Here is a 461,373-nt window from a genome sequence, read left to right as displayed (position 1 = left end):
TCGATGTATACCTGACGATCATTTTTCACCATATATTCAAACCTGCGTTTGATGCCTTTGAAAGAGGCCACCGCTGCGCGGATCTTATCAGCGCTGATACCCAGCAAATGTGCTACGGTGATGGCTGCCACTGCATTCTCCACATTGTGCATACCACCGATGTGCAGTTCCAGGTTGTCAATCATCCAATCTTGCTGCATCACATCAAATTCATATCCACCGTGCTTCATGCGAATGTTGGTAGCGTATGCATTTGCTGCATTGTTCTGTAAACTGTACAGCATTTTTTTCGTTGCATTCAGTTCTCTATCGCGATGAAGGCCGAACCGAGCAATCAGCGTGCCATTCGGTTTAATATTGTGTGTATACTGAATAAAAGCTTCTTCCATTGCTTCCGGAGTGCCATAAATGTCCAGATGGTCTGGGTCCATAGACGTCAGAACGGCAATGTCAGGACTTAATTTCAGGAAAGAGCGATCATATTCATCTGCTTCAATGACTGCCACTTGTTTATCGCTGCTCCAGAAATTCTTATTGTAATTCACACTAATGCCGCCGAGGAAAGCATTGCAGCCATAGCCGCTATCTGTGAGCAGATGGGCAATCATGGTGGAAACAGTTGTTTTACCATGTGTACCGGCTACTGTAATTGCAAACAGGGTGCGGGTGATTTCTTGTAATACATCACTGCGTTTCACGACTTCATATCCATGTTCCCGATACCATCCTAGTTCTGTATGATTAGCAGGAATGGCTGGCGTATATACGACGAGGTTAGCATCTTTGTCCAGGAGATTAATGTCGTCTGTGTAATGGATTTGCATACCTTCCTCTTCCAGTTGCTTGGTCAGCACTGTTGACGTACGATCGTATCCGCTCACTTTTACGCCTTTTTCATTGAAATAGCGTGCAATGGCACTCATACCGATACCGCCGATGCCAATGAAATAAACCCTATGTATGTTATTCAAATCCATATTCTCACTATAAAGACAGATATCTATGATAGCTGTTTAAAATTTTTCTGAAGAACTGTTATCAGATTTTTCTTCAGATTGCGTTTCTGTATGTGGAAGCAGACCTTTTTGTCCTGCTTTTTAATTTTTATTGGGCGATGGCCAGTACTTGTTTTGCAATGTCCATATCTGCGTTTGGATGGGCCAGTGTCCCGATGTTCTGTTCCATTTGTTCCATCAGCGCCTTGTTTTGCAGGAGACTGAAGAGTACACTTTCCAGTTCGGATTGCACTGCATCGTTCTTAATAATCAAACCAGCCTTCTTATTTACGAGATTCATCGCATTTGAGGTTTGATGATCTTCTGCAGCAAATGGATATGGTACGAAGATGACTGGTTTTTTAACCACGCAGAGTTCAGCGATGGCGAGTGCTCCAGCCCTTGATAGTACTACATCCGCAGCTTTGTAGGCGAAATCCATCACGTTGATGAATTCGTATACTTTCACATGTGAAGTATAAGGAGCCGCTGCTGCTTTAGCCGTTTCATAAAACGGTTTACCTGTTTGCCAGATCAACTGTATGTCTTTCTTCACCAATGTTTCCAGCAATGGTTGCAGCGCTTCATTGATGGATTTAGCACCCAGACTACCACCTACTGCGAATACCGTCTGCTTAGTGTCCGACAAACCAAAATGCTGCAACGCATCCTGTTTGGTAACGGCCGATTGCGTGATATTATTTCGTACAGGGTTACCCGTTAGTATGATTCGATCGGCAGGAAAGAATTTATCCATGCCGTCATATCCTACGCATATTTTTTTGGCTTTTTTCCCCAGGATCTTATTGGATTTGCCGGCAAATGAATTCTGTTCCTGTATTAGGGACGGGATATTCATTTTTTGGGCAGCCCTCAGGATCGGGAAGCTCGCATATCCACCAACACCCACTACTGCATTAGGTTGGAAGTTTTGGATGATGGACTTCGCGTCTCTCAAACTTTTCCAGATTTTAAAAGGCAGCAGTATATTTTTAAAGATATTGCTGCGATTGAATCCTGCAATTTCGAGTCCGACGATTTTGTAGCCGGCCTGTGGCACTTTCTCCATTTCCATCTTTCCCTTGGCGCCTACAAAAAGAATCTCCGTATCTGGCTGAATCTTCTTCAACGCATTGGCAATGGCAATGGCAGGGAAGATATGTCCTCCGGTACCGCCGCCTGCTATGATAATTTTGCGTTGCATTTGCTATTGTTCTTTAGTTTTTTCTGAATATTATTAAGCTATTGCTTGGTCTTCTCTTGCTGCCATTACTCTTTCGAGTCTTTCTTTTTCGGCTTGTTTACCCTCCATTTCTTCCACATTTCTAGCCACACTGAGAATAATACCGATGGCCAAACTGGTGAATATTACGGAGGAACCACCCATACTTACCATGGGGAGCGTAACCCCTGTAACTGGGAATAGGTGCACATTTACCGCCATATTGGTGAGTGCCTGTATGACCAGGGTGACACTAAGACCTACTGCGAGGAATGCACCGAAGGCGTAAGGACACTTGCGATATATACGAATACACCGTAGTAGTAGTAACATATACGCCGCCAGGATCAAGAAAGCGCCTACCATTCCATATTCTTCAATAATCGTTGCATAGATATAATCCGAATAGGCATGTGGCAAGAAGTTACGCTGGGTACTATTGCCAGGGCCTTTCCCCAGAAATCCGCCACCAGCAATCGCAATATTTGCCTGTTGTACCTGGTAGGGTGTTTCTGTGTGATCATCATACAGGAAGCTGTCGATACGTTTTTGCCATGTTTTGGTACGCATTTCCTTTCCTGTCAGTTTGGCTAGCATGAACATCAGCACTACCAGTACCATTCCAGCGGCTATCATAGCTGCTAGGAAGCGGATAGGTACTCTGCCAATGAAGCAGAGCAGCATACAACTAGCACCCAGCAATAGCGCCGTACTCATATTGGCAGGCATGATGAGCAAGCAGATAACGCCTACTGGTATGATGATGGGAAGGAAACCCTTCCGGAAATCTTCAATAATGTGTTGTTTTCGCGATAATTGCCTGCTTACATACATGAATATGGCCAGTTTTGCCACGTCCGATGTTTGGAATGTCAGGTTAATGATCGGGAGTCTGATCCATCTACTGGCGTCGTTGATATGTGAACCGAAAGCCAGTGTATACACTAGTAGCGGGATCGATATCAGGAAGCCCACTTGTGCCACGCGAGAATAAATGGTATAATTTACCCGGTGCGCAAAGTAGATGATCAGCAGCCCCATGACCAGTACGGAAAGTTGTTTAAGGAGATAATACTCTGTATGTCCACCTCTTTCCCTGTAGGCCAGTGAGCCGGTTGCACTATATACCGCCAGCAAGCTAACCAGCGATAGGAAAATCACTATCGTCCAGATAACTTTATCGCCTTTGGTTCTATAGAGCAGATTATTCATATTCGTTTATTCTTGACCGTTACAATACCTCTTTACCCAATTATTATAATTCCCTCACCGCATCTTTGAATTGTCGGCCTCTATCTTCATAATTTTTAAACAGATCGAAGCTCGCACAGGCAGGAGAGAGGAGTACTACATCTCCTTTATCTGCCAGTTTCAGCGCAGTGGTAACTGCTTCTTTCATACTGGTAGTGCTCACCATCACTGGTGTATCTTTAGACAGCGCTTCTTCGATAGGTTTATTATCCACGCCCAGACAAACAATCGCTTTCACCTTTTCCTGTACCAGCGGACGGATAGCACTGTAGTCGTTTCCCTTATCCACACCTCCCATTATCAGCACGACTTTTTTCTCAATGCTTTCCAGTGCAAACCATACGGAATTGACATTGGTGGCTTTGCTGTCGTTGATAAAATCCACACCTTTTACCGTGGCTACATATTCCATGCGATGTTCCAGGCTTTTGAAGCTGGTAAGACTTTCGCGGATTTTTTCCTTACGAATGCCCATGGTTTTGGCAGCGATGCCTGCGGCCATGGAATTGTAGAGATTATGTTTCCCTTTCAGTGCCAGGTCATAGATGGAAACTATCACTGGGTCCTCGTCTACCTTTATGTGCAACTGGTCGTTGTCGACAAAGCCGCCTGCTTTCAATCGTTTCATGATGGTAAAAGGTATTGATGTTGAATAAATGGGTTGCTGCGTAAGGTGCTGCGTGATCTCATTATCATCCATGCAATAGACAAATTTATCGTCATTGGTTTGGTTCATGGTGATTCTGAATTTGGATTTGACATAATTTACCATTTGGTAATTATATCTATCCAGGTGATCAGGCGTAATGTTCAGGAGGATGGCTACATCGGGTTTGAATTCCTTAATGTCATCCAACTGAAAGCTGCTAACTTCAATCACATAATACTCCGCTGGAGCGGTGGCCACCTGGCGGGCATAGCTGATACCGATATTTCCTACCATGGCCACATCATAACCTGCGGTTTTGAAGATGTGGTAGGTGAGGGCAGTGGTAGTGCTTTTGCCGTTGCTGCCGGTGATGGCAATAATCTTTTTACCTGTCGAAAAACGGTATGCCAGTTCAATTTCGGAAATGACAGGAACGCCTTTTTCGCGTACCTTTTTCATCAGATCTGATTTCTCAGGGATGCCTGGGCTTTTCACGATTTCATCCGCATTCAGGATAATATCCCAGGAGTGATGTTCTTCCTCAAATGGTATCTGGTTTACCGCCAGTTCCTGCTTATAAATGTCTAATATTCGACCTCCGTCTGACACAAAAACCTCATATCCCTGCTGTTTACCCAGCAAAGCTGCGCCGATTCCACTCTCTCCCGCTCCCAATATGATTAGTTGATGTGCCATTTCGTTTAATCTTCTACGTTAGTTTTAATGAATTGATTCTCTTTTTACTATCTCATTTTCAGTGTTGCAATGGCGGAAACCACACACATGATGGTTACGATCCAGAAGCGCACTGAAATTTTACTTTCATGATAACCCAGTTTCTGATAATGGTGGTGTAGTGGCGACATCTTCAGCAGTCGTCTACCTTCACCATATTTCTTCTTGGTATATTTAAAGTAGGACACCTGTATCATTACAGATAGTGACTCTACCAGGAATACGCCGCAGAAGATGGGGATCAGCAGTTCTTTACGAACGATAAATGCCAGGGAAGCGATGATACCACCGATGGCCAGCGAGCCCGTGTCTCCCATAAATACCTGTGCTGGAAAAGCATTATACCAAAGGAAACCAACGCAGGCGCCTACGAATGCCGCAATGAAAATGGACAATTCACCGAGGTTCGGGATGTACATCACATTGAGGTATTCTGCGAATTGTATATTACCGGAGACATAGGCAAAAATACCCAAGCCTATCCCTATAATCGCCGAAACGCCCGTTGCCAGGCCGTCTAGTCCATCCGTTAAATTCGCACCATTAGATACAGCCGTAATTACAAAGATTACAATCAGTATATAGATCGCCCAGGTATACTTTTCAGCGCCGGGAATCCAGGAGATGAGTTTAGCGTAATTGAACTCATGATTTTTTACAAATGGGATCGTGGTGATAGGCGTTTTCACATCCGCAAAGCGGTGACCATCGCGGGTTACTCTTTCCGGGTGATTTTTCGCTACGTGTTCATAAGGCGCCATTTTCTTTGCCCCCATGATTTCACGGGACACCACTACATCATTATTAAAATAGAGTGTACATCCCACGATCAATCCGAGTCCTACTTGACCCATGATTTTGAATCGTCCGGCGAGGCCTTCTTTATTCTTTTTAAATACTTTGATATAATCATCCAGGAAGCCGATTAATCCCAGCCAGATGGTGCTGAGCAACATCAGCCAGATGTATACATTGGCCACCTGTGCGAATAATAATGTTGGAATGACAATGGCAGACAGAATAATAAGACCACCCATAGTAGGTGTTCCTTTCTTGGTATTTTCACCGGTGAGTCCTAGTTCGCGGATAGTTTCCCCGATCTGACGACGTTGGAGCAATCTGATAATTCTTTTACCCAACAGCAGGGATATCACCAATGACAGCAATAGGGCCATGGTTACGCGGAAGGTGATAAACTGGAACATTCCACCACCCACGATGCTGAAGTTGAATTGAGTTTTCAGATAATTTAAAAAATAATATAACATATAGTTTTAGTAGTACCTGCCTGGCCTGCCATTGATGGCGAAGCAGGTGTTTAAGTCATTGAGTTATTAAGATTATTACATCAACTGCACGTACCGGTTTCACGGATTTATTTTTCCAGCATTGTCAGCATTTCATGTAGTACCAGTTTATCATCGAACGGATGTTTCACGCCGTGAATTTCCTGGTATTTTTCATGACCTTTTCCGGCAACGAGGATGATATCATCTTTACCGGCGAGGGAGATAGCCGTTTTAATGGCTTCTTTTCTGTCAACGATGGAGATACATTTTTTCTTCAGATGCACAGGAACACCTTTTTCCATTTCAGCGATGATAGCCGCCGGGTCTTCAGAGCGAGGGTTGTCCGAGGTGAGGATCACACGGTCGCTGTTTTCCACGGCTACATCCGCCATAATAGGGCGTTTTGCGGTATCTCTGTCGCCCCCGCATCCTACCACCGTAATCAGTTGTTCATTTCCTTTACGGAGGTTTTGAATGGTAGCCAGTACATTTTTCAATGCATCAGGCGTGTGGGCGTAATCCACAATAGCGATGATCTGGTCTTTATCTGAGATAAAGTAATCGAATCTGCCTTCCGCGCCCTGGATATTGCTGAGGGCTTGGAGTACAGTGGCTTTATCTTCACCTAGCAATCTGGCGGCGCCATATACGGCTAGCAGATTATAGGCATTGAACTCACCTATCAGACGGAAATGTACTTCTGTATCATCTATCATCATGATGAGTCCTGTCAGGTTATTTTCCAGGATTTTTCCTTTGAAATCCGCCAGGGTATGGAGACTGTAAGTCGCCTTACGGGCTTTGGTATTTTGCAGCATCACATTACCTCTTTTATCGTCGAGGTTGGTGAGTGCGAAAGCCGTTTGTGGCAGGTTATCAAAGAAGGATTTTTTCACGCGGATATACTCATCAAAAGTTTTGTGGTAATCCAGGTGATCGTGGGTGATATTGCTGAACAGTCCACCAGCAAAGCGGAGGCCTGCGATGCGTTGTTGATGGATAGCATGGGAGCTAACTTCCATAAACGCATAGAGACAACCATCTTCCACCATTTTAGCCAATAGGGCATTCAGACTAATAGGGTCTGGGGTGGTATGGGTAGACGGGATAACGGTATCGCCTATTTGATTTTGTACGGTAGACAGGAGTCCGCAATGATAGCCCATTGTAGAGAACAGTCGGAACAGGAGAGTAGCGATGGTTGTTTTACCATTGGTACCTGTTACGCCCACCAGTTTGAGTTGGTGGGAGGGGTTATCAAAGAAGTTTCCTGCCATGATGCCGCTGGCGGCAGCACTGTCTTTCACCTGAATATAGGTGACATTTTCATGCATTATCTCTGGCAGGGATTCGCAGATGATAGCGGCTGCACCGAGGGATACAGCTTTCTCGATATATTGGTGACCGTCCGCATGTACGCCTTTTACAGCGATGAATGCATCTTGTTTACCAATATTCCTGGAATCGATGGCCAGTGCATTCACGGAGATGCTGGCATCTCCATGGACGGCGATGATGCTTACATTGTATAATATGTCGCGCAGCGTCTTCATCTAGCTCAGTTCAATTACGATAGTTTGTTCGTTTCCAATTTTAGTTCCGCCGGGGAGTGATTGTGTTTTCACTTTACCAGCGCCTTTGATGACAACGCGGAGGCCTGCATTTTCCAGCAGGTACAGCGCATCTTTCAGTCCCATTCCGGTAACATCTGGCACAGCGCCTCTAGGTTGGCTGACCTGTTGGAAGGTTACCTTCTGGTTATCTACTTTGGCACTTACCCAGTTAGAAGCCGTAGCATTACTAGCGGGGAGGTGAAGGGTTTGAAGGATTTCGTTCCATTCAGCGCCTTTACCATTTTTCATGGCCAGTGTAGAATCAATTTTTAAAGTCGCCTGCATAGGCGCTTGTTTTTCCACTGCCAGGGCGAAGAGGCGATCTGCCACTTCTCTAAACACCGGACCCGCAACACTCGCGCCATAGAAGCGCAGTGCATGCGGTTTGTTTTTGATTACTACCACGCAGGTATACTGCGGATCATTGGCAGGGAAATATCCTGCAAATGAGGCTTGGTATATTTTATCGGCATACCCTCTGCTGCCATTGGCAACGAGGGCGGTACCTGTTTTCCCAGCGAAAGAGTAGTATTGGTTTTGCAATTTCTTAGCTGTACCGTTGGTGACAACGCCAGCCAGCATTTGCTGCACCTGCCTGAGTGTACTTTGAGAGCAGATGCTGTCCATTACTACCGTTGGTTCAAAATGTTTTACTACCTGGCCATATTCCATAATAGAGTTGACGAGGTAGGGTTTCATCATTTTACCGTTGTTGGCCACTGCGTTGTACAGCATGGCTGTTTGCAGTGGGCTGATCAATACTTCATAACCGAAGGCCATCCAAGGGAGGGAGGTATTGGACCAGGTGCGGGAGCTAGTGGATTTAATCACCGGGCGTCCTTCGCCTAAGAGGTCAATACCGGTAATTTGGTCGAGTTTGAGTTTCCTCAGATGTGCGACAAAATTATTCGGTTGTTTGCTGTAATACTGAACAGCGAGTTTGGCCATACCCACATTAGAGCTGAGCTCGAATGCATGTTTGATAGTTACGTTCTGTGGGCCCGGATGGGGTTCAGAATCATATACTGTTCTACGGCCAACTTTCCATTTACCGCCATCCATGTTTACCATTGTATTCATGGTAGCATATTTATCTTCCAGCACAGAGATCACGGTGGCCAGTTTAAAAGTGGAACCTGGTTCACCTACCTGCAGTGCGTAGTTCATATTTTCCCAATAGCTGCCATCTGGTTGACGTCCGATATTGGCGAGTGCTTTGATTTTCCCTGTTTTCACCTCCATGAGGATACAGGTACCGTGATCTGCTTCATTTTGCACCATCATATTCATGAGGGCTGTTTCCACGATATCTTGCATATTCACATCGATGGTAGTTACAATATCGCGGCCATTCTCTGGTTCGATATCGTATCCTTCCACGGGAACGTAGGTACCGCCGGCGATGCGACGCATCAGGCGTTTACCGGTAACACCGTGGAGGTAATCATCGTAGGTTCTTTCCAGACCAACGCTCTGAGAGTTCTCGCGGGCGAGGCCGATTGTTCTGTTGGCCAGTAATTTAAAGGGGTTGATGCGTTTACTTTTTGTTTCCGCGATCATGCCACCTTTATTTTTACCGAGTCGGAACATCGGAAGTGTTCTCAGGGTTTGGTATTGATTGAATGGTACGTCTCTTTTGAGGAGGAAGTACCGGTCTCTCGATTTATAACCTTCCTGCAGCATTTTTTTATATTCTGCCTGGGAGCGGTCGTTGAACAACTGTGACAGGCAGAGGCTGAGGGAGTCCAGATTTGTTCTGAACACCAGTCCTTTTTTATCCGTGAGGCCATCAGCGGCGAAGTCTATTCTGATATCGAAATAGGGAATAGAAGTGGAGAGCATTCTCCCTTCTTCAGAATAGATGGTACCTCTGTCGGCATCGAGGGCAACGTAGCGGGTATGGAGACTATCAGCCATACTGCGCCAGTAGGAGCCCTGGATATTCTGGATATAGAAGACTTTGGCGAGGATAGCGACGCCGAAGAGCGCCATGCCGATCAGGCACAGATACACACGCCACAATATGTCTTTTTTTACATCCACTGCTAAGTTATTAGGTTCTCCAATGGAGGAGAGCTATAAGGTATGATACCTGACACTGGCGGTTTTATTGAGATGCTTGCCATATAGTATTTACCAGCATCCCCGCCGGTATGGTAATACAGGCGGGCAGAATCAGGTATCAATGTGTTATTCATTTTTTATCTGTTTCGTTATTCAGCAGAATTTTTCGAGGAGGGGAGCTGAGTTGTTTAAGTCCCAGTTGCTCTACGGATTTGCTGACTTCGCTCATTTTGCTTCTGAACATGAGCTCACTCTTCACATTGATATATTCCCACTTGAGCTCTTTAATTTCTTTGCTAAGCTGATTGATACGGCGTATTTTCTTTTCAGCGAGGTGGCTGTTGGCGATATAGATTAGTGCCAGGGCAGCAAGAAACAGGATACGGGGCATGTTCTGTACCAACATGGAATAGTTGATACGGAGCCGCCACTCTTTTTTAGGTTCCAGCGTTTCAGGGTTACCTTCGACGGCTGGATTTTCCTGTTTTTTTTCGATTATTTCTTCCTCTAACACGCGCTATGCTTTTTTAAGAATTACGAAATGGATATTGCATTAGCCATCATCAGATAAGCAATCACAGTGAATAGGAATGATAGGATTGAAGCCAGGTTTTTTTTAGGACCGGGCTACAAGGTTTTTTCGGCTACGCGCAGTTTTGCGCTTCTAGATCTGCTATTGCTTTTCAGCTCTGCTTCGCTGGCGGTAACCGGTTTTTTCGTGATAAGTTTGAACAATTTAGGGGGTGTTTCCAAGCCAAACGGATCGTCCTGTGCTTCCTCGAAACTGCCAGATTTCATAAAGTTTTTCACCATTCTATCTTCCAGCGAGTGAAAGGTGATAATGGCGAGTCTGCCTCCTGGTTTCAACACTTCTGCTGATTGAGAGAGCAGGTCTTTTAGTGCGCCGAGTTCATCGTTAACGGCTATACGCAGTGCCTGGAATACTTGGGCCAGGTATTTCTGCGGATTCCCTTTTACGATTGGCTGAATAACAGCTTTGAAGGCTGCAATCGTGCGCATGGGGTGTGTTTTTCTGTTCTTCACGATGGTTTGTGCCAGTGTTTTGGCATTGGTTACTTCTCCATATTCTTGGAACAGGAGGTGTAGCCTTGCTTCGGACCATGTGGCCAGCAATTGTGCTGCGGTGAAGTCGGTTCTGGTATCCATCCTCATATCGAGATCAGCGTCGAATCGGATACTGAAACCTCTTTCTGCCGTATCGAACTGATGGGATGAAACGCCGAGATCGGCCAGAATGCCGTCTACTGGTTCCGCTTTATGTAATTTCAGAAATCGTTGCAGGTGTCTGAAATTCTGTTGTACAAAAGTGACGCGATCGTCTATAATCCTGTTTTTGTAGGCATCTTCATCCTGATCAAATACAATCAGTTTACCGTTTTCGCCCAGTTTTTCCAGTATGGCTCTTGAATGTCCTCCGCCTCCAAACGTAGCATCCACATATGTTCCAGAAGGATTGATATGTAAAAGCTCCGTTGTTTCCTGCAGCAGAACGGGTAAATGATATTGCTGTTCGCCCATATGCTACAGATTTAAATTGTGATGTTATTATCTCCTCCTCCCATTACCTGTTGTGCCAGATCACTGAAGGCTCCCGGTGAGAAATTTTCAAAGAACTCCTGGTATTTTGCACTGTCCCAGATCTCGATTTTATTGGTGGCCGCAGCCAGAATAATATCCTTGTCAAGATTTGCGTAAGAAAGCAGGTTTTTTGGAACCAGCAATCTTCCTGCACTATCCAGCTCCAGTATGGTAGCTCCGTTTAGAAAGTAGCGCCTGAATTCCCTTACCTTCGGGTCAAAGTCATTCAGCTTGCTAATGCGTTCGAAAATGGGCTGCCATTCATTCATCGGATACAGGGACAAACATTTCTCAAACCCTCGGTTAATTACAAACTGCCCCCCGGCACCTTCATGTAACTGCTTCTTGAATCCGGCAGGTAACAGAAAGCGCCCTTTTGCGTCCAGCGTTGCTTCGTATTCACCGAGAAATCCAGTCATACCATGGGGTAAAGTCCTTGAAATCCATTTTCTAACACAAAATAACACTTTTTCCCACTTTTTAACGAAAAAATACTTAGTAAATTTTTTCCACAGAAAAGAATGCCCTCTTAGATTGAGTTTCACCCCTGTTATGTGCGGTGTTGTGTGTATTACTTGTGGATATATGTGGATAATGTGTTAATAATATCTGAGAGGATGTTTACAAGGAGTGAATAGCCCTCCAGTCCTCAGCTTTCGCTCTTCTCCATCAGTGGGAATTTTTCACCCAAACCAAATTTATATGTGGATTTTAATTCTAATCTGTGGGCCGTCAATCCCCCAATTTTTATCATCAAAAAAAAATATTTGAATATTTCATTTCTTTTTCTATCCCATCTCCTCGAACTCCCATTTCGTCGATTTAATCGCCTCTTTTGCAAAATTTTAACAGCATTGAAAATCTCCCTACCTTACATTTACATTTAATTCTTAATTTTGCCACTCTTTTATGCGGAAATTTTTATTGTACTTTAGTCTCCTTACCATTAGTGTAATTGCTTTCTCTTCCTGTAACAATGAGTTACGCAGGATAGAAAAAAGTAATAACTTTGAAAAGAAGCTGGCATACGCCGATAAGATGTACCAGAAGAAAAAGTATAACACTGCACTCACTATCTATAGTGAACTCCTGCAGGTATACAAGGGTACCGATAAATTCGAAGGACTTTACTACAATATGGCTTACTGCTCCTACAATCTGAAGGACTATGTACAGGCAGGTTTTAACTTTAAAAACTATCTGGACCTCTTCCCGAACAGCCCAAGAGCAGTAGAAGTAGATTATATGCAGGCATATTGCTATTATAAGCAGTCGCCAAAGGTATCCCTGGATCAAACCAATACCGGTAAAGCGATCGCCGCCATGCAAACCTTCATCAATAACTACCCTTCCGCGCCTAAAGTGGCAGAAGCCAACCTCGTGATTGAACTCTGCCGCCGTAAACTGGAAAAGAAAGAATTCAATGCCGCTGAACTATATTATAACCTCGGTTATTTTAAAGCAGCCGGTATCGCCTTCAAAGGACTCATGCGCAACTATCCCGATTCCGATAAATCGGACAGCTATAAGATAATGGCTATCAGGGCTTATTATCAATACGCTAAAAACAGTGTGGTGGATAAACAAAAAGAACGCTACGAAACCGTGGTTACCGAATACCTGGATTTCGCCGATCACTATCCAAACAGCAAACTGAAGGGAGATGCCGAAAAATTTTATACCTTAGCACAATCAAACATTAAAACTCTGGAAAATGAGCAAAATAAAGCGAAGTCTAACCAGTAGTCTTAATCCATGGGTAGAAACCAGAAATACTACCGATATTAAGAACAGAACTGGAAATTTATATGAATCTATTGCCGTGATTGCAAAACGCGCCAATCAGATCAATATTTCCGTGAAAGAGGAGCTCCATTCCAAACTGGAAGAGTTTGCCAGCCATACAGATAATCTGGAGGAAGTTCACGAAAATAAAGAGCAGATCGAGATCAGCCGCTTCTACGAAAGAATGGCTAATCCTGCTATCCAGGCTACTCAGGAATTCCTGGATAACAAGATCTATTTCCGTAAAAATGATGATGACCTGTTCAGCTAATGTTGGACATGCTTTCATTTAAAAATACTATTTTCATAGCGGCAGATATTTCTCTGCCGCTTTTTTATTCTCTATGATGTCCATGGACAATACCAAAATGCTGCAAGGCAAGAAAATATTGCTGGGGGTAACCGGCAGTATCGCCGCCTATAAGGCTGCTACTATCGTGCGTCTCCTCGTAAAAGAAGGCGCTCACGTGAGAGTAGTGATGACCCCAGCCGCTGCTGATTTTATCACACCTCTCACGCTGGCCACCCTATCTAAAAATGAAGTCCCTCTTCACATTAGTGACCATAACAGTTGGAATAACCACGTGGAAATGGGCCGATGGGCAGATGTAATGCTGATTGCTCCTGCTTCTGCCAATACCATTTCTAAAATGGCCCAAGGCGCCTGCGATAATCTCCTGATGGCGGTATACCTCTCCGCTACCTGCCCCGTGATCTTCGCGCCAGCCATGGATGAGGATATGTGGCATCATCCCGCTACCCGCAGAAATGTGCAACACCTGATCTCATATGGTAATATCCAAATACCAGTGGATTCCGGCGAACTGGCGAGTGGACTGGTAGGCGAAGGTCGCATGGCGGAACCTGAAAGCATTGTGGCTTTCCTCCGTCGTCACTTCAGTACTGCGATAGGAACTAAGCCCCTGGCCGGAAAACTGGCCGTGGTGACCGCCGGCCCTACTATTGAACATATTGACCCTGTAAGATATATCAGCAATCACTCTAGTGGTAAAATGGGGATCGCTATCGCGGAAGCCCTCGCGGATGCAGGCGCCCAAGTGAAACTCGTACTCGGCCCCACTTCTCTCAGTACCCATCATGCAGGTATTGAAACAACGCGTATCCAAACAGCGGAGGAGATGTTCCATGCTGTGATTGCAGCTTATCCGCTGTCTGATATTGTGGTGGCAGCAGCTGCTGTGGCAGATTATCGCCCGGTACATACGGCAGATAGAAAAATTAAGAAAGGAGAAGAACAACTCAACATTGCGCTGGAGAAAACCCATGATATCCTTCGCACTTTAGGGAACAATAAAGGCCCTCAGCAAATGCTGGTAGGCTTTTCCCTGGAAACCAACAACGAAAAGGAATACGCGCTGAAAAAACTGCGAGAAAAACATCTGGATATGATCGTGATGAATTCCCTCGCAGATGCGGGCGCCGGTTTCAACTATGATACCAACAAAGTTACCCTGTTTGATCGCAAAGGCCGTGAACGCAGTCTCCCCCTGAAATCCAAACAGGAAGTAGCTAAGGATATTGTTTCTGCTATAATCGAACTGCAACATGCTTAAATGCTTATCAGTATTGGTGCTCCTGTGTTCATTGCTGTACACTGGCGCCAGCGCACAGGAACTGCGTGCCAACGTAACAGTGGTAGCCAACCAGCTCCAGGGTGTGGACAAAAAGATTTTTACTACCCTACAGAATTCCCTGAAGGAATTTATCAACAATCGCCGATGGGCAGATGATTCCTATACACCGTCGGAAAGGATTGAATGTAACGTGATGCTGAACCTGACAGGAATGCCCAGCTCAGATGTTTATCGCGGCACACTAACCATTCAGGCTACACGACCTGTTTATAACAGCAGCTATGTTACCAGCATATTCAATCTCCAAGATAATAATGTGTTGTTCCGCTACACGGAATTCCAACCCTTGGAGTTCAATGATAACCGTGTAGGCGGTAGCGATCCACTGGCGGCCAACCTGACAGCCATCGTGGCCTATTACGTGTATGTGGTGCTGGGTATGGATGCTGATTCCTTCTCTCCCCGTGGTGGCGATGGTTTCTTCAAAAAAGCCCAGAATATCGTGATTAATGCCCCAGATGGGAAAGATGTGTCAGGATGGAAAGCTTTTGAAAGTCAACGTAACCGCTACTGGCTGACGGATAATCTGCTGAATGTGAAGTTTAATAACTTCCATGATGTGATGTATCAATACCATCGGATGGGACTTGATCAAATGTATGAAGATGTGAACGCGGGCCGTAGCGCTATCATGAATTGTATTAACCTGTTATATGCTATTTACCAGGATGTTCCGAACTCAATGCTGATGCAGACTTTCTATTCTGCGAAAGGCGATGAACTGCTGAAGATTTTCTCCAAGGCGATGCCACAAGAAAAATCGCGCGCAGCGGAAATGCTGGCCAAAATGGATATTCCCAATGCGGGTAGATACCAGCAGATGCGTTAGTCCCGTATTATTTTATCAGCAAATGTTGATAGCTTTACGCTTTGGCAAAAAGCTACAATTGACAAGCTAACATGAACTATTTCAAGAAACTCAGTGCAGCGGCCTGTATGATATTTTTATTCGCCTGCGGCGATGCAGAACGAACTCCAAAGGGTATTATGCCGCCAGATAAAATGAGTGCTGTGCTGAGAGATCTGACCATTGCGGAAGCATATGGTAATAATGTGTCCAGCGATCAGCCAATCCTATTTGATTCGCTGCGCCAGGAAAAAATTAAGGTGTATTCTAAACAAGTACTGGATTTGAATCATGTCACAGTGAAAGAATTCACCACCAGCTATGCCTGGTATGAAGCGCATCCAGACAGACTTCGGGAAGTATTGAACACCGTACAGGCCGATATTATGGCCCGTAAGAATAAAGCGCCGGATATGGGCGAGATGTCTGCTCCTGCGGCATATCGACTACGTACCATTTTCCCATATGCTGAAAGGGCTATCCTGCTGAAGGCCAATAGCGATACCATCAGACCATTTATCAAACGCCAGAAGATATAAGCTGCTATAAATAAAAACACCAAAACATGAACAAAGTATTCGCAAATGCAGATGAGGCCATCCAGGATATCACGGATGGTACTACATTAATGCTGGGAGGGTTTGGTTTATGTGGTATTCCTGAAAACAGTATTGCTGCGTTGGTAAGAAAAGGCGTTAAAAATTTGACCTGTATCTCCAACAATGCCGGTGTGGACGATTTCGGGCTGGGATTGCTGCTGAAGACAAGACAAATCCGCAAAATGATGTCTTCTTACGTAGGAGAAAACGCAGAGTTTGAAAGACAATTACTGGCAGGAGAGTTGGAGGTCGACCTAATCCCCCAAGGCACACTCGCTACCCGTATCCAGATGGCTGGCATGGGTATTCCTGCATTCTTTACCCCTGCTGGCTACGGAACTGAAGTAGCAGAAGGAAAAGAAATACGCGTATTCGACGGTAAACATTATCTGATGGAAATGGCGCTGCATGCAGATTTTGCCATTGTAAAAGCCTGGAAAGGCGATACCATGGGTAATCTGGTATTCCGCAAAACTACCCGCAATTACAGCGTGCCAATGGCGAAAGCCGGCAACGTCACCATTGTAGAGGTAGAACACTTGGTTCAACCAGGTGAGCTGGACCCAGACCAGATCCATGTTCCCGGAATTTATGTACACCGCATTTTCCAGGGTAGTAATTATGAAAAACGGATTGAACGCAAAACGGTAAAAATCTAAACTATGGCCCTCGATAAATATGGCATCGCCAAAAGAATCGCACAGGAATTGCAAGACGGTATGTATGTAAACCTTGGCATAGGTATACCAACACTGGTATCCAACTATGTTCCCGCAGGTATCAGTATTATGCTCCAGTCTGAAAATGGAATGTTGGGCATGGGACCGTATCCTACGGAAGAAGAAATAGATGCGGATCTGATCAATGCAGGAAAAGAAACAGTAACCATCATCCCTGGCGGTAGCTTCTTTGATTCAGCAGAAAGTTTCGGTATGATCAGGGCTGGAAAAGTAGATCTGACGGTATTAGGCGCGATGGAAGTTTCTGATACGGGAGACATCGCCAATTGGAAAATCCCAGGTAAAATGGTGAAAGGAATGGGTGGGGCTATGGACTTGGTGGCCGCTGCACGCAATATTATTGTTGCGATGATGCATACCAATCCTAAAGGCGAGAGCAAACTCCTGCCTGCATGTACTTTACCTCTCACCGGTGTAAACTGCGTTCGCAAAGTAGTTACTGAACTGGCAGTACTGGAAATCACACCAAGCGGATTCCTGCTGCTGGAAAGGGCTCCAGGCGTTTCTGTAGAAGAAATCAAAGCTAAAACTGCTGGCCGACTCACTATCAATGGTGATGTTCCAGAAATGAAAATATAACAGTATCGGCTATACGCCGAAATGCAAATATCTAATTGTAAAGCCTTCTGTTACCGCGGAAGGCTTTACTTTTCTAGTGAAATTAATTCGTTACATATGCTTGAATAATTGAATATTTATTAGATCTTGTGCCCCAAATTTATCCTAAACCTATACCCAACCTATGAAAAGAATTTCTACACTTCTTTTCCTGGTATGCAGTGCTGTTGCTGTTAAATCCCAGGATCTCCCCGGTTTCCATTCTAGTAATTATGCAGGCATTTACAGCGTATATGGCAACCCTGCCAATATCGCAAACAGCCGCTATAACTGGGATGTGAATATCATTGGTGTCAACGCGTCTGTTGGCAATAACCAGGTGAAATACAAACTGAGTAACATCGGTACTGCCTTCGGCAGCGATACGCTCAAAAGCCAGCTCTTTGGCCAGAATAGCGGCACTGTCAAAGCCTTGGTGAATGCACAAGTATATGTGCCTTCTTTCATGTTTAAAGTGAAAAAATTCACCTTCGCTTTTACCAGCAGAGTAAGAGTAATGGCGAATGTTTCCAACCTCGATGGTAAGCTTGCAGATAAGGTTTCCCGCGATTTTACGAACAATGACCCTGATCTACCTTACACCATTGCTTCTAACGACAAAATGCGGGTAAGTGTGAATGGTTGGGCAGAATACAATGTATCTGTAGCGAGAGAAATTATTCAGGTCGGACCACATTACCTGAAAGGTGGCGTGACCCTGAAATACCTGAGTGGCGTAGGTAATGGCAGTCTGCAAATCGATAACCTGAAAGGCACTATCATCGCGGATCAAGCGAAACAAGATGCAGCGTTGACAAATGCAACGGGTACTATCGGCACCAACTTTGCGGGTATCAACTTCTCCGGAGATAATAATGATAATATCCAATTTATAGGCCGTGGCGTTGGCTTTGAGCTGGGTGCGGTATATGAATATCGTCCGGGTGGAGGCAACGATTACAAATTCCGTTTAGGTCTGTCCCTCACGGATATCGGTAGTATCAAATATGATCGTGATATTACTAGAAGCGGTACTTTCGCGATCAATATTCCTGCCGGCCAAAACTTCTACCTCAGCAATCTCGACGGTGTGGGTATCGATAACTACAAATCAACATTGAATAAATACCCGCAATATTTTACGGCTGACAGACAAAATGATAAATCTACTTACAATGTAAGTCTGCCAGGCAGAATGCAGTTGGATGGTGATTATCACATCAAGGATAAATTCTTTGTGAATGGTAACGTACAGTTTTCGTTGACTAGCCTTAAAAGCAAAGCCTTTAACAGTCAGTATTTCGGCGGATTCTCTGTAACGCCGCGTTATGATGGTCGTATCTTCGGATTCTTCTTGCCATTAAGTTACAATACACTGACGAAGTTTAATGCAGGCGCAAGTTTGCGCATAGGCCCACTCTTCTTGGGTAGTGGTAGTTTACTCACCGCAATGGGTGGTGCGCACCAGGCAGACTTCTTTGTGGGCGTGCGTTTCGGACGACTCTCGCACAAATAATTTTCAACCTTGATGCAGCTTTTTTGTTACAATGGAAGACATTGGATATTAACAAAAAAGCTGCATCCTGGCTTATTTAAATCGGAAAAAATAGGGTAACTTACAACTTGCTAAAAGTGTTAGAAGTGCAAGTTGGATACCTTAGTTATAACGGCAAATTTATTCCAGCCGGAGAGCCTGTTTTTACAGCTGATAACCGATCTTTCCGTTATGGAGATGGATGCTTTGAAACGCTGAAAGTCTACCAGGGAAATGTGCTATTGGCCGATCTGCACTATGAAAGATTAATGGCCACTCTTCACCTACTTCATTTTGACATTCCCGCTGCTTTAACAAGGTCTTATTTCGTCAAGTCAATCACAGATTTATGTGAGAAAAATAAACTAACAGATTTGGCGAGAGTAAGACTGGCTGTATTCCGCTCTGATGGCGGTTTATACGATCCTATCAATAATTTACCCAATTTCGTTATACAGGCATGGCCGCTCAGTAGATCTGTTTTAGAACTGAATGAGAGTGGCTTGATAACGGATATTTACCCGGATGTCAAAAAGGGTTGTGATAAACTTTCTTCCATAAAATCGAATAACTGTCTGCCTTATGTAATGGCTGCTATGTATGCCCGTCAGCATCAGTTGAATGAGGCGATTCTTCAAAATCCATATGGCCGCATTGCAGACAGTACCATTGCGAATGTATTTATTGTTCGAAATAAGGAAGTTTTTACGCCACCGTTGTCTGAAGGCCCTGTCTGTGGCGTGATTCGCAAGTATTTATTGCAGGCTGAACTGCCATTCAAAGTGAAAGAGAGACCCCTGGAAATAGAGGATCTGGAAAATGCGGATGAAATATTTCTCACCAATGCCATTTATGGTATCCGATGGGTAGGTACCTTCCGCGATAATAGTTATGGGAATGCAACAGCCGCGGTGCTCCATGAATTGCTGCATGAAAACATCCTCTGAATATGGCCGCTCCTATTGTTAATATCTGCTGGTTCCGCCGTGATTTACGGCTGAAAGACCAAGCTGCGCTCTATCATGCGCTCCGCTCTGGAAAGCCCGTGCTGCCTGTATTTATCTTCGATACAAATATTCTAAATGACCTCGAAGATAAAGCAGATAAAAGGGTATTGTTTATCCACAATACGCTGGAACAAATCAATAAGCAACTGAAAAATTTCGGTTCCACCATCGAGATATATCATGGTACCCCTGTGGAGGCCTTCCGCCACTGGACCCAAAAATACCAGGTAGGCACAGTATATGCCAATCACGATTATGAACCTTATGCACGTCAGCGGGATGCCGCTGTGGCAAAGGAGTTGGAAGTGCAAGGAATTGGTTTCCTAACTTTCAAAGACCAAGTGATACTGGATAAAAAAGAAGTCTTAAAAGATAACGGTGAACCATATACGATTTTTACTCCCTATAGTAAAAAATGGCGGTCTGTGCTGACGCCATTTCATCTAAAATCTTATCCGGTAGATAAATATCTTTCGTATCTGTTTAAGGCGCGGAGTGAAACCCTTCCTTCGCTGACTAAGTTAGGGTTTGAAAAGCCTGATAATACGGAGTTTCCTGCTGCTGAACTGGATGAGGATATTATCAGTGATTATCGGGAGACACGTGATTATCCGTACCTAACAGGCACTACGAGGATTGGTCTGCATCTTCGATTTGGTACGATCAGTATTAGAGAGGTTATGCAATTGGCGCTCGACTTGAATGATACTTTTGTCAATGAACTCATTTGGCGGGAATTCTATCAGATGATACTCTGGCATTTTCCACATGTGGTAGGGCATTCCTTCAAGCGGGAATATGATCGTATTGTATGGCGAAATAATGAGGAGGAATTTAGTCGTTGGTGTGAAGGGAAAACAGGCTATCCCATTGTAGACGCTGGCATGCGAGAGCTGAACAGCACCGGTTTTATGCATAACCGGGTGCGCATGATCACCGCCAGTTTTCTGGCCAAACATTTACTCATTGATTGGAGATGGGGAGAAGCCTATTTTGCTGCTAAGTTGTTGGATTATGATCTCGCTAGTAATAATGGAAACTGGCAATGGGCGGCTAGGTCGGGATGTGATGCGGCCCCTTATTTCAGGGTATTTAATCCCAGTCTGCAAACGGAGCGATTCGACAAAGAAAATATTTACATCCGAAAGTGGGTACCAGAGCTGGGTACAGCGGATTATCCACCACAAATAATTGCCCATGACACGGCACGAAAGCGCGCGTTGGAAGTCTACGGTGCTGCGTTGAAAAATAAATGAAAAAGGTCCGGAACTTCCGGACCTTTTATCTTAGTTAGTTTCTTGCTTTTCCTGCTGCCATCATCAGCGCATCTACGGCTGCATGTCCCTCTTTGCCAAGATCTAAGCTGAAGTTATTCACATACAGATCAATATGTTGGCGCATCACTTGTTCATCCATTTCCTGTGCATGTGATTTCACATAATCAGACAATACAGGATATTCACCGTATGCATGCTGGAGGCTCTGATGGATCAGTTGATCCAAGGCAGCGCGTTTTTCGGCGTCGATATTCTTTTTGATGAAGATGCCGCCCAATGGAATAGGATTACCAGTAGTTTGTTCCCAGTATTCGCCCATATCCATCAACTTTTTGAGTCCTTTCAACTGATAAGTGAAACGGTTTTCGTGGATGATCACGCCGGCATCGGCTTCTCCGTTAAGTACTGCATTTTCGATTTCTGAAAACACCATGATCTTTTTCAGCTTTGCTTCTGGGAAAGCAATGGAGAAGAGGAGGTTAGCCGTGGTATTTTCACCAGGGATGGCGATGGTTTTGTTTTTAATATCATCCAGGGAGATATTGTCTCTCGCGATGAGCAGTGGCCCACAGCCGCGACCAAGTGCGCTACCACTGTTCAGGAGTTCGTATTGATCCCTTACTTTCAGGTATACGGCAAATGAGAGTTTAGTAACATCGAGTTTGCCTTGAATAGCCCAATTGTTGAGGGTTTCTACATCTTCCAGGTTCGTGTCGAAAGTAAATCCGTTCGTATCAATCTTATTATTCACCATGGCATCGAAGATGAAAGTATCATTCGGGCATGGAGAAAAGCCAAGCGTTAAATGCATATATCAAAAGTTTTTAATTGCAACAGCATAATGTTCTGTCAATTGCTGAATGGTATTGGTCAGCGTTTCATTGAGACTTTTCACGGCCTGTGGTATCTGCCATTTGCTTTTGTCCCTGACTTCCACGTAGTTGGAAAGGCTACGTAGTTGAAGGAAAGGAATATTTTGTTCTAGGCAGGCAAAATGAAATGCGGCACCTTCCATGCTTTCCACTTCCGGCTGGTATTTGGCTTCCAAACGAGCGATGGTAGGGGCACTGCCGCTTACCAGGTTCACAGAAACGCCTGTGGCAGCGGGTAGTTCGATGGGCAAAGGCCATGAACTGAAATTGTTTACCAAGCTGATCCCTGTAAAGGGCCGTTGGTCTGGCTGCCAGAGGTTTATATCAAATAAATCTTTAAACTGATCATTATCTTCCGCACCTAGATCTGCGAGGTATTCCTTTTCAATGGCTACAACGCTGCCCAGTGGCCAATCTTTCCGAAAAGTTCCTCCAATACCCGCCTGAATGGCGACATGGGGTGTATGGAGCGACAGGTATCTCCCTAAACTATAGGCGGTATGCATCATACCTATACCCGCAATGAGGATATCTATTTCGCAAACAGATAATCGGTATTTATGATTTGAAACCTGTTGGCTATTATGCTCCAGGAACTGCAGGAATGGCTGGATTTCCAGTGTGGTAGCTGCTGTGACCAGTATTTTCATGGGATAAATGTACGTCAAAAAAGAATGGCTGAAGTGTAAAACAATTGACAAGAATCGTGGTTATTTGGATACACTCATGGAATAGTGGTAAATTTGCGCAAAATTTATTTGCAATAATGATTTATTTAACGCGAGTAGAGAACTTTAATGCAGCGCATAAGTTGTCTAACCCGAACTGGAGTGCAGAAAAGAACGAAGAAGTTTTTGGAAAATGCGCCAATGTAAACTGGCACGGGCATAATTACGAACTGCATGTCACTATAAAAGGCAATCCTGATCCTGAAACAGGATTTGTTTTCAATGCTAAAACATTGGGAGTAATCATCAGGGATGTAATTATCGAAAAGATCGATCACAGAAATCTGAATATGGATGTGGATTTTATGGCGGGTAAATTTACTTCTGCCGAAAATCTTGCTATTGCCATCTGGGACCAGTTAGCCATGCATCTGCCATCCGAAATACAGCTACATTGCATCAAATTGTATGAAACTCCACGTATATATGTGGAATACTTTGGTGGTAAGTAAAAAGTACCATCAGACAGGCCAAGCATTTTCGAACTAAAACATATAAGGATGGCGTATCATAAGAATGACAGCTATGACGAGCAGACAACCACAGGTCTGATGGCAAACTACAAACAGTGCCTGGAATTGTTGGGAGAAGACTCGGAAAGGGAAGGTCTGGTGAAAACTCCTGAGCGTATGGCGAAAGCTATGCAATATCTTACGCAGGGCTACCAGCAAGACGCAAGGGCTATCCTCCATGGTGCTAAGTTCACGGAAGCATATAGTGAAATGGTGATTGTGAAAGATATTGAGTTATATTCCATGTGTGAGCATCATATGTTGCCTTTCTTCGGGAAAGCGCATGTAGCCTATATTCCGAATGGTTATATCACTGGTCTGAGCAAAGTGGCCCGCGTAGTAGACGTGTTTGCACGTCGTTTGCAGGTACAAGAGCGCCTGACACACCAGATCCTGGATGCTATCCAGGAAGCCCTGGAACCACAAGGAGTAGGCGTAGTTATCGAAGCACAACACCTCTGCATGATGATGCGTGGTGTACAAAAACAAAATTCGGTAACCACCACTTCTGCTTTCAGCGGTCAATTCCTACAGGAACCTACCCGTTCGGAATTCCTTAAACTGATCGGTAGATAGGAATGATCCCTTCCCTCATCACCTTTTTTAGGGGCTGACCAAAAAGTCAGGTAATCAGCGAGGCGTTACCGCTATCTGGCAATATAAGTTGACACCTTCGGTGTCAACGTGCGGAGTTCCGCGCTGCGCGCGGGTTGCTGCCGCAGATATTGTAAAGATGCTGCATTGACTTTGTGGTCAGCCCCTAATTTGTATATTTGAAATAATTTTTATTTGATATTCATCTTAATAAGATAACCAAAATGAAGCATGCTTTCGTATTTCCCGGACAAGGTTCACAGTTCCCGGGAATGGGCAAAAACCTGTATGACACCAATGCCAAGGCTAAAGAGCTGTTCGAGCGCGCCAATGAAATCCTGGGTTTCCGTATTTCCGATATTATGTTCTCCGGAACAGAAGAAGATCTGAAGCAAACTAAAGTTACGCAGCCTGCCGTATTCCTGCATGCCGTAATTGGTTTCCTTTGCACAGAGCATGGCCAGCCAGACATGGTTGCAGGTCACTCTCTGGGAGAATTCTCTGCCCTGGTAGCTAATGCCACTCTGTCTTTCGAGGAGGCCCTGAAACTGGTAGCCATCCGTGCCAATGCTATGCAAAAGGCATGTGAGCTGCAACCTTCCACTATGGCCGCTATCCTCGGTCTGGAAGATGCAAAAGTTGAAGAAATCTGTGCTGCCGTTACCGCTGAAACCGGCGAAGTAGTAGTAGCTGCAAACTATAACTGTCCTGGTCAGTTGGTAATTTCCGGTTCTATTAAAGGAATTGAAATTGCTTGCGAAAGAATGAAAGCTGCTGGTGCAAAACGTGCGCTGGTACTGCCTGTAGGTGGTGCTTTCCACTCTCCGCTGATGGCTCCTGCCAAAGAAGAACTGAAAGCAGCTATCGAAACAGCTACTTTCAACACACCTAACTGCCCTGTATACCAGAACGTAGTGGCTAAAGCCGTTACCGAACCTGCTGAAATCAAACAAAACCTGATTGATCAGCTAACCGGCGCTGTAAGATGGACACAATCCGTACAAGCAATGGTAGCCGATGGTGCAGGCGAATTCACCGAAGTAGGCCCTGGTAAAGTATTACAGGGACTGGTGCAGAAAATTCACAAAGAAACCGTGGTAAACGGCATCGAGAATAAATAATCTGGCGCCAGCGCCACCTAATCCAAAAAGGGGAATCGATATCACTGATATCAATTCCCCTTTTTTTCGTCGTCCATACCCAGTGGGCAAGGAGCCTTATTTTTTGATTTAAATCGACATAATCATTTCATACTGGCTCAGGTAATTCGTCATGCCGGCTTTTTCCAAGAAAGCGGCCATGCCATCTACCTTTTCCTCGATATTAATGATGGTGAATGTTCCTTGGAGGGTGGTGGCCACATGTTGTAACAAGGCACTACCAATTCCTTGGCGTCTGTATTTCGGAGCTACCGCCATATTACGTATACGCTTTGTGGGGGTATTGACACTAATGAAACCTGCTACTTCCCCGTTTACATGGGCTTCCCAGGTAACAGTGGTGACTTCCCGAATAATACTTCCTGGAAGATTGCTCCAGGACGGCTCCATGTCCATAAACAGGGAATATAAAGCCCAGTTGGGCTCCGGCTGTTGTACTATTTCGATGATGGGATTCATTGGCCCGGATAAGTTGATGTCTCCCTTAAAACATTGAAAAAAACGTTTTTTCTCAAAGCCGGTCTTTTCGTAGGTCTTGACAGCAGGTGTATTGGACGTGATCACTTCCAGCTTCAACGAGCGGATACCCTGCTCTTTGTAGCTAGGGATAAAGGTATCATACATTTTCCGGACGAGTTGCTGTCCGCGGAAATTGGGAATAACGCCTGTTCCGCCATTGTACAGCATTAACGGATTCGTGTCATCGTCTGGGCCTTGTAAGATAAAACCGGCCAGCTCATTACCATTGAAAGCGCCTATAGAGAAATGCCGCTGGAGGTTTTCCAGTTTCATTTTCTCTTCCAGTACAGCGTTGGTTAGGTGAAACGGAACGACGTAGTCACTGAAAGCCAGGTTGAACGTATTACAGATCTTGTCAGTAGCTTCGTTGTTCAGGTTTCTGAAATCGTTGAGAATGTTCATAACAATATGGATATACTCAATATTAAAGAGGAAATATATACGAAAAGCAGGGATTGTTATGAACGGAATTAGTGCTGCATTTCAATGCTGACATTAATCCACTCTGGATCGAATTTCGCTTGGAATTTTTTATAGAAATTGATAGCAGGTTCATTCCATTCCAATACCTGGAAAGTGATGCCACAGAACTGTTTTTCCTTTGCTTCCTGAAAGAGTTGATGGAACAACATCTCCCCAATTTTCTTCCCTCTCCATTTCTCTGTAACAATGAGATCTTCCAGGTATAAACGGCTACCTTTCCAGGTAGAATAGCGAACGTAATAGAGGGCAAAACCTGCGATAAATTCTTTCCCATCCACTTCTGTAACCGCCACAAATGCCTTCCATACTGGGTTCGGACCGAAACCTTTTTCTTCAAAGTGTTCCAAGGTTACCGTCACTTCTTGCGGCGCGTTTTCATATTCCGCCAGTTCCCGAATAAGTTCCAGCAAGCGCGGACAATCTTCTTTTCGTGCAACCCTTACCGTGATATTTTCCATATAGGTCTAATTTTCTAATGTATCTGCGATTTGTTTGAAGAGATCGGGCCACCAGTCTATCTTTCCCCATTGTTTTCCCAGTCGTACAATAACGGCCTGTTTGCGGGGACAAACATAAATAAACTGTCCTTTGACGCCCAACGCAAAGTAATCAAAATTGTGCGGATCTACCTGGTATCCCCACCAGAGATAGCCATAGTAGCCATGTGGCGCCGCGCTCCACTTGCATAAAGGGGGCGACATCCGGTTCATAAACCGCTTGGTATCTGCTTTTTCAGCCGGAGGCTGTACGGAAGCTTGTATCCAGTTGGCCGGAATAATTTGTTTTCCGTTCATGTGGCCGTTTTGGAGATATAGTTGCCCGAATTGTGCAAATGCCCGCGCCGTAGTGTTGAAGCCACTTTCCATTTTTGCGAAGCCCGACTGCTGGCTGTCTGTACTCCAGGTGGCGGGCGCCTCCGCGCCCATTGGTTGCCAGATGCGTTCACTGAGGTATTGTGCTGCCGGCATGCCAGTGGTTCTTTCCAGGATCAACCCCAATAGCAACAGGTTATAATTGCAGTAGTGATAGGCTGTTCCAGGGGTATATTCTAACTTGGCTTTGAGGGCGCTTTTTCGAAGGTCTAAGCCGTAATAAACAAGACCATCGTCCGACCAGGGAGTGACGCCTTCCCGGTATTGGAGGCCGGATCTCATCTCTAGCAAATGTGCGATCGTAATATCCCGGTATCCCTGGCGGTCAAATTCCGGCAGATATACTGCAATGCTATCTTGTATACTTGCTATAGCTCCTTCTTGGATGGCAATACCTATCAGCGCTGATGTGATCGATTTGGCAATGGAAAAGGAGGTATTGATGGAATCGGCATGATAGCCATTGAAATATTGTTCCGTAATGATCTTTCCATGTTGCAATATTAGGAAGGCAGTAGTGCCGGAATGGGTGAGTAAAGTAGTAGGATTGCCGGAAACTGCCGCCCCTCGAAATTTCCAATGCCATTGCGGTGGGAGGGGATACCTTGGGCCGTACTCCAGCAAGGTTTTATTCGGGCCGTTATGGACCGGGAAATGGGGAAACCGCTGGTAGTCGGTAATACGGGGGATATTCCAGCATATACATCTGTACAGATAAGTAAAGGAGTAGGGCATAGTGATGATTGTTTTGTAAATTGTTTCCATTTTCTGGCATTTGAAATCATGCAAAAAAAATGAAGGAACTCCTGCAAAAATATACAGCCTATAATCATTGGGCAAACAACGAAATAGTGACAGCTTTATTAAAATTGCCCCCTGAGCAGTCGGAACAGGAGCTGGGAGGTAGTTTCGGCACATTGAGAGACACGGTACTGCATATATGGAATGCAGAAAGTGTTTGGTATCAGCGTTTGATACTGGTGGAAAAGCCAGTAAGACCGGGAGATAACTACACTGGGGCCTTCGCAGATGCTTGCTCCGCCTGGGTTCGGCAATCCAAGCAGTTGGCCGACTGGGTGGCTGCTGCCACTCCGGCCAGATTGGGCCACGTGGTGGCTTTTACCCGCCAGAAGAATGAACATTATAAGATGCAAGTAGAAGATATTTTGATGCACGCCTGCAACCATAGCACCTTTCACCGGGGGCAGATTGTCCATATGTTGCGCCAGTTGGGAATAAAAAAAGTACCATCTACTGATTTCAATCGTTATACTAATAAGATTTAGTTCATTTTAATATTCATTATATTATTTTTGAACACATATTTTCAGGACAATCGTATAGTATATGAATGCGGCTTCTTTTTATAGTAAGGTACCCAGGCATCTGGTAGCAGTAGACTGTATCATTTTCGGCTTTGATGAAGGTAAGCTGAAGTTACTGGTAATAAAGCGTAAAGTGGCGCCAATGGCGGGAGAATGGTCGCTGGTAGGTGGATTTGTGCAGACAGATGAAAGTACTGATGATGCCGCGGCCAGGGTATTGAAACTGACCACAGGGCTGGATGATATTTATATGGATCAGTTGCATTGTTATGGAGAGGTGGCCCGGGATACTGGCGCCAGGGTAATTTCTGTAGCATATTACGCGCTGATACGCATCAAGGATCATGATAAGCCGCTGGCCCAGGAACATGGCGCACACTGGCTGGAACTGGAGAATATGCCTGAACTCATTTTCGACCATAAGAAAATGATCGAGGATGCATTGGTAAAACTCCGCGATAATGCACAATTCCATCCAATTGGATTTGAACTGCTGCCGGAAAAATTCACCTTGTCTCAACTACGCTGTCTGTATGAAGAGATCTATGGTCGTACATTGGATAAGCGTAACTTCCGTAAAAAGATATTATCCCTCGATGTAATGGAGAAGCTGGAAGAGAAGGATAAAACTTCCAGTAAGAAAGGAGCGCATCTCTACCGCTTTGATGCCGATAAGTACGATCAGTTAAAACGAAAAGGTCTCGTTTTCGAAATTTAAATTTCGTTCTCCATATAATCTGTTCATTGTCTTTCTCAGTTGTTCATTTTGTTCATTTTTGTTTACATGGAAATGAACAGTTGTTCTACTGCGATTTTCGCGATTTTTTGACTATTTTGGGTCATGCAATATGCATGCATGACTGAGTTGTATCCATATCTGAAAAAATTTCCGATTATACTTTTGCTACTGATGATGGCCCTACGATCGAAGGCACAGACTGCCGACATTGTTAGGCTACGTAAGGCATTAGAGCAAACCAAAGATAGCATCGCTTATGTAGACGGACTGAACAGACTGGCAACATTATACCAGGCTTGTCAGTTGGATAGCTGTGGCGCATATGCCAATAAGGCCGTGAAACTGGCTAGTAGTGTGAATTACGACGCCGGTCTTGTCACTGCGTTGAGAAATATGGGTAGCTATTATGCCTTTAAACCCAACCGTTACCTTTCCTACATATTTTATAATGAAAGTCTGACTGCCGCTAGAGCAGCAGGAGATTCAGCCAGTGTGGCCATGAATCAAATGAATATTGCCATATACCATCAATTTCTTGGTCAGCGTCAGGAGGCAGTGCATCTGATGGATACAGCCTTGAAGCGGGTGAAAGAAGTACACAACGATTCCCTCCGGGCATTGGTGCTGGCTAATTATTACATCATGCATGCCGCAGATACTGGCGTCAGCACACATCTAGCTGCTGTTGCCGCTCTAGACGAAGCCGCTGATGTCGCTAATAGATATCACGATTTCCGAGAGGTATTGTATACACGACTGTTGCACGCCAATGAAGAGGCGCAAGCAGGCCATCTGAAAGAGGCTTTTCATAGTATAGACAATGTGATAGATACCGCTGCAGTAGCAGGACTCAACTATATGGCGCTATATGGTAGTTTGCAAATGGCAGGATATAAATCGGCATTGAAACAGCCTGATAGCTTGGTGTATTACAACAAGGCATTGGATTATGCATTGAAAGGTGGCTATGGTGGGCTGATGCGACAAACACTCATCAAGTTGTACGAACACAGTATGCACCAGGGAGATACAGTACATGCTGATTATTATGCTGGCTTGCTAAAACAAGTACTACTGCAAGAAGAGGATACCCGTAAATCAGGAGCTGCTATTTTTATGGATTTTGCGGCTACAGATCGCCGGCTCGATTCACTAAAAATGCAACATTTATATCAACGAAAAGTATTAGCTACAAAAAGTACGGAGAACATCTTCTGGCGATACTTTTTGATATTCTTGTTAGTGATGTTGATTCTTCTAACATCATTATTGATCCATCTTTTTCAAGCGTATCGTGTCTCCCGTAATAATTCTCGTAAACTCGCTTTTATGCAACGGGAGCTGAATGAAAGAACAGAACAGTTGAAGATCAATGATGATTTTAAAAATAAATTGATTTCGTTGATTGCGCATGATTTTCGTAGTCCGTTAAATAATATTATCAGCATCAGCAATTTTGTAGAGGAAGACACGATTTCCTTGGACGATGCCAAGGATATGATTTTACAGGTGGATGTGCGGGCCAAAACAACGCTGCAAGTCTTCGATGGTATACTGCGATGGATGCATACACAGCTCAGTGGATTTGTATATCAGCCAATACCCTGTGTGGTAAAGAATCTTATCGGTGCTACAATTTCCACTGTGCATCTGTTAGCTGAAAAGAAGTTACAAATAGAGCTCAATATCGATGAAGATCTTAAGGTAATGGCGGATTATGAAATGTTACAGTTTGTGCACCGTAATTTTTTACATAATGCAGCTAAATTCACTCCAGATGGAATGACTATAACGGTAACGGCTATACGTGAAAATGATATGATAAAAGTGGCTGTTATAGATGAAGGTAGTGGAATAGATGCGACCGTGTTGCCCAACCTGTTTTCAGTAGAACAAACTACGGCGGCTAAAGGCCGTAAGCATAAAGGAGCGGGTGTTGCGCTCATTATTTGTAAAGATTTTATTGAGAAGATGAATGGCCATATCGGAGCAGAAAATAACAGTGAGAAAGGAGCGACCTTTTTTTATAGTCTGCCTGCTGCGCCTACAACCTGATAATTATGGTATTGCCTGTAAAATATAGCTATGTTTTGTGGATAGGATGCCTCCTGTTTGGATGCATACAGGTATCCTATGCCGGAACGCCTCGTCTGTCCAATAAAATGACAAGGGAGGAAATCTATCAACTGGCGAAAACCACTGATACCGCGAAAGATAGTATCAACTACCTGGAGTACCTGTTGAAACAACGCGCAGGAGCATCACTTGCGATGAAAAACAAATTGCAACAGGAGGCGATTCAGCAGAAAATACAGGAGAAAAAAAATACACAATTATTAACAGCAGGTGTGATAACTGTCACCCTATTAATGGTGATGCTTATCCTTAGTAGGTATTTTCATTTCCGTAGATCCAAGCGCCAGGAGGAAGAATTGACAAAAGGATATGCGGATATTTCTGAAAAAAATACAGCACTTAAGTCGCTGGATGAATTTAAGAATAAGCTGATTACTATTATTGCCAATGATTTTAGAGAACCGTTACAACAGATCACCACAGTAGCAGATGAGTTGAGCAGTGGACATATGAGTCGAGAAGAAATGCTAACTGCGATGAGGCGCATCGGAGAATCATCTCATAGAACATTAGAGGTATTTGAGAATGTGTTGCGCTGGATAAAGTTGCAACTCGCAGGGTATGTTTATACGCCAGGAGTTTGTAAAGTCGGAGAGGTGATGGAACAGGTGATCCCTGGCGTGTTTACACCGGAAACTAGTTCTTCATTATCTGTAGTGGATCGTATCCCGGATGACACAGAAGTATATGCCGATTATGAAATGTTGCAATTTGTTAGTCGACATATCCTGATAGCGGCGCATCGCAATGCCGTAGCAGATAGTTTGATTATCATGGATGCATGGCCAGATGAACACTTGATTTATATTTCTGTAGCCATCGATGTAGGCAAGAACGGGACGGATATTGCCGAAGGAATGTTTGCATGGCAGCGGGATATACGTGCATTGGGAATGGCTGTGAGTCGCGACTTTGCCATTCGCATGCGTGGCGATATCCAAGTAGAGGCAGGGGGAGATCGATATATTACTATTACATTGGCTTTACCAGTAGCATTGTAGCCCTATATCACAGTTCAGCCAACCTATATTTGTTATCAAATGGTAATGGTTGTTATTTCAAATAATTGTATTTTTATTGGATAGTTATCGTCGTACCATCCCCGTAAATGCCATATCAACTGAGTAGAATTCCGTATTCACGTAATCACTCATTTTTATGCGTAAATCACTGTCCCTTTTTCTGTTATCACTAGCATTAATCTTTTTGTTGCTGGTATCTCTGTTTTTCTTTGGGTACAAGGTACACCAGACCAGTGCTCATCGTTTGCTGAATGCAACAGATACCTTGATGTTGGAGAATCCTGGTATTCGTTTAATGGACTCGGCATTGTTTGTATTAAACGATGCTGAGAGTAATTTCCGTTTATATACGGTCATGTATAAACGTAAAAATCTGGAAGTTTTTTCAGCGGAACTAGGTACTGTTTTATCCCTCGTAGATTCTATTAGTCATGGTTTTGCGATCGCTGGACCCGATGCACATTTTGATTCCCTGATCAGGCAGAAGGAAGATATATCCGGTAGGATAGGTACCCTGAAAAAGAATACAGATGCCGCGCTGGCCGGCACTTTAAAAAATGACCTGTTAGAGCGGCTGCTTAGTGGTATTAAGCAGTATAACATGAGTCAGATTAAAAAGGAAAAAGTAACGATAGACACGGTCAATGTAGCCCAAGCGCCTGCACAAGTGGCAAAGAAAGGGTTATTTAAAAGACTGGGAAATGCGCTCTCCAACAAGAAAGGCAGCGATACCGTTAAATCACAGATTAAAATCCTAGTGAAAACAAAGGATGGCCGTGTGATTGATAAAGAAAAGTATGATGCAGAGCAATTGAAAAATGTAGTAACTGGTGTCAATGATTACTATAAAACGATGCTGCGCAAGCAGTTGGCAGACCGGTTGAAAATTAACCAAGAGGAATCGGCCTTGGTAACTACCAATGTTGCCATGATGAATGAAATGAAGGAACTCCTGATAGCGTTGCGCTCATTTGCAGAAATGCAGGGACGAGAAAAGAAGAAAGTAGCCCATGGCATTGTTACAGGTAGTACACAGGAAATGATATCGATTGTAGGGATAGGATTGATTGCATTACTGATGTGTCTTGTGGGGATAGCCGGTGCTGCATGGATTATCCGAAAAAACAACCATCTGTTGAAACAGGGGAAGTTATGGGCAGAAGAACAAACCCGCATCAGAACGGACTTCCTGAATAATATGAGCCACGAAATGCGTACACCATTGAACTCTGTGGCTGGGTTTACAGAGCAATTATCTTTTACACAATTAACAGGTGAACAACAACGCATTGTACACTCCATTGAAACCTCCACCAATATGCTCATACAGGTGGTGAACGATGTACTGGACTTCTCCAAATTGGAGCAGGATTATATTCCATTGACCCTACAGGATTTTGTTCCTTACCAGGTATTCAATGATGTAGCGGATATGATGCGGATACAGGCCATGAAGAAGCATTTGGAATTTAGTGTCAGCTTTGAAGGCGATAAGAATGGACAAGCAAATGGCGACATCTTTCGATTGAAACAGATTATGCTCAATCTGATAAGCAATGCAGTGAAATATACAGATAAAGGATCGATCACTGTATCCGCCACCTTAGCCCCTCATGAAGATAAAAACTGGCTATTTGAAATGCGGGTGACTGATACCGGAGAAGGCATTAGCCCAGAAGCGCAAATGCACCTCTTTGAACGTTTTTATCAAACAGATAGCGCCCGGAGAAAAGGGAAAGGAACTGGCCTAGGACTCGCTATTACCAAACGATTGGTAACTATGCAAGGAGGAGATATTACCGTGACGAGCGAGGTGAATAAGGGCACTGAATTCGTTTTTCGGATTCCTTATGAGCGGGTGAATGTTCCCCTGATGGTGCCGAATAATATCAAAGATGTAAGCGAAGCCACAGGCGCCACTATGGAAGGCCGTTATATATTGGCAGCAGACGATCAGGAAATGAACCTGTTGTTATTGAAAATGATATTGACCCGCTGGAAATGTCGGTTTGATATGGCTACTAACGGCGCGAGTGCTTTGGAGTTGTTTCGGCAGTACCGTTATGACTATGTGTTATTGGATTTGCAGATGCCAGAGATGAGTGGGTTAGAGGTGATAGAAGCTATTCGTAAGGATAGTGATCCGGAAAAGGCGTCGGTGAAAGTATTTGCGCTAACGGGTAATATCAATCCAGAAGAGGAACTAAGGTTCAAAAAAGCCGGATTTAATGGTTGGTTATTGAAGCCATTCCGGGAAAAAGATATTTACAAGGTAATTACGGAGTCGTCTATGAGCGCTGAATGACCCCATTGAGGGAGGCATAAAGAAAATAAGAAGGGATGCGGTATGCATCCCTTCTGTATAATGAAATCAAACATTTTTTCTGAACGTCGGTTAGATTTTATCCCCGTCGTAGGCCCATTTGATGTAGCTGGAGCCCCAGGTAAAGCCACCACCGAAAGCAGCTAAAATCAGGTTGTCACCTTTTTTCAGTTGTTTTTCGTAATCCCAGAGGCAGAGTGGAATAGTACCGGCGGTAGTATTACCATATCTGTGGATGTTCATCATTACTTTCGCATCTGGCAGTTCAATGTACTGAGAGGTAGCGTTGATAATGCGTTTGTTGGCTTGGTGAGGAACGAGCCATGCGATATCGTTTGCAGTAAGGTTATTACGTTGCATGATATCTTTGGCTGCTTCGGCCATGTTGGAAACGGCATATTTGAATACCATTTTACCTTCTTGGTATACGTAGTGTTCGCGGTTTGTAACGGTTTCAATGGAAGCTGGTTTCACAGAGCCACCGGCTTTCATGTGCAGGTATTCTCTACCATGACCGTCGCTTTTCAGGATACTGTCTACCAGACCATATCCTTCTGTATTTGGTTCGAGCAAAACACCGGCAGCGCCATCACCGAAGATGATGCAGGTAGTTCTGTCAGTATAGTCGATAATGGAACTCATTTTATCTGCACCGATCACCATTACTTTCTTGTAGCGGCCGCTTTCGATGAAGCGTGCGCCTGTATCCAGTGCATAGAGGAATCCAGAGCAGGCAGCGCTGATATCGAAACCAAATGCATTTTTAGCACCGATTTTATCAGTAACTACGTTGGCTGTAGCGGGGAATGTCATGTCGGGAGTAACTGTAGCTACAATGAGCAGCTCAATATCTTCCGGAGTAATACCTCTTTTCTTGCAGATTTCCAGTGCCACAGGTACGCACAGATCGGAGGTACCTTTACCTTCACCCTTCAGGATTCTTCTTTCAGAGATACCAGTACGGGTAAGTATCCAATCATCTGTTGTGTCGACTAATTTCTCCAGCTCCTTATTGGTAAGAACGTAATCAGGAACATAGCCACCCACCGCTGTAATAGCGGCCGTAATTTTATTCATATGAATTAAATATGTGTTTAAATCGAGGCGTAAAAATACGACATCTGGCAATATTTCCTAAAAAAGTCGAATATGATGCAATCTAAGGGATTGACAATCCGTTAAAAGTTAGCATCTTTGCCGGTATCCGGGAAATGTGAATATTAAACATTTTCCATAAGTTTCATTAAATTACTGAACCTTTACCTTCTATGATTGCTTATTTGTCTGGAAAATTGGCTTACAAATCCCCTGCTCTGGTGTATATTGATGTAAATGGGGTCGGTTATGAAGTCCAGATAAGTTTGAATACATATTCCCGTATTCAGGACCTGGAATCCTGTAAATTGCTAACCTGGCTGCATATTAAGGAAGATGGTCATACCCTGTATGGTTTTTTTGAAGAATCTGAGAAAAGCCTGTTCCTGCTGCTAATAAGCGTTTCTGGAATCGGCGCCAACACGGCCCGTATGATGTTATCTTCTCTTCAACCGGAAGATATTACCAGGGCTATTTTGATGGAAAATGAGAAAATGCTCGAAAGCGTTAAAGGCATTGGCGCCAAAACTGCTAAACGCGTGATCCTCGAGCTGAAAGACAAAGTGAAGAAAGGAAAAGAAAATCCTATACATTTATCTCTGCCGGTAGACAATACTATCCAGGAAGATGCGTTAAATGCACTGGTTACTTTGGGTATTGCTCGAAACATGGCGGAATCGGCAATTACAAAAGTGATGAAAAATGAACCACTATTGCAAAACTTGGAAGAGCTGATAAAGAAAGCCCTGAAAAGTTTATAATTAATGTTAATACCTCTATAAAAACCTATTTTTCTTGGCAAGTAAGAAACCTTTTGGTGTTTTTGCGGTACTAGGAATTGTATCTTTTATCATTGTTGACACTGCCGCCAGGGACCGATCAGGAGGAATGCATTTGAATGCAGCTGTAAACGAAACCCGGGCGCCGGAAAGGGATTCACCCCCACCGGCTGTAACAATCCCGGATTCAACCAAAACGAAAAAAGATACCTTGAAATATCCCTTGCAGGACAGACGTGGCCCCAGTATTACTGATCCTACGTCCAAAAATGCATTGGATCTGAAGGACCCTGCTAACATCAACAAAACTGTCGAATACGACCCTGTTACCAAACAATACACGGTTACCGAAAAAATCGGTAATCAGTATTATCGTAACCCCACTTATATGAGTTTTGACGAATTCTATAAGATGCAGGCTGCGCAAAGTGAACAGAACTACTGGCAAAAAAGAGCCAGCACCCTGGGCAATCTTAACCAGAAAGGTAACGGGCCAACCATGTACAACGGAAATAACCTGTTCGACAGGATTTTCGGCGGCAGCAAAGTGGATATCATCCCACAAGGTAGCCTCGACCTCACCTTCGGCTACCAAGGCCAAAATATTAAGAACCCCGTTCTCGTAGAACAAGCCCGCAAAAATGGCGGGTTTAACTTCGATATGGGTATCAATATGAACGTGACAGGTAAAATTGGAGATAAACTCAAAATTATCACCAACTATAACACCCAGTCCGCATTCGATTACGAAAACCAAATCAAACTCGAATATACCGGCTACCAAGACGAGATTATCAAGAAAATCGAAGCTGGTAACGTTAGCTTCCCGCTCCGTAGCTCCCTGATTTCCGGGGTGCAATCGCTGTTTGGGGTGAAAACACAATTACAGTTTGGCCGACTGACAGTGACCTCTGTATTGTCCAACCAGAAATCCCAGAAACAAAACCTTCAACTGAAAGGAGGGACCATGGTGCAGGACTTTAATATCAGAGCCGATGAGTATGAAGACAACCGACATTTCCTCCTGTCACAGTTCTTCAGGGATACGTTTAATTACGCGATGGCTAAACTCCCTATCATCCAATCATTAGCCACTATCACTCGCTTAGAGGTTTGGGTAACCAATAAAACCGGCGTCACCACACAAACCCGCGATATCGTGGGTCTCATGGATATCGGTGAATACAAACCTTATAACTCAGGGATCTCCGTCCTCACCAGTTCCCATCTGCCGGATAATGGGGTCAATGATCTCTACCCGCGACTGATCAATGATCCAAGCAGTAGAGCCACGGGAACAGCCGTATCGCGATTACTCGCCCTAGGATTGCAACCCGTCTCGGAATTTGAAAAAACATTCGCCCGCAAACTCGATTCTACGGAGTACACGGTGAATAAACAATTAGGTTTCATCTCCCTAAACCAACAATTACAGCCAGACGAAGTACTGGCTGTCGCCTTTCAATATACCTACAACGGAAAGGTATACAAGGTAGGGGAGTTCTCCCAGGACGTACCGCCAGATCAGAACAATTCTGCCAATCAACCGGTACTCTTCCTGAAACTCCTGAAAGCTACTTCCGCCAGACCAGCACTCCCTATCTGGGACCTGATGATGAAAAACATCTATAACACCGGCGGTTATGCACTGAATAAAGAAGATTTTAAACTGGATGTCTACTATAAAGACCCTGGTGCGGAAGGCAGACCTCCAAGCGATAAACGTTATATCCCAGATGCACAAGGCTCTTATGCCGGCGCACCGATCATCACCATCCTGAACCTCGACCGTCTCAACAACCAAGGGGACCCTCAGCCAGATGGGGTATTCGACTACGTGGAAGGATATACGATCAACTCCATGAACGGCCGCATGATGTTCCCAATGCTGGAACCTTTCGGCGCTGGCCTCAAAAAAGCATTCAACGGAGATATAAACCTGGAAAAACAATACCTGTACAATGTGCTGTACGACTCCATTAAAGTGGTGGCGCAACAGTTCCCACAACTGAACCGGTATGTGCTCCGTGGTTCCTATAAATCCGCCTCTTCATCGGAAATCAGCCTGGCACCAAATATTCCGCCAGGATCTGTAACCGTAACTGCTGGCGGACAACTACTCCGCGAAAACGTGGATTATATCATCGACTACAACCTGGGCCGACTGAAAATCATCAATGGTGGCGTATTGAATGCAGGTGTTCCCATCAATGTTCAATATGAGAACAATTCCCTCTTCGGACAACAGGTCCGAAACTACTTCGGAACACGCTTCGACTACCTGGTGAATGATAAACTCAGTTTAGGCGGTACCGTGGTTCGAATGAGCGAACGACCTTACTACCAGAAAGTCAACTACGGCGACGACCCTATCAAAAACACCATGTTGGGCTTTGATGTGAACTATAACTCAGAATGGAAAGGACTCACCAAGTTCCTGAACAAACTGCCGAACTTCGAATCCAAAGCGCCGTCCAATATCATGTTTACAGGGGAGGTAGCCCGCTTATTCCCTGGTCACAGTAAACTGATTAACCAGCCCGGAAGTAAACAGGGTGTCAGCTACATCGACGACTTCGAAGGGGTGAAAAGTGGCTACGACCTGAAATTCCCTGCCACCAACTGGGCACTGGCATCTACGCCAAAAGGCGCGACAGATGCTACCGGACAAATCCTCTTCCCAGAGGCAGAATATAATAATATACTGGACTACGGTAAAAACAGGGCGAAACTGGCTTGGTATATTATCGAGCCTACCCTCCAATTGCCACAGTCGCCTAACCTGCCTGCCGGTATCGATAAAGATCAGCAGTCAGATCCCCGCGTACGCCTGGTGTACCAAAGTGAAGTGTTCAAAAATAAATCTACCGACTTCGGTCAGAGCCAGCTCAGTACCTTAGACTTGGCTTATTATCCTAAAGACCGCGGTCCGTACAACTTCACCAATAGCCCGATGTCGATGGACAGAAACGGTAAACTGCTTCGTCCACAAACCCGTTGGGCGGGTATCATGCGCGCTATCGACAATAGTGACTTCGAAACAGCCAATATTGAATACATTGAATTCTGGATTCAGGATCCATTCAACGTAATGACCAATCCTGCCGGCGGTCAACTGTATTTCAACTTGGGTAACGTTTCCGAGGATATCCTGAAAGATTCCAAGAAGTTCTTCGAGAACGGTTTGCCTAATCCGAAGGAAACCAATAAACTGGATTCTTCCAACTGGGGCCGCATTCCTAAATTCCAACAACAGATCACGCAGGCATTTGATAATGATCCCGCTATCCGCGCCTTCCAGGACGTAGGGTATGATGGTCTGCAAACAGCCGATGAACAAGTATTCTTCAAAAATTACCTGGATAGTATTGATATGAACTTCGGAGCCGGTTCCCCAATTGGACAACTGGCACACTCCGATCCTTCTAACGATAACTACAAACATTATCGTGATTATAGCAATACATCTATCCTCGGTAGGTATAAGAATTACAACAACCCTGAAGGAAACTCTCCGGCTTCCACAGGTAATTCCACTTATTCTACTGCCGCTACCAATATCCCTGAGTCGGAAGATCTGAATCATGATAACACGCTGAACGAAACAGAAGAATATTTCCAATACCGCGTTGATTTGAAACCGAACATGGAAGTAGGTAAAAACTTCCTGGTAGACAAGATCGCAGCCAACGTGAAACTGGCCAACGGTAAGGATACTATTGAAAACTGGTATCAGTTCAAAGTTCCGATCAATCAGTATAATGCGAGAGTAGGAAACATCCCCGACTTCAAGTCGATCCGCTTTATGCGTATGTTCCTGACCAACTTCCAAGACTCTATCGTACTGCGTTTTGGTAAACTAGAACTGGTACGTAGCCAATGGCGTAAATACGATTATGAACTGAAACCAGGCGATCCTATTCCATTAGATAATAACACTACCTTCAATCAGGCAGCGGTAAACATCGAAGAAAACTCTTCCCGCGAACCGATTAACTATGTGCTGCCAAATGGGGTAGTTCGTCAGAATACCATTAGTACTAACAATACCACCTTGCAGTTGAATGAGCAATCACTCTCCTTGCAGGTCTGCAATCTGAAAGATGGCGATATCCGTGCAGTATACAAAACGCTGAATATGGATATGCGTCAGTATAAGCGGATGCAGATGTATATCCACGCGGAAGCCATGCAAGGCTCCGGCGCACTTCACGATGGAGATGTGCAAGCAGTCATCCGTTTCGGTAGTGACTTTGTAAGCAACTATTACGAATATCGCATTCCATTGAAAGTGACCAATCCGCTGGTATCTGGAGGTAAAACAAATCCAAGTCTTATCTGGCCTGATTCCAATAGCTTGGATCTGCTATTGAATAATCTTACCCGACTGAAACAGCAGCGTAATATGTGCGACTCCTGTTCGCCGTTGCTGCCTTATCCGCTCACGCCTGTGAAAGACGAGCATGGTAACTATATGTCGGTGGTAGGTAACCCAAGCCTCGGTGATGCTAGAACCATGATGATCGGTATCCTCAACCCGAAAGATGACGGTATGCCGAAATGTGCGGAAATCTGGTTGGATGAATTACGTTTGGCCGATTTTGATGAGAAAGGTGGATATGCAGCCCTCGGTAGGGTAGACATTCAATTGTCGGATCTGGGTACTATCTCCGTCTCGGGTAACATGCATACCGCTGGTTTCGGAAACATAGATCAGCGCGTGAATGAGCGATTCCGAGATAACTTCCTGCAATATGACGCCGCTGCCAATCTGGACTTAGGAAAACTGCTGCCTAAAAAAGCGGCTATCTCCGTACCTGTTTATGCTGGCTATTCACAATCTGCCAGCAATCCAGAATACGATCCATATGACTTGGATATTAAGCTGAAAGATAAACTGGACCTGGCGAGAAACAGACATGAAAGGGATTCTATCCGTAAGAATGCGCAGGACTTTACCTCTATCACCAGTCTGAACTTTACGAATGTGAGGAAGTTGAAGGTTGGTAAAGGAAAGCGTCATCTCTGGGATATTGAAAACTTTGATGTGAGTTACTCCTTCTCACAGATCAACCGACATAACCCACTCATTCAAAACGATGTGCTGACCAAGCACAGAGGCGGACTGGGATATAGTTACGCAGGTGAACATCGCTATGTGGAACCATTCAAACGCTTGATCAAAACGAAGACGCATTGGTTGGATCTGGTGAAAGATTTCAACTTCAACTATGTGCCAACTATCCTCAGTTTCAGGGCCGATGTATCCCGTCAGTTCGGCGCTACGAGGGTGCGTAACGTAGGTGGAGATGTGAAGTATCAACTGCCAGAAACCTATAATAAGTATTTCACTTTCGACAGATATTATACCTTCAAATGGGATCTGACCCGCAGTATCAACGTTGAATTCAACGCGGTAAACAGAGCCCGTATCGATGAACCAGACGGACGTATCAATACTTCTGCTAAGAAAGATACTGTATGGGGCAACTTCTGGAAAGGGGGACGTACCACTACGTATATGCATAATGCAAACTTTACGTATACGTTACCAACCTCCAAGTTCCCAGCATTGAGTTGGACGAACGTGGCCGTTTCATATGGTACAGAATATCACTGGAATGGTGCTTCTCAGTTAGCGCTTTACTTGGGTAATGCGATTGAAAACTCCAATCAGAAAACCCTCACCGCTGAGCTGAAGTTCAGTGAGTTGTATAACAAGTCGAAGTTTCTGCGTGCCATCAATATGCGCAGACCTCCTTCCAACAGCAACCAGAATAATAATAATAAAGCTGGCGCCAACAATAATGCAAAAGATCCGAAGGCAACAGCGGCCAATAATCAGAACAATAACAATGCGGAAGAAGTATCCCCGTTTGTTCGTGGGGCCTTCAAAGCCTTGATGATGCTGAAGCGTGTGAGCTTCAACTTCAATGAAAATGCTGGTACGCGCATGCCTGGTTACCTGGACAGCACCAAGGTATTGGGTATGAACTGGGCTAGCATGTCGCCGGGGCTGAACTTCGTGTTGGGTTATCAGCCAGACAGGGCCTGGATGGACCGTTTTGCGAAGAAAGGTATTATCACACCGGATCCATTACTGAACCTTCAGTTCCAGCAGCAGTTTACTCAGCGCTGGGATGTACAGGCACAGTTAGAGCCGTTCAATGATCTGCGTATCGATCTGAATATGACCAAGTCATTCACGAAAACGCATGCAGAGTTGTTTAAGAAAGTGGATGATACAACCGGATTCCAACACCTGAGTCCATATGATGCGGGTGGTTTTGAGATTACTTATATCGCGGTTAAAACGTTGTTTGGCAATATTGCTACAGCGGATGGCGTGTCTGAAACCTTCAGAAGATTTGAAAGCTATCGTAATATTATCTCTCAAAGGTTAGGTGCGGCGAACCCGTATAATAAGGACCCAAGCGTTCCTTTCTACGATCCTAAAGATCCGACCTATCGTTATGGTTATACCCGATATGCGCAGGATGTGCTAATTCCAGCCTTCATGGCGGCTTATACGGGTAAGAGTCCGGAAAATATCGGCTTGTTGAAACAGGGTAATGATAATGTGAAGAGCAATCCATTCAGCAATTACATTCCGAAACCCAACTGGTCTCTCACCTATAATGGTTTATCGAAGCTGGAGCCGTTCAAGAACTTCCTGACCAATCTGACTTTGACGCATAAGTACACTGGTACGCTGAGTATGAGTTCCTTCAATACTTCCATGTATTTCGAAGATCCGCGACTGGCAGGTTATCCGGCGTTCCGAGATACCATCTCCGGTAACTATTACCCTTACTTTATGGTGCCGAACCTCACCATGACAGAGGCCTTTGTGCCATTGCTTGGTATAGATATGACCTTCAAAAGCACGCTCAACGCCAGGATTGAATTCAAGAAGTCCCGTAGCTTGAGTCTCAGTTTGGTCGACTTCCAGTTGACAGAGCTGCGTTCTACTGAGATTGCGATTGGTGGCGGTTATCGTATTCGCGGAGTGACCTTGCCTTTTGTGATTAATAAAAACGGTGGCAAACGCCTGCAGAATGACCTGAACCTCCGACTGGATCTGAGTTTCCGTGACGATAAAACCGTGAATAACCGACTGGATGCCGACCTGGTGATTCCTACCAGTGGTCAGAAAGTGATCAGGATTGCGCCTTCCATCGATTATGTAGTGAATAACCGTTTGAACCTGCGCTTCTTCTACGACCGTTCGCAGACCATTCCGGCGATATCCTCTGCATACCCGATCACCAATACTAGAGGAGGTATTACCTTCCGCTTCGTATTGTCGCAATAGTATTTATAAAGACAAAATTCTCCTGTCTGTTGTCCCTGACCTTCGGGCAGGGACAACGAAAAAGATAAAAAACGGGGCCGACGTCGTAGACATCGGCCCCGTTTTTTGATAAAATCGCGAAGCGCGGAACGCAGAAAAAAGGTATCAGAAGTCCATCATCTCTCCAGCTTGTTGTTCCCGCCCAGCGGGCAGGAACAACAAAAGAAAATTGTTTTTTTAAGGGAGACAGCCAGCCCTCATATGGCCAATACTTAAATATGATCAATGACATTTCTCATGTCTATATTTCGATTTAGGTCATATCTTTGCTCGGATTTGAAATACTTAGTAATCATATTAGTGTTTGCCGGTCTGTTACTGGAGAATTGCAGTAAGGGGCTGATTGTGCTACAATACTGGGCTAATGAGTCTTGGGTGGCACAGAACCTTTGTGAGAACAAGGATAAGCCTCAAATGCATTGTAATGGTCGTTGTCATCTTCGTAAGGAATTGGAGAAAGAGACCCAGCAAGAAAAAAACGGTAACAGTGGGAAAGAGCGTTTCGAAGTAATGTTTGTCAATGAATTACAGAACTTCCTGGAACTGCCAGAACCTAGTGTTGTAGCGCATATCGGTTACTATAACAATCCTCATCTTCCTACACCCATATTTGCGATATTCCATCCTCCTCAGTGGCTCCTCAGCTAACAACTATCTACATTCTTATTTTACCTGATTCACCATCGGGACTGCACGAAATCTTCATTTAAAATCAGCATTGCCATGCTTCACAGGGTGATGTGATGGCGCTGTATTGATATTTCTCAGTACCGACTACCTTATTGTACCCATATGAAACAATGTTGTTTACTCATCATTGCGTGTGTGGCTGCCTTATACAGTCATGCCCAGCAATTAAATGGAAGGATTGCTGATAAATCAACCAAAGAAGCATTACCTGGCGCGGTTATCAGTGTATTGCGCAATAGTAAAGGATGCGTTTGTGATGAAAAAGGCGCATTTTGCTTAACTACAGGAACGGCCGATTCCGTGCGAGTTTCTTGTGTAGGATACATCCCTCGTCAATTGCCAGTGGCGGCTGTACAAGGAGTGACTGTCATCTACCTGGAACCGATGACGGCCAACTTAAATGAAATCATCGTTTCTTCTTCCCGCGATAAGCAGTATCGTACCGATGCGCCAGTGGCCATCAGCACTATATCTCCGCAAACCTTACAGGAAACCAAGGCCACCACATTAGATCGTGTACTGAATAAAGTCAGTGGCGTTTATATGGTGGATTTGGGAAATGAACAGCATACGATGGCTATTCGTCAACCTATTGGGTATAAAAGTTTGTTTTTATACCTGGAAGACGGCATTCCCATCCGCACAGTGGGCGATTTTAACCACAACGCCCTCATCGAAATAAATATGGCGGCCCTCAGAAATATAGAGGTCATCCGTGGTCCGGCTTCTTCTCTCTATGGTAGTGAAGCTGTTGGTGGTGCGGTGAATTTCATCACATTGTCTCCTACACTCGTACCTACCGCCAAAGTACAGGCCGAAATGAGCAACTGGGGCTATAAACGCACCGATTTCAGCGCCAGTGGAACCGCTGGTAAATGGGGGGCTGTTGTCTCCGGATATTATGCTAACCAATCCAATGGCTACATGGACCACAGTGATTTTCATAAACTGGGTTTAAGCCTGAAAACAGTGTACCAAGCTAGTCCTAAAACAAAATGGACCAACGCCGCTACTTTAATCAACTATCATACAGACCAGACCGGCGGATTAGATAGCGCCCATTTTTATAGCAAAGATTATCGCAATTTCCAGACGTTCACCTATCGTGATGTACAGAGTCTGCGCATCCGCAGTACTTTGGAACAAGACTGGAATGCTACTAACAACACTTCTTTCACAGCCTTCTATCGCCATAGCGATATCGGACAAAATCCTTTCTATTCCATTAAATCCACTAGGGACCCACTGAAGGCCAGCGGCCAAATCAATAGTGATGCTTTCCATAGCTATGGTTTAATTGTACAACACAAAAAACGCTTCTCTTGGAAGGATGCGGCCTTTATTGGCGGTGCTAGCGTGGATTACAGTCCTGCTACCTATCATGCAGGCTATATCACCATCGATAAAAATGCTGCGGGATATTATACCAGTTATCAGAAAACAGATTCTGTATTGACGGATTATAAGGTAGGACTCCTGAATACTGCGGCGTATGCACAATTTGAATTATCACCAATCAATAATATGAGAGTGGTAGCAGCGGTGCGTTACGACCGTATGGATTATAATTTTGTGAATCACCTGACGCCATCCGCCTACACGGGTGCGCCTAGTGAACGCAATAACTTCAATGCCCTGACTCCTAAAATAGGGTTTACTTATAACCTGGGTAGTAATCACGGGCTGTATGCTAACTACAGCAGAGGTTTTGCTCCTCCAAATATCTCTGAGCTCTATCAAGGTGTGAAAGTGCCCGTGCTACAACAGGCTATCTATAACAACTATGAAGTTGGCGGCTGGTTGGGATTTGGACATAATAAAGGTTATGCAGATATCAGTCTCTATAACATGAGAGGTACTAATGAAATTATTAGTGTACGACAGGCAGATGGTAGCTACATGAACCAGAATACAGGCGCTACTACGCATAGGGGTATTGAATGGAATGTCAAGTACAATGTGCTGAAAAGTCTCTTTGTGCGCACTAGCGGTACTTATGCGCTGCATACCTTCGACGCCTATTTTGATGGTAATAAAACCTTTGATAACAACCGGATGAATGGCGCGCCTAATTGGATCACCAATAGTGAAATTACCTGGAGACCCGCTCTGCTGAGAGGTTTCAGATTGGGTGGCGAATGGCAGCATATCGGCAGTTACTATATGGACCCTGCTAATACCGCTAAGTACGGCGGATATGATCTCTTCAATCTGCGCGCTGGATATGGTTTCAAAGGCTTTGAATGCTGGATTAACTGTATGAATGTAGGCGACAAACTATATGCCACTACAGCAGAGAAATCTGCATATGGCGTTACTTACCGTGTAGGGCCACGACAAACATTCAACTTTGGTATTGCATATACGTTCACTGGAAAAAAATAGAAAAATGAGTTCGCAGTTATTCAGGTATATTATGGCAGTTTGTCTCATCGCACTGCTGGGGGCTTGCAGCCAGCGGAGCAAAGAGGATAAATCGGGCATCCGGTTTTTATCCCATGGGACCAATGCATCTTGTCCTTACGTTACCCGCGATACCGCTGGCAATACCGTAGTGAGCTGGGTAGAAACCGACAGTGCTAGCAATACTGGCGTTATGTATTATGCAGTAACTAACGATGATGGTTATACGTTTTCTGAGCCTAAGAAAATCAGCAGTACTACTGGGGTTTATCCACATGATGAAAATCTGCCTAAGTTGCTGTTTAAGCCGAACGGTACTGTGATTGCTTTGTTTGGTACGGAGCAGCATGATCCAAGGAATAAGTATGCCGGTAAAGTGATGTATTCACAGTCATTCGACGGTGGCCATCATTGGGAAGCGGCGGTACCTTTAGTAACGGATACCGCCGGCTATGATCAGCGTTATTTTGATATAGCGCTGTTGCCGGATGGAGAGGCCGCTGCTATATGGTTGGATAACCGTAAGGAAACGGCTGCGGAAGGATCTACATTATATTTTGCCCGTACCAGTGGCCGGGAGGGATTCCAATCTGCGAAGCCCGTTGTCGAAACTGTTTGCCAATGTTGCAGAACCAAGCTGCTGGTAGATAAAAAAGGAGTTATCCACATTGTGTATAGAGATATTATCAACGATTCTATTCGGGATATGGTGCATCAGGTATCGGCAGATGGAGGTAAAAGCTTTTCAGCGCCTGTTCGTATCAGCGCAGACAATTGGGTGGTGAATGGTTGTCCGCATACAGGTCCTACCCTTGTTGCAAACGACCACGGACTCCACTTTGCCTGGTTTACAATGGGCCATGGGAAAGGTGTTTTTTACTGCCAGTCGCTCGATAACGGGAACACCTACACGCAAAAGGAATCCCTGAGCACTGCGCCAATGGCCAAGCATCCGCAAATGACCATCGATAAGAAAGGGGAGGTTTACATCACCTGGGATGAGCCTGTGAAAGTGGGAAATGATTATAATAGCCGGGTGGCGTTTCTACATAAATCAGCGGATGGCCGTACACTCGATAGCCAGGCGATCACTTCAGATACTACGTGGTGTAGTTTCCCTGTGCTAGGGGCTTTGCAGGAAGGAGTGTTGGTGGTATTCAAGCAGCGTGTGGGTAGTGGCACTGCTATTGCCTATGGCATCATGGAACATTAGTCTCTCTAAAAATAACAACGCGGGGCCTACTACTGCTCCGCGTTGTTCAATTCACTTAAGCTTTACAACAAAACATCAACTGTAACCGAAAGAGAAACCTTTCTGTCCAGCCCAATCTTTTCCAGTAACCCAGCGGCCATAATTACCTTTCCTGGAATTACCAAAATAAAAGCGCCATTGCTCTTTCCACCTGGGATAGTACAGGCGCATCAAGTACATTGTTAGAAATGTAAGCATAGGGATATGGTTTTCATTAAATTAACGGATAGTCAAGTTAGTCTTGCATTGGGCTCGGCCTTACATTTTTCCGGTGCAATGTACACCCAGAAGATATAAGATTTTTCAAATATAAAAATCTAAACTAAATCGTTGTATCACATGTATGTGTTAATTTTTATCTATGTAGTAAGCATTGGCTTGTTGTAAAGGTGTGAGTACCAGGTCATTGATACAAACATGTGCGGGTAGGGTGGTTACATAATATACCACGTCAGCTACATCTTGGGCGCTCAGTGGAATGAACCCTTGATAAACAGCCTTGGCTTTATCTTCGTCCCCTTTGAATCGTACGAGGGAGAATTCTGTTTCTGCGGCTCCTGGATGAATAGCAGTTACTTTAACGCGATAAGGCAACAAATCGATACGCATACCCTGTGAAATAGCATCCACAGCGGCTTTGGTAGCACAGTAAACATTTCCTTTTGCATATACATGTTTAGCAGCGGTAGAACCCACGTTGATAATATGTCCAGAAGTACGGGAACGCATCCACGGCATTACGATCCTAGACACATACAGTAAGCCTTTTACATTGGTATCAATCATGGCATTCCAATCGTCTACATTGCCATCTTCAATGCTGCTCAGTCCTGCTGCCAGTCCGGCGTTGTTCACCAGTACATCTATAGCGCGCCATTCTTCGGGGATATTTCCCAGCACTTCCGTTACTTGTTTCTCATCTCTCACATCGAAGTGAAGCGGTAATACATTGGTACCGTATTCCTGTGTCAGTTGTGTCTGTAATGCTTCCAGTCTTTCTTTGCGGCGACCGGTAATGATAACGTCATATCCTTTTGAAGCGAATGTAATGGCGCAAGCCTCACCAAATCCTGCTGTAGCGCCTGTTACGAGAACAATACCCATGAGATGTAGTTTTTAGATAAGCAGAGAATGCAAAAGTAACAGATTTTACAAAGCTTTCACCTGACAAGGGTAACAGTTCCTTTCCGCTGAATCTGGTTGCCATTCAGATCTGTGGCATCCAAGATCCAGATGTAAGTGTCTACAGGTGCGGGTTTCCCTTTGATAGTGCCATCCCAGCCATTACGAAAATCAGTAGAGGCATATAATTGTTCTCCCCAACGATTATAAATTCTGAAATATTTATAACTCATCATACCTACAGGAATAAAGCGGAAACGATCATTTACGCCATCTCCATTTGGAGAAAATGCATTGGGAACATACATTTCTGGGCCTGCATAAAATTTCACATGTATTGTATCATATCCGCTACAACCCTGTAAATTGGATACTTTCAGGATATACGCAGTATCACGGTCCGATATTAATATCGGGTTGGCGATATTCGGATTACTCAGCCCATATGCGGGCGACCAACTGTAAATATCGCCACCACTGCCATTCATAGTAAATGGTAATCCTTTTACGAGGATGGTATCGTTGCCTGCGAAAGGATTCACCGAATAGACCTGTATTTTTTTCGTGACCGTTTTCACGCATTGTGTATTGGTACTAACTGTCAGCGAAACGGTATAAGTCGCAGCCGCAGGGAAGCTATAATTCAGCGTGGTGGTACTCATGGGAGGAATGGTACTATCGATATTAATGTCCCATTTGCGCGAAGTAATCTTTCCATACTGATAAGTGGAAAGATCATCAAATTGTATGGGTGTGCCTTTACAAAGTCCTACATTATTGAAATCGGCTTTTAAGCCGGGATAATTGGCTACCAATCCCGTCATGCTGTCTGTACATGAAAGCCCACGATTGACAACCAATTTGACCTTATAAATGCCCGTATCGGGGTAGTTATGTTGGAATACGGTGCGGTCTTTTGTAATGGTATCAGTGCCATCTCCGAAGTTCCAGTAGTAGGTAGATGTATAACCCGCATTGCTGTAATTGGCCATCGGCACGGAGAGCGAAGGCTCGTCAATGCAATTGCGCAGGAGAGAGGCTATGCTCGCCGTAATTTTCGTGCTGCAATCAAAAACAGTCAGCAATATATCCTTGCTATGTGTACCCAGCAAGACTTTAGTGGTTTTATCATATTCATTCACACAAACGGTGACTACATATTTTCCGGGTCTGTTGGGCGTACAGGAGATCATTCCCTTATTGTCGATAGCGATGGCAGGATTGCCTCCCATTGGATTGCTACCGTTATAAGGCGCGATGTATCGTACAATGCTGTTGTAGGGAGGCGGCGTATTGGAACTGCGATCGCTACTGGCAGTACCATCCGTTAATGCGCTGCAAAGGCTATAGGTAAGACTATCGCCATCTTCATCATAGGCAGCATAGTTAATGGTAAAAGGCATGGCATTGCAAATAACGATAGCGGTATCTTTATCGAAATAGGCGCTATTGTTATTGGGCTTGGATTCTATGCCAGGAATGACGGTATAAAAGGTAGAACCTTCATGTTCTGAATCGTAGATGTTCGTCAATTTTTCGCCTCTGCAACAACGTTGGGAAGAAACATAATATCCACCGGAAATCGGCGGCAGTTCTATAATAGCTTCGTAAAAGGCTACTTCCAAGTGTTGTGCCTGTGGAGCAAGACAAGGATTTTTAAGCGTATCGATCAAAGGCTTGACCGTTTTGATGTATAGATATACGGAAGACAACACTCTACTACCATTCGCGGTGTACACATTAGCAACAGAAGGGTTTTCAAACCGGTCTATACAACCCTGCCTGTCGCCACAGGTGAAATCCGCGTCGCGATAGAGTTTGAGTGTAATGAGATAACGGTAGCGGAGGTTATCTGCACTCATACCAATGGTCTTGTAATAAATCTCGCCACCAATAATATGATAGCCAGCTGCATCTAGGAATAACAAACAGCAGCCAAGTACCATGTAAATGACTCTCTTCATAATTGGGGTACTGCAAAGTTAATTTAAACAATTAACCAGCAGTTCCGGTTCACTGAAGCGTCATTATCGTACTAGCGTTACCGTACCTTTTAAAGTAATAGTTTTTTGATAGATGTCTACCCCTTCTACCATCCAAACGTAGGTGCCTATAGGGGCTTGTTCTCCCCGGACGGTGCCATCCCAACCTTGCATATATGTTGTAGATGAATACATTAGCTTTCCCCATCGGTCGTAGACGCGGAAATAATTCATCTTCACGATGCCAACAGGCAGCGGTCGGAATATATCATTTAATCCGTCTCCATTGGGAGAAAATGCGTTAGGTATATAGATTTCTGGTCCTTTGATGAATCTTACGAAAATATTACTAGTGCCGGTGCAGCCTTCTTTCGTATAGGCTGTAACGGTATAGGTAATGTCTTTATCGTATAGTGCAAATGGTTCGGCACTACGGGTATTACTTAGTCCGTTTGGTGGAGTCCAGGTATAACGGATTCCTCCTGTGGCATGGAGCTGGAACGGGGTTCCCAACATCACGATGGTATCATTTCCGGCAAAAGCATGTACAGGCGGCACTACGGCCACGAAAGCAGTATCCATGACCTTCTTAGGACATCCCAGTGTATCCGTTACTGTTACAATGAATAAGGTGGTGTCTTTTGGCGTTGCCCAGGTGATAGAATCCTTTGGGGATTTTACATAATAACTTGGAGACCAGGTATAAAATGCACCTCCTGAAGCCCGCAGCAATACCGGACTACCACTACAAATACTGGTATCAGGCGCAGCCTTTACATTCGGAGGATTTACCACTTTCAATGTCAGGGTATCAGATGTATGACATTTACCTAATTCCGCCAGGATAGCATATTTATTCACTGGTGGCGCTGGTTGCACAGTGGTATTCAAAGTGGTGCCAACCACCGTATTTGTTTTTAGGTCTGTCCAGGTGTATGCATAATTCCCATCTGTGGTAGCCATGAGCTGTATAGGATCTCCGGTACATACAGTACTGTCGCTCATCGTGTGTACAATCAGGGAGTCTCTAACGTTAATGAATACACTTTGTGTACTGACACATTGTTGCTGATCTGTAAATGTAACGGTGTAAGTAGTATCCTTCAGTGGAAAGACGATTGGATCGGCGGTATTGGGTAATAATATTTTATAGTCATTCGGCGCCCAACTGTAAGTGCCCGTAGAGGTACTGGTAGCACGTAATTGCAGGGAATCCTTGATGCAAAGTAAGGTGTCAGAAGTAGTGGAAAGCGGTGGTTTATCGTAGACCGTCACAGTACTGGTATCGTATTGCTCGCAACCATTACTAGTGATACCATACATGATTACCCGGTAATTGCCAGGTGTTTTATAAAGGAAGGATGGATTCGGATTATTGGAACTATCTGCGGCTATACCCGTGCCGAAATCCCACTTGAGATATAACATGCTTCCCATATCCATGGTGCTGGTATTGGTAAACTGCACTGGCTTCTGCACGCAACTGCCTTTAGAAATGAAATTGGCTTTATAAACCGGGAATACGTAGACTTTCGCAAAGGCACTGTCGCCGCAATTACTCTCTTTATCTACATACAGTTTGGCAGTATATAATCCAGGGGTGGTATAAGTATGCTTTAAAGGACTAGGGTCGTTGGTATCCACCGTAGTGCCGTCTCCAAAATCCCAATGATAAGGCTTTCCAAGCGTACTGTTATTCATGAATGTAATCGTCATGCTTTTACAATCCGCATATTTAGTTGGCTGGGAAGCCACTACCTGTTTTACGCAGGTGGTCACATTGATGTGGAAATCCTTGCGAAGCGTACCAATCAATACATTGTTACGGTATTCATTTACACAAACCGTAACCACATATTTGCCTGGATTAGGGGCAATACCGGAAATGATACCAGTATTAGGATCTATGGTAACATTGGGTCCTAACGGCGAAGAGCCAGTATAAGGTGGCGTATAAGTAACCGTTTGGTAAGGTGGTGGATCTGATTTCGCTGGAATGCCTGATTGGTCGGTGGTTTTACCGCCTTTATAGGCATCACAGAAAGAGTAAGTGAGTTGATCGCCATCAGGATCTGTGGCGGAAAAATCGTAGGTAAACTTTTTATTGGCACATACCAGGGTTGCTTCTTCTTTATTGAAGGTAGGGCTGGAATTGCCTTGTATGCCTACTTCCGTGCCAGGTAATTCTGTAAAATAAGTGGCACCGGTACCGAAATTGTTGCCGGGGCCTGGGAGTGGGTCTGCTTCTATGTTGACCATGAAGTTATCGCGGCAGCAGCTTTGAAAGGATACGATATATCCCTTTTTATTAGAGGGAATAGCAATATCTGTTTCAAATGAGGCTACCTGGAAACATACTGGTGGCGGATTCACAATGCAAGGATCTACCTGTGCCAGGTTTTTTTCCTGGAAGGTGGAACGATTGACAGTATAGGAATTAAACTCTTGATTATTGTCTTTGTTAAAGGCCGTAAGGTAAACGGTGGTGGGCATGTCAGCGATATTGGGACCATGTTCGCAGATGCGGTATAGTCGCATCGTTACATGATAAACATAGTTCCCATTGGCATCTATATTAACAAACTTGTAATACACTTGTCCACCTATGATATGTTTGGCTGAAACAGTTAACGTGCCGAACATGCATAGGAGGATGAACAGTAGTTTTTTCACAACCGAAAATGTTTGTCTGCACAATCTTACACTTGGCAGAATGAAATAAATTGTTTCAGTAAGTGATTACTTTCTTCAATTTTTTCCCACATTCCCACGTGTCCCACTTCTTCAAAAATGTAAACGCTGCTGGTTTTAGGTAACATCACCTGGTCTAGCACGGCGACAGGTGAAACAGCGATATCATCTTTCCCGATCACAAATAACACGGGTGATGCAACTGAAGGGAGCATCCCTGTAAGATCTGGTCTTTGCATGATTGCATTGATTTGGGCAATCACAGCTTCTTGGGGGCATTGGATACACATTTCAACACCCGCTTCTACTAATTTTGGTTTATGCAATCTGGTTGCCGGGCTAAACAGGTTAGGGATTGTTTGCCTTACATATAATTCGCTGCCGTATTGCTGAATGAATTCTAAGGATTTTCTACGCGTTTCCTTCTTTTCCTCGGAATCTGCTGCGGCAGTTGAATGAAAAAGTCCCAATCCTTTCATCACTTCGGGATGGCGATGCTGCAATGCAAGTGCAACGTATCCTCCCATAGAGTGACCAATGACTACTGCCTCCTTAATGTCTTCTGCTAACAGTATCGCATATACGTAGTCTGCCATGGCAGCAATGGTAAGCCCCTCCGTCAATTTAGTTTTACCAGCACCTGGTAAATCGGGTATAATCAGTCGATAATCATGCTTTAGAAATTCCTGCTGGTGGACCCACATGGAACTATTCTCTGTAAGACCGTGTATGAGTACTACCGCGGGACCTTGTCCTATATCCTGGTAGCTGCCATTTCCATTATTGATTGTTTTCTGCATTTTTTATGCCTGGGATAAACCGTGAAAAGATAGCATGTACCAGCAACAAGATACAAAATAATATTGCTCCGCGAGAAATAAGATCTCCATATTTTACGTAAAACGTGTAGTCTTCTCTGGATGTTACAGTAGCCTTGAATACTGCTTCTTTCCAATAGGGTTGTGGTTGATCTATATTACCCGCAGGATCGATTACTGCTGAAACACCGGTGTTGGCACTACGTGCAATCCATCTACGTGTTTCTATTGCTCTGATGCTGGCATATCGCATATGCTGACGATGTCCTTCTGTATCTCCCCACCAACCGTCATTGGTAATGATTACCAAGAAATTGGCGCCCGCTCTGGTATGAGCAGCTACGTAGTTACTGAAAACAGATTCGTAACAAATAGTGGGGAAGATGTTGATATTATCAACAGGGTTAGTTAATAATTCCCGCGCCGGCGCACGGCCATAACTGCCTGTAATACCGCCCATATCAAGGGCGAGCGATTGCATAAACGACAGGTATCGCACATACGGAATCAACTCTACACCTGGTACCAACTCATATTTATGATATACCTGAATGGCGGTAGAGGTATCTATCTGTAATGCGCTGTTAAAGGCATCCCAACGAGTACCATCGTTCATTACCCTTGCTGTAACTGCCTCTGGATCATCTGCTGCATACTGTCGCATAGTCAGTGCACCGGAGATGATTTTAGCTTTAGGGAATTTGTGCAAAAACTCCCGTATGGCTTGAATTTCAGGGGTATAGTTTAACTGTGTTTCCCATGCAGCCTGCGGAAATAAAGCAGTTTCAGGCCAAACAATATAACGGGTATTACTATCCGTTTTTGCTGCAGTTAGGCGTAATAGTTTGTTTACCTGGTCCATAGAATTACCACCAGCAAACTTTTCATCATATGGGTCCACATTAGGCTGCACTACTACTACTTCAAATTTCTTCGCTGGATCATCTGGTGCTGGATGTATAAACTGAGAAAGGAGTAACGGCGCTACCGCCATCAGTAAAGGCTTCCAGGCCGTTTTGACTATCGTCTCCCTAAGACTATAATCAAACATCCGGGCCTGTTTCCAGGCTGCATAAAAGAATATATTAGTGAGTAATACCCAAACTGTTCCTCCACTAGCGCCAGTAAATTCATACCACTGTATCCATCCTGGACGCATGGCAAAGGCATTTCCCAATACCAACCATGGCCAACTCAGTTCCCAGGTTTGGTGAATATATTCGAAGGTGAGCCAGTAAACAATCAATGCCAAAAAGCTACCAGTGGCCGGCAGGCGTTTCCGACTGTTCTTATACATCAGCCAAGGAATCGTCATCAGGAAGGCATTGAAACTGTTGGCAAATACGCCACTGGCGGGTACGGGCGTATTGCCTACCCACCATGTACTGCCCACATTCCAAATGAGGAATGAAAGAAATATCAGTCCGAAGTAAGCGCCCCGGTGCCTGATTTTTTCCGTCAGGTAAAATAACGGTGTTAGTGCAATGAATATCAGTGGCGTAAAGGGCATAGTTGGCCATGAAAGCCAAAGTAATAAACCACTTATGATACTTAGAATGATGGAGCGCAGCTTCATTTTGTAACCTGAAAAATTGACGGCAACGAAGATAAGTTTGCTTTGCCGTAAAACAAAAAGGGATACGCCTGCATCCCTTTATAAATATATTATTTTTGATGATGTGACGCCATTACTTTTATCACGACAACTTGGTGCTAAAACGAGAAACCGCAGCAGATAACTAGTATCCGCTGCGGTTCAATTATATTTAACTGTATTCGTTTATCTGCTATAGTTAGGCGCTTCTTTCGTGATTACCACATCATGCGGGTGGTTTTCTTTCACGGTTGCGGCAGTGATTTTTACGAATTGAGCATTCTGTAAAGTTTTAACATCTTTAGAACCGCTCAGACCCATACCTGCACGAAGACCACCAACAAACTGCTGAATTACTTCAGACAGGTAACCTTTGTAAGGTACACGACCTACGATACCTTCTGGAACCAGTTTCTTGATATCGTCTTCATCTTGGAAGTAACGATCTTTACTACCTTCTTGCATGGCTTCGATAGAACCCATACCACGGTAAGATTTGAATTTACGTCCTTCGTAGATGATAGTTTCTCCAGGGCTTTCTTCCACCCCAGCGAAGATAGAACCAGCCATGATGCAAGAAGCACCAGCAGCGATGGCTTTCACCATATCACCAGTATAACGAATACCACCATCAGCGATAACTGGAATACCTTGTTTTTTCAAGGCTTCTGCTGCATCCATTACTGCGCTCAGTTGAGGGAAACCAGCACCAGTAACGATACGGGTAGTACAGATAGATCCAGGACCTACACCTACTTTCACCGCGTCGGCACCAGCAGCAGCCAGGGCGAGTGCACCTTCTGCAGTAGCAACGTTACCTGCGATTACTTGTAATTTAGGGAAAGTCTTTTTCAGTTTTTTCAGCGTGTTGATAACTGCAATGGAGTGACCATGTGAGCTATCCAAGCAAACTACATCCACACCTACATTGATGAGGGCCTGTGCACGATCCAGTACATCTGGCGTAATACCCAGTGCAGCACCTACCAGCAATCGACCGAATTCATCTTTTACTGCATTAGGATAGCTGGTCAACTGGAGGATGTCACGGTAAGTGATCAAACCAACCAGTTTGCCCTGCTTATTCACTACAGGCAGTTTTTCAATCTTGTATTGTTGGAGAATTTTTTCTGCTTTTTTCAAGTCTGTACCTTCAGGAGCAGTCACCAGGTTTTCGCTGGTCATCACTTCTTTTACCAGACGCTTTTTATTCTTTTCGAAACGCAGGTCTCTGTTGGTTAAGATACCAACCAGTTTATTGGAATCATCTATGATTGGAATACCACCAATGCCGTTCTCTTTCATGAGTCTCAAAGCCTCTCCAATAGTAGCATCGGGCTTTAAGGTAACAGGGTCCATAATCAGACCGCTTTCGCTACGCTTAACACGACGCACCATTTCAGCTTGTCTTTCAATACTCATGTTTTTGTGGAGAATACCAATTCCACCCTCTCTCGCCAGGGCGATAGCCAAATTGGCTTCGGTAACAGTATCCATAGCAGCAGAAACCATTGGTAAGTTGAGCCGTATAGTTTTTGTTAATTGCGTAGAGATATTTACATCTTTTGGATGTGTTTCTGAGTAGGCCGGAACGAGGAGTACATCATCAAATGTCAGTCCGTCAGCTACAAATTTGGGTTTAGATTTTCCCGCAGGCATGATGCAACTATTTGTCAGTTAAAAAATAATTGCACGCAAATATACACCTATTCCCCCAATAAATAAAATTTACACGTTAAGCAGATCTGAATCTTCTGAATCATGACACCGGGCTGACAGGTTCATATTGCTGCCCTGGTAAGCATTTTAATAACTGCTGCATTTCCAGATTGAACACGGCCGCCGCTACTTGACTCCCGCTTAGTCGGCTCAGTATATAGATCTCCTCCAAATGTAACCGCGACTTATTATTAAAAAGTTGCATGATTGTTTGCTCCTCCGGAGCCAACGTATGAAACAGGGATGACTGAACCACCCTTCCTGTCCGGGCCGCAGTTTCCTCCCATCTCATCGCTTGAAGGATATCGGCGGCCCCTGTTACTAATACAGCCTTGTGCTGGCGAATTAGCTCATGACATCCGGATGCATGCCAATCGTCCACATGACCTGGAATGCAGAATACATCCCGGTTATAGCCTCCTGCTAGCTCTGCCGTAATGAGGGAACCTCCCTTTAGCCCACTTTCTATGACGATAGTAGCATCTGTCAATCCCGCTACGATCCTGTTCCTCCTGGGAAAATTCTGCTTATCCGGCTGCGTTTTGCTGCGATAATCCGTCAGTAAACCGCCACAGTGCATCATTTCCCTAGCGATTTCCATATGCGCAGGAGGATATATCCTATCCAGTCCATGTGCCAACACGCCAATAGTAGGACATCCTTTCTCCACCGCAGTCCGATGTGCGAGGATATCTATTCCATATGCTAATCCACTCACAATAGTAATACCTGCCTTACAAAGCTCCTGCACCAATTGTACACACACTTTACTGCCATATGGAGAAGGTTGCCGCGTACCTACTATACTCACCATCCTAGAGGCATGCAATGGTGAGTTACCTTTGAAATAAAGGAGTGAAGGCGCATCTGCACAGTGTTTTAGCCGGATAGGATAATTGTCGTCTCCATAAAAAATAACTTGTACACCATATTTTTCTATGAACTTCATTTCCTGGACTGCACTGTCGAAATCCCGGAAACGCTTGATAGCCGTAGCTTTGATACTACCTACCTGTTCAATTCTTTCCAATTCCCGCTGCCTGGCCTGAAAGATGGCCGTGGCACTTTGAAAATGGTCCAATAAATTTCTGATGGTAACATCCCCGATCATAGGGACTTGGGTTAATGCAATCTGATACAGTAATTCGGAGGGCATAACAAACAATTTAGCCTTTTAAATTACAATTTATCAACGGTAGTTTTTTCTTCTCCAGGTGATTTATTTTTGCAGCAACTAACAGCCAATAAAATGATGATGAAAAGGATTTGGAGTGTTGTACTGCTCGCCGGAATGATGGCCTGTAAATCTACACAAACAACTACCAGCCACACTGCTGCCGGTAATACCACACTGACTCCACAAGGCGCGGCATGGGCTGCACTGTGGCAACAACAGTCAGGAGAATATAAGGCGCTCTGCCTGCAAGCATATCAGTTGGCAGCATGGCGACTGGATCAATATCTCGCTACAAAAGGAGATAAACCACTTGCCGTAGTGACGGATATCGATGAAACAGTGCTGGATAACAGCCCGTATTCTGTTCATCAGGCGCTGAACCACAAAGGATATGACGAGAAGACCTGGTTGGAATGGACCGCGAAAGCCGCTGCTGATACCGTTCCTGGCGCACCTACATTCTTTAAATACGCTGCCTCTAAAGGGGTGCAAGTATTTTATATCACTAACCGACTGGAATCGGAAAGAGCCGTTACACTAGCTAATCTGCGTAAACATAATTTCCCATATGCGGATGATCAGCACCTGCTGCTGAAAACCACTACTTCCGGTAAGGAACCTCGCCGCCAGCAAGTGTTACAGCAGTATGATATCGTACTGCTCTTCGGAGATAACCTGAGCGACTTCTCCAACATCTTCGATAAAAAACCTTACGAAGAGAGAAACGCCGCTGCCCTGAAAGCCGCTCCTAACTTCGGTTCCAAATATATTGTATTACCTAATCCCATGTACGGCGATTGGGAAGGAGCACTTTACAATTTTCAATACAAACTGACGGAACAACAGAAAGATTCCATCATGAAATCGAAACTAAGAAACTACTAATACCATAAAAGTGAAATCCCCGCAAATCCATGATTTGTGGGGATTTTTTATTTAGAGCAGTTGTCGTCTTACAAACTAATAACTTTGAAAACTGTTCTTCTGTTGGTAGCTCTGCCTTCCTCTGTATCATTGGTAGCAACGGGCTGCGATTTTCCATAACCCTTACTGCTTAAGCGTTTGGCATCGATGCCATGTTGTACAAGATACTGTACAACTGCTTTGGCCCTGTTTTCAGAGAGCAACTGATTATCTTTCTCCGAACCTACATTATCCGTATGACCGGCAATCTCAATTTTCAATGTCGGGTTTTCATTTAAGAGTCGTACTAGTTTATCCATTTCCAATACGGATGCGGGTTTTAGCACATATTGCTTGGTGTCGAAGAAGATGTTATGTAACACGATACTGGCATTTGCGGCAAGTGGTTGCAATGGTATATTCTTCTCAAACGGATGATCTGGATTATGTTCTTTCAAGGAGAAATTATCAGAATAAAACAGGTATCCTTTCTTGCTCACATGAAATGCATAATCTTTGCCAACCGGTAATGGCGCTAGGAATTCGCCGTTTTCTAAGGTGGTAAATCGCGCTACTTGTGTGCCGCCTTGTAATTCAATCACATCCACATTGGCGGGCAGTCTTGCCTGGGTTACGCTATCGTACACAAATCCTTTTACATACAAGGTTTGCAATGGTCTTGCTTCTGGATACAATTCAAAACTATAGATGTCCAGGGAGCCTTTTCCCTCGGCCCTGTCGGATGCGAAATAAGCCGTTTTCCCGCTGGCATCTACAATCAGCGTTCCTTCTTCGTCGATGGTATTAATGGGATAGCCGAGGTTCACAGCGGGGCCCCAGCTACCATCGGGCTGTTTGCGGGAATAGTAGATGTCAAGTCCGCCATAGCCGGGAAGTCCGTTCGATGCGAAATACAGCGTTTGTCCGTCGGCGTGAATAAAAGGTGTGGTTTCTCTGCCTTTGGTATTGATATTAGGACCAACACTCTCCGGTTCGCTCCAGCGGCCGTTTGGCAGCAGATGTGAAACGAAAATATCGGAACCATTTGTAGGTGTTTCGCGGGCAAAATAAAGCGTTTGATTATCGGCAGTCAGCGAGGGCTGCGACTCCCAGTCGCGAGTATTTATAGGCGCGCCGAGGTTTTGCGGTTTTGTCCAGCCGTTGCTTGTTTTATGGGAAATATAAAGGTCACAGCTTCCTTTGCCTTCCGGAAAATCGCAACCAGTGTATAAAAGAATGGTGCCATCTTGTGAAATATGTTGTGCGCCTTCATTAAACGAGGTATTTATAGGCTCTCCCATGTCTTTGGCTGGGCTCCATCCGCCGGTGCTATCGCGGTGACTGATATAGAAATCCTCATTGCGGCCATTCACTCTTCTGGTGAATACCAATGTTTTACCGTCGATAGTGAGAGACGGAAAGTACTCGGGATCGCTGCTGTTGATATGATCACCGAGGTTTTGTGGATGAAATGGGATTTCTTTCTGATGGCTCACCGCGAATTCATAGTTCGCTTTCAGCTTTTCCGCGTTTTTATTACTCACTTTAGATCCTGCGATATACCGATTAACCAGTTGCAGCGCGCCCTGGAAATCGCCGGTACCAGCGAGGGCACGGGAATAGGGCAGCATTACTTGGCGTAAACTGGCGCTATCCAGTTGTTTATAGCGATTAAAAGTAGTTACCGCGTCTTTATAGTCTTTGGTTTCCAGGTAGCACATACCTAGTTGGCCGTATGCATCGAGGTAATTAGGGGCAATGGTAATGGCCTCTTTCAGGAAGGGAATCGCCTCTTTGGTGTTGTAGGTACTGATGGCAGCTTGTGCTTTGTCGAACGCCGCTTTTGCCTTTTTAGGGGCATTCTCAGACGTTACGAACTGAGCATGCAACTGCATGACCGATAGGAAAGCTGTGAGTAACAGCAGAAAGGATTTTTTCATAGCAATAATACAACGTGAAAATAGGATGTTTATTTAAAAGAAAAATCCCCGGTGGGTAACCGGGGACTAAACTTTTAAGGAACGTTGATATACTTGTGTACCTGCAACGACAGTTGCCATTGCGGGTTGTCCTTGATGTAATCGATGATGAGCGGGAGCATTTCCGCGCTCTTGCTCCATTCGGGCTGCAAGTAAAGGCGACAGTTTTTGCCGACCATAGCAGCATGTTTTTCTGCCCAGGCGAAATCTGATTTGTTGAAGATCACTACTTTCAGTTCGCTAGCAGCATTACATACTTCCGGAAGGGGCGCTTTGAATTTTTTTGGCGACAGCGTAATCCAGTCCCAGTTGCCACTGAGAGGGGAGGAGCCGGAGGTTTCCATATGTGTACGGAAACCTTGTTTGTGTAAGGCCTTGGTAAGGCCATCCAACTGGTGGAGCAGCGGTTCTCCACCGGTAATAACGGCTATACGGCCAGGATAGGAAGCCGCTTCACTGACGATATTATCTATGGTCAGTTGCGGGTGTTTATCCGCATCCCAGCTATCTTTTACGTCGCACCAATGGCAGCCTACATCGCATCCGCCAAGACGGATGAAATAGGCAGCTCTGCCCTGATAGAGACCTTCCCCTTGAATGGTGTAGAAGCGCTCCATCACAGGCAGGGTGTTGGCGATATTTGAAGTAATTACTGACATTGTTATAACCCTGCAAAGGTCCGTCTTTTTTGCGGAACCTGTTAATTCATACCACCTTTCTGACCAATACAGGCCAGGTAGGTGTTTTTCAGCAATGCTGCAATGGTCATAGGTCCTACGCCACCTGGAACGGGAGTGATATAGCTGCATTTAGGAGCAACTTCATCATATTTCACGTCACCGATGAGGCGGAAACCACTTTTCTTGCTAGCATCTGCTACGCGGTTGATACCAACGTCTACGATTACGGCACCTTCTTTTACCATATCAGCGGTAACGAAGTTAGGCTTACCAATAGCGGCTACGATGATATCTGCCTGGCGGCAAATTTCAGGCAGGTTATGTGTCTGGGAGTGCGTGAGCGTTACGGTGCAGTTACCAGGATTGGTATTGCGGCTCAGCAGGATGCTGATCGGCGTACCAACAATATGGCTGCGACCTATCACTACCGCATGTTTACCTTTGGTAGGCACGTTGTAGTGTTCCAGCATCAGCATGATACCATAAGGGGTAGCAGGAATGAATGCAGGCAGGCCACTTACCATTTTACCCACGTTCATGGGATGGAAGCCGTCCACATCTTTACTAGGATCAATGGTGTTGATCACCAGTTCTTCGCTGATATGCTTAGGTAAAGGCAATTGTACCAGGATACCATCGATATCTGGATTTTCGTTGAGCAGGATGATCTGGTCCAGCAGGTGCTTTTCAGAAATTTGCTCATCAAAACGCAGGAGGGTGGAGTTATAACCGCATTCTGCACATGACTTTACTTTGGAAGCAACGTAGGTCTCGCTGGCAGGATTGTTTCCTACCAGGATCGCTGCCAGGTGAGGAACTTTTTTGCCAGCAGCCTTTAATTCAGCCACTGAAGCAGCTAATTGGGCTTTGATAGCCTCAGAAACATGTTTACCGTCTAAAATTTGCATGCGCAAAGGTAGGTTTTTTTCTCGCAAAGACGCAAGGGAATGCGCAAAGACGCAAATGGCGCCTTGGCGCGATTAGAAAGAATGTATCAGCTCGCAAAGCAGCATAAACTACAAAGCAACAAAGCAGCAGAAATTATTATGTAATATTTTATTATATAATGCTTTATATATGTAGATATATATCCTTGAGTAGGAAAGTTGTATTATAATCAAACATAATACAATAAAACATCAAAATTTCCTTTGCGACGCTGCGCATTCCTTTGCGACTTTGCGAGAAATGATATCTGGGCTGGTTCTGCAAACCAGGCTTCTGATGAAACCTGGTTTGCGAAGACAGAATGTCTTATTCGAACCGTTGATTGTTGTGGAAATTATAAGGCAAACAAAGACGGTAATCAGTTAGCAAAAAACAGGAAAACAGTATTGTTGGTAACCTGAATGGCTTGTATCTGATTTATTGATCACAATATATTTAAATTTTTGGAGCTGAAGCAAGTATTTCTTGATCAGCGGCAGCAGCATATTTCTGGAAGTTACGAATAAACTGGCCTGCCAGGTCCGCAGCTTTTGCATCGTAGGCAGCTTTATCTGTCCAGGTATTGCGGGGATCCAGGATATCCGCTGGTACGCCAGGAACGGTTTCTGGGATCGCCAGACCGAATACTGGAGTGCTGCGATATCTTACATGTTCGAGTTTACCGTCGATGGCAGCAGCAATCATGGAGCGGGTATAAGCCAGTTTGATACGGCTACCTACACCATAAGGACCGCCGGTCCAGCCGGTATTGATCAACCACACGTTCACATCATTTTTACGCATTTTTTCGCCCAGCATCTGTGCATATTTTGCAGGGTGCAGTGGGAGGAAAGGTGCGCCAAAACATGCGCTGAAAGTAGATTTAGGCTCGGTTACACCTGCTTCTGTTCCGGCAACTTTTGCAGTATATCCAGAAATAAACTGGTACATAGCCTGGCCTGGCGTCAGACGGCTGATAGGAGGCAATACGCCATAAGCATCTGCTGTCAGGAAGAAGATATTTTTAGGAACCGCACCTACAGAAGGTTCCAGAGCATTTGGAATAAATGTCAGCGGATAAGATACACGGGTATTTTCCGTGATGCTTTTATCTGCATAATTCACTTGATTCGTGCCAGGGAAGAAGGTAATGTTTTCCAGCAATGCGCCTGGGCGTACAGCTTGGAAGATTTCCGGTTCTTTCTCTGCACTGAGGTCAATACATTTTGCATAGCAACCACCTTCGAAGTTGAATACGCCGGTGTTGGTCCAGCCATGTTCATCGTCGCCGATCAGCTTACGCTTAGGATCCGCACTCAGTGTGGTTTTACCAGTACCGCTAAGTCCAAAGAAAATAGCAGTATCACCCTCTGCGCCTTGGTTGGCGGAGCAGTGCATGCTAAGTACTTGTTTATCTTGTGGCAAGATGTAATTGAGAATAGTGAAAATGCCTTTTTTGATTTCACCGGTATAAGCGGTACCGCCAATCAGGATAACCTTACGGGTGAAGCTCACTACAGCAAAGTTGTGCTGACGGGTAGCATCCACCGCAGGATCAGCCAGGAATCCAGGCGCCTGGATCACTGTCCAATCGGTCTGCATGTATTCCAGTTCCTCTTCATTAGGACGCAGGAACATATTGTAGGCAAACAGACTAGACCAAGGCAATTCTGTGATTACTTTCACACCAATGCGATAGCTAGTATCTGCACAGGCAAAGCAATCGCGCACCCATACATCTTTACCTGCGAAGTAAGCAGTTACTTTGTCGTATAAACGATCAAAATTTTCTGTAGTAAAGGGAATGTTAAAGTCATTCCAGTTAACCGTGTCGGCAGTGATGGGGTCTTTAACGATGAATTTATCTTTAGGTGAGCGACCGGTAAATTCTCCGGTGTTAACTGCAAGCGCACCAGTGTCTGATAAAACGCCTTGATTGCGTTCTAGTGATTGTTTTACCAGTTGGGCTGGTTCAAGCTGGTAGTATACGTTTGACGCGTTCTCTATGCCCAGTTCCCGTAAGTCAGCAACAGGATTCCTTACGCTACTCATTTGCATAAAAGCAAGATTGTTTTGGTGTAAAAGCAAAACTAGGCATTTTTTGATATCGTCTAATTTCTTTGGTGTTGAACCATCGAAATTTAGAAAATTGATGCCTCTTTGCTGAATTTGTTGACAGATCTTCAAAATGTTCTGGAATCCTTGCAGGTTATCAAAGGTAAATTGTGTGAATAAAACATTAAGTAATAACACATAAGTATCATTGCTGGAGATATAATGTGGTATTGTATTTTTTACGTTTCTTGTAACACTGCGATTACCTTTCCTATATTCTGCTGGCTTCAAATAGGGAAATTATCCTTAGGTTTGAAGCCTCATTTGAAAATTACAGATATGAAGAATCTGCCTTTGGATCCGCAGCTGTTTGTAAAAAACCGCCAGCGTTTTTTGGCTAAGATGAAGCCTAACTCAATAGCTATTATCAATTCCAACGATGAACTTCCCACGAACGGCGACGCACTGTTCAAGTTTAAACAGAACTCAGACCTGTATTGGCTTACAGGAATAGACCAGGAAGATACAATGGTAGTTTTGTACCCGGATAATCCGGACCCTAAATACCGTGAAGTACTGGTACTCGTACGCCCGAATGAGCTGAAAGAGAAATGGGATGGTAAACGTCTGAGGAAAGCAGAAGCCACTGCGATTTCTGGTATGACTACCATCGTATGGCTGGATACACTGGATGCCATGTTGCAACAGTGGGTGCACGAAGCGGAAAATATCTACCTGAATTCCAACGAAAATAACCGTAAATCTAATTATGTTCCTGTTCGTGATTACCGCTATGCGGAAGCCATGAAAGAACGTTTTCCACTGCATAACTACCAACGTGCCGCTGTGATTTTCAAGCAAGTGCGCGCGGTGAAAACAGCAGAAGAAATCAAAGTATTAGACGTGGCAATGGATATTACGGATAAAGCTTTCCGTCGTGTGCTGAAATTCATCAAACCTGGCGTTTATGAACATGAAATCCAGGCGGAAATTGTACACGAATTCCTGCGCAACCGTTCTGCTGGCGAGGCTTATGGCTCTATCATCGCCTCCGGCGACCGTGCCCGTACCCTCCACTATGTATTCAATAACCAGGAGTGTAAAGATGGCGAATTGATTTTGATGGACTTCGGTGCAGAATATGGCGGTTACAATGCTGACCTGACCCGTACCGTGCCTGTAAATGGTAAATTTACTGCCCGTCAGCGCCAAGTATATGATGCTTGTTTACACCTGCATAAATATGCGGTTTCTATCCTGCGCCCAGGTATTACCCTGGCTAAATACCATGAAATGATGGGAGAAGAAGCAGGAAGAGAATTCATAAAACTGGGCCTGCTCACAGAAGCAGATATCAAAAACCAGGACCCAGAAGCTCCAGCTTACCGCAAATACCTGTATCATGGTATCTCTCACCACTTGGGTGTAGATGTGCATGATCTGGCGCCTTCTATGGTACAGCCAATTCCTGAAGGTAGTGTACTGACCATCGAACCAGGCATCTACATTGAGGAAGAGAATATGGGCGTACGTATCGAGAATAACTACTGGATTACCGCTTCCGGCAATGTTGATCTGATGAAAAACATCCCGATCACTGCTGACGAAATTGAAGCTTTAATGAAATAACTTTCCGGCCCCTCACCCTTTCAGTGGGGGGCTATTTTCGTCAACATAAATATTCGAATGCGACAGATTCCCAATATCATTACCCTATGTAACCTTTTTTGCGGCGCCCTGGCCATTATCTGTATACTCCATGCGCCCGAATTCAGGACTGAATTTAACGGTACAGAATACACGATTATCACACCAGAACCTATATACTGGGCTTCTGGGCTGGTCGTACTGGCCGCTATTTTCGACTTTTTTGACGGTTTGGCAGCACGCCTGCTCCGTGTACAATCTCCAATGGGCAAGGAGTTGGACTCCCTCGCCGATGTAGTAACATTCGGGGTAGTACCCGGTATGATGCTGTATCGCCTGCTGCGCAGCGCCTATTTCCAACAACCGGATGTATTCGACGTATCCTTGTTCAACCTGGCTCCGGCCCTGCTGGTGCCTTGTTTTGCGGCTTATCGCCTGGCAAAGTTCAACATCGATACCCGTCAGTCCGAAAACTTTATCGGAGTGCCTACCCCGGCTGTAGGACTGCTGGTGGCCTCTTTCCCGCTGATCGTACTGTATAATCCTTATAACCTGGGCCATTGGTTCCAGAATATTTGGGTACTGTATGGGGTTATTTTCGCGCTCTGTTATTTGATGGTGGCGGAAATCCCGATGATCAGCCTGAAAGTGAAGCATAAAACACTGAAAGACAACTGGACCCGCCTCTTACTGGTGGTGCTGACCCTGGTGAGCATACCGTTCCTGAAATTCGCTGCGGTTCCTTTTGTATTTATCTGCTATGTAATTTTATCGTTGTTGTTCCCGCCAATGAAGGCTGAGAAAGCCTAAAATGCCCGGCAGGAGCACATCAATCATCAATAACCTGCTGCAAATCTGCAAGTACGAGTTTATTATTCGTAATTTTTAATGTAGGTTTGCGGCAAAATTTAAAGCACAATGACTTTTACTGCACATATCAATGTGATGCCACTGAAAGAATTATTGGACCCTCAAGGGAAAGCGGTAATGGGTGGCCTGAAAAACCTCGGTATGAACCAGGTTCACGATGTACGCATAGGCAAACACATAACCCTGCAAATCGAAGCTAACAGCAAAGAAGAAGCACAGCAGATCGCTGAAACTGCTTGTCAGAAACTGTTGGCTAACCAGGTAATGGAATACTTTGAAGTACACATTCAATAAATAATTTCGAATTACGAATTACGGATTTGCGGAGCATTTTGCATGAATCCGTAATTCCTGATTCGTAATTCGTCCTTTCAATGAAGTTATATATCGTTCCTTCCCCTATCGGCAATCTGGCCGATATCACTTACAGGGCTGTAAAGGTATTGGAAGATGCCGAGCTCATCCTAGCGGAAGACACTCGTACTTCCAGCGTGCTACTCAAGCACTATAATATCCATAAGCCGATTACCCCTTATCATCAGCATAATGAACATAAAGTAGCCCAGCACCTGGTAGAACAACTCCAGGCCGGTAAAGTCATGGCTTTACTGACAGATGCAGGTACTCCCGGTGTTTCTGACCCTGGATTCTTGCTGGTAAGGGAATGTATCCGCCAGGGCGTTTCGGTAGAATGCCTGCCCGGCGCTACTGCCTTTGTTCCTGCGCTGGTCAATAGCGGTATCCCCATGAACCGCTTTATTTTTGAAGGCTTCCTGCCCCTCAAAAAAGGCCGCCATACCCTCTTTACACAACTCGCCACCGAAGAAAGAGCCATTGTTTTCTATGAGTCGCCTATGCGATTGGTACGTACCCTCGATGATCTGATCCAATACTTTGGAGCAGACCGCCAGTGTTGCGTTAGCCGCGAACTCACTAAAATGTTCGAAGAAAACAAACGCGGTACCCTCCAGGAAGTAGCCGATTACTTCCGTGAAAAGGGCGTCAAAGGCGAAATTGTGGTGGTGGTGCAAGGCGCAGAATAATTTTTCCCACTCCTGACATAGGGCTGTCATCTCCCTATTGTTGCTTTGTTATTCAAATATGCAATTATGCTGATATCTGATATTGCAAGGCTTCGCTTACATGCCCAGCAAGTTTCTAAACATACCTGCAAAACGCCACAGGCGTTAGTTTCCTATATGGGCGCCCTCCAAGCGCAGGACTTCCCTGCTAGTAAATACGCGGTGGGCGCACGTCTGCCAAATACTACTCTCAAACAGGTGGAAAAGGCCGTCAATAAAGGAGAAATCATTCGTACCTGGATCTTCCGCGGCACCTTGCAACTGGTAACGCCAGCGGATATACGCTGGATGATCGAACTGGTAAAAGACCGACTGGAAATGCGTCTGAAAGCTACGGAGAAAGCCCTTGGCGTAGACGCTACTATATACCCCCACGTTTTTAAACTACTGAGAGAGGCCCTCCAAGGCGGAAAACGGCTCATGCGCAGCGAAGTGGAATCACTCCTGCAAACACATCATATCGGCCCGGAATACATGCGCTATGGCCTTTTTAGGGCATCCCTGGAAGGAATCATCTGCCATGGCCCCATGAATGGCAAACAATTTACCTTCACCCTGCTGGATGAATGGTGCCCTCCACAACCTGCTTATAGCAAGGAGAAAGCCCTGGAATTACTGGCGGAACGCTATTTTACCAGCCACGGACCCGCTACGATAGCGGACTTTACTACTTATGCGGGCATCACCCAGAAAGAAGGACTCATCGGCCTGGAAGCAGCCAAACCCCGACTGGATCAGCTAACCATTGCCGGAAATACTTACTGGTGCGGAAAAGACCTCCTGGCGGCTAAAACAGGGGTGCCTAATGCCCTGTTACTACCCGCTTTTGATGAAATCAATGTGGCGTATAAAGATCGTTTACCCATGATTGCCAAAGAACATGGGCATAAAGTGATGACGATCAACGGAATCTTCCACCCAGTGATGCTAAACGAAGGCCAGATATGTGGCCTGTGGAAAAGAACTATTGCCAAAGATGGTCTTGAAATTTCCTTTGAACCCTTTATTAGCCTGAAAAAATCCCGAAAAGAAGAATTTGAAGCGGCAGTTCAACACTATGCCGATTTTATGGAACTCCCCGTTAAAAAGATGGCTTTTCTGTAACCGTTCATCCAACATAGCAACACCTTATCGGTAATTGTTTATTTTCGCAGTTTGAACAAAATCTAACAGAATGAAGCACCCGGTTATCGGAGGCTGTCTGGCCATGACTCTTTTGGCAGGCAGTTGGTTACAACTAAATGCGCAGTCTGACCGCTGGCAGCAGAGAGTGAAATACACCATGAACGTAGATGTTGATGCACCAGCGAATAAATTCAGCGGTAAACAACATTTGGAATACTATAACAATTCCCCCGATACACTGAAGAAAGTCTTCTACCACCTGTACTGGAACGCATTTCAGCCAAACAGTATGATGGATGTGCGCAGTCGTGAACTGGGTAAAATCGTGATCGGAAAAGATAAAAACGGTAATAATGTGTACGACTGGGACAACCGCGTGCGCGACCGTATATCTAAATTGAAACCAGACGAAATTGGCTACCAGAAAGTAATTTCTCTGAAAAGAGATGGTAAACCACAAAGCTTCAAAACAGTGGAAACCATCCTGGAAGTAGATTTGGATCATCCAATTATGCCTAACTCCAAAGCGGTATTCGATATGGAGTTTGAAGCACAAGTGCCTGTGCAAATCCGCCGCAGTGGCCGCAATAATTCCGAAGGTGTGGATTACTCCATGGCGCAGTGGTATCCTAAAATGGCGGAATACGATTACGAAGGCTGGCATCCAACTCCATACATCGCCCGTGAATTCTACGGCGTGTGGGGAGATTATGAGGTGACCATCAATATGGATAAAAAATATGTGATTGCCGCTACCGGTTATCTGCAAAATCCAAATGAAATCGGCTATGGTTACGAGGCCCCAGGTATTAAAGTAAAACGCCCTGCTGGCAATAAACTGACCTGGCATTTTGTGGCCCCTAACGTGCACGATTTCGTATGGGCGGCTGATCCAGATTACAAACATATCACCCAACAGGTAGATGGCTTCACCGCCCATTTCTTCTATATTGAAAATGACACTACCCGTAAAACCTGGCCTGCACTGGCTAAATCCATTCCTAACGCTTACGCCTATATTAAAAAGCACTATGGCGCTTACCCATACAAGCAGTATTCCTTTATCCAAGGTGGAGACGGCGGTATGGAATATCCAATGGCTACGCTGATCATGGGCAACGGTACACAGTCTGGTTTATACGGTGTAGCAATGCACGAATGGATGCACAGTTGGTACCAGGGCATGCTGGCTACTAACGAAAGCCTGTATCCTTGGATGGATGAAGGTTTCACCACTTTCGCAGAAGAAAATACCATCTACAATACAACGGATTCTCTGAAAGGCAAATGGCCGCTGGAAGATACTTACAAAGGTTATTTCCGCCTGGCTAAGAGCGCCTTCGAAGAACCTGCTACTACACATTCCGATCATTACAATACCAACTACGGTTATAGCAACAATGCTTATCGCAAAGGAGCAGTATTCTTAGAACAGTTGGGTTATGTAATTGGTGCTGAAATCCGTGACAGTGGCTTGATTCGCTACTATAACGAATGGCGTTTCAAACATCCTAATGCGAATGATTTTGTGCGCGTGATGGAAAAAGAAAGCGGTATTCAACTGGATTGGTACAAACAATACCTGATCAATTCTACTAAGCATATCGACTACGGTATTGATGGCGTTACAGAGAATGGTAACAAAACAGTGGTACGCCTGCGTAGAATCGGCGAATTCCCGATGCCAATTGATCTGATGGTAACAGATAAGAAAGGCAATCAGACGATGTATTATATTCCATTGTCTATCATGTTTGGTGAGAAACCAAATGAAAATCCTGCGATCAAACGCGTGGTAGCCGCTCCATGGTTCTGGACACATCCAACTTATGAAGTGGAAGTAAATCTACCACTGAGCGATATCCAAGCAGTGGAAATTGATCCTAGTCAGCGTCTGGCGGATATTGACAGAAGCAATAACAAAGCGGTAGCGAAATAAGCTATAACTCTCTACCTGAAAAAATAAAAAAGCGAAATTGACATCTGCGTCAATTTCGCTTTTTTAATACATTTTACTTTTACTAAGCGTGCGTTATCATATCAGAAAATCAGTTGCTGTAGCTGGTTTTCCCATGTGTGTGCATTTTGTTCCTGGTGGATTAATTTTTCCAAGTGATGCTGGTTGTGATACGCCGTGAAATACAGCATTTCCCGGACGGTGATCTTCCCTAAAATTGGATGAGGTAACCTGTATCTATCCAGGTCACTTTCCGTCCAATTCCTGATTTTATCATCCAGTTTAAATTTCTGGGCAAGGAAGCCCTGAATCAGTACTGGCCGTTGTGCGTTATAGATCACGCCAGGTTGGTAGGGAACAGTGGCAGTAGCGCCGCTATTCAGCTTTTCCAGATATTGTGATACCACTAGATCATATGATCTAGAAGGTTGCTGGCTGACGCCAAAATATCTGAGTGTAAATTTAGGAAATCCCATAGCGCTGCTAACGGGCCTTACGGATTTGATGAGGTGGTCCAGTTGTTGGCCGGCCGACCATTTGCCGTAAGGAGATGCTGTAAACCGATGATCTGACAGCGTGTTTACATAGTCGACCATATTGTCGAAACTTTTGCTTAACAGAGATCGAATCTCATGCTGATTCAGGTACATAGGAATTCATTTTAAAGGGTGCGAAAAATAACACAAAGCCTGGCGCCTTTAGTGGAGAATATCCCGCCTATTGCATACTGTCTGAAGTTACGCCAGTTTTCCCAACCAGCCAACATATTTATTAAATAAATATGTTAGGTTTTTCGGTCAGATATGGATGAATAACGGCAATGGATGAAAAATTTCTTAATTATTTCTGATAATTGTAATAATTAAACAGATGGCGATGTAGCATTCCCTGCATTTTCATCAGGACCAGGCTTTTTCTCATCGCTGTCGTTCCAGAATTTCCCGAAATGACGTTCGAAGTGTTCGGAGCCACCACAGCGGTTGCGGAACTTTTCACGGAGGTGTTCCTGTTCCTCAGGACTAAGATGAGCCATTTTGTTTTTGATGCGCTCTTTCCAGTCGCCACCGCCGCTGCGTTTAAAACCTTTGCCATTATTGTGCCAGCCAAACAGCAGTTTGCCCAGCAACAGCAATCCGAAGGCTTGCCAGTAGGTGATGGTAGGACCATGGAATATTTCGGGTATTAACCAGTTCCAGAGGATCATGGTTAGGAAGATGACTACTGCTACAAATGCAATACCACAGCAGATCATCAAGAATATTTTTCCGGCGGATTTTTTACTGAAGCGTCCCATATCTAATAGTAAGTTTAATCAGTTGTTGAGAATTTCATGATACAGTTCTTTCAGTCTTTCTCTCAAAAACAGTACAGCATAGCGTTTGCGCGAAAGCAATGTGTTGACGCTGACGCCCGTTTCGGCACTCATCTCCTTAAATGATTTTCCCAGGATTTCATGACTGATAAATACCTGTTTCTGATCAGTAGGGAGGTCTTCAATGGCGGCGGTAATGGCTTCGGAAATGATTCTCTGCATCATTGGCGTATCCGCATCCATAGCGGAATCTGCGATGATTTCAGGGAGGAAAAGGACTTCTTCACCTTCTATTTCCCTGGTATATTCAGCAAATGGTGTTTCTTTCTTTTTCCTGAACCAATCTGTGATCCTGTTCCGGGCAACGGCAAACAACCATCCAGTGATGGAATCTACCTGGCTGCCCAGTCGCAGATATTCTGTAAACTGGTACAGTACATCCTGCAAAATATCCTCTGCGTCTGACACATTGCTCACCCGCTGACGGATATAGTGGAGCAGGCGCCTGCTCTCCTGTTTAACCGCCTCCTGAATACGCTCATTTTGCTCTTGGGCCATAACTGTATTTGATAGGAGCAACTGTTTCATCTTACTATTGAAGACGAACTACTATTGCGGATATTTTAACTATTACAGAAAAAATACAACAATGCCTCCCCAAATGCAGCTTAGAACTTGGCCATCACAATGTATTTTTCCTTGAAACTCTCTTCGGGGAAGATGTCGTAGATGTCGATGAGTCTTGGTTTCAGACCACTTTCTGAGATTTCCTGGGCCAGATCTCCACCTTTCAGGCAGATCAATCCTTTTTCAAATTGCTTTCCAGGTACAGTGGATTTTTTCATCAGGTGTTTGCTCCAACGCCAGAGATCTCCCAAAGGAGCCACTGCACGGGATACCACGATGTCGAACTTACGGTTCTTAATATCTTCTATGCGGGAATGAGCAGCAGTAACGTTTTTAAGTCCGAGAGACTCGGCCACTCCTTCCACTACCTTGATCTTTTTGCCAATGGAGTCTACTAGATGGAACTGTACTTCAGGGAAGAAAATGGCCAGTGGAATACCGGGAAATCCACCACCAGTGCCCAAGTCAATAATCTGGGTGCCTGGTGCGAAATCCGCAATGGCAGCAATACTTAATGAATGTAAAACATGCTTTTCGTAGAGCTGATCAATGTCTTTCCTAGAAATAACATTAATTTTCTCATTCCATTCGCTGTATAATCCCTTTAACGCTTCAAATTGAGCCAACTGGGCCGGCGTGAAGTCGCTGAAATACTTTAAAATAATATCCATCCTGCAAAAGTAAACTTATTCGGTGAGGAACAAGCTTACCAGCGGTTTTTAGACTTCACCATCAGGGCTGGTGTAAAGATGAGATAGTAAAATAACATGAAAATATCCATGAACCAACTGTAGACGAACAGGTCTTTCTCATCCAGTTTGCGCATAGCAGACCAGGTGATGACAGACTGCACCAACATCTTGAAACCGAATATTCCCAGTACATACCACAGGATTGGTGGCGGGAAAAATAACGCCAGGATAAAGGCAGGGTAGTAGAGGAAATGTGTCAGGGAGAAGAGCCCTAATACAAACTTATGCCCGAACCGATAGTGCTTGCCAGTGGTCATATGCCTAGTTTTCTGGCGGAACCAGCTACTCCAGCTATTTTTAGGCTCGGAATAAGTAAATGCTTTTTTATCGATTACTACCGACACATTTTTGCGTGTAGCGGCTGTGTTTACGAATAAGTCGTCGTCTCCACCAGCCAAATGCTGATGACTGGTAAAACCTTTATGACGGTAAAAGAGCTCCTTTTTATAAGCCAGGTTACGTCCTACGCCCATATAAGCCATACCGCTCATAGCAAACGACAGGAATTGCATGGCACTGAAGAAGGTTTCGTAACGAATCACTTTATTCAGGAATCCTGGCTTCTTATGATAAGCGCCATAGCCCAGTACAATTTCCTTTTCGTCCGTAAAGCCCTGACTCATCAAAGACAGCCAGTAGGTACTTCCTGGTTTACAATCAGCGTCGGTGAGGAGAATATTATCGTAGATCGCGCCGCGAAGTCCCATAGACAGTGGAAATTTCTTTCCAGGGATGAATTTCGCAGGTTGTTTGATTTCGATGGTGCGGTAATGTGGATAACCTGGTTCGATGGATTGCAGGTAATACCGGCTTTCGTCTTCGGAGTTATCGTTAACTACAATCACCTCATATTCAGGCTTCAGGTGATCATGATAACGTTGTTGCAATACGCCTGGGAGGTTACGCTGCAAATTCAGCTCCTCATCCTTGGCGCAGATGATGACAGAGAATTTCTGTTCCGGCGACTGATCCGGGTCAAATTTCTTACGGTAGAAAGCCAGCCGTGAGAAAATGAACAGATAATAACATATCTGGATACCAGCAATGGTAGCAAAGGAGTATAAGGCAATTTCACCTAGGTGGTCAAGCATAATGGACGCAAAAATATAATATTTTTAATATCTGTAAAAAGATAAATTATGGGCGAAGGTACTATCTGTTTTTACTTATTCGCAAATAGATTTGCATTTCGGTATCTTTGCACGCTGAAATGGAAATCTCGTGAATTTTGAACTGATAACTACAGATAATGGCAGTAAGGCCAGGGCAGGGAAAATCACCACTGCCCATGGGGAAATCGAAACGCCTATATTCATGCCGGTGGGTACCGTTGGCAGTGTAAAGGCGGTTACCCAAGAACAGTTGAAAGAGGCGGTACAGGCCCAGATTATTCTGGGGAATACTTACCACCTGTACCTGCGTCCGGGATTAGAAGTACTTTCTAAAGCCGGTGGTTTACATAAATTTAACGGATGGGACAGACCTATTCTGACTGATAGCGGTGGATACCAGGTATTTTCCCTGGCAGCCAACCGTAAAATCAAGGAAGAAGGCTGCGTGTTCCAGTCACATATCGACGGTTCCCGTCATTTGTTCACACCGGAAAATGTAATGGACATCCAGCGTACCATTGGTGCGGATATTATTATGGCGTTCGACGAGTGTCCGCCGTATCCGTCCGAGTACCGTTATGCTCGGAAGTCGATGGACCTGACCCATCGTTGGCTGGACAGATGTATACAACGCCTGGCGGACACCATGCCAGCATACGGTCACGAACAAACGCTGTTCCCTATCGTACAGGGTTCCACCTTCAAGGACCTCCGTAAAGCATCTGCTGAGTACATTGCCTCCCGAGGAGCGGCTGGTAATGCTATTGGCGGATTGAGCGTAGGAGAGCCAGAAGAAGATATGTATGAGATGTGTGAACTCGTATGTGATATTCTGCCTTCAGATAAGCCAAGATATCTCATGGGCGTAGGTACGCCATGGAATATCCTAGAAAATATATCATTGGGTGTAGATATGTTTGACTGTGTGATGCCAACCAGAAATGGCCGCAATGGTATGCTCTTTACTTGGAATGGGGTTATCAACATTCGTAATAAAAAATGGGCGGATGATTTCACTCCGATAGATGCCAACAGTGAGTGCTTTGCTACCAACGGTTATTCCAGGGCTTACCTGCGTCACTTGTTTATAGCAGGAGAGATTTTGGGCATGACACTTGCCAGTATCCATAACCTGGCGTTTTACCTGGACCTGGTGAAAGAAGCCCGTCGGCAGATCTTGGCAGGCACATTCAGCACCTGGAAACCGAAGATGATCAGTCAGTTGAAAACGCGTTTATAATACCAGCAAATCAACAAATAATCCAATAAACTAATATCTTTGGGTTCATGCCGAAATTTCTGACAAAAGTAGATTGGTATATATTACGTAAGCTGATAGGTACCTTTATTTATTCACTGGCGATCTTCCTCCTGATCTCCGTGGTGATCGACATTACGGAGAAAGTGGATGATTTTATGAAGAATCATCTGACCTTACGGCAGATTGTAGTGGATTATTACTTCGGCTTTATTCCGCATATCCTGGCATTGTTATTCCCGTTGTTCATCTTTTTGTCGGTAATCTTTTTTACCTCGAAGATGGCCTATCGTTCGGAGATCATCGCCATATTGAGTGCTGGCGTGAGTTTCCGCCGTTTCCTTCGTCCTTACTGGGTGGGGGCTTTCCTTTTCGGTGGTATCCTCTGGCTGGCCAACTATTGGGTGGTACCCAATGCCAACCGCATTCGTACCTCCTTTGAAAATAAATACCTGCACAGTCACGATAACCAGAATACGCAATTTGAACGAAGTACCCGTATCGACAGTTTCACCTACGTTACTTTCGGTACATACGATCCAAATTATGCCAATGGTTCCACTTTTATATTGCAGAAAGTACATGGGCAGGTAATCAATTACCGTATGAAGGCGGATCGTGTTTCCTGGGATTCTACGACTCAAAAATGGCGACTGGACTATGTAACCATTCGTACCATGGATGGTTTGCATGAAAGCTGGAGAAGTTTACAGGATACCGCTATAAAAATTCCCCTGGTACCAAAAGACCTGGTGGATGAAAAGAATATGCAAGAAGCCCTTACCACACCGGATCTCAGACGATATATTCATCGAGAGGCGATTCGTGGCGCTGAGGGGCTGAACACTTACTGGGTAGAGTATTACAGGCGTACAGCCGCTGCTGCAGCCGTGGTAGTACTAACGCTGATTGGAGGGATTATTGCCGCCAAGAAAGTGCGTGGTGGGAGCGGGCTCCACCTGGCTGTGGGGATTGTTATCTCTGCTAGTTATATTATCGCCTTGCAGTTTGCCACTGTATTCTCCACTAAAGCGGATCTGAATCCAATGGTGGCCGTATGGATACCCAATGTAATCTTCGCTGGACTTGCCTTCTACTTGTATAGAAGAGCGCCTAAGTGATTTTGCTTTTTAACTTTCCTACATGTTGTCCCTGCCCATTAGGCAGAGACGAGGAAAAATAAAAAAGAGGGCTGACCCAAAGCCTATTTTTACTTTTGGGTCAATACCTCAAAACTTTCTTGTCTGTTGTCCCTGCCCAGCGGGGCAGGGACAACGAAAAAAATAAAAAGCGGAAGGTGACGTCGCAGACGTCACCTTCCGCTTTTTTTATCAAAATCGTTTTAAAAATCGCAAAAATCAAGGCATCTTCTTTCAATATTTTCAATTCATTCTGAAAAAATTTATAATTCTTTCATCAGATATGAATTTTTAATTATTTTAAAATATACTATATTGATAGCTAGATAATTGTAGGGAGAAATAATTGATTTTCAAGTGGCCGGATCGCACATGATTTTGTTGTTAATTTGGCATTAATAATCGTGTAAGGGTGGTAACTTCGTTAACAAATCATTACTTTTGACAATTGATCGATTTTGTTTTTCATTATATAAACAATAGCAGTAAAATGGGGTACATAAAAGAAAAATTCAAGGTTAAAGCGGATGAACTGAACGCTGAAGTAAAAGACCTGTTGAAGAATCACGGCACCACCAAAGTAGGAGACGTTACACTAGCACAGGTTTACCAGGGCATGCGCGGTATTACCGGCCTGGTAACCGAAACTTCCCTGCTGGACGCGAATGAGGGTATTCGTTTTCGCGGATATTCCATTCCTGAGTTGAGAGAGGCATTACCTAAAGCGCCAGGAGGCCAGGAGCCACTGCCAGAAGGTTTGTTTTACCTGATGCTGATTGGAGAATTACCTACGGAAGAAGATGTACAGAACTTATCCGCTGTGTGGGGACGTCGTTCACATGTTCCAAACCATGTGTTTGACGCCATTGAAGCTTTACCTATTTCTACTCACCCTATGACCATGTTTACCGTTGGTATCATGGCACTGCAGACAGAATCTTTATTCGCTAAAGCTTACGCTGAAGGTATCAATAAAAAAGACTACTGGAGCTATGTATATGAGGATACTATGAACCTCATTGCACGTCTGCCACGTATTGCTGCTTATATCTACCGTCGTAAATATAAAGGTGGTGATCATATTCAGCCAAACGGTATGCTGGACTGGGCTGGTAACTTTGCGCATATGCTGGGTTACTCAGACGAAGGCTTCCGTGAACTGATGCGCCTCTACATGGTAATTCACGCGGATCACGAAGGTGGTAACGTAAGTGCACACACTACTCACCTGGTAGGTTCCGCACTGAGCGATGCTTACCTGTCATTCGCAGCAGGTATGAACGGTCTGGCTGGTCCGCTGCACGGATTGGCTAACCAGGAAGTAATCAAATGGATCCTGAACATGCGCGAAGAACTGGGTGGTGGTATGCCAACCAAAGAAGAAATCGCTGCATATGTACGCAAAACCCTGGCTGAAGGTAAAGTAGTACCAGGCTATGGTCACGCAGTACTGCGTAAAACAGATCCTCGTTTCTCTGCGCAGATGGAATTTGCTAAAAACCACCTGCCAAACGATGAACTGGTAAGAATCGTATGGATGGTATATGAAACTGTACCTCCAATTCTGCAAGAACTGGGTAAAGTGAAAAATCCTTGGCCTAACGTAGATGCTCACTCTGGCGCGCTGCTGGTACATTATGGCATGGTGGAATATGAATTCTACACCGTATTGTTCGGCGTATCCCGTGCACTGGGCGTATTAGCGTCTCTCTGCTGGGATCGTGCTCTCGGTCTGTCTATCGAAAGACCGAAATCTGTAACTACAGAGTGGATGAAGCTCTTCGTAGAAGGTAAGGTAGAAGCATCTGCCGAATAACCGAGTGTTATAATTGTTTTTTATAGAAAAAGGCAGGTGGTGAATTTTTACCACTTGCCTTTTTTATTTTTGTGAATCGAAAAAAGAATTAACCTATTTCCACATTTACTGCCATATTATCCAATCCGATCGAATACCTGAAAGGTGTTGGCCCGCAAAAGGGTGAACTGTTGCGTAAAGAACTCAGTATCCACACCTTCGGAGACCTCATCCAATATTTCCCATTCAGGTATGTTGATAAAACGAAGATCGACAAGATTTCCGCCGTTAGCGGATATGAAGATTTCGTGCAAATTCGTGGTCGTATTATGCATATGGAAGTAGTAGGCGAGAACAGAGGTAAACGCCTCGTGGCCACCTTCCGCGATGAAACCGGCATCATTGAATTGGTGTGGTTCCAAGGATGGCAGTGGATGCAGAAATCATTGCAGCAAAATGTAACCTATCTGGTCTACGGACGCGTGTCTACCTTTAACAGCAATATACAAATCGCGCATCCGGAAATGGACCTGGTAACAGAAGAAACTGCTACAGGTAAACAATTCCTGGAACCGGTTTACTACACTACCGAAAAATTGAAGGCAAGAGGACTAACGGCAAAGGCTATAGGAAAATTGACACAAAACCTCCTGCAACAATTATCACCGCTGGAAATCCGGGAAAATATTCCCCTGGAAATCCTGCAACAATACCGCTTGATGCCCCGTTCCATGGCCTTTTTCAAAATACATCTGCCAGGTAATGAGGAAGAGGCAAAACAAGCACAACGCCGACTAAAATTTGAAGAACTGTTCATCGCGCAGATCCGTATCTGCCGACTAAAAATCAAAAGACAAAAAGCCTCACAGGGCTACACTTTTGGTGCTGTAGGCGAACAGTTCAATAATTTCTATAATCATCATCTGCCCTTCGAACTTACCGGCGCCCAAAAACGCGTACTGAAGGAAATCCGTCAGGATACGATGCATGGCCGACAGATGAACCGCCTCCTGCAAGGAGATGTGGGCAGCGGTAAAACCATGGTGGCCCTCCTGACCGCCCTGCTGGCCATTGATAACGGTTTCCAGGCCTGCCTGATGGCGCCTACGGAAATTCTTTCCCAGCAACATTTTAAAGGACTCTCCGAACTACTGGCGGATATGCCCGTAAATGTGGCACTGCTAACTGGTAGCATCAAAGGAAAAGCAAGAAAACAAATCCTCGCCGGTGTAAAAGATGGCAGTATTCACCTGCTGGTAGGCACGCATGCCCTGTTGGAAAAAGAAGTCGATTTCCAAAACCTAGGTATGGCTATTATCGATGAGCAACATCGCTTTGGAGTGGCCCAACGGGCACGACTGTGGGAAAAAAATAATATCCCTCCGCATGTACTCGTTATGACGGCCACGCCTATACCAAGAACCTTGGCCATGACCGTCTACGGGGACCTTGATGTTTCTGTCATCGATGAAATGCCGCCAGGTAGAAAGCCGATTACCACTGTGCATCGCACAGAATTCCAACGCCCATCGGTGATGGACTTCATCCGGCAAGAAGTGAAAAAAGGCCGACAGGCTTATATCGTATACCCGCTGATCGAAGATTCTGAGAAGATGGATTACGAAAACCTGATGAAAGGGTATGAAGAAGTAAAAGCCTTCTTCCCGGAACCGCAGTATTATATCAGCATGGTACATGGTCGTCAGCCGCAGGAAATGCGGGAAACCAATATGCAGCGCTTCGTTGCTGGCGATACGCAGATCATGGTGGCCACTACCGTTATCGAAGTAGGCGTGAATGTGCCGAATGCTTCTGTGATGGTGATTGAGAGTACCGAGAGATTCGGACTCTCGCAGTTGCACCAGTTGCGCGGACGCGTGGGTAGGGGAGCTGAACAGTCGTTCTGTATACTCATGACCGGCAACAAGGTCAGCAAGGATTCCAAAGAGCGTATTAACGTGATGGTACAAACGAATAATGGCTTTATCATTTCAGAAAAAGATATGGAACTCCGTGGCCCCGGAGATATTGAAGGTACCCGCCAGAGCGGTGTGCTGGATTTCAAACTAGCCGATATCCTCGCCGATAAACCTATCCTGGATGCCGCACGTGTGAGTGCAGAAAAACTGTTGGAAAAAGATATGGATCTTGTACTCCCTGAAAACCAGGGACTCCGCGATTTTCTTGCTTCCCAGAGAAGTAAATCTGTTTGGAGCAAAATTTCCTGACCGGTTTTAACGTTTATTATATATCGCCGTCTAAATTTTCAGTATCAGTAACCAAGATAACCCTTAAAAGTGTGTAAGTTATTGTGTATGACACCGTAACAATTAGGTTGGCTTGTGCGTTTATAATAGTATATTAGATTTTTCAGATAATTTAAAATGCTTATCCCGTTGAAATTTACCCTCCCGATCGGATTTGTTGGAATGATTATCCTTATGCTGTTCACTGCTAATGCAGGAGCGCAGCAAACCGCTAATTATAAAAACTATTCCCCGCTTACATTCGCGGAGAATAAAGGACAGTGGAACCCCGATGTCCTCTATAAAACCGATCTGGATGCCGGTGCGGTATTCCTGCGTAAAACTGGCTTTACGTTCAGTATCCTTGATCCAAAGGATATGGAAAAAATGTACGAATACATTCACGGCCACTCGCATACAGGCGATACCGTTTGGGTACAAAGTAGGGCCTATATCAATGGCCAACAAATAGCAGGCGTCACCAGGAAAGAAGCTGCTCCAGATAAGATGCCTGAAATTCACGGTCATGCCTATACGGTGAATTTCCTCAACAGTAATCCTAACGCTACCATAGAACCTGAAAAGAAACAGGAATACTATAATAACTACTTCATCGGCGACGATCAAAGTAAATGGGCTTCCCATGTGTTCTCTTATCAAGGCGTTAATTACCACGAAATTTATACGGGTATTGATGCGCATGTGTACTCCGAAGCTTCTACATTGAAGTACGACATGATCGTGAATCCCGGGGCTAATCCAGATCAAATACAGTTGGAATACACCGGTACTTCTTCCCTGGAAATCAAGAAAGGACAACTGATTGTGCATACGACCGTAGGTGATGTAGTGGAACAATTACCTTATGCATATCAGTATGTTAACGGTGAGCGTGTATCCGTTAAGGTTAGCTACAAACTGAATGGTAATAAATTAGGATTTAAAATCGGCAGTTACAACAATGCGTTTCCGCTGATTATCGATCCTACTTATGTGTTCTCTACTGTATCCGGTTCCCGCGCTGATAACTGGGGCTTTACTGCTACTTACGACAGCGATGGTTACTTCTACGGTGGCGGTATCGTTTTCGGACAAGCCTATCCAGTGACTCCTGGCGCTTTCCAAGGCGGTTACATGGGAAATATCGACATCGGGATACAGAAATTCACACCCAACGGAACCGGTTTGGTGTATTGTACTTTCATCGGTGGTAACGATATGGAACAACCGCATAGTCTCTTCGTCAATAAAAATAAAGAGTTGGTAATTTCCGGCAGAACTAAGTCTGGCAATTATCCCTTTACAAAAGTGATTGGGAGTCGCGGTGGCTGGGATATCGCAGTGAGCATGCTTTCCGCTGGTGGCGATAAAATGGTGGGATCGCTTGTAATTGGTGGTTCCTCTGATGATGGGGTGAATATCCGCGATCAGCGTGCCGGTGGCGCTTCTACCTTATTGAGAAATTACGGAGACGATGCCCGTAGTGAAGTAGTGGTGGATAACGCTGGATATATCTATGTGGCAAGTTGTACCCGTTCTACTAATTTCCCTGTTACTGGTGGCGTATTCCAGAGCACTTTTGCGGGTGCACAGGATGGAGTGGTGATGAAAATTAACCCACTCTGTCAGGATATCGTTTGGGCAAGCTTCCTGGGCGGTACTAAAGAAGACGCCGGTTTTGTAATTGCGTTGAATGACTTGCAATCATTGTATGTAGCGGGTGGAACAGCAAGTACAGACTTCCCTGGTACGAGCGGCGCTTCCTATAAAGGCACTTATACTGGTGGGGTTTGCGATGGCTTTATCGCGCATATTAAAAGTGATGGTAGCGCGATCATTCAAAGCACTTATGTAGGGTCTACAGATGGTCAAGCTGATCAGATCTATGGTATTCAAATGGATACCAAAGGCTTCATATATGTGACCGGTACTACAGAAGGGGTATGGCCTATTAAACAACCCGCAGGAACTGCCACATTTTATAATCAGAATGCGGCGCAGTTTATCATGAAACTGCAACCGGATTTATCCGATATCGTTTACTCTACTACATTTGGTAAGAGTCGTTCTATATCAAAATTGCCTTCCATCTCCCCTACTGCATTCCTTGTTGATAGATGCGAAAACGTATATGTATCTGGCTGGGGTGGTGGTATTAATCCTGCTGAAGGATATCCGAATTCTGGTACAGGTGGATTGCCACTGAAAAATCCATTGCAGGCCATTACAGACGGTATGGATTTTTACTTCATCGTATTGCAGAAAGATGTAACAGATATACTTTTCGGAAGTTACTTCGGTGGTGCAGGTTTGTATGAACACGTAGATGGTGGTACCAGTCGCTTCGATAGAAATGGTGTGATTTACCAGGGTATCTGTGCATGGTGTAATACCGGTAGTGCTAAACCGCGCTATCCAACAACACCTGGCGCCTACAGCAGTACACCACCGCCTTCCTGTAATTTTGGTGCGCTGAAAATCGCCTTTAATTTGGATGGGGTAAAAGCGGGTATCAAAACGCTGGAAAGAAAAAATAATTATTGTATTCCTGACCCTGTTACTTTCCTGGATACCACACAGGTATATGTGAATACGTCTACTTATCGCTGGAATTTCGGAGATGGATCAGCGGAAGTAGTGGGTACTGCGTTGGATACAGTGAAACATGCATTTACAGCGGTGGGTATTTATCGCGTAAGATTGATTAAGACAGACCCGACTACCTGTAATGGCGCTGATACCGCTTATATTGATATTAAAGCAGGTACCAACAAAGCTATCCTGGACTTACAGCCTAAAAGACTTCCGCCATGCGAGGCTTTGAAGTATGAATTCCTCAATAACTCAACGCCAATCGGAGGATTCCGCGATAGCTCCTTTATCTTCGATTATGGAGACGGCCCGCCGATTTATGTATTACAAAATCCGCCTACATTCCCATATTCACATGTGTATCCGGCGCCAGGCCTTTACAACGTAAAACTGACACTGATTGATACCAACTATTGTAATGCACCACAAACAGAAAGTATTGCATTACGTGTAGCCGTCAACGTGAAGGCACAGTTTGTAATGCCTGATACTGTTTGCGTGGGTACTACGCTGGTGATTAACAATACCTCTATGGGTGGACAAAGTTTCGTATGGACATTCTCCGACGATCCTACACATCCATCTACGGATGCTTCTCCGCAGCATACTTTCCTCACGCCTGGATTGATTAACATCAAATTGGTAGTAAAGGATAGTACCACCTGTAACCTGATAGACAGCGTCATGCGGACGGTATTGGTAGCACCGCTACCACAACCTAAATTCGATTTTACACCGGTGAAACCGGTTGAAAATACCCCTGTTCAATTCAGAAATTTAAGTTTGAATGCTACTTCTTATCACTGGAATTTTGGAGATGGAGATTCTACATCGCAGGCACAACCAGTTCACCAGTATAATACGACAGGAACATTCTTGGTGTGCTTGACTGCATTTAATCCGGAAGGGTGTGACTCTACTGTATGTGAGAACGTGAGCGCTATTGTGGTGCCGTTATTCGACGTGCCTAACGCGTTTTCACCAAATGGAGATGGTAACAATGATGTCTTTTATGTGAAAGCATTCGGTGTATCCAAATTTAACCTGAAGATTTTCAGTCGTTGGGGACAACTGGTATTTGAGACCAATGACTATCGTATGGGCTGGGATGGTAAGTTCAAAGGAGAACCTATGCCTATGGACGCATATGCATATGTTGTAAGTATTGAATTTAACGACGGAACCAAAGGTAGTCGTCAGGGAAGTGTAACCTTGTTAAGATAGATGACACATGAAGCAGCTAGTTAAAATTACCGCAGGTGTAGTCCTGCTGTTGATCGCCGGTCTTCACGGATATGCGCAGGACCTGCATTTTTCGCAGTTCTTCAACTCTCCATTGACCACCAATCCGGCTAACACAGGATTCATTCCCGACGGTAACTACCGCCTGGGTGTCAATTATAGAGATCAGTGGACTTCTATCCCTGTTCCATATAAAACCATGTCCGCATTTGGCGATTGGCAAGTATTCCGGGACCGTCTTAACTACGGATGGCTGGGCCTAGGCGCTGTGGTGCTCCGTGATGTGGCGGGAGCTGGCAATCTCTCGTCAACAAAAGCCTATGGATCTATTGCCTATCATCAGTTATTAGGCAATAGCAGCCTACTTTCCCTGGGATTCAATGCTGGAACCGCCAATAAAAGAGTAGATATCACCAAACTAGTATTTGGCGATCAGTGGAATGGAAAATTCTTTGATGCCAGGGTTCCCACAGCGGAGCCTATCAACTCTTCCAGTACCAATTATTTCGACTTACAGGTAGGTATGAATTATGCCTATTTCCCTACTGATAATATTTATTTTAATGCCGGTTTCTCTGTACAGCATGTGAATACGCCGAGGGAAACGTTTTATAATACCGATAATAAAGTGCCCCGCAGATATATCGGCTTCCTGAATGGTAGCTTTAAAATGAGCGATAAGGTGATCCTTAATCCTGGCGCGTACTTCACGCAGCAATCAAATACGCACGAGCTTGCTATAGGTTTAAATGCGGCCTATAATGTTTCTGGTGATGGCACCCAGCAAGCTTATGGCGGATTATACTATCGTGGAAACGATGCTGCTATCTTCTTGGTAGGCTATCAGTTAAGTAATATTAAACTGATGTTCAGCTATGATGTGACCACTTCCCAGTTGGCCGCCGCCAATAGCAGCAGAGGGGCGTATGAGATAGGTATTATCTATACCGGCATGTACAAGAACAGATCGTTTTCAGATGCGATCCGCTCCACCTTCTGTCCTTCATTTTAATTCTTCTGCTTATTGATTACTTTTGTTACATGACCACATTGAATAAAGTAACCGCCGCGCATGTAGCGGCATTGCGCGAAATATTAGGCGATAAAAACGTGCTAGTGGACGAAGAAAGTCTGAGCCACTATGCACATGACGAAACAGAAGATTTGCATTATTTACCAGAGGTAGTAGTTAAGCCGGAAACCACAGAACAGGTAAGTAAGATCATGCAGCTTTGTCAGCGTGAATTACTGCCCGTAACTCCCCGTGGTGGCGGTACAGGCCTTAGCGGTGGCGCGCTCGCCCAGTTTGGCGGTGTGCTGATTTCCATGGAAAGATTCAATCACATTCTGGATATAGATGAACGTAATCTGCAGGTAACCACAGAACCGGGTGTTATCACAGAAGTACTGCAAAATGCTGTAAAGGAAAAAGGGTTGTTTTACCCGCCAGATCCAAGTAGTCGTGGTACCTGCTTTATTGGTGGGAATATCGCTGAAAATTCCGGCGGTCCTAAAGCAGTGAAATATGGTGTGGTAAAGGATTACGTACTTAACCTCGAAATGGTACTTCCATCTGGTGAAGTGATCTGGACAGGCGCCAATGTATTGAAAAATGCGACTGGATATAACCTTACACAACTGGTAGTAGGTAGTGAAGGAACACTGGGAATCGTTACTAAAATTGTACTGAAGCTGATTCCGCTGCCTAAGCATGATTTACTGATGTTGGTACCCTTCCGTTCTGCGGAGAGTGCCTGTGCCGCGGTGAGCGCCATTTTCCGCGCAGGCTATACGCCGAGTGCTATGGAATTTATGGAAAGAGATGCACTGGATTGGGTATCTCAGTTCGTACAAAGCAGCACCGTTCAAATTCCTGATGATATCCAGGCCCACCTGTTGATTGAAGTGGATGGCAACTATCCTGAAGTCCTAATGCAGGAAATGGAAGGTATTGCCGGCGTGGTAGAAGGGTTTGATATAGGAGAAATCTTGTTTGCAGAAGATTCTACTCAGAAAGATGAGCTTTGGAAGCTGCGCAGACGTGTGGCCGAAGCAGTGAAAGCGAATTCTGTGTACAAAGAAGAAGATACCGTAGTGCCAAGGGCAGAACTGCCGGTACTGCTGAAAGGGGTGAAAGATATCGGTCGTAAATATGGCTTCCATTCCGTATGCTATGGTCATGCCGGTGATGGAAACCTCCATGTGAACATCATTCGTGGTGAACTCACAGAAGAGCAATGGAACGGTACCCTCACGGAAGGTATACGAGAAATCTTTCAACTGGTGAAACAACTGAAGGGAACTATCTCCGGTGAGCATGGTATTGGACTGGTACAAAAAAACTATATGGATATAGTATTTGACAGCACTTCCATGAACATTATGAAGCAAATAAAACAGATATTTGATCCCAATAATATCCTCAACAGAGGTAAAATATTTGATTGCTAAAAACAGATATATGAAGAAGCTGCTGTTAAGTTTGTTGCTGCTGACAGGTATGCAAATGACATATGCCCAGTATTATAAAACAGATACTGTTAGAAAAGCACCCGTTCAGAGTGGATTTGATCCAAGCAAATTGATCTTGGGAGGTGCTTTGGGAGCCGTTTTCGGAGATTATACCAGTGTGGAAATCTCTCCGTTAGTGGGTTACCGCTTCAACAACTATCTCGCAGCCGGTATTAACATCAATGCGCAGTATGCACAGATGCGTTACCGGGATTATGGTGGTAATACATTAAGGCGTGAATCTTATACCGTTTTAGGCGGTGGCGTTTGGGGCCGTGTATACCCTATTCCACAGTTGTTTGCGCATGTGCAGCCAGAATACAATGCTATCTCCCAGAAAACCACTTATTACTACGATCCTACAGGGAATTATAAGCCTAGTACTACCAAAAGCAACTATGTGGTTCCCAGTCTCCTCATGGGCGCCGGTTATACCCAGGGTGTAGGCGGCAGAGTAGGTATCAGCTTCTCTATCCTCTACGATGTGCTGCAAGACAGCCGTTCTCCTTATAATAATGGTCTTATATACAGAGCAGGTGTAGGTCTGGGCTTCTAAGCCCGGACCTCTGTCTTTTATGAACAGATTAACCCTGTGTTAATTGTTTATAAATGCTAAACTTTATTTTAGTTGGTGTATTACCTTTGTCGTGTAATTAATACATAGTCAGATGGGAATACAGTTAGCTGTTTTTGATATTGCAGGAACGACCTTGCATGATGAGTCGAATGTTGCGCAGGTATTGCAGCATGCGATAAAAACTGCCGGTGTGGATGTTACACTGGATGAAGTAAATGAAGTGATGGGATATGCAAAGCCCTTTGCAATCCGTTACCTGCTCCGTGAAAAACAGGATGCCCGCCATGCGGATGATCAGTTTATCCATTCGCTCCATGAGATCTTCGTGGAAAAAATGAAAGCTCACTATGCTACTAGTCCTGCTGTTCGCGAGAAAGAAGGTGTTTCCGCCGTATTTGCCGCTTTGAAACAGAAAGGTATTAAAATAGCCCTGGATACAGGTTTTAGCAGAGATATCACCAATGTAATCCTACAGCGTACTGGCTGGCAGGAAAAGGGATTGATTGATGCCGTGGCTACCAGCGATGAAGTACCGCACGGACGTCCATATCCTTATATGATTTACCGTCTGATGGAGCAGTTGGAAATCGGCACTATTACGGCTGTTGCAAAAATCGGCGATACCACCTCCGACCTGGAAGAGGGTACCAACGCGGGTTGTAGCGTAGTTGCTGGTGTTACCACTGGCGCTTACACTCGTGAGGAACTGGCCAAAGGTCCACATACCCACCTGATTTCAAAACTGGACGAATTACTCACTATTATCTAAAATATTCACCTTCTCATGCAACAACAACAGGCGGAAGTAGCCGTAATCGGCGCCGGGATTGTAGGTCTAGCAATGGCATATAAACTGGCTAAACAGGGAAGAAAGGTAGTATTGTTTGAAAGGAACAGTAAAGCTATCAGCGCATCCATCAGGAACTTTGGTTTAGTTTGGCCTATCGGCCAGACGGCTGGTAAAATGTATAACAGGGCTATGCACAGCAGGGAAACTTGGCTGGAAGTGGCTGCGGCTACAGGTATCCAATGCCAACCTACCGGATCACTGCACCTGGTATACGAAAAAGACGAGCTGGCAGTACTGGAAGAATTCACCGGTAATGCTGCTGCAAATGGTTATGATTGCGAACTGATTACCCCAGCCAACATCGGAAAATATACCCAAGCTGTGAAAACAGAAGGTTTACTGGGTGCGATGTGGAGTAAGACAGAAATGACGGTAAACCCACGTCTGGCAAGTGCTGGCATCGCGAAATACCTCGGAGAACAAATGAATGTAACCCTTCGTTTTGGTACCGCTGTGAATGCGATCAATATGCCTTACATCGAAACAAAAGATGAAAAATGGAAGGTAGATCAAGTGTATGTATGTAGTGGGGCCGACTTCGAAACGCTTTATCCTGCTGAGTTTGCGCAAGCGTATATCACTAAGTGCAAATTGCAAATGATGCGTACCATTCCACAACCGGGCAACTGGCAACTGGGTCCTGCGCTCTGTGCTGGCCTTACCCTGCTGCATTACGCGTCTTTCAACAGTTGTACTACCCTCGAAGCGGTAAAACAACGTGTGGAAAAAGAAATGCCGGAATATGTAAAATGGGGCATACACCTGCTGATATCCCAGAATGGAGCAGGAGAGCTGACCATCGGGGATTCTCATGAGTATGGTCCTGACTTCGAACCATTCGATAAGGCATTCATCAATGACCTCATCTTGAAATATATGCACACCTTCCTCCAGGCGCCAGATCTTACTATTCAGGAGCAATGGCACGGCATCTATCCGAAACTGAAAAACGGTAAAACGGAGCTGGTATTCTCACCAGAAAAAGATGTTACCATCGTGAATGGCCTTGGTGGTGCGGGTATGACACTTTCTTTTGGCCTGGCCGAAGAAGTGGTGAAAGGAACTTACCAATAATCGTCTGTATTTACAAGTATGAAATGTCCTGCGGTGTGCGCTCCCTGCACGCTGCGGGGCATTCATCATTTCTATACTTAGTGTATAAACGAAAAACTTAAATTAGGTTATTGCATAAATATGCGATAAATTAATCACCGGTTAACCGTTGTGAACAATCTGGATTTTTTTTATCCAACCGCCAAACCAGCTTTAGTAAAACGATTCTGCAGCATTGTAAAAAAACTTTGCTGCACGTTCATAACGTGTTAAATGGAAAGCAGGTTTCTTTTAAGTTACCTGCTTTTTTTTGTTGCTCGCGGAGGCGCAAAGAAAAATAACGCAAAGGCGCAAAGAAATATTTTCGGTAAATTCCTCTTTGCGCCTTTGCGTATCAAACTTTGCGACTTCGCGTGAAAAAATTCCCTAAATTGGGCAACGCATAAATACTAAAGCATGAATGATAGATTAAAGAACCTTAAGGAAAGAGATTGGACGGAAACTCGAGCTCATTCAAGTTGGCAAATTTTCAAAATCATGGCGGAATTCGTGGATGGTTTTGAATCCCTCGCGAAAATAGGCCCTTGCATCTCTATATTTGGATCTGCCCGTACCAAACCAGGTAATCGTTATTATGATCTGGCAGAGGAAATCGCCTTCCGACTTTCGGAAGAAGGATTTGGTATCATCACTGGTGGTGGTCCTGGGGTAATGGAAGCTTCCAACAAAGGTGCACAGCGTGCCGGCGGTAAATCCGTAGGCGCAAATATTACACTGCCACACGAACAGTATCCGAATCCGTTCATTGATAACGACAAGCGACTGAACTTCGATTATTTCTTTGTTCGGAAAGTAATGTTTACCAAATATTCGCAAGGCTTTGTCATGATGCCTGGCGGATTTGGTACCATGGATGAATTTTTTGAAGTAGCCACCCTGATCCAGACCAAAAAGATGGAAGAAACACCGATGGTACTGGTAGGCCGGGAATACTGGAGCGGGCTGCTAGACTGGATTCGCAATACCATGATGGAAAAAGAACATAACATCGGTCCGGATGACCTCGGATTATTACAACTGTTTGATACAGCAGACGAAGTAGTGGAATACTTCCGCGTATTCTACACCACAAACAAACTCCGGCCGAATTTCTAATATTATCAAGCCTGATAAAGGTTTTCAACGCCATAGTTTCGCATAAAATGCGGTACTGTGGCGTTATCTTTTTATCATGCACATTGTAAAAGGCAGGTGTTCAAAGCTTAAGGGTTTTCTTTAGCTTTGCAGAAATTTTATATATGGAGCTGATACCAGTAGCTGTGGAGCAATTTTCAGAGAAATACACGACCCCCGAAAATGAGGCAATGTATAAGTTGCATCGGGAAACATATCTGAAAGTGGAGTTGCCGCATATGCTGAGTGGTCAGGTGCAAGGGCAGTTATTGAGTATGGTGAGCCATATGATTCGCCCTATGCGTGTGCTGGAGCTGGGAACCTATACTGGATATTCCGCAATATGTCTGGCACAAGGCTTGCAGCCTGGCGGCATACTGCATACGGTGGATATCAACGAGGAGCTGGAAGCGCTTTGTCAGAAATACTGGCAAATGACTGGTACTGCAGATAAAATAAAAATGCACATAGGCAAAGCCGCAGACGTGGTGGCATCGCTGGAGGAAGTGTTTGATCTCGTATTTATCGATGCAGATAAAGCAGGTTACGAACACTACTACGATCTGGTTTGGGAAAAACTACGACCAGGCGGTTTCATTCTGGCAGATAACGTTCTTTACCATGGCCAGGTGCTGCTCCCTGCGGATCAGCAAGGTAGCCAAGCCCGGGCAATGGTGAAATTCTGTGAGAAGGTGCTGGCCGACGACCGTGCAGAACAGGTGTTACTCACGATCCGCGATGGCGTGTTGCTAATCCGGAAGAAGTAAACACCGCTATGAAAAACGCCCATTAAATTCAACGATACATGCAGGTAAAGAAATTCTTGCTGGTGGTCAGTTTTCTTATAAGCACCGCTATGATGGCGGAGGCGCAGAAGATGACAACTCAGCAATACATTGCCACCTATAAGCAACTGGCTATTGAAGAGCAGAAACGCACTGGCGTTCCTGCTGCCATCACGCTGGCGCAGGGTGTTGTGGAAACACAGTCCGGCAACGGTACGCTGTGTCTGCAATCCAATAATCACTTCGGTATTAAATGTAAAAATAACTGGACAGGGAAAACCATCCGTTATGACGATGATGAGGCACAGGAATGTTTTCGTGTATACGAAACAGCGAGGGAATCCTACAGGGATCACTCTGATTTCCTTCGGAATAATCCTCGTTATTCCTTCCTTTTCCAATTCGATGGAGATGACTATAAATCCTGGGCATATGGGCTGAAACAGGCTGGTTATGCCACTAATAAAACCTATCCCCAACAACTGATCAAAGTAATTGAGGATAATAACCTGCAAAGATATTCCCTTATTGCTTTAGGTAAAGTAGTGCCAGATGCGGATGTAGAGACTTCGGGAGATGGCATTGCCGGTAACAGCGGCGGTTCCAGGCCAAGTGGTTCCACGAATCAACCAGGCAATAACAACACTGCTGCTAATAAGCCTCCCCGTAGCAGTAAGCCGGTAGCTGGTAATTATCCTAAAGGCGTTTTCGAAATTAATGGCCGTAAGGCTATTTTTGCCAAAGCAGGTACTTCCCTGATTGGCCTCGCCAGTCAACGAGATATCCGCCTCAGCAAACTGGTACGCTTCAACGATCTTCCCGGCGATGGCCCACTGAAAAAGGATATGATTATCTTTTTGCAGAAGAAAGGAAAAAGAGGTGGGAAGGATACCCATCTCGTGGCCAAAGGAGAATCTTTACACGATGTGGCCCAGGCAGAAGGGGTGATGATGAAATGGCTCCGCCGTCGTAATAAACTGCATGAAGGCGAAGAACCTGCCGCAGGCCAGCAATTGGCACTGACAGGCTTCTCCTCCAATACGCCTGCACTGGCTAAGAATACCCGCTACCAGGAAGAAGAAGAGGAAGAATATGTGGCGCCTAAGAAAGTGGAAACACCGCGCCAAGAACCTGCCAGACAAGGTGGAGTGGCTGCTGTGCCATCCAAGAAACCTGAACAGGAAAATACTGGCGGTATTCCAGTGGCGATGATAGAAGATCTGAAGAAGAACGGGGAAGTCACTACGAATAATCCACCAACAAAGGCTACCATGCCTAAACCGGTGCCTGTAGAGCCTACTCCAACGCCTGCACCAGCGCCAGTTCAGAAGAAACCGGCTACAGGAACGCAGCAGTACCACGAAGTACAGCCGAAGGAAACCCTCTACGGAATCGCTAAAATGTACAATAGGACTGTAACCCAGTTACAGGAATGGAATAATTTGCAGGGCTTTGATATCAAAATTGGTCAACGCCTGCTTGTGGGAAAATAAGTGCCATCTTTTTGGTGCTTTCAATTGTTTAAACTGGAAATGAGAAGTATTTATGTCGGTAATCACAGTGCATGACAAACAATTTCAACCCTATATCAGCGCATCAGAAATTCAGACGCGCATAAGGGAAATGGCTACCCAGATCAATCATGATCTGAAAGGTGAAAAGCCGTTGTTTATTGCTATCCTCAATGGTTCTTTTATGTTCGCCGCTGATATGTTTAAATATATCAACATCGATGCGGAGATCTCTTTTATCAAACTGGCGTCTTATAAAGGCACCAAATCCACTGGTAACGTGGTGCAGGCAATTGGCCTGGATGAAGACCTCTTCGACCGTACCGTGGTAATCCTGGAGGATATTGTGGATACCGGCAAAACATTGAGCCAGTTCCTGCCACAACTGGAACACCAGCAACCTAAAAGATTGATGGTGGCCTCTCTGCTGACCAAACCAGAAGCAATGGTACACCCTATCAAAATTGATTATCTCGGATTCTCCGTACCTAATAAATTCCTGTTGGGATATGGTCTGGACTACGATGGCCTGGGTCGCAACCTGCCAGAAATCTACCAACTGGTAGAGTAGAATGATCACTAAAAAGACTAAAAATCCCGGTTTTGTGCGCAAAACCGGGATTTTTGTTTGTATATCCTAGGTTAATCATGGTTATATCAGTATAAATTATTAATTTAATACATGCGAAAGTTGCTTTTGCTACTGATATTGTACTGTAATTTAGCTAACGCCCAAAGTAGCTGGATTTCCGGAGCAATTGAAGATAGTGCAGCCCATAGGCCCCTTTCCGGTGTAGCCGTCAGCGTTATAAACGATACTGCAAAGACAGTAACGAATAGTTATGGTCTGTTCAGGATTCCAATTGCCCACCCAATAGTACAGTTGAAAATGGAGCTGGCTGGCTATCAGACAAAAATCATCTACGCCAAACAAGATGACCGGTTGCTGATCTCCATGGCTCCCCTGCGCAAACCGATGGATGCAATAACACTGGCCAAAGCGAGGGCAAAAGTCTCCCGAAATAGCAATCCCAACTACACCAATGCCGGCATGGGCATTCATACTTTCTATAACGAAACCTATGGCGCCACGTACGAAAATAAGTTCCAGCGTCCAACAGTGGCGGCTGTATCCAACTTTGCCGTGGATGTAGACAGGGCTTCCTACAGTAATATCAGAAGATTCCTGCGACAAAAAGAAAAAGTGCCTCGAGATGCCGTGCGTATAGAGGAAATGGTGAATTATTTCAGCTATAATTATCCGCTTCCTCCTAAAGGGCAAACGATCGGTTTGTCGGCTAATTATGCTACCTGTCCTTGGGAGCCGCAGCACCAGCTTTTACAGATTGTGATACGCGCAGAAGCAGTGGATATCGACAGTCTGCCCTCTTGTAACCTAGTTTTCCTGATAGATGCATCCGGCTCCATGGATGCCCCCAACAAGCTACCGTTATTACAAGCCGCTTTCCGGGTGTTGGTGAATAATCTACGCGCTAAAGATCGGGTGGCTATTGTGGCTTATGCCAGCGAACCTGCTGTGGTATTGCCTTCTACGGCTGGTGATCAAAAAGAGAAAATCCTCAATGCGGTGGATAATCTCAAAGCAAATGGCGCTACTGCTGGCGAAGCGGCTATTAAAATGGCCTATAAAGTGGCAGAACAACATTTTATTTCAGATGGGAACAATCGCGTGATACTGGCTACAGACGGGGATTTCAACGTAGGCCGATCCAGCGATGAGGATATGGACGACCTCATCTCTAAGCAAAAAGAAAGTGGCGTACTATTGACTTGCTTGGGGGTAGGGATGAAAAATTATAAAGACTCCAAGTTGCAAATCATGGCCGCCAAAGGGAATGGCAACTTCGCCTACCTCGATAACCTGGAGGAAGCCAACAAAATATTTGCCCGCGAGTTTGGCAGCACTTTATTCACCATCGCCAGAGATGTAAAGGCGCAGGTGAGTTTTAATCCTGCTACCGTGAAATCGTATAGGCTTATAGGTTATGAAAACAAAGTGTTGACAACTGATATTTCAGATAAGGATTCCATTGCTGGTGGCATTATTGGGAGCGGACATTGTGCTGTAGCCTTGTATGAAGTCCAACCAGTAGATAGTATTTCGGGAGACACGATTCTGGCGAAAATCAAGGTGACCTATCGCAGACCGTTCCAGGCAGGGCCTGAAAGTAAAGAAATGCAAATATCGGCCAGTAGTATGGCATTTACAGATGCGTCTGCAGACTATCGTTTTGCCGCCTCTGTGGCCTTATTTGGGATGTTGTTAAGAAATTCCGCGTACAGGGGATGTGGAGATTGGGATATGGTGGAAAGTATGGCGAAGAAATCAATAGGAAATGATAAAAATGGCTACAGGCAAGAGTTTCTGAAGTTGGTGCGATTAGCCCGTAAACAGGAATAATTCCTTTTTCCTGCGGATACAGGAAAAAGGAATATTATTTATTTGATGATTTTATAGCAATAACGGATCATCTTCTGCTGGAAGTCGAACGGCAATGTTTGTGCCGTGATATCCTTGATGGAAGAGGCTTCTATCTGATCGGACTCCATCACAAAACGACGGTAGTTTGTACTGAAATAAATCACGCCGCCTTTTTTAGTAGCCAGCAATACTTTATTGAGCATCACCACATGGTCCCGTTGGATATCCAGGAATTCCTTCATACGCTTGCTGTTACTGAATGTAGGCGGATCTATGACTACGAGATCGAACGTATTTATTTTAAGTGTATCCAGGTATTGCAGTACATCTGCATGTACAAACTCGTGTTTGGAAGTATCTATATCGTTGATACGGAAATTCTCTTCCGCCCAGGCCAGGTAAGTCTTTGAGAGGTCTACAGAAGTTACTTGTGAGGCGCCACCTGCGGCTGCATACACGGAGAAAGAACCAGTATAGCAGAAGAGGTTCAGTACTTTTTTATCTTTCGCTTCGTCTCTCACCATTCCTCTCGTGATACGGTGATCCAGGAAAAGGCCCGTATCCAGGTAATCGGAGAGGTTTACCTTAAAATTGAGTCCCGCTTCATGGGCGATCATTTCATGGCTTTCGGTGCTGAGTTTTTCGTACTGGCTTTGTCTATTTTCTTTGCGCTGACGTTGTTTCACCCATATTTTGGAGGGTGCTACATCCAATACTTTGCTGATGAGTTCCAGGCAACTGTCGAGCCATGCTTCGTGCGCATCTTCCTCCATACCGTGTTTACGGTTATATTCCGCGATGTACACATAGTCTTCATAAATTTCTATGCTAAAAGGAAATTCGGGAATATCATCATCATACACACGATAGCAGGTGATGTTTTGGCGTCGGGCCAGTTTGGATATATGCCGGTAGACTTTCGTCAGCCGGTTTTCGAACATCTGCAGTTTATTATCCATAGTAGAAAAGATAAAGCTGAAAGCAGTGAGGAGTGTATAAAGATCGTCACTGTTTTCAGCTTAGAGGAGCCTGCCGGGGCAGGAGTTATATATCTGGGCAGCAGCAGTTGTTGCTGTTGGCTGCGCAGGAGATTTATCAGCTAAATATATCCCTTACCTTTTCGAAGAATCCTTTTTCAGATTTTTCTGGGTTAGGTTTGAAATTGTCGGAAGACATCATTTTCTCCATCATCTCACGTTCTTCGCTAGTCAGGTTTTGTGGCGTCCACACGTTAACCTGGATCAGTTGATCGCCGCGGTCGTAGGAGTTTACGGAAGGGAAACCTTTGCCTTTGAGGCGGAAGATTTTACCGCTTTGTGTTCCTGCTGGTATTTTGATTTTAGCTTTACCGTCGATGGTAGGTACTTCTACAGAAGTGCCGAATACGGCATCTGGGAAGGAGATATGCAGGTCGTAGGCTACGTTGAGGCCATCGCGTTGCAGTTCCGGATGTGGTTCTTCTTCAATCAGGATGAGGAGATCACCGGGAGCGCCGCCTCTTTCGCCTGCATTACCTTTACCGCTCATGCTGAGTTGCATACCTTCTGCAACACCTGCTGGGATATCGATGCTAACGGTTTCTTCGCCGTACATGCGACCTTCGCCTTTACAGTGGTTACATTTGCTGGTAATGATCTGGCCTTCTCCATGACAGTTAGGACAGGTCGTAACGGTCTGCATTTGGCCGAGGAAGGTAGATGTCACTTTTCTTACCTGACCGGAGCCGTGGCAGGTGCTACAGGTTTGGAAGGAGTTTTTGTCCTTTGCACCAAGACCGCCGCAATGCTGGCAGGAAACGTATTTTTTAACTTTGATTTTTTTGTTGGCGCCTTTGGCGATTTCTTCGTAGGTAAGGCGAATTTTCACGCGCAGGTTGGAACCGCGGGTACCGCGTCCACGGCGGCCGCCGCCACCTCCACCTGGTCTGCCGCCTCCGAAGAAGCTGCCGAAAATATCGTCACCGAATATGTCACCGAAGTTGGAGAATATGTCGTCCATGTTCATGTTACCACCACCTCCAAATCCGCCACGGCCACCGTTCATGCCCGCATGTCCGAAGCGATCGTATTGCGCGCGCTTATCAGGGTCGCTTAACACTTCATATGCTTCGGCGGCTTCTTTGAATTTCTCTTCCGCCTCCTTGTTGTTGGGATTACGGTCAGGGTGATATTGCATTGCCACCTTGCGGTAGGCCTTTTTAATCTCATCCTGTGTAGCTGTTTTTACAACAACAAGCACTTCGTAATAATCTCTCTTGGTAGACATTATAAAAAAAACTTATTGCTCCGAATAATCGGAGTTTTTGGTTCGGTAATAATTATTGTATTGCTGTCGGTTATCGGCATAGCAACAAATGCATTTATGCCACATCGTCATTTATTTACCCACAACTACCTTTGCATGACGGATTAATTTGTCATTCAGGTAGTATCCTTTTTGTAATACGTCCAGTACCTTGCCCTGCAGATCAGGGGTTGGGGCAGGAATTTCGGTAATAGCGTCGTGCAGATCTGCATCGAATGGCTGGTGGAGGCTTTCCATTTCTTTCAGGCCTTTACTTACCAGGTTAGTCTTAAACTTATTGAAAACCAGCATAGTACCATCTTTAACAGCGGCTACATCTGTGGCAGTTTCCATTTGTTTGGCAGCGCGTTCGCTATCGTCCAGAATATCCAGCAAAGATATGATTACATCCTTGCCAGCAGTCTGCACCAATTCCATTTTTTCTTTAGCAGTGCGTCTGCGGAAGTTGTCAAATTCTGCTTGTAAACGCAGGTATTTGTCGCGCAGCTCGGCAATTTCCTGGTCTTTTTTCTCCAGTTCACCAGATTCATCCAACTCATTATTCATATGCGAAGTTCCACTCATATTCTCATCAGCGTTAATATCTGGCATGCTGTTCTCATTTTCGGTATTGTTGATGTCCTCTTGATGCATGTCTTTTTCTTTTTCTGTCATAGTTGTAATGATTGTCTGCAAAGATAAGCAGTCAATTACTTTGCCAAGCCTTATTTGGCGACAAATTGACACGGAATTGATAGTATCTGGTACTTGCTGCCTGCTATTTCTTACCTTTGCACCTCGAATTGCGATAAATGACAAAAGTTTTTTTAAAGAAAAAGATACAAAACAGGGTATTGCAGGGACATCCCTGGGTTTTTGGCAATGAGGTTGGAGAGATCGACGGTCCGGTGAATGCTGGTGATATCGTGGATGTTTTCACTCATCAAGGCCATTTCGTAGGGCGTGGTTATATTAACCCGCAGTCCCAGATCTTAGTACGTATTCTTACCCGCGATAAAAGTGAGGAAGTCAATGAAGAGTTCTTCTATCGTCGACTGCTGAAATGCTGGGAATACCGCAAGAAAATCGGTTATCAGGAAAACTGCCGACTGGTATTTGGAGAAGCCGATGAGATGCCTGCCCTGATCATTGACAAGTTCAATGATTACCTGGTAATCCAGACGCTGGCCCTGGGTATGGATAAATGGAAAGGAGCGATCGTAGATGCGCTCAACAGAATCTTCTCTCCTAAGGGAATTTACGAACGCAATGATGTGCCAGTTCGTGAATTGGAAGGTCTTACCCAGCAGAAAGGCTTCCTCTCTGCTCCATTTGATACCAATGTTATCATCAATGAAAATGGCTTGAAGTTCCATGTAGATATTGAAAATGGCCAGAAAACGGGCTATTTCCTCGATCAGCAGGACAACCGTAGGGCTATTCAACATATCGTTAAAGACGCCGATGTACTGGAAGCATTCTGCTACACCGGAACTTTCTCTTGCCATGCCGGTCACTATGGTGCGAAAAGCGTACTGGGACTGGATATTTCCGAGCATGCCGTAAATACGGCTCGCCGTAATGCCCAACTGAATAATCTGCAGGATACCTGCAAATTCCAGGCGGTAAACGCGTTCGATCAGTTGAAACAATGGACTAGAGAAGAAAAGAAATTTGACGTGGTGATATTGGATCCTCCAGCATTTACCAAAAGCAGGGAGAATATCCAGAAAGCCATTACTGGTTATAAGGAAATCAACCTGCGTGGTATGAAACTGCTGAAGCCGGGTGGATTCCTCGTAACTGCTTCTTGTACCAACCTGGTACCGCCAAGCCTTTTCTTGGAAATCATTGATATGGCAGCGAAAGATGCCAAAAAGAAACTGCGTCAGGTTACCTTCCAGACACAGGCACAAGATCACCCGATCTTATGGAATATTGAGAATACTACTTATCTCAAATTCTTGATTGTAGAAGTACAATAATTTTTGCAATAGCAGCAGCAAAGAAGCTGTATCAAAAAACGGATTTGACGTCTGCGACGTCAAATCCGTTTTTTATTTTTTTGGTCGTCCCTGCCCGTTCGGGCAGGGACGACAGGCAGACGAGTCTCCAATATTAACAATTACCTCCTGGGCTTTGATCTTTTTGGTAATCCCTGCCTGTTCGGGCAGGAACGACAGGCAGATGAGTCCCCACAAGATTAACCAATTACTTTCTGGGTTTCTCTCTTTTTGGTAGTTCCTGCTCGACGGGCAGAAACTACCAAAAAGAGAGAAGCCGTCTCAAAACAAGAGACGGCTTCTTTCTAATATTTTTTCAGGTATAGCGTTATTTCACAACATTAAATTTACCAGACTCCACCAAGTTACCTCGTTGATCTCTCAGTTGATAGATATACAGCCCACTGTAATAATTATCTAGGTTTACGGATGTTCTTGTTCCAACCGCTTTCAGTTGGTCAATTTTTTTCCCTAGAAAATTATATACAATAAGATCGTATGTCTTTTCGTTATTATGAAGTTGCTGAATTTCAAAGTTTATGATAGAGGTAGCAGGGTTGGGATACAGTCTGACAATTTTACTACCCCCGTCCGAATTCGGCTGGGATTTATCGTTTTGCGCCTTTCCAACAAGGGTAAATAGGCAGAAAACAAGTGTGAAAAGGAGGGTAGAGGATTTTAACATAGTACTATAAAGATAAAATTATTTTCAAATATATTATAGTTTTTTGATTGATAAATCTCACAATTATTCAAAACCCACGCTTACGTAAATTTAACAAAAACAACGCCATTTGGTTATATTTTTTGCTCTTTTTATGTAAAATTTAACGCTTCCAGCCTGCTTTTTGCCCTAATTCTTTGACTTTCATTTTCTTTTAATGTTTAAAATCTTGGGCAATTCACACTCTCCAAAGTACTATTTCGGCTATTCAGGAAACCTTTAAACACCAGGGAAATTTCAAAGCCTCCGAAACTCTGGCTGGCAGTTCTCAATTTGGAAATATTCACATCATAGCTCATCCCTAATTCATACTTATCCATATCGAGCTTAACCGTAGGAATGATGGCGTCGTTCCAGCGAAGGAAGAGCCCGCCATAGATGCCTTTTGTAGATTCCAGCCCGCGGTCCATGAGGGCGTAACGCAGCATAGCACCTCCGATATATTCGGAGTAGGTGCCTTGATGCAGTTGATTGTATTCTGCCACTAACTTCACGCGCTCGTCCAAAGGAATCGAGATACCGGCGTTAAATGTCAGTTTAGTATTCAATACGATGGACTTATCATTGTAGAAGGAAACCCTCGGACTGTTGAAATGAAAGTAACCAGCGCCAATGTAGTAGTTGATGTCTTCCCGAAATACACTATTGTAACTCAATCCAAATCCGGCATCCAAATAGCTGTAACCACGGAGGGCCAGTCTTCCTTCCTCACCTGTAGGCATGCTTGGGTCAAAACGGCCACCAGTATATTGGTTGTCGAATGTCATATTGCCCAGATCAAACTGACGCTGTACAAAACCTCCCATAAAACCCGCAGACAGATAGCTGGTTTTATCCGCATTCAACGATTTGTGATAGTTGATAGCCGGCAGAACCTGCGTGGATTGTAACCTCGAAGTACCAGCACGGTCATAAGTGAATTGAAGGCCGGTTGTCAGGTAGTCATTTCCCTGGCCTACAGGGAATTTGATTTCCCCGCTTAGACTTCCCGTCTGGTACGGAATGGTCACTTTATTCCATTGGTTCCTGTATACTGCCTGTACCCGGAAATCACCATTGAAAATCCCTATCAGCGCTGGATTGCGGAGGATGGGTGTTTCATAGAACTGCGACAGGTGTATATCCTGCGCGGAAGCAACGCCTCCGGCAAGCAAGGCTATAACACAGCATAATATGCAATACAGGTGTTTCATGTTTTCTTACGTTACTATCTCAATAATGTTAAATTCCCTTTCAGTTGCAGGAAATCGTTGGTATCACAATACGCTTCTAGGAAATAGATGTATACATCGGAAGATTGTGGCTTCCCTTTGAATGTACCATCCCATCCTTTGCTTTTATCATCGGTGTTGAACTGTTCCCGGCGATATACTTCCTGTCCCCAGCGGTTGAAAATGCGCAGCGATTTCACGAAGCTGATGCCTTTTCCGCGTGGATAGAAAATATCGTTTATGCCGTCCCCGTTAGGGCTGAAAGTATTTGGAATATAAATGGCGTCGCTATTGCAAACCAAATCTACAGTAACGGTTGCACTTTTCGTACATCCGAAAGCGTTAGTACCTGTAATACTGTATGTCATTGGTTTGCGAACCGCCGCAGTTACCACTGGGCAGAAAGAACAATCCAGGTAGTCTGTCGGAGACCATTGCCACTTGATAATATCGCCGCTGCCGGAAGCCATTAGTTTTACCACAGAGCCAACAGGAACCGTTTGCGATTTACCGGCATCTACATCCGGTACTGGTTTCACATTCACTTTCACGGCCACTGGTGCACTATATGGACACATAGGATCGTTGGTGGCAGTTACTTGGTAAGTAATATCTGCAGTAGGTGTAGAGATGGGATCTGCAATGAGGTCGTTGGTAAGACCGTCTACAGGAGTCCATTTAAAATAGTTGGCGCCGCTTGCCTGAAGTTTAGTACTGCTGCCGAAACATACCATGATATCTTTGCTAGCCACAGTCAGCGCTACTTTCGGTACCACGGCAATATCTACAGAATCGCGCATCGTACAGCCGAAAGGGTTAGTGGCTTCAGCTAGGTAGCGGGTATTGGCTATTGGTGAAACAGTAGGCGTAGTACAGTTTACACAACTGATATTATTTGCAGTGAGCCATTGTATACTAGCGTCCGTGGTGGCGGTGAGCGTGGTGCCGCTTCCTTCGCAGATTTTAGCTTGGGCAGTGGTTACTTTCAGGAACGGTGATGGATTGATACTGATGGTTTTGCTGATGGAATCCATGCAGTTTCTTGCATCTGTGATCACCAGTTTCACTTGATAATCGCCGGAAGCCGAATATTTCAGGGCCGCAGGCGTTTGTGCAGTGGAGGTTTGACCGTTCCCTAAGTCCCATTTCCAGTTAGTGATAGGTGTATTCGGTGAGGTAACTGACGTATTATTAAAGGTAGACGGCTGACCCGCGCATAGGCCGCTGGCCAAAGTAAAATTGGCCTGGGGCGCCAGAATGCGAATATTCGCATTCCTCGTTACGATATCATCGCAATACGCAGGATTGTTGTATTTGATAATTAGTTGGTCATCGAAAGTGCCGGCAGTATTCATAGTTTTGGTGTAACTCTGTTCCGGACCCGTGTAAGTAGTGCCGTCTCCAAAGTTCCAGGTATAAGAAGCCACCAGTTCTTGTGGTACGTTCAGTACTTCGTAAGTAATCTTGTTACCTCTACAAATAGCGCTTACGCCAGTGGTGAAATCAGCCAGGAAATAATTTACCGTCTGGAAGCTGCTGTGAGAGCAGGTTCCGTTATTGTCGAACACCGTTAAACGAACCGTGTATTTTCCGGGAACACTGTATCTGTGGGTGGCATCTTTCGTGGTTTCAATGGGTGAGTTATCGCCAAAGTCCCACTGATAGGTAGCTGCCGCAGAAGCATTAGAAGAAGTATTAGTAAAGCTAAATTCGGTTTTCACCGAACAGTTACGGATATACGAAAAAGAAGAAACCGGTCCGTTGATAGTAACAGGTATAGAAGGAGCGCTGGTATAACAACCATTGCTGCCAGCTTTCATATTTACGATCAATGTACCGTTGGCATTGAATCCATGTTTAATATCGTTGGTAGTAGTTTCTAGGGTGCTACCATCGCCGAAATCCCAACTATAGGTATCCGCATATTGCGCATTTGCGAGCAGGCGGATAGGTTCGCCGGTGCAGGCATTCGTAGGGGAAGCCGTAAAACTGACACCAATCGGTGGATTCCCGGTATGTACTTGTTTATCGAATGAAGTGCGTACTGTACATCCACTGGCGGTTTTTACGGTAACTGCTACTGCGTAAGTGCCTGTTTGCGTATAGGCGTGACTGATAGTAGCCCCACCATTTTGAGCCGGACTTCCATCGCCAAACTCCCATGTGTAACCCATTACAGGGTCATTTACGATGTTGGTGGAAGTGGCTGTAAAGTTGGCCGTGTAAGGAACACAACCTGCTACTGGCGTGCTCAGTTGAAGGGTAGGCAATGAAACATTGATGTAGGCTGGTTTTATGAGTTGTGAAGAACAACCATTGCTATTGGACACCGTTACTTTTACATCAAACTTCCCCGCTTTCGTATAGGCGTGTGTGATAGTAGCTCCAGTAGTGGTTACTGGAGTTGTACCATCGCCGAAATCCCATACGCGGTTAGTACCACCGGGCGTTTGATCGGTGAATGTGGCGGTATAGAAGCTACAACTTTGGGTCACGTCTGCCGAAAAATTAACCGCAGGAATATCCCCGATCGTAAATGTTTTATAAACTGAGTTATCCACATTGTAGTTGTGTGCCGTTAACGTGATTTTTTTCACGCCGCCGGTGGAATAGGTCACTGTTGGGTTGGCATCGGTAGAAGTTCGTCCGTCGCCGAAATCCCAGGTATAGGTCAGAGCTGTACCTGTAGAGGTATTCGTCAGAGAGACGGTTACGGGAGCACATAAGGACGCAGGGGAAACGGTATATTTGAAATCGACCTGGGCAAACAGGAGATTACCTGTCAGCATGGCTGCCAGCAACAATAATGTTCGTAAACATCTTGGCTGAGGATAGTTCATAGGAATCGGCGGTTTTTCTCAATTGCGTCCACAAATTAATGAAAAAAACGAATAATGACCTATTGTATCTGTTTTGTGCTGATAATCAATTTATTGCCTATCTTAAAAGCGTCAAATTACCTTTCAAGAGTCCTGAGCCTCCTGTATCACAGATGACTTCCACGAAGTAAACGTATACATCCGGTGGGAGCATTTCTCCTTTGAAGGTGCCATCCCAGCCTTTGGAAATATCATCGGTGTTAAAGTTCGTTCGTTCAAAAACCAGTTGTCCCCAGCGGTTGAAAATTCGCAGCGACTTCACTTCCTGCACGCCACGGCCGCGGATATAGAAAATATCGTTCACCCCGTCTTTGTTGGGAGAGAAGGTATTGGGAATAAAAATATTAGCGTTGTCACATATCACTTTGATATTGAGTGTGTCACTATTCGTACATCCGTAATAGTTAGTGACGTCTATCACGTAGGTCGCGTCTCCTTTAGGCGTCAAGATAGGATTGGCGCAATTGGAACAACTGAGGTTATCTGGCGGTATCCATTGAATGGAAGTAACATCTGCACTGATATTTGGCTGCAAAGGCGTGATGGAACCATTAGATAACGTAAGATCAGGCCCTGCGTCTACCGTAGGTTTCGGTTTAACGATAACACTGGATGTTGCCTTTATATGGAAGCAGTTATTGGAATCGGATCCAGTTACTACATAATCTGTGGTTACCAGTGGAGAGGCAACCGGGTTAGGAATATCTGTCCGGTTGAGGCCAAGGGCCGGCGACCAGGAGTATTTATACGCACCGCTTGCATTCAGTTGTATACTGTTTCCAATGCAGATGACCTGATTAGGAATAGTCAGCATATTGAAAGGTTGTGTAACCGTGAGCGACACGGATTTTTCATTTTTACAGCCAAAAGGACTTGTTGCAATAACCGTGTAAGTGGTGTCTGTTTCGGGAGATACCAGTGGCGTTTTTGATGTTGGGTTATCGATTTTATAGTTGGTCCATAATACGGATGCATTCGCATCGGTATTGGCAGACAGTTGTAGGCTGGAACCACGACAAACATTCGCCAGCGTTGGTGTAGGAGATAATAACGGTGTTGGGTGTACGCTGAACTGAGCAGTGGCGATATCAGGACAACTACTATCTGCATTGGTGATCGTCAGTTTCACAGGAATGACGCCTGGCGTATTACCAGTGTAATTAAACGGAGTGATGTTATGGTTTGTTATATCGCTGCCTACATTCCAGGTCCATATTACATTTGGTACTCCTCTTAATTCTTTGCCGCTGATAGCAACTGTTTCTGATTGGCAGATATCTGGGATACTGTCTATACTGGCTTTGGGCTGTTGGGGTATGATTACTGTTTTAATCATTTCAGCCTGACAGCCATAGGCGGTGGTAATATCTAGTTTAACCGTGCTGGTGCCTGGTGTAGGATAGGTGAATGTAGGATTCCTGGTAGTGGTAGTATTGCCTGGAAGTCCGGGCTGGCCAAAGTTCCAGTTACTGGTATAAGGCATATTCAGCACATCTTCTGTAAGGGTTTTTGACAGATTGGTGAACTTGACCACACCTCCACCGCAAGCCATGGAATTATCGATAGCAAAATCGGCGGTTGGTTTATCCACCGTGATTTTTCCGTTGATGAAAGCGGGTACAGAACAGCCTTTGTTGTCCGTCAGGATTACGCGTGGTGTAAAGATGCCGGCATTTTCATAAGTGTGAGGAGGGGAGGCTGGTGAAGATGTTGTCTCCACAACACCATCATCAAAATCCCAGGCGTACTTTACTGTTTTCACCGCATTGGCTGTCATTCCCACTACCAAAGGAGCGCAGCCATGATCGGGATTAAAAGTAGCGGTACCATCAGGACCATCCACTGTCAAGGTTTTTTTCACCTGGTTGCTGCAACTTTCCCGGGTGTATACGGTAAGTGTGATGACATAAGTGCCCGGACGGGAATAGATATGTCCATCGGGAGTATTGTTTGTAGAAGAACTACCATCTCCGAAATCCCATAATGAACGTACGAAATCCGTAGAGTTATTGGTGAATGTTACTGTCACGGGCGGGCATGGCAGGTAAACCTGTGGCATGGTGAAATCTGCTTTGGGATTCGGTACGCGCAGGTTTTGAGTAGTTGAATCCATACAGCCCTTGGCACTGGTGATTTTCAGTTTGATCGTGTAATTACCTGGTGCTGTATATGCTTTAATCGGACTGGTTACTATGCTGGTGGTACCATCTCCGAAGTCCCATGCAGAACTGGCAGCACCGGTAGAAGTATTGTAGTAAGTACGCATTTCATTGATACAAGGTTCATTCGTACTCATGGTGAAGCTGGCGCTGTTAGGGTCCAGTTGTACGAATTGGGAGACTGCAGCCGTACAGTTGTATTTGTCTGTCACCAAGAGTTTTACGGTATATCCGCCATCACTTGTGTACTGATGTGTGGTGGTAATCGGTGTATTCGTTAACGTTACTGGTGGTGTATTATCTCCGAAGTCCCATTTCCAGTTAACCAGTTGGTTGCCGGCATTTGTGGAGGAGTTATCCGTAAAAGTGATATTTGAATTACGACAAGGTTTTCCAGAGATGGTAAATTTTGGAATAGGTCCGTTTACTGTTACTTGTTGAGTGTTGGATTGTCTTTTACAGTTGTTCAGGTCGTATGTCGTTGCTTGCATGGTATAAACGCCCGGCTTGGCGTACGTGTGTGCAATTGGGGTGTTCCAACCAGCGAAAAACAAGGTAGTGCCATCTCCCCAATCTATCGTATAACCTCCTTGTAGGGAAGGATCATTGATGACAGCAGTAAGGCTCACAGGATTACCGATACAAACTGCATTTGCGCTACTGGTGATAGTAGGCGATTGATTGATGATATAGATGCTATCTGCAAATATGTTATCGCAGACAGTATTGCTCACTTTTAGGGTGACCTTGTAACGTCCTTGATTTGCATAGGTATGGGTAGGATTAGTGGTAGTTACCACAGGTGTTCCGTCGCCAAAATTCCATTCCATGAGGTGAGGTAGCGTTGTGTCTGTACCCCATTGAGATTGGTCTTGAAAGGTCCTGTTCATAGGGGTATCGCAGTTCGGGGTTGCATGCCACAGCGCGATTGGCGGTGTTACAATCACGATATCTGATTTGATCAGGGAATCTTTACAACCATAGTTATTTACCATTAGTTGTACCGATTGTTTTCCGATCGTGTGGAAATAATACAGTGGGTTTTGAACTGTGCTGCTACCTCCATCAGTCAGGAAAAGCCATTGCCAGCTCGTGCCTTTATGATTTGATAAATTAGTAAACTGAACAGGGTCCTTTGCACAAACGATAGATGGATTGGCAGAGAAATCGACCACTGGTTTGAAACCCGCTCTCAGTGAGGAGGTCGCTGTATTTTTACAACCATTGCTAGTGGTGAAGTTGAGGGTGACAATAAAATTGCCTTCAGTGGTGTAGGTATGCATGGGGTTGGCGCCTGTGCCAGTAGTACCATCGCCGAAATTCCAAGAATAGTTGGTGATTGTTTCACCTGGCCTAGTATGGGGTGTTGTATTGAAAGTTACATCCAGGGGTATACAACCTTCAATTTTGTCAGGGGTTATTGTTGCTGTTGGCAATGAGTAGTTCAGTGTTACAGGGGTAGTTGCCGTGCAACCGTTTGCTGTGGTGGCCGTCAGTGTGGCGGTGTAAATATTGTTGGCGGTATAGCTATGTGTTGGATTCATAGTTGTTGAAACAGGGCTGCCATCGCCGAAATTCCAGGACCAGCTTACCGAATTGCTATTGGAGACACTGAACTGCGTAGTAGGTGGTATCGCGCAGCTATTATCCGGCGCAGCGAATGGCATATCTGTTGGCGCTGGATACAGTGTGACCGGCAAGGTTATAACATCTGCACAACCATCCAGGGCTATAGACAAGGTTACCCCTTGGCCGGAAATGTTCATCACATGTTGTGTATTCAAGGTGTTGGCGCTGGTGCCATCTGGGAATGTCCAGACGGAAGAGGTAGGCGTAGGTGTTGAAGTATTGGTAAACTGTACCAGTTGACCTGGGCACACCACTGAATAGGTGAAGTATGGTTTCGGACTGCCGATATTGATATAGTTATTTAGTGTTGTTGAATTGCTACAAACCCCATTGGTGGCTGTTAACGTGACCGTATAGCTGCCTGTATTTAGATAGGTGTGGCTAGAGGAATTTCCCGTAGAGCCGTCGCCGTAGTCGTAAGTGAAAGTGAATGCGTTATTAGGGTTCGGCGTATTGTTGATGAAGTTGGCATTAAATGGGGCGGTGCAACTGTTTGGTTTTACCGCTTGAAAAGTGGGTGCTGGTGGTGCGCTACGGATGGTTATCGGCAGCGGTGTACTGCTGGTGCGGCAGCCCCAGTTACTGGTAACGATAGTGGTTACATTGAACTGGCCGGAGGCAGTGTACTGATGCCCAACCGTTGCACCACCTACCGTTGTGATGATGGTACCATCCCCCATATCCCATTCCACAGAAGGGATGGTACCATCTGATACGTTGGATAGATCTGTAAAGGCGATGAGTGTTTGTGGGCAGGCGGTAGTAGCTGTGGCTGCGAACTTGGCATTAGGTACATCATGCACCACGATGTCCAGACTTTTGGTAATAGGTCCGGATGGGTAGTTAGCTGTAAAAGTTACATGGTATGTTTGGGGGACAGTAAAAGTTTTCTTGGGGTTCAGCAGGTTATTGACTGTTGAACCCTGATCGAAAGTCCATAAATAGCTGGTGTACCCTGGATCCAGGGTAGCATTAAAGCTGACTAGCAAGGGTACGCAGCCACTAGTAGTGTCGGCGCTGATAACCACATTTTGTGCATGCACATGGGAAATTCCAGTCAGTAATACCAGCAGAAAGATAACGCAGCTTTCATAGAATCGGTTGATATATTTCATGACGTTTGCATGTCAAGACCCGATCATAGTAATAAATGAAATACCTAAATTGTTTAGGGCTGCATCATAATCTTTTGAAGGGAAAGTGATTTTAAATGGAGGCTTGCTTTAGCGGTCTCTACAAAGGAACTACGTATATTCATTCCCGGTGGAGGTAACAGTTGTAAAGCAACATCTCCCTGGGATCAGGGAGATGTGCTGATAATCAATTGTTTATTTATCTCAGTAATGTAATGTTGCCTTTTAACAGTCCTAATCCTCCTTTATCGCAGACTACTTCCGCAAGGTAGACATATACATCTGGCGGCAGGGGTTGACCTTTGAGTGTGCCATCCCAGCCTTTAGAAATGTCGTCTGTGCTAAAGTTATAGCGTTCAAAAACCAGTTGTCCCCATCGGTTGTAAATCTTCAATGACTTCACTTCCTGGGCACCCCGACCACGGATGTAAAAAATATCGTTCATCCCGTCCTTGTTGGGAGAGAAGGAATTAGGTATGAAGATATTTGCGTTATCACATACCAGTTTGACATTGATATCATCCATATTCGTGCAACCATAAGCGTTAGATACTTCTACATAATAGGTAGCATCTGCTTTTGGTGTCAGCGTTGGATTGGCGCAATTGGAGCAACTGAGATTATCTGCTGGCGTCCATTTGATACTTGTTACATCCTCGCTGACTTTTGCATGTAGCGGGATGATGGCGCCATTAGATTGAACAATGTCTGGGCCTGCATCTACAAGCGGTTTCGGGTTTATGGTTACATGTGCGGTCGCCTTCACTTCAAAGCAGTTGGTTTTATCGAAACCAGACACCACGTAATCTGTAGTTATCCGTGGAGAGGCGATTGGATTAGGGATATCTGTTCTGCTCAATCCAGTAGCAGGGGACCAGGTATAACGATCTGCTCCCGTAGCATTCAGTTGAACGCTGCCACCGAAGCAGGTGGTATGGTTGCTGGTAGTGACCGTGAATGGTTGTGTAACGGTCAAAGAAACAGCCTTCTCTATTTTACAGCCGAAAGGGCTGGTGGCAATGACCGTATATGTCATGTCTTTATCTGGTGAAACTAGTGGCGTTTGAGATGTTGGGTTATCGATTTTGTAGTTGGTCCATTGTACAGCGGCATTGGCGTCTGTATTGGCGGACAACTGCAGACTGGAGCCAGCACATACATTCGCTAGCGCCGGCGTTGGAGATAATAACGGCGTCGGGTGTACGTTAATCTGTGCGTTTGCAATATCGGGGCAGCTTCCGTCGGCATTAGTGATGGTCAACTTTACTGGGATTGTTCCCGGTAGATTGCCATTGTAGTCAAATGGAGTCGTATTGTTATTGGTGATATCGCTACCTATATTCCAGGTCCATTTTACGTTATGCAATCCTAGCGTTTCCTTACCACTTATGGTGACTGTTCCTGCTTCACAGATATCCGGGATAGGATTAATGCTAGCCTTCGGCTGATCTGGTATTGTCACCGTTTTAGATATGTCCGCAGAACAACCATAATCGGTAGTAATATTCAGTTTAATGGTATGTGTGCCAGGGCCAGGGTAGTTAAATGATGGATTCCTGGAAGTGGTATTGTTTCCAGGCTGGCCCGGTTGGCCAAAGTCCCAGTTACTGGTGAGTGGTAATCCCAGTGTACTTTCGGTAAGTGATTGAGATTTGTTGGTGAATTTGATAATACCACCGCCGCAGGGAATGAGATTATCGATATCAAAATCAGCGATTGGTTTATCAACAGTAATTGTTCCGGAAATGATGGCTGGTACTTCACAGCCTTTACTATCCGTCAGGATGACGCGTGGCGTATAGATACCGGCATTTTGATAAGTGTGCTGGGGAGAAGTTGGTGTAGTAGTCGTCTCCACAATACCATCATCAAAATCCCATGCATACTTTACCGTTTTTACCGCATTGGCAGTAAGGCTTGGTTCAAATGGAGCGCAGCCATGGTCCAGGCTTATAGCGGCTTTACCATCAGGGCCATCTACTGTCAGTGTCTTTTTGGTTTGGTTACTGCATCCTTCGCGGGTAAATACTGTTAGCGTGATTTCATACACGTTGGGTCTGGCATAGATATGACCGTCGGGATTGTTATTACCCGTGGAAGTGCCATCGCCAAATTCCCATTTCGAACGTTCGAAGTCAACAGAAGTATTGGTGAAAGTAACATTCGCAGGGGGACAAGGTAAGAGGTCCTCTGGCATGGTGAAATCCGCCTTCGGGTCTGGTACGCGGATCTTTTGTGTGGCCTCATCCACACAGCCATTCAGACTAGTGATTTGCAGTTTTACATTATAGGTGCCAGGTGAAGTAAAAGCCTTATTGGGATTAGATTGTGAGCTGGTGGTACCATCCCCGAAATCCCAAGCATATTTGGTAGCGCCATTAGAGGTGTTATAGTAAGGCCGCGGGTCGTTGACACATGGTTCATCCGTACTAGTTGTGAAGCTGGCATTATGATTATCCAGTTGTATGAAGTTGGTGGTTTCAGCCGTACAATTGTATTTATCTGTTACCAGCAATTTTATCGTATAGCCACCATCTTTCGTGTATTGATGTGTGGTCACCACAGGAGCAGTACCGATTGTCACTTCTGGCGTATTGTCTCCAAAATTCCATTTCCAGCTAACTAGTTGATTGCCGGGATTCATGGTGGAATTATCTGTCAATGTGATATCTGAATTTCGGCAAGGTTTACCTGCAACAGAAAAGCTCGGTATAGGACCGTTTACAGTTACTTCCTCCATATTGGATTGTTTATCGCAATGATTCAGGTCAGTTGTAAACAGTTGTATTTTGTATACACCTGGAGTGGCGTACATATGTTCTATTGGCGCATTCCAGCTAGGTGTGTCAGTGGTGGTACCATCTCCCCAGTCGATAGTCGTAGCGCCTTGTAATGAAGGCTCAGGAATATTTGCTGTAAGGGTCAGTGATTTGCCTATGCAAACGGCTGGTTGGCCGAGGGTAATAGTCGGTGATTGATTAACGATATAAATTTCCGATGAGAACTCGTTATCACAGATATTATTGCTCACCTTCAATGCCACTTTGTAAATGCCTTGTTGGGCATAAGTGTGGGTAGGATTGGTGGTGGTAACGATGGGGGTACCATCACCGAAATCCCACTGTAGGATACGAGGAAGTGTTGGATCTGGATCCCATTGGGATTGGTCATCAAAGGTTCTCTCCATTGGCTTATCACAATCGGCTTTAGTGCGCCACTGTGCAACTGGAGAGGTTACATTGACGATATCTGTTTTAAGTAATTTCTCTTTACAACCGTAATTACTTACTTCCAATTCTACTGATTGTTTGCCTATCGTGCGGAAGTAGTGTAGAGGGTTTTGTTCTGTGCTGTACCGTTCATCATCGGGTGTGCGCGGATCATCCTGATCTGTTATGAAATGCCATAGCCACGATTGTCCTCTAGGGACAGACAGGTTGGTAAATTGAACGGGGTCCTTCGCACAAACGACCGGAGGTGTTGCCGAGAAATCAACTACAGGTTTGAGTCCGGCTTTCAATTGGGTGTGAGCGGTGCCTTTACATCCGTTGCTGGTAGTGAAGGTCAGGGTCACGCCAAAATTACCTTCCGTTGTATAGGTATGAGCAGGGGAAGGGCCTGTACCTGTAGTACCATCGCCAAAATCCCAAGCGTAGCTTACGACTGTCTCAGCACCGGTACTCGTGAGGTGTGAGCTGAATAGTACATCCAGCGGCACACAACCCTCCATTTTATTGGCGTAAATATCCATGTTGGGGAGGGAGTAATCCAGTGTAACAGGAATTACGGCTTTACAGCCCTGTGCGGTGGTGGCCGTTACCCTTGCGTTATATACACCGTTGGCAGTGTAACTATGCTGCGGATTTGTTGCGGTAGATGTTGGACTGCCATCACCAAAATCCCAGGACCAGCTTACTGCATTGCTGTTGGTGATTTGAAACTGCGTAAAAGCAGGTACAGCGCAGGTATTATTGGGAGTAGCAAATGCTTTATCAGTAGGTTGAGGGTAAAGTGTGATGGGCATGTAGGTTACATCCGAGCAACCATCTAAGGAAACGGATAATACTACGTAATCTCCGGAATTGCCGATAGCATGCTGTGCATCTTTCGTATTGAGCGTGGAATTATCCGGAAATGTCCAGATTGTAGAAGTAGGCGTAGGTGTAGATGTATTGGTAAACTCCACTAGTTGGCCTTGGCAGGAGTTGGAATAGGTAAATGACGCTTTCAGATTACCTATGTTAATATAATTTTTGAGTGTTTTGGAACTGCTACAATCGCCATTGGTAGCAGTAAGTGTAACCGTATAAGTTCCTGGATTTTTATAGGTATGATTGGGTGATGTTCCCGTAGAGCCGTCGCCGTAATCGTATGTAAACGTAAATTCCTTGTTGGGGTCAGGCGTTTTGTTGATAAAGGTAGCATCAAAGGGAGCTGTACAACTGCCTGGTTTTACTGCTTCGAATGTAGGCTCTTCCGGCGCTGTGCGAATAGTTACAGGCAATGGCGTACTGCTGGAGCGGCATCCCCAGTTATTGGTAACGATACTGGACACATTGTACTGGCCAGCAGCATCAAATTTGTGGGTAACTGTTTTTCCTTGTAGATCCTTCAGCAAGGTACCATCTCCCATATCCCATTCTACGGATGTAACAGTGCCGTCTGGAGTGGTGGACTGATCTGTGAAAGATAGCGTAGTATGTTGACACGCTAGTGTGACGGCGCCGGTAAAAAGCGCTTTAGGTGCATCATGTACCACAATATCCAGGCTTTTGGTAATAGGTCCGGATGGATAGTTGGCCGTAAAAGTGACATGGTAGGTCTTCGGGACATCAAAGGTTTTCTTGGGTGCCAAGAGGTTATTGATGGTAGAGCCTTGATCGAAAGACCATTCATAGCTGGTGTATCCGGGGTCTAGTGAAGCGTTGAAGCTCACCAGCATGGGAACGCAGCCGCTGGTATTATCAGCTTTGATGACCACATTTTGTGCCTGTACGCCAGATATCCCAGCAAGCAATATCAGGAAAAATATAAGGCAAAACGAACAGAATTGGTTAGAGTTTCTCATGGCATAGCGCCCGTCAGGGCGGATCATAGGTATGTTAAGTTGAATAAAAGTAATACATAAATTATTATAGCCGTATTATATCTTCTATCACCGATAGTTTTTCATGGAATTTTAAGGTAGTGACCTATATTAGCAATCTTTACAAGTGTATGCATATGGATAGTAAATACTGGAATGACCGCTATCTGCAAGAGCAGACCGGCTGGGATATGGGTATGGTGTCTCCACCATTAAAAGCCTATGTAGACCAGTTGTCGGATAAAGAACTACGTATACTCATTCCCGGTGGAGGTAACAGCTATGAAGCGGAATATCTTTGGAATCAGGGTTTTAAGCATATTACGGTACTGGATATAGCGCCTATAGTTATCGAGCGACTGCGTAGTCGATTAATGGGAACAGCTATCCAATTGTTGGAAGGCGATTTTTTCCAACATAAGGGACAGTATGATATTATCCTGGAGCAGACCTTTTTCTGCGCCCTGGAACCTGTTATGCGTCCAGATTATGCGCGTCATATGCTCACTTTACTGGCGCCGGGAGGGCATTTGGCAGGTGTGATGTTTGATAGAGTATTTGAGCGTCCGGGGCCGCCGTTTGGTGGCACTGAAGAAGAGTATAGGGCATTATTCTCTCCCAACTACCAAATAAAAACGTTGGCGCCTTGTTATAATTCTCATCCTGCCAGGCAGGGAAGTGAGGTATTTATTAACTTTATCCCGAAATAAAATTCCATGAAGAAGATAGTTATCATGGCATCCTTGCTGCTGGCGGGTTTTAGCCTGTATGCGCAGCAGTTAAAAGAAGATGCCGCCACCTTTGCCAAAGAGATTAAGCAACCAGGCGTACAAGTTTTTGATGTGCGTACCGCCGGGGAGTATAACAGCGGACATATAGCCAATGCTTTGCAGGCAGATTATAATCGCCAGGATGAATTCCTGGAGCGTGTGAAGTACTTGGACAAGAAAAAGCCTGTGTATGTGTATTGTTTGGGCGGAGGACGTAGCGCCAAAGCAGTGGCATGGATGCGCGAAAACGGATTTACCAATGTGGTGGATTTGGAAGGAGGTATTAATGCCTGGAAACAGGCTGGTTTGCCGGTGGAAGGAGTTGGCATCGCCAAAAAACAGTTGACAATGGATGCATATAACAGCAGCATTAAGACAGGTTGGGTATTGACAGACGTAGGCGCAGTATGGTGTCCGCCTTGCCGTCAGATGGAGCCGGTGTTGAAAGAGCTGCTGGCAAAGCATAAGCAACTGAAACTTGTAAAAGTAGATGGGGGAAATGATACCGATGTAATGAAGAATATCAATGCATTGAAACTGCCTACTTTCATCATGTATAAGGATGGTGTGGAGAAAGGTCGTGTTACAGGCGTAGTAAGCAAAGAAACGCTAGAAGCGATGATGCAATAACCAAAAGTTATTAACATAATAATTTAGAGAGAAGAAATTTTGACAAAAGCAAAAGATTGACGTCGAAGACGTCAATCTTTTGCTTTTGTTTTTTTAGTTGTTCCTGCTCGTAGGGCAGGAACAACGGGCAAGAGTGTTTTACATACATTCATGCCTATATGAATTTTTTGGTCGCGTAGTCCAGGAAGTAGCTGAACTGTAACGGTTTACCAGTGATTTTTTCGCATAGCTCATTGGAAGTATAGTACCTTCCGAATGGATGAATATTATTGCGCAGCCAGTCTAACAGCGGTTGATAATTACCATTGGCAATGGCTTCTTCCAGTTCAGGCACTTGTTTCTGGGCAGTAGTGAAGAACTGTGCAGCATAGAAGCTACCGAGGGAGTAGGTGGGGAAGTAACCAAAGCTACCGTGCGACCAGTGGATATCTTGCAATACGCCTTGTACATCATCCGGTACATTTACGTGTAGGTATTGACGATAGTAATCGTTCCAGGTATGGTTTAGGTCTTTTGTGCTGATGCTACCGTCGATCAAGCCTTTCTCGATTTCGTAGCGGATCATGATGTGGAAGTGGTAAGTAATTTCATCTGCTTCCGTACGGATCAGGGATGGCTGCACATGATTGATGGCTTTGTAAAAGTCTTGGAGAGACACGTTACCGAGATTATCCGGGAAGCTGCGCTGGAGGCGTGGATATTGGAATTTCCAGAAAGCGAGACTACGGCCGGCATTGTTTTCCCATAGGCGGGATTGCGATTCGTGTATACCCAGGCTGGCAGCTTCGCCGCAAGGGAGGCCATATTGTTCCTGGGGAAGACCTTGTTCGTATAATGCGTGTCCGCCTTCATGGATGCAGCTCCAGGTCATGTTACTGAAATCATTTTCATCGATGCGCGTAGTTACACGCACATCCAGTGGATTGAAGCTAGTCGTGAAAGGGTGTTCAGAAATATCCTGACGGCCAGCTTTCATATCGTAGCCCATTTCCTTTAAGATATCGATGCCCAGTTGCCATTGCTTATCGCGATCGTAGTGGCGATGTAGGAAATCGCGTTGGGCAGGCTTTTGCTGGGAAATCTTATCCAGGAGGGGAGAAAGGGCTGTTTTCACTTCCGTGAAGATCGTATCCAGCATGGTCGTGTTAGCGCCTTTTTCATATTCGTTGACCAGGGCGTTGTAGGGATGTCCTTCGTAGCCGAGGATCTCCGTTTCTTTACGTTTCAGCTCCACCATTCGGGTGAGGGCTGGTTCAAAAACTTTGTAGTCGTTCGCTTTGCGGGCTTTTATCCAGGCGTGATAGGCTTGGTTGGTAGCTTCGGAGATCTCCGCCACCAGGGAAGCTGGGTATTTTTTATTTTTTTCGTAGTCTTCCAGGGAGAGTGCGATATTTTTTTGTTGTACGGAATCCAGTGAAGCATCTCCGTTCAGTTTGTGCAGGAGTGTGCCTAGTTCTTCCGAAGTGAACAGTTCATGGGCAATTGTGCTGAGCGTCGTAATTTGCTGACCGCGGAAGCCGGCTCCTTTTTCTGGGAGATAGGTTTCTTGGTCCCAGCCTAAAACGGCGATCGCATTTCTAACATCTGCAATTTTTTGCATCTTTAGTTTGTAATCCGCATATTGTTCTGCTGTAGATTTGCTTCCTGGCATAACTGATGTTTTTTTGCAAATGTAGGTGATGGCCGGAATGAACCATTAATTTTTACCCATATGAAGATAAAAGAGATTATCCAGGCGATAGAAAGCTTTGCCCCGTTGCAGTACCAGGAGAGTTACGACAATGCCGGACTGATATTCGGGGATGCTTCTAGAGAGGTCACCAATGTCTTGCTGACGCTGGATGCCACCGAAGAGGTGATAGATGAAGCCATTGCCAGGGGATGTAACCTGGTGGTAGCGCACCATCCCATTGTATTTGGTGGGTTGAAGAAGATTACTGGCGCCAATTATGTAGAGCGGGTAGCCATCAAGGCCATCAAACATGATGTAGCCGTGTATGCGGCGCATACCAACCTGGATAATGTGCGGGATGGTGTTTGTGCAGAGATGGGCCGTCGGTTGGGGCTGGTAAAAACCAGGGTATTGCAGCCGAAGAAAGGATTATTGAAAAAGTTATACACATTTGTGCCGGTTGCAGATGCCGAGAAAGTGCGTACTGCCTTGTTTGAGGCTGGGGCCGGGCATATAGGGAAATATAGCGAATGCAGTTTCAATGGGCAGGGAGAGGGTACTTTTAAGGCTGGAGAGGGGACGGATCCGTATGTGGGTACCCAGGGAAGCAGACATTTTGAAGTCGAGACGAAATTGGAAGTGATTTTTCCGTTATATTTGGAAGGTCGGGTGATTTCCGCCTTATTGAGCAGTCATCCTTATGAGGAAGTGGCTTATGATGTGGTAGCGTTGGATAATGCTTACCAGGAAGTAGGATCGGGGCTGATAGGGGAGTTGCCGGAGGAGATGGAAGAGATGCAATTTTTACGTTATGTGAAGGAGCAGTTTGGGACTGGTTGTGTGAAATACACGCCATTGAGGGGTAAGTCGGTGAAAAAGATTGCGTTATGTGGAGGAGCGGGGAGTTTTCTGCTGAAGCGTGCCATTGGTGCGGGGGCAGATGTCTACATATCCTCAGATTTTAAATATCATGAATTTTTTGATGCTGATAATCAAGTAATTATAGCAGATATCGGACATTTTGAGAGCGAGCAGTTTACAGTGGAATTATTTTATCATATATTGACTGAAAAATTCCGTAATTTTGCGCCTCTTAAATCTACGATTAAAACAAACCCGGTAAATTATTTATAATACATGGCTACCGTAAAAGAATACTCCGTTGAAGAAAAATTAGCGTCTGTACTCAGATTGCAGAAGATTGATTCCAAGCTGGATGAGATCCAGGTGCTGAAAGGGGAGTTGCCGATTGAGGTAAAGGACCTGGAGGATGAGATCGAAGGATTGAATACCCGTCAGTCACACATCGAGAATGAGATCAAGGGTATCCAGGATTTCGTTTCCAACAAGAAAGCGGCTATTAAGGAAGCAGAGGCGCTGATCAAGAAATATGAGAAGCAGCAGGACAATGTGAAGAATAACCGCGAGTTTGAGGCGATTACCAAAGAGGTGGAAATGCAGAACCTTGAAATCAAGTTGGCTGAAAAGCACATCAAGGATGCAAACGAAGAGATAAAGGATAAGAGCCGTGTGCTGGAAGGCGCTAAAAGAGCTGTAAGTGATAAAGAAGCGAACCTGAAGCACAAGAAAGGTGAGCTGGAAAAGATCATTGCAGAAACTGAGAAAGAAGAAAAAGGTTTTGAAAAAGAGAGTGATGAAGCTCGTTCTAAAGTAGATCCTCGTCTGCTGGCTGCATATGAGAAAATCCGTAAAAACTATCGTAATGGTCTGGCAGTGGTTACCATTGTTCGTGATTCTTGCGGTGGTTGCTTTAACGCGATTCCTCCTCAACGTCAGGCTGAAATCCGTCAGCATAAGAAAATCATCGTGTGTGAGCACTGTGGTCGTATCCTGGTAGACAATGACCTGGAAGCGTCTGTGACTATCTAACTGACAATGCCTCGGGCATAAACTAATTAAAGGCCTTTGCCGTATGCGGCAAAGGCCTTTTTTATTAAAAGCAAGCTAATAAAATTAGTTTCATATTACTAAAAATATTAGTTTTGCTTTCATGAACCTCCACGCATATACGATGCGTATTAGTTCTTTTTATTTGTGGCAGGAAATTCGCTGGAATAAGGCAACTTTGAAAATTGTAGATTGTTAATTTGAGATTGGCTTTAATTTCAGGAATTTTGTCAGTATGCGAATCGTAGTTTCATTCATTTTGCTACTTAGTGTAGCCTTCAGTGTTAGTGCAAGGCAAAAGGTTTATGACTTTAACACCCGGTGTGAACAGGCTTATGACGCTATCATGCAGCTCCGGTTGGACGCAGGTAAATCCTTATTGGAAGAAGAGAAGAAGGAACATCCAGATAATCTGATGCCTTATTTTTTGGAAGATTATGCGGATTTTTTCCCCCTGTTTTTCAATGAGGATGCATCGGAATACTCCCGCAAGAGAAGTTTGCGGTCTTTCCGGTTGGAAAAAATGTCAGAAGGGTCTGCGGATTCACCGTATTACCTGTATACACAGGCGGCTATCAAGTTTCATTGGGCACTGGTAAAAGTGAAGTTCAACGAAAAATGGGATGCCACCTGGGAAATCAGGAAAGCTTATATGATGCTGAAAGAGAACCAGCGCCGCTTTCCAAATTTCATTCCCAACAAATTGTTGTTGGGGACCATGCAAACGGTATTCGGTACTATTCCGGAGGGATATAAGTGGATCACGAATATCCTGGGCCTGAAAGGCAGTATCAAGGAAGGAATGGAGAATGTAAATGCTTTCGTAGAAAGTAATGCTCCAGAGGCAAAACTGTTCAGAGAGGAATCCTATTACTTTTACTGCTATCTCATGTTGTTCGTAGTGAATAAACCGGAAGATACTTGGCAGTTCCTTAACCGCAAACAACTGGATACCAAAAATAATTACCTCTTCGCTTTGATGGTGGCCAATCTGGCCCTGAATAACCAAAAGGCAGCGGTAGGGCTGAAAGTGTTGCAGGAAAGAAATACTTCGGAGGATTATGCGGATATTCAGTATTACAACTACGTATATGGGTTACTGAAACTGACAAGGTTGGATCCAGATGCGCATGTTTACCTGGAGCGTTTTGTGAATAACTTCAAAGGGAAGTTTTATGTGAAGGAATGTTTGCAAAGACTCAGTTGGTACTACTATTTGGAGGGTAACCAGGCCGCCGCAAACAAATACCGAGAATTGATTTTCAAACGTGGCGGAACAGAAACAGATGCGGATAAACAGGCGCTGAAAGAGGCGGAAAGCGGCAAATGGCCCAATCCATTCTTGTTGAGAGTACGGCTACTGAGTGATGGCGGCTATTTCAATGAGGCATTGAAGTTATTACTGACAAAGAAAGCGGCCGATTTTGCAGGTATTGAAGAGAAACTGGAATATGCTTACCGACTGGGACGCATATACGATGAAACTGGCCAGGACGACAAGGCCATTCAGATGTATGATGTAACCGTGAAGGTGGGAGCCAACAGGCCGGAATATTACGCTGCCAGAGCTTCCCTCCAAATGGGATACATCTTTGAGAAAAGAAACGAGAAAGCCAAAGCTATCCAGTGTTATCAGCGATGCCTGGATATGAGAGGCCACGATTATAAGAACTCCCTCGACGCACGTGCCAAAGCCGGGATTCAACGTGTAAACGGCATCTGATCGGGGAGTATAGCAGTTAGCTTATTTTATTATTATCCTGACTTATGTTACAGCGTTTAATCATTAAGAATTACGCCATTATCGATCACCTGGAAGTGGATTTCTCCGGGAACCTGAACGTAATCACCGGTGAAACCGGTGCGGGTAAATCCATTCTGCTCGGTGCCCTCTCTCTTATCCTCGGCGAAAGAGCAGATCCAGGTGTGCTGTTTAATAAAGAAGACAAATGCGTGGTAGAAGGCATCTTCCAGGTAAAAAACAACCAGGTAGCTAACTTCCTACAGGAACATGAACTGGATGTGGAAGATCAACTGATCATCCGCAGAGAGATCAGCGCTGCCGGCAAATCCAGGGCTTTTGTCAATGATACGCCTGTCAACATCTCCCAACTTTCTTCCCTTAGCCAGTTCCTCGTAGACCTGCACCAGCAGTTCGATACCCTGGAACTAGGAAATGCAGATTTTCAACGAGAAGTCATTGATGCCCTCGCCAAGCCATCGGCATTACAACAATACCAACAACTGTTCCTGCAATACCAGCAGGTACATCGGAAATATAAAGAACTGTCCGACAGCAGAGATGTAGCCAACAAGGAATTAGATTATAATAAATTCCTGCTGGATGAGCTGCTGGAAGCGGATTTTAAAGAAAATGAAATTGAAGACCTGGATGGGGAATTACAGGTACTGAGTCACGCAGAAGAGATTAAAAACACACTCTCCCGCGTATATTTTCAACTGAAGGAAGACGAACAGCCTATCCTGCAACAGTTGAAACAGATTCAATCCTCCCTTCTAGCAATATCCAACTTCCATAAGGATGTACCGGCAGTGGCTGAACGAATGCAATCAGCCTACGTGGAACTCCAAGATATTACCGGAGATATTGACCGCCTGAGCGATCAGGTACAGTATGATGGAGCCCGTATTGAGCAGGTAAATGAAAGACTCGCACAAGGCTACCGTTTCTTTAAGAAACACGGGGTACAAACCACCACTGAACTGTTGGAAATCCGAGATAACCTGGAACAAAAAGTAGCTGGCGTACTCAATCTAGATGATCAATTAGCTGCGTTGGAAGCGGAACAGGTGCGTTTGCAAGAACAATTACTGCAAATGGCGGAAACGATCACGATGGCACGTAAAGAAGCGGCAGTGCCTTTTGAAAGAAAAGTAAATGAATTGCTGTCGCAAGTGGGTATGCCTAATGCGCGCATGAAGGTGGATATTGTTACCGGCGAACTGAATGCACATGGGCAGGATACAATAGATCTACTCTTTGATGCGAACAAAAGCAACCAGTTTGCGCCAGTAGGCAAAGTGGCCTCCGGCGGTGAGTTGTCCCGTATCATGCTGTGTGTAAAATCATTGGTAGCGCAGTCTGTTCATCTCCCTACATTAATATTCGACGAAATAGATACAGGTATTTCTGGCGAAGCCGCCAAGCAGGTGGGTATTATCCTGAAAGACCTTGCCCTAGATCACCAGATCATTTGCATTACGCACCAGCCGCAGATCGCAGGAAAGGCAGATGCTCACTACTTCGTGTATAAGGATGCCGCCGCTGAAAAAGTACGTACCAGCGTACGTCTGCTGACGTTGGAAGAACGGGTCAACAAGATTGCTCAAATGTTGAGCGGAGAGAAGCCTACGGCCGCTGCCCTTGAAAATGCAAGGGAAATGGTCCGCTAAAGAAATCAAATAGCTTTTTTCAACTATAACGACTATTTTTGCCGAAATTAATTTTTGACCAAATGGCTCATAACTTATTAAAAGGGAAAAAAGGTATCATCTTTGGCGCATTAGATGAAAAGTCTATCGCTTGGAGAACTGCACTTCGTTGTGTGGAAGAAGGCGCTGAAATCGTGCTTACCAATGCCCCTATTGCCCTTCGCATGGGTGAAATTAAAAAGCTGGCGGATACCTGCAATGCGCCGGTTATTCCTGCTGATGTGACCAACATGGATGATCTGAACAACCTGTTCACTAAATCTATGGAGCATTTTGGCGGTAAGATCGATTTCATACTGCACTCTGTAGCTATGGGTATGAACATTCGTAAAGGAAGAAGCTATACCGACCTGGATTACGACTTTAACCACAAAACATTCGATATCTCTGCTATTTCTTTACACCGCGTGCTGCAAACAGCTTATAAACTGGATGCACTGAACGAATGGTCTTCTGTAATTGCGCTGTCTTACATCGCTGCAGAACGCGTATTCCCTGATTACGGTGAAATGGCAGATGCTAAAGCGCTGTTGCAGTCTATTGCACGTAGCTTTGGTTACCACTATGGCGTACACAAAAAAGTACGTATCAATACCATTTCTCAGTCGCCAGTTAAAACAACTGCTGGTAGCGGCGTACAAGGCTTCGATGGTTTCATGCGCTATGCTGAAGAAATGAGCCCACTGGGTAATGCTTCTGCTGATCAATGTGCTGATTACGCAGTTACCCTGTTCTCAGATCTGACCAAAATGGTGACTATGCAGAACCTCTATCACGATGGTGGTTTCTCTTACACTGGTATTTCTGCTGGTGTGGTTGCTCAGATGGAGAAATAGTAAGGATTTACAAGATCAATATAGAAAAAGGCGATACCAATCGGTATCGCCTTTTTTATTAATCTAACTAGCGTAGCGCCACCGCCCGCAGGGCGGAACAGACAAAATCGACATCGAAGATGTCGATTTATAAATCATATGCGGGGAGTTATAAGTTGACAGCTTTGCTGTCAACTTGCGCAGTTCCGCGCTGCGCGCGGTGACGCTTCGCTGGCAAGCGAAGATTGTGTTGTTAAGATGGCGAATGATCGAACTGCGTTTTGGAGCTGGCGAATACAGGCCGGTTAGGCACTGACGCTGCACTGGCAAGCGGGAATTGGCTACGCACTGCGTAGCTGAAGCTGGCGATTAAGAATATTATTGGGAGATGACAGCTAAAAAAATAGCCGTTCCACCGAGGTGGTACGGCTATAATACTTTCGGCATAGGATGCTCAGGAGCCTAAGTAACAACGGATTATCTGATTAATATTCATCTTCGTTAAAGAAGAAGTCGTCCTGCGACGGGTAATCGGACCAGATATCCTCAATACCTTCGTAAATCTCTCCCTCATCCTCCAGCTCCTGCAGGTTCTCAATCACTTCAATCGGTGCACCGGAGCGGATTGCGTAGTCAATGAGTTCGTCTTTCGTAGCTGGCCATGGAGCATCCTCCAGGTATGAAGCTAATTCTAATGTCCAGTACATCTTATTAAAATTTTTACTTTTTTAATTTTTCGCAAAAGTATTCATTAATTTGAAATAAACAACTTTTACTATTTTATTGGTTATTTACTTTTCTTTGGGTTATGCTAACCGCTCGCAATGTCACCAAAAATTATTCCAACTTACCGATTCTGAAGGGAGTGGATATTACTGTCAGTAAAGGAGAAATCGTGACTATTGTTGGCTCTTCTGGAGCCGGCAAAAGTACTTTGCTGCATATCCTTGGAACGCTGGATACGCCTACTACTGGCGAGATTCTCCTAAATGATGTCAATCTGACTCGTCTGAAGGGCAATGCCCTCGCTGATTTCAGAAACCGCCATATTGGCTTTATCTTCCAGTTTCACCACCTGTTACCGGAATTCACAGCCCTCGAAAACGTTTGTATACCTGGATTTATTGCGGGTACTGCCAAAAACGCTGTGAGAGAAAAAGCCATGTTCCTGTTGGAAACACTTGGTCTGCAAGATCGTATGGACCACAAACCGAATGCCCTCTCCGGTGGTGAACAACAAAGAGTAGCCGTTGCCAGAGCCCTCATCAATAATCCTGATGTGGTCATGGCTGACGAACCTACCGGTAACCTCGATTCCCATAATGCCAGAGAACTACATAACCTGTTTTTTGAACTAAGGGAGAAATTCAACCAGACTTTCATCATCGTCACACATAATGAAGAACTGGCCCCTTTAAGCGACAGGCAGTTGGTCATGAAAGATGGTCGGATTATCTCTCATTAACCGCTTTATCGCCCCCTCCGCGGGGCGATAGCCCGGCTTAATAGCCGTAAATGTCTATTCCCTCCCGGAATGTCTGACAATGAGCGTCCACCACATGCTTTACGCGAGGGGAATAACCACCGCCCATGACCACCGCCACAGGTATATCATGCTGCTTTAGCACGCTGAATACCATGGCATCCCGTTCCCGACAGCCAGCAGCCGTTACTTTCAGCTTACCCAGCTTATCCGTTTCCAGGATATCCACACCGGACAAATAGTATACAATATCAGGACGTACCTTGTTTATCAAAACTTCCAGGGCTTCTTCCAACAACCTAAGATAAGGGCCATCGGTGATGCCATCCGGCAGGGGAATATCCCAATCTGATCTTTCCTTGTGGAAAGGGTAATTATGCGCGCCATGCATACTGAACGTGTATACATGGTTGTTATTTTCGAAGAGGGAAGCCGTTCCATTGCCCTGGTGCACATCCAGGTCTATCACCAATGCTTTACGGATTTTCCCCTGTTCCAGTAAGTAGTTGGCCGCTACCGCGATATCATTCAACAGGCAAAATCCTTCCCCTTTAGCAGCAAAGGCATGATGGGTGCCTCCAGCTACATTAAACCCCAGCCCATGTTCTAAGGCGTGCAAAGAAATTTCTATGGTGCCTTGTGCAATAACGATTTCCCTTAATGTAAGGCGGGGCGACTGCTCAAAGCCTATCTGGCGCTGTTCCCGGTAGGAAAGACCCTGGTCCCGCAGCTTTTCCCAATATTCCCGATGATGTGTGAGCAAGATAACTTCTTCCTCCGCCGGATCAGGGGCGAAAAGATGCTCCTCGCGAATGACGCCTTCCCGGAGTAACTGCTCGGGTATCAGCTCGTATTTGACCATCGGAAAACGATGATTGGGCGGGAGCGGATGTATATATACTTCGTGAAATGCAATCTTCATAAGCCGGGGTTTTATTGTGCCCTTACCACTGAATCGCCAGCTATTACAAATACTGGTTCATCTGGCTCCGCATTCATGGAGGCGAGGCCGGTAAACTCTCCAAATGCTGGTAGTATGCAGCAGTGCTTGCTGAAATAGAAGCAAGGCAATCTCAATCGCTGTTTGGCGATGCCTGCCATGACATAACCAGGGTGCAGATGCCCAGAAAACGTATAGGTATAACCGTTATCATGACCACATGGTTCGTGGATAAAATGAATGTTTCGGATGGTGAGTTCAGGGGAGATGTGGATATTCAGCCGGCTATATATTTCTTCCGGCATGATATCGTGGTTGCCCACTACCAGGTGAAAACGAATATGAGGAAACTGCCTTCTCCATACCTCGAAATAGTCCACTTCCTTGTTTTCATGGCTGTGGAACATATCTCCGGTGATGATAATCTGTTCTGGCTGATAGCGCGTGATGAGGCGTTGCAGGCGGAAGAGATCTTCAGCAGCAATCCCTGCTGGCACTGCAATGCCGGATTTCCTGAAATGTGTAGCCTTGCCCAGATGGAGATCTGATACAATCAATGCCTTTTCTTCCTGCCAGTAGATGGCGCGTTCCGGCAATAACTGCCAGTGTTGCGACCGATAAAAGAATAATTCCCCTGTCACGTTCTCTGCTAATTTTAACAGGGTGCAAATTATCAAATTCCTATCCGTTTGCAGCGATCAATTTTTTAATGCGGTCTGCCAGTTTTTCGCTGGTCATGGTATCGCGGAGACTGTCCACTTTAATAGGAAAACAGAAAGGCGTCAGTTTTTCTGGATGAGTGACCACGATCTTGCTAACAGCAATACGGTCCAGCGTTTCCCGGAGGCGGGCTTCTTCCATCTGGTAAAAGAAAGCCTCATTGAAAGCCTGTTGCAGCAAGAGATTGTGCGGGTCGTAATCCCTGAATACATTGAACAGGAGAGACGAGGATGCCTGTAAATGCCTATTGGCCTTGTTTTTACCGGGATATCCCTGGAATATGAGTCCGGCTATTACGGCAATATCCCTGAACTTACGACGGGCCATTTCCGTAGAATTCACACTGGCTTGCAGTTCTGTGGTTAGGTTATCAGTGGTGAATAATGCTTTGGCATTTTCGGCGGTAAGTGGGATGGGTTGGTCAGACAACAGCTCAAAGCCGTAGTCATTCATCGCTATGGAAAAGGTAATGGGGGTAATCCGGCTGATACGCCAGGCCAAAAGGGCCGCCATCACTTCATGTACGAGTCGGCCTTCAAAGGGATAAACGAAGAGGTGATAGCCATCTTCTGTTTGAATATGTTCTATTAGTAATTCATCATCTTTTGGAATGTGCGACAAATCTTCCTGTAGATTGAAGAGTGGCTGTAAAGCCAAGAGCTCCGGGTCTTTGGTTCGGCGACTAAGCGCTTCGTTGAATTTACGACGCAACATCCATCCCAGGTTGGACGATAGCGGGATGCGGCCTCCTTGCCAACTGGGAACAATGGTTCGCTTAGAGGTGGATTTGCGGACAAAGGCAGTCATGTCTTTCGTCATCACAAATTCCAAATTTCTGCCGGCCAAGGTAAAGCTGTCTCCCGGTTGTAATCTCGATATAAAACCTTCTTCAATCACGCCTACATAGCCTCCGCTGATAAACTTCACTTTCATCATCACATCGCTGACGATCGTGCCTATATGCAGTCGGTGGCGCATGGCCAACATTCTGCTGGAGCAGCGAAAGTAGTTGCCAGTACGGTCCATTTTCTTGAACTCATCGTAACTGAAGAGGGCATCGCCGCCTGTGGTAAGGAAAGCGAGGAGCCATTGCCAATCGTCTGGCGTGATATGTTGATAACAGTAAGTATTCCTCACTTCCTCCCAGATATCGTTGGAGTGAAATCCATCGGATACGGCTAGGGTCATCAGGTATTGGAGCAGTACATCCCAGGCCAGGAGCACGGGCATCCTGCTTTCTATCAGTTCTTCTTCCATGGCAGCTTTCAGGGCTGCTGCTTCCACCAGTTCCAGGGCATGGGTAGGCAAGAAATAGATATTGCTGATAGCATTGGGCTGGTGACCGCTACGGCCGGCCCTTTGCAGGAAGCGGGCCACACCTTTAGGGCTACCCACTTGTATCACCGTGTCCACTGGGCGGAAATCCACTCCCAAGTCAAGGCTGGCGGTGCAAACCACCACTTTCAGGATACCATTGTGCAAGGCTTCTTCCACCCATATACGCAGTTCGGTGTCGATAGAGCCATGGTGCAGCGCGATGGCGCCTGCCAATTCAGGACAGGCTGTTAAAAGCGATTGGTACCAGATCTCGGATTGGGAACGGGTATTGGTAAACAGGAGGGTAGTCTGACTCTCCATAATCACAGGAATAGCCTGCGGGAGCATTTTAAGGCCTAAATGTCCTGCCCAAGGGTATTTGTCCATCTCGGCAGGAATCACGCTTTTTAGGGCTATATTTTTCTTTAATTGAGCCTTTATGATGACGGCATCCTGGTGGCGAGGGCCCATTAATACCTGCATGGCCTCCTCCAGGTTGCCGATAGTAGCAGAAATACCCCATATTTTCATGGGTGGGCGGTCTTCCTCCGCCGTGATCCCTTTCAGGCGACTCAGGGCGAGTTCCACCATCACTCCGCGTTTGGTACCAATGAGCTCATGCCATTCGTCCGCAACTACGGTATGGAGATGCTTGAAAAGAGCGGGATAGTCGCGCTGCGCGAGCAAGATATGCAAGCTTTCAGGCGTGATAATCATGATTTCCGGCATCTGCTTTTTCTGGGAAGCGCGGGTGCTGGTACTCGTATCGCCACTACGAATACCTACTTGCCAGGGGATTTCCAGTTCCTCCAGTACTTCCGTCATAGCACGTGCGATATCTTTCGCGAGGGCGCGCAATGGAGATATCCACAATAATTGCAGTCCATTTTTGGTTTTTTTTCGATAATGCTGGGGATGTTTATCTATCCAGTCGATGACCACTGCGAGGAAAAGAGAGAATGTTTTACCGAAGCCCGTAGGCGCGTTTACCAGTCCTGATTTGCCCTGTTGATAAGCCTCCCAGGCCTCTTCCTGGAACTGGAAGGGCTTCAGTTCCTTTGCTGCTAGCCATGAGGTAATGATTTGTTTGCCTTTCATGCACAATCTCCTATCCGGTTATTGGATAAAATTAAGACACTATTTTTGCAACATGCTATCTAAATTTTTCAGGCTGGAAGAAAACCAGACCACTTTCAAAAAAGAGGTCCTGGCTGGCCTCACCACCTTTTCTACCATGGCGTATATCCTGGCGGTAAACCCCAGTATATTGTCGCAAACGGGAATGGATTTCCATGCCCTGATTACCGCCACAGCCCTCGCTGCCGCCATCGGTACGTTGGTGATGGCGTTTTACGCCAAACTGCCTATCGGCGTCGCGCCAGGTATGGGGCTGAATGCTTTCTTTGCCTATACCATCGTGGCTTCGATGGGTTATAGCTGGGAGTTTGCACTCACGGCCGTTTTCCTGGAAGGAATCATTTTCATATTTCTCTCCATGTTCAAGATACGGGAAGCCATTATCAACAGTATTCCCGGCAACCTGAAACATGCGATATCCGTAGGGATTGGATTGTTGATAGCCCTGATAGGCATGGCCAATGCGGGTATTATCGAAACGGGTATGCATCATATCGGGAATGATAAATTAGCGGGTGTGGTATTGAAAGTGGGAGATCTCACCTCCGCAGGCCCGCTACTGGCACTGATTGGCGTGATTGTGAGCGCGGTGCTGATGTATAGAGGCGTGAATGCAGCGCTGTTGATAGGGATACTGGCGGCTACTTTGGTGGGGATACCACTGGGAATCACGCATCTGCCGGAGAATGGCCATTTCGTAAGTCTTCCCCCATCTATTGCACCTATCGCTTTCAAAATGCAGTTCGATAAAATCTTTTCCATGGACATGGTGATGATCCTCTTCACCTTGTTGATGGTAAACCTTTTCGATACAGTGGGTACGCTCATTGGTTTATGCAATAAGGCCGGACTGCTGGACGAGAACGGGCGTCTCCCTAGAGCTAAACAAGCGCTCATGGCCGATGCTGTAGGCACCACCGCAGCAGGACTCCTGGGTACCAGCGTGGTAACGGCTTATGTGGAAAGTGCCAGTGGTATTGCCGCCGGCGGAAAAACAGGACTGACCTCTTTTACGATTGCCATTATGTTCCTGCTTTCCCTCTTTTTTGCACCGGTGTTTGCAATGATTCCACAAGCGGCAACCGCTCCTGCATTGATTATTGTGGGTATGCTGATGATGGGCGCTGTCACAAAAATCGATTTTAACGATGTGACGGAAGCATTGCCTGCATTCCTGGCTATCGTGATGATGCCTTATTCCTACAGCATAGCAGAAGGAATTGTATTCGGTATGTTGTCTTATGTATTGCTGAAAGTCTTTACAGGTCAGTATAAGCAGATCAGTCCTGTGATGTATGTATTAGCCATACTGTTTATCATCACGTTCTTTGTGAAATAAGTTGTTCTGTCAGCGTAGCACCTGTGTTGGTAACTTCTAAAGTATGCACTGCATTGGATTTTAAGGCATAGTTGTTACGCTGATGCCCTACTGGGAAATTGAAACATATCGGGTAGTTGTACATTTTTACCCGTTCAAATACAATATCATAAATGGTTCTACCAAATTCTTCTCCCGGATCATCTGGTTTGATACGATTGAAACCGCCTATGATCAAGCCTTTCAGATGACTAAGTTTTCCGGATCTTTCCAGTGTTCCCAGCATCCGATCCAGGTTGTATAAGTATTCTCCCACTTCTTCCAGGAACAATATTTTCCCATTCGTATCTATTTCAGAGGGTGTCCCAGAGACAGATTGTAATACGGAGAGATTGCCACCCACCACAGGCGCAGTGGCCTTTCCAATTCGATTGTGGGCGTCATTATCGGCCCGGTATTGCATCTTCACACCTGTCAGCGATTGATAAATCGAATTAATGGTATCCTGCATCACAGGGTCGGAGCCGCGCAAATCAGATGGAAAGCTGTTACACATTTTGCTATGCAAGCTCGCAATCTGGAACTGGCTGTTTACATGGCTGTGCAATGCTGTTATATCGCTGAAACCAATGATCCATTTCGGTTTCTTCCGGAAATTTTCGAAGTTGAGATGATCTATAATCCTGGCGCAGCCATAGCCGCCGCGGGCGCAGAGGATAGCTTTGATATCAGGGTTGTCCATCATGGCTTGGAAATCCGCTGCCCGCTGTTGATCTGTGCCGCCAAAGGAACCATCTTTTAATCCAATGGTAGTGCCTAAACGCACCACAAATCCCCAGCTTTCTATAATGCGAATAGCATCAGCGATTTCTTCTTTTTTGATATATCCGGCAGGACTGGTAATCCCAATGATATCGCCTTTCTTAAGGTAGGGAGGAAGGTGCGACTGTTGGTTTACTTCCTGCGGAATGAATGCTGCGGCAGACTGTATCGCCGGGAGGGTAGCTCCGGCGGCCAACAGGGAGGATAAAAAATGCTTACGATTCATTGAATCAAAGTAAGCATTTTTCGCATAACTTCTTACTGCACTTCCCGGATAGACCGATGATTGAGATATCTGCCGTTTTCTAGTTCAATGATATCGATGATACGCATTTTGAAAGGCGCGCCAATAGTGGTTTTACCCATGAATGGCCCGCGGAGGATGCCGGTAAAGGTTTTGTGCGTAACTATTTTATTGCCTTCTCCCATCATATCATGTATTTCCAGGGAGAGTTGGTCTACATTACTCAAACCTTCCCGGATGAAGGTTTTAAGGGATTCTTTATCATTCGCAAAACCTGCTGGCGCCGTATAGTTGATAAATCGGGGATCAACGATTTCATCCAGGGCTTCCATATTGGCTTTTACCAAGCATTCTTCATTAAATCTTCTAACGATGGCTTTGTTTTGTTCGATATTGTTTTGCATAGTTGGATTATTTGTATGCAAAGGTAGTGGGGGAGACAGCCAGTCCTATAACGGGAAAAGCTCAGATAATAGCAGTTTTGGATCGAAAAGCTTGTGGTGTTTGTCCGTATTGCTGGCGGAACAGAGAGATAAAATGTGGAATGTGTTCGAATCCGCATTCCTGGCCAATTTCAGCTACCTGTTTGTTAGAGTTGAGCAATAGTTTATGCGCGTAGGAGAGGCGTTGTGAGGTAATCCATTTGCGTGGACTGGTCTGAAACTGGCGCTGGAAGTCACGTTTGAAGGCAGCCAGACTTCTATTAGATAATTTGGCGAGTTCTTCTACCCCTAGCGGTTCGAATAGATGTCGTCTCACGACCCATTCAATATCTAAGGAAGGAGCAACAGCGATATCCTGTAACATCCCTGCGAAGGCCGCCTGCTGCGGAGTAGCCATGAGGAGTAATAACAGTTCGAATAATTTCAATGGCAGCAACTGTGCAATCGTATTCGGTGCTGCGGAGAAATATTGGATGAACTGTTGGGAGAAGCTTTCCAGTTGTGGTGTTAGTGACAATACCAACTGGGCAGTATTTTGAGGGGCCGAAGGGAATTGATCGCCGTATTTGTGTAGGAATTTGCTGATATATTCATCCGTGATATAGATGATCAGACTTTTGAAATCCGTTCCATCTTCTACGATATCGGACATGATATGAAATCCTTTACGGAGGAGGAACACAGAACCCGCTTCCACCTTGATGGTGCCTGCATCTGTGTGTAGTAGCTTATATCCGTTCAAAACGAATATGAGTGTATGTGCGCTCAGGAATACCCTACGCTTTTCGGCCATGCGTCTTTGTTTCAGCATGGCGAAGTGCCGGTTGCCGATTTTCAGCATTTGCTGACCGGGAAAATCCTGGGGAAATTTCAGCAGCATATTAGTACACTACCTGGTGAGTGGCTTTAATAACAGAGATCACAAAAATGCTCTGGGTATGACTGAGGTTGTCCAGTTCTCCGAGCTTGTTGACATAAAATTCGCGGTACTCGTCCATATCTTTCACTTGTACTTTAATCATGAAATCGAATTCCCCGGAAATGTTGAGGCATTCCGTGATTTCAGGGAAATTGAGTATTTCCTGGATGAATTTTTTTCCGTACTTTTTGTTGTGTTCTTTCAAGGTAATGTAACAGAGCACTGTTAGACCTTTCCCGATTTTACTGGGGTCTACAATGGCGGCGTATTGTTTGATGATACCTGCCTGCTCCATTTTGCGGATACGTTCATACACCGGCGTAGTGCTCATATTCAACTGTGCAGCGATATCCCTCATGGTCATTTTGGCATCCTGTTGCAATAACTTCAGGATATTCATGTCTTTCTCATCCAGTACAAGTGGTGTTTCCAATATTTTTCTGTTTAGTTGAAAGAATAAAAGTCTATTTGGAATAAAAATCCACATAAAGATATAAATAAAGTGTTTTATTCCAAAATTTTAATTCAATGTAGATTTATATTCTATATTCTTTAGGTTTACATTCTCTTAAAACGGATATATGCACCAAAGAATAATACTTACCATTTCCTGTCTGGCAGTGTTTTTTGAAGCGTTGGATGCTTCGGTATTGAATATGGCCATACCCAGTATGGAGCACTATTTCAATTTTGGGCCGGATGCGATACAGTGGGTACAGACGGTATATCTGTTGTTTTATGGTGGGTTTGTATTATTGGGTGGTAGGTTATCTGATATTAAAGGGAGAAGGACTATCTATATCACAGGAGCGGCATTATTCGGAGCAGCTTCCTTTGCAGCCGGATGTGCGGGCGGTTTTGGCTGGTTGCTAGCATTCCGGGCGATACAGGGAATAGGAGTAGCATTCGCCATTCCGGCGGCGATATCCATTATCATTAATACATTCCCAGAGGCGGCAGAAAGAAACAGAGCCATGGGAATTTTCGGGGCGATGGCCGGCACTGGGTTTGCCACTGGTTTGGCTATTGGAGGTATGATTAGCACGTACTTAGGATGGCAATGGGTCTTTTTTATTAACGTGCCTGTTATTGCTTTGGCAGTGGTATTTGCATTGTTGTATGTGCCTGCTGATAAAAAGCAGGAGCAGGTAGTGAGCAGCGATTACAAAAGCGGGATCATGATTACCTTGTTGATGTTGGCAGCCGCCTGGTTGCTGCATTCCCTGGGAACCATAGGGTCCAATCCGTGGATGTTTGTGGGTACACTGGTAGGCTTACTGTTATTAGGAACGATTTTTATCCGTCGGGAACGCGTACAGCCGTTTCCGTTAATGGATTTCAGCATATTCAAATTACACGGAACCATTGCAGGGAACCTAGGAGCATTACTGACGGGCGCTGCTTTTGTCAGTTATCTTTTCCTGCTGACGCTCTATCTCCAGCAGCACCTGCTGTTCAAGCCTGATGTAGCCGGATTATTACTGTTACCATTTAGTATTATGTCTGGATTATTTGGGAAATTCCTGCTGCCATACTGTTTTAAAAAAGTAGGTGTTGTGCGAGTGGGCATTATTGGGAATGTATTTATGCTCCTGGGTTTTATTTGTTTCTTCTGTAGTTATTATGGTTTCTTTCCATTGCCGCTAATTGTGTTGGGTATCTTTTGTACCAATACTGTGGGCATATCCATGATATTCCCAAGTGTTACCATTTTGAGTGTGCAGTCGGCCGGACCGCATCAGCAAGGATTGGCATCTGGCGTAAACGGCACTTCCAGTTCTTTTGGTGGTGGATTTGGCCTTTCCATTATCGGGTTGGTGATGCAGGTGGCGCCAATGCTGCATATGGATATCCATGGTATATCATTGATGGTGCTGATGGTGATAGAACTGGCTGCCATTATAACGTTGGTGGTATTTCAGCGTAAGGAATCCTCATTGCTGGCGCAGCAACAGTTGGCTTAGTGAACGAGTGAATTATCGGCGTAGATTGTTTTGTGGTTTCTGTACCTTTGCGGCAACGCGATAAAATTTATGAGTCAGTTTCCTAATATACACCTGCCATTAAAAGCAAAACTAACGTTTACGGCTAACCCTGTAAGTATAGTACCTATTCCGAATGGTGAAATCCTGGTCAACTTTGCCAGTCAGCCCCTCATTACCAAATTGGATAATCAACTGCAAATTGTTTGGGAGAAAATCCTCCAGGGACAAACAGTCAATTATGTGAGCAGTAAATTGTCTGCCTCTCCGGATGGCCGACAGATGGCGATTGCGGGCATCAGCGATATGCGCATCCTAGATGGAGAAGGTACAAAGGTATTGCACACCGTAGCACATCAGCCATGGGGCTATTTTCTAGGATCTGCTTGTTATTTTTCCACAGATAGCAAAACCATCTGGTTTGTTATTCCTGGCGTTAAGGAAGAAAACAATGATGAGTTGCAAGTATTGGATGCTACTACTTATGAATTGTTGGCCACTCATACCTTAGAGGGTAGACAGGAGTATGCCTATAATTTCCATGCTACGCCGCATGCTGATAAAATATTACTGGAAGCATCTGCGGGTCAGGATACGAATTTGTTGAAACTGGTGGAGTGGAATAACGGACAGATTACCATTACAGACCTGCCGCAATGTAATGATTGTATCATGGGGAATTTTTCTCCTTCCGGAAAAGAATTCGTGACGGCGCCGCATTATGACGGACCTGCTGTTATCTTCTCTTTCCCTGCATTTGAACAGGTAGCATCTGTAACACAAGATGATATTTTCCTTGGCAGTCTGGATTATCCAGCGCATGAACCAGATGGACTTAATTACACCATCTTCTTCTTGGATGATAAGCGTATTCTGACGTTTTCAGAGTTTGGGAGACTACTGGTGCTTGATAGGGAAAGTCTTCGCGTTAGCGCAGAGCTGATGCCTGAAGGTATTTCTTTTACTGCGTATGACTATGATGGACGTCCTACTACTACCCGTGATAGGATATTTGATTACAGCAGCAATATTATCACCATTACCGTTGTGCACGGCAAATTGCTGATTACTACTAGCGAAGGCGTGTTGTGCAGCTATGCACTGAACGTGTAACATCAAAACGCTTTAGTCTGTCGTCCTCGCCCAGCGGCCGGGGACGACGAAAAAGATAAAAAAGGAAAAGACGTCGCAGACGTCTTTTCCTTTTTTATCTTTTTCTGTTATATGCAGATGGTAACTTAATTCCTTGTATTCATCTTGATATCTTCATTCTCCCCTTTCTGGATGATGTAGATATTTTTATTCTCGAAGTAAGATGGCATCAATTCCCCTTCTTTGATATAAACAGGTTGGAAGTTGTATTGGGAGATGATTTTGGGAGACTCGTTCACCTCTGGATTGAAATACACCCCATTTTGTCTGAGTTGGCGTACGAAGTAATACGTCATATCAAAACCTTTGAACGCCATATCAGAAGGGCGTGCGCGGTATGTTTTGCGGAAGTAATCCGTTATATAGCGGCTGTATGGATCGTTTTTATCGTTGAAGTAAGGAGAAGAGTAATAGATCTGCATTCCTTTGAATTCCGATTCTTTGAAGCGGAAAACGTCCCAGGTAGGCATGCCGTAAATCTGCATAGGGTAGGTGCTAGCATTGGTGCCCAGTTTGCGGAGCAGTGATTTAGCGCCGTTTTCATCCAGAGCAGTAACGATAATGATATTGGTACGATCTGTCAGCAGGTATTTAGACAATTCTTCCGGTGTAGTCCCTTCCTGCCAGATAACTTCGCGGATGCGGGATTTTTTCGGATTGTCCATTTTCTCGTAAGCTCCTTTGAAATCCGCTGCCATGCGGTTTTCGAAAGCCGTATTTCTGCGTAGCAGTACGATGTTTTTGCTAGCAAAACTTTCCTGTACATATTTCTGAATGGCTTCGCAGTGTGTTTTCAGCGTGCTATTGGAAATGAAGAGGAAAGGGTTATCTGTTACACCGCCATCGTTGGGGTAGGTAGCAGAAATGAAGTTGATATTTTTATCGCGGGAGAAATCGCTCAGTTCTTTCAGGTCTGGGTTGGTAACAGAACCGATGATGAGGTCTGTAGCATCCAATACTCTGCTGCGGATGATGCTGGCAATATTTTGTTTGCCTTTGCTATCGTACACTGTTACACGGAGGTTATAGCCTTGGCTCTGGAGGGAGTCCAGCGCTAGTTGAGCGCCTTCGTAGAATTCGAGACCTGGCAGTACATAACGGGGCATGGTACGGCCTGGAATATCGTTGGAGCCTGCAAAAACAGAGTCGAGGTACAACGGTGCGAAGATGGCCACATTATAGGAAGCTCTTTTCACGTCTTTCGCGAAAGCGGGAACGTTAAAAGGAATTTTTTTGTCGGCCTTGGGTTCCGGCTTTTTCTCAGGGGTGGGTTTGGTGGTGGTGGCGGTTGGAGGAGGCGCCGGTTTGGAAACGGATTTGCGTGAAGAGGAGCAGGCGCTGAAAGCTAATGCTATAGCGGCTCCGGCCAGCAGGTGTTTTATAGAAAAAGATAGGTTCATAACAATTGGCAGTTTGTGTGCTTGATATAAATTTAACAACCGATCGGCAGCTACTGCATAAGTTGTGCCGATCGGTTATTTGCAGGTCCAAAATCCTGTTATTCCCACTCGATGGTAGCAGGAGGTTTGGAGCTGATATCGTAAACAACACGGTTAATACCTTTTACCCTGTTGATGATGTCATTGGACATTTTAGCCAGGAATTCGTATGGCAGATGAGCCCAGTCGGCGGTCATACCATCTACGGAAGTCACGGCACGGAGTGCAACGGTGAATTCGTAGGTACGTTCATCGCCCATTACGCCCACACTTTGAACAGGGAGGAGGATAGTACCTGCCTGCCAAACTTTGTCGTACAGTCCTGCTTCGCGGAGGCCTTCTACATAGATGGCATCTGCTTCTTGGAGCATTTGTACTTTTTCTGGAGTGATAGCGCCGAGGATACGGATAGCGAGGCCTGGGCCTGGGAACGGATGACGTCCGAGGAAGATTTCGCTGATACCGATTTCACGACCTACACGGCGAACTTCATCTTTAAAGAGGAAGCGCAGTGGTTCTACCAGTTGCATATTCATTTTTTCCGGCAGACCGCCCACGTTGTGGTGGGATTTGATCGTTACGGAAGGACCGTTTACAGAAACGGATTCGATAACATCTGGGTAGATGGTACCTTGTCCGAGGAAGGAAATATCTTTCAGTTCAGCAGCTTCATGTTGGAATACTTCGATGAAGAGGCGACCGATGATTTTACGTTTCTTTTCAGGATCGGAAACACCGTCCAGTTGGGCGTAGAAGAGGTCTTTTGCGTTTACCCCTTTCACGTTGAGGCCCATGTGTTTGTAGGATTCGAGTACGGTTTCGAATTCATCTTTACGGAGCAGGCCGTTATCCACGAAGATGCAGAAAAGGTTGCTACCGATCGCTTTGTGTACCAGTTCAGCGGCAACAGTGCTATCTACACCACCGCTGAGGGCCATTACAACGCGTTTATCACCTACTTGTTCCTTGATTTTTGCTACTGTTTCCTGTACGAATTGAGCTGGTGTCCAGTCTTGGGTACAGCCACATACATGGAGCAGGAAGTTGCGGATGATCTGTTTACCTTCCAGGGAGTGTGTTACTTCTGGGTGGAATTGGAGACCGAAGATTGGATTGGCCGCAACGGAAGTGCTTTTGAAGGCAGCTACCGGGATATTTTCGGTGGTAGCGATGATTTCGAAGGATTCAGGAATGCGTTTGATGGTATCGGAGTGGCTCATCCAAACCTGGCTTTTTCCTGAGATATCGTATAATAACTTTTCCTCTCTGTCATTGTGCTCCATAAAGGCGCGACCGTATTCGCGGATATTACTTTTAGCCACTTCTCCGCCGAAGTTTTTGGCCATCAGTTGTGCCCCGTAGCAAACGCCCAGTACAGGTACTTTTGCAGCCATAGCCGCAATGTCTACCGTAGGAGCATTCGGATCATTCACGGAAAACGGACTTCCGGATAAAATAATTCCTTTGATGGATTCGTCCCAGGCAATTGGCTGGAGACAAGGCTTAATTTCGCAATAAACATTCAGTTCGCGGATGCTGCGAGCGATGAGCTGCGTATACTGAGAACCGAAATCGAGGATAAGTATCTTTTCTGTCATGGTGGTGCAAAGATAAAGTCATTCGGGGAAATTCGAATTTTGAAATTCCAAATTCCGAATTCTGGTTGTATATTTCGGTTTAATCTACCATAATCTAACTTTTTATGAGACTCAACTTATGCCGTCTTTACTGGCTAATTTTACCCCTGATTGTTGTTGCCTTCCTGCCTTCCTGTAATTTTGTAACCGTTAATGGTAATGACAATGTAATCAAGGAAGAACGTCCTATTACGCCTTTCACCTCCATTGCTGTGAAAGGTGGGATGAAGGTGCACCTGCAGCAGGGAGAGGCTAAAACCGCCGTTATTGAAGCCGAAAGCAATATTGCTCCCTTGGTTATCCTGGAGCGGGATGGGGATAAACTGACAGTTAAACTCAAAGATGATGTCAACGTGAGAACACATAAGGCGTTTGACGTTTATCTCTCTACAAATGAATTAAATAAAGTAGTTATTGCCGGTGCTGGAGATATTGACCTGTTGGGTACTTTCACTAGCAAAGAGGAAATGTCCGTTAAAATTGCTGGTGCTGGTAGCATTACCGGTAAAGTGGATGCCCCTGCAGTTTCTTCCAGCATTGCTGGCGCGGGAGATATCAAACTGACAGGCCAGACAAGGGACCTGAAAGTATCTATTGCAGGTGCAGGGAGTTTCATCTCCCCAGACCTGATGTCAGAAAATGCTAGCGTTTCGATTGCAGGCAGTGGTGATGCACGCGTTCATGCTAGTGTAAGTTTGAAAGCTAAGATCGCAGGAACCGGTGATATTATCTATAAAGGATCTCCTCAGCTTAGCTCATCTATCGCGGGTTCTGGCTCTATCAAAAAAGCTGACCAATAGTACTTTTACAAAATTTTAACATTTTTTGTATCATAATCAGACTGAATCTTAGTTATTTAGATGATTCAAAGTCCTTAAGTCCGGGTACTGCACCAAATTCTTAGTAAGCCGATTGATGCAGTACCTGGCCTGGGGCACAAGACAAGAAACCTGCTATTCAGCCCCATTTTTCCCCCATATGTTCACTCCTCCTTATATCAAATTATCTTTAAATCATATAAATGATAATATCTTTTTTGTAAGTTTACGGTTTGAAATTGTTGAACCTCCTGTTCTTTTATGAATGTAAAACCGAAGGTCCTGGTGGTATATTATACGCAAACCGGGCAATTGAAAAGGATTGTAGATCATGTGTTGGGGCCTCTAGAAGGCAAAGTGGATGTAACTTATGAGCAACTGGTTCCAATCGAGCCTTTTGTTTTTCCATGGAAGAAGCAGACATTTTATGATACCATGCCGGAAACGGTACTGGGTAAGCCTCGTGGCATTCAGCCGTTGAGAGTGGACGTGAATGCGCAATTTGACTTGGTTATACTGGCCTATCAGCCTTGGTTTTTATCACCCTCCCAGCCCACAGCCGCTTTCTTACAAAGTGAACAAGGCAAGCAATTACTGAAAGGTAAAAATGTGATCACCCTGTTGGGCAGCCGAAATATGTGGCTGAATGCCCAGGAGAAAGTGAAAGGATACCTGGATAAGGCAGGTGCAAAGCTGGTTGGAAATATTGTTCTTGTAGATAAATCCCCTAACCTGGTTTCATTAATTACGGTGTTGCGTTGGGCATTTAAAGGTAAAAAAGAGGCTACCCGCTTTTTACCACAGGCCGGTGTGCAAGAAAATGAAATCATTACCAGCAACCGGTTTGCCGCCCCAATAGAAAAGGCGCTTACCAATAATAGCTGGGATACCTTACATTCGGAATTATTGGCATTGAATGCTGTAGAACTCCTGCCTAATTTGATCCTGTTGGAAGACAGAGGTATCAAAGCTTTCCGTTTCTGGGCAAAATTTATCAGCGCCAAAGGCGGGCCTGGAGCACAGGCACGTCAGCCGCGTGTAACTATGTATAGATCGTTGTTGCTAGTAGGTATTTTTGTGCTGACACCTATCACACTCATATCTTCTCTCATCAAGTTAAACCTGAAGAAAAACGAGCTCCAGCGCGAGGTTGAGTACTATAAAGGTATTTCGCTGCGCTAGGTGAAGGAAACTTTTCTATGCCAGCCCGAAATTTACAGGGCCGTTTTTGTCTGGTGGCGTAATAATTGTAATTCAGATTAGAATTCTATATTTACGTCCGTATAGTATTGTATACAAATCAAAACATGTTTATCACCGTGGCGCTGCTAAGGTTGTGCATGTAACCTTAATAGTCGAATTATTTTCAAATGAAGGAAGTATATATTACCAGGCTCTCTAAATTTTTACCGAACAAGCCTGTCGAAAATGATGAAATGGAAAGCATTCTTGGGATGGTGGATGGAAAACCCTCCCGTATGCGCCTGAAGATTTTGGGCAATAACAAAATCAAAACCCGTTATTATTCGCTGGACAATGAAGGCAAATCCACTCATACCAATGCGGAAATGACTGCTGAAGCGGTAAAGGCACTGTTTGATGAGAAAAATCCCATCAGCAACCTGCAATTGTTGGCCTGTGGTACTACCTCTCCTGACCAAATGCTGCCAAACCACGCAGCGATGGTACATGGTATACTGAGATGCCAACCCGTTGAACTTATTGCTGCTACCGGTGCTTGCGCTGCTGGTATGCAGGCCTTCAAATATGCTTGGATGTCTATCCGTTGCGGAAATACCTCCAATGCAGTGAGCACCGGTTCTGAGAAATTCTCTGCCTGGATGCTGGCGGAAAAATTCCAGCCAGAAGCAGATGCACAGAAAGCCCTGGAACAAAATGGTTTTATCGCCTTTGAAAAGGACTTCCTTCGCTGGATGCTCTCCGATGGCGCGAGTGCAGCACTCTTCTCTGATAAACCTAATGAAGAAGGGCTGTCTCTCCGTGTAGACTGGGTGGAAATTGCTTCCTATGCCCATGAACTGGAAACATGTATGTATTCCGGCGCTATCAAAACCGACGATGGCGAAACCAAAGGATGGATTGAAATGACTCCAGACGAATGGGCGTTCCATAGCGTATTCTCTTTCAAACAGGATACTCGCCTCCTCGGAAAAAATATTGTTCCTTCCGGAGCACAGATGTGGAAACAGCTCGTAGAGCGTTATAATATTAACCTCGATGAAATCGACTGGTTCCTGCCTCACCTGTCTTCCGAATTCTTCCGCCTTAAAATCGATGAGGAAATCACCCGTATCGGCGTTCCTATTCCGCTGGAAAAATGGTTTACCAACCTGGCGAACGTAGGTAACGTAGGTACTGCATCTCCTTACCTGATGCTGGAAGAACTGATGAACACTGGCCGACTGAAAAAAGGTCAGAAGATTGTGATGATGGTTCCAGAGAGTGCACGTTTCTCTTATGCTTATGCTCAAATCACTGTAGTGTAAGTATTCACCACTAAAAACTGCTACCATGAAAAAAGAGGAAGTACCACAGGATAGCGATAACCTCCATGAGGGTACATTCAAACAGATTATGTATGCGGTGGATAACACAGGAGGTTATGTACAGGTGCAGAGTTCAGGCTGGGAGCCTGAAAACATTGCCCTGGGACAGGCCTGGGAAGAAGTGAATCAACGAATAGAAGCTGCAAAGCAACGGGTGCTGGCCGGAGAAATCAGTCCGGTAGCCTATTACATGGAAAAGAACATCATGGATCTGGCCTTGTTGGCGAACTATGTAGGCAAATTCCAGTGGCAGGTGAAGCGACACATGAAACCCACTGTATTCCGGCGACTCAGCCAGAAAATGTTGCAGCGCTATGCAGATGCTTTTAAGATTAGTATCTCAGATCTGCAGCATATTAAATAAATAAAATCACCAGTATCAAACGGAGTTTCGATAACCGGAACTCCGTTTGATTCTTTTGGGTATATAACTATTATGAACAATACTTCATTCCATCACGCACAAACTGCACACTGTGAAAGCGGTGTTATCTCCAATCTGCTGGGGCATCAGGGCCTGAAAATCAGTGAACCCATGGCTTTCGGCATTGGAGCGGGTCTTTTCTTCGGCCATCTGCCGTTTGTGAAAGTGAATGGCGTACCGGGAACTACTTACAGGATATGGCCAGGCGCCATTTTCCAGCGAGTATGCAGCCGGCTGGGTGTAAAAATGACCGCCCAAAAATTCAGCAGCCCTGAAAAAGGTATGTTGGCCCTGGATGAAACCATTGCTGCAGGAATCCCTGTAGGACTGCAGTCCAGCGTTTATTACCTGCCTTATTTCCCTGCTTCCTACCGATTCCATTTCAACGCCCATAACCTGGTCGTTTACGGTAAGAAAGACAGGAACTACTTGGTGAGTGATCCTGTAATGGATACCGTTACAGAAATTGATCCGGAAAGCCTTATCCAAGCGCGTTTTGCGAAAGGATTTCCAGCGCCTAAAGGAAAAATGTATTACCCGGTAAGTGTGCCTACCCAAGTGTCTTTTGAAAAACCGATTATCGAAGGCATCAAGCAAACTTGTCACTATATGCTGAAGGTACCTATACCCATGTTTGGTGTAAATGGTATCCGTTTCCTGGCAAAAAGAGTAAAGAATTATCCGGAGAAACTGGACGACCGCCGTGCAGCCCTTTACCTGGGCAATATCATCCGTATGCAGGAGGAAATTGGCACTGGTGGCGCAGGATTCCGCTTTGTATACGCAGCCTTCCTACAAGAAGCTGCTCCTATTCTCAAAAAACCGGAACTGGAAAAACTGGCAGGAGAATTAACCCAGATCGGTGATCTGTGGCGCAACTTCGCCTTTTCAGCAGGCCGTGTCTGCAAAAGTCGCAGTGCGGATAACACCTCCTATAGCGATCTAAGCGAAATGCTTTTCAGAACTGCCGCTGCCGAAGAAGCCTTTTTCCGTAAACTCAGTAAGGCAATTTAAATTTCAGATATGGCCGGCATTGTCGTAAAAGATTTGTATAAAACTTACAAAGGTGCAGAGGAACCTACGCTCAAAGGCCTTTCCTTTTCCTTTAGAGAAGGTGGGATTGCAGGGCTGTTGGGACCTAACGGAGCTGGTAAGACAACCACCATTTCTATTTTATGCGGACTGGTGCGGGCAGATAGTGGTGAGGTATTGATCAATGGCCTCTCGCAAGAGGCTACGCATCGGGAAGCCATCAAGCAATTGATAGGAGTGGTGCCACAACGAATAGCCCTGTATCCGCAGTTGAGCGCAGTAGAAAACCTGACCTATTTCGGGAACCTTTATGGTTTCAAAGGAAAGGCGCTGCTCCAGCGAATCATGGAGCTGTTGGAGGTTTTCGGTCTGGAGAAAAGCGCAAACAAAGAAATTTATAAATATTCTGGTGGTATGAAGCGCAGAGCCAATATCATCGCGGCTATTTTACATAAACCATCCCTGCTTGTACTGGATGAACCCACCGCTGGTGTGGATGTGCAATCGAGAGGGATGATTTTACAATTCCTGCGTGACTATAACAGTCAGGGCAACAGTATCCTATATACTTCGCACCTGCTGGAAGAGGCACAATCATTATGTGAGGAAGTGGTGATAATGGATGAAGGACAGTTGATTGTGCAGGGCAACCCGAAAGAGCTGATACAATCGCAGCCATCCTGTGATAACCTCGAAGATGTATTCCTGCACTATACCGGTCATGCCTTACGCGATTAACACTATTTTAGATTCATGTTACGGTTACTGGCTACTATAAGAAAAGAATGGCAATTACTGGTACGCGATAAAACAGGGCTTATCCTGCTTTTCGTGATGCCTGTAGTGTTGATTACAGTGATGGCTCTGATCCAGGATGCGCCGTTTAAAGATTATCAAGAAGTAAAATTTGATATTTTAACGGTAGACAACGATCATGGCCGCCTAGGACGTTCTATCCGGGAAGGATTGGAAGTAGGTGGGCAGTTCCGCATTATCGATTCCTTAGATGGCAAGCTGCTGACCACAGAGAAAGCCAGACAGTTGGTTAATGACGGTACTTATAAAATTAGTATCATCATTCCTGCTGGTGCCACTGGCTCTATTGTCAGCAATGCCAACAGAATAGTGAACGATATTTCTCACCGGATGGGCATGAGCCTTTCCTTGCCGGTGAAAAAAGGGAGCGATTCCTTGAATGTAGTGGTCTATTTTGATCCGGCTGCCAAAAAAGCCTTTAAAGGGGCTATTCACCAGGCGATTGATAATTTCCTGACCCAGGTGGAAACAGATATGTTATTGGGGCGTATTCGTCAGGAATTGCGCAGTAAAGACACTACTGTCACTGCCGCATCAGATACCCTTCCGATAAAGCTGCAAGCAGTAGGACTCAAAGAAGAATCCACTGGTATTGGTCAGCAGATAGACGTTATCTCCAATTCCGTACAGCATAACGTACCAGCATGGAGCATATTCGCGATGTTCTTCATTGTGATACCGATTGCGGGTAATATGATTCGGGAGAGAGAGGATGGTAGTTTGTTGAGAATGAAGCTGATACCGGGTTCTTACCTGGAGATTCTGGCGGGGAAGATGCTATTTTTCGTAGGTATCTGCGTAGTACAATTCTACTGCATGATGCTGGTGGGAATCTATCTGATGCCATTGTTGGATTTGCCTAGGCTCACGATGGGCAGTGATGCTGCTGCTACATTGTTGGTGGCTGCGGCCATTGGCCTGGCAGCTACCTCTTATGGTATCCTGATAGGTACCTTATTCAAGACGCCTAATCAGGCCTTGAATTTCGGAGCTATCTCCATTGTGATTCTCTCTGCCATTGGCGGTATCTGGATTCCATTGGAAATCATGCCAATGAAGATGCAGGTAGTGGGGCGTTTATCGCCGCTTAGTTGGGGCCTGGATGCCATCAACGACATTTATCTCCGGAACGGCAATATCGCCTATGTATGGAAAAACGTATTGCGATTGATTTTGACAGGATTGGCAATGCTGGCAATTGCGGGATATGTGGAAAAAAGAAGAATGAACTAGTAAATATTTTCAAAACAGTCCTAAAACTGTATTTTTACCACTTAACATGGGCTTCTACTGTTAGTAACGACAGTTGATAAACCTACAACATTATGGAAGAATTAAAAAAGAAACTGAAAGAACAGATTATCGAAGCATTAAACCTGCAAGACACTAAACCAGAGGATATCGACGATAACGCGCCGTTATTTGGGGAAGGTCTGGGGCTGGACAGCATTGACTCTCTGGAACTGATGGTATTGCTGGAAAGACAATATGGCATCAAAGTGGAAGATCCACGTGAAGGCCGTAAAATCCTTCAGTCTGTTCAGTCAATGGCCGAATTCATTCAGTCCAAACAACAACCCGCTTAAGTAAATCAGTTGCATGGCGGAAAGAGTGTTTATAACTGGGATGGGAATGGTCACCGCCATAGGTGATAACGTAGCCGAGAATCTTCAGCATCTACGTCAACAAAAGAGTGGGCTGGGATTTACGGACTATATTGATACTATTTACAAACAGGTATTGCCGGTAGGTGAAATAAAGTTATCAAACGAGGCTTTATTTAACAGGGCCGGCATTCCTGTACAGGGTGGTTTCACCCGCACTACCTTACTCGGACTGGTGGCGATGCTGGAAGCCCTGCAACAAGCCGGTATCAGGAATCTTTCTAAAGAACCTACCGGGTTTATCAATGCCAGTACGGTGGGGGGTATGTGTGATACAGAGAAAGTCTATTTCGATCTGATCAACCCAGAGAAGGAAGGTGATTTTATTGAGAGTATAAATACCTTGGATTGTGCGGATTGTACCCAGCGTATTGCGGATACAGTTGGGTTCCACGATCATATTGCCACTATCAGTACTGCTTGTTCCTCCTCTGCAAATGCGTTGATGTTTGGAGCGCGTATGATAAAGCACGGCATGTATCGGCGGATGGTATGTGGTGGAACAGAAGCGCTGACTCGATTTACGCTCAATGGTTTCAACTCCTTGAAGAATGTGGATAAGCAGTTTTGTCGGCCTTTCGACAATCAGCGTACCGGTTTGAATCTGGGAGAGGGAGCGGCTTATCTCGTATTGGAAAGTGAATCTTTCGCCCGCGCGAATAACAGTACTATTCTCGCGGAACTGAGTGGTTACTGTAATGCCAATGAAGCATTTCATCCTACATCTCCTTCTCCGGAAGGCGATGGCGCTTATGCCGCGATGAAAAATGCCCTGGCAATGAGTGGCCATAAGTTGGAGGATGTGCAGTATGTCAATGTACACGGTACAGCCACCTTGAACAATGATGTATCCGAAGGGCGAGCGCTGGAACGATTGTTTGGTAGGAAAGTGCCTCCGTTCAGTTCCACCAAACCTTTTACAGGTCACACTTTGGCGGCAGCAGGTGCTATTGAGGCAATTTATGCGGTACTGTCTATACAACACGGGATTATCTTTCCTAACCTCAATTTTTCAGAGAAGATGGAAGAACTCAGTATTATTCCAGTAACTGAATTACAGGAAGGAGTCCTTATTAAAAACGTAATTTCAAATTCTTTTGGCTTCGGAGGTAATAATGCCTCTCTGGTACTCAGCAAGTATGAAGGTTAAGTGTTATATTCAGGGAATGGCGGCTATCTCTCCCCAATCTACATTTGAGGGAGATATTACCAATATGCCGTTGGTGCGAACGGAAAGCAACCGTCTGGCTTGCATAGAGCCTGATTACAAGCCGTATATACCTGCTAACAGTCTGCGTAGAATGACCCGCATTCTGAAAATGGGACTGACAGCAGCACTGAAATGCCTGGCCGAGAGTGGCGTTTCCACACCGGGACCAATCGTAACCGGCACAGGTAAAGGCAGTTTACAGGATACAGAAAAATTTATCAAAGAGATCGAGCAGTATAAGGAAACTGCTTTGAATCCGACCCCCTTTATTCAGTCGACTTACAATTCTGTTAACGGCTTGATTGCACTGCAACAGCAAGGCACAGATTACAACAATACCTTCGTTCACAGAGGATTTTCATTCGAAAATGCATTAGTTGACAGCATGATGCTGTTGCAAGAAGGCTATACGCATACGCTGACGGGCGGATTTGAAGAAATCACTCCGGAGCATTTTTATATCAAGAGTCGTATAGGACATTGGAGAACAGAGCCAGTTGCCAATACGGACCTGTTTAATCAAGAGCTTCCTGGAACCATTGCAGGAGAAGGCAGTACTTTTTTTGTACTAGGGGCAGAGGCGAATGAACATTCCATTGCTGCTTTGAGTGCATGTAAGCTACTATATAAACCTGATCCAATGCAGTTAACCGCCACCCTCCGGGAACTCGGTGCAGACGCTGATTTGATCATCAGCGGCACTAATGGCGACAGTAATCATGCTCATTATTATCATCTGCTTAATAACACGCTGACACAGCCATCAATTCCTTTCAAACATCTTTGTGGAGAATACGAGACTGCAGGCGCATTTGCCTTGTGGCTGGCGGCATCTTTGCTGAAAGCAGGTACTATTCCATCTGCATTATTCCCAATGGTACAGCAGCTTCCAAGTAACTTTAAGAAGATTGTGATTTACAATCATTTTTATGGAGAGCAGCATACGGTGATGGTGGTGGAGAGGGTGTGAGGATTATGATCCTGAAAATTTAAGTAAACTATAAGGGGCTTTGCCCCTTTTTTTATGTCATGTCAATTTATTTTCCCGGACATTAATAATTTTTTAACTATTATCTGATTAAACAATTGTTGTCGGTGGGAGTCTATCTTATGTACAATTTATTTATTATATTAAACTACTCTTTAAGATGAAAAATCTCTCCATCCTCGTGTCCACTTTGGCTTTAGGCCTGCTATCCTTTGGAGCTAATGCACAGAACCATCGCGCTAATCATGACCGCGCTGATATCCACCACGATCGTGCGGATATCCACCATGATAACAACGCAATAAACCACACCAAAAAAGATATCAACAACGATCGCAACGACGTAAAACACGATAACAAGGATATCAATCACGACAGAAAAGATATTAGCAACGATAAGAAAGATCTGCACAAAGATTACAGCGATGTAAATAAAGATAAACAAGACATCGCCCGTGATAAAAAGAAAGGAGATAAAGCTGATCTGGCAAAAGATAGAGCTGATCTAAAAAAAGATTACAAGGATATCGCTCACGATAAAAATGATATCCACCACGACAGGAAAGATCTTTCCAGTGATGTACAAGACAGAAACAAGGATGTAAAAGACGTTCAGCAGGATAAACGCAAGTTGAACCGCGAAAGAAAAGACAGAAATAAAGATGTAAAAGATCTGCAGCACGATAAAAAAGATCTTCAACATGATGCTGGCAATCAATAGTTCTATCGAGTAAAATTACTTAAGAACGCGAAGGGGGCGCAGTTTTCTGCGCCCCCTTTTTAGTGTGTCAGGTACTTTATCCGCCTATTATTGATATTTTCTTTATTATGAGTATTATCAATATTATTTCTATTATTTAGTAAATTTGAGAAGGACCAGAAACAGAATTATGAGATATACTGATTACATAGAATCGAATAGCGACGTTATGCTGGGTAAACCTGTTATAAAAGGTACCAGGATCACGGTTGCTCTGATATTACAACGCTTATCAGAAGGAGCTACTCCAGTAGATTTACTCGAAGCATACCCAACTTTAACTGTTGAGGGAATTTATGCAGCGTTGGCTTATGCATCTGATGCGATTGGCAATGAAACAATAATTGCGGTAGCATGATATTAGCTGATGAGAATATTCATTCATTTATTGTCAAGTTTTTAAGGGAGCATGGTTTTGAGGTAGTCTCTGTCACAGAACTTAAAAAGGGTATAAAGGATATTGAGGTAATTGAATGGGCATTGCAAAATGATTACCTGTTACTTACAGAGGATAAAGATTTTGGAGAATGGGTGTTTGCTCACCATATTAAGAATTTAAGTGTACTGTTTTTGCGCTATGATTATCATGAGTATAAAGAAATAGCACATTCATTGGTATATATGTTACAAACCCAGGAATTGATGCGCCCAGTTTTCGTAACCCTTACTCCTAAAAAGATTCGAATTCGACAACTGATTGATTCTAAAAATTAGCCTATAGCCTTAAATAAATATCTAAAGCTATAGGCTGAAAATAATTTGAGAATCTCTATTTCACTCTATACACCGGATACCTCATATATTCCGGTTCTGCATAAGGCGATTGCTGATAAACCCAACGTAACTGTGCTGCGCCATTATTGGCAAAAGCAGTATCTGCGGCTTTTTTCTTCGCGAGTTCGGCTTGTATTTCTGGGTGCTGTTTCAGCCATTCGTAGCCCGTGTCTTCAAAAACATACGAACTATATCCTTCTTTTTGTCCGAGTACTGCATCAAAGAAATTCCATGCGAAATAGGAATCGCCACCAGTTGGCTCCAGGACTTCCATGAGGAATCGATTGGCCACCTGATTGAGGGGGATGTAATAATCTCCCTTACGGAAATGGATAGAATCTAGGCTGGTAGCTACTTTCACATCCGTATGGAGATAATGTTTTTCGAAAGGTTTATTATAAGACTTATAGTCAGCAATATGATAGACTTCCACCAGGATGGTAGTATCCTGTTTTAGTGGTTGCATGATCACCTTATTATTTTTTAGTAGGTCGATGACAGTCCACCAGCCTTGGGGGATCAGATACGCAGTAGGTTTATTCACGAAATGCACCGCATCGGCGTGATTGTAGAATTTCACCTGACGTTCATAAGGTTTGGTGCGATCATAATACAAGCGCGGTAAACCAGAGATATCACTTGGTTTATGGCCGGAAGTAAAACCCTTGAAAGTAATGGTGCTGTATTTGGTCATATCAAACTGCCAGTCGAGGGGAAACTGCTGTTGGGTGAGCACCGCTTTTTTGGTAGCTGCCCGCAGATCGCGGATGGTAGTACTGTTTTCGGAGGTGAATTTAATAAAGCACTCCATCAGTGCGTAGGTAGCTGCTACTCTTTGTGGATAAGGTTTCAGCATATGCGTTTCGGGCACAAAGCCGAAAGTATGGAAAAGGGTAGTGAAGCCGGAAGAATATCGGGGAGAATCGTTGAATTCTACCCAGCCGCTATCTGGTGTTTCGCCAAAGTGATTGACATAAGGCACAAGGTCATAGCCTTTTTCCTTCATGAGTCGGAAGAGGCCAGGAGTGAAGGTGTTATTCAAAAATTCTCCCATAGGGCCACCAAGTTTATCATGCTGCGTAGGCAGGAGGGTCATGATATGTTGGTAATCGGCGCCATTGCTTACGTGGTTATCCAGGAAAACATCTGGGTCGGTGAGGTGGTAGATTTGTTGGAAACTTCTGGCATTTTTGGAATCGGATTTAATAAAATCGCGGTTTAAGTCCAGATTTTGGGCATTTCCGCGGCTACCGAACGCATCTGGGCCGTTTTGATCCACGCGGTAGAAGGTAGAACGGTTGAGTGCGCCACCGATATTATATACTGGGATTACTGCCAGCACAATATTTTTCGGGAGGGATTTTTTTCCTTGAACGATATCGCGGAGGAGCATCATGGAAGCGTCGATGCCATCGGGTTCGCCGGGGTGAATACCATTATTGATGAGGATAATCCGTTTATCTTTTTTCCGGAGAGACACGAAGTCAAAGTCGCGGTCCGGGCTTAACACGATGAGGTGAAGGGGGAAACCGGCGTCGGTGGGTCCCATTTCCATCATTTTTACCTGTGGGTATTGTTTGCTGAGTTGTTGATAGAAGGAAATGACTTCCTGGTAGGTGGCAGTTTCTTTGCCATTGGTTTTTTCGTAACGGGTAAGTAGTTGTTGGGCGGAAGAAGAGAGAAAAATCAGGGTGAAAATGCCTGAAATACAGAGTTTTCTTCCCAAAAGTTGGAAAAATGGCATGAGTATATATTTTTCTTTAATATAAATGTATTAAAAAAACAAAAAGCCCTTCCCTTGAGAGGAAGAGCTATAAATATTGTTACTGAAGCAATTAAGCCAGAGAAGCTACCTTCTTAGCCAGCTTGCTTTTCAGATTTGCAGCTTTGTTTTTGTGGATAACGTTACGTTTAGCCAGTTTGTCGATCATAGAAGCTACATCTGATAATTCTTTCTCTGCTGCCGCTTTCTCAGTAATCGCTTTCAAGTCACGGATGGCATTACGAGTAGTTTTACCGTAGTAACGGTTACGCTCATTACGCTTTCTGCTCTGACGTACGTCTTTTTTCGTTGCTTTATGGTTTGCCATTTTTCAAATTTCAAGTTTCGGACGGCAAAGGTAATACATTTTTTAAATCAATACAAATAAAAATTAGCCATCCTTAAAGGGTGCAAATATAAAGTATTGAATCGTATGTTGTACATACTAAATCATCTTATTATTTTATAATTTTTTACGTACTCGGTAAAGAAAAACGAGCGATATTTGCAATCCCATACATTATATAATGTGGGATTTCTACCTATATAATGATGGATCAACAGAAAAGTATTTGAACTGAAGATCAGCAAAACTCGTTGTAAATGAAGGACTTCTCATTCGTCACCAACTCACATCCTGCTTACATTGAATCTTTATATCAGGATTTCCGCAAAGACCCTAATTCCGTAGACCCTGAATGGGTGAAATTTTTCGAAGGGTTTGATTTTGCAGTATCCAACACCAATGGTAAAGCGGGAACCGCAGCGCCAGCGGCAGTAACAGGAGGCGGAACGCCGGTGACCAACGACCAGCTGGCTAAAGAATTAAGCGTATACCGTTTGATTCAGGCATATCGCAAAAAAGCCCACCTGATCGCTAAAACCAATCCAATCCGCGAGAGAAAAGACAGAAAAGCGGGGCTCGAAATGACCAATTTCGACCTCAGTGACGCGGATCTGAAAACAGAATTCTACTCAGGCACTTTCCTCGGCCTTGGAAAAACTACCTTGGAGAACATTCTCGCATTCCTGAATAAAATTTATGCAGGATCAGTAGGTATTCAATATACCTATATCAATGACCGCGAGAAAGCTAAATGGCTGGAAAAAGAATATGAAACCACCATGGGCACTCCATTATCTTTGGAACAGCGTCGTCGCATTCTGCAGAAGTTGAACCAAGGTGTAATTTTTGAAAAATTCCTGCATACCAAATACATTGGTCAGAAGCGTTTCGGTCTGGAAGGCGGTGAATCCACTATTCCTGCACTGGATGCGATGATCACTACTGCTGTAGAATATGGCGTTCAGGAATCCGTTATTGGTATGGCTCACCGTGGCCGTCTGAACGTACTGGCAAACATTCTCGGCAAAACATATGAGCAGATCTTCAATGAATTTGAAGGTTTGGCCATCCCTGATATGACCATGGGTAGCGGTGACGTTAAATATCACCTCGGCTTCCGCTCTCAGGTAGCTACTGCCACTGGCAAACAGGTAAACCTCCAGCTCATGCCTAACCCTTCCCACCTGGAAGTGGTAGATCCAATTGTTATCGGATTTTCCCGTAGCAAGGCGGATGTCATCTACAACAGCGATTACGATAAAATCCTGCCTATCCTCATCCACGGTGATGCGGCGGTTGCGGGTCAGGGTATCGTATATGAAGTAGCACAGATGAGCAAATTGAAAGGTTACTACACCGGTGGTACCATTCACTTTGTGATCAATAACCAGATTGGTTTTACAACTGATTTCGATGATGCTCGTTCTTCCGATTACTGTACCAGCGTTGCCTCCATTGTACAGGCGCCTGTGTTCCACGTAAACGGCGACGATGCAGAAGCTGTAGTGAAAGTATCCCAACTGGCTGCTCGCTACCGTCAAGAATTTAACGAAGACGTATATATCGACATGGTGTGCTACCGTAAACACGGTCACAACGAAGGGGATGAACCTAAGTTTACACAACCTAGTCTGTATGCACTGATCGACAAACATCAGAACCCTCGTGAAGTATATACCCAATTCCTGCTGAACAATGGTGAAGCCGATGCGCAGACCCTTGCTAAGGAAATGGAAAAAGTATTCTGGGATGAACTGCAGGCGCGCCTGGATGAAGTAAAACAACATCCGCTGCCTTATGTAAATCAGAAACCAGAAGAATGGTGGCAAGCATTGCGTAAAGCAACACCACAAGATTTTGAACAATCTCCTGTAACTGCTATCAACGAAGATGATTTCAAACGTCTGTTCGACGGTTTGATGAAATGGCCTGCCGACTTCGTTCCGCTGCGTAAAGTGAGCAAATTGCTGCAGGATAAAATCAAACTATACCAGGATGAAGGTAAAGTAGACTGGGCAACTGGTGAACTCCTGGCTTACGGTAGCTTGCTGATCGAAGGACGCGATGTAAGAATGAGTGGAGAAGACGTTAAACGCGGTACTTTCTCTCACCGTCATGCAGTATTGTTCGATGAGAATACCAATGCTACTTACAGTCGCCTGGGTGAACTGGCTCCTGAACAAGGTAAATTCAGAATTTACAACTCTCTCTTAAGTGAATATGGTGTACTGGGCTTTGAATACGGATATGCAATGGCTACTCCGAACAGTCTGGTAATCTGGGAAGCACAGTATGGCGACTTCGTAAACGGTGCGCAAACTGTGATTGATCAGTACATCAGCAGTGCAGAACAGAAATGGACTACACAGAATGGCTTGGTAATGTTACTGCCTCATGGTTATGAAGGTGGTGGACCAGACCACTCCAACGCACGTCCTGAGCGTTTCCTGCAACAATGCGCTGAAGAAAACATGGTCGTAACCAACATTACTACTGCGGCTAACTTCTTCCACGCATTGCGTCGTCAGTTGACCTGGCAGTTCCGCAAACCACTGATCAACTTCTCTCCAAAAGCAAACCTCCGTCACGTTGGTGCTTATTCCACTATGGATGAATTCACCAATGGTTCCTTCAAAGAGGTACTGGACGATCCATTCATCCAGGATGCTTCACTGGTGAAGAAAGTATTGCTGTGTACTGGTAAAATGTATTTTGATCTGAGCGACAAACAAGCAAAAGATGATCGCAAAGATGTGGCTATCGTCCGTTTGGAACAGTTGTATCCGCTGCCAGTAAAACAACTGGAAGCTATCGCTGCCAAATATAAAGGAGCTACTTTCTTCTGGGTACAAGAAGAGCCGCTGAACATGGGCGCTGCTTCTTATCTCCAGATGAATCTGAAACAGATCAATTACGGTGTTATCAGCCGTAACCCAAGTGCATCCACTGCTACCGGTTATGCAAAAGTGCATGCCCGCGAACAGCAGCAGATCATTGACACCGCTTTTAACATCTAATCAAAAAATTCAAAGTAATAAAACAGATACCTGGTATTAACTGTTAGCCTGTTTGACAACTACTGCAAGACAGTAAATATCAGGTTCACCATCAACTGATAAAATATGGTTATCGAAATCAAAGTCCCTACGGTAGGCGAATCTATTAGCGAGGTAACAATTGCGAAATGGTTGAAAAAAGATGGAGATTATGTGCAACAGGACGAAGTATTGTGCGAAATGGAGTCTGAGAAGGCGACCTTCGAACTGAATGCTGAAAAAGCGGGTATTCTCAAAATAGCTGCCAATGCACAAGAAGGCGCTACGCTGAAAATCGGTGATGTTGCCTGCACAATTGATACTGCAGCAGCAGCACCAGTGGCATCCGCAGCTCCGGCAGCCGCTCCGGCAGCACCAGCAGCAACTCCTGCTCCTGAAGCAGCACCAGCCGCTCCAGCCGTAAACAAAGGGGTGATTGAAATGAAGGTTCCTACAGTAGGTGAATCCATCAGCGAAGTAACCCTGGTAAAATGGACTAAAAAAGATGGTGATTATGTAGAACGTGATGAAGTGGTTTGTGAACTGGAATCCGAGAAAGCTACATTTGAACTGAATGCAGAAGAAGCAGGTTCCTTGATCCTTGTTGCGAAAGAAGGCGATACCCTGAAAATCGGGGATGTTGCTTGCAAAATAGACACCGGCGCTGCAAGACCTGCAGGTAAAGCTGCTCCAGCACCTGCTGCTGCTGCTCCTGCTGCGGCTCCACAGGTACAACAAGCACCTGTTACTGCGATCCCTAACGACATCAAAGCTACTCCAGTAGCTGCTGCCGTTATTGCTGACAAACATGTAGATCCTTCTACTATCAAAGGCACCGGCGCTCACGGTAAAATCGTGAAAGACGATGTATTTGCTGCCCTGCAAAATCCAGGTGTGGCTATCGGTCAGGAAATGTTTACCCGTGGCGAACGTCGTGAGAAAATGAGTAACCTCCGTAAAACTGTTTCCCGTCGCCTGGTTGAAGCTAAGAATACCACCGCTATGCTCACTACCTTCAATGAGGTAGATATGACCAAGATCATGGAGCTGCGCGCTAAATACAAAGATGTATTCAAGAAACAGCACGAAGTAAACCTGGGCTTCATGTCCTTCTTTACTAAAGCTTGCTGCTTCGCACTGCAGGAGTTCCCATCTGTAAATGCTTACATCGATGGCGATGAGCTGGTATACCACGATTACTGCGATATTTCCATTGCAGTATCTGCACCTAAAGGGCTGGTAGTTCCAGTGATCCGCAATGCTGAAAGTCTGGATATGGCAGGTATCGAAAAAGAAGTGTTGAGCCTCGCTACCAAAGCGCGCGACAACAAATTGACTTTACCTGAAATGACTGGCGGTACCTTCACTATCACCAATGGTGGTGTGTTTGGTTCTCTGATGAGTACACCAATTATTAACATTCCGCAGTCAGCTATCCTGGGTATGCACAAAATTCAGGAACGTCCGATGGCGGTGAATGGTCAGGTGGTGATTCGTCCAATGATGTACATCGCGCTGAGCTATGACCACCGTATCATCGATGGTCGTGAGTCTGTAAGCTTCCTCGTAAGAGTAAAAGAAATGCTGGAAAGTCCTGAACAACTGTTGTTCGGTAAAGATCCACTGAAAGCATTGCTGAAATTATAATTTGAATTTTTTAGTGAGACACGGAGCCCTGGTGAAAGCCAGGGCTTTTTTATTTGAGAAAAGTGCGAAGGGATTCACGCAAAGGCGCAAAGGAGTAATGGAATTATGTTTTGTTGTTTGTTAAGCCCGCAAAGGTCTTTGGAAGTACTAACTCACTTACAAGTCCTTTGCGCTCTTTGCTTCTTTGCGCCTTTGCGTGAAAAAAAGCTAACTTCGCGCATGACCCGTTGGGAAAGTTATCTCGTATCAGCAGCCAAGGTAATCAACAGCTATAAAGGCGATCTTCCGCTGCATCATTTTCTGAAAGCATTTTTTAAGCAGCACCCACAGATGGGAAGCCGCGACCGGCGCTGGATTTCACAGTTGGTGTACCATTATTTCCGCCTGGGATGGTGGCATATGGATTTGGATATCTCAGAGCGGTTGCTATTGGGAACCTTCCTTTGTGAACAGCAATCCAATGATTTGTTGGAACAGTTACGACCAGAGTGGAACCAGCATATCGCCGCAACTCCGCAAGAAAAGCTGGAAATCAGTAGGGCTGGCAGTCTCACCGCTAGTCAGTTGTTTCCCTTTATTGACGAGCTTTCGCAAGGAATTGATGCGGATGCTTTTGCCTGGAGCTATCTGCGGCAACCACATTTCTTCTTACGCGTGCGCAATAACAAGCAGGAGCAGATCGTGTCTGCCTTACAAAAAAACGGCATACCGTATGAGCTCCTGGAAAACCGCACTACGCTTGCGTTACCGAATGGTACCAAAATAGAAGATATCCTGAAAGATAAGAGTTGGTATGAAGTACAGGATGCTAGCAGTCAACAAACAGGTTTGTTGTTTAAGCCTGCGAAAGGCCAAAGCTGGTGGGATTGTTGTGCGGCTAGCGGCGGTAAATCCATCCTGCTGCGTGATCAGCAGCCAGGCGTGCAACTGTTAGTAAGTGATGTACGGCGGTCTATCCTGGAAAATTTACAGCAACGCTTTACTGCGGCTGGTATCAAAAATTATGAGGCAAGGGTGGCAGACCTTACCAATCCTGCGTTTCCTGGGACAATGGGACGTGTAAAATTCGATGGTATCATCCTGGATGCACCTTGTAGCGGTTCTGGTACTTGGGGCCGTACGCCAGAGAATCTTCGCTTTTTCAAGAAAGAAGAAATCGACAAATTCCACGACTTACAAAAACGTATAGCCACTAACGTTATACCTTTTGTAAAACCCGGTGGTGTGTTCATTTATATTACCTGCTCTGTGTTTAGAAAAGAAAACGAAGCAGTGGTAGAGTACATCACAGCTAACAGCTCGTTGGAAGTTGAGGAGGGGGGCGTGATTCCGGGTTATGGTAATGGTGCGGATACGATGTATGCGGTGCGATTTAGGAATAAAGAATAGCTGTACTTGCAGCTTTTGTAATAAAAAAAATGGCGTAACGTCTGCGACGTTACGCCATTTTTTTTATCTTTTTCGTCATCCTGCCCACTGGGCAGGGACGACAGGAAGGAAATTTTGTTGTACTTACCTGCTGGGCAGGGACGACAGGACTCTTTACAGGTTGTCTAATGTAGCTGCGCGGTGAATGATACCACCGGCAATTACATCGTCGCCTTCGTAGAATACGGCAGACTGGCCAGGAGCGATACCTTTTACGTTTTCGTAGAAGTTCACTTTGATCAGACCGTTTTCGTTATGGAGGTTGCTGAGCGCGCCTTTATCTTTGTAGCGGATTTTGGTAATCGCTTCCATGCCATCCGGAATGGTTTCGTATTTACCCATATTCAGGCCACCTACAGTCATTATATTCTTCTGCAATTCATCCTCATTACCCAGTACGACAGTATTGGTTTCCGGAATGATTTCCGTTACAAACACCGGACGTCCGAGTGCAATATCCAGTCCTTTACGCTGACCGATGGTATAGAAAGGATAACCTTTGTGTTTTCCTACGATCGTACCATCTGCGAGGACGAAATTACCGCCGTTTACACGCTCTTCCAGGCCATCCACTTTGCGTTTCAGGAATCCGCGGTAGTCGTTGTCTGGAACAAAGCAGATTTCATAGCTTTCTGCTTTCTTCGCCAGTTCAGGATAGCCAAAATCGAAGGCCATCTGTCTGATTTCGGTTTTGCGGTAATTCCCTAATGGCAGTATGGTGCGTGCCAATACATCCTGTTGGATACCCCACAGTACGTAGCTTTGATCCTTTAATTCATCTATACCTTTGCTGATGACATGTCGACCATTATCATGTTGACGAATCTGGGCATAGTGACCGGTAGCAATAAATTCGCAGTCCATTGCATCCGCACGTTTCATCAGTGCGCGCCATTTGATATGGGTATTGCAGAGTACACAAGGATTAGGAGTGCGTCCTGCAATGTATTCATCTACGAAATTATTGATTACGAAGTCGCCGAATTCGTCCCTGATATCCAGCACAAAGTGCGGGAAACCGTGATGCACTGCGGCTGCGCGGGCATCGTTGAATGAATCGAGGTTACAGCAGCCGGTTTCTTTCTTGCTGGCACCCGCTGAAGCGTAATCCCAGGTTTTCATGGTGATACCCACCACTTCATAGCCCTGTTCATGTAGCATCAGTGCTGTAACTGTACTGTCAATACCGCCACTCATGGCAACCAGCACTTTTCCAAGCTTGCTCATTTACAATTAATTTAAGGCTGCAAAATTACTTAAAATCCCGCCAACCCTGGTACATATATTATCGATTATGCCAATACCACAATCGATTTTGACTATTTGATGATATCATTTTCCCAATTTGAGGATTTATTTAGCTTCTTGCTACAAATTATTAACTTAGCGCGCTATATTTATTGTCCAAAGCTAAGATGTAAATGTTACCGACACTTAATAAGGAGCTCGTTCTAAAAAGAGCAGATTCCGGCGTTCATGAAGCTCAGTTCAATTTTCCAGAAAGGATATTGCAATTCGGCACCGGCGTGCTTTTGCGCGGCCTGGTAGACTACTTGGTGGATAAAGCCAACAAAAAAGACATTTTCCAGGGTCGTATCGTAGTGGTGAAATCCACCGATGGAGATACCAGCGATTTTGACCAACAGGACAGTCTCTATACCACTCACATCAAAGGAATTTCCCAAGGTGAATTAGTTGATAGCGTACTCATCAATTCCTCTATTTCCCGTGTTTTGCAATCGAATGCAGAGTGGGCGCAGATCTTAGAGGCCGCGCATCAGCCTGAATTACAAGTAATTATATCCAATACTACCGAAGTAGGTATTCAATATGTAGCCGAGAAGGTATTGGAAGGGGTACCTTCCAGTTTCCCAGGAAAACTGTTAGCGATATTATGGGAGCGATACCAGTACTTTAAAGGCAGCAGCAACACTGGTTTCGTGATTGTGCCTACAGAACTGGTAGTGGATAATGGCAAGCTATTGAAGGATATTGTATTGCAATTGGCCGCCTTTAATGAAATGCCGGCGGCATTTATTAACTGGATTAACACTGAAAATCATTTCTGTAGTTCCTTGGTAGATCGTATAGTGCCCGGAAAGCCCCGTAATCTGGCAGAACAGGAGCAGAAAGCCGGTTATGCAGATAAACTATGGATAGAAGTAGAACCCTTCCTTTTATGGGCTATAGAAGGGGATGAATTCATTAAATCTGTTTTGTCATTCCATACTGCGGATGAGCGTATGTTGATTGCACCGAGCATCACGCCGTTTAGAGAGCAGAAATTGCGTATACTCAATGGTAGTCATACTGCCGCGGTACCGTTGGCATTTCTGAGCGGATTGAATACCGTGTATGAGTGCATGGAGCATGAATATATGAAGCATTTCTTCCAGCACGTGATCTTGCAGGAGATACTGCCCACCATCAAGGATATTTGTCCGCAGGCAACCACCTTTGCCCAAGATGTACTGGATAGGTTTGCCAATCCTTTCATTGCGCATAAATTAATTAGCATCACTTTCCAGGAGAGCTCCAAAATGAATGCTCGTAATGTGCGTACGTTAGTGCGTTATTATGAGCAGCATCAAGCGTTGCCGGCACATATGTGCCTGGGATTTGCTGCTATGCTGTTGTTCCTGAAACCTGTTAAAGTAGAAAATGGCAAATACTATGGTGGACGGGATGGAGAAGAATACCTGATTACCGACGATAATGCTGCTATTTTCGCAGCATATTGGCAAGAGCAAACTAATATCCGCGATATGGTAGCGCAGATTGCGCGTGATCAGCGTTTGTGGGAAGTGAACTTAGATGAAATCCCTGGATTTACCGCTACTATCAGTGAACATTTAGAACAATTACAAGAACAGGGAGTTAAGCAGTTTATCCGTCGGGAGCTGGCTTCTCCACGACTATAAACCCATTAAGGCATATGAAAGCATTTTTGTCGGAGGACTTTTTACTACAAACAGCAACAGCGCAGCGTTTATATTTTGATTATGCGCAATCCATGCCGGTAATTGATTATCATAATCATCTGCCGCCAGACGAGATTGCACAGAACAAAGTATTTGAGAATCTGACAGCCATCTGGCTGCGTGGCGATCATTACAAGTGGCGCGCCATGCGGGCAAACGGCGTAGCGGAGAAATATATCACTGGAGATGCCGACGACTATACGAAATTTCGTCATTGGGCGGCTACAACGCCGTATACCATGCGTAATCCGTTGTACCACTGGTCGCATATGGAGCTGAAAAATCCGTTTGGTATCCAGGAGTTGCTGAGTGAGTCCACCGCCGAAAGTATCTATCAGCGCTGCAATGAGCAATTGCCTCATTTCAGCACCCAATCCCTGCTGACGCATTACCAAGTTAAAACGCTTTGCACCACAGATGATCCAGTGGATTCGCTGGAGCATCATGCCGCCATTGCAGCCAATCCGTTTGGCACTGTGGTATTGCCTACATTCCGTCCGGATAGGGCCATGGCTGTGGATAACCCAGCGATGTTCAATGCCTTTGTGGATAAGCTATCGGAAGTACTGAGCACAGATATCAACAGCTTTGATAAGCTGATGGCCGGTTTAGAGCAGCGTCACGATTATTTCCATGCGAAAGGCGGCCGTTTAAGTGATCATGGGCAGAGTGCCTTTTACTTCAAAACAGCCACCCCTGCGGAGTTAGAAGGGATTTTCCAGAAAGCGCGTAAGGGGCAAGTAGCTACCGAACTGGAAAATGAGCAGTTCCGGACAGCAGTACTGTTGCAGATATGTGAATGGAACCATGAGAAAGGATGGGCGCAGCAGTTTCACGTAGGCGCGATCAGGAATAATAATAGTCGGCTTTTGGCCTCTCTGGGCGCAGATGCAGGCGTAGACTCCATTGGCGATTGGAAGAATGCTATGGCTATGAGTGCATTCCTGAATGAGCTTGACAAGAAAAATAAACTCGCAAAGACCGTTCTGTACAACCTGAACGGCGCCGATAATGATGTATTTGCAACGATGGCGGGCAATTTCCAGGATGGTAGTGTACCGGGTAAGATCCAGTACGGTTCCGGCTGGTGGTTCCTGGATCAGAAAGACGGAATGGAGAAGCAAATGAACTGTTTAAGCAATATGGGCTTGCTTTCCCGCTTTGTGGGGATGCTGACAGATTCACGTAGTTTCTTATCTTATTCGCGTCATGAATATTTCCGTCGTATTTTGTGTAACCTACTGGGTAAAGACGTAGAGAATGGAGAGTTGCCTAACGATATAGCATGGTTGGGTAGAATGGTCCAGGATATTTGTTACAATAATGCAAAAGCATATTTCGGATTCTAATGAAAGCAGTAAAAGTAATTACGTTCGGGGAAATCCTGCTGAGGCTTTCCCCGCAGTTGTCTGAACACACAGCTGCCATCTACGTAGGCGGTGCAGAGGCCAATGTAGCCGCCGCCCTGGCACAATGGGGAACACCTGTTTCCTATCTCAGTAAAGTACCGGAAAACGGGCTTTCCAGAGATGTGCTGGCACAACTGACAGCCCTGGGTATTGAAACGGATCGTATGCTGTGGGGAGGGGATCGTATCGGCATATATTATCTCGCACAAGGCAGTGACCTGAAGCATGCAGAGGTAGTATATGATCGGAAGTATTCCTCTTTCTCTGCTATTGAGCCAGGATCAGTAAACTGGGATGGTTTGTTGGGAGATGCAGAATGGTTCCATTGGAGCGCTATTACGCCCGCTTTAAATCCTACTGCAGCGGCCATCTGCCTGGAAGTCTTGAAGGCTGCTACGCGCAAAGGCCTGACTATCTCCACAGATCTAAATTTCCGCAGCAAACTCTGGCAGTATCACAAGAAGCCTTATGAAGTAATGCCAGACCTCGTGGAATATTGTGATGTGATCATGGGAAATATCTGGGCTGCGCATACCATGCTGGATACTTCGCTCAATCACGCAGCATTGGAGCTGGATAAAAGAGAGATTTATCTGGAACAAGCAACACATGTCGCGCAGCAAATTACGGAACGCTATAAACGTTGCAAACGCGTAGCATTTACTTTCCGTTTCTCCAATGCTCCTACTCATGCGCATTACTATGCGTTTTATTACAACGAAGGGAAAGTAAGTGTGAGTAAGACTTACGACACCGATCAAGTAGTAGACAGAGTTGGAAGTGGCGATTGTTTTATGGCGGGATTGATACATGGGCAATTGGCAGGAAAGGATGATCAGGGTATTATCTCTTTTGCCGCTGCAGCAGCGTATTCCAAATTCTTTGTAAAAGGCGATTTTAATACTACTTCGGTAGATGACATTTATAAATTGATGTAGAAATATGGCACCGAAATCTGAAATTATTTTTGCCGCTTTCCAGCAGAGCGGCATTATCCCTGTATTTTATCATGAGGATGTAAACGTTTGCTTGGAAGTGTTACAGGCTTGTTATGACGGAGGACTTCGCGTGTTCGAGTTTACGAGTCGTGGTGCCGCTGCTAGAGCGAATTTCACTGCTATGTTGGAGCGTAAGAAAGCCACTATGCCGGAAATGTATCTCGGTATTGGCACTATTAAAAATGCAGCCGATGCCGCTTTCTTTGCAGATGCGGGCGCCGATTTTATTGTATGTCCGATAGTAGATCCAGCAACGGCTGAAATATGCCACCAGCGCCAGATTACTTGGATTCCTGGATGTATGACACCTACTGAAATAGCATTGGCAGAGAAAAATGGTGCAGGGCTGGTGAAATTATTCCCAGGAAATGTACTGGGGCCGGGCTTTGCCGCAGCTATCAAGCCGCTGTTTCCTGGATTGAAATTTATGCCAACAGGTGGTGTAGAGCCAACTGCAGCCAGCATGAAGAGTTGGTTTGACACAGGTGTTATCTGTGTTGGTATGGGATCCAACCTGGTTTCTAAATCCGTCGTAGAGAATCGCGATTGGGCCGCGTTGAAAGAAAAAGTTATGCAAACGTTTGCAATTCTGAAAGGCTTGCAGTAAATTCAGCCACTTTATCATTACCAAATTCAGCCAAATGAATTCCACAACTTTAGGTAAATATCGCTGGCGTATATGTGCGCTGTTGTTTTTTGCGACCACGATCAATTATGTAGACAGGCAGGTTATTGGATTATTGAAAGACACGCTGGCCGTAGAGTTTAACTGGTCCGAGAAGGATTATGGTTATGTGGTAACAGCGTTTGCTGCAGCATATTCCCTTGGTTTGTTGGCATTTGGGCGACTGATAGACCGTATAGGCAGTAAGTTGGGATATGCCGTTTCGGTGGCTGTCTGGAGTATTTCTGCCATGGCGCATGCTGCTGCCAGATCTACCTTTGGTTTTGGTGCTGCCCGTTCTGTATTGGGTGTAAGTGAAGCGGGTAATTTCCCTGCGGCCATTAAATCTGTGGCGGAATGGTTTCCTAAAAAAGAAAGAGCCCTGGCAACCGGTATATTCAATTCCGGTGCTAATATTGCCGCGATTGTCGGCCCTCCTACTGTGTACTGGATTTTATCTAATTATCACTGGCAGACAGCCTTCCTATGGACCGGAGCTATCGGTTTTATATGGTTGTTCTTCTGGTGGATATGGTATGAAATTCCTTCCCGTCAAAAACGACTTAGCAAAGCAGAGTATGATTATATCCACTCTGATAATGAGGAAGTAACTGTTGCAAACGAGAAACAATCTTCTGTGAAGTGGGGGAAACTCTTTACCATTAAACAAACATGGGCGTTTATATTTGGTAAACTGTTGACAGATCCGGTATGGTGGTTTTTCCTTTTCTGGCTGCCTACCTATTTATCTACCACTTATGGTATTGATATGAAAGCCTCCAAAGGTTGGCCGCTGATCGTGATTTACTCAATTTCCAGTATTGGAAGCATTGGTGGTGGCTGGTTGTCATCTTACCTGATCAATAAAGGCTGGCCGGTGTTCAAAGCACGTAAAGTATCTATGCTGTTTTTTGCATGTTGCGTATTGCCGGTAGTTATTGTACCTCATGTTAATAACTTGGTGATTGGACTGGGATTGATTGGGTTGGCTACTGCTGCTCACCAGGCATGGTCTGCAAATATTTTTACCACCGTATCTGATATGTTCCCTAAGAAGGCAGTGAGTTCTGTTGTAGGTATTGGTGGAATGGCTGGTTCTGTGGGTGGAACCCTGGCGCCGCTGCTGGTAGGTTCTATACTGGATCATTACAAATTGTTAGGCAAAATTTCCACCGGCTATGGCATCATCCTTACTTTCTGTGGAATTGCCTATTTGCTGGCCTGGTTGATGATGCACCTTTTTGCGCCTAAGATGGATCCTGTAGTGCTGGACGAACCAACGCCTGTAAATAATTTACCATTGGAACAATTGAATTAAAGTAGGAATATAAAAGTTTCAATCGATTAAGAAGAGTACCAACATGTAAAGAGTCAGGGGATGCGGCCCTGACTCTTTTTTTATGTGTAGTGTTATTGTTTTTTGGGATAGAGTTTGTAGAACTTAGTACCGTTCGTATAGGGGTCACCGTGGTAGTTGAAGAAATACACTGCTCCGCTTTTATCCTGACCTATGAACCTGGTGTCTGTGAAGTCCACCCATTTGGCTCGTCCTGTGGTTTTATTCTGTTCCGGAAATACCTCCCCTTGTGCTTTTTCCAGACCTGCATAACAGTAGAAGTTTTTGTTGAATAGATCGAAGCTATATAAGGAGGCTTGCTTTGCTGTCAACATAGTTCCATCTGTTAATATGAGGCAACGATTCAATTCCGTATCGAATCCATCTACCCAGAATCCGCTCATGCCTGTCATTTTATACTTTGGATCTGTTTCAAATGATCTGAAAGTAAATTGAGATGTCAGGTAGGGAGGAAAAGAAAACCCTTTACTATCATCTGCTAAATTATATTGTACCAGGTTGAATTGAATAAAGTTTGTGGTCCAAAAAGAGAACAGATTATTTCCCATTGGGTCGTGGAAGTATTGTCCACCACTTATTGCGACACCACTGCCTTTTATGGAGGAGAGGTTATTATACATCAGTCCACGACAATTACCAGTAGGCGTCATCGCGGAAATTTCATTCACACTATTGTAAGCATAATCACCCACCGAGCCAGAGGACATCGCATTGTACCAATTGATATGATTATTATATAGATTATCCTCGGCATAAGAGTTAGTATAATACAGATTACCATTTACGTCTGTGTGGAGCATCAATGCCACGATTTTCAGGGAAGACACGTTGCCCTGAAGGTCGAAAGATTTCTCTGCAACAGTGGCCTTTACCCTCTTCACCAGTGTACGATTGAGCGTAGTCAATTGTTTGGTGGTCAGGTTCATTTTACATAGGCGATAGATGTAATTATCGGTGGTATCTGTGCTGTTTTCCTTTGTTTCAGCGGAGATGTATAAGTTATCTCCTTCAAATGTAACCGCGGAGCCAATGTACTGATGGAACGTAAAACTATTGCCTTTATCATCTTTGGCATTCGCGTTGATTTGCAGCAGTGGTGTGATTTGTCCGCCAATCAAGGATTGTATACCGAGACTATTCTGAAAATAAATATTCCCATTTTTATCGTTTGAAACAGAGTAGAGGAGGGAATAACCTTGGCTGGAATAGGTATCCAAATCGGCCGGTTTCCAGGTGGCGATTTCATCTACCCAGAGGGTAGTATCGGTACGCATGTTGCCGGTATTAATCAATTTGATATTGATAGGAGGGCCATAGGATGTAACGCCGTTTGCCGTTACAGATACTTTCCTGTTGGGGCCTACACCCATATCTTTTGTTACAACGAAGCGGATCGCATCGATCTGGTCTTGTGGGCTGTAGTAGGTGCCAACTATGGTCAGCTTAGCAGTGTCCTGGATGGTTACAGGTATGCCTCCAACAGTGATAGACGTTCCACTGAGCGTAGGAAAGAGCTTTCCGATCAACATAACCGTGTCTCCCACTACTACATCTGTTGGATAAGTCCAGTCTACAGGCGCAATACGTGTTCCACTGAACTGCGTATAATGATCAGCGAACCATGGTTGTGCCTTCACCATCACGGCATGTTCGTCTACCTTTTTACAACTGCTCCATAAAAGGATGGCTGCGATGAAAAGAAAAATATTTTTCATGATGATTGTTATTAGTAATTGTTTGTGGTGAGAATGGTAAGATTCGGGGTGATGCTAACCGTACGCCCCGTTGTTGGATCGATATAAGAACCTGGATTGTTATTGGAATAGCCATAAATCACCAGCGTATAGGCGTGACCGGGAGTTACGGACATGCTACCGGTGGCAATATAGCTGGAGGTATTACTTACGCTATACAGCTTGATATTGAAAGTGGTAGGACCTGATACAGGCAGTGACAGGAAACCTGTGTTATCCTTGTATTTCGTAGATGCAGGAAATGATACTGGCACCTGCTTGTTTAGCGTCATGTAAACTGGGCCAGTAAAAGGACTCAGATTAATGATGCGAACGCCTACTTTCGCGGTGTCTACCAAATACTTATCGGCGGCTACTATGTGCGAAAAATTTCCGCAGCTATCGCCATAATAAACGATGGTGGGCGCATCGGGATTGATGTCTACCTGCATACTATCCAGTATTCTACGTTTGCCAAAACCGGAGGTATCTGCCAGTAGGAGCTGGTGTTTTCCTTTATTCAGATTGGTGAACTTTGTCCAGATAGAATTCAGTCTTGGATATACGGGTATTGACGCATTATCCACTCTGTAGAGATAAGGGTATTGAGAATATTCAATCGTTGGATTAGCAGTATAGGTCGTATCGCGACTATCTACCAATACCATGGCTCCGGAAGAAGAACCGGCTACCGCATTGATGATGGCGCTGGAAGAAAAAACGTAACTTATTTTTCCAACTTCTGGTAATTCAGGAGCGGTGACATCCTTATTACAGGCCGCTACCAGGCAAATCATCGACAATAAGGCAATATATCTTTTCATAAAAGGATTTGTTAGAATGAATAGGTGAATTGGAGTAGGAAATACCTACCAGGCTTGTATTTCGTGTAAATATTATCGCCTTTATAAAAGACTTTTCCATCCGCTCTGGTAACCGGTTCTTCTTTATTGTAACGGTGATCAAAATTCTGATCTTCTACTAAGCGATAACTCTGATCCAGTAGGTTTTGTATACTGAATTTAACCTGTAATGATTTGATGATACGTTGGGTGATGGAGAAGTCCAGCAGATGCGTACCGAGTTGCAACAGGTCTGGTCTGGTGTGTAAATCCGTCAGTGTAGAATCATGGATCGTTCTGATACTTTTAGCATAGATAGAAGGACCATTGATGTTATATACAAAGCTTACTTTGGTACCAGTTCCTACGTTTTCATAGAACAGTCCTGCGTTTGCGATGTAAGGCGCCTGTCCTTGCAGTGGACCACCATCTGTATGGGCGGTGTCGCTGGAGTAATCATTGTGCACTTTGCGTCGTTCTGTAGAGCTGTGGATATAGGAGCCGTTCAGGACAACAGACAGATTTCTGAATACATTGCCTGGAATGAATGAAAGACTCTTTTTGATTTCTGCTTCCACGCCCATTACTTGCGCACTTACGGCGTTATCATAGAAAATCGAGGAATAGTTCCATCCATCTTTAAATTCCGTATTGGTCACATCTTCCCGCATTTTTTCGATAGGGTGTTGTAAATGTTTGTAGAACACGCCCACATTTATCACTTCGTTTTTACTGCGGGGATATAGCTCTGCACGTAGATCTACGTTATCTATAACGGCAGTGACTATATGCGGATTTCCTTTGATTTCCTCATTGCGTTGGAAGTCGAAATCACCATAAGGAGTGAGCTCGCGGAAATCGGGGCGGTTCACCGTACGGCCATATCCGGCGCGGATTACAAAGCGTTGGTCCGGGCGATAACTCACATTGACGGAAGGAAGGAGGACTGTTTTTTTATGATCTACATCTACAGATTGGATGGCAGTTTCTCCCATGTTCATGTCTTTTGCACCTGCCAGTTTCTGGCGATCGTATTCTAGACGAAGACCTGCGTTGATGGTGAGTTTTTCTTTAGCCGTTTTCCAATCGCCCATGGCATAGAACGCATTGTATTGTTCGCTAGCAACATAGGCATCTGTAGGAGAGGTGAGGTCATACACCGCGAGGCCGGTTCCATCATCGGGGAAATACTGGCTGCTCCATACTTTGGACAGATCTCTTGGCTGGTATTGCAACAGGTTAGGATTGTTGTAGTTATAGCCAAGGTTCCATTTCATATAGTCGTTGTTAGATTGTGCAGACATGAGCTCATCTGGTCGTAATCCTGCTCTGTTCACACGGAAAAACCTTCTGCCCACTTGTCTTACTTTGAAGAGCATATACGCCCCTGTTTTGAGGGAAAGGTTTGGGCTTACCTGTACCGCATAATCGGCTGAACCATTGTATACCTGTTCCAGGTTGCGGATATATAGTCTCGCCATCATACCTTGTTTGGCGGTACCCATGTCCCAGTTAGATCCGCCTGGCATCCAGGTGCCGCTATCCGCTCTGGCAGGCAGACTGCTCAAAAAATGGATGATGCGCTGGTCTGGCACACTTTGTAGATCATGGGTATAACCCAGGTTCCAGTTGATCGTATGTTGTTTGTCTTTTCCCAATTGATGTGTGCCGTTCAGGTTTCCAGAATAGAGCAAACGTTGTTGGAAAGACAGCACCATATCTTGTCTGGAAGAGCCATACGTCGATCTGTATTCAGAAGGTGCCGCATTACCTGCGGCCGTGTACACGCTGGTAAAACGTTTGCCATCATTTACAAAGAAGTTCTGAAATGAAATTTGATGGCGATCGTTAAAACGCAGTGTCAGGTTTTCCAGCAGGTTTATTTTTCCGGTTTCTGTAGATTGTGGACCATGACCAATTTTATTGGCATAACCATCTGCCTGTCCCTGATCACTGGAGAGGTTCAGTCCATAGGTGTTACCTGTTTGGCGGTACACATCGTAGGCTACTGTTTCTTTGGTAAAAGTCAGGGAGGTCAGGTCGAAGAGACGCCATGAGCCTAGTTTCCAGCTATTGTAATAGTTGCCGAAAATCTGCATGTCCGGGAGTGCATAACGTTTGCCGGTGGATAAAACTGGCGACATACTATTCACCCAGTCGTGTTGGGCCATGTTGTTATTTCTGCGGTTGCTTTCGAATATTCTAGGGGAGAAAGCTGGTAATTTACGGGTACCATCATCGAAGCCCAGGAAGTCCGTTTTACCGCCGTTGTAGCTCTCGATATTGCTGAAAGCTGCACCATCGCGGGCTGCAAACTGAATACCCGCATCAAAGTGACGCACAGGCATTGCATTTTTGGTAGACACCTTTATGGCTGCACCTGCGTAGTCACCCACTAAATCGGCCACAGGCGACTTATACACCAGTATTTTATCGATAACGCTGCTGGGTAATAAGTCGTAGGCAAATGCCTTGGAGTAAAGCTCCGTAGAGGGCGCCACGTTACTATTCAGGTAAGTGAGGTTGTAACGTTCATTCATCCCGCGTACCACGATGAAACGATCGTCTACCACCGTAATACCGGAAATACGTTTTACCACCTCCGCCGCGTTGCGGTCCGCTGTTTTGGAGATCAGTTCATTGGATATGCCAGAAACCACGCCAGTAGCGCCTTTGATCTCTTCCAGTAGTTGTTGTTCCGTACTGTGTGTAACGGCTCTCACTTTGCGTGGGCCACTCGCAATTTGAACTTCCTTCAAGTTGCTACCCGTCTGCATTTTCACATCACGGGTACTGTGTTGTCCATTGCTAACCTGTACATTGGAAACTACCGCCTGTTGATAACCGATGAAAGTAATTACCAATGAATAGTTGCCGCTAGGAATGTTATTCAGTTGATAGAACCCTTTATTATCGGTCACGGTGCCGAAGGTGGTACCTTCCAATCGGACAGTGGCTCCCGGAAGGGGAGTAGTGGTTTCGAAATCCACTATCCTTCCGCGAATACCGCCATAGGTAATACTTTTGGACGGGTTAGCCAGTTTAACCGCAATCGTTTGTCCGGTGATTTGGTATTTAATACCATAGCTGGTTGCCAGTTCTTCCAGGATGGTTTTCAGTGGAACGGCATTCCACTGTATACTTTTGAGGGTAATGCTAGCAAGAGAAGCGCGATCATAAGAGAAGCTACATTCACTTTGTTTGTCTAATTCAGCGATGACAGCCGCCAGATTGGTATTGGTGGCATGGATGGTAATAGGCTTGTTGAGTGCCGGAGATTGCGCCATTATTTGGCTGGAAATCAACAACAATAACAGCCATCCTAGCTGCCGCCATTTTATTGGCAGCAGGAATGCAAAGGTTTGTCTAACTTTGTCCATAAGTAAACTTTAAAAACAATTGTTTTTGATGTCCCGCTGGCCGGCGGGACATTTTTTATTGATTAGTGAATAAACAAGGTGTCGTTGGTCACCTGCCATTTAAAGCCATATACAAAGGCCATGTTTGTCAGCATGTCGGGCAAGTTGGTATTATTGAAAGTGCCTGTAAACCGGGCTTTCCCGGAGAGATTTGCGTTCACTACCACCTTCTTATGATAACGGTATTCCAGTCTGCTGAACACCGCATCCAGTGGCACATCATCCAATACAAAAGCGCCTTTTTTCCAGTCGATTTCCCGTTCTTTTACAAAAGGGCGAACGGTTACCTGTTGTGTAGCGGGGCGGGAGATTAGCTTGAAGCCTGGTTTGAGCACCAGGGAGCTATCCCGCCGGATGCGGATAGCCACGCTGCCGGCAGTGAGGGCGATGGTGGTGGCTTTTTCTCCAGGATAGGCTTCCACATTGAAATGCGTGCCTAAGACATGGGCTTCTAGTCCGCCGGCAAAGACCCTAAATGGCGTGGTATGTGGCGCTACTTCAAAGTAACCTTCTCCGGAAATGGTGATATCCCGGCGGCCTGTGTTATAGTTGGCAGGAACGGTGAGGGCGGCGCCTGGAGAGAGCCATACGAGGCTACCATCCGGAAGGGTCACTTTTCGTGCATGCATGGACGTATTAGCCAATTGGGTGGGTGGTGCAGGAACCGGAACGGTTGATTTCCGTTTTTGCAGGAAGAACAAGCCTGTAAGTAGAATTATACAGGCGGCAGCCACCATCCTGCGAACCAGGCGCAGTACGCGGAAAGGTCTAGGAGCAGTAACGGGAATGCCTATATTTTTTAGTTGTGTATCCAGCATAGTGGCAGCCTCCGCAGGCATGGGGGCAGGTGTCTCCCCCCAGCCAACGGCCAGCAAGTTTTCCAGCTCATTATCGGAGAGCGATTGTAACCACTGGTGTGTGGTTTTCCGTGTTTCCTCATTGATATTGCGATCGATATAATTTCTCAGTTTGTCCGTTCCTTCCATAGTTATCAGCTTCGTACTATTGTCTTCACGTAGGAACGGATTTTTACCTCAGTACCCAAAAGGGCAATTAACAATTTGGTAATACGGTAGGTGCCGATGGGGCAGCCTATCTTTGCATTACTTATGCAGGATGCCGCCTCAAATAAAAGAGAACAGTTGTTCAACAGTTTGTACCATGCCTCGCGGGACAAGCTGTATCAATACCTGCGTCGTTATACCCACGATACTCATTTGTTGCAGGATTTGTTGCAGCAGAGTTATATGAAAGTTTGGGATAGAATAGATAACGTCTATGATGTAGAAGCCGCATTACCCTTGTTGAAAGTGATCGCCCGTAACTTGTTGGTAGATCTTATCCGCAAACGAATGAAAGAAGATGAAGCCTGGATGGAGAAAATGCAGACCGAGGCCGGGCAGTTGCTGATGCAACCTGAAACTGGCAGCAGAGAGCTCATGCAGGCACTGGATACAGCGATTGATCAATTGCCTGATAATTGTAGAAGTGTGTATTTATTGCATCGGGATGAAGGCTTGTCTTACCGGGAAATATCCCTACGTTTATCCATTTCCGTTAGTATGGTAGAGAAACATATGAGCAAGGCGATACGTTTGCTAAAACAGGAGCTGATTGTGAACGGGGATTTAGTATTGTTGCTGGTGGCTGTGAACAGGTTATTGTAGTTTTTTCTCGCAAAGCAGCAAAGAAGCAAAGCAGCAAAGGCTTGTGTTTTGTTGTTTATTCTTTTCCGTATTTTTAAAATAAAAAATGGAACCCTGGATTGAACATCCGACGATATTAAAAGGCAGGGAAATAGACCTGCTGCCGCTGGAAAAAGATCATTTTGAAGCGCTCTATCAGGCAGCAGTTGATAGGCGGCTATGGGAGCTGATTCCCACCAATTGTGCTGATCCCGAAATATTTAAGAAAACCTATACTGCGGCGTTAGAGGGCCGGGAAAAGGGCACCCAGTATCCTTTTATCATTTATCATAAAGCCACTAATAGCATTATCGGGTCTACCAGGTATTTTGAGATCTATCCGGCAGATAAGAAACTGGAAATTGGTTGGAGCTGGATCATTACCAAATATTGGGGCACTTGTATCAATCTCGAATGTAAACTCCTGATGCTAACCCATTGTTTCGAAGTGTTAAAGGCCAGGCGTGTTCAGTTGAAAACAGATGAAAACAACTGGCGGTCGAGGAAAGCGATTGAAAAGATAGGCGGATACTTTGAAGGCGTTTTAAGAAAAGACAAAATCAAAGCAGATGGCACTTCCAGGAGTGCGGCGTATTACAGCATATTGGATGATGAATACCCAGCTGCTAAAGAGAAGATATTGGCTCAACTAGCCCAGATCGACAAAAGATAAGAGGTTGTCTCAAAAATAATTCCTAACAAACAACAAAGCACAAGCCTTTGCTGCTTTGCCCCTTTGCTGCTTTGCGCGAAAAAATCCGCACAGCGCCGAAGGCGCATTTTGAGACAACCCCATTTAATCAGATTACAAGCTTACGCCGCGTTTCCAAGGAATGAAATCATCCTGGTGGAGCAGTTCCGCTTTCGTATATACTTCACCGCTAGCAGACTGGATCACATATTCCAGGATCTGTTCGCCCATTTCCGCGATAGAGTGTTGACCGCTGATGATAGAACCGGTATCGATATCGATAATATCCGGCATGCGGGTAGCCAGTTTGGTGTTGGTAGCCAGTTTCACTACAGGAGCGATCGGGTTGCCGGTAGGCGTACCCAGACCAGTCGTAAACAGCACGATATTAGCACCGGAGCCCACTTCCGCAGAAGTAGATTCCACATCGTTTCCTGGAGTGCAGAGCAGGTTCAGACCTGGCTTGGTGACATACTCTGTATAGTCTAGTACATCTGTAACAGGAGAGGTACCACCTTTTTTAGCAGCACCAGCGGATTTGATAGCATCCGTGATGAGGCCGTCCTTGATGTTTCCTGGAGAAGGATTCATGTAGAAACCGGAGCCTACAGACTGTGCTTGATTTTCATACGCACGCATGATGCGGATGAATTTCTCAGAAGTATTTTCTGTTGTACAACGGTTAATCAGTTCTTGTTCCACGCCGCATAATTCAGGGAATTCGGAGAGGATGGAAGTACCGCCGAGGGCCACCAGGAGGTCGGAAGTATGACCTACCGCAGGGTTAGCAGAGATACCGGAGAAACCATCGGAGCCGCCGCATTCCAGACCGATCACCAGTTTGGAGAGAGGAGCAGGCTGACGGTTTACCTTATTCGCTTCTACCAGCGCCAGGAAGGTATCTTTGATAGCAGCAGAGAGCATCGCGAATTCAGATGCGCTTTTCTGCTGTTCGTATACCAGTAATGGTTTGTTGAAGTTTGGATTTAATTTTTTCAGTGATTCCTGCAGGATACTTACCTGTGCGTGTTGACAGCCGAGGCTGAGGATAGTGGCGCCTGCCACATTCGGATGGTGGATATAACCTGCCAGGAGGGCGCAAAGCGCATCGGAGTCCTGACGGGTACCGCCGCAACCGCCTTCATGTGTGAGGAATTTAATCCCGTTGATATTAGGGAATACGGTATGGTGTTTAGCGGTTTCACCTGCTTTGCCTGCCTCATAATTTTTGATGGCATCGATGTCACCTTTTTTATAGAGAGACACGAGGTCCGTTACCTGCTCGTTGTACACTTCAGCAGGAGCGAAGCCCAGGCCTTTTTCGAAGGCAGTTTTGATCACATTTACGTTTCTGTTTTCACAGAATACCAGTGGTATTACCAGCCAGTAGTTGCGGGTGCCCACTTGTCCGTCTGCGCGGTGGTATCCCATAAAAGTGCGGTCTTTCCATTTGGAAACATCTGGTGCTTGCCATTGTTGGCTGCCATCTTTCTCATGGAAGGCGTTTGCATCATGGATCACATTTTCAGTAGTCATCATTCCGCCCTGTTTGATGGTGGTAACCGCTTTGGCCACTAGTACGCCATACATGGTGATGGGATCTCCGCTCTGCACATCGTTTATGAGAAATTTATGTTTAGCAGGTGTGTTCTGCAGGAGTTCTATGTTGTGGCCGTTGAATGTAATCTTCGTTCCAGCCTGGAGGTCTTGTAATGCAACCAGCACGTTATCTGCTGGATGAATCTGTAGGTAACTGTTCATAAAGGCTAAAGTAGTAAATAGTGCTACCGGCTTGTAATACTATAATGTTAATCTCTGATAAAATTTTGACTTGTTATGAAATCCGCCGAAAGCATTTACAGCAGCAAGTTACAAATGAATCAGGAAATGATAAATAACAATTATGAGGGTTTAAATACCATCTGAAAAAATTTTATGCAAACGTTTGAATAAAGTATTACATTTAGATACTTTTTTAACACCACGTTTTGATAGGTGAACAATGAAACTTGGCGAGCGCATTTGAGTTGCTGCCCATTACAATCGTAAATAATAGCCCAATGAGGTTAAAGAATAATATATTCCACGTAATGTTGGTGGCTGGGATATGCGTTGCCGTACCGGTAACAGCGCAGCAATCCACGCCCCGTAATTACCTTGAAAATGCCTGGAAACAGGCTGGCGGCGCGGCCGCTTTTAGTCAGACAGACAGTTGGAGACGCGAGCTGAAAGAGCAGATCGCTGCGCAGATGGAAGCCTTGCCTGCCACCGTGAAGCAGGGATTGATCGCCGATGCAGAGAAGGCCATGAAATTTGCCTGGCCAGCCCTTACAGCCGACTTATACCTCCAATACCGGGATAACGGTAACAGGAGCAACTTTGAAGCCGTACAGGGAGAGCGCCGGAGAGTGTTGGCAGCCCTGATTGCAGGGGAAATGGCCGAAAAGAAAGGTCGCTTTATTCCACAGATAGGCAATGGCCTCTGGCTGATATTGGAAGAAAGCACCTGGGTATTACCTGCCCATGTTGGCGTACAGAAAATGGGCGCGAATCTTCCTGATCCAGCAGAAGAAATAATAGACTTAGTAGCTGGGGAGACAGCCGTCACACTGGGCTGGACACAGTTTCTCTTACGTGAGGAGCTGGATAAATTCTCTGTCATGATCAATAAAAGAATTGATTATGAACTGGATCGCCGTATTTATACCCCTTATCTCCAGCGCAACGATTACTGGTGGATGGGCTTTAAAGGTGGTACTGTGAATAACTGGAATATCTGGGTCAATACCAATATCATGAAAACGGCGTTGCTCAACCTTGATGATGCTGCCAAACGTGGCGCCATCATAGAAAAGAGCGTACGTAGCTCCGATAACTTTGTCAATGCCTACGGTGCGGATGGAGGTTGTGATGAAGGTCCTTCCTACTGGGGCCATGCCGGTGGTAAATTGATAGAACTGCTGGATAATCTCAACAGCGCCTCCCATCAAAAGTTGGACTTCAGTAAGAATGATCTGATGCATGCCATAGGTGCTTACATTTATAAGATGCATGTGGATAACGATCGCTTTGTGAATTTCGCAGATGCTTCCGCCCGTAGTGTACCGCCGCCGCATGATGTGTACATGTACGGAAAAATGTACAACGATACCCTCCTGAGCCGCTTCGGCGCCTATCTGTACCGAATTGAACATCCGGATATGCAGATACAAAAAAGCAGCACCATTGCCAATTTCGTATATGAGCTACTGTTAGCCGGCGAAATGCGTAAAACCGTTGCAGCGGCTCCTTATACAGATGTAAACTGGTTGCCTGATCTGCAAGTGTTGTCGCTGCGTGCCCGCAAAGGCTCGCCTAAAGGCATGTTCTTCGCAGCACAAGGTGGACATAACGCCGAAAGCCACAACCACAACGATGTAGGCAATTTCGTGCTGTACTTAGATGGACAGCCAGCTATCATTGATGTAGGCGTAGGTACCTATACAAAACAAACCTTCAGTAAAGACAGGTATAAACTGTGGTATATGCAATCGCAGTGGCATAACTGTCCTACTATTAATGGCGTGATGCAACAGGATGGCAGGAGTTTCCGCGCCAGCAATGTACAGTTTACCCGTGGTAAGGATGGTAGCTCGCTGGGAATGGATATTGCCACTGCTTATCCAGCTACCGCAGGCGTTATATCCTGGAAACGTAATTTCAATTTCGCGCCACAACAGCAACAATTGAAGATTTCAGAAGATTATGAACTGAAAGAATGGAAAGAGCCTTTCCGTATACATTTCATGACAGCTTTAGTAGCAGATGTTTCTAAACCTGGTAAAGTGGTATTGAAAGCGACAGCAGGCAATCTCGTCATGACTTACGATCCTGCGCTATTCACGGTTCAAACAGAAACACAACCGATAGACGATCCTCGTTTATCTAACGTATGGGGCAATGGCGTAACGCGTATCAGTCTTGTGCCGAAACAACAAAAACTGAAAGGCAGTCATACCCTTACCTTCCGAATGGAATAACGATTTAGCAACATTGGGAACAATGTCGAGATATATTTTTTAAGCATTTTAAATTCAGTGCAGGCAAGCATTTACAGTGAACAGTAAAAAATAGGGCTTGGATTATTGCAAACGTTTGCATTAAATTAGAGTCTTGGTAGGCCGGCATTTGGTAACAACCAATAAAAATATACAGTTTTGGAAAGAAGAGATTTTATCAGGATGGCCCCGCTTGCCGGAATTGCAGGAATGGTAGCACCAGGAGCAGCAGTAGCTGCTGCTGCAAAGACAGGAGAAAATGTGCATACCGCTGCCGGTTTAACAGATCGGGAATACCAGGTGCAGTTGTTGCAGCGCATCGCTAATCCCATTGTGGATAACATGGCGAAAGGCACGCTGAAAAAGAACTTGCCGAAAGAGAAAGGTCCGGGTTATGGACTGGGACTGGAAAAAGTGACTTACCTGGAAGCATTTGGTAGATGTATCTCCGGATTAGCCCCATGGCTGGCCTTACCGGACGATGCTACAGCAGAAGGTAAACAACGCAAGAAAGTAAGAGAACAGGTTTTACAGGGCATAGTGAATGGCGTGAATCCCGCGTCTCCCGACTATCTAAACTTTCGTTCTGAAAGTCAGCCCTTGGTAGATGCCGCTTACTTATGCCAAACGTTTATGCGTGCGCCAGAAGCCCTCTGGAAGCCGCTGGACAACACTACTAAAAAGAATATCGTGACGGAGCTGAAAGAGCTGCGTCGTATCAGACCTGCATATAATAACTGGTTGCTGTTTGCCGGCATGGTAGAGGCTTTCCTGCTGTCTATCCATGAAGAATACGAGCCACTGAGAACCATGGTGGCCACTCAGAAAATGAAAGAGTGGTATGCCGGCGATGGTTTCTACAGCGATGGCCCGCAGTTCTCTTTGGATTATTATAATGGTTATGTGATTCATCCTATGTTGACAGACATGCTGCGCGTATTGGTGGACAACAACCAAGGTTCTAAAGCGGATTATGACCAAGCGATGAAACGTATGCAGCGTTATGCAGAATTGCAAGAACGTATGATTGCGCCTGATGGCACTTATCCGGCAGTGGGTAGGTCTATGACTTATCGTACTGCGGCTTTCCAGCCATTGGCACAATTGGCGTTGATGCATCAGTTGCCGGAAGGCATTGTGCCTGCGCAGGTACGTTGTGCGCTGACAGCCGTGATGAAACGCATCTTTGAAATGGAAGGCACCTTCGATAAACAGGGATGGCTGCAGTTAGGTATCTGCGGACATCAACCGGAAGTGGCGGATGTGTATACTTCTACTGGCAGTCTCTACATCTGTACCAACGGATTTCTGGCACTTGGTCTTCCTGCGGAAGATCCGTTCTGGAGTGCAGCTCCGGCAGAATGGACTGCACAAAAAGTATGGTCCGGTAAACCAATTAAAAAAGATTACCACGTTACGTATTAATCCAATAACTATTATTCGATAAAGCATTATGAGCAGTAAATATGAATCCCGTTATGCAAGTAGTCCTGCGGAAGTAAAGCAGATGAACACGGCACAACTGAGAGAGGCATTCCTGATAGAACGCGTATTTGAAGCAGACCAAATCAATTGGGTACATACCCATTACGATCGTTACCTGACTGGTGGCGCTATGCCTGTGAAAGGCGCGATGACACTGGATACCATTGATCTCCTGAAAGCAGAATATTTCCTGCAACGCAGAGAGCTGGGTATGATCAATGTGGGCGGCGATGGATTTGTAGAAGCAGACGGCGTGAAATACGATATTGCTTTCAAAGAAGCGTTGTACATTGGTAAAGGCACACAGAAAGTTACTTTCCATAGTAAAGATGCCGCTAATCCCGCGAAATTTTATCTCAATTCAACTCCTGCTCACCATACTTACCCTACAAAGAAAGTCTCTAAAAACGAGGCGGAAATTGTAACGCTGGGCGCTCTGGAAACTTCCAACCACCGTACTATCAACAAACTGTTGGTAAATTCTGTATTGGAAACTTGCCAACTGCAAATGGGTATGACAGAACTGAAACCTGGTAGCGTATGGAATACAATGCCAGCACATACACACGATAGAAGAATGGAAGTGTATTTCTATTTTGAAGTACCAGAAGCACAGAGTGTATGCCACTTTATGGGACAGCCGCAAGAAACCAGACATATCTGGATGCAGAACGAACAGGCGATTATTTCTCCGCCATGGTCTGTTCACTCCGGCGCTGGTACCAGCAATTATACCTTCATCTGGGGTATGGCGGGTGAGAACCTGGACTACGGTGATATGGATCACTGCAAGATCAACGAGCTACGTTAGTAACTGATAATATCTGTCATCATGATGAAAAATATACTGAAGGCAAGTCTCGCAGGACTTGCCCTATTCCACGCATCCGGCGTTATGGCGCGCCCGGTGGGCGACTCCTCTCTGTCGGCCCCGGCGGTTATTTCCCAGATGGAAAAAGTAGGTACCTGGCAATGGAAAAATATTGATTCCAAGGGCTGGGCGAATAGTCAAACAGACTGGACAAACGGTGCGATGTATGCCGGTATGTTCAAACTGGCACAGGTATCTGAAAATCCTTACTACATCGAGCGTTTGCTGAAAGTAGGCGCTGATAACAACTGGAATACCGGTCCGCATAGATTTTTTGCAGATGATTATTGTATAGGACAGACCTATTCCCAACTATTTAATGTATATAAAAATCCAGTGATGATTGAGCGCTGGCGCAAGCTGGCCGACAGCATCGTGGCTGCGCCTCATTCGGAATCGCTGGAATGGGAGAAAGGCATTCACTTCCGCGAATGGGCATGGTGTGATGCGCTCTTCATGGGCCCTCCAGCCCTGGCTTATCTTTCCACTGTTACCGGCGATGCCCGTTACCTGGAAACAGCCGATAAACTCTGGTGGAAATCCACCGATTTCCTTTACAGCAAACAAGATAGCCTGTATTATCGCGATGCCCGCTACTTCAGCCAGAAAGAACAAAATGGCGCACGAGTATTTTGGAGTCGTGGTAACGGATGGGTAATGGGCGGCCTGGTACGTATGCTCGACAATATGCCAGCCAACTATGCCAACAGAGCGAAGTTCATAGCACTGTATAAAGAGATGGCTTATAAAGTAGCCGCTTTGCAAACCAATGATGGCACCTGGCATGCGAGTTTGCTCGATCCAGAAACCTATCCTTCCAAAGAAACTAGTGGTACCGGATTCTACGTATATGCGTTGACGTGGGGTGTTAACAATGGCATCTTGCCGGCGAAACAATTCATGCCAGTGATTCGTAAAGGTTGGGAAGCGCTGGTGGGCTGCGTGCAGCCGAATGGAAAGCTGGGCTTTGTGCAAGTAATTGCTGCTGCACCAGGAAAAGCCACTGCCGATGATACAGATGTATATGGTGTAGGCGCCTTTCTGCTGGCGGGTTCTGAGCTGATAAAATACGATGTTCGTTTGCAGAATCCTAAGACAATCGAACTGACGAATACCATTGGCGTAGATCGTCAAGGGGAGATAGTAGAGGTAGACATGGCCACACTGGCCAAAGCTGGCACTACTAAGAAAGAATTTAAAATTGTAAATGCAGTAAATGGTAAAGAGATACCATACCAACTGATTTATAACGGTGAAAAAGCGCCACAGTCGATACTGCTGCAAATCAACGCCGCTCCTGGCGCTACTGTCATTGCAGTTGTGAAAGAGGGCGCGCCTGCTCCTGTGAAAGCAAGAGCGTATGGTCGTTATGTACCTGAGCGTAAAGACGACTATGCCTGGGAAAATGATCGCATGGCATATCGCATGTATGGCGCAGCGTTGGAGCAAACACCAAAAGAGATGGCGTACGGCATCGATGTATGGGCAAAAAGAACAGAAGAGCTAGTTATCAACGAATGGTACAAAACCGATAATTATCACCATGATAATGGCCAGGGGCTGGACTTCTACAGCGTTGGCCTGACACTCGGCGCAGGTGATAATGCTCCTTACGGAAAAGATACCATCTACTATCCTAATAATTATCGTAAGTATAAAACGCTGGACAATGGTCCGCTGCGCACCTCATTCGCGCTTTCCTATGAAACATGGAATGCTGGCGGCGTACCGGTGACTGTTACTAAAACAGTTAGTCTGGATGCAGGTTCTCAGTTGAACCGCTACTCTTACCAATATAATTTCAAAGGAAATGCATTGCCAGTAGTTACTGGTATCGTAAAACGTAAAGACCCAGGCACTATTCTCCTGGACGAGAAAACCGGTGTAATGGGCTATTGGGAGCCACAGCATGGAGAAGATGGCACCATGGGATTAGGGGCAGTGTTCCCTGAAGCGAAAGCAGGCATGAAAACAGATGCCGTACATCTGTTGACACCGGGAGTAGCCACCGCCAATGCACCGTATGTATACTATGCAGGAGCAGCTTGGAGTAAAGGCGGTAGAATTGCCTCTTCAGAAGAGTGGTTCAAGTATCTTGAAAACTTTGCTGCCCGCGTACAAAATAAAATTGCAGTAACTATTCAGTCTTACCCTTCAAATCAGAAATAATGTTTGAACTAAACGGAAAAGTGGCCCTGGTAACGGGTTGTAAAAGAGGTATAGGAAAAGCGATGGCGGTAGCCCTGGCAAAGGCCGGCGCAGATATCATTGGCGTATCCGCATCCCTGGAACTGAGTGGAAGTGAAGTGGAGCAGGAAGTGACCGCATTGGGTAGGAAATTCAGTGCCTATCAGTGTGATTTTGCAGACAGAGAGGCCCTGTATACCTTCATCCGTCAGGTACAGAAAGATCATCCAGTTATTGATATCCTGGTGAATAATGCCGGCACCATTATGCGTAAGCCAGCAGCAGAGCATCCGGATGAATTCTGGGATAATGTGATTAATACCAATTTGAACGCCCAGTTCATTATTACCCGTGAAATTGGTAAGACCATGATTGCCAAAGGCAGTGGAAAAGTTATCTTTACAGCCTCCTTGCTGACCTTCCAGGGCGGTATCAACGTACCTGGATATGCAGCTAGCAAGGGAGCAGTAGGCTCTCTGGTGAAAGCATTCGCCAATGAGTGGGCTTCCAAAGGAGTAAATGTTAATGCCATTGCCCCAGGGTATATTGCCACAGACAATACCGCCGCCCTGCGTGCAGATCAGCAGCGCAGCACCTCTATCCTGGAACGTATCCCAGCAGGTCGCTGGGGAGAACCCGAGGATTTCGCAGGTCCTGTTGTATTCCTTGCTTCCAAAGCAGCAGATTATGTACACGGTACTATCCTGACGGTTGATGGTGGCTGGATGGGAAGATAAAGAGCGATAAATCATTGCAGGAAAAAGCATATAAATTCCATGAGTAAACGTACAGAAAAGACGATCGTCGATATAGCGGAAGAACTGCAGTTGTCAGTATCCACAGTATCCAGAGCACTGAACGATCATCCTAATATCAGCGCAAAGACGAAAGAACGTGTGAAGAAAACAGCGCGAAAGTTAGGCTACAGACCCAATGCCCTCGCGGCAGGTTTGCGCAATAATAAGAGCAAGACCATCGGTTTGATCGTCCCGAGAATTTCTATGTTTTTTCCTGCAACGATCAGCACTATCATCCAAAATAAATTACAAGAATTTGGCTATAACCTGATCATCTGTCAGTCGAACGATTCTTATGAACAGGAAGTAGCTTTAGTAAATACCTTGTATTCTGCTAGGGTAGACGGATTGGTGGTATCTACCACCCTGTATACCTCAGATTTTTCTCACTTTGATATCTTCCGCGACAACAATATTCCATTGGTGTTTTTTGATCGCGTACCAAAGGATTATAACGTGAAGGTGATTAAGGGAGACGACTACCGCGGCGGATATATTGGCACTACTCATTTAATTGAGAAGGGTTGTAAGGATATTGTGCATATCTCCGGACCGCTCACATGCTGTCTTTACAGTGATCGAGTGGCTGGTTATAAAAGTGCCTTACAGGAATTCAAGTTGCCATTTAAGAAATCGCGTGTGTTCTTCCAGGAACTGACCAAAGAAAATGCTTGGCAGACCTGTGAAAAGATATTCAGCCAGAAGCCATACCCAGATGGGATTTTTGCCTCTAACGATACCACGGCTATCACTATCTCGGAATATTGCCGTAGCATCAATTTGCGTGTACCCGAGGATGTGAAGATTGTAGGCTATTCCAATGACCCGCGTACCGAAATCGTATCGCCACCGGTGTCTTCCATTGATCAGTTTCCTGGTATGATGGGAGAGCGAGTAGTAGCGGTATTGATGGAATTAATCAACGGCCGTCAGACAGTTGGTACGCGCTATTCACAGGAAATTATTCCTATTCAGTTGATAGAAAGACAATCTAGCGCCGGAAAAGTGAAAGTAGGCAAGAAGAAATTATCGTTGTCATAACTCAGACGCATATACGAAATCATGAAAAGAAAACTGATTATTCCATTATTGCTTTCTGCACTCTCTTTGCAAACGTTTGCACAAGTGGGTAAGGCCAACAAAGCATTGTTGAAGAAAGCAGACGAAACATTGCAGTTCGCAGCACGTCAGTATAAACTGATGGCAGCACATGTACCTGATTCTGTACTACCAAGAACTACCAACACACAAAACGGTTCCTTGATGACCTCTGGCAGTGGCTGGTGGACATCTGGATTTTATCCTGGCACCAACTGGTACCTGTTCGAGTACACCAAAGATCCGGCATTCAAGGCCGAAGCCCTGAAACGCATGGCGCTGGTGGAAAAAGAGAAGAATAACACCCGCACGCACGACCTGGGCTTCATGATGTATTGCCCATTCGGAAATGCTTACCGTATTACTAAAGATCCTGCTTATAAAGCGGTGCTGCTCACCAGTGCCTCTTCATTATCTACTCGTTTCAACCCGACTGTAGGTTGCATCAAATCTTGGGACCATGGTACCTGGAAATATCCTGTGATCATCGATAACATGATGAACCTGGAATTACTGACCTGGGCTACCAAAATCAGTGGCGATAAGAAGTTTGCCCAAATCGCCAAAACGCATGCTAATACCACTATTAAGCATCATTTCCGCCCGGATTACAGCTCTTACCATGTAATCGACTATGATCCGGCAACAGGCGCTGTATTGCAGAAAAAGACCCACCAGGGTTATGCAGACAGCTCTGCATGGTCTCGCGGACAAGCATGGGGGCTGTATGGCTATACGATGATGTATCGTGAAACCAAGGATAAAAATTACTTGGAGCAAGCACGTCACATCGCAGCGTATATCCTGCATAACCCAAACATGCCGGAAGACCTGGTTCCATATTGGGACTACAATGCTCCGAATATTCCAAATGCGCTGCGTGATGTATCGGCTGCTGCTGTAGCGGCTTCCGCACTGTTGGAACTGAGCAAGTACACCGATAAAGCCACTGGCAACCGCTACTGGGCCGCAGCAGAAAAAATGCTGACCAGTCTTTGTAGTCCTGCTTACCTGGCTAAAGAAGGTGAAAACAATGACTTCATCCTGATGCATAGTGTAGGGTCGCTCCCTCATAACTCGGAGGTGGATGTACCACTGACCTATGCGGATTACTATTTTGTTGAGGCGCTGTTGCGCTACAAACAATGGGCTAAATAATATCTTAAAGGTAACGGGGTGATGGTTTTCCATCACCCTTTTTTTGCATCAATCTTTTGAACATGGACAGAAGAATATTTCTGAAATCAGTTCCCCTAGCGGGTTTGGCAGGAGCTGCCGGTACAGATAAAGGAATCCTGAAAGAAATTGCAGCTAGTACTGCCAAACCAATCTCCGACAGAGATTATCATACCGATTTACTTTATCGTATATCCTCTCCCGTTATACAGCATTTGAGTGAAGGGAAACTGAAAGCCATGATGCCGCGGGAAGTTGCTCCAAAATATATGAAGCCGGTGGATAAAGTCACTTACCTGGAAGCATTCGGGCGTACCTTATCCGGCACTGCTCCCTGGCTGGAACTGGGGGCGGACAACAGTGCAGAAGGGCGCCTGCGTGGAAAACTCGGCGATGCAGCACGACAGGCCATGGAGATGGCATGTGATCCCGCCTCTCCGGATTATATGAACTTTACCGGCAAATTTGATCCGCAGCCATTGGTAGACGGTGCGTTTCTCGCATTAGGGTTATTGCGCGCGCCGCAACAGTTGTGGGGAAAACTAAAACCCGTTGTGCAGCAACAAGTAATCACCGCCCTGAAGCAACTACGGAGTATCAAAGCATTCACTAATAACTGGGTATTGTTTTCCGCTACCATTGAAGCCGCATTGTTGCAATTTGATGCAGGCTGGGAGCGTCAACCGGTAGATTTCGCGATACAGAAAATAATGGAGTGGTATAAGGGAGATAGTATGTATGGAGACGGCCAGTCCTTTCACTACGATTATTACAATGCGTTTGTCATTCATCCCATGTTGGTACAGGTCCTGAAAGTATTGGCCGACAAAGGTGAGGGAAGTAAGGAACAATATGAATTGGCACTGAAGCGGATGCAGCGTTATGGTATTATCCAGGAACGCCAGATTTCTCCTGAAGGGACCTTTCCGGTAGTAGGGCGTTCTATGGCGTACCGTAGTGGAGCTTTGCAGCCACTGTCCCAATTGGCTTTGGAGAATCATTTGCCCGCCGAGCTCTCACCTGCACAGGTGCGTTGTGCCCTAACAGCCATGCATAAACGTATTTTCAGTAATCCGGAGAATTTTGATAAAGATAACTGGTTACGCATTGGGTTCTGTGGTCATCAACCGGAAATTGCGGATGGTTATATATCTACAGGTAGCTTATACCTGTGTACCAATAGCTTCCTGCATTTGGGGCTTTCGCCAGATCATGTACTATGGACAGCACCTGCTGCTGATTGGACGGCAAAACTGGCCTACAGCGGTGCAAAAGTACCGCGGGATCATGCCATTGATTTCTAATTCTATTACCGTTACTGCTGTAATAGCTCCGTTCAGCACGAAATAATTCCGCTCACCAAATAATTTTTTAGCCATCTATCATGTGTAAAACGGTGTAAATCATGGTTTTGGAATAATGCTGAATGGAGTTTTTAAAATAACACTGAAACGGCTGTTTGAAAATGAAATATTTTATTATTTTTATCAAAGCCTACAATTTGTAGAAAAATTTTTAAAAATGCTTATTGAGATATTGGGAACAACGCCACTTTTTTAGAGTTTTCCAATAGAAATATAAAGACCAAAATCTGATTTTAAACCAATTTTTATTAATACCGGAAATACATTTTTTGCTTGGGAAAACTGAGGGAGGGAATCCTTTCCTGACTTGTATTGTGCACGTGCCTTGAGAGTAAATGTCGTCTACAACTGATTATTCACCACTAAATTTAGTAACCATCAACTAAACGCGCCATTAACAACGATAATTATAATAGCTAGCAGGAGGAAATATATACCAAGACAGGTATTATTCATTGCAATTATTTATTCAACCAAAATCTGAACTTCATGAGGAGATTATTACTCGTGGTAGCCAGTATATTATTACTGGCCTCTTCCCTCTTGGCTCAAAACCCCCGTACTGTAGCAGGACGTGTCGCAGATGAAACCGGAGCAGTACTCCAGGGAGTGACCGTTAGTTTTCCCGGTGGAAAAACCGGTACTGTAACCAATGCCAAAGGGGAGTTTTCCCTTAACGTGCCTGCAGGCACGAAACAATTACGTATCTCAATGGTGGGATATGAAACCAAACTGGTGGCTATCACCGGCGACAATCTTCAAGTTACATTAGGGCTCGATGCCAAGTCTATCTCTGAAGTGGTAGTCGTAGGTTATGGTACCCAGCGTAAGACAGAAGTGACTGGTAACATCAGTTCTATCAAAGGTGGTGCTGTCGCTGAAATGCCTATTCAAAGCTTTGAAGCTGGCTTGGGTGGCCGTGCTACCGGCGTACAAATTTCTGTACCTAACGGTGTGGTAAACAACCCGCCTGTATTCCGTATCAGAGGTGTTAACTCACTTTCTCTGAGTGCTTATCCACTGATTATCATTGATGGTGTTCCCACCTTTACAGGTGACCAGGGTGCTACCAACGCGCCACTGAACCCACTTGCCAGTGTTAATCCTGCGGATATTCAATCTATCGAAATTGCTAAAGACGCTGCTGCCACTGCGATCTATGGTAGCCGCGCTGCCAATGGTGTAGTATTCATCACTACCAAAAAAGGTAAACAAGGAAAAGCTAAATTCAATTACGATGGCTGGGTAGGTTGGACCAACCCCACCCGTTTGCCAAAACTGCTCAATGCAAAAGAATACATTGAGATCAAAAATGAAGGTATTCTGAATAGAAACCCTTCTGCCACAAACCTATATGTGCCTAATACCGATGCCAACGGTAACATGATTGACACAAAATGGTACGATGTTGTTTATCGTCACAACGCCTTCTCTCAGAGCCATAGCTTCAATGCTTCCGGCGGTACTGAAAACACCAGCTACTATTTATCCGGCGGTTATACCAGACAAGAAGGTATTCTTCGCCGCAATGATTTTGGCCGTAAAAACATGCTCGTTAATGTGGATCAGAAAGTAGGTAAGATCTTATCTATCGGTACCAAACTTTCCTACAGTAATGAAGAGAGTTTGATCTCTGGTTCATCTGGCTCACTGGAAGGGGAAGCGTTTAGCTCCGGAGGCTTGGCCCGTCTGGCTTTCCTGACTTCACCGATCACGCCAGCCTATAAAAATGACGGTACTTACAACGTTACATCGAGTGGTACTATCAGCGGTATCAACAACTCTAACTCAGTAGGTATCTACAACCCGAAAGTATTGTTGGATCTGGATCATTCCAATACAGAATCCAATCACCTCCAAGGTTCCGTATATGCGCAACTGAAACCTTTTGAGTGGATGACCCTGAGAACTGTTTACGGTATCGACTATATGTTAATGAACAACGATATCTATCGTAACAATATCAGTGGTGATGGCGCCTCTCCCAAAGGGGATGCATTCAGCATCTATACGCAACTGAAAAGATGGGTATGGACCAACACCATGCAATTGGATAAAACCTTTGGTGATCACAACTTCAACCTGTTAGCAGGTCTGGAGCAACAGCGTGATACCCGTCAACGTTATGGCCTGGAAAGACAATTCCAATCCGATAACTATTTCAATAATACAGCAGGTGGATGGTTGATAGACCTCTCTTCGGGCTTGCTGCGCAGAGAAAACTACTTGGTATCTGGATTTAGCCGTCTGAACTATAACTACAAAGAGAAATATTTCCTGAGTGGTAATATCCGTCAGGATCAATACTCCGCGTTGGCGCCAGGACATAAGAAAGGTGTGTTCTTCGGCTTCTCTGGAGGATGGGAAGTGTCCAAAGAGAAATTCTTTGAGGAAGGTTCTCTGGGTAAAATCTTCAGCAACTTCAAACTGAGAGGAAGTTATGGTAAAGTGGGTAATATGTCAGGATTGGGAGATTACGACTTCATGTTCCTGTACCACCCATTGTTGTATGGTGGTAACAACGCAATGTATTTCAACCAGAGCGGTAACAGAGATCTGGGTTGGGAACAGAGTAAGAAAACAGATGTGGGGATTAACTTCGGTATCCTGAAAAACAGAGTGAACTTCGAATTCGCTTATTATTACAATAACATAGATGGTTTGATCCTCTATCTGACACATGCCCCGTCAGCAGGTTTGCCTTCTAACATTCCTGCGAACGTGGGTTCTATGTTCAACAGGGGGCTGGAAGCATCTGTAAACGCCACTGTACTGGATAAAGGCGCATTTAGCTGGAACTCTAGTTTCAACTTCACCTACAATAAAAACCAGATCACCTCACTCATTGATGGTATCACAGAAATTCCAATGACCACCAGTGGCCTGGAACAGACCTCCATTAACAAAGTAGGTTATCCAGTAGGTATGATTTACTGCGTACCTGCGGGTGGTGTAGATCCTGCTACCGGTAGACGTATTCTCTACAATCCTGCTGGCGAAGCAGAAATTTACAATCCTATCAATGGCGCCTATACGTACCTGGATGGTAAACCTGCACAATCCCTCGGTGCTAAGACTGCACAGCCTTATGCCAACACCAATCCTCGGTTCCTGGGCGGTTTTGAAAACACCTTCCGTTATAAAGGATTTGAACTGAATATTATGTTGACTTATCAGGCTGGCTTCTCTGTATACTATGGTTCCAATGCCGGTTTGAGAGACCAACGTTATTGGAATAACAGTACGGATGTGTTGAGAAGATGGAAGAAACCAGGGGATGTTACCGATATCCCTCAGTTGATTAATGGTGATAACGTATCTAACGGTTCCGCCTATGCGATTTCCACCAACGTATTCAAAGGTGATTTCGTGAAACTGCGTACCATTGGTCTGAGCTACAATCTTCCTTCCCAGGTTACCAAACTGGCACATATCAGCGGCGCCAGAGTATACGCGCAAGGTCAGAACCTGGCTATCTGGACCAAATATCCAGGACCAGATCCGGAAGTATCCTCCAATGGTAACAATCCATCCGGTCAGGGTATTGACCGTAACACACTGGCCAATGGTCGTACTGTTACTGTGGGCGTAAATATTAACTTCTAAACCGAATGAAGATGAAAAAAATCAGCGTATATACATTACTGTTAGCGATGGGGATTTCTGCCGGTTGTCAGAAGAGTCTGTTGAATCCGCTCCCAGCTTCAGATATGCCCGACTATATCGTATTTGACAATGCTGATCGTATTGCCAGCCAGTTGAATGGTATGTACACCGTGATGAAAAACGGTAAGTTCCTGGGTGGAAAATTCCAGATCGCCAATGAAGTGAGGGGAGAAGATTATAACAATGAATTATCCAATAACGTTACCTTACAAGCTACCTGGAAACGCATTGTAGGTAATGAAGTACAGGAAGTGAAAGAAATCTGGAGCCAGGCTTATTTCACGATCAACAATGCCAACCTATTTATGGATGGCATGAAAGCTAAAGGCACCAAAGTAGTAGGTGATTCCTTGTCTAAAATTTATATTGGAGAAGCAAAGTTTGTTAGAGCATTGTCTTACTTCTGTTTGCAGCAGTTATATGCACGTCCTTACTGGGATGGCAATGGCGCAAAACCAGGAATGATCCTTTATACACAAGGTCATACAGAGAGAGGCAATTATAACAAAGCAAGAAACACGACTGCTGAAGTATATGCACAGATCCTGCAGGATCTGAACGATGCAGAAGCTGCGCTGCCTAAAACAGCGCCAGGAACGGCTGCTGGTACCACGCATGCCAACTGGTATTCTGTGATTGCCTTGAAAACAAGGGTATACCTGTATATGGGGCAATACGCGAACGTGTTGACAGAAGCAGCGAAAATTGTAAGTGCTACGGCACCTTTCGTATCTCCTGGAGGACATGCACTGGTGGCGGATATCAATAAAGTGTATTCCGCGCCTTACACTTCTGTGGAATCTATGTTCTCATTGCCGTTTACAGGTACTTCCGGAGACTATCCAGGTACACAAACGCAACTGGGTTACTACTTTACGCCAAAGTCGCTGCCATTGCAGGGTAACGGAGAGTATTCGCTCTTATCTACTGGTATCATCTCTGATTCCAGTTGGAAATCTACCACCGATGCCAGAAGGAAACTGTTAACTAAAGTAGGTTCCAAATACTACATGACTAAGTTCGCAGGACCTCCTCCATTCACCGACTGGGCGCCGATTATCCGGTATGCAGAAGTACTGTTGAACTATGCGGAAGCAAAAGTACGTGTATCCAACAGCGTAGATGCAGGAGCCATCGCATTACTGAATGCAGTACGTCAGCGTAGCGATGCTACTGTAACCTTTGCTGTGACCGACTTTGCTTCACCGCAAGCATTAATTGATCAAATTCTGAAAGAAAAACATATTGAATTACTCGGAGAAGGATTCAGGAGTATGGAAGTAACGAGGACTGGCGCCACATTCGCTGCCAGAGCCACTTATGTGGCAGTGCCTCCAACCGCTTCCAACTACATCTGGCCTATATCTTCCGATGAGCTGGTGTACAACAAACTTTGTGTGGATAACCAGTAGCAACTTTGTTTCCTCTTTGTAGCGGCGTGGCATTTTCCAATGCTGGTCTTATCATAAGCAATAATGGAGTCCCTCTCTTCCCAAGGGAGGGACATTCATTTTTTCATACAACGCTTACAGGCACGGTAGCCCATCGATAAGGCCTCGTCTTCCGAAACAAAAAATACGCGGTTAACAGTTTTCATTCTTTTTCCCGAACTACATTGCAGGGTCCCATAAATTTTTAGTTTACGATTCCCCCCGAAACGTATTTCACCTTTCTTTATAGCCGCCAGCAAGGCTTTGCTGCGGGCAAAGGTAGTAGCGCCTAATTGTTCGTGATAAATCATGGTCTTATTGCTCGGTGTGTGTATTAGCCGCTTCCCATCCCAACATAGCGGATTTCCTGACATCACCCCAATGATACTGACCCGTTTCGCCGGTGGCTTTGATCACACGATGGCAAGGAATCAGGAAGGCTACTGGATTACTACCCACCGCAGAACCAACAGCCCTAGCTGCTTTGGGGTGTTGGATCTTTTCAGCAAGTTGAGAATAAGTAGTGATATTACCCATGGGCACTTTCAACAATGCCTCCCATACTTTAATCTGGAAAGGAGTGGCTTTCAGATGCAATTTGATTTCAGATAATCGGGACCAATCATGCGTAAAAATAAACAATGCATTCTGTTGCATCATATCCGTCATTTGGCGAAAAGTGGCTGCAGGAAAGAGCGCATGGAGTTCTGCCAACGCTGCGGTTTCATCATCCGCAAAGGCCATATAGCAGATACCTTTGGCGGTACTGGCAACAATCATATTACCGAAAGGACTTTCCGCAAAACTGTAATTGATATGGAGGGCTTTACCACCGTTTTTGAATTCTCCTGGCGTCATGCTTTCGATGTTCACGAAGAGGTCGTGCAGCCGACTAGGGCCAGACAGGCCCGCTTCGAAGGCCGCATCCATGATGGAAGTATCTGGCTGTCGAAGCATAGATTTCGCGTAGTCCAGCGTGAGATATTGTAGGAATTTTTTGGGAGACACGCCTGCCCATTCTGCAAATACCCTTTGAAAATGGAAGGGGCTTAAATGTGCAGCAGCAGCTATTTTTTCCAGATCCGGTTGTTCCCGGAAATGGTCTTTTATGTACTGAATGGCCGTGGCCACTTTTTCGTAATTGTTCATATCTACTGTTTTATACAAAATTACCACCAGTAAAGGGAGGAGAAAACCCGGAACTTGCGCTTTTCATCTATATAATATTTCCGGATATGAGATTTTTTTGTAGATTTCCGAAGATAAAGGAAGCAAATCACTAACTAAACCCATTGGAATGAAAATTAACAAGAGCGTAGCTATTATTGCTGCCGCACTAATTACAGCAGGTTCGCTGTGCTCTCTCACACTGCCACCTAAGCAGGAGAAGCCAAAAAACCTCAAAGTACTCCCAAAAGATATTGGACACGAAGAACTGATAGTTGTTATGCGTGGCTTCAATACTTCACTGGGCGTAAAATGTAATTTCTGTCATGCGCCTTCCAAGGATGACGCCAAACACCTGGACTTCGCCAGCGATGACAATCCACACAAAGACGTTGCGCGAGATATGATGCGCATGGCCGACACCATCAACAAGCAATTCTTCAAAGGTAGTCAACAAATGACTGTTACCTGCTACACTTGTCACCACGGTAACAAGGAACCGTTAAGCCAACCATCTGACTCAGCAGCGAAACAAATCTCTGCTCCGCCACCACCACCCGCGAACAACAAGTAAAAAAACATTCAGCAGGCCTTCTTAAGGATGGCCTGCAGTTTTTAACATTCCAGATATCGGAAAAGATGTATCTTTGCTGCCGTCTTCTGAGAATAAAGCATTATATCCGAAAAACTTGCTCTCCTCATTGGTCATATTTACAGGAACACGTTCTGTAACTCATTCATAACAGACCAGATAAACTTTCAATTATTTTATAATAAGCGCATCCGGTCACCCCGAAGCATATACGACACCAGCCAGTAACCCGTTGGCAGCAGTGTAACAATACCGGGCTTAAAATACTAAACATGCAATTTGAGCAATTAGGGCTAATTGCGCCTATTTTAAAAGCAATCAAAGCCGAAGGCTATACAACCCCAACGCCGATTCAAGAGCAGTCAATTCCCATCGTATTAAAGGGTAAGGATTTATTAGGATGTGCCCAAACAGGCACCGGTAAAACCGCCGCTTTTGCCATTCCGATTCTTCAGCAATTACATAAAGAGGATGCACCCGCACAAGGATACAAGCATATACGTGCCCTCATCCTGACGCCTACACGCGAACTAGCCTCCCAGATTGGCGATAGCTTCAAAGCGTATGGCCGTCATACAGGACTGAAGCACGACGTGATTTTTGGTGGTGTGCCACAACATAAACAAGTCATCTCCCTACGTAATGGTACAGACATCCTGATTGCGACGCCTGGTCGTTTACTGGACTTAATGAACCAGGGATATGTTTATCTCAGTCACCTCGAAATATTTGTACTGGATGAAGCCGACCGTATGTTGGATATGGGCTTTATCAACGATATCAAAAAAGTGATCCAGGAATTGCCTTCAGAGCGTCAAACGCTTTTCTTCTCGGCCACCATGCCACCGAAGATTGCGCAGTTGGCTAATTCCATGTTATATAAGCCTGAAAAGGTAACTGTGACACCAGTTTCATCTACCGCAGAACGCGTAGAACAGGGCGTGTACTATATCCGTAAGAAAGATAAACAAGCCTTGTTAGAAATGATCCTGAAAAATAAGCAAATCGATCGCACCATTGTATTTACGCAAACAAAACATGGCGCAGACAGAATTGCTAAAAACTTGAAGAAACGTGGTATCAACGCAGATGCGCTGCATGGGGATAAGTCGCAGTCGGCTCGTGAGATTGCCCTTACCAGCTTCAAGAGCGGTCGCTTAAGGGTATTGGTAGCTACTGATATTGCGGCTAGAGGTATTGATGTGGATGCATTAGAACATGTGATCAACTATGATCTGCCGAATGTACCAGAAACCTATGTACATCGTATTGGTCGTACAGGTAGGGCGGGTGCTTCCGGTATTGCGCTCTCTTTCTGCGATACAGAAGAAAGGGATTATCTGAAAAGTATTAGTCGCCTAACTAAACAGGAGATCACTGTACTAAAACATCCGTTTGAAGAGGCCGCGTTGATAGAGGCCAGGAATGCGAATCCTGACAGTCCGCGTCCGGAGCCGCGCCGTCCTAAACCAAGGAATATGCATAAGAAGCGCAATCAGCAAGATAAGCGCAATAAGATAGATTTTTAATCAATATATTTTTAGAGAGACCCCGCCACGCGGGGTTTTTTTATACCGCTATCTGCGTGGAATTGCGGATAATCATATTTGATTTTATTACCGTATTCTGTTCCCACTGTTTTCCTTTTCTTTTTTCCAGCATGTGGAAAAGTACAGTAGCTGCACTTTTTCCCATATCGAACGCTGGTTGGATAATGGTGGTCAACGAGGGATTTAGCAGGCTAGCGGTTTCCAGGTTAGAAAAGCTGAGGATCTTCACATCGTTAGGAATAGACAATCCTACTTCTGCACAGGCATGATAGCTGGTAATGGCCAGCTTTTCCACAGAGGCGAAAATGCCATCTGGTTGTTCATCGCGTAACAATTGACAAATCCGTTCATAGTTTTGATGGGTATCGTTATTACAAGGAATCATCATGGTACGCATACCGGTTGGCTTATCTTGTATGGCATGATTAAATCCGTGCATACGTTTGCAATCGATAGACAGATGTGGGGAGATAGAGAGATACGCGATCTTCTTGCATCCCACATCCATGAGGTGGCGGGTGGCTTGGCGGGCGCTTTCAAAATCGTCTGTAGTGACAGTAGGTGCGTTGAGGGTATCGCAAATTCTGTCGAAGAAAACGATGGGCAAGCCCTGTTCCATCACAGGTTCCAGATGATGCGTGCTACTCGTAGTGCCTGTCAACGACATCAGGATGCCATCTACTCTTCCACCTAGCAGATGCTGAATAACTTCCGCTTCTTTCTGTTGGTTCTCGTGCGTGAAATAAATGAGCACATGATAGTTCTTTTCCTGTGCAATGGCTTCAATCCCATTGATAACATGAGAAAAGAAGTTATTTGATATCTCCGGGATAATCACGGCGATGGTTTTGCTGCGCTGCTTTCGCAGACTACTAGCATAATGGTTTGGTTGATAGTTTAATTGCTTCGCTAATGCTGTGACCTTCTGTTTAGTTTCCGGACTGATTTCATAACTATCCATCAATGCCCTGGAAACAGTGGAAATAGCCAGGTTCAACTCTCTAGCCAGCATTTTAATGGTAACAGTACTCATAATTCTTGACCAGTTTTTCTATCTCGTGGAGTGGTACTAAATTACCAAAAAATGGCATTTTATGCAAACGTTTCCGTAGAATTTTCTGAAAGCGACCCTAATCTCTTCTACATTTACGAGAACTGGTACAAGAAAGGAAACAATCAACATCTAAATCGCACCACTAATTCTATTATTATGGCCGCCCGTAAATTCCTACTGATCGTTATGATGCTGTTTGGCGTGCTTTCCACGCAGGCCCAAACACGAAAACTGACAGGTAAAGTGACAGGATCAGATCATGCACCCTTACCTGGTGTTACCATCCAGGTAATGGGTAGTAAAATCGCCACCGTGACTACTCCTGAAGGTACTTTTATTTTGAATATCCCTTCCGGCTCCAAACCTGTGCTACGCGTATCTTATATCGGTTATGAACCGATGGAGTATATGCCTGAAGGTGATAACGTAACAATTACGCTTAAAGAGGCAGTAAAATCCCTCAGCGATGTAGTGGTAGTGGGTTATGGTACTACCAAACGTAAAGACCTCACCGGTTCCGTTAGTTCCATTCCTATCGCCAACACAGAAAAATCTCCCGTATTCGGCACCAGCCAATTGCTGCAAGGACAAGTGAGTGGGGTACAAGTGACACAAACCAACGCGCAACCCGGTTCCAGCTTTACGGTACGTATCCGTGGTACAAATTCCATCACTGCCAGCAGCGATCCGCTATACGTAATAGATGGCTACGCCGGCGCTGATATTACCACCATCAATCCAAGCGATATCCTCTCCATGGACGTACTCAAAGATGCCTCTGCTACAGCGATTTATGGTAGTCGCGGTGCAAACGGTGTGGTGATCATCACCACGAAGCAAGGTTCCGCCGGCCGTAACAACGTAACGGTAGAAGCTTACCACGGCTGGCAACAGATTTCCAAGAAGCTGAAAATGATGGATGCCAAACAGTTTGCGCAATACCTCAATACCGTACTGGCCTATCAAGGCAAACCCGCTGCCTATACCCAACAAGGTATCGACACATTAGGGAAAGGTACCGATTGGCAGGATGAAATCTTCCGCGTAGCACCGATCACTAACGCGAACGTTTCCTTCTCTGGTGGTAACGAAGGAACTAAATATTTCCTCGGCGCTAGCTACTTCGACCAAGATGGTATCATCATCAATTCAGGTTACAAAAGAGGAACGGTAAGATTTAATCTCACCCGCGATATCAGCAAGAAATTAAGAATCGGCTTCAACTCTTCTACTTCCTATACACTACAGAAATTAGCGAATGTCAATACCAGTGGCGGCGCTGGCGGTGGTACACTGCTAGATGCATTGCGTATCAGTCCTATAGGTCCAGTTAAAGATGCTAACGGTAATTATACTTTTATTGGCGCTAATCCTGAATATCTCTCTCAAATTGGTAACCCAGTAGCGGCAGCCATGTTGAATACAGATAAACAACGCGATCTCAGGGTGTTTGCCAATATCTACGGAGAATATGAAATTGTTCCTGGGCTGAAACTCAGATCCAGCTTAGGTGCAGACTATAAAGATACTAGGGAGAAAATCTTCCGTCCTACCACCACTTATCTTGGTTCTCAGACAAACGGCTTTGCTTCCATTGAAGCACGTAGTAGTTACAACTGGCTGACAGAGCATACTTTGACCTATGATAAAGCGATCAATAAGAACAACGCTATTACTGCCGTTGGTGGTTACACTTATCAGACATGGTTGGATGATGGATCGATCAATACCATCAATAACTTGACTTCCAATAAGTATGGTACGGACAATATGAACGTGGGTACACCAGTGCCTACGCAGGTTTTGCCTGTTCCCCGTGTGATGGAATCTTTCCTGGCAAGGATCAACTATCGCCTCATGGATAAGTACCTCTTTACTTTCAGTTGGCGCGCAGATGGTTCCTCTGTTTTCGGGCCTAACAAGAAATGGGGTTATTTCCCATCCGGTGCATTTGCATGGAGAGTATCCGACGAAAAATGGCTGAAGAATATTCCACAGATTAGTGATTTGAAAGCGCGTTTGAGCTATGGCGCTGTGGGTAACCAGAATATTCCTCCCTATTTATCACTCACCCAGTATACTACTAATACCTATGTGTTGAACGGTGGCCGTGTAGTAGGCGTAGCAGCCAATAACATCGCCAATCCGGACCTGGGCTGGGAAACCACCAAAGCATTTGATTTTGGGATTGACCTGGGCCTCTGGAAGAACCGTGTCTCCATAACAGCAGATTACTACAACAAACAAACCACTGATCTGCTCTTTGGAACTACCATTCCATCTACTTCCGGCTTCACTACTGTGATGGCTAATATTGGCGCTGTGCAGAACACTGGTTTTGAATTTGCGATCAATACCGTAAATGTCAACACTGCAAAAGTGCATTGGAATACCAGCTTCAATATTTCTGCCAACAAGAATAAGATTAAGAGTCTTGGTAACATTGATTATCAACCTAGTGGAAACGTTAGTTCCAGCGTATTTCCTGGCGGACAAAATTCCGGTATCCTGAAAGTGGGCGAGTCGATCGGTTCTTTCTACGGTTATCAGTTTGGCGGCATCTGGCAATCTGTTGAACAGATCAAAGCCAGTGGTACCAAGCAAAACGTGAAACCTGGCGATCCTATCTACATCGATCAGAATGGCGATAGCGCGCTGACAGCGGATAAAGACAGGGTGATCATCGGTCATGCATTACCTAAATTCACTTATGGCTTTATCAGTAATCTGACGTATGGTCGTTGGGGACTGAATGTATTCCTGCAAGGTGTACAAGGACAAGACATCCTGAATGTGAGTAAAATTGAAATGGAAAATGGTGCCGTGTTTAGCAACAAATTTGCTTATGTAGCAACAGACAGTTGGCATGGACCAGGCACCAGCAATACTTTGCCAGCCATTGGTAGTGGATTGCGTAGAGCGTCTAACATCACCAGTGATATCGTTGAAAATGGTAGCTTCCTGCGTATTAAAACAGTAACGTTGTCGTATAACCTGCCGCTGGACAAGATCACCCGCAATGTGTTTAAAACTGCCAATGTATACGCTACTGTTCAGAACCTGTACACATTCACCCATTATTCTGGTTACGATCCAGAGGTAAATACTTATTCTAATTCAAATGGTAACTATACCTCTCTCAATATCGACTACAATCCTTATCCGAATATCAGGACCTATTTGGTAGGTGTTAAGTTTGGATTTTAATTTTCGTAATCAGTGAAAAACGATCATGATGAAAAAGAATATCTCTATCATATTTTTAGCGGCCACACTCGGTTTAGGGGCATGTAAGAAATCACTGGATGAAACGCCAAAAGGGTTCCTGACACCAGACAATGCCTTCCAGGACGCATCCGACGCACAAACAGCCGTAAATGGGTTGCTTAGCCAACTGCAGCCACAGGCCTATTATCAGCGTACTATTTACATCATTACGGAATGTTCCACAGATGGATTGATGCCGATCACCGGACAAACGCCGGAACGTACCGAAATGTATAACCTAACTTATACCGCCGGAAATGCCGAAATAAAAAACTGGTGGCAAAATAGTTATAAATTGATTAGTCGTGCAAACGATATCATTGCCAACGTTCCTAAAATTTCCATGGACGCCACACAGCAGAAAAACCTGTTGGGCAATGCTTATTTCCTGCGCGGGATGGCTTATTTCGACCTGGTGAGAAGTTTCGGAGATGTGCCACTGTTGCTGAGTACCGTATCTGGTTTGAATGATCCGAATATCAGGCCAACACGTACCGCTGCTGCCACAGTATACAAACAGGTGATTGCAGATTTGCAATATGCAGAAGCCAACTGTTTTCCGGAGAACAAAATCACATTGAAGGGAATGGTGTCTTCCGGCGCTGCATCTGCAATGCTGGCAAGGGTTTATCTACAACGCAACAGTACTGCCTGGAAAGAAGCCACTGATAATCAGAATGCACTGGATGAATGTAATAAAGTCATCAATTCTGGATTGTACAAGTTGTTGGACAACTACAAGGATATCTTCGATTGTGATAAGAAAAATGGTCCGGAGCATATTTTCTCCGTACAATTTGGTTCGAATGGTACCGGTACCACGCAGAATATCATTGTGCGTATGTTCTCGCCAGCGGGCCTTGGTGGCTCCGGTTCCTTCCTGGCTAGTCCCTATTTCTATCAGCAGGGCTACTATGGTACAGACGATGTACGTAAAAGCTGGAACCTGTCTAATTCCGATGGAACAGCTACGCCAGTATCTCCTTATATCGCTAAATACCGCGATCCACAATGGGTGAAAGGTAGTAACAATGCTCGTAACAACTGGATTGTGCTGCGTTACGCTGATGTATTGATGATGCAGTCGGAAGCCATGAATAACCTGAACCCTGCGGATCCATCCAAATTCAACGGATTGAATCAGGTACGTCAGCGTGCAGGCCTGAAAGCAGCTTCCTACCAACTGGATCTGACCAATACGCCTACACCAGATGCCTTTGTGGATACCCTCGTGAAAGACAGAGCGCGTGAATTGTGTGTAGAAGGCCATCGCCGTTGGGATCTGATCCGTTTGGGCAGATACAAACAAATCGAACAACAATTGGGTAATACCCTGAAGGATTACCAGTTGTTATTCCCGCTTCCACAATCGGAACTGGATGCAAATCCTAACCTGAAACAGAACCCGCTTTACCCATAAGGAAGACAAAATACTTCTGCCTGTCGAAAAATAAAATCCTTGGGCAGTTATTCATCAAATTTGCCCAAAGGAAATCCAGGCAAAAAGCTCTTGCCTGTTGTCCCTGCCCAGCGGGCAGGGACAACGAAAAAAATAAAAACGGGAAATGACGTCGTCAGACGTCATTTCCCGTTTTTGCTACCGCTTCTTTTTTACTTAATTTGAGCAACTATTTGAAAATAGATCATGATAAGATTGTGCATTTGCCTTGCCTCTCGTATGGATATGTAGTTTATATTGCTATTTTTTTGAAATTGACCCTTAATTAAAGATGGATACCCGAGCCAACAAATTGAGTGAATTGATCCGTACACGACCTGCGATGTTCATAGGAAATCTGAAATTCACCGGTTTTGCCAACATGCTAGAATTTGTGTTGGAAGAGATGTTAACAGAGATCAACTTAGAGACGACCATAGAGATTGAATTCCTGCAATCGAACACCATCCGGTTACATGCTCGCCATGTGAATACTTCCGGGTTAATGAACTGTATCTTTCACTTGGATCATGCAGATATGCAACAGACGGATTCGCTGCCTGTAGCTATTCTCATTTCCTTATCTGTAGCCGCTGAAATTGAAGTACATCATCAAGAGGAGGTATATACGTTAGACAGTAAACAAGGTGATTATATTCTGAATAAAGCGCCTGGTAAAGGAAATGCAGGTACGCTCTTAGTGGAGTTCACGCCTGATCCGCTGATATTCCATGATTTCGAGGCAGATTATGAGCAAACCAATGTACTGTTACAGAAAATTGCCTGTTTATATCCCGGTGTGAAGATTATATCATCCGACCTCCGGGGAGATCACTGCCGAAATGTGTTTCATTATCCCCAAGGGATCACCAGGCTACTGGACAATGCGATTGCCACGCATCCTCATGCCAGCCCGTTTTTTAGGCTGGATTTGAAAGCAGTGATCCGCGACTATGCCTACCAGGTGAGTTTCTGTTATCAGCCGTTATGGATAACTACTTCCTACGTTCGTTCCTTTGCCAACCACTATGAGTTATTCCTGGGCGGCTCCTTGATAGAAGGCGTGCAGGAAGGCATCATCATGGCGATTCGGGATGCTGCGGCTAAAGCTAAAACCAAGATTCGCATTAGTAAAAGAAAACTCCTGGAAAGCATGGTGGTAATAGCGGCAGTACGTGGAAAAGAATTTGAGCTTACTGGCCCTGGTAAATGGAAGTTGGACGCTCCTGCCTTAAAGATGGATATAAAGCGATATGTGTTCGCCGAGGTAGCCCGTTATCTTTCCCTGCATGCGGAAGACAGGAATAGGGTGATCCTGAACTTTGCTGATGAATTTGAATAACCTGCGGAAATTCCTGAAAACAAACATTCTCTGAAAAAGAAAATATCGATTATTACTTTTGTGCGTTGATGTTAAAATCCGCAGTCAGTGAATAAAAAATATTACATAATCGATTTCGACAGTACTTTCACGCAGGTGGAAGCCCTGGACGAGCTCGCACGTATTTCCTTGCAAGATCATCCGGAAAGAGAGCAGATATATAAAAAAATTGAAGACCTCACCAACCTGGCCATGGAAGGGAAACTTTCTTTTAGGGAAAGTCTTGCTGGCCGTGTAAAGCTGCTAGAAGCGAACCGCGACCACTTAAAGCTGTTGGTAAAGCATCTGAAGAAGCTCGTGTCTCCCTCCTTTGCCCGCAACAAAAAATTTTTCCAGCAACATGCCGATGATGTATTGATTGTATCGGGTGGATTCAAGGAGTTTATTACTCCGGTGGTAAGGCCTTATCATATCAGTAAGGAAAATATATATGCCAACACCTTTGTGTTTGATAAATCCGGGAAAATTGTAGGCTACGATGAAGCGAACCCGTTATCCAATGAAGGCGGAAAAGTAAAGCTGCTGAAGGAATTGCAGTTGCAAGGAGAAATTCATGGCATCGGCGATGGCTACTCGGATTTTCAGTTGAAGGAATTCGGCATGATTAAAAAGTTTTACGCCTTTACAGAAAATATTTCCAGGAAATCTGTGGTAGAGAAAGCGGATCACGTTACACCGAGTTTGGATGAATTTCTTTATCTCAATAATCTGCCTGCTGCCATTTCTTATCCTAAAAACCGTATTCACTGTGTCGTAACCGAAGAAGTGCCGGATACGATCGTTAAGGAGTTGAAGAAAGAAGGGTATACGGTGAAGCAGGTAGAGCAACTGGACACTACTAATATTGCGAAAGCAAGCATCGTAGTAGCAGGAGGGAAGGAGAAAATAAATGAAACATTACTGGCAGCCGCTAAGAAACTCAAACTGATCGCCTATTTGGGCAATGCTGCCAAACATGTGCCAGTAGAGCTTTGTACTGCACATGGTATCATTGTATTTGACGATATTAATAAACCATCTTCGGTACTCAAACGTATCACTGGCTTTATCAATAACGGCGATAGTTTTAAAAGTCTGAATTTCCCTAATATACAATTGCCGGAAGTGAGTGATGTACATCGTTGCATTCATATTCACCGCAATGTACCGGGCGTACTGGCGAATATCAACCAGGTGTTTGCAGATCACCGTATTAATATCGTTTCACAATACCTAATGACCAACAAACAGATTGGGTATGTGATGGCAGATATTCATGCAGACTATGACAAGCAACTGCTGAAAGCTTTGAAAGGAATTGACAATACCATAAGTTTTAGGGTATTGTACTAAAGAAAAAAGGTTGTCTCTGCGGAGACAACCTTTTTTCTTTTATGCGTTTCTTTTGCAGACATAACTGATACCGGAAATTTGTAGGTTGTTGACCTTTTTGATCCCTGTAGATTCCGCGAAAGTGTAAACAATATGATAGTTATTAGTACGGAGCGTTTGCTCGAATAACTCTCTCTTGAGGCTCGTATGTGGATAACGCACAATCTTTTCCGTGAAAGCATCTGGCAGTGTGCTACCGCTGCCATGCCAACTGAGTGGAGATGATTGTATACTAATGATATTAAATGTTTCTTCAGAAAGACTCTGGCGGTTAAACACCAGGTAATCCGCTTGTACCTTACAAAGATCCGTTACTGTTTGCTGTGGATCTGGCGTGTATTGAATGGTACCGGAAGTAAACACGATATTCACCTTGTTGGCTATTTCCAGTGCTTTTTCCAGGGAGGAAACAAAGAACAGTTCTTGGGTTTGATTCGCCTGCATGGCTGCTGTCATAGCGGGTGTTTCCACTACAATCCATTTCATTTTTATAAAGGAAGAAAGCAGGAGTCGGGTAGTATGATAGTAATCACCATCGCCACCACCAAAATCAATTACTGTAATAGGCGTATCAGGTTGTTGTATATATATTTTGTTTGCCAGTTCCAGGATCGCGAGGGCGCCTGGATTGATAGGCTTATGGTTTGATACAAGGTTATTTGCCTTACTGGCAACAAGATGCACAATTTCTTTATTCTCGTATAATTTATCGCTGCAGTTGGCGGAAGCCTCTGCATAGGATTGATAAATCTTTTCTTTGAGAAATTTTTTCCTAAGCTTATAGGATAAAACGGCGAAGTTCATTGATGCAGATAATTATGATCTTTTGTATATATAACTGGTTCCCTTTACGTTATAGTTATTTACTCTTTTGACACCTGTGCCTTCGTCGAAGGTATAGAGCAGTTGATATTTCGTATTTTTTAATTGATCTTCAAATCTGGAACGCTGAATGCTGGTATAAGGATATTTAATAATTTTCTCCTTAAAGTTTTCTGGCAGTTTAGTGCTGCCATGCCAGCTAAGCAGGGAGGTTTGGATGCTGATGATATCAAAGTTTTCTAGGGAAAGGCTTTGGCGGTGAAATACCATATAGTTACTATTGGTATTGCAGAGCATTTCAATGGTTTGATATGGATCAGGCATCACTTGCAGTGTACCGGAAGTGAAGAGGATATCTAGTTTGTTATCGACGAGGGACATTGCTTTTTCAATCGTATCAGCAAAGAAGAGTTCTTTTGTTTGATAAGGTTGTAGCACTTGTGCCATCGCCGGGGTTTCTACTACTACCCATTTCAGTTGAACGTCATTATTGAGCACTCTGCGGGTGTTATAGTAGTAATCGCCATTGCCGCCCCCGAAGTCTATCACTGTTACTAGTTTACCAGGATATTCGATGAGATGTCGGGAGATGACATCTGCAAGGGCCAGGCAGCCAGGATTTAGTGGCTTGGAAGTGGGGGTTGTAAAGGAATTATCTTTTGCTTTATCAGCCAGCAATTGTACGATGGCGTTATCTTCATAAAGCGATCGTTTACATTTTTCGGCAGCTTCCGCATAAGTGTTGTATGTTTTTTCCTTTAATATGCGATTATTGAATTTCTTTCGCAGATGAAAGGAAATAGTGGTCAGATTCATATAATGGCGAAACGGTTAGATGAATGGTTTAGCATTACTCGGCTTAGGCTCCTTTACACATTCTCGGACGATACAGTACGCGTTAAGTAAAGTGGAAAGTTATCCCGTTTTTAAATGCTATGCAAAATTACTTTAATAAATTCATCTAGAAAAGGGAAGGTGGGTTAAAACAAAAAAGCCTCTTATCATACGATATAAGAAGCTTTTAAACAGTGGGCAGGATAGGATTCGAACCTATGAAGTCGTAGACAGCGGATTTACAGTCCGCCCCATTTGGCCGCTCTGGAACCTGCCCAATAAATTAAGAATAAAAAAAGGAATGGACCTTATGTCCATTCCTCTGAAAAGTTTGCGGACCAGACGGGACTCGAACCCGCGACCTCCGCCGTGACAGGGCGGCATTCTAACCAACTGAACTACTGATCCTCAATACTGGTGGCCGTTTGGGCCATTTGAGTTCCCCGTTTGGGGTTGCAAATATAGCAACATTATTTTCAATTCACCAAAAATATTTTGAGAAAATAAAAATATTCGCATTTTTACGTCATCTTCCGATATAAATTTTTGATACCTATGACTTCCGGATTCACTGTGATTATACTGATACTCATCACTGCTATCCTCTCCTGGATGGGGTTTCGCAATCCTGCTTTTTTGAATAAACAGATTTTCGAAATAGAGCAGGTGCGCAAAAACAAACGCTATAGCCGCATTATTTCTTCCGGATTTGTACATGTCAATTGGTGGCAGTTGCTGCTAAACATGTATTCCCTGTACTTTTTCGGCACGCATCTCTCTTCGGTAATACTGGAACCCCTAGTACTGCTTATTTATTTTGTAAGCTTGGCTGGAGGGAATCTCATTGCATTATACCTGCATCGTCATCACGATGATTATAGCAGCTTAGGCGCCAATGGTGCTGTTGCTGGTGTGATGTTCACGGCATTAGCACTTAGTCCTGGTATGGAAGTGGATATGTTGGGATTGTTTGCTATCCCTGGATGGATATATGCTATTGGTTATATTCTCCTTTCACTCTATGCCATTCGATCCCAAAAATACAATATCGGGCATGAGACACATCTGGCGGGCGCATTAACAGGTCTTACCTTGGCCTTGGTACTCTTTCACAGCGCCATAGATTTCTTGATGATGGCGGCGATGCTGCTTCCTTGTATCTGTTTTATCTACCTTATCGTCACAAGGCCATACGTATTGTATATCTCCAATAACTTCTTCCAGCAACATTACAAGTATGTGGATATCGATGATCAATACCGCATGGACCGTGCTGCCAGAACAAAAAGAGTAGATGTTATATTGGAGAAGATACAGGCGAAAGGCATAGAAAGCTTATCAACAGAAGAAAGAAAGATATTGGAAGATCATTCCTCTAAGCTCTAGCCTCGATAGAAAAGCATACATTGCAGTGTCCGGAAAAACAATATTTCGCATGAACCAGATGAAAGAAAAGTTTCGAATTTTCGTGTGGCCTTACCTGATAGTTGCCCTTGCCTATTTGCTGGTGTATACTGCATTGCATTGGCTCCTGTTTATTAAGCTGGACCTATTTGAACTAGATGAAGACCTGCTGAAATTCTGGTTGCCTATTGCTTTGGCCTGGTTGCCGGTTTTGTTCTGGTTGCGCCCATCGCTGCGGAAACTGGAGTCGAATAATCCGGAGAGATCAGAATTTATATTACAGATAATTCTTTGGCTAGGATTGGCGCTGCCAGTGATCTTTGCGCAGCATTATATGATTAGTGCTACCGGAAAATTATCGGCAGTCCATCATCCCACGGCCATCTCACAACAGTCTGGCACACGGTATTATACGCTACAGCAATATTATGTCGATAAAAATAATGCTGGCATCGTGAATGATGCGCAAATCACCGGACGCTATAATGAGAAATATACCATGTCGTTATATGTGGTATTACCTGTGTTGGACCAGGCTAGCGATACCACTGGAAAGACTTGCAATACCTGGTATGCATTGTATTTTTCAAAAACAGTGAGCAACGATTTGAGTGCGGCTGAAAAAGAAAAAGCTTATCGCCAATTCCTCCATGAGAGTCAAAACGAATTTGATACGTTGTCGCTTAATAATTTTACTTACCTGGAAAAAGTGCCGTATGGAGACAGCCGATCAGCTTACCTACAGGCCGTTCAGGATAACAAGCGTTTTTCTGCTGCAAAACCAGTCATATTACAGCCTAGGTTTACTCCATTTGAGGCGCATACGGTTTCTCCAATTTGGACCATCTTGGTATTCATTGCCTGCTTTGTCATCTGGGTGGCCATTGTGGTCTATTCCCGGTTAAGAAATCCACATGAAAAATTGTTCAATTTCCATGAGGCTTTTCAGCGTGTGCACCCGGATCATCCAGCACATGCTGCACGTACGGAAGATACACACCCGCGCCCAGTGCCACCTCCAAGGCCCAAATATTCCCTCTTAAAGCCACATACTGGCTACAAGGTTACTCCGATACTGATGTATATCAATGTGGCTATTTACTTGCTGATGGTGCTGAAAGGAATGGGTGTCATGGAATTCAGAGCCGAAGACCTACTGAAATGGGGAGCTAACTACCGGCCTTATACCGTTAATGGAGAGTGGTGGCGATTGCTCACCAGTACTTTCCTGCATGGCGGATTGATACATTTAGCCTCGAATATGTTCGGACTGGTGATTGCAGGGGCTTTCCTGGAACCGATGATAGGGAGTCGCCGATTGCTGATATCCTACCTAATAGCAGGCATTGTAGCCAGTGGCGCTAGTACGCTGTGGCATCCGGATACCGTCAGCGTAGGAGCTTCCGGTGCTATTTTCGGATTGTTTGGCATCTGTATTCCTTTCCTGGCGAAGGCCTATCATAATGAAATGGCTCGGCGACAGTTGTTTAATATTTTATTCCTGGTGGGGTATAACCTGGTATGGGGAATGAGTGGCGGTGTGGATAATGCGGCGCATATTGGAGGGCTCGTAGCCGGACTGGTGACAGGACTCATTATTCATCCCGCTGTCAAAAAAGAGTACCTCGCTGCACATAATAAAGAAATTCCTGAAGAAGAAACGCTGGATTAATTACAAAAAATCGCCATATTTGAGGTGTGAAAAACCTTATTATCCTATAAAAGTAGACCTTATGAAAATAAAATCGTCCCTTATCCTGCTGCTGTTGGCGGCTTCAGGGGCTTTTGCCCAGGCTCCGGATTGCGATTGTGCTGCGGAGTTCAGGTTGATGAAGCAGAAGGTGGAAACCAATTATTCCGGTTTCAATGATAAAATCAATCTTAAAACCCGGAAATCCTATGACAGCTTGTCGAATCACCTGCTGAAATTGGCGCCATCTGCAAGTAAACCTACCTATTGCCTGTTTTTATTAAAACAGTATACCGATTTCTTCAATGATGGTAATCTGCGCATTGAGCGACTTCCCAATGAAAATGATCGTCCGTTTGAGGCATTAGTACGCGAGGCGCGAAAAGAGCCGATTCCTGTACCGCTGAGCCAGAAGAAAATAACCTATCTGAAAGTATCTACTACGCCAGAAGGAATTTATTGGAGTCCGGATAAGAAAATGCGTATAGCCGTTACCGAGAATGTGAATGCTTTTCGGAACTATGTGGCCCAAGTTATGGTGTCCAATTCCAACAGTTGGCGCAGGGGAGATATCCTGATGGAATTGCAATTCGATTCTGCTACCAACATCATGAAGGGTTTTCAATATACTGAAACAGGATTGATAGAGCCCGTGAAAATGGATTTCAATGTAAGTTATTTGGGCAACTGGCGTCGGGAGTTCATTTATGCTGATGAGGGCAGGCAAATGGCGGAGAAAGTGGCGCTGCCGGCGACTTCTGGCAAAAAGCTCTCTGATAAAACCTATTATCTCCGTATCGCTTCCTTTGAAGCAGGAGAGGCGCATGTAATTGATTCCGTGATGCAAGCGAGCAAACAAGCCATGGCCGCTTGTCCGAACCTGATCTTGGATTTACGTGGCAACGCTGGTGGAACTGAACCCACTTTTGCACCTGTAAGTCCGCTGTTGTATACCGATTCCATGCGCGTAATCGGAGCAGATGTATGGGCCACTACGGACAATATTAAAAGCTGGTCAGACCTCTTGAACACGCGTCTCCCGGAAGATACAAAAAAACAAATCCAGGCAGTGGTGGATACCATGACTAAGAATAAGGGTAAGATGATTCCATTGGCAAAAGATTATTGGAAGAAAGTAACCGTTGCCGGCCCTGTTCCTAAAAAGATTGTGGTGTTGATGGATCACGGATGTGCAGGCACTACAGAGGAATTCCTGCTGGAAGCGCGTCAGAGTAAGAAAACGAAGCTGATGGGGATGCATAGCGCCGGCAACCTGGATTATGCCAACGCCCGTTCTGTGAAATTCAAATCCATTCCATTTATGCTTTCCTATCCTACTTCCAGAAGTAGAAGAATCGACAAAGGACAAGGTATAGATAATAAAGGGATTGCGCCGGCAGTATTGCTGACCGATACGCAAGACTGGATTGCCACCGCGCAACAACAGTTGGAAAGCTTATAAATAGCAAATTTTCTGTCTGTCACCTCTGCCCAGCGGACAGGGGCGATGAAAAAAGAGAAAGGAAGTGACATCGCAGATGTCACTTCCTTTCTCTTTTGATACAGCCGCTTTTTAGTGGGTCATATTGTTACGCTTATATTCCTCCAGTGCTAGTCGGCCATAATGATCGGCAATGCGAGTAGTTTCTGGTAGCCTATATTGTTTAGCGAGACTTAAAACTATATTGGTAGCGGTTTCTAGGGAAATCATATGTCCTACCGAAACAAATACCGGGTTGATTCCCTCTTGGGTGCGCAATACCTTACCAATTACAGCATTATCGTCTTCTGCGAGTAATGGCACACTACTTCCTTTTCGTATATCCAACTCCGTATGGTTACCGTATAATCTTGTTTTACCACAACCAATAGTAGGTTTGCCGATGGTCACACCCAGGTGAGAGGCCATACCAAAGCGTCTGGGATGTGCCATCCCTTGCCCGTCGCAGACAAGCAGATCCGGTTTTTGTTGTAGCTTTTCCCATGCAACCAGTAGTGGTGGCAGTTCTCGGAAGGAAAATAATCCTGGGATATAAGGAAAAGTAACATGCATTACATGGGTGGCAATCTCCACGACCTCCAACGTTTTATAATCCATTACTGCAATACAGCCCGCAATCAGGTCTGATTCTTTATCGTATTCTACATCTGTTCCTGCAATAAATTGAATGGGATCAGGGAGTTGATCTGTGGTGATAATTTGTTGTCGTAATCTTGTTTGTTCAGCGATAGCAGCGGCTTCACTTATCATGGCTCATAGGTGTTTGTAGCAAGGTCGGAATAATTTATGGAAACAAATCTGCATTTTTGCAACATGAAACTGTATATCTTCGGCGCTTCAGGATCTGGTGTAACCACGTTGGGGCAAGCACTGGGACTTTATCTGGATATTCCTTACTTCGACAGTGATAATTATTTCTGGGAGGCTACTGTCCCGCCATTTACTGTAAAGCGAGATCCTACCATACGAAATAGTATGATATCGCGGGAGCTGAAAGCTGTGCCTGAATGGATTTTTGGCGGTTCTGCACTCAATTGGGGCGCGGATGTTTTTCCGCCATTTGATCTCGTAGTTTTCCTTTGGATTCCTGCCGAAATTCGTATGCAACGCATAAAGGAGCGAGAGCATGCCAGATATGGCGATGCATTGGTGAATGATGCCGCCATGCAAGCAAAGCATGCCGATTTCTTAGCGTGGGCGGCAGATTACGATCATAATACAGGCATTGCCAATCGTACGTTGCAGGTACATGAAGCATGGCTACAGCAGATGACCGTGCCTGTATTAGCATTAAGGGGAGACATGAGTCTGGAAGAACGGATGGAGCAAATCATGGCTTGGTGGAGGAGTCATCATGAATAATACATCCGTGGATATTATTAGGATATCCATTCGTTCATCACCTCAATAAATCTTTCTAGTTCAATTTCTGCATTATAATAATGTGGGGAGACACGCATCACCCAATCCACTCCTTTCTCTTGAAAATCAATAACAGCACTATTCTTAGCAACCGTATGAATATTGATTCCTAGGTTTCGAAAATGTTCTCTGGTGCCGGCTTCTTCTTTTCCATCTACGGAGAAAGTAACGATGCTACATGGATGGGCTCCTTTATCCATCAGGTGTACACCGGGTAAAGCAGCCAGTTCCGTTCTGAGATATTCGCACAGTAATGCATTGCGTGCTTCGATTTCCCGGATACCTAGTTGCAGCACATATTTCAGGGCTTCTCTACAACCGAGCATAAGGGCGGGCGATTTTTCCCATAGTTCAAATCTTTTTGCATCGATGCGGGGCTGGTAGTTAAATTGGGAGATCCAATCGGCACCACGGAGATCAGGCATTAATGGTTCCATTCCTTCGTGGAGAGCTCTGTCGGATACGTATAGGAATCCTGTTCCTCTTGGGCCTCTCAGGAATTTGCGGAAGGTGCCACTGATAAAATCCGCCTGGATAGTAGCGGCATCAACAGGCATCTGGCCTACTGATTGGCAGGCATCCAGGAGGTAGAAGGTATCGAATCTCCTCGTAATTTCTCCAACGGCCGCCGCAGGTTGTACTAGTCCGCTACTGGTGGGCACATGGGAGAGTGATACCAGTCGCGGATTAAATTGCTTCATGCATCTTTCGAGGTCTTCCAGGTCTATTTCGCCGCTGGGAGTATTTCTGACCAGTTCCAATCTGATGCCCAGGCGTTTCTGGAGAGATAGCATGGTAATGAAATTGGAGGGGTAATCATTTTCAGAGAGCAATACCACATCATCTCGTTTCAGTGGAACGGATGATAGTGCTAGATTATAGGCATCTGTAGCACTGGTGGTGTAGGCGATATTTGTAGACCTGGTATTTAATAATTGTGCCGCAGTATCGTAGAAGACAGACAGCTCTGTAGCCCATTTATCGGCTGTTTCATATCCTCCGTGTTCGGCCTCCTCGCGAAGATATAACTGGATAATTTCGATGACGGGTTGTGGCATGAGGGCCGCGCCTGCATTATTCAGATGGATAACGTTGCTGCATCCGGGTGTTTCTTTTCTGAGTGAATTGAGGTCCATATTACATGATTACTTTAGGTGTTATAAATTTACAAACAATCCCAGTTTGTTTTAAGTTGGATTATTCAAATTTCAAACCTATGAGAAAGATTTTCTTATTGCTGACTATGTTAATTTCCTTTAGCGCTGTACGGGCACAGAAAATAGAGGGTGGAGGTTTCAGTACCATGTATAATATAGACAGTGATGGTACCATCAGAGGGAGCGGATTCAAGAAGTTGGGGCGTATTAACAGTGATGGTCGGGTGGAGGATGCAGATGGTAAAACGATTGGTTATGTAGAAAGTGGTCGCATTCAGAATGCGGGTCATTCTACAGTGGGTTATGTGACGGATAATGGTACCGTACAAAGCAGCGGTTATTCCACTATCGGGTATATTAATAAAGACGGGAAAGTGCAAGGGCCTGGCTATCGCACCATTGGTTATGCCTCCGGCATAAAGAAGGAATGGGCCGCTTTGATATTTTTCTTTTTTAAGTTTTAAGTAAATTTTTTGAATGGAAATGCAGGTAGCGTTGCAGGAATTGAGGAGACAAGTGCCCGTTGGGCTGCAACAAGCGCAATGATTCTTGTCAGGTCTTGATTTGATTTTGAACAGCTTGTATGGCAATAGGATAAATAGGAAGGCGTCATTTTCAAGATATGACAAGAATCATTCTGTTGGCAAACTATGGTCATATGCATGACTGCAAACTATTGATAGCTTTGGCTTAAAATTCAATATATGCAAAGGATAACCGCTGTTTTTGATAGTCTTAAACTGTCCGACAGTACGCTTCACTATGCATTAATGATTGCCAAAAAACAAGAAGCGCAGCTTATAGGAGTCATGCCAGATGATCCTGCATACGACAGTTACAGTATATACCAGCTCTATAAAGCAGGTGCAGGGGAAAATACCTTATTGGAGATGGAACAGGCCGACCGCAATACCAGGATGGCTGCTATGTTTAGGGTCGAGAAATCCTGCCAAGAGCGAGGCATTCCATGCAAAATTCATAATGAGAAGAATTATTCGTTAACGGCTGTATTGGAAGAAAGTATATATACAGATTTAATGATAATTGATGAGAAGGAAACTTTTTGCCGCTATGATATGTCTGTGCCATCGCATTTTATACGGGATTTATTATCGGATGTACAATGCCCGGTGTTACTGGTGCCACATGACGTAACCGCGTCTCCCTTATTTCCTGAAATTGATAAGGTAGTAATATTGTATGATGGCGGGCCTTCTTCCATGTATGCCGTTAAGGTCTTTAATTATTTGTTTCCTGCTTTTCATGAGTTACCAATAGTGGTACTATCTGTAAACCAATGGGATAAGCCAATAGGGGCAGCAAAATTGGTCAAAGAATACATTAACGATTATTTCCCCAATGCTGAACATAAAATCATCAGTGGACATCCGGAGGAAAAAATAGTAGGCTACCTGGAGTTACAGGAAAAAGGGACGATGGTTGTACTAGGTGCTTACAGTAGAAGTCGTGTTTCCAGGTGGTTTCATGAGAGTATGGCCGACATTTTATTGGATAACTTATCGATACCAATTTTAGTTGCCCATAACAAATGAATATTCACCCATTTGTATGATTCAAAGATTTGATTACAAGTATATTATTAGCCTATAATGTTGAATGAAGAAAGGAATAAACTGTTTTTGCAGCAAGCGCATTGCAGCATTACGCTGCGGGATCTCGAGGAGAGAAATGTATATTTGAAAATGAAGCTGGCAAGGGTTTTAGCTAATAACCTGGAGAGGGATCAGTTGGCGTTTTTGGAAGCATTTCAGAACAGGTTTTTGAAACATGATGGACAGATAACTTTGCTGAAGCATGAGGTGAATGAATTATATATGATGATTAATGATTTGAGAGACACGAACCAATTGAATGCAGTGGCTATACTAAGAGAGGGTATTTATAATCGTATTAATAGAACGCAGCTTGAATTTGAAAATCTGAACGCCGATTTTAGTAATTATTTGGTACATCAGTTTCCTGGGATTTAATAGAGCATATTTGTTAGTTTTTGCTCATCAAGTATAAGGATGACACTTCCTTTGATATCTATTAGTTTTTCATCTTTAAAATCGCTGAGTGTGCGAATAAGTGATTCTGTGGCAGTACCAGCAACCGCTGCAAGGTTTTCCCTGCTGAAATCAATGGAACGTGGGAGTGGTTGCTGATTATTATATTTTTTATCGAGACTTATAATTGCTTCCGCTACTTTTTTTCTTAAAGAGTTGTAAGCTAGTCCCAGGAGTTGTTGTTCTTTATTGCTGATATTTTTTGCCAGCATTCGAATGAATTGAACTGCCACCTCGTGATTATTATGAAGGAGTGCTTCGAAGTCTGCTATCGGGATAATGGCGATTTCGCTATCTTCCATGGCTGTGGCGGTTTCTTTGTAGGTAGTACCCTCCAGGAGGGCGGTATATCCAAAGAAATCTTCTGCTTTAAACAGGTCTATAGTTAGTTCTTTACCGGCATCGTTGGATTTATATGTTTTGACTTTTCCTTGTTGAACATAAAATAATCTACTTGGGCGATTTCCTTCTGTGTAGATGACCTGTTTCTTTTTATATTTTTCGATATCTCGTCCTTCAGCGAGCGTTTGCAGGGTTGTTTTACCCGTAGCCTCTTTTATTAGCTGTTGCAAACCTTGTAGATTAGGAGGGAAATATTGCTTGCGTATGGCCGCCTTGCGAAGTCTGCTGGAAATTGCGTCCCAGAGTTCAGTACCTGTGAAGGGTTTGGTGATATAATCATCGGCTCCCATGCCCATGGCTTTTCGTAGATCGGCTCTTTCTGTTTTAGCAGTGAGAAAAATGAAAGGAGTGTCTTTGACCTCATCGTTTCGTTGCATCAAATGTAATACGCCAAATCCGTCTAGTACGGGCATCATAATATCGCATATTACCAAGTCTGGTTTATGTGCGAGAATCATTTCCATCCCCGTTTTGCCATTGTCGGCGGTAATAACCTTATATCCTGCAATGGCTAAAATATCGCTGGTATTTTCTCTGAGTTCGTCATTGTCTTCAATGAGTAAGATCGTTTCCATAATGTAGGGATTTATTTTTCCTGAGGGAATATGATCCTAAATGTAGTGCCTTCGCCCAATTTGCTTTCGCATGCAATACTGCCATGCAACATTTCTGTATATTTTTGAACGATATGAAGTCCAAGACCGGTTCCTTGAATATTACTTACGTTCGTACCTCTGAAAAAGCGTTCAAACAGGTGTTGCTGATCATTCACGGACATTCCAATGCCATTATCTGTGATTGTGAACTGAAAACTCTCTGGACTTGCTGCTGTTTGTAAGGTGATATTCCCATCTGCCTTTGTAAATTTGATGGCATTCCCGAACAGGTTCATTATGATGTGTTTTAAAAGGGAGGTATCTAAGGAAACCATTTTATCACCAGTGTGCTGATAGGTAATCGTTTGGTTCTCTTTTACGAGTCCATGCATTTCCTGGATAATAACATTTACAAATTCCTCTGGTTCGAAGCTGGTATATCGTACCTGTATTTTCCCTTCTTCTATTTTTCCTACAGACAGGAAATCATTCAGTGTATCGGTGAGAAGACTCACTGCATTCACAATCCGTTGTAAGTGTTTATTACGGATGGGTTGATCTTGCTCTTCTCCATAATGTTTGATCAGGAAGGCGGACGAAAGGATTGTACTTAAAGGCGTTCTGAACTCGTGAGATGCCATAGATACAAAACGGGATTTCATATCGCCCAACTCCTTTTCCTTTCCGAGCGCTAGCGTAAGTTCTTCTTTGGAATGTTCCAGTTCTGTCAGGGCTTTCCTTAGTTGCAAGGTGCGTTCTTCTACAATTTCCTCCAGTTCATTATTTAATTTTTCAATGTTTTCTTCTGCTTTTTTTCTTTCGGTAATATTATTGATATAAGCGATCACAAAACTGCCTTCTTCATTGGAATAGTGGCTAAGACTGATTTCTACAGGAAACTCCGTACCATTTTTACTTACAGCGAAAAGATTTAGTCCAATTCCCATCGGCCTGCTTTGGGGATGGTGGTTATAGTGATGCCGGTGGTTTTCATGTTTATGATGTACTCTTTGAGGAATCAGTATTTCCACTTTCTTGCCCAGCAATTCTTCTCTTTTGTAACCAAATTGGTCGAGGGCGAAGTTATTCACCATTGTAATGACACCATCCTGATTGGTAACCAGGATACCGATGCTAGCATGATTAAATAACGCTTCAAAGCGTTGTAATTCTTTATTTAGCTGGCGTTGCAGTAATTGGTCTGATTGAATGGGGAAAATGCGGAAGATACGATACTCCTTTTGCTGATAGGTGAATATAGATTCCACAAACGTGCCCGAAAATGAAATATTATTGAAGTTTTTCCATGTCCCTTGGGTAGGGGATGATGTAGTTGAAATGGGGGCTGGATTATTTTCATCGAACAATAGTTCAAGGGTGGGTAGATCATCTGTGCCCATCAACGTAGCACCTTCTTTATTGATATAGATTAGCTTCCCTGTTGCCAGTTCCCTGATAGCCACCAGATAAGAAGCGTCTTCCACCATAGCCATCAAAATACTGAGCTGGAAATTAGAATCAAGATCATGAAAAGCGATGCCCATTTCTTGTGCCTTTAGTTGCCTGTAGTATATCTAAGTGAAATAACTGTATGGAAGTTAATCATTTTATTCTTTGAAATCAAATACTGCCGTTAAGGTGTGACGACTGTCATATCCTGTCCTGATGATACTCATTCATAGGAAAGTGGAATGATGGTAATATTGTATTGAGAAAAATATAATCTTATGAACATCTATATTAGTGAAGAAGCAGTTGTGGCGGATATTCAGGAAAGATTCCACTCTTTATATCCCCAATTAAAGCTACAGTTCTATAAGAAACCATATAACTGCGGCGAGGTGATTCCTGCAGAGGATATTATTTCACCAGGTACCCCTATAGAGAAAATCAGGATGATCCATAGTTTTGGATGGTTGGATGTGAGTTATTACCGTACAGTGGTGGCTGTGGAAAATGATTTTAGTCACCTCTTTGGTCTGAATGTCAGGATATTGCAGCTTGGGAATACTAGCTGGCAGGATACAACGGATAAAGGGGCCTGTACACTGGACGAGCTGAATCTAATGGCGGAGGCACAATGACTACTGTATTATTTAAAAGCCTGACAATTTTGTCAGGCTTTTTGGTGTCCGTCAGTGTAACCATCTAATTTTTCCTGGGAGTCGCATTAGTGATGTGTTATAAATACAGGGTAGGCTAATGTTTTCAACATTAGCTCGGTGTAACTGTGGCGGAATAATCGAGAAATAAAGCTACGTTTATCAGCTCCCATGATTATAATGGGATTTTGTTTTTTCAAAAGATAATCTAACAGTACTGGTTCATTTTCATCGTTTATATCCAAAAAATCGGTATATCCAAAGTGCCTGCATAACCAATTATTTATTTGCTTTTTTTCCTCACTGCTGATAGTTTTTTTATTGGTATTTACAACAGTAGCCCTTGCCTCGTCTAACTCCGGAAATAAGTAACAGAATTGTTTGATGGCAAAAACCGCAGAGGGGCTACTATCATAGAGAAAGATTACTTCCTCCATGGATGAGAATCCTGTTGGTGTAATAATGACGGGGCATTGCGCATTAGCCAGTAAATGTTGGAGAAAAGAGGACAGTTCATCCTGCTTGTCTGACAAGTGGCAGAAGGTTGCATCTACAATAATAACATCAGCAAATCTACTATCTGTTATGAGTGTTGGTAATACTGGCCATTCCAGGTAGGAAGAGGACGAAAAAATTCCTTTTTCACTACAGGTATTTTCGAATTTTCGCCGGTGGTCATTGATCGTTTTTTTCTTTTCAGCAAGCTCTGGGAGATCCTCTGCAACAATACTTTCTACAAATGGAAAACCTAATATTGTTTTTATCTCCGGTTTATCTGCATATAACTCATACTCAAAAAAGTATCCTATAAGTTTGGAATGAGTCATGCCAGCCAGGTAAGTTGCAAACTGAGTGGCCTGTAGTGCAGGTGATGAGCCAGCTATTACGAGCATTATCTTTTCCATGATTTTTTTATTTAAAGGTACAGGCACTTAACAATGGAAATGCTGATTATCGTCAGTTCATTGTATGATAGTTGGCAGTATTAGCATATACTGATGAAGATCACATAAACGGATGTTTAGGATCATTCATAAGAAGATGCGAAGCATGTAGATTAGCAGTAGATAAACAAGTTAATTCTATTAAAGCATATTTTATGGATAAGATATTATATGTAACCGATGCAGTAAGGTTAAACAGAAGTTGCGTTGAATTTGCCTGTTACCTCTGTAATTTGACACATTCTCACCTTACGGGGATATTTCTTGAGAATCGCGAACTCGAATTACGTTCTCATGAGCAAATCAATGAAATTGCAGGCATGCCTTCTATTCCAGGCGGACGTTTAGATGAGCAGAAAGGGCTTTACAGGGATGATAGCATTCGCAGGTTTACACATACTTGTGGGTATAATGGTGTGAATTGCATTACCCATATCAATCCTGGAACTCCCTTAACGGAGGTTGTTACGGAAAGCAGGTATGCAGATCTGATAGTGGTAGATGCTGCTAGTTCATTTAAAGGAAAAGAGGAGGCGGTGCCATCCACTTTTGCAGTGGATTTGCTCAAGCATTCAGAGTGCCCAGTAATCATTGCTCCGGATAGCTTTAATGGTGTTGAGGAAATCGTTTTTGCCTTTAATGGAAGTGCCACGGCTATGTTTGCTATAAAACAGTTTACCTATTTGTTTCCAGAATTATCGCATCATAAAGCAACTTTATTAGTCGTGTCTGAAAATGGGAAAAAAATTGAGAATGAAGTATGGCTGAAAGAATGGTTGGACGATCATTATGATGATGTGGAGATAGATATACAGGAAAATGCTAGGGCTGGTGAAGGCTTGCTGGAACAGCTTTTTAAGAAGGATAATGCCATTATCGTTATGGGGGCCTTTGGAAGAAGTGCCATGTCCGAGCTGTTTATTCCTAATCCTGGACATGCGGTAGTAAGGATGGTTAATCAACCAATATTTATTGCTCACGCTTAAAGTATACAACTATGAAAAGGTTTATTGCCGTTATCAATCCATTGAACTTTACAGAAAATGGTATTGGTGCATTTAAATATTTTGCGAACGCGGGAAATAGCCAACTTTCCGTTATTGCCTTGGATAATCAAGAGCGTGAAGCGCTATCTTTATATGAAATGGTTCCTGAATTATATGCTTATACGGATGAACGGGTATTAGCTGAGATTAGGGCATCCAGGGACTTTGAGATGAATTCAAAAATGACGCAACTGCATCATCTTTGCAACGAAGGGGAAGTGAAAGTAGACGTGCGTAGGGTGGGGAATTTCCCTGATCAAGAAATTATTTTGGAAAGTAGGTTTTCAGACTTACTACTGGTGGGAAGTAAAACTTCTTTTGCGATGATGGGAGACACGAATCCACCGATTTTTGTGGAGGAAATCTTAGTTAAGGCCGAATGCCCAGTCCTAATTATTCCTGATACGCTATTTTCTGTTAAGGAGATTATTTTTTCCTATAATGGTACTGTCTCTTCCATGTTTGCCATTAAAGCGTTTACGCAGTTGTTTCCTTCATTTTGTGAACTCCCAGTTAGAGTGGTATATGTGGGAGAACGGAATATAGAAACGATTCCCTGGGAACATCAATTGAAGACGTATTTAGAGCTTCATTATTCCCGGGTTGATTTCCAAATGTTACGGGGAGACCCATCCATGGAATTCATGAAGTTACTGATGAACAAGAACGACTGTCTTATAACCTTTGGAGCGTATGGACGTAGCCGCATGTCGCGGTTATTCCATCATAGTGATGCGGAAAATATTTTGAAGTGCACAAATGTGCCCGTTTTTATCACACACCCTTAACAGGAGGTAAGATAAAGTTGGCTACGAGCCAACTTTATAATGAAACTTATTAGTGCTGTTTTAATTTAGCGATACGTACCACCAGGTCAGCCAGGCGGTTAGAGTACCCGAATTCATTATCGTACCAACCTACTACTTTCACCAGATCCCCCACGATAGAAGTCAATAAGGAATCGAAGGTACAGGAGTACGGATTATCCACGATATCAATGGAAACGATAGGATGATCTGTATATTTCAATACCCCTTTCATGCTGGTTTCAGCGGCCTCTTTAAACTTCGCATTGATTTCCGCTACGTTCGCAGGTTGTTTTTTCAGGATACAGGTAAAATCTGTCAGGGAACCATTTAAAACAGGAACACGGATACCGGCGCCGCCCATTCTGCCTTCCAGGTGTGGGAAGATAGACGTAATGGCTTTAGCCGCACCTGTGGAAGTAGGTATGATAGACGCAGCAGCAGCGCGGGCTCTGCGGAGGTCTCTGTGTGGAGCGTCGTGCAGGTTCTGATCTCCGGTCATAGAGTGGACAGTTGTGATATATCCATCTACGATTCCCCAGTTATCGTCCAGTACTTTTACCATAGGTGCCACGTTGTTGGTGGTGCAGGAAGCATTGGATAAAACGGGAGAAGTGAGGTCGATCAGATGATCGTTTACGCCTAAGACAACGGTAGGGATATCTTTATCAGGAGAGGGAGCCGATACAATCACTTGTTTGGCGCCTGCCTGGAGGTGCATTTCTGCCGCGGTTCTGGTAGTAAATTTCCCGGTAGATTCGATCACTAGGTCTATATTCAGCGCTGCCCAAGGCAGTTGGAGAGGATTACGTTCTCCTAAAATCCGAATGGCTTTCCCGTCTATCACTAAGGAATCCACTGTTGCTTCCACTGTTCCTTTGTATGGGCCATGTACGGAATCGTAGCTGTAAAGGTGTGCTAATGTAGGTACATCTGCCAGATCATTAATTGCCACCACTTCAATCCCTTTTTTCTCCAGCAGCATACGTAAACATATTCTGCCTATGCGCCCGAATCCATTTATAGCTATTCTCATGATTATGCTGTTATAGCCTGTAAAATTATTTGATAATCATCAAAGTAACAAAAGGATAAGGGCGCGTGTCTTGCCAAATATTACGACTTAAATATATATGGCTTATACATGCAGTGCTACAAAGGATTTCATATAGTCTTTAATCAACTGTCTTACTACCCGGAATTGCTGCATAATTTCTTCTTCCGTGCCGGTAGCTTTGGCCGGATCGGGGAAGTTTTCATGGAATAGTTGTGCCGTGCTTGGGAAGAATGGACATCTTTCCTTTGCATTATCGCATACGGTAATGACAAAATCAAATGGTATATCGCTGTATTCCGTGATGTTATTGGAAGTATGATGAGATATATCAATGCCATCTTCCGCCATAGTGGTGATAGCCCGTGGATTGACGCCATGTGTTTCAACACCTGCACTATACACTTGCGCTTTATCGCCGGCAAAATATTTCAGATAGCCTTCTGCTATTTGGCTGCGGCAACTGTTGCCGGTACAAAGGACGAGGATTTTTTTCATGGTAAATGAAGTATAAAGATTTAAAGTTTTATGCTTTTACAGTGGAGACGAATGTATTGTAGTACTTCTTGCGGAGCCAGAAGGCTACATTCACCAATGCAATCAGTGCAGGCACTTCTACTAGTGGTCCGATTACACCAACGAAAGCCTGGCCGGAGTTGATACCAAATACGCCGATAGCCACTGCGATGGCTAGCTCAAAGTTATTGCCCGCTGCTGTGAATGCGATGGAGGTATTTCGCGAATAGTCGGCTCCCAGGGCTTTGCCTAGCAGGAAACTAATTAGAAACATAATAGCGAAATATATCACCAGTGGGATGGCTATCCTGATTACATCGAAAGGTATTTGTACGATTAGTTTCCCTTTAAGACTAAACATTACCACAATCGTAAACAGGAGAGCTATTAAGGTAATTGGTGAAATAAAAGGGATATACTTCTCCTGGAACCATTTTTCTCCTTTCCATGCAATAAGGCTATATCGACTAATAACGCCTGCAGTAAAAGGGATGCCTAGGTAAATGCCTACGCTTTTAGCTATTTCACCAATGGAAATAGCTACAGTGACTCCTTTCATACCAAAAATGGTAGGAAGCCAGGTGATGAATATATAAGCGTAGATGCTATATAATAATACCTGAAAGATGCTGTTTAAAGCCACAAGTCCGGCCGCATACTCTCGGTTTCCTTCCGCCAGTTCATTCCACACCACTACCATTGCAATGCACCTGGCAAGGCCGATTAGAATAAGCCCTGTCATATATTCAGGATATCCGTGTAGAAATAATACTGCCAACAAGAACATTAGGAGTGGGCCTATTATCCAATTTAGTAGCAGCGAGGCAGATAATACTTTTGTATTACGAAATACCTCTCCCATATTCTCATATTTCACTTTTGCCAGTGGTGGGTACATCATCAGGATAAGTCCTATTGCCAGCGGTATGTTTGTAGTACCGGAAGAATAGGAGTTGATAAAGCCTGATGATGCGGGTAGTATGTATCCAATGCCCACCCCAATGCCCATTGCCAGGAAAATCCAGAGTGTGAGGTATCGGTCCAAAAAGCTCAATTGCTTGCGTTTAGTTGGATTACAATTTTGCATGATGTTGTTTTAATCGCCAGTTTATATTAGCAACAGCCAGGAGGACAGCAAGCAACATCCGCAGGTTTTTCTGCATATACCGTGATGCTGTAAATACCTGTATCTCCGGCATGGAAAGCAGTGATTTCTTCAGGAGTGAGATAGTTGGAAAGGATATCCTCCGGAATAGTGATTGTTTTTTCTTTTTGAATGGTAATATTTTTAAATCCGTTTTTTTCAATGAGGCTTAGGTATTCCTGTTTTTGTATAGCTCCAGATACACAACCAGCGTACATTTCCGCGGCTGCCTGTATTTGGGAGGGCAGTTCGCCTTGCAAAACAATATCAGAGATGCTAAAATGGCCTCCAGGTTTGAGTACACGGAATATTTCGCTGATAACCCCGTTTTTGTTTGGCACCAGGTTCAATACGCAGTTGCTGACTACGACATCCGCCATATTTGCGGATACGGGCATTTTCTCGATATCACCTTGACGAAATTCCACATTGTTGAATTGCAGTTTTTCCGCGTTGTTGCGGGCTTTTTCAATCATAGCTGGTGTGAAATCTATTCCAATCACCTTACCTGTTTCCCCTGTTTCTTGTCGAGCGATAAAGCAATCATTTCCGGCGCCGGATCCGAGGTCAATCACTGTATCGCCTTTTTTGATCTTCGCGAACTGTGTAGGTAATCCGCATCCAAGACTTAGGTCTGCATCAGGATTGTAGCCGCTGAGGGTGGAGTAATCTTCACTCATGATATTGTATACCTCGGTAGAACAGCCGCCCGCACCACAGCAGGATGCAGCGTTGGTAGCTTTGTCTTGTAACGCGATTTCGCTGTATTTCTGTTTTACTATTTCCTTCAGTTGATCGTCTGTATGCATGATGATATGATTTATTGTATTATTGCAATATTGCGATTGATTTATGCAAAAAAATATTAGCAGCAGGTATTTTTCAGATCCACCTCTTTAAAGAAGGAGTTGAACAGTTCTTTATACTGTTTCCATACTTTAGGGTTGATGCAGTAGCATACGCTTACGCCTTCGATGCTTCCTTGTATAATACCTGCTGTTTTTAGTTCTTTCAGGTGTTGGGAGGTGGTGGCTTGCGCCAGTCCCAATTCATCTACGAGATCGCCGCATACGCAGGCGTTCTTTTTCACCAGGTACTGGAGAATGGCAATTCTAGCAGGATGGGCCAGGGCTTTGGCCATTGCAGCTATTTCATTCTGTTGTTTGGTGAAGAGATCTGTTTTTGTTGCTCCCATGGATATTATTTATATCGCAATATTACGATTGATTTTTGAGATAACAATGAGGAAATTTTTATTGAGAATAATTGAATGGATATCTATTGATTGAATGCTGTTTTTATTTGTTGATAATTAAGTTTTTATCAATTTGGCTCTAAGTATTTAGATATACTTAAAGCCAAATTGACGGAATTTATAAGACTTCAGAAATGATTAAGGGTTCATTATTTTTATCAGTTGTTGGCTGACGATGTAAGTGGGTGCATAGAGGGTATTGTCGGTAGCAGAAGTCAAAGGAGCATCCCGATCTATTGCGTAGCCAAATACGCCGCCTTTCTTACCTGTTTTGGGTTCCCAGCGGGCATAATCATATGCGCGACCGGTACCGTTTACAGGATAGGTTACATCATACCATACATTGGAAGGATATCCATTTTCTTCATAGAAAGAAAAGCCAGGTACGAATTGTGTTGATTGAATATAAGGAGAAAAGCTGTTCCATGTTGATTGCAATGTACTAGCGCCACGTCCATAAGCTTGAAGCCATACATAGCTTACCATGGAATACACTTGTCGGAAAAGATTGTTGGTTCCACTTTGATTAGTATCAAACGTGAGTAGCTTTCCTGTACCAGATTTTGGTCCGAGGTACCTCGAAAGTGCGGTGTATACGCCCGCCATGTCTGTCAGGGTTTGGCCGGTTGGGTTACTTTCTACGTCTATGTCGTAACCATCGAAGCCATATTTATTGACGATGCTGTCCACGATATATTTTGCTGTCATATTATATCCAACTGTATCATGGGTAGCACCCGCCACAAGATTTAAATTTCCTGTCAGGATTACTTTGGTCCCTTTGGTATGTAGGGTATTGATCCATCCGGGAACCTGACTTACTATGGGAGAGCTGGATGAAAAGCAAAATAGAATGAGTACATCTAGACTGTCGGGTACCTGTGAAAAATTAGTACCAAATGGTGCTGCTCCATAGCAAGGACCCTGTATGCGATAAAAGCCTGCATAGATTTCATGCGGGCGACTTTTATAGGCAATCAGACTATCTAAGGGTACAGAGAGCGTAGTGGAACTGGTGCTCTTTGCTATAGCGGATTTACTGTTGGTTAATAATTCATCGGAACGTAATTGTTTGGTACAACCAGTGCCAAGGATCAACATTACCAGTGCAATTAATACTGTAAATGATAAACACTTTTGTTTCATTTTGGGTGATTTTTTATGGTGAATAATGATGCCGGTAGAAAAAGAGGAATGGTGGAATGGTCTCTTCAACATCACTTTCATTGGTTGTACAACAACGACTTAAACAAGTGATTTTCAATGTCACTGCATTTGCTTAATCGATTTACCTACGAGGGCAAATAATCTATTCGGGTACATAATGGTTTACATAACAATTGGAATTATCGGGGCATACTGGACCTACAACATAAGGACAGCAATACCCATATCGTTACTTTCTGTGCTAATGCATTGTGTGCTGTAATAATGGGCTAACATAATTATAGCAATACAATGACTCGGGTTTGATTATGCGTCGTGATTCATGGATCGATGTTATGTGAACGGCTCTCTTTAAGATAGATTAGATACGATCGAGATAATGTTAATTTACATAAAAAATAGAAATGTTAAGCATATTTTTTTCGTGTAGTAGTGATGCTATTTAAAAGCATCATGGGAATATTCGATAATAAACCCTAAATATCCCCTACGATAGAAAAGAATCAGAATGAGGCAACTTAAATGGAAAAGCTGAAAATAATTGAAGAGCGCGATGAAAATGTTCTTTATTGAACGTGACAAACTTTCGTATTAAACTTGATCCTGTTCGAATAGAAAAATTTAGGAATACACTGCAGCCAGAAATTTCCGATATTAGTGAGAAGGATCATCACGGTTTATTTTATAAGAAATAATATATGAACAAGGAGAACCAAAATATAGAATGGAAGGAGACTTGGCGCGATGAATATCTTAAATGGATTTGTGGGTTTGCAAATGCACAAGGTGGTGTTATTATAATAGGGAAAAATGATGAAGGTAAAGTAACTGGTATTCCTAATGCTCATCAGTTGCTGGAAGAAATACCTAATAAGGTAAGAGATATGTTAGGCATTATGGTGGATGTGAACATAGAGCAACAGAAAAATAGAGAATATTTGGAGATTAAGGTTGATTCATATCCTAATCCAGTTAGTTATAAGGGGCAATATTATTATAGGAGCGGCAGCACTAAACAGGAATTAAAAGGCGCTGCCCTTGATAAATTTTTGTTACAGAAGCAAGGTAAGCGTTGGGATGGAGTGCCTGTACCCAGTGTGTCTTTAAGCTCACTCAGCAAGGATGCATTTTCTTTTTTCCGTAGAAGTGCTACCAGAACAGGACGCCTGTCGCCAGAAATTATAGTAGAAGCCAACAAGTTATTACTAGAGAATCTCAAATTATATGATGGGGCTTATTTGAAACGGGCGGCTGTACTACTTTTTCATCCCGATCCGGAAAAGTTTGTAACAGGTGCTTTTGTAAAGATTGGATTTTTTAGAACGGATGATGATTTGCTATTCCAGGATACTATTCATGGGGATCTTTTTGAACAGGTAAATAAGACCATGGATTTACTACTTACCAAGTATATGAAGGCGATGATCAGTTATGACGGAATTACGAGAATAGAGACTTATCCTTTTCCAGAGGCTGCATTAAGGGAAGCAGTTTTAAATGCCATTGTGCATAAGGATTATAGTGGTGGGGTACCTGTTCAAATCAGTGTATACGACAATAAGATTATTTTCTGGAATCAGGGACAGTTACCGGATAACTGGACAGTGGAGCGTTTGAAGCATAAACATCCTTCCATCCCTTATAACCCAGATATTGCTACTGCTTTTTTCCGTGCCGGGCTTATTGAAACCTGGGGCCGCGGTACGATTAAGATGATCAATGAGTGTAGGAAATCTGGTCTGCCAGACCCGGAGTTTAATTATGATCTTTCTGGATTTATGATTGAGTTCAGGAAGAAAACGTCGGAGAAAACGTCGGAGAAAACGTCGGAGAAAATCATAACGATTATTAAGACAAATCCGCGGGTTACTATACAGGAATTGGCCTCCAGAATTGAAATTTCTGAACGATCTATAGAGAGGAATCTTCAAAAGCTACAAAGAGAAAATAAGCTGGAGCGTATTGGACCGAACAAAGGAGGATATTGGAGGATAGTTTATTGATCTTGGATCCCAAAGGGAAGCAACCTATTAAAACGAAAAAAGGATCATCATTGCTGATGATCCTTTTTTGCGGGGTGGAGGGGACAATGTTCGAACTTATTTACTACTGATTTGGAAAACATCCACCAGTTTATGAAGCTTACTATACATTAAAAATACTTATGATAGGTTTAATACATGATTAAATTGGGTATAATTGGGTAATTTTGCGGGGATTTAGAGGTAAATAATTGGGTATAATTGGGTAATTTTATGGGTATATGATAAAGACTACAACCATAAATATCACCACCGAGGTGCTATCCCTAATTTCAGAAATTGACGAATTTAAAGGTGCATGGCGCGCCTTAGGCCAACTGGCACCAGAACATCTCACTTCATTAAAGCGGGTTGCTACAATTGAAAGCATAGGGTCATCAACTCGTATTGAAGGAGCGAAATTAACTGATCAACAAGTAGAAAAATTGCTTGGAAACTTAGCTATAAAGCAGTTTACATCTCGAGACGAAGAAGAAGTTGCCGGATATGCAGATGTCATGAACCTTATTTTTGAAAATTACACATATATCCCGCTAACTGAAGGCTACATTCAGCAACTTCACCGGGAATTATTAAAGCATAGTTCCAAAGACAATTGGCATCGAGGGAATTACAAAAAATCACCGAATCATGTTGAAGCTTTTGATCAGGATGGCAAAAGCTTAGGTATTGTATTCGAGACCGCCAGTCCTTTTGACACACAGTTACGCATGCAGGAACTTGTTAGCTGGACTGTTAATGCTATTGAAACGAAAGCCCTTCATCCGCTTTTAATAATATGTATTTTTATTGTAGTTTTTCTTGCTATCCATCCATTTCAGGATGGTAATGGCCGGTTATCGCGCATTCTAACAACAGTCCTTCTACTACGAGCAGGATATGCATACGTGCCATATAGCTCTCTGGAAGCTGTTATTGAGCAGAGTAAAGAAGGGTATTACCTTGCTTTAAGAAGAACACAAGGCACCTTAAAAGCTGAAAATCCAGACTGGATGCCCTGGATATTATTTTTTCTACGCGCTCTTCAGCAGCAGAAAGCCCGACTTGAAATTAAAATTGAACGGGAAAAACTTCTTTTAGGACAGCTACCAGAATTATCTATAGAAATACTTGAATTGGCAAAATCCAGAGGTCGTATAACAATCAGTGAAATAGTTGTTTTAACAAAAGCCAACAGGAATACTGTCAAAAAACACCTGGAAAGCCTCGTTTCTGCTAAGCATCTGCAACAACATGGCGCTGGACGTGGTTCCTGGTATTCTATGTAAAGTGAATTTTACCTATCCGCGAGAAACAAGCTGTCAAAATTTCTAAACTTATCAGGCTATGTATAATGTCTTTTGAAATAACTGAAGAAAAATTAGCATTATTCCAATCCCTTTTTAAAGCAAAAGAGGATGCTTTTGCCATTAGATGGGAAAAGGATGGCAAGAGCGGATATATGCCTTCCTATCAAATGGACTGGGATGCTTATAAGATGCATAAAAATAAAGGAGGCACATTCTCGAATTTTAAGGACAAAACATTATTGCCCCTTACTACAAAAGAGTTTGTTAAACATTTAACAGGAGAGCAGGTAACTGGTATATATCCTTTACTAGATGATAATACCTCGTGGTTTGTAGCAGTTGATTTTGATGAACAAGGATGGGATGATGAATGCCGGAAATTCCTGACATTATGTAAACAATACAAGATACCAGCTTCATTAGAACGGTCAAGATCAGGAAATGGAGGGCATGTTTGGATCTTTTTCACCAAACCTTACCCAGCTTACAAAAGCAGAAAAATTGTCAAATATCTGCTTGAGCTGGCGGGTATTATTTCCATATTTGACAAGAAGCCCAGCTTTGACAGAATATTTCCAAATCAGGATTATCACAGTGGGATAGGTTTAGGAAACTTAATTGCATTACCGTTTCAAAAGCAGGCTATTGAAAAAGGAAACTCCTGCTTCATAGATCCTGTCAATTTAATACCGTTCGAAAATCAATGGAAATTTCTGGGCACTATCTCAAAAATAACTACTGAAAATCTGGATATAATTTATAATCAACTTTTTAATACTACTATACAACAATCAGATTCTCCTGTAAATATTGTATCCAAGCAGGACCATCTTATTAATATAAGTTTAAGTAATATTATCTCTCTAAGCCGATTTCAGTTGTCTACCCAATTAATTGATTTTTTGAGAGAGAACCTCAATTTTATAAATACTGATTACCTGATCAAAAAGAAAATGGGAAAATCCACTTACGGTACAGAGGCTTATTTTAAAATATTGGAGGAGAAGGGAGATAGCATTATTATTCCCAGAGGATTTATCGGCCAGTTACTACGCTACTGTAAACAAGAAAGTATTCCCTATGAACTTAAGGATAATAGAAGAAAATATGCCGATGTCAAGATCCCTTCAAAAATAACATTGTATGATTATCAGGAAGTAGCAGTTGGAATAACTACAAAAAAAGATTTTGGCATAATAGTGGCGCCACCGGGAACTGGAAAGACAGTGATTGCATTATCCATTGTCGCAAACAAAAGGCAACCTGCCCTGATCATAGTACATCGCAAACAACTGTTTGATCAATGGATAGAAAGAATACAAACCTTTATGGGAATTCCCAAGCATTTGATTGGTAAGATTGTGAGTGGGGAAAAGAAAGAGGGGCTGCTAATAACTGTTGCTATGATGCAAAGTTTGGAGGTAATAAACGAGAGTGACCCCATTTTTCAAGATTTTGGAACTATCATAATTGATGAATGTCACCACGTGCCTGCTAAGACGTTTCGGGATACAATTAAAAGATTCAATTCATTTTTTCTATATGGGCTGACAGCCACACCATTCAGAAAGAATAAAGATGAACAATTAATATTCTCTTTCATCGGAGATGTTATACATGAAATAAAATCCAATAGCCATGAAGAAGGAGAACATAATAATCTTTCAGTAAAAATCCGGGACACAGAATTGTATGTCCCATTTGATTATAAAACAGATAAGTTTGAATCTCTATCCCAAATTCTCATCCATGATTCAGCAAGGAATAATCTTATCATCAATGATGTAAAAAAGGAAGTTGGAGCAGGAAGAAGAGGATTAATTCTTACAGAAAGGAAAAACCATATTGATACACTTTGTCAATTTCTTAAACAACAATTCGAGATAATAACCTTATCTGGTGATGATAGTGAGCAATTGCGAAAAGCAAAAATGAAGCAGATTGCTTCAGGAGAGTTTCAAGTTCTGATTGCTACTGGACAGTTTATAGGTGAAGGGGTTGATATAGATAATCTGGATTGTCTGTTTCTTGCTTTCCCTTTTGCTTTTGAAGGTAAACTGATTCAATACATAGGACGTGTTCAGCGTAGCAGGACTTCTCCTATTATATATGATTACCGTGATACTAAAATTGAATACCTGGAGAAGCTATTTAAACAAAGAAATAAGTACTATCGCAAATTACAAAAGGCAGGGCAAGTGCAAAAATACGATGAATTGCTCCTTTTATTTGATGGAGACAAAGTTTATCTGGATCAAAAGAATAATGCATTGCCAATTTCCATTTTAGACCTCCCATTTGAAATTAAACAATTTAAGAAAGACGTTGCCTGGAGAATAAGGGTATTGAATTATAATGAGGTGGAGGAGGTAATATTTGCTGAAATATTAAATTATCAGGCTGAACAAAATCCATTAACTGAAATGCAACTAAGTTTGGATCTATTGGGAATTGAAAAGATTAAATTCCGGTCAATTAGTTCTGACTATCTATTGAGGTCCGTACAATTAAAACCTAATATGGTACAGGCTTCCGGTAAAAAAATGGAATTTCCTGATAAAGAAGATATGGATAAATCTATTTCAAAACTATTAAAGATTCCATTTAATAAAATCAAGTTTGGTAATGGCTTTGTATCCTTTTCGTATTTTATAGAAGAGCTTAATAAATCTTTAGATTTTGAGATTGAGAACAATGATATAAGACCTGAATTTGAGGTATTGAAAGATTATTTTATCAAAGTACTTAAAAAGAAAACACTTGCCATAACCATAAGGATAAAATTTAATAAATCCGGTATTACATCCACAGCAGCCACATCTGATGATATTGATAAGATAAATAGTACTATAGTAGAAAGTGTGAGATTTGAATTTGTCCGAAAGGGGATTCTGACAACTCAAGGCACACTAAGTAATAATAAATTTATGGCTACAATGGAAGAGCTAATGGCCATTAATAATAATCCAATAACCAATTTTTTCAAATCTGATAAGGATTTGCTGGACGATATTCTCAATGTTAAAAAAAGCAAACACTATTTGCAGTTAAAGTACCTTTCTACACAACATGAGGCATCTATTTTAAAGATCCGTTTCGTTTTACAGCCGCTTTCGTTCATTTTTTTAGTTATGGGAGCTGAAAAGTATCATCTTGTATGGGAAACATTAGATAGTAACGAGGCGACTTACATTTGGCACGTTAGCAAAACCAAAGAGGCATTACGTCAGGCAATTGGGATGATAGAGGGAATTCTGCAAGAGATCAAGAATACTGGCAAGCAGGAGTATCTAAAGAAAGATCATCCTGATTTTAGCAGAATATTCCATGATTATTCCGATACTAAAAAAGGATTTGTTTTATGGAAAGGGCAGTTGGAGGAAAGGGTTACGTGATTACTATTTGCAAGAAGCTAAAGTTTCTAGATAGCAATGTGCATATGTGATATAATAATAATGTGCAATACATATGATATGATATGATACTCCTCAAAATTTAGATATAAATGAACTTCACAATAATGCTATTGATTCCCAACGCTTATTTAACAGTTCGAATAGGAAATTTTAGGCTCCATTTTATACATCTTCCAGCTCCCCAATAATTTCCTCTGCTTGTATTTTATTTCCCAGGCTTATAAGGCAATCAATAACATTATTGACGCTCAATTTATCTTTGGTTTTGTATGCCAATAAATAGAGGAGCGCTTCTGAAGTCAGTAGTATAAATCTTTTAATGTCCGTATTCCATGTTATTTCATTGATAAAACTATCGAGGTTAGATTTAAATGAATTGCTAATTATGATAAAGCCTATTTTGGTAAATCCCTCTTTTTTGAGCAACGGGCAATGATAATTAATATATTCTTTAATGGCTCTATCATCAAGCCCCAAGTTATAACCATTACTATAAGCCTTTGCATCTACAATAAAGGCCGTATGATCTTCCCGGTATTTAATTACTGCATCAGGATTTCTGCCTTTTCCTTGCCCTAAAATACATACTTCAAAGTCTAGTTGTTTAAATATTTCGAGAACCATTTTTTCATATTCGCTGCCTTTCGCAGAGCCTGATTTATCCGAATCTTGACCAAGTTCAACCAGTCTGGCTACTTTGGGGATAAGGTATTCATTTTTGTCAAAATTTGCCACTAATGTTACCAGCTCCTTATTTTCAGTAAAAGTCATAGCAGGTGCCTGAATAGCCTGCTTTTCCTTCTTCATAGCAACATGCGGGTTTCCTGTATAATTCCAAAAAGCATGTTCTGCAGACCAATTATTTACAACATTCTTCGTACAGTTCTGCAATATGACCTTGATATCTTCATTCAACTTATAGAAAAACTGATAACTTTCATTTTGCGTATTATGGTTTTCCCATAAATCAAGATCCTTAAAAGCATTGATGAGAGATGTATAAATAATAGGCCATTTTTCATAGTTATGTATTTGCCAGAAGTAAGAAAGAAAATAACCTGATGAAGCAGGGTTGGGTGCTTTTCTTTTGTCGGGAGCGTTATTGAAAATTTGGCTTGCAAATTTTTCTAGTGAATCGATTTTATCTCCAGCTTGGAGTAAATCTGTGGGTTCTGAAATACAGGTTTTAACAAGATCGCTTAGCTTTCCAGGATTAGATTCACTACTTTTAGTAAGAAGATTAAAAAACATTTGTCCCTTGGCAGCAGTAAATCCCCAAAGATTATTCCGTTTGTTATAACTGTCTAAATCTGTTTTAAATTCATAGAGATTGATATGACCATTAAGAAAATCCTGAATAATCTTTTTTATATCCACTATCGCCTTTAATCGTTCTGTGTCAATTTGATTAATAGGCTGCCCTTTGGTATTTAATACTGTTTTATCTGATTTAATATAATCATTCCAAATAGTTGTAATTTTGTTTTTTATATTTTCTGGAATCTTTTTATTTCTGCTCATTTTAAGTGGAAATATATACTGATAACTAAATTCTGAAATGAGATTGAACTTATGATTACAACTCATTCAGTTTTTTATAAATTTTTTTCATCATTAACTCTTTCACTAAATCCCCAAATACTTTGTCTTCAAGTATTTTTTCGAAAATTTCCTGATTCTGATCCATACGCCCAATCAATTTATCTATAAATTTGTCATTAAAGGCAAATTTGAAAGTGTCCAATTTATTCACTTTTGCTTGAGTTTGTAGGGTTGTATCTTCCATTAATTCTGCCTCAATTTGGTCAAAGAAAAGTTTGTCAGCTTCCTCGAATTCTGTCCCAAAGCGATCGTTAAGAATGGAAATGATTTCGGAAAGCAAAGCCTCTTCTTCTTTGAGCCTTTTTAATCCGGCTTCGGCAGTACCGCTAAGTTTGCCAATTTCTCCTTTTACTAATTCAATAGCTCCCTCCTTGATCTTTTGTAATCGGTAGTATTCAAGTGCAATTTCATCATCGAACTGTAATGATTCCGAAAGGTCTCTCTTTGGAAGCCTTGTCTGAAGTAATCGGGAATAGGCATAGAATTTCTCGAACTCAGTGTCAATAAATGGCATGATCTGAGAAAGAAATGCGTATAAGTTTGTCCAGGAACGTAGTCCCTTTTTAAATTCTTCTTGTTTATCTTCTGTTAACGCTCTATAACGATCGACTGCAGAATCCGTATATGCATAAAGACGTTTTTGATCTTTGAAATTAGTTGCCGGATTAAAGTATACCTGCGCAAAGTCTTCGATATCCGCCTCCCAATATACTTGAAACTGATCTAACCTGGCTTTAAGATCATAGAGATGGTTGATTTCAGTTTCATCCTCCACTGTCGTTACTTCATAATAAGGTTGAAAAGAATCTAAAATGGTTTGCCGGTCATTGACAAAATCTAAGACAAAAGTATCTTCTTTGCCTGGGTATATACGATTCAACCTTGAAAGAGTTTGCACAGCTTTTACTCCAGATAGTTTTTTATCTATATACATTGTATGTAATAGTGGTTGATCAAAACCGGTTTGATACTTATCCGCAACTATTAGAATTTTATAGTCATCTTTACCAAATACGTCAGGTAGCTCCTTCTCTCCGTACCCTGTTAATTGTGGTTCAGAAACTCCGTCTGGGGCGTCATCATCTATTACTTTCCCTGAGAAAGCAACTAAAATCTTTAATTCTTTATCATACCCTTTTTCTTTGATATAATTCTCAAATTCTTTAAAATAGCGTTTAGCATGTAAACGTGAGCCGCAAGCAAGCATTGCTTTAGCTTTTCCACCAATTTTCTTCGAAACTATATCGCGAAAATGTTCTATGATTATTTCTGTTTTTTGCGAAAGGTTATAAGGGTGAAGTGATACGTATTTACCTATAGCCTTGGCTGCTTTCTTCTTGTTGATTTGCGGATCTTCTTCAATTGCCTTTGTTAGCTTAAAATATAGTTCATAGGTTGTGTAATTCTGTAACACATCTAGAATGAATCCTTCTTCAATAGCTTGTCGCATTGAATAGAGGTGAAAAGGTTTAGGTTTTTCGTCAATATCCTTATCACCGAAAACCCTTAGCGTTTTGTATTTTGGAGTAGCAGTAAATGCAAAAAATGAAATATTGGGTTGCTGCCCCCTTGAAGTTGCCGAACGCTCTACTTGTTCTCTGATGAAATCGTCCCCTGTATAGTCGTCTATGTTTTCTTCTTCTTCTTCAGCTTTTTCTAAGGATTTAATAGCGAGTATTTCTTTCATTTTCTTACTCGCTTCACCCCCTTGAGAACTATGGGCCTCATCAATGATAACTGCATATTTCCTATCAGGTAATTCTCCCACTTTATCCACAACAAATGGGAATTTTTGCAATGTGGTTATAATAATGTTAGTGCCATATCCTAATGCGCTAGCTAGCTGGGAGCTGTCTTTATCAATTTTTCGAACTACTCCTGCTTTATGCTCAAATTGATAAATTGTATTCTGTAGTTGTTGATCCAATACATTTCTATCTGTTACCACTATTACGGAGTCAAATATTCGTTCGTCAGTTTGATTGTGTAAGCTTGATAAGCGGTAAGCGAGCCATGCAATGGAATTGCTTTTTCCGGAACCAGCAGAATGTTGAATTAAATAGTTCTTGCCAATTCCATTTTTAAAAACATCTATGCTTACTTTACGTATAGCATCTAATTGGTGATATCTGGGAAAAATCAATTTTTCTTTTCTGTAGATTCTTCCATTAACCTCAACTTCTTCTATTTGTAGATGGATGAAGCGTTGAAGGATTTCCATCCAGCTATCTTTCTGTAATATATTTTCCCATAGATAGGCTGTACGGTATCCGTTTGGATTGATAGGATTGCCTTTCCCACCATTATATCCTTTATTAAACGGTAGCCAAAAGGTTTTGTTACCATCCAACTTAGTGGTCATGAATATTTCATCCTGATCAACTGCAAAATGTACCAGACTTCTTTTCTTAAATGTAAATAGTAGGTCCCGATTATCTCGGCTTGTATTGTACTGTTTTATTGCATTACTTACATCCTGTCCCGTAAACTGATTTTTAACCTCCAGCGTAGCAACAGGAAGTCCATTTAACGATACGACAACATCGACAGAATTTTTCACTTTGTCACTATAGTAGACCTGACGATATACTTTAAGGCTGTTCTTATTATAAAGGATTACAGCATCAGGATTCAATCCAGAGACTGGTGGAAAGAAAGCCATTTGAAAACGAACACCATAGTCCACGAAGCCATTACGGATAACATCTAAGTTGCCTCTTAAGTCCAATTCTTTGTAAAGCCGCTGGATTACCCGATTTTCGGTATCGGCTCCGTGAATAGTTGAAATCTTTTCCCAGCGATTAGGTTGTGATGCTTTCAAAAAGTCAATTACTTCCTGTTTAAACATACCTAATTCAGTATTATAACTACTCGCGTCACCTAGTGAATAGCCTCCATTAATAAGTGAATGCACTAAAGCTTCTTCAAATCTATTTTCAGTTGTAATACTCATGATATGTCATCATTTGTAGATGAACCTTGTGGATTTTTCTCTTGTTGTCCTAAAAATTGTCTATATGCTACCTCTTTAAGAATTAATCTTAAAGTGTGTTTTGATTTATCCGGTAGATTATCTTTTAAGTAGCCAGCCTCATCGTAACACTCTCGTACAAATTGGAAATTATCAAGATAAAGCTCTTCCTCAATATTAGAAAGCGTATTGGGTAAATCAGATTCTATTATTTCGAAGGTGTCGGGATCAAAGTATCTGACAAGAGGTTTATTTATTTCTTTATACTCTCTACCTTGGAAGCATGGTTTTCCTTTACTTGATTGCCAGTAAATTCCAAAGAACTCAGACCTGTTTGATTTGTAAACTTTAGCAATTTGCAAACTACCATCTATAGCTCGGTTAACACCCTGGGTCACCATATCTCTCAGTATCATCAATGGTTCCATGTCTATGGGATCATCCTGTTTGTCTCTGTTATATAGAAGATCTTTGTATCGCTTTTTAGCTTCTTCTTCCATTTCACCAGGATCACTTAAAAAAGTATAGAACCTTTTTTTTGAGCCGTTATTGGTTAATTCATCAAAAATGAATCCCTCAATATCTCTTGAGTAGAATAGTTTCCAAACTCTAAACGCTCCTGTTGGCCCCTTTTGCCAATCCCAACCACCGAATAAAAACTGTACTCCGCTTCTTAATGCATGAATATCCTCTCCCTTAATTTCCGAAATGATTTTTGATGTCAGATCAGTAAATAGATTGGATAAATAATCTAAAACGTCTTCGAGACTAGCATCCGGAGATTGTAGATTTTTATCCAGATGGATGGAAGAAACAAGGTTTAATACAAGTGGATAAGCTCTTCCAGTGCTTCCTGCAAAGCATAATAAGCAATCCTTTTTTGGGAGTTTAAACAGTTTTATACCATGTTTCCATTTTTCACCGCCAGTCAAGCAACTATCCGTTGCGAAGATTAATTCTTCCGTATCATTGGCTTGGCGTATATATGCAATACAAAGGGTCATTTTAGAGGTTTTATGGTAGCTACTACTATATAAGAATATTAATCATTCACCTTTACTTTTCCAGTTATAACTTGGTTAATTAATGCTAAACGATATTCTATTAAGAGGCTAATTAATTTCTTTGTTTGAATAATTTTCGCTTCTATTTTTGTACATTCAGACTCTATATGATTGATGATTAATTGTTGTTCTTCAATTGGAGGTAGTGCCAAAAGAGTAGATTTGATAATATCTGTATTTAGGTTTGGTTGCCCGTTTCCTTTCATTTCTTCACGATAAATTTGCGTATGTGAAAAGAAAAAATAATATAAAAAATCACGCAATAAAATACTCTTGAAGGAAATAAAAGCAACGGACCCGTCATTTATACACCCGCGAATTTTAGATATTTTCGGAACCCCTAGAGTGGCTCCACTATTGGATAAAAGAAGAGTTTCTGGATTAATTATTCGACTTAACTTGCTTCCTTCTTCTGTTAAGAATTCTTCGGTTGATTCTACAAATTTCCCATTAGCATTTGTTACTTCTTTGACAGTTATCCAATGTATGAAATTTCCCAAGAAGAAACGAGGATCTCCCGAAGGCCTTGGGCTAGCACCTCTTACAATTGTCGAGCAATGCCCTATTTTTTTTATCTCCCAGTGACATGGAATGTTTCCTAAATAATTAACATAACTGTCTTTCATTTCCATCTTAGGGTTAATGCCTTTCGTAATTGCCTCATTTATAATGGTAGTTTTTTCTTCCACATAAAGATCGATTAATTTCTTTTTGTCAGCGATTAAAGCATCGAGATCATTAGTTTTCCTATCAAGATAATTGACTATGTTGATTTGCTCAATTATTGTAGGAAGATGAATTTTTAAATTTCTTACTTGCTCTTGATTTATATTAGGTTGACCACCTCCATAACTCAGGGAAATAACATGTTCTTTTACTGAATTCAACCAATAAAATGCAAATTTATAGTCTATACTTTGAGGCTTGGCAAGTACACAACATGCTTGATTAGTAGTGGATTCAATTTTAAGTATTCCTGTTCTCCCTATAGTAGCACCATACATTGCAATCACAAGACTATCAACAGGATAAGTGCGTAAAGTAGGATAGTCATCTAATGCTTTACTAGTTATTCTTTTCGAAGTGTACCATATTTCGGAATCATCCAAATCACCTGTTTGTAGCCAATTAAAACTACCATTATCATAATATTCGCTTTCCCCAGCTGCAGGTGTGGTACCACTCCCTATTTGAGCAAAACAATAGCTGATTTTTTTTACGTCCCAATGTTCTGGAATGAGCCCAGCCCATTCAATACCAGAATCTTTATATTTATCATATTTCCTCATGACTCAAGTATTGTTTTTTCAGTCTCAAATGTTTTTTCTTCCAATGCCAAAATATCTGCCCTAATTTCAGCTAACGACCGCAGCTGTTTGAACTCATAGAAATACTTGGTGAAATTTATTTCATAACCAATTTTGGTTTTGCTATGATCAATCCACGCATCAGGAAGATGTGGTTGTACTTCCTTTTTAAAGTACTCTTCAATAGTTTGAGGTGTTAACCCAACGTTTTTATCCTTTTTCAGAAAAGGTATATTTTCATAATCTCGAAGAGACGAGTCAGGCTTAAATTGTTTGTTTTTGTCTTTGACAACCTTGCCATTTTCCTTTAGTGGTTGTTCCACTGTTATGCGCCAATATGCAAAAAAGTCATTTGGATAAATTTTGCTAAACTCATTTTCTTCGAAGTTACCATACAGTTGGGTAATAAAACCTATTCCTTTGGTGTTACCATTTTCGGCGATTTTCTTTCGCTTATTTCCAAGACTTCTATCCATTTTTTCCCAGAAGCGATTTACACTGAGTTTACCTTCTTTCGTTAATTCATCATCCTTTGCGCCGGTTGCATTTATCAATTGCACCTTTCCTTTTCGTTCCTTGCTCTTATGGTTAGTTACTATCCATATATAGGTACTGATACCAGTGTTATAAAATAATTGATCAGGAAGTGCGATAACAGCTTCCAGCCAATCATTTTCAATTAGCCATTTCCTGATATTACTTTCACCACTTTCAGCAGCCCCACTGAATAAAGGAGATCCATTGAAAACAATACCAATTCGACTGCCACCACCTTTCATCTTAGATATCATATGCTGCAGAAATAGCAATGAACCGTCATTGATTCTTGGCAATCCTGCACCAAAACGTCCGCTCATTCCTTTTCCATCCGCTTCTGCTTTTATGATTTTCTCCGCTTTTTTCCAATCTACTCCAAATGGAGGATTGGAGAGCATATAATCAAATTTTTCATCAGGTAAGCCATCAATTGTAAAGGTATTCCCAAACTTGATGTTACTTGGGTTTTGGCCTTTGATAAGCATGTCTGATTTACAGATAGCATATGACTCAGGGTTTATTTCCTGACCAAACACTTTCAGTTCTGCTTTAGGGTTTAATTCTTTTACATACTGTTCTCCAATGGATAACATACCACCAGTTCCACATGCGGGATCATACAATGTTTTTACTATTCCTTCTTGGGTGAGAATATCCTTGTCTTCAATGAAGAGGACATTTACCATAAGACGAATTACTTCGCGGGGAGTAAAGTGCTCTCCGGCAGTTTCGTTGGATTGTTCTGAAAATTTGCGAATTAATTCCTCAAAGGCATACCCCATTTCCATGGAATCCATATCCGAAAGATCAATTTGTTGAAATGATTTCACCACCTGGAAAAGAATATCCGCTTTGGGATCATCCATTCGATCAATTTGATCATCAAAATTGAAATATTCAATTATTTCCCTTGCACTAGAAGAGAAACCATTGATGTAGTTTCGCAAATTAACAGCGATATTGTCTGAGTCAGCAATCAATTTTTTAAAATTAAACTGACTCCTATTATGGAAGTTATATCCTGCAATTTTATTGAGTGCAATATCCTTGGCACTTTCTTTTAATGACTCTACTTTAGGAAGATATTTTAATACTTTATCTTTAGTGGGTTCCAGTACACAATCCAATCGCCTGAGTACAGTCATTGGTAAAATCACTTTGCCATAATCTGATTGCTTGTAATCACCTCTGAGTAGATCGGCTACTCGCCAAATTAGATCTGCTTTTTCTTTAAAATTCTTCATTTTGTATATTTAACCTGTCATCCACTTGGAGTCAGGAATATTATATTCGTTGATTGTTTTATATGTATTGTGGTATTAAATTAGTTTCTCAAGTGACCACAAATAAATTCCAGCATATCGCATGGTTCTACATCAATAGCCAACGCTATTAAATATAGTTCTTCAACTCTCAATTTTGCTGATTCCTTAAGTGTTAATTCACTTAATCTTGCTTTGCTAATTCCAGTTTTGCGTGCCACCTCTGACTTATTAACCGATTTCTGAATAAGATATTCACCAAGCTTTGTCATTGATTGTTATGATTTTCTATACATTTTTATAGAGGAAATATAAATAAGTTTAGAAAAAATGAATTCTTGTTTGTAATTATGATAGTTTTTCATTATAATTGTATTGATTTTCTGTACTTTTTTAATGAAATTCTTACCATTAAATTTTTAATAAGAATGTGTTTCGATACTTCATAACCATATTATATTGCAAACACTTAAAATATTAAGCGTATTTGCTTTATCTCGCTCCTGAAAACTACGACCTTTTGGAGATGGCGGGAAATAAGGTAAATCGCTCACGTTTTCCTTATATTTAAGGTCAAGACGTGGGCGTCCTTTTTCGCCATCGGGGGTGTCGTAGCCCTTCAGGAACGGTAAGGACTAACCCACGTCTATTTTGTTACACTCCAATTGGTTAGTCCTTACAGGCAGTTTTCTTATTTCTCCACTACTTAACACGCTGCTATGAATTGTAAGACTAACCACAATCTTCCCTCTATAGAAAAAAACATAATAATCATCCCAGGGGATCTCAAGGCATTCGAAAATTTTGTGGATACCTATCAGGAACGAATATTTGCTACTATTGCTTGCTTATCTGAACTGGGTACTGCTTGCATTATTGAGAAAATTACGATCGACGTTTTTGTTGAATTATGGCAGCAAAAGGTTCAGCTCATCCAGGAAAGGGGAATCGGTATTCTTATTTACAAAACCTGTCTTCGTCACACGCTTTTATATCTCAGACAACATGGATTTGAAGAGCGCATCCAGCTATTAAGGGATATTCTCCTTTGCAAAGAACCATTTTTAGGATTAGAAAATCTGTAACCCCTTCAAACTTACTTTATATGATCCGGAGAGACTATCCCGAAACAGAATTGTATGCCCAAAATCTCAGCAATGAAGAAATTGCTAATCCTTACCAGGTTATTTACGAGCTATTTGATTTTGACCATTTGCCATATATCCGTGAACTACATTGGGAGTTCTTTAAAGCTACCGTGACAGGTAGCTTTAGCAGTCATCTTAGCAAGAGGGAGAAGTGCACACTGGTTTTATATCATGAGAAAATTGGAAAGCTTGTAGAGGCGGCGCATATTATTAACAACCAGTATATGCAGCGCAGAAAGCTCCAGTTTGAGGATCGTACCGATCTTCAGCAGATATTAAATAGTAAAGAGAAGACGTCGGAACAAAAAATTATTGATCTCATTGTGAAGGTTGCTGAACCGGTAAGGCTATTCTTAGTAAGTACTAGTCTTGATGCTGGTAAAGAAATGGTGTTGCACGATTATCTGGTAGTATTACCTGCAGAATCCTTACCGTACGAGGAGATTAAAAGTCTGGTTGAATCGGCTTGTGCTAAGTTAGGATCAGTCATTGTTTCATTAATAAAAGAGGCTGAGTTAATCAAACTATTGGATGAAGGCCACATTTTCTACTCAATAATTTGCAGATCTACGAATCTTATTTATGAAAGGGAAGCATCAATATCGACCATGCCTGTTATAAGAAATGCCTTTGGTATTATTGAAAAGGCACGCTCCCATTTTCATGATGAATTTAGAAAGGCTGAATCTTACCTGGGAGGTGCGAAATATTATATGCGTAATAACGAAAATAATTTGGCGGCCCATTCTTTACATCAGGCAACCGAGCACACCTTGAGAGCTTTACTAATCTCTCTAATTTCCCATTATCCTTATGGGCATAATTTATCCAGAATGTTACGATATAGTCTGCGTCTTACAACAGAGCTCAATGAAATTTTTCCACAGAATACGGATAAGGAGCGCGAGTTATTATTGCTACTGAATAAGGCGTATACCCACACTCGTTATAGAAATGATTATGTAATAAATGATAAGGATTTGAATATTTTATTGGATCGTGTTACTTTATTTCAATCGACTGCGCTTAAAGTACTCGAAGAAAGACTGAATAGCTTTTGTCTGTTGGCAGAAAATTCTTGAGATACTTTTGATTAAATCCACATGATCAATATCTCATTTCCCGAATGATACAATATTAACCTGAAATCAAATAGACGGCAAACATTTTTAAATATCGGAAATTGGTAGTCAATGATTTTTAAATGGAAATCAAATCGGCACTTATGCAGATTGTCTCGTCCTTGTCGTGATTACGCTATTGTATATCATGCCTAAAATCTATCTAATTTGAGCAATTTTGTAAAAATCTGTCCAAATCGATCAAATTTGAACAAAAGTGGAAAATTAGCTCTACGCGTACTAGTATTTTTGTAGCGACAAACATTCAGCAAAAGAATTTAAAAATGAATGCCGTGGCTAAAATGGGAAATCGCATTACTGAAGAATCAGTTTTTAAAGCTATCGTTTCTGTAGGTAGGTATTCACTGTTAAGCATTATTGAGCATAACTCCACATAAAGCAACACTGATGTGAAAGCATGTTATTGGGACTAAGTAGTCTTGTTTAACGCAATACTCCAAGTAAATACTATGAATATGATTAGCCTAATATAAGTTCATCGTTATGGATAATGGGAATATCTCTGAAGTATCGACAAACGCCGCCACGCCTCATGCATCGCGGGAGTCTTCATCTACTATGGATACTCATAATATGATGTCAGTAGACTTGAGGCATACACAAGATTCTCAAATCATAGAATCACTTCATGTATTTGCGAGGATTCTGTTATCAATGCAAATGCCAGAAGCTATTAATACGAAAATTGTCAACTTAACCCTAACGCCTAAAAAACGAGCTGCATGAGTAGTTTAAGCGCCTTTGCCCAATTCGGTAACTATTCAAAGAAAAAAGCACCCCAAATCGCCGACCAGGCTGCAATTGTTTATACACGTGTATCCAGCAAAGAACAGGCAGATCATAATCTGAGCCTCGATGTTCAGCGGAAAGCTATCGAAGATTATGCACAAAGGAATAATCTTGCTATTATAGGTTATTTCGGAGGTACCTATGAAAGTGCTAAGACAGATGGTCGCAAGGAATTTATGAGAATGCTGGAATTTGTTAAGAAGCATAAGGGGAAAGTAAGCCATGTGTTGGTTTATACCCTCGATCGCTTTTCCAGGACTGGTGGCGCAGCTATAAAACTGGCAGAAGACCTAAGAGATAGATATGGTGTCACTGTATTTGCAGTTACCCAACCGGCGGATACTTCTAATCCGAGTGGTGTACTACAGCAGAGTATTCACTTTATATTCAGCCAGTATGACAATCAGCTACGTAAACAGCGGGCGATGGCTGGCATGAAGGAGAAATTTGATAAAGGCATTTGGGTAAGTAAGCCTCCGCAAGGGTATGATATCGTGAGAACAAACGGACAACAAAAGATCGTTGTGAATGAAGTGGGGAAGAAGCTACGAAAGGCTTTTATTTGGAAATCTGAAGGCATGAAAAATGAGGAAATCATTTTGAAACTAAAGGCCATGGGGGTTAAGATGTATAAACAACAGCTTACCAAAATCTTTAAGAGACCCTTTTATTGTGGTATTATCAATCATGGATTGTTAGAAGGGAAAATAGTTGAAGGCGAGCATGAAAGGATGGTTAGCCCGGAAATCTTTTTAAAGGTGAATAACATTCATACGGGTTCTGTTGGTTATGGTGTACCACACAAAAAAGAAGATAGTGCGTTGCCACTAAAGGTATTTATCAAATGTGATACGTGCCACCAGCCATTTACAGGGTATGTTGTAAAAGCCAAAGGACTATGGTACTATAAATGCCGTACTGATGGTTGTAAGTGCAATAAAAGCGCTAAACGAATGCATGAACTGTTTGAGGGCCTATTAAACCGATATTGTGTACAAGAAGAACTATTAGAGTCATTCAAATCAGTACTTATTACTGAATATAATGAAATGAACAAGGGTAACCTGGAACAACAAGACATTCTAACCAGCCAGTTAAAAGAAATAGATAAAAAGATAGATAGCCTGGAAGAAAGCCGTTTTGTGCTAAAGGAGATGACCCAGGAAACCTTTGATAAGTTTTACCCTCGTTATATTAAGGAACGCGAAAATATAGTCACCCAATTGGATAAATGTAGGCTGAGCATTTCGAACCCGGAAGAGGCAATTCAATATGCACTATCACTTTCTTCTAAATTGCCTATGGTATGGCATTCCAGTGATGCTGGTATGAAAGAGAAACTGCAAAAACTCATATTCCCAGAAGGAATCTTCTATGATCGCAAAAATGAGACACTTCGAACCGGAAAAGTAAATGAAATATTCTCGCTCATCGCGCACCTGTCGGGCAATACCCCCGAAAATGCAAAAGGGACAAATCATACTGATGATGATTTGTCCCTTTTTGCGGACCGGACGGGACTCGAACCCGCGACCTCCGCCGTGACAGGGCGGCATTCTAACCAACTGAACTACCGATCCTTCCCGTTGGGGTTGCAAATATAGAACAATTAAAATGAATTAACCAAGAGATATTTCAAAATTTCTACAAATTATTTTTTTCTAATACCTTTATTGTAAACCCTTTACGCTTTATTCTTTTTGTGAAATCCGCTACCCGACTGGGTTTGATGCTGTGTTTGCTTCGCACTGTCCGCCAGGAAAAGGCCCCAGGAATTTTCTAAAAAAGATTTGAATAAACTGATAAATGCCCGAAAAACGACAGAAAACTCACCTCTCCAAATATTAAAATAAAAAACCCCGGTGAAAACCAGGGTCGCTATTTAACGCTATAATTTGTTGCCTTGCACAAATTGTCTGGCTATAATACATAGTACTTTGGACCATCTAAAACATCTTCTTTCGGCGCTTCATACTGCTCATGCAGCATCTGGCGCAGGTCTCTTTCGATAGTACGCGCAATAGTAGTTACTGGCGTATCTGTTGGTTTGTTCTCGAAAGGATCCTGTAAACTGATACCCATACGCTCAATCAACAAGAAAGAAGCCGATATCGCTATCACCAAAGGAATCTCCATAAACCCTAAAGAATCTATCAAAGCAAACGGTAACAACAAGATGAAAAACAACACTGTGAAATGCGTGTATAAGCTGTAGGTGGAAGGAAATACGGTATTCTTGATCCTTTCACATTTACCCATCGCATCACAAAGTCTGGTCAAGGTGGCATCGAGGGATACTTGTTGATAACTGTTGATCCACTCGTTTTCTAACGCCAACTTGATATCCTTTCCATGTAAAAGCAACAGGGCAGCCGGTACATTATCATACTTCATCACATAGTTCAATTCCCTTCGTGTCAGCAATCGCTCTAGCCCCTTTACCGGATCCGTATTACGTAGTGACTGACCAAGGCTGTAACACCAGGCTGCCTGTCGCTTGATAAATCGTTCCCTGAATTGCTCTAATTCTTCTGATGGATAAGCCGTTGCTGTTAAACTTAAAATCTGTCTGGACAGAGAACGTGAATCATTTACTATCGCACCCCATATACTGCGTGCCTCCCACCAGCGGTCGTAAGCTTGATTGCTTCTAAACGCCAGCAATAATGACAATACAGTTCCCAATACCATCGGTACGGCAATTGGAATGCTTATATTCTTCATTTGAAACTGGTAATACAACATATTCACCAACATGCTGTAAATGGATACTATCAGGATCTCATATTTAATCTTACCGAATACATATCCAAACGGAATGTTCTTTTTGAGCAGCATATAATACTGTTTATTCGTTATTCAGATGCGAGCAACAAAGAGGAAATGGTTGCTTTAACCACTATTTTCCTACTTCCCGGCAAAGACGCACTCAGCTTAGGAAATTTTGATTTGGCGATCAGTTTTAGCAGGATTGTAACTGCGTTTTCCTGGTGCGTTATATTCCAAATCTGCCGGTTGTAAAATCACATCTATATTGTTAGCAATACAAAAATTCTTAAATGCAACACCAGTATCGCCGTGGAAAAATTCCACTTTCAACTGCCGCACATGTGAGGCATATTTATTCCGGATAATTTCACAACCATCCTTGAAATCGGCTGTAATCAGGTCTATATGCCTACTATTACGTGTAAAGGTGACGAGGTCGAAAATGGAATCAGGCATCCGTAAGGCATGCATGAAAATAATATTGACCATTTCATCCGGATATTGTGATACTACGCTGTGTACATAACCGAGAGATCGAATCGAAAAGTCTGTAGGAATCAGTACATTTTTCATAGCTGTTGCGTTTATGAATACAAAACTATGAGTAGGGGGTTAGAAGCCGGTAAGAAGACGGTTAAAAGGTGGTAAGAATGTGGTAAGAAAACGGTAAGAAACACACCGAATTATAATGGTAACTCAATCCTGATCTCGGTTCCAGCGTTTACTTGACTATTTACTATGATATCTCCTTTGTGCATGCGTATAATGTTCATGGCCAACGGCAACCCAATGCCGTATCCCTTGAACTGCCCAGTGTTAGAGGCTCGAAAGAATGGAGAAAATATATAAGGAATGTCCTGTTGTGGAATACCAATCCCTTGATCTTTGACAATGATGATAACTTTCTTATCTGTTGCTGCGAGGGCGATGGACACTGGCTGATTATTGGAGTATTTACAGGCATTCATTACAATATTGCTAAGCGCCAGCTCTAACAGTTGTGTATTGCCTTTCACGGTGAGCTTTTCTTCTTCCTCTGGAAAGAGGCTGTAGTCAATGTTTACATGGCTACCAGGGATCATTTTATCAATGGTATCCTTCACGGTGAATAATAACTCATCCGTTCTGACCTGGTCCCAGTCCTGCTTTTTGCCATCGAAGCCGGTCTGTGCAAGGTGAAGCAGACTTTTAGTAATATGTTCGAGTCTTCCTGCTTCTTTCAGGATATTCTCCATGGCGTATTTATAGTTCTCCTGGCTGCGGTCCTTATTGAGCGCCAGTTCTGCCTCTCCAATAATTGCTGTCAATGGTGTACTCAACTCATGAGATGCATTGCTGACAAAGTTGTTCTGGGTTTCAAAGGCGGTTTCTAGTCTGTCAAGCATATTGTTAAAAGTGCCGGCCAGTTCATTGATCTCATCCCCACTCTTGTCTACATCCAGCCGCAGGTGCAGGTTCCGGGAGCTGATACTCTTCACCTGGGTCATGATGCGCCGTATGGGCTGAAGGATATACCGGGAAAATACTGCTCCTACCACCACTAAAATTACCGCGGATACTATAAAGCAGATGAGCAATATTTTTCGCAGCCAGGCCATGTATTCCGCGCTATACTGATTGATGGCAGACACAATTACGATATATAATCCCTGTTTAGATTTATAAAGTACGCCTTCATAAAAGCGGTTCCCTTCCCGATAGGTACCACGATGCTGTATCATCACTTGGTGGTAAAAAGACGCTGGCAGCGCGAGACTACTGTCTTCCTGCATCTTTCCACTGCTATCTACTTTTAAAAAATATTCCCTTTCTGCGGGTAGTTTTTCCAGGTGTTCTTCCCTGATTTCATTATAAATAACGGAGTCAGATTCGTAGTAGGGTAAAGTGGCTTTGGCAGCTAGATAGGCACGTATTTCCAGGCGCTTGTAAAAATCCTCAAAGGAATGTTGACTGGCGAAATAATACACCAGTATCCCCATTACCATGATGGTGGATAATGTAAGTCCTGCAAATACAATCAATATCTTATGCCGTATCTTCATTATTCTCCTTCATCATGTAACCCAGTCCTGTTACGGTTTGTATCAGTTCGGGCTGATTGTTTTTATTTATTTTCTTGCGTAGGTAATTGATATAAACATCTACCACCTTCGTGTTCATGTTAAAGTCGATGCCCCATACTTGTTCCAGCAATTCCATTCTAGATAGTACCCGACGAGGATTTTTCAGCAGGAATTCTAGTAGTCGATATTCGGTGGCGGTCAGTTGTATGTTGTTACCTGCGCGGGTGGCCGCTTTGGTATCTGTATCTAAAGTCAGGTTCCCGATTTGTAATAACGCGCTATTGATAACAGGAGTGGTATTACTTTTTCTACGCAGCAAACTCCGGATTCTTGCTTCTAGTTCCGCTAGTTTAAAGGGTTTAACCAGGTAATCGTCTGCGCCGCTGTCGAGTCCCATCACGATGTTTTCCGTAGTGCCCAGGGCGGTCAGCATGAGAATAGGAGTGGCTATTTCTTCCCTGCGAATGGCTTTACACACTTCAATACCATTGAGCGCCGGTAACATGACATCCAGGATGATGAGGGAGAATGTGCGGTTGTCCAGTGCCAGTTGCAAGCCAGTGGCGCCATCCGGCGCTACGGTGACTTCGTAGCCGGCCTCTGTCAATCCGCGAGTAATCACGGATACTACAGCAGGTTCATCTTCTATGAGTAATAATTTCATCTTAAACAAATATAGGGGATTGCTATTAGCTATCCGAATTGTCAGAATTCCAAGAAGCATTTCCGGAAAAAATTTATCTTTCGCATAGAATTCCCGTTATGTATAAACGTTCGTTTTATTTAGCAACATGCATTACTGCCTGTGTGTTGATTTTATCCCAATGTATAGGCAGAAAAGAAGATCCAAGGGGAGATGCTTTTGCGGGAGACGCAACCTGCTCCAGTTGCCATCCTTCCGCATATGCTGCGCACCAGCATACTGCACACGCTTTTGCCAGCGCACCTGCGGGTGGACATTCGGTATTAGGTAGTTTTATCGCTCCAAATAATTCCTTTCTTTTTCCTGGTAATGTGGTGGTGCGCATGGAACAAAATAAAAATCGTTATTACCAATCCGCCTATGCGAATGGCCAACTCCAGGAGCAAGCTACATTTGATATCACGATAGGACAAGGCCGTAAAGCACAAACCTACCTTTCCTGGCATGATGGAAAATATTTTCAACTCCCTTTATCCTGGTTCAGACCTGTGAATAACTGGGCGAATAGTCCAGGTTTCCCTGCAACTTATCCGTATTACAAACGAGAGATTGCCAGCTCTTGTTTCGGCTGTCATAGCTCTTATGTGCAATATGAGACTCGTTTTGAAGGCGTCAGAAAAACGGAGTCTTTCCGGGAGAATAAAGTAGTGTTTGGCATCACTTGCGAACGTTGTCATGGGCCTGCGCAGGAACATGTGGCCTTTCATCTGCAACACCCGGATGAAAAATCGGCGCATAATATCACGCGCATTGGTCAGTTCACTCGGCAACAACAGGTGGATATGTGTGCGGTATGCCATGCAGGGCTGAAAACACCTCAGCGCGACTTGTTCGAGTTCCGCCCCGGGGACCGGCTGTCTGACTATATTATGGCAGATTATTTTGCTACTCCTGCGGAACAATCGGCCAATGATGTGCATGGCCGACAATACCAACTGCTGACTGCCAGCAAATGCTTCCGCATGAGTAACACGATGACTTGTACTACCTGTCACGATCCCCACCAGGATCAACGCACTGACTTAACCGCCTATACGAAAAAGTGTATGAGCTGCCACCAGCCGGGAACTGCCAATTTCTGTACCAGTAAAGAAGATATAAAGGTATTACAACAGCAATGTGTGAATTGTCATATGCCGGAACAGCCGTCTAGCGTGATTACGCTGCTGGCAGGCGGACAACAACAGCCTATTGCCGATTCGTTGCGCTCCCATTTGATTAAGATTTATCGCTAACCTGACGATAGGGAAAATGGCCTTTGATATGTTGGTTGAGGTAAGTGCCTTTGCTCTCCGCGGCTTTCAGCGCTTCGTATACTGCTGGAGGTACAAACAAATAGTCATATACGCTACCCGACTGAAAAACAATTCTCAGGGTACCCTTCTTAGGGGAATAACTAAAACTTGCAATTACGCTGGAATCCATACCAGTAGAGGCCACAAGCATCGTACCTGATTAAAGGCTGGGACTGGCAGAAATAGTCGGATTTCGACCTGAATCTGTCGGATACAACCCTGTTAAAAGTGGTATGGATGCTGTAATTTCAGGTATAAATTAGCTGTTATGGAAAGACCCAACGTATCCACGATTGATGCCTATATCGCAACTTTCCCCACCAAAGTGCAGAAAATACTGCAGCAGGTCAGAACAACTATCAAAAAGGCCGCTCCCACGGCGGAAGAAAAGATCAGCTATGGTATTCCCACTTTCGCGCTCCATGGAAACCTGGTGCATTTTGCGGGTTATGAACATCATATTGGATTCTACCCTACTTCTTCGGGGATAAAGCATTTTGAGCAGGAGTTGTCTCCCTATAAAACATCCAAAGGGGCTGTCCAGTTTCCTATTGATGCCCCCATGCCATTGGATATCATTACGCGCATCACAGTATTCCGGTTGAAGGAAAACGAAGAAAAAGCAGGTGCAAAAGCAAAGAAAACCAATAATGATTCCCTGGTTCCTGGATTATCTGCGCCCGCATCCAGAGCGCTGGCAGGAGCAGGCATCACCACTTTGAAACAATTAGCCGGCTATACGGAGCAAGATATACTGCAATTACATGGCATGGGGAAATCTTCCCTGCCTAAAATGCGGGAAGCATTAGCGAAAAAAGGGCTGTCTTTCAATAGCTGATATTCTTAAAGCAGTGTTAAATTTCCTGTAATCCGCTATGTGAAGCAGAAAGCGGTATAATAACTGAGGGGCCTATACGTTTTTGAGCTAAATTTGAGAACGAAAAATTATTTGCCAACAAAAACATTGTGACGACAGCATCTCAAAAAAATTCAGGCCAATCTATCATGAAGAAGAACATCCTTACTGCCATAGCTTTAGTAATGACCTCCAGTGTATTTGCACAGACAAAGCCACTGATTGGTATCACCTTTAAAGGAAAAGACAGCACTTCTTACCAGGCACCTATCCAGAACACCGTGGAAGACGCGTTCCTCCGCAGTAAACGTTTTGACCTGGTGGAAAGAGGGGCAATGGAAAAGGTGAAAGCTACCGGTTCGGAAAGCGGCGCCATTGCAGAAATGAAAGAAAACAATGCACAATACCTCCTGGTAGGAAATGTAGTAAGTGTCATTGAAGAACAGAAACAATCCAAAGTACCTGTTCTCGGTACTACCGTTACACCGCAGGCGGAAATTATTTTTAGCTTAAAAGTAATGGATGTCAACTCCGGTGAGCTGGTGGCTTCTGGTAATTTCGAAAACACCGGAAAAGGGAAGAATGCTTTCAACGATGCGCTGATGGGCATTCGTGGTCGCCTGGATAAATTCATCCGCGATAACTTCAAACTGACAGCTACCATCGCTTCTATCGAGGAGAAAAATACTTACGGCGATGCCTCCAAAGTATTACTGACCGCCGGTAAAGCTGTGGAAGTAAAAGAAGGCGATGAATTCAAAGTATATGAAAATGTGGAAGTTAATGTAGACGGCCGCAAAATCAATCGTAAGAGAACAATAGGTAAAATTGTGATCTCCCGCGTGGAAGATGAACATTTCTCTGTTTGTACTGTTGTAGAAGGAGCTGGGGAAATCACAAAACTGTCTAACAGCGGAGCCGCACTGCGTTGCGAACTGACAGGTGAGGCGCCTAAGAAACTATTCTTTCAAAAGTAAGCCATAATTAATATTAGGAAGAAGCTGTCTTAAAGTAATTTGAGGCAGCTTCTTTTTTGTAGTACTATCAAAGCTTAGTAAGCGCTGTGCCTTTGTGCGCTGCAATATGATCTGACTTGTCGCTCTTAATTTCATATTGAGGGTCCGCCGGTGTAGCATGATGGGTGTAGCCTTTATAATCAAAATCTTGGGTGTGAATGCGAATAATAGTGCCTGAAACCCTACCAGCTTCGGAATTCCAGCTTACTTTATCACCTACTTTAAATTTTGTTGCCATTTATTCCTTCATTTTAAGACCCTATACTTATTGATGAGCGTTCCCCGTTCATTTACTTTTTCTGAGCTTAATAATTCCAGTTCTACTTCGATGGGCTCATCCGCCACAAAGTTGCTGCCATGGCCGAATATTTTCGGTTCCACCGTCAGCCAAAGCTCGTCTATCAATTTTGCTTTTAGAAATGATGTGGCGACGTGCGCCCCTCCTGCCACTAACATTTGCTGATAGCCGGCTTGCTCATATTGATGAAAAATTTCCTCCGGCGAGGCACTGGTAAATTCTAATTGACCGGCTACTGTATAGGACTGATATTTTTCGGGATGGCTGGTCATTACCACCAGGAGATGCGTTTTAGTGGGGGAGATAGGGTCCACATCAAAGGTACGGCTACCTATAACGATTACTGGGGCCTTATCCCATGTTTCTTCAAAATAACGTTTATCCTCAGATGAACTCCACTTCTTTACAATAGGATCATCCCAGTGCGTTATTTTGCCATCTAAGGAAGAAACAAAAATGAGCTTAGCGTGCATGATCTATATAATTTAAAGATTAACACTTTTACGTCACTGAGAAATTAAATGATTTTCATGATATTGCAAAGCAACGTCAACGGGGAGACACTATTACGTGACCTACCTCACATACTTGTAGAAGTTGAATAATAGTGGGTGTTGTCCGGTTCCATGGTAGATTGTCCGGAATTGAACAGAAAATCGTTCGTGTTAAAAATATTTAGGTAGGCTTAAATCCTTTGTAGTGGCTGGTTTGTAGAATGTGCTAAATAATGGTATTGTTTCTGTTAAAATGGAGTAATAATCCTCGTAACTATGTACAAGCAATTTTTGGGCGGCCTATTTTTACTCCTAGCAGCCCTGACAATATCAGGGACCCTTTCCGCAGGACAGCCAAAAGGAGTGTACGTTGCATCCGTGATACTGCGGTGCGACAGCCTCTTCTGGAAGGCATACAACGACTGTGATATCAACAGATTTCAGGCATACCTTTCATCAGATGTGGAATTCTACCATGATATAGGTGGCCCATTATTCGGTTTGCCGGCATTGACTGCATCCGTGAAAAACAATTTGTGTAAAGATAGAGAGCATTTCAAACTGCGTAGGGAAGCCGTTCCTGGGACCGTGAAAGTATATGAATTGGAAAAGGATCACGAAGTATATGGCGCCGTGATATCTGGAGAACACCGGTTTTATATCACTGAAAACGGGAAACCAGAATACCTTTCTGGTATCGCCAGGTTTACACATATCTGGATCTTACAGCATGGTGAGTGGAAAATGACCCGTATTATCAGCTACGATCATCAGTCGGCAAATTAAGTAGTATGGGTTTTCATCTTCCAGGATCGCTGGTGTACAAAATAATAAAACAAAGCCCCTCCCAGATAGGCGGCAGCATCCAGCATATCCGCGGTGTATTTGCTGGAAAAAGCCGGCATCACTAATTCAAACAGCACCGTAGTATACAGCGCGATGAATAGTAGGTAAGAGAGTGGGTACGTGTACTGGCTGTCTCTCAATATCACCGTACGTGTGAAAGTAAGCGCCAGATGCGCAATGACAGGTACCGCTATGAAATCGGTCAACTGCCCGTTCAGCAGGGGAATGGGCGTTCCTAGTCGCCTACAACCGTGTATAATGATCCATATAGCGCAGTAGCTAATAAACAGCGGATCAAATAGCTTTTTCATATTACAATACAAAAGTGATGGCGGCGGCCAGTGCCAGTGTCACCAAGCCTACCATGAGTGCTCCCAGGTAAAACGCTGAATTTTTCAGTGTTTTCTGTAGCATGTTATCCGTTGGCTTAATGGGAAAGAACATTTCCCGCATCCGTTGCCATAACGTCTCTTCGGTTTCTTTCTCTTGGTCCGGTATCATATTATTAATATTTAGTACAAATGTACTAAAAAATAGTACAAATGGCCTAATTTAATTTCGAGCTGTTATTTCACCCTTTTTCCTGGTTGTATTGCCTTATTAGCAGAATCATACAATTAGAACAATATGACAATTGCTAAATACTGGCGCTTCCTGCCCTTGCTGGCAGTGGGCGTGACTGCCTTTGGCCACAACAACACAGACGAGCAAAAGGAACTCAACCGGAAGAATACGATTCGTTTGGTGATGAAGCATATCCGAGAGGAACATTATGCGCCTAAAGCCGTTGATGACGCGTTTTCTAAGGTTATCTGGAAGAAATATTTGCAGGCATTAGATGCTAATAAAAATACTTTTTTGCAGTCGGATATCACCGCTTTGCAGCAGTATGAAACGAAGATAGATGATGAACTGGAGACACCATCCCTCGATTATTTCAACGCTATTTTCAATATATCCATGCAGCGTTTACAGGAACTGCAACCAGTTTATCGGGCATTGTTAAGTCAGCCCATGAATTTCAAAGTAAAAGAAACCATCAATCCTGATCGCAGTGAGGCTGCATTTCCGGCAGATGAAGCGGCCAGAAAAGAAGTTTGGCGTAAAAGTCTGAAATATCAGGTGTTGCAAAAAATGGTGGAGATACAACAGCAGGATAAAACCAAGAGTGATAAAGTAGCGGAACAGGAAGCGAGAAAAGCGGTATTGACGGCTATAGACGGACTGTTTAAAAACTTGTTGTCTCAAAGCGCTTCAGACGATCGTTTCAGCGCATATATGAATACCATTACCTTGGAAATGGACCCGCATACTTCCTTTATGGCGCCGGCAGATGCGGGTATGCGAGAAGCCATGATGGCGCATCGTTATTTCGGACTAGGATTGGAACTAACGGCGAAAGATGGCGCTATTATTATTAAAAGAGTGTTGTCTGGCGGAACAGCGGATCAGAGTGGATTGTTGCATGTAGATGATCATATCCTACAGTTGAGCGATGATAAAGGGAAAATGGTAGATGTAGCAGGAATGAACATTGTAGAGGTATCAAGAATGGTTCGAGGAGAGAATAATACTACCTTAAAACTATTGGTACGAAAAGCTTCCGGTGTGGAGAAAGAAGTAACAGTGAAAAGAGGAGAGATTAAGGAAGACGCGAATGCCGCCAAGAGTGCAGTGATTACACAAGGCACAAAGAAATGGGGATTAGTCCAGTTGTCAGAATTTTACCTAGATGCGAAAAGAAAGGATGGCGCTCATTGTGCAGTGGATGTGGCTAAAGAAGTACAAAAATTAAAAGATGAAAAAGTAGACGGCATCATCATTGACCTCAGAGGCAACCCAGGAGGCTCTTTGGATCAAGTAATTGACATGACCGGACTTTTCGTGAAAACCGGACCGGTACTACTAGGAAAAGATAGAATCGCCATTCAGCCGTATCCTATGCAGAATGGGGATACGCCGTTGTATGAAGGTCCGCTCGCAGTAATGATCGATGAAGGGAGTGCATCTGCTTCCGAAATATTTGCTGCAGCGATCCAGGATTATCACCGTGGTATTATCATTGGTAGTCCGTCTTCTTACGGAAAGGGCACCATGCAGAATACCGTGCCAATGGGTAAAATGGGAGACGATACGAAAGGAATTCCTAATATCAACTATGGTTCTCTAGTATTGACCATCAAGAAATTCTACCGTATCAGCGGAGGCACTACACAACTGAATGGCGTAATTCCGGATATCATAATACCTAGCAAAAAACAAAATGCCAAAATACGGGAACGGGACAACGAAACAGCGTTGATTTGCGATTCCATTCCCAAGGCTTATTACGTCCCTTCCACTACTGGAGAGGCCCTGAAAGCCCTCGCAGCACAAGCCCAACACCGTATTGATCAGGATAGCGCTTTCAATGTGGTCAAACAAGATGTAGAATGGCTACGACTACACGGAGCACCGGTATTCAGCCTGGAAAAAAATACGTACAAACATCAAATAGACGAAATCCAATCTTATAACAATGCCATTGATAAGGCATTAAAACTACCGGCAAATCAACAACTGGCGATAAAAGGTAGCTCCAATAAACAGCCATCACCAGACAAACTAGCTAAATACGAGGAGTGGATGACCAATTGCCGTACCGATAGGCCACTTGCCGAAACAGTAGCAATCCTCACGGATATGACGGGTAAATAGTCAGGGATTAAAAAAAATCCGGATTTTAGTCTATTTTGTGTTGATAAATTTATGGAGGGGGCAATGGAATATGTATCAACCAAATTCGATGGAACCGGCCTCATTTGAGGAGCTTTTCCGTACACACTATTCTTTTTTATGCGCAACCGCTTACTATGTAGTAGAAGATGAAAATACTGCCAAAGATATTGTTCAGGATTTCTTCCTCTATTGTTGGGATAAGCGACAAATTATTCAGATCACACAAAATTTTAAAAGTTATGCCACGCGTGCCATACGAAATGCCTGCCTAAACTACCTGAAGAAAAAAGGTAAAATCATATTTAATGACCCTTCCAGTTTTCCCGATGAGGAGATGTTGCCACCAGAGGACGACAAAGAACTGGAAGAAACACGAAATGCCGCCCTCTGGGCGGCTATCGGTCGTTTGCCTATCCAACGGCAACGCATATTCTTATTGAGTAACCGAGATAACCTGAAGTATAAGGATATCGCCGATCAGCTCAATATTTCTGTCAATACCGTTAAAACACAAATTAAACTAGCGTACCAGTTTCTGAGGAAGGAGTGTGAATGGATGATCGTATGCATTATCCTATTGATATTATTTTTTGAAAAAAAATAATTCCCCTTCACCCTTTTTTTAAAGAAGATTGCCTTTAATATATATCGTTATGGATACACCAGGAAACGACATGAATTGGGACAAACTACTGGAAGCATTGGAAAATGCGGATACTACTGCACTGAATGAAGAAGAACTGGCTATGTTACACGCAGCCAGAGACATGAAGAGCAGGGTACAAACAGCGGAGAAGTTCCCTACAGAAGAAGGTTGGCAGCGGTTTGTTGCGGAGCGCGACAAACGGCAACTGAAAGTGCACTGGCGTAAACGACTGACAGTAGCCGCAGCAGTAGCGTTGCTGTTAGTAGGGGCCAGCACATGGTGGATCACACAAAAACAACACCATCTGAAAACCATTGCCAAAGCGGATCTAAAACCACAAAATGGTGTTCAGATCAAGTTGTCAAATGGGAAGGTCATGAAATTAGACAGCGCTGGTACCATCGTGCAAAGTACTAGTGGCGCTTTGATTAAAGCCGATAGCGCAGGGATTGTATATAATGCCGGCGCCAACCAGGAAGCTGTTGTCGCAAAGAATGATACCTTGGTGGTGCCCAAAGGAAATAAAATTCGTATAGCCCTTGCAGATGGCACACGGGTATGGGTAAACGCAGCTTCAGAATTGATCTATCCTTCCGCTTTCAATGGACCAACGAGGGAAGTGCAGGTGCATGGGGAAGCTTACTTTGAAGTAGCCGTCAACGTTCAGCAGCCTTTTATAGTGCAAGCAGGGGAGGTAAGTGTTCAGGTATTAGGCACATCCTTTAATGTTAATACTTATAATACCAATATTCAGACTACACTTACCAGCGGTAAGGTAAGTGCAACAGCCGATGGTAAAAAGGTGGTGTTATCGCCGGGACAACAGGCGGTATATCATCCTCAAACTGGCGACTTACAGCAACTGACCGTAGAAACCAGAATCTTTACTGCCTGGAAAGATGGCGACGTTTATTTTGAAGAAGAAAATCTATCAACCATAGTAAAAAGTCTGAGCCGTAGCTATGATTATGAATTCAAGTTCGAGGATGCTACACTTGAAAAAATCAATCTGACATTGGATATGCCCGGACCAGTTAACTTACAACAGGTATTGGACCATATCCGGATTTCCAACAGAGAAGTGGTATTCCGGATAGAGGGTAGAACCATCTATGTAACACGCGTCGGACAGGCAGGACAATGAAAAAACCGATAGAAACAATGCAACTGGCTCCTCTCAGGTGAGGCCAGGTAGGGAGTTTAATCTTTTATATCGAACCAAAATGAAAAAAATGTTGGGCTTGCCTTCATTCAGGAGGGTCATGCAAGGCTTTGCCATGCCATTACTACTGCTATCCATTTTGTTGCTGCTGGGAGGCAGACTACTTGCACAGGAGCATTCCGTGCTGGATACCAAAGTCACGTATAAGGCGGTGGGACTGCCTTTATCCACTGTATTAAAAGAAGTACGTACACTGACCAAAGTCAGATTTACTTATAATACAGACGCTATCCGCAAGGCGCCGGCTGTTACGGTAGATCAGAAGAATGGTACCCTCCGGGAGTTGCTGGCGCGTATACTCGTCAATACAGGACTTGATTTTACAGAAGACATGCTGGGCGTAGTTATTTATCAAGAAAATCAACGGGCGTCAGTGATAAAGGACAGACCTTTCTTTATGGTACGGGGACAAGTCATAAACGCCAATAATGAAACGGTTGGAGGAGCTACCGTACAAGTGGTGGGTACCAAAGATGGTACGGTTACCATGCAGGATGGTATATTCTCCCTGTTGGTACAGGATCAGCAACAGTTACGTGTATCCATGCTGGGAATGAAAACAACCCTGCGTACCGTGACTGAAAAGGAGTCCAATGGTAATTTCATTAAAATCAAACTGGATACCGCTGCACAAGCGGTACAGGAAGTGGTGGTAACGGGCTATCAGAAAATTGATGCCCGTATGTCTACCGCTTCCACCTTCAAACTGAATGCTTCGGAAATAATACAACCTGGAGAACCTTCCATCGACAAAATGCTGCAAGGTAAAGTACCGGGCCTGATGATCATCAATACTTCCGGTAGTGTCAATGCCAGGCCTACCATACGTATCAGAGGTACTTCTACCTTCGTAGGTAATGCTAGTCCTCTCTGGGTGATTGATGATGTAGTGAGACCCGATCCTGTCGATATTTCCACCACCCAACTAAATAACGTCGTGTCTGATGCGCAATCCGGTAACTTCTCCATGATCGGAACAGCTATTAGCGGTATTAACCCCTATGATATTGAAAGTATCACCTTTCTGAAAGATGCCGCTGCTACTGCCATCTATGGTGTGCGCGCTGCCAATGGGGTGATTGTGGTGACTACCAAAAAAGGTAAAGCAGGTCCCATGCAGGTGTCTTACAATAACAGTTTCTCTTTTCAACAACGTCCATCCTATAGCAATTTAAACCTGATGAACTCTCAGCAAAGAGTGGAGCTGTCTAGGGAATTGTTTGCAGATGGACTGTTGCAGACTTCTCGTAATGGTCTTAAAGAGAATATTTCCTATGAAGGTTTAATGCAAGCCCTCTATGCGAAGCAAATCACAGAAGCACAGTTCAAAGTAGCGGTAAGCAAACTGGAAACACAAAATACAGATTGGTTTAAAGTCCTGTTCAGAAATGCATTCAATATGCGCCATGCATTGTCAGTGAGTGGTGGTACTGGAAAGACTACCTACCACAGCTCTGTGAGTTACCAAGATGCTAAAGGTGCTGCACAACTGGATACGAAAAAGAATTATACGATAGACCTGGCAGTGCATACAGAGGCTGGAAAAAGATTATCTATCGATATTAATCTAATGGGTAATTACTCAAAGATGCAGGGATATTATCCTGGCATTAATCCACTCACCTATGCATTGCAAACTTCCAGGATACTGGACCCCAATGTCGTGTATCCGTGGGGAATCGCTAATGTAGGTTATAGGGTCCTGCCTTTTCCACCGCCTATTACGTTCAATATGCTGAATGAAATTAAGCAAACGGAGAATGGCAATACGCAAAGTGCCTCCTTTGCAAAGGTGGCGTTGAGTTATAAAATTGTGAAGGGATTGTTGTTCCAGAATGTATCCAGTTTTATCTCTGATGCGATGGAATCTATGTCGGCAGCCTATGAAGGAAGTAAATATGTTTCAGATCAGCGTGGCTGGAACCTGGATTACATACCGACCGACCAACAAATAGCAGTTTCCCCGCTTCCTTACGGGGGCTTAGCCAACCTGGCCAATCAGAATGTCATCACCTGGAGTACCCGTAATCAACTGGATTATAATACCAGTTTATTCAATAACAGAGATCTGTTTACTGCCTCTGCTGGTACAGATCTCAGCTCCATGCAAATAAAAGGATATTCATCTGTTGAACCAGGTTATTTCCCTGATAGAGGAATGAGTTTTTATCCTAGTCCCAATAGCATGTATCAATGGGGAAGCCGCCATCTGACCAGATCCAATATCAATACTTTTGCCCTTTTTGGGATTGCTTCTTACAGTCTGAATAACAGGTACATTATTGGTGCAACGGTCCGGACAGATGGTTCCAACAGGTTTGGACAATATGCTAATGCGAAGTTCCTACCCAACTATGGATTATCCGCCAGATGGAATATTACAAATGAATCTTGGCTGCAAACGTCCCGCGTTTTCAGTGGATTGGATCTGAGAGCTTCTTTCGGAACACAGGGAAATGTGGTGAGTGCGGTTGGTCCGGAATTGATAGCTACCTATATGCAGCAATCGAGATATAGCTCCAATCCTATTACCGGCGTACCTTACCTGGGAATCAAGAGTTTACCATATCCCAACTTGCGCTGGGAAAAAACCTACCAATGGAATATAGGCATAGACTTATCCTTGTTTGACCGTAGAGTAAATTTTATGGGTGATTATTACCTGAAACGTAGTAAAGACCTGATTGCCTCTAAAATCCTTCCGGCAGAATTTGGAGTGGATGTAATGTATAAAAATGCAGGAAGACTTACCAACCACGGCGTGGATATGCATTTGAGCATCGAAGTATTACGCAAAAAGAATACGAACCTCACCCTGACTTTCAACAATAGCAAGAACTTCAATGAAGTTGGTGTGAATGATTTTCAAAATGATTTCGCTTCTTACCTGAATGGTAGGGCATATGTCCCCGGCCGACCTATCAGCGGATTTTATTCTTACAAGTATGCTGGTCTGGATCCAACCAATGGTACGCCTACTTTCAGTAACCTGAAGAATAATAACGAGCAGATAGATCCTACTACTTACCTGGTGTACTCCGGACAGTTACAACCACTTGTTACCGGTGGCTTTTCACCAGCCTTCAGATACAAAAGCTTTTCTGTAAATGCTGAATTTTATTATGCGCTGGGAAGTCATAAACGCCTGAATCCATTGAATCCGCAAGTCTTCAGCTATGATGGTGTCCCTCCTCCATTTACAAACGTCAGCAAAGACTTAATTAACCGCTGGCGTAAACCTGGCGATGAAAAGATAACGAATGTTCCTGCCATTGCGGACTATACTACCAATACCCTCCTGCCTGGCTACCAGGACAACATTTACGCCATGTATAATCAATCAGATTATCGGGTAGTCAACAATAGCTTTATGCGTTGCAGGATGCTAAATTTCGGTTATCTGCTCCCACGACAGGTAGTAGCTAGAGTGGGCGTTAAAAGTATTACTACAGGATTGTTTGTAAGTAATGTATTTACGATTGCCAGCAAAGCCTTACAGGGTCAGGACCCTGAAATTGATGGAGTAGGAACTACTGCACTGCCTGTTGTAAGGCAATTTGGATTCAATATGAATGTGAATTTTTAAAAACGAGCGTATGAAAAAAAGCATAGTTGTCGCCGTATTAGCACTGGGGCTGGTATCCTGTAAAAAGTTTCTGGCAGAACAATCTCAGTCCGATGTTATTCCAAAAACAACAAAAGATTTTGGTGAGATATTATATACAAATGGTTATCCAGATAACCATTCGTTGATGCAGCCATACATCGCACTGATGAGTGATGATATACAGTGTTACAATGGTGTAGCGGTGGCGGACCAACAGATTACCATTACTGCGAATGCAGGCGCATTTCAATGGCAACCAAATTTTATCGATGTCTGTGCACGTGCAGGTAGTCCGGATAAAGCCAACTTTAATTCCTGGACCACCTATTATCAACTGATCCTTGGTACAAACATTGCCTTGCAGTACCTGGATAAATCCAATGGCAGTGCGGCGGAGAAAGCAATGTATAAAGGAGAAGCATTTACGTTGCGCGCATTTTATCACTTTATGTTGGTGAACTTGTATGCCAAACCATATAATGATTCCACTACCACGCCGGATCAGAGTCCTGGTGTTCCGCTGAAATTGAATGCCGACCTGACAGATAAGCTCCCGGTAAGAAATAGTGTGAAAGAAGTGTATGCACAAATTACTTCCGATTTGGATAGTGGTATATATTACCTGGGCCTGAATAAAACGGATCAGAAACTATTCCGTGTTTCCCATGTGGCTGCGCATCTGCTGGCCAGCAGAGTGTATTTATACATGGAGCAATGGAATAAAGTAATTGAAAATGCCGATTATGTCCTCTCTTACCATCCCCAATTGATGGACCTGTCTAAGTGGGGAGACCCTGATGCATTTGATAAACCAATTGTGGGTATTGGTAATGTGGAAACCCTCTGGTACTACGGAAGTATGACGGAACAAGCGCCAACAGGCGCCGGCGTTTATACTGTTTCGCATGATTTGGCAAATAATTATGAACCAAATGATCTAAGGACTAGTATTTATTTTGGTCCAGTACCGGATGTATGGAAACCATGGTTCTCAGCAGATTTTGTGGATTTCAAAAATTCCGGAAATACGACCCCTAACGCCTCCGGGCAGATAAATATGGGTAGTAGCTGGCGTAGCTCAGAAGCTTATTTGAACAGGGCTGAAGCATATATCCAACTATATAAAACCAAGGGAGATGGAACTGCTGCACAGAAGGCATTGAACAGCTTGAATACCCTCCGTGCTAAGCGATTTGACCCTTCCAGCTTTACGCCATGGGCCATTCGTCCGGCTGCTGAAATGCTACAAATGTGCAGGGATGAGCGCCGCAGAGAGCTATTCTTTGAAGGAACGCATCGCTGGATGGATCTCAGAAGATATGGTATGCCAGCTATTAAGCATTTATATCAGCCTTCTATTGGCATGACGCAGGTGTTTACGCTGCAAAAACATGATCCGCAGTACACCATTCCCATTCCAAATGATGTTCTACAACGGAACCTGGCGCTTACACAAAACCCGCAACTGGGAAGCCTGCGACAACCAGATTAACCACCTTCGTTTATCAACAAAAACTATTTTATGCGTAATTCCTTTCTGCGTATAATAATGATAGGACTATTGCCACTCATGCTGCTGTCAATGTCCGCATGCCATAAAGAAAAAATTGTGGCAACTGGAGTGCCTGATTTCTATGTATTGCCACAAGGCAATCAGTCATATGACGATTCCATTGTAGCATTCCATAAAAAATACGGCTCTTATATCTTGTATAAATTTACTGACCGGGATTTCAAATTTGACTATGTCAGAAACCTGAATGCTGCTGCTACCGTTGGTAATCTGGCCTATGTTGCCAATACCCTACAGTTCATTAAAACCCAGTATCTGAATTTTTATACAGAAAGCTACCTGCACCAAACATTGCCCTTCAAAATATTGCTGGCAGCAGCGATAGATACCGTTGCCGCAAATAGACCCAATGGTCCTCTGGTGAGATCCTATTCCGGATTTTATGCTACCAGTTCTATGTTGGCCATAGGATGGACGGATAGTACCCTGTTACAGCTATCTCCATCCCGATTCAAAGAAATACGGGGTTATATGCACCAGGCGTTCGCACAACAGGCGGCATTATCCGGCGCTTTAACCATTCCGGCAGAATTTATGAAATATATCCCCGCATCCTATACAACAATAGACCTCGATATGGGAATAAACGGTTTTACAACGGATATACGTAGTGTACCTATTATTGAACGGAATGTGGCCTGGGACTTCGCCAGCTTTGTTGGACAGATTACCTCTCACACCAAAGCAGAACTGGATGCAACTATTTTAAGTCCTTCCTATGATAAACTGGGACTGCTAAATGCTAAGTATAATGCGGTCATCCAGTATTATAATCAACAAGGTACAGACCTCCAGGCTATTGGAGAGCTTCCATAAATATCAAAGGAATCATTATGCGTTACTTTATTCATACCATCGTTACTTTTTTCCTCTGCACAATGCTTGTTAAGGCACAGGAAAAAGAAACGGATATATTACCGTTCCGCTCTGCTGCTCCTGCATTTTCCCTCTCTGCCACAAATGGCCGTCAAGTTAGATTAACAGACTTCAAAGGAAAAATGGTAGTGATCTATTGTTGGGATAACCAGGATAAAAACAGCCATGTCCTGGATACCATCAAAACAGCATTGAAAGATTATGCAGATGATACTGCTATCGTTTTTCTGGCAGTGACTCGTCAGTCAATAGCACCGGGTGTCCTCCCGAAAAAATCAAGACTCATCAATGCAGTGATCCCTGCAAACTCCACGGATGCGCACGCACAGGCCTTCCTAAAAGATTATAACATCATGGCACTGCCTCGTACGATCATGATCGGCAGAAAAGGAGATATAATACTTGCACAGTTGCCCGAAGGTTTGTTTTCTATGTTCCTGAAAATGTGGAGCCAGGTAGAAGAACGCTCCGATGAGGCCAACCATTCCACCTATTGGGATTATAAAGCAAGACCCGGAGACCTCATTCCTGGTAATATTAAACTGCAAGTAGTAGATGGCAAAAGCTATACGATGGCTGAATTACGCGGACAGGTAGTGCTACTGGAATTCACGGCCAGTTGGTGCGGTGTTTGTCGCGAATTAATGCCGCACTTGGAAAAGGAATTCTGGCAGGCTTACAAAGATAAAGGCTTGAAGGTATTTGGTATTGACCTGAAAGAATCCCCCGCGACTATACGAAAATTAGCAAGTGCCACTGGCGTTACCTATCCACTAGTGCCGGATGTAGATGGTAAAATATTTTATCATTTCGTGCGGGATCTTGGAAGTGTTACCAAAGTCCTGCTGATCGATAAAACAGGCCATATCGTTTATTTAAGTAACCAAAAAATGGGCGAAGCAGAACAGTCCGTGCTGCGCGAGAAAATCGTCTCCCTATTATAGAAATAATTCCGCCATTCCCTTCACCCTTTTTTGTTAACTCCTTGCCTTTTGTATAACCATAAAACTGAACGATGAGGGCTATAAGATTTATTGCAATCATTCTCCTATGCGGCAGCAGGCTCTTTGCGGCTGATCCGGCAACCACATTGAATGTAAAGGTGAATACCTATCCAAATTTCACAGGCATGATCTCCCTGAATTTACTGGGTGTAAGCCAGGAATATAATGGAGAAATATTATTTGTAGAAACAAGCAAACCAACCGCTGCATTTACCAGAAAATTAGGTGCTGCTACACAGATCATGGCGTTGAATAATTGCACACTCCTCATCAATGCCGGAGATCAGGTGAAATTGGAACTGCTACCATTTTATAATAAATCTGCCCTCGTAACAGGCAAATTCCGCCCGGTATGTACCGGGAAAGACGCTGCCAGACAGCTTTTACCTTATCTGATCGATAGCTTATATGCTAGCGCTGATTATTCCACCATTACGAACACGCAACAGGCGGATAACTTTATTGCTAATATTTCCACACAGGTAACAAAATTAATCGCTGCTGCAAAAGTAAATAATGCAGAAAACCTGGCAGCGCTCAAAACCTTCGAGCAATCCAAACAACTGCTGTTCAAATTTAATTTACTGGATGCGCATAAAGAATTAAGCCATACGAAAGAACTGGGCGACTGGTATCTGAAAAACTTTGATCTGTCAGCTCCAGGCCTGGCCTCCATTGGAGATGAAACGCTGGCCCGTCAAATGGTGTACCTGTGGAAGAACGGTAGAAAATTACAGGATTCCACTATCACAGAAGAAACCGAGCTGAAAGAACTGTTATTTCAATGCAAGGCAGATAAGCTCAAAGAAAGAATGGCGATCGACTGGATTCAACTGGAAGGTAAAAACCATGCTTTTACCCCGGATATGAAAACTATGTATCCGCTCATAAAAGGAACGCTGAAACCGCATACCCTGGCTACACATACAATTGACTCGCTGTATAAGTCTTATCAGCAGTTGGAACCAGGAATGCCTGCTTTTAACTTCGCCCTAGAAAATGATAACGGGAAAATTGTCCGACTCTCTGATTTAAAAGGAAAGGTGGTCATTGTGGATATCTGGGCGATGTGGTGTAGCAGTTGCGTAGCATCTTTACCTACTTTCAGAAAAATCGCTGATTCCTATAAAGATAAAAACGATATCATTTTCCTGACGATTGCATGGGAAGGACCTGAGTCGGATGTCCGCAAAACGCTGAAGAAATTCTCTGTGGATCATCACATCGCTGGAGAAAATAACCTATTTCTCAGTGCCGACAGAAATGACCCGCAAGCCAAACAATTTATTGAACGTTATTGCCTGACTGGTATTACTCGCTGGGTGGCCATTGATCAAGATGGTAATATCATGGATGGTAATCTGGGACATCCAATGGCAGAAGGCTTCGAACAGAAGATTGCCAACTGCTACCAGAAAAGAAAATAGCATCTCACACTTTATAAATAAATGGGTCTGCCATATACTTTATGATGGATTCCTATGTATTGTTTATCCATTTAAAACTTTAAATGCCATGTTAAATAAAGGACTGTTCTTAGGCCTCGCGCTCTGTACTGCATTGGGTGCCAATGCACAAAAAAGACTACAACTGGATGTGAATATAAAAGGCTTGCCGGAAGGAGATAGAGTGTATTTGTGGGCGCCGTTACCGCAGGTAACAGATTCTGCATTTGTGAAAAACGGACATTTCAGCTTTGATGTTGATATGAGCAGAGGCGGTACCACGTATATTCTCCAAGTAGGATCGAGTGGAGATCCTAATCAGGGTGTCGTATTGTACCTGGAAGCAGGTAAAATGAATATCACGGGTAAAGGACCTTACTTTAAGGATGCTGTATACACCGGAAGCCCGTTTGTAGCTGATTGGACGGATATCGACAAAAATGTTATGCCACAACTGACGGCTGCTGGTACTAAAAAAGAAGCGTTGGAAGCTAAACTTGGTACTGCCGTAAGTCTGGGTGATCAGGAAGCTGCAACCGCCATTCAGAAGGAAATCAGTCAGATGATGACCCCAGCATTGAATACCTGCGTGGAATGGGTAAACAAACATCCGAATGCAGGTGCCGGATCATTCCTCATCAATGCATATCTATCGCAATACATGAGTAGAGATGAGATGAAAGACCTGTTGACCAAACTGGGCCCTGATGCAAGAAATACCTTTACCATCAAAAGGATGACTACCCAGAGTTTCGGAGGCGAAAACATGCTTGGTTTGATGAATAAAATGGCGCCAGGCATTAAGCTGAGTGATAACAATGGAAAAACGGTATCCCTGGAAGATTTTAAGGGTAAATATGTATTGGTAGATTTCTGGGCTAGCTGGTGTAAGCCTTGCAGAGAGAGCCTCCCGGCTTTAGTGAATGTCTACAATAAGTATAAAGACAAAGGTTTTACCATCCTATCGGTTTCCCTAGATGATAAAAAAGAAAAATGGGCACAAGCTATCGCGGAAGAAAAATTGACCTGGCCACAGGTATCCGATCTGAAAGGTGGTGCTAGTCCTATTGCTACGGAATATGGTGTCATGGCTATTCCTGCCACCTTCCTGGTAGATCCTAACGGTAAAATAATTGCCTTGGGTGCTACAGGAGAAAGATTAGACCAGAAGTTAGCTGAGTTGATAAAATAATATAAAAGAAACCAACCATATCATAGGAGGCTGTCTCATTTGTTGAGACAGCCTCTTTCGTTGATGTCTATACGAAATTTTTTCGGGAGACACGATCTGCTCGATCCTCCCACCGCCCACTGGGTAAAGGTTGCAGGCTCCTCAGATACGTGTCTTCCGAAAAATATATTTTATAGTTAGCCGACTAACGTCAATTTATTACCTTTGCGCGATGAAGTCAGGCAAACCGCATAACTCATTGAATGGGTTATTAGTTGAGATCAGTAAGATCAGAAGAAACAAGAGCAATGAATTATTATCAGGAACAGGTGTACACGCAGGACAGGATATTCTGCTATACTACCTCGATATGGAAGACGGACAAACGGTATCAGCCCTGGTAGAAAAAATGGGTATCCAACAGGGAACCATCGCAGCAATGATTGAACGGATGGTGAATGCAGGCATGATTACCAAAAAGAAAGATGCCGCCGATAAACGTATATCCAGGGTGTTTATCACAAAAAAAGGAAAAGCAGCCCATCAACAGGTCACAGAAACCTGGCGAAAAATGGAAAGTATCACTGCTAAAGGACTTTCCCCTATAGAACAGGCGCAACTCATCACCCTGTTAGAAAAAGTTAGAGATAATCTCTCCTGATAAAAATCGCCGGTAACCCACCGGCGATCTTTGTTTTACAGAACTTATCAAGTAGTTCAGTTGTCCAAAACCGGAAAAAAAATTGCTCTACCTTCGAGGTATTCATTAAAGTGAATGCGTTTTATATGCAGCAATTGAAATGCCCTAACTGTGGCTCCAGTATATTCTCTTCTGCCGAGGGAGATGATGATCAGATAAGCGTTACGATTAGTTGTGAATATTGTGGCAGTGAGTTTGAAACAGATAATCCCAACTACCGTCCTCCCGCTGCCTCTGTGAATATTTACCATACAGAAGTCGGGTATGGGTACCGTCGGTATTACGGATACAGGCATGTTCCAGGCTGGAAGGAAGCTCCTGATTGGCAGCACAAGGTGGCTAACGTGGGCGGCTATATTCTAGGTGGAGTGGCAACGTTTTTCGCGATCATCATGTGGGTAACTGCATTTATGCCAGGAACCGACATGCCGGTGGGCGTCCCGGTTATATTTAGCGTGTTTGTGGCGGGAATCTTTTTGTTGGCATGGGCCTCTGGCAGAGAACTAAAACTCCGACATCCGGAAAGAAGCCAGCCCCAGGGTAACAACCACGGCTATACGGCGCCTGTTAAGAAACCACGACCAACACCTAGCCAAAGGAATGTGGGCATCCCTATGCCGCCTCCTGGCAGTGTGGTGAAAGTTACCCCAAAATGGTTGTTGACCGTAGGCATGGTATTCGGGTATTTAGGAGTGGCAGGTACTAGCTGTTCTGTAATCGCTGGACTTGTGAATAAAAACAATGAATTGATCCATAAGGTGTTTGGAGTGGCCTTTTTGGTGGTGATTTTTATGATACCATTTTTTATTTTGGGTAGGAGATGTCAAATTGCTTTGCAACAACGTATAGCGGAGGAAAAAGCCGCAGCGGAAAGGTGGGAGGAACAATCAAAACAAAATAGGGCAGAGAAACTATAACACAATAATATTCCCCAAAAAGAGACCGATCTACAGTGCTACCATGCTGTATGTCGGTCTCTTTTTGTATACTTGTTAACCGAAAAACCGTGTTTTATGTCCCATAGAATGTATTTGTATAACCTGGATCAAGTCCCCGAAAAAGTAGCAAAAAAGAACCCATTGCCTGGGTATAATAGTGATGAGGTTACCATGATGATGGAATGGAAGTATGAGTTCCCTTTGTTTTTCCACCCACTTTTTTCAGATAAGATTAAAATTGCTCCTCCAATATACAATGGGGAGGAAGGTGGGCTCTATGCGGCTGCGTTTCCAGGTATTGATGCATTTCGTGCATTCTATGCTTTTATTGAAAAACACGGGGATCAGTTGTTGGACGATAAAGCAGCTTTCCAGGAGGCTCAACTACAAATACGGAAGTATTTCAGACGGAAAGTCCATCTTTCCTGGTTTCACCTGGATGCATGGGACGTATTCAATATAGAAGACGATGGTTTCCCAGGAAGTCATACCCTACAGGCAGAAAAACTAAAAGCCAGTATGGAGGAAAATAACCGCATTATTCAAGCGGCGATCGCCGCTGATGATCCGGCATTGCTGGATTCGTGCCCGTTTTTAAAAGAAACAGGTTGGGCAAAATCATTCCGACAATTCCTAAATGAACCAGTATATGGTTATGGCTGGGAAGTGATCAAGTCTTCCATTTTCGAGGAAGAAGTAGAGCTGGAAGTCTTTATAGAGACTGATTTGAAAGGGCTAAAAGATCTAGATGGAAATATTGTTTTGCCTGCTGAATTCGATGAAATATATGAATTTCCATATGGGGAAAACCGTGCTGTAGTAACCAAGCAAGGAAAAGCAGGATACATAGATAAGCAAGGAAGACTAGCGATTCCTTGTATCTATGATGATGCGTTTGATTTTTTAGGAGGATACGGGCACGTAGTGTGGGAAGGGAAATTCTTAGTGATTGATGAGGATGACCAAATGGTCATATTGCCTACGTACGAAGACGGTTTCCTATTAGGCCCGGAATTGTTTGCTGTCAGCAATAAGGAGGAGTGGGGCGTAATAGTCCCTAGTGGCAAGTTTGTATTACCTATGCAGCCGGCTAAGGGCATTGAAGTTATAAAAGAAGGTAGTACTACTTATTATAAACTGGAAAAACCCGATGGTACACCGGTTTGGCTATCGCATACTTTCCATACGCTGATAAGTGGGGAGGCTACTATCGAGATGATCGATGGCTATTATCTCATTACTCGTGGAGAAGAGATGGCATTATTAGATGATGCTGGCAATATCCTGCTACCATTCGCTGCACATCATATCCACTACGACTACAACCTACAAGCTTACCTGGTAACAGATACATCGAATACGGGTATCTTCCTCCCTTTACAAGGTTGGTTGCTCCCTGCCACTTTCCAACAGATCAAACCATTGGAATACGCAGGCACCGCGGCAAACGGTGAAAGATATGCTATTGTTGAGCATCATGGAGAGGCCGGACTATTTGCCATAGGAGCCAATCCCCACTGGGTCATGCCGATGGTATATAAAAATTTTGTATTGCTAAAAGAAGGATATCTAGGCTTCCAGGATAAAACAGAAGCTTGGGGCATGGCGAATTTCGAAGGACGCATCCTAAGTACGATGTATTTCACCAGCATCAATGGTAAACAAGGCTGTTTGACTTATGGCGTGGCGTTAGGATTCCAACATATGGATATCTATGTATTGTCGGAAGATGGTAGTCACAGACGCCCAACGGCGCAACAAATAATAGATGAATTAGCCTATTACCCGGATGCGTTTTACAGCAAAAGTGAATTGCATGCACTGACGGTTTTAGCAGAAAGTGGCCAGGCTGCATTAGACGCTCATGCAGCGGGCAACTTGGCTTTGGACGAAGAACGTTATGAAGATGCGATCAAATCTTTTGAACAGGCTATAGAAGGAAACTGTCTGGAAGCCATTACAGACCTGGGATATCTCTATGAAAATGCACCAGGTTATCAACAACCTGAGAGAGGCTTTTCGCTTTATTTAAAAGCTGCAGAGCTAGGAGAGAAGGTGGCCATGAATAATGTAGGTCTTGCCTACCTCGCGGGAAGAGGAACAACAAAGAATATTGCTAAAGCCGTTGAGTGGTTAGAACAAGCAGTAAAACGATATTATTCTAGTGCGATGGCCACTTTGGGGGATGTCTACTCTAACCCGGTATATGAAATGGTAGATACCGCAAAGGCATTGGAGCTTTACTTGCAGGCCCTGGATTACAGGGAAGATGTATCCCAACAGATCGGCCATATCTACGAACAGGAACAGGACTACGAAAAAGCCGCTAAGTATTACCAGCAGGCCGTAGATGCAGGTCATGCGTTCTCTAAATGGCGACTAGGATTGCTATACTACGATGGAAAAGGGGTGCCTTTTGATCTGAATAAAGCTATGGAACTCTATCAGGGCGCTGTTGGAGAATATCCTGAAGTACATTTGGATATTGCTACCTTGTATATGAGTCCTGATTTTTACAATCCGAAAATGGTAGAAGCCCATTATTATATGGCGAAAGAATGTGGTGTACCACATGCGGATGAGTATTTAGCCGCATTTCAATTGAATGGTAAGTAAAAGCACTGGTGGTAAATTGTCTGATGAGGAGTATGTTGGAATCAGGCAGCCTTTAGATCATATTAACAGATTACAATTGTGACGGAAGAAGAACATTATTTATCAGCATTTAAAACAAAGCTCCTTTCATATTATCCGCTTTCGGATGAAGCCTTTGATCTGTTCAAGCGTATCGCAGTTTTCCGAACTGTTGAAAAAGGCGAAATATTATTGCACATAGGACAGGTATCCAAACATATTAACTTTATCTGTAAAGGAGCCATGATCGCTTACTTTACAGATGACCAGGGAAATACCTACAATAAAAATATCTTCCTGGAAAATCAGTTCGCCGGATCTGCGGTTTCTGCAATATTGAAAACCCCTTCGGAATTTACCCTTCAAGCAATTGAGGATACCACCTTTATCAGCATGGATTACCAATTGTATAAAGAACGTATCTACCAAAACGATGAACTGAAAAGCTTCTACATTGCTTACTTGGAAAAGAACTGGATCATCGACAAGGAACAAAGAGAAATTTCTCTCGTCATGGAGAATGCCACGATGAGGTACCAGAAACTATTGACAGCCTATCCTGACATAGATAAACGCATTCCGTTGCAGCACATCGCGTCTCACTTAGCCATTACACCCACTCAATTGAGTCGGATCCGACGCGATTTAAAGAAAAATAACCCGAATCAACATATGTAAAGCAGATTGCAAAAATAGAGAGATAATTTTGCCCTAGGGTTCTATTAGGGCCTTTCTGTAAGTCATTTGGCTGGGCCTGCCGGTGGGAACTATCCAGTAAAAAACAATCGGTATCGCTGCCATGTTTACAGTAATAATTTTAATCAATTCAAAATAATATAGCGTGGAAAATTTGAATCAACAGAACATAAATAACCTGACGACTTTGTGGACCATAGTAGGTAATGCCTTTGGACGATATCAACAGGATCATCATTTTAATGTCAGTCAGGTGACAGGTTCAGAATGGCCTAATAGAATTTGGTTTAATGAAGCCGTTACTGGGGCTGCTTTGAGCGCTGCTGTAGATGCCATTAAAAATAACCAAGTACCATTAACAGTGAGCCATTGGGGGGATTTTGAAAATGGTTTGCGCCCACTGTTCGAAGCAGCGAGCTTTGAGGTAAGATCAGAACAAATCGGCATGTCGTTGAAATTGTCTGAACCATTTGAACAGCTCAACCGCATCCAGTTGGAAAGCGTTACTACTCCAGAACAGGCAAAAATATGGGAAGAACTTTATCCGCAGAGTTTTGGTTACAGCATTTCGGCGGAAATACTCCATAAAACGAAAGAAGCAGTACAGTTTTACCTGGTCCGGAAGGCGCAACAGGCAATAGGAACGGCTATCGTACTGGAATCTAATGGTATTGTCGGGATACATGGTGTGGGCATTATTCCTGATTTCAGAAAGCAAGGTTTTGCGGAAGAAGTGATGGCTGTCTTACTAAACAATGCGATAGCAAATAACACAAAACTGGCAACGCTGCAATCCTCTGCCATGGGGAAAAATATTTACAAAAAGTTAGGATTTACGGAAGATTTCCTGATGACCAATTATCGGTTAAAAAATTAAGCATATGAATAAAGCAGATATCCACCCTAAAGTTTTTGAATTGTACAACGATTATGCACATAATCGCATCAGCAAAGAAGACTTCACAGATCAATTGTCTGCTTACGCCCATAATGGATGGACAGTACCCGGGTTGATGGCTTACTTGATGCCGGATTATAAAGCCGCCATACAAGTAAAAGCAGATGATCCACGCATTGTTTCCACCTATGTCAATTATCCATCTCCCAAAGGTGGAGGTACTATAAAAGCATTGCTATGCATGCCTGCTGGTAATACAGGAAAAATACCAGGGATCGTAGTTGTGCATGAAAACAGAGGACTGAACCCACATATTGAAGATGTGGCCAGACGCGCCGCCCTGGAAGGTTTCATCACGCTCGCTCCGGATGCATTGAGTCCTTTAGGTGGTTATCCTGGGAATGATGATGAAGGGCGCACCTTACACGGTAAGCGGAATCCGCATGAGATGTTAGCAGATTTCATCGCAGGATTTGAATACCTCCAACATCATGCGCATTGCAATGGGAAAATAGGAGTGGTAGGCTTCTGCTTTGGAGGCTGGATTGCCAATATGATGGCAGCACGCATTCCTGCATTACTGGCAGCCGCACCTTTCTACGGAGCACAAGCTCCCCTGGAAGAAGTACCTTCTATTAAAGCGGCATTACAGTTGCATTACGCGGAGTCAGATGCAAGCATCAATGCGGGTATTGATGCATATGAAAAAGCCTTGCAGGATAATAATAAGGATTTCATTATTTATCATTATCCGAATACGCATCATGGTTTTCATAATGATACTACCCCGAGATATGATAAGGCTGCGGCGGAATTAGCATGGAATCGCACGATAGCGTTTTTTAAGGAGCAATTGGGGGGATAGTTTAATTCATTGTCTCAAATATAATAGCCGGATAATTGATGAATTTATCCGGCTCTTCTTTTTTTATTGTAGAAACCTTATTGATGATACGCAATTACCTTCTCCACATATCTCAGCAATTCTTTTTTCTCCTTCGCATAATCTTCCTCACTTAATCGCGGCCCAGCTTCCATATAAAGATTTGTAATTTGTTCAGGACTCATCAGTTCTGAAAAATGTAATTCTATAATCTGCTGAATAAACTGTTCCCTTCGTTCATCGAATATTCTTTTTTCTTGTAGAATGGCAGGATCTCTATCGATAATGCGTAACCTTTCAATTTGTGTACGATCTGTTGAGAGAAATACTTCATTAGGCGCCACGCTTTCAACAATTTTAGGATCAACTTTCCCTTTCGAGTTACAATAGGCGCATTTGCCAGGTAACCAATACAATTCATTGCCAAGTCTTGTAATGTCATCCTCATCTACATGTCCTTTGCCGAGGCATCTGGGACATTGAATATAATCTTGGGGTTGTTGGAATAGGCGTTTAATGAAATTCATAGGAGAGGATTATTTTTTTTGCCAAATATGGAAATTTTCGGGAAAAATGAAAAAGGAGTGGCATCGAAAATAACTGTTTCCGGTAGACGCTGGTATAAATAACCCACTGCGGCCCTGATGCAGCGGCTATTTTGATAAGCGGTCAAAAAAGAGCAATATGTGACAAACCAGTATGCGTAAATAGTGTTAACTTTTCTAGGTGATGTTGTATCGTTAGCTACTATTATTTACGCCCCAGGCTATCCATCTCCCGCCCCATAGGAGAGAATGCCCGGTAGCTTTTTATTCCTCATCAAAAAAAACACGAAATGAAAAACACAATTTTTGCTTGTGCGATTTTGTTAACAACCCTTACTGCTCATGCTCAGTTCACCACGCTGCCTAGTGGCGATAACAAACGTGCTTCCGTTAGTGAAGGCATTGGTATCACACAGGTAACCATTAATTACAGTCGCCCTGGTGTTAGGAACAGGGACGGCCATATCTGGGGAGAAGTAGTCCATAAAGGCTTTGCGAATCTCGGCTTTGGACCATCCAAGGCAGCGCCGTGGAGAGCGGGCGCCAATGAAAATACCACTATTACTTTCTCTACAGATGTCATGGTAAACGGACAACCACTGGCCGCTGGCACCTACGGCTTCTTTGTGGCCTATGATCCTAATGAAAGCACCCTGATTTTCTCCAAAAATTCCAGCTCATGGGGTAGCTTCTATTATGATCCTAATGAAGATGCGTTGCGCATAAAAGCAAAGCCAGTTGCCACAGATAAAAGTGTGGAATGGCTTAAATATGAATTCATCGACGAAACGCCTACCAGTGCTACTGTAGCCCTGGAATGGGAAAAGCAAATGATTCCGTTTAAGGTAGACGTGGATGTGGTAAAGACACAGATCGCTTCTTTCCGCAAAGAGCTGAGGGGCACTAGTGGCTTCGCCTGGCAATCCTGGGATGCAGCAGCTAGCTTCTGTGCACAACATAATACAAACCTCCAAGAAGCCCTGCTATGGGCCGATTCCGCTACCAGTGTAACTACCGGAGGTACCCAGAGCTTCCAGGCATGGAGCACCAAAGCTGCTGTCCTGGATAGTCTTGGCCGAAAAGAGGAAGCGATGGCGGTTATGAAAAAAGCCTTGCCCTTCGGCAATGTGAATGAACTATATTTCTATGCCAGGAATCTCGCGCATCTCAAACATGGCAAAGAAGCCTTCGAGATCTTTAAAATGGACTACGATAAACACCCCGACGAATTTCTTACCAACGCCGGTATGGCCCGCGGATACTCTGCACTCGGAGATTACAAGAAAGCATTGACCTATGCGCTAAAAGCCCGCGCACAAGCGCCAGACCTGCCAAACAAAGATCGATTAGAGAAATTTGTGAAGACGCTGCAAGAAGGAAAAGATATTAACTGATAATCAAACCCGCGCTCGCCGCGGGTTTGATGTTTTATATAAATACATTTGCCAATATAAAATCGTACCTTGACCAACCGCCACGAGCTACAACCTATAGCTTCTGGCACTCTTATTGTAAATCGGGGAGCAAATCAAATAGCCAAAATTTATGAACAGAATTCTAAAGACTGTCAGCGTATTTTCAATTATCGTATTAACGGCGATGGGAGCTGTAGCGCAAAAAGTAGATAAAGACTATATCAATTCGTTAAAAAAGGAAAAAGAGATCCTGAAAGAGGAGACAAAATTAAACGCGCTTAAATTGAAAGCCGCCTATGAAACAATTGATCTGCAAAAAATGATGGATGATGCCGAGAAATTAAATAAGAAGGCAGATGACGCCATGAGAACTGCGAAGAAGCATTCTGCAGAAATGACGAATGGAGAAGTGGGTGATGAAAAACTGTCCAAAAAGGCCAGCCGCTCTGCTAAAGATGCCAGCAAGTATGCGAATGATGTACATAAGCAAACAGAAAAAATTGCTAAATCAAAAAAATACATTGAGCAATTAGAAGAAGATATTCGTAAACAAGGTCTTCGCATTGAAGACATGAAGAAGAATAATGCGTAAGCAAAAAATTAAAGAACAACTATACCGGTAAAGTAATCACTTAAGCTCCCCGATACAAAGGAAAGCGGGTGTCCTTAGAAGGGCACCCGCTTTTCTTTAGGTGATTTTATGGGTAAAGGATAACCCATGTAAAAATTTATATTCCCGATATCTTTGTTAACTTGTACCGAAGATAAATTATTGAACATCAGTAACGAGTCAACATATCACGCCGACAATGGGCAACTGTTATCTGGCTGGCAAAAATTCCTGGACGGTGACAGTGAAGCTTTTGGTCAGCTCGTTGCCCTATATTATGCTCCCCTTTTTCAATATGGCATGAAAATCCATCCCGATAAGGATTTTGTGGAAGACTGTATCCAGGAGATGGCTACCACCCTATGGACCAAAAGATCGAATCTGAGCCGGGAAGTACATGTGAAAAGCTATTTCTTCAAAAGCCTGCGTCACAAAATGCTCCGGGAGCTACAAAACCATAAAACACAACAAAAGCGCCTAGGCCTGTGGATACAGGATTACCAGCCTCCCTTCAACGCTGAATTATCGGTGGAGTCGTTCATTATTGATGACGATGGGGAACGGGAACGTAAACAACAGCTCCACAACTGCCTCCAACAACTCAGCCACCGCCAACAGGAGATCATTTACCTCCGTTATTTCCAGAACCTGGAACATGAACAGGTGGCCGCCATCATGAAACTGACCAAAGAGGCCGCTTATAACCTGCTATCGATGGCGCTCAAACGCCTCCGCAACCAATGGGAATTGCTGTCTGGAGCCGTTTCCGGGTGCATCATTCTGCTCCAAGGAAATTATTTTTAAAATTTTTCCTTTTTCATGGTGAGATTTCTACAACTTTTGTATTTAAGAGGTAAATGCAATAGCAGTTTTTATTTGTGAACAATGAGTGAAAATCCATTTCATTCCATCCAAGATTTCTGGGCCGATGAATCCTTTGTAGATTGGGTGCTGGGCAATAACCCGGTAGCCGCTGCACATTGGGAACAGTGGATGCTCGCACATCCGCAACAGGTACCCGCATTGCAGGAGGCCAAACGCCTGCTGCTGGCTGTTCGCGTGCAGGAAATATCCATACCTGAGCAGGAGATACGTGCAAAAGTGGACCATATCCTTCGCCAACTACCGGAAACGCATCAACGGCGAATCTGGGGAGGATGGCGTATGGCCGCTGCCGTGGCAGGTATCATCCTGCTGGGAACTACCGCCTGGATGCTGGTCAACCGGCAGAAAGCCACTTCCTTGCAGTCCGGCCACCTGGATGAAGTGTTGGCTACCACAAAAAATGTCACCGCACACCCAATGCCGGTAACCATGAAAGATGGTAGTACCATCACACTGGAACCTGGCGCCAACATTCGATACACTGCCAATTTTGGTGCGTATGCACGTACCGTTTATCTCGAAGGAAAAGCCAACTTCGATGTCCGGCCACTGTCCTCCGCACCTTTCGTCGTGAATGCCGGTGGTATCGAAACACGGGTATTAGGGACCACCTTCTCCGTGGAAGCATCCAATACAGCAAAGCGTGTACTCATAATAGTGCAGCACGGAAAAGTGGCCGTAAAGAAGAACCAGGACCGGGAATTAATCCTCTCAGCCAACCAAGAGGCCAGCTATGAAGCCGCTAAAGGGAACCTTATTAAAAAGTTGGTATCATCCCCATTAACTCAAGTAGCTGTAAGGCACCAAGAAGATTTTATTTTCACAGATACACCCGTCACCACAATTTTTGAAAAACTGAAGAAAGTCTATGCTATTGATCTCATCTATGATCCAACTATTTTAAAGTCATGTACGATCACAGCCAACCTTAATCAGGAAGCTTTTTATGATAAACTGGACCTCATCTGCAAGGCACTCGGATTGAGTTACCAGGAGTCAAACGGTCAGTTGGTCATCAGCGGAAATGGCTGCGGAAACAACTGAGTCGCTAAACGTATGTAAGCATAAAAGACCATCAACCAGGTCATATTACCGAAACTAAATCGTTCATCATTCAATAACAATGTTATGTCCACGCGCTAATGAAATAACGTAACAAACAAAAATTAAAAAGGGATTGATAATGCTGTCACATTACCAACCCCTGAGTCGTTCCGGCTCCGCCAACTTATACTGATGTAAACTTCAGTAAAGCCTTCTATTGCTATTACAGAACCGTAAACAACCAAAATTATGTGGAATTATTGTATTAATCACCATCAGCTGAGAAAAAAGCTTATGCGTATTTCGGTTATTCAATTACTATTACTTTTTACCCTTACTGGCATCAGTTATGCCAGTGAAGTGAGATCCCAATCACTGCTGACCAACAAGGTTAGTATCAACGTACAGGACAAGTCGTTGAAGCAGGTATTACTGACGCTGGAAAAATTGGTAGATGCCAAATTTATCTATAGTGGTGAACTGATAGATGTAAAAAGAGAAGTTAGCATTTCAGCTACAGAGCAGCCTTTGGCAGATGTATTAAATACCTTGCTGGTAGGCACTGCAGTACACTATGAAGTAGTCAATAAACAGATTGTGCTTTGGTCGGAGTCGGTGAAAAAGCCTAGCATCCTATTGAATCCGCTAGCCGGTAATCTCGATCAGCAGGATAAAACCATTGCTGGTACGGTAAAAGGAGAAGATGGGACGCCGTTACCCGGCGTAACGGTATTGGTGAAAGGCGCCAATACAGGTGCTGTAACCAATGCTAGTGGACATTTCCAGCTAACGGTGAACGGCAATGCTACCCTTGTGCTCACCCTGTTGGGTTATGAAAAGAAAGAAGTACCTGCGGTGGCAGGCAACCATAATATGGCCATCACACTGGCCGTATCCCAACAAGGTCTCGAAGAAGTAGTGGTAATCGGCTACGGTAGCGTTAAAAGAAAAGATGTTACTGGCGCCATTTCTTCTGTAAAAGCAACAGATATTCCCAAGTCGGCCAATACATCCATTGATCAGGCGTTAAGCGGCAGGGCCGCCGGCCTTATGACAACCCAGGCTACCGGCCAGCCAGGTGCAGGCGTAAATGTACAAATCAGAGGTAATGCTTCTTTTGCTTCTGCAGGAGTATTGTATGTGGTGGATGGTGTGCCTGTTAATGGCGCAGCGGACGAGCCAGGATCTGGTAACCGCTACGGTGGTATCAACCGTTCGCCACTGAACTTCCTGAACCCCGATGATATTGAATCTATCGAAGTCCTGAAAGATGCCAGCTCCGCTGCTATCTACGGTGCGCGTGCAGGCGCAGGTGTAATTCTTATCACCACGAAAAGAGGAAAGGACGGCGCGGCACGTGTGAACTATACCTTCAGTCACGCTTTCCAGGAACCAGCTAAGTTCTACGATATCATGAACAAGAAAGATTACATGACGGAACGTAACAACATCCTACATGAACGCTGGTTACTCAATAATAAAATCGCGCCTTACGGTTCTACAGATCCATCTACAGTAACGCCATTTGTACCTCGCTATACCCAACAAGAAATTGATACGGCCAGTCCTGCGCAAAGCGCTATCAATGCGGTAACACAGTCGGGCTTCATGGATCAGCATAATCTCTCCGTTGCGGGTGGTAATGACAAAACGAAATACTATATCTCCGGTAATTACCTCAACCAGGAAGGGGTGATCAAAACATCCGGTTATAAAAGGTATACCGGCCGCGTAAACCTGGATCAACTGGTGGGTAAGAAAATCAAACTGTCTGTAAATGTAAACGGTACCCGCTCTATCAGTAATAACCCTGCTATCGGTAGTGGCCTGTATGAAAATTCAGGTATCATCGTGGCGGCCTTCTATCATCCACCTACCGTGCCTTTGCGTAACCCCGATGGCAGCTATCCGCTCAACCCGGATTACTCCAATGCACCAAACCCGCTGTCGTTCCTGGAGATCACGGACCAAACAGTAGGTTCCCGCCTGCTCGGATCTGCCTCCGCTACCTGGGATATCACCAGCGACCTCAGTGCCAAGGCAAATTTCAGTTTCGATCAGTCGAATAATAAAAGAAGTAACTATCTCCCTAAATCATTCCTGTACGGTGCACGTACTGGCGGTCAGGCCAATATCCTGGAATCTTCTGCCACTATAGGATTGGTGGAATATCTGCTTAACTATAACAAGAAGATCGGCGCTTACAGCCACCTCAATGCGGTAGCTGGTTACTCTTACCAGGTGCTGGAACAGGAAGGTTTAAATGCAGGCAACCAGAAGTTTATCACGGATAATTTCGTGTATAACAACCTAGGTATGGGTGAATTTGCAAGACCTACCGTAGGTTCTTTCAAAGGTCGTGAAAGATGGGCGTCTTACTTCGCACGCGCTACTTTTGATTTCAAGGATAAATATTTGCTCACCGCTTCTCTACGCCGCGATGGTTCTTCTAAGTTCGCAGAGAATAAAAAATATGGCTGGTTCCCATCTGTTTCTGGCGCATGGAAAATCTCTAATGAAGAGTTCCTGAAACACAGTGATGTGATCTCCTTCCTGAAACTGCGTGCCAGCTTCGGTTCTACTGGTAATAGTAATATCGGTGGAAGCGCATTTTCATATTATTCCACTGGTAAAAGCTATGTTTTCGGTAGTACCCAAAACACAGGCGTATACCTGAGCCAAGTAGCCAACCCTAATCTCACCTGGGAAACCGCCAGAGAGGTAAACCTTGGCCTCGACTTCGCCCTGTTCAGAGATCGTGTCAGCGGTACTTTTGAATATTTCAATAAAGTGATCAGCAATCTGCTCAGTTCACGCCCATTACCTAGCTATTTTGTCGTTAGCTCTATGGCGGCGAATATCGGTAAAACCCAGAGCCGTGGCTTTGAGTTCACACTGCGTACCACCAACATCAGTACGAACGATTTTTCCTGGAATACCGATTTCAACATCGCTCGCTACCGCGATACCTGGAAAGAACGCGATCCATTAGTAGTAAAAACACTGCCTAAATACGTAGGTCTGCACGATCCTATCCGTGCTGTCTATGGTTATGAAACAGATGGTATCCTGCAATCAGGTGAAAAAGTACCTGGCTACCTCACTGGTCTGCAACCAGGTATGATCAAAGTGAAAGACATAAACGGTTATGACGATAATGGTAACCTCACCGGAAAGCCTGATGGCAAACTGAATACCGCAGATCAACGATATTTCGGTACCACTGATCCTGGTTATACCATTGGTTTCAACAATAGCTTCGCCTATAAACAATTTGACCTGAGCGTATTCTTCTATGGCCAGTTGCAACGCACCAAATATAACTCCGACCTCGCCACTGCCTATAGCCTGGAGTCTACCCTCGCGCAGTTCGGATGGAATGCACTGAGCATCGTAAAAGACAGATGGTCATCTTACAACCAGCAAAGCAGTCGCCCTAGTGGATTGAACAATCCTTATGGTTCCTATACCGATAACTATTTCCGCGAGAATGCATGGTTCCTGCGCTGCCGCAACATTACATTGGGGTATAGAATGCCTGCCAGCACGCTGAAAAAACAGCATCTCATTTCCTCCGTACGTTTCTATCTGGATGCACAGAACCTGTTCGTGATCACTCCATATAGCGGTATCGATCCAGAACTGGAGAGCTTTGCTGCATACCCAATGCAACGTTCATGGATACTCGGGGTGAATGTTTCTTTCTAATATCAAAAATGCAAAACAATGAACTTCAAATCATCAATTATATATGGTAGCCTGGCACTGTTGGGATTTACCACTTTCACTTCCTGTGAAAAAGACCTGAAGCCGGATGTCTATGACCAGTTCACACCCTCCACCTTCTTTAAAGATGGTAATGATGTGAAGGCTGCCCTCACTTCTGTATACAATGGCCTGATGACAGGCGGATATGCCGGATGGGGCAGTGGTAACGGCTCCTGGCATGTACAAAACAGCATGACCACGGACGAACTCGTGTGCTCATGGGGATGGGATGGCTGGAAGAAAATGAACGACCTGAATTTCGCAGAGAATTTCGGAGAGATCACCGGTCACTATACCACCTTGATCCGAAAAGTGTCAGAATGCACCATCTTCATGGACAAGGCCAACAGCGTGACCATGGATGCTACACTCAAAGCTAGGTATATCGCGGAAGCGAAGGCACTACGCGCTCATTTCTCCGCTATCCTGTACAGCTACTATGGTCCTGTACCAATTGTAGTAGACCCTAAAGTTGCACAAGACCCACTGGCGCCATCTGTGGCACGCCCAACTGATGATTGGATGACCAGCCAGATTGAAAAGGATTACAAAGATGCGGCGGCGGCATTACCTACTGCCTATAGCTCGTCCGACTATGGTCGCTTTACGCAAGGCGCTGCGCTCACTGGCCTGATGAAATTATACATGCAGAAAAAACGTTGGTCCGATGCCGTTACTATCGGCCAACAACTGCTGACATTGGGAGACGGCCAGCACGTGTATGAATTGCAGGCCAACTACGCAGATATTTTCAAGATCACGAATAAAACCTGTAAAGAGATCATTTTCGCTATCTCTTGCCGTAACGATGCAGACCAGACTAATATGTGGTTGGCGCACGTATTGCAGGGCGACTACTACGATCCTGCCGGACAGGCGCTCACTGCATGGGGTGGATATAAGATGCCATGGAAAACGTACGATAAATTTGATCCAACTGATAACAGGCTCACAGTGTTACTGAGGAATTATCCTGTTGGCCGCGATGCCAGCGGCGCCCTTAAATACAAGGATGCCAAGGCTGCCGGTTTACCAGGTGCATTGCCTGTTAAATACGGTCCTGACCCTGCCGCCAGCGGCGAATCACAGGGGGTAGATATGGTGGTATGGAGATATGCAGATGTATTGCTGCTGCTGGCAGAAGCACTCAATGAACAAGGTGGACCTTCCAATCAAGCCATTGATCTAGTGAACCGGGTACGTGTACGTGCAGGGCTCACTGGCTATGCCTACGGCTCCCTCTCTCAATCGCAGCTCCGTAGCAAGATCCAGGACGAACGCCTGTTTGAACTATGGACAGAGGGCTCTCGCCGCGATGACCTTATCCGTTGGGGCCTCTTTGTAGAGCGTGCCCGAGAAAGTGGCTCTCCTTTCGCCGATACAAACAAAATATTCTACCCGATCCCCCGCCAGGCTATTGATGAAAGCGGTGGTTTGATCAAACAGAACCAAGGATACTAACAACGGTTGATGACGGGCATCGGGGATCAAATCTCCAGCCCGTCATCTTCTTTTAATACGATATTATAACGTGGAAGGATATATGAAAGGGAGACGCTATCTAATGCTGCTTCTAATGGCACTTTATGTAACGGGGTGTGACAATGACAATGGAGAACAGATAGCTCAGCGGACCTGTGGCAGTTGCCATCTTTTCCCTAAGCCATCCTTATTGCCGGCTGGTATCTGGGAGCAACATGTGCTGCCACAGATGGCCAAGCGTTTGGGTATTACTACTGAGCTGGGAGGTAAGCAACTGTCGGAATTGGAACGTAGGCAAGTGCCTGCACAGCCCTTAATCAGTGAAGCAGAATGGAAGAGCATCAAACGATATTATCTGTCTCATGCCCCGGCCAGCCTAACCGATTCTCCGGCTGTACCTGTGGGCGCAAATATTGGTAGCTTATTCCGCATCCAGCAAGTGCAATTGCCTGCCGCAAAGCCCGCAAATATCTCCTGTGTACGTATCAATCCTCCAAAACACGAACTATATGCTGCCGATGCGGTCAACCATTGTATATGGTATATCGACCAGTTGGGCATCGCCACAAATGTGTATAAAAATGAGAACGAAACCATTACAGATATACAACTGGAAAATGAGGAAGCGCTGGAAACCAGCATCGGTCCCTCGCTGAATCTTACGCCAGAAAAACTAGGATCAGTATCCCGCCGCGGGTTGTATACCGGACAGAAAGGACAGTTGCTACTAAATCATTTATATAGGCCAGTACAAACCTTATCCTGTGATGTAGATGGAGATCAACAGCCGGAGATGATTACCTGCGAATTCGGCGTAGATGAGGGAAAGTTGAGTGTATGGAAAAATAACGGAAATGGATATACGGAGAAGGTGTTGTACAATGTACCTGGTGCCATACATATGGCCGTTACGGATATGAATGGAGATGGTCGCCCGGATATTCTGGCGCTCTTCGGTCAGGGCAATGAACAATTATTGTGGTTCGAAAACAAAGGCCATTTGACATGGGAGCCACATGTACTTTTGCGTTTCCCACCAGTATACGGCTCCACCAGTTTTGATATCGCGGATATGGATGGGGATGGTCGTCCAGATATTATTTATACCTGTGGTGATAATGCGGACTATTCCCCGGTTTTAAAACCCTATCATGGCATTTACATCTATCATAATGATGGTGGACAATCCTTTTCACTGCGCACCTTCCTACCTCAGAACGGTGCATACAAAGTATTGGCCCGCGATTTTGATGGGGATGGAGACATCGACCTAGCAAGTATTGCGTATTTCCCCAATACCAACGCGGAATTTCAGGACGAATTCCGCCTGTATCTCAACAACAATGGAAAATTCTCTATGCTGACCAATCATCTTGGAAACCTGGGTCGCTGGCTGGTGATGGATGCAGCCGATATTGATGGCGATGGCGATTGCGATATTGTTTTGGGTAGCTTTCCCATGATGGTAATGGCGCCTGGAGGTTACAGGAAAGAGTGGCAGCAAGGAAGTGGGGTAGTACTACTACTGAACCAAAGCAAACATTAATGCGCTCAATCAATCCCACAGGAACTAAAACAGAAATCCCCAGATCAAATGATCCAGGGATTTGCTGATTGTTTGGATTTTGAATTACGATAATGTGGAGTTCTTAATAAACATCATATGGCGGCTTAAGACTATAGTACCAGTTTATTTGCGCCAAATCCCCCTTTGTAAAAACATAAAACGGATTAGTGCCGGCATCAAAATCGGCTGGCGCCCCATCATATCCCGTCAACGAATAAAGGGCGTTATAGCTCGACATGATGGCCAACGATGGATCTTGTGGAGTATTATGTGTATTAGGAATGGCCATCTCCATCACGTTGTTGTCATAGTCGCCTCCAGATACCGCGCCAGTATGCCCATAACCAAGGGTATGCAGAAATTCATGAACAATTAGTCTGGTATAATACACATGCGCCCACTTTAACCCCGTTTGGTTTAAATCAAGATTGATGGAAATCAAATCACCGACCTTACCGCTACCATCAGGAATATGTGCCCATGCCGGTGCGGCATTCGTTCCACTATTATCTCCTCTGATCACCACATCATAGGTAGTGCCCAACGTTGGAAGCACATCGCCATAGGTGATACTGGTAATATTGATATTGGGAGACACCTGACTTAGATACTTTTGGGCCACTGGAAGCGCGGCGGTGATGGCTTTTGCAATAACATTCCCATCGGCCCCTGAAAGCTTGTTATCTACGAATACCGTGATGTTTTTGCTTCTTGAAAAATCTACCTTTTTATTAAACCAAATATTATCAGCCGGTTTGATGCTGGTCAGGTTGTTGTCGAAGAACAGCTCCTGCTGCTTATTGGGTTTACTGCAGCTAAAGCAAAGTAACAATGCTGCGATGATGATATATCTGTGTTGCATAAATTTCGTGTTCCTAGTTAAAATATAGTTTAGGGTCTGTCACTAATAAAAGTCAGGTTATCATAAAACCATACTTTGGAGCCCTTCCATCCGCCTTGATAGGTACCATCATACATTAAGAAATATACCTTTACATTCCGTGTGGTGGGGTCCCAGGCAGAATTGGCAGCTTGTGTAGCATCCGGACTCAATGCCGCTGAGCGGCCCCTTATGGCCTCTGGCTGTCCGAAGTAATTAGTGACACGTATGATCTGACCATTGCCATTTGGATTGAAATGCAATACCGGGCAAAAATATCCATACCAGTTCCAACTATTGCTGGCTGTACTCCAAAATATATGTGCGTTTAGCGGCTTGCCATACGGATCGGTATAGCCATTATGAAACACGTAGGAGTCTCTCATAATGCAGGTAGAATCATCTACCGTCACTAAGTCAACAGTAGTACTGCCAATAAAAGTATTCTCTGGGAATTGATAGTCAGTCATACCGCCGGAACGTAAGGAATAATAACCGTCGTATTTGTTTTTAACCACCATTTTGTAATACACATAAAACCTGTCGGAGCTGATGGATAGTGGTTTCGGCACTTGCGCGATGTTGTAGGCGATCATGTATTTGTCGTCCGATTTTACATTCAGCGTATTCACTACCAATTTAAAGTAACCCACATTTTTACCCGCAGGTATCGTTACTTTTAAGTTCTCACTAACGATGGTACTCTCCGGGAAAAAGCTCCAATTCGTGCCTTTAGCAATATTGTATTTGGTAATAGCAGCAGTGTCTCGCGCTAGCGTCACCGTTACATCCTTGTCAAAGGTGCCAGCGGTATTGGCGATGTAAACTGGAATGGTAATAGTATCTGTGGCACTCAGGGAAGAAGGCATGCGATTGATCGTTTTCATCCTACTATCTACCGATATGGTAGCCGCATTATCTAATGGCGCCAATTCTACGATGCTGGTCGCAGGAACATCTGACAACGATATGCCAAATTTATCTTTCATGCACGACTGCATAGTTATTGTCAGAAGACTTATATAGATTAGTTGAATATGCTTTTTCATCTTTCAATATTTTGTAAGGACTATTAAAAAATTATCTGCCCCAGAATATTTTTTTAGTAAGTAAATCTTCTCCTTGAGCCTTAACATTAGCCCCATTGGTGGCATATTCTATACTTGGATAAAATACTCTTTTAGGTAAAGCCGGCGCTCCTGGATATTTAGATCCATAGATGTAAGTGGGCCATCCTGTCCGGCGGAAATCGGCGTAAGGTTCAAATGGATTGACCCCATTCATGGCAATCCATTTTTGGGATAAGATAGTTTGTAATGGGTCAGTGGTTAAGTCAATATTGAAGTTGTTGACCTTTCCTGTCGTTTGTGCCATATAACCATTTGCGTCTGCAATAGCATCGCTAGGTTGATAGAAAATGTTACCAGAAGGATCTGGCAGTGAGCCTTTGTACAAGTAGGTAAAGTTGGCGCGAACACCGTTTTTGTATAACTCTTTATAGTCGCCGGGAATGAGATTTCTGTAGGCTGCTTCGGCTTGCAGGAAATAACTCTCGAAGGAGGTAAGCATTGGAATAGGCTGATTAACATTCTTAATAATGCCATAGCCATTCGTTCCGGAGAAGCTGCCATTCACATTATCTCCCCAAGCAAAGCCAGACAAGGTATCATTATTGGCAGTAGGTACCCCAAAATAAGCCCCTTTGAAGTGGTTTGGATTATTATCATATGGTGCGTACATCCTGTACAAGCGCCAATCGCCATAGCCATTGAATCCATCCCAGTAGAAGTTAACAGCCGCGGCATTTGCACGGAACGAGTTATAGTTGGATGTCTGCTGATTTTGACTGATATTCCAAAATCTTTCTACGAATGGATTGCCTTTGCCACTTTGGTTAAAATATCCTGGGTTTACATTCCCTTCTGTTTGCGTACTGGAGATATATCCATCCACAGCGGCGCTACTCAGCAAGTGTTGCAGGGCAGTGGCATAATAGGGCGGTTTGTTAGCTACCTGGCTCACGCGTAGTATAAGTCTTAACTGGAGCGTATTGATGAATTTAATCCAGTTAGACTTATTCCCATTATACATAATATCCCCTTTCGGTACGTTTCCTGTCCAGTTTTTAATCAGGTCTCTAGCGCTATCCAATTGCTGATATAAATCATTGTAAATAGTGGCTGCATCGTCATAAATCGGCGTCGGATATTTATCGATTTGTAGCGCCTGTGTATAGGGAACATTGCCAAAGAGATCAATCAGGTTATGATAACAAATGACATTCATCGTTTTCACGATACCTCTGTAAAAGTTATTCCCCTGAGCATGTTGGTCTATGTATTGCAAATTACCCAGGTTGCCGTAGTAGCCGGTCCACATCCCTTGAAACCACTTGTTGTCGAAGGTATAATTGAACACATAAGAGTTCACAAAGGAACCGCCGCCAGTAGTCCAATATCCCATCCAGTACGACATATCATTTGAACCCATATTTTGTAAGTAGGCAATGTCCCTTAATTGTGGCGATAATACCAGCGCAACATCTACATTGTTGGGATTATTGGGATTATTTTCATTTATATCAAAGTATGTTTTTGAGCAAGACGATATCCCTGCTATCAACAACAACACGAATAAATATTTAGTGAGTACTTTCATTTTGTAAAAGTTTCCTTTTGAAAAAATTAAAACCTGACGCTGATATTTCCACCGATGAATCTTGTTGGCGGTGTTTGTGAAGTATTGGTAGTACCATCTGCATTATAGTTGCCGCCAAGATTGAATTCAGGATCGGTCCAGATGTTTTCTGATGGCCTCCACATCAACAGGTTTCTGCCAGTAACGGCTACAGTAGCGCCTTTGATGGTTTTAACTCCTTTGAATAAAGATGCAGGGAAAGTATAGGACAATACTACTTCTCTGAGTTTCCAGAAAGCATTGCTGGTAACATATGGTGTACCCATGGAGCTATACGCCTGCCAGAATTGGTACACATTGGCAATTTGTCGGGAGGTATTAGGTACATAATGCCCACTACCATCATCATAAACAGAATTAGGAAATACAAATCGCTGGCGATTACCATAAGTGGAGTGCTCTGAGGCACCTGTCCAGTCTAAGGTTTGGCCGATCTGGTTAAACAATACACCACCACCTCTGTAATCCGCTACAATGGAAAGGGCGAAATTTTTGAAGGAAATAGAAGTGTTCAGGCCCAAGCGATAGGGTTGGAAAATAGACCCCATGAATTTATAAGCCGCTGCACGGGTAGGATAACCGTTATTGTCCACAATGACTTTGCCAGTGGCTGGGTCTCTGGAGAAATCTGTTACTTTTAATGCAGGGAAAGCATAGCCAACTACTGCATATGCATCGTTGGTCATCGATAAATCGGCGCCGTTATTGGGTAATGAAATTACTTTATTCTCGATATACGTGAAGTTGCCGCCGATATCCCATCTGAGGCCGTTAGACCTGTTGTCAATCAGTGTAACTTTAATATCTGATTCTACGCCGAAATTGGAAGTTTCTCCACCATTCACCAACATAGAAGAAAATCCTGTTGCAGGAGATACTTGCGTAGGAATCGTCTGATTTTTAGTTCGTTGCTTGAAAACGGTTCCAGTTAAGTTAATCCTGTTTTTCAGCAGGCTTACTTCAAGTCCTCCTTCTATTTCTGTGGTACGTTCATCTCGCAGGTTAGGATTAGGGGCCAGTGCATTTTTACTATAACCTACGCTGTTATTATACGGATAACCATAAGCAACATTGAATGAAGGCGTAGTTAAGTAAGAGCCATAAGTACTAACGGTGCTTAGGTTTACCTGACCCGTTTGGCTGTATGCGAGTCTCACCTTACCAAAATTTATCACATCATTATTAAATAATGTGGGTAATGCATCTGAAAGGATAAATGCTGCATCTGCTGATCCATAGGAAAATCTTCTATGAGAGGCAGCCAGGATAGAAGTCCAGTCAAACCGATAACTACCGTGTAAAAACAAATACTTATTTATGCCAAATGATAAGTCAGCAAATGCTGCCTGCTGATTGCGTTCAGCCTTACTTTCTCCGGCTGTTTGCTGGCCAATATAACTGGAGATATTATAAAAGTCATTAAAGGCAAGCGTGTTGGCATTAAAATTCTCTGAATTGTATTTATCCTGAACAATGGAATGTCCTAATAGGAGTTTGGAGTTAATATTTTGTGACAACTGCTTTTTAAAAGTTAATAACAAATCACCTGTGATACGTGACTCAAAGCTAGATCCACCATTTGCGGTAGGTAACAACACCTTATTGTTGGATGCTTGGGTACCACCTGGAATATTGTAAGGATTTCCTTGCTCGTAGTCAGAATATTTCCAGCCATTACCCGTGTTTTTATAGTTGTAGGAACTATAAGTATAACCAAATCGATAACTGGCTTCTATATTATCAGTGATGGCGTATCTGGCTGCCACATTTCCCACAAATTTATTATCGTATCCTTTACTTCTGAAGTTACGCAGGTTCCACCAGGGATTATCATTCCAAGCATTGTAGTAGTTGTCTGGAGAAGAAAAGAAACCATCTTTAAACCAGTTTAAATCCACATGTGCCGGCGAATTCAGGATTTGGTTGTACAAACTTCCTCTGCTCCATATCTGATCTGTATTGGTATTGGTGTATCCTAATGCATAATCAAGACTCAATTTGTCGTATTTAGTACTTCCATTCAGTTTAAAGAAGTTTTTTGTTAGCTTATTTCCAGGTATAATATCAGATCGGTCTGTCCGTTGGAAGGCTACATATACTGAGGAATTCTGTGTAGCAGTACCGATTGATAAGTCATATTGTTTGGTGATACCTGTCTGGAAAAAATCCGTGCGTGATCCTTTTTTCGGGGAGTAAGTGGTTTTTATCACCGTATCTTTGTAGGTACCATCATTAAAGTAGATTCGCTTGGGAGTGCCTACTTCTACTATACTTCCATCGTATTTAGGACCGAATTGTTGATTCTCAAACGGAACATTTATCGTTTGTCCGGTAACAGGATCTACATACTTCGATTCGCCTCCCCAGCCACCGTAAGTGTATTGCAGATTAGGCAGTTTTGAAATACTTTCCCACTGTATACTGGTTTTGAAATTTATCTCAGTTTTGCCAACAGGTGTTTTCTTTGTGGTAATGACCAATGCGCCATTACTACCCATAGAGCCATACAAGGAGGCCGCAGCACTACCTTTGAGTACGTTTACACTTTCAATATCATTAGGATTGATATTGTTCAAAATATAAGGTTGTACAATGGCGCCATCCAACACAATAATAGCCGCATTATTCCCGGTAATAGACCTATTCCCACGTAGGTTGATTTTATAAGAAGGATCGAGGTTATTGTCTTGTGTTTGAATAGAAAGGCCGGATACTTTACCAATCAACCCAGCAGTGGCATTGATGTTTTCTGCCTGGTTTAATTCTTTACCGCTGATAGTGGTAGCGGCATATCCTAGTTCTTTCGGCTGACGTTTGATGCCATAGGCAGTAACCACCACTTCTTGCTGAAAGGTGGTCTTTTGTTTTAAGTGGATAACAAGCGGGTCTTCGTTTGTCACCTGCACTTCTTGGACCTCTGTTCCAATATAGGTAAACACCAGTATTTTAGTGCTATTGGCCGGAACAGAAAGTTGAAAACGACCATTCGCATCGGTACTGGTACCGAGAGAAGTACCTTTGATCCTGATCGTTACACCTGTTAATGGCGTGCCTTTTTCGTCCGTTACAATACCCTTAATTAACATAGGGGATTGTTGAGGGACAGCAGCAGCGCGTGTATGCGCGTCTGACTTTAATACAATGATGTTATGACCAACAATAGAATAGGTGATTGGTTGTCCTTTTAAACAACTGGCCAGCGCATCGGAAACCGGAACATTATTCAGATTTACTGAAACGGGTGTAGTGAGTCGCAGTGCATCATCTTTATAAAAGAAAACGTAGTCGGTTTGGTGTTCAATGGCCGAAAAAATTTGTGAAATATTCAATTTTTCACCCTTCAGCGTAACATTCTGTGAATACGATTTGGCGCTTAGTTGAACACTAACGACCAACAGAAAAACGAAGATCGTTTTCACCTTGTGTAGCTTTAGGTTAGGGCGTGGAAATCCTTGTATTCTCTCAAATACATTTTTTAAGAAAATCATATTTTTTTGGTTGAGAAATGAGCAATAGACGTTGGTCTCTCTTAAATTCAAAAGCGCTTTTGTAAATTCAATGGATACCCTTATTGATTGATCTTTTATTTGATAATAATCGTGGAGTTGTTTACCTCATACTTGATATTATTTAGGTCTAATATTTTTAAGAATTCAGATAGATTTTCGTTGCGTTTTAATTTACCAGTGAATTTTATGTCTGCCACATGACCTTCAAACTGAACATTCACGTCGTACCATCTTTCTACTTGTCGCATCACAGCAGAAAGGGGAACTGCGGAGAATTGGGTATATCCGTTTTTCCAAGCGATGACGGCATTCACATCTGCCGGTTGGGTAAGGTTCATTTCACCTTTCGGGGTGATGTTTACCTGCTGGTTGGGTAATAATACCTGGGATTGCATGGAGTTATATGCATGTACTTTTACTTTCCCTTCTAATAAAGTGGTACTTACAACAGGTTCATTCGAGTAGGCGTTAATATTGAATTTGGTGCCTAATACTTCCACTTTATAGCCAGGATTTTGAACTGCTGGATGATCTGTTTCCACTGTAAAAGGGAGGGGTTGTGCATGTTTACCGACCAGGTGTGCCACTTCAAAATATGCTTCTCCTGTAATGAATACTTTTCGTTCTCCGGCAGGAAATACAACTGGGAATCTAATGGAGGAAGCAGCGTTCAGCCAAACTTTGCTGCCATCTGAAAGTTGCAGGAAATATTGGCCACCACGGGGAGTGCTGATGTTGTTATACAATATTTGATCGCTGTTCTTTTCTGCCCCACTATAAATGATTTCGCCCGTTTTTGTTTTTACTACTCGGCCTTGTCCTTGCGTGGCCAGTAATCCATTGGGAACGCTATCTAACAAGATGGTTTGTCCATTGCTCAGCGTGAGGGTAGCTTTGTTACTACTGCTGCTGGTATGCCGACTCGATTGGGCAACTTCCCGCAATGACTTGTTGGGAGATGGGTGTAGGAAATAATAGCTAGTTAGGCCGACACATGTCATCACGACGGCTGCTGCCACCCAGCGCCACCATCTCAGCGGTACTACCTTAGGTGGTACATGCGCTACATCGGACGTATGCGGAATAATTTCGCTTAATATCTTCTCTGCATCCGTCGTCCTTAAGTAAGTATCTATTTGTGCTGGGTGCTGGTGTATGTCCTCAATAGTTTGGGCTATTAGTTCCTTTACAACTGTTTCGTTTCCGCTAAGGGAGAATAATTCGAATAACTCCGATAGCTCTGCTTCGGAACAGTTATCATTTACATATTTATGGAATAGTACTAGCAATCGATCCTGCATAAACGCGGTATAAAAGTGCCTTCAATATTATTAGACGCACGGCATTTATGCAAAGGGGTAGTAGAAAAAATATTTTTTTTCGAAAAAAAGCGGGTATTAGCTAACGTATTCGAAATCAATGCTGAAATCGTTCGAAAGTGTATGGTTGGTAGGAGAGTGGTCGCGAAAATGGGGGTTGTAATCGCTGACACAAAGGAAAATTACCAGCAGGAAGCTTTGGTCACGCAAAAAGGTTTGTACAATTTTATTGGCGGCCATTATATGTTTCTTGACCGTTTCCTTGGAGATCTTCAGTTGTGCCGCTATTTCTTCATGGCTAAATCCGGCTGTTCTACTTAAATGGTACACATGTTTTTGCTGGGGTGTCAATAAGCGTGCGGCCAGGGATAGCGTGGCTTGCAGGTCCCGTAACTTAATGGCTTCTTCTGTACCGTCATCAATATCCACACTATTTTCCTGTATCGAATGGATAATTTTTACTTCTGTTTTCTTCCGTCTTAGCTTGCTGTAAATATTATTTCGCACCATGGTGTGCAGATAGGCATTAAAGTTATCTATCTCATGGAGGGATTCCCTATTGAGCCAAATGGTCGTAAATACTTCCTGTAGTACGTCTTTGCTGGTACTGTCCGATTTTAATAACTTCTGGGCGGCGAAATATACTTTCGCCCTATATTTTTCAAATAGTTTTACAAAGGCAGATTCATCTCCCTCCGCTATCGCGAGCAAAAGTCTTGTATCTTCCATTGTTAGGCAATTACGTGGTCGTACTAAAGTAGTGAAATTTAATTATAAGTTTAAAATAGATCCATAACCTCAATGTAAGGAGAAATGCCCAACGTCAAACTTTTTCGCTACTTACTTGGAGGAAATTCAACCGTTCATGCGGTTACCCTAAGTATCTAAGTTACCAGACTTATTGGGAATTGGGTACAATTGGGTAATTTTATGGGTATTTAGGTTTTAAAAAATAGTATTATTTATTTTGGTAATATAATTAGGGATGGATCTTTCACTCAAAAACTTCAAGGCTGTACTAAATAAAGAACTTATCAAAAAGGCCGGCAAAAATATTGTCAGAGAATGTGATGAGATTGAAAAAGACAGCTTTCAGGCTTATGTAGATGAAAATGATGAAAGTTTTGACGTGGCTATCTCAATAGATAATAAAAAAGTAATCGTCAATCATTCCTGTGACTGCAACAGCAAAGTTGGGTTCTGTCAGCATAAGACAGCCTTGCTGTTGCATTTAAGTAAACCGGAAGGCCGACCCGTAAAAGGAAGCAAAAGAAATAATCAACTTGAAACTTTAATAGAGGAGATAGACCCGGCTAAACTAAAGTTATGGATTAAGGAAGTCCTGATAAAAAACAAAGATCTTGAACTGGCGTTTATACATCAGTTTACCAGTCAACAAAAAAAATATAGTCCTGCAGATGTAAAGGAGTTTACCCGGAATGCTGTTAAAGCCGTTATAAAAAACAGGGGTAAGGCAGAAGTGAATGAAGTGAAAAAGATCGTTGAACTATGGACGGAGATCCATGATACCATTGTAAATGAATATTGCTCACAGGTAGTAGACGAAGCCGCATTTCTGAATGTTGATGCATTAATAGCAGCAGTAGAAGATACGCAGGCAACAATCATAACTTCCAGTAACAGGTTCAGTAAGTATGTGGAAAGCCAGTTGCTCAAAGTGCTCGTTTCATTACAGCAATTATCAAACGACGAAAGCTGGTTTACGGCTTGTAGTTATTTCGCAGACCGGATTACAGGAGCGGATTTTGATCTCAGAACCTACTATTTGTCTTTCCTCGTGAATATGCTTAATAATAGCAGCCAAACCAGAAAGATTATAATGATAAACAAGCTGGTGAAGCAATATACTACAAATAATCCGCAGGCGATGTATCATGGCAACATATATACGAAAGCCCTCTTTGGTCTGGTAAAGGATAGTGATTTATTTGAAACCTATTATAAAGTATTTAAACCGATTCGTTTTAATAACGATTATAACGAAGAACTTATTGAGCAGTTAATAGATTACAACCATCTTAAGTTGGCGGAAAAATATTGCCAGGAACAGATAGCGGCGAACGTTCGGGAGGAATACAATGAACCTTACCTACAATTCCTGAAGGAAATATATACTATTGAGAAGAATGACAAGAAGCTGGCAGGGGTTTTACAGGAGCTTTTTCCACTCACCTTTAATTTCGATGATTATTTATTTATCTGTGGACAAATGGAAATAGAGGAAGAAAGGAAGAAATGGCGAACCAAAATATTGACAAAAGCAAGGCAAATGCCTGCTATCTATCGGAACGCTGTAATATTTCCTTTCAGGTTAATGGACTATGAGCAGAATTATAAAAAAATGATTCAGTATATAAATGCTACTACTCCTTATAACATTGTAGTGGCGTATGCAAACAAAATGATACTTGTTGATAAGTATGGTTTCCTGAAAGCTCTTCTCCATAAAAATGACGACTTTTCCGATATGGAGGATCATGAAATGCCTGCAAGCCTGGAAGCACTAGCACAAATATTAGAAAAAAATTATGACAAAATTGAATTACAGGCGATGTGTAATATCCAAAAAGGGGGATGGTTTTCCAAGGAAAATATGTTGATCTCGTTTCTTAAAAAGAGAATCTTGTAGGATATTCTGACATTTTGCGGACACCGTCCGCAAAATTGTATTGTCTGATTCGTAAGGCGTTAGAATAAGTATTAGAAGCAGATATAAAGACTGCTTCTAATCTATATTGAGCAAGACCTTATTAATTGGCGGATTAAAAAATGGCGTTTTTAAAGAAAGGCTGTAAAAACGAAAAAGCCACTTCTTTAAAAGAAGTGGCTTTTTGCGGACCGGACGGGACTCGAACCCGCGACCTCCGCCGTGACAGGGCGGCATTCTAACCAACTGAACTACCGATCCGTTAGAATTTTGTGAAGATACTTGCTATCTTTCTGTTTCCCAATTGGTTGTGTTGTTCCGTTTTGGGATTGCAAAGATAGCAACAAAGTTTTCATTTTAGCAAATCTTTTTTAAAAAAAATTTTCAGCACTATCTTTACACCGTACTTTAACCAATTTATTCAAATTATGCAATTCCTGGATTTCGAAAAACCTATCGAGAATTTATATGAGCAGCTGGCCAAGTTGAAGGAGAATGGTGAAAAGTCAGGTGTAGATGTTTCAGCTACCGTTAAGGAGTATGAATCTAAGATCGTAACTACCCGCCAGGAGATTTACGATCATCTGACCGCTTGGCAGAGAGTGCAGCTCAGTCGTCATCCCGATAGGCCCTATACTCTGGCGTATATCGAAAAGATGTGCTCCAACTTTGTGGAACTGCACGGCGACCGGAATGTGAAGGACGATAAGGCCATGGTAGGCGGCTTTGCAGACCTGGACGGCGAAACAGTAATGTTTATCGGTCAGCAGAAAGGTGTCAATACCAAAATGAGACAGCTCAGAAACTTTGGTATGGCCAATCCGGAAGGTTATCGTAAAGCCCTCCGCCTCATGAAACTCGCGGAAAGGTTCAACAAACCTATCGTTACCCTGATCGACACTCCCGGTGCATACCCTGGACTGGAAGCGGAAGAAAGAGGCCAAGCGGAAGCTATCGCCCGTAACCTCTTCGAAATGGTGAAACTCCGCGTACCAGTTATCTGTATCATCATCGGTGAAGGTGCTTCTGGTGGCGCCCTCGGTATCGGTATCGGCGACCGTGTACTCATGCTGGAAAATAGCTGGTATACTGTTATCTCCCCCGAAAACTGCTCTACGATCCTCTGGCGTAGCTGGAACTTCAAAGAAAAAGCAGCCGAAGAACTGAAACTGACTTCCGACTACATGAGCCAATTCGGCCTGGTAGACGGCGTTATCCGCGAACCACTGGGCGGCGCCCACGTAAACCCGGATGAAATGGCTGATATCCTGAAGAAACGTATCAAGGATGCGCTCGCTGAATTGAAGAACATCGATCCAGAAACCCGCATTGAACAGCGTATCGACAAATTCTCCCGCATGGGCTTTTACGAGGAGCATTAAAAAATAATTTAGAGAACACGATAAAAAATTAGAATTTCGGCCTCCGAAATTCTAATTTTGTTTTTTCGTAAACACAGTCATGGAACAATTAAGAGGCACCGGGGTAGCTTTGGTTACACCCTTTAAAGCAGATGAAAGCATAGACTGGATCGCTTTGGAAAAGCTGATCAACTATGTGATTGAAGGCGGAGTGGACTACGTTGTAACACTCGGTACAACAGGGGAAACACCAACACTTTCTTCAGAAGAAAAGCTGGATTTGATAAAGTTCACCTTTGAAAAAGTAGCGAAGCGGGTGCCTGTAGTGGTGGGTGTCGGCGATTATAACACGAAGAACGTAGTAAAACTGCTGGAATCCACAAAGCTGGATGAAGCAGCAGCTATCCTCAGCGTGGCGCCTTTTTACAGCAAACCTACTCAGGAAGGTATCTACCAGCATTATAAAACAATCGCAGCAGCTTCTCCTAAGCCTATCATCCTTTATAACGTTCCTGGTCGTACCGGTCGTAATATGACGGCAGATACAACCCTGCGCCTGGCGCACGAAGTAGAGAATATCGTAGCCATGAAGGAAGCTTCCGGCGATATGATCCAATGCATGCAGATCCTCCGCGATAAACCAAAAGACTTTATCGTTGTCAGCGGAGACGACGCCCTGGCCCTTGCTCAACTGGCATGCGGCATGGATGGTGTTATTTCCGTAGCAGCCAACTACTTTGCAACGGATTTCTCCGCAATGGTAAACGCTGCCCTCAATAACGATTACCCAGGTGCACGCATCCTGAATAACAAGATGCAGAAAGGTTTCGACCTGATGTTCTGTGAAAATAATCCTGCTGGTATAAAGGCTTTCCTGGCCCATAAAGGTATCCTGGAAAACTATTTCCGCCTGCCAGTAGTGCCTGTAACAGATGGCATCTATCAGCAAATCGGAGATTATCTCAGTAAATATTAATTTTAAAATAGTCCTGTCGTTTCTGCCCGCTAGCCAGAAACGACGAAAAAGATAAAAAGGGAATGACGTCGCAGACGTCATTCCCTTTTTTATGATAAAGCTTCTTTTAAAGCCTTTATTTGCCGTTTTAAACCAAAAAGGTCACTCCCTCTTCAGCAATGTCCGTATTGGGAAATACGGGCCTTGTTTGCTCTAAAAATTGATCTAGTTCTGTATACATGGAAGAGAAGTGTCCAATTAACAGGCGCTTAGCATGAGCTGCTGCTGCCAAAGAGGCTGCCTGTACCGTGGTACTATGGAATCTTTCTGCCGCCCTGGTCTCCAGTTCATGTAAATAAGTAGTTTCATGATAGATCAGGTCCGCACCTTCCAAATAGGGGAGGAGGTTGATATCGTAAATCGTGTCGGCACAATAAACATATCGCTTACCTTTCTCAGGTGGAATGGTCACCCAATCATTTTTTACCAACACTCCGTCTTTCCGGAGATAGTCGGCCCCATCCTGTAACTTGCCATAATAGGCCGATGGCACTTCATACGCCTTGGCCTGATCCGGAATGAGTTTGCGTTTTTTCTTCTGCAATTCTACAGAAAAACCAAAACAGGAAATCCGGTGCTGTGTGGGGAAACAGCTTACCGTCAGATCCTTGTCTTCCAAAATTACCCCATTATACCCCGGCATCAGCGGTACAAAATTAATTTCATAGCGAAGCGCTGTTCCGGAACATTCCATCTGCAACTGAATAATCTGTTCCATTTCCGGCGGAGCATAAATACTGAGCGGATCCACTCTGCCCATCAGGTTCAATGTATTCAACAGTCCTATCAGACCAAAATAATGATCCCCATGCAAATGACTGATGAATATATAACGCAGTTTTCCGCGTTTGATCCGGTACTTCGCTATCTGCAATTGGGTACCTTCCCCGCAATCAATCAGCAGCAGCTGATCATTACAGGTAATAATCTGAGCCGTTGGGTGCCTATCCAGGGTTGGGATGGCCGAGTTATTTCCTAATATCGTTACACCAAACATTATTTCTTTTTACTTGCCTGAGGCTAATTTATTCCAATCCATCCAATAATTCGCGCTCCAATTCTTCCATCATCACCAGGTCTATCGCTTCCGCCATAGTAGGAGCCAGATTAAAATTATCAGGTCCGGCTGATTTTAACTGGTGTGTTAAAGTACTGTTAATGCCTGTAATCGCACAGCTACGGTTATTGTCATACATATGTGAATAGACTGCTAAAATGGCTTCTATCCCTGCGTCGTCGGCCGTTTCTAGCAAATGTAAATCCAGTATGAGATTGCGGGTGTCTAATCCAGGAAGGGTAGTGGCTGTTGTGATAAAGGGGGCTGACAAATTAGCATCCAAAGCATTGATTTCTGGACAAAAAACCACTATTTTTTCTTTGGTATCAATTTTGAATTTCATGCGTTGGATATTGTTTTATATTTTAGTAAAGATCAAATTTCTGACTTAAATAATGGGCACCCACCTGAAAAAATACCCTGGAGAGAACGAACAATTACATTTGTTTCTTCGTAGATATTTTTAAAAAGACCCGTACCCGTTTCACCACAAAAATAAATATTACTATTAAAGTGTAAGATGCCAGAGTGTAAAAAAGGAATAACTTCAATCTGGCAGACACGCTGTCAAGGGAAATCAGAATTATTCGTTATTATTGTATAAGCATGCCCCCGTAAGGGTTTTTCTAATCTAATTTATTCACAATGGACCAGAATTTTTCACCGCAAGTTAAGGAGATCATTTCGTTCAGCAGGGAGGAAGCTTTACGCTTGGGAAATGATTTCATCGGTACTGAACACCTGCTGTTAGGTATAATTCGCGAAGGCGAAGGGACGGCCATAAAGATTCTGCAGGCGCTGAACGTAGATCTCTACGAACTCCGCAAGGAAGTAGAATTGGCCGTGAAAGATAAGACGGGGAAAAATATTCCAAACATTAATAGTTTGCCCCTGACCAGACAGGCAGAGAAAGTTATCCGGGTGACCGTGCTAGAGGCCAAAGCCCTCAAAAGCGCCACCGTGGAAACGGAACACCTCATGCTGTCTATCTTAAAGAATAAAGAAAACGTTTGTACACAAATCTTACAACAATTCGACGTGGACTACGATACTTTTAAAAACGAACTAGGCTTTGTAAAATCTGCTGATCCGAAAGCAGAATTTGATGATCCGGGTGAAGAAGAGTTTGAAGATGAGAGAAAGAGCTATGCCTCCAAAGCCAAACAGACAAACACTAAGTCCAAAACCCCGGTACTGGACAACTTCGGTAGAGACATCACCAAACTGGCCGAAAGCGGAAGCTTAGACCCGATTGTAGGACGTGAACAGGAAATTGAACGCGTTTCCCAGATTCTCTCCCGTCGTAAAAAGAACAATCCTATCCTCATCGGCGAGCCTGGTGTGGGTAAAACTGCCATCGTGGAAGGCCTCGCCCTCCGCATCGTTCAGCGCAAGGTTTCCCGCGTGCTGTTCGATAAACGCGTAGTTAGCCTCGACCTCGCTGCACTGGTTGCTGGTACCAAGTACCGTGGTCAGTTCGAAGAAAGGATGAAAGCCATCATGAATGAACTCGAAAAAAACAGAGACGTTATCCTGTTTATCGATGAAATTCATACGATCGTTGGCGCAGGTGGAGCTTCCGGTTCCCTGGATGCTTCTAACATCTTTAAACCTGCCCTCGCAAGAGGTGAACTCCAATGCATCGGCGCTTCTACCCTCGATGAATACCGCATGTACATCGAGAAAGATGGTGCACTTGATCGCCGTTTCCAAAAGGTAATGGTAGAACCACCTAGCGTGGAAGAAACCATCCAGATCCTCAATAACATAAAACCACGCTATGAAGAATATCATAACGTGAGCTACACAGACGATGCTATCGAAGCATGCGTTAAATTGAGTGATCGTTATATGACGGACCGTCTCCTCCCAGATAAAGCAATCGACGTACTGGATGAGGTAGGCGCCCGCGTACACCTGAAAAACATCAATGTTCCGCAAAATATCCTCGATCTCGAAAAACAAATCGAAGATATCAAGCAGGAAAAAAATAAAGTAGTGAAAAGCCAACGCTTCGAAGAAGCCGCTGCACTGCGCGATACTGAAAAGAAACTAGGTGAAGACCTGGAACGCGCTAAAGCAATGTGGGAAGAAGAAGTGAAGCACAAACGCTACCCAATTGATGAAGAAGCTATCGCGGAAGTAGTATCCATGATGACTGGTATCCCTGTGAAAAGGATGGTACAGGCAGAAAGCGATAAATTACGCCGCATGGGTGAAGACCTCAAAGGCGCTGTAGTAGGCCAAGACGAAGCGATCAGCAAAGTCACCAAAGCCATCCAGCGTAACCGCGTCGGTCTGAAAGATCCTAAAAAACCAATCGGTACATTCATCTTCCTCGGCCCTACCGGGGTGGGTAAAACAGAGCTTGCCAAATCACTGGCCCGCTATATGTTCGACTCAGATGATGCACTGATCCGTATAGATATGAGCGAATACATGGAGAAATTCTCCGTTAGCCGCTTAATCGGTGCGCCTCCGGGATATGTTGGTTATGAAGAAGGTGGTCAGTTGACTGAAAAAGTTCGCCGTAAACCTTACTCCGTAATCCTCCTGGATGAAATTGAAAAAGCGCATCCAGATATCTATAACCTGTTGCTGCAGGTACTGGATGATGGTATCCTCACTGATGGCCTCGGTCGTAAGGTGGACTTCAAAAATACCCTCATCATCATGACCTCCAACATCGGCGCACGCCAGTTGAAAGACTTCGGCGCAGGTGTAGGTTTTACCACCTCTACCCGCGTTACCAACGAAGAAGAGAACACAAAAGCAGTGATCGAAAAAGCACTGAAACGTACCTTCTCTCCTGAGTTCCTGAATAGAATTGATGATGTGATTATATTTAACCAGCTCACCAAAGAGCATATCTATACCATCATCGATATCACTATGCAGAGTGTGCTGAAACGTCTGAACAGCCTGGGCTTCAGCCTGGAACTGACAGAAGAAGCCAAAGGATTCCTGGCAGATAAAGGCTACGATCAACAATTCGGCGCCCGCCCACTGCACAGAGCTATCCAGAAATACCTGGAAGATCCACTGGCAGAAGAAATCCTCAACATGAATATTCATGATGGCGATATCCTGGTTGCTGACCTGGACAAGGAAAACCAAAAACTGGTTTTTACCCTGAAAAATAACTCCAGCAAAAGCAAATCAGAAAAATCAGAAGCGTAATAACTCTTTTGAATAAACGAAAAGTGGTCTCTACTCAGTAGAGACCACTTTTTTTTGCCCAAAACGCAATGCCAACAAAGCTCTCCTCCCTGTGGCCATCGGCCCAAAACAGCGATAAGACAAAACACTCCTGCCCGTAGTGCCTTCCATCGGCTCAAAACAGCGGTAAGACGAAACGCTCGTACCCGTCGCATCTTCCCATCAGCAGAAAAAACAACGAAAAGACAAACGCTCGTACCTGTCACCCCTCAGCAAAAAAATATTACGAATAGACATAACTCTCCTGTCTGTTGGCCCTGCCCCACTGGGCAGGGCCAACAAAAAAAATAAGGAAACGGGAGGGACGTCGCAGACGTCCCTCCCGTTTCCTTATCAAAATCACCTAAAAATATTTAATCCCTTAATTACATATCATGAAATTTTACTCCCCTCATTTCTCATATTTCCAATATTTCTGCGCATAACATCTTTATGCTATATAAAAATTTTATATTAAAAGAAAAATATATTTATATTTGTCGCGTGATATTTAATGGTAATATGACGAAGAGCTTGCCAGTACATTGTTTATAGAGATCGTACGAGCATACCAGTTTGAAATAATCGCAGAAAATATTTGCTGAAGTTTCAATAACAGGAAAATGGTATTATAATGTCATTTTTCCCGCTTGATGGATAGTATATTTTTGCATTATATAAAACCATAGTATTTACTAACTATTGTCTTATAAAATATTAATATTTAAAAAGGAAGATCCTTACTGAAAACACCTAAAGAATAGTCGAGTAGTCCTATGCCTGGTTTTTCTATGAAGCCTTTTGTGAACATGGAAAACACAAGAAGAACCTGAATGTAGCAAGAAGACAATGTCCCTATTTAAAACTGTTTATTAACGATTTTATCCGTATATCTATGACTAAATCTTTACAATTCGCAGTCCGCGGTTTGCTGTTGGGTGGTCTTGCGATGGTAGCATCTCAAGCTAATGCACAGCTGAAAGTAGGTACCAACCCTACAAAAGTGGACAAATCTGCGATCCTTGAGCTCGAATCTGACAGACAGGGTCTATTACTCCCTCGCATCGCGGACACTTCTTTAATGACAACCTTGAACCCGCCAAATGGTATGATCATCTACCTGACTAAAGCAGGTGAACAAGGTCTGTACGTTCGTGATCTCGGCAAATGGGTACCTATGGGAAGAGGTGGCCAATCCTGGGATATCCTGGGTAACGCATTGGATGCATCCAAAAGTCCATTTATTGGTTCTACCAACAACGTTCCTTTTGTCCTGAAAGGTAACAACATCGAAGGTATCAATATCGATAACGGTAAAGTAACTGTTTCTAATGGTATTACCATTAAGAACATTGCGGAAGATCAAACTGCTACTAAAGGCATGATGTTAGATCCTACCACTGGCATCGTTTCTTGGCGTCAATTCGGTACCAGCGCATTCACGGATGCTTTCGGTATCAACGGCGATAAAACGCCTGACTTCAACCTGGAAGTTCCAACCGGTGTTGCCTACAAATTTGTAGCGCCATCTGCTGGTCACCTGCAACTGAACATCCCTAACCAAGATGGTACTGGTACTGTTTCTGCAGGTTTACTGACCCTGGCTGACTGGCAAAAATTCAATTCAACTTCTCAATACCTCGTTGTAGCTAATTTCAGTAATCTTCCTAGCGCAGGTGGTATCACGATCGATAGTACAAGCGTTCCTGGTAGCAAAAGACTCTCCCTGACCGCTGCTGATGATACACATCCGGGTGGTATCTCTATCGGTAACCAGGTTTTCGCGGGTGAAAAATCTTTCCTGGATAAAATCACTGCACAATCTGGTCTGGATGTAACCAACGGCGACGGTAACTTCAGCAACAACATCACAGTAACTAAAAACGCTACTGTAAATGGTGACCTGATCGCTTCTGGCAACGCTACCATCGTAAAAGATGTAACCTTACCGGGTGTACTGACCAGCACGAATGCTGCTGATAATAGCGTACTGATCCTCGATGCTACCAATAAAGTAGTAAAGAAAACTTTACCAGCTAGCGCTTTCACTCCACCTACTTATGATACTGCACACTACGGTACCACTAACGTAGCTATTGCATATGATGGGAATGCTAATAAAGTAACTGTCAATATTCCTTATGCTGATAAAGCTAATGCAGGTGGTCTGGTAACCAATGGACAACAAACTATCGGTGGTCAGAAAGACTTCGATGCAGCTATTTCCGTGAGAGACAAAGCCTTAATTGGTGTTACTACTCCTACTCCTACTCCTGCTACCTCTACGCTCCAAGTACAAGGTTCCGTAGCGATGGCTTTCAAAGAAGTAATCAGCTCTTACACCCTGACTGACCAAGATTATACTGTAGTGGTTAAGTCTGCTGCTCAGACTAATATTACACTGCCTGCGGCTAATACTTGTCCTGGCCGTACTTATGTTATCAAAAAAGGTGCTTCTGCTCTCTTCGGTAACATAGATAACGATATCACCGTAAAACTTGCTGGTGCAGGCGATAATATCGAAGGTGGTTCTACTTACACCATCTACAATGACTGGACTTTCATTACCGTTCAATCTAACGGTAAAGATACCTGGTACATCATTAAGAAATAATGCAGTAATGCATCACAACGGTCATGCCTATACGGCATGACCGTTATATCCTCTCCCCTGATTACATAAAAAAAGTTGTATGAAGCTGAATGGAATGCTGAAACTTTGTGCAGTCGGTCTTTTATTAACATGCGGCAACGAGCTGTATGCTCAGCAATTGAAGCTGGGAACCAATCCTACCCAAATCACCAAAAGCGCATTACTTGAACTGAATAGTAACAGTCAGGGGCTTCTCCTGAGCCGCGTTATGCTCAGTCAGCTTTCCGGAAGTGGTACACTCGCCGCCGCACCTGATGGTATGATGGTTTTCGTGGATGATGCCACGGAAAAATCCCTCTACGTGCGCAAAGGAAATACCTGGAAACGAGTAGTGGACCTCGGTAATATCACTGCCGTTCAATCCTTTAATACACGTACCGGAAATGTAATGCCTGTAGCTGCAGACTACGCAAGCTTCTATACTCCGCTCACCCGCACACTCACTTTCAACTCTGGAAATACTGCACTCTCCATTGATATCGCAGCCCAGAACCTGAATGATGATCGCACCTGGACGATCACCGCGAATAATGCGAGCCCATTGTGGAATGCTAACGCCCTTAATAATATTCAACTCGATTACTCTACTCTTCCCGTAGAAGGAGACCTGCTAAGACTGGTTGGCGGTAAATGGAAACCGCAAAGCAATACTACTATTCTGAACAATACTACCGGTACGCCACAAGCTGCCGCTATCAATATCTCAGGTCCTGCTACCTTCAGCGGATTAATGAAAACGTCTGCACCGATCAACTCTACTGCAGATATCGTTACCACGCAAACTGTGTCTACCAGCGTGCTCAATGCCTCTGGAAATATCACTAGCGCTGGAGATCTAATTCTTACGAAATATACTGCCGGCTCCGTGCCCTTCATTAGTGGCACTAAAACCCTGGCTGAAAATAACGCTAAATTCTTCTGGGACGCTACCAATGTTCGCCTAGGTATTGGCAACAATACGCCGAACAATACCCTGGAAATAACACCTGCTACCGCCGGTACCAGTGTATCAGGACTTCGCCTCAACGGCCTTGGTGCTGCTACGCCTGCTGCTGCTTCTACCAAAGTATTATCTGTAAACGCTAACGGCGATGTAATTGTGCAAGATAATGCGGCTGTTGCAGGTTGGTCTATGAACGGTAACAGCAATGCTACTACTGCCAACTACCTCGGTACTTCCACCGATATAGATATGGTGGTGAAATATTTCAACAAAGAATTGTTCCGCGGTACCAAAGGGAATAATGGTTACAGTAACTACAGTACTGTGTTATTTAATGGTGCTAAAGCATATAATGCCCATCCATTCATTATCCGTGCAAATGGTAATGATATCATGGCTTTCGAAGATTCAACCGGTACTATTAAATATCATTGGAACTCGCTCGGTGGTGGTCTGAATTTCGTGGAATCCAATGTGGCTGATTATCGCATCTTTATGAGAGATAATGCAAATGGTGGTGGGGTAGGTATCGATACCAATACACCAACAGCTAACCTGTCTGTAAATGGTTCTTTCTCTACAAATATCCGATCTACAGCGGTGTCTACGACCCTGGCGGCTAATGATCATACGCTGATCCTAACAGCTAATAACCTTACTATAACTGTTCCGGCAGCGAGTGCATCCAACAAAGGACGTGTTTATGTGATCAAACAAGGAACAAATGGTAACTCATTTGTTCTTGCACCAGCCACTGGACAGCAAATCGATATAAATGCACTGAATGCCAACGTGACTATCAATAATGGAGCTGCAAAACAAGGTGCTTCAGCAACCATTCAGTCTGATGGTACCAGATGGTGGATCGTGACTTTTTAATAAACTTTTCTTACGGGATTACATGAGAAAACTTTTACTCATACTGTTTTTGCTGCTCAACTTCACCCCATGGCTTTCTGCCCAGCAGGGTGTATACATCCCAATGGGGAGCACTGTCTGGTTGTACAACAACACCCAGATAGGCATTTTCAGCAGTGTGACAAATGAAGGAATTCTCGGTTCTAATCCCGGTAGTACACTATACATCCTCGGCAAACGCTGGGTAAATGGTCTCAACGCCAGCCTCCCAGACGAAAGCGCCGACGGTAAATCCGGCGTAGGAGGAAACTTCCTCTTCTCCTCCCTCAACCCTATATTAGGTGATGTAGGACAACAATCCATCTTCGGTAACTATAGCGCTATTGGCCGCCAGGGAACCAGCTTCCCCAATATGGAAGTCAATAACGGAAAAGGCGTTATCCTAGATGACCTCAGCGATCTCAAAATAAGAGGGACCCTGCACTTTACCAGTGGTAAAATATATCTCAATGGCTGGAACCTCGTAGTAGGAGAGAACGGTCCCGGTAGCATTACCGGTTACAGCGATCTACGCTACGTAGTGACTGGCAATACCTTCGCGGGTGGCTATCTCTATAGAAACGGCATTAACTCCGCTGCGAATAAAGTAGTCTTTCCAATTGGTGCAGATGATGTCTCCTATTCCCCCGGCGCAGTCCTCCTAGACGGCGGCGCTACCGATAATTTCGGCATGAGGGCATTCGATAGCGTGTATACCATGGCAATCGGTGGTACCGCTTTCCGCGATACTTTCGTGAATAAAACCTGGAACATCCAACGTATGGATAATACCGGTGGTAAAGCTACCGTTATCCTCCAACACGCGGATAATACAGAACTACCTGCTTATAAACTAAAACGCGACAGCAGCTATATCTCCCGTTTCGGTATCACCGGATGGGATAAACTGGCTAATACACCATTTAAGCCATTGCCTGGTACACTCAGCACGACTGTAATGCTGCAATCAGCTACCATGCATATGCGCGAATTCATCGACTTAGGCCAAAACACCTTTTTCTCCAAAACTATCCTGAATGTCAGGATGGACCCGGCTGTATTCCTAGTGTTTGACGCTTATCGTACGAACCCTGGCATGGTGAAGCTCGACTGGACCACCTCCAAGGAAATCAATAATCTGCAGTTTGAAGTGGAACGCAGATACGAAAAAGACGAGGCCTTCTCCACCATCGCAGTGGTGCCTTCAAAAGCAGTTAACGGCAATAGCACTTCGCCGCTCTCATATACCCTCAACGATCCTAACGACTACGACGATAATACCTATTATCGCATAAAAGCCGTAGCGAAAGATGGTACAATTACTTATTCCGAAATCCGGATGGTGCCGCCAGTATTCAGCGTACAGGTATATCCGAACCCGAACCATGGTAACTTCCACGTGAAGATCCGCGGTACGAAAGATGACATGTTCCTGCAACTGATCGACACATGGGGTCAGGTGATGCGCCAGTACACTGTCAAGAAAGACGCGGATATCCAGTTCACGCATATGCCTTCCGGCGTATACTACCTGGTGCTGATCAACAAGGACACGAATAAGAAGGTGTACACCACAAAAGTGATCGTATTACCATAATCGGCTACAGATTTGCTTTTTTCAAAGAATTGCGTCAATTTTGTAGGGTCCTTTCCGTATAGGCATAAGCAAAACAAAACCTGACGACTTTGAAAAAAATAATCATCACGATAGATGGCTACTCTTCATGTGGCAAAAGCACGCTCGCAAAACAACTGGCCAGAAAACTGGACTATGTGTACATCGACAGCGGTGCTATGTATCGTGCTATTACTTTGTATTTTCTTCAAAATCGGATAGACTGGACTACTACCTCAGCAGTAGTAGCCGCCCTGAAAGATATCCACCTGGAATTCGTGCCTAATTCCCTCACCGGTATGTCAGATATGTACCTGAATGAGGAAAATGTAGAACATATGATCCGGGAAATGCTGGTGGCGGAAAAAGTAAGTGAAGTGGCTGCCGTTAAGGAAGTACGCGAGTTTGCCGTAGCGCAACAAGTGAAAATGGGTGCCCGTAAAGGTATTGTGATGGATGGCCGCGATATTGGTACAGTGGTATTCCCCCATGCAGAACTGAAAATCTTCATGACCGCAGATATCACCATCCGCGTAGAACGCCGATTCAAAGAATTATACGCGAAAAATAGAAATATTACCATCGAAGAGGTGAAAGCAAACCTCGAATTAAGAGACTATATAGACGCCAACCGCGAAATTAGCCCACTTCGTAAAGCAGAAGATGCTATCATCCTGGATAACAGCCATTTAAACTTGGAAGACCAGCTAGAACTGGTGATGCAATGGGTAGAGGATGCTACCCTGGCGCACTCCTCATAAAATAATATTTTATATTATTAAAATCCTTTTATACATTTGCGATAGCACTTCCAAAGCTGACGTGCTGATCCCAATAATTTTCCTAATCCTGAAGAATTTCCTCTCTAAACCTTATCCTTCCTGAAAAGCAATTGCAAGGAACAGGGAAGTCGTTTGTGTAAATGAACAGCCGTGTTAGACCCCGACTAACTGCATAAGACCTATATACTGGTTTTTGTGAAATGATCGTGTATTCCCATTAGGAATATCGTCCGAGAAACGTCTTATTCGCTGTATCCCAACACTTTGCTATTAATCGTTTACTACAGGTATTTTTTTATGTATACAAATACCGGAATAGCTATGCGTTCCGGCGAGTCAACTTAATGTGGGATAGCATGCTTTGCATGTGATGTGTCCCATATTTTCAGTAGGTGTATTCGGTTAATAGGAAGAAGGGGCGAATTCTTTCGCCCTTTCGCCTTTTTAACACCTATCTAAATGAAAGTACGGGTGCCAGCAAAATTCTTCCGGAACTCTGATGGCGTACTGCCTTTTTTCTTCTTAAATATCCGATTGAAATTGGAGAGATTCATAAACCCACACTGATAACAAATCTCCGATACCGAATGCGTCGTATCTATCAACATCCGCGATGCATGCCCTATCCGAATCTCATTCAAACTGTCGATGAATGTCTTCCCCGTCCGCTTTTTAATAAAACGACTCAACGAGACCGGCGTCATATTTACATGCTTGGCCAATTCGTTTAAGCCAATGTCCTTGTCGAAATGCTGTTGCATGTATTCGAACGCCTTCTCTATACGGCGACTATTATACGTATTCAATGACTCCGCGGGCGCACTGCTGAGTACGCGAATATTCCGGGAAATAGAAAGGTCATGCAGAATAGATAATAATTCCAATACTGAGTCAAATCCCGTTTTATGCGGTAACGCCAGCAGCCTAGGTTTGACAGCCATAATCGTTTCCCTGGAAAAAGAAATACCCTTGCTGGCATTCTCAAATAAGGACCGAATAAAGCTCAGTTGATTACGCCGCAACAACTTCGCATCCAATAACTGCGCATGAAATTGTATAGTTACTTCCGTAATTTTTTTACTCTTACAATGATGATCTAACCATACATGCTCCACACTTGGCGCTACCAGCACCAATTCCAGGTCGTCGATGTCTTCCACATGATCTCCCACAATTCTCCGTGCACCAGCCGCATTCATAATGAAGTTTAATTCATACTCCTCATGGTAGTGCAATGGGAAGTTAAAATTGCTTTTTACCCTGCTGAAAATCATGAAACAATCATGTTCTGTTAAGGGTGTGATCTCTTTGTATGCCTGTGTCTTGCGCATATTTGTTCATGTCTGATGATATAAATATAGTACAATTTGGTATTAAAAGTATTATGATAATAGTTGTATGTTATTATAGATAAAAATGGAATTAATTAAGCATTATTAGGCGTTTTGCTAGATAGTTTTAAGGAGACACGAAGTAATCGTTGCTAGTTTTGTAAAACTTAGGATAAAAAAGTATCACAGTTGAGTTGTTTAATAAAATACTTTTGATTCAATGTTCTGAGACAGTAACCAACGTTATGAAGGCCAACCGAAATAGCTGCCGGAACAAAAATTATCAACACAACAATCAAGTCGCTGACAGACTAAAATTTTCAATTCCATTAAACATTACGCTATGCAATTACAGCACAGTATCCCTTCAGTATTGTTCAGGAAAATACGGCAAGCAGGCCTCTTCTTAGTGCTGCTGCTGTCTTTCTCCAGCGTCGCAATGGCGCAACAGGTGCAGCTAAGCGGCACAGTGACCAATGAAAAGAACGAACCGCTTCCAGGCGTTTCCGTTAGCATTAAAGGCGCTGTGAATGGTGTAACCACCAGCCCAGACGGTAAATTCAAAGTGAATGCCCCGGCAAACGCTACGCTGATCTTTTCCCTCATCGGTTATGAAACAAAACAAGTGCCCGCAGCCGGCCAAACCAACCTGGACGTAAAACTCCACGAACAACTCACCCAACTCAGTGATGTGGTGGTAACCGCTATGGGTATTAAAAAGGAAAACAAAGTGCTGGGTTATGCCATCACCCAAGTGAAAGGCGAATCCATGACCAAAGCCCGCGAAACAAACGTCATGTGGGGCCTCCAAGGTAAAGTAGCAGGGGTAAACATCGTTAAACCTGTTACCGGTACCGGCGGTTCTAGCCGTGTAATCATGCGTGGTGGCGACTTCGGCTCCGGCCAACCGCTCTACGTAATCGACGGTGTGCCTATGCGCACTGAAAACAGAGGTAGCATTGATAACATGTACGGTGGCGCCGATGCCGGTGATGGTATCTCTTCCATCAACCCAGATGATATCGAAACTATCAACGTGCTGAAAGGTAATACCGCTGCTGCCCTCTACGGTGCAAGAGCTTCCAACGGTGTGATCGTAATCACTACCAAAAAAGGAACCGCTCGTAAAGGTATCGGCGTGGAAGTGAATAGCACTTACAGCATGGAAAGTGCAATCGACTATACAGCTAAAGATTACCAATATGTATACGGTATCGGTACTGGTGGTAATAAACCTACCACTGCTGCAGAAGCATTGGCTGATGGCCGTGGTAGCTGGGGCGCTAAACTCGATGGTTCGGCTGTGATCCAAGGCGATGGCGTCTCTCGTCCATACTCCGCTAGAAAAAATAATGTGAAACATTTCTACAAAGATGGTAGCACCTTCACCAACTCTGTGGCACTCACTGGCGGTAACGAAATCGTAAACTTCCGCTTCTCCTTCGCAGACATGGACAACAAGGATATCATGCCTAACTCCGGCCTGCACAGAAATAACTTTACCCTCAATACCAACGCAAAACTGGGTAAAAACCTCACCGCTACTATCAACGCACAGTATATCCGCGAAAAGGCGAAAAACAGACCTCAGTTGAACGACTATACCTCCAACGCTGCAGTTGCTGCTTTCCTCATGCCTACTAACTACGATATCCGCGATTGGCAAACTACCCGCAACGCTAGCGGTGGCGAAAACCTATGGACTACCAACAACTATTGGGCAAACCCTTACTTCGTTGCGTACGAAACACCTTCTGGTAACAAAGACGATCGCTTCATCGGTTCTGCGGACCTGAAATACGATATCACCGAACACCTCTACGCTCGCGTACTCACCGGTACCGACTTCACCTATCGCAATAGCTTTGGTGTATGGCCTTCTGGCGTAGGTTTCTATCCTGGTGGTTCTATTAGCCAGTCTACTGTTTACCGTGGTGAATTCAACGGTCAAGCAATGGTGGGATACAACCATAACTATGGTAAAACATGGTCCCTGAACGCTTTCGTAGGTGGTAATACCATGAAACGTAAATATACCAGCGTATCTTCTAGCGGTGATAAATTTATCGTTCCTGGTTTCTACGCTATCGGTAACACTACTACCAAAAATGGTGGTTATAACCTGAGCGAAACACAGATCAACTCTGCCTTCGGTTCTGCGGAAATTGGTTTCCACAACTATCTCTATCTGACTGTTACTGGTCGTAACGACTGGTTCTCTACACTGGACCCAGCTAATAACAATATCTTCTATCCTTCTGTGGGCGCTAGCTTCGTGCTCTCCGATGCGGTTACCCTGCCTTCATGGGTGAGCTTCGCGAAAGTAAGAGGTTCATGGGCACAAACCGGTAGCGATGTGGATATCTCTGCTTATCAGTTGAACCTGCCTTTCGGTTTCAATAACTCTATCAATGGTGTTCCTTTGGGTACTATCGGTAGCTCTACTGTACCAAATGCAAAACTGCACCCGCAGGTAACTACTACTTATGAAGGTGGTATCGAAGCACGCTTCCTCAATGGCCGCTTAGGTATGGACCTGGCTGTGTACAACCGCCAGGTAACAGATGCGATCCTGAATTCACCTGTTTCTACTACTTCCGGTTATTCTAATACATTCAGAAATGCTGCTGCTATCAGTAATAAAGGTGTGGAACTGTTATTAACAGGAACGCCTATACGTAAAGATAAATTCCAATGGCAGACTAGCTACAACCTAGGTTACAACAAAAGCAACGTAAAAGCGCTGATCGATGGTAAAACATCTATGGTGCTGGCACAGAACCGCTCCGGCCTCTGGGGCGACGGTGGTGTACCTTCCTATACTTACGCACAAGTAGGACAGCCATATGGCATCCTGGAAGGTACTACCTACACCCGCGATGCACAAGGACGCATTGTATACGATGATAAAGGTTTACCAGTAGTAGGCGCTATCCAGAAATTGGGCAACGGTATTGCTCCGCTGACAATGGGCTTCAGCAACTCCTTCACTTATGGTCAATGGAACCTGGACTTCCTGCTGGATGCTAAATTCGGTGGTAAAATGTTCTCCGGTACTACAAACCTGGCTTGGTACCAAGGTCTGAGCAAAGAAACATTGCCTGGACGTGACGGCGGTATCATCGGTAACGGTGTAACTGCTGACGGTAAAGCAAATACAGTGAAAGTAGCAGCGGAAGATTATTACAAATTCATCGCTAACAACATCACTGAACAGTTTGTGTACGATGCATCTTTCATAAAACTCCGCCAGATTGTACTGGGCTACTCACTGCCTCAGCGCTATATCAAAGGCTCTGCATTCCAGTCTGTAACGCTGTCTTTCGTGGCAAGAAATCTCCTTACGCTTTATAAGAAAGTACCAGTGGTAGACCCTGAGTCTGCTTATACTACTGGTAGTGGTCAAGGCTTTGAAATGCTGGGTCTGCCTGCTGTTAGAAGCTTCGGTTTGAACCTGGGTGTTAAATTCTAATTACAGTTAAAGAGAAAATTTATGAAAAGAAAATATCTGGTATATATCGGTGCTTCCCTCATGCTGCTTTCTGCGAGCTGTACGAAAGACCTGGAAAACGTCAATAAAAACCCGAATAGCACTACGGCTATTCCTCCTGCTACTATGTTGAGCAATGTGGAACTGGCTACCGCTACGTTGGGCCGTGGTACCATCCGCCGAACAAACCTGAGCTTCGACATGATGGCGATGCAGCAGTTGTCTTCCACAGAAACAATAGATGGCGGTGAAGGAGACAAATACCTGAAGAGCGATAACGCTGGTAACCTGCAGGATGATTCCTATATGCTGATCATCAACAATGCGGTGCAGTTGATCGAAAACGTGAAGAAAGACCCTGCACAAATCAACTTGTTGAGTGCGGCTAGAATCTGGAAAGTGCTTGTCTTCCAACGCCTGACAGATGCATACGGCGATGTACCTTACTTCGATGCAGGTAAAGGTTATATCACAGGTAATGTGACGCCTAACTATGATAAACAGTCAGATATCTATGCAGATATGCTGAAAGAATTATCTGAAGCGGCGGCGGCATTCGATGCTTCTAAAACAGCTTTGGGCTCCGCAGATATCGTGTACAACGGTGATCTGAATAAATGGAAAAAATTGGCTTACTCCCTCATGCTGAAACTGGCGCTGCGTATGGAAAAACAGGATATCGCGAAAGCGAAAGACTGGGCTTCCAAAGCGATCGCTGGTGGCGTGATGAGCGATCCAACCGATGTTTGTATGATCAAACATACTTCCGAAAGAAATGAGGTGTCCAACCCAATTACGTATACCTTTAACAGTTATACACTGGCAGATACCAAAATCAAAATCAGTAAAACTTTCCTGAGTCAACTGGTAAACACTGCCGACCCAAGAAGAGGCGTGTTTGTTAGTACCGTTAGTGGAGACACGACCCTGGCTAACCTGAAAGGCTTGCCAAATGGCCTGGACCTGGCAGCTTTCAATGCTGCTTTCCCTGGCGATCAACTGCAATCTTACGCTACTTTGAATACCAAAGTAATCTTGCAGCAAACAGCTCCTACTTTTCTCCTAACGCCTGCTGAAGTACAACTGATGCAGTCTGAAATAGTAGTAAAAGGTTGGATGAGCGGCGATGCTGCCGGCCTGTATGCGCAAGCTGTTACCAACTCTATGAAACAGCAAGCGGCATATGGTGCAGGTGGTGTAATTACCGATGCTCAGACACAAGCTTACCTGGCTGCCAATCCTTTCCCAGCAGTAGCTGCTGATCAGTTGAAAGCGCTGGGTACTCAATATTGGATCGCTACTTTCCTCAATGGCTGGGAGTCTCATGCCAACTGGCGTCGTACTGGTTATCCTGTGCTGACTCCAACGAATTACGCTGGTAATATCACCAACAGCCAAATTCCAAGAAGACTTACCTACCCTCTGAATGAAAAAGTGAACAACCCGAAAGGTATTCAGTCTTCCTTAACTAATCAGGGTAAAGATGAATATATGACCCGTGTTTGGTGGGATAAACAGTAAATTACTTTCACAACAACGCCGGGGGAAAATTTCCCCTGGCGTTATTTTGTGAAGATCAAAAACCAAAAGAATGCTGCAATTAACTGACTGGATCATTATCGGAATTTACCTGGGTATTATCGTACTGATAGGACTACTCTTAAGAAGAAAAGCAAAACAAAATAAGACGGCGTATATGTTGGGTGGAAAGTCGCTCCCATGGTACATGCTCGGACTCTCCAATGCTGCGGATATGTTCGACATTTCAGGTACCATGTGGCTGGTGACACTGACTTTCGTATACGGCATGAAGAGCATCTGGATCCCGTGGCTGTGGCCTATCTTCAACCAGGTATTCATGATGGTGTTTGTCAGTGCTTGGCTCAGACGCTCTAATGTTAGCACCGGTGCGGAATGGATCATCACCCGTTTTGGAAACGGCAAAGATGCAGCGCTCTCTCATACGATCACAGTGGTTTTCGCTTTGATCAGTTGCCTAGGATTCATGGCTTATGGCTTTGTGGGCTTAGGTAAGTTTATGGAGATATTTATCCCTTGGTCTAATATTGCCCCTTATATTCCTTTTACCGTTCAACCGGAATACGTACCTCACTTATACGGAGTAGCTTTTGCACTGTTTGCAGTGTTCTATAGTATTCTGGGTGGTATGAGTAGTATTGTTTGGGCAGACGCGGTACAATATGTGATTCGTACTGCCGCCGCCATTATAATTGCGGTTATTGCGATGAGAGCCCTTGCGGTCCATGCACTGGACGTCCCTGAAGGCTGGATGAATCCTTTCTTCGGTTGGAAACTCAACCTGGACTGGGGTCGGATCATTCCGGAAGTGAATGAAAAAATTAACAGTGACGGCTACACGATGTTTGGCGCCTTCTTCATGATGATGGTCTTCAAAGGACTGCTGGTAAGTCTTGCCGGCCCTGCGCCCAACTACGATATGCAGAAAATCCTCAGTACACGTAGTCCACAAGATGCAGCTAAAATGAGCGGCTTTGTATCCATTGTGTTAATGCCTGTAAGATACCTCATGATAATCGGGTTTGCAGTACTCGGACTGATCTACTACAAACAGCTCAATCTGAAAACTGGCGACCATATCGATTTTGAAAAAATATTACCTGCTGCTATCAGCAGCTTTGCGCCTGTAGGCGTGATGGGATTGCTGGTGGCCGGTATGCTGGCCTCTTTCATCGGTACTTTCGCTGGTACGCTGAATGCAGCCCAGGCATATATAGTGAATGATGTCTACCTAAAATATATTAACCCTGAAGCCAGTAACAGGAAAATCAGTAGTGTAAACTATCTCGCAGGTATACTCATCGTGGTGATTAGTATTGTCATCGGTGTATTCGCGAAAGATGTAAATAGTGTATTGCAATGGCTGGTATCCGGATTATGGGGCGGCTATGTAGCAGCCAATGTCCTGAAATGGTATTGGTGGCGGTTCAACGGCTACGGCTTCTTCTGGGGTATGTTGTCCGGTATCGCAGCGGCACTTATTTGTCCCTATATTTTTACAGGCTTAAATCTGTACTATTTCCCAGTGATATTAGTGATTTCGTTGATTGGTTGCATAGCCGGAACATTATCTACTCCTCCGGTGGATGCAAAAACATTGGGACAGTTCTATTATAACGTACGCCCTTGGGGCTTTTGGAAACCGGTACTTCAACAAATGCAGGCGGAAAATCCCGACCTGGAATCCAACCGGCATTTCGGCAGAGACATGTTCAATGTAGTGGTAGGTATCATTGCACAGTTGTGCTTGATGGCATTACCTATGTACCTGGTACTGGAACAAAAAGTGCCTATGTACGTAACAGGTGCTATCCTGGTAGTCATGCTCTACCTGCTGAAAAAATACTGGTGGGATAACCTCAATAAAATATGAAGCGATATAAATTATGAGAATGCGAGAAACTTTCGGTGAACGATTAAAGCAATTACAAACAGCCCAGGATGCGCTGATTCAACTGGAGAACAAACCGGTGCTCCCAGGCAACGGTATCTTTGAACGATATCAGCATCCCGTCCTGACGGCTGCGCATACCCCTCTTACCTGGCGTTACGATTTGAACCAGCAACGTAACCCCTTCCTGATGGAACGCTTTGGCATCAATGCCACTTTTAATGCGGGCGCTATCAAATGGCAAGACAAATACCTGATGATGGTGCGCGTGGAAGGCGCTGATCGCAAATCTTTCTTTGCTATCGCTGAAAGTAAGGATGGGATCCAGCAATGGCAATTCCGGGAAATGCCGGTAGCCATCCCTGAAACAGAAAATCCTGATGTAAACGTTTATGATATCCGACTGACCGCCCACGAGGATGGATGGATCTATGGGCTGTTTTGTACAGAAAGAAAAGATCCTGCGGCTGCTCCCGGTGATATGTCTTCCGCCATCGCGCAATGCGGTATTGTCCGTACCCGTGATATGGAATCCTGGGAAAGACTCCCGGACCTGATTACTAGCTCTCCGCAACAACGCAATGTGGTGCTGCATCCGGAATTCGTAAACGGCCAGTATGCACTCTATACCAGACCCCAGGACAACTTCATTGAAGCTGGTTCCGGCGGAGGTATCGCTATCGGCTATACGAAAGATATGACAAAAGCAGTGGTAACTACGGAACAAGTGATCGATCCAAGACATTACCATACTATCAGCGAACTTAAAAACGGTCAAGGCCCAGCGCCTATCAAAACGGCGGAAGGCTGGCTGCACCTGGCTCACGGTGTAAGAAATACCGCTGCTGGTTTCCGTTACGTGCTCTATATGTTCATGACAGACCTGCACGATATCACCCGCGTGATACACAAGCCTGCAGGCTACTTCATGGGACCAGAAGGGCAGGAGAGGATCGGCGATGTGTCCAACGTGCTTTTCTCTAATGGCTGGATTGCCGACGAGGATGGCCGTGTCTTAATATATTATGCTTCCTCTGATACCCGCATGCATGTGGCAGTTTCATCCATAGATCAGTTGGTGGATTATGTAAAACACACCGCTCCTGATGGCTACCGCTCCGCAACAAGCGTAGCTACTATTATGCAGATTGTAAACGGTAATAAACAGCCCCACACTGCTATTTAAGCAGTTCTTTCCCTGACAGGGCAGTTGGTGATGCGGCTGCCCTGGGGGATACCCTTCCAGCCCCGCGTTTTTCGCCTGTAAAAAAATATTATCTTGCTGCTGATGTCAATCAGATCAGTATGTAGTTGGTTGCTCCTGTTCCTAGGGGTAATTCCTGGCGTTTTCGCCCAGGATTCGCTGTTTACATATCATTTGCTGGATTCCCTGCGACAATTGAGGCCAGATACTTCCACCGTAAGAGTATGGTTGGAAGAGAGTCGGGCTACCGCCGCTTATTTCGATGCCCATAAAAAAGAGAATATCTTCCTGCAAGAGGCCATCGTGATGAGCCAGGAGTTGAAATATCCACAAGGGCTATCCATGGCCTATACTGAACTGGGTATCGCCAAAAGGAATAAGTCGCAATACATCCTGGCGGAAGACTATCACGAAAGAGCCATTAAATACGCCCAAGAGGCCAAAGACTCGGTGTTGTTATGCCAGTCGCTCAACAATGCCGGCGTCGATTGCCGCCGCCTGGATAAGCTCCAGAAAGCCTTCGATTATCATTTTGCTGCCCTCCAGATCGCGGAAAAAATTGGCAACGTGAAGAATATCTGTGTAGCCACTAATAGCATCGGTAATATCCAGTTATCAGAAGGGAAATATGAGTTGGCCATCGAACGTTTTCAACATGCGTTGAAGCTGGAGGAGGAAAGTAATAATCCCCTCGGAATGGCTATCAACCTGGGAAACCTGGGCTATGCCTATCAAGGCCTGGGCAAACTGGACCTGGCTATCCAACATTATAAAAGCTCCCTGGCGATCAATGAAAAAATAAAGAGTAGCACCGGGAAAGTCATCTGCTTTAATTCCCTGGGCTCCGCATACCAGGAAAAGAAAGATTATGCCACCGCCATGGAATATCTCCAGAAAGCCTTACAGGTCAATGATCAGGTAGATGATAAAGTACACATGGCAGAAAGCTATCTGAATATCGGTAAACTGCTGAGCGTACAAAACAAACATGAGGAAGCCCGGCATTTCTTCCAAGAGGCAATTGCATTAAGCACTTATTGGGGCTTCAAATCCCTGCTCATGGATATTTACAAGGCCTTGGCATTGGATTACAAGAACAACGGCGACTTCCAGAAATCCCTGGATGCCACAGATAAATCACTGCTCTACAAGGATAGCATCCTCAATGAAAAGTCCGCGATGGCCCTGAACCAGATGCAGGCCATCTACGATGTGGACCGGAAAGATAACCAGATCCGCGCCCTGGAACACGATAAAATGGTAGGAGAATTGCGCACAAAAAGAAACGTAGTTTTTATCTTTGCGCTGGTGGCCTTTCTGACGATGCTAACAGTAGGAGGGTTCTTCTATATCCGTCACCGGAACCTGGAAGAAAAGAAGCAAACCTTGCAGTTGGAACTCCGGTCCCTTCGTTCGCAGATGAATCCCCACTTCATTTTCAACTCTCTTAGTTCCATACATCGGTATATCTGGAGCAATAACCAGGAAGAAGCGTCGGACTATCTTACCAAATTTTCCAAACTAATGCGCCTCATCCTGGATAATACCCAGCATACCTTTGTTTCCCTGAATAAAGAACTGGAATCCCTGCGCCTATACCTAGACCTGGAATCCTTAAGATGTAATGGTATATTTGATTATCGGATTACGGTGGCGCCTGATATCCATGATGAAGAAGTACTGATTCCTCCCATGATATTACAGCCCTATGTGGAAAACGCTATTTGGCACGGACTCGTACATAAATCGAATGAGAAAGGTCAACTGGATATCGGCATCCGACTGGAAGGACGCAGCCTTGTATGTACCATTACCGATAACGGTATCGGAAGAAAGAGAGCTATGGAAATCAAAGCCAGGAAAGGCAAAACGCATACCTCTGTTGGTATGAAGGTAACAGAAGGCAGAATTGACCTGATTCGTAAAATCAATAACAAAGATGCCAGCGTAATAGTGACAGACCTGGAAGATACTACCGGAGAACCAACTGGCACCCTGGTTACTATCATATTGCCTGCGGAATTTATTTTCTAGCATATAACTAAAACCTACATAAATGAGTGACATAAAAGCCATTATCGTAGATGATGAGCAACACTGTATAGACGCACTCCAAACAATGCTCCTTAAGAAATGCCCCGGTGTGCAAGTGATTGGAGCGGCCAATAGTGTCAGGGAAGGCCGCGAATTAATCGATGAACTCCAGCCAGATCTGGTATTCCTCGATGTGGAAATGCCCCACCAAAACGGATTTGAACTATTGCGCCAATATGAAAAAGTAACCTTCGATGTTATTTTTACAACGGCTTATGAACAATATGCCCTGAAAGCGATTAAGTTCAATGCTTTGGATTATCTGCTGAAACCCTTTAGCGTAAAGGAACTCCAAGATGCGCTGGATAAATTCCGAGAGAAGCAACAGAATAAATCCAAAGATCAGTCTGTTTCTCCCCTGGAAGTTTTCCTGCAAAACATGAAAACCTTACAGCAGACGCATAAGAAAATCGCCTTGCCTACCATCAACGGATTAGTGTTTATGCCCGTACAGAATATCGTGAGATGTGAATCTACCGGCAACTACACCAAAATTTTCTTCACAGATAAAAAGAACCTGATGGTGTCCCGTCCGCTGAAGGAGTTTGAAGAACTCCTAACAGACGTGGATTTTTTCCGGGTGCATAATTCTCATTTGATCAACCTGCAACAGATGCAATCATATATACAAGGAGAGGGCGGTTTTGCATTGATGAGCGATGGTACGCAAGTCGAAGTGTCAAGAAGACGCAAAGCCGAATTCCTGAAAAAGGCAATGCAGTTCTAGCCTTCAGCTATTCAGCAACTTAGAAATGTTAATTCCAGATTTTAACGTTTTTATACCACTTATGGTAATTTAGCTACCGGATAATAATTGGAAGTTGCATGCCTTTTTGCTAACAATTAGATTTGTATCAAGATTACAATATAAACCTTATATAAAGATTTTATTCTCTGCATTACTAGCGTGATTAGCCCCAAAGAAAAAAGACACCTGAGTGGTGTCTTTTTTGTTATATGCCTATTTATAAGTTCTTTACGAATTGTAATTTTATGCCATAGCTAGTTCATCCGCTTTGTGCTCCAGTTGATAGAAAGAGAGCAACTTGCGGATAACTCCTTCCACTAAAGCATCAGGGCAAGAGGCGCCGCTTGTCAACAAAATAGTGACCTGATCTTTTTCCGGCAGGAAGCTTTGGGAGTACTTTTTCTCTTTATTATGGAAGTTATAATGACGTACTGCTGTTTTGGATTCCAGTTGTTCCGGATCGGAAACAAAGAAAGTAGGTAGTTGCTCTTCGCAGAGCTCTACCAGGTGGGAAGTATTGGAGCTGTTATAGCCGCCTACTACCACGGCCAGGTCTGCCGGTTCGCGAAGCATGCCGATTACAGCACTTTGGTTATCGTTGGTGGCATAGCAGAGGGTATCTCTGGTATCGGCAAACCTTTCGGATAAATTTTCTTCCGTTAATCCGAAAGTGGCTACCATCACATCTTTGATATGATCGGCAATAGCCTGGGTTTCTGTAGCCAGCATGGTAGTCTGGTTTACTACGCCCACACGCTGCAAATCTTTTTCTACATCAAATCCTGGTGAAAACTGACCGGCAAAGGCGGTCGCGAATTCGGCAGCAGGTCTTTTGCCATTGATGAATTCACCCAGTAGGATGGCCTCTTTCATATCTTTCACCACCACCGTTGCGGTATTGGCTTGACTATGGCTGAAAGTAGCGCGGGTCTCTTCATGTTTGGGTTTGCCGTGCACAATAACAGTATAGTCTTTCTGACCAATCTGTTCTGCCTTATTCCACACTCTTTCCACGAAAGGACAGGTAGTATTGTATTTCAAAGGTTCTATACCCAGTTGTTCCAGTTGCTTTTCGATTTCCAGGGTAGTTCCGAAAGCAGGGACAATCACAATATCTTCCGGCTGCAATTCAGACCAAGGAACAAGTTGTTTGCCACTGGTATCCATGAGAAACTGTACGCCTCTGCTCAGCAGATCGTTGTTCACATGAGGGTTATGAATCATTTCACTGAGGAGGAAAATGCGTTTGCCGGGATTCTCGTCTACCGTCTTAAAAGCAATCTCGATGGCATTCTCTACACCATAACAAAAGCCGAAATGCCTTGCCAGCAGTATCTTCAGCGGACCGAAATCCAGTACGGTAGGGGTGAAATCTTTTTTCATACGGTCCTGCTGTTTGCGCTGGTTTTTAATAGCGGTGATCAGCGGACTGCGATATATTACCGGAACGTTGAATGTTTTCATGTCTTGATGAGCCTATAAATTGTTGGCAAAGTTAATCAATTGATTGGGATGAAGGATATTTGGGCCAGACAGCCAACCCTTTAGCTGTCCTTGCTTACTTTTTCCAACCAGGCTTTTTCTTCTGCGCTCAGACTCGAATAACCTTTTTCATTTATTTTATCGAGGAGTTGGTCCAGTCTGGACTGGGTATTTTCGTCTGTTTTCTTCACTATTTTCAGTGGAGATTTTTTAGGCTTGAATTTTTTGGTAGCTGGTTGTTTGGAAGACTTCCTTTCACTAGGCGTAAAGAGCCAGATGAGCGGCCTTGCCATATCTGTCCCATTTTGCAGCAACTTGATATAAGCGAATCCGAATGCAGCTCCTCCTAAGTGGGACATGACCCCGCCGAAGTTACCGTCAAACATCGTGATGATACCAATGATCACCAAGGCGAGCGCCAGCCATTTCAGTTTCACAGATCCAATGAACAGCAGCCCGATTTCATAGTTCGGTACCTGTGTAGCAGCAGCTACCAGCAGGCACATAACAGATGCAGAAGCCCCTATCATTAGGGCATCCATGCTATTATGGACCATCAGGTAATAGGCAGCCATATACACCAGTCCACCAGCTAATCCACCTAATAGGTAAACTGGCAATACCCGCTGATTACCGAGCATTTCCCGGAAAATATTTCCGAACCAGAAAAGGTTCAGCATATTAAACAGAATATGGAAAATCTGCACATGGGAAAACATATAAGTAATTAAGCCCCATGGCTTCACAATGAAAATGGAGAGGTTGGAGTGAAGGGCTACCTGGCTATATACCCAGTCATACATGCCACTTTGTGAAAAACGATCTACCAGGCGTAAAAGATTTAATGCCAGGAAAATAATTATGTTCCAGAAAAGCAGATGGTTAACTGTATTTCCTTGCCTTAGCCAATAACGAATATCCGATTGAAAAGAGGTCCCGTTCATATCTACAAATTAATATAAAAATCCGGGAATTTGAATGCAGCACATTCAAAAAAAAATACTGCTGGATTAACTAAAGTGGCCAGCAGTATTTTATAGAATATTAAACAAAAAAGTATAGTGATAGTTCTGTTAAAACTTCCCTAATTTCTCACCGGAGGGGCTTCGGAAGGAGGGGCTGCTTCGGAGGTTTCCTCTTCCCTGTCTTCCTTTATCGTTATATCATCCTTTATAAAGGAAGTCAGGAATGCATCTGTAAATAGGCCCAGTTGAGATCCCATTTTCTTGATGGTAGGATTTTCCAAGTTCCAATTGGTGCCCTTTACCGGCTGGCCGCCGCAGAGGATATAGCCACTTTTCCTTTTCGTAATGGAAGTATCTACATCTTCCTGATAGGACTCGTACTGACAGGTGTATTTATATATGAAATAGCTTAATGTGTCAATGGTTTTTGTCTTTACCAATTGTAGGGTATCTACTGTATTCACCTCTTCATCCTCATTGAAATAATCCTTTACCTGTAAAGCAGCAATTCTTTCTGCAGTCAGGAAAGGGTTAATAACGGCCAATTGTTTGGCAGTGGCTACTTTCTGAATAAACCACAAAGCATGTGAATCATTAGCAATTAAGGCTTTGAGGTCTTTGTCTGCCACTTTCTGGCGAGTATTCATCAAACCTAATGCGCCGTAATAATCACTCATGGAAATGGTATCTGCCAGCATACGTCTGAGAAGAGGTGCATTCCCTTCTGCCAGATTAGGTTTGCTCAGAACTTTCATCAATTGTATGGCATTGGTACTGGAGGATTCTTTTTTCCTCTCCAGGTTCATTCTTTCCTCGTCATACAATTTTACTAAGCCTGATTTCAGTCTTCCCAAATTGCATTTTTCATAATACGGAGAATTCCACAGGCTATCAGGTAAATCAGTACTCAAATAGGCCAATAGATTCGGGGAAGTACTGGCAGTCTGAATCAAATCTGGCAAGTGCTTTTCATAAAATAATTTCTTGGGCAGATTAAATTGGAAAGTTCCCCTCCAGTTTAGAGAGTCTTTCGGAAGTGCGGATGCATTTTGTATACATAATTGGTAACCCTCTTCACTATTAATACCAGACATGCATCTTACGACGAGTTGTCGTTCATGCAGGGTTTGCGCTTCTTTCATGAGTTGCTTTACCGCTGCTATTTTCTCAGCAGATGTGAGATGTGCAATTGCTGTTGCATTTTCTTTTTGATTATCCGAAGCGGCTACATCATCTGCATTCGCTAGTGTATAATCTTTCCTCGTCATCCAATTATACAAGTTGAGTTTCAGTGGCGCACCTTCCATGTGTCGGTTCAGTGGAAGATCCTGGAAAATCAACTGATGGATCTGATGCAGCAGATTATTATCAGGGGTGATGTTCCAAAGCGCAGTACGGGCGGCTTTTACCTGGAGGGTATCCGTAGATTGCAGATGCTTGATCAGTTCCTGTTTCTTATCAGATTGAATATCCAGCGTATCAATATGCGCTTTGTTGATAGCAATGCTGGATAGAAAAGCCTTATCCAGACCAGCTTTTACAGCATCGTCTGTCAATAAGGCTGTAAACATAAAACCATGATGACCTGCTATAATTATCTTTTTGAACATGCGAATACAATTGGAATGACGTGGCTTATAGGTAACCTCATAAACATACATTCCATCTTGTTTATATTTCTTTTCATTCAGGAGCTGCATTTTCAATGTGTCTGATGCAGGCGTAAACTCCTTGTTGATCAGTGTATAGGGATCTGAGGAGGTGTATTCCCCAAATTTCTTTTCTAATACCATGTAAGATCCTTCAGAAGTAGGATCATAAGCATAATAAAAACCAGTTCCGTTATTAGGTATTTTACCGGTATAAGGAGCATATTCAACTGGCCCTTTGAGCGTAAAGGAACTGTCTTCCGCCGTAAAGGTAGTGTTCAGGGAAGTTGCTGGCAGTGGAGTGAGACTGTAATTATCCATGAACTCTTTTACAGGTGCTGGGGGTACATCTCCTGGATACTGTGTGATGAAGCTGTAGACGTTATTTCCACGGTAAATAACTTTTAAACTACCATGGAAAATATTTGAACCGGTGAGGCGATAGGTAATTGTTTTCAATCCATGCTCTTGGTGAATATTCTCCTCTGTAAATTGTACGAGACTATCTCGTAGTAATATTCCTTTTTTGAGATCAGCCAATATGAGAGAATCATTGGTGATATAGTATCCGGGTAGCATTCGTTGTCCACTGAAAGTAAAAGTGATCCCTTTTTCGGCATCACTAGCACTATGCACTTCTTCATATCTGCCCCCAACATCCATATGCGTTGCATTTCCAACATTGAACGATTGGTATTGTTCTGGGAATTTAAAGGAGATACCAACTTTATTCAAGTTAAGAGTACCATAGGTGGTAGTCGTTACAGCAATATCATTGAAGCGTACAGAGTTGAAGAATTTAATGGCTTTACTGCTGTCTTCAGCGGTTACCGTATGCATAAACAGATATCCCTTACCATTCCGCACAAAAACGCGGGCACGGTATAGGGCGCCAAAGCCACTGATATCTGCTTGTGTTCCGGCAACATCCATATATTGAATTTCCTGTAGGTTAGCAGGCATAGAGCCAGCTTTGGTAGCCATCCCTTTTATCATATTCAGGCGAATTCCTTTGGCATCACTACCAGTCTGTATATTGCTCATGGAAAAGGCGAAAGCTGCTTCGGCTGCTGCTTCGTTTACACTGAAGTACATTTTGGTATTGGAGCCTGGAATTGGGTAGGCATAAGGAGCGCCTGGTAATACCACCGTATAACCTTCCGCCAATTTATGAAGGGTATAGCCGCCCAGCTTTTCATAATCATCTTTATACTTGGCAGCTACTCCTGTAAAGGTGGCCGTTACGGGAGTAACGGTATATCCTTTTTTGCGGAGTAATTGCAGAATACTGTTTTTACCGGTGAGATGGCCAACGCCCACTACCGCAAAGAGCCCTCCTTTCGGCATCTGGCGGATAATACTTGCAGTCATGTCCTGGTTACGCTTTTCCATCCATTTACCTTCCTCGGATGTTGGATCTACCGCGTCAATAAACCAGTGGGTGATTTTATCAAGATCGCCGGTATAGTACAAACTAACCATGGAATCCAGATAGCGGGCTTCCGGGTTGAGGCCATTGGGTGCAAGTGTTTCTACAATGGGAGGGGGGCCAGGAGGAGGCGTATTTTTATCTACCTTATCAGGGGTACCTACTGGTGGTGTAAACATGTCTCCGGATGCATGACTATTATAGTAGCCCATTTCGGCGAGAAACACCTGTTTATCTACATCCGATATTGCACTTTTAAATAGGGAATACTGATTGGAAATTGGTTCCAGGCCCATTAGTTTTTTATTCAGTATGGCTGCTTTTTCATGGAACCAGCCATCCAGGAAGATGCCTTGCCGTTGGGTGTTTTTTTGCTCCGAGATGAGCGCCTCTTCTTGGTCTAACAACAACTTTTCTATTACCCATACGGTTTTTACACGCATCTGACTGATGTGAATCCCCGCTTTTTTAAATATAAGACTATCAATAAAGCGGTATTCCTCTTTGTTGAGTTGTTTGCGAAGGTGGTTGGTAGTATCCTGTAAGGGGCCGTTTGCATCGATTAAACTAGTCATGAGTGAATCCATGTCCACTTCCGTAGCAAAATTGCGGGCCTGGTGAAATGCCAGCAATACCGAGTCGCTGAACTCAAATACTCTGGGATCGCGCAGGTGCATGGAACCATAGAGGTAGGAAGATTGTTTTATACCAGGACCGTCTATGCGCCAGAGCAACTGGTATTTACTTCTTGATTGAGCACTGACAGATTGAATATTACACATTATCATTAAGAAACATGCAATAATAGCTGGCATCATCTTGGTGCGTGTAGCTTGCAACGGTGGCGTTGCCCTATGGGCTTGGGTCGACAGCATAGGTTATATGGGATAATATGTTAATGAACAGCGAAAGTATTCAAAAACAATGGTAAAAAGGAAAAAAGGCGTGGCAGATCGGGTTAAATAACGTATTTTTGCAGTCCCAATTAAAAAGGGAATCCGGGTATTCCGGGTTAAAACTTTAATTATTTTATGAGCGAAAACAACATTCCTAACGCACAAAACGCTGAACAACAGGCTGCTGGAGCTACTCCAGTGGAAACAGCGACAAAAAATGCTCCTGTTGCTACTGCTCACGACGATTTCGATTGGAGCGTAGACAAACGTAACGTTTCTTCTTACAGCAAAGAAGAAAAAGAAAAGTACGATGCAACTTACGATTCTACTTTCAAAGTATTTGAAGAGAACAGTCTGCTGAATGGTACTGTAGTTGGTCTGACCAACACAGATGTAGTGATCAACATTGGTTTCAAATCTGACGGTCTGATCTCTCTGAACGAATTCCGTGACTTACCAGGTCTGAAAATCGGCGACGATGTAGAAGTACTGGTAGTAGAAAAAGAAGACCGCGATGGTAACCTGCACCTGAGCCGTAAACAAGCTCGCCAGAAACGTGCATGGGAAAAAATCGTGGAAGTTTACAAAACAGGCGAAGTGGTTACTGGTACTGTTACCAGCAAAACCAAAGGCGGCTTGATCGTAGACGTTTACGGTATGGAAACCTTCCTGCCAGGTTCACAGATCGATGTGAAACCAGTTACCGATTACGACCAGTTCGTTGGTAAAACTATGGAGTTCAAAGTGGTGAAAGTAAACGAAACCATCCGCAACGCCGTAGTTTCTCACAAAGCACTGATCGAGTCCGACATCGAACAACAAAGAGTAGATATCATCAGCAAACTGGAGAAAGGCCAGGTGCTGGAAGGTACTATCAAAAATATCACCGACTTCGGTGCATTCATCGACCTGGGTGGTCTGGATGGTCTGCTGTATATCACCGATATCAGCTGGGGCCGTATCTCTCACCCAAGCGAAGTGCTCCAAATGGATCAGAAAATCAACGTTGTTGTGCTTGACTTCGATGACGAAAAACGTCGCATAAGCCTGGGCTACAAACAACTGACTCCGCATCCTTGGGATACTTTACCAGCTACCATCACTGAAGGTGCTAAAGTAAAAGGTAAAGTAGTTAACATCGAAGATTACGGTGCATTCCTGGAAATCATGCCAGGTGTTGAAGGTCTGGTTCACGTATCTGAAATCTCTTGGGCTTCTACCCCTATCAACGCTAAAGAATTCTTCAAATTAGGCGAAGAATACGAAGCAGTGGTAGTTACCCTGAGCAAAGAAGAGCGCAAAATGTCTCTGTCTATCAAACAACTGACAGAAGATCCTTGGGCCACTATCGAAACTAAATTCCCTGTAGACAGCCGTCACAAAGGTATCGTGAAAAACATCACTCCTTATGGCGTGTTCGTTGAACTGGAAACTGGTATCGGCGGTATGATCCACATCTCTGACCTGAGCTGGATCAAACGTTTCAACCACCCATCTGAGTACACCAAAGTAGGTAACGAAATCGATGTAGTTATCCTGGGTATCGACAAAGAAAACCGTAAATTGAGCCTCGGTCACAAACAGATCGAAGAAGATCCTTGGAACACTTTCGAAACTATCTTCCCAATCAACTCCGTACACGAAGGTACCGTTGTGAAGAAAGATGAGAAAGGTGCTACCGTTCAACTGCAGTACGGTCTGGAAGCTTACGCTCCTGCTCGTCACCTGAGAACTGAAGATGACAAACCTATCAACGTTGAAGACGTGAAAGAATTCATGATCATCGAATTCGATCGCTCTGAAAAACGTATCCTGGTTTCTCATACCAGAGTTTGGGAAAAAGCACAAGCTGAAGAGAAAGAAGCTATCGTGAAAGAAAAACGCGCTGAAGCTGACAAAACTCGTAAAGCTGTGAAAAACATCCAGGGTAAAGTAGAAAAAGCTACTTTAGGTGATCTGGGTGCTCTCGCTGAACTGCGCGAAAAACTGAAACAATCTGAAGGCGGAGAAGAAAAATCTGCTCAGTAAGATCAGTTTCACTTGATCAATATTTAGAGATCGCAAAAGGAGCAATCCTTTTGCGATCTCTTTTTTTATGCCATGTTATCAGATAGTTTGTTGATTCCCGCTACCCGCCATTACTTACCTTTTTATAGTATCATACAATTCGCTGCCAACGTACAATACTCAGATGTCTTATTTACTTTCGCCAATCATTTTAGTGAAACGACATATGAAAACATTAGTAATCATTATCCATCCCGATATCGCCAGTTCAGTTATCAATAAGCGATGGATAGAAGAATTAAATAAGTACCCTGACACCTATCATATCCATCAATTACATAGCATTTATCCCGATGAGAAAATTGATGTACTGGCAGAGCAAGCACTGATAGAACAATACAGCGAGATTGTATTTCAATTTCCTTATTACTGGTTCAACTGTCCGCCTTTCTTCAAGAAATGGTTGGACGATGTTCTTACTTATGGCTGGGCTTATGGAAGCAATAGCGAATACAAAGTGGAAGGGAAGAAAATCGCTTTGGCGATGTCCGTTGGGGTAGATGAAGAAGAATATAGCACCACAGGTAAATACAAGTACACCATGGAAGAACTCACGCGACCTTTTGAGCTCACCTTTGAATACATAAAAGCCGATTACAGGCCATTCTTTGCATACTATGGCATTGAACGGAATGCTGATAAAGAATGGATAGAGAAAAGTGTGCCCCTGTACATTGATTTTCTGAATAACCTCTGACAGATTTTCTCGCTGCCCCGATGGGGCAGCGGGAATCCCTCTGAAGTGTTGCAGGACCGCAGGTCCTGCAACACTTCAGAAAAATAAAATACTATTCAAATATCGCCACCACTCTCGCTGGTGCGGCACTAGCGCCCTTAATCTTCAATGGAAACACACTTACCTTAAACCCAGACGGAGGCAATGCTCCCAGGTTTACCAACTGCTCCATATGACAGTACTCTTTCTGCTGCCCCACCAAGTGCGCTTGCCAGAAATAGTCCTTTTTTCCCAGTTTTTTGGCATTTTGCGCCATATATTTTAACGGGAGATCAAATCCCCATTGGTCAATACCCATCACCTTCACTCCCTGATCAATCAGCCAGTGCGTGGCCGCCGCACTCATGCCAGTGCCGCGCATAGGATAGTCTTTCGTGCCTATATATTTATCCCGGCCTGTATGGATCAGCACAATGGTGCCTGGTGTAATCTTTACGCCCGTTTTAGCGATGTCTGCCTGCACATCCTCCAACGTTATCTCCTCAAAATCCTGCTTATGCGTCATGTTTAATACCACACCATCGCCATAACACCATTCCAACGGAATTTCATCTATTGTTTTGGCTGGCTTTCCATCAACAGTGGGCCCGTAATGCCAAGGTGCATCTATGTGCGTAGCGGCATGTACGCCCATTCCCAGGATCTTGTCGTCTGCCCATCCGGTGAATCCCTCAGGAAACAATCGGGCCGGCAAGCCGAGAAAAAACCTTATCAATCCTTTACTGCTGCGGTGAGGCTTATGCTTGATGCGGATACGCATAAACCAAGGGTCTTGCTTGTTGTAAGCAATGGTTTTGGAGAGATCTACAATTTTCATAGGAGAAAAATATATCATTTCCCGCAAAGAACGCAAAGGGCAAAGGATTATGTTTTATTGTTTGATTTTGTTTTGATATTATGAGCTCTCAAAGAACTTAACCACCGTTGAATTAAATGGTTATAGTCTCTCCAGTATAGAATACAAGTACTGTAAATTGCTCTTTGCGGTCTTAAACAAACAACAAAACATAATCCTTTGCCCTTTGCGCCTTTGCGAGATAATAAACTTACTGCCGCAGTAAATCCAGTTTATCATCGTTGAAATCCAGCAATGAATTCAACTGGATATTGGCCAGTTTATACCTTGCATCTTGCCGATTATGCGGCTCCGGTACCACCACCGTTACCATACGAGCAGCCTTGGCAGCTGTCATTCCGGTAACAGAATCTTCAAATGCAATGCAATCCAACGGATCGCTACCCAATGCTTTCGCACAGGCCAAATATACTGCGGGATGCGGTTTGCCGTAATCTTCAAACTCTGCAGAGGTCACCGCCTGAAAATAATCGCGGATCTGCAAATGCTCCAAAACGGCATCTATCAAGCGTTTAGGAGAAGACGATGCCAAACCAATCTTGAAATTACGCTCCTGGAAAAACTGTAAAATATAGTGCAGGCCCTCCATAGAGTGACCATCCGCTATTATTTTGGAAGTAACACTGTCAATAATTTCTTCTGTTACCTGTTCTGGACTCTTCGTATTCCATTTGAAGTAATTATGCCAATAACTCACCACTTCCTTTGTCCGAAGCCCGGTGGTTTTATGTGTCAATTCAGGGGATAATTGTACGCCCACTGTGCTGAATACCTCCCGCATGGCTAATCCCCAGAGTGGTTCTGAGTCTACCAGCAGGCCATCCATATCAAATATTACCGTGTTGATCATATTGCCGATTTGCGCCGCAAAGTTATCACTTTTATTTTCAACCGCTGGTTTACCCATAACAATAAGTTATCACCCATAATAATAGGTTATACCTTCCATAGCTTTCTCATGCGGCATAATTGCAGATGAGTTTCATGTAATCCATACGGGTAAAGGATTTGCAGATAACGGTCTTGTCCATATGCTGCTATAATCCATTTTAGCCCCTCCTGAATTTTGAATTTTATCTAATCAAGGCCCCCAATTTTTATGAAAAAAAGTTTTGGAATAATAGGGACGTCTTATATCTTTGTATTACTCTACTAAAATTATAGGGAATATGGGTAATGGACAAAAGATGATGTTTATCGCGTGTTGTTGTATGTCAATGACCCAGGAGGCGTGTGCGTTATGATATAGTTGATTATCAATCTGATTATAACATACTACAGCCTCCGGAACAATCAACCGGGGGCTTTTTTATTGAAGCAGTAGAGCCCTGAAAGAAATAAAATCTGCTATCTGCCACCAGAAAATATTTTATATGCAAAGCTTCAGAACAGAACTCGAAAATCCCATCGTAGAACGCGATATCATTGAGTTGGAGAAGAAAATCCGCGCTTTCCGTGAAGGTAGTATCCCGGAAGAAAAGTTCCGTAGTCTGCGCCTGGCACGCGGCGTATACGGCCAGCGCCAGCAAGGGGTACAAATGGTGCGCATCAAGCTGCCATATGGGAAAATGACCCTGCAGCAATGGCATCGTATCACTGAAATCTCCGATGAATATTCTACCGGTAATCTCCACCTGACTACCCGTCAAGATATCCAAATTCACTTCGTGAGCCTGGACAGAACACCTGAACTCTGGTCTAAACTGGAACTGGATGATATCACCATCAGGGAAGCCTGCGGTAATACCGTTCGTAATATCACGGCTTCTGATCGTGCTGGCATCGACCCGGATGAACCATTCGATGTAACGCCATATGCTGATGCTGCTTTCCGCTATTTTCTCCGTAACCCTATCTGTCAGGATATGGGCCGTAAAATAAAAATCGCTTTCTCTTCTAGTGATAAAGACTCTGCTTGGGCTTTCATGCACGATTTCGGCATGATTCCTAAAGTGAAGGAAGTAAACGGTAAAACAGTACGTGGCTTCAAAGTACTGGTAGGTGGCGGATTGGGCGCACAACCTTTCCTCGCAAAACCTGCTTTCGAGTTCCTGGAAGAAGATCTCCTGATCCCATACATCGAAAATGTATTACGCGTATTTGATCGCTACGGAGAAAGGGCCAGTCGCCATAAAGCGAGAATGAAATTTCTCGTGCAGAAACTCGGCTGGGATGAATTTGACAGATTGGTAAAAGAAGAATATAAAGCGGTTAAAAACAAATCTATAAAAGTGGATTATGAGGGCTACCAGAACACGGTTCCCCCTGTAACAGACGCTGTTCCAGCCTTCACTATCCGCGATCAGCAACAATATGAAACCTGGAAAGCAACGAACGTATTTGAACAGAAACAAAAAGGATACTTCGCTGCCTATGTAAAAGTAACATTGGGAAATATCTCTTCTGTTACCAGCCGCAAACTGATTGAGGCCCTGCGCCCTGTGATCGCGGATGATGTACGCGTAACTGCCAACCAAGGCTTGCTGCTGAAATACATCCTGCCAGAACACTTGCCATATGTGTACAGTGTACTGGACGCGGAAGGCTTTGCTGCACCGGGTTTCGACAGTATCGCCGATATCACTGCTTGCCCTGGTACCGACACCTGTAACCTGGCTATCTCCAGCAGTACAGGTATTGCCGAAGCACTGGAAAACGTGATTGCTGCTGAATTCCCAGACCTCGTTCATAATAAGGATATCAAAATAAAAATCAGCGGCTGTATGAATTCCTGCGGCCAGCATGGAATTGCCAGCATTGGTTTTCATGGTAGCTCACTGAAAAGTGGCGGTAAAGTACTACCTGCGCTGCAAGTATTGCTGGGCGGTGGTATCGTAGGGGATGGAGAAGGTCGTGTAGCCGACAAAGTAATTAAAGTACCTAGTCGCCGTGGACCAGATGTACTCCGCGCACTGCTGCATAATTATGAAATCAATGCGCTGCCTGAAGAAAAATTCAATCAATACTACGATCGCCAAGGAGAGAAATATTTCTATGAACTGTTGAAGCCATTGGCAGATCTGACCAGCCTTTCTGATGATGCATTCGTCGACTGGGGTCAGGCACAACAATTTGCTACTGCGATTGGCGTAGGAGAGTGTGCCGGCGTAGTAATTGACCTGGTGGCAACCCTCTTACTGGAAGCAGAAGAAAAACTGGAACTCGGTGCTGCTGCACTGGTACAAGGTGCTTATGCGGATGGTATCTATCATGCTTACTCTGTGTTTGTACAGGGAGCTAAGGCGCTGCTGCTGGGTGAAGGAATTGCTTGTAATACACAAACCGGTGTGATCAACGATTTTGATAAAAACTTTGTGGCTACCGGTTTATTCAACTTTGAAAAAGATTTCAGATCGCTGGTATTACAGATTAACGAGAACGAGCCTACGGAAACTTTCGCAGGCACTTATTTCAAACAAGCGGAAGAATTTTATGCGAAAGCGCAGGCTTATCGTATCCAGAAAGCCGCTACTGTGCAGGCTTAACCACTGCCGTGTACAGTAACCACTATTATTTATCTTTCTAAAACTTAACAACATGCAGCATATACAACCGAAACTCACCCTCGTAGGCGCCGGTCCCGGTGATCCGGAACTGATTACGGTAAAGGGCCTGAAGGCTATTCAAAATGCCAAGGTGATTCTTTACGATGCGCTGTCGAACAATGAACTCCTGGAACATGCGCCCGCCGACTGCCTGTGCAGATTTGTAGGGAAGAGAGCTGGTATGCATGTCTATCCACAGGAAGAGATCAACCGCATGATTGTTAAGTATGCACTCACTTATGGTAGTGTAGTAAGATTGAAAGGGGGTGATTCCTTTGTTTTCGGCAGAGGCTCTGAAGAAATTGCATTTGCACAACAATTTGGTATTGCTACGGAAGTGATACCAGGTATCACGAGTGCGATCGCGGTACCGGGAATGAATCAGATTCCCGTTACCGCCAGAAATGTAAGTGAAGGCTTTTGGGTAATCACTGGAAATACAAAGGCCGGCAGCCTTTCCCGCGATTTGCAACATGCAGTGGCCGCCAATACAACGGTAGTAATTCTCATGGGCATGGGGAAACTGCAAGAAATAGCAGGTATCTACGAGGCTAGCGGCAAAGGCGATACGCCTGCTGCGATTATCCAGAATGGCACGCTGCCTAATCAACAGATTGGTGTAGGTAAGGCGGCCGACCTGGCAAAAATTGCTGAAATACATCAGTTACATAACCCTGCCATTATTGTGGTAGGAGAAGTGGTTCGCTTCCATGAAGCGTTCCAAGCCCTGCAAACCAGGGTTGCAGAAGGACTCAAAATTGCTGTATAATGGAAAATCAGTTGTTTCCCGTATTCTTTAAGTTACATCGCCTACACGTTTTGGTGGTGGGTGGCGGTAATGTAGGAATGGAAAAGGTAAATGCCATGCTGCAAAACAGCCCGGAAGCAACGATTACGGTGGTGTCGCTTTCTTTTTTGCCGGAGCTGCAAGCACTGGCAAAGCACTATGCAAATGTTACCCTCATTCTGAAACCTTTTTCTTGTGGAGATCTGCTGGGGAAAGACCTGGTGATTGCTGCCACCAATAATAGAGAACTAAATCAATGTGTTTGGGAAAAGGCCAAGGGAAGCAAAGTCCTGATAAATGTGGCGGATACGCCAGAGTTATGCGATTTCTACCTCGGCTCTGTAGTACAGAAAGGTAACCTGAAGATTGCCATCTCTACGAATGGCAAATCACCTACTGTGGCCAAGCGCCTGAAACAGGTGCTGCAAGAGGCTATTCCAGACAGCCTGGATGATGTCTTACAAAAACTACATATTATACGCGACAAACTAAAAGGAGATTTCGCCGCGAAAGTGAAAAAACTGAATAATATCACCGATGTACTGGTAGATCCGGATACAAAGGAACTTTAATCAATGTTTTTTCGCGAGCACTTCAGCCAATACTTTGGCTTGATTATGTTCTTCATCGTGCGCGCCATATAATAAAGTTACCCGGTGATGTGCCGCTTTTGTGCGGATTTGATCTAACAAATCGGCATGTTCCTTCAGCTCTTTTTCATACCGTTGTTTGAATTCCGGATAGCGCTCCGGTTCATGATTGAACCATTTTCTTAATTCATCCGTGGGCGCTATATCTTTGAGCCACTCGTCTACATGGGCCTTCTCTTTGGAGAGGCCCCGTGGCCACAGACGGTCTACTAAAATCCGATAACCGTCTGTCTCCCTAAATTCTTCATATACGCGTTTGATTTGTATCATATCATTATAACCCCTAATATCAGCAAAATGTTGGCAGATCAGTTGACCGGCCTGATATTCCCCTTTTTGTAATAGTACTCCACTTTAAACTTCCTATCTTTAGCGCTATGGAAGAACAACAGCAAATTATTGATGCAACTGTAGCATATGTGCAACGGGAACTGGCCGAAGCAGAAGGTGGACATGACTGGTGGCATATTTATCGTGTTTGGAATCAGACGAAGCGTATTGCAAAAAGTGAAAATGTAAATATGTTGGTGGTGGAGTTGGGCGCTTTATTACATGATATTGCAGACTCCAAGTTCAATGGTGGCGATGAAGAAATCGGACCTGCAAAAGCGGTTGCTTTTATGCAGCAGCAAGGATTATCGGAAGAGGTGATCAAGCATGTAGAAAACATTGTGAGGTATATTTCCTTCAAAGGTGGCCATAATGAAAATGGATTCTATTCCTTAGAACTGGGTGTGGTGCAGGATGCAGACCGATTGGATGCCATTGGTGCTATTGGTATTGCGAGGGCGTTCAATTATGGTGGTTTTAAAAACAGGATGATATATGATCCGAATATTTCACCTGTGATGCAACGTAGCAAAGAAGATTATAAACACAATAATGCGCCTACCATCAATCATTTCTACGAAAAGTTATTATTGCTGCGCGATAAGATGAATACTGAAACCGGTAAGCAACTCGCGGCACAGCGGCATCAGTTTATGGAGCAGTATCTGGAGCAATTTTATGCGGAGTGGGAGGGAATGTAGGGAGACGAAAGTCGCTCTGCATTCGTTACTTGCACAATTTTCACAAGTAATTTGCAAGCAACCTGCTGCGGGAGGAGTTACCGCGCGCAGCGCGGAACTCCACAAGTCTGTATTAAAAAAATAAGAAAATGGAATGACGTCTTTGACGTCATTCCATTTTCTTATTTTTTTGTTGCCCCTGCCCAGCGGGCAGGGGCAACAGGCAGTAAATTTCAGCTTTTATTATATATTAAAGAGTGCTTTCAGTTCATCCGCATCTTCTGGCTTCATTCTTCCACCGAGGATAAGTCTGAGCTGTCTACGACGCAGCGCGCCCTCATATAATCTTTTTTCTTCTTCTGTATCCACGGTGATAGGAGGAACAGGTCTGGAGTTACCGTTAGGGTCCAGTGCTACAAATGTCATGAATGCTTCATTTGATTTATAGCGATATTGCTGTACAGGATCTTCACCCCATACGCGCATATGTACTTCCATGGAAGTATTGAATGCCCGGCTCACTTTCGCTTCAATATGTACCACATTTCCCAGTTTGATGGGATTTTCGAAAGAGATATTATCTACCGAGGCGGTAACCACGGGAGCAGAGCAATGTTTCATGCATGATAGCGCTGCGGCAATATCCATCCAGTACATCAGTCGTCCTCCCATCAGATTACCAAAAGTATTGGTATCATTTGGTAACACGAGTTCTGTCATCTGAATCAGGGAGTCCTGCGCTCTTTTAGGCGTTAATGTCATTATTTATGTATTTCGGACGCAAATTTACGATATCTGATCGATAGGGGAGATGCATTAAAAAAGATAGTATTTTGTTAAAGGTCGAAATTTGGAATTTGTCTATCGTAAGATGATAAACAGTTATGATATTCCAATGTTTTAGGGAGATTTTTTGAATGATACGTGTTTGCAGTGCGTATAATTTTTATGATTTTCAAAATCTGATGGAATCCGCTGCCAGCAGGGGTTGACAGGGGCCGATTCCAGGGGATTTTTTTGCTTGTGAATTGTCAAATCCACATAAAAACTTGGGCGCGAAGCAAATTTGTGTAACTTTGCATGACCTTCGGAAGTATTTTACTTGACAGGTATCGCACCAAAAGCAGTCCGGCACTTCCCCCATTATAGGTCAAGTATTCTTAGCAGAATTTTAGTTTTTATGGCAAAATATATCTTCGTAACGGGAGGTGTTACATCTTCTTTGGGTAAAGGAATTATAGCCGCCTCGCTGGCTAAACTATTGCAAGCACGCGGCTTTAGAGTGACTATTCAGAAGTTTGATCCGTATATCAATGTGGATCCGGGAACATTAAACCCATATGAGCACGGGGAATGTTACGTAACCGAAGATGGTGCCGAAACCGATCTCGATCTGGGTCACTACGAGCGTTTCCTGAATACGCCTACCTCTCAGGCCAACAACGTGACCACCGGTCGTATCTATCAAACAGTTATCAACAAGGAAAGAGAAGGTGCTTACCTCGGTAAAACCGTTCAGGTAATCCCGCACATCACAGATGAAATCAAACGTCGGATCCTCCTCCTCGGTAAAGACGGTAAATATGATATCGTGATCACGGAGCTGGGTGGTACCGTGGGTGACATTGAATCCCTGCCTTATATTGAGTCTGTTCGTCAGTTGCAATGGGAACTTGGTGAAGAAGATTGCCTGGTAGTTCACCTGACACTGATTCCTTATCTGCGTGCAGCAAAAGAGCTCAAAACCAAGCCTACACAGCACTCTGTACGTCTGTTGAGCGAATATGGCGTACATCCGGATATCATCGTTTGTCGTACGGAAGAACCAATGTACCGCGATCTGAAAAAGAAAATCGCCCTGTTCTGTAATGTACAGGTAGATGCGGTGATTGAAGCCAACGACGTTCCTACTATCTACGAAGTACCACTGGAAATGATGCGCGAGAAACTGGATGTTTCCGTGCTCAAACGCCTGAACCTGCCAGTTGAAAAAGAACCAGAACTGGTAAAATGGCGCGAATTCCTGGATAAATTGAAATATCCAAAAACAAAAGTAACCATCGGTCTTATCGGTAAATACGTGGAATTACAGGATGCTTACAAATCCATCCTGGAATCCTTTGTACATGCAGGCGCCGTGAATGAATGCAAGGTGATTATTCAAAATATTCACTCCGAACACCTGACTCCTGAAAATGTATGTGAAAAACTGAAAAACCTGGACGGTATCCTGGTAGCCCCAGGCTTCGGTCACCGTGGTATTGAAGGTAAAATCACTGCTATTCAGTATGCCCGCGAAAATAACCTGCCTTTCTTCGGTATCTGCCTCGGTATGCAGATGAGCGTTGTGGAATATGCCCGCAACGTACTCGGTTGGAAAGATGCACACTCCGTGGAAATGAACCCGGATACTGCTCATCCAGTGATCAACCTGATGGAAGAACAGAAGAAAATCACTGCTAAAGGTGGTACCATGCGTCTGGGCGCTTATGGCTGCGAACTGCGTCCGGGCTCCAAAGCAGCGGAAATCTACGGCAGCACTCATATCAGCGAAAGACACCGCCATCGTTATGAATTCAATAACGACTTCCTCCAGCAATTCGAAGAAGCAGGTATGGTGCCTTCCGGTAAAAACCCGGATACTGGCCTCGTAGAAATGATCGAACTGCCAAACCATCCATTCTTCGTAGGTTCTCAGTTCCATCCAGAACTGAAAAGTACCGTAGAAGCGCCAGCACCGCTGTTCGTTTCTTTCGTGAAAGCAGCCAAAACCTATGCAGAAAGCAAAAATGGCAAAGCTGTTCACAACGAGGAAGCAGTTGCTAAATAATTACTGTTGATATATTACTTTTAATAATATAAATATTATTAAAAGTATAGGAAAAGGAAATGATTCCAGCCTGTCGTCCCTGCCCAGCGGGCAGGGACGACGAAAAATATCAAAAAACCAAAAGTGACGTCGCAGACGTCACTTTTGGTTTTTTGATACAGCTTCTTTTTCTTTTAACAATTCTTTAATAAACAATAAAGGGAACAGTATATAACCTTTGGCGGCTTTGCCAGAAAAAGGATTACCTTTGCTGCCTAAATTTTAATTGCATTTCATGGATAGAAATTCGGTTATTGGCTTTTTATTAATGGGCTTGTTGCTGGTAGGATACATTTTCTACAATAACAAACAGCAGCAGAACATTGCCCACGAAAAGGCCATACAAGATTCCATCGCCAATGTGAACAAGCCTAAAACAGTACCTGTAGATACAGTTGCTGCATTGGCTGGTACTCAGCTCGATTCCGCCCATCAGGCCCAAATTTCAGGAGAATATGGTGTATTTGCAGCAGCCGCTGTTGGTACCGAACAAACCAGCGTCCTGGAAAACGATGTAGTAAAAATTACCTTCTCTAATAAAGGTGGTCAGCCAGCGTCTGTACAACTGAAAAAGTTCAAGACCCACGAAGGTCAGCCGCTGATGCTCACTAATAACTCTTTCAACCGTTTATCAGTAGAAGTTCCTGCCAGCGCTACCAAAGTACTGCCAAGTGCGGACCTGTTTTTTACAGCTTCCCAACCACAACAGTCCGGCGATCAGCAGTCTATTTCTTACAGATTGAACGCTGCTGGCGGCGCTTACCTGGAGTTTACCTATGCCCTGAAACCAGGTAGCTATGTGGTAGACTACAATATCCACGCTGTTGGTTTCAATAATATTCTCCCAGGTAATCAGAAAACCCTCGCCCTGCAATGGAACTCTCAGGAAGACAAGCAGGAGCAAGACATGCAGAACGAACGCCTGAACAACCAGGTGCACTACATGACCAACAAGGAGAAACACGATTACTTCACCATTCAGCGTACTCCGCACGAAAAACTGGATAACGAACTGAAATGGATCAGCGTTAAACAACAGTTCTTCAACACTACTTTCATCGCTAAGAAAACTGATTTCGCTAGCGCTGATATCAATACCAAAGTACCTGAAAGTGCTAACATCGTAGGTCAAACTTACACTACACTGCAGATCCCTTACGACCGCTCTGCTGATTTCAATTTCCCAATTGAAATCTACTACGGTCCTAACCACTATAAAACACTGAAATCCTTCGATCTCGGCCTGGAAAAAATCATTCCACTGGGCTCCGGTATCTTTGCTTTCGTGAAATATGTGAACAAATGGCTCATCATCCCTGTGTTTAACTTCCTCAGCGGATTTATCCACAACTATGGCCTGATCATCATTCTGCTCACTATCTTCATCCGTCTGCTCATCGCTCCGTTTACTTATCAGAGCTATGTATCTCAGGCGAAAATGAAAGTGCTGAAACCAGAAATCGAAGAACTGAAAAAGAAATATGGTGATGATCAACAGACTTTCGGTGTAGAACAAATGAAACTCTTCAAGAGCGCAGGTGTAAACCCGCTCGGTGGATGTTTACCAATGTTACTGCAATTGCCGATCTTGGTAGCGATGTATAGCTTCTTCCCATCCAGCATTGAGCTGCGTCAGGAAAGCTTCCTCTGGGCATCCGATCTGTCTACCTACGATTCTATCGCTCACCTGCCATTCAATATCCCATTCTATGGCGATCACGTGAGTCTGTTCACCCTGCTGATGACTGCTACCAGCTTCATGCTTGCGTTCTATAACCGCGGTATGGCTGATCAGAGCAACCCTGCTATGAAGTACATGCCTTATATCATGCCTATCATGTTCCTGGGTATCTTCAACAGAACAGCAGCAGCGTTAACGTTCTACTACTTCCTCTCTAACTTGGTGTCTATCATTCTGCAATTTGTTATTCAGAAATTTGTGATCAACGAAGCAAAAATTCACGCACAAATCCAGGAAAACAAAAAGAAACCAGTGAACAAGTCTAAATGGCAAGGTAAACTGGAAGAGATGCAGAAACGCCAGCAGGAAATGCAGCAGCAACGCAACAAAAAGTAATAGCATCTGAACAATTCAGTCATAAATTTTAGCAGAAGGCTTCCCTCAAAGGAAGCCTTCTGTCGTTTATTAATATACTTGCAGGATAACCAAGGATTTAGTGCAATGAAAAAGGTCTTATTTACCGGATTATGTACAGTCGCTTTATTTATCGGGGCGCAAGCACAGGATACCCTTCCTTCCGCTTCCAGGATTCAGCAAACAGTGAACTATCTGGCATCCGATAAGCTGAAAGGCAGAGGAACAGCAGAAAAAGGCGGAATGAAAGCGAGTCGCTGGGTAGCGAAGGAATTCCGTAAACTTGGCCTCCAACCATTAGTGGAAGGCAGCTATTACCAAAACTTTACATTCGATCGCAACAGCCACAAAGATGTTCCTAGTCGCAATGTGATTGGCTACCTGGATAACGGTGCCGCACGTACGATTATCATCGGTGCGCATTACGATCACCTGGGAACAGCGGGTCTTTTCGATGGTAAATATCCTATTGGGCAGATTCACAACGGTGCAGATGATAATGCTTCCGGCGTAGCAGGATTATTGGAACTGGCTCGTTATTACAGCCAGAATAAAAGTAAAGAACCCTTCAATTTCCTCTTTATTGCATTTGGAGGAGAGGAGCTAGGTTTGCAGGGATCAAAGTATTATACCAGTCATCCTGTAATGCCATTGGAGAACATGCATTTTATGCTGAATATGGATATGATTGGCAGGTATAACCCGGAAAGAGGTATTGGTATTGGCGGCTTCGGTTCTGCGAAAGAGTGGCCGGAAGTATTCCAGGGCGTGCAGCAAGATGGAATTAAATTTTTTACCGATGCCGCTGGAAAAGGCGCGTCTGACCATCATAATTTTTATATGCACCAAGTACCGGTATTATTCTTCCACACCGGAGGGCATGATGATTACCATAAACCAACGGATGATGCTCATAAATTACAGGCAACAGCAGAGGAAAAGATTGTTCGGTTAGAAATACAGTTGATTAATCGGGCGATGACATTCGCCGAATTGCATTATACAGAAGTAAAATAAGAATGATGAGTGCTGCCGTCAGATTGGCGGTGGCACTTTGTTTTATGACTCCGTCACCAATTCCACCTCGTACACAGGACTAAAAAGATATAATCTTTTAGAGGCTACTTCTTCACAACGATAGCGTTTCCTGATTTTCTCTCCTTTTTTGAAGATTCTGCCATCTTTTGTTCTGAATAGTTGATGTAAGGGTACCTGCTCCACAAAAAAATGGTTGTCTTTTTTTCTATCATACCTGCTGAGCACGCGTAACAAATCTTCATCTGCACAAGAGCTAGCAGCAGGATTGAGCATACTTTGTCTCACCGCCAATTCAATATCCGGTGGCAGGTAATTTTTTCCAACAAACCCACTCAGTATAAAAGTAAATTCCGCCTTCCATTCTTTTCCATGTGCTGGCACACGGTTGCCATGTTTATTGAAAGTGGTCAGGTGTGCCAGTTCATGCAGGAGGGTGATGAGAAAGGAATACCTGTTCAGCGATCCGTTGATGCTGATGCGATGGCCTTTCCCAGTTCCATCCGGGTGACGGTAATCTCCGAGGATACTCTTTCTTTCACGGGTAATGGTGAGATGCACCTTAAATATTCGGATGAATTCCATTACCGGTTCGAAGGTACCATCCGGCAGATACGCCGCTAATGCATGTAATGGCGCCTCCTGTTTCATTTACTTTTTCTGTCGGATGAATTTGAACAAGCTGAGTGTTTCAAAAATGGTATAAACCAGGTAGAGGCCAAGCAGGATAAAGATAGTAGCCTTACTGACATGAGGCCTGTAAGTGAAAACATAAGCGCCAATACCCAGCACGCAGATCATTAATTTGCTGAGTGTAGAACCGTAGACAGCTCTTACAAAGGCATTGTTGTTGGCAGTTTGAAGGCCTTTGCGGCTCATCATGTAGGAGAAAAGAGAAACTAGCGCCAGGACCAGGTTGCCGATAAGCAGCACATAAAAGTGTGCGCTGATATCCATCAACCTGGGTTTGCACGCCATTAAAATTCCATTTAAGATGCCGAATACGGCAAATAGTCGAATAAAAAATCTATCGCTCATTACCTGCGGGTGTCTTTAATAATTTGCCACAAAATTATGGCTAAACCGAGTAAAGAAAAAATGACAAGACATACAGGGAAACGCCAGCCAATTTTTTGGTCCAGCTTGTACCCTGCAAATACTGCCAGTCCGAGCGTTGTCATCATCTGAAACGCAAGACCCGCATAACGCATAATAGTGCCTGGTCTGTTATCCTCAGGCTTGTTGCTGTTCGGCTTCTTTTTTGGCTGATTTTCCATTTTTGTGAGCTTCTGCCGGCTTTTCATCCTCCATGTAGCAACGGCCATTGAATTTGGCGGTTGGCTCCATTTCGAAATGATTCGTGTAGACATCTCCTTTTACAAGAGCGTTTCCTTTTAAGAACAGGAGTTCATCTACTTTGATGATTCCAGTCACTTTCCCCATAATGTCGGCACTTTGGCAAATCAAATCTCCGGAAATGTCTCCTTCCGGGCCTACTACTATTTTGGCTTTGGTTGATACCAGACCGTTTACCTGGCCATCAATACGGATATCGCCTTCACATACGATATCGCCCTGAATGGAGGTTCCGCTTCCGATGATGTTGATAGTAGAGGAGGGCAGCATATTCTTGCTGTCACCTTTTGATTTTGAACTGTTATTAAACATAGGTTTTCAGGTTTTTCAAGTTTGAAAGTTAAAACGATGTAAAGTAAAATAATATTTTGAGATTTATTGATTATCTATAATTAATTAATATTCAATAACTTAATCAAAATACCAGGCTGTTGGCTAGTAGGTGCTGCCATCTACTTTGGGCACCTGTATCATCGTTGTATCTAGTTTACCGGTAAACTCGCCGTTGATCACCTGTTTGATATTATTCAGGTATTTATCACGGGCATTTACGGCATTTTCAAGGGAGTCTGCCCGCATTTTGAGATGGATAAATTCTCTGCGCTGCTTCAGATCGCCGTAACCGGGAATATAATAACGTAAGGGCGTGAACACGATAGTAGCTACCGTAATAGCCACCAGCAATACAAAGAGGGTACTCAATGCTATGTATACGCTCATTCTCGACAACTTGAACGAAGTCACCTCATCATAGGTTTCATCGTTCATAATCACCAGACGATACTTATGTTGGAGCTTCTCTAAATTTCTTCTTTTATTTTTATTCCCCTTCCTTGCCATTGCAATTTTTTCGTTTTCAGGCGGCTAAAGTTAATCATATTTGTTTTATTTGTTGTTTCGATTATCAGATATAGGGAGATACCATAAAAAAAATCGGATAGTTTACACATTCTCAAGGTTGATTATCAGCCGATTAAATGATAAATTATTATAAGATTTTCCACATTTTTACAGTATCTTTAAAATATTTTTTTAATCTGGAAGTTATATATATTCAGCCTATACACCCTGGCATCCATGAATTGCAACAAGTTACTATTAAGATATTTTGCTTTACTTTTTTTATTGTGCATGGGAATTCCAGCGGCTTGGGCGCAGATTCAACCGCCCCAAAACCGTAACCAGCAAACGGTGATACGGCCCCAGAACCAGTCACAAAGAAGCAACCCCCAGGGTAACACTACCCAAGGAAAACCGTTGATTCAACTCGGCGCCAATAATAAAGTACAGGACCGACGTACGCCAGCCGAAATCATGCTGGAGAAAAAACGCTGGACCCTCTATCGCGCCTTCTGGCAAAACCTGGCCACCCGCTATAACTACTATTTTCATGCAAGAACAAAACTGAATAAGGTAGTACGCGTTGTCAATCGCCAAGGCCAGGATAACTATAACGTTTTGCTGCCTTTCTATCCTTTTAACATGAAGAATCAAAGCTTCAGCAAAAAGGAACTGGACTCTGTGGTGGAAAAGGCATCTACCGGCATTCAACTACATGACCCAAGAGGTAAATGGATACCTGATTGCTACGTACTCATGGGACGTGCCTACTTCTATGAAGGGGATCTGGATAATGCCAATAAAACCTTCCAATACGTTAACATCGCTTTCGCACCAAAGAATAAAAAGGAATATAAGACGGTGATCGGCTCTGCTGAAAACGATCATATCTCTGTTGCTACCAAAGAAAAAACAAAAGGCATCCTAGCGCCTTTCCGTCATAAAAGAGCCCGCAACGACGCCTTCCTTTGGCGCGCTCGCACCCTCTTGGAACAACATGAATTCGATGAGGTACAGGCTTTACTGAACGTATTACACAACGATCCTAAATTCCCGAAACGCTTAGAAGGCTCCCTCGCTGAAGTGAGGGCCTATAGTAACTATATCCAGGGCCGATACCCTGAAACCATCGAGCCTTTACAAATAGCGATCGATAAAAGCAGGGACAAGGTGGCCAAAGCGAGAATGTCTTTCATCCTCGGACAGCTCCTTGCCATGCAGCATCGCCCAGACTCTGCTATTGAACAGTTCCGCGAGGTGATCCATCAGAAACCAGACCCGATGATGGATTTCCAAGCACGTATCCAGATCGCCAAACTCAATGCCTCCCTGGAAAACGGCGATCCTACTAAAAGTATCGAAGGTCTCCGCCACATGCTCCGCAAAGAAAGATTCCATCCTTACCGAGATGGTATACTGTACACCATGGGTATGTTGTCTTACCCTAAAGATGCGGATGCGGCCATCGCGTACATGCAGAAATCACTCAAAGAACCTAGCAATAACCTGGTACAACGTACCCTCACCTATAAAGGCATTGCGGATATCTACTATGATCAACGCAATTACTTGGAAGCGAAAAAATATTACGATAGCACCGCCGGCGTAATGACCAACGATTTTGCAGATGCAGCAGTGGTAAGAACCCGCAAGAATGTATTGGGAGACGTAGCTGCTAGAGTGGCGCTCATTCATCGAGAAGACAGTCTTCAACGCATCGCTTTAATGCCTGAATCCGACCGTAATATTTATCTCTCTAAACTTGCCGGAACAATTAAAAAAGAGGCAGCGGAGAAAAAGAAAGCCGATGCTAAAAATGCGGCCAACGCTAGCAATTCTTTTGGTAGCAGTCTGGTGGGAAATTCTCCTGGCGCCTACGGGCCGCAAGCGGATGGAAATGGCGACTGGTACTTCTATAACCAGGCGGCAAAATCTGCTGGTTATTCCGAATTCAAACGCAAATGGGGAAATAGGCAACTGGCTGATAACTGGCGTCGAAGCCAAACGGGTGGAAATGCCAATATTGCCAATAATAGCCCGGCCATGCTCAACGCACCCGGAGAACAAGCGCCTAAAGAGGTATCGCCTGATAGCGTAACCGCTGAAAGCCTCGCTCTGGGCCTGCCACTGACCAAAGAAAAATTAGAGACTTCCAAAACTAAATGTGAAGATGCCTGGTTCGAACTAGGTAAACTCTATTACGATAAACTGGAAAATGCGAAACTCGCTATAGAAACGTACGATTCCTTATTGCTCATTTATCCAAACCATCCAAAGAAAGCGGAAGTATTATATTCCCTTTACGTGTGGAATGGAAAGCTGGGAAGGAACGATATCGCAAATCGTTACAAAAACCAAGTACTTAACGAGTACGCACAAACGAATTTTGCAGATTTCATACGTTTTGGCGCGCTGAAAGATATTGATGCCGGTAAAAAGAAAGCGATTAGCCAAGCTTATGACTCTGCCTATACCGCCTTCCGCAATGGTAACTATGATGCGGCTATCGCTATGCGTGCCATGGTGGATTCTGTTTATGGGGTGAATTACCTGCAACCAAAATTTGACCTGCTACAGGCCATGGTGGTAGTAAAAACAGATACCTCTTTCGCTACAGATACCACGATGCGTTCTGTTCGTGCTGTTCAATATGTATTGAATAAATACGCCTCAGACACCGCGGTATATGCCCAGGCCCAGGCCCTGATGGATGTGCTGAGCAAACGCACCGAGTTATATAATTACCTGGCCCAACTGGAAGTGAAGAAAACTAACAATGGAGGTGCCCTCGTGGATGAGAATATTTCTATTCGCTACCCATGGCAAAACCCTCAGCCTTCCCTGACTGATAAGGTAAACACGGCCAAAACCAAAGCTGATAGTATTAAAGTGGCTGCCAATGTAACTACCGCTACACCGGTGCTGAATACAGTAGCTACTACCTCTACTCCAGCGGCAGTGACTCCCCCACCGCCACCATCTAAACCACTGACTCCGTATAAGTTAGACGCAAACAATCCGTTCTTTGTGGTACTCTCTTTCCAGCGCGTATCCAAAGATTTGATGGATGAGGGCCTGAACCAGTTTACCCGTTACAATGCCAGCAAACATGCCAATGATAAAATCGAAGTAGGTAGTTTTGTGCTCACACCAAATGATATCATGTTAATATTCAGGCTGTTCCCTAACGAGGACAAGGCACTGGAATACTTCGATGAAATTCGTGATGCGGCCTCTGCCAATATTATCCCACGTATCAAGCCGGCGGATTATTCCATGTTCGTGATTTCGCGAGATAACTTTATCTTGCTGAATAGCACAAAGGACCTGGAAGGATACCGTAAATTCTTTACTGATAATTATGTAACACAGTAACAGTACGAAAATCCTGAAAAATTCCATTAGCTTTGTCGGTCATACTTTAGGTAAGTTTAGCCATTTAACAAATCAGAAAAACGCATGAAAAAATCGGTGAAAATATTGTGGGGAGTGGCTTTTGGGATTTTAGCATTATTCGTTGTCCTTATATTGCTCATTAACTTCCGTATCATCGGCAATATGCCATCTATGGAAGAATTGGAGAATCCTCGCGCAGCCCTGGCCTCCGAAGTAATAGCCGATGATGGTACCATATTAGGTAAATATTATCAGGTAGACCGCTCTAGTAGCGACTATAACGAGATATCTCAAAATGTTATTAATGCATTGATAGCCACCGAGGAAAGTCGGTTTTACGAAAACTCCGGTATCGATGCCAAAGGTACTTTTGCCATTCCTTTTTACCTCTTAATCGGTAAAAAACGTGGTTCCAGTACCATCACACAACAGTTGGCACTCAATCTCCAGGCAGATGTGCTGGGCAAACAAAGGGCTTCCAATCCTATTTCCCGCGGCTTCCAGAAGCTACAGGAATGGATTATTGCTATCAAGTTGGAAAGAAATTTCACTAAAAAGGAAATTTTAACACTTTATTTAAACACGGTTGCTTTCGGAGATAACGTATACGGTATCGAAAACGGGGCGCGTACTTTCTTCAGTAAAGATGCAGGGCATCTTTCTATCGAGGAGGCAGCGATCCTGGTGGGTATGCTCAAAGGAAACACCCTTTACAATCCACGTCGTAACCCGCAAATGGCACTGGGACGCAGAAATACGGTGATCGACAACATGGTGGATAGTAAATTCATCACGCCGGCCGAAGCCGCGTCTGCCAAAAGCAAACCTATTGTACTCCACTACAATAAAATTGATCACAACAAAGGTCTCGCTCCCTATTTCCGCGAAGTACTGCGGGATGAGCTGAAATCGTGGTGTTCCAATCATAAAAAAGCAGATGGTTCTACCTATAATATCTACCGTGATGGTCTGAAAATCTATACGACCATCAACCCTCGCATGCAACTGTATGCAGAAGAAGCGGTACGCCACCACCTGATGACGCTCCAGAAATCATTGTTTGCGCAAAACAATATCAAATCTGGTAGCGTATGGAAAAACTGGCAGAAAGAACTGAATAAATTCATGCAGGAATCGGATCGCTACCAACAAATGAAAGATGATGGCGCAGATGATTCTACTATTGCCCGTGTTTTCAACACGCCGGTGAAAATGAAAGTATTCGGTTGGAAAAGCTTTACAGAACCAGATATGAATGATATCGACACCGTGATGACGCCGATGGACTCCATCCGTTATACACGCGCTATCTTGCAGGCTGGTTTCATGGCCATGGACCCTGAAAGCGGTGAAGTGAAAGCATGGGTAGGTGGTCCGGATTTCCGCTACTTCAAAAACGATCACGTTTCGAAAACGCGCCGTCAGGTTGGTTCTACATTTAAACCATTCCTGTATTGCTTTGCCATTATGAACGGATTTTCTCCACTCACGATGCTGCCAAATGAACCGATCAGCATCGATGGTTGGACCCCCCATAACTCCGAAGGGAGCACCGGTGGTTCTATCACCATGGCAGGCGCACTGGCTAAATCCCTCAACTTAGTAGCCGCTTACCTGATTAAGCAACTGGGCGCTAAAAACTTCGCTGATTTCGCTAAGAATAAAGTAGGCTTTACACCTAAAATTGATCCGTATCCTTCTATCGCGCTGGGTGCTGTGGATCTCTCCCTGTATGAAATGCTCCAGGGATATACGATGTTCCCGGCCAGAGGTATCAATACAAAACCTATTTATATTACGCGTATTGAAGATAGATATGGCAATATCCTGGAAACCTTCGCGCCAGTAAAACGTGAGGTGATCAGCGAGCATGATTCTTATACTATGGTGAAAATGATGGAAGGTGTGACTGGGCCTGGCGGAACCGCTGCCCGTCTGCGTTCCCGCTATAATATCCAAGGTGAAGTGGCTGGTAAAACCGGTACCACCAACGATAATACTGATGGTTGGTTTATTGGTTATACACCAAAAATCCTGGCTGGTGCCTGGGTAGGTTGTGAGAACAATTATCTCCACTTCAGTACTACCGCTATGGGTCAAGGTGCTAATACCGGTTTGCCTATCTGGGCTTACTTCATGCAGAAAGTTTATGCAGATCCAACGCTGAAAGTATCTTCCAGCGATAAATTCATCATGCCAGCAAGTATGGCAAATGAATCTTTCTCAGACTTTAACTCCAATGTACAACCAGGTGCGGAAGCAGAGAATTCCGGAAATGGCTCTGAACAGGATTATATCGACTCTTCAGGTTATGGTGACGAACCAGCTAATCCAGGAGGAGAAAAACCTAAGAAGGAAGAAATTAAAGAGAAGAAAGAAGAAAAGCCTGCGCAGCCACAGCCTAAAGCAGTGATGCCTAAAAAAGATCAACAATAAAACAGCATATTTAAGTAGACAGCCCGCCGATTTACCGGCGGGCTGTTTCTTTTATTGGGCGTTGGTAATCATTCCTTTTGGATAGGTAATCGCGTATTTCAATACCCGTTTTTGCTCTGTAGCCGGAGGTATGGTGAGATGCCAACTCAACATCCTGGTATCTTCCTCCAATATGGCATCTCCGTATTCCACTCTAGAAACCTCCATCTCCGAAGATGTTTTAATCGGTAACTGATCCTGTACAATCACATTCACTGGTACGCCTTTGTTGTTGCGTATACTGATTTCCCAGGCTTTAGAGAAAGTAGTTTTACCACCGAGGAATCCTTTCTTGCTCTCATCTTTCTGCATGGTACGGTTTACAATGACTTGTTTATCCTTACCCAGCGATATCTGTAGGGAATCGGCGCCAGATTGCAGGTCCAGTAAGGTTTTACCTATGTAAGTGCCTTCGTAAAAGATACTGGCTTCTCCATCTAGTAAGTTTAGTTGTTCCCAATCTGTAACAGAAGCGGTGAGAAATGCAGATTTCTCCAGTTTAGGAATAGCGTAATACTGGTAAGAGGCTGGTATCTCCAATTCCTTGATGCCTACGCTGTAAGGCTTGCCATCAGGCAGAATAGTGTAAGGAATAGGTATATCAAAGGTAACGGTAGTAGGGGTGAATGCTTCCGGTACATCCAAGCCAGCGTTGAAACTGCGTACTTTTACCGCCTTTTTCTCTGCGCGATAATTACCGTTGAATGCTTGGCGGTCGTCCATGTTACTATCCATCCTTTGGGTATAACCAGTTACTACAACTTCACTCAGTGATTTATTATCGGACCTGAGTACAAAGTGCATGTTACGGCTGGCAAGCATTTCTTCAGGGGTATACCCAAGAGAAGTAGCCCGAATGGTATTGTTTCCTGGTGGTTGTTGTAAACGGAATTTTCCTTGTGCATCTGACAACACTCCAATGGTTCTGCCTTTGATAATAAGGGTAACACCTGGCAGCGGGCTGTTATTTTCATCTGTAACAACGCCGGTAATTTCAGAAGGGGCGGTCTGGCCTACACTTGCGATGTCTGCATTGCGCTCAGAAATGGAATTGTAACTGCGCAGATACCAAGGCATGAGTGTTGGTTTTGTGCTGCTTTCTTCCGGAGAGCCTGAACTGAGGCTCAATTTCACGTTCTTCCAATCTTCCCCGCATTGTTGAAATACATTGGCTTTGTACACCAAGTTCACCGGATGATTGATGTCTTTCACACGAATATCGTAGGAGGGAATCCAGCCTGCATTACGCACCATATAGCTCACTGTAATTTTTCCTGTGGTAGCGGATTTGGACTGTATATCCAGGATAATATCACTTGTAGGGATATTGTCTTTGTTGTTGAGCGCCAGCAGTTGGTGTTCCACCCTATTCAGCTCTAAAGCTGTTTGTTTGGACGACTGCTGGATATCCAGGATTTTAGATAATATTTCGGATAGGCGAGACCGTTGGAGGTCCAGTGACGCTTGGAGGTCTGCTGCTTTCACGCCATTATTGCCAGTAACGGTTTGGTTTTTCAGCAGCATATTTTTCTCCTCCGTATATACTTGCTCGTTATTATTTTCTTTGGCTAGTTGTAATTGTAATTTTTCTCTTTGTTGCTGGAGGGCGGCAATTTCCTCTCTTTTATTCTGCTGACGCAGGATGTTGGATTGGCGGGAAACCGCCAGCAGCGTGAAGTCTCCATCTCCATTTACTTGGATACTCTTTTCTTCCACATCCGGAGAAACTTCAGAAATCACCACTTGGTTAACCCCTGGCGTCAGGGCTATACTGCCACTGCGTGTAACCTGGGCCCCCTTGATAAATACAGTTACTTTACTGATAGTGGTGGCCATAGTCTGTTTTTTAGTTTGGGCAGACACGGAGCCTACGACCATCAGGCAGCCTACGAAGAATAGCGTTCGATTCATGGGTATATTTTTAGGAATGATGTGTTCTTGGTATAGGATTCCATAAATCCGTTAAAATTTTTTTTCCTGCCGTTTATAAATACTAATCACCAGTGAAAAAGAAGCATATTGAATATCATACTGTTTTGCTAGTTTCAGCACTACAAACCACCATTAAAAAGAAAATGATAATGAAGAAAACCATCTTTGCCCTGCTCCTGGCGGGGCTGCTGCCATTGGCATCCATTGCGCAAGACAGTACTCAATTTATCAAGGCCTCCTGGAATGAATTGTTAACCAAGGCTAAAAAAGCAAAGAAGCCCATTTTTGTAGACACTTACTTTGAAGGTTGCCATGCCTGCAAAGACATGGAAGTTCGAGTATTCCCTAGTAAAGATGTAAAACAATACATGCTGGATAATTTTGTGAATACAGGCTTTGATGTGTTTAAAGAAGAATTTGGTAATGATTTATGCGCCAGGTATCTACTGCATGGCTTTCCTACTTACTTAATCATTTCCCCGGAAGGAAAATTGGTCAATGTAGGCATTGGGTACAGTGATGCCAATGTATTCCTGCAGTTCCTAAACGAATCCGTAGCAAAGTATAAAGCAGGTAAGTTCCACAATGGCTTCTCCACTACGATTGTAAAGGAAGGCCCACAATGGTACCAACAGTTTTACAGTAAGAGCAGAGAATTCCCGAAAGACTCTGTACTACAGGATTTCCTAGCCAAGCAAAAGGATAAGAAAGCCGAAATGACGGTTAAAGCCATGGCGCTGTGTCGTAATCTGCCGGCCGACTATAGGACTTATTATCTCGCTAATCGTCAGTCGTACAACGACTTATTTGGCAGTGATGTCAATTATAGCATCCTGAGTAGAATGATGAACAATGATCTTAAGGAACTGCCCGCGAAATATGATGAAGCCGCATTCACCGCATTCATTAACAAGCATGAAAAAGAATATGCAGCAGGAGGAGATTGGGACAAAGTAAAAATGGAATTTGCGATGTCCTATATGGTGCGAAACAATAAAGACGTGAAAGCATTCATTGCATTTGCCATTGCGAACCATGATAAGAATGATAATAATGCACGTATGCTACCATTCTATGGTTATGAAGGGTTGAAAGATCCAGCAGTGGAAGAGCAATATTTAACCTGGGCCAGATCCCTGGTAAATGAAGGATCTTCATTGGAATTATTACAGGCGGTAGGTCACCGTTCCATAGAAAAACATCCAGAAGATGCGAAAAAATATCTCACCTGGGCATTGGCCAAAGCAGAAGTGATGAGTATGACTGATGTCGCAAACAGCCTTCGGGAGAAGCTGAAAAAAATCTAAGCATCCATGTATAAAAAAAACGGGACCAGCATCAGCTAGTCCCGTTTTTTTATGTAGTAAAGTGAAAATCAGATTAAGCGCTAACAGCTTTGTTAACCAGAGCAGCAGCTTCACTCAACAGAATGGCAGACTGAACTTTCAGACCTGATTCTTCGATCAGTTGTTTCGCTTCGGTAGCGTTAGTACCCTGCAGACGAACAATGATAGGAACAGTGATGTTGCCGATAGATCTGTAAGCATCGATAACACCTTGAGCAACCCTGTCGCAACGAACGATACCACCAAAGATATTGATGAGGATCGCTTTTACTTTAGGATCTTTCAGGATGATACGGAAACCTGCTTCTACGGTTTGAGCGTTTGCAGTACCTCCTACGTCCAGGAAGTTAGCTGGTTCACCGCCAGACAGTTTGATCATATCCATGGTAGCCATTGCCAGACCGGCGCCGTTTACCATACAACCTACGTTACCGTCGAGTTTTACGAAGTTCAGGTTGAATTTACCTGCTTCTACTTCGGTAGGATCTTCTTCAGTGATGTCGCGCAATGCTTCCAGGTCCGCATGACGCATCAGCGCATTGTCGTCCAGGTTTACTTTAGCATCAACAGCGATGATTTTCTCGTCGCTGGTTTTGAACAGTGGGTTGATTTCCAGCATGCTGCAATCCAGACCTACGTATGCATTGTACAGGTTAGTAACGAATTTCACCATGTTTTTGAATGCATCACCGCTCAGACCGAAGTTGAAAGCGATGTTACGTGCTTGGAATGGCTGCAGAGCCATGTTTGGCTTAACCCACTCTTTGTATATTTTTTCTGGAGTGCTGTGCGCTACTTCTTCGATATCCATACCACCTTCAGTGGAATACATGATAACGTTCATGCTTTTTGCACGATCCAGCAGAATAGACAGGTAGAATTCCTTTACAGGATTAGGGCCTGGATAATAAACATCCTGTGCCACCAGTACTTTGTTAACCAGTTTACCAGCTTCGCCAGTCTGGATAGTCACCAGGGTACCGCCCAGGATATTACCAGCAATGGTTTTGATATCTTCTGCATTTTTTCCTACGGCCACACCTCTCTGCTCTGTACCACGGATTTTACCCTTACCGCGTCCACCGGCATGAATTTGTGCTTTTACAACAGCAAACTCATTACCATATTGTACTTTCAGTTGTTTGTAAGCCTCGGCGGCCGCTTCAGGCGTATCTACCGGAATGCCTTCCTGTACCGGTACGTTATATTTTTTCAACAGTTCTTTAGCCTGGTACTCGTGTAAGTTCATCGGAATAAAATTTGCCGCTAAAATAGGCTATTATGACTTAAATATAAAACTGAGTCATTTGTGAATTAAAAAATAACTTTGCGCCGGTTCGCCGGTAATACGATATTGCAGTGTAATTTCCGGCAGGCAAACAGAAAATTAAACGAATTAACGAAAAGTAAAATATGAGCGAACTCACCGATCAGATCAAAGTAGCGAGTGATTATATCAGTAAATTCTGGAATGAGAAGCCGCTGGCAGGGGTGATCCTGGGCAGTGGCCTAGGCGACCTGGCAGAGGATATAGAAGATGCTATCGAAATTCCCTACAAAGATATTCCCCATTTCCCAGTATCCACGGTAGAAGGCCACTCCGGGAAACTGATCCTGGGATTCTTGGGCGATAAACCTATCGTAGCCATGGCCGGCAGATTCCACTATTATGAAGGTTTCTCCATGAAACAAGTAACCTTCCCTGTACGTGTAATGAAAGCCCTGGGCATTCATACCTTATTTATCTCTAACGCTGCCGGCGGTATGAACCCCGAATTCAGCGTGGGCGACCTCATGATTATCCGCGATCATATCAACTTGCAGCCAGAACACCCACTGCGTGGACCAAACGAAAGTGAACTGGGACCTCGTTTCCCAGATATGAGCGAACCATATAATAAAGAACTGATCTATCGTGCGGTGGAAATTGCAGCCATGAACCAAATTGATCTGCATTCAGGCGTTTACGTTGGCGTACAAGGTCCTACCTTCGAAACCCGCGCTGAATATAAATATATGCATATCATCGGTGGCGACGCCGTAGGTATGAGTACCGTTCCTGAAGTGATTGTAGCCATCCACTCCGGACTGAAAGTGTTCGCGATGAGTGTGATTACCGATATCGGCATCCGTGAAGAAGAAAATGTAATTACACACGAAGAAGTACTGGAAGCTGCGAAAGCTGCTGAACCAAAACTGACACTTATCTTTAGTGAATTAATCCGACAACTATAAACGTATTGTCATTTTCGGATGAGATATTTTATCATCATAATCTTGCTGCTGTTGGGCGGACAGCAATTATCAGCCCAGTTCAATACCAATCGCTTCGGTAATGTGGGCGGTGGCGGTACCGGCAAAATGTCGAAGGATACTGCCCATCACCAAGAAGAACCGGATACACTGACGCTCAGCTACCGCTTCCTCGGTGAACCGACCGACTATACGATCGATTCTTCCGTAGTGGATTTCAGCACCCAGTTCCTGAAAATTCCCGGCAGTTACATGACTACCGGGAATAGCGGAGGCGCCGCCAGGAACCTCATTTTTACGCCTTACATGAAACCCGGCTTCGATGCGGGCTTTCATGCTTACGACGTATATGGCAATACCCACGCAGGCGCCCGTTTCTACAGCACCACCCGGCCTTACACTGAAATGCAGTACCTGGTGGGTAGTAAACAGGAACAAATTCTCGGCGTTTCCCATACCCAGAACCGCACCGACCGGTTCAATTTCTTTTTTGACTACAGAAAAGTAAATGCACCAGGGTTTTATAAGTCACAGACTACCAGTCACGATACCTATCGCCTGACCGCCCGCCGTCAATCTAAAAACAAACGGGCGAATACGTACCTGGACTTCTACTACAATAACTTGAAAGGTGGGGAAAATGGCGGTATCAGAAATGATTCCTTCCTCCATAAATCGGAATACAGCAACCGCAGAACTATTCCGGTGAACCTGGGGAACGATAACGCCTCTACGTACAATTTCTTTACGACCTCCATCCCTGTTAAAAACCAGTATAAGCAGGCGGGATTATTATTCATGCAGCAATACGACTGGGGCAGGGGAGATAGCATCCACATCAACGATTCAACGGATTATTATAAATACGATCCGATCTTCCGTATCCAGTATACTTTCAATCTCCAGAGCGACAATTATGAGTTCATGGATAATAATCCGGATACGGCATTCTACCCATTGCATTATAATATCCCGATTCGTGCGCAGGATACTAGCCTTTTCTCTCAACATAAGTGGAGACTGCTGTCAAACGATTTCTCACTGATTTCGTTCCCTATGCCTGGCAATCAGGGACACTTTATCAATGTGGGGGCCCGTTTTGAAAGTTGGAAAGGTAGCTTCCTGGATGCGGATATCAACTTCAGTAACCTCGCGTTACATGGAGAATACCGCAACAAAACCAGAAATCAGTTGTGGGATTTCTCCGCCAAAGGTGAATTCTATATCGCAGGGCAGAATATCGGAGATTATAGTGTGGGTGGTATGTTGCGCAGACATGTAAATGATTTGTTGGGAGACATCAAACTCTCTGTCAACAACGTGAACAGAGAGCCGTCATACGTGTACAAGTATTTCAATAGTAATCGTACCACCTGGTACAATTCAACGCTGGCGAAAGAAAACATCACCCAATTACAGTTTGCCGCCGATAATAAGAAACTATCATATCATCTGGCTGTGAACTACTTTCTGTTTACCAATTACACTTATATGCAGGACTATTACCACAGTGCACAAGCCAGTTCACTGTTTAACCTCCTGCAAGTGGTATTCAGCAAGAAGATTCGTTTTGCACCATTCTCCTGGTACATGGACATAGCTTTCCAACAAGTACAAGGCAATGGCCCGCTGAATGTGCCTACATTCTGGACACGTAACCAGATAGCCTTCGAAAAACGCCTGTATACCAACCTGAACCTGGTAACAGGTCTGGAAATCCGCTACAATACAGACTATTATGCGGATGATTATTCTCCGTTGATGGGACAATGGGTGTACCAGAAAGATACCAAAATAAAATACCTGGCGCCGGATATCGCGGCATTTGCGCACTTCCGTATTAAGTCCTTCAACGCATTTGTACGCGCAGAGAACTTGAATACACTATTTGCCAACAGTAACATGGCAGCTCCACTGTATCCATACAATAATTTCGACTTCAGAGTAGGTATTCGCTGGTGGTTTATTAACTAACCTATAATATTTACCGTTTATATATTATTAAGCCCCCTTACAGTTTAAGGGGGCTTTTTACGTCAAAAAGCCTTACTTTTGTGGCGGAACATGAAAAGATTTTTTGCCATATTATTTGCCGCAATGTATATCACGTTGACCAGCGGATTCGCAGTTAACGTACATTACTGTATGGGTAAATTGGCTGCTGTAGAGCTGCAATCGGCCCCTGCCGACTTCTGTGGCAAATGCAAGAAGCCTGCAAAAAACATGGACTGTTGCAAGAATGAATTCAAGTTCTGCAAAGTAACGGAAAGCCACCACGGCGCACCTGCTATCCAGCAGGATTTTACAGTGGATGCTGATTTACAGGTACCGGTAAGAGTGCTGCCTCAGCCCGCTATGGTTCCATTGCAGCAAGTTGTTACGGCTATTCCGCATGGCCCACCGGATCGACCGGAAGTCCCTATTTTTCTCCAGAATTGCACCTTTTTGATCTGATTTTACAGTTTTTGCATGTTTCCTTGCGGGGAAACGAATGCCCTAACTGTAACCAATTTCAAACCCAAATAAATATCAGATCATGAAACTCTTAACAATAATCGCCTTCGTATTAGGTATAACCTTTAGTGCAAACGCACAATATAAAAAAGCAACTGTTCAGGCTACCGGTCTGACTTGCGCCATGTGTTCCAACGCTACCCTGAAAGCACTGGAAACACTTCCTTTTGTGGATAAAATTGAAACCGACCTGGAGAACACCACTTTCATCTTGTACTTCAAGCCAGGTGCTAACGTGGATATCGACGCCATTAAAAATAAAGTGGAAGATGCCGGTTTTTCCGTTGGAAAACTGGTAGTAACCGCCAACTTTGACGCTACTTCCGTGAAAAATGATGCGCATATAGCATTTGGTGGCAGTACACTGCACTTCATGCATGTGAAAGATCAGGTGCTGAAAGGTGATAAAGAACTCACCGTTATCGACAAAGATTTCGTCTCTACAAAACAATATAAAAAATACGCAACTGAAACCACTATGCCTTGCTATAAAACAGGTGTAATGGGAGATTGCTGTCACGCTGGTAAAGCAGCTTCGAACAGGGTATATCATGTAACCATTTAATACCCGGTGAACATGAAGAGATGGTTAATCACAGTGATGACCCTGTTGGGGTTCACTGGCATCGTATCCGCACAGGAATTATACGTCAACACGGAGCCTGCCAGTAATATGCCGGCAAACTCACTGGGAATCCGGCTTACAGGGAAAACCATGAATATGGATTACGACGGAAGTACCGCCGTCAGACTGGAACCGGAAGTGATGTGGGGCATCAATAAAAAATTAATGGTACACCTGGCCGGATATACATCGAATATGATGCAAGCCGGTTGGAAAGTGGAAGGAGGAAGTATCTACGCCAAATACCGCTTTCTATCTCAGGATCAGCAGCATGCACATTTTCGCATGGCTGCTTATGTAAAAGGTTCTTTGATAAACAATCCGTTTATGCCAGTCATGGGAGACAGTCATATGTCCTATGTCAACGCAGACGGTGATCTGGACGGTAACAACAGTGGCGTTACCGGTGGAATCATTGCTACCCAGTTGCTGCATAAATTGGCCTTGTCCGGTACTGCAGGATATAGTCGTTATCTGAATAATACAAGAGATAACCTTCCTCCGGATTTCCCGCGCAATGCCATCAATTACAGTTTCAGCGCAGGTTATCTCGTGTTGCCCGTAAAATACAAAAGCTACAAACAGACGAATTTAAACCTGTATGTAGAATTTTTAGGGAAGACGAATGTTGCTGATGCGGAACAAGCTCGCGGTAGTTACCTGGACATTGCCCCAGCAGTGCAGTTGATTTTCAATAGCACTACCCGGCTGGACTTCTCGTACAGAACCCAACTAGCTGGCAATATGCCCAGGAATATGTACAATTCCTGCCTGATCAGACTGGAACACAACATTTTTAATATCATCAAAAAACGATAAACGCCCATATGGCAACTACCGAATTATTCATCAAAAATATGGTTTGCCCGCGTTGTATTAAAGTGGTAAAATCCGCTCTGGAAGCAGAAGGATTTAAAGTGCAAAAAATGGAGCTGGGAAAAGCTTCCGTGGAAGGTGAAGTAAGCGCGGAGCAACTGAATAGACTGGTTCCAATTTTGCAGGAAGAAGGATTTCTGCTCATAGACGATAAAAAGCAACAGCTAGTAGCCGCCATCAAAAGTATCGTGGTTGATACCGTTCACTATACAGACCTGGATGAGATGAAAGAGAATTTTTCTACTCTTCTCTCCACACGACTGCAAAAGGATTATCATCTGCTCAGCAGTCTGTTTTCTGAATTAGAAGGTACTACCATTGAACAATATATCATTCAGCAGAAGATTGAAAGAGTGAAAGAATTACTGCGGTATAATGAACTTAGTTTGAGTGAAATTAGCTACAAACTTGGTTATAGCAGTGTGGCGCACCTCTCTGCTCAATTCAAGAAAGTAACCGGCCTTACGCCTAGTCAGTTCAAGCAAATGAAAGACACTGGCCGTATTCCGCTGGATAAATTATAGTCGTATAGACATATACGATACACCTTAGTTGTTTTAGTTTTAGTTTTTAAGAGGCTGCTAATCGTGGCAGCCTCTTTTTAAAAAATTGTGAAGTATGAAGAAGGTATTAATAGGGGTATTGAAATTTTTACAATCTTTATTCATGAAGAAAGATTGTTGCAGATAATTTTATATATGAAAGTGTGATAGGCTAAAATATTTAGCATAGTATTTGCAAAATGCTATCTTTACATAGCGATTAACTGCAAATGAAGAACACAAATTTAATGTTTAGTCTTTTATGCGGCTCCGGCATTGTCCTGTTGTTAGCCTGCGGAGAGCATAAAAAGAAGTACACCGCCCCGAAAGAAAAACAGATTGTAACAAACGTCCGTGAATTGGACGAAGTTGTGAAAGAAAGCATTACCGAAAGGCTTTCCCTTATTTCTGACAACGACGGCATTTTGGAAGACAGTCTACCTGCCTTCAGACCCAAGGCATTACAGGATTTTTACAAGGAACATGAAAACAAAGCAGAATGGTCTGACCATGGCAAAATGCATCCTGCTGCGGATTCCATGATGGAATGGATCACGCGCGCTGATGAGTATGGCTTGCTCCCTAAGCAGTACCATGCCAACACCCTGACGAAAGTCTGGTCACAGCTCCACGATGATGCTGCCGCAAAGAAAGATGCCGCCCTCTGGGCAAAAGCAGACATCCTGCTCTCTGATGCATTCATGAAAATGACCTCAGACCTACACTACGGTGCAGGTCCAAGAGATAGTGTCACTTTCCGTACAGATTCCCTGTTCCCCGATAAATTCCTGAAAGATAAACTGCGTGCAGCGATTACGGATGGTAATATCACTGCTACTTTCGAAGGACTCGAACCTGTTCACCCAGGCTATGTTGCCTTGAAAGAAGGGATCAAATACTTCAAGGATAAATATGAAGGCCGAACTTGGGATACCCTTCCCCTGAATTATACAGATACACTCCATTTCCGTCAGTTACTGGCCAACAGGCTGGTACAGGGCCATTACCTGGATACAACCGGCAGGGTGGTAGATACTACCATGATTAAAGCTGCCGTGAAAGCATTCCAGAATGAATTCAATATCTACCCAGATGGTGTAGCCGGCAAACGTACCGTCATGGCGCTGAACCGCAGTGCGGCCGACTGGCTGATGCAAGCAGGTATCAACATGGACCGTTGGCGCAAACTGCCGGATACCATGCCAAGAGAATATATCCTGGTGAATGTGCCTGGTTATACCATGCGTGTAATTGATAGTGGAGAAGTGATGTTGGAATCTAGAGTGATTGTAGGTGCACCTCGTACTCGCACACCACTATTGAATTCTTACATGACCAACGTGGTATTATTCCCATACTGGCGAGTGCCTTACAGCATTGTATTCAAAGAAATGCTGCCTGCCATCAAAAGGAATGTGGGATATCTCGCCTCCAAAAATCTGGAAGTAATTAATAAAGACGGAGAAGCCGTAGATCCCAATACGATCGACTGGAATAAATTGAGTAAAGATCATTTCCCTTATGTGCTGCGCCAGATGGATGGTGTGGATAACTCTTTAGGGATCATGAAATTCAACTTCCGCAATAAATACAGCGTATACCTGCACGATACCAATAACCGCGGTCTGTTCAAGAACTCCATGCGCGCCATGAGTCATGGTTGCGTGCGTGTACAGCAGTGGGACAGTCTTTCACAATACTTGGTTAGAATGGATACTACACAGCATCGTGGGGATAGTATCAAAGCATGGATTGCGCGTGGAGAAAAGAAGCAAGTGGATCTTACGCGAAGATTGCCTATTTACCTGCGTTACTTTACCGCAGAGGGTAAAGAAGGAAAACTTGTTTTCTTCGATGATATTTATGGAGAAGATAAAGTGCTGCGTAGAGAGATGAAGTATAATTAATCAATTGCCATAAAAAGAAAATGCCCGCACCATCGATGGTGCGGGCATTTTCTTTTTATGCTTGTAATAGCAATTAATACTTATTTCGCCAGTTTCACTTTCAGTGCAGCGTCCAGTGCTTCCAGGAATTCTTCCGTATACAGGTAATCTTTACCGTGTTCTACTTTGTTACCGTGGATACAAACGGCCAGATCTTTGGTCATTTTGCCGCTTTCAACTACTTCGATACAAACTTGTTCCAGTGCGTGGCAGAAGTTGATCAGTTCTTGGTTGTTGTCCAGTTTACCACGGAATTCCAGACCGCGAGTCCATGCGAAGATAGATGCGATTGGGTTGGTGGAAGTTGGTTTACCAGCTTGGTGATCGCGGTAGTGACGAGTAACGGTACCGTGAGCAGCTTCTGCTTCCATGGTTTTACCGTCTGGTGTAACGAGGGTAGAAGTCATCAGACCGAGGGAGCCAAAACCTTGTGCAACGGTATCAGATTGAACGTCGCCATCGTAGTTTTTACAAGCCCATACGAAGTTACCGTGCCATTTCAGCGCAGAAGCCACCATGTCATCGATTAGACGGTGCTCGTAAGTCAGGCCAGCTTTATCGAATGCAGTTTTGAATTCGTTCTGGTAGATTTCTTCGAAAATATCTTTGAAACGACCATCGTATTTTTTCAGGATGGTGTTTTTGGTACTCAGGTACAGCGGCCAGTTTTTCATCAACGCTTGGTTGAAGCAAGCGCGCGCAAAACCTTTGATAGATTCGTCGGTGTTGTACATTGCCAGTGCAACGCCATCGCCTTTGAAGTTGTACACTTCATGTTCGATTACTTCACCGTTTTCACCTTCAAATTTGATAGTCAGTTTACCTTTTCCTTTGGTAACGAAATCGGTTGCACGGTATTGATCACCGAATGCATGACGACCGATACAGATAGGAGCAGTCCAGTTAGGAACCAGGCGTGGAACGTTTTTCATAACGATTGGCTCGCGGAATACAGTACCATCCAGGATGTTACGGATAGTTCCGTTTGGAGACTTCCACATCTGTTTCAGGTTGAATTCTTTTACGCGTGCTTCATCCGGAGTGATAGTGGCACATTTGATACCAACGCCAACTTCTCTGATAGCGTTTGCAGCATCAACGGTAACCTGGTCATTCGTCGCATCACGATGCTCCATGCCCAGATCAAAATATTTGATTTCTACGTCCAGGTAAGGAAGTATCAGTTTGTCCTTGATAAATTTCCAGATGATTCGTGTCATCTCATCTCCATCCAGCTCAACTACCGGATTAGCAACTTTAATTTTTTCTGCCATTTCGGGTTTTTTTAAAAAAATTAGATTAAAAATCTATTCACAACAACTATTCAAGCAAAGTCCCGGTTAGGGATAATCCCGAAAAATACGATTATTTTATTTCCTGCAAAATTTTTTTTGTGTAAGATGTACATAAAATGTTTTAGCGCGTATAAACAGGTGAATTTAATATCTGAATTTAGCTGGGTACCGGGTATTAAATTGAAATCCCGCGCCATCCGGCGCGGGATTTCAATTTAGAATTAAACCCTGGGCCGAAGGCCCAGGGTTTAATTCTAAACATCGCCAGAACATTCCGGGGAAAACCCCATAAAAATGAAAGCCCTGACCGCAGGTCAGGGCTTTCGCTAAATATAAAAATGTTGAAAAAACGATTAGTGATGATTGTTCATCTGTTTGATCACTTCATCCGCAAATTCTGAAGTTTTCACCAGCGTAGCATCATCCATCAGGTTGTAGAAGTCGATGGTAACGCGTTTGCGAGCGATCGCAGTGCTCAAACCATCTACGATGATTTTCGCAGCTTCTTTCCAGCCCATGTATTCCATCATCATTACCCCGCTGAGGATAACAGAAGATGGGTTCATGGTGTTGGTATTTGCGAATCGTGGAGCGGTACCGTGAGTAGCTTCAAACACCGCATGACCAGTTTTGTAGTTGATGTTACCACCTGGAGCGATACCGATACCACCAACAGCAGCAGCGAGTGCGTCGGAGATATAGTCACCATTCAGGTTGAGGGTAGCTACTACGGAGTAATCTTGTGGAGCAAGGAGAATTTGTTGGAGGAAGTTGTCTGCAATCACATCTTTAATCAGCAGTTTGCCTTCAGCAGTAGCGATTTTGAGAGATTTGTTCGCAGCGTCTTCGCCTTCTTCCTTCTTGATTCTTTCCCAAGTTTCCCAAGTATACACTTTATCACCGAATTCTCTCTCAGCAAGCGCGTAGCCCCAATTTTTGAAGCCACCTTCGGTGAATTTCATGATGTTACCTTTGTGAACGATCGTAACGGAAGGACGTTTGTGTTCCAGTGCGTACAGGATAGCTGCACGAACCAGTCTTTCAGTACCTTCAACAGAAACAGGTTTGATACCGAGAGAAGAAGATTCTGGGAAGCGGATTTTTTTCACTCCCATTTCATTCTGCAGGAAGTTCAACAGTTTGTCACATTCAGGCGTACCTGTCATGTATTCGATACCTGCATAGATATCTTCAGTGTTTTCACGGAAGATAACCATGTCCACCTTTTCCGGATGTTTAACAGGAGAAGGTACTTTGTTGAACCAACGTACAGGCCTTACGCAGGCGTACAGGTCAAGCTCCTGGCGCATTGCCACGTTCAGAGAGCGGATACCGCCACCTACTGGCGTGGACAGCGGGCCTTTGATAGACACCAGGTACTCTTTCAATGCATCCAGTGTTGCTTTCGGCAGCCATTCGCCGGTTTCCTGGAAGGCTTTCTCACCTGCCAGTACTTCTTTCCATTCAATTTTCCTATCAGCACCATAGGCTATCTCCACAGCTGCGTCGAATACGCGCACACTTGCTTTCCAGATATCCGGACCAATGCCGTCGCCTATAATAAATGGGATGATGGGGTGGGTAGGGACCTGTAACAGTCCATTGTTCATCGATATTTTTTCTGCCGGCATAAAACGGTTTCTTTATGCGTTACGTAATTGTTGTAATCGGGTGCAAAGGTAGGCATTCTGAACTGAAAAGGTAGCCAGTTTTTGATAGTTTTAACTTAAAAACTGATGGTGTATATAACTTTTTGCTTATGTTAAGATTAATCCTATTTTGCTAGCTGTTTCACCATTACCCATAATCTTTTTATCTACCATGAATCTTACCTATCTCGCCCTGGGCGATAGCTATACAGTTGGAGAAAGTGTGCCCACGAATGAAAGTTTCCCTGCACAAACGGTTCAAATGCTGCAAAATGGCGGCTTTTCCATCGATTTGCCGAAAATTATCGCCGTTACCGGATGGACCACCGACGAACTGGATGCTGGCATAAAAGCTGCAGCCATCCAAGGAAACCAGTATGATTTCGTGAGTTTACTCATCGGGGTGAATAACCAATACAGAGGCAGAAGCTTGGAAGAATATGAAACCCAGTTTACCGACCTCTTGCGTAAAGCGATTGGATTTAGTCGCAATGGGGCCGATCATGTAGTGGTATTATCTATTCCCGATTGGGGCGTAACTCCCTTTGCCGCTGATAGAGATGTAGCGCAGATTGCTAAGGAGATAGATGCCTTCAATGCCGCCAATAAACGTATAGCTGCGGATTTCCAGGTACATTACATCGATATAACGCCATTTACCCGTGAAGCGGTGCAAGATAGTACCCTCGTAGCAGCGGACGGACTCCACCCATCTGGGAAAGACTATCAGCGCTGGGCGAAGCTTGTCAGCCAGTTGTTCACGCGTCTCCCGATAACTAATAAATAGGGAAATATTTCTTAAATTCATCTTGATAGTTTAATTACTCCCAAAGCAACCTGCAACATGGAACAGCACATCGTTAAAGTATTGTCCGTAACACCCGTTACACATGATGTAAGACGATATAAAGTAGCTAAACCCAAAGGGTATACGTTTTTACCCGGTCAGGCTACCGAGGTAACTATCAATAAGCCCGGATGGGAAGACCAACGTCGCCCATTTACCTTTACTGGCCTGAACGACTGGGATCACCTGGAATTTACCATCAAATCCTATCCGGAAAGAAATGGCGTTACTGGCCAATTGGCCTTGCTGAAAGCCGGCGATGAATTGATCCTACATGATGTTTGGGGCGCTATCCATTATAAAGGAGAAGGCGTGTTTATTGCCGGTGGCGCCGGTGTAACGCCTTTCATTGCCATATTCCGCCAACTGCAGCAGGAAGGCCGATTGGGCAATAATACCCTCATCTGCTCCAATAAAACCGTTGGAGATATTATTCTGAAAGAAGAATTCGAACAAATGCTGGGCAGTCGGTTTATCAATACCCTAACCCGTGAAAAGGCCGCTGGATATGATCATCACGTCATTGATACCGTCTATTTGAAAGAGAAAGTAAAGGATTTTCACCAGCATTTCTATATCTGTGGACCTGACCAAATGGTGTCGGACCTGCAAGCCACTGTAGCAGCGCTCGCCGGCAAGAATGCCTTAATCACCGTGGAATTATAGTCCGGTAAATCCGCCAGCATATTCACCAATTCATTTTCACCGGTAAATTCCTGCATTTTACCGGTAAACGTATCACCTTGACCTATCCCCTCTTGATAGGGGAAGTCTGGTGATCTACTTTTGTATTATAAAATTCGAACAATGTCAAATACAGAAACAGAAATAAAAGATAACAGAAATAGAAGAGGAGGCGCCGTTGGCGGTATCATCCTGATCTTGATCGGTACAGGTCTCATTCTTCGCAGAATGAACCTTGATATTCCATATTGGATTTTCTCTTGGCAGATGCTCCTGATCGTATTGGGATTGGTGATAGGCTTTAAACACAGTTTCAGAGGTGGTGGTTGGCTGGCGATGCTAATGGTAGGCGGTATCTTCCTGGCCGGGGAAATTCTCAGTTGGCCTTATAATACCGCACAGTTTATTTGGCCGGTGGTATTGATCGTAATCGGTGTGGTAGTGGTGCTGAAGCGGAATTCGGATTTCTGGGCAGGTGGCGATCATCGGAAGCAGTGGCGAAAGATAGGAGAAACACATTCAGATACGGCCGGCAATAGCGGCTACAGCTATACTTACACGTATAACTACAACAGCGGCGAATCTTTCACCGACGATGTAATCAATACTTCCGCGATTTTCAGCGGTGTCAATAAACTGGTGATGTCTAAAAACTTCAAGGGTGGTACCGTATCCTCCGTCTTCGGTGGGGCAGATATCAACCTTAGCCAAGCAGATATTCAAGATACCGCAGTGCTGGATGTAACCGCGATCTTCGGAGGTTGTGAAATCGTAGTACCGTCCAACTGGATTGTAAAAACAGATGTCACTACCATCCTGGGTGGCGTAGAAGATAAACGCTCTCCTGAACTGATGCGGGCAACCACCCAAGGCAAAACCCTGATCATTAAGGGGAGCTGCATATTCGGTGGCGTTGAGATCAAGAGCTATATATAAGTTGAAATGTACATCCCGTTAACCCCTTCTTATACTCTCATCCTGAAAAACATTATGATATGAATTGGTTTGTTGCAAAAGTCGTTTATCAGATCATCTGCGGAAGCGGTAACCATACCCCGCAGTTCGACGAACAAATCCGCCTGATCAGTGCGGGAACTAAAAAAGACGCACTGGCAAAAGCTCATGAAATAGGTATGCAGGAACAATATGCATTCAAAAATCATCAGGAGGAATTGGTTCAATGGAAATTTATCAATGTACCGGAAATATACACCCTGTCTGATCTGACAGATGGCATGGAAGTATATTCCCGCATTGAGGAGCCCGGTGATCCTAAGTCCTACGTGGCCTGGTTGCAGACAAAATCTGCACAACTCCAGGAACATCCTTTGGCTGAACTTCATAACTAAACCTTTCCTTGGCAAAATCAATATATAGCGGCACCACTTCAAGGGTATTTATCGCAACCTTTTCCATAGTCTTTATCGTGTATACGTTACTGTTATGGCAATGGTTCGATTTCCCTTTTTGGCAATCGGTGACCGATAGTTCCGTTCATACATGCCTACTGGCTTCTGTGTGCCTGCTGATTAGCAGTAACTTGGCATATTACCGGCCAGGGTCTAGTTTGGTCCAGTTTCTCTATGTATCTGTTGTTAGCTGCGCGATGACATTCCTTTGGGTCGCATCATCTCAATGGATATTGTATAAAACCTTTTCAGAAGATGCTTATTACCTAATGTGGCTGAGCAGGGGCATACCTGTTTATTGCATCATGGGTTGGTTAATAGTGACGGGAGTGGGCTTTCGCAGTATCATGTGGTACGACCTGGAAGAACAGCGACAGGCACTCCAAAGAAAGGAAGATACCGAGAAAATTGTACGCGAAGCAGAGTTGTATAAATTAAGACAACAATTACAACCGCACTTCCTTTTCAACAGCTTGAATTCCATCAACGCATTGATTATGCTCCGGCCTACACAGGCACGCGAAATGGTGCTGAAGTTGTCCGATTTCCTGCGCGGTTCCATCAAAAGAGAAGACGATCAATGGATCTCCCTCACGGATGAACTGCAATACCTGGGATTATACCTGGATATTGAAAAAGTGAGATTCGGCCACCGATTGACCACCAATGTTTCTTACGATGAAGGCGCTGAGAAAATGTTCATGCCACCTATGTTGCTACAGCCAGTGGTGGAAAACGCCATCAAGTTCGGCTTGTATGACACTGTGGGTGAAATAGCCATCAACATAAGGGCATGGGCAGGAGAAAATACATTATACCTAGAAGTACAAAATCCTTTTGATACCGATTTACAACAGCCGAAAAAAGGAACCGGCTTCGGCCTTAAATCCATTCATCGCAGGTTATACCTGTTGTTTGCCAGACATGATTTGCTGGAAACCTCCACGAACGAAAATATATTTACAACACTGATTAAAGTACCGCAAACACATGATAAAAGCAGTAATAATTGATGATGAGCCATTGGCAAGAGAAGTAGTCAAGGAATACCTGATGGGCTTTCCACAGGTGGAAATACTGCAGGAGTGCAACGATGGATTTGAAGGATTAAAAGCCATCCAGCAGCATCAGCCGGATATCATTTTCTTAGATATACAAATGCCTAAAATTACCGGTTTTGAAATGCTGGAACTGGTAGAAAATATGCCCGCAGTTATCTTTACCACCGCCTTTGAAGAGCATGCTATTCGCGCTTTTGAAGTGAATGCGGTAGATTACCTGCTGAAGCCATTCTCCAAAGAACGTTTTGATAAAGCATTGCAGAAATGGCTGGATCGTCAAACGCCTGTGACACCTACGCCTACACCAGATACCAACGCCCTCTTGGAAGCGGCAGGAAGCTCTCCTGTACAGAGTAATCGGGTGGTGGTGAAAATAAATGGTAAGATTAAAATCATTCCAGTGCATGATATTCACTACCTAGAAGCTGCGGATGATTATGTGAAAATTGTAACGCAGGAAGGTAATTTCCTGAAGAATAAAACCATGGCTTTCTTTGAGCAAACATTGGACCCGCAACAGTTTACAAGGGTACATCGTTCTTATATCCTCAATGTGAACCAGGTGACGAGAATCGACCCTTACGAAAAGGAAAATCACCTGGCTATTCTACGCAGTGGGGCTAAAGTGTTGGTGAGTAAAACAGGGTACCCTCGCCTGAAAGCGGCCCTGGGACTATAAAATATCTCGCAGCATTGCTCCTGTTTAGGAGGAATGCTGCGAAAATAATTTGTTCAGTTTTTCTTTCTTTAAGATCTTTTGCACTTGTGTGCCGCTTGCAATCAGTCTTCCATCTACATGAGCGGTATAACTACAGGTAATCGTATGATGGAGTATATGCGTTACCGTAGCCGTGAATTCTACCGTGGCGCCTACTAATGCAGGCGAGTGATGTTCCACCGATAAGGCAGCTCCAATCCCCTCTTCATCTTCCTCTTTCATTTCCAGTACAAACAATCTGCAACACCATTCTGCATCTCTGCCAAGGGCAAACGTGGCATATACAGGATGTACGTTACCGCTCTCAAAAGTAGCGCAGTCTTCCGAACGCACCACACGCCTAAATGATTTGGTATCGCCGGGTTGGAATAATTGCAGCATAGAAAATTATTGTACTACCAATACGGGCACTTTCACTTTATGACGCACCTGGTTGGCAGTTTCACCATAGATAATATCTTTCAGTCCTTTGTGTCCGTGTCCACCTAAAACCAGAAAATCTGCGTTCTCTTCTCTCACAATTCTCGCAATTTCATTCGCTCTTCTGCGATATCCAAGTACGCCACGGGCGTGGATATTCCTGCTTTTGAGTAACGCAACGTAGGTATCCAGTTGTTCTTGGTCTTTACGGGTTTCTAGGTCAAAGGAATCTTTACCAAAGTATTTTGCGGAAGCACTTTCCACGATATGAATGAGGATATACTCTGTCAGTTCGTTCCCATGAGCAATGGCATTGCGAATAATTTTTTCGTCAATTTTCCCGAACTCTAAGGCCATCGCGATACGGCGATATACCGGGTGTTCCAGCTCGCCGAGAGAAACCTGGGCGGTGTGGATGTTCGGATTGGCAGGCGCCAGGCGGTATCTCACAATCAATGGATAAACCACAGTGTAAATCAGCAGCACGATAAAGGCGAGTCCTACGAGGATGATAATGACATCCACGATAGGATTGCTTTTACCAGCGATATAGTTACTTGCTTCTTCGTACACCATTTTGATATTCAGATAAACCAATATGGCAGCGATGAGCCAACTTAGGATTTTTGTCGGGGTTTTGATGGCAAAATCTCCCATGGTTTGTTTATCGCTGACGAAATGAATCAATGGGATGATCGCGAATCCAAGTTGCATACTCAGTAGCACCTGGCTGAAAACCAGCAGGGCGCCTACTTCTTTATCTCCAGCGATGAGGATTACCAACAATGCAGGAATAATAGCGAGCAACCTGGTAATCAGTCTGCGCAACCAGGGGTTGATACGCAGGCGGAGATACCCTTCCATTACGATCTGACCGGCAAGTGTACCAGTAACGGTAGAACTTTGCCCGGCTGCAATCAGCGCCACAGCGAAGAGAATAGGGGCTAGTTTGGTACCCAGCAATTTCTCTAGTAACTCGTGCGCATCCTGGATTTCCGCGATTTCAGTGCGACCTGTTTTGAAGAACACGGCAGCGGCCAAAATCAATATGGCGGCATTCACCAGGAAGGCCAGGTTCAGCGCGATGGTACTGTCTATAAAGTTAAGTTTTATTGACTGACGGATGCCTTTATCGTCTCGTTTTATTTTCCTTGTTTGTACCAGTGCTGAGTGCAGGTAAAGGTTATGCGGCATTACGGTGGCTCCGATAATACCAATGGCGATATACAGTGCTGTAGTATCTGGAATGATCGGCACAAAGCCTTTCACTACTTCGCTCATCTGTGGTTTGGCCAGCAGCAGTTCTATCAGGAAGGAAGTGCCCACCACCGCCACCAGCGCGATGATAAATGCCTCCATTTTGCGCATGCCGAAGCGTTGTAATACCAGTAGCAGGAAGGTATCCAATACGGTCAAACTAACGCCCCAAATTAGCGGCAGACCAGTCAGCAGTTGTATACCGATGGCCATACCCAGTACTTCGGCGAGGTCTGTGGCGGCGATGGCAATTTCTGCCAGTAAGTATAAAACAAAATTGACAAAGGGAGGGTACGTTTCGCGATTGGCCTGTGCAAGGTCGCGCCCACGAACGATGCCCAAGCGAGCGGCCAAACTTTGCAGTAATAGTGCCATGAGGTTACTCATGAGCAGTACCCAGAGGAGGGTATAGCCATATTTACTACCGCCGGCGAGGTCTGTGGCCCAGTTTCCGGGGTCCATATAACCTACACTAACGAGATATGCGGGTCCAAAGAAGGCAAATATTTTCTTCCATTTAGATTTACTGCCGGTGTCTATACTTTCATGTACTTCGCTTAATGACGGTCCCATTGGATAAATGTTATAGCGGTCTTACCATTATATTTTTTGCCACCTGTTCACTGATGGTCAGACTAGATAAATGTTTCATTTTAATTTCGATAGAGTTATCAAACTCATAGTGCGCAACGATTTCCAGTTGTGTGCCCAGCTTGATGCCTTTAGCGTTTAGGAAGGCGAGGAGGGCAGTGGATTGATCGCTTACGGCGGTTACTACCAATCGCTTCGCGTTTGCCTGATCCAGGGGCGTTTGCGGGCGTGGCTTGGCCATGCGTCCATGGGCGTCGGGAATAGGATCTCCATGGGGGTCTATGACTGGGTTACCGAGGAAATCGCTGAGGCGGTTGATGAGTTTTTCACTGCGTACATGTTCCAGTTCTTCCGCCAGTTCATGTACTTCTTCCCAACTGAACGACAGTTTATCTACCAGGAAGCATTCCCATAGGCGATGGCGGCGTACCACTTGGAGGGCTGTTTTACGGCCTTCCGGGGTGAGGGTGATGCCTTGGTATTTTTCGTAATCGATCAGTTTTTTTTCTTTTAATTTTTTGGCCATGTCGGTCACGGATGCCGGTTTAGTGTCCAGTTCATAGGCGAGGGCATTGGTGGTAACTGCCTGATCGCCTTCCTGTAGCTTATAAATGGCTTTGATATAATTCTCTTCCGCGACTGTTAAATTCATATAACCTAAATTAAAATTTAGACAAAGCTAAATAATTAAAACGAACTTTTATATATCCGGTATGTTTTTTGTTTTTGGAGGCGCACATATCAAAATTTAATTTAACTTTTGCCTAGAATTTAATCGAGAAATGAAGCGTTATCTGTTAGTACTATTGACAATAGGTGTTTTTGCGGCCTGCAAGACGAAAAAATCCGGCCATGGTGGAAATGAGCCTATGACCTTGGAAGAGTTCCGAGAAGAGTTTCCGGTGAGCCAATTGCCTTACAAGCTGTCGCCCGATTCCTTGAAATTGACGTTGGCGGATTCGCTGACTTTGGATACGGCAGACATCCATCGTTTTTTAACGGATACGCTGACGAAAGGGGATTTTGCAAAGAATGAGAAAGTGAAATTTTGGCCTTTGCAACGCATGACGGGCAATCCTGTAGATTATATGGTGGTGAAGGCATCTGGCCGTTCGGGCACGGTGGCTTATCTCTGCTTTATGGATAAGAAAAAAGGGCATTTCCTGAAAAGAATTCGTGTAGCCGATGCCGGTAGAAACGGCGTATTTTCTTCTGTATTGATAGACAACAGAAATGTGATTAAGCTGACTTCAGAACTACAGAATGGGAATAATAGGGAAACGCAGCGGGAAGATTTCTTTGGCGTAGCGGCAGATGGCAGTACCACGCTGATTATGACGAATACCAGCAGTCTTTCTGTACCAGGACAGATCTTCAATCCTTTGGATACGCTGCCTCGCAAGCATAAATTCTCCGGTGATTACACCAGTGGTGATATGAGTTTGGTGTCTATTCGTGATGGTGAGGATGGTAAAACATTCCAGTTCTTCATTACCTTCTCAAAAGATAATGGAAAGTGTAAAGGAGAGGTAAGTGGAAAAGGACAATACCTCGCCGGTAACAGAGGAGAGTTTAAAGATAAAGAGACATCTTGTGGTATTGCATTCCAATTTTCAGCAGGTAGAGTAGCGATTCGTGAGATGGGGGGATGTGGTGCATACAGAGGTATTAAATGTTTCTTCGAAGGTAATTTTGTGAAGAAGGCAGAGAAGAAAGTAGAGAAGAAAAAGAAGAAATAATTAGGGAGACACGACCCAAATTGTATAAAAAGTGACAAGAATTAGGATTGGTGCTACATCAATCCTAATTTTTTTTATAACCTTGCAAATCCTTTGCTGATAAGTGTTTGAGGTTCATTGAAGTAGATATGAAAACAAACTTTTTTTCTATTTTTTGAAAAAATATTTGGTAGAATAAAAATAGATTATACCTTTGCAATCCCATCGAACGAAAGGCTCGACGGTTACGAAGAAAAGAATGGGAGTTTAGCTCAGCTGGTTTAGAGCATCTGCCTTACAAGCAGAGGGTCGATGGTTCGAATCCGTCAACTCCCACTTTATAAAATATTAAAGATCTTTTTAGGGAGTTTAGCTCAGCTGGTTTAGAGCATCTGCCTTACAAGCAGAGGGTCGATGGTTCGAATCCGTCAACTCCCACTACTTCAAATAACTATAAAGATCTTTTTTAAGGGAGTTTAGCTCAGTTGGTTTAGAGCATCTGCCTTACAAGCAGAGGGTCGATGGTTCGAATCCGTCAACTCCCACAGATAAAGACTCGCGTTTCACGCGGGTCTTTTTTTTTGTTTGCACGCAAAGACGCTAAGAAAAATTATAAAGGCGCAAAGGGAATTTTGTCTCCATAAAATTCCCTTTGCGCCTTTGTTCCTCTGTAACCTTTGCGAGAAAAAACTATTTCTTCCCTTTGAAAATACGTTTCACCACTTTACCAAGTTTGTTCAAATTGGCGAGTTGTTCTTGAATAGGAGCCAGCGTAAGATCTTCCGGTTGAATACCGGCTTCCATATAATCGATCGCTGTTTGTTCAGGATATAGCAGAATTACGTTATTATCCTTGAAATGGCGGTCTATTTTGCTTGGGAGGGACTCCATGTAGGCATTATAGGATAAGGTCCCTTTACGGGCTGTAACCACTACTACAAGGTCATCTCGTGTTACTTCCCTGCTGAGCACTAGGAAATCTTCCATACCGTCGAAATCTTTGTAAATGATTTCAATGCTCATTTTGGATTGTACCAGGTAATTTTCGATTTCTTTTTTAGTGTTTGGTGCGCAGAATATCAGGAGACGCGCGCCGGCTTGTTTGGCCAGCATCAACATTTTCTGCAAGTAATGCAGGAAGCCCATTTCATATTCCGCGTTTTTAGGCAGTGCGAGCACCATCTTCTTAGTAGTGTTTAATGGATGCTGGAAACTGCACACGTATAAGGTTTCCCAAACACTTTGCAATACGTTGTCCAGGGTACTACCGAAAAACGAACCGAGGAAACGGTCTGTAGCACTGGTTTTATCTGTCCATCCGAGGATGACATCGCTTACCATCAATTCTTTGGTAGCGCGGGCAATACCATCTGAAACGTTGAGATCTATACGCGTAACTACTTGCAATTCGCTCTCTGTGGCAGCAGCATGGATAACGGCTTTCTCCATCATCTTGTTGCTCGCATGGATGCTCTCTTTAGCTACTGCATTATCCTGTACAATGGCCAGTGGATAGATAGGCGTGCTAGCATGCGGATCTTTTATCATTACGGCAAAATCCAGCAATGATTCTATACGTTCTGGATTGGCTACGGGAATGAGTATACGTTCTGGCTGATCTGGGATCTCTGGTTTTTCTGTAGCTTCTTGTATCGCCAGTTTACGACCTGCGTTTTCTGTTACGAAAGAGCCTACCAGGCAAGTGATGAGGATCAGCACAACAGTACCGTTCAATACATTCTCATCTACGATGTGCATATTGAACCCGATGAGAATAACGGCAATCGTAGCGGCAGCATGCGCGCTACTAAGACCGAAGATCACCCTGCGTTGCACAGGACTGTATCGGAATACCAACTGTGTAAACCAGGCTGCCAGCCATTTACTACTGAGTGCCATTAATGTCAGCGTTCCCGCGATGATCAGCGCTTCCGGTCCTTTCAATAGTACGCGTAAATCTACCAGCATGCCTACACTGATGAGGAAGAAAGGTATAAACAACGCATTACCTACAAACTCAATCCTGTTCATCAACGGCGAGGTATGTGGGATCAGTTGATTTAACGCCAATCCGGCTAGGAATGCCCCGATAATACCTTCTACGCCGGCTAGCTCGGCTAGGAAGGCGGCGGCAAACACCAACGCCAGTACGAAGATGAAGTGAGAGGTTTTATCGTCTTTGATTTTCTTAAAAAACCAGCGGCCCAACATCGGCATCAGCCACAAGATGATGGTGGCGAATACAATCAGGGAAATGCTCAGTTTTATCCAGAATTCCGCATTAAGATTGCCTGCTTCTGCACCGGTAATCACTGCCAAAATCACAAGTACGGCGGTATCTGTGATAATGGTTCCTCCCACGGCCACCGTCACGGCTTCATTCTTGGTAATTCCCAATCTACTGGCCAGCGGATAAGCCACCAATGTATGGGTGGCAAACATACTGGACACGAGCAAGGTGGCCATAAAATTGAAATGTAAGAGGTAGGTGCAGACGATGTATCCCATGGTGAGTGGGATAAAAAAGGTGAATGCCCCGAAAACCATACTTCGGTATCGGTTTTTCCGGAATTCATTCATATCCAGCTCCAGGCCGGCTAGGAACATGATATACAACAAACCTGCTTTACCAAACAGGTCAATACTTCCCTTTTCAATAATTTTAAATCCATGGTCCCCAATCAACATCCCTGCCAGGATAAGCCCGATAATACTGGGAATCCTGAACTTTCTGAGAATAATGGGGGCCAAGAGGATGATAAACAATACCAAAGAAAAAATAGGAATGGGATCTTTCAATGGTAGGGCAAGTTTCATCAATAATACCAAGCTATACTTCATGTGACCGATTTTAAAAGACTATCGGAAAATAACTGAATTTTTAGTGATGATTTTCAGTCATTATCTCGACACATCTATATTATCATTACTCAAATGTGGATAAATTAACGAATATTCCGCGTAATTTTGCATAAAGCTTTCTTTAACAATGATCGAACACACTAATACAGAAGTAATTACGGAAGAACAGGATGATGTGCTGGTGGCGGAAGATGAACAGTTTCCGTTTAACCTGGTAGTATGGAACGACGATGTAAATACATTCGATTGGGTAATTACTTCATTGATGGAAGTTTGCGGTCATAACCACGAACAGGCCGAACAATGTGCACTTATTATCCATTTTAACGGTAAATATGCCGTTAAACAGGGCGAATACAGGAAATTGCGTCCTATGTATGAGGCGTTGCAGGAACGTGGGCTGAGCGTTACGATAGAGGAAGCGGTTAATCAATAGCATGATATTCCGACTGTCGAAAGACTTAATATTTCCAGATGTATCGTACGCGGAGCCGGATGGGCTGCTGGCTGTGGGTGGAGATCTGAGTCCTGCACGGCTGGTATTGGCCTATCAATCTGGTATATTCCCTTGGTTTAGTGAGCCGCCTATTCTCTGGTGGAGTCCTGATCCCCGTTTTGTTCTCTTTCCTCAAAATCTGAAGGTATCTGCCAGTATGAAGCAGGTATTGCGTAAAAAAACATTTCAAATCACTTATAACCGTAATTTTCCTGCGGTGATCCGGGCATGTAGCCATATTCCACGAGCAGGGCAAGATGGTACTTGGATTACCAGCCAGATGGAAAAGGCTTATATCCGTTTGCATGAGCTGGGATATGCCATGTCTGTGGAGGCTTGGTTAGAAGGGGAATTGGTGGGTGGATGCTATGGTATTCGACTCGGTAGAGTTTTTTTTGGTGAGTCGATGTTTAGTAAGGTCAGCAATGCATCCAAAGCAGCTTTTATAACTTTTGTACAGGATCATGTGGATCAATTCGGCATGATTGATTGCCAGGTGGAAACGGATCACCTTCGCTCGCTGGGAGCCGGGTTCATCCAAAGAGAAGAGTTTTTATCATTGCTACGTACACTGGAAGTTTCGTAACTTGTTTATACTTTCTATTTACCACCAAACACTATCACGATGAAAAAATCACTCTTATTGATCCTTGTCGTGTTATGCGCTAGTTTTGTTCCCCCTAAAAAAGCCCTACATCGGGACGACAAAACATTGCTATTAACACTTCTCACCGACACAAAAGCAAACCTGCTGAAAGAAGTGCAGGGGTTATCTGATGAACAACTGAAATTTAAGCCTGCACCTGATCGCTGGTCAGTTATTGAAGTTGTAGAACATATCAATCGCGCAGAAACAGGCATGTTTGCAGGAGAACAAGCCATGATGAAAGAACCTGCTGATTCTTCAAAAAGAGCCATGATAAAAGTAACTGATCAAATGATCGTTTCTGGCGTAGAAGATCGTAGTAAAAAATTCAAGGCACCAGAACAGTTTGTTCCAAAAGATGATCAATCACCGCAACAAACTATTCAGAACTTTATTACAAAACGTGATGAGGTCATCGCATATGTTACCAATACAAATGACGATATGCGTAATCACGTGACAGATAAAACGCCTATGGGTCCTATTGATGCGTATCAGTTGCTACTGTTGGATGCTGCACACACTAACAGGCATACGCAACAAATTGTGGAAGTGAAGAACAGCCCTAACTTCCCTAAGTGAGGCACTTCATGATGACCAGGTGATGTTGAAAAAAATAACCCCGACAGTTGGCTGTCGGGGTTATTTTTTATGGGAGAAACTACCGCTTAACGCAGTTCCCAGTCGATGATATTATTGCTCCATTCTTCTCTGAAAGGAGTAGTGATCTTGATGTAATTATCGGTATATCCTTCCATCATCCCTTCTTTGTTATGAGATTCGAAGAGGACTTTGCGGGTTTGACCGATATGTTGTTCCGTAAAGAACTGCAATTTTTTATGACTGAGGTTACGGAGCATTTTATTTCTTTCATGGCGCACATTTACTGGTACTACTGGTTGGATGTCCAGCGCCAGGGTATTGGCTCTTTCTGAGTAAGTGAATACGTGCAGGTAAGATACATCCAGGCTATGGAGGAAATCATACGTTTCGCGGAAATGTTCATCAGATTCAGAAGGGAAACCTACAATCACATCCACGCCAATGGAACAATGTGGCATGAATTGTTTGATGAGACCTACTTTCTCTGCATACAGTTCTCTGCGATATCTGCGGCGCATCAGGCCCAGAATTTCGTTGCTGCCACTCTGGAGTGGAATATGGAAATGCGGCATGAATTTGCGGCTGTTGGCTACAAACTCAATGATTTCCGGTGTCAGCAAATTAGGCTCGATAGAACTGATACGATAGCGTTCGATGCCTTCTACTTTATCCAGCTCCTGTACCAGCTCATAAAAGGTTTCTTCCCTTTTCTTACCGCCTTCAAAGCCTTTTCCGAAGTCGCCTAAGTTTACGCCAGTGAGTACAATCTCTTTTACGCCGTTGGCAGCGAGTTTTTCCGCATTTTTCACCACGTTTGCAACACTGTCGCTACGACTTTTACCTCTGGCCATCGGAATGGTGCAGAAAGTACAGTTATAGTCACAACCATCTTGTACTTTCAAGAAAGTACGGGTACGATCGTGGAGTGAATAGGAAGAATGGAAAGAATTGACATCTTCGATATCGCAAGAGCAGATTTTGGCACTGTTGCCCTTGGTGAGGGTTTTCAGGTGTTCTGCGATATTGAATTTCTCTGCTGCACCGAGTACGAGGTCTACTCCTTCGATAGAAGCGATCTCTTCAGGTTTCAACTGGGCATAACAGCCGGTGATCACCACCATGCTTTCTGGGGCGCGGCGCTGAATGCGGCGTACCAGTTGGCGGCATTCCTTGTCAGCATTATCAGTTACTGAACAGGTATTGATCACATATACATCTGCCGTGTCGTCGAAATCCGTTTTCACAAACCCGTCCTGTTCCAGTAACCTGCTTATTGAGGAGGTTTCTGAAAAATTCAGCTTGCAGCCGAGTGTATGAAAAGCTACTGTTTTTACTTGTTCCATAAAGGAGGGCAAAGGTAGGAACTTTTTATGTCATAGTCAGGTCAGGAATTTTACCTAACTTACGCGCCGTTCGAATGTATATATGAAAACTGCACAGAAATATCTGCCGGTCGGTTTATTGGCCCTGCTGTTAATAGCAGGCTGGCAGCAAAAATGGTGGAGAAGTGAGCACTCCACGGCAGCCAGCAATAAATCTGTTGTCACACATCCTCCTAGGTCTGCCGCCGATTATTCCGGCAGCCTCCTTAATCGTCATGCCAGGCTAGAGTATACTAAGCATGCCAGGTGTCGCATGGAATGCCGACATGTGACAGAAGGGGAAGTGCAAGAGATTCTTGCCAATGGCGAAGTGAACCTTGAAAAATCTAATCCGAACGATCATCCTTGTCCTACTTTTGCCCTGGAAGGACATTCCCATGAGGGCCAACATCTTCGCATCGTTTTTGCACCATGTGATGAAAACAATGCCAGGGTAATCACCTGCATCGACCTAGATAAGGACTGGACCTGTCATTGTGAATGATGAATCTTGTCTAAAGAATTCATATTTAAATCGTAGTTTTCCGGTTTAATTCAAACCACTGTTAAGGGGCGTTTATGAAATTATTATTGAAATTGTTGCGTGTTATTTATGTAGTATACGCCGCCATTATCTTCCTGGGAATCATGTTTCTCATTCTTCCGCCAATATTTCTGGCATCCTTGCTGGGAAAGGAGAAAGGTGGAAATATCATTTTTTACTTTCTTCGGTTCTGGGCGCATGCTTGGTTTCCGCTAGTAGGAATGCGAGTGACCAAGGAACATCTTTGCAAAGAGGGTAATGAACCTTGCATTTTCGTGGTAAATCACCGCAGTTACTTGGATGCCGCCATCGCGGTGAAGGTAATGCGGCTGCCTTTCCGTCCACTTGGAAAGGTGGAAATGTCCAAAATTCCCTTTTTTGGCTTCATTTACAGGAATTCTGTAGTACCTGTTGACCGTTCTAACGCACCAGCCCGCGCCAAGAGTGTACGTGAAATGATGAGTATGCTCAAAGCAGGTATCTCCGTGTTAATGTTCCCAGAAGGTACTACCAATGAAACTGAAGCGCCATTAAGACCATTTCATAACGGCGCATTCCGTATGGCCATAGAAATGCAGATTCCTCTGAAACCAGTACTTTATGTAGATGCAGGAGATCGTTTTCCTGCTGGTAAAGGAGGTCTGATGAGACTGAATCCTGGCAAATGCCGCGTGGTATATTTGCCGCCGATTTCGGTAGATGGCCTAACCCTCGACGATATCAATACGCTCAAACAACGCGTTTACGATGTGATGGACGCAGAGCTGCGTAAACGCCGCAAATATCCAACATTGGAAGTCACCCGATGAAGTATGCAGATGTAATATTGCCACTGGCTTTACCTAAAAATTATACCTATTCTGTTCCCGAAAATATGGCGGGTAGTATCCAGGTAGGCAGTCGTGTGGCTGTACAACTGGGTAAACAGAAGAAGTATGCCGGTATTGTAAAGGCAATTCATCAGCAAGCGCCGGCCGACTATAAAACCAAACCTTTGCTGGATCTCCTGGATAAGGAACCTGTCGTGTATCCCACACAGTTAGCATTCTGGTCCTGGATTGGCAGTTATTATATGTGTAGCGAAGGGGAGGTGCTCAATGCCGCTCTCCCTGCCCATCTGAAGCTCTCTAGCGAAACATTACTCCTCTATAACGATGCCTTCGGCGACGATTATACGCAGTTGGACGATGATGAATATCTCATCGCGGAAGCCTTGCAAATACGCAAGGAGCTACGCATTGAGGAAGTGCAACTGATATTAGATAAATCCGAGGTTTACTCTGTGATCAAGAAACTGATTGAGAAAAAAGTTTGCCTGATCTATGAGGAACTGAAAGAAGTATATAAAGAGAAAACAGAAAACTTTGTTTTGCTTCATCCTGATTATCATGAGGAGGAGAAGTTGGCGGTACTCCTGAATGATTTCGGGCGTGCGCAAAAACAAATGGAACTGTTACTGGCTTACCTGCATCTGTTGAAAACAACGGGAGAGGTAACGCAGAATGCCCTGCTCCGTAAATCAGGCGCCACTACTGCCCAGTTGAAAGGGCTGGTAGACAAAGGCATTCTATTGGTGGAGAAACGGGCTGTTGATCGTATTAAGCAGCATAAACTGGAAGCCCAGATTGATTTTAGTCTGAGTCCCTCTCAGGAACAGGCTCTCCACCACGTAAAAGACCATTTCAATACAAAGCAGGTTACTTTACTCCATGGGGTTACCTCTTCCGGAAAAACACAGGTATATGTGAAATTGATGGAAGAATGCCTGGCCTCAGGGAAACAGGTGCTATATCTGCTTCCAGAGATTGCCCTTACCGCCCAGATTATACGGCGTCTCCAGAAACATTTCGGACAACATATCGGTATTTATCATTCGCGTTTTAATAATAACGAACGAGTGGAGATCTGGAATAAGGTAAAGAATAGTGAGCTGAAAATCGTATTAGGCGCACGTTCTAGCCTCCTCCTGCCTTTCCAGGACCTAGGACTTATCATCCTGGATGAGGAGCATGATTCTTCCTATAAACAGCAGGACCCTGCTCCCCGTTACCATGCCAGGGATGCAGCCATTTACTACGCCGGACTGTTTAAAGCCAAGGTGCTACTAGGTTCTGCCACTCCTTCCCTGGAATCCTATTACAATGCGAAACAAGGAAAGTACGGATTGGTAGAGTTGAATGAGCGATTTGGTGGTGTAGAGATGCCAGCTATGGAAGTGGTAGACATCAAAAAAGAGATGGCTGAGAAGACCATGGACGGTAACATCTCCCTGGCCCTCAAAACAGCTATCACAGAAAGCATTGCGGCAGAAAAACAGGTCATTTTATTCCAAAACAGACGCGGTTATGCACCATTTCTGATGTGCACCACTTGTGGATGGATACCACATTGCAAACAATGTGATGTATCCCTGACCTATCACCGCAACCAGGATAAACTGCATTGTCACTATTGTGGTACCCGTTATCCTTATGTTTATACCTGTGCTGCTTGTGGCAGTCAGTCACTTATACCCAAGAGTTTTGGTACGGAAAAAATTGAGGATGATCTCCAACAGATCTTCCCGGAAGCCCGTATTACCCGTATGGATGTGGATTCCGTGAGGAATAAAGACAGTCACAATAAAATGATCAAACTGTTGGAAGATCGGGAAGTAGATATCCTGGTAGGTACGCAGATGGTGGTGAAAGGGTTGGATTTTGAAAATGTAAACTTGGTGGGTATTCTAAGTGCCGACAGCCTACTCAGCTATCCTGATTTTAGGGTAAATGAGCGGGCATTCCAGTTGATGGAACAGGTGAGCGGTCGTGCAGGACGTAAACATGAAAAAGGGAAAGTACTGGTACAGGCCAGCAATACCCGACATCCGGTGTTACATTATGTGCTAGCGCATGATTATAAGGCGATGTACGAAGCGGAAATCGCCGAACGGCAATTCTTCCACTATCCGCCGTTTTATCGCCTGTTGAAACTCACTTTAAAGCATAAGAATCAGCAAACAGTAGAACAGGCCGCACAGGTGCTGGCTAGCTGGTTGCAACCTCATATAGGACAACAATTGGTTGGCCCGGCAGCCCCGCCAGTGGCCAGGGTCAGGAATAATTATCTGCAAGAAATGCTGATAAAACTGCCCCGTGATACCAAAATTATTAACCAGACGAAATACATGCTGCGGGAATATTTCATACAGTTGCTGGCGGAGAAGAAATTCAGGTCGGTCGTGATTGTTCCGGATGTGGATTGTGTGTAGGATCTACTTTAAACTGCCCGACTGATTATTGCAACGCTTTGAGACAAGCCAACTCTCTTTAATGTTTGTAATACTTGATCCATTGTCTGTGGTGGATTTTTAAGCGCATTTAAAAGATTTCTTAAAGCTTCCAGCACTTTTTCTTTATTCATTGCAAGTAATGCACAGACAAATGTATCAGGAGTTTGCGCATCGATGCCGTAGATCCTAAGTTCCTTTGAAGGAAAATCTCTTTTGTTTGCAGTTATAATAATGCGTGCCTGACCTTTGATGGCTGCTGCCAATACATGCCTATCATTAGCATCCGGCAACCTTAGATCGGATATAAGACTCTTATAGCCGGTTACATTTGCTGTTGGAAATGCACTATCCATTGCCTGGCGAGTTTTTTCTAACTGAGAAGGCTTTAGGTCTGAGCGGTTTTTCAACAAATTCTGTGTCCATTCATCATGGATTTCGACTGACCATCTTGGAGTGAAAAGTTCGGCCTGAGCAAGTCTAAGTAAAAAATCGCGTAGCGGTGCAGGGTACAGAACATTAGCGTCTAAAAGGGCAACAAACCTTTTATTGTAACTCATATTAATAACCCATTTTTAGGTCCTGAGCTTGTTCTGTCAGAAAATCTAACTTGTGGGCCCTATTCTTCTTAATTTTCTGATTATACGCAATTAAGTCCTTCATTTGGATCCTTCGATGCGTACCTATTTTAGTAAATGGAATTTCACCTTTTTCCAGCAGGCTAACAATATATGGACGAGAGGTGCCCAGTAGTTCAGCCGCCTGCTGTGTGCTGATTTCAGACTTATCATCAGAAAATAGTAATGAAATAGAACTACCATCTGCCATTTTATCCAACATGTCAAAAAGCAATAACATGGCAGACTTAGGAATCTTCAGAGTAGATTTAAAACCTTCCAGGTGTAAAGCCACCGTATCACTATCTGTCTTGGCTATTTCTGCAGAGGCTTTTGTTACTTGTGCTCTATTTGCCTTGGCTATTTTTTGATCATGCTTTGTGGTTTTATTGAGAATTGTTTCCATATACATCAATATTTTCTATTCAAATATAACTAATTAAACGAAATAAACGAAACAAAAGAAATAAACGAAATGACTATTATAATATATCATTTGAATATACATTATAATTATTTTTAATTAGTTGGCGCAAAAAAGACATCATCGATGTCTTTTTTGTTTTTAGTTCAGCGCATTGGGTGGAACTATTATAAACTCACTGTATTATTTTACAAAAGTTAACTCCTGCTGTTTCAGTATCAGTACGCGTTCCAGGATTTTGCGGAACAGATCTTTATCAGCTCCGTTGAAGCTTACATCTTTGAAATATTGTATTACAAAGAGATGTACTTTGTTACCATCCTGTACCATGCGCATTTTGAAGCCTAATTTATCAGCAGCATTGGTGATATCAGCAGCAAAATCTTCCTTGTTTTTTATTTTATATCCTTGTGGAATATCTAGGTGGAGGCGTGTTTCGAAATAGAATGGAAACGCTAGTTCTACAGGGTATTGGCCTGGAGGCATGATGGGATTCATCAACAGGCTACCACTGAGTAATTCACCGAGTTTTAAATGCTTGCTGCCATCTGCTTCGTTGGTGAGCAGCGAAGAGGTGAGCAGTGTGGAGTTGACCACCACGGGCTTATCCAGCGGTTGATAGGTGAACGTTTCGTTGGTGGCACTGTATTTTAATACTTTCCTTTCATCCGATGATAAGGGCAGAATGGAGTTGAATGTGCCGTTGCGCATGGAAACATCGCTACCGGCGCGTGTGAATGCGCGTTTCAGATTGATGGCAGCAAAACCGCCAAAAGACTGCGTTAGCTCCCAAGTGGGGTTATTGAAGTCCGTCAAAGTGGCGTCGGTACTAATATTACTCAACGTATATGCAGGCAAAGGAGTATTCATCAGATCGGTGAGTACCTGGTTTTGATCGTTCACCAGCGTATCCCTGGAGCGCACTGCTAGTAAGTTGACCCAGTTGGATGGATAGCAAGGGAATCGTGTATCCATTTCCGTTGGGGCCAGCGCCTGACCCAAGGTTGGGAAATAGATTAGGATATTCTCTGCCAGAGAGGGATTTACGAGATCTTTGCTCAGCGGTATTTCACTGCGGGAGGAAGTAAACATCATCTGGCAAGGAATATTGAGATAGTAGAAGAAGGAGTTAAACAGTTTGATCATGCCCTGTTTGTCCGTTCTTTTATTGCGAATTGCTGTAGCGAAATTACCAGGCTCACTATACATATCCTGTTCCTCGGTGAGATCGTAGGTGGTTTTGAGGTAATGCTCAATCATGTAGATCAGTTGTGGCAGCGGATAGCGCTGTTGCAAGAAAGGAATGTTACTGAGTTCTTTCTCCACCAGTTTGGCTTCCTGCTTATTGATAGCCACATAAGGAACATATGATGCTTTTCCGAAGTCTTCCCAGGTTACGACTGTTGATTTACCATTTTCTGTAATATTATGCAAGCCATATTCTACGCGGAGCAGGAACGGTTTTACATTATAGAGGGGATTAATCGGAATAGCCCCTACATTATGGGTAGTGAGTGAGTAGATGCGGTTATTATCTTTCAGCTCTTCCCCTGGTGCAATCTGGGGTTGATTGGAGCGAACGAGGAACTCCATATTTTTAGGGGCAATCAGCTTGAACTGGGCTTCTGCACAAGGTACATCCGATTGTATCACCATATTTCCTGCGTAAGCGCCCCGATTTTTTACCAGCAGTTCATATTCGATTTCATCCCCTTTCTCCACATCGAGGTTATTGATGGAAATGGTGGTGATCCCTGTTCTGCTGGGATTTACCCTAACTGATTTTTCCAATGGGGTGACAGTACCATCTGCACCAATCTTACGAACATGCAAGCTCCGGGCGTCCTCATTGGGTTTGAGCTGGATCTGGATAGAGGAGAAGCTGTCTTTGTTCAGTGCTTGTTGTACCTGTAGACTTTTATACAGCGTCTGGTAAAAAGTATAGCCTTCGGCTTTATCGCCGTTGGTGATATTGAAATCAATGATTTCGCGGTGGAACAGCGTGAAATACGGTACATGGTACATGTTACCGGTGGGTACAGTATGTTTTTGGGCTGTTCTAGACCAGCTATCAGGGAAGCTATTGTCTTGTGCTTTACCGGGTTGGGATAAAGCTATAGCAAATAATACGGTGAGGAGGAATATAAGTCGTTGCATAAGGAAATAAAGATACGTACAGTTCATCAAACCGAGTCGGGTGTTTCTCCGATTTCCTGGATAGCATCTGATTCGTAAATGGCGATTCCCGCTTCTTCTTTTTTGGCAATTTTTTGCATGGCGCTGGCTACAGTAGCGGCTTTGATCCCTCTGTACTTTTTCCATCTTCCTTGGAGCAGGAAGTAAAATAGCTGGATAAGGTATTTACTGATCCATTCTCCAAGGCGGAATTCCTGTCGCTGTCCTATTAGGAAGCTAGGTCGAAATATGGAAGTGGATTTAAATCCAACCCCTTCGATAGCCGCTTCTAGTTGACCTTTGGTGCGCAGATAGAAATTACGGCTGTAAAGATTGGCCCCTATGGACGACATGACAAGGAATTGTTGGACACCATTGGCATGGGCCAGGCGGGCGCATCTTACCGGGATATCAAAATCCACTTTCCGGAAATTCTCCTTGGTGCCCGCTTTTTTGATGGTTGTACCGATACAGCAGAAGAGTACATCGCCCTGTAATAAATTTTTTAATGTTGCTTCATCTTCATAATCCACGATAATACTTTCCAAACCTGGCCTGGAATGGAAGAAGTGCTTGCGGACCAGCACGCGTATATGCGTATAATAACCGTCATGTAGTAGGGCCGAGACGAGGTGTGTACCTGTCAGGCCAGTGGCGCCAATTACAATAGCAGTTTTTTCCATGGAGATTATGTGCTGATGTTAGTAAATCCAGTTTATCTTTGTCAGGATCTAAAGTTAAGTTTTTGAATGCTTAGTTATGCTCATATCTGAAAATGTTCTCCTGAAACCGTATAATACTTTCGGCATCTCTGCTACTGCACGCTATTTTGCTCCTTTTGCCAACAAAGAAGAGCTGGAAGCCCTGCTTTCCGATAGTCGCGTGACCAATCATCCCCGTATGATCCTGGGCGGTGGTAGTAATATCCTGCTGACAAAGGATTATGACGGCACCATGCTGAAGAATGAAATTAAAGGAATTGAAATATTAGGAGAAGATAACGAGCACGTATATGTGAAAGCCGGCGCTGGTGAAAACTGGAATGGCTTTGTACAGTATTGTATCGGTCAGAACCTGGCCGGATTGGAGAATCTTTCCCTGATTCCGGGTAATGTAGGCGCCAGCCCTATGCAGAATATCGGCGCTTATGGTGTGGAAATAAAAGATTGTTTCCATGAGTTGGAAGCCTTCCATTTGCACGACAGAAAAGTAGTGAAATTCGACAACGCAGCCTGCAATTTTGGTTACCGCGAAAGTGTTTTCAAACGCGCTTTCAGAGACCAGTTTGCTATTCTGAATGTGACCTACCGATTGAACAAGGTGCCGCACTTTAATACCAGCTATGGCGCTATAGAAGCGGAACTGGAGCATATGGGGGTGAAAGAACTCTCTATCAGGGCTATTGCAGATGCTGTTATCAATATTCGTACTTCCAAACTGCCTAATCCAGCGGAAATTGGTAATGCCGGTAGTTTCTTTAAGAATCCTTCTATTGATGCAGCGCAATATGATTCCCTGAAGGCAGCGTTTCCGAACCTGGTGGCTTATCCTTTACCAGATCATCATTACAAGCTAGCAGCAGGCTGGCTGATTGAGCAATGTGGCTGGAAAGGTTATCGCAATGGAGATGCAGGGGTACACGCTAAACAATCCCTAGTATTAGTGAACTATGGTGCCGCCAAAGGCGATGCTATCTACCAACTGTCGCAACAGGTAGTAGATAGCGTACAGGAAAAATTTGGTGTAACCTTAGAACGGGAAGTGAATATTATTTAAACTCTAGTTTTAATATGCTGAATAATTTTATCAGCATGTTCGCGGGAGTTTTCTATAAACCATACATGTGTGTCCATTCCGCCACAAACCACGCCAGCAAGGTAAATGCGCGGCATATTGGTTTCCATGGTGAGTGGATTATAAGCAGGATATTTTTTGGCATCGTCTGAAAGGGCGATGCCTGTTTTTTCCAAGAAGTTGAAGTTAGGCTGATAGCCAGTCATCGCAATGACAAAATCGTTTGGAATCGTAACCAATCCTTCTGGCGTATTGATGACTGCTTCATTCTCGCGTACTTCCGCTAAAGAAGATCCAAAATAAGCCTTGATACTACCTTCCTTGATACGGTTCTCAATATCCGGTTTTACCCAGTATTTAACACGTTTTCCGATACTTTCCTCTCGAATCACCATCGTTACTTCCGCACCTCGGCGATAGGTTTCCAACGCTGCGTCTACGGCGCTGTTGTTGGCGCCCACTACCAGCACTTGGCGGGTAGCGTAGAAATGAGGGTCCTTGTAATAGTGGGTTACTTTAGGCAGTTGTTCTCCAGGAATCTGCAGCAAGTTCGGGATATCATAGAAGCCAGTGGCAATAACAACGTGCCTTGCATGATATAATCCTTTAGCGGTATGCACCGTGTATTCTTGACCGTTAGGTTTAATTTCATTTACTTCCTCAAACAGGCGAACATTCAGATGATTGGCGGTAGTAACCCTGCGATAGTATTCCAGGGCTTCCGGCCTGTTGGGTTTAGGATTGATACAAACAAAAGGAATATTACCCACTTCCAATCTTTCCGAAGTAGAGAAAAAAGTCATGTACAACGGGTAATTGTAAAGGGAGTTGGTAAGACAGCCTTTTTCCAGTATGAGGTATGACAATCCTGCTCTTTGGGCTGTCAGGGCGCAAGCTATTCCTATTGGTCCTCCGCCGATGATTACTACGTCGTATGCTGCATCCATATCGATTGATTTATTTTGTTACCCGAGAATGCTGCAAAGATATTTAATCATGAGGAAGAGTAATGTTATTTTAATGCTGCCCGTACTACGCGAAAGAATTCATACCCTTTCATCCGTTGGCTGGACTTCCCGAAGTAAATGGGTCTATATTCGTCTGCACCGCCGTCATAGCTGACTTCCATATTTCTGTTTTGAAAGATATTATTCCATGATCCGGGATAAACGCCGAAATCCCAGGTTTCTCCACCTTTTTCCAGGGAACGGGAGGCCTCATGATAGCCTCTGAACATATCGGGATTATCGATGGCGGCTTTATGAATATACGTCATGATGAGTTGTGTACCGGCGGGATAGCGGCCGATATAGTGAAAGAATTCAGCGATTTCTTTTGCTTTTAGGTTGGAGGTAACGCCTTCCCAGAGAAAAAGTGTTTTGTAATGTTCGCGTTGGAGATGACCGATCATCCCTTCGGAAAGGCTTTGCTGATGGATGTCTATCGGGATATAATCAATAAAAGTTACTTGTTCTGGGAGGATGTTGAATAGTTTTTCTTGTTTATCCAAAATAGATTCTTGGAGATCCACTTCTACAAAATGAACAGGGATAGCCGTTTTCAACCGATGAGCGCGCGTATCTTGTCTTGCATTGATGATAATGATTTGGTTGATACCCTGATTGATGACGGCATCCTGGATCATATCATCAATAAGTCGGGTGCGTGCGATGGCGGCAGTAAAGGCGCCAGGCCAGCGTAATTGTAGAACAGACTTGGTAACTGATCGTAGTACGCCTACATTACAACAGGCAGTAACAGTTTGCATCCAGGTTGGTAGAAATACAGCGGCAAATGGATCGTAGATGATTCTTTTGGTTGCTGGGGCCGTACTTTCAATTGCTCTTGCGAATGCCATAAACAGGGTGGCGCGTCCGCCGTGCATCCAGCTCATAGGGGTATTGCATACATAATGGTTATTGAATAAGTGATTTTGGTGGCCAGTCTTTTGGAATTTATCTTCTGCCGATTCCTTCAGTATTTCAAATGTAAGTAAATGCCATCATATTTCCTTGCAGTATTAATGCAGCCAGAGAATGGTCATTAATGCCCCTGTACTTATAAATGCCCAGAGCAGAATGCCCAATAGTAGCGGTTTCCAGCCGATACCACGCAATACCTCTTTGGTCAGATTAGCACCAATAAGGAATAAAGTCAGGGATAATCCAGTTTTAGCACTGCTCGTGAGTACATGGCTGATATTGCCAAGCGGAAAGAAAGTATTGAGCAACATCGCCAATATAAAGATCCCTATGAACCACGGTATTTTAATTTTGCTGCCGCCATTGCGGAAGAGAAAAGAGGTGATCAGTGCAACAGGAATGATCCACAGTGCACGAGAGAGTTTTATCATCGTCGCTACTTGCAGCGCCTCGTCGCCGTATTTGCTGGCGGCGCCTACAACAGAGCTGGTATCATGAATGGCAATTGCACTCCAAAGGCCGAACTGTGTTTGGCTTAGTTGAAACAAGTGACCTAATACTGGGAAGAGAAAGAGCGCGGCACTATTGAGTAGAAATATGATACCCAGGGATACAGACAATTGTTTTTCATTTGCCTTTACCACCGGGGCGATAGCCGCAATGGCGCTGCCTCCGCAGATGGCGGTACCACTGGAGATTAGGTGTCCGGTATGTTTGTCAATTCCAAGTATTTTGGTAAGTCCCCATCCTAGTAAGAGTGTACAAGTAATAGAAGCAATGGTAAGTAGGAATCCTTCCTTCCCTGCTTTGAGGGCGCTATGTGCGTTCATGCCGAAGCCTAACCCAATAACAGACAATTGCAGCAGCCAATGGGTGAGTTTCCCCGTTGTGCGGGCAAAAGGATTGCCAATGGTTTGTGCCAATATAATACCCAGTAGCAATGCAAATGGAGGAGATACCACTGGCAGTAGTGTGGCTGCTGCAGCGGTGATAAACAACGTTTTGCTAATGGCTGGTTGCTGTAATGTGCGGGTACTGGTGTGCTGTTGTTGCATGATCTGAACTATTGATTTACAGTGCAAAGTTCAGTGCAAACAAGGCCGGAGTCAAATCTTTAAAAGTAATTACTCATAACTAAAAGTTATGAGGTTAATCAACGGAAACTATAAATGAATTGAATTTTTTGCAGAAGTCTTCTTTGAGATAAGCATCAATTCCAGGTAGGAAATTAACGGCAAACCCGCGCTGTAAGCGGCGAGGAGAGGAACCTTCCATCGTCAATGGGCGAGAGTGAAGTATGCCGATCAACTGATTACCTTGGCAAACAAGGGCCAGGCGGTAAGAGGGACTCGGGTCATCAATACCACTTTCATAATTATAGAACAGGGCGTAAGGTTTGAGTGTACTGTCGGCCTCCAGTTGGAAGTTGTGGATAAATGGTTGTAAGCTGGATAGGCTATAATCCTTATGCTGATTGAGGTAGTTGACTGCGGCTACTTCAATGATGGTACCTTGGCGGATACTTTTCTGTTCTGTAAATCCGTCGATGGTAGCCCACATTTTATCGCCATTGGTGGATACTGGCAATTTAATATCTGTGAGCAGGGTACCGGCAGGAACGCCATTTACTACTAGTTTACGGCCTTTATGGAACAGTGGTTGACGGTATTCGTCTGCAGTGATATCTATATCAATATTTACCGGATACCAGCCTTTGCGGATAGAGGCACAGCGTACCGGCACATAATCGAGTAAGGAAGCAATAGGTGTACCATCTGGTTTCGACCTGACAGTGGCGGAGCCGCTGATACGTTCGCCCACAATAGGTTTGGAAGATTTGGTAGCAGTTTTTTGGGGAGTATCGAACTGAGTAGAATCTAATGCACGATTGTAGGTAGACCCGCTTTTATTATTGCAGGCAACTAGTACTATGGCGCAAAACACAACAATGATTTTCTTCATAAGTCACACATATACAGGCGACTAAGATAAAGAAAAAAGCTATACCCGGAAGCGCATTACTTCATGGAATATAACAGTTGGCCTTCCTGCCTGATTTCCTCGATTTCATTGAGGCTGGAGAAGGGGTCTAGCGGGGACCATGCATGCGCAATGAGGAGTTGTGTTTCTTTGCCAGCGAGTTTTTGTTGCAGGGTGGTAGCAGTGAGCCCGTGGTTATTTTTAGGAGATATAAAGTAGATTTTAGGATCGTTCTTCAGGTGTACTACGATGCCGGGAGAGGCTTCAATGACTGTTTCCACGATGGCCAAGCGGTTAGCGCATTTATTACGTGATACTGAGCGGGCGCCGGGAATCCCGGACACGAGTAAAACAACGATTAGCACTCCTGCTAAGAGCAGGCCGGCAACGCCTTTGGTGGAATTACGTGTAGTCATGGTCGTAGGCATCAGGTTTAGTAGTATAGGTCTGGCTACAAATTAGAGAATATTCCCGAATAAAAAATCCCCTCCTTGTGGGAGGGGATGTAATATATTTGATTAATTTTTCTTGTTTTCTTCTTCGTCTTCCCACTCATCTTCGTCCCAGTCTTCGTCTTCCCAATCTTCATCTTCGTCTTCATCGATCAGTAGACTGGCCGGGGAACCTGGTTCCACCTGGTTATTCCGCCAGTAGGATACGATTTCGTTGGCTTTCAACTGAACGGGATCGAACGACTGGATAGGCTTGCCATCGAGTAACACTTCTGTATCAAGGGCAGATTTGATGGTATTAAAGCATTCTTCCAGGACGCTGATGGTTTCCGGTGTATTGCGAAGCGCGCTATAAGATAGACGGATCGCATCAAAAGGGCCGCTGTTATGGAATACTTCCTCGCCGTTTTGCATAGGAAAAAGCCATACCAGTACATCATCGCCAGTTTCTTCAGTGTTCAGGATGCCGAAAAAGTCATCTAGCTGTTCAAACCCAAGTGGGGCCAGCTTTTCAAACGCCATATTGCGAGGAGAGAATTTGGGATGGGTATCTCCTGTAATCAGGAACAGGTCACCAAATCCGGGTTTCGTTTTAGTAAAACGGAAGTCAATGAGGATATCATTTTCCATTGAAAGGCATTGTAGTTTATTGCTGTAATTTAAAGGAATAATCGGAATAACAAGGGCAAATTATATCAATGGCATGAGATAGAAAGTTATGCTAATGTTATGTAATAGGTGTTAAGATATAATTTAGATCAAAATAATAAAGCTGTATCAAAAAACAAGAAAATGGCGTGACGTCTGCGACGTCACGCCATTTTCTTGTTTTTTGTGGCCACTGCCCAGCGGGCAGGGGCCACAGACAGTTTGAGTTTAGATATTCCTATTACATGAAATGGTAGCGAACGAATGCTTCCATAGCGGCATACTGTTGCAGACCCAACTTATCATATAGGCTTGCGGTATTGGCGTTACGGTCTTCTGCACGCTCCCAGAATTCGCGGCTATCAGTACCTTGGAAAGGCACCACGTCTTTCTGGCTTTGGTGGATGAAGATACCCAGACGTTTTTGGTATACTTGGTCAGGGCTCATTGGAACAGCCATTTCGATTTCATGGATTTCCCATTCTTGCCATGCGCCCTTGTACAGCCAAACCCAGCAATCTTTAGCCCAGTCGTCGTTTTTCACGATTTCCAGCGCAGCGAAGATGATATCCAGACATACTTTGTGGGTACCGTGTGGATCGGCCAGGTCGCCAGCGCAATAGATCTGGTGAGGTTTGATTTCACGGAGCAGATCTACTGTCAGTTTCACGTCTTCAGGACCCATTGGTTTCTTTTCTACCAGACCGGTTTCATAGAAAGGCAGGTTCATGAAATGTTCATTACCTTCTGCGATACCTACATAGCGGCAAGTAGCTTTTGCTTCGCAACGGCGGATCAGTCCTTTGATGGAGCGGATTTCCGGAGTATCCTTCTGGCTTGGCTTTTTGTGGTTGATAAACGCTTTAGCGTCGGCCATGATTTGGGTACTCTTGCTACCATCGATATCGAACATATTTTCGAAACCTACGGCGAAATCTACGAAGCGCAGTAAGAATTCGTCTGTAACAGCGATGTTACCGGAAGTTTGGTAAGCTACGTGTACATCGTGGCCTTGCTCGTGCAGGCGGATGAAGGTACCACCCATAGAGATGATATCATCGTCCGGATGCGGAGAGAAGATGAGTGCACGTTTTTTAGCTGGTTCAGAGCGTTCCGGATGCTTAGGCAATTGTTGGCCTGGTTTACCGCCGGGCCATCCAGTGATGGTATCGCGGATAGCGTTGAATTCTTTAATATTCAGCTCATAGGCAGAACCGTATTGTACAATGAGGTCGTTCAGACCATTCTCATTGTAGTCTTTATCGGTCAGCATGAGGATAGGCTTGTTCAGTTTCAGTGCGAGGCCGGTCACGGCTTTGCGGGTCAGACCTGGTGTCCATTCGCAATCGCCGGTGAGCCATGGCTCTTTGAAACGGGTGAGGTCAGCGGCTGCCTGCTCATCGATGATGAATTTGCAGTTAGCATGCTGTTGCAGGAGAGACGCAGGTACTTGATCCGTGCTATGTCCTTCTACAGAACGGCAAACGATTTTCGCCTTGTGAGAGCCCCAGGCCATCAGCAATACGCGTTTAGCCTTCATAATGGAGCCGATACCCATGGTGATAGCCAGACGAGGCACCTGGCTCATATTTGGAAACTCGTAGGCATTTGCCAGGCGAGTGCTGTTGTCCAGGGTGATCAGACGGGTGTGGGAATTAATATTGGAGCCTGGTTCATTGAAACCGATATGCCCGTTGTTACCGATACCCAGGATTTGGATATCAATACCACCAGCAGCTTCAATGGCGCGGTCGTATTCTTCGCAATATTTCTTGATCTGCTCTTTAGGAATAGTACCGTCTGGCACGTGGCAGTTTCCTTCCGGAATGTCCACATGATTAAAGAGATGTTCTTTCATAAAGCGGTTGTAGCTCTGAAGCGCATCTGGCTCTATTGGGTAGTATTCATCCAGGTTAAACGAAATAACATTTTTGAAGCTCAGCCCTTCTTCTTTGTGCAGGCGTACAAGTTCGGCATAGAGGTATTTGGGAGTGGAGCCTGTCGCCAGTCCTAATACACATTTTTGATTGGCAGCCTGACGCTCGCGAATCAACGCAGCGATTTCCTGAGCAACTGCTTTGGAACCCTCTTTGGCAGAGGAATGAATTTCCACAGCAATTTGTTCAAAGCTGTCGATCAGTTCGATTTCCTGATGATTAATCGTCATTTGTTAAACGTTTTTGATTAGATGCGGTTTAAAAACGAGCCGGAAAATTAAAAAAAATACTGCTAATCTGTATGAATTTTTAGCACTTATTTAATCAAAAATTCTTTTTGCTGATCAGAACCTTTTCCCGAAGATTTCCGTTAATATAACTGATTGTCTTTCGAGAATGCTTTTTTCATAATATAAATTGGTGTAGGAGTCAACAAACAAAAAACCGTCCGGTATTACCAGACGGTTTTTTATTTGAGAATATCTTATCAATTGATAATCATTTCATCTATGAATAACCAAGCGGGATTGCCGGCTCCTTCGCCTCCAGCCGGAATAGTTCCGAACCGTTTGGCTTCCATCTTCACAAACTTCGCACGTACGGGAGCAAAATTGCCTCTTACCTGGTTAATACCGGTTTGATTAAAGGCAGACTGCTTGTAAACTTCCTTATATTGTTTCCCATCTTCAGAAACAGAGAAGACTACCTCTTTAGGCGGATAGATCCAGTTTGTTTTAATGTTAAGGGTATTAGTTCCTACTTGACTGATATCCTGGATGCTATCCAGTTCTACCACTGCTACCAGGTCATCATTCTTGTAACCAAACCATTGGTTATCATTGAAAGAGGAAATTCCTTCGATACCATTTACCAGTGCGAAGTTGCTACCTGGGTTATAGGCTTGATCTGGCTGTGCATTCAGGGTAACTTTTTTACCCAGCCCTTTATGGAAAAGGAAATGCTGGTTATATTCATTACCGAATGGTTTACCATCCTGGAATACTTGCGCGCGAACAGTGCTGGTTTTCAGGATTTGTACGGGCGCAGTATAGGCGGTTGACTGTGGCGAAGGAGCAGTGCTGTCTGTCGTAAAATATATCTTACCACCATCCAACTTCGCGTCCAGCTTCACTTCTACACCACCTTTGTGGTTATCGTCTACATTGCCGGTTACTTCAAAAACATGCTTAGCATAGTTTACCTTTTTCAGGTCTAGGCGTTTAACATGGAGTTTAAGTCTTTCCAGGAAATTATTGTAATCACGTTTTTCAGGCTGGCTCCAAAGTACTTCTGCCAGGGCTGTTGCACGTGGATATACCATGTATTCCATATGGCCGGTGCTGCCGATATATTCTGACCAAAGGTTCGCCTGGGCGCCTTTGATGTATTTTGCTTCTTCCGCAGTCAGTTCTTTTGGAATCGGTTCGAACTCATATACCTTGCTCACTGGGGTAAAACCGCCGATGGCCAAGGGTTCTGTCTTGCCTTTAGACTGATAATGATCAAAATAAACATGAGAGCCTGGTGTCATGATCACATCATGATGTTGTTTGGCAGCAGCGATACCCCCTTCGATACCTCTCCAGCTCATCACTGTAGCGTTAGGAGCCAATCCGCCTTCCAGGATTTCATCCCATCCGATGATCTGACGGCCTTTGCTGTTCAGGTATTTTTCCATGCGCTGGATAAAGTAGCTCTGGAGGGCATGTTCATCTTTAAGTCCCAATGATTTGATGCGTGCCTGGCACTTAGGACATTTCTGCCAACGTACCTTAGGGCATTCGTCGCCACCAATGTGGATATACTTGCTAGGGAACAGTGGCAGTATTTCATCCATCACCCCTTCCAGGAAAGTGAATACGCTGTCGTTGCCCGCACAGTAAACATCATCCAGTACGCCCCAACGGGTGCCTACTTCGTATGGTCCGCCGGTGCAGCCCAGGTTAGGATAAGCCGCCAATGCAGCCAGGGCGTGACCTGGCATTTCGATTTCCGGAATAACAGTCACGAAATGTTCAGCAGCATATTTTACTACCTCTTTTACTTCTTCTTGTGTATAGAAGCCACCGTAAGGTTTACCATCGTATTTGCCATCATTATAATGGCCAGCCATGGTTTCTTTACGTTTGGAGGCTACTTCTTGCAAGCGTGGATAACGTTTGATTTCAATGCGCCATCCCTGGTCGTCGGTGAGATGCCAGTGGAAGGTATTGAATTTATGCATCGCCATGAGGTCGATGTATTTTTTGATGAATTCCACCGGGAAGAAGTGGCGGGATACATCCAGGTGCAAGCCGCGATAGGCAAAGCGTGGGTAATCTTTGATGTCGGCGCCTGGAATGTACATTTCGCTGGCTTTTTCCACTGGTAGCAGTTGGATCAGCGTCTGCACACCGTAGAAAGTACCCGCAGGTGTGTTACCGTTGATGGTAACAGTCTTATTGTTTACATCCAGCGTATAGCCTTCCGCGTGAGTGGTATCGGCTGCGCTGTGAAGGATGATAGCGTTGTTATCTCCTTGTGCGGCGATCTGTAATTCATAGCCGGAGAGTTCTTTCAGCCAACTGTTGAACAGTGCTGCTGTTTGTTTGTCGGCCTCATTGGAGGCAACGATTACAGTACGTTTATTCAGCAGGAAGGAATCTGCTTTTTCCTGTACGCTTACTGGCATAGGGATGATACTCACCTTACCTTTAGGAATACTGTTGTTGCCCGTGTTTCCGCAACTGAACAGGCCCAGTATGGCCAACGAGAGGCCCAAGTGGGATAGTTTTTTTAAAATCATATCGTGTTTTATAATTTACTTTATAATGATGTCAGCCATCACCGGACGGTGGTCGGAAGCCATTCTCTCATCAATCACCTCTGCGGTTCCGCCTTTCCAGGTTTTAGGTGCATGTATCATAATATAATCCAGCTTGATAGACGGTTTATCCGATGGAAAGCTAGGACCCGCGTTGGTAGTGATATCGGTGAAGAATTGTTTGAACTCACCGATTTCGTTGGTATTAGGTTCCGCATTGAAATCGCCGGCAATGATGACTGGATACTTGCTTTTGCTGAAGAAGCTAATGAGTTGTTTGGCTTCTTGGATACGCCAGGTATCTTCATCTTCTACATCCAGGTGCGTGCTGGCAAATTGTATCATTTTTTTACCAGGCAGCTCCGCGGTGATAATGCCGGTTGCTCTGGGTTCTTTACCGTCTCCCACTGTCATCTGCAATGTTTGTGCAGATTTGATAGGATATTTAGAGAGAATGCCAGTACCATAACCACCACCATCATACCACATAGAGCGACCGAAGTAACAATACATGCCGGTTAATCTCGCCAATTCTTTCAATTGATCAATTTTTCCAGTACGACTGGTTACGCTGTCTATTTCCTGGAGCGCTACCAGATCAGGATGCGCGTTGTTAATCACTTTTGCAATGGCCGCTAAGTCGATCTCATTTTTCATATTGGCGCCATGATGCGTATTGTAAGTGAGTACTTTTATTTTATGTTGTGCGGATGCCTTGAAACCCAGTGTCAGGGCGGTAACTGCGATAAATATCTTTTTCATCAATGATTATTTAAAAGCTTCCATAACCGGACGACCAATCCATACCTGTGGTGTTTTCAGACCGAAAATCCATGCGATTGTAGCAGCGGTATCATAAGTCATGATACTGGATTTCAGTTGATTGTTTTTGCGTACCCCTGGTCCTCTCATGATCCATGGAATCTGCATTTCCTCCATCGTTTTACCACCATGTCCTTTTTTGATACCACCATGATCCGCTGTGAGGAGGATGATGGAGTTATCCCACATGCCCGCATCTTTTATGGCTTGCAGGATTTGACCTAGCAATGCATCGTTTTTCTTCACCTGATCGTAATATTCAGGTGTGTTATGACCGATATTGTGTCCTACGCCATCAGGTTGGTCGAAATGGATGAAGAGGAAATCTGGTTTTTTCGCTTTAATATAATCAATCGCTGCTGTGGTTGCAAGGGAATCATTGTCGTGCGTACCAACTTCTTTATTAACGGCAGCTTTAGGGAAAAGATAACCGATACCTGCCCAGCTATAGATGACACCAATTTCCGCATTAGGCTTTTGTTCGCGCAGGATGGTATAGATAGAAGGGAACATGCCGTATTTATCGAGTACGCGGGAAGGTAATTCCGGTTTTTTGCTGTCCCACTCCGTATATCCGTGGAGTTCAGGACCGGCGCCCATTACCATGGATGCCCAGTTTACAGCACTGGAGGAAGGGAGCACACTTCTCGCTTCTAATGTCCAGGAGCCGTCTTGCATCATTTGTTTCATGTTTGGGTTGTCGGCTTTCGGAAAGGAGTAGGCGCCGAAGCCGTCCATACCGATGAGAATAACGTGGCGTACACCTTTGATCTGGGCGCTGGAATAGAGTCCGCCCAACAGCATGGCTGCTGCAAGGATGAGCTTTTTCATGGTTGTTCACTTTTAACTTTAACTGAATACTAGCAATGCCGATAGTTGGCGAATAGCGAAAATACTTTATTAATGTATTTCTGTCAATGCTTTTTCCGCAGTTTCGCGTATTAATTGCACTTCTTTTTCTTGTGTATCAGAGATGCCATATTCAGGTACGCCAGGGATTCCACCCATGCTAACATTAGGGTTGCGATAGACCATTTTGCTATCAGTATAGGCTTTTGCGGAGGTATGGAATTCCAATACGCCCGTTGTTTTAACAAGTTGCGCAATGTTGGTACTACGTACGCCGGAACCGGCCATGATAGCGATTCTATCATTAGCGCGAATAACAAGTTCCTTCAGCAATTCAGTGCCTTCCACCGCAGTATTCCTGCATCCGGAAGTGAGAATACGTTCGCAGCCAGTGGATATGATGTCTTCCAAAGCCTCAAACGGGTTATCGGTCATATCGAAAGCTCTGTGGAAAGTAACGCCCATAGGAGCAGCGAGTTCCACTAATTCTTTGGTTCTTTTCTTATCTACTCTGCCGTCTGGGGTCAGGATACCGATTACGACGCCATTACAACCCAATTGTTTGCACAGGGTGATATCACGTTTCATGGTTTCAAACTCGATATCAGAATAGAGGAAATCTCCGCCACGAGGGCGAATAATGGGATAGATAGGTATTTTGACAGATTCGCGTGCCAGGGCAATAGTGCCATAGCTAGGTGTGGTGCCGCCTTCTAGGAGGTTATCGCAGAGTTCTATTCTGGTAGCGCCACCTTTTTCTGCTGCGATGCAGGAGGTGACGGAGCCGGCGCATATTTCAAGGGTAAGCATAAATATTATTTTTATTTTTTTACTGCTTTATCGCGAAGGTAAACCAGCCGCCAGCGGCTGGTTTACCTGGGGAGAAGCAACTATTTAAAATAAGATTTACCGTTAATCAACACATTGTTCTGTTCCTTATTAAGAACAGCGTAACTGAAGCCTGGTTGCAGGCAATATGCGCCTACTTCGCCTTTTTTATTCAGGGCGAGGAAACCTACTTGAATTTCTTTTGCTTTAGACGGGCTGCGTTTTACGATGCGGTTTACTGCCTCTTTGCAGGCTGCCTCTGGTGGATATCCTTGGCGCATGAGTTCCACAACGAGGTGGCTTCCCACGATTTTAATCACTTCTTCACCAACGCCAGTGCTGGTAGCAGCACCAATTTCGTTATCTACGTATAGACCTGCTCCGATAATAGGGGAGTCGCCCACGCGGCCATGCAATTTGAAAGCCATACCAGAAGTGGTGCAGGCGCCGGAGAGGTTGCCCTCCACATCCATGGCTATCATACCAATTGTATCATGGTTATATACGTTACCAGGTAGCATCAACGGGTTGAAAGCCGTTGCGCCAGCAGGGTTGCCATCGTATGATTTGTTTTCGATATTCATGACAGGCTTGTATTCTGATTTCTTCAGCCATTCTTTCCAGGCTTTTTCAGATTCAGGCGTCAGCAGGTTTTCTTTTTGGAAACCGTTTGCCAGCGCGAATTGCAAAGCGCCATCACCAACGAGCATAACGTGTGGCGTTTTTTCCATCACCAGTCGAGCAACAGAAATAGCATGGGTCACATGTTCCAATGCAGCCACAGATCCGGCGTTGCCGAGTTCGTCCATGATGCAGGCATCCAGGGTAACACGGCCATCTCTGTCTGGGAATCCGGAATAACCAACGGTATGGTTATTGGGGTCTGCTTCAGGAACGCGAACACCGGCTTCCACTGCATCGAGGGCGCGGCCGCCTTTTTTCAGAATGTCCCATGCCGCGGAGTTGGCAGCGCGACCGAAGTCCCACGTGGAAACCACAATAGGCTTACCTTTCACGAGGTTTTTCTTCCCTTGTGCATCTGCTGCAGAAGCGATGCTGTCTAAAGAGAAAACAGCGGCGCCGAGGGCCGCTGTTTTCAGAAAACTTCTTCTATCTTTCATTCATGAATAGTTTTTAATCTTTCATTTCCCAAGCCAGAGCACTGGCGCCCAGAATAGCAGCATCACTTTCCTTCAATTCTGAGAACAGCAATTTAACTTTATTCTGGAATATAGGGAGCACATTATTTTCCATGTGTACGCGCACTGGTTTCATGAGTAGATCGCCGGCTTTCGTCAGGCCTCCGAACAAAATGATAGCTTCAGGGCTAGAGAACATCACAAAGTTGGCCAATGCTTCACCGAGGATTTTTCCGGTGTATTCATAAACCTCTTTTGCCAGCGGATCATTTTTTATCGCAGCCTCATAGATCATTTTGGAAGTGATTTCTTCCAGCGGATACTGGCGCAGCGAGCTTTCTGCATCTGGGCGGGTACTGAGGAATTCTTTTGCCGTATTGCACACACCTGTAGCAGAAGCGTAAGACTCCAAGGAGCCGCGCATGCCGGTTCCTGGATGGAGGCGACCACCAGGTTGTACGATACAGTGACCAAGTTCGCCAGCGAATCCATCATGACCATAGATCAGTTGACCGTTGGCCACGATACCGCTACCAACACCTGTTCCCAGAGTGATCATGATAAAGTCTTTCATTCCTCTGGCAGCGCCATAGGTCATTTCACCTATGGCGGCTGCGTTTGCATCGTTGGTCAGCACTGTGGGCAGGCCGAAGCGCTGTTCCAGCAGGTTAGCCAGTGGTACGATACCGCGCCAGGAAAGGTTTGGCGCATATTCGATATTGCCGGTATAGAAGTTACCGTTAGGCGCACCTACACCGATACCTCTTATATTTTCTGCGCCGCCAGCCTGTTCAATCAGAATGCTCAGGTGGCCGTGAAGTTCCGTTAAGAAATCCTCTACGTTGTCATGGCTTTTGGTTGACATCTTTCCATCACTCAAAATATTTCCTCTTCGATCTACGATGCCGAAAACTGTGTTTGTCCCTCCGATATCAATGCCCACCGCTAGTTGCTGACTCATAATCAATTCCTTGAGATTTTAATATGTTTTTAACTCTGAATGCAAAGAACGCGAGATATGCGAAGCATATGCCCGGGATAATGTAGGAATAATGGATACCGATAGCAGGAATATCTGCCAGACCACCTTGAACAGGAGGAACGAGGGAACCACCGAGGATCATCATGATCAGGAAAGCAGAACCTTGTCCGGTATATTTTCCAAGACCGCCGATAGACAGTGCGAAGATGCTTGGCCACATTACGGAGCAGAACAGACCGCCGCTGAGGAAAGCGAAAGTAGCCAGTGGACCGCTGGTGGTCAGACCGATCACTACCGCGAGGATACCCAGTAAACCGAAGATCATCAGGGTTTTAGCTGGTTTATCCTGACCTGCGAAGAAGCCCAAGATCTGGATAGCGATGCAGATCGCATAAGGATACAGTTCTTTTACTTCGTTGCCTTTGAGGACGTTAGCGCCCAGTACTACACCATAAGCGACGAAAGGAACAACTACGCAAAGTATCTTACGGGTAGTTTTGGAAACATTGAATACGCTGATAGCGCCTGTCCAGCGGCCGATCATCATAGAACCCCAGAACAGGGAAACATAAGGGTCCAGTTGAGATTCCGCGAGGCCTTCCGGCGTGAGGAAACCCGGATGTTTCAGTAATGCGCCGAGATTGGAGGCGATGGTTACTTCCACACCTACATAAATGAAGATAGCCAGCATACCCAGTGTGAGCTGTGGATATTTCATAGCGCCCCAGCCTTCCGCATTTTTCTGGGAAGACAGTTTGGCAACGAACAGAATACCAATGATACCCACGATACCCGTGATAAACAGAGGCAGTTCCATTTTGAGCCAGAGGCCCAGGAGTATAAGGATGAACATCAGTGAGATACCGATGATCGCCTTGGTTGCTTTAGGAGAAGATTCGAAAGCCTCGTTGGCATCTGTATTTTCAGGCATTTTTACAAATGCGAAGATTGCAGCAGCTACTAGGAACAGTATGATCAGCATGATATACAGCGTATTGATTTTGCTGATATCAGTGCTTACCTCGCCACCTTTAGCGCCACCGAAGAGCAGCATACTAACGATGATTGGTCCGATGGTAGTACCGAAAGAGTTGATACCACCTGCGAGATTGAGGCGGTGGGAGCCTTTCGCCGGATCACCGAGGAGGATAGCGAATGGATTGGCCGCTGTTTGTTGCAGAGAGAAGCCCAGTGCCACGATGAACAATGCCATGAGGATCAGGCCAAAGTAACCGAAAGTGGCTGTCTGCTGGAAGTCTGTCTGCAGAACACCTAATACTTTTTCCAGGTTATCTTTTTTAAATGTACCTGCGTATTCTTTGCCATTGGAGGTGAAACCACCGGGAACAGAAGCCAGGAGATTGGCGTTGCTGGTGTATTTCGCGCCATTTTCGTTATTGGCGATCAGCAGAGAATAAGTGTCTTTTTCTTTTTCGCGACGGATTTTTATTGCGCGATCAGAAGTTTGTAATTGTTGTTCTGGTTGGAAACCGCTGATATCCTTTACAGTTTCCGAGATGGGAACGATTCTCTCCTTGTTAATACAAGGGATCATGATAGCAGAGCCGAGTACAGAAATCAATAAACCGTAAATAATACCCTTCTTGTAACCGATCTTATTGAGGATGTCTACCTTTCTTGCCGCGGATGCCAGATAGAGAATCAGGGAACCGATAAAGTAGGCACTATAGAAAGAGAAGTCGATCAGTTGAGATTCAAGCTGGGTCAGGTTAAAGTGAGATTTGCAGAACGGGATAAATATACTATTGGATGCAGCCAAGAAGCCCCAAAAAAAGAACACTAAAATTAGCACAAAGAAAGAAGGGTGCGTACTTTGCGCCCCTTGCCGTGATTGCTGAGACATAAACGTGTTAAGTTACAGTGAATTTTTGCCGGATAAATGTATAAATATTTTTTTATCATTTTCTAAAAAACCGGATAAACGCTTGTGTTTTTTTTCGGAGATAAAACGTTTTAGCTAAGATATTTATGAAATATAGAAACTGTTTCTTATGTTCGCAAATACTTTAAAACAATCTACTCAGCTTATGTCGAACCAAACAGTAACAATGGAAGTACCCGCGAAGAAGGCAGGGTATGGGCAGGCAATGGCTATTATGTCCATGCTGTTCTTCATCTTTGGATTTGTGACCTGGTTAAATGGTACACTGATCCAATTTTTTCAGATTGTTTGTGAGCTTAATGTATCACAGGCGCTGCTGGTAACTTTCGCTTTCTTCCTGGCGTATTTCTTTCTTTCACTCCCTTCATCCTGGATATTGGAAAAGACAGGCTTTAAAAATGGTATGTCATTGGGCCTGGGTATCATAGCTATTGGTTCTCTTGTATTTATACCTGCTGCTAATGCCCGTAGTTATGCGATGTTCCTGACTGGATTATTCATTCAGGGCGGTGGACTGGCATTGTTGCAGACAGCTTCCAATCCTTATGCCAGTATCATTGGGCCAAAGGAGAGTGCTGCAAAAAGAATCAGTATTCTGGGTATCTGTAATAAGACCGCAGGGGCTTTGGCGCCGTTGATCCTGGGTACGATTGTATTGGCGGGAGCGGATGAGCTGAAGGCTAAAATTGCTGCTACCACCGACATTACCGCTAAAAACGCGCTGCTGGATAGTCTGGCTTCCCGTGTAATTGGTCCTTATACTGTAATGGCAGTAGTGTTGGTAATCCTGGCGTTCTTATTGAAACGTTCCGGCTTACCTGAAATTGATACCAATGAAGAAGACGCGGAAACGGCTGCGGGTACTACTGGAAAAACCAATGTGTTCCAGTTCCCTCACCTGTTGCTCGGGGTACTTTGCATCTTCGTTTATGTAGGTGTGGAAGTAATGGCAGGAGACGTAATCGGCACCTATGGCCACTCTATGGGCTTTGGTGTAGATCAGACGCGTTATTTTACCACTTTCACCCTGGTGGCTATGATGGTGGGATATGTAGTTGGCATTATCACTATTCCTAAAGTGATCAGTGGTAAAACAGGGTTACAGATATCTGCTGTATTGGGTATTGTATTTACTGTGTTGGCCTATTTTAAAACAGGCTTTTCTTCCGTGACTTGCATTGCCCTGCTGGGATTGGCGAATGCCTTGATGTGGCCTGCTATCTTCCCAATGGCCATTGATGGTCTGGGTCGTTTTACCAAAACGGGTGCTGCATTACTGGTAATGGGTATCGTAGGTGGAGGTGTACTGCCACAGATTTATAGTGGTATGTTCAACCAGGAAAGTATGTTCAGCTTCCTGTACAGCGCCAATATCGATTTCAGACATGCCTTCCTGTATTGCATGCTGCCATGTTACCTGTACATATTATTTTATGCTGTAATAGGGTATAAGGTGGGTAAAAAATAACCATCCTCACTCCCTGAAATAGATACTTGATAAGGAACAAAGCGATTTGAAGAAATAATTTACTTCAAATTTCTTTGTTCCTTGTTTTTTATTCACTTATTTTAGGCGTAAATTTTACGTTTAATTTACTTGCTGGAATGATACAAAAAACAAAAGAGCAATTCATCGAACTGTTTCAGAAAGAGCCAATAATTGTAGTTTCCCCGGGAAGAATCAATCTGATAGGTGAGCATACAGATTATAACGACGGGTTTGTATTACCCGCAGCCATTGATAAGAAGATTGTTTATGCTGTTGCTCCGAATGGTACCAACCAGTGTAATGTACATGCGGTCTTTACCAAAGAAACGGTTTCTTTCTCCTTAAATGCGGTAGTACCTACGCCAGGATGGATTAATTATATCATGGGAGTGGTCGCTCAGCTCCAGGAAAGGGGGCTGAAAGTAGAAGGCTTTGATTGCGTACTGGCAGGAGATATTCCTGTGGGCGCAGGTCTTTCCTCTTCTGCGGCAGTGGAAGGAGGACTGGTAGCAGCGCTGGATAAATTATTCGGCTATAACCTTTCCCGCATGGACATGGCGTTGATAGGTCAGAAGGCCGAGCATACCTTTCCAGGTGTGAAATGTGGTATCATGGACCAGTTTGCGAACCTACACGGTAAAAAAGATCAGGTAATCAGGCTGGATTGCCGGAGTCTCTCTTACGAATATTTTCCATTCGAATTCCCAGGTTATAAGGTAGTACTGTGTAATTCCATGGTACATCATTCCTTGGCATCTTCTGAATATAATGTACGCCGTCAGCAGTGTGAAACTGGTGTGAAAGCAATTCAGCGCCTGCATCCGGAAGTGAAATCCCTCCGAGATGCCACTATGGCAATGCTGGATGAAGTAAAAGCAGAACTGCCAGGCAAAGTATATGATCGTTGTGTATATGTGATTGATGAGATTCGTCGGGTGCAGGAAGCCACTGGCTTATTGCAGCAAGGAAAGCTGAATGAATTCGGCAAGCTGATGTACGAAACCCACGAAGGACTTTCCAAATTATACGAAGTAAGTTGTCCGGAACTAGATTTCCTGGTATCCCTGGCCAGCGAAAGAGAGGAAGTAGCGGGTGCACGCGTGATGGGTGGCGGATTTGGTGGTTGTACCATCAACCTCGTTGCAGCGGATAAAGTAGAAGAATATACTGCGTTTGTACGTTCCCGTTATTCTTCGAAGTATCACAAAGAACCAGAAATTTATGTTACCACCATTGAAAATGGTGTAACAGTTTTATAGTTTAATTGCAAGCTGACAGGAACCGCCTTTTAAGGCGGTTTTTTTGTTTTCAAGAGGAATATATTTCAATGCTGTTGGATTGATTTATTTATATTTGGCTAGTATTCTGTATTAAAAAATACCTATGAGATTTGTAAATTTATTGTTGTTAATCCTTGTTATAGCAACTGTTTCCGCGAGTGCACAAACCATTCAAAACATTCCTAATCCCATAGATGTAACCAGTAATGGACGGGATTATTATGTGAATAAGCCGATTCCTGGATGGACGCGGGATTCCGAAGGGCCGGATTATATTCTTCTGCATGAAGCATACACGAATGTATTATTGGAAGATCATCATGTAATGGGAAAAATATCAGCTATAAGAGGAAATCCTGGTGCATTTAATAGGAAGGTTACTCTTGAAGTTAATACAGCATCGGCCTACAATGGAAATCAGGGGACAATATTATGTTATAATGAATTTGCTTCACTGGTACTACTGACTCACGCAGGTAAACGATATATAGCAGTTGAACTGGCTAACAGTTCTACCTTATCCGATATTTCTTTTACAGGATATGCCAAAAATGAAACATTGGCGATAGCGTATGGTAATACCGTTTCTGATGTGCAACCGTTTAACAAGACGACGCCTATTTATTTTCCACAATCTGTTTCGATTGGAAAGTATACCGAGTCTCCGGCACCAGCAAGCCTGAGTATTTCAGGCGGCCCTATATGGAGTATGAATTATTGGATGAAAGCAATCAAATTAACTGAAAGCAACGCGATGGAGTTTGCTGGTGAAACTAATTCCTATGGCATAGGTGCCGCTGGCCCTAACTTATACTTCTTTACCACTAATCCACAGGGACAGGGCTATGTAAAATATTACCAAATCGTGAATGGTGAAGGTGAAGTTGGGATGGGAATGGACCCTGTGGCTGGTTACAAGCTCCTGGTAAATGGTACTTTAGGTGCTACCAAGATAAAAGTAAAACAAGGCAACTGGTCTGATTTTGTGTTCCAGGATAATTATCAACTGCCATCCCTGGCAGAGGTGGAAGCATACGTTCGTGAGCACAAGCATCTCCCCAATATTCCAACAGAAAAAGAAGTAGTGGAAAATGGTATTGATGTGGGAGATATGAATAAAAAACTGCTGCAAAAAATTGAGGAAATGACGCTGTATATGATTGAGATGAAGAAAGATAATGAGCAGTTGAAAGCAAGAGTGGAGGTGTTGGAAGGGAAGAAGAAGTAGATTATATGTAAATAGATATAATTATTGAACGAAGTTTAAAATTATATCTATTTGCATATAATTTTAAAAAAGCAGGTTTTAAGTATTTTTACGGAAAACCTGCTTTTTTATGAAATATTTGGCAGAACTAGTAAAACAAAAGCGCAAGGAGACAGGGTTAAATCAGATAGACTTTGCTGATCGTGCTGGGGTAGCACTTACGGTTATACGAAAGATAGAACAGGGAAAAACAGATTTACAATTAGAGAAAGTAATTCAAGTTTTGCGCATGTTTGGATACAAAATGGTCCCTATTCACAGAAGTGAAATTACTAAAATCAAAATAGGAGTGGACTAACGAATAAGTATGCCGGCATCATGTGTACACACCTTCTTCTATCCGGGTGAGTAAAGCATTCACTTTCTTTAAGTCTGTGGACGTATTTATTACATCAATTGGTCGTTTCCCTTCGAGTGCCATATTCGGCTTAGATGCCCAGTGGTTAAATTTTTCTATGGTTTCAAAAACCTGTATGCCATGGTTGAATATAGCAGCAATTTCAATTGTTTGAGAAGACATAGACTCATCTTTCATAACAAACATTTTGGTCGAAATTAACTACATTTTTTGGTCGGAATTGCTATGAGATGCGTGTGGATTTTTAATGTTATTGATAATGAAACGATCATTATTACTTTGATACAAGTATCATCAATATTCGTATAAAACTACAACGGCGAACCACCTGGTTCGCCGTTTTAGCATAGTTTAGTTCGATTATAGATTAATACTGGTCGTCCAGCGCGAAGATAGCTTTCCTGTTCATCCAGCGGCCGCGGGTGAAGTCAGGAATGTATTGTACGCTGCCACCTTCTGCTACAGATTGTTCTGTGAGCGGAGTGATAGCATACCAAGTAGCCATATCATATACGTCGAGTGCGAATGGCGCACCGCGTTTAATACTTTCCACGAAAGAGTTCATTACGAACCAATCCATACCACCGTGGCCAGCGCCAGCAGCGTCGTTTGCGTAACGTTTCCACAGCGGATGGTCGTATTTACCGTAGTAAGACGCGGGATCATCGAATTTACCGGTGCTTTCCCATACGTCGTTCTGCTTACTTACTTTCTCGATATAAATTTGTTTCTGATCATCCATCCACAGACCGTTAGTACCCTGCACACGGAAGTTCAGTGAGTAAGGACGAGGGCTGTTCGTGTCGTGAGACAGCATGATGGTTTCGCCGTTGTTGGTTTTGATTAAGGTAGACACGATGTCGCCGAGTTTGAACTCTACCTTTGCGTTTGGATGACTTTCACTGCTATTGTCTACAATATACTTGTGCAGACCACGAGATTTTGTAGCCACGGAAGTCAAAGACAGCAGGCGATTACCGCGGTTGATATTGATAGCGTTGCAGATAGGACCCAGACCATGTGAAGGATACAGGTCGCCATTGCGGTGTACGGAGTGATTAGTTCTCCATTTAGCTTCGGAGAGGGCGTTGTCGCCGAATTCTACTCCACCGCCATAGTATTGTTTACCGTTGTTGAATTTAACACCACGGAGATCGTGTTGATAGCCGCCTTGCAGGTGTGTCAGCTCACCAAAGAGACCTTGACGAACCATTTGCAGTACTGCCATCACATCGCGGCGGTAACATACGTTTTCCATTCCGAATACTGGAATGCCGGTGTTTTCGCTGGTATTAACCAGTTCCCAGCACTCCTGGATATCAGAAGCACCACATACTTCCACTGCAGGTATTTTACCGGCTTTCATCGCAGCGATTGCCATGATGGAGTGCCATTCCCAAGGAGTAGCAATCACCACCGCGTCAATATCATCGCGTTTTAGCATATTACGAAAATCATCGGGGCCGTTAGTATATTCTGCTACTTTACGTTTTGCGCCGTAGATTTTGGTGATCATATCTCTTGCCTTAGGTACAGTGTAAGCAGTATCCGGGTCAGCAAAAGCAATTACATCTACATCATCTCTGTGGAGGCACAAGCTCAGGTGGCTCAAACCGCGAGCACCAACACCAATTAAACCAATTCTAACTTTGGGTTTCTTTTCATTGGCAAACAGTTTGGCAGATGAACCGAGCATAGACAGGCCTATTCCTGCCGCTGCGGTGTTTTTCAGAAAACTTCTGCGATGCAGTGGTTGTTTCATCATTGTTCAGTTTTAAATAGCGTATAGTAAATACGTTCAGAAGAGGCTAAATTTATAAAATAAGATTTATCAATTGGGAGTCGATCACTACTTTTCTTACATTTTTGTGATAAACGGTGATTTTTCCCATAGCACTAATGGTTTTCAGCAGCGCGGCCTGCTTTTCCTGCTAATATTGGATCAGGAAAAGTGAATTAGAAATCGCTGCTGCTAACATATCTGTTTTATCTTCGCTGGCAACGTAATCAACAGTGCTACATGAAAATAACACCATTACTGGCGGGCCTGCTGGCCTGCAACATGGCCATCGCCCAGGAAATTAAACCTTATGGCGCATTACCTTCCAAAGCACAATTGGAATGGAATGACATGGAGTATTACATGTTCATCCACTTCGGCCCTAATACCTTTACCAATAAGGAATGGGGACATGGTGATGAAGATCCGAAAGTCTTTAACCCTACACATGTAGATGCCCGTCAATGGGCTCGTACTGCGAAACTAGCCGGCATGAAAGGAATTGTACTTACTGCCAAACACCACGACGGTTTCTGCCTCTGGCCTAGTAAATACAGTACTCACACCGTGAGAGAAAGTATGTACAAAGGGGATATTCTTAAAGAACTTTCTGCTGCCTGTAAAGAGTACGGACTGAAATTCGGCGTCTACTTGTCTCCCTGGGATAGAAATCATCCGGATTATGGCACCCCTAAATACAATCAAACTTTTGTAAACACGCTCTCCGAAGTACTCTCCAACTACGGCCCTGTGTTTGAACAATGGTTCGATGGCGCCAATGATGGCACCAAACCGCAGCAATACGACTTCCCACTCTTCAATAATACTGTTCATAAATTACAACCAAACGCTGTTATCTTCAGTGATGTAGGACCTGGCTGTCGTTGGGTAGGTAATGAAAACGGTATCGCTGGTAAAACCAACTGGAGTACCTTGAATATTAAAGGGTATGGTCCTGGTAAAGCTGCGCCTGCACAGAAATCCCTCAATGAAGGTGTAGAAGACGGTGAAGCTTGGGTGCCTGCTGAATGCGACGTAAGTATTCGTCCAGGATGGTTCTACAGTCCGGATACAGACGATAAAGTAAAATCATTACAAGATCTGCTGACGATCTATTATGGATCTGTAGGTCGTAATGGTAACCTGATCCTGAATGTGCCTGTAGATAGAGATGGGGTGATCCATCGCAATGACTCTACTCGCCTGATGGAAATGCGCAGGGTACTGGATGCTACTTTCAAGAATAACCTCGCGAAAACGGCTACCGTAACGGCTTCTAGTACCAGGAGTAATAACGCCGCTGTGAAAGTTAGTCGCCTCAATGATGGTAATAGCAAGACCTACTGGGCCACTCCAGACAACGTTACGAATGCCACTATTACCCTTTCCTTCAAACAGCCTGTTACCTTCAATAGAGTGGTATTACAGGAATATATTGCATTAGGACAGCGTGTGAAAGGCTTTACGGTAGAAGTAATGGAGAATGGTACATTCAAGGAGATCGCAAATGAAAGTACTATCGGACACAAGCGTATCCTTCAATTCCCGAACACTACTACCAAAGCAGTAAGAATTCACATCTTGGATGCTAAGGCTTGTCCGGTTATCAGCGAGATCGGATTATTCAAGGCGCCAGTAGTATTGGCACAGCCGATATTACACCGGAACCGCCTGGGAGAGGTGACCATTGTAAATGCCAGCCCCGATCAGCATATATTGTATACGCTAGACGGTAGTATACCAGATATCAACTCACAGCATTATGTAGCAGGACAGATGATACCCATGCCTAAAGGTGGCGTCATCAATGCGGTCTCTTTAAGTGAAGAGAGCGGAAAGATAATGCGTAGTGCTGTTATAGAGGCTAAATATGATGTAGCTCCGGCTACTTGGGTACCATTGGCTACTGATGGAGCAGAAAGTGCCGCCAAAGCTATTGATGGCAATATCGGTACTGCTTGGGTGTCTACTGGGGCTGCGTATCCTCATGAGTTGGCAGTAGATCTTACAGAGGTGTTATTACTGAAAGGGTTCACTTACACTCCTGTGACAAAAGAGCATGCTGCTGGCGTGATCTACGGGTATGAGTTTTATACTAGTATGGATGGCAAGGAGTGGACAAAGGCTGCAGCAGGCAGTTTCGCCAATATCAAGAATAACCCGGTTCCACAGAATGTGGCCTTTTCCGCCACTATGGCCCGGTATATCAAGCTGGTAGCGGTTACTCCGGCAACGGAAGGTGATCAGAAAGCAAGTATTGCTGAGCTGGGAATCATCACTAAATAGTAAAAATTAATTATATCTATAATGCCCGTGCCGCCCAAGATGTTGGTGGTACGGGCATTTTCTGTTAACGCAATGAAAAAAAATCAATAAGCGGAAAAAAATTTGGACTATTTAAAAATATAATGTTATAACTTTGAGGATAATCTAAACTAAAGACAATATTTATCACAATTTAACGCTGAACTGAAGTTGGAAAAAACCGCAACTCATACCAACATTTCTGCATATCATCCCGCTTTAAATAAAGGGGTATATTCTGTTGGGTTCAATGTCTTTAGATACCTTTCCCGACGACCTAGGATTTGATAGCGCGCTTGACATACAGGGCCGCTGTCGCACCATGATTCCCAATCATAAGGTGTCACTTTTTCCGTAATGGAAGTTTTCAATGTAGTTTATTGATTCACGATTTCAATTTTAAAAGTTGGAAAATCAACATATCATCGTTAGGGTAGCCACTCCTGACGATATTCACTATTCAAAGACCATCACAGATGAGATGGAATCGTCTGCAAAAGCGCGTGGAACCGGAATTGCGAAGCGTTCCCCGGCTTATGTGGAACTGAAGATGCAAGAAGGCAAAGCGGTGATTGCTTTGACGGACAAGGGCGATTGGGTGGGCTTCTGTTATATTGAAGCCTGGGGCCATGATAAATTTGTTGCCAACTCAGGACTTATCGTGAATCCCGCTTTCCGTGGCCATGGAGTAGCAAAGTCTATCAAAAAGAAAATCTTCGAACTTTCCCGCAAGAAATATCCTGATGCAAAGATCTTCGGACTGACAACCGGCTTAGCCGTTATGAAGATCAACTCCGAATTGGGTTATGAGCCTGTTACTTACTCTGAGTTAACAGATGATGAAGAATTCTGGAAAGGCTGTCGTAGTTGCGTAAATTTCGATATTCTTACCTCCAAAAACCGTAAGAACTGTCTTTGTACTGCTATGCTGTACGATCCGACAGAGAAATTGAAAGAGGCAGAGGAAAAAGCGATGGCGGCTAAAGCCGAAGCAGAAGCGGCAGAAGCAGAGATAGAAAAAATGAAGATGTCTGTTGCTGCCAACGGACAGATCCACCATGAAAGACGTCGGCGTCGTTTCAAGGGAAATATCAAATTGTATGAACGCTGGCTGCGATTCAAAAGATTTGTATTGCTGAATAGCAAAAAAGAAGGAGGCGCTGCAGGTTCTAAAAAGAAATTCCTGTTTTTCCTCTGAATGAATGAAAGTAAAATATTGTTATCTGTATAAAACGTTGTTATAATGAAAAAAGTAGTACTGGGATTTAGCGGTGGACTTGATACCTCCTATTGCGTTAAATATCTGACCGAAGAAAAAGGTTATGAAGTGCATTCAGTGATTGTTAACACAGGCGGTTTCTCTGATGAGGAACTGAAAGAAATTGAACAACGTGCGATTAGCCTGGGTGTTAAGAGCCACAAGACTGTAAACGCTATCCGCAGCTACTACGACGGCGTGATCAAATATTTGATCTTCGGTAATGTACTGAAGAATAATACCTACCCACTGAGTGTTTCCGCTGAACGTATGAGTCAAGCACTCGCGATTGCAGAATATGTGAAAGAAGTAGGTGCAGACGCTGTTGCACACGGTTCTACCGGTGCTGGTAATGACCAGGTTCGTTTTGACATGGTATTCCACATTATGATCCCAGGTGTGGAAATCATCACCCCGATCCGTGATATGAAACTGAGTCGTGAAGAAGAAATCACTTACCTGCAATCTAAAGGTGTAGCAGTGAACTTCGAGAAAGCGATGTACTCTATCAATAAAGGTATCTGGGGAACTTCCGTAGGAGGTAAAGAAACGCTGACTTCCAACGGTATGCTGCCAGAAGCTGCATGGCCTACTCAGTTGACCAAAAACGGCGAAGAACAAGTGAAACTGGTTTTCGAAAAAGGAGAACTGGTAGGTATCAACGATAAAAAATTCGCTCATCCTTCTGAAGCAATTCAATATCTCCAAACACTCGCAGGTCCTTATGCTATTGGTCGTGATATCCACGTGGGAGACACTATCATCGGTATTAAAGGTCGCGTAGGATTTGAAGCAGCCGCTCCAATGGTGATCATCAAAGCACACCATGCGCTGGAAAAACATGTACTCACTAAATGGCAGTTGAGCTGGAAAGATCAACTGGCACAATTCTACGGTAACTGGATGCATGAAGGTCAGATCATGGACCCTGTAATGCGCGATATCGAAGCATTCCTCCAGCATACGCAAGAAAATGTAAGCGGCGAAGTATTCGTAACACTGATGCCTTACCGCTTCCAGGTGACTGGTATCCAGAGTCCTTATGACCTGATGAGCAGCAAGTTTGGTAAATATGGTGAAATGAACAGTGGCTGGTCTGGTGATGATGTAAGAGGCTTCAGCAAAATTTTTGGTAACCAGACAATGATCTGGCATCAAGTTAAAAATTCCAATAAATAAGTGATGAGCAACAGCAAAAAAATAAAAGCAGGCATCATTGGTGGCGCAGGATACACTGGTGGAGAAATGATCCGGCTTTTGCTGAATCACCCGGATGTAACCATTGCATTTGTACACAGTCGCAGCAATGCAGGAAATCCCCTCTATGCTGTACATGCTGATCTGCTGGGTGAAACAGAACTTACCTTTACCGGTGAACTGAGCAACGACATCGATGTGATGTTCCTCTGCCTCGGTCATGGTGAATCCAAAAAATTTGTGGAAGCAAATGATATTGCTGACCACATCAAAATAATCGATCTCAGTCAAGATTTTCGTTTAGGCGAAAGCGTTAAGGGCAGAGAATTCGTATATGGCCTCCCTGAAATGAACAGGGAAGCCATCAAAACCGCCAGGAATATTGCGAACCCTGGTTGCTTCGCTACCGCTATTCAGTTAGGACTGCTGCCTTTAGCGAAAGCGGGCCTCCTGAAAGAAGTACATACTACTGGTATCACCGGTTCTACTGGCGCAGGTCAGAGCCTGCAAGCCACTTCGCATTTTACTTGGAGATCAAATAATATCTCCACTTACAAGGTACTCACGCATCAACATCTGAAAGAAATCCGACGAAGCCTGCAACTGTTGCAGCCTGGATATACAGCAGATGTAAACTTTGTACCGGTAAGAGGCGATTTTCCTAGAGGCATCTGGGTGACTTCCTATCAACAGAGTGATCTGTCATTGGAAGCCGCTGTGCAGTTATACCAGGATTTTTATGCTGGTCATCCATTCACGCATGTGAGCACAAAACAGATCGATCTCAAACAGGTGGTAAATACCAATAAAGTGCTGATACAGTTAGAGAAAGTAGGAGAGAAATTGGTGATTCATTCCATCGAGGATAATCTGCTGAAAGGCGCTTCCGGTCAGGCTGTACAGAATATGAACCTGATGTGCGGATTGGATGAAACGGCAGGACTCAAATTGAAGTCCATCGTTTTCTAAACCTTTTTTTCATTGTCAATCTGAATTCACAAATGAAACTTTTCGACGTTTATCCCGTAAACAATATAGTAATCGATAAAGCACTGGGCTCCAATGTCTGGGATGATCAGGGAACTGAATACCTGGACATGTACGGTGGTCACGCAGTAATATCCATCGGGCATACACACCCGCATTACGTAAAGCGCCTGACAGACCAGTTGCATAAAATAGGCTTCTATTCCAATTCCATCAAAATGCCGCTGCAAGAGCAACTCGCAGCATTGTTGGGGAAAATTTCAGGTAAGGAAGATTATCAACTTTTTCTCTGCAACTCAGGCGCAGAGGCCAATGAGAATGCACTTAAGCTGGCGTCTTTCCATAACGGTAAAAAGAAAGTAATCGCTTTCAAGAAATCCTTCCATGGCCGTACATCGCTTGCTGTAGCAGCGACTGACAATCCAAAGATTGTTGCGCCTGTGAATGAAACAGCAAATGTTGTTTTTCTGCCTTGGGAAGACACGGCTGCACTGGAACAAGCATTTAAAGACCATGAAGTATCTTCAGTTATCATTGAAGGTATCCAGGGTGTTGGTGGTATCCGTGTAGCTAGCGAAGCATTCCTGCAAAAGATCCGTTCTCTTTGTGATGCCCATAATGCAGTATTCATCGCGGACTCCGTACAATGTGGATATGGCAGAAGCGGTAAATTCTTTTCACATGACTATGCCGGCGTAAACGCTGATATCTATACCATGGCTAAAGGCATGGGGAACGGTTTCCCGATCGGCGGTATTATCATCTCTCCAAAAATTGCCCCTAGTTACGGTATGCTGGGTACTACTTTCGGTGGTAACCATTTGGCATGTGCCGCAGCACTGGCAGTATTGGAAGTGATCGAATCCGAAAGCCTGTTGCAAAACGCAGCCAGCATTGGAGAATACTTGATCGCGGAACTGAAAAAATTCCAACAAGTACTGGAAGTAAGAGGTCGTGGTCTGATGATTGGTATTGAACTGCCGGAAGAACTGGCGCACGTAAGGAAAAACCTGCTGGGTAATCATAAGATTTTCACCGGTGAGGCCAAACCAAATGTAATTCGCCTGCTGCCTTCTCTGGCACTGACCAAAGCACATGCAGATCAATTTTTAGAAGCATTCAGAAAAGAAGTGAAATAATAATGAAACAGTTTATTTCAACAGCCGATGTTCCCAGTGTCCCGCGTTTGGTGGAGGTTGCACTGGAGTACAAAAAGAATCCCTTCAAGGATAGAGAATTAGGAAAGGATAAAACATTGGGAATGATATTCCTGAACCCTAGCTTGCGTACGCGTCTGAGTACACAGGTAGCCGCGAAGCAGTTGGGAATGGAACCTATCGTTTTCAATATTGATAAAGAAGGGTGGCAGCTCGAAATGAATGACGGCGTTATCATGAACGGGAATACTTCCGAACACGTGAAAGAAGCCGCTGCGGTAATGGGACAATATTTCGATATTCTCGCTATCCGTACTTTCCCTGGATTGAAAAACAAAGAAGAAGACTATACAGAGAAATATATCAATCAGTTCATCAAGTATGCTGGTGTGCCAGTGGTAAGCCTGGAAAGCGCTACCCTGCATCCCCTGCAGAGTCTGACCGATGTGATCACCATTAAGGAAAGATGGCAGGAAACCCGCAAACCGAAAGTGGTAATGACCTGGGCGCCGCATGTAAAAGCACTCCCACAAGCAGTTCCCAACTCATTTGCGCAATGGATCAATGCATGGGGAGAGGCCGACTTCGTTATCACACATCCGGAAGGTTATGAACTGGACGAGAAATTCACCAATGGCGCTCGCATTGAGTACAACCAAGACGAAGCGCTGAAAGATGCTGATTTTGTTTACGTGAAGAACTGGTCTTCCTATAAAGACTACGGAAAAATCACCTGCACAGACAGCAACTGGATGGTTACAAATGAAAAACTCAAACATACCAATAACGCTAAGGTAATGCACTGTCTGCCAGTGAGAAGAAATGTGGTGATTGCAGACGAAGTGCTGGATGGACCGAACTCCATCGTGATTGAAGAAGCAGGCAACCGTGTATGGGCTGCGCAGGCGGTATTGAGTGAAATATTAAAAGGATTATGATCGACCTGTTTATCATTAAAGTAGGCGGAAACGTAATCGATAACCCGGCATTGCTGCAATCTTTCCTCGGAAAGTTTGCAGCAATTTCCGCTAAAAAGATACTCATTCATGGTGGCGGAAAAGTGGCCACCAGAATAGGGGACAAGCTGGGAATTGAATCGAAATATGTAGACGGACGCCGCATCACCGACGCAGATACGATTGACGTAGTTACGATGGTGTACGGTGGTCTCGTTAATAAACAATTAGTAGCGCAACTGCAATCCCGCCATTGTAACGCTATTGGTTTAACAGGGGCCGATGCCAATATTATCCCTGCTACCAAGCGCCCGGTGAAGGAGATCGATTACGGATTTGTAGGTGATATCAACACGGCCGATTTAAATACCGCGCCGTTGATTTCCTTGCTAGAAGGCGGTGTGACACCCGTTTTTGCGCCGTTGACACATGATGGGAAAGGACAGATCCTGAACACCAATGCAGATACCATCGCCTCATCATTGGCTATTGCATTGTCGAAGAAATATAATGTCAGACTGATTTATTGCTTTGAGAAGAAAGGCGTATTGAGTGATCCGAATGATGATAATGCAGTAATCAATCTGATTAACAAAGAAATTTATCAGCAACTGATGGAGCAGAAAGTATTGTCGGACGGCATTTTGCCTAAGCTGGCCAATGCTTTCGGTGCAATAGACAATGGTGTGAAGGAAGTGCTGATTGGCCATGCCGAAGATGTGTTGAGTAATACAACAGATACGGTAGTGGGCACCTTAATTTGCTAACTATGTGGAACGAAAAATTATATGATGTGGCGGTTGCACTGCTGAAGCAGATGATTGCCACACCATCATTGAGCAGAGAGGAAGACGGAACAGCTACGCTGATCAGTGATTTTCTAACTGCCATGGAGATACCGCATGAACGGCATCTAAACAATATCTGGGCATACAATAAACATTTTAACCCGGCGAAACCTAATATCCTGCTGAATTCTCACCATGATACGGTGAAGCCAAATCCGCAGTACACTCGTGATCCATTTAGTCCGGATGTAGTGGATGGTAAATTATTCGGTTTGGGTAGTAATGATGCAGGTGGTTGTTTAGTGAGTCTCATCGCTACTTTCCTACATTTTTATCATCGGGAAGATCTCAAATACAACATCATACTCACTGCCACTGCAGAAGAAGAAATCAGCGGTAGCAATGGTATAGAAAGTATTATCGAGAGACTGCCAGCCATCGAATTTGCTATTGTCGGCGAACCGACGCAAACACAGTTGGCCGTAGCAGAAAAAGGCCTGATGGTATTGGATTGCACCAGTACAGGTAAGGCAGGACATGCTGCGCGTGAGGAAGGAGAGAATGCCTTGTATAAAGCATTGCCAGATCTAATGTGGTTTAAGGATTTTCGTTTCCCTAAGGAATCCGCAACATTGGGGCCAGTGAAGATGAGTGTAACCGTTATCAATACTTCCAATAAAGCACATAACGTAGTACCAGCAGATTGCACCTTTGTAGTGGATGTACGCGCCAATGATCAGTACACCCTGGAAGAGTTGTTGGAGATCATTCAGGCGAATGTGAAATCCGATGTAAAGCCACGCAGTATGCGTATGCGACCATCCTTCATACCAATGGATCATCCGTTTGTACAGGCAGGTATTGCAGTAGGTAAAACCTGTTATGGATCGCCCACCACATCTGACCAGGCGTTAATCCCTGCTACCAGTGTGAAAATGGGACCAGGTGATTCTGCGAGGTCACATACCGCTGATGAGTACATATATCTCTCAGAAATAAAAGACGGGATAGACAGTTATATAAAATTGCTGGAAGCCATTAACTAGAAATATCTGAATTATGAAATTGTGGCAAAAAGATAAGACATCACTGGCAGCAGTAGAGAAATTCACCGTAGGTAAAGACCGCGAGATGGATGCCTTCCTGGCGCCATTTGATGTACTGGGTTCTATGGCCCACATCACCATGCTGGAATCTATCGGTTTGCTGGAAGCAGAAGAACTGACAGTATTGAAAGCAGAACTGCGTAAAATATATCAGGAAATCCAGGAAGGAAACTTTGTACTGGAAGCAGATGTTGAAGATATACACTCTCAAGTAGAACTCTTGCTGACACGTCGTTTGGGCGAAGTGGGCAAGAAGATACATAGTGGTCGTTCCCGCAATGACCAAGTGTTGGTAGACCTGAAACTGTTTCTGCGTCATGAATTGCAACTGATCGTAGAAGAAGTAAAATCACTCTTCGATCTGTTGCAGCAGCAGAGTGAGCAGTATAAAAACCACCTGATACCAGGTTATACGCATTTACAGATAGCCATGCCATCCTCTTTCGGATTATGGTTTGGCGCTTATGCAGAAAGCCTGGTAGATGATCTGACCATGTTGCAGGGAGCATATCGGGTAGTGAATAAGAATCCACTCGGTTCTGCTGCAGGTTATGGATCTTCGTTCCCCCTTGACCGTGAGTTGACCACCGCATTGTTAGGTTTTGATACCCTTAACTACAATGTAGTGTACGCACAGATGGGTCGTGGTAAAACAGAAAAGCTCGTAGCATTCGCCCTGGCAGGTATTGGTGCTACCCTGGCTAAAATGGCCATGGATGCTACTATGTTTATGAACCAGAACTTTGGTTTTATCAGTTTCCCTGATGAACTGACTACAGGTTCTAGTATCATGCCGCATAAAAAAAATCCGGATGTATGGGAACTGATTCGTAGTCATGGTAACAAATTGCAGGCATTGCCGAATGAAATTGCCATGATGATTACTAATCTGCCTTCCGGCTACCATCGCGATTTACAACTGTTGAAAGAAAATCTTTTCCCTGCTTTCCAAGCACTGAAAGATTGTATTCATATGAGTAAACTGATGCTGGAAAACATTCGCATTAAGGAGAATATCCTGGATGATGAGAAATACCAGTATCTGTTTAGCGTAGAAGTGGTGAACAACCTGGTATTACAGGGTATGCCTTTCCGTGAGGCGTATAAGAAAGTAGGAATGGATATTGAGCATGGTACTTTCTCTCCTGAAAAAGAAGTGAAGCATACGCATGCAGGTAGCATTGGCAATCTGTGCACAGCACAGATTGCTGGTCAAATGGAACTGGTGCTGAAAGGATTCCCTTTTGAGAATGTGGATAAAGCTTTGGAGAAATTGCTGAATAGTTAATTACTTTTGCAGCAGATAAAGATCAAATCTTTGTTGACGATAAAGATGAAACCGGGTAAGTTACTTGCCCGGTTTTTTATTTTTGGGTAGGCATTTGTTCTCCTGAACTAGTAATTACGAAAGCACAAAAGGGCTATTAAAGGATATACCAGCCTAGATTATTGAAGGCTAAAATATTCATGGATAAAGGGAATCATATTTACAAGGCAGGAGCTCCTGTACCGTCGACAGTAACTTCTTCGGCAACTCCGTTATTAATCACGCGTACTGCATAACGATCCACTCCATTGACAGGTTTCAGTGCAGTAACATCATACAGTGCAGCGCCATATTTAGTTTCGAATGTACTAAGTACATCGTGAGGAATATAATCTTCCATTACCGGGAGTGCAGGTTGAGGCCATGGAGGCATGGAGTAATTATTTGTGTTTTGAGGCGCAATAGGAGTCATGGAAATATAACGATTATGCTTACGTTCCCTCCTTTCTTCTTTTCTTTCTTCCTTACTCATTTTATGACGATGACTGGCAGATGCTGTTGTTGGTATCATAACGACTGTCATCATACCCATACTAGCTGCTAATAAATATACTATCACCTTTTTCATAGCCTTAATTTTTTTAGATGAATAGAACCTATTTGCACTATAAAGTTCCGACAAAATAGATTAAGAAGTGCATTTGTGGCGAGGTCTGGGCTAAGGCCGATCTCGGCCATAAGAGGGATAAGTAGCTGTTGTAGAAGATTTAGGGAGATATAACAACTTGATCAGTTAGGGAGAATTTTAACATAGTATATATAATGGATTGGGTAGATGTAAGTATCATTCTCCTAATCATACATTGTAGCCGCCATTAGTATATTAGCAAAAACTTCCAGTCGATGTTTATGGGAACGGGTGCATTTAGAGCTTTATCGATACAATGCTTACCAAAATTATAGAGATATTTTAAATGAATGTCATACAATTCATCTCCGTCCCCATTTCATATTTTTATTGTACACTACTGGCCTCAAAGAAGGATCTTGTTCTACATATTCTTTATTAGGCAACACAGATAACGCTTCATCAATCGATACTTGAAATTTTGACGACCAATCAATCCAGAATCCATCTTCCTGATCATTGTCGATCAATTCATCAACAATAAAAACTTTCTTACTAGGTTCCACCAAGATCCATTGGTATGGATCTTTACTTTGGTCATGAATAACAATATCTTGAGATATCTCTTTCGAAAGTGGCAACGCTATGTCAAGAGCATTGTATACTTTTCTATCCAAACAAAAGGATTCTGGACAAATCAAAGTTAATTCCATTATAAATTCGGTAGGAATGCGAATTAAAATATCGTACGAAACTATGGGCTCTAAACTTTCTCCCATTACATTATCAATTTCGGAATCCTTTAAATTCAAAATTTTCTTAATGCCATTAATCACTTTACTTTCAGAAACCCCATCTCTAAAATTCAAAATGAAATGAATCATATCTTAATACTTTTTAATAAAATCTTCAGCAAATTCTCTTTCTGCAGGTGTTACCTTATTACCTTGCAAAGCACGATCTACCGCATGTGCTGGCGTGTTTTTTAATATTTTGATTGCTCTTATCTGGCCTGGGGTTACTTCCATAAAACCATTTCCACTAATCGGATAAAGGGTCTTTCCTTCATTTTTAACTCCATAGACATTTCCATTTATTAGTAGATTTCCTCCTTCTATAACAGCAAACTTTCCACTATTGTAAGATGCCAAGTCCTCACTCAAGGTCTGTGAAGGTGCTAAAGTTGTATTCCCAGTACCAACTTTACCGCTTGTAGCAATTTGATGCGAATTTAATTTATGTCTTGAATTAATTTGTGCTTGTGGGCGGCTTTTGGGGCTTGTATTACCATCATTCTTAGCCTGAGCCTGCGGAATCGAAATTGCCCTGGATAATAAATCATCTGTTATTTTCTTAAGCGCAGCTTGCTTTGCCTGGCCTTGATACATTGCTTTTCTAAGCGCAGCAAAACGAGGATCTAATTTACCAGCTCTGATTTCAGACTCAATCCTTACATCATACTCATCTTTAGCCATTCTTTCCAGAGCTCTAAAAGCCCTCATCATGTAGCCTTTCGGATCCCTGTTAAGCTCCTCGAACGCCCTCGCTTTAGCCTCTCGTTCAAGTTCAGTTTCAGGAACCAAACCACGATGCATTTCTTCTATTTCTGGCTCTCTATATTCTAATGCTTCTCTCTCCTCTTCAGCGGGTGCCTCCTCAGCACCATCCAGATCAATATATTTAATGGGTTTATTACCAGCAAACTGATATGGTGTATAGAAGGCATATTTCTTCGTCAACGGATCCACGCTCAAAAATCGCCCTAATCTCGGATCATAAATCCTCATTCCATAATCCTGCTGATTGCCTTCCCCCTTGACCTCATTATCATTCTCCTTGCCATTAAACCCATACCTATATCCTCCATTCGTCGCGCTGCCACCAGTACCGCTACTTCCACCGCTGCCAGTTTCCGCAGCTACTATCCTTGCGTCAAATTCATCAGATACGCCGGTATCAAACCCATCTTCAAAACTAATCGAATTGCTCACCAGGTATTCCGATGGCTGATTGCCGCTTCGACTATTTACTGTTAAATCTACCGGGATAGCGCCTCCACGTGATACAGTCCAGTTCCCGCTGGTATCGAGACTCCCCCCACGACCAGGCATCAGCATGCCAAACGGATAATAATCATGGGCGCTTAGCCTAAATAATTCAAAGAACTAGTCATTACTAAAAATAGTAATAATTACTAAAAGTTATACAATATGTATGGTGGAAAAATGACTAGGAGAGAGCTTTTATTTCAGGTGTTAATAAAGATTGCACAACTGTTCGGCATGACCGTTGACGAACTAATACACCTGGAAGGTAAAGTGCCCAGCGACGTGAGGGTGGAAGATAAATCTATCGCGGAGAAGCTGCGTCTAATTCAGCAGCTGGAAGATGAAGACAGGCAAGCACTGCACCGGATCATCAATACAATGCTTACCAAGTCTAAGTTTAAAGAGTTCTTTTAGAAAAATATGATAGATAAAATTGCTTTTTCGATCTAATATTGATCTTTTACTATCGATAGAAATTGTATATCCTTTATTTCTATTTTGCTCGTAAAAATTTCAAATAATTATTCATCTTATTCTCTCCTTCTGCCCATTTAATATCAGCTCTTCTGTATTCTAGACACTCTAGGGCCTGAAAGATCCATTTATTCTCCATTGAAATATCTTGATATTCCCTAAGATAGCGAGTGAATAATTCAATGGATTCATCTTTATCTTTCATTACTAGTACAGCCAGGATATAACCTTTTATTTGTTTTCCATCCACTTCCGCAAACAGCATATCTATTATCAAATTCAAAAATTCAACTTTCCTATTAAACACGATACAAAAAGTCGCCAGTAGTTTTTCTCTCCACCCTTCTTTTAAATAGTTAGAAATTTTATTATTCGTCATCATGATGCTGTATATCTCAACATCCCTTCTGAAATCATCAGGATTGAATAGATTAAAATTCGTTAAACATCGCAAAATATCTTGCTCTATTATCAACATACTATGGTATATATAATGGGTTTGGAATAAACTCTCCGAGAGATCCATCTTTGTTATATTTATATGCGCCTTTTATATCTGTATTTTTAATTTGTGTGGGCACTGCTATCTCCTGCTCATACGAATATCCATGAGGACCGAGTTTCGCATTTACGTCAATTCCATTAGGTTGCCATTTAATAACATATAAATAATCTCCATATTCTGCATTAAACCCTTGAATCTTTGTAGTGGAAATAAACCCACTATTCTTTGGATTATATTTTACATGCTGTTCCAGATCATAGTTATCACCTTTTGCCTTAAATCCATTCAAAAATTTGTCCGAAGGAAGACTGCTGCTTTCCCTATATAATTCTATTTCCTCTTTTACTTTAGATTCAATTCTAGCAATGCCTGTCTTTAATCCAATTGAAGACATAACATTAGCATAGAAAATATCATTCTGGGATGCAGTCCCATTCTTTACTCTTTCAAAAATCGCTGCTTTTTCTTCAGCACTCAAATCTTTCGAAGGATCATTCGTTAAATGCTCTTTAGCAATCTCCCTAAGAACCTGCTCCGCAGTTTTAGGCCGTATGGGGACATCTCCAGTGCCTAGTTCCACCGGTTCAAATATCAATTTCAAGAATGTGTAACCTGGATTTCCTCCAGTATACTTACCAATCTTCCCAAGTATCCTAAGCGTTTTCCATCCGGACCCACTTTTGTTTTCCTCTGGCACCATTGTTCTCACTTGGTACCTCCGTATAGTAGGTTCTGCTTTAGTCTTTGTTGGAGGATCAACAGTATTAGATACGGCTGCCGACATCCCTGCAACATCTACAAGGTAAATAGGACTATTTTCAGCGTACAAGAACGGACTAATATCAGCATAACCTGCGGCCAAAGGATCAACAGACAAAAACCGTCCTACTCTTGGATCATATATCCTCGCTCCGAAGTCCAGGCTATTCCCATCCCCCTTCACCTCATTATCATTCTCCTTACCATTAAACCCATACCTGTAGCCTCCCGTCGCCACACATCATAGCTATACCATGCCTGGTATAAAAATTATCATCAAAGAACTGTCGACAAGTTATATTTTTTTCAGATGCAATTTTCAACTGAAACAAAAAATTCTTTTCCATCCGGGGCACTTCGCCAGGTGGGGTTTTTCAGTTAATAGGAGCCGGGGCAGGTTTTGCCCCGGTTCCTATTATTTTAAAACATGTACTGACTACGGTACAGCGTGCGCAGCTGAGGGCTCCCGTAATGCTGACATTCTAACAGCAGCTGCCGCGCCTCATCTATGTAATGACGGAGCTCTATATCTGGTGTCTGGAACAACATGCCAGTAAGTTTATCCAGGGCACACCGATTACAACAGGTATCCAGGCGCGGAGAATAATTAAATTCCGTTCCGCATACCTCACATTCAAAAGTTCCGTAATCCGCATCCAGTGAAGGATTGATAAAACGTAATAATTCCATATGATCTATTTTACAGGTTAAAAAAACGCCGGCCGGCCGGCAGCTTTTAAAAGAAAAAAGAGAAAAAAAGAAAGCCATCTCCTCAGCCGCCGCCGTTCCACACGCCAAAAGGAAACGGAATAAATGTGTGGATTACCGATGCCGATTGGCTTGATGTCGCTGGTGCAGGATAAAATGTTGATGCTATATTCTGTCGCTTTATGCCGTAGTCTTTTGGCTGCTGGGTTTTATTATCCGCTGATAGATAGGTAACGCTGGGGCGGCGGCTATCTTTGCTTTCTATTGTCGCAAAAACACAATCTCGGCAATCGTATACTGGAACTCCGTAAATCTAAAGGATGGTCACAAACTGAACTCGCTGATAAAGTGGGGATTTCATACGCCCAGATCGGACGCTATGAGACTAAAGGTGCACAACCACCCGCGGAGGTAATTAAAAAAATCGCAGAGGCATTAGATACTTCTGTGGATTATCTCATCTTCGGCAGTTCCGCTGATAAAGCCAGTGAAGCAATGCATGATGCAGAGATCATCAGGTATTTTAAAGAGATTGAAGCACTGCCGCATGAGGATAAAGATGCACTGTTGAGAGTGATCGCGGCCTTTATTAGAGATGTGAAAACTAGACAAACATATACACACTAGATTTCCCAACCTATAAGCATTAAAAAGAATAGCCGACATGTTTGCATGCCGGCTATTCTTTTTAGTCCATGGATATACTACTATACAAACTTAAAACATTCAATTTGCTCAAATTCTAATCCTGAAAAACCTAGATTCTTATACACTTGCAAGAAATTTTCTGTAGCATATAATGCTGTACCCAATTTAGGAAAGGAAAATAAATCATAATTATTGATTAATTCTTCTTTCAAATAAACAAGTTGGGGAAGTATTTCGAAACGACGTTTTTTCACCGCATCGTTCATTTTTTCCTCAAAATCTATTTTATCTTCAGAAACAAATTCTATATCATCTGCTAATATCCCACGTGCTATGAACTTTGATCCTTTATAATTGATATAGTCATAAAATTGGTAATCAAATAGGTTTACCCAATACTCCCCTTGATATCTCATATTCCGAGCTGATGTAGTTAAAGTTTGAACAGGTGGTAACTTTAGTTCTTTGATGGCAAATTGTGCCTTATCACTGAACACCATTCCACGCGGCATCATACAATCAACAATATTTAAAAAGTCAGTTAATTGCGCTTGTGCGGTTAATTCAATACCAGCAATAACTTTAGATAAATCCAAACTAAAATCAATAGACTCATAATCAGTTCCCGGATAGTATTTAAACTGCCCTTGTGGGACACTCCCAATATCTTTTAAATTGGTAGAATATTTTAAATAATAAATTGAAGTATGGCTCATAATTGTTTCCCTGAACTATTTAGTTCTCTAAAGTACTCATTTATTCGTTTGTCCACTTTTTTAGTATCTTTTAATAATTCTTCAAAGACATTATTAATCTTTTGATTCATTTTTCTTATTTCTACTTCCGCTTCAGGTAATGAAAGCTTGGAGTTTCTCACTGCCTCATCTATTCTATCTAATACCTTCTGAACATAAGTATTGTACTCAGGATGCTTGGAATGCATACCATCTGCAAGTCCTCTGGTTGTACTATATTTCGGTAATATTGTACCGTTCTCAAGCCCTTCAATATCAAATAACTTAGCCTTTGTCAATTTTTTTATTAATGGATGCTCAGCCAAGCCTCTAGGTACTATATGGTGAATCTCCCAGCTAGATGCAAAATCAACCCACTTTGTTCCAAATCGTTTCGCAGACCTATTAAAGTTTTGAATGAACTTTTCCTGGAGGGAACCACCAACTTTGCCAGCTACAAAAATGAAAGTGGCTTCTGTTAGTCCAGCCTCCAATACTTCTTTTCTTGATGTACGACGAGGATCTAACAGAGTAAATAACGTATTCCCCCCAGGTAGCCATGAATAAATTCCTTTTTGAAAGTCTAGCACTTTTTCTGACTTCTCACTCATAGAAGAAAATGCATCCTTTCCGCTAGCTGCAGAAGCTTGCCTTTCAGACTCAACCTCTACGTCATTGGAATGCCTGCTTCCAATTTGCACAAACATCTGAACAAATTGCTTAAATAAGGATGGCTCTTCTCCAGCTCCATTGGCATCAATAAAGGCAATCGGCTTATTTCCAGCAAAAGAGTACGGAGTATAATGTGGGTACTGTCTTGTTAATGGATCCACACTCAAAAACTTCCCAATCCTCGGATCATAAATCCTCATTCCATAATCCTGCTGATCTCCTTCCCCCTTTACCTCATTATCATTCTCCTTACCATTAAACCCATACCTGTAGCCTCCCGTCGTCGCGCTGCCGCCACTGCCGTTACTTCCACCGCTTCCAGTATCCACAGCTACAATCCTCGCTTCAAGTTCATCAGATACACCCGTTTCAAACCCATCTTCGAAAATAATGGAATTACTTGCCAGATACTCAGATGGCTGATTACCACTTCGACTATTTACTGTTAAATCCACCGGGATAGTACCTCCACGAGAAATAGTCCAGTTCCCACTGGTATCGAGACTCCCCCCACGACCAGGCATTAGCATGCCAAACGGATAATAATCATGGGCGCTTAGCAACACAGGCTCATAATGATCTATCGTAGTGCCATCAGTAGAAATAGCACGCTTACGGTCAGATACAGTTTCAAGAACGTTGCCTAGGTGATTGGTTAATTCAAAGACCTTATTACCTCTGGTAAAGATATTATTTATTCCATTACCTGCGCCTTCTATATAGGTAGTATCCGGATAAGTACGGTTTTCTACATTAATAGCCTGATTAATAACACCTAATCTACTACTACCATAAATATCTGTTTCGATCAGACTCAATTGACCACCATTAATACCAGCATTCCCATTACTGTAGATTGACATCACATTACCTGACGCGTCCCGCACATAATAGGTACCAATACCGTTCACCTGCTTACTGATCCTGTTACCCGCAGCGTCATAACTATAACTTATAACTGTATTGTCAAACTTCTTAATGCGGCTGATTTTACCATATACCGTCCAGTAGATGGAATCTATTCCTCCTCCAGCATCTCTTACCAGATTTCCGATCTTATCGTACTTATAATTGCCTGGTAGCTGTTTGTCTATATCATTGGTATAGTTGGCAGAATCTACAGTGTCGTCAACATAATTCAGTTGATTATTATTAGGGTTATAGAAATAGGTGAGTCGATCCATTGCCAACTGATTACCTGGAACCATCGTATTACCATTACGGTTATAAGTCTGGATATTACCATTGGCATCATAAGTCACCTCCTCTTTGAAATCAGGTATAGCAGCAGGCAGCCAGATATTGTTACTGGTATTCAATCCTTTGGCGGCCGTCATACTGCTTATACGGTTCAATACATCATATTTATAGGTATATAACAACGGATCTCCCAATGATGGGATGTTTACACCCATTGCGGCGATATTACCATTGTACAATGGCCTGAATAGTGCAGTATTACTACCGGCTCCCTTTGCAATTTTATCAGACAGGCCGATTGCCTTATAATCATTGTCTCCATAATAATTCAAGGAGAAGGAAAAGGCATCTTTAGGAATAATAGTATTAGTACCACCATCTCCACCCATATCGCCATTAGCTCCAATAACACCGCCATTCACGCCTTTCAGCCAGCCTTGTAAGGTATAGGCATAATCAATACCTTGTACCTGCTGCTGACCGATTACGGCTCTTGCTAGCGGACCATGTTTGTAGTAGCTGTAGTACGCATCCTTTTCCCAATGGAAATCATCTGTACTAGTTTCTACATCTGTAATACGATTCTCTGCATCATAGGAATACCTATGGTAGAAACCATCTATTTTCCCCGGTTGATAAGACACCTTGTTTACCTTACCAGATACAAGATCATAGTCATAGGCAATAGCCTTAAACCTGTTCATCTTATTATCCATCACCGAACCTCTGAAGTCTTGCAATAGCGTATCTACATTCCCATGGATATCATAACTATAGAATGTACCATGGTTGAAGACAGACATATCTGCCACATTATTCAGATAAGCGACCCAGGACACCCTGTTTCTGAGATTTTTTTGTGTGATCAATTCCGTAGATCCAACAAGCTGGTTATATGGTAAATCATAGGTCGTTTGAACAATCTGTGTGCGGGTGCCTCCCGCATTATTGATCCAGCTTGCTAGGCTGTTCTGATTCTTGCTGATGGCATCTGTCATAGCCAATGCAGATGTAATCTCTCCCACTTCAGTGATACGACCTAAATAGTCATATAGCGTATAACTGTAAGCGTTATTATCAAGCTGACGACTGTTTTGTGAAACCGCCAATCGGCCCAAACGATCATACCAGAAATGGCTTTGCCCTCCATCGGGGGATAGTTGATCAGTTACCTGATTCAAGGAATTATACCTGTAACGGGTGGTCAGTTGATGGTTTGGCACCAGGCTCATTCCGGCTTTACGGGCAAGGCTTACCCTGTTTAACCAAGAAGTTGTAGTATCCAGACTTACGCCGGCCGGAGGTACCGTCATGGTCAGGTTGCCCGCTTGATCGTAATAATAAAGGGTATAATGATATTCGCTCTGTGAATGAGATACTGTAAACTGTTCGTTTTCTGATGCTTTCAGACAATTGCTGAGATATCTGGCTGCAAAGTCGGTCTTCACAGAATCAATTTTCGCATTATATATCTCTGTAACGGTATTGTTAATAAAGAAAGTACTATCAGAACAACTATTGATGGTATCCATTGCCGGTAATTCAAAAGTTGCCCTGGATTGTCCGCATAAAGTAGGTCCGTAATAAACATGATAATCCTCACTAGTGCCACCTGTACCACAAGGCAATATACTTGCTGTAGCAGTAAGGGGGGCTTCCTGCTGTGAAATCGTTCCGAATACAGTATTAGGCAGTGTGCTTTCTGTGGTCGAATACTGTGAAATAGTATAAGAATTAGCTAATGTATCAGCAACAGCGGCAACAGCAGATTCACAGTCTGATGCTGCTGATGGCTTAAAATTATAGATGGTGGGTTTACCACTGTTATTACCTAATGAGATTACTCTATTTCCCACCATACCTGTCCACTTCATATTCCCATTTGCGTATGTCAGCTTTTTGGCCCAGTTGACTGTTCCCGCACTACTGATACTGAGCAAATATGCCGGATAACCTGAATTGTTGATATCCGGCGCCCAAAGCATAGAACCATCTGGCTGAAGGCTCGTCATCAGCCAGGAAAAAGTACCACCTTCCACAGTGGCTACCTGCCGCTGCCGTGTAATTACCCCCGCAGGTGTAACATCTACAAAAACTCCCGGACCATTTGTTGCTGCATTACTTCCAGATTGCACCATGCCCAATCGGTAAGCCCCGTTTGGCATCAGTGTGAAACTGCTGATGTCGGATTTTTTCGCACTTTCTAATGAATAACTTTTTATAAAAACACCTGTATTTTTATTCCAGCGGAGAATATATGGTTGAAACAAAGCGTTGCTTACGGTACTTAACCCTGCCACTACCAGGGTGTCATTATCTTCAATAATTCTTTGAGCAAGAGAATTCGTCCTAACAGCCAATTGCTTACGCCATAATAAATTACCTGAACTGCTTATAACACCAGCCATCCATTGCTGTACTCCTCTGTAATTATAATCACCGGTAAATGCATAGTCGCCATTTTTCAATTCTATCATCTCACGAACCATTTCCGGCTGGCCTCCATTAATGCCCTTATTCCACAAAATCGTTCCAGCAGAATTGAACTTGACAATAATACCAGCGCCATTTACTGTAGTCGGAGCACTTCTGGTTAATATATCATCCGTGTTAATAGTTACCGAACCATCCGCCGCGCCACAAGCCAAAATACTCCCATCTTTTGTAACCATCACGCGATAGAAGAAACTATTAGAAGTACTTATCGAATTGATATATTTCTGCCATAAAGGGTTTCCTTTACTATCCACCTTAAGAATAAATGGCATATCTGAAGCGATAGGGATACTTCCGACAAATACAAACCCACCGTCTGGAGTGGGACGACCATCCCTGAGCGTTACATTCCTTGGAAGAGTAATCGCGGAGGTAACAAAATTCGGTGTGGAGATGATTGAGTCTACATAATAGGAGTGTTTGCAACTGTCAATAAATGCCAGATATTCTCCGGCTTGGTAATTAAATCCAAGCCTGCTGTTCATATAGTTGGCAAATACCTGATTATACATTTGATGAAGTGAATCAATGCCAGTGCTATCTGGTTTAATGCCAGGATATGTTTGCAGGAAACTATTATAATAATTATTAACAACAATGCAGTTAGTACATGGCGGCGGATTATAACACTGAAACGCTGCCGGAATTACCAGTGGCCTGTCGTTATAAACACAGCTACCCATTCCAATACAGGCATTCAGCAGATCATCCAACTGTGTTTGTGTTAATTGTATTTTTTGTGTTCTTAAGAGATATTGAGCAAATGATTCTCCGGAAATATGGGCCACATTATATTCATTTTTTGCGGCAGTTATTTTAGTACACTCGCAATCAGCCGGTCTAGAATAGGTGGTTTTGGTGATGGCAATATTCTGCGCATAATACGGCGCAGGCATAGTAATCATTGACGGACAGCCCTGTGGTCGTTGTGGGTTTGGATGATTGCTATTAAAATCAGTTAATACGAATTCAAATGAGGTATCTCTCATTCCATTTCCACGAGGAACTGAGCTAGCGCCATAAGGATGATCGACGTCTATGCTAGCTTTACAAACCGCCAACAACCGACTTTTGATTTCAATCAGGTCATTTTCTGTATACTTACATGGTTGCAATTGTTTCATCCATGTAGCTATATACATATTACATATTGAATCTTTGGAGGCAGCATTCGCTGAATCAGAGAAATGCTGTACCGTTGCTTGGGAAACTCCAGGAAGCAAAGCACCATATCCGTTCTTTTTAAGCTGATCTGCCGCATTTCCAAAATGCGTTACTTTGCCGGCTTGTGTCAGCTCATTGGCAGTGATACTACCATTAAGATTGTCAATCGCCTTGGAAATCAGCTCATCTCTCCGCGCTATATACATTTCACGAAACGATCGCCAGATCATATTCTGATCACCAACACAGGTATTTTTAGCACTGAATACATCGCTGTATCCCTGATAAGTATCTATACAAGAACCATCCTGGCAGGCAATCGCTGCCGCAGACACACTATAAATATTATATTTCTTACTGTCGCCAGCATAGTTATAGGCCGTCATGAAGGCTTCCACATCAGAAAGGTTTTTGTTACTCATCGTAACAAAAGGGTCCATGTTTGTGGGAGTTGGTGATCCATAGGCGAGGCGGCTTGAATTATTTGTTGGATTAAGATATCCTTTAGCTAATGCTTCCTGATAAGTATCTACCTTCCTTACCTGATCGGACCATTGTTTACTTGGATCATAGCTGCTGTATTCCTTGTACTTGCTGTATTCAGGATGGTAAGGCAAAAGCTGTTCTGCCCAGGATGCTTTAAACTTCGCGGTAAATTGTTCCGGCGACAGCAACTGAGGTATCACATCTTTCTGTGTCATCTCATCAAATACAACAGCGCATTTTCCATCTGCATCCAAATAAACGATTGACGGATTTTTGTATGGAGGTATACGCTTATCATCTGAGCTGAAAAAAATAGAGTACTTATCTGTTACATCACCAGGATTTGCATATTGTCCGCCGGGAGGGATAAGATCCTGCAGCATAGCGGTCTTAATCCTGTCAGTTTCGTTGGCGGTGTTACATAATATTTTGCAATAATCCTGCTGTTGAGCATAGGCTGCTGCAATCTCAGCCCGGTAAGAGGCTGAATCAGCAACATTCAGACCAGCTCTTTGCATATATACGGTAGAGAAAGTAGCAAGTGGTCCCAACTCAGCAAGACAAGAAATACAGGTAGGTGCACACCCTTTATTATTTAACAGTGTACGTTGCTCCTGGGTAATCACCTCCTTACTAATACAAACGCTCCCAGGCAGAAATACTTCATCACGATACCGGTTCATCTCCGCTTCATTGATCGTCAGTGATTTTGTTATTTCATAATTACCTTTTCGTAAGAAAATCGTGAATGTATCAGAATAAGGTCCTGAAATAGTTTTGGTTTTAATAAAAGGACGTTCGTTCTCCAGCAGCAAGTTCTGAACATCATCTGTAATTTTTATTTCCAGGTCATACTTACCGGTATAACTGACGTCATTTTTATTACAGTCTTGTAGCTTTAAAACAGGCGGTACCAGGTCATATTTGAAGAAGTAAACGCCGTCAGATTCTACCAATAATGATTTCCTGGTGGTCAGCATAAAGTCCTTTACCTGCGTATTGGAAGGGCCACTCAACGTATCAATAAGTTGTTTCGGTATATTGGTCGGTAAACCATTCAACTGTTTACCCTCATCTGTACCGGCCAGCGCAGTAGCTACGGTGCGTCCGTGCATATCTGTATAGGTTACGGACATTTGTCCATTTGCATCTTGCACCATATTTTTAAAATAGTGTGATGCATCCCCAGCTTCTGTACCAAACAAACGATCCAGTTCCTGCTGGCTTGGGCTACCATAATAATACCTGGTGGCATGACCACCATTGATCCTGAATGTTGGCCCAACACCACCCTGCTTGCTGATCCTTCCTGTATTGTCGGGTGTATACATTATTTCAGTAAATGGATAGCCTTCGGCATCAGGAATAAAGGCATTAGCGCCTTCATTAGCTTTAGGGTTCTGCGGAGAATAATATTGAGAAGCGCCTCCATTACGTCCCATCTCCGGAGCTGCTCCTGAGATAATATCTCTAGGAGAAAGGATCGTATCATACTGCCCCTTATCATATTCCTGCCCATTAATACCCGTATTAAACCTGGCAGTATATTGAATAATATTACTCAGGGTAGGAGCAGGAAGTACCTGAATGGCAGGGCGTCCCTGCTTATCATACAGGGTTTCTGCCACGACAGTTGTATTGGTGGTATTATCTTTTGTAACGGTTTGCCGGTTCATGAAATTACCATCGAAATAATTCACTACCGCCTTTCGCTTTCCTCCCTCGGCATAAGAGACCGAAGCCTGCCAGTTGAGATTATGCTGGTGCCCCGGATAACTAATGGAAGCCACACCTCCGTTGGCAACATTACTCCATAATGTTTCCAACCTGCCATTATTAGGCTTTACAGCAACTGCACGTACGCGTACATACAGAAAGCCGCCATTATCGTATAACAATGGAATATTATACTTATTACTCTCAACCGTTACTCTTGTTGTATTATTTCTGAATAAGGTTTCATAATTGATAGGACTACCATATCTGCCACTGGCTATAACACTTGAATCAATATACGCCCACTCCACGTCATACACATCTGCCCCCAACACATAATTCCAGCTTACAACCGCTTCATCCTTATCTGCACTAACCGGGTCAATCTTTATATTTTTTACGGCATCAGTTGTTCTATCCAGCTTGAAAGATGGCTTAACCATCATTTCATTTTCTAACATTACAGTTGCTAAGGCTGTATTATTAGTAGAAGTGATACCCAGGAGTTTTACTGTTACCTGGTGCGCATTACTGAAAAGAAAACTAGACCTGTTCGTATATGCCTTACCGGTATCATATCTCAATTCCAATTGTTTTTGCATCGACCGCTGGACTTTATCATTACCTATATAGGTGATCTGCAGATTAGCGGTTACGGTAAATGAACTATTGATATAGACAGAACTATATTCATTTAGCTTTAAGGTAATGGCATTTTTCAGCGGATATTGACTCTCCAGTTTATTCGTCAGTGTAGCATTGAAAAACACACTGTCCTGAACAGAAATTTCCGCATTGGGAACAAGTTCTGCCGAACCGTTCAATACCTTTTTGATCGAGGTATAGGATTGGGACTTAGCCACTACAACAATTAACAACTGTAGTAGCAAAGCGCCAAAGATGGCTAATAATCTATATTTGGGACGCATCAAAATAACTTTTAAAAATTAGGGCTTGCAAGGAATACCTGATAGTCGGCATACTTCGGAGATGGTTTAAACACATTCCCCGTCCTTGTAAAAAACATATGCTCATCAAATGTGGAAGGGTCAACCTTTTCAGACTTGAATCCAGAAAATACACTACTGATAATAACATAGGTATCAGATGCTGCCTGAGCATCCGCATCTCCCGGCTTCTTAACCTGCGCCTTCATAGACATAATCCTGAGCGCAGTTTCATCTATCATGACTTCTAGTGTTTTACAGGATGCATTCTCATCATATTTGAAAATAATGGAAGTCATCTGCTTGACTTTCTTCATGCTGCAACTGACAACGCCGGTTTTCTTCAAGGCTGCAGTAATCGCTGTTGTTGGCAATTGGACACTTTCCGTCAATTCTGAAGGCCTGGAGAGCATCATTAATTTATCCTCCTTGAATATGGATATACTATAGGATTTATTTTTTAGTAAGACGACATTCCCTATGCTTGTCAGACAGTCTTTACCGCTCATTTTTATTTCACCAGTCAATGAATCCGTAATTATATTCGGCTTATCGGCGGCAGCATAGGTATACTTCATCTGAAAAGACATATTGGCGGAATCATAGGCGTTTTTCACGCGCATCATTAGGGCAGTAGCTTTTTCAAGATCATCCTGTGCCATCAGGCTGCTGCTAAAACTGATACACAACAGTAAGAATAGGTATTTAGGGATAAATAGCTTCATAGTATCAGAGTTTATCTTATTTAATCAATGCGCTTCTGGTTTCTTTGATTGTCATAATACCCCTTTCTGTTTCTTTCTTTACCCTTACCAATGTGCCATCATCGTCATATTCATAGAAAGTAGCATAGTTATTTTCATCCAGTTGCGCCATCAGACGTAAGGTGATGGGGTCATACGCATAAGATTGCATATTGGCGTTATAAGGATGAATACGGAGGTCATCGAAATATACATCGGCCGATGCGGTTAAATCCACTGTCATATAGGTAGCATCAGCCGGGATATCCAATACCTCTTCAATACGTTGCCATCCATCAATGATATTGCCCGATGGTTTACAGGTAATGGTGGCACCACCAGCTCTTACGGTCACTGTTCCTTTCGTATAGGTGCTGCAGTTACAGTCATTCTTTTCTTTTATCCATACACTCAGCAACATTTTCTTTCCAGGGTAGGGGGCAAATGAAGGAATGATCACTTTCGTATTGGCTCTTATTCCTTGCAATCCAACGCCTGGTGTACATGCCATATTTCTCTTATTAATGGCAAAGTCAAAGTCAGTTACATCAGTAGTCGTCAAATAGACGCCTATGGAGTCTTTATGTCCGCCAGGAATAAGCAATGAATATATACCTGTATGCGCTACCGTACTATCAATCCATTGTTTATATGGCAGAAAATCAAAGCCCTTACTTACCGGACAAGCAGTGTCATAGGCTGACATACCATAACCATAGTCTTCAAATCCATCATAGGCCACCTCCTGATATCGTGCATTTTGAATAACGGCAACGGGTAATTCATTATCGTAGCCGTACATCCCAGCGTTATATCTTCCCAGCGGATCTTTATTCTCCAGCTCAAATCCTTTTACATTATAAATCGTCGATTGCTGATTCCATACCCAGGGAGTATCTGTATTTGCTTTCCAGGCATTATTATCGCGCTTCCAGAAAGGAACATACGCCGCCAGTGTTCCGGCCTGGCGTATGTTAATATCCTGTGCGGCATTCGTTTCGGTCCTGTTGCCATAAAAAACATAGGTCGCCTGCGGACGCCAGTTCCCTGCAATTCCCAGGGTATAGGGGTTCACCGCAGTATCAAGAATGGCACTGTAACAGGTGCCACTGGTATCGACCTTAAAAGATCGGATACCAGTAGCGGATGATGGATTCATCTTGAACAGAGAAACCAGTAATATTATTGTTAATATCTTTTTCATGTAAATCATGTATTTACTTGATGACATATTCAACACTAGGGACTAAAGTATAGGTGGTATTAGTAGTGTAACCATCCGTTGGCACTACCTCAACAGGAGGTTGCCCTTCCCATTTTCGATACTTTACATCATCCATCAATAGTTGATTTGTAAGTAATACAGCACCGCTTTGATTACTGATGGTGAATGTGTATGGGTCTTCATATGTGTCTGTTGGCAATGGTTGATCATCCTGCCAAGCACTTCGAACACTGGTCGCCTTCAGCAGAATGGTAGCTTGTGGCACAACATAAAGCATTGTGCAGGTGGCGTCTTTATAAAAATCAACACGAATATCACCAGAGTCCCTGGTATAGCTTTCTGTCGAGTTTTGGCCACTTCTATGTCTGAAATTGACAATGCTCAATTTTGCATAGAACTGGCATTTACCATACATTCTGGCATATTCCTTCCCTTTATCTTGCAAATGAATCTTCGCTTTCTGATTGGCATCCGCCAGACTATATTCAGATGAATCGTATCTGGCAGGGAGGGTATAATCTATTGCTAACGGAGTTAAGCCATCAGGGCAATCATCTTTATAGAAAGTCCCCGGTTGCGGATCACTGTAGAATATGCATTTTCCATTGGCGTTGGCATAACTGTGGCCTATCCTTGCTACTTCAGCTCTTGCCATATTGTTGGCATCTTCTACACTTATGGTGGAACTGAATGTATTAGCCGGTACAACAACCTCTACGAGGCTGCCTTCGCCATTGGTACCACAATCAAGTTTACGATACCAGTCTGATTGTTTTTCATTATAGTATGCAGGACAAGGTGTCTGTTGCTGGGCTAGATACATACCATTGTACCGCAAGTAAACCTGTGCCAAGTCATCAGCAACTTCTTGGCTTACAACAGACCAGAACTTTTTGGCTTCCACTTTTATATTAACAGTAGTAGACGTATTGCCGCAGACAACAGTAAAATCTTGGCTAATAGCCGAGTTATAGAAAGTATCAATGATAACAGCAGGTACCTTGTGGTCAGGAACTTTCCAGAACTGGTTATAGGTTACCATAGATGCATTCAATACCTGTTTAGACTGATCAATTACCAAGTGGTCTCCCATCATTGGGTTCCCTTTCATGATTACCTGTCCGCCGGATGCAGCAATGTTTCTACGGCCGGAGCGTATAATCTTTATCGTCATCTCATGGCCTGTTAAAGGGGAGCCATCCTGGTTGATAAAATAAATATCAGGAGTACCCTTAGTCAGCATATTGGCATCAATAGCCCATGCCTTGTAAGCGCCAGGCCAACGGGCGAGTTTATAATCACATTCGGTTCCAAATACTTTCTTTTTGGAATACACCAGTATCTCATCTCCACTGAAGAAATAATCAGCAAGACTACCAGTTAAACCACCTGTAATTTTACCATTGGTAATATCAATACCTTCCAGCACGGTTCCTATATTCTTATAGGCGCCGGCCATTCCTTCATAGATCCATGCGGCTGGATAACTGAAATGATACACCCTGTCATTATATTCGTTTTGTACACTGGTCAAGGCCACATCGCCGGTTTCCTCATCGTATAACAGGTTATGCGTTACTACTTTGCTACCTTTATCAATAGCTACCACACTGTCCAGTATGCCATGACGATTAATCACCTTGGTAATACCCACGGAACGGAACCGGTTCTCCTCACGTTGAGGTAGTGGAATCAGGGACGGTATTGTCGCAGGGAAAATACCAATAGTAAATATGTCAGAATTAATACCATATGAGCCGCTATTGGTGAGCGTTCTCTGTTCACGCAAGTCTACCATCAACTCCACATCTTTACCGATAACACTAGTATTGATAGTGCCATCAGCAGATATGGTAGATACCTCATTATTAAGATGTTTCTCTGGCAACTGCTGATTGTCTACTCTATAGAAATTCTCTGTATATGTGATATAATTATTTGGATCAGACTCTGAGTAAACAGCATGAGATTTTACCTGACCATGCATATCATTCAATTCTACCTTGAACCCTTGAGAAATGGTGAGATAATGAAGGGTATTGACCTTCAGGAAATCTGCAAGGTCATTTTTGAAACGTTTTTTGGTAGCATCATTAATAGTGGTCCGCTCCGTTATGACAGGAAATTCCTTGGCTGTATAAAAACAGGTCTCTTCAAATCCGTTAGCAGACTTTGTTTTATCTCTATTAATGGTTCTTACACGAACCTTTGAATATCCAACACTTGCTGCAGGGAAGAAAGTTTCACCTAAAGGTTCTTCGGTATATCCCATCACCACAGGAGATAATGGTGTTACTTCTTCCATATATTCAATGGGTAATCTGAAAGGATTCTCTTCTCCGCCGGCCATTGGCTCATATGCTGCCACACCACTACTGATTACCAGCGTATCTTTATCAACAACTTTAGTGGTCGTATACTGATATTCTTTTCCATAGGTGGATTCCCGTTGCCCCGTCATTTTGTTCCAATGGTCATAACTGATGATGCTCTTCACACGTAATCCACCACCATATTTTTTATAGTTCGGATTATTGAGTCTCACCAATGATCTGGATGGATCAAATTTGCGCGCCAGTTGCCTGATTTTCGCCTGTCCTTCAAATTTGGTTATCAGTTCAGTGATATTACTTACTTGGTTAAGCAAAAGGTGAACTGCCGCCTGTGCACCATTTTCGTCAGCTCCTACATCAGAACCCGGATAGGCTTTTGATGGTAGGTTTTGCTTCATAAAGTTAAAAGCGGTAACCACCAGCGGACTCGAAGGCCCAAAGGAATGCCCCATTTGATCTATTCCCTGTATTTTAATCCAGATAGTCTTTCCGCCATTATAAAAACCATAACCTCCGTTTGGATCTAAACGGGCATAGCAGGAAACAGGCTCATAACCTCCGCCATAGCCATCATCAGGCACCTGTATATACATCCGAAAGTAAATCTTACCGATTCCTTCCAAATACTTATTATATAAATCTGCATTGGAGGTTACAGGTATAGGTACATTGATACTGATATACTTATAATCCAGTCCTCCCGGAATACCATAAAGATTATTTGAAATATCATTATCTGTTCCAGGTTTATTCATACTTAAGCCAGCTACCTGAAATAGCTGCATGGCGCGCCTGTTTTGAACATAGGCATAATCATCAGCTTCATAATTGACCTTCATAGCGCCTCCGGCCGGTGTTATAATAGAGTCCAATGTCCATGCGGCCGCAAACTTCGCTGCTGTGGTACTATCCTGAATAGCGTATGGGAAATCTTCGTTACGTATAACCTTTCCTGGTACAGATGCCGGATTTTTTGCCGGATCTTTATAGTTACCCCAACGATCATAATACTGAGAATTATAGTGTGGGTTGAGTTTGTTATAATTAAATACATAGGCATTATTCCGTCCTTTGGTATTTCCATTATAGGAAAACCAGACTCTTTTAAGCGTCAGCTTTCCGCTGTCAGCAGGATAGCCGGCACCATTGATGCCAGGGCACAGCTCATAGCTATACTCAAAATGAACTGATTTTATAGGAGTTGCTTTAGTACCATTCTTTCTATAATCGGCTTTTGTATACAGATCTATCCGTTCCAGCTTTTTGGCGCCATTCACTGATTTTACACCGGTATTGCTAATCTGCAACTGATCTTTTCTGTCGCTCAGAAGGAATACAGCTATCATGTTTTTAGACTCTACGGAATTGAGATACCACAATTCTTTTGAGCCACTGATATAACTTCCTCTGTCATCACGATAATCAGATCGGAGTCCCGCATTATAAGTGGCCATATCATTGTATGGCACTCTCCATTTGTATGGATTGGCTGCACCAGCGGTTTTTGTATAGTTAAACCGGATCGCATTTCCTATATCATCATCGCTGATACCATTACCGGTAACATCCACATAATCGGGAGAAAGAATGCCCGTAAGCAGGAACGAATGCGGATAGGAAGGCATGATTTCAGCGGAATAGTACTTGTCGGGGCCACTAATATCATCGTTAAATCCTGGTGTATATTTTACCAGGGCATTTGTTGTATCTGCACCATTTTTATCTACGTAGAAACTTGCTTCCTTCTGTTCCAGGTTATACACTGGTATGCCATACACATATTTTTTTCCATCTCCATTCAACACACTTACTTCTGAAATATGATTTTCTTTTCTGTAAGAGGTAACACGTTTCTCCATCGTCACTATCTTGGAAGTACTCACGGTATCACTAACATCCGGCAGAAAGAAATATTCAGGTGCTATTGGCTGAAACTGATCATTCGGCCCCATCGCTTCTGATTTCCAGGATAGTTTTAAAGTTGCTGCGGATGGACCATTATAATACAACATTCTGAGATTATAGAGACGCCCGCCCTCCAGATAAAGCGTGTCATAATGATCATACGCACCATGTTCGGTCATATCCGATGAAATGGATTCATTATTCAGGAAAAATGAGAATCCATCATCTGAATTTATTTTGAAGATATATCTGCCAGATTGAGGGACTTTCAATCTCCCCTCATACTTCGCCCTGAAGAAATCATACAATGCGGGCTTCATTCCTGATCTGTTAAAGTCTTTATTGTTATTGAAGTTTAGATCAGGTTCGATCACGGTATAAAGAGAATCTTTGGTGCTATAACCTTCAAAATGATAATAAGTAGCCCTCAATCCATTTCCTTTTCCTACAAAATCGACAGGTGTATTTTTAGTGTGAACAGTAATATCAGGATAGGTATTCAGGGCATAATTCTCTACATATTTTGACAACCCTGCTTCCGAAGCCTCCTTGGCTGTAAGAAAGGAAATTACCTGTGAACGTTTTTCCCTCGCTGGCTTAGCGGATGTATTGCTGTTCATTGGTATATCAGCCTGTGGACTGGCATTCTTATATGGTGTTAGTTTGGCCTCAGTTGAAATAAATGGAGACAACCATGTTCCTTGATTTAACTTGGCAGTTACTACCATGTCCCCGCCAATCCCATCATAGAAACTGCGGGAATTGATGGTCTTTTCTCCAGGATTTCTGAAGTATACCGACTCAAAATTCTTTTGTGTCTTTCTAAATCCTATTACTGATTTCAGTGGATTTTCATGTTCCCATAGTCCTGTTCTTGTATAGGATCTGGATGCGCCCAGGTCTATACCGCCATGAAATAAATATCCAATACCCAGATCTCCACTGGCATGGAAAGAATTATCCCTGGTCGTAATTTCCGCATCAAATACATAGCCGATATCATTACGATAGCCTCTGAAAGTGCCTCCTGTACCCTCACCACTGATAGAGAACACATCATAGGTATAGGAAGGCACAGCAATATTGGGTACTGCCGGTTTATCACGATAAGTGATATCACGTTCACGGTTAAAATCCATGATGGCAGTGGTATTTGTATAGCCGTTCTGATAGTTCAGGTATCCAAAAGCCGGCAATGAAAATCGTTGATCTGATTTGGCTACATACTGCCTGTTCAAATAACCGCTGATAAAGAGGTTAGGAAAAACGACGGTCGCACTTGGTCCGGCTTTTAAGGTAACCGCAATATTCTCACTGGTATATGGTATCGTAGAGGAAGGAGTATAACTTGGTGAAACAAAACTGATATATGAACTATGATTTTTACTAAACCGATCCTTTTGACTCACTATTTCATCATCCCTTACTTTATGTATTACTTTGTCATATTGACGAATCCCTGCAGACAGTTGGAATCCTCGCATACCAGATCTTGTATTATAGGAAGTTCCTATCGAAAATGCACCAGTAACTGTGCTATGGTCTTTCTGTTCTTTTCCTGGAAGTTCATAACCCAGAGAAGGAGACATGGTTGCTCCCCCTTGAGAACTGTTGGATAAGGATAACCCACCTGTCATTGCTCCACTATTCTTGCTTCCAAGACGGATATTGACATCTGTAGCCGTCTCCAGACCCCAGCCACGAAGTGAATTCTTGTAAACACCGAGACTAAACCCTGCTTTTATTCCTCCCATATTCTCAGGAAATCCGACCAACTCTACATCCGCTCCAGCAGTTACACCTACTGTTTTATTTTCTTCTACCTTTATTTCCTTGGTGATGGAATCGGTTCCATTGAAATCATCCGGAAGGCCACGCATATTACGAGTAACCGCACCGGGATTCAGATTCCATCCAAGTCCAACCCAGCTGGCTTCCTGATCCATGGATACGCCACTGTTGTACCCAAGCGTCAGCGGATATCCGCCTACATCTATTAACGGAATAGAATAATTAAAGTCTCCGCTGAAAAGATTCACCATATTGTCATTACCTGCAGAATGGAATGTTTCCATTTCCGGCTGGGTAGGACCTCCGTCGTCCATGGTTTTAGTACTGCTTAATGCCGCTGCTGGAGGCGGTGGAGCCGGCGCATAAGTTTCCATGGGAATTACACGCGATGGTACAGCACTACCAATTGGGTTCCGTTTACTATTCTTTTCAGCTACAAGTGGGACATATGGAACGGCCGCCTGTAAATGCAGCGGTACTACCGTTTCTACATATAATACAACAATCAACAGGCTAGCAATAACTTTCCTGGCACTCGAAATTCTTGCCAATATCATTTAATAAATATTTATAGGTAAGGGCACAGTTTTTAAATTTTTATTTGGGAGATGAATACATAAACTTCAATTCCCAGCTTTCATTTCTCGCATTTACGAATCGAAAGGAATACAGGTTTCCTCCTGAAAGATTACCCACACGCTGTAAGGGGATGCTGATCATATTAGGACCAGGCTGGAGTGTAAGCTTACCTTGTGCAACCACTTTATTCTGCTGTTGCAAGGCAATTATTTCATAATTAACCGCCTGCTCGCCCGACTCATTATTATAAGAACACTTCAAGGTGGTCCCTACCTGCAGGGGCTTGGTAGTACCATTGCGCGTTAATCCTACAAAAGAGGTAAGATCCTCTTCCGTTACCGGAGCTGCCTTCGCCACCCGAAAAGTATGTATATCCGTTTGCGCAGAATATTGACGACCATTCAATGCGGTTACCATCCAGGCATAGTTTACACCTGTATCCAATGTTGGCGCACCAGCAGGATAATTCAGAAATGGTTGACGTAAGGCAGCACCATGATACATCGGGATGTTCTGCTGTATGGCATCAGCTGGCACCTGACCAGGCCAGACAGCCACTACGGTGATATCGTAATTCAAATCACTATACAGATTCAACGGGGCAGGGGGAATCCAGGTAAATGCCGGAAGTGACGTTTGAAGCGTATCTTTATCCACTGGTAAGTTCAGTATAGGTGGACTTACCGGCTCCACTACAAATCTGATACAATCTTCAGTCCCAGGAGCCACTGTCTTATCACGATCTACAACTACACTATAGCAAATAATATATTTTCCGGGTAGCAACATGGCATTCGGACGCTGATCCTGCACCGGCAATAAATACTCGGTAGAAATGGGCTGAAAATCCGCCAGATGCAGCATAGTAGCACCGATCGGTAATTCGACTAAACGTGTAATGCCAGTCATCACACCCTGCCCGGTTACTGCATCTGTTAAACGCATGATCACCTTTACATAAGATTTGGTTTTGTTGGCATTTGTCAGCAGGATATTCCAAAGCTGGGACTGCTGCATAATTCCGGCAGGTGGCACCTGCGGCGCTATTGCTACCTGGGCTTTAACTTTCAGCATCGCTGTTACAATAAGCAATGCCGCAAAAAATGGGATTCTTAGGTACTTCATAATAATTAAAATATCTTGGTATAGGTAATTCGTCCGGTATTATTTGACACCAATTGCTTCGCAGATCCTGGCATATAACGTTTCTCCGCTCTGCCACTGATTTCACCAACATATGGAATGATAAACCTCAGGTTCATACCATAGCCATATTGGGTGATGTTATATTTAGATTGATAATTATGTTGTAGAGACGCGCCTGCCTCCAACCATTTCAGCGCCTTCCAGCTTACATCTCCAGTATTGCTGTAAAGGTTATAATCAGCTGTCAGCGAGGCATTAAACTGGCCGGTGATAGTGAATTTTTTCAGAAAAACTGTTTGGCTGCCAGTAACATTGCGACTGTTATAATAAACAAATGAAGTATCCGTCTGCTTATTATAAAAACGAGAGTACATCAGCATGCTGTTCATCATTATACTTTTGTACTTGTAATTGTAAACAGCAGTGCCGGAGAGGGTATTAAAGATTTGCTGGGTGAAATTGCCATCACCCAACTTTACTAATTGTGATGTTGGCTGATAGGCTAGCGTTACAACCGGCAACTTAGGTATACGCATAGTTACCTGCAAACTCTTGAAGATAGTGTTACTTTCAAACACTGCCGGCTCATAAAAAGTGGCATAGGTATTTTTACGCAATGCACCTGTTACCGTTAACTGACGTTTAAAGAAAGGCTGCTCTGCCTGCAATGTCCAGGCGGTCTGCTGTGAACCGGTAGTATACATACTGAATGATTGAAAGTCGCCCCCCATGCGTTTATACATACCACTCAGTTTTATAGCTGCGCGCGGCACAACGGTTTCGGCACCAACGCTCCATGCCTCATTTGTATGACCGGAAAAATTCAGCATACTGGAAACGTTATTCTGTCCGTGTACACGTCGGATATTATAAGGTAGGGATGACTTCGCCACTTCGCCGGTAATGAATGTCTGACGTCCCAGGCTCCACTGCCCCTCCAGCGACACACCCATGAGATGATTATCCACTTTCACAGCCGAATCCAATGGTATTGCATTTGCACCATACAATTCCTTTTTCCCCATGTAATAGGTGAGATAGATATGACTGGATTCTTTTTGGCCAACGCCGGCTCTTATCAGGTTAATATATTGAGGGGAACGCTTTTCTTTTACAATAAAATTCCGGAAAGTATAGTCGACGGAACCACTGGCTACAGCCAGGTACCAGGATGGATTTAACTCCAGTTGTACACCGGTAATACTGATGTTTTTTGCCGTGAGCTCAGAATAATCAACCATCGCTCTGCCTATACCTACACTACGTATAGCCAGTAAGGTTCTATAATTCCTGGGCAATACCGTATCCGGCAGATTCATCGCATCCAGCGCATCAATGAGCTCTTTATTATTTTTGCTATGCTGCAACACATCCAGTAGCTGCACTTTCTCAGCGCCTATTTTCGCATTCAGTTTATCATACTTTTGTTTAAGTTTTGCATACTTATCCTGTAAGGAGTCTACCTCTGCCTTATACCGGTTACCTTTTTCCAATAAGGCCATGTATTCAGCATCTTTTTCACTCAACGGCTTGACAATACCCAATGCAGAATCTCTTTTCCAACGGAACATAAATTCTCTGGCCTCCACTATCTTTTGCTGGTACGCTTCGCTATTATAGTGTGTATGTACACCGGATATCTGCATACGGAGACTATCCATTAAGAGCTTCATCTTATCAGCATCCAGTTGTTGTTTATACTTTGAAACGACCCATCTGCGTGCATTCATCAATAACTGATTTTTGAAATCACTGCTATGATAAAATAATCTCGCCCCGGTCAGATTCCTGAACAGCGATGAGTTTCCCTGTTGTGTACTGAAAGCAATCCGAAACGGATATTGATCCTTTACAGTAACAAGGAGATTTGTCTGTAAGATATGTTGATGGATATCCCGCTCTGTAAATGGCGTATCAACATTCGACTGGTAAAAGAAATCATAGGTAACATTCCCCTTTATATTCAATAAAGGCGGCTTTGGTGGCGGCACATACACAGGTTTTATCCTTGGGCGGGAAGCTACTAAATCCACGTGTTGAACAGGCCCATAAAGCATTATCTTCATAGCCTCCTGCATCTTACATCCTTTGGAAATAAGAATATAGGCAGAATCAACAGGTATGCTACCTGGCAGCTGCTGCTGCGCAGAAACAGTCAGGCAACAAAATATAAGGGCCCCAACATGGACAATTTTCTTCATTAGTACACTAAAACATTTCATTCGTTGCTACTTTTGAATTCTTTTAGTGGCGCTACTAATCTCATAGACATAGGTGTGCATAACAACAATGTTATTTGGATAGATTGCTAACACTTGATCATTTCCGTTAAATAAGCCTTCTTTTAGGAGGAATGCATAACAACATGACAACTGTATTAATAATGATAATAAAGGTGGATAGTCATGGGGATACTACATAATCATTATGCTGTCCTTTTCGGGCATAAGATGGCCTCACGGGCCTGTCTGACAGCATTCAATATTAGGTATACCGCACTGATATCTCCTTGGATTTTCTCTTTGTTCCACAATACAAAACGCTATATGACCACAGTAATACAGACTCTATTGACCAGGTATAGGGGACAAGGGCGTATTAAAATGACAATTTGCTCTTGTGACAGTTATTATCAATGCAAAATTATATCACCTGTATATCATCCACAATACAACTAATATTTCATTATTATCATTTTTTGACAGTTGAAAATATCATGTTGAAAATAAATAGCAGGAATACTAAAGTGTGGCTTTACTATAGGGGTAAAACATACAAAATATTTTTAAGGGTAAACAAACATTAAACCAGACAATCTGTTGAACCGATATAGTTATCGCGATTGTTCTGCAATGTACATTTAAACGATCAAACAACAATTTTTAAATCCAACTCGATAAGAAATTTGGATGTAGTTTTAAAGGAATGCCGGTTTACTCATTGCATTAAAAACAGGACATTTCCTGAATGACCATAAGTGTTTTAAAAATTATACCCCATCCTTAATTTCACCGGATCCGTTCTTGGAATATGACTATTATATAGAAAGTCAAATAACAAACTCACATCTCCTTTCACTTTCGAACTAACTTTATATTTTTTCTTGATCCCTAATAATGCACTTTGTGTCCATGAGGCAGGATTAGGGATATTGGTAGTGACCTGAATGGGTTGGTAATTTTGTTCATATCCGCCATTCAGGAAGAAGGTATTTTTCAGTTTCCAGTCGATAAAGGAACGGAGACCGAGCCCTTCACTACTGAAGCCGATGTGATTAAATCCCTGGCCTAATCCCAATTTATAGGCCATACCAAAGCCTGCGATACCATTCTTATGGAATTTGTAGCCGATTTGAGCCGCGATATCACTGGTGGTGGGGTAGAAGTTCGTATTACGCTGGAACTGGATATTTCCGCCGTATTCGAGTCTTTGTACGAATCGTTTGGCTTTCATCTCATTTGGCTTGAAATTGGGTATTTCGCCAGCGTTATCCAGATCGGGGAAATTCTTTTTAAGATCATTCATTTTCGCGCGTGCTTCTGACATAGAGGTGCTGACAGCCTGAGATGCATTGGGGCCACCGCCAAGTCTTTGTTGGATGACTTGTTCCACTTGGTTACGGGTTTGTAATCCTTCCAGGTTGGGGGTACCTCCGTTAGCGCCAGCACCGGTGCCCAGTAAGCTGGCGAGGTAACTATTTTTGGCCATGAAATCGTTATAGGCAGGTATTTTCTGCGCTATTTCCAGGGCTTTCTTTTCTATTTTTTTATGATCACTGAAAGTTTCTTTCAGGTCTTTTACCTGTTGTGCATAATAGTAGGCTTCTTTGTTAATGCTTTTAAGGCTTCCGGCGAGTTCCGGTATTTTTCCTAATTGTGCATTCAGGAGTTGTCTGCGGGATTGAATAAATGATTTTGCTTCATTCAATATCGCCAGTTTATCCTGTAATGCGGTCACGGATTGGAGACTACTGTTAAGCTTTGGCAATTGAACGCCTTGTGCTTGTTTGAGGAAACTGAGTGTGTTGAACAGCGAATCTGTACTGAGGTTGTTGCCTAATAACTTTTTGCCTGGAATATGATCAGCTTTTGATTTCAGTTTATTTTTCAGAGAAGCGAATTTCTCCTGGCTTTGGTCGAACATTTTTCTGGCAGCGGAAGAGTCGATTTTCATCATACCTTTATTCATCTTCTCCTCATACTTGGAAAGCCGATTAAGTGCTTTCTCTGTTCTGCGGGTCAACTGTCGGTTGAGTACATCTGCTTTTCGCTGGACTGTACTATAATATTTATTGGGAATATCTATGCTCTTCTTTAATAAACTATCCTGTGCTTTGGCACGGGTAAGGCATACAGTTAAAAGAATGATCAGGTATACGGGTCGCATTAAATAAGATTAATATTTGGGTAAATGGATGTGGGCAAATATAGAGAAAGAATTCTAAGGAGATAGGAAAAAGGGTATTGGGTGGATAGGAGTACTGTATTGAACTGGAGTAGAAAATAATAAAGTTATCAAGGGAAGATGGGAAGATAGCTTTGCCTGGGGATGGGACGGAGCAATTTTAAATTTTTTTTGCTTTCCCTGTGATTTTTTGCCAATAAATGCGAATAATAATTCAGTAGTGAGATGACATTTGCACCTCACTACTGTTATTACTCTTAGAAACCAATATTTAACCCGACAAAGAAGTTAAATCCTGCCATTGGGTAGTAATAGTTATCTGGGACTACTTTCCCATTAGCATACATACCATATGTACTGCCATTGGGTTGATAGAGATTGTTGAAGATATTATTCAACATCAGTTGCACGCCTAATTCGCGGAATAAAGGTTGTGGAATGATGTAGTTGAATCGCAGGTCATTTACATAATAAGGATCCAGGCTACTTTCTTTGTTGCCGGTGTTATCCATGTATTGTCTGCTTACGTATTTACCTACGAGGTCAATATTCAAGTTTTTAATTGGTTTGGCGCTCAGTATATATCCTCCTACGAATGCAGGGGAGAAGGAGATATCTGTTTTGCTGAATTGCAGTGTATATGGTTTACTAGCTGCGTCGTAATAAATTGCGGCGAAGTCCAGCACTTTATTTTGGCTGAGGGCAGCATTCGCGGAGAGGGAGAAAATGTTATTGAGTTTTACATTTCCTTGGATCTCTACACCGAGGCGATAGCTTTTAGGAATATTGGTACGTACATAAGCACCTACATCATTGAGTTGACCGGTTTGAACCAACTGATTTTTGTAGTTCATGTAGTACACATTACCCTGAATGGAGGCGATGCTGTTGCTCCAGTTGTATCCAGCTTCGAGGTCGCGGAGTTCTTCGGGTTTAGGTTGATTTGCACCGATATTGGATTCAAAGTCGGTACGATTGGGTTCCTTATGTCCTACTGCGAAAGAGGCGAATAATCGGTTATTGGTATTGATGAAATAGTTGATACCCGCTTTAGGATTGAAGAAATTATATTTCACGTGTGGCATATAAGCTGGAGCTGCATCAAAACCGTTCATGTTATACTGTACATTGCGGTATTGCATGTCCACAAATAATTGCAGGGCAGACGTGATTTTATATTGTCCTTTCCAGTAGATATTGAAATCATTTTTATCTGCGGGGAAGCGACTGTATTCATGGTCTTTATCAATACCAGTATATGCCCAGATGATCTTATTATAATGTTGTCCTTCGTAGCGGTTCCAGCCGCCACCAAGGCTCCAGTTGAAGACATTACCGGTGCGGTTTACAGAGAAGATACCGCCATAGAAGTAGTTATCCAACCAGAGTTGACGAACAAGATCTGTGGTGTCAACAGTTGCGCCATTGATATGTACAGGTGCCAGGCCGTAATCCGCGAAAGCCTGGTTCGCTTTGTACTGCTCATAGTATCCGCGACCACGAGTGAGATGGCCGGCAACGTTGAAGTTCAGATGTGAATTAATTTCCTGGTTAAGGAATAACTGGTAGTGATCCTGTTGGTAGTTATCGGTTTCGTTATTATATGGAGTACCGGGTTTTTCTGTACCAGCAGAATTGTAAGTGCGATCTGTTGCCAGCAATGCTTGTGGAACGCCATTCCATGCCTGATAGGTTTTCTCCTTTCCAGAGAAGACATTCAGTCGAATAGCGGTTTTCTTGGAAATATATGCTGCCGATGTATAGAATGATTTCAGGTCTGATGTGGCGCGATCAATGTATCCATCTGACGATATTTGTGAGAGGCGTGCATCAATGGTGAAATGATCATTGATTAGTCCGGAACCTGCTTTAACAGTATGTTTCCAGCTATTGAAAGATCCAAAGCTGTTGTTGATGTCGCCATAGGCTTTGTCGTGGAATTCGTTGGTGCTAAGATTGAGTGTTGCGCCAAATGCACCAGCGCCATTGGTAGAAGTACCTACACCACGCTGTAATTCAATGCTGCTAACAGAACTGGCAAAATCAGGCATATTCACAAAGAATGTTCCTTGTGATTCCGCATCATTGATGGGAATACCATTGACAGTAACATTGATGCGTGTAATATCAGAGCCACGCACACGCATACCTGTGTAACCAATGCCTGTACCTGCATCAGAGTTGGTAACAACAGCAGGCAGTTGGTTCAGTAATATGGGTAAGTCCTGACCAAGATTCTCTTTTTTGATTTCTTCGGCAGACAGGGTACTGTTGACAAAAGGAGAGTTTTTTCCTGCACGGAGACTGCTGATTTCAACTGGTTTTACAAATAAACCAGTTTCTTCCAGGCCAATATCCTGCTTGGTGTTGTCCATGATGTCAATAGGGAAGGAATATGCTTTGAAGCCTAAATAGGTAGCCTGTAACTTGAAATTACCCTTCTTTTTCAGGTGGATGCTGTAATGCCCTTTGCTGTCAGTCAGTGTGCCTTGTTGGTTGATGGATACGGATACCCCTTCCAATGGTTGGCCGTTGGTTTTGTTAGTAACGGTACCGGTTACAACGGATTGTGCTTGTAAAGTGCCTACTGTACCCAGTAGTACCCACAACAGTAACTGTTTCATGTATGTGTATATATTAACTATTTTCACTTTCCTAACCAGCATTACCTGGTCCAGGTTCTTTGGGTGTGATCTCAGCCTGAAAGTAAGGCACCCCATGTGAAAGCGGCTGAAAGGCCGTTTCCGATACAAAGGTATGCAGGTCTAACGAAAAAAATAATAATTTTTTCAAATACTTGGGTTTAGCTGACCATAATGACCCTGTTCAGCTTTGTATTGGACCTTCGGTTTTGGGTTGATGTTTCTTCCTTTTGTATAGAAGCTTCCAGTTTTATATAGGAGCATTCAGGTTTATATTAGGAGCTTCCAGTTTTGTGTAGGAGTGTTTTCCTTTAGTACAGAAGCATTTAGTTTTATAATAGGAGCTTCCAGTTTTATATAGGAGCGTTTTCCTTTAGCATAGGAGCATTCAGGTTTATATTAGGAGCTTCCAGTTTTGTATAGGAACGTTTTCCTTTAGTACAGAAGCATTTAGTTTTATAATAGGAGCTTCCAGTTTTGTATAGGAACGTTTCCTTTAGCATAGAACCATTCGGTTTAATAGTAGGAGCCTCCAGTTTTGTGTAGGAGCGTTTCCTTTAAGTATAGAAGCATTCAATTTATATAGGAGCGTATATAAGGGCAGATAGCCATGTGAAGTATTCCTATCGCTTTTTCAGTCAGAAAGGTACCATTCCCGAAATGTATTGTTTAACCCTTTTAATCTTTTACAGAAATGATTAAACTACAATTGATCGGCCATTTAGGTCGGGATGCAGTACTTAAAGAAGTAAACGGTGTATCCGTGTTGAATTTCACAGTA

Annotated in this window: 356 protein-coding genes, 7 tRNA genes, 2 pseudogenes and 1 riboswitch (2 of these 366 only partly in view); of the genes and pseudogenes, 205 read left to right on the top strand and 160 right to left on the bottom strand. The window is 43.8% G+C overall.

What is annotated here, in order from left to right; genetic code table 11:
- The 10 genes from murC to mraZ all read right to left on the bottom strand — a co-directional run.
- Nucleotides 1-977 carry the 5' portion of a UDP-N-acetylmuramate--L-alanine ligase gene (gene murC / locus JO154_RS24335; RefSeq protein WP_291951052.1) on the bottom strand. 373 nt of this gene lie to the left of the window's left edge, so 977 of the gene's 1,350 nt are visible here — the first part of the coding sequence; the start codon lies at nucleotides 975-977; the stop codon falls past the left edge of the window.
- 127 nt (nucleotides 978-1,104) lie between these two features.
- A complete protein-coding gene (gene murG / locus JO154_RS24330) occupies nucleotides 1,105-2,199 on the bottom strand; it encodes an undecaprenyldiphospho-muramoylpentapeptide beta-N-acetylglucosaminyltransferase (protein WP_291951050.1) in 1,095 nt (364 codons plus the stop codon).
- Between the two features lie 33 nt (nucleotides 2,200-2,232).
- A complete protein-coding gene (locus JO154_RS24325) occupies nucleotides 2,233-3,429 on the bottom strand; it encodes an FtsW/RodA/SpoVE family cell cycle protein (protein WP_291951047.1) in 1,197 nt (398 codons plus the stop codon).
- Between the two features lie 43 nt (nucleotides 3,430-3,472).
- Complete coding sequence (gene murD, locus JO154_RS24320) at nucleotides 3,473-4,813, bottom strand: UDP-N-acetylmuramoyl-L-alanine--D-glutamate ligase (protein WP_291951042.1); 1,341 nt, start codon at nucleotides 4,811-4,813, stop codon at nucleotides 3,473-3,475.
- A gap of 47 nt (nucleotides 4,814-4,860) precedes the next feature.
- Complete coding sequence (gene mraY / locus JO154_RS24315; RefSeq protein WP_291951039.1) at nucleotides 4,861-6,120, bottom strand: phospho-N-acetylmuramoyl-pentapeptide-transferase; 1,260 nt, start codon at nucleotides 6,118-6,120, stop codon at nucleotides 4,861-4,863.
- A gap of 107 nt (nucleotides 6,121-6,227) precedes the next feature.
- Entirely contained in the window at nucleotides 6,228-7,694 is a 1,467-nt protein-coding gene (locus tag JO154_RS24310) for a UDP-N-acetylmuramoyl-L-alanyl-D-glutamate--2,6-diaminopimelate ligase (RefSeq protein WP_291951035.1), read from the bottom strand.
- Nucleotides 7,695-9,797, bottom strand: a complete 2,103-nt coding sequence (locus tag JO154_RS24305) for a penicillin-binding protein (RefSeq protein ID WP_291951032.1) — start codon at nucleotides 9,795-9,797, stop codon at nucleotides 7,695-7,697.
- A 151-nt stretch (nucleotides 9,798-9,948) separates the two neighbouring features.
- The gene (locus JO154_RS24300; protein ID WP_291951029.1) at nucleotides 9,949-10,332 is read right to left on the bottom strand and encodes an FtsL-like putative cell division protein; all 384 of its coding nucleotides are present in this window, start codon (nucleotides 10,330-10,332) and stop codon (nucleotides 9,949-9,951) included.
- Between the two features lie 113 nt (nucleotides 10,333-10,445).
- Nucleotides 10,446-11,357, bottom strand: a complete 912-nt coding sequence (gene rsmH, locus JO154_RS24295) for a 16S rRNA (cytosine(1402)-N(4))-methyltransferase RsmH (RefSeq protein ID WP_291951026.1) — start codon at nucleotides 11,355-11,357, stop codon at nucleotides 10,446-10,448.
- 11 nt (nucleotides 11,358-11,368) lie between these two features.
- Nucleotides 11,369-11,836, bottom strand: a complete 468-nt coding sequence (gene mraZ / locus JO154_RS24290) for a division/cell wall cluster transcriptional repressor MraZ (RefSeq protein ID WP_291951021.1) — start codon at nucleotides 11,834-11,836, stop codon at nucleotides 11,369-11,371.
- 490 nt (nucleotides 11,837-12,326) lie between these two features.
- Between mraZ and bamD the strand changes: the two genes are divergently transcribed.
- The 10 genes from bamD to JO154_RS24240 all read left to right on the top strand — a co-directional run bounded on the left by bamD (nucleotide 12,327) and on the right by JO154_RS24240 (nucleotide 21,437).
- Nucleotides 12,327-13,163, top strand: a complete 837-nt coding sequence (gene bamD / locus JO154_RS24285) for an outer membrane protein assembly factor BamD (RefSeq protein WP_291951019.1) — start codon at nucleotides 12,327-12,329, stop codon at nucleotides 13,161-13,163.
- Nucleotides 13,132-13,473 carry a DNA-directed RNA polymerase subunit omega gene (locus JO154_RS24280; RefSeq protein WP_291951016.1) on the top strand — a complete coding sequence of 114 codons (342 nt, stop codon included), beginning with the start codon at nucleotides 13,132-13,134 and terminating at the stop codon, nucleotides 13,471-13,473. The genes bamD and JO154_RS24280 overlap by 32 nt, the downstream gene beginning before the upstream one ends.
- Nucleotides 13,474-13,555: 82 nt before the next feature.
- A complete protein-coding gene (gene coaBC, locus JO154_RS24275) occupies nucleotides 13,556-14,776 on the top strand; it encodes a bifunctional phosphopantothenoylcysteine decarboxylase/phosphopantothenate--cysteine ligase CoaBC (RefSeq protein ID WP_291951013.1) in 1,221 nt (406 codons plus the stop codon).
- Nucleotides 14,769-15,686 carry a DUF4835 family protein gene (locus JO154_RS24270; protein WP_291951010.1) on the top strand — a complete coding sequence of 306 codons (918 nt, stop codon included), beginning with the start codon at nucleotides 14,769-14,771 and terminating at the stop codon, nucleotides 15,684-15,686. The genes coaBC and JO154_RS24270 overlap by 8 nt, the downstream gene beginning before the upstream one ends.
- A 71-nt stretch (nucleotides 15,687-15,757) precedes the next feature.
- On the top strand, nucleotides 15,758-16,243 hold the full coding sequence (locus tag JO154_RS24265; RefSeq protein ID WP_291951006.1) for a DUF4296 domain-containing protein: 486 nt from the start codon (nucleotides 15,758-15,760) through the stop codon (nucleotides 16,241-16,243).
- 26 nt (nucleotides 16,244-16,269) lie between these two features.
- Entirely contained in the window at nucleotides 16,270-16,962 is a 693-nt protein-coding gene (locus JO154_RS24260; RefSeq protein ID WP_291951003.1) for a CoA transferase subunit A, read from the top strand.
- A 3-nt stretch (nucleotides 16,963-16,965) separates the two neighbouring features.
- Nucleotides 16,966-17,622 carry a 3-oxoacid CoA-transferase subunit B gene (locus JO154_RS24255; protein ID WP_291951000.1) on the top strand — a complete coding sequence of 219 codons (657 nt, stop codon included), beginning with the start codon at nucleotides 16,966-16,968 and terminating at the stop codon, nucleotides 17,620-17,622.
- A gap of 163 nt (nucleotides 17,623-17,785) precedes the next feature.
- The gene (locus tag JO154_RS24250; protein ID WP_291950998.1) at nucleotides 17,786-19,156 is read left to right on the top strand and encodes a DUF5723 family protein; all 1,371 of its coding nucleotides are present in this window, start codon (nucleotides 17,786-17,788) and stop codon (nucleotides 19,154-19,156) included.
- A gap of 125 nt (nucleotides 19,157-19,281) precedes the next feature.
- On the top strand, nucleotides 19,282-20,121 hold the full coding sequence (locus tag JO154_RS24245; protein WP_291950996.1) for an aminotransferase class IV: 840 nt from the start codon (nucleotides 19,282-19,284) through the stop codon (nucleotides 20,119-20,121).
- 2 nt (nucleotides 20,122-20,123) lie between these two features.
- Nucleotides 20,124-21,437 carry a deoxyribodipyrimidine photo-lyase gene (locus tag JO154_RS24240; protein WP_291950993.1) on the top strand — a complete coding sequence of 438 codons (1,314 nt, stop codon included), beginning with the start codon at nucleotides 20,124-20,126 and terminating at the stop codon, nucleotides 21,435-21,437.
- Nucleotides 21,438-21,471: 34 nt separating this feature from the next.
- On the opposite strand, the gene JO154_RS24235 is transcribed toward JO154_RS24240, so the two are convergent.
- Both JO154_RS24235 and mqnB read right to left on the bottom strand, forming a co-directional pair.
- Nucleotides 21,472-22,269, bottom strand: coding sequence for a 1,4-dihydroxy-6-naphthoate synthase (locus JO154_RS24235; RefSeq protein ID WP_291950989.1), 798 nt, complete (start codon nucleotides 22,267-22,269; stop codon nucleotides 21,472-21,474).
- A gap of 3 nt (nucleotides 22,270-22,272) precedes the next feature.
- Nucleotides 22,273-22,980 carry a futalosine hydrolase gene (gene mqnB, locus JO154_RS24230; RefSeq protein WP_291950985.1) on the bottom strand — a complete coding sequence of 236 codons (708 nt, stop codon included), beginning with the start codon at nucleotides 22,978-22,980 and terminating at the stop codon, nucleotides 22,273-22,275.
- Nucleotides 22,981-23,096: 116 nt separating this feature from the next.
- Between mqnB and JO154_RS24225 the strand changes: the two genes are divergently transcribed.
- The 3 genes from JO154_RS24225 (at nucleotide 23,097) to fabD (ending at nucleotide 25,285) form a co-directional block, all read left to right on the top strand.
- Nucleotides 23,097-23,510, top strand: a complete 414-nt coding sequence (locus tag JO154_RS24225) for a 6-carboxytetrahydropterin synthase (RefSeq protein WP_291950982.1) — start codon at nucleotides 23,097-23,099, stop codon at nucleotides 23,508-23,510.
- Nucleotides 23,511-23,609: 99 nt separating this feature from the next.
- Nucleotides 23,610-24,146, top strand: coding sequence for a GTP cyclohydrolase I FolE (gene folE / locus JO154_RS24220; protein ID WP_291951615.1), 537 nt, complete (start codon nucleotides 23,610-23,612; stop codon nucleotides 24,144-24,146).
- A gap of 242 nt (nucleotides 24,147-24,388) precedes the next feature.
- A complete protein-coding gene (fabD, locus tag JO154_RS24215; protein WP_291950978.1) occupies nucleotides 24,389-25,285 on the top strand; it encodes an ACP S-malonyltransferase in 897 nt (298 codons plus the stop codon).
- Nucleotides 25,286-25,393: 108 nt separating this feature from the next.
- Here fabD and JO154_RS24210 read toward each other — a convergent pair whose 3' ends face one another.
- The 3 genes from JO154_RS24210 to JO154_RS24200 form a co-directional block, all read right to left on the bottom strand.
- Nucleotides 25,394-26,245: a GNAT family N-acetyltransferase gene (locus JO154_RS24210; protein WP_291950976.1), complete on the bottom strand. Its 852-nt coding sequence runs from the start codon at nucleotides 26,243-26,245 to the stop codon at nucleotides 25,394-25,396.
- A gap of 68 nt (nucleotides 26,246-26,313) precedes the next feature.
- Complete coding sequence (locus JO154_RS24205) at nucleotides 26,314-26,784, bottom strand: GNAT family N-acetyltransferase (protein WP_291950973.1); 471 nt, start codon at nucleotides 26,782-26,784, stop codon at nucleotides 26,314-26,316.
- 6 nt (nucleotides 26,785-26,790) lie between these two features.
- Nucleotides 26,791-27,963 carry a serine hydrolase gene (locus tag JO154_RS24200; protein WP_291950970.1) on the bottom strand — a complete coding sequence of 391 codons (1,173 nt, stop codon included), beginning with the start codon at nucleotides 27,961-27,963 and terminating at the stop codon, nucleotides 26,791-26,793.
- A gap of 29 nt (nucleotides 27,964-27,992) precedes the next feature.
- Between JO154_RS24200 and JO154_RS24195 the strand changes: the two genes are divergently transcribed.
- The 5 genes from JO154_RS24195 to JO154_RS24175 all read left to right on the top strand — a co-directional run bounded on the left by JO154_RS24195 (nucleotide 27,993) and on the right by JO154_RS24175 (nucleotide 34,725).
- Nucleotides 27,993-28,484: a DinB family protein gene (locus tag JO154_RS24195; protein ID WP_291950968.1), complete on the top strand. Its 492-nt coding sequence runs from the start codon at nucleotides 27,993-27,995 to the stop codon at nucleotides 28,482-28,484.
- A 61-nt stretch (nucleotides 28,485-28,545) separates the two neighbouring features.
- Nucleotides 28,546-29,241 carry an NUDIX domain-containing protein gene (locus tag JO154_RS24190; RefSeq protein ID WP_291950965.1) on the top strand — a complete coding sequence of 232 codons (696 nt, stop codon included), beginning with the start codon at nucleotides 28,546-28,548 and terminating at the stop codon, nucleotides 29,239-29,241.
- A 138-nt stretch (nucleotides 29,242-29,379) separates the two neighbouring features.
- Complete coding sequence (locus JO154_RS24185; protein ID WP_291950962.1) at nucleotides 29,380-31,317, top strand: HAMP domain-containing sensor histidine kinase; 1,938 nt, start codon at nucleotides 29,380-29,382, stop codon at nucleotides 31,315-31,317.
- A 5-nt stretch (nucleotides 31,318-31,322) separates the two neighbouring features.
- The gene (locus JO154_RS24180) at nucleotides 31,323-32,399 is read left to right on the top strand and encodes a hypothetical protein (protein ID WP_291950959.1); all 1,077 of its coding nucleotides are present in this window, start codon (nucleotides 31,323-31,325) and stop codon (nucleotides 32,397-32,399) included.
- Nucleotides 32,400-32,556: 157 nt separating this feature from the next.
- Nucleotides 32,557-34,725, top strand: a complete 2,169-nt coding sequence (locus tag JO154_RS24175; protein WP_291950956.1) for an ATP-binding protein — start codon at nucleotides 32,557-32,559, stop codon at nucleotides 34,723-34,725.
- Between the two features lie 90 nt (nucleotides 34,726-34,815).
- On the opposite strand, the gene JO154_RS24170 is transcribed toward JO154_RS24175, so the two are convergent.
- The gene (locus tag JO154_RS24170) at nucleotides 34,816-35,820 is read right to left on the bottom strand and encodes a beta-ketoacyl-ACP synthase III (RefSeq protein WP_291950953.1); all 1,005 of its coding nucleotides are present in this window, start codon (nucleotides 35,818-35,820) and stop codon (nucleotides 34,816-34,818) included.
- A 191-nt stretch (nucleotides 35,821-36,011) separates the two neighbouring features.
- Between JO154_RS24170 and ruvA the strand changes: the two genes are divergently transcribed.
- The 5 genes from ruvA (at nucleotide 36,012) to JO154_RS24145 (ending at nucleotide 48,277) form a co-directional block, all read left to right on the top strand.
- Nucleotides 36,012-36,599: a Holliday junction branch migration protein RuvA gene (gene ruvA, locus JO154_RS24165; protein ID WP_291950951.1), complete on the top strand. Its 588-nt coding sequence runs from the start codon at nucleotides 36,012-36,014 to the stop codon at nucleotides 36,597-36,599.
- A gap of 34 nt (nucleotides 36,600-36,633) precedes the next feature.
- Entirely contained in the window at nucleotides 36,634-43,932 is a 7,299-nt protein-coding gene (gene sprA / locus JO154_RS24160) for a cell surface protein SprA (protein WP_291950948.1), read from the top strand.
- Nucleotides 43,933-44,247: 315 nt separating this feature from the next.
- Nucleotides 44,248-44,619 (top strand): hypothetical protein, encoded by a 372-nt coding sequence (locus tag JO154_RS24155; protein ID WP_291950946.1) that lies wholly within the window; start codon nucleotides 44,248-44,250, stop codon nucleotides 44,617-44,619.
- Nucleotides 44,620-44,763: 144 nt separating this feature from the next.
- Entirely contained in the window at nucleotides 44,764-47,046 is a 2,283-nt protein-coding gene (locus tag JO154_RS24150) for a TonB-dependent receptor (RefSeq protein WP_291950943.1), read from the top strand.
- A gap of 4 nt (nucleotides 47,047-47,050) precedes the next feature.
- Nucleotides 47,051-48,277, top strand: coding sequence for a sialidase family protein (locus JO154_RS24145; protein ID WP_291950940.1), 1,227 nt, complete (start codon nucleotides 47,051-47,053; stop codon nucleotides 48,275-48,277).
- Between the two features lie 75 nt (nucleotides 48,278-48,352).
- Here the strand turns inward: JO154_RS24145 and JO154_RS24140 are convergent, their stop codons facing one another.
- From JO154_RS24140 to dprA, 8 genes are all read right to left on the bottom strand, one after another.
- Nucleotides 48,353-48,514, bottom strand: coding sequence for a hypothetical protein (locus JO154_RS24140; protein WP_291950937.1), 162 nt, complete (start codon nucleotides 48,512-48,514; stop codon nucleotides 48,353-48,355).
- Nucleotides 48,515-48,664: 150 nt separating this feature from the next.
- Entirely contained in the window at nucleotides 48,665-49,420 is a 756-nt protein-coding gene (locus tag JO154_RS24135) for an SDR family NAD(P)-dependent oxidoreductase (RefSeq protein WP_291950935.1), read from the bottom strand.
- A 56-nt stretch (nucleotides 49,421-49,476) separates the two neighbouring features.
- Nucleotides 49,477-51,402, bottom strand: coding sequence for a gliding motility-associated C-terminal domain-containing protein (locus tag JO154_RS24130; protein ID WP_291950932.1), 1,926 nt, complete (start codon nucleotides 51,400-51,402; stop codon nucleotides 49,477-49,479).
- A gap of 63 nt (nucleotides 51,403-51,465) precedes the next feature.
- The gene (locus tag JO154_RS24125; protein ID WP_291950929.1) at nucleotides 51,466-54,093 is read right to left on the bottom strand and encodes a PKD domain-containing protein; all 2,628 of its coding nucleotides are present in this window, start codon (nucleotides 54,091-54,093) and stop codon (nucleotides 51,466-51,468) included.
- Nucleotides 54,094-54,119: 26 nt separating this feature from the next.
- Nucleotides 54,120-54,911 carry an alpha/beta hydrolase gene (locus tag JO154_RS24120; RefSeq protein WP_291950926.1) on the bottom strand — a complete coding sequence of 264 codons (792 nt, stop codon included), beginning with the start codon at nucleotides 54,909-54,911 and terminating at the stop codon, nucleotides 54,120-54,122.
- Nucleotides 54,892-56,505 carry an apolipoprotein N-acyltransferase gene (lnt, locus tag JO154_RS24115; protein ID WP_291950923.1) on the bottom strand — a complete coding sequence of 538 codons (1,614 nt, stop codon included), beginning with the start codon at nucleotides 56,503-56,505 and terminating at the stop codon, nucleotides 54,892-54,894. The genes JO154_RS24120 and lnt overlap by 20 nt, the downstream gene beginning before the upstream one ends.
- Nucleotides 56,506-56,709: 204 nt before the next feature.
- A complete protein-coding gene (gene guaB, locus JO154_RS24110; protein ID WP_291950920.1) occupies nucleotides 56,710-58,182 on the bottom strand; it encodes an IMP dehydrogenase in 1,473 nt (490 codons plus the stop codon).
- A 100-nt stretch (nucleotides 58,183-58,282) separates the two neighbouring features.
- Nucleotides 58,283-59,398 (bottom strand): DNA-processing protein DprA, encoded by a 1,116-nt coding sequence (dprA, locus tag JO154_RS24105; protein ID WP_291950917.1) that lies wholly within the window; start codon nucleotides 59,396-59,398, stop codon nucleotides 58,283-58,285.
- Nucleotides 59,399-59,497: 99 nt separating this feature from the next.
- On the opposite strand from dprA, the gene JO154_RS24100 reads away from it, so the two are divergent.
- Nucleotides 59,498-60,304: a 5'-nucleotidase, lipoprotein e(P4) family gene (locus tag JO154_RS24100; protein WP_291950914.1), complete on the top strand. Its 807-nt coding sequence runs from the start codon at nucleotides 59,498-59,500 to the stop codon at nucleotides 60,302-60,304.
- A 68-nt stretch (nucleotides 60,305-60,372) separates the two neighbouring features.
- Here JO154_RS24100 and JO154_RS24095 read toward each other — a convergent pair whose 3' ends face one another.
- The 4 genes from JO154_RS24095 to pckA form a co-directional block, all read right to left on the bottom strand.
- Nucleotides 60,373-62,262, bottom strand: a complete 1,890-nt coding sequence (locus JO154_RS24095; protein WP_291950911.1) for an OmpA family protein — start codon at nucleotides 62,260-62,262, stop codon at nucleotides 60,373-60,375.
- A 74-nt stretch (nucleotides 62,263-62,336) separates the two neighbouring features.
- Nucleotides 62,337-62,960: a 7-carboxy-7-deazaguanine synthase QueE gene (locus JO154_RS24090; protein ID WP_291950908.1), complete on the bottom strand. Its 624-nt coding sequence runs from the start codon at nucleotides 62,958-62,960 to the stop codon at nucleotides 62,337-62,339.
- 41 nt (nucleotides 62,961-63,001) lie between these two features.
- A complete protein-coding gene (gene folD, locus JO154_RS24085; protein WP_291950905.1) occupies nucleotides 63,002-63,889 on the bottom strand; it encodes a bifunctional methylenetetrahydrofolate dehydrogenase/methenyltetrahydrofolate cyclohydrolase FolD in 888 nt (295 codons plus the stop codon).
- Nucleotides 63,890-64,364: 475 nt separating this feature from the next.
- Nucleotides 64,365-65,960 (bottom strand): phosphoenolpyruvate carboxykinase (ATP), encoded by a 1,596-nt coding sequence (gene pckA / locus JO154_RS24080; RefSeq protein WP_291950902.1) that lies wholly within the window; start codon nucleotides 65,958-65,960, stop codon nucleotides 64,365-64,367.
- A 342-nt stretch (nucleotides 65,961-66,302) separates the two neighbouring features.
- Between pckA and JO154_RS24075 the strand changes: the two genes are divergently transcribed.
- From JO154_RS24075 to JO154_RS24050, 6 genes are all read left to right on the top strand, one after another.
- Nucleotides 66,303-67,592 carry an aminopeptidase P family protein gene (locus tag JO154_RS24075; protein ID WP_291950899.1) on the top strand — a complete coding sequence of 430 codons (1,290 nt, stop codon included), beginning with the start codon at nucleotides 66,303-66,305 and terminating at the stop codon, nucleotides 67,590-67,592.
- Between the two features lie 57 nt (nucleotides 67,593-67,649).
- Entirely contained in the window at nucleotides 67,650-68,420 is a 771-nt protein-coding gene (locus JO154_RS24070) for a CDP-alcohol phosphatidyltransferase family protein (RefSeq protein WP_291950896.1), read from the top strand.
- A gap of 108 nt (nucleotides 68,421-68,528) precedes the next feature.
- The gene (purS, locus tag JO154_RS24065) at nucleotides 68,529-68,774 is read left to right on the top strand and encodes a phosphoribosylformylglycinamidine synthase subunit PurS (protein WP_291950893.1); all 246 of its coding nucleotides are present in this window, start codon (nucleotides 68,529-68,531) and stop codon (nucleotides 68,772-68,774) included.
- 80 nt (nucleotides 68,775-68,854) lie between these two features.
- Nucleotides 68,855-69,523: a 16S rRNA (cytidine(1402)-2'-O)-methyltransferase gene (rsmI, locus tag JO154_RS24060; protein ID WP_291950889.1), complete on the top strand. Its 669-nt coding sequence runs from the start codon at nucleotides 68,855-68,857 to the stop codon at nucleotides 69,521-69,523.
- A gap of 66 nt (nucleotides 69,524-69,589) precedes the next feature.
- On the top strand, nucleotides 69,590-70,666 hold the full coding sequence (locus JO154_RS24055; RefSeq protein ID WP_291950886.1) for a winged helix DNA-binding domain-containing protein: 1,077 nt from the start codon (nucleotides 69,590-69,592) through the stop codon (nucleotides 70,664-70,666).
- A gap of 70 nt (nucleotides 70,667-70,736) precedes the next feature.
- Nucleotides 70,737-72,626 (top strand): M1 family metallopeptidase, encoded by a 1,890-nt coding sequence (locus tag JO154_RS24050; protein ID WP_291950883.1) that lies wholly within the window; start codon nucleotides 70,737-70,739, stop codon nucleotides 72,624-72,626.
- 101 nt (nucleotides 72,627-72,727) lie between these two features.
- Here JO154_RS24050 and JO154_RS24045 read toward each other — a convergent pair whose 3' ends face one another.
- The 5 genes from JO154_RS24045 to JO154_RS24025 form a co-directional block, all read right to left on the bottom strand.
- Nucleotides 72,728-73,294, bottom strand: a complete 567-nt coding sequence (locus JO154_RS24045) for a DinB family protein (RefSeq protein ID WP_291950880.1) — start codon at nucleotides 73,292-73,294, stop codon at nucleotides 72,728-72,730.
- 212 nt (nucleotides 73,295-73,506) lie between these two features.
- Complete coding sequence (locus tag JO154_RS24040) at nucleotides 73,507-73,938, bottom strand: hypothetical protein (RefSeq protein WP_291950877.1); 432 nt, start codon at nucleotides 73,936-73,938, stop codon at nucleotides 73,507-73,509.
- An 18-nt stretch (nucleotides 73,939-73,956) separates the two neighbouring features.
- A complete protein-coding gene (locus JO154_RS24035; protein ID WP_291950872.1) occupies nucleotides 73,957-74,514 on the bottom strand; it encodes an RNA polymerase sigma factor in 558 nt (185 codons plus the stop codon).
- Between the two features lie 110 nt (nucleotides 74,515-74,624).
- Nucleotides 74,625-75,254 (bottom strand): 16S rRNA (guanine(527)-N(7))-methyltransferase RsmG, encoded by a 630-nt coding sequence (rsmG, locus tag JO154_RS24030; protein WP_291950869.1) that lies wholly within the window; start codon nucleotides 75,252-75,254, stop codon nucleotides 74,625-74,627.
- Nucleotides 75,255-75,289: 35 nt separating this feature from the next.
- The gene (locus tag JO154_RS24025; protein WP_291950866.1) at nucleotides 75,290-76,426 is read right to left on the bottom strand and encodes a glycosyltransferase; all 1,137 of its coding nucleotides are present in this window, start codon (nucleotides 76,424-76,426) and stop codon (nucleotides 75,290-75,292) included.
- Between the two features lie 130 nt (nucleotides 76,427-76,556).
- Here JO154_RS24025 and tgt point away from each other — a divergent pair, with 130 nt between their 5' ends.
- The 15 genes from tgt (at nucleotide 76,557) to JO154_RS23950 (ending at nucleotide 97,601) form a co-directional block, all read left to right on the top strand.
- Nucleotides 76,557-77,687 carry a tRNA guanosine(34) transglycosylase Tgt gene (tgt, locus tag JO154_RS24020; RefSeq protein WP_291950863.1) on the top strand — a complete coding sequence of 377 codons (1,131 nt, stop codon included), beginning with the start codon at nucleotides 76,557-76,559 and terminating at the stop codon, nucleotides 77,685-77,687.
- A 47-nt stretch (nucleotides 77,688-77,734) separates the two neighbouring features.
- Nucleotides 77,735-78,826 carry an LptF/LptG family permease gene (locus tag JO154_RS24015; protein WP_291950860.1) on the top strand — a complete coding sequence of 364 codons (1,092 nt, stop codon included), beginning with the start codon at nucleotides 77,735-77,737 and terminating at the stop codon, nucleotides 78,824-78,826.
- Nucleotides 78,827-79,334: 508 nt separating this feature from the next.
- Complete coding sequence (locus JO154_RS24010; protein ID WP_291950857.1) at nucleotides 79,335-80,660, top strand: citrate (Si)-synthase, eukaryotic; 1,326 nt, start codon at nucleotides 79,335-79,337, stop codon at nucleotides 80,658-80,660.
- Between the two features lie 95 nt (nucleotides 80,661-80,755).
- Nucleotides 80,756-82,867 (top strand): ATP-dependent DNA helicase RecG, encoded by a 2,112-nt coding sequence (gene recG / locus JO154_RS24005; RefSeq protein WP_291951613.1) that lies wholly within the window; start codon nucleotides 80,756-80,758, stop codon nucleotides 82,865-82,867.
- 168 nt (nucleotides 82,868-83,035) lie between these two features.
- Nucleotides 83,036-86,701, top strand: a complete 3,666-nt coding sequence (locus JO154_RS24000; protein WP_291950854.1) for a PKD domain-containing protein — start codon at nucleotides 83,036-83,038, stop codon at nucleotides 86,699-86,701.
- 7 nt (nucleotides 86,702-86,708) lie between these two features.
- Entirely contained in the window at nucleotides 86,709-87,731 is a 1,023-nt protein-coding gene (locus JO154_RS23995; protein WP_291950851.1) for a PorP/SprF family type IX secretion system membrane protein, read from the top strand.
- 29 nt (nucleotides 87,732-87,760) lie between these two features.
- On the top strand, nucleotides 87,761-89,170 hold the full coding sequence (locus JO154_RS23990) for an FAD-linked oxidase C-terminal domain-containing protein (RefSeq protein WP_291950846.1): 1,410 nt from the start codon (nucleotides 87,761-87,763) through the stop codon (nucleotides 89,168-89,170).
- 10 nt (nucleotides 89,171-89,180) lie between these two features.
- Nucleotides 89,181-89,786 carry a hypothetical protein gene (locus JO154_RS23985; RefSeq protein ID WP_291950843.1) on the top strand — a complete coding sequence of 202 codons (606 nt, stop codon included), beginning with the start codon at nucleotides 89,181-89,183 and terminating at the stop codon, nucleotides 89,784-89,786.
- A 112-nt stretch (nucleotides 89,787-89,898) separates the two neighbouring features.
- Nucleotides 89,899-90,576: an HAD hydrolase-like protein gene (locus JO154_RS23980; RefSeq protein WP_291950841.1), complete on the top strand. Its 678-nt coding sequence runs from the start codon at nucleotides 89,899-89,901 to the stop codon at nucleotides 90,574-90,576.
- Nucleotides 90,577-90,591: 15 nt separating this feature from the next.
- Nucleotides 90,592-91,731, top strand: a complete 1,140-nt coding sequence (locus JO154_RS23975) for a TIGR03364 family FAD-dependent oxidoreductase (RefSeq protein WP_291950838.1) — start codon at nucleotides 90,592-90,594, stop codon at nucleotides 91,729-91,731.
- Between the two features lie 516 nt (nucleotides 91,732-92,247).
- A complete protein-coding gene (locus JO154_RS23970; protein ID WP_291950833.1) occupies nucleotides 92,248-92,865 on the top strand; it encodes a TIGR00730 family Rossman fold protein in 618 nt (205 codons plus the stop codon).
- A 143-nt stretch (nucleotides 92,866-93,008) separates the two neighbouring features.
- Entirely contained in the window at nucleotides 93,009-93,650 is a 642-nt protein-coding gene (locus tag JO154_RS23965) for an O-methyltransferase (RefSeq protein ID WP_291950830.1), read from the top strand.
- Nucleotides 93,651-93,688: 38 nt separating this feature from the next.
- Nucleotides 93,689-95,161 carry a glucosaminidase domain-containing protein gene (locus tag JO154_RS23960; protein WP_291950828.1) on the top strand — a complete coding sequence of 491 codons (1,473 nt, stop codon included), beginning with the start codon at nucleotides 93,689-93,691 and terminating at the stop codon, nucleotides 95,159-95,161.
- Between the two features lie 52 nt (nucleotides 95,162-95,213).
- Nucleotides 95,214-95,750: a hypoxanthine phosphoribosyltransferase gene (gene hpt / locus JO154_RS23955; protein ID WP_291950826.1), complete on the top strand. Its 537-nt coding sequence runs from the start codon at nucleotides 95,214-95,216 to the stop codon at nucleotides 95,748-95,750.
- 111 nt (nucleotides 95,751-95,861) lie between these two features.
- The gene (locus tag JO154_RS23950; protein ID WP_291950823.1) at nucleotides 95,862-97,601 is read left to right on the top strand and encodes a von Willebrand factor type A domain-containing protein; all 1,740 of its coding nucleotides are present in this window, start codon (nucleotides 95,862-95,864) and stop codon (nucleotides 97,599-97,601) included.
- Nucleotides 97,602-97,639: 38 nt separating this feature from the next.
- On the opposite strand, the gene JO154_RS23945 is transcribed toward JO154_RS23950, so the two are convergent.
- The 3 genes from JO154_RS23945 to JO154_RS23935 all read right to left on the bottom strand — a co-directional run bounded on the left by JO154_RS23945 (nucleotide 97,640) and on the right by JO154_RS23935 (nucleotide 100,580).
- Nucleotides 97,640-98,581 (bottom strand): class I SAM-dependent methyltransferase, encoded by a 942-nt coding sequence (locus tag JO154_RS23945; RefSeq protein ID WP_291950821.1) that lies wholly within the window; start codon nucleotides 98,579-98,581, stop codon nucleotides 97,640-97,642.
- Between the two features lie 136 nt (nucleotides 98,582-98,717).
- On the bottom strand, nucleotides 98,718-99,887 hold the full coding sequence (gene dnaJ / locus JO154_RS23940; RefSeq protein ID WP_291950817.1) for a molecular chaperone DnaJ: 1,170 nt from the start codon (nucleotides 99,885-99,887) through the stop codon (nucleotides 98,718-98,720).
- A gap of 111 nt (nucleotides 99,888-99,998) precedes the next feature.
- Nucleotides 99,999-100,580: a nucleotide exchange factor GrpE gene (locus JO154_RS23935; protein WP_291950813.1), complete on the bottom strand. Its 582-nt coding sequence runs from the start codon at nucleotides 100,578-100,580 to the stop codon at nucleotides 99,999-100,001.
- A 137-nt stretch (nucleotides 100,581-100,717) separates the two neighbouring features.
- On the opposite strand from JO154_RS23935, the gene JO154_RS23930 reads away from it, so the two are divergent.
- Nucleotides 100,718-101,890, top strand: coding sequence for a class I SAM-dependent rRNA methyltransferase (locus JO154_RS23930; RefSeq protein ID WP_291950810.1), 1,173 nt, complete (start codon nucleotides 100,718-100,720; stop codon nucleotides 101,888-101,890).
- 346 nt (nucleotides 101,891-102,236) lie between these two features.
- Here JO154_RS23930 and JO154_RS26565 read toward each other — a convergent pair whose 3' ends face one another.
- From JO154_RS26565 to JO154_RS23910, 5 genes are all read right to left on the bottom strand, one after another.
- Entirely contained in the window at nucleotides 102,237-102,593 is a 357-nt protein-coding gene (locus JO154_RS26565) for a T9SS type A sorting domain-containing protein (RefSeq protein ID WP_366935599.1), read from the bottom strand.
- Nucleotides 102,594-102,793: 200 nt separating this feature from the next.
- The gene (locus tag JO154_RS23925) at nucleotides 102,794-103,825 is read right to left on the bottom strand and encodes a PorP/SprF family type IX secretion system membrane protein (RefSeq protein WP_291950806.1); all 1,032 of its coding nucleotides are present in this window, start codon (nucleotides 103,823-103,825) and stop codon (nucleotides 102,794-102,796) included.
- A 14-nt stretch (nucleotides 103,826-103,839) separates the two neighbouring features.
- Nucleotides 103,840-106,683, bottom strand: coding sequence for a PKD domain-containing protein (locus JO154_RS23920; protein WP_291950803.1), 2,844 nt, complete (start codon nucleotides 106,681-106,683; stop codon nucleotides 103,840-103,842).
- Nucleotides 106,684-106,780: 97 nt separating this feature from the next.
- Nucleotides 106,781-111,625, bottom strand: coding sequence for a PKD domain-containing protein (locus JO154_RS23915; protein WP_291950800.1), 4,845 nt, complete (start codon nucleotides 111,623-111,625; stop codon nucleotides 106,781-106,783).
- A 217-nt stretch (nucleotides 111,626-111,842) separates the two neighbouring features.
- A complete protein-coding gene (locus JO154_RS23910) occupies nucleotides 111,843-116,738 on the bottom strand; it encodes a PKD domain-containing protein (RefSeq protein WP_291950797.1) in 4,896 nt (1,631 codons plus the stop codon).
- A gap of 128 nt (nucleotides 116,739-116,866) precedes the next feature.
- Here JO154_RS23910 and JO154_RS23905 point away from each other — a divergent pair, with 128 nt between their 5' ends.
- Nucleotides 116,867-117,439, top strand: coding sequence for a methyltransferase domain-containing protein (locus tag JO154_RS23905; protein WP_291950794.1), 573 nt, complete (start codon nucleotides 116,867-116,869; stop codon nucleotides 117,437-117,439).
- Nucleotides 117,440-117,445: 6 nt separating this feature from the next.
- The gene (locus JO154_RS23900) at nucleotides 117,446-118,129 is read left to right on the top strand and encodes a rhodanese-like domain-containing protein (protein ID WP_291950791.1); all 684 of its coding nucleotides are present in this window, start codon (nucleotides 117,446-117,448) and stop codon (nucleotides 118,127-118,129) included.
- A 154-nt stretch (nucleotides 118,130-118,283) separates the two neighbouring features.
- On the opposite strand, the gene JO154_RS23895 is transcribed toward JO154_RS23900, so the two are convergent.
- Entirely contained in the window at nucleotides 118,284-119,780 is a 1,497-nt protein-coding gene (locus JO154_RS23895; RefSeq protein WP_291950788.1) for a carboxypeptidase M32, read from the bottom strand.
- A gap of 60 nt (nucleotides 119,781-119,840) precedes the next feature.
- Between JO154_RS23895 and JO154_RS23890 the strand changes: the two genes are divergently transcribed.
- The 5 genes from JO154_RS23890 to JO154_RS23870 all read left to right on the top strand — a co-directional run bounded on the left by JO154_RS23890 (nucleotide 119,841) and on the right by JO154_RS23870 (nucleotide 125,998).
- Nucleotides 119,841-120,935, top strand: a complete 1,095-nt coding sequence (locus JO154_RS23890) for a Nif3-like dinuclear metal center hexameric protein (protein ID WP_291950785.1) — start codon at nucleotides 119,841-119,843, stop codon at nucleotides 120,933-120,935.
- Nucleotides 120,936-120,938: 3 nt separating this feature from the next.
- Entirely contained in the window at nucleotides 120,939-121,691 is a 753-nt protein-coding gene (locus tag JO154_RS23885; RefSeq protein WP_291950783.1) for a C4-type zinc ribbon domain-containing protein, read from the top strand.
- A 253-nt stretch (nucleotides 121,692-121,944) separates the two neighbouring features.
- A complete protein-coding gene (locus tag JO154_RS23880) occupies nucleotides 121,945-123,432 on the top strand; it encodes a hypothetical protein (RefSeq protein ID WP_291950780.1) in 1,488 nt (495 codons plus the stop codon).
- Between the two features lie 44 nt (nucleotides 123,433-123,476).
- The gene (gene recN / locus JO154_RS23875; RefSeq protein ID WP_291950777.1) at nucleotides 123,477-125,123 is read left to right on the top strand and encodes a DNA repair protein RecN; all 1,647 of its coding nucleotides are present in this window, start codon (nucleotides 123,477-123,479) and stop codon (nucleotides 125,121-125,123) included.
- A gap of 62 nt (nucleotides 125,124-125,185) precedes the next feature.
- Nucleotides 125,186-125,998: an SDR family oxidoreductase gene (locus JO154_RS23870; protein WP_291950773.1), complete on the top strand. Its 813-nt coding sequence runs from the start codon at nucleotides 125,186-125,188 to the stop codon at nucleotides 125,996-125,998.
- Nucleotides 125,999-126,462: 464 nt separating this feature from the next.
- On the opposite strand, the gene JO154_RS23865 is transcribed toward JO154_RS23870, so the two are convergent.
- Entirely contained in the window at nucleotides 126,463-126,684 is a 222-nt protein-coding gene (locus tag JO154_RS23865) for a DUF2795 domain-containing protein (RefSeq protein ID WP_012794455.1), read from the bottom strand.
- Between the two features lie 101 nt (nucleotides 126,685-126,785).
- Between JO154_RS23865 and JO154_RS23860 the strand changes: the two genes are divergently transcribed.
- Nucleotides 126,786-127,442: an ABC transporter ATP-binding protein gene (locus JO154_RS23860; RefSeq protein WP_291950770.1), complete on the top strand. Its 657-nt coding sequence runs from the start codon at nucleotides 126,786-126,788 to the stop codon at nucleotides 127,440-127,442.
- A gap of 37 nt (nucleotides 127,443-127,479) precedes the next feature.
- On the opposite strand, the gene JO154_RS23855 is transcribed toward JO154_RS23860, so the two are convergent.
- The 3 genes from JO154_RS23855 to JO154_RS23845 are packed head-to-tail and all read right to left on the bottom strand — an operon-like array spanning nucleotide 127,480 to nucleotide 131,535.
- Nucleotides 127,480-128,382 (bottom strand): histone deacetylase, encoded by a 903-nt coding sequence (locus tag JO154_RS23855; RefSeq protein ID WP_291950767.1) that lies wholly within the window; start codon nucleotides 128,380-128,382, stop codon nucleotides 127,480-127,482.
- 11 nt (nucleotides 128,383-128,393) lie between these two features.
- Complete coding sequence (gene pdeM / locus JO154_RS23850) at nucleotides 128,394-129,041, bottom strand: ligase-associated DNA damage response endonuclease PdeM (protein WP_291950764.1); 648 nt, start codon at nucleotides 129,039-129,041, stop codon at nucleotides 128,394-128,396.
- Between the two features lie 40 nt (nucleotides 129,042-129,081).
- Complete coding sequence (locus JO154_RS23845; protein ID WP_291950761.1) at nucleotides 129,082-131,535, bottom strand: ligase-associated DNA damage response DEXH box helicase; 2,454 nt, start codon at nucleotides 131,533-131,535, stop codon at nucleotides 129,082-129,084.
- A 52-nt stretch (nucleotides 131,536-131,587) separates the two neighbouring features.
- Here JO154_RS23845 and JO154_RS23840 point away from each other — a divergent pair, with 52 nt between their 5' ends.
- Nucleotides 131,588-132,913 carry an NCS2 family permease gene (locus JO154_RS23840; protein ID WP_291950756.1) on the top strand — a complete coding sequence of 442 codons (1,326 nt, stop codon included), beginning with the start codon at nucleotides 131,588-131,590 and terminating at the stop codon, nucleotides 132,911-132,913.
- Here JO154_RS23840 and JO154_RS23835 read toward each other — a convergent pair.
- From JO154_RS23835 to JO154_RS23820, 4 genes are all read right to left on the bottom strand, one after another.
- Nucleotides 132,894-133,940, bottom strand: coding sequence for an LD-carboxypeptidase (locus JO154_RS23835; RefSeq protein WP_291950753.1), 1,047 nt, complete (start codon nucleotides 133,938-133,940; stop codon nucleotides 132,894-132,896). The two genes, JO154_RS23840 and JO154_RS23835, sit on opposite strands and share 20 nt — an antisense overlap.
- A 32-nt stretch (nucleotides 133,941-133,972) precedes the next feature.
- A complete protein-coding gene (locus JO154_RS23830; protein ID WP_291950750.1) occupies nucleotides 133,973-134,362 on the bottom strand; it encodes an ester cyclase in 390 nt (129 codons plus the stop codon).
- Between the two features lie 61 nt (nucleotides 134,363-134,423).
- Nucleotides 134,424-135,281: a helix-turn-helix transcriptional regulator gene (locus tag JO154_RS23825; RefSeq protein WP_291950747.1), complete on the bottom strand. Its 858-nt coding sequence runs from the start codon at nucleotides 135,279-135,281 to the stop codon at nucleotides 134,424-134,426.
- Nucleotide 135,282: 1 nt separating this feature from the next.
- On the bottom strand, nucleotides 135,283-135,753 hold the full coding sequence (locus JO154_RS23820) for an Lrp/AsnC family transcriptional regulator (protein WP_245950841.1): 471 nt from the start codon (nucleotides 135,751-135,753) through the stop codon (nucleotides 135,283-135,285).
- A 148-nt stretch (nucleotides 135,754-135,901) separates the two neighbouring features.
- On the opposite strand from JO154_RS23820, the gene JO154_RS23815 reads away from it, so the two are divergent.
- Nucleotides 135,902-137,284, top strand: a complete 1,383-nt coding sequence (locus tag JO154_RS23815) for an MFS transporter (RefSeq protein WP_291950740.1) — start codon at nucleotides 135,902-135,904, stop codon at nucleotides 137,282-137,284.
- 69 nt (nucleotides 137,285-137,353) lie between these two features.
- Entirely contained in the window at nucleotides 137,354-138,415 is a 1,062-nt protein-coding gene (locus JO154_RS23810; protein WP_291950737.1) for a hypothetical protein, read from the top strand.
- 125 nt (nucleotides 138,416-138,540) lie between these two features.
- On the opposite strand, the gene JO154_RS23805 is transcribed toward JO154_RS23810, so the two are convergent.
- On the bottom strand, nucleotides 138,541-139,854 hold the full coding sequence (locus JO154_RS23805; RefSeq protein WP_291950734.1) for an ABC transporter substrate-binding protein: 1,314 nt from the start codon (nucleotides 139,852-139,854) through the stop codon (nucleotides 138,541-138,543).
- 98 nt (nucleotides 139,855-139,952) lie between these two features.
- Nucleotides 139,953-141,491 carry a glutamine-hydrolyzing GMP synthase gene (guaA, locus tag JO154_RS23800; protein WP_291950731.1) on the bottom strand — a complete coding sequence of 513 codons (1,539 nt, stop codon included), beginning with the start codon at nucleotides 141,489-141,491 and terminating at the stop codon, nucleotides 139,953-139,955.
- A 104-nt stretch (nucleotides 141,492-141,595) separates the two neighbouring features.
- On the opposite strand from guaA, the gene JO154_RS23795 reads away from it, so the two are divergent.
- The 13 genes from JO154_RS23795 to JO154_RS23735 all read left to right on the top strand — a co-directional run bounded on the left by JO154_RS23795 (nucleotide 141,596) and on the right by JO154_RS23735 (nucleotide 152,523).
- Nucleotides 141,596-142,330, top strand: coding sequence for a head GIN domain-containing protein (locus JO154_RS23795; RefSeq protein WP_291950729.1), 735 nt, complete (start codon nucleotides 141,596-141,598; stop codon nucleotides 142,328-142,330).
- Nucleotides 142,331-142,609: 279 nt separating this feature from the next.
- Nucleotides 142,610-143,530, top strand: coding sequence for a hypothetical protein (locus tag JO154_RS23790; protein ID WP_291950727.1), 921 nt, complete (start codon nucleotides 142,610-142,612; stop codon nucleotides 143,528-143,530).
- A 188-nt stretch (nucleotides 143,531-143,718) separates the two neighbouring features.
- Complete coding sequence (locus JO154_RS23785) at nucleotides 143,719-144,855, top strand: beta-ketoacyl-ACP synthase III (protein WP_291950726.1); 1,137 nt, start codon at nucleotides 143,719-143,721, stop codon at nucleotides 144,853-144,855.
- 25 nt (nucleotides 144,856-144,880) lie between these two features.
- Complete coding sequence (locus tag JO154_RS23780; protein WP_291950724.1) at nucleotides 144,881-145,279, top strand: hypothetical protein; 399 nt, start codon at nucleotides 144,881-144,883, stop codon at nucleotides 145,277-145,279.
- Nucleotides 145,280-145,351: 72 nt separating this feature from the next.
- A complete protein-coding gene (locus JO154_RS23775) occupies nucleotides 145,352-146,353 on the top strand; it encodes a BtrH N-terminal domain-containing protein (RefSeq protein WP_291950722.1) in 1,002 nt (333 codons plus the stop codon).
- A gap of 9 nt (nucleotides 146,354-146,362) precedes the next feature.
- Nucleotides 146,363-147,109, top strand: coding sequence for an ABC transporter ATP-binding protein (locus JO154_RS23770; RefSeq protein ID WP_291950720.1), 747 nt, complete (start codon nucleotides 146,363-146,365; stop codon nucleotides 147,107-147,109).
- Nucleotides 147,110-147,124: 15 nt separating this feature from the next.
- The gene (locus JO154_RS23765; protein ID WP_291950717.1) at nucleotides 147,125-148,420 is read left to right on the top strand and encodes an ABC transporter permease; all 1,296 of its coding nucleotides are present in this window, start codon (nucleotides 147,125-147,127) and stop codon (nucleotides 148,418-148,420) included.
- 92 nt (nucleotides 148,421-148,512) lie between these two features.
- The gene (locus JO154_RS23760; protein ID WP_111591761.1) at nucleotides 148,513-148,773 is read left to right on the top strand and encodes a phosphopantetheine-binding protein; all 261 of its coding nucleotides are present in this window, start codon (nucleotides 148,513-148,515) and stop codon (nucleotides 148,771-148,773) included.
- Between the two features lie 13 nt (nucleotides 148,774-148,786).
- Nucleotides 148,787-150,001, top strand: a complete 1,215-nt coding sequence (locus JO154_RS23755; protein WP_291950710.1) for a beta-ketoacyl synthase — start codon at nucleotides 148,787-148,789, stop codon at nucleotides 149,999-150,001.
- Nucleotides 149,991-151,031 (top strand): beta-ketoacyl synthase chain length factor, encoded by a 1,041-nt coding sequence (locus JO154_RS23750; RefSeq protein WP_291950707.1) that lies wholly within the window; start codon nucleotides 149,991-149,993, stop codon nucleotides 151,029-151,031. The genes JO154_RS23755 and JO154_RS23750 overlap by 11 nt, the downstream gene beginning before the upstream one ends.
- 178 nt (nucleotides 151,032-151,209) lie before the next feature.
- The gene (locus JO154_RS23745) at nucleotides 151,210-151,770 is read left to right on the top strand and encodes a hypothetical protein (RefSeq protein ID WP_291950704.1); all 561 of its coding nucleotides are present in this window, start codon (nucleotides 151,210-151,212) and stop codon (nucleotides 151,768-151,770) included.
- A gap of 169 nt (nucleotides 151,771-151,939) precedes the next feature.
- Entirely contained in the window at nucleotides 151,940-152,167 is a 228-nt protein-coding gene (locus tag JO154_RS23740; RefSeq protein ID WP_291950701.1) for a DUF433 domain-containing protein, read from the top strand.
- The gene (locus JO154_RS23735) at nucleotides 152,164-152,523 is read left to right on the top strand and encodes a DUF5615 family PIN-like protein (protein WP_291950698.1); all 360 of its coding nucleotides are present in this window, start codon (nucleotides 152,164-152,166) and stop codon (nucleotides 152,521-152,523) included. Before JO154_RS23740 ends, JO154_RS23735 begins: the two co-directional genes overlap by 4 nt.
- A 55-nt stretch (nucleotides 152,524-152,578) precedes the next feature.
- On the opposite strand, the gene JO154_RS23730 is transcribed toward JO154_RS23735, so the two are convergent.
- Entirely contained in the window at nucleotides 152,579-154,327 is a 1,749-nt protein-coding gene (locus JO154_RS23730; protein WP_291950695.1) for a M14 family metallopeptidase, read from the bottom strand.
- Between the two features lie 91 nt (nucleotides 154,328-154,418).
- Complete coding sequence (gene rpsT / locus JO154_RS23725) at nucleotides 154,419-154,673, bottom strand: 30S ribosomal protein S20 (RefSeq protein ID WP_291950694.1); 255 nt, start codon at nucleotides 154,671-154,673, stop codon at nucleotides 154,419-154,421.
- A 275-nt stretch (nucleotides 154,674-154,948) separates the two neighbouring features.
- Between rpsT and JO154_RS23720 the strand changes: the two genes are divergently transcribed.
- The 4 genes and pseudogenes from JO154_RS23720 to JO154_RS23710 all read left to right on the top strand — a co-directional run bounded on the left by JO154_RS23720 (nucleotide 154,949) and on the right by JO154_RS23710 (nucleotide 160,762).
- Nucleotides 154,949-157,708, top strand: coding sequence for a 2-oxoglutarate dehydrogenase E1 component (locus JO154_RS23720; protein WP_291950691.1), 2,760 nt, complete (start codon nucleotides 154,949-154,951; stop codon nucleotides 157,706-157,708).
- A gap of 105 nt (nucleotides 157,709-157,813) precedes the next feature.
- Nucleotides 157,814-158,032: pseudogene (locus JO154_RS26560) on the top strand (biotin/lipoyl-containing protein); the annotation flags it as partial.
- 135 nt (nucleotides 158,033-158,167) lie between these two features.
- On the top strand, nucleotides 158,168-159,373 hold the full coding sequence (odhB, locus tag JO154_RS23715; RefSeq protein WP_366935603.1) for a 2-oxoglutarate dehydrogenase complex dihydrolipoyllysine-residue succinyltransferase: 1,206 nt from the start codon (nucleotides 158,168-158,170) through the stop codon (nucleotides 159,371-159,373).
- Nucleotides 159,374-159,592: 219 nt separating this feature from the next.
- Nucleotides 159,593-160,762, top strand: coding sequence for an Fmu (Sun) domain-containing protein (locus JO154_RS23710; RefSeq protein ID WP_291950685.1), 1,170 nt, complete (start codon nucleotides 159,593-159,595; stop codon nucleotides 160,760-160,762).
- Between the two features lie 153 nt (nucleotides 160,763-160,915).
- Here JO154_RS23710 and mnmA read toward each other — a convergent pair whose 3' ends face one another.
- Nucleotides 160,916-162,028, bottom strand: a complete 1,113-nt coding sequence (gene mnmA / locus JO154_RS23705; RefSeq protein ID WP_291950683.1) for a tRNA 2-thiouridine(34) synthase MnmA — start codon at nucleotides 162,026-162,028, stop codon at nucleotides 160,916-160,918.
- A 194-nt stretch (nucleotides 162,029-162,222) separates the two neighbouring features.
- On the opposite strand from mnmA, the gene JO154_RS23700 reads away from it, so the two are divergent.
- From JO154_RS23700 to JO154_RS23680, 5 genes are read left to right on the top strand one after another with little or no spacing between them, the layout of a single operon-like run.
- On the top strand, nucleotides 162,223-163,722 hold the full coding sequence (locus JO154_RS23700) for a tagaturonate reductase (RefSeq protein WP_291950680.1): 1,500 nt from the start codon (nucleotides 162,223-162,225) through the stop codon (nucleotides 163,720-163,722).
- Between the two features lie 14 nt (nucleotides 163,723-163,736).
- A complete protein-coding gene (gene uxaC / locus JO154_RS23695; protein WP_291950677.1) occupies nucleotides 163,737-165,131 on the top strand; it encodes a glucuronate isomerase in 1,395 nt (464 codons plus the stop codon).
- Complete coding sequence (locus tag JO154_RS23690) at nucleotides 165,131-166,129, top strand: sugar kinase (RefSeq protein ID WP_291950674.1); 999 nt, start codon at nucleotides 165,131-165,133, stop codon at nucleotides 166,127-166,129. The genes uxaC and JO154_RS23690 overlap by 1 nt, the downstream gene beginning before the upstream one ends.
- Nucleotides 166,130-166,133: 4 nt before the next feature.
- On the top strand, nucleotides 166,134-166,796 hold the full coding sequence (locus JO154_RS23685) for a bifunctional 4-hydroxy-2-oxoglutarate aldolase/2-dehydro-3-deoxy-phosphogluconate aldolase (RefSeq protein ID WP_291950671.1): 663 nt from the start codon (nucleotides 166,134-166,136) through the stop codon (nucleotides 166,794-166,796).
- Nucleotides 166,797-166,830: 34 nt separating this feature from the next.
- Entirely contained in the window at nucleotides 166,831-168,171 is a 1,341-nt protein-coding gene (locus JO154_RS23680; RefSeq protein ID WP_291950668.1) for an MFS transporter, read from the top strand.
- A gap of 92 nt (nucleotides 168,172-168,263) precedes the next feature.
- On the opposite strand, the gene JO154_RS23675 is transcribed toward JO154_RS23680, so the two are convergent.
- The 4 genes from JO154_RS23675 to JO154_RS23660 form a co-directional block, all read right to left on the bottom strand.
- Entirely contained in the window at nucleotides 168,264-169,925 is a 1,662-nt protein-coding gene (locus JO154_RS23675) for a hypothetical protein (protein ID WP_291950665.1), read from the bottom strand.
- An 11-nt stretch (nucleotides 169,926-169,936) separates the two neighbouring features.
- The gene (locus JO154_RS23670) at nucleotides 169,937-170,767 is read right to left on the bottom strand and encodes a hypothetical protein (RefSeq protein WP_291950662.1); all 831 of its coding nucleotides are present in this window, start codon (nucleotides 170,765-170,767) and stop codon (nucleotides 169,937-169,939) included.
- A gap of 11 nt (nucleotides 170,768-170,778) precedes the next feature.
- The gene (locus JO154_RS23665) at nucleotides 170,779-174,165 is read right to left on the bottom strand and encodes a TonB-dependent receptor (protein ID WP_291950659.1); all 3,387 of its coding nucleotides are present in this window, start codon (nucleotides 174,163-174,165) and stop codon (nucleotides 170,779-170,781) included.
- 62 nt (nucleotides 174,166-174,227) lie between these two features.
- A complete protein-coding gene (locus JO154_RS23660; RefSeq protein ID WP_291950656.1) occupies nucleotides 174,228-175,190 on the bottom strand; it encodes a FecR family protein in 963 nt (320 codons plus the stop codon).
- Nucleotides 175,191-175,286: 96 nt separating this feature from the next.
- Between JO154_RS23660 and JO154_RS23655 the strand changes: the two genes are divergently transcribed.
- Complete coding sequence (locus JO154_RS23655) at nucleotides 175,287-175,871, top strand: sigma-70 family RNA polymerase sigma factor (RefSeq protein WP_291950653.1); 585 nt, start codon at nucleotides 175,287-175,289, stop codon at nucleotides 175,869-175,871.
- Nucleotides 175,872-175,956: 85 nt separating this feature from the next.
- On the top strand, nucleotides 175,957-176,562 hold the full coding sequence (locus tag JO154_RS23650; RefSeq protein ID WP_291950651.1) for a GNAT family N-acetyltransferase: 606 nt from the start codon (nucleotides 175,957-175,959) through the stop codon (nucleotides 176,560-176,562).
- A gap of 132 nt (nucleotides 176,563-176,694) precedes the next feature.
- On the opposite strand, the gene JO154_RS23645 is transcribed toward JO154_RS23650, so the two are convergent.
- A complete protein-coding gene (locus JO154_RS23645; protein ID WP_291950648.1) occupies nucleotides 176,695-178,341 on the bottom strand; it encodes a UxaA family hydrolase in 1,647 nt (548 codons plus the stop codon).
- Nucleotides 178,342-178,640: 299 nt separating this feature from the next.
- Between JO154_RS23645 and JO154_RS23640 the strand changes: the two genes are divergently transcribed.
- From JO154_RS23640 to JO154_RS23595, 10 genes are all read left to right on the top strand, one after another.
- Nucleotides 178,641-180,599 carry a heparinase II/III family protein gene (locus JO154_RS23640; protein ID WP_291950644.1) on the top strand — a complete coding sequence of 653 codons (1,959 nt, stop codon included), beginning with the start codon at nucleotides 178,641-178,643 and terminating at the stop codon, nucleotides 180,597-180,599.
- 177 nt (nucleotides 180,600-180,776) lie between these two features.
- A complete protein-coding gene (locus JO154_RS23635) occupies nucleotides 180,777-182,042 on the top strand; it encodes a DUF2264 domain-containing protein (RefSeq protein ID WP_291950641.1) in 1,266 nt (421 codons plus the stop codon).
- Between the two features lie 28 nt (nucleotides 182,043-182,070).
- Entirely contained in the window at nucleotides 182,071-182,913 is an 843-nt protein-coding gene (gene kduI / locus JO154_RS23630) for a 5-dehydro-4-deoxy-D-glucuronate isomerase (RefSeq protein ID WP_291950638.1), read from the top strand.
- Between the two features lie 21 nt (nucleotides 182,914-182,934).
- Nucleotides 182,935-185,142 carry a glycoside hydrolase family 88 protein gene (locus JO154_RS23625; RefSeq protein WP_291950635.1) on the top strand — a complete coding sequence of 736 codons (2,208 nt, stop codon included), beginning with the start codon at nucleotides 182,935-182,937 and terminating at the stop codon, nucleotides 185,140-185,142.
- Nucleotides 185,142-185,897, top strand: coding sequence for a 2-dehydro-3-deoxy-D-gluconate 5-dehydrogenase KduD (gene kduD, locus JO154_RS23620; RefSeq protein ID WP_291950632.1), 756 nt, complete (start codon nucleotides 185,142-185,144; stop codon nucleotides 185,895-185,897). Before JO154_RS23625 ends, kduD begins: the two co-directional genes overlap by 1 nt.
- 39 nt (nucleotides 185,898-185,936) lie before the next feature.
- Complete coding sequence (locus JO154_RS23615; RefSeq protein ID WP_291950629.1) at nucleotides 185,937-186,998, top strand: LacI family DNA-binding transcriptional regulator; 1,062 nt, start codon at nucleotides 185,937-185,939, stop codon at nucleotides 186,996-186,998.
- A 21-nt stretch (nucleotides 186,999-187,019) separates the two neighbouring features.
- Complete coding sequence (locus JO154_RS23610) at nucleotides 187,020-188,213, top strand: glycoside hydrolase family 88 protein (RefSeq protein WP_291950626.1); 1,194 nt, start codon at nucleotides 187,020-187,022, stop codon at nucleotides 188,211-188,213.
- A 62-nt stretch (nucleotides 188,214-188,275) separates the two neighbouring features.
- Nucleotides 188,276-189,535, top strand: a complete 1,260-nt coding sequence (locus tag JO154_RS23605) for a DUF2264 domain-containing protein (protein ID WP_291950623.1) — start codon at nucleotides 188,276-188,278, stop codon at nucleotides 189,533-189,535.
- A 549-nt stretch (nucleotides 189,536-190,084) separates the two neighbouring features.
- Complete coding sequence (locus tag JO154_RS23600) at nucleotides 190,085-193,201, top strand: SusC/RagA family TonB-linked outer membrane protein (protein WP_291950620.1); 3,117 nt, start codon at nucleotides 190,085-190,087, stop codon at nucleotides 193,199-193,201.
- 11 nt (nucleotides 193,202-193,212) lie between these two features.
- Nucleotides 193,213-194,673 (top strand): RagB/SusD family nutrient uptake outer membrane protein, encoded by a 1,461-nt coding sequence (locus JO154_RS23595; protein ID WP_291950617.1) that lies wholly within the window; start codon nucleotides 193,213-193,215, stop codon nucleotides 194,671-194,673.
- 95 nt (nucleotides 194,674-194,768) lie between these two features.
- Here JO154_RS23595 and JO154_RS23590 read toward each other — a convergent pair whose 3' ends face one another.
- Together JO154_RS23590 and JO154_RS23585 are read right to left on the bottom strand one after the other, a co-directional pair.
- On the bottom strand, nucleotides 194,769-195,002 hold the full coding sequence (locus JO154_RS23590) for an Ada metal-binding domain-containing protein (RefSeq protein ID WP_291950613.1): 234 nt from the start codon (nucleotides 195,000-195,002) through the stop codon (nucleotides 194,769-194,771).
- A gap of 4 nt (nucleotides 195,003-195,006) precedes the next feature.
- Nucleotides 195,007-195,840: a methylated-DNA--[protein]-cysteine S-methyltransferase gene (locus JO154_RS23585; protein WP_291950610.1), complete on the bottom strand. Its 834-nt coding sequence runs from the start codon at nucleotides 195,838-195,840 to the stop codon at nucleotides 195,007-195,009.
- A gap of 148 nt (nucleotides 195,841-195,988) precedes the next feature.
- Between JO154_RS23585 and JO154_RS23580 the strand changes: the two genes are divergently transcribed.
- On the top strand, nucleotides 195,989-196,432 hold the full coding sequence (locus tag JO154_RS23580) for a c-type cytochrome (protein WP_291950607.1): 444 nt from the start codon (nucleotides 195,989-195,991) through the stop codon (nucleotides 196,430-196,432).
- Nucleotides 196,433-196,722: 290 nt separating this feature from the next.
- Nucleotides 196,723-197,979, top strand: a complete 1,257-nt coding sequence (locus tag JO154_RS23575) for a DEAD/DEAH box helicase (protein WP_291950604.1) — start codon at nucleotides 196,723-196,725, stop codon at nucleotides 197,977-197,979.
- 40 nt (nucleotides 197,980-198,019) lie between these two features.
- On the opposite strand, the gene JO154_RS23570 is transcribed toward JO154_RS23575, so the two are convergent.
- Entirely contained in the window at nucleotides 198,020-199,033 is a 1,014-nt protein-coding gene (locus JO154_RS23570; protein ID WP_291950600.1) for a LacI family DNA-binding transcriptional regulator, read from the bottom strand.
- 51 nt (nucleotides 199,034-199,084) lie between these two features.
- On the opposite strand from JO154_RS23570, the gene JO154_RS23565 reads away from it, so the two are divergent.
- From JO154_RS23565 to JO154_RS23550, 4 genes are all read left to right on the top strand, one after another.
- On the top strand, nucleotides 199,085-202,261 hold the full coding sequence (locus JO154_RS23565) for a TonB-dependent receptor (RefSeq protein WP_291950597.1): 3,177 nt from the start codon (nucleotides 199,085-199,087) through the stop codon (nucleotides 202,259-202,261).
- A 28-nt stretch (nucleotides 202,262-202,289) separates the two neighbouring features.
- Nucleotides 202,290-203,741 (top strand): RagB/SusD family nutrient uptake outer membrane protein, encoded by a 1,452-nt coding sequence (locus tag JO154_RS23560; RefSeq protein WP_291950594.1) that lies wholly within the window; start codon nucleotides 202,290-202,292, stop codon nucleotides 203,739-203,741.
- 310 nt (nucleotides 203,742-204,051) lie between these two features.
- On the top strand, nucleotides 204,052-205,101 hold the full coding sequence (locus JO154_RS23555) for a hypothetical protein (protein WP_291950591.1): 1,050 nt from the start codon (nucleotides 204,052-204,054) through the stop codon (nucleotides 205,099-205,101).
- A gap of 87 nt (nucleotides 205,102-205,188) precedes the next feature.
- Entirely contained in the window at nucleotides 205,189-206,472 is a 1,284-nt protein-coding gene (locus tag JO154_RS23550) for an HAD-IB family phosphatase (protein ID WP_291950589.1), read from the top strand.
- 39 nt (nucleotides 206,473-206,511) lie between these two features.
- Here JO154_RS23550 and JO154_RS23545 read toward each other — a convergent pair whose 3' ends face one another.
- From JO154_RS23545 to JO154_RS23530, 4 genes are all read right to left on the bottom strand, one after another.
- Nucleotides 206,512-207,315, bottom strand: coding sequence for a methyltransferase, TIGR04325 family (locus JO154_RS23545; RefSeq protein ID WP_291950586.1), 804 nt, complete (start codon nucleotides 207,313-207,315; stop codon nucleotides 206,512-206,514).
- A gap of 12 nt (nucleotides 207,316-207,327) precedes the next feature.
- Entirely contained in the window at nucleotides 207,328-208,149 is an 822-nt protein-coding gene (locus tag JO154_RS23540; protein ID WP_291950582.1) for a methyltransferase, TIGR04325 family, read from the bottom strand.
- 213 nt (nucleotides 208,150-208,362) lie between these two features.
- Nucleotides 208,363-208,444 (bottom strand) — tRNA-Tyr (locus tag JO154_RS23535).
- A gap of 57 nt (nucleotides 208,445-208,501) precedes the next feature.
- Nucleotides 208,502-208,575 (bottom strand) — tRNA-Asp (locus JO154_RS23530).
- A 147-nt stretch (nucleotides 208,576-208,722) separates the two neighbouring features.
- Between JO154_RS23530 and JO154_RS23525 the strand changes: the two genes are divergently transcribed.
- The 3 genes from JO154_RS23525 to JO154_RS23515 all read left to right on the top strand — a co-directional run bounded on the left by JO154_RS23525 (nucleotide 208,723) and on the right by JO154_RS23515 (nucleotide 212,723).
- Nucleotides 208,723-209,553: a rhomboid family intramembrane serine protease gene (locus JO154_RS23525; protein WP_291950579.1), complete on the top strand. Its 831-nt coding sequence runs from the start codon at nucleotides 208,723-208,725 to the stop codon at nucleotides 209,551-209,553.
- A 49-nt stretch (nucleotides 209,554-209,602) separates the two neighbouring features.
- Nucleotides 209,603-211,243 carry a rhomboid family intramembrane serine protease gene (locus tag JO154_RS23520; protein WP_291950576.1) on the top strand — a complete coding sequence of 547 codons (1,641 nt, stop codon included), beginning with the start codon at nucleotides 209,603-209,605 and terminating at the stop codon, nucleotides 211,241-211,243.
- A gap of 61 nt (nucleotides 211,244-211,304) precedes the next feature.
- Nucleotides 211,305-212,723, top strand: coding sequence for a S41 family peptidase (locus JO154_RS23515; RefSeq protein ID WP_291950573.1), 1,419 nt, complete (start codon nucleotides 211,305-211,307; stop codon nucleotides 212,721-212,723).
- A 111-nt stretch (nucleotides 212,724-212,834) separates the two neighbouring features.
- Here the strand turns inward: JO154_RS23515 and nfi are convergent, their stop codons facing one another.
- Nucleotides 212,835-213,512 carry a deoxyribonuclease V gene (gene nfi / locus JO154_RS23510; RefSeq protein ID WP_291950570.1) on the bottom strand — a complete coding sequence of 226 codons (678 nt, stop codon included), beginning with the start codon at nucleotides 213,510-213,512 and terminating at the stop codon, nucleotides 212,835-212,837.
- Nucleotides 213,513-213,575: 63 nt separating this feature from the next.
- Here nfi and JO154_RS23505 point away from each other — a divergent pair, with 63 nt between their 5' ends.
- Nucleotides 213,576-214,124, top strand: coding sequence for a hypothetical protein (locus tag JO154_RS23505; protein WP_291950567.1), 549 nt, complete (start codon nucleotides 213,576-213,578; stop codon nucleotides 214,122-214,124).
- 17 nt (nucleotides 214,125-214,141) lie between these two features.
- Here JO154_RS23505 and JO154_RS23500 read toward each other — a convergent pair whose 3' ends face one another.
- Nucleotides 214,142-215,320 carry an aminotransferase class V-fold PLP-dependent enzyme gene (locus JO154_RS23500; RefSeq protein ID WP_291950564.1) on the bottom strand — a complete coding sequence of 393 codons (1,179 nt, stop codon included), beginning with the start codon at nucleotides 215,318-215,320 and terminating at the stop codon, nucleotides 214,142-214,144.
- 80 nt (nucleotides 215,321-215,400) lie between these two features.
- On the opposite strand from JO154_RS23500, the gene JO154_RS23495 reads away from it, so the two are divergent.
- The 3 genes from JO154_RS23495 to JO154_RS23485 all read left to right on the top strand — a co-directional run bounded on the left by JO154_RS23495 (nucleotide 215,401) and on the right by JO154_RS23485 (nucleotide 217,332).
- The gene (locus tag JO154_RS23495; RefSeq protein ID WP_291950561.1) at nucleotides 215,401-215,805 is read left to right on the top strand and encodes a 5-fold beta-flower protein; all 405 of its coding nucleotides are present in this window, start codon (nucleotides 215,401-215,403) and stop codon (nucleotides 215,803-215,805) included.
- Between the two features lie 240 nt (nucleotides 215,806-216,045).
- The gene (locus tag JO154_RS23490) at nucleotides 216,046-216,894 is read left to right on the top strand and encodes a universal stress protein (RefSeq protein ID WP_291950558.1); all 849 of its coding nucleotides are present in this window, start codon (nucleotides 216,046-216,048) and stop codon (nucleotides 216,892-216,894) included.
- 57 nt (nucleotides 216,895-216,951) lie between these two features.
- Nucleotides 216,952-217,332: a hypothetical protein gene (locus tag JO154_RS23485; protein ID WP_291950557.1), complete on the top strand. Its 381-nt coding sequence runs from the start codon at nucleotides 216,952-216,954 to the stop codon at nucleotides 217,330-217,332.
- Here JO154_RS23485 and JO154_RS23480 read toward each other — a convergent pair.
- Nucleotides 217,329-218,387, bottom strand: a complete 1,059-nt coding sequence (locus JO154_RS23480; RefSeq protein ID WP_291950554.1) for a response regulator — start codon at nucleotides 218,385-218,387, stop codon at nucleotides 217,329-217,331. The genes JO154_RS23485 and JO154_RS23480 overlap by 4 nt on opposite strands.
- Nucleotides 218,388-218,398: 11 nt before the next feature.
- Nucleotides 218,399-219,952: a PAS domain-containing sensor histidine kinase gene (locus JO154_RS23475; RefSeq protein ID WP_291950551.1), complete on the bottom strand. Its 1,554-nt coding sequence runs from the start codon at nucleotides 219,950-219,952 to the stop codon at nucleotides 218,399-218,401.
- A 183-nt stretch (nucleotides 219,953-220,135) separates the two neighbouring features.
- Here JO154_RS23475 and JO154_RS23470 point away from each other — a divergent pair, with 183 nt between their 5' ends.
- Complete coding sequence (locus tag JO154_RS23470; RefSeq protein ID WP_291950548.1) at nucleotides 220,136-220,492, top strand: hypothetical protein; 357 nt, start codon at nucleotides 220,136-220,138, stop codon at nucleotides 220,490-220,492.
- Between the two features lie 86 nt (nucleotides 220,493-220,578).
- On the opposite strand, the gene JO154_RS23465 is transcribed toward JO154_RS23470, so the two are convergent.
- A complete protein-coding gene (locus tag JO154_RS23465) occupies nucleotides 220,579-221,415 on the bottom strand; it encodes a hypothetical protein (RefSeq protein ID WP_291950545.1) in 837 nt (278 codons plus the stop codon).
- Between the two features lie 194 nt (nucleotides 221,416-221,609).
- Between JO154_RS23465 and JO154_RS23460 the strand changes: the two genes are divergently transcribed.
- Complete coding sequence (locus tag JO154_RS23460; protein ID WP_291950542.1) at nucleotides 221,610-222,440, top strand: universal stress protein; 831 nt, start codon at nucleotides 221,610-221,612, stop codon at nucleotides 222,438-222,440.
- 11 nt (nucleotides 222,441-222,451) lie between these two features.
- A complete protein-coding gene (locus JO154_RS23455) occupies nucleotides 222,452-223,288 on the top strand; it encodes a hypothetical protein (protein WP_291950539.1) in 837 nt (278 codons plus the stop codon).
- Between the two features lie 49 nt (nucleotides 223,289-223,337).
- On the opposite strand, the gene gap is transcribed toward JO154_RS23455, so the two are convergent.
- From gap to JO154_RS23425, 6 genes are all read right to left on the bottom strand, one after another.
- Nucleotides 223,338-224,348 carry a type I glyceraldehyde-3-phosphate dehydrogenase gene (gene gap / locus JO154_RS23450; protein WP_366935602.1) on the bottom strand — a complete coding sequence of 337 codons (1,011 nt, stop codon included), beginning with the start codon at nucleotides 224,346-224,348 and terminating at the stop codon, nucleotides 223,338-223,340.
- Between the two features lie 96 nt (nucleotides 224,349-224,444).
- On the bottom strand, nucleotides 224,445-224,858 hold the full coding sequence (locus JO154_RS23445) for an arsenate reductase ArsC (protein WP_291950534.1): 414 nt from the start codon (nucleotides 224,856-224,858) through the stop codon (nucleotides 224,445-224,447).
- Between the two features lie 28 nt (nucleotides 224,859-224,886).
- On the bottom strand, nucleotides 224,887-225,963 hold the full coding sequence (arsB, locus tag JO154_RS23440; protein ID WP_291950531.1) for an ACR3 family arsenite efflux transporter: 1,077 nt from the start codon (nucleotides 225,961-225,963) through the stop codon (nucleotides 224,887-224,889).
- A 26-nt stretch (nucleotides 225,964-225,989) separates the two neighbouring features.
- The gene (locus JO154_RS23435) at nucleotides 225,990-226,829 is read right to left on the bottom strand and encodes an arsenite methyltransferase (protein ID WP_291950528.1); all 840 of its coding nucleotides are present in this window, start codon (nucleotides 226,827-226,829) and stop codon (nucleotides 225,990-225,992) included.
- A 56-nt stretch (nucleotides 226,830-226,885) separates the two neighbouring features.
- The gene (locus JO154_RS23430; RefSeq protein ID WP_291950525.1) at nucleotides 226,886-227,215 is read right to left on the bottom strand and encodes a metalloregulator ArsR/SmtB family transcription factor; all 330 of its coding nucleotides are present in this window, start codon (nucleotides 227,213-227,215) and stop codon (nucleotides 226,886-226,888) included.
- A gap of 198 nt (nucleotides 227,216-227,413) precedes the next feature.
- Entirely contained in the window at nucleotides 227,414-228,421 is a 1,008-nt protein-coding gene (locus tag JO154_RS23425) for a hypothetical protein (RefSeq protein ID WP_291950522.1), read from the bottom strand.
- A gap of 719 nt (nucleotides 228,422-229,140) precedes the next feature.
- Between JO154_RS23425 and JO154_RS23420 the strand changes: the two genes are divergently transcribed.
- The 3 genes from JO154_RS23420 to JO154_RS23410 all read left to right on the top strand — a co-directional run bounded on the left by JO154_RS23420 (nucleotide 229,141) and on the right by JO154_RS23410 (nucleotide 235,168).
- Entirely contained in the window at nucleotides 229,141-230,445 is a 1,305-nt protein-coding gene (locus JO154_RS23420; protein ID WP_291950519.1) for an ATP-binding protein, read from the top strand.
- Nucleotides 230,446-230,705: 260 nt separating this feature from the next.
- Nucleotides 230,706-231,752, top strand: coding sequence for a Fic family protein (locus JO154_RS23415; protein WP_291950516.1), 1,047 nt, complete (start codon nucleotides 230,706-230,708; stop codon nucleotides 231,750-231,752).
- 65 nt (nucleotides 231,753-231,817) lie between these two features.
- Nucleotides 231,818-235,168: a DEAD/DEAH box helicase gene (locus JO154_RS23410; RefSeq protein WP_291950513.1), complete on the top strand. Its 3,351-nt coding sequence runs from the start codon at nucleotides 231,818-231,820 to the stop codon at nucleotides 235,166-235,168.
- A 183-nt stretch (nucleotides 235,169-235,351) separates the two neighbouring features.
- Here JO154_RS23410 and JO154_RS23405 read toward each other — a convergent pair whose 3' ends face one another.
- The 6 genes from JO154_RS23405 to JO154_RS23380 form a co-directional block, all read right to left on the bottom strand.
- Complete coding sequence (locus JO154_RS23405; protein ID WP_291950510.1) at nucleotides 235,352-236,710, bottom strand: restriction endonuclease FokI C-terminal domain-containing protein; 1,359 nt, start codon at nucleotides 236,708-236,710, stop codon at nucleotides 235,352-235,354.
- A 55-nt stretch (nucleotides 236,711-236,765) separates the two neighbouring features.
- Entirely contained in the window at nucleotides 236,766-239,744 is a 2,979-nt protein-coding gene (locus JO154_RS23400; RefSeq protein WP_291950507.1) for a DEAD/DEAH box helicase family protein, read from the bottom strand.
- On the bottom strand, nucleotides 239,741-240,766 hold the full coding sequence (locus JO154_RS23395) for a hypothetical protein (RefSeq protein WP_291950504.1): 1,026 nt from the start codon (nucleotides 240,764-240,766) through the stop codon (nucleotides 239,741-239,743). Before JO154_RS23395 ends, JO154_RS23400 begins: the two co-directional genes overlap by 4 nt.
- 38 nt (nucleotides 240,767-240,804) lie before the next feature.
- Nucleotides 240,805-242,115 (bottom strand): restriction endonuclease subunit S, encoded by a 1,311-nt coding sequence (locus tag JO154_RS23390; protein ID WP_291950501.1) that lies wholly within the window; start codon nucleotides 242,113-242,115, stop codon nucleotides 240,805-240,807.
- Nucleotides 242,112-243,914, bottom strand: coding sequence for a class I SAM-dependent DNA methyltransferase (locus JO154_RS23385; RefSeq protein ID WP_291950497.1), 1,803 nt, complete (start codon nucleotides 243,912-243,914; stop codon nucleotides 242,112-242,114). Before JO154_RS23385 ends, JO154_RS23390 begins: the two co-directional genes overlap by 4 nt.
- A gap of 80 nt (nucleotides 243,915-243,994) precedes the next feature.
- A complete protein-coding gene (locus JO154_RS23380; protein ID WP_291950493.1) occupies nucleotides 243,995-244,204 on the bottom strand; it encodes a helix-turn-helix transcriptional regulator in 210 nt (69 codons plus the stop codon).
- Between the two features lie 447 nt (nucleotides 244,205-244,651).
- Between JO154_RS23380 and JO154_RS23375 the strand changes: the two genes are divergently transcribed.
- The 3 genes and pseudogenes from JO154_RS23375 to JO154_RS26555 form a co-directional block, all read left to right on the top strand.
- The gene (locus tag JO154_RS23375) at nucleotides 244,652-245,017 is read left to right on the top strand and encodes a hypothetical protein (protein WP_291950491.1); all 366 of its coding nucleotides are present in this window, start codon (nucleotides 244,652-244,654) and stop codon (nucleotides 245,015-245,017) included.
- Nucleotides 245,018-245,037: 20 nt separating this feature from the next.
- Nucleotides 245,038-246,162 carry a HEPN domain-containing protein gene (locus JO154_RS23370; protein ID WP_291950488.1) on the top strand — a complete coding sequence of 375 codons (1,125 nt, stop codon included), beginning with the start codon at nucleotides 245,038-245,040 and terminating at the stop codon, nucleotides 246,160-246,162.
- Between the two features lie 782 nt (nucleotides 246,163-246,944).
- Nucleotides 246,945-247,769 (top strand): annotated as a pseudogene (locus JO154_RS26555) (recombinase family protein); the annotation flags it as partial.
- A gap of 748 nt (nucleotides 247,770-248,517) precedes the next feature.
- Here JO154_RS26555 and JO154_RS23365 read toward each other — a convergent pair.
- The 5 genes from JO154_RS23365 to JO154_RS23345 form a co-directional block, all read right to left on the bottom strand.
- A tRNA-Asp gene (locus JO154_RS23365) sits at nucleotides 248,518-248,591 on the bottom strand.
- 340 nt (nucleotides 248,592-248,931) lie between these two features.
- Complete coding sequence (locus tag JO154_RS23360) at nucleotides 248,932-249,849, bottom strand: bestrophin family protein (protein ID WP_291950485.1); 918 nt, start codon at nucleotides 249,847-249,849, stop codon at nucleotides 248,932-248,934.
- A gap of 96 nt (nucleotides 249,850-249,945) precedes the next feature.
- Nucleotides 249,946-250,353, bottom strand: coding sequence for a hypothetical protein (locus tag JO154_RS23355; RefSeq protein ID WP_291950483.1), 408 nt, complete (start codon nucleotides 250,351-250,353; stop codon nucleotides 249,946-249,948).
- A 110-nt stretch (nucleotides 250,354-250,463) separates the two neighbouring features.
- Complete coding sequence (locus JO154_RS23350; RefSeq protein ID WP_291950481.1) at nucleotides 250,464-251,822, bottom strand: HAMP domain-containing sensor histidine kinase; 1,359 nt, start codon at nucleotides 251,820-251,822, stop codon at nucleotides 250,464-250,466.
- Nucleotides 251,806-252,507 (bottom strand): response regulator transcription factor, encoded by a 702-nt coding sequence (locus tag JO154_RS23345; RefSeq protein ID WP_291950479.1) that lies wholly within the window; start codon nucleotides 252,505-252,507, stop codon nucleotides 251,806-251,808. Before JO154_RS23345 ends, JO154_RS23350 begins: the two co-directional genes overlap by 17 nt.
- A 143-nt stretch (nucleotides 252,508-252,650) precedes the next feature.
- Between JO154_RS23345 and JO154_RS23340 the strand changes: the two genes are divergently transcribed.
- Entirely contained in the window at nucleotides 252,651-253,781 is a 1,131-nt protein-coding gene (locus JO154_RS23340) for a multiheme c-type cytochrome (RefSeq protein ID WP_291950475.1), read from the top strand.
- Here JO154_RS23340 and JO154_RS23335 read toward each other — a convergent pair.
- A complete protein-coding gene (locus JO154_RS23335) occupies nucleotides 253,765-253,992 on the bottom strand; it encodes a KTSC domain-containing protein (protein ID WP_291950471.1) in 228 nt (75 codons plus the stop codon). The two genes, JO154_RS23340 and JO154_RS23335, sit on opposite strands and share 17 nt — an antisense overlap.
- Before the next feature lie 117 nt (nucleotides 253,993-254,109).
- Here JO154_RS23335 and JO154_RS23330 point away from each other — a divergent pair, with 117 nt between their 5' ends.
- Both JO154_RS23330 and JO154_RS23325 read left to right on the top strand, forming a co-directional pair.
- Nucleotides 254,110-254,679: a DUF1801 domain-containing protein gene (locus JO154_RS23330; RefSeq protein WP_291950468.1), complete on the top strand. Its 570-nt coding sequence runs from the start codon at nucleotides 254,110-254,112 to the stop codon at nucleotides 254,677-254,679.
- A gap of 167 nt (nucleotides 254,680-254,846) precedes the next feature.
- Nucleotides 254,847-255,674 (top strand): hypothetical protein, encoded by an 828-nt coding sequence (locus tag JO154_RS23325; RefSeq protein WP_291950465.1) that lies wholly within the window; start codon nucleotides 254,847-254,849, stop codon nucleotides 255,672-255,674.
- Between the two features lie 67 nt (nucleotides 255,675-255,741).
- Here the strand turns inward: JO154_RS23325 and JO154_RS23320 are convergent, their stop codons facing one another.
- Nucleotides 255,742-255,951: a DUF2945 domain-containing protein gene (locus tag JO154_RS23320; RefSeq protein ID WP_291950462.1), complete on the bottom strand. Its 210-nt coding sequence runs from the start codon at nucleotides 255,949-255,951 to the stop codon at nucleotides 255,742-255,744.
- An 8-nt stretch (nucleotides 255,952-255,959) separates the two neighbouring features.
- The gene (locus JO154_RS23315; RefSeq protein ID WP_291950459.1) at nucleotides 255,960-256,484 is read right to left on the bottom strand and encodes a dihydrofolate reductase family protein; all 525 of its coding nucleotides are present in this window, start codon (nucleotides 256,482-256,484) and stop codon (nucleotides 255,960-255,962) included.
- 297 nt (nucleotides 256,485-256,781) lie between these two features.
- Between JO154_RS23315 and JO154_RS23310 the strand changes: the two genes are divergently transcribed.
- Nucleotides 256,782-257,291, top strand: coding sequence for a nuclear transport factor 2 family protein (locus JO154_RS23310; RefSeq protein ID WP_291950456.1), 510 nt, complete (start codon nucleotides 256,782-256,784; stop codon nucleotides 257,289-257,291).
- Here JO154_RS23310 and JO154_RS23305 read toward each other — a convergent pair.
- Nucleotides 257,288-257,662 (bottom strand): hypothetical protein, encoded by a 375-nt coding sequence (locus tag JO154_RS23305; protein WP_291950453.1) that lies wholly within the window; start codon nucleotides 257,660-257,662, stop codon nucleotides 257,288-257,290. The genes JO154_RS23310 and JO154_RS23305 overlap by 4 nt on opposite strands.
- Before the next feature lies 1 nt (nucleotide 257,663).
- Complete coding sequence (locus JO154_RS23300) at nucleotides 257,664-257,852, bottom strand: hypothetical protein (protein ID WP_291950449.1); 189 nt, start codon at nucleotides 257,850-257,852, stop codon at nucleotides 257,664-257,666.
- Between the two features lie 126 nt (nucleotides 257,853-257,978).
- Here JO154_RS23300 and JO154_RS23295 point away from each other — a divergent pair, with 126 nt between their 5' ends.
- The 15 genes from JO154_RS23295 to JO154_RS23225 all read left to right on the top strand — a co-directional run bounded on the left by JO154_RS23295 (nucleotide 257,979) and on the right by JO154_RS23225 (nucleotide 278,344).
- Nucleotides 257,979-260,048: a carboxy terminal-processing peptidase gene (locus JO154_RS23295; RefSeq protein WP_291950446.1), complete on the top strand. Its 2,070-nt coding sequence runs from the start codon at nucleotides 257,979-257,981 to the stop codon at nucleotides 260,046-260,048.
- A gap of 88 nt (nucleotides 260,049-260,136) precedes the next feature.
- Nucleotides 260,137-260,673: an RNA polymerase sigma-70 factor gene (locus tag JO154_RS23290; RefSeq protein WP_291950443.1), complete on the top strand. Its 537-nt coding sequence runs from the start codon at nucleotides 260,137-260,139 to the stop codon at nucleotides 260,671-260,673.
- Nucleotides 260,674-260,722: 49 nt separating this feature from the next.
- Nucleotides 260,723-261,859 (top strand): FecR family protein, encoded by a 1,137-nt coding sequence (locus tag JO154_RS23285; RefSeq protein ID WP_291950440.1) that lies wholly within the window; start codon nucleotides 260,723-260,725, stop codon nucleotides 261,857-261,859.
- 79 nt (nucleotides 261,860-261,938) lie between these two features.
- Nucleotides 261,939-265,523 carry a SusC/RagA family TonB-linked outer membrane protein gene (locus JO154_RS23280; RefSeq protein ID WP_291950434.1) on the top strand — a complete coding sequence of 1,195 codons (3,585 nt, stop codon included), beginning with the start codon at nucleotides 261,939-261,941 and terminating at the stop codon, nucleotides 265,521-265,523.
- Between the two features lie 10 nt (nucleotides 265,524-265,533).
- Nucleotides 265,534-267,036 carry a RagB/SusD family nutrient uptake outer membrane protein gene (locus JO154_RS23275; protein ID WP_291950430.1) on the top strand — a complete coding sequence of 501 codons (1,503 nt, stop codon included), beginning with the start codon at nucleotides 265,534-265,536 and terminating at the stop codon, nucleotides 267,034-267,036.
- 30 nt (nucleotides 267,037-267,066) lie between these two features.
- Complete coding sequence (locus JO154_RS23270; protein ID WP_291950427.1) at nucleotides 267,067-267,933, top strand: hypothetical protein; 867 nt, start codon at nucleotides 267,067-267,069, stop codon at nucleotides 267,931-267,933.
- A 17-nt stretch (nucleotides 267,934-267,950) separates the two neighbouring features.
- Nucleotides 267,951-268,937, top strand: coding sequence for a redoxin domain-containing protein (locus JO154_RS23265; RefSeq protein ID WP_291950424.1), 987 nt, complete (start codon nucleotides 267,951-267,953; stop codon nucleotides 268,935-268,937).
- Nucleotides 268,938-269,008: 71 nt separating this feature from the next.
- Nucleotides 269,009-270,424: a TlpA disulfide reductase family protein gene (locus JO154_RS23260; protein ID WP_291950422.1), complete on the top strand. Its 1,416-nt coding sequence runs from the start codon at nucleotides 269,009-269,011 to the stop codon at nucleotides 270,422-270,424.
- Between the two features lie 88 nt (nucleotides 270,425-270,512).
- Complete coding sequence (locus JO154_RS23255; protein WP_291950419.1) at nucleotides 270,513-271,634, top strand: TlpA disulfide reductase family protein; 1,122 nt, start codon at nucleotides 270,513-270,515, stop codon at nucleotides 271,632-271,634.
- 211 nt (nucleotides 271,635-271,845) lie between these two features.
- Nucleotides 271,846-272,274, top strand: coding sequence for a MarR family winged helix-turn-helix transcriptional regulator (locus tag JO154_RS23250; protein WP_291950416.1), 429 nt, complete (start codon nucleotides 271,846-271,848; stop codon nucleotides 272,272-272,274).
- A gap of 125 nt (nucleotides 272,275-272,399) precedes the next feature.
- Nucleotides 272,400-273,230, top strand: a complete 831-nt coding sequence (locus tag JO154_RS23245; RefSeq protein ID WP_291950413.1) for a hypothetical protein — start codon at nucleotides 272,400-272,402, stop codon at nucleotides 273,228-273,230.
- Between the two features lie 96 nt (nucleotides 273,231-273,326).
- Nucleotides 273,327-275,867 carry an SEL1-like repeat protein gene (locus JO154_RS23240; protein WP_291950410.1) on the top strand — a complete coding sequence of 847 codons (2,541 nt, stop codon included), beginning with the start codon at nucleotides 273,327-273,329 and terminating at the stop codon, nucleotides 275,865-275,867.
- 78 nt (nucleotides 275,868-275,945) lie between these two features.
- The gene (locus tag JO154_RS23235) at nucleotides 275,946-276,563 is read left to right on the top strand and encodes a Crp/Fnr family transcriptional regulator (RefSeq protein WP_291950407.1); all 618 of its coding nucleotides are present in this window, start codon (nucleotides 275,946-275,948) and stop codon (nucleotides 276,561-276,563) included.
- 163 nt (nucleotides 276,564-276,726) lie between these two features.
- A complete protein-coding gene (locus JO154_RS23230) occupies nucleotides 276,727-277,458 on the top strand; it encodes a GNAT family N-acetyltransferase (RefSeq protein ID WP_291950405.1) in 732 nt (243 codons plus the stop codon).
- Between the two features lie 4 nt (nucleotides 277,459-277,462).
- Nucleotides 277,463-278,344 (top strand): dienelactone hydrolase family protein, encoded by an 882-nt coding sequence (locus JO154_RS23225; RefSeq protein ID WP_291950402.1) that lies wholly within the window; start codon nucleotides 277,463-277,465, stop codon nucleotides 278,342-278,344.
- Nucleotides 278,345-278,421: 77 nt separating this feature from the next.
- On the opposite strand, the gene JO154_RS23220 is transcribed toward JO154_RS23225, so the two are convergent.
- The gene (locus JO154_RS23220) at nucleotides 278,422-278,889 is read right to left on the bottom strand and encodes a hypothetical protein (RefSeq protein ID WP_291950400.1); all 468 of its coding nucleotides are present in this window, start codon (nucleotides 278,887-278,889) and stop codon (nucleotides 278,422-278,424) included.
- 308 nt (nucleotides 278,890-279,197) lie between these two features.
- Here JO154_RS23220 and JO154_RS23215 point away from each other — a divergent pair, with 308 nt between their 5' ends.
- The 7 genes from JO154_RS23215 to JO154_RS23185 all read left to right on the top strand — a co-directional run bounded on the left by JO154_RS23215 (nucleotide 279,198) and on the right by JO154_RS23185 (nucleotide 289,657).
- A complete protein-coding gene (locus JO154_RS23215) occupies nucleotides 279,198-280,301 on the top strand; it encodes a DUF2911 domain-containing protein (RefSeq protein ID WP_291950398.1) in 1,104 nt (367 codons plus the stop codon).
- 151 nt (nucleotides 280,302-280,452) lie between these two features.
- A complete protein-coding gene (locus JO154_RS23210) occupies nucleotides 280,453-280,914 on the top strand; it encodes a hypothetical protein (RefSeq protein ID WP_291950395.1) in 462 nt (153 codons plus the stop codon).
- Nucleotides 280,915-281,067: 153 nt separating this feature from the next.
- On the top strand, nucleotides 281,068-281,736 hold the full coding sequence (locus JO154_RS23205; protein ID WP_291950392.1) for a sigma-70 family RNA polymerase sigma factor: 669 nt from the start codon (nucleotides 281,068-281,070) through the stop codon (nucleotides 281,734-281,736).
- An 81-nt stretch (nucleotides 281,737-281,817) separates the two neighbouring features.
- A complete protein-coding gene (locus JO154_RS23200) occupies nucleotides 281,818-282,861 on the top strand; it encodes a FecR family protein (RefSeq protein WP_291950389.1) in 1,044 nt (347 codons plus the stop codon).
- Nucleotides 282,862-283,155: 294 nt separating this feature from the next.
- Nucleotides 283,156-286,569: a TonB-dependent receptor gene (locus JO154_RS23195; protein ID WP_291950386.1), complete on the top strand. Its 3,414-nt coding sequence runs from the start codon at nucleotides 283,156-283,158 to the stop codon at nucleotides 286,567-286,569.
- Nucleotides 286,570-286,587: 18 nt separating this feature from the next.
- Nucleotides 286,588-288,090, top strand: a complete 1,503-nt coding sequence (locus tag JO154_RS23190; RefSeq protein WP_291950384.1) for a RagB/SusD family nutrient uptake outer membrane protein — start codon at nucleotides 286,588-286,590, stop codon at nucleotides 288,088-288,090.
- Nucleotides 288,091-288,205: 115 nt separating this feature from the next.
- Complete coding sequence (locus tag JO154_RS23185; protein ID WP_291950381.1) at nucleotides 288,206-289,657, top strand: VCBS repeat-containing protein; 1,452 nt, start codon at nucleotides 288,206-288,208, stop codon at nucleotides 289,655-289,657.
- A 103-nt stretch (nucleotides 289,658-289,760) separates the two neighbouring features.
- Here JO154_RS23185 and JO154_RS23180 read toward each other — a convergent pair whose 3' ends face one another.
- The 6 genes from JO154_RS23180 to JO154_RS23155 form a co-directional block, all read right to left on the bottom strand.
- Nucleotides 289,761-290,540 (bottom strand): hypothetical protein, encoded by a 780-nt coding sequence (locus JO154_RS23180; protein ID WP_291950378.1) that lies wholly within the window; start codon nucleotides 290,538-290,540, stop codon nucleotides 289,761-289,763.
- 29 nt (nucleotides 290,541-290,569) lie between these two features.
- Complete coding sequence (locus JO154_RS23175) at nucleotides 290,570-291,607, bottom strand: DUF1735 domain-containing protein (protein WP_291950374.1); 1,038 nt, start codon at nucleotides 291,605-291,607, stop codon at nucleotides 290,570-290,572.
- A gap of 31 nt (nucleotides 291,608-291,638) precedes the next feature.
- Nucleotides 291,639-293,216, bottom strand: a complete 1,578-nt coding sequence (locus JO154_RS23170) for a SusD/RagB family nutrient-binding outer membrane lipoprotein (protein ID WP_291950371.1) — start codon at nucleotides 293,214-293,216, stop codon at nucleotides 291,639-291,641.
- A 26-nt stretch (nucleotides 293,217-293,242) separates the two neighbouring features.
- Nucleotides 293,243-296,743, bottom strand: coding sequence for a SusC/RagA family TonB-linked outer membrane protein (locus JO154_RS23165; protein WP_291950368.1), 3,501 nt, complete (start codon nucleotides 296,741-296,743; stop codon nucleotides 293,243-293,245).
- Nucleotides 296,744-296,838: 95 nt separating this feature from the next.
- Nucleotides 296,839-298,065: a FecR family protein gene (locus JO154_RS23160; RefSeq protein WP_291950365.1), complete on the bottom strand. Its 1,227-nt coding sequence runs from the start codon at nucleotides 298,063-298,065 to the stop codon at nucleotides 296,839-296,841.
- Between the two features lie 96 nt (nucleotides 298,066-298,161).
- Entirely contained in the window at nucleotides 298,162-298,812 is a 651-nt protein-coding gene (locus JO154_RS23155) for an RNA polymerase sigma factor (protein WP_291950362.1), read from the bottom strand.
- Between the two features lie 256 nt (nucleotides 298,813-299,068).
- Here JO154_RS23155 and JO154_RS23150 point away from each other — a divergent pair, with 256 nt between their 5' ends.
- Nucleotides 299,069-300,733 carry a hypothetical protein gene (locus JO154_RS23150; protein ID WP_291950360.1) on the top strand — a complete coding sequence of 555 codons (1,665 nt, stop codon included), beginning with the start codon at nucleotides 299,069-299,071 and terminating at the stop codon, nucleotides 300,731-300,733.
- 205 nt (nucleotides 300,734-300,938) lie between these two features.
- Here JO154_RS23150 and JO154_RS23145 read toward each other — a convergent pair.
- Nucleotides 300,939-301,012: transfer RNA gene (locus JO154_RS23145), tRNA-Asp, on the bottom strand.
- 167 nt (nucleotides 301,013-301,179) lie between these two features.
- Between JO154_RS23145 and JO154_RS23140 the strand changes: the two genes are divergently transcribed.
- Nucleotides 301,180-302,133 carry an acetyl-CoA carboxylase carboxyltransferase subunit alpha gene (locus JO154_RS23140; protein WP_291950357.1) on the top strand — a complete coding sequence of 318 codons (954 nt, stop codon included), beginning with the start codon at nucleotides 301,180-301,182 and terminating at the stop codon, nucleotides 302,131-302,133.
- Nucleotides 302,134-302,212: 79 nt separating this feature from the next.
- Nucleotides 302,213-303,088 (top strand): 4-hydroxy-tetrahydrodipicolinate synthase, encoded by an 876-nt coding sequence (dapA, locus tag JO154_RS23135; RefSeq protein WP_291950354.1) that lies wholly within the window; start codon nucleotides 302,213-302,215, stop codon nucleotides 303,086-303,088.
- Nucleotides 303,089-303,215: 127 nt separating this feature from the next.
- On the opposite strand, the gene JO154_RS23130 is transcribed toward dapA, so the two are convergent.
- The gene (locus JO154_RS23130; RefSeq protein WP_291950351.1) at nucleotides 303,216-304,124 is read right to left on the bottom strand and encodes a ribonuclease Z; all 909 of its coding nucleotides are present in this window, start codon (nucleotides 304,122-304,124) and stop codon (nucleotides 303,216-303,218) included.
- A gap of 28 nt (nucleotides 304,125-304,152) precedes the next feature.
- Nucleotides 304,153-304,527, bottom strand: coding sequence for an STAS domain-containing protein (locus JO154_RS23125; protein ID WP_291950348.1), 375 nt, complete (start codon nucleotides 304,525-304,527; stop codon nucleotides 304,153-304,155).
- 302 nt (nucleotides 304,528-304,829) lie between these two features.
- Between JO154_RS23125 and JO154_RS23120 the strand changes: the two genes are divergently transcribed.
- The 5 genes from JO154_RS23120 (at nucleotide 304,830) to cmk (ending at nucleotide 314,251) form a co-directional block, all read left to right on the top strand.
- On the top strand, nucleotides 304,830-307,364 hold the full coding sequence (locus tag JO154_RS23120; RefSeq protein ID WP_291950345.1) for an ATP-dependent Clp protease ATP-binding subunit: 2,535 nt from the start codon (nucleotides 304,830-304,832) through the stop codon (nucleotides 307,362-307,364).
- 913 nt (nucleotides 307,365-308,277) lie between these two features.
- Nucleotides 308,278-309,996 (top strand): hypothetical protein, encoded by a 1,719-nt coding sequence (locus JO154_RS23115; protein WP_291950343.1) that lies wholly within the window; start codon nucleotides 308,278-308,280, stop codon nucleotides 309,994-309,996.
- Between the two features lie 79 nt (nucleotides 309,997-310,075).
- A complete protein-coding gene (locus JO154_RS23110; protein WP_291950340.1) occupies nucleotides 310,076-311,857 on the top strand; it encodes a hypothetical protein in 1,782 nt (593 codons plus the stop codon).
- Nucleotides 311,858-311,879: 22 nt separating this feature from the next.
- A complete protein-coding gene (locus JO154_RS23105) occupies nucleotides 311,880-313,472 on the top strand; it encodes a T9SS type A sorting domain-containing protein (RefSeq protein ID WP_291950337.1) in 1,593 nt (530 codons plus the stop codon).
- Nucleotides 313,473-313,561: 89 nt separating this feature from the next.
- The gene (cmk, locus tag JO154_RS23100; RefSeq protein WP_291950334.1) at nucleotides 313,562-314,251 is read left to right on the top strand and encodes a (d)CMP kinase; all 690 of its coding nucleotides are present in this window, start codon (nucleotides 313,562-313,564) and stop codon (nucleotides 314,249-314,251) included.
- Between the two features lie 476 nt (nucleotides 314,252-314,727).
- Here cmk and JO154_RS23095 read toward each other — a convergent pair whose 3' ends face one another.
- Nucleotides 314,728-315,603, bottom strand: a complete 876-nt coding sequence (locus JO154_RS23095) for an AraC family transcriptional regulator (RefSeq protein WP_291950331.1) — start codon at nucleotides 315,601-315,603, stop codon at nucleotides 314,728-314,730.
- A 343-nt stretch (nucleotides 315,604-315,946) separates the two neighbouring features.
- Here JO154_RS23095 and JO154_RS23090 point away from each other — a divergent pair, with 343 nt between their 5' ends.
- From JO154_RS23090 to JO154_RS23065, 6 genes are all read left to right on the top strand, one after another.
- A complete protein-coding gene (locus tag JO154_RS23090) occupies nucleotides 315,947-319,075 on the top strand; it encodes a SusC/RagA family TonB-linked outer membrane protein (protein WP_291950327.1) in 3,129 nt (1,042 codons plus the stop codon).
- 21 nt (nucleotides 319,076-319,096) lie between these two features.
- Complete coding sequence (locus tag JO154_RS23085) at nucleotides 319,097-320,614, top strand: SusD/RagB family nutrient-binding outer membrane lipoprotein (protein ID WP_291950324.1); 1,518 nt, start codon at nucleotides 319,097-319,099, stop codon at nucleotides 320,612-320,614.
- A 70-nt stretch (nucleotides 320,615-320,684) separates the two neighbouring features.
- Entirely contained in the window at nucleotides 320,685-322,505 is a 1,821-nt protein-coding gene (locus tag JO154_RS23080; protein WP_291950322.1) for a sodium:solute symporter family protein, read from the top strand.
- A gap of 13 nt (nucleotides 322,506-322,518) precedes the next feature.
- Entirely contained in the window at nucleotides 322,519-323,709 is a 1,191-nt protein-coding gene (locus tag JO154_RS23075) for a glycosidase (RefSeq protein WP_291950320.1), read from the top strand.
- 102 nt (nucleotides 323,710-323,811) lie between these two features.
- On the top strand, nucleotides 323,812-325,761 hold the full coding sequence (locus JO154_RS23070; RefSeq protein ID WP_291950318.1) for a tetratricopeptide repeat protein: 1,950 nt from the start codon (nucleotides 323,812-323,814) through the stop codon (nucleotides 325,759-325,761).
- Nucleotides 325,762-325,783: 22 nt separating this feature from the next.
- A complete protein-coding gene (locus JO154_RS23065) occupies nucleotides 325,784-326,548 on the top strand; it encodes a LytTR family DNA-binding domain-containing protein (protein ID WP_291950316.1) in 765 nt (254 codons plus the stop codon).
- A gap of 264 nt (nucleotides 326,549-326,812) precedes the next feature.
- On the opposite strand, the gene JO154_RS23060 is transcribed toward JO154_RS23065, so the two are convergent.
- The 3 genes from JO154_RS23060 to JO154_RS23050 form a co-directional block, all read right to left on the bottom strand.
- Complete coding sequence (locus JO154_RS23060; protein WP_291950314.1) at nucleotides 326,813-328,033, bottom strand: 4-hydroxy-3-methylbut-2-enyl diphosphate reductase; 1,221 nt, start codon at nucleotides 328,031-328,033, stop codon at nucleotides 326,813-326,815.
- A gap of 80 nt (nucleotides 328,034-328,113) precedes the next feature.
- Nucleotides 328,114-328,995, bottom strand: coding sequence for a rhomboid family intramembrane serine protease (locus tag JO154_RS23055; RefSeq protein WP_291950312.1), 882 nt, complete (start codon nucleotides 328,993-328,995; stop codon nucleotides 328,114-328,116).
- A 140-nt stretch (nucleotides 328,996-329,135) separates the two neighbouring features.
- Nucleotides 329,136-332,969 (bottom strand): TraB/GumN family protein, encoded by a 3,834-nt coding sequence (locus JO154_RS23050; RefSeq protein ID WP_291950310.1) that lies wholly within the window; start codon nucleotides 332,967-332,969, stop codon nucleotides 329,136-329,138.
- 156 nt (nucleotides 332,970-333,125) lie between these two features.
- Here JO154_RS23050 and rpsA point away from each other — a divergent pair, with 156 nt between their 5' ends.
- Nucleotides 333,126-335,018, top strand: coding sequence for a 30S ribosomal protein S1 (gene rpsA, locus JO154_RS23045; protein ID WP_291950309.1), 1,893 nt, complete (start codon nucleotides 333,126-333,128; stop codon nucleotides 335,016-335,018).
- Nucleotides 335,019-335,223: 205 nt separating this feature from the next.
- On the top strand, nucleotides 335,224-335,754 hold the full coding sequence (locus JO154_RS23040) for an NAD(P)H-dependent oxidoreductase (RefSeq protein ID WP_291950306.1): 531 nt from the start codon (nucleotides 335,224-335,226) through the stop codon (nucleotides 335,752-335,754).
- Between the two features lie 91 nt (nucleotides 335,755-335,845).
- On the opposite strand, the gene JO154_RS23035 is transcribed toward JO154_RS23040, so the two are convergent.
- Nucleotides 335,846-336,610: a cyclase family protein gene (locus tag JO154_RS23035; RefSeq protein WP_291950303.1), complete on the bottom strand. Its 765-nt coding sequence runs from the start codon at nucleotides 336,608-336,610 to the stop codon at nucleotides 335,846-335,848.
- A 229-nt stretch (nucleotides 336,611-336,839) separates the two neighbouring features.
- Nucleotides 336,840-337,556 carry a hexitol phosphatase HxpB gene (gene hxpB / locus JO154_RS23030; protein ID WP_291950300.1) on the bottom strand — a complete coding sequence of 239 codons (717 nt, stop codon included), beginning with the start codon at nucleotides 337,554-337,556 and terminating at the stop codon, nucleotides 336,840-336,842.
- A gap of 466 nt (nucleotides 337,557-338,022) precedes the next feature.
- Here hxpB and JO154_RS23025 point away from each other — a divergent pair, with 466 nt between their 5' ends.
- The 3 genes from JO154_RS23025 to JO154_RS23015 are packed head-to-tail and all read left to right on the top strand — an operon-like array spanning nucleotide 338,023 to nucleotide 341,553.
- Complete coding sequence (locus JO154_RS23025) at nucleotides 338,023-340,134, top strand: nitrite reductase (RefSeq protein WP_291950297.1); 2,112 nt, start codon at nucleotides 338,023-338,025, stop codon at nucleotides 340,132-340,134.
- A gap of 52 nt (nucleotides 340,135-340,186) precedes the next feature.
- Nucleotides 340,187-340,963 (top strand): uroporphyrinogen-III C-methyltransferase, encoded by a 777-nt coding sequence (gene cobA, locus JO154_RS23020; protein ID WP_291950294.1) that lies wholly within the window; start codon nucleotides 340,187-340,189, stop codon nucleotides 340,961-340,963.
- Nucleotides 340,963-341,553 carry a bifunctional precorrin-2 dehydrogenase/sirohydrochlorin ferrochelatase gene (locus JO154_RS23015; protein ID WP_291950292.1) on the top strand — a complete coding sequence of 197 codons (591 nt, stop codon included), beginning with the start codon at nucleotides 340,963-340,965 and terminating at the stop codon, nucleotides 341,551-341,553. Before cobA ends, JO154_RS23015 begins: the two co-directional genes overlap by 1 nt.
- Here the strand turns inward: JO154_RS23015 and JO154_RS23010 are convergent, their stop codons facing one another.
- Complete coding sequence (locus tag JO154_RS23010; protein WP_291950289.1) at nucleotides 341,554-341,901, bottom strand: DUF488 domain-containing protein; 348 nt, start codon at nucleotides 341,899-341,901, stop codon at nucleotides 341,554-341,556.
- A 107-nt stretch (nucleotides 341,902-342,008) separates the two neighbouring features.
- On the opposite strand from JO154_RS23010, the gene JO154_RS23005 reads away from it, so the two are divergent.
- Nucleotides 342,009-342,662 (top strand): HD domain-containing protein, encoded by a 654-nt coding sequence (locus tag JO154_RS23005; RefSeq protein ID WP_291950285.1) that lies wholly within the window; start codon nucleotides 342,009-342,011, stop codon nucleotides 342,660-342,662.
- A 222-nt stretch (nucleotides 342,663-342,884) separates the two neighbouring features.
- Here JO154_RS23005 and JO154_RS23000 read toward each other — a convergent pair whose 3' ends face one another.
- Nucleotides 342,885-343,403, bottom strand: coding sequence for an acyl-CoA thioesterase (locus JO154_RS23000; RefSeq protein WP_291950282.1), 519 nt, complete (start codon nucleotides 343,401-343,403; stop codon nucleotides 342,885-342,887).
- 418 nt (nucleotides 343,404-343,821) lie between these two features.
- On the opposite strand from JO154_RS23000, the gene JO154_RS22995 reads away from it, so the two are divergent.
- From JO154_RS22995 to JO154_RS22985, 3 genes are all read left to right on the top strand, one after another.
- On the top strand, nucleotides 343,822-345,471 hold the full coding sequence (locus JO154_RS22995) for a CTP synthase (RefSeq protein WP_291950279.1): 1,650 nt from the start codon (nucleotides 343,822-343,824) through the stop codon (nucleotides 345,469-345,471).
- A 274-nt stretch (nucleotides 345,472-345,745) separates the two neighbouring features.
- On the top strand, nucleotides 345,746-347,587 hold the full coding sequence (yidC, locus tag JO154_RS22990) for a membrane protein insertase YidC (RefSeq protein WP_291950276.1): 1,842 nt from the start codon (nucleotides 345,746-345,748) through the stop codon (nucleotides 347,585-347,587).
- A 105-nt stretch (nucleotides 347,588-347,692) separates the two neighbouring features.
- Nucleotides 347,693-348,622 (top strand): M20/M25/M40 family metallo-hydrolase, encoded by a 930-nt coding sequence (locus JO154_RS22985; protein ID WP_291950273.1) that lies wholly within the window; start codon nucleotides 347,693-347,695, stop codon nucleotides 348,620-348,622.
- A 42-nt stretch (nucleotides 348,623-348,664) separates the two neighbouring features.
- Here JO154_RS22985 and JO154_RS22980 read toward each other — a convergent pair whose 3' ends face one another.
- The 5 genes from JO154_RS22980 to JO154_RS22965 form a co-directional block, all read right to left on the bottom strand.
- Nucleotides 348,665-349,291, bottom strand: coding sequence for a SprT-like domain-containing protein (locus tag JO154_RS22980; RefSeq protein ID WP_291950270.1), 627 nt, complete (start codon nucleotides 349,289-349,291; stop codon nucleotides 348,665-348,667).
- On the bottom strand, nucleotides 349,292-349,597 hold the full coding sequence (locus JO154_RS22975) for a hypothetical protein (protein ID WP_291950267.1): 306 nt from the start codon (nucleotides 349,595-349,597) through the stop codon (nucleotides 349,292-349,294).
- Nucleotides 349,598-349,677: 80 nt separating this feature from the next.
- Nucleotides 349,678-349,851, bottom strand: coding sequence for an AtpZ/AtpI family protein (locus tag JO154_RS26550; RefSeq protein WP_366935601.1), 174 nt, complete (start codon nucleotides 349,849-349,851; stop codon nucleotides 349,678-349,680).
- A 22-nt stretch (nucleotides 349,852-349,873) separates the two neighbouring features.
- Nucleotides 349,874-350,308 carry a polymer-forming cytoskeletal protein gene (locus JO154_RS22970; RefSeq protein WP_291950264.1) on the bottom strand — a complete coding sequence of 145 codons (435 nt, stop codon included), beginning with the start codon at nucleotides 350,306-350,308 and terminating at the stop codon, nucleotides 349,874-349,876.
- Between the two features lie 123 nt (nucleotides 350,309-350,431).
- Nucleotides 350,432-350,836: a hypothetical protein gene (locus tag JO154_RS22965; RefSeq protein WP_291950261.1), complete on the bottom strand. Its 405-nt coding sequence runs from the start codon at nucleotides 350,834-350,836 to the stop codon at nucleotides 350,432-350,434.
- A 291-nt stretch (nucleotides 350,837-351,127) separates the two neighbouring features.
- On the opposite strand from JO154_RS22965, the gene JO154_RS22960 reads away from it, so the two are divergent.
- Nucleotides 351,128-354,211, top strand: a complete 3,084-nt coding sequence (locus tag JO154_RS22960) for a tetratricopeptide repeat protein (protein ID WP_291950259.1) — start codon at nucleotides 351,128-351,130, stop codon at nucleotides 354,209-354,211.
- Between the two features lie 84 nt (nucleotides 354,212-354,295).
- Nucleotides 354,296-356,668 carry a transglycosylase domain-containing protein gene (locus JO154_RS22955; protein ID WP_291950256.1) on the top strand — a complete coding sequence of 791 codons (2,373 nt, stop codon included), beginning with the start codon at nucleotides 354,296-354,298 and terminating at the stop codon, nucleotides 356,666-356,668.
- Nucleotides 356,669-356,719: 51 nt separating this feature from the next.
- Here the strand turns inward: JO154_RS22955 and JO154_RS22950 are convergent, their stop codons facing one another.
- The gene (locus JO154_RS22950) at nucleotides 356,720-358,618 is read right to left on the bottom strand and encodes a DUF4139 domain-containing protein (RefSeq protein WP_291950253.1); all 1,899 of its coding nucleotides are present in this window, start codon (nucleotides 358,616-358,618) and stop codon (nucleotides 356,720-356,722) included.
- 170 nt (nucleotides 358,619-358,788) lie between these two features.
- On the opposite strand from JO154_RS22950, the gene JO154_RS22945 reads away from it, so the two are divergent.
- Nucleotides 358,789-359,946, top strand: a complete 1,158-nt coding sequence (locus JO154_RS22945) for a thioredoxin family protein (RefSeq protein ID WP_291950250.1) — start codon at nucleotides 358,789-358,791, stop codon at nucleotides 359,944-359,946.
- A 73-nt stretch (nucleotides 359,947-360,019) separates the two neighbouring features.
- Here JO154_RS22945 and sucC read toward each other — a convergent pair whose 3' ends face one another.
- Nucleotides 360,020-361,234, bottom strand: coding sequence for an ADP-forming succinate--CoA ligase subunit beta (gene sucC, locus JO154_RS22940; RefSeq protein WP_291950247.1), 1,215 nt, complete (start codon nucleotides 361,232-361,234; stop codon nucleotides 360,020-360,022).
- A gap of 164 nt (nucleotides 361,235-361,398) precedes the next feature.
- Between sucC and JO154_RS22935 the strand changes: the two genes are divergently transcribed.
- The 7 genes from JO154_RS22935 to JO154_RS22905 all read left to right on the top strand — a co-directional run bounded on the left by JO154_RS22935 (nucleotide 361,399) and on the right by JO154_RS22905 (nucleotide 368,702).
- Nucleotides 361,399-362,220, top strand: coding sequence for a purine-nucleoside phosphorylase (locus JO154_RS22935; RefSeq protein WP_291950244.1), 822 nt, complete (start codon nucleotides 361,399-361,401; stop codon nucleotides 362,218-362,220).
- Between the two features lie 18 nt (nucleotides 362,221-362,238).
- On the top strand, nucleotides 362,239-364,212 hold the full coding sequence (locus tag JO154_RS22930) for a putative porin (protein WP_291950241.1): 1,974 nt from the start codon (nucleotides 362,239-362,241) through the stop codon (nucleotides 364,210-364,212).
- 90 nt (nucleotides 364,213-364,302) lie between these two features.
- On the top strand, nucleotides 364,303-364,692 hold the full coding sequence (locus JO154_RS22925; RefSeq protein ID WP_291950238.1) for a hypothetical protein: 390 nt from the start codon (nucleotides 364,303-364,305) through the stop codon (nucleotides 364,690-364,692).
- Nucleotides 364,693-364,774: 82 nt separating this feature from the next.
- Nucleotides 364,775-365,317, top strand: a complete 543-nt coding sequence (locus JO154_RS22920) for a heavy-metal-associated domain-containing protein (RefSeq protein WP_291950235.1) — start codon at nucleotides 364,775-364,777, stop codon at nucleotides 365,315-365,317.
- A 12-nt stretch (nucleotides 365,318-365,329) separates the two neighbouring features.
- Nucleotides 365,330-366,196: a hypothetical protein gene (locus tag JO154_RS22915; protein ID WP_291950232.1), complete on the top strand. Its 867-nt coding sequence runs from the start codon at nucleotides 365,330-365,332 to the stop codon at nucleotides 366,194-366,196.
- 8 nt (nucleotides 366,197-366,204) lie between these two features.
- Nucleotides 366,205-366,777, top strand: coding sequence for an AraC family transcriptional regulator (locus JO154_RS22910; RefSeq protein ID WP_291950230.1), 573 nt, complete (start codon nucleotides 366,205-366,207; stop codon nucleotides 366,775-366,777).
- 248 nt (nucleotides 366,778-367,025) lie between these two features.
- Nucleotides 367,026-368,702 (top strand): L,D-transpeptidase family protein, encoded by a 1,677-nt coding sequence (locus tag JO154_RS22905; RefSeq protein WP_291950227.1) that lies wholly within the window; start codon nucleotides 367,026-367,028, stop codon nucleotides 368,700-368,702.
- An 80-nt stretch (nucleotides 368,703-368,782) separates the two neighbouring features.
- Here JO154_RS22905 and JO154_RS22900 read toward each other — a convergent pair whose 3' ends face one another.
- Both JO154_RS22900 and icd read right to left on the bottom strand, forming a co-directional pair.
- On the bottom strand, nucleotides 368,783-370,015 hold the full coding sequence (locus tag JO154_RS22900; RefSeq protein ID WP_291950224.1) for an NADP-dependent isocitrate dehydrogenase: 1,233 nt from the start codon (nucleotides 370,013-370,015) through the stop codon (nucleotides 368,783-368,785).
- A 374-nt stretch (nucleotides 370,016-370,389) separates the two neighbouring features.
- Nucleotides 370,390-371,667 carry an NADP-dependent isocitrate dehydrogenase gene (gene icd / locus JO154_RS22895; RefSeq protein ID WP_291950221.1) on the bottom strand — a complete coding sequence of 426 codons (1,278 nt, stop codon included), beginning with the start codon at nucleotides 371,665-371,667 and terminating at the stop codon, nucleotides 370,390-370,392.
- 190 nt (nucleotides 371,668-371,857) lie between these two features.
- On the opposite strand from icd, the gene JO154_RS22890 reads away from it, so the two are divergent.
- From JO154_RS22890 to JO154_RS22865, 6 genes are all read left to right on the top strand, one after another.
- Nucleotides 371,858-372,472, top strand: coding sequence for an SGNH/GDSL hydrolase family protein (locus JO154_RS22890; protein WP_291950219.1), 615 nt, complete (start codon nucleotides 371,858-371,860; stop codon nucleotides 372,470-372,472).
- 57 nt (nucleotides 372,473-372,529) lie between these two features.
- Nucleotides 372,530-373,198 carry a flavodoxin reductase gene (locus tag JO154_RS22885; RefSeq protein WP_291950215.1) on the top strand — a complete coding sequence of 223 codons (669 nt, stop codon included), beginning with the start codon at nucleotides 372,530-372,532 and terminating at the stop codon, nucleotides 373,196-373,198.
- A 141-nt stretch (nucleotides 373,199-373,339) separates the two neighbouring features.
- Nucleotides 373,340-374,152, top strand: coding sequence for a LiaF domain-containing protein (locus tag JO154_RS22880; RefSeq protein ID WP_291950212.1), 813 nt, complete (start codon nucleotides 373,340-373,342; stop codon nucleotides 374,150-374,152).
- A 59-nt stretch (nucleotides 374,153-374,211) separates the two neighbouring features.
- Nucleotides 374,212-374,565 (top strand): DUF4288 domain-containing protein, encoded by a 354-nt coding sequence (locus tag JO154_RS22875; RefSeq protein ID WP_291950209.1) that lies wholly within the window; start codon nucleotides 374,212-374,214, stop codon nucleotides 374,563-374,565.
- Between the two features lie 8 nt (nucleotides 374,566-374,573).
- On the top strand, nucleotides 374,574-375,638 hold the full coding sequence (locus JO154_RS22870; protein WP_291950206.1) for a histidine kinase: 1,065 nt from the start codon (nucleotides 374,574-374,576) through the stop codon (nucleotides 375,636-375,638).
- Nucleotides 375,616-376,365 carry a LytTR family transcriptional regulator DNA-binding domain-containing protein gene (locus JO154_RS22865; RefSeq protein ID WP_291950203.1) on the top strand — a complete coding sequence of 250 codons (750 nt, stop codon included), beginning with the start codon at nucleotides 375,616-375,618 and terminating at the stop codon, nucleotides 376,363-376,365. Before JO154_RS22870 ends, JO154_RS22865 begins: the two co-directional genes overlap by 23 nt.
- A gap of 24 nt (nucleotides 376,366-376,389) precedes the next feature.
- Here JO154_RS22865 and JO154_RS22860 read toward each other — a convergent pair whose 3' ends face one another.
- The 3 genes from JO154_RS22860 to JO154_RS22850 are packed head-to-tail and all read right to left on the bottom strand — an operon-like array spanning nucleotide 376,390 to nucleotide 379,324.
- The gene (locus JO154_RS22860; RefSeq protein ID WP_291950200.1) at nucleotides 376,390-376,785 is read right to left on the bottom strand and encodes a hotdog domain-containing protein; all 396 of its coding nucleotides are present in this window, start codon (nucleotides 376,783-376,785) and stop codon (nucleotides 376,390-376,392) included.
- 6 nt (nucleotides 376,786-376,791) lie between these two features.
- A complete protein-coding gene (locus JO154_RS22855) occupies nucleotides 376,792-378,654 on the bottom strand; it encodes an Nramp family divalent metal transporter (protein WP_291950197.1) in 1,863 nt (620 codons plus the stop codon).
- A 10-nt stretch (nucleotides 378,655-378,664) separates the two neighbouring features.
- Complete coding sequence (locus JO154_RS22850; protein ID WP_291950194.1) at nucleotides 378,665-379,324, bottom strand: metal-dependent transcriptional regulator; 660 nt, start codon at nucleotides 379,322-379,324, stop codon at nucleotides 378,665-378,667.
- A 130-nt stretch (nucleotides 379,325-379,454) separates the two neighbouring features.
- Here JO154_RS22850 and JO154_RS22845 point away from each other — a divergent pair, with 130 nt between their 5' ends.
- The 4 genes from JO154_RS22845 to JO154_RS22830 all read left to right on the top strand — a co-directional run bounded on the left by JO154_RS22845 (nucleotide 379,455) and on the right by JO154_RS22830 (nucleotide 380,935).
- On the top strand, nucleotides 379,455-380,411 hold the full coding sequence (locus JO154_RS22845; RefSeq protein ID WP_291950192.1) for a hypothetical protein: 957 nt from the start codon (nucleotides 379,455-379,457) through the stop codon (nucleotides 380,409-380,411).
- A 240-nt stretch (nucleotides 380,412-380,651) separates the two neighbouring features.
- A tRNA-Val gene (locus JO154_RS22840) sits at nucleotides 380,652-380,726 on the top strand.
- A 27-nt stretch (nucleotides 380,727-380,753) separates the two neighbouring features.
- A tRNA-Val gene (locus JO154_RS22835) sits at nucleotides 380,754-380,828 on the top strand.
- Nucleotides 380,829-380,860: 32 nt separating this feature from the next.
- Nucleotides 380,861-380,935: transfer RNA gene (locus JO154_RS22830), tRNA-Val, on the top strand.
- Between the two features lie 145 nt (nucleotides 380,936-381,080).
- Here the strand turns inward: JO154_RS22830 and JO154_RS22825 are convergent.
- Nucleotides 381,081-383,231, bottom strand: coding sequence for a cation:proton antiporter (locus JO154_RS22825; RefSeq protein WP_291950188.1), 2,151 nt, complete (start codon nucleotides 383,229-383,231; stop codon nucleotides 381,081-381,083).
- Between the two features lie 148 nt (nucleotides 383,232-383,379).
- Between JO154_RS22825 and JO154_RS22820 the strand changes: the two genes are divergently transcribed.
- The 3 genes from JO154_RS22820 to JO154_RS22810 are packed head-to-tail and all read left to right on the top strand — an operon-like array spanning nucleotide 383,380 to nucleotide 384,976.
- A complete protein-coding gene (locus JO154_RS22820) occupies nucleotides 383,380-383,688 on the top strand; it encodes an ATP-dependent Clp protease adaptor ClpS (RefSeq protein WP_291950185.1) in 309 nt (102 codons plus the stop codon).
- Nucleotide 383,689: 1 nt separating this feature from the next.
- On the top strand, nucleotides 383,690-384,334 hold the full coding sequence (gene aat, locus JO154_RS22815; protein WP_291950182.1) for a leucyl/phenylalanyl-tRNA--protein transferase: 645 nt from the start codon (nucleotides 383,690-383,692) through the stop codon (nucleotides 384,332-384,334).
- 39 nt (nucleotides 384,335-384,373) lie between these two features.
- Nucleotides 384,374-384,976 carry a DinB family protein gene (locus JO154_RS22810; protein ID WP_291950179.1) on the top strand — a complete coding sequence of 201 codons (603 nt, stop codon included), beginning with the start codon at nucleotides 384,374-384,376 and terminating at the stop codon, nucleotides 384,974-384,976.
- An 86-nt stretch (nucleotides 384,977-385,062) separates the two neighbouring features.
- On the opposite strand, the gene mtaB is transcribed toward JO154_RS22810, so the two are convergent.
- Nucleotides 385,063-386,340 (bottom strand): tRNA (N(6)-L-threonylcarbamoyladenosine(37)-C(2))-methylthiotransferase MtaB, encoded by a 1,278-nt coding sequence (gene mtaB, locus JO154_RS22805; protein ID WP_291950176.1) that lies wholly within the window; start codon nucleotides 386,338-386,340, stop codon nucleotides 385,063-385,065.
- An 82-nt stretch (nucleotides 386,341-386,422) separates the two neighbouring features.
- Between mtaB and JO154_RS22800 the strand changes: the two genes are divergently transcribed.
- The 3 genes from JO154_RS22800 (at nucleotide 386,423) to priA (ending at nucleotide 390,152) form a co-directional block, all read left to right on the top strand.
- Complete coding sequence (locus JO154_RS22800) at nucleotides 386,423-386,863, top strand: DUF4258 domain-containing protein (RefSeq protein ID WP_291950173.1); 441 nt, start codon at nucleotides 386,423-386,425, stop codon at nucleotides 386,861-386,863.
- A 74-nt stretch (nucleotides 386,864-386,937) separates the two neighbouring features.
- Nucleotides 386,938-387,711: a 1-acyl-sn-glycerol-3-phosphate acyltransferase gene (locus JO154_RS22795; RefSeq protein ID WP_291950169.1), complete on the top strand. Its 774-nt coding sequence runs from the start codon at nucleotides 386,938-386,940 to the stop codon at nucleotides 387,709-387,711.
- Nucleotides 387,708-390,152: a primosomal protein N' gene (gene priA / locus JO154_RS22790; RefSeq protein WP_291950166.1), complete on the top strand. Its 2,445-nt coding sequence runs from the start codon at nucleotides 387,708-387,710 to the stop codon at nucleotides 390,150-390,152. The genes JO154_RS22795 and priA overlap by 4 nt, the downstream gene beginning before the upstream one ends.
- Before the next feature lie 8 nt (nucleotides 390,153-390,160).
- Here the strand turns inward: priA and JO154_RS22785 are convergent, their stop codons facing one another.
- From JO154_RS22785 to JO154_RS22770, 4 genes are all read right to left on the bottom strand, one after another.
- Entirely contained in the window at nucleotides 390,161-390,730 is a 570-nt protein-coding gene (locus tag JO154_RS22785) for a PIN domain-containing protein (protein ID WP_291950164.1), read from the bottom strand.
- 1 nt (nucleotide 390,731) lies between these two features.
- A complete protein-coding gene (locus JO154_RS22780; RefSeq protein WP_291950160.1) occupies nucleotides 390,732-391,193 on the bottom strand; it encodes a helix-turn-helix domain-containing protein in 462 nt (153 codons plus the stop codon).
- 201 nt (nucleotides 391,194-391,394) lie between these two features.
- Nucleotides 391,395-393,368, bottom strand: coding sequence for a DUF3857 domain-containing protein (locus JO154_RS22775; protein ID WP_291950157.1), 1,974 nt, complete (start codon nucleotides 393,366-393,368; stop codon nucleotides 391,395-391,397).
- A gap of 26 nt (nucleotides 393,369-393,394) precedes the next feature.
- On the bottom strand, nucleotides 393,395-394,069 hold the full coding sequence (locus JO154_RS22770; protein ID WP_291950154.1) for an NAD(P)H-binding protein: 675 nt from the start codon (nucleotides 394,067-394,069) through the stop codon (nucleotides 393,395-393,397).
- 76 nt (nucleotides 394,070-394,145) lie between these two features.
- Between JO154_RS22770 and murB the strand changes: the two genes are divergently transcribed.
- A complete protein-coding gene (gene murB, locus JO154_RS22765) occupies nucleotides 394,146-395,162 on the top strand; it encodes a UDP-N-acetylmuramate dehydrogenase (protein WP_291950150.1) in 1,017 nt (338 codons plus the stop codon).
- Here murB and JO154_RS22760 read toward each other — a convergent pair.
- The 14 genes from JO154_RS22760 to JO154_RS22695 form a co-directional block, all read right to left on the bottom strand.
- Nucleotides 395,159-396,127, bottom strand: a complete 969-nt coding sequence (locus tag JO154_RS22760) for a YpdA family putative bacillithiol disulfide reductase (RefSeq protein ID WP_291950147.1) — start codon at nucleotides 396,125-396,127, stop codon at nucleotides 395,159-395,161. The genes murB and JO154_RS22760 overlap by 4 nt on opposite strands.
- 65 nt (nucleotides 396,128-396,192) lie before the next feature.
- Nucleotides 396,193-397,074: an SAM-dependent methyltransferase gene (locus tag JO154_RS22755; RefSeq protein WP_291950143.1), complete on the bottom strand. Its 882-nt coding sequence runs from the start codon at nucleotides 397,072-397,074 to the stop codon at nucleotides 396,193-396,195.
- Nucleotides 397,075-397,200: 126 nt separating this feature from the next.
- Nucleotides 397,201-398,157 carry a putative sulfate exporter family transporter gene (locus JO154_RS22750; protein ID WP_291950140.1) on the bottom strand — a complete coding sequence of 319 codons (957 nt, stop codon included), beginning with the start codon at nucleotides 398,155-398,157 and terminating at the stop codon, nucleotides 397,201-397,203.
- Nucleotides 398,158-398,251: 94 nt separating this feature from the next.
- The gene (locus JO154_RS22745) at nucleotides 398,252-399,064 is read right to left on the bottom strand and encodes a hypothetical protein (protein WP_291950137.1); all 813 of its coding nucleotides are present in this window, start codon (nucleotides 399,062-399,064) and stop codon (nucleotides 398,252-398,254) included.
- A gap of 56 nt (nucleotides 399,065-399,120) precedes the next feature.
- Nucleotides 399,121-399,498 carry a hypothetical protein gene (locus JO154_RS22740; RefSeq protein WP_291950134.1) on the bottom strand — a complete coding sequence of 126 codons (378 nt, stop codon included), beginning with the start codon at nucleotides 399,496-399,498 and terminating at the stop codon, nucleotides 399,121-399,123.
- Nucleotides 399,499-399,600: 102 nt separating this feature from the next.
- Nucleotides 399,601-400,164, bottom strand: coding sequence for a hypothetical protein (locus JO154_RS22735; protein WP_291950131.1), 564 nt, complete (start codon nucleotides 400,162-400,164; stop codon nucleotides 399,601-399,603).
- 259 nt (nucleotides 400,165-400,423) lie between these two features.
- The gene (gene nagB / locus JO154_RS22730) at nucleotides 400,424-402,349 is read right to left on the bottom strand and encodes a glucosamine-6-phosphate deaminase (protein ID WP_291950128.1); all 1,926 of its coding nucleotides are present in this window, start codon (nucleotides 402,347-402,349) and stop codon (nucleotides 400,424-400,426) included.
- Nucleotides 402,350-402,606: 257 nt separating this feature from the next.
- Nucleotides 402,607-404,904, bottom strand: coding sequence for a family 20 glycosylhydrolase (locus tag JO154_RS22725; RefSeq protein ID WP_291950125.1), 2,298 nt, complete (start codon nucleotides 404,902-404,904; stop codon nucleotides 402,607-402,609).
- 15 nt (nucleotides 404,905-404,919) lie between these two features.
- Nucleotides 404,920-405,684, bottom strand: a complete 765-nt coding sequence (locus tag JO154_RS22720) for an endonuclease/exonuclease/phosphatase family protein (protein ID WP_291950122.1) — start codon at nucleotides 405,682-405,684, stop codon at nucleotides 404,920-404,922.
- A 6-nt stretch (nucleotides 405,685-405,690) separates the two neighbouring features.
- Entirely contained in the window at nucleotides 405,691-406,575 is an 885-nt protein-coding gene (locus tag JO154_RS22715) for an alkaline phosphatase (RefSeq protein WP_291950120.1), read from the bottom strand.
- A 69-nt stretch (nucleotides 406,576-406,644) separates the two neighbouring features.
- Nucleotides 406,645-407,403 carry a copper homeostasis protein CutC gene (locus tag JO154_RS22710; RefSeq protein ID WP_291950117.1) on the bottom strand — a complete coding sequence of 253 codons (759 nt, stop codon included), beginning with the start codon at nucleotides 407,401-407,403 and terminating at the stop codon, nucleotides 406,645-406,647.
- Between the two features lie 80 nt (nucleotides 407,404-407,483).
- Entirely contained in the window at nucleotides 407,484-408,542 is a 1,059-nt protein-coding gene (locus JO154_RS22705) for a N(4)-(beta-N-acetylglucosaminyl)-L-asparaginase (RefSeq protein ID WP_291950115.1), read from the bottom strand.
- Between the two features lie 13 nt (nucleotides 408,543-408,555).
- Nucleotides 408,556-409,521: an ROK family protein gene (locus JO154_RS22700; protein ID WP_291950112.1), complete on the bottom strand. Its 966-nt coding sequence runs from the start codon at nucleotides 409,519-409,521 to the stop codon at nucleotides 408,556-408,558.
- Complete coding sequence (locus JO154_RS22695) at nucleotides 409,493-411,406, bottom strand: MFS transporter (protein ID WP_291950109.1); 1,914 nt, start codon at nucleotides 411,404-411,406, stop codon at nucleotides 409,493-409,495. Before JO154_RS22695 ends, JO154_RS22700 begins: the two co-directional genes overlap by 29 nt.
- A gap of 184 nt (nucleotides 411,407-411,590) precedes the next feature.
- On the opposite strand from JO154_RS22695, the gene JO154_RS22690 reads away from it, so the two are divergent.
- From JO154_RS22690 to JO154_RS22675, 4 genes are all read left to right on the top strand, one after another.
- Nucleotides 411,591-412,913 (top strand): sugar MFS transporter, encoded by a 1,323-nt coding sequence (locus JO154_RS22690; RefSeq protein ID WP_291950107.1) that lies wholly within the window; start codon nucleotides 411,591-411,593, stop codon nucleotides 412,911-412,913.
- Nucleotides 412,914-413,050: 137 nt separating this feature from the next.
- Nucleotides 413,051-414,193 (top strand): galactokinase, encoded by a 1,143-nt coding sequence (gene galK / locus JO154_RS22685; protein ID WP_291950104.1) that lies wholly within the window; start codon nucleotides 413,051-413,053, stop codon nucleotides 414,191-414,193.
- A 124-nt stretch (nucleotides 414,194-414,317) separates the two neighbouring features.
- Nucleotides 414,318-415,442 (top strand): hypothetical protein, encoded by a 1,125-nt coding sequence (locus tag JO154_RS22680; protein ID WP_291950101.1) that lies wholly within the window; start codon nucleotides 414,318-414,320, stop codon nucleotides 415,440-415,442.
- Nucleotides 415,443-415,551: 109 nt separating this feature from the next.
- A complete protein-coding gene (locus tag JO154_RS22675; RefSeq protein WP_291950098.1) occupies nucleotides 415,552-415,779 on the top strand; it encodes a type II toxin-antitoxin system Y4mF family antitoxin in 228 nt (75 codons plus the stop codon).
- Between the two features lie 18 nt (nucleotides 415,780-415,797).
- Here the strand turns inward: JO154_RS22675 and JO154_RS22670 are convergent, their stop codons facing one another.
- Both JO154_RS22670 and JO154_RS22665 read right to left on the bottom strand, forming a co-directional pair.
- Entirely contained in the window at nucleotides 415,798-416,016 is a 219-nt protein-coding gene (locus JO154_RS22670; RefSeq protein ID WP_291950094.1) for an MbcA/ParS/Xre antitoxin family protein, read from the bottom strand.
- A gap of 190 nt (nucleotides 416,017-416,206) precedes the next feature.
- The gene (locus JO154_RS22665; RefSeq protein WP_291950091.1) at nucleotides 416,207-417,604 is read right to left on the bottom strand and encodes a Gfo/Idh/MocA family oxidoreductase; all 1,398 of its coding nucleotides are present in this window, start codon (nucleotides 417,602-417,604) and stop codon (nucleotides 416,207-416,209) included.
- Between the two features lie 255 nt (nucleotides 417,605-417,859).
- Between JO154_RS22665 and JO154_RS22660 the strand changes: the two genes are divergently transcribed.
- The 9 genes from JO154_RS22660 (at nucleotide 417,860) to argH (ending at nucleotide 428,660) form a co-directional block, all read left to right on the top strand.
- Nucleotides 417,860-419,905, top strand: coding sequence for an alpha-L-fucosidase (locus JO154_RS22660; RefSeq protein ID WP_291950088.1), 2,046 nt, complete (start codon nucleotides 417,860-417,862; stop codon nucleotides 419,903-419,905).
- Nucleotides 419,906-420,329: 424 nt separating this feature from the next.
- Nucleotides 420,330-421,121 carry a GNAT family N-acetyltransferase gene (locus JO154_RS22655; RefSeq protein WP_291950086.1) on the top strand — a complete coding sequence of 264 codons (792 nt, stop codon included), beginning with the start codon at nucleotides 420,330-420,332 and terminating at the stop codon, nucleotides 421,119-421,121.
- A 45-nt stretch (nucleotides 421,122-421,166) separates the two neighbouring features.
- Entirely contained in the window at nucleotides 421,167-422,360 is a 1,194-nt protein-coding gene (locus JO154_RS22650; protein ID WP_291950083.1) for an argininosuccinate synthase domain-containing protein, read from the top strand.
- Nucleotides 422,361-422,363: 3 nt separating this feature from the next.
- Complete coding sequence (gene argC / locus JO154_RS22645; RefSeq protein WP_291950080.1) at nucleotides 422,364-423,347, top strand: N-acetyl-gamma-glutamyl-phosphate reductase; 984 nt, start codon at nucleotides 422,364-422,366, stop codon at nucleotides 423,345-423,347.
- 32 nt (nucleotides 423,348-423,379) lie between these two features.
- Nucleotides 423,380-424,504 (top strand): aminotransferase class III-fold pyridoxal phosphate-dependent enzyme, encoded by a 1,125-nt coding sequence (locus JO154_RS22640; protein WP_291950077.1) that lies wholly within the window; start codon nucleotides 423,380-423,382, stop codon nucleotides 424,502-424,504.
- Between the two features lie 2 nt (nucleotides 424,505-424,506).
- Nucleotides 424,507-425,460 (top strand): N-acetylornithine carbamoyltransferase, encoded by a 954-nt coding sequence (locus JO154_RS22635; protein ID WP_291950074.1) that lies wholly within the window; start codon nucleotides 424,507-424,509, stop codon nucleotides 425,458-425,460.
- On the top strand, nucleotides 425,457-426,245 hold the full coding sequence (gene argB, locus JO154_RS22630) for an acetylglutamate kinase (RefSeq protein WP_291950071.1): 789 nt from the start codon (nucleotides 425,457-425,459) through the stop codon (nucleotides 426,243-426,245). Before JO154_RS22635 ends, argB begins: the two co-directional genes overlap by 4 nt.
- A gap of 2 nt (nucleotides 426,246-426,247) precedes the next feature.
- Nucleotides 426,248-427,312 carry a M20 family metallo-hydrolase gene (locus JO154_RS22625; RefSeq protein WP_291950068.1) on the top strand — a complete coding sequence of 355 codons (1,065 nt, stop codon included), beginning with the start codon at nucleotides 426,248-426,250 and terminating at the stop codon, nucleotides 427,310-427,312.
- Nucleotides 427,313-427,325: 13 nt separating this feature from the next.
- The gene (argH, locus tag JO154_RS22620) at nucleotides 427,326-428,660 is read left to right on the top strand and encodes an argininosuccinate lyase (RefSeq protein WP_291950065.1); all 1,335 of its coding nucleotides are present in this window, start codon (nucleotides 427,326-427,328) and stop codon (nucleotides 428,658-428,660) included.
- Nucleotides 428,661-428,859: 199 nt separating this feature from the next.
- On the opposite strand, the gene JO154_RS22615 is transcribed toward argH, so the two are convergent.
- The 3 genes from JO154_RS22615 to JO154_RS22605 all read right to left on the bottom strand — a co-directional run bounded on the left by JO154_RS22615 (nucleotide 428,860) and on the right by JO154_RS22605 (nucleotide 431,384).
- Nucleotides 428,860-429,267 (bottom strand): hypothetical protein, encoded by a 408-nt coding sequence (locus tag JO154_RS22615; RefSeq protein ID WP_291950062.1) that lies wholly within the window; start codon nucleotides 429,265-429,267, stop codon nucleotides 428,860-428,862.
- Nucleotides 429,268-429,629: 362 nt separating this feature from the next.
- Nucleotides 429,630-430,151: a hypothetical protein gene (locus tag JO154_RS22610; protein ID WP_291950059.1), complete on the bottom strand. Its 522-nt coding sequence runs from the start codon at nucleotides 430,149-430,151 to the stop codon at nucleotides 429,630-429,632.
- A 3-nt stretch (nucleotides 430,152-430,154) separates the two neighbouring features.
- Nucleotides 430,155-431,384 (bottom strand): RHS repeat-associated core domain-containing protein, encoded by a 1,230-nt coding sequence (locus tag JO154_RS22605; protein WP_291950056.1) that lies wholly within the window; start codon nucleotides 431,382-431,384, stop codon nucleotides 430,155-430,157.
- Nucleotides 431,385-431,477: 93 nt separating this feature from the next.
- On the opposite strand from JO154_RS22605, the gene JO154_RS22600 reads away from it, so the two are divergent.
- Nucleotides 431,478-431,729, top strand: coding sequence for a hypothetical protein (locus JO154_RS22600; protein WP_291950053.1), 252 nt, complete (start codon nucleotides 431,478-431,480; stop codon nucleotides 431,727-431,729).
- 79 nt (nucleotides 431,730-431,808) lie between these two features.
- Here the strand turns inward: JO154_RS22600 and JO154_RS22595 are convergent, their stop codons facing one another.
- On the bottom strand, nucleotides 431,809-432,267 hold the full coding sequence (locus JO154_RS22595) for a DUF6000 family protein (RefSeq protein WP_291950050.1): 459 nt from the start codon (nucleotides 432,265-432,267) through the stop codon (nucleotides 431,809-431,811).
- A gap of 1 nt (nucleotide 432,268) precedes the next feature.
- On the bottom strand, nucleotides 432,269-433,291 hold the full coding sequence (locus JO154_RS22590; protein ID WP_291950047.1) for an RHS repeat-associated core domain-containing protein: 1,023 nt from the start codon (nucleotides 433,289-433,291) through the stop codon (nucleotides 432,269-432,271).
- Between the two features lie 734 nt (nucleotides 433,292-434,025).
- Between JO154_RS22590 and JO154_RS22585 the strand changes: the two genes are divergently transcribed.
- A complete protein-coding gene (locus JO154_RS22585; RefSeq protein WP_291950043.1) occupies nucleotides 434,026-434,388 on the top strand; it encodes a helix-turn-helix transcriptional regulator in 363 nt (120 codons plus the stop codon).
- 80 nt (nucleotides 434,389-434,468) lie between these two features.
- Here the strand turns inward: JO154_RS22585 and JO154_RS22580 are convergent, their stop codons facing one another.
- The 9 genes from JO154_RS22580 to JO154_RS22540 form a co-directional block, all read right to left on the bottom strand.
- On the bottom strand, nucleotides 434,469-435,125 hold the full coding sequence (locus JO154_RS22580) for a hypothetical protein (protein ID WP_291950040.1): 657 nt from the start codon (nucleotides 435,123-435,125) through the stop codon (nucleotides 434,469-434,471).
- A complete protein-coding gene (locus JO154_RS22575) occupies nucleotides 435,122-443,806 on the bottom strand; it encodes an RHS repeat-associated core domain-containing protein (RefSeq protein WP_291950037.1) in 8,685 nt (2,894 codons plus the stop codon). Before JO154_RS22575 ends, JO154_RS22580 begins: the two co-directional genes overlap by 4 nt.
- Before the next feature lie 11 nt (nucleotides 443,807-443,817).
- Nucleotides 443,818-444,549 (bottom strand): hypothetical protein, encoded by a 732-nt coding sequence (locus JO154_RS22570; protein ID WP_291950034.1) that lies wholly within the window; start codon nucleotides 444,547-444,549, stop codon nucleotides 443,818-443,820.
- 16 nt (nucleotides 444,550-444,565) lie between these two features.
- Nucleotides 444,566-445,771, bottom strand: a complete 1,206-nt coding sequence (locus tag JO154_RS22565) for a hypothetical protein (protein WP_291950032.1) — start codon at nucleotides 445,769-445,771, stop codon at nucleotides 444,566-444,568.
- A 13-nt stretch (nucleotides 445,772-445,784) separates the two neighbouring features.
- Nucleotides 445,785-452,378, bottom strand: a complete 6,594-nt coding sequence (locus JO154_RS22560; RefSeq protein WP_291950029.1) for a DUF5977 domain-containing protein — start codon at nucleotides 452,376-452,378, stop codon at nucleotides 445,785-445,787.
- A gap of 40 nt (nucleotides 452,379-452,418) precedes the next feature.
- A complete protein-coding gene (locus JO154_RS22555; protein ID WP_291950026.1) occupies nucleotides 452,419-453,525 on the bottom strand; it encodes a hypothetical protein in 1,107 nt (368 codons plus the stop codon).
- A gap of 5 nt (nucleotides 453,526-453,530) precedes the next feature.
- A complete protein-coding gene (locus JO154_RS22550; RefSeq protein WP_291950023.1) occupies nucleotides 453,531-455,612 on the bottom strand; it encodes a hypothetical protein in 2,082 nt (693 codons plus the stop codon).
- 916 nt (nucleotides 455,613-456,528) lie between these two features.
- On the bottom strand, nucleotides 456,529-457,932 hold the full coding sequence (locus JO154_RS22545; protein ID WP_291950020.1) for a hypothetical protein: 1,404 nt from the start codon (nucleotides 457,930-457,932) through the stop codon (nucleotides 456,529-456,531).
- Between the two features lie 275 nt (nucleotides 457,933-458,207).
- A complete protein-coding gene (locus JO154_RS22540) occupies nucleotides 458,208-460,574 on the bottom strand; it encodes a TonB-dependent receptor (protein WP_291950018.1) in 2,367 nt (788 codons plus the stop codon).
- 11 nt (nucleotides 460,575-460,585) lie between these two features.
- Nucleotides 460,586-460,679, bottom strand: a riboswitch (TPP riboswitch).
- A gap of 607 nt (nucleotides 460,680-461,286) precedes the next feature.
- Here JO154_RS22540 and ssb point away from each other — a divergent pair.
- A protein-coding gene (ssb, locus tag JO154_RS22535) for a single-stranded DNA-binding protein (RefSeq protein ID WP_291950015.1) crosses the window boundary here: on the top strand, nucleotides 461,287-461,373 show its 5' portion. The gene runs 324 nt beyond the window's last position; the window shows 87 of its 411 coding nt (coding positions 1-87); its start codon is at nucleotides 461,287-461,289; its stop codon lies off the right edge, out of view.

The sequence above is a fragment of the Chitinophaga sp. genome, assembly GCF_019236475.1.
GTDB lineage: Bacteria > Bacteroidota > Bacteroidia > Chitinophagales > Chitinophagaceae > Chitinophaga.
The sequence above is the reverse complement of the archived record's forward strand: the minus strand, read 5'-3'. Positions and strand labels throughout refer to the sequence as shown.

Excerpts from the sequence above, each read along its gene's own strand:
- JO154_RS23455 (WP_291950539.1), top strand. The coding sequence starts at position 222,452 with ATGAAAAGGTTTATTGCCGTTATCAATCCATTGAACTTTACAGAAAAT.
- JO154_RS23610 (WP_291950626.1), top strand. The coding sequence starts at position 187,020 with ATGAAAAGAAAACTGATTATTCCATTATTGCTTTCTGCACTCTCTTTG.
- JO154_RS23125 (WP_291950348.1), bottom strand. The coding sequence starts at position 304,527 with ATGAAATTCAAAATTGATACCAAAGAAAAAATAGTGGTTTTTTGTCCA.
- JO154_RS23910 (WP_291950797.1), bottom strand. The coding sequence starts at position 116,738 with ATGATCCGCCCTGACGGGCGCTATGCCATGAGAAACTCTAACCAATTC.
- JO154_RS23270 (WP_291950427.1), top strand. The coding sequence starts at position 267,067 with ATGCGTAATTCCTTTCTGCGTATAATAATGATAGGACTATTGCCACTC.
- JO154_RS24035 (WP_291950872.1), bottom strand. The coding sequence starts at position 74,514 with ATGGCCCAAGAGCAAAATGAGCGTATTCAGGAGGCGGTTAAACAGGAG.
- JO154_RS23355 (WP_291950483.1), bottom strand. The coding sequence starts at position 250,353 with ATGAAAAATGTACTGATTCCTACAGACTTTTCGATTCGATCTCTCGGT.
- JO154_RS24200 (WP_291950970.1), bottom strand. The coding sequence starts at position 27,963 with ATGGAAACAATTTACAAAACAATCATCACTATGCCCTACTCCTTTACT.
- JO154_RS24210 (WP_291950976.1), bottom strand. The coding sequence starts at position 26,245 with ATGAACATTCTCAACGATTTCAGAAACCTGAACAACGAAGCTACTGAC.
- JO154_RS23165 (WP_291950368.1), bottom strand. The coding sequence starts at position 296,743 with ATGATTTTCTTAAAAAATGTATTTGAGAGAATACAAGGATTTCCACGC.
- JO154_RS22635 (WP_291950074.1), top strand. The coding sequence starts at position 424,507 with ATGAAACAGTTTATTTCAACAGCCGATGTTCCCAGTGTCCCGCGTTTG.
- JO154_RS22690 (WP_291950107.1), top strand. The coding sequence starts at position 411,591 with ATGTCGAACCAAACAGTAACAATGGAAGTACCCGCGAAGAAGGCAGGG.
- JO154_RS22865 (WP_291950203.1), top strand. The coding sequence starts at position 375,616 with ATGATAAAAGCAGTAATAATTGATGATGAGCCATTGGCAAGAGAAGTA.
- mnmA (WP_291950683.1), bottom strand. The coding sequence starts at position 162,028 with ATGAGCAAGCTTGGAAAAGTGCTGGTTGCCATGAGTGGCGGTATTGAC.
- JO154_RS23200 (WP_291950389.1), top strand. The coding sequence starts at position 281,818 with ATGAGTGAAAATCCATTTCATTCCATCCAAGATTTCTGGGCCGATGAA.
- JO154_RS23225 (WP_291950402.1), top strand. The coding sequence starts at position 277,463 with ATGAATAAAGCAGATATCCACCCTAAAGTTTTTGAATTGTACAACGAT.
- JO154_RS23845 (WP_291950761.1), bottom strand. The coding sequence starts at position 131,535 with ATGAAAGGCAAACAAATCATTACCTCATGGCTAGCAGCAAAGGAACTG.
- JO154_RS23590 (WP_291950613.1), bottom strand. The coding sequence starts at position 195,002 with ATGATTTATCACGAACAATTAGGCGCTACTACCTTTGCCCGCAGCAAA.
- JO154_RS23070 (WP_291950318.1), top strand. The coding sequence starts at position 323,812 with ATGTCAATCAGATCAGTATGTAGTTGGTTGCTCCTGTTCCTAGGGGTA.
- JO154_RS23025 (WP_291950297.1), top strand. The coding sequence starts at position 338,023 with ATGCAAAGCTTCAGAACAGAACTCGAAAATCCCATCGTAGAACGCGAT.
- JO154_RS22695 (WP_291950109.1), bottom strand. The coding sequence starts at position 411,406 with ATGTCTCAGCAATCACGGCAAGGGGCGCAAAGTACGCACCCTTCTTTC.
- sucC (WP_291950247.1), bottom strand. The coding sequence starts at position 361,234 with ATGAACTTACACGAGTACCAGGCTAAAGAACTGTTGAAAAAATATAAC.
- JO154_RS23445 (WP_291950534.1), bottom strand. The coding sequence starts at position 224,858 with ATGAAAAAAATCCTCGTCCTTTGTACCGGCAACAGTTGCCGCAGCCAA.
- JO154_RS23105 (WP_291950337.1), top strand. The coding sequence starts at position 311,880 with ATGAGAAAACTTTTACTCATACTGTTTTTGCTGCTCAACTTCACCCCA.
- JO154_RS23915 (WP_291950800.1), bottom strand. The coding sequence starts at position 111,625 with ATGAAATATATCAACCGATTCTATGAAAGCTGCGTTATCTTTCTGCTG.
- JO154_RS23515 (WP_291950573.1), top strand. The coding sequence starts at position 211,305 with ATGAAAATAAAATCGTCCCTTATCCTGCTGCTGTTGGCGGCTTCAGGG.
- JO154_RS23585 (WP_291950610.1), bottom strand. The coding sequence starts at position 195,840 with ATGAACAATTACGAAAAAGTGGCCACGGCCATTCAGTACATAAAAGAC.
- JO154_RS23655 (WP_291950653.1), top strand. The coding sequence starts at position 175,287 with ATGGGGCAGCCTATCTTTGCATTACTTATGCAGGATGCCGCCTCAAAT.
- JO154_RS22565 (WP_291950032.1), bottom strand. The coding sequence starts at position 445,771 with ATGAAAAAGATATTAACAATAATATTACTGGTTTCTCTGTTCAAGATG.
- cobA (WP_291950294.1), top strand. The coding sequence starts at position 340,187 with ATGCAGCATATACAACCGAAACTCACCCTCGTAGGCGCCGGTCCCGGT.
- JO154_RS23730 (WP_291950695.1), bottom strand. The coding sequence starts at position 154,327 with ATGCCATTTTTCCAACTTTTGGGAAGAAAACTCTGTATTTCAGGCATT.
- JO154_RS23040 (WP_291950306.1), top strand. The coding sequence starts at position 335,224 with ATGAAAACATTAGTAATCATTATCCATCCCGATATCGCCAGTTCAGTT.
- JO154_RS22700 (WP_291950112.1), bottom strand. The coding sequence starts at position 409,521 with ATGAGTCAGCAACTAGCGGTGGGCATTGATATCGGAGGGACAAACACA.
- JO154_RS24040 (WP_291950877.1), bottom strand. The coding sequence starts at position 73,938 with ATGGGACGCTTCAGTAAAAAATCCGCCGGAAAAATATTCTTGATGATC.
- JO154_RS23760 (WP_111591761.1), top strand. The coding sequence starts at position 148,513 with ATGGAAGAATTAAAAAAGAAACTGAAAGAACAGATTATCGAAGCATTA.
- mraY (WP_291951039.1), bottom strand. The coding sequence starts at position 6,120 with ATGTTATATTATTTTTTAAATTATCTGAAAACTCAATTCAACTTCAGC.
- JO154_RS23220 (WP_291950400.1), bottom strand. The coding sequence starts at position 278,889 with ATGAATTTCATTAAACGCCTATTCCAACAACCCCAAGATTATATTCAA.
- JO154_RS23465 (WP_291950545.1), bottom strand. The coding sequence starts at position 221,415 with ATGGAAAAGATAATGCTCGTAATAGCTGGCTCATCACCTGCACTACAG.
- JO154_RS23370 (WP_291950488.1), top strand. The coding sequence starts at position 245,038 with ATGATCCGGAGAGACTATCCCGAAACAGAATTGTATGCCCAAAATCTC.
- hxpB (WP_291950300.1), bottom strand. The coding sequence starts at position 337,556 with ATGGGTAAACCAGCGGTTGAAAATAAAAGTGATAACTTTGCGGCGCAA.
- JO154_RS23765 (WP_291950717.1), top strand. The coding sequence starts at position 147,125 with ATGTTACGGTTACTGGCTACTATAAGAAAAGAATGGCAATTACTGGTA.
- JO154_RS22750 (WP_291950140.1), bottom strand. The coding sequence starts at position 398,157 with ATGCAACAACAGCACACCAGTACCCGCACATTACAGCAACCAGCCATT.
- JO154_RS23065 (WP_291950316.1), top strand. The coding sequence starts at position 325,784 with ATGAGTGACATAAAAGCCATTATCGTAGATGATGAGCAACACTGTATA.
- odhB (WP_366935603.1), top strand. The coding sequence starts at position 158,168 with ATGAAGGTTCCTACAGTAGGTGAATCCATCAGCGAAGTAACCCTGGTA.
- JO154_RS23670 (WP_291950662.1), bottom strand. The coding sequence starts at position 170,767 with ATGAAAAGATATATTGCCTTATTGTCGATGATTTGCCTGGTAGCGGCC.
- uxaC (WP_291950677.1), top strand. The coding sequence starts at position 163,737 with ATGAAAGCATTTTTGTCGGAGGACTTTTTACTACAAACAGCAACAGCG.
- JO154_RS23605 (WP_291950623.1), top strand. The coding sequence starts at position 188,276 with ATGGACAGAAGAATATTTCTGAAATCAGTTCCCCTAGCGGGTTTGGCA.
- JO154_RS23985 (WP_291950843.1), top strand. The coding sequence starts at position 89,181 with ATGAAGAAGCTGCTGTTAAGTTTGTTGCTGCTGACAGGTATGCAAATG.
- JO154_RS24325 (WP_291951047.1), bottom strand. The coding sequence starts at position 3,429 with ATGAATAATCTGCTCTATAGAACCAAAGGCGATAAAGTTATCTGGACG.
- JO154_RS23485 (WP_291950557.1), top strand. The coding sequence starts at position 216,952 with ATGTTGAATGAAGAAAGGAATAAACTGTTTTTGCAGCAAGCGCATTGC.
- JO154_RS23395 (WP_291950504.1), bottom strand. The coding sequence starts at position 240,766 with ATGACCCTTTGTATTGCATATATACGCCAAGCCAATGATACGGAAGAA.
- JO154_RS22660 (WP_291950088.1), top strand. The coding sequence starts at position 417,860 with ATGAAAATAACACCATTACTGGCGGGCCTGCTGGCCTGCAACATGGCC.
- JO154_RS23960 (WP_291950828.1), top strand. The coding sequence starts at position 93,689 with ATGCAGGTAAAGAAATTCTTGCTGGTGGTCAGTTTTCTTATAAGCACC.
- JO154_RS23415 (WP_291950516.1), top strand. The coding sequence starts at position 230,706 with ATGATAAAGACTACAACCATAAATATCACCACCGAGGTGCTATCCCTA.
- JO154_RS22545 (WP_291950020.1), bottom strand. The coding sequence starts at position 457,932 with ATGCGACCCGTATACCTGATCATTCTTTTAACTGTATGCCTTACCCGT.
- JO154_RS23870 (WP_291950773.1), top strand. The coding sequence starts at position 125,186 with ATGGCTCATAACTTATTAAAAGGGAAAAAAGGTATCATCTTTGGCGCA.
- JO154_RS24260 (WP_291951003.1), top strand. The coding sequence starts at position 16,270 with ATGAACAAAGTATTCGCAAATGCAGATGAGGCCATCCAGGATATCACG.
- JO154_RS23150 (WP_291950360.1), top strand. The coding sequence starts at position 299,069 with ATGGATCTTTCACTCAAAAACTTCAAGGCTGTACTAAATAAAGAACTT.
- JO154_RS23470 (WP_291950548.1), top strand. The coding sequence starts at position 220,136 with ATGAACATCTATATTAGTGAAGAAGCAGTTGTGGCGGATATTCAGGAA.
- JO154_RS22735 (WP_291950131.1), bottom strand. The coding sequence starts at position 400,164 with ATGGAAAATGATATCCTCATTGACTTCCGTTTTACTAAAACGAAACCC.
- JO154_RS23935 (WP_291950813.1), bottom strand. The coding sequence starts at position 100,580 with ATGACAGAAAAAGAAAAAGACATGCATCAAGAGGACATCAACAATACC.
- JO154_RS23560 (WP_291950594.1), top strand. The coding sequence starts at position 202,290 with ATGAAAAAGAATATCTCTATCATATTTTTAGCGGCCACACTCGGTTTA.
- JO154_RS24235 (WP_291950989.1), bottom strand. The coding sequence starts at position 22,269 with ATGCATTTAACGCTTGGCTTTTCTCCATGCCCGAATGATACTTTCATC.
- JO154_RS23570 (WP_291950600.1), bottom strand. The coding sequence starts at position 199,033 with ATGAGTACTGTTACCATTAAAATGCTGGCTAGAGAGTTGAACCTGGCT.
- JO154_RS23480 (WP_291950554.1), bottom strand. The coding sequence starts at position 218,387 with ATGGAAACGATCTTACTCATTGAAGACAATGACGAACTCAGAGAAAAT.
- JO154_RS24130 (WP_291950932.1), bottom strand. The coding sequence starts at position 51,402 with ATGAAGAGAGTCATTTACATGGTACTTGGCTGCTGTTTGTTATTCCTA.
- arsB (WP_291950531.1), bottom strand. The coding sequence starts at position 225,963 with ATGCAAAATTGTAATCCAACTAAACGCAAGCAATTGAGCTTTTTGGAC.
- JO154_RS23245 (WP_291950413.1), top strand. The coding sequence starts at position 272,400 with ATGCAGCAATTGAAATGCCCTAACTGTGGCTCCAGTATATTCTCTTCT.
- JO154_RS23130 (WP_291950351.1), bottom strand. The coding sequence starts at position 304,124 with ATGTTTGGTGTAACGATATTAGGAAATAACTCGGCCATCCCAACCCTG.
- guaB (WP_291950920.1), bottom strand. The coding sequence starts at position 58,182 with ATGCCTGCGGGAAAATCTAAACCCAAATTTGTAGCTGACGGACTGACA.
- JO154_RS23010 (WP_291950289.1), bottom strand. The coding sequence starts at position 341,901 with ATGATACAAATCAAACGCGTATATGAAGAATTTAGGGAGACAGACGGT.
- JO154_RS23805 (WP_291950734.1), bottom strand. The coding sequence starts at position 139,854 with ATGAACCTATCTTTTTCTATAAAACACCTGCTGGCCGGAGCCGCTATA.
- JO154_RS22725 (WP_291950125.1), bottom strand. The coding sequence starts at position 404,904 with ATGATTTTAAAAAAACTATCCCACTTGGGCCTCTCGTTGGCCATACTG.
- JO154_RS22580 (WP_291950040.1), bottom strand. The coding sequence starts at position 435,125 with ATGAGCCATACTTCAATTTATTATTTAAAATATTCTACCAATTTAAAA.
- JO154_RS23110 (WP_291950340.1), top strand. The coding sequence starts at position 310,076 with ATGAAGCTGAATGGAATGCTGAAACTTTGTGCAGTCGGTCTTTTATTA.
- JO154_RS22930 (WP_291950241.1), top strand. The coding sequence starts at position 362,239 with ATGAGATATTTTATCATCATAATCTTGCTGCTGTTGGGCGGACAGCAA.
- JO154_RS22665 (WP_291950091.1), bottom strand. The coding sequence starts at position 417,604 with ATGATGAAACAACCACTGCATCGCAGAAGTTTTCTGAAAAACACCGCA.
- JO154_RS23745 (WP_291950704.1), top strand. The coding sequence starts at position 151,210 with ATGAAAAATCTCTCCATCCTCGTGTCCACTTTGGCTTTAGGCCTGCTA.
- JO154_RS24170 (WP_291950953.1), bottom strand. The coding sequence starts at position 35,820 with ATGAATAAAATTACGGCCGCTATTACAGCGGTGGGTGGCTATGTTCCT.
- JO154_RS24240 (WP_291950993.1), top strand. The coding sequence starts at position 20,124 with ATGGCCGCTCCTATTGTTAATATCTGCTGGTTCCGCCGTGATTTACGG.
- JO154_RS23660 (WP_291950656.1), bottom strand. The coding sequence starts at position 175,190 with ATGGAAGGAACGGACAAACTGAGAAATTATATCGATCGCAATATCAAT.
- JO154_RS24225 (WP_291950982.1), top strand. The coding sequence starts at position 23,097 with ATGATTTATTTAACGCGAGTAGAGAACTTTAATGCAGCGCATAAGTTG.
- JO154_RS22775 (WP_291950157.1), bottom strand. The coding sequence starts at position 393,368 with ATGCAACGACTTATATTCCTCCTCACCGTATTATTTGCTATAGCTTTA.
- JO154_RS23295 (WP_291950446.1), top strand. The coding sequence starts at position 257,979 with ATGACAATTGCTAAATACTGGCGCTTCCTGCCCTTGCTGGCAGTGGGC.
- mtaB (WP_291950176.1), bottom strand. The coding sequence starts at position 386,340 with ATGGAACAAGTAAAAACAGTAGCTTTTCATACACTCGGCTGCAAGCTG.
- JO154_RS22595 (WP_291950050.1), bottom strand. The coding sequence starts at position 432,267 with ATGTTGATAATAGAGCAAGATATTTTGCGATGTTTAACGAATTTTAAT.
- JO154_RS23600 (WP_291950620.1), top strand. The coding sequence starts at position 190,085 with ATGAGGAGATTATTACTCGTGGTAGCCAGTATATTATTACTGGCCTCT.
- JO154_RS23035 (WP_291950303.1), bottom strand. The coding sequence starts at position 336,610 with ATGAAAATTGTAGATCTCTCCAAAACCATTGCTTACAACAAGCAAGAC.
- JO154_RS24150 (WP_291950943.1), top strand. The coding sequence starts at position 44,764 with ATGAAACAATGTTGTTTACTCATCATTGCGTGTGTGGCTGCCTTATAC.
- JO154_RS23520 (WP_291950576.1), top strand. The coding sequence starts at position 209,603 with ATGAACCAGATGAAAGAAAAGTTTCGAATTTTCGTGTGGCCTTACCTG.
- JO154_RS22600 (WP_291950053.1), top strand. The coding sequence starts at position 431,478 with ATGTATGGTGGAAAAATGACTAGGAGAGAGCTTTTATTTCAGGTGTTA.
- JO154_RS23930 (WP_291950810.1), top strand. The coding sequence starts at position 100,718 with ATGACAAAAGTTTTTTTAAAGAAAAAGATACAAAACAGGGTATTGCAG.
- JO154_RS23160 (WP_291950365.1), bottom strand. The coding sequence starts at position 298,065 with ATGCAGGATCGATTGCTAGTACTATTCCATAAATATGTAAATGATAAC.
- JO154_RS23755 (WP_291950710.1), top strand. The coding sequence starts at position 148,787 with ATGGCGGAAAGAGTGTTTATAACTGGGATGGGAATGGTCACCGCCATA.
- JO154_RS23890 (WP_291950785.1), top strand. The coding sequence starts at position 119,841 with ATGAAGATAAAAGAGATTATCCAGGCGATAGAAAGCTTTGCCCCGTTG.
- JO154_RS23990 (WP_291950846.1), top strand. The coding sequence starts at position 87,761 with ATGACCACATTGAATAAAGTAACCGCCGCGCATGTAGCGGCATTGCGC.
- JO154_RS23795 (WP_291950729.1), top strand. The coding sequence starts at position 141,596 with ATGAGACTCAACTTATGCCGTCTTTACTGGCTAATTTTACCCCTGATT.
- JO154_RS22980 (WP_291950270.1), bottom strand. The coding sequence starts at position 349,291 with ATGAAACAGGAGGCGCCATTACATGCATTAGCGGCGTATCTGCCGGAT.
- JO154_RS22920 (WP_291950235.1), top strand. The coding sequence starts at position 364,775 with ATGAAACTCTTAACAATAATCGCCTTCGTATTAGGTATAACCTTTAGT.
- JO154_RS22710 (WP_291950117.1), bottom strand. The coding sequence starts at position 407,403 with ATGCTTACCCTTGAAATATGCGCCGGCTCCGTCACCTCCTGCATCGCA.
- JO154_RS23285 (WP_291950440.1), top strand. The coding sequence starts at position 260,723 with ATGGATACACCAGGAAACGACATGAATTGGGACAAACTACTGGAAGCA.
- JO154_RS23540 (WP_291950582.1), bottom strand. The coding sequence starts at position 208,149 with ATGAATCTGACCACTATTTCCTTTCATCTGCGAAAGAAATTCAATAAT.
- ruvA (WP_291950951.1), top strand. The coding sequence starts at position 36,012 with ATGATTGCTTATTTGTCTGGAAAATTGGCTTACAAATCCCCTGCTCTG.
- JO154_RS22745 (WP_291950137.1), bottom strand. The coding sequence starts at position 399,064 with ATGAAGAAAATCATTGTTGTGTTTTGCGCCATAGTACTAGTTGCCTGC.
- JO154_RS24250 (WP_291950998.1), top strand. The coding sequence starts at position 17,786 with ATGAAAAGAATTTCTACACTTCTTTTCCTGGTATGCAGTGCTGTTGCT.
- JO154_RS23885 (WP_291950783.1), top strand. The coding sequence starts at position 120,939 with ATGGCTACCGTAAAAGAATACTCCGTTGAAGAAAAATTAGCGTCTGTA.
- JO154_RS23170 (WP_291950371.1), bottom strand. The coding sequence starts at position 293,216 with ATGAAAGTACTCACTAAATATTTATTCGTGTTGTTGTTGATAGCAGGG.
- JO154_RS22900 (WP_291950224.1), bottom strand. The coding sequence starts at position 370,015 with ATGGCAGAAAAAATTAAAGTTGCTAATCCGGTAGTTGAGCTGGATGGA.
- JO154_RS23475 (WP_291950551.1), bottom strand. The coding sequence starts at position 219,952 with ATGGGCATCGCTTTTCATGATCTTGATTCTAATTTCCAGCTCAGTATT.
- JO154_RS22965 (WP_291950261.1), bottom strand. The coding sequence starts at position 350,836 with ATGGCAAGGAAGGGGAATAAAAATAAAAGAAGAAATTTAGAGAAGCTC.
- nagB (WP_291950128.1), bottom strand. The coding sequence starts at position 402,349 with ATGACGATTAATCATCAGGAAATCGAACTGATCGACAGCTTTGAACAA.
- JO154_RS24015 (WP_291950860.1), top strand. The coding sequence starts at position 77,735 with ATGCCGAAATTTCTGACAAAAGTAGATTGGTATATATTACGTAAGCTG.
- JO154_RS24270 (WP_291951010.1), top strand. The coding sequence starts at position 14,769 with ATGCTTAAATGCTTATCAGTATTGGTGCTCCTGTGTTCATTGCTGTAC.
- JO154_RS23545 (WP_291950586.1), bottom strand. The coding sequence starts at position 207,315 with ATGAACTTCGCCGTTTTATCCTATAAGCTTAGGAAAAAATTTCTCAAA.
- JO154_RS23380 (WP_291950493.1), bottom strand. The coding sequence starts at position 244,204 with ATGACAAAGCTTGGTGAATATCTTATTCAGAAATCGGTTAATAAGTCA.
- JO154_RS23825 (WP_291950747.1), bottom strand. The coding sequence starts at position 135,281 with ATGCTGCTGAAATTTCCCCAGGATTTTCCCGGTCAGCAAATGCTGAAA.
- JO154_RS23360 (WP_291950485.1), bottom strand. The coding sequence starts at position 249,849 with ATGCTGCTCAAAAAGAACATTCCGTTTGGATATGTATTCGGTAAGATT.
- JO154_RS22970 (WP_291950264.1), bottom strand. The coding sequence starts at position 350,308 with ATGTTTAATAACAGTTCAAAATCAAAAGGTGACAGCAAGAATATGCTG.
- rsmH (WP_291951026.1), bottom strand. The coding sequence starts at position 11,357 with ATGGGCGAACAGCAATATCATTTACCCGTTCTGCTGCAGGAAACAACG.
- JO154_RS23090 (WP_291950327.1), top strand. The coding sequence starts at position 315,947 with ATGCAATTACAGCACAGTATCCCTTCAGTATTGTTCAGGAAAATACGG.
- JO154_RS22880 (WP_291950212.1), top strand. The coding sequence starts at position 373,340 with ATGTCAAATACAGAAACAGAAATAAAAGATAACAGAAATAGAAGAGGA.
- JO154_RS22875 (WP_291950209.1), top strand. The coding sequence starts at position 374,212 with ATGAATTGGTTTGTTGCAAAAGTCGTTTATCAGATCATCTGCGGAAGC.
- JO154_RS24205 (WP_291950973.1), bottom strand. The coding sequence starts at position 26,784 with ATGGAAAATATCACGGTAAGGGTTGCACGAAAAGAAGATTGTCCGCGC.
- JO154_RS23435 (WP_291950528.1), bottom strand. The coding sequence starts at position 226,829 with ATGCATACAGACGATCAACTGAAGGAAATAGTAAAACAGAAATACAGC.
- pckA (WP_291950902.1), bottom strand. The coding sequence starts at position 65,960 with ATGAGTAGCGTAAGGAATCCTGTTGCTGACTTACGGGAACTGGGCATA.
- JO154_RS24265 (WP_291951006.1), top strand. The coding sequence starts at position 15,758 with ATGAACTATTTCAAGAAACTCAGTGCAGCGGCCTGTATGATATTTTTA.
- JO154_RS23300 (WP_291950449.1), bottom strand. The coding sequence starts at position 257,852 with ATGATACCGGACCAAGAGAAAGAAACCGAAGAGACGTTATGGCAACGG.
- JO154_RS23855 (WP_291950767.1), bottom strand. The coding sequence starts at position 128,382 with ATGAAGATTGCATTTCACGAAGTATATATACATCCGCTCCCGCCCAAT.
- JO154_RS22780 (WP_291950160.1), bottom strand. The coding sequence starts at position 391,193 with ATGGAAACAATTCTCAATAAAACCACAAAGCATGATCAAAAAATAGCC.
- JO154_RS23425 (WP_291950522.1), bottom strand. The coding sequence starts at position 228,421 with ATGAAACAAAAGTGTTTATCATTTACAGTATTAATTGCACTGGTAATG.
- argB (WP_291950071.1), top strand. The coding sequence starts at position 425,457 with ATGATCGACCTGTTTATCATTAAAGTAGGCGGAAACGTAATCGATAAC.
- JO154_RS23615 (WP_291950629.1), top strand. The coding sequence starts at position 185,937 with ATGAGTAAACGTACAGAAAAGACGATCGTCGATATAGCGGAAGAACTG.
- JO154_RS23290 (WP_291950443.1), top strand. The coding sequence starts at position 260,137 with ATGGAACCGGCCTCATTTGAGGAGCTTTTCCGTACACACTATTCTTTT.
- JO154_RS22705 (WP_291950115.1), bottom strand. The coding sequence starts at position 408,542 with ATGAAAGATAGAAGAAGTTTTCTGAAAACAGCGGCCCTCGGCGCCGCT.
- JO154_RS23385 (WP_291950497.1), bottom strand. The coding sequence starts at position 243,914 with ATGAAGAATTTTAAAGAAAAAGCAGATCTAATTTGGCGAGTAGCCGAT.
- folE (WP_291951615.1), top strand. The coding sequence starts at position 23,610 with ATGGCAAACTACAAACAGTGCCTGGAATTGTTGGGAGAAGACTCGGAA.
- JO154_RS22770 (WP_291950154.1), bottom strand. The coding sequence starts at position 394,069 with ATGGAAAAAACTGCTATTGTAATTGGCGCCACTGGCCTGACAGGTACA.
- JO154_RS22560 (WP_291950029.1), bottom strand. The coding sequence starts at position 452,378 with ATGATATTGGCAAGAATTTCGAGTGCCAGGAAAGTTATTGCTAGCCTG.
- JO154_RS23950 (WP_291950823.1), top strand. The coding sequence starts at position 95,862 with ATGCGAAAGTTGCTTTTGCTACTGATATTGTACTGTAATTTAGCTAAC.
- JO154_RS23115 (WP_291950343.1), top strand. The coding sequence starts at position 308,278 with ATGACTAAATCTTTACAATTCGCAGTCCGCGGTTTGCTGTTGGGTGGT.
- JO154_RS23315 (WP_291950459.1), bottom strand. The coding sequence starts at position 256,484 with ATGCACGCTAAGCTCATTTTTGTTTCTTCCTTAGATGGCAAAATAACG.
- JO154_RS23965 (WP_291950830.1), top strand. The coding sequence starts at position 93,009 with ATGGAGCTGATACCAGTAGCTGTGGAGCAATTTTCAGAGAAATACACG.
- mraZ (WP_291951021.1), bottom strand. The coding sequence starts at position 11,836 with ATGACTGGATTTCTCGGTGAATACGAAGCAACGCTGGACGCAAAAGGG.
- JO154_RS22550 (WP_291950023.1), bottom strand. The coding sequence starts at position 455,612 with ATGAAGATAATGCTTTATGGGCCTGTTCAACACGTGGATTTAGTAGCT.
- JO154_RS23085 (WP_291950324.1), top strand. The coding sequence starts at position 319,097 with ATGAAAAGAAAATATCTGGTATATATCGGTGCTTCCCTCATGCTGCTT.
- dnaJ (WP_291950817.1), bottom strand. The coding sequence starts at position 99,887 with ATGTCTACCAAGAGAGATTATTACGAAGTGCTTGTTGTTGTAAAAACA.
- JO154_RS23575 (WP_291950604.1), top strand. The coding sequence starts at position 196,723 with ATGCAATTTGAGCAATTAGGGCTAATTGCGCCTATTTTAAAAGCAATC.
- JO154_RS23280 (WP_291950434.1), top strand. The coding sequence starts at position 261,939 with ATGAAAAAAATGTTGGGCTTGCCTTCATTCAGGAGGGTCATGCAAGGC.
- JO154_RS23335 (WP_291950471.1), bottom strand. The coding sequence starts at position 253,992 with ATGCTTGTGGCCTCTACTGGTATGGATTCCAGCGTAATTGCAAGTTTT.
- JO154_RS23680 (WP_291950668.1), top strand. The coding sequence starts at position 166,831 with ATGAATTCCACAACTTTAGGTAAATATCGCTGGCGTATATGTGCGCTG.
- JO154_RS22625 (WP_291950068.1), top strand. The coding sequence starts at position 426,248 with ATGTGGAACGAAAAATTATATGATGTGGCGGTTGCACTGCTGAAGCAG.
- JO154_RS23080 (WP_291950322.1), top strand. The coding sequence starts at position 320,685 with ATGCTGCAATTAACTGACTGGATCATTATCGGAATTTACCTGGGTATT.
- hpt (WP_291950826.1), top strand. The coding sequence starts at position 95,214 with ATGTCGGTAATCACAGTGCATGACAAACAATTTCAACCCTATATCAGC.
- JO154_RS23750 (WP_291950707.1), top strand. The coding sequence starts at position 149,991 with ATGAAGGTTAAGTGTTATATTCAGGGAATGGCGGCTATCTCTCCCCAA.
- JO154_RS24255 (WP_291951000.1), top strand. The coding sequence starts at position 16,966 with ATGGCCCTCGATAAATATGGCATCGCCAAAAGAATCGCACAGGAATTG.
- guaA (WP_291950731.1), bottom strand. The coding sequence starts at position 141,491 with ATGACAGAAAAGATACTTATCCTCGATTTCGGTTCTCAGTATACGCAG.
- rpsT (WP_291950694.1), bottom strand. The coding sequence starts at position 154,673 with ATGGCAAACCATAAAGCAACGAAAAAAGACGTACGTCAGAGCAGAAAG.
- JO154_RS23210 (WP_291950395.1), top strand. The coding sequence starts at position 280,453 with ATGAACAGAATTCTAAAGACTGTCAGCGTATTTTCAATTATCGTATTA.
- JO154_RS22910 (WP_291950230.1), top strand. The coding sequence starts at position 366,205 with ATGGCAACTACCGAATTATTCATCAAAAATATGGTTTGCCCGCGTTGT.
- rsmG (WP_291950869.1), bottom strand. The coding sequence starts at position 75,254 with ATGGATATTATTTTAAAGTATTTCAGCGACTTCACGCCGGCCCAGTTG.
- JO154_RS22650 (WP_291950083.1), top strand. The coding sequence starts at position 421,167 with ATGAAAAAAGTAGTACTGGGATTTAGCGGTGGACTTGATACCTCCTAT.
- JO154_RS23790 (WP_291950727.1), top strand. The coding sequence starts at position 142,610 with ATGAATGTAAAACCGAAGGTCCTGGTGGTATATTATACGCAAACCGGG.
- JO154_RS22795 (WP_291950169.1), top strand. The coding sequence starts at position 386,938 with ATGAAATTATTATTGAAATTGTTGCGTGTTATTTATGTAGTATACGCC.
- JO154_RS24045 (WP_291950880.1), bottom strand. The coding sequence starts at position 73,294 with ATGTACCTGAATCAGCATGAGATTCGATCTCTGTTAAGCAAAAGTTTC.
- nfi (WP_291950570.1), bottom strand. The coding sequence starts at position 213,512 with ATGATAAGTGAAGCCGCTGCTATCGCTGAACAAACAAGATTACGACAA.
- JO154_RS23410 (WP_291950513.1), top strand. The coding sequence starts at position 231,818 with ATGTCTTTTGAAATAACTGAAGAAAAATTAGCATTATTCCAATCCCTT.
- JO154_RS22935 (WP_291950244.1), top strand. The coding sequence starts at position 361,399 with ATGAGCGAACTCACCGATCAGATCAAAGTAGCGAGTGATTATATCAGT.
- JO154_RS23265 (WP_291950424.1), top strand. The coding sequence starts at position 267,951 with ATGCGTTACTTTATTCATACCATCGTTACTTTTTTCCTCTGCACAATG.
- JO154_RS26565 (WP_366935599.1), bottom strand. The coding sequence starts at position 102,593 with ATGTTAAAATCCTCTACCCTCCTTTTCACACTTGTTTTCTGCCTATTT.
- JO154_RS23700 (WP_291950680.1), top strand. The coding sequence starts at position 162,223 with ATGTTACCGACACTTAATAAGGAGCTCGTTCTAAAAAGAGCAGATTCC.
- JO154_RS23345 (WP_291950479.1), bottom strand. The coding sequence starts at position 252,507 with ATGAAATTATTACTCATAGAAGATGAACCTGCTGTAGTATCCGTGATT.
- priA (WP_291950166.1), top strand. The coding sequence starts at position 387,708 with ATGAAGTATGCAGATGTAATATTGCCACTGGCTTTACCTAAAAATTAT.
- galK (WP_291950104.1), top strand. The coding sequence starts at position 413,051 with ATGATACAAAAAACAAAAGAGCAATTCATCGAACTGTTTCAGAAAGAG.
- JO154_RS22640 (WP_291950077.1), top strand. The coding sequence starts at position 423,380 with ATGAAACTTTTCGACGTTTATCCCGTAAACAATATAGTAATCGATAAA.
- JO154_RS23155 (WP_291950362.1), bottom strand. The coding sequence starts at position 298,812 with ATGGAAGATACAAGACTTTTGCTCGCGATAGCGGAGGGAGATGAATCT.
- JO154_RS22715 (WP_291950120.1), bottom strand. The coding sequence starts at position 406,575 with ATGAAAAAGCTCATCCTTGCAGCAGCCATGCTGTTGGGCGGACTCTAT.
- JO154_RS23720 (WP_291950691.1), top strand. The coding sequence starts at position 154,949 with ATGAAGGACTTCTCATTCGTCACCAACTCACATCCTGCTTACATTGAA.
- JO154_RS23565 (WP_291950597.1), top strand. The coding sequence starts at position 199,085 with ATGGCATTTTATGCAAACGTTTCCGTAGAATTTTCTGAAAGCGACCCT.
- JO154_RS22680 (WP_291950101.1), top strand. The coding sequence starts at position 414,318 with ATGAGATTTGTAAATTTATTGTTGTTAATCCTTGTTATAGCAACTGTT.
- JO154_RS23640 (WP_291950644.1), top strand. The coding sequence starts at position 178,641 with ATGAGGTTAAAGAATAATATATTCCACGTAATGTTGGTGGCTGGGATA.
- JO154_RS22860 (WP_291950200.1), bottom strand. The coding sequence starts at position 376,785 with ATGCTGCAATTATTCCAACCCGGCGATACCAAATCATTTAGGCGTGTG.
- kduI (WP_291950638.1), top strand. The coding sequence starts at position 182,071 with ATGAGCAGTAAATATGAATCCCGTTATGCAAGTAGTCCTGCGGAAGTA.
- JO154_RS23005 (WP_291950285.1), top strand. The coding sequence starts at position 342,009 with ATGGAAGAACAACAGCAAATTATTGATGCAACTGTAGCATATGTGCAA.
- folD (WP_291950905.1), bottom strand. The coding sequence starts at position 63,889 with ATGCAAATTTTAGACGGTAAACATGTTTCTGAGGCTATCAAAGCCCAA.
- JO154_RS22575 (WP_291950037.1), bottom strand. The coding sequence starts at position 443,806 with ATGCGTCCCAAATATAGATTATTAGCCATCTTTGGCGCTTTGCTACTA.
- JO154_RS23995 (WP_291950851.1), top strand. The coding sequence starts at position 86,709 with ATGAAGCAGCTAGTTAAAATTACCGCAGGTGTAGTCCTGCTGTTGATC.
- JO154_RS23810 (WP_291950737.1), top strand. The coding sequence starts at position 137,354 with ATGAGTCAGTTTCCTAATATACACCTGCCATTAAAAGCAAAACTAACG.
- JO154_RS23835 (WP_291950753.1), bottom strand. The coding sequence starts at position 133,940 with ATGAATCGTAAGCATTTTTTATCCTCCCTGTTGGCCGCCGGAGCTACC.
- JO154_RS24145 (WP_291950940.1), top strand. The coding sequence starts at position 47,051 with ATGAGTTCGCAGTTATTCAGGTATATTATGGCAGTTTGTCTCATCGCA.
- kduD (WP_291950632.1), top strand. The coding sequence starts at position 185,142 with ATGTTTGAACTAAACGGAAAAGTGGCCCTGGTAACGGGTTGTAAAAGA.
- JO154_RS22570 (WP_291950034.1), bottom strand. The coding sequence starts at position 444,549 with ATGAAGCTATTTATCCCTAAATACCTATTCTTACTGTTGTGTATCAGT.
- JO154_RS22610 (WP_291950059.1), bottom strand. The coding sequence starts at position 430,151 with ATGATTCATTTCATTTTGAATTTTAGAGATGGGGTTTCTGAAAGTAAA.
- JO154_RS26550 (WP_366935601.1), bottom strand. The coding sequence starts at position 349,851 with ATGCGTTATGCGGGTCTTGCGTTTCAGATGATGACAACGCTCGGACTG.
- JO154_RS23490 (WP_291950558.1), top strand. The coding sequence starts at position 216,046 with ATGCAAAGGATAACCGCTGTTTTTGATAGTCTTAAACTGTCCGACAGT.
- JO154_RS23405 (WP_291950510.1), bottom strand. The coding sequence starts at position 236,710 with ATGAGCAGAAATAAAAAGATTCCAGAAAATATAAAAAACAAAATTACA.
- JO154_RS23320 (WP_291950462.1), bottom strand. The coding sequence starts at position 255,951 with ATGGCAACAAAATTTAAAGTAGGTGATAAAGTAAGCTGGAATTCCGAA.
- JO154_RS23900 (WP_291950791.1), top strand. The coding sequence starts at position 117,446 with ATGAAGAAGATAGTTATCATGGCATCCTTGCTGCTGGCGGGTTTTAGC.
- JO154_RS23830 (WP_291950750.1), bottom strand. The coding sequence starts at position 134,362 with ATGCAAAACAATATCGAACAAAACAAAGCCATCGTTAGAAGATTTAAT.
- aat (WP_291950182.1), top strand. The coding sequence starts at position 383,690 with ATGATATTCCGACTGTCGAAAGACTTAATATTTCCAGATGTATCGTAC.
- JO154_RS23815 (WP_291950740.1), top strand. The coding sequence starts at position 135,902 with ATGCACCAAAGAATAATACTTACCATTTCCTGTCTGGCAGTGTTTTTT.
- JO154_RS22605 (WP_291950056.1), bottom strand. The coding sequence starts at position 431,384 with ATGCTGATGCCTGGTCGTGGGGGGAGTCTCGATACCAGCGGGAACTGG.
- JO154_RS24055 (WP_291950886.1), top strand. The coding sequence starts at position 69,590 with ATGCTGATATCTGATATTGCAAGGCTTCGCTTACATGCCCAGCAAGTT.
- rpsA (WP_291950309.1), top strand. The coding sequence starts at position 333,126 with ATGAGCGAAAACAACATTCCTAACGCACAAAACGCTGAACAACAGGCT.
- JO154_RS24100 (WP_291950914.1), top strand. The coding sequence starts at position 59,498 with ATGAAAAGGATTTGGAGTGTTGTACTGCTCGCCGGAATGATGGCCTGT.
- argH (WP_291950065.1), top strand. The coding sequence starts at position 427,326 with ATGAAATTGTGGCAAAAAGATAAGACATCACTGGCAGCAGTAGAGAAA.
- JO154_RS23980 (WP_291950841.1), top strand. The coding sequence starts at position 89,899 with ATGGGAATACAGTTAGCTGTTTTTGATATTGCAGGAACGACCTTGCAT.
- JO154_RS22615 (WP_291950062.1), bottom strand. The coding sequence starts at position 429,267 with ATGAAAAAGGTGATAGTATATTTATTAGCAGCTAGTATGGGTATGATG.
- JO154_RS22905 (WP_291950227.1), top strand. The coding sequence starts at position 367,026 with ATGAAGAACACAAATTTAATGTTTAGTCTTTTATGCGGCTCCGGCATT.
- JO154_RS22675 (WP_291950098.1), top strand. The coding sequence starts at position 415,552 with ATGAAATATTTGGCAGAACTAGTAAAACAAAAGCGCAAGGAGACAGGG.
- JO154_RS22925 (WP_291950238.1), top strand. The coding sequence starts at position 364,303 with ATGAAAAGATTTTTTGCCATATTATTTGCCGCAATGTATATCACGTTG.
- JO154_RS23690 (WP_291950674.1), top strand. The coding sequence starts at position 165,131 with ATGAAAGCAGTAAAAGTAATTACGTTCGGGGAAATCCTGCTGAGGCTT.
- JO154_RS22540 (WP_291950018.1), bottom strand. The coding sequence starts at position 460,574 with ATGAAACAGTTACTGTTGTGGGTACTACTGGGTACAGTAGGCACTTTA.
- JO154_RS24090 (WP_291950908.1), bottom strand. The coding sequence starts at position 62,960 with ATGTCAGTAATTACTTCAAATATCGCCAACACCCTGCCTGTGATGGAG.
- JO154_RS22820 (WP_291950185.1), top strand. The coding sequence starts at position 383,380 with ATGATCGAACACACTAATACAGAAGTAATTACGGAAGAACAGGATGAT.
- JO154_RS23190 (WP_291950384.1), top strand. The coding sequence starts at position 286,588 with ATGAACTTCAAATCATCAATTATATATGGTAGCCTGGCACTGTTGGGA.
- bamD (WP_291951019.1), top strand. The coding sequence starts at position 12,327 with ATGCGGAAATTTTTATTGTACTTTAGTCTCCTTACCATTAGTGTAATT.
- dprA (WP_291950917.1), bottom strand. The coding sequence starts at position 59,398 with ATGCCCTCCGAATTACTGTATCAGATTGCATTAACCCAAGTCCCTATG.
- JO154_RS23420 (WP_291950519.1), top strand. The coding sequence starts at position 229,141 with ATGAACAAGGAGAACCAAAATATAGAATGGAAGGAGACTTGGCGCGAT.
- rsmI (WP_291950889.1), top strand. The coding sequence starts at position 68,855 with ATGAAGTTATATATCGTTCCTTCCCCTATCGGCAATCTGGCCGATATC.
- JO154_RS23710 (WP_291950685.1), top strand. The coding sequence starts at position 159,593 with ATGACCCGTTGGGAAAGTTATCTCGTATCAGCAGCCAAGGTAATCAAC.
- JO154_RS23000 (WP_291950282.1), bottom strand. The coding sequence starts at position 343,403 with ATGACATTAACGCCTAAAAGAGCGCAGGACTCCCTGATTCAGATGACA.
- argC (WP_291950080.1), top strand. The coding sequence starts at position 422,364 with ATGAGCAACAGCAAAAAAATAAAAGCAGGCATCATTGGTGGCGCAGGA.
- JO154_RS23255 (WP_291950419.1), top strand. The coding sequence starts at position 270,513 with ATGTTAAATAAAGGACTGTTCTTAGGCCTCGCGCTCTGTACTGCATTG.
- JO154_RS23240 (WP_291950410.1), top strand. The coding sequence starts at position 273,327 with ATGTCCCATAGAATGTATTTGTATAACCTGGATCAAGTCCCCGAAAAA.
- JO154_RS23645 (WP_291950648.1), bottom strand. The coding sequence starts at position 178,341 with ATGAACAGTTACCTACAGATTCATCCAGCAGATAACGTGCTGGTTGCA.
- JO154_RS23625 (WP_291950635.1), top strand. The coding sequence starts at position 182,935 with ATGATGAAAAATATACTGAAGGCAAGTCTCGCAGGACTTGCCCTATTC.
- JO154_RS23350 (WP_291950481.1), bottom strand. The coding sequence starts at position 251,822 with ATGAAGATACGGCATAAGATATTGATTGTATTTGCAGGACTTACATTA.
- JO154_RS23975 (WP_291950838.1), top strand. The coding sequence starts at position 90,592 with ATGCAACAACAACAGGCGGAAGTAGCCGTAATCGGCGCCGGGATTGTA.
- JO154_RS23895 (WP_291950788.1), bottom strand. The coding sequence starts at position 119,780 with ATGCCAGGAAGCAAATCTACAGCAGAACAATATGCGGATTACAAACTA.
- JO154_RS23400 (WP_291950507.1), bottom strand. The coding sequence starts at position 239,744 with ATGAGTATTACAACTGAAAATAGATTTGAAGAAGCTTTAGTGCATTCA.
- JO154_RS22975 (WP_291950267.1), bottom strand. The coding sequence starts at position 349,597 with ATGGATATCAGCGCACACTTTTATGTGCTGCTTATCGGCAACCTGGTC.
- JO154_RS23840 (WP_291950756.1), top strand. The coding sequence starts at position 131,588 with ATGCTATCTAAATTTTTCAGGCTGGAAGAAAACCAGACCACTTTCAAA.
- JO154_RS24135 (WP_291950935.1), bottom strand. The coding sequence starts at position 49,420 with ATGGGTATTGTTCTCGTAACAGGCGCTACAGCAGGATTTGGTGAGGCT.
- dapA (WP_291950354.1), top strand. The coding sequence starts at position 302,213 with ATGGAACAATTAAGAGGCACCGGGGTAGCTTTGGTTACACCCTTTAAA.
- JO154_RS22855 (WP_291950197.1), bottom strand. The coding sequence starts at position 378,654 with ATGGGACCGTCATTAAGCGAAGTACATGAAAGTATAGACACCGGCAGT.
- JO154_RS24050 (WP_291950883.1), top strand. The coding sequence starts at position 70,737 with ATGAAGCACCCGGTTATCGGAGGCTGTCTGGCCATGACTCTTTTGGCA.
- JO154_RS23055 (WP_291950312.1), bottom strand. The coding sequence starts at position 328,995 with ATGAACGGGACCTCTTTTCAATCGGATATTCGTTATTGGCTAAGGCAA.
- JO154_RS23860 (WP_291950770.1), top strand. The coding sequence starts at position 126,786 with ATGCTAACCGCTCGCAATGTCACCAAAAATTATTCCAACTTACCGATT.
- JO154_RS22845 (WP_291950192.1), top strand. The coding sequence starts at position 379,455 with ATGAAGCGTTATCTGTTAGTACTATTGACAATAGGTGTTTTTGCGGCC.
- JO154_RS23310 (WP_291950456.1), top strand. The coding sequence starts at position 256,782 with ATGTACAAGCAATTTTTGGGCGGCCTATTTTTACTCCTAGCAGCCCTG.
- JO154_RS23650 (WP_291950651.1), top strand. The coding sequence starts at position 175,957 with ATGGAACCCTGGATTGAACATCCGACGATATTAAAAGGCAGGGAAATA.
- JO154_RS22850 (WP_291950194.1), bottom strand. The coding sequence starts at position 379,324 with ATGAATTTAACAGTCGCGGAAGAGAATTATATCAAAGCCATTTATAAG.
- JO154_RS24280 (WP_291951016.1), top strand. The coding sequence starts at position 13,132 with ATGAGCAAAATAAAGCGAAGTCTAACCAGTAGTCTTAATCCATGGGTA.
- JO154_RS23735 (WP_291950698.1), top strand. The coding sequence starts at position 152,164 with ATGATATTAGCTGATGAGAATATTCATTCATTTATTGTCAAGTTTTTA.
- JO154_RS24310 (WP_291951035.1), bottom strand. The coding sequence starts at position 7,694 with ATGAAGACGCTGCGCGACATATTATACAATGTAAGCATCATCGCCGTC.
- JO154_RS22810 (WP_291950179.1), top strand. The coding sequence starts at position 384,374 with ATGAAAAAATCACTCTTATTGATCCTTGTCGTGTTATGCGCTAGTTTT.
- JO154_RS23215 (WP_291950398.1), top strand. The coding sequence starts at position 279,198 with ATGAAAAACACAATTTTTGCTTGTGCGATTTTGTTAACAACCCTTACT.
- JO154_RS22555 (WP_291950026.1), bottom strand. The coding sequence starts at position 453,525 with ATGAAGTACCTAAGAATCCCATTTTTTGCGGCATTGCTTATTGTAACA.
- JO154_RS23185 (WP_291950381.1), top strand. The coding sequence starts at position 288,206 with ATGGCACTTTATGTAACGGGGTGTGACAATGACAATGGAGAACAGATA.
- JO154_RS23665 (WP_291950659.1), bottom strand. The coding sequence starts at position 174,165 with ATGGACAAAGTTAGACAAACCTTTGCATTCCTGCTGCCAATAAAATGG.
- JO154_RS23925 (WP_291950806.1), bottom strand. The coding sequence starts at position 103,825 with ATGAAACACCTGTATTGCATATTATGCTGTGTTATAGCCTTGCTTGCC.
- JO154_RS22945 (WP_291950250.1), top strand. The coding sequence starts at position 358,789 with ATGAAGAAAACCATCTTTGCCCTGCTCCTGGCGGGGCTGCTGCCATTG.
- JO154_RS23390 (WP_291950501.1), bottom strand. The coding sequence starts at position 242,115 with ATGAGGAAATATGATAAATATAAAGATTCTGGTATTGAATGGGCTGGG.
- JO154_RS23785 (WP_291950726.1), top strand. The coding sequence starts at position 143,719 with ATGAAGGAAGTATATATTACCAGGCTCTCTAAATTTTTACCGAACAAG.
- JO154_RS22915 (WP_291950232.1), top strand. The coding sequence starts at position 365,330 with ATGAAGAGATGGTTAATCACAGTGATGACCCTGTTGGGGTTCACTGGC.
- icd (WP_291950221.1), bottom strand. The coding sequence starts at position 371,667 with ATGCCGGCAGAAAAAATATCGATGAACAATGGACTGTTACAGGTCCCT.
- JO154_RS22960 (WP_291950259.1), top strand. The coding sequence starts at position 351,128 with ATGGGAATTCCAGCGGCTTGGGCGCAGATTCAACCGCCCCAAAACCGT.
- JO154_RS23195 (WP_291950386.1), top strand. The coding sequence starts at position 283,156 with ATGCGTATTTCGGTTATTCAATTACTATTACTTTTTACCCTTACTGGC.
- coaBC (WP_291951013.1), top strand. The coding sequence starts at position 13,556 with ATGGACAATACCAAAATGCTGCAAGGCAAGAAAATATTGCTGGGGGTA.
- JO154_RS24185 (WP_291950962.1), top strand. The coding sequence starts at position 29,380 with ATGACTGAGTTGTATCCATATCTGAAAAAATTTCCGATTATACTTTTG.
- mqnB (WP_291950985.1), bottom strand. The coding sequence starts at position 22,980 with ATGAAAATACTGGTCACAGCAGCTACCACACTGGAAATCCAGCCATTC.
- JO154_RS23060 (WP_291950314.1), bottom strand. The coding sequence starts at position 328,033 with ATGAAAACATTCAACGTTCCGGTAATATATCGCAGTCCGCTGATCACC.
- JO154_RS23505 (WP_291950567.1), top strand. The coding sequence starts at position 213,576 with ATGAAACTGTATATCTTCGGCGCTTCAGGATCTGGTGTAACCACGTTG.
- JO154_RS24195 (WP_291950968.1), top strand. The coding sequence starts at position 27,993 with ATGAAGGAACTCCTGCAAAAATATACAGCCTATAATCATTGGGCAAAC.
- JO154_RS22755 (WP_291950143.1), bottom strand. The coding sequence starts at position 397,074 with ATGAGCTGGATGCACGGCGGACGCGCCACCCTGTTTATGGCATTCGCA.
- JO154_RS22950 (WP_291950253.1), bottom strand. The coding sequence starts at position 358,618 with ATGAATCGAACGCTATTCTTCGTAGGCTGCCTGATGGTCGTAGGCTCC.
- JO154_RS24140 (WP_291950937.1), bottom strand. The coding sequence starts at position 48,514 with ATGCTTACATTTCTAACAATGTACTTGATGCGCCTGTACTATCCCAGG.
- JO154_RS24175 (WP_291950956.1), top strand. The coding sequence starts at position 32,557 with ATGCGTAAATCACTGTCCCTTTTTCTGTTATCACTAGCATTAATCTTT.
- JO154_RS23525 (WP_291950579.1), top strand. The coding sequence starts at position 208,723 with ATGACTTCCGGATTCACTGTGATTATACTGATACTCATCACTGCTATC.
- murB (WP_291950150.1), top strand. The coding sequence starts at position 394,146 with ATGCTCATATCTGAAAATGTTCTCCTGAAACCGTATAATACTTTCGGC.
- JO154_RS23740 (WP_291950701.1), top strand. The coding sequence starts at position 151,940 with ATGAGATATACTGATTACATAGAATCGAATAGCGACGTTATGCTGGGT.
- JO154_RS23330 (WP_291950468.1), top strand. The coding sequence starts at position 254,110 with ATGGAAAGACCCAACGTATCCACGATTGATGCCTATATCGCAACTTTC.
- JO154_RS23180 (WP_291950378.1), bottom strand. The coding sequence starts at position 290,540 with ATGCAACACAGATATATCATCATCGCAGCATTGTTACTTTGCTTTAGC.
- JO154_RS23375 (WP_291950491.1), top strand. The coding sequence starts at position 244,652 with ATGAATTGTAAGACTAACCACAATCTTCCCTCTATAGAAAAAAACATA.
- JO154_RS23865 (WP_012794455.1), bottom strand. The coding sequence starts at position 126,684 with ATGTACTGGACATTAGAATTAGCTTCATACCTGGAGGATGCTCCATGG.
- JO154_RS23175 (WP_291950374.1), bottom strand. The coding sequence starts at position 291,607 with ATGAAAAAGCATATTCAACTAATCTATATAAGTCTTCTGACAATAACT.
- JO154_RS22995 (WP_291950279.1), top strand. The coding sequence starts at position 343,822 with ATGGCAAAATATATCTTCGTAACGGGAGGTGTTACATCTTCTTTGGGT.
- JO154_RS22955 (WP_291950256.1), top strand. The coding sequence starts at position 354,296 with ATGAAAAAATCGGTGAAAATATTGTGGGGAGTGGCTTTTGGGATTTTA.
- JO154_RS23555 (WP_291950591.1), top strand. The coding sequence starts at position 204,052 with ATGGATACCCGAGCCAACAAATTGAGTGAATTGATCCGTACACGACCT.
- JO154_RS24120 (WP_291950926.1), bottom strand. The coding sequence starts at position 54,911 with ATGCAGAAAACAATCAATAATGGAAATGGCAGCTACCAGGATATAGGA.
- JO154_RS23780 (WP_291950724.1), top strand. The coding sequence starts at position 144,881 with ATGAAAAAAGAGGAAGTACCACAGGATAGCGATAACCTCCATGAGGGT.
- JO154_RS22720 (WP_291950122.1), bottom strand. The coding sequence starts at position 405,684 with ATGAAAAAGATATTTATCGCAGTTACCGCCCTGACACTGGGTTTCAAG.
- murG (WP_291951050.1), bottom strand. The coding sequence starts at position 2,199 with ATGCAACGCAAAATTATCATAGCAGGCGGCGGTACCGGAGGACATATC.
- JO154_RS23260 (WP_291950422.1), top strand. The coding sequence starts at position 269,009 with ATGAGGGCTATAAGATTTATTGCAATCATTCTCCTATGCGGCAGCAGG.
- JO154_RS23325 (WP_291950465.1), top strand. The coding sequence starts at position 254,847 with ATGAAGAAGAACATCCTTACTGCCATAGCTTTAGTAATGACCTCCAGT.
- JO154_RS23970 (WP_291950833.1), top strand. The coding sequence starts at position 92,248 with ATGGCGGAATTCGTGGATGGTTTTGAATCCCTCGCGAAAATAGGCCCT.
- JO154_RS23305 (WP_291950453.1), bottom strand. The coding sequence starts at position 257,662 with ATGAAAAAGCTATTTGATCCGCTGTTTATTAGCTACTGCGCTATATGG.
- JO154_RS23770 (WP_291950720.1), top strand. The coding sequence starts at position 146,363 with ATGGCCGGCATTGTCGTAAAAGATTTGTATAAAACTTACAAAGGTGCA.
- recN (WP_291950777.1), top strand. The coding sequence starts at position 123,477 with ATGTTACAGCGTTTAATCATTAAGAATTACGCCATTATCGATCACCTG.
- JO154_RS22885 (WP_291950215.1), top strand. The coding sequence starts at position 372,530 with ATGGAACAGCACATCGTTAAAGTATTGTCCGTAACACCCGTTACACAT.
- JO154_RS23880 (WP_291950780.1), top strand. The coding sequence starts at position 121,945 with ATGCGAATCGTAGTTTCATTCATTTTGCTACTTAGTGTAGCCTTCAGT.
- JO154_RS23945 (WP_291950821.1), bottom strand. The coding sequence starts at position 98,581 with ATGGATAATAAACTGCAGATGTTCGAAAACCGGCTGACGAAAGTCTAC.
- JO154_RS24025 (WP_291950866.1), bottom strand. The coding sequence starts at position 76,426 with ATGCTTGACCACCTAGGTGAAATTGCCTTATACTCCTTTGCTACCATT.
- lnt (WP_291950923.1), bottom strand. The coding sequence starts at position 56,505 with ATGAAGCTGCGCTCCATCATTCTAAGTATCATAAGTGGTTTATTACTT.
- JO154_RS24070 (WP_291950896.1), top strand. The coding sequence starts at position 67,650 with ATGCGACAGATTCCCAATATCATTACCCTATGTAACCTTTTTTGCGGC.
- JO154_RS23905 (WP_291950794.1), top strand. The coding sequence starts at position 116,867 with ATGGATAGTAAATACTGGAATGACCGCTATCTGCAAGAGCAGACCGGC.
- JO154_RS23580 (WP_291950607.1), top strand. The coding sequence starts at position 195,989 with ATGAAAATTAACAAGAGCGTAGCTATTATTGCTGCCGCACTAATTACA.
- JO154_RS23075 (WP_291950320.1), top strand. The coding sequence starts at position 322,519 with ATGAGAATGCGAGAAACTTTCGGTGAACGATTAAAGCAATTACAAACA.
- JO154_RS22740 (WP_291950134.1), bottom strand. The coding sequence starts at position 399,498 with ATGACTACACGTAATTCCACCAAAGGCGTTGCCGGCCTGCTCTTAGCA.
- JO154_RS23095 (WP_291950331.1), bottom strand. The coding sequence starts at position 315,603 with ATGCGCAAGACACAGGCATACAAAGAGATCACACCCTTAACAGAACAT.
- JO154_RS23250 (WP_291950416.1), top strand. The coding sequence starts at position 271,846 with ATGAAGTCAGGCAAACCGCATAACTCATTGAATGGGTTATTAGTTGAG.
- JO154_RS24075 (WP_291950899.1), top strand. The coding sequence starts at position 66,303 with ATGAAGAATCTGCCTTTGGATCCGCAGCTGTTTGTAAAAAACCGCCAG.
- JO154_RS22670 (WP_291950094.1), bottom strand. The coding sequence starts at position 416,016 with ATGAAAGATGAGTCTATGTCTTCTCAAACAATTGAAATTGCTGCTATA.
- JO154_RS23595 (WP_291950617.1), top strand. The coding sequence starts at position 193,213 with ATGAAAAAAATCAGCGTATATACATTACTGTTAGCGATGGGGATTTCT.
- JO154_RS23050 (WP_291950310.1), bottom strand. The coding sequence starts at position 332,969 with ATGCTGTCGACCCAAGCCCATAGGGCAACGCCACCGTTGCAAGCTACA.
- JO154_RS24190 (WP_291950965.1), top strand. The coding sequence starts at position 28,546 with ATGAATGCGGCTTCTTTTTATAGTAAGGTACCCAGGCATCTGGTAGCA.
- JO154_RS22825 (WP_291950188.1), bottom strand. The coding sequence starts at position 383,231 with ATGAAGTATAGCTTGGTATTATTGATGAAACTTGCCCTACCATTGAAA.
- fabD (WP_291950978.1), top strand. The coding sequence starts at position 24,389 with ATGAAGCATGCTTTCGTATTTCCCGGACAAGGTTCACAGTTCCCGGGA.
- JO154_RS24180 (WP_291950959.1), top strand. The coding sequence starts at position 31,323 with ATGGTATTGCCTGTAAAATATAGCTATGTTTTGTGGATAGGATGCCTC.
- JO154_RS23460 (WP_291950542.1), top strand. The coding sequence starts at position 221,610 with ATGGATAAGATATTATATGTAACCGATGCAGTAAGGTTAAACAGAAGT.
- JO154_RS23500 (WP_291950564.1), bottom strand. The coding sequence starts at position 215,320 with ATGGACCTCAATTCACTCAGAAAAGAAACACCCGGATGCAGCAACGTT.
- JO154_RS24095 (WP_291950911.1), bottom strand. The coding sequence starts at position 62,262 with ATGAAAAAATCCTTTCTGCTGTTACTCACAGCTTTCCTATCGGTCATG.
- yidC (WP_291950276.1), top strand. The coding sequence starts at position 345,746 with ATGGATAGAAATTCGGTTATTGGCTTTTTATTAATGGGCTTGTTGCTG.
- JO154_RS22985 (WP_291950273.1), top strand. The coding sequence starts at position 347,693 with ATGAAAAAGGTCTTATTTACCGGATTATGTACAGTCGCTTTATTTATC.
- JO154_RS23430 (WP_291950525.1), bottom strand. The coding sequence starts at position 227,215 with ATGGGAGCAACAAAAACAGATCTCTTCACCAAACAACAGAATGAAATA.
- murD (WP_291951042.1), bottom strand. The coding sequence starts at position 4,813 with ATGGCACATCAACTAATCATATTGGGAGCGGGAGAGAGTGGAATCGGC.
- JO154_RS23685 (WP_291950671.1), top strand. The coding sequence starts at position 166,134 with ATGGCACCGAAATCTGAAATTATTTTTGCCGCTTTCCAGCAGAGCGGC.
- JO154_RS23920 (WP_291950803.1), bottom strand. The coding sequence starts at position 106,683 with ATGAACTATCCTCAGCCAAGATGTTTACGAACATTATTGTTGCTGGCA.
- JO154_RS23120 (WP_291950345.1), top strand. The coding sequence starts at position 304,830 with ATGGACCAGAATTTTTCACCGCAAGTTAAGGAGATCATTTCGTTCAGC.
- JO154_RS24010 (WP_291950857.1), top strand. The coding sequence starts at position 79,335 with ATGGGGTACATAAAAGAAAAATTCAAGGTTAAAGCGGATGAACTGAAC.
- JO154_RS22760 (WP_291950147.1), bottom strand. The coding sequence starts at position 396,127 with ATGGATGCAGCATACGACGTAGTAATCATCGGCGGAGGACCAATAGGA.
- JO154_RS22890 (WP_291950219.1), top strand. The coding sequence starts at position 371,858 with ATGAATCTTACCTATCTCGCCCTGGGCGATAGCTATACAGTTGGAGAA.
- JO154_RS23015 (WP_291950292.1), top strand. The coding sequence starts at position 340,963 with ATGGAAAATCAGTTGTTTCCCGTATTCTTTAAGTTACATCGCCTACAC.
- JO154_RS22785 (WP_291950164.1), bottom strand. The coding sequence starts at position 390,730 with ATGAGTTACAATAAAAGGTTTGTTGCCCTTTTAGACGCTAATGTTCTG.
- JO154_RS23495 (WP_291950561.1), top strand. The coding sequence starts at position 215,401 with ATGAGAAAGATTTTCTTATTGCTGACTATGTTAATTTCCTTTAGCGCT.
- JO154_RS23140 (WP_291950357.1), top strand. The coding sequence starts at position 301,180 with ATGCAATTCCTGGATTTCGAAAAACCTATCGAGAATTTATATGAGCAG.
- purS (WP_291950893.1), top strand. The coding sequence starts at position 68,529 with ATGACTTTTACTGCACATATCAATGTGATGCCACTGAAAGAATTATTG.
- JO154_RS23775 (WP_291950722.1), top strand. The coding sequence starts at position 145,352 with ATGAACAATACTTCATTCCATCACGCACAAACTGCACACTGTGAAAGC.
- JO154_RS22800 (WP_291950173.1), top strand. The coding sequence starts at position 386,423 with ATGAAAACTGCACAGAAATATCTGCCGGTCGGTTTATTGGCCCTGCTG.
- JO154_RS23675 (WP_291950665.1), bottom strand. The coding sequence starts at position 169,925 with ATGAAAAATATTTTTCTTTTCATCGCAGCCATCCTTTTATGGAGCAGT.
- JO154_RS23275 (WP_291950430.1), top strand. The coding sequence starts at position 265,534 with ATGAAAAAAAGCATAGTTGTCGCCGTATTAGCACTGGGGCTGGTATCC.